Raw genomic sequence first — 461,373 nt, forward strand, 5'->3', positions numbered from 1 at the left:
GTATCTGGCCGAGCGGGAGATCGCGCGCCGGCACGCGCGCGAGGCGTATGACGAGTACGCCGACACCAAGGCCGGCCTGGAGGCGCGCGCGGTCATGCAGCGCAATTGGCTGGAGCACGGTGTGCGCAATGCCCGCCGCAAGGGAAAGGTGGACTCCGACAAGGCCGGTCGCAAAACACGCGCCGAGTCCACCGAAAAGCAGGCGTCGAAGATCAAGCAGACCATCAAGCGGATCGAGCGGCTGGACGCGGTCGAGGAACCGCGCAAGGAGTGGGAACTGCGGATGTCGATCGCCGCCGCACCGCGCAGCGGATCGGTGGTGGCCACGCTGTCCGGGGCGACCGTCTCGCGCGGCGACTTCCAGCTGGGACCCGTTACCGTACAGGTGGATTCGGGCGATCGAATCGTCCTGACCGGAGCCAACGGCGCGGGCAAATCGACTCTGCTGTCACTGCTGCTCGGAAAAACGAAGCCCGACAGTGGATCCGCGGGCCTCGGTTCCGGCGTCGCGGTCGGAGAGGTCGACCAAGCCCGCGGCCTGTTCCGCGGGACCGGCACTCTCGCAGACACTTTCAGCGCCCAGATCCCCGACTGGCCCGAATCCGAAGTCCGTACCCTGCTGGCCAAATTCGGCCTGCGCGGCCCACACGTCATGCGCCCCAACGACACTCTCTCCCCCGGCGAACGCACCCGTGCGGCCCTGGCGCTGCTACAAGCGCGTGGGGTGAACCTCCTGGTTCTCGACGAACCGACCAACCATCTGGACCTGCCCGCCATCGAGCAGCTGGAGGAAGCCGTCGAATCCTTCTCCGGCACAGTGCTTCTGGTCACCCACGACCGTCGCATGCTCGACAACGTCCGAGCCACCCGCCGCTGGCATATCGACGGCGGCAAGCTGACCGAAACGCTTTAGGCCGAGAAGAACGAGAAAGGGAACGAGGCGCACCGCCCCGTTCCCTTCGAAGGTGCGGAAGCCTCAGACCGCGGCGACGAGTTTGGCGAGATCGTCGGCCAGGCGCTGCGCGGCGTGCGGGTCGGTGGCTTCCACCATGACGCGCACGAGCTGTTCGGTTCCACTGGGGCGCAGCAGGACTCGGCCGGTTTCGCCGAGTTCGCGTTCGGCTTCGGCGACGGCGTCGAGCACCGAGGGAGCCTGGGCCACGGCGGACTTGTCCGAGACCGGGACGTTGACCAGTACCTGCGGGACCGTCTGGACCAGGGAGGCGAGATCGGCGAGGGTGCGGCCGGTTTCGGCCATGCGGGCCATGAGTTTGAGGCCGGTGAGGACGCCGTCGCCGGTGGTGCCGAACTTGGGGAAGACGACGTGGCCGGACTGTTCGCCGCCGAGGGTGTAGCCGTTGTTGCGCAGGTCCTCGAGGACGTAGCGGTCGCCGACGGCGGTGGTGCGCACCGTGATTCCGGCGGCGCGCAAGGCGATGTGCAGGCCCAGATTGCTCATGACGGTGGCCACCAGGGTGTCCTGGGCGAGCTCGCCGGCGTCGCGCATGCCGACCGCGAGCACCGCCATGATGGCGTCGCCGTCGACGATCGCGCCGGTGCCGTCCACGGCCAGGCAGCGGTCGGCGTCGCCGTCCACGGCCAGGCCGAGGTCGGCGCCGTGTTCGCGGACGGCGCGTTGGATGGGCTCGAGATGGGTGGAGCCGCAGCCGTCGTTGATGTTCAGGCCGTCGGGGCCGGCATTGATGGCGATGACGGTGGCGCCGGCCTCGCGAAGGGCTGCGGGACCGACCTCGGAAGCCGCGCCGTGCGCGCAGTCGATGACGACGGTGAGACCGCTCAGGTCGCGGGCGGTGGCCTCGACCAGGTGCTCGACGTAGCGCTCGTGGGTGCCTTCCAGGCTGTAGCGGTCGTCGGCGTCGAAGACGTGACCGCCCAGGCCGGGCTTGCCCAGCACGCGTCCGATGCCCGCGCCGGTCGGGCGCGTGAACGCGCCTTCGGCGATCAGGGCCTCGATCTTGTCCTCGATGACGTCGTCCAGCTTGTGGCCGCCCGCCGCGAAGATCTTGATGCCGTTGTCGGGCATGGGATTGTGCGAGGCGGAGATCATCACGCCGAGGCAGGCGTCGTAGACGCCGGTCAGGTAGGCGACGGCGGGGGTCGGCAGCACACCGACCGACAGCACGTTCACGCCGGCGGAGGTCAAGCCCGCGATGACCGCGGCCTCCAGCATCTCGCCGCTCGCGCGCGGATCACGTCCCACGACAGCCAGCGCGCGCTTCTTGCCGCGACTCAGAACCTGTGCCGCCGCAGCCGAAACGCGCAGCGCCAGTTCAGGACTCAACGAGTCGTTGGCGAGCCCGCGGACTCCGTCGGTGCCGAACAAACGTCCCATACCTCACCCCTGGTCTGTGTATACAGCACGAGAGCAGACGCCCGGCCGGTTCGAAAACCGTTGCCGGGTGCCTGCTCTCGTACAGGTCGCCGTGTAGACCGTACCGTGCCCGGTCCGCGAACGGGCCGGGCACGGTAGAGCCGGACGGCGCAATATCAGCGCTTCGAGTACTGAGGCGCCTTACGGGCCTTCTTGAGGCCGTACTTCTTACGCTCGGTGGCACGCGGGTCACGAGTCAGGAAGCCGGCACGCTTAAGGGCGGGACGGTCGTCCGGGGTGACCTCGATGAGGGCACGCGCGATGGCGAGGCGCAGGGCGCCGGCCTGACCCGACGGGCCGCCGCCGACCAGGCGGGCGTAGATGTCGAAGGTCTCGGTGCGCTCGACGGTGACGAGCGGGGACTTGACCAGCTGCTGGTGCACCTTGTTCGGGAAGTAATCCTCGATGGTGCGGCCGTTCAGCACGAAGTTGCCGGAACCCGGCACCAGGCGCACGCGAACGACGGCTTCCTTGCGGCGGCCGACGGTCTGCACCGGGCGGTCGATCAGGACCGGCGCGGCGAAGGACTCGGTGTACTCGGCCTCGGCCTCGTAGCCGTCACCCTCGTCGACGACCTCGACGGCGGTGTCCTCGACGACGTAGTCGTCGTTGAATTCCTCAGGAGCGGTCACTGGGCCACCTGCTTGATCTCGAAGGGGATGGGCTGCTGGGCCGCATGCGGGTGGTTCGGGCCCGCGTAGACCTTCAGCTTGCCGATGATCTGGTTGCCCAGCTTGTTCTTCGGGATCATGCCCTTGACGGCACGCTCGACCAGACGGTCGGGGCGGGTGTCCAGGATCTGGCCCACGGTACGGCCCTTCAGACCACCCGGGTGACCGGAGTGGGTGTAGAGGACCTTGTCCTGCCGCTTGTTGCCGGAGACGGCAACCTTCTCGGCGTTGATGATGATGACGAAATCGCCACCGTCGACGTTCGGAGCGTAGGTCGGCTTGTTCTTGCCGCGCAGCAGGTTGGCAGCCTGCACGGAAAGACGGCCGAGCACTACGTCAGTGGCGTCGATGACGTACCACTTGCGGGTAACGTCACCGCCCTTGGGGCTGTACGTAGGCACAGTGCATCCCTTGTCTGTCGTAGGTTTTGCCAGCCAAGCGTGTGGTCGAGCTGTATCCCTGGCGGCCGGTGGAGACCCAGGGGCTCGTGCGACAACCGGTTGCCCGGCCGTACCGCACGCCAACGAAGCACGATACCAGTGCGGGTGCGCCCGCCGGAAACCGGTGCGGATCAGCCCGCGTTCCGGGACGGAAAAGAAGAGCAGCCCGCGCACCGCGAAGGCAGCGCGCGGGCTGAGCCGATGGATCGTGGGTCGCGGGACCCCGCCGACCGGACCGTGAGTCGCGGGACCCGCCGGTCAGATGGCTAGCGGCGGGCCCGGGTCCACGCCCCGGACCGGGCCCGGGACCGAGTAGCGCAAGGTGCCCGTACCGCGGCCCAGGCAGTCCAGGGCACCCGGGTCGTTGATGCTGGCGATGCCCGGATGGGGAGTGCTGTTGATGGACGGGGTGAACGCGCAGGTGTCGCCGGCTTCGACAGCGCCGCGCTCCAGGGACGGCCAGGCGCCGAAGGCGGCGAACAGCGGACCGGCCTGGTCGATGGCGGACGCCAGGTCGAAGGTCTCGGCCGCGTTCGATGCGGGCTGGAAGGACACGGGCCGGACGCTCGCATCGGCAACCGCGGGCGCGAAGCCCGGTAGGCCGGACGCCTGCGCGCCGATGCCGCGAATGTCCGATCCGGTGAGCGAATCGGCGACGCCGATCTCTCCCGCGGCACTCGCCGACTGCAACGACTGGCCGTCGGCATGCATGCCGAGGCCCGCCAGTGCCGCCGCACCCACCACGATGGGCGCACCGAACAGGTTGTCCTTCATCTTGTTCCAGATCTTGCCCTTGCGGGGCTTGCGCCCACCCTCGGACTCCGACTTCGAATCCGATTGTCCGGCGGCGTCTTCCGGCGAATTCGCGGGAGGCGGCCCAGTGTGAGGCATCGCCCCACCGTACCCCGATCCGCTTTGACCAGCAGCGTTTCCACCAGGTCCAGCAAAACTCCCGCTTCCGGCCCCGGGCGCCCCGTAGCCACCGGCACCCGGACCGTAATTGCCGCCGGCCCCCGGATAGGTCCCGGAACTGCCCTGGCCACCGGCATTTCCATAGCCACCGGCCGAGCCGCCCTGGCCGCCACCGGAGCCGTATTCACTTCCCGGCGCCGCACCGTAGCCGCCTGCTGCGGGGTTGCCGCCCTGCCCGTACCCGGCCGCGGGCCCGCTACCGCCGGAACCGTAACCAGTAGATCCGTAACCGCCCGAACCTGTTCCGGGGCCGTAACCACCCACCACCGGATTCGCGCCGGTGCCGTAGCCGGCTTCGCCTCCAGCGGGACCGTAGCCACCGGCTGCCGCATCCCCAGCGGGACCGTAGCCACCGGCTGCCGCATCACCGGCAGGACCGTAGCCACCTGCTGCGGCATCCCCGGCGGGACCGTAGCCACCCTGAGCCGAACCACCGCCGGATCCATAGGGGGACGTCGAACCCGGAGCCTGGCCGTAGCCGCCCGAACCCGGTTGCGCGGCACCGTACGTGCCGGTGCCCGGACCCTGCGGGGCGCCGTAGCCGCCAGGGGCGGAACCGCCGCCCGGCTGCTGCGGTCCACCGGGAACCGAGCCGGTTCCGGGCTGTTGCTGCTGTTGTTGCTGCGGGCGACCCATCACGGCCGTCATCTGATCGTCCGCGGGCGAACCCGCTTTGGCGGGCGGCCGCGTGAACCGGCTGCCCACATTCGCCAGACCCGGCGGGAGCGACCGCGAACCACTCGGCTGGCCGGGATTCTCAGCGGCTCCGGACTGCCCCGAATCTACGACTCCGGACTGCCCCGAAACACCTTGCTGCGCACCGGCTCCCGCCTGCGCGAGATCCTCCGCGGTAACCCGGCGGGTCACATCCGCGGGCTGCCCGGCCGCCGCGGCCTGCCGCGTCGCCTCGGCGTACTGCGCCGCCGCCTTCGCGAGATCCTCCGGCGTCACCCGCTGGGTCGGATCGGCCGGGGCCGCCGCAGCCGCGTGCTGGGCGAAATCGCCGGGCGAAACACGCTGGGTCGCATCGGCCGGTTGACCGTGCCCCTGTGCGTCGAACGCCTGACCGGGGGCAGGAGCGTGGCCGGCCGGAGCTGCCTGCTGCGCCTGGGACGCCTGACCAGCCGCCTCGGGCTGCTGGCCACTTTCCGCGGCCGCGCGGCGCAGGGCATCGGTGTGATGGGCGACGACGGCTGTCATCTGTGCGATGTCGTCGGGGGTGATACGGCGGGTTTCCGAGTCGTCGTGGGCGGATGCGGGGATGACCGGCTGTGCGCCCGTTGCGGGACGAGCGGAAGTCGTTCGGCCGGGGGCGGATTCGCCGGACGACGGTGAATCCGCTTGAGCCTGAGGCTGTTCCGGCCACTGCCCCTGCGGCTCGGGACGTTGTTGCTGAGCCGGCTGCTGAGCCTGTGCGTCGGGCCGGTGCTGCTGGGCCGGCTGCTGCGCCTGCGGCTGGGCCGGATGCGGCGGCTGGGGGACGTGGCGGGGGCCTTGGTCGACGACGGCAGCCGGGTTCACTCCGCCCTGCGGCGCACCGCTCTGCTGCCCCGGACCGGTGGCGCGCGGATCCTGATGGCGGGCTTGAGGTTCGGGGTGTTCCGCCGCCACGTCGTAGTCCGCCACCAAGAGGTGGGCGGCCCCGAGCACGAGGGCGTGCATGGGGTGATCGGCGACCTGGAAGCGGTGGCCGAGATGGTTCTGGAAGGCCAGCCGGACGGCGTCGTTGAAGCAGACATTGCCGGTCAGCAGGATGGTGGAGGTGTCCGCGTCGATGGCGCGGGCCGCGGCCATGACCTCGATCACCACATTGTCCGCGGAGCGGGCGTCGTGCAGCGCCTCGGCGGTGATGGGCACCGACACCGATTCGGTGGGACGTTCGTCATCGCCGTGGACGGCGACCACCAGGCATTCGCGGCCGTCAGAGTAGACCCCGGTCGCGCCGACGGCGGGCCCACGCCCGGCCGGGCGCACCAGGCCCAGCGCGCGCACGTACCCGGAGAGCGCGACGGATTCCGGCAGCGGTTCGGCGGGGTAGCCGAGCAACTCGACCAGCCGGACGTATTCGTCGACCTTGGGATCGGGCCATTCGTCGGGGAACGGCACGGCGATCACGTCGGGCGCGCCGCCCAGGTGTTTGACGATGGCCTCGACCGGATTGTGCAGCCGGGCGCGGAACACCAGATCCGCCGGCCAGGTCGCGCCCGCCACCACGATCTGCGGATGGCCGAGGATGTCACGCACATCGGAGATGGCGATGCCGACGTCGGGACGCCGATCCACCCCGGCGGTGTGCAGCCGGCCGGAGGAGTCCGCCAGCAGGTATGCGGGCGGGGTATAGGTGCCTTCGACCTGGACCGGCCGGATCGGGGATCCGCCGCCACCGGCGGCTACCGAGACCACGTCCCAGCCGAGATGCACTGCGCCGACTCGAACTGTCACAGCCATCAGTGTGCCTGTTCCGCGCGCGGGGTGCGCGATCGAACCGACACTTCGCGCAGGGCGAACCCCGGCGCGTCGCCCGGCGCCGCTCCCCCGCACCGGTCCGGCAACGCCGTCCGTCCCGCTCCGGCCACTGTCCGCATCGGCGTCACGAAGCCGACTTCTTCAGGCGCAATCGCGACCAGGTGAGCAGCGCCAGCACGATGATCAAGACCCCGAGCACCGCCACGTCCAGCGTCCAGATGCCCGACTCGTGCTTCCACAGATTGTCCGGCTGCGCACTCGGGAACAGCTTGCGGACATCGACCGTGGACGCCCCTGCGGCGTACCCCCAGCGCGCCGGGAACAGCCAGGAAACCTGTTCCAGCACAACGCGGCCCGTGACCGGGATCAAACCGCCCGCCATGACCAGCTGCGCCATGATGGTGACCACCAGCAGCGGCATCACCTGCTCACTGGATTTGGCCAGGGTGGACAGCAGCAACCCGACCACCACGCAGGTGATGGCCGTCAGCGCGATGTCGACGTACAGCTCCAGGCTGCCCGCCGGAATCACCGACCCCGCCGAGGGCCGTTTCTTGCCGACCAGCACGATGCCCACCATGACCGCCGACTGCAGCAGCGCGGCCAGGCTGAACACCATGATCTTGGACATCAGGTACGCCCCGGAGCGCAGGCCGACCGCCCGCTCCCGGAAGTAGATGGCCCGCTCGCCCACCAGATCACGCACGGTCAGCGTCGATCCCATGAAGCACGCGCCCAGGATCAGCACCACCAGCAGCTGCTGGGATTCGCTGCCGCCGACGAGCTGGAACGACCCGTCCGGCATCTGTTTGAGCGCGCCCTTCTGGAAACCGTTGCTGCCCGGCACCACCAGCGACAGCCCGCCCAGCACGAACGGCAGTATCAACAGGAACGCCAGGTACCCGCGGTCCGCGAGCACCAGCCGGATCTGCCGCCGCGACAGCGTCGAGAACTGCTTCAGCGCACTGGATTTCGGCCCCTTCACCTTCTCCCCCGGCGGCGCGGCCGGCGGTGGCGGCGCGAAGGCCTGACGGGAGCGGAAATTGGCGAAGGCGTGATCGGGATCGTCGGCCACCCGGGCGAAGATCTCGGCCCAGTCGCTGGTGCCGAGGAAATCGCGGACCGTGCCCGGATGCCCGCAGAAGGCGGTCTTGCCGCCGGGCGCGAGCAGCAGCACCTGATCGCACATGTCCAGGCAGGCCACCGAGTGGGTGACCACGATGACGGTGCGCCCGGCGTCGGCCAGCTCCCGCAGCATGGTCATGACCTGGCGATCCAGCGCCGGATCCAGGCCCGAGGTGGGCTCGTCCAGGATGAGCAGCGAGGGACCGGTCAGCAATTCCATGGCCACCGAGGCGCGCTTGCGCTGACCGCCGGACAAGCGGTCCACCCGGGTATCCGCGTGCTGGGTGAGCGAAAGCTCGTCCAGCACACCGTCGATCACGCGCTGCCGGTCGGCCTTGCTGGTGTCGGGCGGCAGCCGCAGCTGGGCGGCGAAACCGAGCGCCTGCTTCACGGTGAGCTGGCGGTGCAGCACATCGTCCTGCGGCACCATGCCGATACGCGAACGGAGCGCGTCGTATTCGGCGTGCAGATTGCGGCCCTCGAAGGTGACCACGCCGGTGGACGGCGCGGTGGTGCCGGCGATGAGGCGCGACAGCGTGGACTTGCCCGCACCGGACGGTCCGATGAGCGCGGTCAGCGATCCGCGCCCGGCCTGCATGTTCACATCGACGAGCAGTTGCTTGTTGCCCTCGACGGTGAACCCGATGCCGTGCACGTGCAGACCCTGTTCGGCGATCGGCCGCTGGCGGTGCACCAGCGAGCCTTCCTCGACCGCGAAGTCGACATTGCCGATGGTGACGATGTCGCGCTCGCGCAGCAGGGTGCGCTGTTCGCGGCGGCCGTTGACGAAGGTGCCGTTGGCCGAACCCAGGTCCTCGATGGCGAGGCCCTGCGGGTCGGCGAGCAGGCGGGCGTGCTTGCGCGAGGCCATCGGATCATTGACGACGATCTCGTTGTCGCTGGTGCGGCCGATGCTCAAGCCGCCGGGCGGCAGCCGATCGGCCTTGGCGACAGCCGATTTATTGGAACGCGCGCGCATGGGCGGCAAAGCCGCGGTGCTCGCCCGCGCCGTCATATTGATGTTGTCCGGAACATCCGGATGCAAAGGCATGTCCTGCACCGGGTTCGGCCCCGACTGCTGCGGATTACCGCCCGATTGCACCGGATTCGGCCCGGACCGCTGCGGATTCGCCTGCGCCGCGCCATGGCCGCCGTATTGCAATGGATTCGGCGCGGACTGCAGCGGATTCGTGCCGGACTGCTGGGGCGTCGGCGGCTGCAACGGATTCGGAGCGGACTGCTGCGGACCGTGCCGCCCCTGCACCGGATTCGGCCGCTGCCCGAACTGCTGACCGGGCCCCTGGCCGTGCTGACCGGGCTGTCCACTGTGCTGACCAGGCTGCTGCCCGTGCTGACCGGGCTGCTGCCCGAACTGACCGGGCTGCCCCTGCGGCCCCCGCGGTCCGAACTGACCCGGTTGCCCGTGCTGTCCCGGCTGTTGTCCATGCTGTCCCGGCTGCTGCCCGTGCTGCCCCGGCTGCTGACCGAACTGCCCCGGCTGCTGACCGTGCTGCGGCCCACGCTGCCCGCCCGGCCCCGGTCCCTGCTGACCATGCTGCGGCCCGTACCCCGGCGGCGGACGCTGCCCCTGCGGCGGCACGTTCTGCTGCGGCCCCGAAGCCGGCCGCTGCCCCGGCGGTTGCCGCCGATCCTGTTGCCACGGTTGCCCCTCCGGCCGCTGCCCGCCGTCCGGGCGGAACTGCGGCGCGTCCTGCCGGAACTGCCCGCCGTCGGGCCGCTGCCCGCCGAATCCCCCTGCACCACCCTGGAACTGGGGATTCTCCGGCGCGGAGGTCCCCGCCGGAATCCGCGACCCGGACGGCAGCAGATGCAGCAGCGGCCCGTTGATGGCGTCCCCCAGCCGCACCTGCGTGGCCCGATTGATCACGATCGGCGTGGTGATCCGCCGCGCGTCCACGAAGACCCCGTTGGTGCTGCCGTTGTCGGTCAGCATCCAAGATCCGGCCTCGTAGGTGAGGGTCGCGTGCACCCTGGACACGAGCGGGCTGTCCACGAACAACGCCACTTCCGGGGCCCGCCCCATGGTGATCTGCTGGCTCGCGTCGAAGACCCGATCGGTTCCCTCATGACGCACGGTGATCTGCTGCGCCCCCGGTGAAGACATGGCCGCATAATATGCGAAGGCCCGGGCAATCGGCTTTGCGCTTACTTACCGTTCGCCTGCGACCCGGGCGGATGTCCGTTGGCCTGCGAGGGAGTGGAAGTGGCTAGACGCCCGGGGGTGGCCGTGCCGAGACGCCGGAGCGCGGTGGCGCTGGGCATCCTGATGCTGGTGGCGGCATTACTGACCGGATGTACCCGGATGGTCTCCGGCCACCCGGTTTCCATCTACGACGATCCGTTCAAGGTCGCCGGCCTGCCCACCACGGGCGGCCCGAACGGCCCGCGGGCCAATGTCCCGGACACCACGCTGACGGCGCAGAACACCGACGGCGGCGAGATCGACCGCTTGGTACTCAATGCCCTGGAGGACATCCAGACCTATTGGCAGGGCGAGTACCCCAAGGAGTTCGGCGGCGATTTCAAACCGGTCGACAAGTTCCTGTCCTGGAGCTCGAAGGCCAAACGCGCGCAGGCCGTGGAGTTCTGCGGCGAGAGCACCTACCGCTTGGTCAACGCCGCCTACTGCAAGACCGACGGCTCGATCGGCTGGGACCGCGCGGTGCTGCTGCCCGCCGTGCAGGAGACCTTCGGCAAGATGTCGGTGGTCATGGTGCTGGCCCACGAATACGGCCACGCCATCCAGTTGATGGCCGATATCGTCGGCCGCAAGACCGCCACCATCGTCAAGGAACAGCAGGCGGACTGCTTCGCCGGCGCCTTCATTCGCAATGTGGCCGAAGGCAAGTCGAAGCACTTCACCATCAATACCTCCGACGGCCTGAACCAGGTGCTGGCCGCCACCGTCGCCATTCGCGACGACGATCCGGACGATCCGGAGAGCGTGCACGGTTCGGCGTTCGAGCGGGTGACCGCGGTGCAGGTCGGGTTCACCGACGGCGCCAAGGGCTGCAAGGCCATCGACGCCGCCGAGATCGAGCGCCGCCGCGGCAATCTGCCGCAGACCTTCGGCAATGACGCCTCCAAGGGCGAATCCGAGGTCGATCAGGCGAATCTGGAGGACCTGGCCAAGTCCATGGCCACCATCATGCCGATCGATCCGGAACCGAAGTACGACTACGGCGGCGCGAAACTCGGCTGCCGCAATGCCTCCGACACCATCCCGGTGACGTACTGCCCGGCCACCAACACCATCGGCACCGATATCACCGCGCTGCACGAGCGCGGGGTCTCCAATACCGGGGAGAGCGACGGCCTGCCGGTCAAGGTGACCGGCGATTTCACCGCCTACGTGGTGTTCATCTCCCGCTACGCGCTGGCGGTGCAGCATGCCGCCGGGCAGACGCTGAAGGGCGCCAAGACCGGCCTGCGCGCGGCCTGCCTGGCCGGGGTGGTGACGGCCAAGCTGAACGATCCGTATCGCTCCAAAGCCGAAGGCAGCGTGAGCCTTTCGGCGGGCGATCTGGACGAGGCGGTCTCGGGGCTGCTCACCGACGGGCTGGCGGCCAGCGATACCAACGGCCAGACGGTGCCCAGCGGATTCTCCCGGGTGGATGCCTTCCGGGCCGGGGTGCTGGGCACCCAGGACACCTGTAAAGCCCGCTACTCCTAGCGATTACCGGGGCGATTACCCGAACGGCGGCGGCGCGACCGGCTCCAGCCGCAGCACCCGGTTGCCGAGCATCACCTCGGCGCCGGTGAGCAGCGTCATCGGCTGATTCGGTTGCAGCCGAACCCAATCGCGGTATCCGGGCAGCCGCACCCGGGTGCCGTTGGTGGAGCCGCGATCCACCACGGTGATATCCCAGTTCACCAAACGGATTTCGGCGTGCGCCCGGGACATGCCGCCGGAGGCGTCGTCGATCCGCAAGGGCACCAGCCCGGCTCGCGCGGACTCGGAGTTCTCCGGATCCCGCCCGATGACGGCATCGGTGGACACCACGTACGTCATGCCGTCGTCCAGGATCAGCATGCCCAGCGGCGGCCGGATCACCTCCGCCACCTGCTGCGTCTGATCCACCGGCATCCCGCACACCGTGCAGAACGCCGCCCGCGGATCGCTGGGATGGGCACGCGCGCACTTGAATCCGAGCACCTTGACGGTGAGCGCGGTGGCCTTGGCGGTGGCGTCCAGCCGCCGCTGCAGGTCCGGATCGGGTTTGGGCGCGGGATTGGTCCCGCCCATCTCGGTGGGCGCGCGATGCGGATCGAACAGGTTGAGCGGCAACGCCTCTTCCGCGGTCTCGGCATCGGCGAACTCGTCCACGTCCGGGTCGTAGCCGGCGGTCGCGGACTGCGCGCCGCGCTCGAAATCCAGTTCCGTGGGCAGCCGCGCCGAGGTCCGGGTGGGAATCAGATTGGGATCCAGCGGAATCCGCTCCGGCTCCGGATCGAAGGCGGCGGTCGGCGGCGGCGGTTCCACCAATCGCCGCTCCCCCGTGGACATCCGGGCCGGTCGCCGCGGCAGCACAGGTTCGCCCTCGAACCACACCACCGCACCGGTCGCGGTCAGGGTGCCCTCGATCAATGCCCCGATGCCGCGCTCGGGTAGCTCGGGCGCACGCCCCTTGCCGTCGTCGATGAACAATGCCGCCGCCCGTGCGGGCCGATCGGCCACCCGGTCCACGGTGAAGGCCGCGTCACTGCCCCGGTAGTACTCCGCGACGGGCCCGGCCAGCACCGCCGTCACCGATCCGTGCAGGAAGACCGCGACCCCGCCGGTATCGGACGCGGACAGGATCCCGAATTCGATGGGCACCCCGGGCGAGATCCGCTCGGCCTCCTTCATCAGCCAGCGGGTGGCCTGGCGGGCAACCAGGCGTCCGGGCCCGTCGGGCGCCTGATCGGTGACCTCGGCAACCAGATCGGCGAGCGCCCGCGCGGCCACCGCGGCCTTGGACTCCGCATGCACCCGGCCCGGTTCCCGGTGTGCGACCAGGATCACCGCGCCGGCCGTCCGGATGAGCACATGGGGGCCCGAAACAACCTCGACCTGCCGATCCATCAACGGAACCGGCCCCCGGAAGCTGCGCGGCGCGGGATGTTCAGCACATCGACCAGGTTACGTCGCCCCGCGATGTTGCGTTCGGGGCCTCGTCCCGCGATGTGTTTCCGGGTGCGTGCGACGATCTTCGACCGCGCCCGGCAGCGGCCGCAGTCCGCTACTTTTGATGCATCGCACGGGAGGAACGAGGACCTGCCATGGTTCGCACCGCACGCACTTCGCTGTTCGCCGCCGCCGCGGTCGCGACCGCACTGCTATTGGCCGCGTGCAATGTCTCCGGGACGCCGGTCGCGGGCGAACTGGACGTGCGCAAGCTGGAGGTCGGCAAGTACGCCGTGGACCGTTTCAGCTACGGCCAGTCCGCCAAGGGCAATGGCGCACTGCTGGAAGGCTTCCGGATGGCGGACGCGGTGGTGCCCTCGGTCAAGGTCGATCCCTCGTTGATCTACGGCCGTGGCGGCCGGGCCACCGTCGATGCCAAGGACGCCACCGATATGGGGCTGGCCGGGCCGTCGCAGGCGGTGCTGGAGCGCAACAATCTGATCGCCGGGTACATGCACGCCGGTTCCGATCAGACCAAACCGGGCAAGAAGACCGACGCCGGCACCACCTCGGTGACCAATATGGTGCTGCGGTTCGCCGACGAGAAGACGGCCAAGACGGCCGCGCGCGAACTCGAGGACGCCGACTTCAATGTGGCCGCGGACCTGAATCGCAAACTCTCGCTGAGCCAGTACCCCGACGCGCAGATCCACTGGCGGCCCGGCGTGGCCACCGTCGGCACCTTCCTGGCCTACAAGCAGTTCGTCATCTCGCTGTTCATCGAGCGCCCCAAGGCGGACGAGAAGGATCTGCTGGAGTGGGTGCGCAAGACCCTGGACGCCGAGGTGCCGGTGCTGGACAAGTTCCAGCCCACCCCGGAATCCAAACTGTCCAGCCTCCAGGTGGATCCGGACAATCTGCTGGCCCGGCTGGTCACCGAGGACCGGTCCGAGGGCGGCACCCCGGACGCGCAGCTGTTCGCGGTGTACGGCGGCACCAAACTGGTGCACGGGGCCCTGAATCAGCAGAAGATCCAGCAGGCCGTCACCGACAGCGGCGCGGACGCCCTCGCCACCAATCGAACCTCGGCACTGGTGCGGACCCGCGACGAGGCCGGGGCGCGGATCATGTTCGACGCGCTGATCGCCGACGAGGGCGACCACTATGACGCCATCGAAGCGCCCAAGGATCTGCCCAATGCCAAGTGCGTGCGCTTGAACAGCAAGGGCGATACCGAAACCGAATACAAGAACCGCTGCTACGTCTACTACAAGCGCTACCTCGGCGTGGTGTCCAGCGATAACGAATCCGACGTCCGCCAGCAGGTGGCCGCCGAATACGCCCTGCTGGCGAACAGCTTCTGAACAACGCCTCCAGTAAGCTCCGGGGGCACTGCACGACCGCGAGCGATCCAGGAGTCCTGACATGGTGATGAGTCCCGGCACCATCGTCGGCGGATATCGCATCGAGCGGGTCCTCGGCGCGGGCGGCATGGGCACCGTCTACCTGGCCAAGCATCCGAGCCTGCCGCGCATGGACGCCCTCAAGGTGCTGTCCACGGAGATGTCCCGCAACGACGAGTTCCGGGGCCGGTTCCAGCGCGAGGCCAATCTGGTTGCCGGACTGGATCATCCGAATATCGTCTCGGTGCACAATCGCGGCGAGGAGAACGGGCAGCTCTGGATCGCCATGCAATACGTGGAGGGCACCGACGCCTCCGCCGAGCAGAAGCGCGATCCGGCGGCCATGACTCCGTTGCGCGCGCTGCGCATCATCGCCGAGATCGGGCGCGGGCTGGACTACGCGCATCGCAAGGGCCTGCTGCATCGGGACGTGAAGCCCGCCAACTTCCTGCTCGCCACCGCCGACGCCGAGGACGAGCGCGCGCTGCTGGCCGACTTCGGCGTCGCCAAGTCCACCGAGGACGCCACCGAACTCACCCAGACCGGCAGTTTCGTGGCGACCATCGCCTACGCGCCGCCGGAGCAGTTGTCCGGGCTGCCGCTGGACCATCGCGCCGATATCTACAGCCTGGCGTGCTCGTTCTTCAAACTGCTCACCGGCCAGAACCCTTATCCGGCAACGCAACCCGCGCTGGTCATGATGGGGCACCTGCACGAGCCGCCGCCGCGCCCGACCGCCCTGAACCCGCAGCTGCCGGCGGCGCTGGATCAAGTGATCGCGGTCGCCATGGCAAAGGAGCCGGCGCAGCGCTACAACAGCTGCCGGGAATTCACCGACGCCCTGGCCAATGCGCTGACGCCGGGCTGGAATCCGCAGTCCACCAATACTTCTCCCACCTATCCGATCCACATCGCGCCGCCCGGCTTCTACGGGAATGCCGGCGATCCGACCCAGAACCACACCGCGCCCTCGGGTCCCGGGCAGATCCAGCCGCCGCGCAAGAGCCGCAAGGGGATCTACGCCGGAGTGGCCGCGCTGGCGGTGGTGGCGCTGGCCACCGGGATCGGGGTCGCCGTCTCGACCGGCAACGACAAACCGGGGGTGCAGGCCGACGTCACGGTGACGCGCGGGGAACCGACCACGAGCACGGGCGTGCCGACCTCCTCGCTCGCGCCACTGCCCAAGGCGCGCAGCGAGAATCCGGGGTTCGCGGGCAAGACCATCACGCTGGTCGATGTGGCGCAGTCGACGCTGAACAACAAGTACTCCATCTATCTGGACGGCACCGAACAGGCCAAATTCCTGGAGGACCTCGGCTTCGTCTACAACCTGGAGTACAAGCGCAACGGCGACGAGCCCTCGCCCCGGCCCGTCGAGGGCTACTCCGCGCTGAAGGTCGCCGACGACTCCTACATCGTGGCCGTCCGCAGTGACGAGAAGGCCGGCAACGGCGGGCTGCTCGGCCTGCCCAGCGCCATCACATCCGCGCGCGCCATCGTGATTCCGCTCGACGACGCGGCCGCCGTCGCCGCCATGCGCACCTGGTCGCCGGAATCGGAGCAGGTGCTGATCAGCAAACTGGTTCCAGCGCTGCGCAAGGTGATCAAGTAGGGTTACCCGCGTCTTTGCTTCGGGGAGGGTAAATGCGCAAACTCGGACGTGTCCTATTGTCCGCGGGTCTGGCCGCGGCGGTCGCCTGGACCACCGCCTGCGGGTCCGGATCGTCGGCGGAATCCGCGGAACCAGCGGAACCGGTGATCGATCTGGCCAAGCTCGATGTCGGCAATCTGCCGACCCAGCCCAAGGTCTACGACAAACCCACCGCCATCGAAATGGCGCAGCTGGTGGAAGCCTGGCGGCTGGCCGAATACGTACCGCTGCCTTCGGAAGTGATCCCCGAGGTGAAATATCGCGCGCAGGCGATGAGTACGGTGGTGCGCGCCTTCGAGGACTTCACGTCCGGGGCGGTCAAGAGCCGCACCAAGGCCGATGGCGCCGCCATGAACGCCGCCGCGCCGGGCTTCGTCTCCGGATTCGTCAGTACCGGTAAGTCCAACTCCGAGATCAGCCTGTCCTACGAGCTCGAGAATCTGGTCATGCTGTTCACCGACGAGCAGTCCGCGTCCGCCGCGGCGCAGGCGCTGGGCAAGCTGGATTTCGAGAGCACCACCAATGAGGCGCTGAAGATCGACAAGTATCCGGACGCGGTGGTGCATATCGAGAGCGGCATCAGCGGCGTCGGCGGACCGGTCCGATCCTGGTATGCCACCGGCAAATTCGTGGTCTTCACCTACGTGTACGACTCCGTCATGTCGGCCATCAAGCAGCGCGATCTGCCGAAATTGCTGAGCCGGGTGGAACGCAGCCTGGACGTGATCCCGCCCGCCATCGCCAAATTCCCGGCCACGCCGCAGGACAAACTGATGGAGCTGGCGGTGGATCCGGACAAGATGCTGGGCCGCGCGCTGCCCACCGTCACCGCCGACAGTTCCCAACCCGGTGTTCCCGGGGTGTACGGCCCGCACGCCGCGCTGCACATCAAGCAGGGCGAGGACGAGATCAAGCTGTTCACCGAGACGGGTGTGGATCGGCTCGGCTATCGGGGCGGCACCGTGTACCGCGCCCGTGACGCCGCCGGAGCCGCCCGGATCGTGGCCGAGCACGCCCAGACCAGCCGGCTGTTCAAGGCCGTCGAATCGCCGGCCAATCTCCCGAATGCCAAGTGCCGCCAGTACATCGCGTCGAAGTTGGCCATCAGCTACTACTGCTTCGTTCAGCACGGTCGTTATGCCGCGGAGGTGTCGGCGAACCAGCTGCTCGATGCCCAGCAGCGCATTTCGGCCCAGTACGCCACGCTGGTCAACGCCGGCTGATCGCAGAGTCGAGGAAATCCCATGCTTTCACGACGTTTTCGCGGCGCGGCGCTGATGCTGGCCGCAATCTCCCTGTCCGCCTGCGCTACTCAGGTCGACGGCTCGGCTCGCCCCGGCGAGATCGATGTCCGCACCCTGAATGTCGGCAAGTACGCCACCGGACCGCTGGAGGAGCGCTACACCTACCACTACGATATGACCGGCGGCTTCAATCTGGCGCTGGCCCGGCTGGCGGATCAGGTGGTGACCGGTCCGGAGATCGATCCGAAGTTCAAGTACGGCACCGGATCCATTCCTTTCCTGGATTCCGATAAGGCCACCAAAACGCTGGCCGATGTCGCCGCACCGGTACTGGACCGCAATGGCCTGATGTTCGGCATCGCGGTCGGCCACAGCGAGAAGGAAGCCGACAAGAAGACCGGCAAGTCGCCGGAGGGCAGCGCGTTCACCACGCTGACGGTCATGCAGTTCCCGGACGCGGCAGCCGCCAAGCAGGCGGCCGCGGAGCTGGACGAGGTCGACTTCAATGTCGCCGCTGACCGCAACGAGCGCGTCTCGCTGTCAAAATACCCTGAGGCACATGCGCATTGGCGACCGGGCGTGGCCAGCATCGGCGCTTCGATCGCGCGTGGCAACTATGTCGTGGAGCTTTACGCGGGCGCCGGAGAGGCGGAAATCGGCAAGCTGACCGCGCTGGCCGAGCAGATCTACAGCGCGCAGCTCCCCCTCCTGGACGCGCTCCCGCCGCTCGATCGAGAAGGGGTGCTGCGGCTGCCCGCCGATCCGGACGGCCTGCTGCGCCGCACCCTCAACGCCGACGGCATCGGCACCCCGGACATCACCTCGCAGATGACCGTCGGGGTGCGCGGATATCAGCACCGGATCTCCGATCAGGACTACACGAGCCGAGTGCTGCGTGAGCACGGCGTGGATCGGGTCGCCGTCTCCGGCGCGTCCTACAGCGGCGTCTCGCTGGTGTACCGCACCCGCGATGCCGAGACCGCCGGGAAGCTGCGCAAGCCGCTGCTGGAACGGGCCTTCCCGGGGGCGGCGGAGGCGCCGGCCGGGGTGCCGGGCGCGGAATGCGGGGAGAGTGCCGCGGGCAAGAGCGGGTCGGGCAAGCGGTTCCGGTGCGCGCTGAACTATCAGCGCTTCACCGCGACGGTGGAGGCCGATCAGCTCGCGGATGTTCACCAGAAAGCTGCCGCCCAGTACGCATTGCTGGCGAACAGCACCTGGTAGCCGCCGTCGAAGCGCGGTGTGAGATCGATCTCGCGTGCCTGACCTCACCGTATAGGCGTAAGCACTGGTCACGGACGGCGGTCCTCGGATAGGGTGCTGGCAAATTGCTACACCCGGGGTGGAACCGCAGGGCTATGACCCACGTCCAATCAGTACAGAAGAGGTCGTCCGCCCGCGTATTCGAAAGGAGGCACCGTGGCCGGTGCATTCGAAGCCAGTAATGAGCTCATCCAGGCCAAGGCCCAGGAGTTCAAGAAGACCCACGAGACGCTCATGATCATGATTCGCGACCTGAAGCGCGATGAGGACAATATGACCGTCGGTTCCAAGTGGGAAGGCGAGGCCCGTAAGGCGTTCAACGCCTTCATGGAGCGCTACTACTTCCAGGCCGACAAGCTCAACGACAAGCTCATGCAGACGTCGGAGAACCTGATCAAGGCCGGCTCCAGCTACGAGGATCACGACCGCGACTACAGCGCTCAGGTCAACGCGCAGATGTCCAGCCTCGACCTGCCCGCGGTCTGACGGCTCGTCTCCCTCTCCTCTCGAATACTTTGGCAAAGGAAGTCATCATGGCTGCAGGCGGTCAGATCATCTCGGCCCAGTTCGCCGGCGTCGAGGACGGCGCGAACTCGATCATCAAGCGCGCGGAGCACATTCGCGACCAGCTCGAAGCCTTCCACCGCAGCGTGGAAGAGTTCGTCACCACCAACTGGAAGGGTGACGCCAACGAAGCGTTCGCCGACCTCCAGCGCATGTGGAACGGGCACGTGGGTCAGCTCAACGCCACCCTGGGCGGCGCGGCGACGCTGGTGCGCACCGGCAACGCCGAACTCCAGATGAAGGACACCGCGCTCGCGGGACTCTTCTGAGCAAACAGACATGCGAACGCCCCGGCACCGAAAGCGCCGGGGCGTTCGCGTATCCGACTCCGTTCGCGTGCCGCGACCCTTTTCCGTCATTCCGGCGTGCTCTGGCCGGAATCTCACTTCGAGTAGGTGAGATCCCGGCCAGAGCATGCTGGGATGACGAGGGGGTGTGGCACTTTGCACGCGCCGGTCAGGCGCGGTGGGCGTGCCACTCAGGCCGGGGGCAGCCAGCCGAGTTGCACCAGGTCCTCACCGGCGCGGGTGACATAGGTGCCGCGGCCGGGAGGCATGAGGGAGGGGCGGGTGTTGCCGAAGAGGATGCCTTCATCGCGGCTGCAGCTCATGACGAGCGCGGCCGAGTTGAGTTCCTTGAGCTGGTTGAGGGTGGCCTCGTACATGGCGCGGCCCGCACCGCCGGAGCGGCGGGCGATGATCAGGTGGAAGCCGAGGTCGCGGGCGTGGGCGAGGTGGTCGACCATGGCGTGCAACGGATTTCCGCTCGCGGTCGCCACCAGGTCGTAGTCGTCCACGATCACGTACAGTTCCGGGCCGCTCCACCAGGACCGGTCCTTGAGCTGCTGCGGCGTCACGTCCGGTCCGGGCATGCGCTTGCCGACGTAGGCCGCGAGATCCGCCATGTTCCGGGTGAATTGCGGTGCGGTGGAACCGTATCCGGCCAGATAACCCTGCGGCACGGTGCCGAGCATGGTGCGCCGGTAGTCACCCATGATGATGCGCGCCTGGTCGGGCGTGTTCGCCGCGCAGACGGACTGCACGATGGACCGCAGCAGCGTCGTCTTCCCGCTCTCCGAATCGCCGATGATCACCAGGTGCGGGCTGGCATTGAAGTCCAGGAACACCGGCGCCAGTTCGGATTCGTTGATGCCGAACGGGATTCGCATGGTCTTGACCGCGGCGTCCTCGTGCGCGGGCCAATCCCCCGCCAGCGCGAGCAGATCCGCGCGCGGCAAGCGTTCGGGCAGCATGCGCACCCGGGGCGCAGGACGGCCCGGCGTCGCGGTGGCGATGGCCGAAACCGCCTGCGCCACTCCGGTTCCCAGCGTCTGCGGGTCCGGGTCGGAGTCCACGCGCGGCAGCGCCGTCAGCATGTGCAGCCCGTCGGGCGTCATACCGCGCCCGGGCCGCCCCATCGGCACCAGGGTCGCGAACTTGCGGCCCAGATCCGAATCCATGGGATCGCCGAGGCGAAGTTCGATACGGGTGCCGATCTGATCCTTGAGCGCCGGCCGCGCTTCCGGCCAGCGCGCCAGCGAGATCACCACGTGCACACCGTACGAAAGTCCCTGCACCGCAAGGTTCATGACGGTCTGTTCCAGTGCGTCGAACTCCTGCCGGAACACTCCGTACCCGTCGATCACCAGGAACACGTCGCCGAACGGATCCTCGTGCACGCCCGCCGCGGCCGCGCCGGACGCCGGGCTCATGGCCCGTATGCGCCGGAACTCCGCCATGGATTCGATGCCCAGCTGCCGGAACCGCGCCTCGCGCTGCCGCACCACGGTCACCATCTCGGCGATGGTGCGCCGCACCTTGTCCGCTTCCAGCCGGCCGGCGACCGCACCCACCTGCGGCAGCCCTTCCAGCCCGACCAGGGTGCCGCCGCCGAAGTCCAGCAGATAGAACTGCACCTGTTCGGCGGTGTGCGTCAACGCCATCGACATGACCAGCGACCGCAGCGCCGTGGACTTGCCGGACTGCGGACCGCCGACCACCGCCACATGACCGCGGGACCCGGACAGGTCCACCACCATCGGGTCCCGGCGCTGGTCGAAGGGCCGGTCCACGATGCCGATGGGCGCACGCAGGGTGGCGATCGGGTGCACGTCCCCGGTCAGCACCGAACGCGGCACCAGCTCGTCCAGCGTGGACGGCGCACCCAGCGGCGGCAGCCAGATCTCGTGCGCGGGCCGGCCGTGACCGCGCACCCGCGACACCAGCATCTGCAGATTCGAGACCTGTTCGGCCTCGGGCTGCGGCGCCGCCGCCTCGGGCGCGACCGGCAACGGCAGGTAGTCACCGGCCCGGAAGTCCACGTGGGTGGCGGTGAAAAGCCGCGCCGCCGTATCCATTTCAGCGTCCGGAGCACCTGACCGCGTCACATCGCGCGTGGAAGCCCCACCGAGGTAGGGCCCCGACACATACGCCGATTGGAATCGCACGATTTCACCGGAGTTGGACTTGAGGTAACCGCCACCGGGATTATTGGGCAGATTGTAGGCGTCGGGCACCCCGAGCACCTGCCGGGATTCATTGGCGGAGAATGTCTTCAAGCCGATCCGATACGACAGATGGCTTTCCAGCCCCTTGAGCCGCCCCTCCTCGAGCCGCTGCGAGGCGAGCAGCAGATGCACGTGCAGCGACCGCCCCAGCCGCCCGATCATGGTGAACAGATCCGCGAAATCCGGATGCTGCGCCAGCAGTTCGGAGAACTCGTCGAGCACCACGAACAGCGCCGGCAGCGGATCCAGATCGGCCCCCGCCGCGCGCGCCTTCTCGTACTCGCCCACATTGGCGAAATTGCCCGCCGCGCGCAGCAATTCCTGCCGCCGGTTCATTTCGCCCTCGAGCGCGTCGTGCATGCGCGAGACCAGGTCGGCCTCTTCCTCCAGGTTGGTGATGATGGCCGCGATGTGCTCGACCCCGTCCAGCCCCAGGAAGGTCGCGCCGCCCTTGAAGTCCACCAGCACGAAATTGAGCTGATCGGGCGAGTGCGTGGCGATCAGCGAAAGCACCAGGGTGCGCAGAAATTCCGACTTGCCGGAACCGGTCGCGCCGATGCACAGCCCGTGCGGGCCCATCCCGCCCTCGGCGGCTTCCTTGATATCCAGGTACACCGGCAGCCCGTCGGCTCCGACCCCGAACGGAACCCGCAGCCGATCCTTGCCGTAGCGCGGCTGCCACGCGGTTTCCGGCGTGAAGGAGCCGATATCGCCCAGTCCCAGCAGCTGCGACCAGGTCGAGATCACCTCGCCCTCTTCACCGCTCGCGTCCGGCCCGCGTTTGGCGGGCGCGCGATAGGGCGCGAGCCGCCGCGCCGCCTGCTCGGCCTCGCGCGCGGTGATGCGGTCGATGAGGGCGAACCGTTCCATCCCGCCGCTCGCGCCCTGTCCGGCGCATTCACCGTTCTCCACCATCAGCTGGATGCCCCGCGAGGCCGCCAGCCGCGGCGCGTACCCGCACAGGTCGACAATGGTGACGCCCTCGAACCCGCTCTCCCGCAAGGGATCTTCCTCGGCTTCGAGCAGGCCGCCGTCCACCACGATGATCAGCTGCGACAGGTTCGGGTCGGGCGGCTGATTGCGCGAGTAGCGCACCCGGTTGTGCAGCAGCGGCCGCAGCCCGGCATGCGCCTCGCGAATGGAGCCGTAGACCATGCGCTCACTGCCCACCCCGTCCTCGGAGTCCGGATGCTGGGTGTGCGGCAGCCATTTCGCCCATTCCCATTCGGGCGCGGTATCAGCGCCGCAGACCACCGCGATCAGCACCTGATCCGGTCCCTGGAACATAGCCAGCTGCAATAACATGGCCCGGGTCAACTCCCGGGCCTGCGCCCGGTCGCCGGTCAGCTGAATGCTGGCGAACCCCTTCACGGCAATGGCAGTCGGCAGGTCCGGCACCGTGGAATGGGTGCGCACGAACCGCCTCAGCGACACCGCAGCTATCGGCTCGAGCTCCTCGACCGGACCGGTTTCGGGTGCCACCAGACGAGTAGCCAAACGTTGGCTACCCAGTCCGATCCGCGCGTGACAGAAGTCCTTGTCCCCCGGCCGCCGCTCCCACATCCGGGTGGTGCCGGCCAGCATCCAGATCAGCCCCGGCTCCGGATGACTCCATTCCACCGCCGCCCGCTGTTGCTCGGCGGTATCGCGCACATCGCGGCGCACCTGGTCGAGATAGCGCAGATAGTCCTTGCGATCCTCGTCGGCCTCGGCCGCCTTCTGCCCCTTGCCGCTCTGCCCGGCATACATGCCGACCATGGAGAACACCATCATCATCGGGAACATCAGGCTCATCGGATTGGACGCGATACCACTGCCCGAGGTGAACATGAGCACGACCATGCCGAGCATGCCGACCACCATCACCAACGGCATGAGCTTGCCGAAGAGATTGGCGGGGACCGCGCGCGGAATCTCCGGCGGCGGCTGCAGGGTCACCTCGCCGCCGGGCGAGCGCGGCATCTCCCGGCGCGGGCGTCGTTGAAACCGTACGGTGCTCATTGGTTGCTCACTGCTTCACAGTCCCCCATTGCCGACCGAGTCGGGCCTCAGTGTACGGACCTGCACCGACATGCCGTAAAGTGCGGGCAACATTTCTGCACAGCCCAGCGCCGCGACCGCATTCCCCGCGGGCGCGGGCGCGGAAACGAGTTCACACCCGGAGTTGGGGGCAGCGTGACGGACGCGCGAACAGAGCAGCTCGACGAGACCCGCGGCACCGTCCGGGCGCCGGACCTCGCGCGGGTCACCATTCTGGCCAAGCACACCCAGGTCGATATGGCCATTCCCGGCGACGTCCCGGTGGCCCTGGTCATCCCCAGCGTGGTCGATATGGTCGCCCAGCACAGCCGGGTCAACGACTTCGACCACGACGGCGAGCAGTTCGAACCGCACGAATGGGTGCTGGCCCGCATCGGGCAGCCGCCGCTGACCGGGTCGCTCACCCTCACCGAGCAGGATGTGCGCGACGGCGAGCTGCTCATGCTGGAAAGCGCCGAACACACCGCTCCCACACCATTGTTCGACGACATCATGTACAACGTCGCGGTTGCCGACGCGGAGCATTTCCGCGGCTGGACGCCCCGCACCGCACGCCTCACCGGGTCGGTGCTGGCCGTGCTGACCATGCTGGGGGGGTGTCTCGGGCTGCTGGCCGCGCCGGACGCGCTCCCGGGCTGGGTGACCGGAACGGTCGCGCTGTTCGTCGCGGTGCTGCTGGTCATCGCGTCCATGCTGCTCAGCCGCATGTACGCCGATACCGCCAGCGCGCTGGTGGTCGGCGGCTGCGCGCTGCCCGCCGCCTTCAGCGCGGGCATGCTGTTCGTGCCCGATCACTATGGCTGGGCGAACCTGCTGCTCGGATCGGTGCTGCTGGGCGCGATCGCCGTGCTGACCTGGCGGGTCAGCGGGGTCGGGCTCGGGTTGTTCATCGGCGTGACCACGGTGTGCGTGTACGCCGTGCCCGCCGCCTTGATCGGACTACTGGCCGAGCTGCCGGTCAAGGCCATCGGCGCGGGTGCGGCGGGGCTCGGACTGGCCGGATTGTCGCTCGCCCCACGGATTTCCATGCTGCTGGCCAAACTGCCGTTGCCGCCGGTGCCCGCGCCGGGGACGCCCATCGATCCCACCGAGGACGATCCCGACGATCATCGCGCGCTGCCGAGCCTGGAGGCGCTGCGCGCCAAATCCGAACGGGCGCGCAAGTATCTGGCCGGGTTGGTCGCCGCCACCACCCTGGTCGTGGCGACCGGCGCGGTGGCCGCGGTGGAGCCGATCGCGGATCGCCCGTACTGGCCGGGCCTGGCACTGGCGGTGGTGTGCGCGGCGGTGCTCATGTTCCGCAGCCGCACCTACGCCGGAGCCGAGCAGGCGGTGGTGCTGCTGGCGGGCGGTGCGGCAATCCTGCTGGTGCTCATGGGGTTCGGCGCGTTCACGCTGCGACAGCCCCTGGCCATCTTCGGGATCGCCATCCTGCTGCTGGTGGCGGCGCTGGTGCTCGGCATTCTGGTGCCACGCCAGCAGGCCACCCCGCCCGTGCGCCGGGCTCTGGAATTGCTCGAATACGCCTTCGTGGCCGCCGTCGTGCCGCTGGTGTTCTGGGTGACCGAGCTCTATTCGCTCGTGCGCGGACTGTAGTTCCGATGCCGATCACCTTGGGCGCCAAGGCTTTCCGCACGGTCGCGGCCACCGCTGCACTGGCCGCGGGCGTGTCGCTGGGTGCGCACCCCGGCCTCGCCGCCGCCGATCGCCCGCCCGCCGTCGATCCCGGCCTGCTGCCACCGGGCGGACCCGCGGCACCTCCCGGCAAGACCGAGCATCCGGCCAATTCCCCGTGCATCAGTACGCAATCCGGGGGCGCGGGACCGACCATCCCGATCGCGCAGCGTTCCCTGGACCTGGAACACGCCTGGCAATTCTCCAAGGGCGCGGGCCAATTGGTGGCGGTCATCGATACCGGCGTCGCCCCGCACCCGCGGCTGCCCGGCCTGATCCCCGGCGGCGACTACGTCGCGAATTCCGGTGACGGCACCGAGGATTGCGATGCGCACGGCACCCTGGTGGCCGGCCTCATCGCCGCCACCCAGCAGGAGGGCCAGGGTTTCGCCGGCGTCGCGCCCGAGGCCCGCATCATGACCATTCGCCAGACCAGCGCGCTGTATCAGGCCGAGGGCGCGGGCCGCGACAAAGGCCCCGACGATATGCCCGACGGCTACGGCAAGATCTCCGCGCTGGCCTCCGCCGTTCGCCGGGCCGCCGATGCGGGCGCCCGGGTCATCAATATCTCGCTGGTCGCCTGCCCCACCCGGGAGCCGGACAGCCCGGAAATGGGCATGCTCGGTGCGGCGGTGCGTTACGCGGCGGTGGAGAAGGACGCGGTAATCGTCACCTCGGCCGGTAATACCGACACCTGCAAGGCGAGCAATCCGGGACTGAATCCGGTACGGCCCAATGAGGATCTGTGGAATCACATCACCTCGTATGTGGTGCCGTCCTGGTGGGACGAATACGTGCTCTCGGTCGGCGCCGTCGACGCCCTGGGCCAATCCTCGAAATTCACGGTGCCCGGGCCGTGGATGGGTGTGGCCGCGCCGGGCGAGAACATTGTTTCGCTCGATCCGCGGGGCCCCGGACTGACCACCGCCAAAGTCACCAATCAGGGTCAGATAATGCCGTACAGCGGAACGAGTTTCGCCGCACCGTACGTTTCCGGGGTGGCGGCGTTGATCCGTTCCCGATTCCCGGAAATGAACGCGCACGATGTCATCCAGCGCATCGAGGCCACCGCGCACGCACCGGGCGAAGGCTGGAATCCGTATATCGGTTATGGGGCGGTCGATCCCGTCGCCGCACTGACCGCACAGGTGCCGAAACAATTGCCGCCCAAGCAACCCCACGCGGCCGTCGACGAACAGCTCGCCATTCCCAGCCCGCCTCCGCCGCCGGATCACACCGCGCGCAATGTGGCCCTGATCGGCACCGGCATCGTGGGATTGCTGCTGTTACTGGGCTTTCTGGCCTCGTTCCCGCTGCGCCGCCGTTTCGGCGTGCACGACGATTGATCAGTTCTGGTTCTGGCCCTTGACCGGTTGCGGCGCGGGATTCGGGTCCGGGGCCACGCCGTCGTGGGCCACCATGGCGGCTTCCCGGCTCAAGGTCGGTCCGGGCGCGAGCAGGCCGATGATCGGCCACGGCGCGGGTTCGGGCGTCACCTCGGCCGGATCCATGCCGAGCGCCTTGGCCGCTTCGAGGTCCTTGATGCCGTAGCGCACCCCGAAATCGGAGACGAAGAACAGGCTGTCGCGGCGCTGGCTGTCGGGTTCGATGCCGGTGGCCTGAACGTATTCGCCCGCACCGGGTTTGGTGTAGAAGGCGTCGACGTTCGGGCCGTTGCCGTCGGCCTGGGCCAGGGGCACCAGCCGGGCGCGATCGGGGATCGGGACGGCGTGGCCGGTCAGCACGGTCAGGTCGGCGTGCTTGCTGCCGTCGGTCTGATCGGCCGCGCTCACGGGCTGCCAGGACAGGCAATCCACCGGCTGATCCTTACCGTCCACCAGCTCCGGAATCCGATCCGGATAGTTCGATACGTGCAGGGCATTGGACACCGGCGCGGCGGTCCGATCCGCCTGCGCTATCTGGTCATCGGCGGCCGCGGAGCGGTAGGTGTTGCGGATGATGTCGGCGGTCAGCTGCGAAACCGGTTGCAGCCCATCGGCCAGGACCGCGTAGTAGCGATTGTCGGTCCGCACCCGCACCACGTCCCCGACGCGATGGTCGCCGAGCGAATACCCCGGCGCCGCACCGGCATCCGCGATGGGCGGCGGCACCAGCGGCAGCACCTCGGGGATGGCGTTGAGCAGCCCCTCGCTGATCGGGCGGGGTGTCCGCCCGCGAATATCGAGCGCGTCCACCACGGCGCGATCGTTCATATCGATCCGGGCGCGCTGATTGTCGTAGATCAGATAGGCGGCGTCGCGTCCCTGCACCAGCAGCGCCTTGCCGTCCGCGAGCGGTGTGGCCTTGTCCCCCAGCACCGGCTTACCGACCAGCACCGACGTGGCCAGACTGCGGCTGCCGTCATTGGCCAGCACATCACAGACCGTCCAAGCGCGATCGGAGGTGTCGTAATTGAGCGAAGCCGGTGCACCCGGGATGCCGATGAGCTGTCCGCGCGGCTTCTTCGCCAATTCGGATTCCTTGACGGTGGCCGGTTTGGCCGCCTCCCCCGCCGCCAGCCGGGCCGAGGCCAGGTTCAGCGCCGGATGCACCACATTGTCGATGACCACGTAGACCGCGCCGCTGTCCTTGCCGATGAGGATCTTGCTCGACCCCATCTTGTCCTGCGGACGCAGCAGAGCTAACACACCGCAACCAGCGAGGGCGACCAGTGCCAGGATGAGCCCGACGGTGAAGGCGCGGGTCTGCGAGCGCATGGGGTCGTGCAGCATGCGCACATCCCGGCGGACCAGGGCGTGCTCCATCCGGCGGACCAGGAAGCGATAGCCGCTGACCTGCCAGCGCGTAGTTGGATTTGAAGGCATCGAAATCACCCCCGACCAGTCATGACGTTCGCCGAACACAGTACAGTTCGCTGCGATCGCCATTCACACTCGGCCACCGGAACCGGGCCGATCGAGCCGCGCGGGGAGGACGATGAGCGCATCGGGGAGGCTGCGCAGCCTGCTGGTGGCGCAGCTTGCGGGTGCGGTTTTCCTGCTCGTGGCGCTAGCGTGCGGACTGCCGTTCTGGGGTGCGCTGGCGGTCGGCATAGTGGTCGGTCTGCTTCTTCTCATGCCGTTAGGCAAACGACCAGTTTCCGAATGGATCGGCACCCGGCGGCGCTTCCGCGGCCATCGCGAGCACGCCGCCGCCGACCTGGTGGATTACCGCGCGAGCGACGGGCGCACCCTCGGGCTCTATCGCGATGGCAGCCGGGTGGTGGCGGCGGTCGAGGTGCTGCCGCCCAAGGGCGGGCTGACCCGGCTCGGGCGCTCCACCGTGGCCGCCTCGCATCTGCTGCCGCTCACCGAACTGGCCGCGAGCCTGCGCCAGCACGACATCGCGCTGGCGGGGATCGATATCGTGTCGCACGGGCATCGCAGCCGGTCGGGGACGCCGGCGGGGGCCATCTACGAATCGCTGCTCGGGCCGTTGCCCGCGACCGCGCACCGCACGGTATGGCTGGCGATCGCGTTCGATCCACTGTTGTCGCCCGAGGCGGCGGCACGGCGGGGCGGGGGCACGGACGGGGCCTGCCGGGCGGTCACCATCGCCACCCGGCGCATCGTGCGGATGCTGGAGGATTCCGGTTGTCCGGCACGCATTCTCACCGCGCACGAGATCAAGGCTGCCGCTTTGCAGGTCACGGCGGGTGTGGATCCCGGTCAGTTGCAACAGCATTGGCGCTACGTGGAGCTCGGGAACAGCGTGAACCTCGGGGCCGCACTCGATCCCGCGCGCTTGGACTCCGAAACCCTGGCGGGGCTGTGGGTGCCGCAGTCACGGGGCACCACCGTGGCGGTGCGGTTGCGGCCGGGCCGGGATGCCGGGACCGTGCGGGTGGGTGCGGCCTGGCGGCTCACCGCGCGGGAGCTGCCGGAAGAACCGTTGCAGCAGCACATGATCTCGATGAACGGGCGGCATCGCGAAGGGCTGCTGGCGCATCTGCCGCTGGCCGTGCCCGGGCTCGACGACACCGTGCCGACCGCCGAACGGGAGCTCGCCGATATCGCGGACGTGCAGTTGCCGTCGGCTGGGTGCGGGCAGTTGCTGGGCTCCGACGATCAGGGCAACGGTGTGGCGGTCCGGGTTGTCGGACAGGGTATTTCGAGCGTGTACCTGGCCGGGGAGCTGTATCTGGCGCAGCAGCTGGTGTTCCGGGCGCTGGCGGTCGGCGAACGGGTGCTGATCCGGACCGATCGGCCGCAGGCGTGGAATCAGCTGGTCACCACCATCGGCAATCCGGAGCGGCTGACCCTCGCCACCGAAACCCATCAGCCCGATGCCGAATTCACCGCGGTGGTGGTGGACGGGGTGCTGGCCGCCGCGCCGCACGCCGGGGTCACCACCGTGTATCTCGCGGGCGATCCGCTGGGCTGGCCGGTAGCGCGGCCCGATCTGTCGATTCAGCAGCCGGGGGCCACCGGGAATCGAATCATCCTGCGCACCGGGAAGACCCAGGTGGAATTGACGCTGGTGTCGATTCCCCGCGAGGCCACCTACATCGGGCAGCCGCGCGGGGCGGGGGCACTGGCGCAGTAGGCGGTTCAGCCCGGATACGGGTCGGCGGCGCGGGCGGCGCGCAAAGTGCGCCCCCACCAAGCCAATTGGCGCAGCATCCGGTCGGCGGCATCGATGGCCGCGCCGTCCGCGGTATTGCCGTCGGCGTCGAATTTCCGCTTGGCCTCGTGGAAGCTGACGGTCTCGCGGATCGACACCATGTGGATCTCGGCGACCACCTGCCGCAGCTGCTCCACCGCGCGCAGGCCGCCGGAGAGCCCGCCGTAGCTCACGAAACCGATGGGCTTGGCCCGCCATTCGCGCTTGGCGATATCCAGCGCGGTCTTCAGCGAGGCCGGGTAGCCGTGGTTGTATTCCGAGGTCACCGCCACGAAAGCATCGGCGGCGGCGACCCTTTCGCGATACGCCTCGGCCTCCGCGGTGTCGCCGAGGTCCACCGGCAGCGGGGTATCGAGGAGGTCGATGACGCCCACCTCGAACCGGTCGTCGGCGCGCGCCGTGCGCAGGAACCACTCCGCGACCACCGGCGCGAACCGTCCCGGGCGCGTACTGGCCACCATCACCTCGAGCCGCAGCGGAGAGTCCATGCCGCGAGCCTAGGCTAAGCCGCCAGGGCCTTCTTGATCAGCTCGAACGAGCGTGTGCGCGTGTCGATGTCGTAGACCAGGGTATTGAGCATGAGCTCGTCGGCCTGGGTCTCGGCGAGCAGTTCCTCGACCTGCGCGCGCACCGTGGCGGGCGATCCCAGCAATTGCCCGTACCGCCGCTGCGTGATGAATTGCCGCTGCTGGGGGTCGGGTTCGAAGCGCGCCGCCTCCTCCGGGGACGGCAGCGCCTGCGGCCGCCCGCTCACCAGATACAGGAACGCCAGATCCCGTGGCGTGGCCTGGAAGTCGGCCTCCTCGTCGGTATCCGCACAGATCGCCGATGCCGCCACCATGGCGTACGGCTCGGCCAGCGCCTCCGACGGCCGGAAGTTCTCCCGATACAACCGCAACGCCGCCACCGTATTGCCCGGGCTGATGTGATGCGCGAACGCGAACGGCAGCCCGAGCGCCGCCGCCACCTGCGCGCTGTACCCGCTGGACCCCAGCAGCCAGATATCCGGTTCCTGCCCCCGCCCCGGCGTGGCCTTGATCCCGCCCGGCCCCGCATCCCGGAAGTAGTCGATCAGCGCCCGCAGCTCCCGCGGAAAATGCTCCGCGTTCAACCCCTCGGTGGTCCGACGCAAGGCCGCCGCCGTCGCCTGATCGGTCCCCGGCGCCCGCCCGATCCCCAGATCCACCCGCCCCGGATGCAATGCCTCCAACGTCCCGAACTGCTCCGCCACCACCAGCGGCGCATGATTCGGCAACATCACCCCACCCGACCCCACCTTGATGGTCGAAGTATTCGCAGCCACATGCGCCAGCAAAACCGCCGGCGCCGAACTGGCGATCCCCGGCATATTGTGATGCTCCGCCACCCAGAACCGCCGATATCCCAGCGCCTCCGTCCGCCGCGCCAACTCCGTCGTAGCCCCCAGCGCCTCCCCCGGACTCCGCCCACTCTCCACAGGCGCGAGCTCCAGCACGGACAACGGCACGTCGATCATGAGACTCCTCCGGATTCGGCACAGACCTCCGGTCCAACACCCACCCGACCCGCCCTATTTCACCCTCGCTCCGACCGATCGCCACTGAGCCGAGTCAGCAGCGCCGGTAAACAGCTGCCAAAACGCAAGTGCCATCCCCGGCCGCCCGCACGACACCAGCCAGTCGCTCCCGGCCGGGCGGCAGTCAATGTCTGCCGGACTCCCCGATCAGTGGCGCTCGACGCTGCTCGCGGCGTAGTCGGCGAGGCCACGCGCCGGGGGGATGCGGGCGGTGTAGTCGAGGGCGTGGCGGGCGCGGTCGGGGCTGGCAACCAGGTGGCGGATGTCTGTGAGGCGGTATTGGCCGGAGACGACCGGGCCGGGGGCGTCGAGGGTTTTTGCCATGATCGAAGCCACTTCCCAGAGGGTGAGGGGACGGCCGGAGGCGATATTGAGCGGGACGAAACCGGTCAAAGGGCGGGCCACGGCGGCCACTACGGCAGCGGCGACGTCGCGGACGTGGACGAAATCCCTTACCTGGCCGCCGTCTTCGAATACTCGGGGAACGCGGCCGTCGCGGAGGTCGGAGCGAAAGCGGGCCGCCACACCGGATTCCGCGGAGCGTAGCGGCCGGCCGTCGCGGATCGGGTCGCCGTAGACGTGATGGAAGCGCAAGGCCGTCGCCGCCGATCCGGTGCTCGTGGCCCAGGCCAGGGCGTAGTGCTCCTGCGCGACTTTGCTTGCCGCGTAAGCGCTCCGGGGGCGCAGCGGGGCATCCTCGCCCAGTGGCTCCCAAGTCAGCACTTCTCCGCTGCGCGGCTCGCGGTGATCGAACAGGCCGCGGTCCAGGTCCGCCCGGCGGCGGATGCCGGGGAAGAACGGCCCGCTGCGCACCCCGCGATACCGGCCCTCGCCGTACACCGCCACCGAGGAACTCAGAACCAGCCGCCGCACGCCCGCCCGTTCCATGGCCGCCAGCAGGACCGCCGTCCCGGCGTCATTGTGAGAGGCGTACAGCGCCGCCCGCTGCATACCCGCCTGAACGGGCTTCTCGCCCCCGCCGCTGTCCCGGCTCTCGGCCGCGCCGCCGCGCACACACGGTCCCGTGCCATGACCTAGGTCCTCGCGCCGTCCAGGTCGGCCCCGAGCCGGTCCGGCGGGAGGTTCGGGGAGATCCGGGAGGGGTACGGCTGCCGCCAGGTGGCATACCACGTCGATGCCGCGCAGCAGCGGTTCGAGCGCGTCGGGATCCCGGATATCCAGTGCCAGTACGTCTTCCGGCGGCATCGGATGCGGACCGTGCACCATCGGCAGCATGGCGTCGACGGCGAGTACCTCGTGCCCGGCCGCGATCAGGGCGCGATGCACGTGTCCCCCGATGAAGCCGGCGGCGCCGGTCAGCAGCACCCGTACACCGTCGTGTCCGTCCGTGCTCATCTCTTCAGCGTAGGCGACCCGCGACGGGCGCCCGATTCCCCGGAGGCCGCTGTAATCGCCTGCGGCACAGGAGTACGGGTGGGACCTGGGGACGGCGGATAGCCGCCGAACGGAAACCGCCGCCGGTCGGGTGACCGGCGGCGGTTCGAGGCATCCGTGACCGGGTGAACCCGGCCTGGCCGACTACGGCAGTTCGAAGGGCAGCTGCACGCCGGTGCCGGTCAGCACGCGGCACTTGTCGCAGGTGTCGTCGCCTTCGACGGCGGCGACCGCGCCGCGCACGAGCGCCTTGAACGGCACCAGGTTTCGCTCGAACTCGGCGAAAACATCGGCGGCGGTGACGCCTTCACCGGACTCCAGGCCCGCGTCCAGGTCGGTGACCAGAGCGATTGCGGAGTAGCACATTTCGAGTTCGCGGGCGAGCACGGCCTCGGGATGACCGGTCATATTGATCAGCTCCCAGCCCAGCCCGGCGAACCAGCGGCTCTCGGCACGGGTGGAGAAGCGCGGCCCCTGCACCACGACCATGGTGCCCTGATCCTTCATGGGCAGCTCCGGCACGGCCGCGCCGATGGCGGCGGTGCGCAGCTCGGCGCAGTACGGATCGGCGAAGGAGACGTGCACGCCGCCCGCGTCGTAGAAGGTCTGATCACGCCCGGAAGTGCGATCCACCAGCTGATCGGGAACGGCGACGGTGCCCGGACCCCAGTCGGCGCGCAGCGAGCCCACCGCACACGGCCCGAAGATCCGCCGCACGCCCAGCGAGCGCAGCGCCCACATATTGGCGCGGTACGGCACGGTGTGCGGCGAGTACTCGTGCTTGCGCCCGTGCCGCGGCAGGAACGCCACCGCGCGCCCGTCCACCTGACCGATGGTGATGGGCGCGCTCGGCGCCCCGAACGGGGTCTCGACCTCGACCGTGGTCGCGTCGTCGCCGAAGAAGTCGTAGAACCCGCTACCGCCGATAATGGCCAGCGTGGCCCGAGAATCCGAACTCATGGCTCGATTCTTGCGCACTCGTGCATGGATGCCGGTGCCAGGTCCGCCCACCCGGGCCGACATCACATCCGGCCCCGCGCCGCGCGGCTGGCAGTCCCGGCACCGCGCGTGTACCCTCGGGGGGTATCAATGGCGAGGGCCCGACAAGGCCGGGAGCGAGGACACGGTCGATGACGAACGAGCAGACCACCACCACCACGGACGAGTCCTGCCACGATCACGGCGCGCACGGCTACATCACCGCCAAGGACGACTACCTCAAGCGCCTGCGCCGCATCGAGGGCCAGGCTCGCGGCCTGCAGCGGATGGTCGAGGGGGAGAAGTACTGCATCGACATCCTCACCCAGGTCTCGGCCATGACCAAGGCGCTGCAGGCGGTGGCCATGGGTCTGCTCGAGGATCACATCAGCCACTGCGTGGTCGACGCGGCCGTCGCCGGCGGCCCCGAGGCCGAAGCCAAGATCAAGGAAGCCACCGACGCCATCGCCCGCCTGGTGCGCTCCTGAATCGATCACACAGCGCTGCGGCCCGGCGGGATTCCCGCCGGGCCGCTTAGCTTTCCAGGGCCGTCCCCGGCGAACCTCAGCAGGCCGCCGCGAACAGCGGAGACAAACCCATCACCGCGGGCATGGCACGCGCCTCCTGGCCGGTCCGGGAGCGCGGACCCGCACCCCAGCCCCGCGCCTGCTGCGGCCCGCGCATCGACCCGCGCGGATCCAGCCGCGGCCCGCGATCGGGATCGGCGAGCTCGCCCGCGCCCAGTTCGAGTTCGGCGTACAGGATGCCTTCGGCCCCTTCGGCCAGCGCCGGCACCACCTCACCGCCATCGGCCGCGAAGATGTGCGCCTGCCCGGTCCGTACCCCGGCCGCCCCGCCCCAGCCGGTGTCGCCGACCACCGCGCACGGCGCCAGCACGAACGCGCTGCCCTCCAGCGCGTACATCCGGCTCACCGTCGGGCCGGACTGGGCGGGCGAGGTCTCGACCGCGGGTCCGCCCGGCCAGGCCGCCACATGAATGGATTCCGCGTCCGCGCGCAGCGCCCGGGTGAGCAGGGTGCGCTGGTTCTCCTGCCCGGACAGCGCGCCCAGGCTGCCGAACGGGCTGTGGTGCACGGCCGGCAATTGCGGCGCGCCCGAGGCGAACACCTTGCGTTCGACACTGTTCAACCCGGCCTTGCGGCGCACCGAGAGCACTTTGCCGCGATCGCTGATCACCGCCTGCGCCATGAAGATCCGGCGTTCCTGTCGTTCCCCGAATCCGAGCACCACGTGAATGTCATTGCGACGCGCCGCAATTGCGATCTTCCGCATTTCGGCGCCGTCTCTCGTCATCGAATTCTCGCGGCACCGAGTCGAGTATTCGACATTCCATTGATTGGATTCCACCCACCGCCACCACGGATACCCCGGTAGAAACGTCTCCGGAAACGCGACCAACCGGGCCCCCTCGGCCGCGGCCGCACCGATCAGTTCGACGACTTGCTCGACACCGTCCGACAACCGCAGCCATTTCGGCTCGGCCTGGACGGCGGCGACTCGCACCGTATTCCTCATCGCGCATTCCTCATGAAAGCTGATGCTTGCCAATCATTTACGGAATGTCAGTGCCAGTGTGTGCCGTCTTTCGGACCGATCATGCCAACGATGCTCAGACCAGCGCCCGGAATGCGCCGGGTGTGGTGCCCATTTCGAGCCGGAATGCCCGGTAGAAACTGCGTTCGGTGAGAAAACCCGCCGCTTTCGCGACCGCCGACAGCGGCAACTGTGGCGCATTACGCAGCAATTCGCAAGCACGTTCGATTCGCATCCGCCGCAAAGCGGTTCCCGGACCGCCTTCGAGTTCGTCGAAAACGCGATACAGGGTGCGCCGAGACATTCTGCACCCCTGTGCGATTCGATCGACACCCAGGTCCGGATCGGCGCAATGCGCGCGCATATAAGCCAGTACCCGCTGCCGATTCAGCGCATCGGCGGATTGATCGCGCACCGTCCCGCCGGCGGCCGCGATCACCGCCGCGGCCAGTAGATCCATCCCGGATTCGGCCAGCAGCGCGGCCCCATCCGGATCCTGGTCCTGCAGCCGCGCCAGGCCGCGGAAGAACTGCGCGACCACCCCGGGCGCGGTGGAGCGACCGAAGGCGGTCGCGGTCGGGACCTCCGGACCGGCTACGCCGTAGCGCTCGCGCAGGCGGGTCAGGGAGACCTGCAGCACCACCTGCTCCCATTCCCGTTCCATTTCCCAGTGGTACGGGCGGGTGGTGTCGTAGAAGACCATTTCGCCGGGACGCACCTCGGCGATGCGGCCGTCCTGATGCAGCCGGCCGCTGCCGGCCACCGGGATGCTGGCGATCAGGTACTGGTCGTCGGCGTCGGCGATGAGCCGTTCGGTGCGATGGATCTGCTGTGCGCTGGATCCGACCACGCTGAGGTCGATATCGCCGTATCGGGAGTGCTCGATGAAACCAGAAAACCGACCAGTCTGTACTGGTGATACCGCCAAGGGCACATACGCCGCGCTGACCTGCTCTTCCCAGCGCTGAAATGCCTCACTCGCCGATGTCTCGGGCCCGGATCGCACCTCTATCCGACTGACCGCGTCCGACCGATCCACTCCGCATCCCTCGACAAACCAGCCGACCGGGTACGGCCGAATAGCAGGAATTCTGTCAGATACGAAGCGACACAGCCAATACGGGCGTATGGCTAGGCCGCGGACTCGGCGGACAGTTCGAGCTCGAGGTCGCCGTAGACGATCCCCTCCTCGTGTCCGCCCAGCGGCGCGCCCAGCTCGTCACCACCCGGGGCGAAAATCCGGGCGTGCCCGCCGGGTCCGCGTACCAGCTGTTTGGCCGGGTCGTTCCCGTGCCGGCTCTCGCTACCCGCCACATCCATCACCGCGCAGGCCGCGACCACGTGCAATTGCCCGACCACCGCGTACCAGAGCGTGGCCGCATTGTTCACGCGCACACCCCATTCCACGTCCCGCGCCACGATGAAACCCGGCCACGACACGATGTGCACCTGCGCGCCGGTGCGTTCCAGCTCGTGCCGTGCGGGCAGGTGCAACTGCTCGGAGCCACCCTGCACGCCGATCCGGCCGATACCGGTCCGGAAGACATGGGGTTCGCCGGCCTCGCCGCTCCGGAAGATCCGGTGCTCCAACGGGGTCAGTTCGGGCTTGCGCCGGACTCCGAGCAGTACCCCGCGATCATCGATCAGGCACTGCGACATGTACAGCGAACTCCCGCAGCGTTCACTGAAACCCAGTAATACGTGGATGCGATGGCGGCGCGCCGCGTCGGCGATCCGCCGGAATTCGGTGCGGCCCACGGTCATCGAATTGGTGCGATAGCGCGCGAAGAAACCCTGCCCCCAGCTCACCGAATCCAGCCACAGCCACCACGGGTAACCGGGCAGGAAGGTCTCCGGGAAAGCGATCAGTTGCGCACCGCCCGCGGCGGCCGTCTCGATCAGCTCGATGACCTGCCCGACGCCCGCCCGCAGATCCAGCCAGCGCGGTTCCGCCTGGACAGCCGCCACTCGCACCTTCGTCGACACCTCGGGGCTCCTTCGACGCGAACGGGATTGCTGTGCAATCACCTTTCGCCGAAGCGACGCTCACGGCACCGACGTAGCGTGCCGGGCTACCGACCGCGAGTGCCTGCGTCCAGCCGCACCCGGAATTGTCCGGGCGTCAGGCCGGTTTCCTCGCGAAACGCCCGGTAGAAGTGGCGATCGCTGGCGAATCCGGACGCCGCGGCAACCGCCGCCAGCGGGCGCGCCGGGTCCACCCGCAGCAACCGGCGGGCGTGCTCGACGCGCATCCGGCGCATGAGCGCGCCCGGGCCGCCGAAGCCCTCGCACACCCGGTACAGCGTGCGCCGCGACACCAGGCAGGCGTGCGCCACCTCGTCGATGGTGAGGTCCGGATCGGTGAAGCGGCGGCGCAGGTAGGTCAGGATCTGCTGACGGGTGTAGAGCGAATCCGACGGGGCGGGCGAATCCCTGCCCGAAGCCAGCAGGAGCGCCGACGCCAGCATGCTCGCGCCCTCGGAACTCATTACCGCCGCGGCCTTTTCGGCTTCGCCCGGGGGTAGTTCGGCCAGCCCGCGGAAGAAGCCCGCCACCACGCCGAGCGCGCCGGTAATGGGAATCGCGGTGGCCGTGGGCAATTCCTCGCGGAGCAGGCCGGCGTGTTCCAGGACCAGGTTCATGGGGGCGCGCACGATGGCGGAGGTGGAGTTCTCGGTGGTGCGGCTTTCCAGGGGCCGGGCGCTGTCGAAGAAGGCGATGGAACCGTGCCGCGATTCGGCGGTACTGCGGCCCTGTTCGGTCCAATTCGTCCCGTCCAGCACGATATTCACCAGCAGGAACTCACCCTCGGACTGTTCGACCAGTTTCCGGGAGCGCACCACGCGTTGCGCGCTGGCCCGCATCAGCGAGACGCTGAAACGATCGAATTGGGTGCTGGTGACGCGGCCGCGCCAATGACCGTCGTGCAATGGCTCGATGGCCGAGGGCACGACGGCGTCGGCCACCAGCGCCTCCCAGCGCTCGAAGGCCTGGCGTGGCGAAACAGTCGACGAGGAGCACACCTCGACCGTGCCGACGGCGGCTTGATCCACACCGGTATCTTCCCACCGGGTACCGCCCGGCCAACGCATTTCAACCCGTTCGCGTGCTGCCCGGTCAGCGGCGGCGCGAATTCGGACTATTCACAATGAAACTCGCAATTCAGGCGTGGCGTAGGCGGAATTCGCCCGGCGTCATACCGGTTTCGCGTTTGAATGCCCGATAGAACTGGCGCTCGGAGACGAAGCCCGCGGCCCGCGCGATGGACAGCAGCGGGCGGGCCGGATCGGTCCGGATCAGCGCCACGGCGTGTTCGATGCGCAACCGCCGCAACATGGCGGCAACCCCGTCCTCACCGTCCTCGAACAGCCGGTACAGGGTGCGCCGCGACACCGAGCAGGCGGCGGCCACCTGCTCGACCGTCAAGGCCGGATCGGTGTAGTTGCGCTCCAGGAAGCCCAGCGCCCGCTGTTTGGCCAGCGCCTGCCCGGGCTCCTCGCGCGGCATCTCGCCCGCGGCCAATTGCACCACCGAGGCGAGCAGCCCGGTCCCGTGCCGAGCCAGGATGGCGGCCTCCATCGGATCCGAATGCTGCAGCCGGGCCAGCCCGCAGAAGAACCGCCCCACGATGCCCGCCGCTCCCACCGGGGGTAACCGCACCGCCGTCGGCAGCCGATCCGCCGGAATCCCCGCCGCAACCACCACCTGCGCCAGCGGCACCTGCACCACCGACACCGCCCACGAGTGCTCGAAATGCGCCGTGAACGGCCGGGAACTGACGTACAGCATCAACCCGCCGTCGGCCATCTCCCCGACCCGCCCGTCCTGCTCCAGCCACCCCCGCCCGTGCGTGGTCACGGTGGCGAACAGGTACGGCTCATCGGGCTCGTGAATCAGCCTCGGTATCCGGCTGATCCGCTGCCCGGTGGCCGCGACCGTCGACACCTCGATATCGGCGAAACTCGAATGCACGATCCGCGCCCGGAACTCCCCCGGCGCCACCGGCGTGACGACCAGCGGTACATACGCCTGCGCTACCGCAGCCTCCCACTGCTCGAATGCCTCCCTCTCGGAAACCTCCGGGGTGGACCGGACCTCGACTACTGCGGGCTCAGAGCCGCCGCTCATGCGCCGATTGTCGCACCACTCCTCCCCGCCGAACGCGAAATCCCCTGAGATATTTAAACTTTCGCCCCGGTGAACGATGTTCGCCGCATGCATGATGACGAACCGCAACTTGCGCAATGGATACCCACCACCGCGTCCCCTCCCCGCCACGCCGCACCGCCCGGAATCCGCACGCCACCGCCGGAACCCGCCCCACATCGAGGCATTGCACCCGGCCACCGCAACCACCGGATCGCCGCGACCGACGCTGGGACCCGCCCAGCCACACGAGCAACGGGCAACGGGCAACCGGCAACCGGGCAACGGCCAACGGCCAACGGGCAACAGCCAACGGCCAACGGCCAACGGGCAACGGGCAACGGGCAACGGGCAACAGCCAACGGCCAACAGGCAACGCACAACGGCCAACAGGCAACACACAACGCGCAACGCGCAACGGCCAACAGGCAACGAGCAGCGAGACGAGCACTCGGGACGCCGGACTCGTAGCGGGCATGCGCACGCGGCATACCCGGGCACGCCAGCTCGGTGACAGACGCCTACTCCAGTGCAATGCTGCGCAGGTGAGCGCGGAGCACACGGGCGGAGACACTGAACGGCGGAATGCCGTCGACCGGTTCGTCGAACGGGAGGACGCCGGCGTGGAGGTCGGCGAAGTCCAACTCGGCGCGGACCGCGAGTGCGACTTCGACCTGACGCCGGAATTCGGCTGCGGGCAGGGTCTCGGCGTCGCCGGTGAACCGATCGCGTGCGAGGCTCACGACGGTCTCGAATTCCCTGCCGACGAACGGGACGATCTGTCCGGCCGAGCCGTCGGCGAGAGTATCGACTTCGAGCAGGAATCCGTGCGCGCAGCCTGATCGCTCGAAAGTGCCCACCAGCGCCGCGCCGATGCCGTCCAGCGAGTTCACGCGTGCGAACTCGTCAGGTCGTACCGGCTCGGTGAGCCGAGATGCCCACGGCGGCAAAGCGATTCCGGCCAGCACGAGGCGGTCCACCGCCGCGGCTGCCGCAGCGGCCGGTGCACCGGTGGCGAGACGGGACAAACCGCACAACACCCCTAGCGCGGCCGGGCCGGGGCGGGTCTCCAGTAGCAGCACGCACCAGGCGGTGAAAGCTTGTGCGAAGGCGGGTCCGCCCTGTCCGCCGAACTCGGACACGGCGGCAGCCAGCAGCTCGCCTTCGAACGCGCCCTCATCGGCCGGTAATTCGGCCGCGCCCGCGAGTACGCCTTCCAGTAACTGCCACGGATCGAACTCGCCGCGCCGGCAGCGCGGGCAACCGCACGATCCCGGCCTGCGGAGTCGGGCTCCGCTCGCCTGCCCGCCGCGCTTACGCGCCTTACGCCCCCTGTTTCGGCTCATGCCCCCACGGTCCCCGGCCGCGAGATCCGCCATGCCGAATACCTCGGGGTGCGCGAAGCTTCGCGCGACCCGCGCGGCCGGCGTGTCGCCCTACCGAAAAGTCAGTCCCCGCAACAACCTTCGGCGTTCGCGACGGTCCGCACCTCACGGGTCTGCGCATTCCGGGCCGCAAGATCCGCGTCGGCAGGATAGTCGACGGCGATCAAGCTCAGGCCGTGCGCCGGCGCCACCGTGACCGAACTGGAGCGTTCGCGTTCGTTCAGCAAACCCGCGATCCAGTCGGGGGTGCGGCGGCCTTCGCCCACCGCGAGCACGCCGCCCACCAGGCTGCGCACCATCGACCAGCAGAAGGCGTCGGCGCTCACGTACGCGGTGAGCAGGTCACCATCCTGCTCCCAGTCGAAACGCTGCAATTCGCGAATGGTGGTGGCGCCTTCGCGCCGCTTGCAGAACGCGGCGAAATCGTGCAGCCCCAACAGCTTTCGCGAGGCTTCCCGCATGGCTTCGAGATCCACGCCGGACCGGCAGGGCACCACATGCCGCGCCTGCAAAGGCTCCGCACCATAGGCCGCGGTGGTCAGCCGATAGGCGTAATGCCGGCGAATCGCCGAGAACCGGGCATCGAATTCCGGCGGCACGATGCGAACGTCCTTGACCCGCACATCCTTCGGCAGAAACCGGGCCAGCCGATGCACCAGCTTGGGCCCGTCCACCTCGGCGCGGGTGTCGAAATGCGCGACCTGCCCCTCCCCGTGCACGCCCGCATCGGTCCGCCCCGCCACGGTCAACTGCACGCTCTCGCGCAGCACCTTGCTCAGCGACTCCTCGAGCACGCCCTGCACGGTGCGCAATCCGGGCTGCCGCGCCCACCCCGTGAAATCGGTGCCGTCATAGCTGATATCCAGTCGTACCCGAACCGCAACCGGCCCCGGCGGCAGATCCTCAACCGTCACAGCGATCTCCTGGTTAACATGGAGAAAGCCCGCCGACCCGGAGGGGACGGCGGGCTCACTCATGGGCTTTCCCGCTTGGAGCCGGTCCCACTCGACTGGGGTTTCAGGGTTTACCCCTGAGAACCCCAAGAGTGGGGAAGGAAGAACTAGTCTTCCTTCTTCTCCTCGGCGGCCGGAGCCTCGGCCTCGACCACGGCCTCTTCGGCGGCGGGGGCTTCGGCGGCCTTCTGCGAGGCGGCAACGCGACGGGCGCGATCGGCTTCGTTGGTCACGGTCTTCTCGCGAACCAGCTCGATGATCGCCATCGGCGCGTTGTCACCCTTGCGCGGGATGGTCTTGATGATCCGGGTGTAGCCACCGTCACGACCCTCGAACGAGGGACCGATCTCGGCGAAGAGGCTGTGCACGACATCCTTGCTACGGATCACCTTCATCACCTCGCGACGGTCGGCAAGGGTGCCGCCCTTCGCCTTGGTGACAAGCTTCTCGGCGTAGGGGCGCAGCGCCTTGGCCTTGGCCTCGGTGGTCGTGATGCGACCGTGCTCGAAGAGCGCCGTCGCCAGATTGGCGAAGATCGCCTTCTGGTGCGACGCCGTCCCGCCGAAGCGGGCACCCTTCTTGGGCTTGGGCATTGTTGGAATCTCCTGTGTCTAAGGCCGATTCGGGGCGCTACACCCCGAATTGCCTAAAGCTGTTCGGTCTCGGCGTAGTCCTGCTCGCCGCTGTCGGTGTCGCTGAACGAACCGCTGTCGCTCCAGGTGCCGCTCGCCGCGTCGTAGCCGACGACGGAGGACGGATCGAAGGAAGCCGGGGAGTCCTTGAGGGACAGGCCGAGCGAGTGCAGCTTGACCTTGACCTCGTCGATGGACTTCTGGCCGAAGTTCCGGATATCCAGCAGGTCGGATTCGGTGCGGGCAACCAGCTCGCCGACGGTGTGCACACCCTCGCGCTTGAGGCAGTTGTAGGACCGCACGGTCAGATCCAGATCCTCGATCGGCAGACCGAACGAAGCGATGTGGTCGGCCTCGGCCGGGCTGGGCCCGATCTCGATGCCTTCCGCCTCGACGTTCAGCTCGCGCGCCAGGCCGAACAGCTCGACCAGGGTCTTACCGGCCGACGCCAGCGCATCCCGAGCGGAGATCGAGTTCTTGGTCTCGACATCCAGGATGAGCCGGTCGAAGTCGGTGCGCTGCTCGACACGAGTCGCCTCGACCTTGTAGGTCACCTTCAGGACCGGGGAGTAGATCGAATCCACCGGAATCCGGCCGATTTCCGCACCCGAGGCCTTGTTCTGCACGGCAGGAACGTAGCCGCGACCGCGCTCGACAACGAGCTCGATCTCCAGCTTGCCCTTGTCGTTCAGGGTGGCGATGTGCATGTCCGGGTTGTGGACGGTCACACCGGCCGGCGGGACGATGTCACCGGCGGTGACGGTGCCCGGGCCCTGCTTGCGCACGTACATGGTGACCGGCTCGTCCTCTTCGGACGACACCACGAGGCCCATGAGGTTCAGGATGATGTCGGTGACATCTTCCTTCACGCCCGGAACCGTGGTGAACTCGTGCAGCACGCCGTCGATGCGGATGCTGGTGACCGCGGCACCCGGAATGCTCGAGAGCAGGGTGCGGCGCAGCGAGTTGCCGAGGGTGTAACCGAAGCCCGGCTCCAGCGGTTCGATGGTGAACCGCGACCGGTTCTCGGACACGACCTCTTCGGTCAGCGTCGGTCGCTGTGAAATCAGCATGGAATTTCCTCCTTCGAGCGCCCACTATTTGACGCTCACGATTGGGAACTGTTGCGGCTCTGTGGGTTACAGAGCCGCAACCAGCGGCACGCTTACGCGCACCTATTACTTCGAGTAGAACTCGACGATCAGCTGTTCCTGCAGCGGAACATCGATCTGCGCACGCTCGGGGAGCTGGTGCACCAGAATGCGAAGGCGGCCGGGAACGACCTGGAGCCAACCCGGAACCGGGCGGTCGCCTACGGTCTCACGCGCAACCTGGAAAGGCAGCGTGGGCAGCGACTTCTCCTTGACATCGATGATGTCGTACTGGGAGACCTGGTACGACGGCACATCGACCTTCACGCCGTTGACGATGAAGTGGCCGTGCGAGACGAGCTGACGAGCCTGGCGACGGGTACGAGCCAGACCGGCGCGGTACACGACGTTGTCCAGACGAGCCTCGAGCAGACGCAGCAGGTTGTCGCCGGTCTTGCCCTTCTGGCGGTTCGCCTCTTCGTAGTACTTGCGGAACTGCTTCTCCATGACGCCGTAGGAGAAACGAGCCTTCTGCTTCTCCTGGAGCTGCATCAGGTACTCGGATTCCTTGATCCGCGCGCGGCCGTGCTGGCCGGGCGGGTAAGGACGACGCTCGAACGCCTGGTCGCCTCCGACGAGGTCAACGCGCAGACGACGCGACTTGCGGGTGATGGGGCCTGTATAACGAGCCATTTTTCGTTAAATCCTTTCCCGCTAGACGCGACGGCGCTTGGGCGGACGGCAGCCGTTGTGCGGCTGCGGGGTGACGTCAGAGATCGAACCCACTTCGAGGCCGGCAGCCTGAAGCGAACGGATCGCGGTCTCACGACCGGAGCCCGGGCCCTTGACGAACACGTCGACCTTCTTGACGCCGTTCTCCTGCGCCTTGCGGGCAGCGTTCTCGGCAGCGAGCTGCGCGGCGAACGGGGTCGACTTACGCGAACCCTTGAAGCCGACGTGACCCGAGGACGCCCACGAGATGACGTTGCCTTCCGGGTCGGTGATGGACACGATCGTGTTGTTGAACGTGCTCTTGATGTGCGCGTGGCCGTGCGGGATGTTCTTCTTATCCCGGCGACGCGACTTCTGAGTCTTCTTCGGGCCAGCGGCCCGGCTCTTCGGAGGCATGCGCTATCCCTACTTCTTCTTACCGGCGACGGTCTTCTTCGGACCCTTACGCGTGCGGGCGTTGGTCTTCGTCCGCTGGCCGCGCACGGGGAGACCGCGGCGGTGCCGCAGGCCCTGGTAGCAGCCGATCTCGATCTTGCGACGAATGTCGGCCTGCACCTCGCGACGCAGGTCACCCTCGACCTTGAACTCGCTCGCCTCGATGTAATCGCGGAGCTTGGTCAGGTCGTCATCGCTGAGGTCCTTGGAACGCAGATCGGCGCTGACGCCGGTCTCGGCCAGGATCTCCTTGGCGCGGGTACGGCCGATGCCGTAGATGTAGGTCAGCGCGATCTCCATGCGCTTTTCGCGCGGGAGGTCGACGCCCATCAGACGTGCCATGTTTGGCGATTCCTTACTTTTGCGGAGGTCTGCTCCCAGTCCGTCCCCGCGTGTGGGGCCCCGGCCTCCGTGCCGGGGGAAGGCCGCCATCCGCCCCTGACGGGACTCGGCGACGGCGACTGGTGCTGGGAGTTCTTCTTCTAGCCAATCCGAACCGCGTTCGGTGCTTGGCTGGTGAGCGACCGGGAAAACAACCCCGGTGAGCCCGGCGCTAAGACCGGACTCAGCCCTGACGCTGCTTGTGGCGCAGGTTCTCGCAGATCACCATGACTCGCCCGTGACGGCGAATCACCTTGCACTTCTCGCAGATCGGCTTGACGGACGGCTGAACCTTCACGTCAGATCCAATCTGGGTTGGTGTCCACTGGCCGTGAACACAGTTGTTCCCCGGTCAGTTCGACCGGGGAAAACCGGGACTCGAGGCCCCGGAAACTCACTTGTAGCGGTAGACGATGCGACCGCGGGTCAAGTCGTAGGGCGAAAGCTCCACGACGACGCGGTCCTCGGGCAGGATACGAATGTAGTGCTGCCGCATCTTGCCGCTGATGTGCGCGAGAACCTTGTGACCGTTCTCCAGCTCGATCCGGAACATCGCATTGGGCAACGGCTCGATAACCCGGCCCTCGACCTCGATGGCCCCTTCCTTCTTCGCCATATCCTCCGCGATCCCGGTTAGGCTGAACCTGGTTGGTTCATGCTCTGTACGGCTGGTGGGTCGTCACAGTTCGTCGTGCATTTGCGTCGACCAGCTGCGATACTCAGCGGGCCCGCATGCGGACATGCCACAACCACTCTGAGAACGCACCAGCAGCCAAGCTTACCCGTATCCCCAGATGCGGCCAAATACGGCCGCCCGGACGTGCGCCAGAACACCTTCTCGTCCCGCCTCCCCCGGACAGCCCCGCCGACTCTCGCTAAACTGGCCTCGCAATCGAGCAAGATCGGGACTCAGGGGTACGAGGGGTAGATGTGAGTCGCACCAACGACGGCCTCCCCATGCTGCCGCCGTGGCTGTCCGAGAACGAGGTCACGCCGGCCGGTTACGAAGAGCCCGTACGCAACCTCCCCCAGGAGGACCCGATCCCGGAGGAGAAGTCCTCCCGCGGCTTCTTCGGCCGCCGCAAGTCCCGCAAGGACGCCCCGGCCCCCGAACCCGAGCACACCCCCGAACCGGTCCGCATCCCGCCGACCCCCTCGTGGAACCAGCCCGGCCAGCCCCCGTCCCCCACCGACGGCCGCGCCCCCGAATCTCAGCCCTACCGGCCCCCGGTAGCTCCGGCGCAACCTCCAGCCAGCCCGGCCGCCCCCACCCAGCGCTGGTCCTCCGCCGCCCAGCCACCCGCGCAACCGGCCACCCCGCCCCAACAGCGGACACCCGCCGATCCGCCGACCCCGCCTCAACAGCGCGGTCCGGCCGACCTGCCGACACCGTCCCAGCAGCGTGGTCCGGCTGACCCGCCGACCCCGTCACAGTTGCGCGGTCCCGCGAATCCCCCTGCACCACCGCACATCCCGGCCCCGCCCCCGTTCACGGGACCCGACCCGGTCCCGCCGCGCCCGCCCGTGGCCCCCTCGGACCCGACCGTTCACACCCGCATCCCCCCGATGCCGCCTCTCACCGACCCGGGTCTCCCGCCCGCGCCCGCAGCGAACCGCAATGGCGGCGGCCAGCTTCCGCCGCAGCACGACCGCGGACTCCCGCCGCGCCCCGACCTCGCGAGCGACGAGGGGCTGCCGGCCCACCCCGACTCGGCAGGCGATCGTGGCCTCCCATCGCGCCCCGGGCCCGGGCCCGGCCGGCAACTGCCGCCACAGCCCGACCTCGCCGGTGATCGACGGCTACCGCCGTCGTCGCCCCAGACAAGCAACGACCGGCCCAACCCGGAGCCGCAGGCGGCATCCGGCCCGGCCGCGATGACCACTCGCATGCCGCTGCCCCCGTCGCCTCCGGCTCCCCCGTCGCCGGCGCCACTTGAGCCGAACGCCGAAGCGCAGCAACCACAGTCGTCCACGCCGCACCAGGCCCGGGTTCCGTTGCCTCCGCCGCCGCCGACCGCGGCTGCCTCGACGCCGGGAACCGTCGGCCCGGCCGATCTCACGACACGGGTTCCGGTGACGCCACCCGGCCGCCCCGAGATCCCTGCGCCGCCGAATCCGGCAGGCGATCCCGGCACCGCCGCACCCGGCCCGGCAAACGCCGCGGCCACCACCCGTTTCCCGGACAGTGCTGCACCCGAGACGGTTTCGCCGACCGGCCGCGGTCACACGTCGGCAGACCGCCCCAGCGCGGCCCACCCCGCGACCGATTCCACGCGGGCACCCGGCGGGGCGGCCGACACCCGCTCCACAGCGGGTGCGCCGACCGGACCGAAACCCGAAACGACCACCGCACAAGGGAACTCGAACTCCCCCGATGGAAATGCGGCCTCGGATTCGGCGACCGCCGTGCCGCGTCCCGGGGTCGGTGCGGTCACACCGCCGGTGAACCGCCCGGCCGTCGGCCCCGATACCACGGGAACAACCGCAGATTCCGGCCCTTCCGACCTCGCGGCGCCTGCTGGCAGCCAGGGCTCGAGCGGTATCCCGCAATCGGACTCGGCTGCCTCCGATCCGATCGGTGCCGCACAAACCAGGAACAGCTCCGACCTCGACGCCGCGGCCGGTGATACCGATCCAGCCACTGCCGCAGCACAATCCGGTCCGAGCTCCGCAACGGCCGACTCCCGAACCGTGGGTGCCCCCAATGCCGCGGGGACCCCGTCGCCGATCGGTCTGCACCCGACCGACGCGGCGTGGGCGGCGGCGAGCGGACCCATTCGTGGAACCTCCGACTTCGATCCGGTTGCCGCCGCAGCGCAGGCGGCTGCCGCCTCCGGACTCATCGGCACGCCGTCCGGCGAGAATGCCGACGCAGATGCGCAGGCTCCGGATTCCTCCGACGTTTCGAATGCCGAAGGCGAACCCAGCACCGGACAGTTGCCCGTGACCGGTGGGAGGCATCGCGCGATCGATGCGCCGCTGACTCCGTCGCAGGGTTTCCCGGCAGCCGGTGGGCCGCAGCTGGATTCGTGGGCGAATCAGCAGGGCCCGTCGCCTTACGGTCCGCGTGACGTCGAGCACGGCCAGCCGAGTATGCCCGGCCCGGCCGCTCCGCAGCCTGATCCGAGCAACCAGTGGGCGGCTCCGGCTCCGCATACGCCGGCCGCTGCCAATATGGCCCCACCTGCTCAGCCCCTGGGCCCGGGCAATATGGCACCGCCCGCGCAGCCTCTCGGGCCGGGCGATATGGCGCCCGGCCCAGTCGGTATGGCCCCGCCTGCTTATCCGTCCGGCGCGCCCAGCTCGGTGCCGCCGGGCATGGGTGATCCGAATTCCCCGGTGGGACCGGGGCCGGGGCCCCGGACCGGGCAGAATCCGTTCGCGCCGCCGGTCGGCTCCGAGTCGAATCCGGTGCCGGGCAACGTCGGTGGTGCCCAACCGTACAGGCCTGCTTCGCAGCCGAATCCGTGGCAGACCAACGGTTCGCCGGGCGGTCCGGGAACGAATGGTGGCCGCTTCGCACCGGGGATGAATCCTCCAGGGACCGGCTCCCAGCCGCTTGCGCCGCACTCGAATGCGCCAATGCCGCAGGGATCTTCGACGCAGTCCGGGTCGAATCCGCTGGTGCCGCCGGTTGGATACGGGCCGAATGCGCCTACTGCTCCGGACGGCGTGCCGTCACCCGGTCCCGCATCCCAGCCGAATCCGTGGCAGCAGAACGGCCCGGTCGGTTCGCCTGCGCAGTGGAATGGCGGGGGGATCGCAACCGGTCCGGGGCAGCAGGCCGGTACGGCCGCGCCGGCGAATGCGCCCCAGGGCGGTGGCCCGCACGAGGCGGGGCAATCCGCTGAAGCGCGTCCCGATCACGAGGCGAGCGGACAGCGGCCCAGCAAACTGCCCGGGCAGTCGGGTGGGAACGCGCGTCTCGGGGCCGAGGGACAGCCGGGATCCGATCCCGCGACCGAGGGCCAGCCGGGCGCGACCCCACCTGCCGGCGCGGATGCCATTGGGCAGCAGGCCAACTGGGCGCAGGGCAGCCAACCCGCACAGCAAGGCGCGGACGCCGCTGGCCACCAGGGCAACTGGGCACAGGGCAGCCAACCCGCACAGCAAGGCGCGGACGCCGCTGGCCACCAGGCCAACTGGGCACAGGGCAGCCAACCCGCACAGCAAGGCGCGGACGCCGCTGGCCACCAGGGCAACTGGGCACAGGGCAGCCAACCCGCACAGCAAGGCGCGGACGCCGCTGGCCACCAGGCCAACTGGGCACAGGGCGGCCAGCCGGCACAGCACGGCGCTGTGGACCCGCAGTTGGCCGCGTGGGCCGCGCAGCAGCAGGCCGCCCGGCAAGGGGCGGACGGGCAGCAGTGGGGCCAGCCGCAGGGGCCTGGCGGACAGCAGTGGGGTGGGCAGCCGCAGTGGGGTGGGGGTGCACCGGGGAGTCCGGCGCCTTCGCTCGACGATGTGCCGATGCGGCGGGCCAAGAAGGCGCCCGGGACCGGATGGCGCAAGGCTGTGCATCACATGTCGGGCGGGAACATCAATCCCGGCATGTCGGCCGAGGAGCGGCGGCTGCAGGAATTGGTCGCGCGAATTCGGCAGCCGGTGCGCGGGGATTACCGGATCGCGGTGCTGTCGCTGAAGGGCGGCGTCGGTAAGACCACCACCACCATGGGCCTGGGGTCGACCTTCGCTTCCATTCGCGGGGACCGGGTCATCGCGGTGGACGCGAACCCGGACTTCGGAACCCTGTCGCAGCGCGTACCGCTGCAGACGCGGTCCACCGTACGAGATCTGCTGCTGGACCCGAACATTCAGCGGTACTCGGATGTGCGGCGGCATACCTCCCAGGGCGGCAGCCGGTTGGAAGTGCTTGCCAGCGAACGCGATCCGGCCGCGTCGGAAGCCTTCAGCGATGAGGAATACCGTGCCGTGGCGCGGATTCTGCAGCGCTTCTACAACATCATCCTCACCGATTGCGGTACCGGGCTGATGCATTCGGCCATGGCGGGCGTGCTCGACCTCGCGCATTCGCTGGTGCTGATCTCGTCCTCGGCCATCGACGGTGCGCGCAGTGCGGCGGCCACCCTGGACTGGCTGTCACTGCACGGCCACGACCATCTGGTGCGAAACGCGGTGGTCGTCATCAACCTGCCCCGCCCGGGCGCGCCGAACGTGGGCATCAACCAGCTGCGTGACTACTTCCTGTCCCGCTGCCGCGCGGTCCACATCATCCCCTACGACCCGCATCTGGGCGAGGGCGCGGAGATCGACCTGCATCGCCTGAGCAAGCCGGTGAAGCGCGCGTACGTGGAGCTCGCCGCCACGGTGGCCGACGATTTCGTCGTCGATCACCGCCGTCATCGCGGCTGATCAGCGGCACCGCCCGACCGGCACAAATCGGGTGCCCCGCCACCGGTTTCTCGGCTGGCTGGGCCCGGCGCGCCGGTGATAGGTTGACGCCGACCGAGACCGGACAGTCGCTCGGTTCAGTTGGCAGTCGAAAAGTCCGTGCGCGCTGCCGCCGGACCGAGGGGGGGTTATGCGGTTCCGGTTCCACCGGCTCGCTGCGGTGGCGCTGGCCGCGGTATCCATGAGCGGGTTTACCGCCGCCTGCGGCTCGGATTCCGCTTCGAGCCAGGCGGATTCACGCTACGGCACATACTCGATCCAACGCCCGGGCAGCGAATACGACGACGGGGCGGACCGCGGCCGGGGCCGCCTGGCGGAGAGCCTGCGCCTGGCCGACCGCATCGTGTACGGCAGCGACGTCGCGCCGGAGCTGACGGCGAGCCGCGGCGGCCGGGTGATCTACCAGTCGCACGGCCTTGAGAACGCCACCGCGGTACGCGCGGAAGCGCTGGTGCCGTTCGACCTGCTCGGCGCCTATATCGCGGATGCGGCGGACACCGCGTACCTCGGTGCGCACGAAGATCATTACGAACTGACGGTGGCGCTGCTCTCCTTCCCGGACGAGCAGGCCGCCACCGCGGCCGCCGCGGCCGTGGAAGCCGAGGACTTCCGGCTGAACGCCGAGAACGTCCCGTTCCCGATCCCGGATCAGCCGACGGCACTGAGCCATTGGCGTCCGGGCCGTCCGGACATGGGCACCTGGATGGCATACAAGTCCGTGGTGATCGGCATGTACGTGCAGATCCGCGAACCGAACCTGGACCGCATGGTCGCCATCGCGTCCAAGGCCTACCAGCTGCAGACCGCACTGCTGGCCGACTACACCGTGGCCTCCACCAAAGCCGACGAGCCGAATCTGAAGCTGGACCGCGACAAACTCCTCACCCGGCTGGTGCGGACCGGTAACGGTACCCCGGACCAACGGGATTTCGCCGTCTACGGTCCTCGAGCCTTCGCGGTCAGGAGTACAACCCCGGCAGCCGCTGCCAAGCGATACCGGGACGCCGGGGTGGATGCGATCGCGGTGTCGGACAACAAGTATCTGTATCGCCTCCCCGACGCCACCGCAGCGACCGGGTTCGCCGCTCAGCTGGCCGCCGACCCGGGCGTTTCGAAGTACGCGCCGATCAGCGGCGTCGCCGACGTCCCCGAAATCGGGTGTCTCCAGGCGGCCCAGGCCGATCCGACCGTGGCCACCGCACATCGCTTCCGCTGCCTGATCCCGCACGGGAAGTACGTCGCGGAGGTGTTCAGCAATCAAGAGTCGGATGTGCGCCAACTGGCTGCCGCCGAGTACGCGGTATTGAAGGACGGCGAATGAAGGGCTTGGGTTCCAAGGATCCGGAATGGCTGGGCCGCAATCGCATGGTGGCCGTGATCGGCCAGGGCGGCATGGGCCGGGTACTGCTGGGCCAGGCGCCGTCGGGAAGACTGGTGGCGGTCAAGCGGATTCACCCGCACCTGGCGGGCAATGCCGAATTCCGCGCCCGCTTCCATCGCGAGGTGCAGGCCAGCAGTAAGGTCACCGGCGCGTACACCGCCGGCGTCGTGGACAGCGACACCGAATCGCCGACCCCTTGGCTGGCAACCGAGTACATCCCCGGCCCGTCGCTGAAGACGGTGGTCGAGGAGACCGGACCGCTCTCGCTGGGCGGCTTGCGGCTCCTGGCCGCCGGCCTGGCAGCAGCCATGATGGAGATCCACCGGGCCGGGCTCATTCACCGAGATCTCAAGCCCGCCAACGTCTTGCTCTCCACCGACGGCCCGCGGGTGATCGATTTCGGTATCGCGCGAGCGCTGGAAGGCGATGCCCAGCTCACCGCCACCGGCTCGGTGATCGGCTCCCCCGCCTTCATGTCGCCCGAGCAGGCGCAGGGCCAGCCGCTGTCCCCGGCCGCCGACGTGTTCTCGGTGGGCGCGATCCTGACCATGGCCGCCACGGGGGCGAGCCCGTTCGCGGGTACCGCCACCCCGCAGGTGCTCTACAACGTCATGTACAACCCGCCGGATATCTCCCGGGTGCCGGAACCGTTGCGGGACATCGTCGGTCGCTGCCTGGCGAAGCATCCCGAGCAGCGCCCGACACCCGAGGAGCTGATGGCGGCGGCCGGGCAGGTCGAGGCCGAACCGGTATGGCCGGGTGCGGTGCGCGAGGTGATCGCCACCCATCGCACCGATTCCGAATGGTGGGCCGAGACCACCGCCAAACATGCGAAATATCAAGCGCAGCTGGCGGATCTGCAAGCCCGGCGCAAACGCGCCGTCCTCCGCTCCGCGGCCGCGGCGGGGGCGGTGGCGCTGCTCATCTGTACCGGCATGGGTGCGCGCCAACTGGCCCTGCAATCCGGGCATGCCGCCCCGATGACTAATCCGCCGGTAGCGCTGACCGGGGCGGAATGGCAGCTGCTGGACGCCTGTGCGGTGGTGGAGAAGGCGGGAATCGCCACGATCGGCCAGCGCACCGGCGAACTAAAAACCGACATCTCCGGCGGCTGCACCTCCTCCTTCACCCCCACATCCGGCGAGAAACGCAGCCTGAGCCTCACTTTCACCGGCCCCGCGTCGGACACGTTGGGCAAGTGGACGCCGACCGGCGGTTCCGCCGCGTGGATGCCGATCTACGGGCTTTTCCTGGACACCACCGGCTGCAAGCGCCGAGTGGTCACCCAGAACAGCCCGCGGGTGGTACTGGAGGTGGCGGCAGGCGGGAAGGGCGCCGAATCGTGCAAGGCAGCCGAAGCGGGCATCCTCTCGATCGCCAACCAACTGGCCGTGAACCCGCCCCAGCTGTCCGTGCCCGGCAATTCGATCCGTCGCCTGGAGCCGTGCGCCCTGCTGGATCAGCCAGCGGCCGCGAAGTCGCTCGGCGGCACCGCATCCCGGTATCTGCTCCAACCCGGAACCTGTTATCTGGAGAGCGACAAGTTCTTCATGAGCCTCGAACTCAGTGAGACGAGCCGGCCTGATATGCCCGATTTGTCAGGTAAGGCCCCACCGACCACGCAGGTCGACGGCAAGACCGTCTATCTCGATGACGGCGTGACCAAGTACGGCCAGGGGAACTGCACGCTGAAGTACATGGTTCGCCCCACCGCCGACAAGAAGGCGGACGTCGTGAACATCATGCTGGGCAGCTGGGGCGATGACAACGCGACCTCCTGCGATCGGGCCGAGCAGGCCATGGCCGCGGTACTACCCCAGCTGCCGAAATGACCGTCCAGCGACCGGGTCCGGACGATCCGCACCAGATCGGCCGCTACCGGATCCTCGGCGTGCTGGGCGCGGGCGGTATGGGCCGCGTGCTGCTCGGAGCCGGCGCGGACGGCCGCTTGGTGGCGATAAAACAGGTGCACGGCCATCTGCTCGGGGAAACCGAGTACCGGGCCCGCTTCCGCCGGGAAGTGACCGCGACGACCCGGGTTTCGGGCGCGTTCACCGCGCCGGTCATCGATTTCGACATCGATGCGCCGGACCCGTGGCTGGCGTCGGCCTTCGTGCTGGGCGTGCCCTTGGATCAGGTGATCTCCGAATGGGGTCCGCTGCCGGTGCCCGCGCTGCGCATGCTGGCCGCCGGGCTCGCGGCGGCGCTGGAGGCGGTGCATCGCGCCGGGCTGGTGCATCGAGATCTCAAGCCCGCCAATGTGCTGCTGGCCGCCGACGGTCCCCGGGTCATCGATTTCGGTATCGCGCAGCTGGCGGAGAATCCGGGCGGTCTCACCGAAACCGGTTCCGCACTGGGCTCTCCCGCCTTCATGTCACCGGAACAAGCGCTGTCGGAGCGTGTTTCGTCCGCTTCGGACGTGTTCTCGCTGGGTGTGCTGCTGATGAACGCCGCGACGGGCACGCATCCGTTCGCGGCGCAGACCATGGCCTACACGCTGTTCAATATCGTGCACGTGGACCCGGACCTGTCCCGGGTGCCGCCCGAGTTCCGGGAGCTGCTGACCGCCTGCCTGGACAAGGATCCGGCCGCGCGCCCCACGCCCGCGCAGATCCTGCGGTATCTCGGCCGGCCGGAGTCGTTCGGGCGGCCGTGGCCGGAACCCATTCACCAGGAAATCGACCGGCGGGCAAGCAAACTGACCGTGCTGACCGCCGACCCGGAAGGCACCTCGGTACTGCCGGGCGCGCGCCGGAACCCGGCTACCCGCACCGCCATGGCCGGCGCACCCTCCGCACACCGACGCGGCCGTTCACGGATTCTGGTCACCGCCCTGGTCGCATTACTCGTCGTGGCGATCACGGCGGGCGCGGCCTGGTGGCGCTGGGACGGCGAGAAAGCGACCGACCCGGCCCGGCACACGCTGGCCGAGCTGCGCGCCACCGACGCCTGCGGCTGGCTGCGCGCGGCGCTGGGCTCCACACTGCCGGAGAACCTCGTACCCGCCTGGTCGCCGGACGTCACGACGTGGCAGTTCCAGACCGAACCGGACTGGAGCTGCCGCGCGGTCGGCGGCCGGGATCGAACGCTGTCGTTCCAGCCCGGCGGATACTTCGACGCGCTCACCCGCACCGGAACCACACTGGCCGGTCGCCCGGTGCTCGGATCGAGCTACGAGTCCAGTTGCGAACGCGGTCTGCAAACAGCTGGCGCACAGGAACATTGGGGCCTGCGGGTATCCGTCGGCAAGGGCGATCAGTGCGCGCTGGCGGACTACACGCTCGCCAAGTCGATCGCCATCGGCTCGCCGCCGCGCGCCGCCGACCGCACCGGGTCACTGGCGCTCGTCGACCCGTGCACGCTGGTCGACCGCGAGACCCTCACCGCGATGCTCGGCCCGCAGCCCGACGACAACGCCAAGGGCGCCGCGCACGTCTGCCAGTGGACCGGCACCCAGGATCTGAAGGTGACCGCGAGCCGCGAGCGGACGACCTCGCGGCAGTATCCCGAGGTCGATCTGGGCGACGGCCGGGTGCTGCTGGCTCCGGCGAGCACTGTGGCTTCGATCTGCACCCGCGACTTCCGGTACCGGGAGCTCGGCGAGTTCACCGAGCAGCTGGAGATCCGGATACAGGGCGGATCGGACAATGAAGCCAATTGCCGCACAGCGGAATCCATCGCGCGCGTGGTGGTGGCGAAGCTGCCGAAATGAGTCCGGCGCGCTCCGGGTCACCCTCGGACCCGGAGCACACCGGAGGTCATCACCACGCGGGTAGGCGCCGCCGGCCCGCTAGGACGTCGCGTACGAGATCATCGTAGGCGTCGGACAATTCAGCCAAATGGTGCCAAGCACCGTGTAGCACTTCATCATTCGCGTCAAGGGTCATCAACGCGTGATGAGCGCGAATGGAAGCCTCCGCCAATCGATCGATGACCGATCCGACCGTTTCGGTATGCAAGGTCGCACCCAGGCGATGCTGGGGAACCGAACGCACGATCCAATCGTCTATGGCCATTACCAATTCGATTCGGCGGCGCTTGTTTTCGATGATCGACGTCGGATCGGTGTCGGGGCCGGTGCCGCCGCGGCCGACCAGCCTGCGCTCATGCAGTACGGCCAGGTCATGAGCGAACCACAGCAGAGGTCCGCCGATGACGCGATGACCGCGGCATGCGCGCAGGAGTAGGTCGGAGGTCGGTAATAGACCGGTGACCAATGACGGCGCCTCGATATCCCCATACGAAGGGGACATGTCGGGCAGTGCCACAACAACCGTATTCGATGTCTCCGAACCTGCCACGTTGCCTCGACTTCATCGACGTAAAACAACACCGCATTCAGGACGTTCATTACAATAAACCTCGGAAAGCGCTTGTCAAGCCTTACACGGCAGTAGGGGTCCGGGAGTAGACTTCTGAGCCTTGAAGCAACAACCGAGGAGCGAGATGGCGGACGGTCCGAGATATCAACGGATCGCAGACCTCCTCCGCGAGGAGATCCGCGCCGGCAAATGGAAACCGGGCGATCGACTACCCAGTCACAACGAGCTGGCCGATCAGATGCAGGTCTCGATCACCACGGCTCGCAACGCAATTCAGCTCCTGGTCGCCGAAAACCTGGTCTACACGGCAACTTCCAGAGGCACCATCGTGCGCAGCCGCGAGGTGCTGGAATCCGTTGTCACCAGCCCGATTCGGCCGGACCGGCCCAAGACCGCGCGCGATATCTTCGTCGAGATCGCGCTGGCCGCGGGCCGGGAACCGTCCAAGCAGTTCAGTGCCCGCATGGAACCGGCCAGTCCGGAGGTGGCGCACTGGCTCGGCGTGGAAAAGGACGATTGGGTGGTATCACGCACCATCATGCAGTACCTGGACAACGAGCCCTGGTCCTGGGAGGTCAGCTTCTATCCCAGAGACCTGGCCGAGGCGACCGGCATCGACTGCCCGCACGACATCCCGGAGGGCACCACCCGCCGGCTGGCCGAGCGGGGCTACGCCGAGACCGCCCATCGCGACACCGTGGTCGCCCGCCCCGCCACCGCCGAGGAGGCCGTCATCCTCGGCATCGGCCCGGGCACCGTCCTGCTGGACCACCTGCGCATCGGTGCGAACCACGAGCGGATCACCCGGGTCACCCGGCACCGCTCCACGGCCGCACGCAACCGCCTGGCCTACGAGCTCGGCGACGACCTGGGTACCGAGATCATTCGCAAGACCCTCGGCTCGCCGCCCCCACCGGCCAATGCCCACTCCTTCGAGAGTTCCCTGCTACCTAGTTCGCCATGACTCCGCACGTCCGCCCGGCCCGACTCGCCGACCTGGGAACCATCACCAGGCTCCGCCTCCAACGCACCCACTGGCTGGCAGCCCACGGCAGTGATCAATGGACCCGGGCCGGACGCGGACTCCCCATCGAGCTCTTCGCCCGCGCGGTCACCCGCTCGGTGCGCAATGGGGAGACCTGGATAGCGGAGGTCAACGGCGAACCCGCCGGCACCATCACGGTGAACGACCGCGCGGACCAAGGCCTTTGGTCACCCGGCGAGCTCGCCGACGCGGTCATCGTGCACTTCATGATCGTGGACCTGCGCTTCGCGGGCAATCGCATCGGCCAAGCACTGCTGTCCCACGCCGGTGCCCTCGCCCGCGAAAAGCACCGCGCCTGGGTGCGTTTGGACGCTTGGACCACGAATACCGGCCTGCACGACTACTATCGGCGGGCCGGATTCCGCCTGGCCCGGATCGCCGGACCGGAGGCCACGGGGCCCTCCGCGGCCCTGTTCGAACGCCGCGCCGACAGCTGGCCCGAGGCGGCGACCTGGGAGCCGGGTGAGCTGCAACCGCTCCACGTGCCGGGCACGGCGGCGGGCTACGCCGGAGTAGCGGCGTACGACCTGGGCCGCGCCCGAAACCGAGCGTTTGGTTAGACTCCCGGCAACAAGGATTGACATCCACCCGCGAATCGAGGTGGACCAAGGGGCCGGGGGGCGAAGTCGTTGCGCACATTTTCGCGAGCATGGCCGGCGCTTGCGCTGGCGACAGCGCTGGTCGCGGGCACGGCGGCGTGCGGTGGCGACTCCGGCGCGGGCAGCGATCCGGAGCCCGTGGTCGACCTCGCCGCGCTCGAGGTGGGCAACTATCGCACCCAGCCGAAAGCCTTCGAACCCAAGAATCGCCAATTCGTGGGCAGGTTCTTCGAGGCGGAAGCGCTCGCGTCCGTCATGCCGTTGACGGTGGAGATCGATCAGTCCATGAAGGTCAATCGGCCGGATGTCGTGCACGCCTTCCTCGCGCCCGGCGAGAGCCACGCCGGACCGATGTTCACCTACCTGGACCAGACCGGATTCGATACCGACGCACCCGGATTCGTGGGCGGATTCGCCAGCACCGGGCAGACCGATTCGGACCAGGGCATCGGCAATTCGATGTCGGCGTCGGTGCTGCTGTTCGAGACCGAAGCTCAGGCCACCGCCGCCGCGAGCGCCCTGGCCGCGCGGGGGTTCTACAACACCGGCGGGCAACCCGGGGAGGTCACCGCGGTCAAGTCGGCCAAGTACCCCGATACCGCTTTCAAGTTCCATTCCGAGAAGAAGGCGCTGGCCGGCTGGTACGTGACCGGCAAGTACGTGATCGTGCCGGTGGTCGACAGCGCGGAGGACAAGCAGCTGGGCGTCTCCGAGCCAGACAAGTTGCTGGGCCTGGCGGAGAACGCGATTCGTGTGGTCGCCGATCGTTTGCGGGCATTCCAGCCGACCCCGCCCGATCAGCTCGCGCAGCGGGTCTCCGATCCCGACCAGATGCTGTACCGGACCCTGCCCAAACCGGACGGTGATTCCTACGAACGGCCGCCGGGTGTCTACGGCGCGGCGGCCGACCTGCATTTCGCGGAGTATCCCGAACGCACCCGGGCGCTGTACGAACGCACCGGCGTCGATCTGGTCGGCTACGGTGCGACACAACTGGTGCGGACCCGGGACGCGGCCGCCGCCAAGCAGTATCTGGCCGACGTGACCGCCGACAAGTACATGGTCGATGCCGAGGCCCCGAAGGGGTTGCCCGGCGCACGCTGCCAGAAGTATCGGGGGCCCATCGCCAACGCGGTCCCCTACTACTGCTACGTGAGCTACGACCGCTATGTGGGGTTCGCTTTCGCGTCTCTGCTACCGGAAGCCCAGCAACGCATTTCGGCCCAGTACGCGATCCTCGCGAACAGCAAGTGAGACGGCGCATGGCATTCTTCCGCAACACTCCGGCCCGCCTGCTCTCCGGCGCGCTCGCCCTGGCCACGGTCACGCTGGCGACCGCGTGCGGGCCGACGGTGTCCGGCACTCCCGGCGCCGCCGAACCCGATGCGCGCACCTTCGATGTCGGCCGGTACTCGACCATCCCGCTGGACTACCGGGCGCAGTATTTCCACAAGGTGTACAAGGGGAACGAACTGGCCGCCATGCGGCTGGCCGGCTTCGTCGCCAACGGGACGGAAGTCGATCCCAGCCTGAAATTCGGGCGTGCGGCGGTCGGCATCACCTCCGCCCGGAATGCCGGGAATATCCTGGCCGCCGTCGATACGCCGATCCTCGAGAACAGCAATATGATGTTCGGCTTCAGCATGTCGGCGGCCGACACCGATCCCAGCACCGCGCGGGACCAGACGGTCCAACGTGAGGTGAACCGCTCGGACGGCGGCAATCCGGGGCAGACCACCAGCGTCAATATCGCCGTTATCCAGTTCCCCGACGCCGGATCGGCGGCCAAGACCGCGACCGAGATCGAAGCCGCGGACTTCGCCGTCGCGGCCGAGGCCAACCAGCCGGTCACGCTCGAGAAGTATCCGGAGGCGAAAGGCCATTGGCGGCCGGGCATTCCGACCATGGGCGTGACGCTGTCGCACGGCGACTACCTGATCAACGTGTTCGTGCAGAAGCCGTCGGCGGAAGAGGCGGGGCTGAAAAGCCTCGCACAGCAGGCTCTTTCCGTTCAGCTCCCGATGCTGGACCAGCTGCCGCCGTTGACGCCCCGCGACGTCGTGCGCCTGGACTACGACCCGCAGGGCATGTTCCGGCGCACGCTGCAACTCACCGGCAGCCCCGAACCCTCCGTCAAATCCGAATGGGTGATGAGCGCACGCGGCTTCCTGCACGGCGTGACCTCCCAGGACAAATGGCGGGCGATCATCGAACCCTCCGGGGTGGACCTGGTCTCGGAAACCAAGAACGGCGCGTTGCTGTTGCGCGCCCGAGACGCCGCTGCCGCCGCGACCTTGTCGGGCGCGATAACCGGCGGCTTTAAGAACAAAGCTAGTACACCCCAAGGTGTTCCGGATGTCATCTGCGAGGAGGCGGCCGATTCCCAAGCAGCCGAACGCTTCCGGTGCGTCATTCGCTACAGCCGCTACGTCGCGATGGTCGTCAGTAATCAGCTGACCGACGTGCACCAGCGTGCCGCGGCACAATACGCGCTGCTCGCCAATGCGGAATGGATGTAAGGGAACACATGAGTATCGGACCGGGTGCCGTGATCGGCGGGTACTACATCGAGCGGGTGCTCGGTGCGGGCGGCATGGGGACGGTCTATCTGGCCAAACATCCCGTGCTGCCCCGACGTGACGCCATCAAGGTGCTGAGCACGCAGTTCTCCGCCGACGCCGAGTTCCGCACCCGGTTCCAGCGGGAGGCCAATCTCGCTGCCGCCCTTGATCATCCGAACATCGTCTCGGTCTACAACCGCGGCGAGGAGAACGGGCAGCTGTGGATCGCCATGCAGTACGTGGACGGTGTCGACGCCGACGCCGCCATGAAAGCCGACCCGCAGTCGATGACCCCGCACCGGGCTCTGCGCATCATCGGTGAGGTCGGCCGCGGCCTCGATCACGCCCACCGCCGCGGCCTCCTGCACCGTGACATCAAACCCGCCAATTTCCTGCTCTCCCAAGGCGACGGCGACGAGGAACGCGTCCTGCTCACCGACTTCGGCGTCGCCAAATCCACCGCCGACACCACCGAGCTCACCCAGGCGGGCAGCTTCGTCGCCACCATCGCCTACGCCGCACCCGAACAGCTCACCGGCGGCCAGCTCGACCATCGCTCCGACATCTACGGCTTGGCCTGCTCCTTCTTCAAACTCGCCACCGGCCGCAACCCCTACCCCGGCACCCAACCGGCCATGATCATGATGGCCCACCTCACCGAACCCCCACCCCTCATCTCCGCCGCCCTCCCCGGTCTCCCGCCCGCCCTGGACGAAGTCCTCGCGGTAGCCATGGACAAGGACCCGAACCGCCGCTTCGACACCTGCCACGAATTCACCAAAGCGCTCGAATCCGCAATGCATTTCGGGGTTTCCGACCTCACCATGCACACCCTCCCGAGCCGCTATGCCGCCCCGGCGTCCTACCCTCGCACCCAGACCCACACCCCGCCGGCGCCTTCCGCCGCCCCACCCGCGAGCGACCGGACCGCCCCCGCCCGCAAGCGCCTCTGGTTCGCCGCGGCCGCCGCGGTCACCGTCCTCGCGCTGGCCGCCGGCATAGGCATCTGGTCCACCCGCGACACCTCCGCCCCGGAAGCGGCCGCCACCTCCACCGTGGCCCCCACCCCCACCGGCGCCCCCGCCACCACCGCCGACGCCCGCCGCCAAAACCCCGCCTTCGAAGGCAAAACCATAGCGGCGGTAGATGTCTCAGGCACCTCCGGCTACAACGCCACCGTGGCCCTGCACCTCAAACCCAGCCCCCAAGCCACCTTCTTCCAAAACCTCGGCTTCGTCTACCACGCCGCCTGCACCCGCAAAGACGAGGAAACCACCCCCCGCCCCATAATCCGCTACGAGTCCTCCCCCCTGGACCAAATCGACTCCGGCTACCTACTCGCGGTCCGCAGCGACACCAACGCCGGCGGCGGCGGCCTGGTAAACCTGCCCTCCAGCATCCAAAGCCGCCGAGCCACCGTAATGGTCCTCGACGACCCCGCCGCCGTAGAAGCCCTCCGCAACTGGACCGACCAATCCGAACGCATCCTCCTGGAAAAACTGATCCCAGTCCTCCGCAAGAGCGTCAAGTAGCTCAGGATCGAATATTCGGATAGACGGCATCGGAGATCCTCCCGGCCCGGACACACAGATCATCCAGAGTGACGGTCGGGGCGAAGTGGTTAGTCATCTCGATCTGCACGTGCCCACGCGCGGTCGGCCAAACGACCACGCAGGTCGCATAGTTTCGATTCGTGTCGGACGGAATGCGAATCCGCTGTGCGGTGACGGCATTTGAAACGCGAAGCGATTCCGATTCCGCCGACACCGGCGCGGGGGTCGTCGACAACGTAATGGCACCCGACGCCTTCCCCTGCTGGATATCCCGCCAATCGCAGCGCCGTTGATCCGCGGTGCTGCTCGGCACCTCGACACTCCCGAGCCCGAATTGGTACGGCGCGTCGCTGCCGTTGCCGCCGAGCAGATCGCACGGATCCTGTACCCCTACCGGCGCCGCCGAGGACACCGGACCGCCGGTAGCCGTCGACGTCAGGGTCGCCGGCGACGGACGCCACCCCGAACCGGACTGTGCATCGTCGGATACCGCACCGCTCGTCCAGTACAACGCCCCGAGAGTTACAGCCAGCAGCCCGGCACCGATTCCAATGGCAAGTCTCCGACGAGCGGGGCTCCGTTCCGTCTCATGATCCAAAACCGCCGGATCCCGCACCATTCGGGGGACCTGTTGCGAGTTGAGCAACGGCTTCTCGGCTGGCGGGCGCAACGGCTTCGGGCGCCCCTTGTCCGCGGCAGCCTGACCTGCCTCATCCGCAGCCGCCTTGTCCCCGGCAAGATGAGCGAATTGCGATACTGGCGAACGGTTTACAACAGTGGGCGCACTCCGCGGATAGTTGGTCGCCAACGCCGCCGCAGCTGCCTCGCTGAACTCTTGACAGCTCCGATAACGGTGTGCCGGATCCTTCGCCAAAGCCCGCGACAGCACAGCATCCATCGCCGCCGGCAAGTCAGGCCGGAGCGCAGTCAATCGCGGCGGCGGCTGATTGACGTGCCCCATCATCACTTCGAGCGGCTGCGTTCCCGGAAACGGAGTCTGTCCCGCGACGAGCCGGTAGAACGAGCAAGCCAGGCTGTAGATATCACTGCGGGCATCAAGCTGTCCGCCGGACAGTTGCTCCGGCGACGCATAGGCAATCGTGGCAAGAAAAGTGCCGGTCCGCGTCAGCTCGGTATTACCGTCCGACTGTTTGGCAATGCCGAAGTCGGCCAGCAGAACCCGTTCCTCACCGCCCTCCTGCGGCGCCAGCAGAAAATTGGCAGGCTTGATGTCGCGGTGCAGCAGCCCGCGGTCGTGGGCGTAATCCAGTCCCTTCCCGATCTCGCCGACGATCCTCAGCGCGCGCTGCGGCGTCATGCCGACCGGATCACGTTCGACCGCGCTGGCCGCATCCGTACCCGGCACATACTGCAACGCGATCCACAAGCATCCCTCGTCCTCGCCCTTGTTGTGAACGGTGACGATATTCGGATGATCCAGTGTCGCCGCGAGTTTCGCTTCGCGTTCGAACCGTGCACGAAACTCGGCATCGGTAGCGTGGTGCGGCCACAACACCTTCAGGGCGTCATAGCGCGGTAGAGCGGGATGCTGGGCGAGATACACCGTGCCCATGCCGCCGCTGCCGAGCACCCGCTCGATGCGATAGCCACCTAAGACGGTGCCGGGACCAATGTTCACTCGAGTGCCTCTGTCAGTTCTCTACGTACTTGCCGAGGGCCCGTTGGTATTCGGCGAAGTCGGGTTCGGTGTAGAGGACGGGGTCTTTGCCCTTGGTCATGGTGAAGTGGGGGCAGTTGGGGGTGGTGGCGCCGGTCAGGCGGGTTTCGGCGACTTTTTTGCCGGTGGTGGTTTCGTAGAGGGTGGCGTTGTAGATGCCTTGGTATTGGTCGAGGGTGTCGGTTTTGAATTCGCACTTGGTGACGTGGGCGCCTTTGGAGGCGCTGCCCAGGCAGGCTACGAGTTGGACGTTCTGGGGGTTCTTGTAGTCGCCGCTCCAGTAGGAGGGGGCGGTGGCGGCGCCCATGGAGGCGTGCTGGGTGGTTTCGGATTCGTCGGTGTAGAAGATGGCGATGGGGTGCGGGCCGGCGCCTTGGTGGGCGGCGCCGTCGGGGAAATATTTGCGATCGCTTCCGGTGCAGAGCTTTTCGAGGTCGCGGTATTCGGAGAGCGCGGTGCGGCTGGCCTTCGGCATCCAGAACATCCAGTAGACCGAGTAGCCGGTGAGCGGGACGATCAGGGCCACCGCGATCCAGCCGAGGGTGCGGGAGCGGGACGAGGCGGCGGGGACCACGCCGCCGTTGCGGCGGGTGCGGACCACGGTCGTGATGAACCAGGCCGGCGGACCGACCGCCAGCAGGGCGAAGACGACGCCGGGGAGATAGCCGCCCTGCTGGAAGGCCAGGGCCGAGAAGACCCCGGCCGCCAGGGTAAGGATGATGAACAGTCTTGCCACGTGCGTGAAACCCTATTCCGGTGGGAGATCGGCGATCTGGATCATCTGGTCGCCCGAGCGGGACCAGAGGATGCCGCGCCCGGGCGGCAGCTTCATCGGGCGGAGATCGCCGATGAGCTTGCCTTCGTCGCGGGGGCCGCTCATGAGCAGTGTGGACACCGAGAGGTTCTTCATCGTGCCGAGCACATTGTCGTAGAGGGCACGCGAGACGCCGCCCATCATGCGGGTCACGACCAGGTGCAGGCCGATGTCGCGGGCTTGCGGCAGCAGTTCGACGAGCGGTCCGAACGGATTGCCGCCGGTGGTGACCATGTCGTAGTCGTCCACCACGACGTAGATTTCGGGCCCGGTCCACCAATTGCGTTCGCGCAACTGCTGGGGCGTGATGTCGGCGCCGGGGATCCGGTTCGCGAGGTACCCGGCGACTTCCTTGATCATCGGCCCACAGGTCTGGGACGACGTCGAATAGCCGGCCAACTGTTCACCTTCGAGCGTGCCCAGCAGCGTGCGCCGATAGTCGATGAGGATGACGCGGGCTTCTTGCGAGTTCGAGTTCTCGGCGATGCCCCGGATCAGATTGCGCAGCAGCGTGGTCTTGCCGGATTCGATGTCGGCGAACGCCATGAAGTGCGGTTCCGCCGCGAAATCCAGTACCACCGGCTGCAATTCGGCCTCGCCGATACCGATGACCACCTTGGTCGGCCCCTGCTGGATGCCGTGCTTGGCGGCCAGATTGAGCACCTGCTCGCGCGGCACGCTGAGCGGCAGCATCCGGACCTCCGCGGCCCGCCGGTTGCCGTACATGGCTTCCATCTGGGTGCGCGCATCGGCCACACCGGCCGCCAGCGTATCGGGATCGGTATCGGAGTCCAAGCGCGGCAACGCGATCAGCATGTGCAGCGGATCGGCGGTGATACCGCGCCCGGGCTGGTTCACCGGCACATTGACCGCGACCTTGCGCCCCATCTCGGAGTCCGACGGGTCACCGAGGCGCAACTCGATACGGGTACCGGTCATGTCCTTGACACCCGGCCGGATCTCGGCCCAGCGGTTGGCCGCGATCACCAGGTGGATGCCGTAGGAAAGCCCCTGGGCGGCAAAGGCATTCATCTGCCCTTCGAGGAAATCGAATTCCTCGCGGATCACACCCCAACCGTCGACGACCAGGAACACGTCACCGAACTTGTCCTGCAGCACCGGATCATCGTGAATGCCCTGCGACAGCGCGGCATGCTTACGCCGCCGGAACTCCGCCATGGATTCGATGCCGAGCTCCGCGAACCGCTCCTCACGCTGCCGCAGCAGGGTCGCGATCTCGGCGACGGTGCGCCGAATGCGATCCACGTCGAGCTTGTTCGACACCGAGCCGACGTGCGGCAGCCCGGCCAGGCTGGCCATCGAACCACCACCGAAGTCGAGGCAGTAGAACTGCACCTGTTCGGGGGTGTGCGTGGCCGCCGCCGCCATGATGATGGTGCGCAACGCGGTGGATTTACCGGACAGCTTGCCGCCGACCACCGCCACATTGCCTTGCGCGCCCGCGAGATTGATGGTGAGCACGTCACGCCGCTGCTCGTACGGCTTGTCGATGATGCCGATGGCCATCCACAGCTGACCGTGCCGGTTGACCGGCGACCGCCAGTCCGGATCGGGCAGCAGCATGTCCACCGTCGGCGATTCCTCCAGCGGCGGCAGCCACACCTCGTGCGCCGGACGCCCGTGCCCGGTCAGGCGCTTCACCACGACCTGCAGCAGGCTGTCCGGAATGCCTTCGTCGGCGGTCGGTGGCGGCGGCAGCAGATCGAGCGGATCCACGCGATCGGGTGCGGGCAGCGCCAGCACTTCCACCGGCGCGGCGGTGAATTCCCGCGGCGGCGCTTCGACGAGCGCACTGCCGTCGGCCTGCCGGGTAGCGCGCGGCGCGACATAGGGCCCGGACACGTAGGTCGCGTTGAACCGCAACGGATCCGACGCGTCGCTCTTGAGGTAACCCGACCCCGGCACGCCGGGCAGGTGGTAGGCGTCGGTGATACCGAGCACCGCCCGGGATTCGTTGGCGGAGAAGGTCCGCAAACCGATCCGATACGACAGGTGCGCGTCCAGCCCGCGCAGCTTGTTCTCCTCGAGCCGCTGCGAAGCCAGCAGCAGATGCACGTGCAGCGACCGCCCGAGGCGGCCGATCATGACGAACAGGTCCGCGAAATCCGGCTTCTGCGAGAGCAATTCGGAGAACTCGTCGATGACCACGAACAACGCCGGTAGCGGATCCAGCGGCACGCCGGCCGCCCGCGCCTTCTCGTAATCGTTGACATTGGCGAAATTGCCGGCGGAGCGCAGCAATTCCTGCCGCCGGGTCATCTCACCGGCGAGCGCGTCACGCATACGGTCGACGAGCGCGAGCTCGTCCTCGAGGTTGGTGATGACCGCCGCGACATGCGGCAGCGGATCCAGGCCGAGGAAGGTCGCGCCACCCTTGAAGTCGACCAGCACCAGGTTGAGCTGATCGGGCGAGTGCGTGGCGACCATCGAAAGCACCAGGGTCCGAAGGAATTCCGACTTACCCGAACCGGTGGCGCCGATGCACAGCCCGTGCGGGCCCATACCGTTCTCGGCCGATTCCTTGATGTCGATCTCGACGGGGGTGCCGTCGGGGGTGACACCGATCGGCACCCGCAGCCGCTCACGCCCGGCGCGCGGACGCCACACCTTGGACGGGTCGATCTGCGCGGCGTCCGGAATCTTCAGCAACGCCATCAGACCGGGATCGGTGGTCGTGGTGTTGTCGCCGAGGCTCACGATCTGGGCGGCGGTGGCGATCCGGTAGCGGGCGAGACTGCGCGCGAAGGCTTCCGCCTCGGCGAGCGTCACCCGGTCGGCGGTCGCGAACTTCTCGGTACCCGCGGCGCTCTTGGCGAACACCTCACCCCCGGCGGCGACCAGCTGCAGCCCACGCCGCGCGGCCAGGGAGTTCTCACTGGCGCTCAGGTCGATCACCGTCACGGCGTCCAGACCGGATTCGCTGATCAGCCGCTCGTTACCGCTGACATACCCGTCGTCGATGACCACGACCAGATGCACCCGCCCCTGCGTGGGTTGCGGATTGCGCATGAACCGCCCGCGTTCGAGCAGATCGTCGGCCAGCGCCGTCTCCAGCTCACCGAGCGAGCCGTACATCATGCGCGCCGCGCCCATACCGTCACGCGCCGACGAATGCTGCAGGTGCGGCAGCCATTTCGCCCACGACCAGGCTTCGGCGTCCGGATCGGCGCACACGATGGCCACCGAAACATGGTCGGGCCCATGGAAAGCCGTCAACTCCATGAGCATGCTCTGCACCATCATGCGGGCGTCCTCGGCCGGACCCTCGACATTGATTGCCGGAAATGCCCGCAGCGACACCGCGGTCGGCAGTTCGTGCACCACGGAGTGGGTGCGCACGAACCGCCGCAACGCCACCGTGGATACCGGCTCCAGGTCTTCGAGGGGTCCGGTCTCCGGCCGCGCCAGCTTGGCCGCCAGCCGGTGGGTACCGATCCCGACCCGCACATGCCCGAAGTCGGGATCGTTGGGCCGCCGCTCCCACATCCGCCGCGATCCCACCACCGAGGGCAGGTCGGCGGGTTCGGGATGACTCCACACCAGCGTTTCCAGCTGTTTCTGCGCCGTGCGCCGCACTTCCCGGCGCGTCTGGTCCAGATACCGGAAGTAGTCCTTGCGATCCTCGTTGAGTTCGGCCGCGCTCTTGTTGCCGCTGCGCTGGCCCATGAGCATGCCCGCCATCGACATGATCATCATCATCGGGAACATCATCATCATGGGGTTGGTCAGGATCGACCGGCCCATCATGGCCATCATGGCCACCATGCCGATCATGGCCACCACCATGACCACCGGCATGAGCTTGGTGAGCAGCGAACCCGCCACCGCGCGCGGGATTTCCGGCGGCGGCGTGAGCGCCATCTCTCCGCCCGGCGCGCGCGGCGGGGCGATGCGGGGCCGGCGTACGAAACCTTCGGTAGCCATGAATATTGCTCCGGTTCTTACGAATCGAGGTCGGGCAGCTCGTCGTCGCGGCGGGCGCGGCGGAACGGGATCGACAGCGCGAGACCGATTCCGAGCGCGGACAGACAAACGATGGAGCCGACAATGGCCACCAGTCGCGGCAGGCGCGGCGGGCCAACGGGTTTGGGAGGTTCGGGGAAGGCGCGCGCCTGATCGGAGCCGACGGTCACGGGCTTGTCCGGCAGTTGCGCGGTGAGCGCGGCCAGCGGATCGATCAGGCCGTAGCCGATGCGATCGTCACGACCGGTGCCGGGCGCGTGCGCGGTGCGGGTGATCCGGTCCATGACCTGCTGCGCGGTCATCTCCGGGAAGCGCGCGCGAATCAACGCCGCCAGGCCGGACACATAGGGCGCGGCGAAACTGGTGCCGCCGATGGGCTGCCACCCGTTCGAGGTCAGGGCTCGGTCGACCAATCCGGTCGCACCGCCCTTGCTGTCCAGCCCGATGATATTGGTGCCGACCGCGGCGACCGAGACCCACGGACCGTAGAGGGTGAAGCTGGACGGGCTCCCGTTACGGTCGACCGAGCCGACGGCCAGCACGTACTTGCTGAACCAGGCCGGGCTGGCCACCGTCTTGACCTTCTTCCAGCTGTCCGCGGAGTTCTGCGGGTTCTCGTCGTTCTGCGTGGTGCACCCGCTGGAGGAGTCCACGTTCCCGGCCGCGACGACGACCACGACATTGCGGTCGTAGGCGTAGCGCACCGCGGCCCCGAGCGCGCCGTCGGCGGTTTCGGAACCCGCTGCGGTACAGGCCACTTCGGAGATATTGATGACCGTGGCGCCCATGTCCACCGCCCGCACCACCGAGGCGGCGAGGGTGGTCACATTGCCGTACCCCTGGGTACTCATATTGCCCGGCGCCTTGTCGCCGCCGGAGCCCTTGACCTTGTAATGGTCGCTGACCTGCCGGATGGACAGGATGGTGGCCTCGGGCGCGACGCCGACGAAGGCATCGTCCGGGCTGGGCTGGGCAGCGATGATGCCGGCCACGAAGGTGCCGTGCGCGTCGCAATCCTCGTCGGTGCCGTCACCACCGGAAACGAAATCGCCCCCGGCCTCCAGCCCCGGCAACCGCGGATGCCGGTTCACCCCGGTGTCGATGACCGCGACCTTCTGCCCGGCACCCCGGCTGAATTGCCATGCGGCGGAAAGGTTCAGCACCCCTTGCGAGTACGGCTCGTCCTTCGGCACCGACCCGGCCAGCGAGGGCTCGTTGCACAGCGCGTGCTTCTCGGTGGGCTGCTGCGGCGCGGGCTTGCCACTGAGCGCCTGCGCCTCCCCCAATGCCCCGAGATCGACCGTCGGCGGCGTGACGGCCTTGACCGGCAATGCCGAAGCCGGCACTACCGGTCCCAGCAGCGCCGATCCGAGAATGCTTGCCGCACAGACGATCCGACCCCAGTCGCGATGGATCCGTCTCATATGTTCCGCGCCATCGAGTAGACGTCCATGAGCCACAGCACCAGCGGGACGATCGATACGATCAGGCCGTATTCGAATATCTCGTTGAAGCGCCGGGTCACCGGGGTCACCTCGACGTGCGGACCGATGACACCGAAACCGATCGCGCCCACCGCGAAGGCGAGCAGCAGTCCGGCCGAGAGCAGCGGCATTTCGGGATCGGCGAGCGCCAGCAGCACCAGCAGCGACACGAAAGTGACGCAGCCGCCGGCGATCAGCGTGGTGGCCTGGGTGAGGTCGGCGAAGGAGCGACCGCGCAGGCACAGGATGACGGCGACGACCACCGCGAGCGCGATGCCCTGCCAGCGCGGGGAGCCCAGCGGATCGGCTGCGACGACCGCGCCGAAACTGGCCCCGACCGCACTGCCGATGACCATGCCGGTCTGGAACTGGTTGGCGGTGCGCGCCCGCTGCCCGAGGCCGTGCGCGGATGGCAGCACCGTCGCGCCGATCGCCCCGATGCCCTCGATGGTCGGCCGCGGTTCGTGATCGGCCGGATCGATGGCCGCGCCCGCGGTGGGCACCGGCGGCACGGGCAGCCGGGCCAGCATGGCGGCCAGCCGCGGCACCATGGACAGCAGCAGAATGGAGGTGATCAGCACCCCGGCAGCGATTTTCACGGTGCCCGCGTCCCAGATCACCCGCACCGCCGCCGCGCCACCGGCCAGCACCACCAGCGTGACGGCGGTGGCGACGATGGTCCCGCCCGCCCCGATCACCCGGTAGCCGACCACCGCCACCAGCAGCGTGGCCGTCGCGCCGAGCATCAGATGCGGACTGCCGAGTTCGCCGGGCACGGCCAGCGCCGCCCCGCCGAAGGTGAGCAGCAGCAGGCACAGCGTGAGCACCGAGGCGGTCAGCTCGTCCGCGTACTTGCGCTTGGCGATCATGGCCGCCACCAAGGCCGCGACGGCCCCGCCGAGCAGCATGGCGGGCGCGACGAAATCATCGCCGTTGCCGCGCGATACCGCGCCCAGCACCAGCGCCATCAGCACCGCCACCGCGCCCGCGGCCAGTCCGGTCCAGCGCGCCGAGCTCGGCGACCAGCCCCGGAATTCCTCTGCGGTGAGCCGGGATACGGCATCGATCACATCGTCGAAGAGCGCGGGCGATTCCTTGGCCGCCACCGCGCGCAGGACGAGCAGTTCGCCGTCGTAGATCTCCGCGTCATTGAGCGTCTGGTTGGGCGCGATCATGTCGCGGCCCAGTTTGGCCAGCGTCCAATGCTGCGGCTGAAGTGGCGTTCCCCCCTCTTCGCTGCCCAGTGGCTCCGGGTCGCGAGATTCGATGAGCTTCACGAGATCGTCGATGAATGCGGCGATCGGCGTGTTTGCCGGCAGCCCGACGTCGAGCTGGGTGTTCCCCCCGATGACGGACACTCGGCACAATTCGGGTTCGGTGGCTCCAAGGCCGCCGAGCGACTGTGCGGTCACGTGCTGAACTGCTCCTGACTTCTCCAACAGTTGCCCGCCTAGGGCGGTTAACCATAATGTATCCGACTGACCGCACCTGTGCGATCGCACGGTGCGGGGTGGGATTGTGAACGAAAGCCTAACCAGGTTCTACGAATTCGGGGTTCGCCAAGGATGATCGACACTCGCCAGGCACAACGCGCCTTCGATGCGGGAGTGCTGTCACTGGGGTTGAGCATCGACGGCCAGGAGTCCAACAAGGATCTCGAGTACGCGAAGCTGGCCTTTCAGCGCGCCACCGAGTGGGACGCCACCATGTGCGACGCCTGGTTGGGCCGGGCGGTTGCCGGTGAGGTGACCAAGGATGTTCTGTACAACCTGTACAAGACCAGCACGGTCTCCCTGTATCGGGAACAGCGCCGGTTGGGGCTGCCGCAGCGGGTGCTTGCTGGACGTTTTCTGCCCGGGCTCTACATCGATTACCCGCTGGCCAGTTTCACCGAAATTCACCTCGCGTACGCCGCGCATCTGATTGCCGATAAACAGTACGACGAAGCCGAACTGGTGCTCGACGAACTGGAAAAGCACCGCCGCGAACGGTCTTCGGATCCGGACTTCGAAATCGACGGCCGGATCGCGGCTTACGTGCGCGGCATCCTGCACTACAACACCCAGCGCTGGCCCGATGTGATGACCGTGCTGGCGCGGTCGGATCAGTGGGAGGATCCCTATCTGGCCGCCGGCGCACATGTGATGGTCGGCACAGCCTGCGCGCAGCTCGGTCTGTTCGGCGAGGCGATCCGGCGCATGGAACAGGCCGAGGCGGGCCCGATTCCGGCCGCCCGCACCGCCGCCATGTTCTGCCGCGGCCTGTGCCTGCGCGAGACCGGCAATGCCGAAGAGGCACAGGCGCTGTTCGAGAAGGTCTATTCACAGGCGCCCGATTTCGATGCCAATACCGCCGCCATGCGCGACCGGACGTATCGGATCACCTTGACCAACAAGGAGGTGATCGAGGCCCGCACCGACAAGTGGGATCCGGCTTCGGCGCCTTCGCTGGAGGAGAAGCAGGCCGCCGAGCACGAGGATCGCGCCAAGGAGATCCTGGCCGCCGCGCGCGCCGAGCTGGACAAGCAGATCGGCCTGGCCGCGGTGAAAACCCAGGTGGCCAAGCTGCAGTCGAGCGCGCAGCTGGCGAAGATCCGTGCCGAGAAGGGGCTTTCGAGTTCGGCGCGCGGTCAGCACCTGGCCTTCACCGGTCCGCCCGGAACGGGTAAGACCACCATCGCGCGCGTGGTCGCCAAGATCTACTGTGGCCTGGGCATTCTCAAGACCGACAAGGTCGTGGAGACCAAGCGTTCGGACTTCGTGGGGCAGCATCTGGGCGCGACCGCGATCAAGACCGAGGCGCTCATCGATACCGCCATGGACGGCGTGCTGTTCATCGACGAGGCGTACACGCTGATCCAGACCGGTCTTTCGGGTGGGGACGCGTTCGGCCGCGAGGCGGTGGACACGCTGCTGGCGCGTATGGAGAACGATCGAGACCGACTGGTCGTGATCATCGCCGGGTACGACGGCGAGATCGATCGCTTCCTGGCCGCCAACGACGGTCTGGCCTCCCGTTTCGCCAAGCGCCTGCAGTTCCCGTCCTACAGCGCCGAAGAGCTCGGCCAGATCGGCCAGGTGATCTCGGCCAAGCGGGATTCCTCGCTGTCCGAGGGCGCGCTGGAGCAGCTGGTGCGCACCTGCACCAAGCTGTACGAGATGGAGAGCACCGATCAGAGCGGGCAGCCGCGCCGCGGCGTGGACCTGGCCGGCAACGGCCGTTTCATCCGCAATCTGATCGAGACGGCCGAAGAAGAGCGCGAATTCCGGCTCGCCAACGACGAATCGCTGGACCTGAGCGAAGTCGACGAATCCGTCCTGATGCGCATCGAGGCATCGGATATGAAAGCCGCGCTGACGACGCTGCTCACCTCGCTGGGCTTGGCGTCGGCAGCCGACTGAGGGGGAACCTTTGAACGACTCGCCCGCGCCGAGACCCGCACCGGCGGAACTGCGTTCGGACGAGCTGTGGCTGTTCCGGAATCTGCCGCTGCGGCTGGTGATTCCGGTGGGCCTGCTCGCGGTGGCGGCCTCGCTGGTCGCCGTCGCGTTCCACGCGCCCTGGTGGGCCACGCTGATCGCCGCCGCCGTCCCGGTCCTGATCGGCCTGTTCCCGGTGCGGGGCACGCCGTTCGGGCTGCGCTTCGGCTCCTGGGCGGCGTTCAAATGGCGGCAGGCGCGGCGCAGGGAGATGACCGAGTCGCGGTTGTTCGACGTGCCGCTGCCCGAGGGCGGTAGTTATGGATTGCGTTGGGACGGAACGCTGCTCACCACCATGCTGCGTATCGATCCGCCACCGGACACGCTGACGCTGCTGAAGCGCGGGTCGCTGAGCACCGACCAGGTGTTGCCGCTGACCGAAATCGCTTCCTGCCTCAGGCAATACGACCTGGAGCTGGATTCCGCCGATGTGATCAGCACCGGTACCCGCACCGCCAGCGCCGAGGCCGTGCTGTCGGGCTATGCCGCCAGCATCGCACCGCTGGGCCACCTGTACGACGAAATCCTCGGCCCGCTACCGGCTATCGCGCATCGCACGGTGTGGCTGGTGCTGCGCTTGAACCCGCTGAACAACAGCAAGGCGGTCGACAATCGCGGCGGCGGTCCCGAGGGCGCGCTGCGCTCGGCCATCATCGCCACCCGGCGCGTCGCCAATCGCCTTGCCGCGCGGGGCATCACGGCCTCCGTGCTGACTTCCGCCGAGATGACCAGCGCGGTGCGTGAACTCAGCCGCGGCATCCCCGTCGGCCAGTTCGTGGAGCACCCGAAGTCGCTGGAGCACAACGGCATCCACCTCAACACCTTCCAGATCGACCCGGACGCCTTCACCGCCGACGGCCTGGCCGCCATCTGGACCGTCCGCAGCCTGGCCACCACCGTGACCGTGCGCCTGCGCCCGATCGCCAAGAGCTCCACCCGCGGTGAGCCGTCCGCCGACACCATCGAGGTCGATGCCCGCGTCCGCTACGACGCCACCGAGGAACTCGACACTCCCCCGCTGCCCGGCCTCCGCGAACTCAACGGCCTGCAACTCTGGGCCCTCGCCGATACCCTCTCCTTCGGCGCACAGGAAACCCGCTCCAGCGGCTATCGCGGTCCCCTGGAAGCACTTTCGGATATCGCGGTGCCCACTGCCGGCTGCGGCCAGCTGATCGGCGCCGACGCCACCGGCCGCGGCATCGCCGTCCCCCTGGTCGGCGACGGCTCCCGCCGCATCGACGTCGTCTCCGGACTCCCCCTGGCCCAGCAGGTCATCCTGCGCGCCATCGCCCTCGGCGCGGGCGCGGTAGTCCACACCAACCGCCCCGGCGCCTGGCAATCCATGATCAACAACGTCGGCTCCACCCACGCCCTGTCCCTGGCCTCCTCGGTCACCCAGAGCTCCCGGCAGAACATCATGAACCCCCGCGCACCCCACCCGGCCGCCACCATCATCGTCTTCGACGGCGTCCCCGCCTCCGCTCCCCCGGGCTCTGCCACCGTCCTGTCGGTCTACGACCGCCTCCCCGACGACTACCAGCCCGACGACGCGGACGTGACGATCCTCCAGCACCCCAACGATCCGCACATGGTCACCGTGCACACCCCGGCGGCGAGAACCGTTGCGCAGCTGGTGACCACGCCGACCGAGCAGCGATTCATCGGATTGGCTCCGGCGCGGGCTATTTGACGGTTCGGCTCAGGATCGGGACCAGCTTCTCCAGCAGGATCCGCTCCGACCTGTCGGACCACTCACGGAAGGCGGTGACCGCCGCGGGATCATCGAGCACGATGACCGTCGCGGGGGTCGAGCCGACCGCTACGGGCAGATTGACGAGGCCGCCATTGCCGGCGTCCGTGTCGCTGCGCACCACGAGCACGTAGCCGGACGTAATCGGCGCCATTGCCGTGTATTTGGCCTGACTGTCCGGAGCCACGGGGCGGGGGCTGGGCTCGTTGCCCGTGCGGGTGAAGCGGGGACTGTAGGAGAAGCCGAGATCCTCGAAGAACTTCGACTGGCTACTCGGCTTCAACTGGAAGTCCAGGTCGGCGGACTGTCCACTCTGACCTGAGATATCGATCGCGACAATGTATTTGCCGCCGAAGGCCGGGTTCTCCGCCTTCGCCTCCGCGACCGATTTCGGTGCGGCGAGCGCAGCCGAAGAGGTCGCCCCGGTGCCTGCGGTCGCGGGCGAAGGGGCCTTCGTCAACTGGATGCCAACAGTGACAGCCACGGCCACCACCGTGGCGGCGGCCCCGCCCAGCAGCCACCAACGCACTGCGTGCCCCCGCGACGCATCGGCGGACTCGGCCACGGGCTGCGGCCGCGCCACCGGCGGCGAGATCGTCGGCCGGGGCACCGTACTCATCGAAAGGCCCGAAACACCGTATTCGAGCGCCGATTTCAACGCCGCGGTCAGCTCATGACACGATCCGAAACGCTCATCGGGATCCTTGGCCAGCGCGACCGCCAGCACCTCGTCCACGGCCGCGGGCAGCCCCGGATCGATATCGGTGATACGAGGCGGCGGTTCGCTCAGATGCCCCATCATCACGACGGCCGGCTGCGTGCCCGGATACGGATTCCGTCCCGTTGCCAGCTTGAAGAACGAGCAGGCGAGCCCATAGATATCCGCCCGATGATCCACCGCCCGGCCTGCCAACTGCTCCGGCGACGCATACGCGATCGTGGCGACGAAACTGCCCGCCTGCGTGAGCTCGTTGGTGTCATCGGTGGACTTGGCGACACCGAAATCGGTGAGCAGCACCCTCTCTTCGCCGCCATCGACCGCTGACAGCAGGAAATTCGCCGGCTTGATATCGCGATGCAGCATGCCGCGCCGATGCGCATGATCCAGCCCGCGGCCGATCTCGGAGACAATATGCAACGCCCGCCACACCGTCATGGAACCCGGTTCCCGCTCCATGACCTGCGCTGCGTCTACGCCCTCCACATACTGCATGGCGATCCAGAGTTGCCCGTGCTCTTCACCTCGGTTGTACACCGACACGACATTCGGATGGTCGAGTGTGGCAGCGAGATTCGCCTCACGCTCGAAGCGGCCGCGGAATTCCCTGTCGCTCGAGTACTCCGCGCTGAGCACCTTGATCGCATCCCAGCGGGGTAGTTGCGGGTGGCGTGCGAGATAGACAGAGCCCATACCGCCGGTTCCGAGTAGCCGCTCCACTCGGTAGCCCCCGACGACGGACCCTGGGCCGATTGCCATCGTAAATCCTTACAGGTACTGACTTTTGGCCAGCAGCGTGTACTGAGCCGCGGCACGCTGGTGCAGATCGGGTAGCTGCGAGCTGGCTACACGGGCGACATAGCGGCCGTAGCGAAGGGTGCAGTAGTAGCGGTTCTTGGAGTCCCAGGCCGCCCCGTAATTGTCCTTGCTCGGCGTCGGATTCTCACCGCAGAACACATCGGGCACACCGGGAGCCGCGTCTGCTCTGCCGGGTTGCAGGGGCTTGATCCCGGTCCACAGGGCGGTCGCCGATTGCTCATCACGGGCACGCATGAGCTGCGCGCCGGTAGACGCCGTTGAGATGCGATCGACACCGTGTTCTTCGAACAGCTTTTTCCATGGCGCACGGTCAGCGATGAACTGCAGATAGCCGCGGGCGCCGTGCACTATCTCCTGCTTCGCGCTGAGGCTGAGGTAGTCCTTGGGGTGCAAGGTGCGACGCAGCATTCCGTCGGGGTCGTAGTCCAGGCGAAGCATGTCACGGGCAGACAGCGGAGGAAGTTTGTCCAGCAGTGGAATTTGAGCTGCAAACGCCTTCTCTACCAGGCTCTTCAGCCCATCGATATCGGGGTTCGGAAGTTGTGCGAATACGTTCATCACATACTGGCCGCGAGCAAGGGTCGCAGCCATCGACGGCACTCCCGGCCGCCAGTGCGATTTGGCTTCCGGGTACCCGGTGAGTGACAGATGGGCATTCTGGTCCGGTGCGACATCGAAATCAGCAGCTTCCATCTGCTCGGCCGCAGCTTGTGCGCGCTGTTGATCGGGGAACTGCAGCACAGTGATGTTGAGCGCCGCCGAATCGGGGATCCCGTTCACATCCCCGAACGGCTTGAAGTTGTCCGAAAGGTCGTAGCTATGCGTAGTGGGCAGCGGCTTGCTACTGCTCGCCGTGGTAACTGCCAGCAACATGCCGTTGCGTGCCAGTACCGGCCTTACCACTTTGCTGAGTACTTCCATTCCACTGGCAGGACTGACCACGTCGCCGCCCATATCGCCGTACACCAGGATCGGATCTACATCGGTTCCCAGTGCCATTGCATCGGCCAAACGCGCTATCGCCAACACCGAGCCGGTGTACACGCTGTGGCTCTCGGTGCTCCGGACATCGAAAGGATCGGTGGGGTAGTTACCTACGTCCAAAGTCCGCACATCGATCTCGCCTGCAGCTGGGCTGCCCGGAACGTTGCTCCCACAGGCAGCAAGCGTGGCTACGGTCACGGCCGCGGCGACAGCCGTGGAAAGGCCCTTGCCCCCAGAAGGGCGGCCTCGTCTCTCGAACACGGTTCCCCTACTTGTCGTTCGCGAGTATTGCGTACTGAGCGGAGATCCGTTGATACGCATCCTGCTGCTGTTGAGACCAGATCTCGGCCGCGTACCGTCCATGTGTGACATAACAGTGGTAGGGAAACGCACGGCTCCTCGGGCCACGGTACTTCTCGCACAGGGCTACCGGCAGACCCGGCGGTGGCTCGATGCGGTGGAGAAACCTGCTGGCCGATATCTCCTTCATATAGACGCCAGCCGCTGCGGCATCACGCGTCCTTACCAATTCTCCAGCGCCGTAGCTGATGTAGTCGACACCTGTTCGCTCGTACAGCTCACGGATCCGTGCCAGATCGGTCGATCGTTGAAGGGCGGTCTTGGAGTCCAGTCTGCCTGTCACCGCGTACCCGGTTCGGTCTCCGGTCGGCCGACTCAGCGTGAGGCGGAGCATGCCTTCGGGATCGACCGGCAACTCCGAAAGCTTGTCCATGGGCGTCGGCTGGAAGTTCTTCAGGCGCTCGGCGATAACGCTGGTCGTGTGGTCGGCCAATGCCACGAGGCCGGCCTGATCGCTGACATTCAGTTGTACGTTCTCGCGATTTAGAGCTACCGCGACGATTACGAATCTTCCTGTGGCATACCAGGATGCGAGAGTTTGCATCTTAGGCGTCCAGATGACCGCCGCAGTCGGATACTGCAGCGACTGCGCAGGTTCGGTTCCCTCGCCATATTTGAAGTTACGAGTGAATCCAGTGCGGGCGAGCGCCGGGGCTGCGACGGACGCCGCTTCGTCAGTTTCGAAGAGCATCGCGGCAGCGCTGATGTTGTACGCGATCGACTTGTCATCGCTCGACTGGCCGCGGATGTGGAACCCGGACACGAACCCGGATGTATTCTCCGCGAAACGCTCTCCGTCGAGCAATTCGAGAACTGCACCTCCGTCGAAATCCTCCGCACGTGTGAACGGAGCTACGTCGCCGGCGTAGTAAGTCAGCGCCGGGTCGATCTCCTGGGGAAGTGGCATGACCCGAGCGAGCCGCAATGCCTCCAGGTTGCGCCCCATCGCCGCGCGGTCCTTCGGAACCACGTCCGTCGGCCCCGCTGAATAGGGGCCTACGTCGAGTTTGGAGAGATCGATCGAGTCCGAAGTCGAGTTAACCGCTTCGGATTCGGAACCGCAGCCGACGCTCGTCAGACCCGTGATCACGAGTACGAGAGCCAACGCGGCGCGTTGTCCGAAGCGGGCTGGCCAAAGACGATTCAGCCCGAGCACTAGCCTTCCCCCAACCCACTCCGCCAGGCGGAGAGTCATTTCCGATTCACCGATCGTAACGGAAAGATCGAATAGGGGCCGAGCCGCCGCCGGTTCAGGAGCCGGTGGGAAGGATGTCTCGTTGGGTCAGCGCATCCTGAGCAGACAATGTCGGGCCTGCGACAAGCTGACCGATGATCGACCAGGGTGCCAAGTGCGGCGTGGAGCCCAAGCCGAGAATCTGAGCCGTCTTGGCATCCGGAATACCGTAGCGAATACCGTTGTCGGCCACGTAGAACAAGCTGTCGCGCCGCAGACTGCCGGGCTCTGTGCCCGTGACGATCACATATTCGCCGGTCGAGGGCGGGATGTATACCGCGTCGATGCGATCACCGGTCTTATCGGCTGTCGCCAGCGCCACCGGGGTCGCGGACTCGGGCAGCGGCAGGCGAGTACCGGTCAGCAGAGTCACGATGGAACGATCCGACGGTCCTTCGGTCGCATCCGTTTCCGTGCGTCCGGCACCGCTTTGCTTCGCCCACGAGATACACGCGACCGGGTTGTCTTCAGCCTTGATCACCTTCGGTGCTTCCGCAGGGAAATCGTCCACGGGGAGTGAGTGCACCGTGGGAACGCCATCGAGCAAATCCGGCGGCACCGACTTGATCTCACTCATACCCTGCGAGTCAGCATTGCGAATCACCACCGAGGTGAAGGACGAAATACGCTGCACCCCACCGGATAACACAACGTAGAGTTCAGGGCTGCCCGAGCTGTCCGCGGCACCCACCCGAATCACGCCGCCAATCTTGATGTTGCTCAGCTTCCCGGGACCGGACTCTCCGGCATTCGGAATCGTCGGTGAAACCAGTGGTGGCACCTCCCGCGCCGCACCCAAGAGGTCGGTTGAGATCGGCCGCGGCTGCATTCCAGAGAGGTTCAGGGACCTCGCCATGACAGTGTTCTGAGGATCTACTTCGGCGCGTTTGCCGTCGTAGATCAGGTAGGTCTTGTCGCCCTTACGAACCAGCAGGGCGGCGCCGGATTCCGCCTTGCGCATACGGTCGCTGAGCTCGAGGCCACCGGCGATAGCAGTGGTGGTGGCACCTGCGGACGATGCCGCACCGCCGGTCGCCGAAAGCTGAACGATATCGCAGAGGGTCCACTGCGATCGATCACCCTGCCGTGTCCCCGGCAAGGCAGCCGGGGCACCTGGAATGCCGAGAATGGGCCCCCGAGGAACAGAACTGAGCTTGCTGTCTTTGACCGATGTCGGTGACTCACCGCTTCCAGCGATCAATCGCGCGGACGCGAGATTCAGCGTGGGGTGCAGGGTCATCTTTGTCTTGTCGGTCTTGTCGCGCACCACGACATACAGTGCGCCACTGTCCTTGCCCATCACGATGTTCGCGTTGCCGATCGAACCTTGGGGCTTGATGAACGCCATGATCGCCGCCCCGGCCACCACAAGCAGAGCCAGGATCGCGCCCGAGATCAATGAGCGGAACTGCGCGCGCATGGGGTCGTGCAGCATGCGCACATCACGGCGGATCAGCGCGTGATCGAGTCGGCGCAGCAGGAAGCGATACCCATTGACCTGGGCCTTTGTGGTCAATTGTGCTGGCACGAAACCTCCATCAGGCCAACGGCGTACACGCTAGCGGCCCGCCTGCTCACGCTTGTGCGAGCTGGCGGGCCGCATCACGACTGAGACTAGCTGAACAGGCTCTCGACCGACTTGTCCGCGCCCTGGGCACGGGAGCCGGCATCACGCACGGCCTGCGACATCGCGTCCAGGGTGCCGATGGTGGAACCGGCCTCGCCGGCAGAGGTGCCGAACTCCTGGTCCCACTTCGTCTTCTGAGCCTTGAACGCGTCGTAACCGGAGTTGCCTTCCCACGCGGTCATCAGGTTGTTGGCAGCGGTCTCCAGATTCGAGGCCTCCGTCAGCAGCTTTCCGCGCAGCTCGCTCAGCGTGCTCTCCAGTTCGCTGATGGTGCCGAAGTGGTACTTCAATCCGTCGGACATGACAGATCCTTTCGATTGGTATTCGGGTGATTAAACGAGGTTGGTGTGCTTGCCGGCGGTCGCGTTGTTCCGCAGGTTGTCGAAGTAATCCTTGTTATCGGAGTCCATGGTGGAGTACTTCGTGTTACCTTCGCCGACCATCTGAGTGATGGTGTCGAGGATGCCCTTCAAGCGGTCCGCCTCGTCTTCCCAAGCGATCGCGGCATTGGCGAAGGCGGTGTGCGCCTGACCCTGCCAGCCACCCTTGGCAGCCGCCGCAGCCTCGGTGACCGAGTTGATGGTGGTCTTGATCGCGTTGACCGCGTCGGCCATCGAATCCGCGACGCCCTTGGCGCCGAACGATTCGAAATTAACCTCTGTCGTCATTCTTCTGCCCTCTCCTGGTGATACTTATTTCGGCTCTGTGGCTCTCATACGGTGTGGTCGCTCGCGTGATAATCGGGCATCCACCTCCCTCCCGGCACGATCCCAACCAATGCCGAAATCGCCTGCGCGACCCGGTGATCGGTGCCAGGTGTGAACGTGGACCAGACTTGCTGGTCCGAGGCGACCCCCGGTGCCGCCACGATGCGGCCGCGCGCGGTGTCGTAGATGACGACAGCCGCCGGTGATCGGTCTGTGACGCCGTCGGCGTGGGCATAGGCCACCACTTCGGCGTAGCTGTGGCAGGACGCGAGGGCCAGGCCGTACGCGGTCGCGTCGGTCTCGGGCAGTCCGAGCGCGTAGATCACGTTCGTGTAGTCCGCTGAACTCGTTGCCGCATCCAGTTTTTCGCGGATCTCCTGCGCCGGAGCGCTGAAGTTCGCGACGGCTGCGGGCGGGCAGGGGCCGAGTGCTTCGAGGATCGGTCCGGCGAGCGATTCGCCCGTACCGTCGGCCCAGATCGAACGGATCTCGATGCTGTCCCCGCGCCGGACGGCCACCACGTGCTGGCCGTCGCGCTGGGCGACGCAGATTCGGATCTGACCGTTCGAGGTGTAGACACGCACTGCGAGTTCATGATCCGGCTGAGCGAGCACGAAAAGCTCTGCGGCGGTTTCCGGTTGCGCGTCTCCGTATGCGTCGATCACTCGCCCGCTGCGTAGTTCGGCGCGCGCCTGCTCCTGTGCCCGTGCCAGCTCACGGTACGAATCCTGTTGCGGTCCAATGGCGAGCACCAGGGGCAAGGTCTGCACCCCGAGCCGCGCGGCCAGCGCCATCACTCCGTCATTGCTCAACGTGATCACGAAGCCGCCTCCGCGGTGGCGGCGGGAGCTACGGGCGCGGCCGGTTCCGATCCGGTGCTCGCGGCATTGAACGCGATGTCCGGGATGCGCTGCGCGTTCGGATCGACGCCGCCGAGCACGGCGGGCGCCACCTGCATGCCCGAGGTGAGCCCGAGCGCTTCGTCCGAGCCGGGCACCCCGGCCAGGCCGGGCCGCACCGTGTGCTCTTCCTCGTCCTGTCCGTGACCACCGGCCGCCGCCGGCGCCATCGGCATGGACGACACGCCCTTCTGCACCGTAACCGGCTGCACCGTGGTCTTTTCCGAGGTGACATTGTTGACCGGGGTGACGCCGCGCGCGGATATCCGCGTCAGCACGCGCGGAATATTGATCGGCCCGATCGACATCTGCGGGACACCGCCCGAAACCTGCGGCGCTTCGGCTTCGGCCGGCGCTGCCGTGGGCGCTTCGGTGAGCGCCTCCATGCCCGCCGTCACCGCGGGCGCTGCCTGGTGTTCCCAGGGCGTGGCGAGGGGTTCGGTGGTCGCCTCGTAGGTCCGCATGACCCGCGCCGCAACGGCTTTCGCGGCATCGGCGTCCTCGTCCGCTTTCGCCACCTGAGCCAGCATGGGCGCCCCGATGGCCGCCCCGACCGTCTCCAGCAGCTTCTGCATATCCCGGATCTGCTCGACCTCACCGGCATCCGGCATCGCCAGTCGCGCGATTTCGTATGCGGCGGCGTGGGTTTCGGCTTTGATGGCGTTACCGGCCGCGGCCGCCGCGGACTCGGTGAACCAATCCCGCAGTGCCCGAATGCGTTCGATGAACGCCCGGCTGTTCTGCGATTCCCACGCGGTATCCAGGTTCGCCAGGATCCGCTCGTATTCGATGGCCGCCGCTCCGAACCCGGCGCTCAATCGCGCCCACGCGAGACCCGCTTCGGCAGCGGGCACCGCACCGGCCCCGCTCACCAGGTCACGCGCCAGCTGCTCCGGTTCCCTGGCTTCCCAGACAACGTCGGTGAAGCCGGGTTTCGTCGGTTCGACCATCGAATACGACCTGCTCAGGCGACCGTGAAGCCGAGGGCGTTCTCGTCCTCGGATCGGGTGAACTGGGTGGATTGCGCGCGCAGCACCGCCGCGAGCTTGCGCACCTCGTCCACGCCGGTGCCACCGGACTGCTGGAACGAGGCGGCCACCGCGTTGAGCGACTGCGCGGCCCGCACGGACACCTCGTCGGAGCCGGCCGGGGTGATGGCGAGCTTCGCCTGCTCGATGCTCATCCCCCCGGCGAGCCGGTCGGCGAGCGCGTCGAGCTGCGAGGCGACGGCGAGAGCGCTCGTCGCGTCGAAGCTGATGCCCTCGAATTCGTTGGTGCTCATGCCAATCCTCCTGTTACCCCTGATATGTCAGAGCGTGAGCGCTTTGTCCGGTGGTTCTTCGACGGTCTCGACCGCACCGACGACGGGGATCGAGACGCCTTCGATAACGCCGACCACTTCGTCGCCGTGGGCGCCGGTGACCAGGTTGGCCTTGGTCTCGGCTTCGGACTCGTCGGCGGCGCCGGCCCGTCCGGTGTTGGCCGCGCCGGGCGACATCATGCTGGGACTGCTTGCGGCCCTTGCGGTTTGCGCGCCCGAGGACGCACCACGACTACCCGAACCGCCGGTCGCCTCGCTGGCCGCGATCCGGCCGCTGGTCGCCCCGCTGGCCGGGCTGCCGGAACCGCTGCCCGCACTCGGCAGACCGCCGACGATGCCACTGCCGGAACCGCCGCCGCTCCCACCCGAGCCACCGGATCCGCCGCTGGCCGTCTTCTCTTCCTGCTTGGCGCTGCCGCCATTGCTGCCGGACCCGGATCCCGAACCGGAACCACCGCTGGTCCCGCTGGTGTCCTTGGTCAGCGCGCTCACCAGATCCTTGCCCGCCGAGCCCACGCTGCTGGCGAGCGTGGTACCGGTGGAGGCCACCGAAGCGCCCTTCTCGACCACCTTGGTGGCCGCGGTGCCCGCCGCGCTCAGGTACGGCGTAACCGCCTGCGAGGCAGCGCTGGCCAGCGTGCCGATATCGGCGATGGTGGGTGCGCCGGCGATGGCGATCTTCGTACCGGCCTGCACGGCCGAGACGGTGTGCACGGCCAGGTCGGCGCGGGTCTGCGCGACGATCACGCCGCCTTCGGTCAATGCGTCGGTGACGGTGGCGATCAGCCAGGGCACCCCGGCCGGGGTGGCGAGCAGCGCCATGCCGCCGCTGATCTGTGCGATGGTCCGGGTGATCAGTGCGCTGAGCAGCGCATAACCTTGCGCCACCGCACGTTCCGCGTCGGCCAGGATCACCCGCAGCGCATCACCCTGAGCACCGACGATCGGATTGTAGGCATCGACCTGCTGGCTCTGGATGTTCGCGGCGGTCGCTCCCTGGCCGACGAACCCGGTATCCACCGTCGCGGAGGCCGCCGAACTCGCCCCCGTCGCCGAGGTCAGCGCCGACGACACCGCGGTGAAGATCTTCGACAGATCGAACGCGCTCGCCAAACTGCTTCCCGCGGTGCCGAATGCGGACAGCAGCGAAGTCAACGGCGAGATCAGCGACGACAGGTCGATTGTCGGCAGGGTCGGCAGACTGATCCCGGACAGGTCCGGAAAGCTCACGGTCGGAAGCGAAGGCAGCTGAGGCAGATTCAATCCGCTCAGCACTTCCGACACCGGCTTGTCCAGGTACGGTCCGACCGGCGTGGTCCGGACCACGTCCAGGACGGTCTGATTGGCCGCTTCGGTCACAGCGAAGACAGAACGGATTTCAGGAGGTTGACGCCCGACGTGGTCTCAGCGCCCTCGTACACGCCCACCGCAGAGTAGGCCGCGACGGTCGTCTTGGCGTGCACCGCCGCGATCTCGGCCGCCGAGGACAGGTAATTCGCCTGCGCCAGCCCGAAAGCCACCAGGAAATCCTGCCCGATCAGCCCGAACACCGGCACCGCCTGCGCCATCGCACCCACCGAGTCGGCCGCCGCCGCCCCCGCGATGTTCGCCGCGATAACCCCGTGTTCGGTCCCGTAATTCGCGATTGTCAGGTAATCCGCCTTGAGCACGGTGTCCCCTCCCTCATGCCTCGATCTTGAACAACACTACAATCTTGAAAAAGGTTGTGCCAGACGATAAACCGTAAACGCAGTCTCAACCCTGCGTGAACAAAACGGCCCCTACCCGGCCATCTCCTCGTTGAACCGGTTCACCAGCGCCGCCCGCCGCTCGAACGCCACCCGAGCCGCAGCCGCCGCCGTGGTCACCACGGCCCGCTCGAACTCCTCCGGCGTCATCCGCGAAATCCCCGCGCTGAACTGCAAATCCGTAAGCGCCCCATTGCCATCCACCTCGGCAACAACGGCCCCGTCCTCCGAAGTCTCCCGCCCCCTGACCGCCTTCATCTGATCAGCCAAGTCCTGAAACCGATACAGCTGCCTACGAACCCGCTCCTCGAGCTCATCCATCGACTGAACCACAGAGCCCCTCCTCACACAGTCCGCAACCAGCTCTGTGGCTCGGTATCGTAGTCCTGCTCTTCGACAAGTTCTTGCTGAGCGACATCGGCTTCGGTGGGGAGACCGGTGCGGGCGAGCGCTTCGGGGCTCATGCCGGACTCCTCCAGCTGCTTGCGGAGGGCTAGTCCGGCGCGGGCGGCGGCGCGCTGGCACAACCGCAGCAACTCCCCAGCCAACTCGTCTGGATTTCGATGCAGCTCAGCCGGATCAACCTTCAAGGCCACGGGAATCCCCTGCGGGGTGGTTCGCACGCGAATCGCCCCGGATTGCGACGCCGAATCAACCGTCTGCCAGCCCCCTTCAGCAGGGCCGACCGCCCCGGTCACCTCTTCGGCCATCGACGAACTCCCTCCCAGATCGTTAGGCGTAGGAGTATCACATACTCACGAGTTCGCGCCAATGAGTTAGCTCGCGGAATGCCACCGAGCACTCGAGTGAACGCGCACGCGAGGACTGTTCTCCAGCTTCGTGATACGGTCCGATCATGTCCAGATCGGGGGATCAGCAACAACGTGGCGCGGCGTTCTGGCCGATCGTCGCGGTAGTACTCACCTCAGCCTTATGGGCGGCGATTCTGGTTGCACTCCGTGCCGGAAGCTCCTCGGATGACGCCGGGTATTCGAGCGCAAGCCCCGATCTACGCGGCTATCACATCGTCGACAGCCCCTGCCGGGTAGGGGATTTCACGGTCATGGGCGATCGATTCAGAGTGGCGTCCGGTGGTGTTTCTCGCATGCAGATCACCGTTTCCCGTCATGACGCGCTAGATACCGCCCGGTGTCTTGTGGACCTCGTTTCGGAAAAGACCAAAGGTCTCCTCACGACAGTTGCCGCGGTACACAAGCAATCCAATCCGATTTCGTCTTTCCGAGCCGGATTCGACACCGCAGAGTTGGACGGCTGGGACGGCGCAAGCGCCGAAGGGATCGAGAAAGTCCCCGACTTGGGGGATGAGGCATACATCGTATCTGGCGGTAGCAATGGAAGCAGAGCGACTCTCCGCATCCGAGACGGCTGGTTCACTTACGAGCTCACATGGCAGTCCGTCGGTGGGGATGGATTTTCGAAGGACAACCGGCGGCAATTCCTGACGTCCTACGCCGCCGACACACTCCCGAGGTACCGGCAATGACAGCGACCGAGTCTCGAAAACGACCACTGCTATGGATCTTCGGTGCGATTGTGGTCACCTCGGCGGTGTGGGCGACAGGCATAGTTGCGTTCGGACGACCCGCCCTGTCAGCGACTGCGACGGCGGCCGCGAGTGAATTCCGCACTGTCGATGACCTTTGCGCCGTCGCCGATCTTTCAGCAGTCACCGCAGCCGGCTTCTCCGAACGACCGGGAAAGAGCAGCCTGACGCCCCGATCCGCCACATCGAAACACGCTGCGGTAGCGGAGTTCCGGGCAGCCCATCAGGCCAAAGTCGACGAGAGCCTCGGAACACCTGTAGCGAAGTCGGAAATCACCACGATTCCCGGCCTGGGCGATGACGCCTACCAGATCATCACGCCGGGAGCCGAAGCGTCCCCCTATGCCCAGTTATGGGTTCGAGTCGGTTCGATGGTTTACAGCACGACCTGGTCGCAGTACGTCTCAAAAGACCAGAGCGAAGTGACACTGCTGCCCGGGAGCGAAGTCGTAGAGCTTCTCCGCAAGGTTGCGACGGTGACGCTGCCGGCCCTTCGCGCCCAACAGAATTGATCGACCGGGGAGGACCACAGTGGCCGAATCGATGAGCGACCTCTACACAAACGCAGGCAACGATACGCTGACCTTCGACCCTGCTGCAGCAGTCAAAGCAGTGGCCGCTTGCAATGAGCTGATCGGGAACTTGATCCATATCAGCAATTCCTTAGAGGTACTGCGAACCTACGGTAAGGATTTCGCCGGCCCTTACGAGCCGTTCAAATCGGGCCGGAACTGGGCAGACGGATTTCGCGGACTCGCAAGTGACGCTCAAAATATAATCAAGGCACAGATGAGCACCGCCGAGAACTTCATCAACCTGTTCAAGCAAGCCGCCAAGACTCACGATAATGCCGAGCAGGATTCGGTGACGGCATTGATGAATGTAAAGGTAAATAGAGAGGAAATAAAACTAACGACTCGTTTGAGCAATGCCGCTGTAAACGATCCGATCAAGAAACATGAGCGCCCGGCCGTCGATACCTCCGCATTCTCCAGCGACTACTTCGGGCAAAGAAGCAATTACCAGCCCATCGGCCCCGGCGTCAAGGTTCCGGACAAGGACAGAGCCGTTCACCCCGAGAACTCCACCAGCCTGACTTGGGATAACTTCTGTGCTTTGAAGCCGGAGCTCAACCTGGAACTCAACATGGTGGGCCGCGATTGGCTGGTGTTGCAGGACAAGTTGCATCTCGCTCTCGACAACTTCAATACGGCGACCGCGGTCGATTCCTTCGTCACGAACGGATGGCACGGAAACGGTTCCAGCGCAGCATCGAAGCTGACGGCAAATTTCGTCACAGAAGCCCGGAAAGTCGCCAACAAAATGGGCGATATCGCCGGCCAGGCGTACACCGCTGCCGGCTACCTGTCAGCTACGGAGAAAGAGATGCCTTCCGGAAGCCAGGCGCTGAAGAAGACAGACGGGAATGGCCTCTACTGGATCGAGGATGGAAATAAGGAGGGCCGCGGAACCAACGAAGCGGAGGCGATGGAGGATCTCGTCAAGTATTACAGATTCGCCTTTGACCAGACCTATGTCCGTGGCATCGACGAATACAATACCGGGCTAGTCGAATTCGAGCCGTACTCGGCTCCACAGCTCGTCGTACCGACAACACCGACTCCCACCGGGAACGGGCTCGGCAACGGCCTCGGGAACGGGACCGGCAACGGTGGCGGCACGCCAACCACTCCGACTCCGGCCTCCCCCACCTTGCCGACCTCACCGACATCCCCCACCTCACCCACTTCGCCGACATCACCAACCTCGCCGACGTCTCCCACCTCGCCGACCAGCGATACAACACTGTCGACCCTCGCCTCGTTGGCATCTACCGTTGCCACACAAGGAGCCTCGCTGATTTCCACTTTGGCCACGCAGGGCTCCACGGTGGCCCAGAAGGGGATCGAAGCATTGTCCTCCTCGCTGAAGCAGAACACCGGTGCCGGCGGAACAGGCAGCGGACAGCAAGAGCAGAAGGTCAATCTCGAGGGTGTGGCCGCCGGCGCCGGCATCGTCGGCGGCGGATCCGGCGGCGGCGGCGCGGGTGGCGGATCGGGAGCCGGTGTCACGGCGGCCGCTGCCAAAGAGCTCTCGAGCAAGTTGTTCCCACGCGCCAGTGCGCAAACGAATGCCACCACCGAAACCGAGGTCGCTGCAACCACATCCCGAGCCGGCTTGGCAACCACATCGACCGGTACCACGAGCACGCCCATGTCCGGCATGCCGATGAGTGGAGCAGGCGGTGCCGCAGCGGGTGCGGGCAAAGAAGCCAAACGAGCCGAGTATCTCAAATCGAACGAGAACCTCGAAGAGGTCTTCGAGGCCGCTCCCAATGCCGTCCTCCCCGTGGCGGATCGGCCATGAGCAGACACTGGCGATTCGGCGACCTCGAGTTCACCGTCCTCTGGGAGATGATCACCGGCGATGATCTGCCGGCCCCATTGATCTTCACCAGTCGTACTCCGCTCCGCGACGACTACTTCCGCGAGAAGCGTGAGATGGTCGAGCAGCTGCGTAGCAAATGGGATTACTCAGTGGACGCGCTCGCAGACGTCATCGAGCAGCCCGACCTGCGGGTGATCGTGTCCGGAGTCGACGGGCGCGACGAACGGCGAGCCGACGGACGAATCCGGATGATCGCCCTGCGACGGGGTGACCGTGGGCTATTGATCAAGCAGCTACCTGGTGAAACCTACTCGCACAGTGGTGGATTCACGGTCCGTGAGTGCGATCCGGTCCGCTTGGCGGACGAGGTGGCTGCTGCCTTGCCCGAGACGGATGCCGGTCGGCAAGGCAATACTCCTTTGGCCGACCCCAGCGCAGGTCCAATGGTCGAGCCGCAGTTCGACCGTCTGATCATCGATGACATCTTCGCGGACTCGGCAACCTTGCGTTCGAAGAAGTTCCTCGCCATCACCCCGATGTGCATGGGCACGATCGAGGTCCGGCAAGGACACTCCAAATTCGGCCCGAAGGGGATGGTCTCGCACAGCCTCCAGTGGCGTGATCTCGAGGATGACGGGCGCTACGTAATTCGTCGCGAGCCACCCTACGTCGCGGTTCCAGCCGATTCGAAACAGCTGATCGCCTCGATCAATGTCTGTGTCGCGGCGGTCATCCGGGCGATCAAGGATGAGCGTGGGACCTTACAGCCCTGACACCGGCACCGATTCGCCGGACATCGGATTCACACTCGGCTTCGGCGAGACGATCACGCCGAAGCCCGAGCCCCGTTCGGACAGCGACGCATTGACGGCGATCACCGCAGAGCTGACAGCACTCCTCGGGCCCGGCTGGGAGAGCCTGGACGCAGCGATCGCAATGACGGTGACGGACGAGGCCGCTCAGATCGTGTTGTCGAACGGAGAACAGGCCACGCTGGCTCGCCCATCGGCGGCTCTGCTCACCGCACTGCGGGAGCACCGGCAACTCTCGGCTCGTGCGGGCGGCGGTCCGTGGTGGCGATTCCTGGCCGCGGTGACCAGAAGCGGTGGGGTTCAAGTCGAGTACGACTTCGGGGCCGAGCCGTTCCCGGGCGATCACCTGTTTCCGCCTCCCGCCTATCGAGCCGATCTGGAGACATTTCCACGAGATCGACTGCCGGTCTGGCTGGCGGCGTACATCTTCGACGAACGATCGCAGGTTCGCACGCCGGCTGACGCGTTCGCTCGATCGCAGGTGGAAGCCGAGGCAGGAATCAATGCGGTTCGCGACAACGGTACGTTGCCGCCGCTGTCCGTGCTCTGGGCACGATGGGCGGTCATCTCGGCGGCATTCGTCGCTTTGAAATCGCCTTGGGGACCGCGGGTCACAACGGCCTTGGGCTGGTTCGAAGGGGCCGAGCACAGTGGGTGTTCGTTGCATCGATTGCCGGGCGGTCGCGCCGTGCTGTCAGGCGGGGTGTGGAACGCACCGGAACTGGATGCTCACTACAACGACAAGAAGCCGCTGCCGGAGCTCTATCGCGGCGCCCCGGATTGGGTAGCCGCGCCCGTACTGAATCCTCGTGCCGAAAGCGGTCTGCTCTCGTTCTGCTATTGGTGGGATACAGCGGGTTGGATGCGCGGGGAATCCTCCGCAGCCGAAGGGTTGCGGACGGCATTGCCTGGAATCTGGACCACAGCCGACACCGTCGATGTGATCGCACAGCTGATCGACGATATCGACCGAACAGCGGTCGAGATGCTGGTGCTCGCCGCGGAAAATAGTGACGCCAGCCGGGTGCATCTGTCGAATGCGCTGGGACACACCGCGTCTGATATCGGCGGCGGCTACTACCAGCTGATGCTGGCTGGGGTTGCGAAATGACAGTGCGCTACGACCGCCGCCGCGGTAACACGGTCGCGTCCGAACCGTGTCCTGTATATGATCGGCCGGGAGTTGGGGTTCTTCCGATGATCGTGAGCTTTGGGGGTTGACGTGGCACCAGAGGTAAAAGTCGACATACCTGGGCTGCGGGGCGTCGCAACAAGTCTCGAAGGCATCTCCACCGATGTCGCAAACATCCTCTCGACACTCGAGGCCGCAGTGCAAGCCGGCAACGGCTGCTGGGGAGACGACGAGCACGGGCACAACTTCTCGAAAGGTCAGAACGGCTACGAAACGCGCGAACCCAAGCTTGTGGAATCCTTGCAGTCCAAGGTTTCTCACATCAAGGAGTGCGCCACCACCTTGAGCGGCGCCGCGACTTCCCTCGAAAAGACCGACATCGACAGCGGCACGCAATTCTGACCAGCTAGCGCCATCGATTTCGGGTCGCGCACGGGGAGAGCAGGACACAGTAATGGCGAACGAGCACGCGAAGGCACAGCTGGCCGATCTGATCGAGATGGTCAAAGACGGCATGACCGCTATGGCGCGAGCGCAGGAGGAACGCGCGCGGCTGACGGCCACCGCGCACGCTGCTGGACGGCGTGTCACGATCACCGTCAACGCCGACTGCATCGTGATCAAGACCGAATTCTCCGACGACGTGGACGATCTCACCTACGCGGAGATCGCGAACGCGGTCACCAGCGCCACCCAGGACGCCGCCGCACAGGTACAACAGAAGGCGGCGCAGATCATGACGAACCTGGAGCAGGAGCAAGCTCAGATCCCGACGCTGTCGGAGTTCTTCCCCGAGATGCCCGACGTGAAAGCAATGCTGCCGACGCCACCGAAGGTCTCCACAGCACCACCGGATGCCAGCAAGCGCCGGATGGACTACACCCCCGACGATGGTCCGAGATACACCAATGTCGAGGAGTACGAGCACGATCCGCAAGCTCGGCAGCGTTCGAGTATCTCCGCGCCCGAGTGGTGATCGGCGCGGTTCGGTAGTCGATGTCGGGGTTGACCGCCGCCGGGGACTTTCTCCCGGGCTGGCTCATGCAATGGCTCAACTGGGGTGCGGCCTACCCCAAGGGTGACCAGGATCAGCTTTTCGCGCTGGGTGATGCGTGGAAGCAGGCCGCCTCCGACCTGAAGAACCTCGAACCCGAGCTGCTGGCCGCCAATAACAAACTCTCGCAGTACTACGTCGGCGACGGCGGTGCGGCGGCGGTCAAGGAATTGGCGGCACTGCTCGGTGAGAGCGAGTACTCGATTCCGACGTTGGTCGCGAGCCTGGAATCGCTGGGAGCCGACGCCCGCTCCGCCGCAACCGAAATCGAGTACACGAAGATCCAGGAAGAGATCTTCGCCCTGATGACCCTGTGGGGTGTGCTTTCGCTGATGTACTCGGCCGCGGGGAGCGCCCTGGCTCCGGCCTATCTGGTCGCGGCCCGGCTGGCGTTGGAAAAGTTCGCATCCGCGGCGGCCGAACGCATCGGCTTGATCATGGCGCGCAACGCCGCGAAAAAGATGGCCGCGCCGCTTGTCAGGCGCATCGGGGTACCGCTGGCCAAGGGACTGGGCGCGGTCAACAAAGCACCGGCCATTATCAAATATCCGACGCTGGCAGCCATCGGCGCGGGGGGCGGCGCCACTATCGGCGCGGGTATGGATGCCGCCATTCAGGGCGTCCAAATGCTGGAAGGCAATCGGGACAACGGCTATGACCTGAAGCGGACCTTTCAGACTGCCCTGGAATGGGGTGCCGGCGGCGCGGTCGGCGCACCGGTGCACGGTCTGATGACCACCGGGCTGGGGAAGCTGATCCCGTCCATGCTCGAGCAGGGAATCACCGCCAAAGGCCCCGCAGCAGCCAAGTTGTTCGGTGAGACCCTCGCCGGCGGACTCGGCGGTCTGGCAGGTGGTGGCGGCATGTACGCCGCTGGCCTCGGTAACCAGTACCACGACAAAGGCAACTGGGGCGATGTCGACAAGACGTTCCATTACCAACTCGCACTCGGCGGGCTCGGTATGGGCGGTCTGGGCGGAGCGCGCCACGGCATGACTCCGCACGATGGCACCTCGCACACCGGCGGAACGGAATCCAATGGCGCGCCGAAGAGCAATGCGCTGGGCGAGAATTCGCACGCGGCAGCGGTAGCGCCTGAGATCAACGCCAGTCACGGCGATCAAAGCGGCCAGCACGGATCGCTCATGGAGGCCGCAGCCGGCAAGTCCGAAATCGGGCAGCACGTCGGCGCGGACCAAAACGGCGCACAACACAGCGGCGCAAGCGTTATCGGGGCCGGACAGGAGCCGAAGGTCACGAACGCGGCTCCGGCGCAGGGTGCGGCCGAGAGCGGGCGCGGCGGTGCTGCCGCAACGGCGGAGAACGCACGGGCCGGCGACAACACCGGTCGGTCCGCCGACAATACCGGGCGCGCAGCATCGTCGACCGAGAACGCGCAGAGCAGGGAAGCGGCACAGAATCGACCGCAAGCCGCGGACAGCGGAGCGCGGAATGCCGCGGCCGCAGCCAATTCGGAGCGCTCGCAGGTCGCAGCAGGCGCGAATGAAAAGCCCATCCCGGGCCGCGGGCCGGAGTCGAAGGTCACCGGACGCGAAAGCCTGGTGCAGGAAGTCGCGCCTGAGCGAACTCCCTCCGAAACGGCTCGCCCGGGCGAGGTTACGCAGAATCACGGTGAGCTGGGCAAGACGGAAGGTGCCCGGCACGGGGCGGAGATTCAGAGCAACGCACCGCAGGTCACTCGCACGCCCGTCGAACCGGGACATACCCCTGCGGCTCCAGCCCACGAGCCGGTGACGCCGGTGCGCGATCCCGCGGCACCGGTGCAGCACGCCACAGAGGAACCAGCCGCTCCCCCGGGCCGCCACCAAGCAGAACCCTCGGTACCCAATCGGAGCTCCGCCGATCCTGGCGCTCGAACACCCGCCGAAACGTCCGCCGCGGCCCATCGCCCCTCCGCGGAGGCTCCTGTGCCTCGTCCGGAGCGGATTCCCGAGGCCCAGCCGGCCCGTACCGGCGATGCTCCGCCCGCGCGTCCCGGGCCGAGCACACCTGCGGCGGAACGGAATCCGAACGGCCGCGCGGATCTTCCGGAAAATCGGCGGCAAGCCGAACCCGCAGATCCCACCGGAGGCGTGTTCCCGGTCCCCGAACCGATCGAAGCCGCGCGGCCGAGCGACACCCAGCCCGCTCGCTCGGATTCCAGCCGTGGCGGCAACGCATCGGATCTCGGCAGCTTCCGTGGCGATGCCCGGCCGGCGAACGAACCCAATCTCACGCACCCCGAGCTGGCGCGCGAGATCGAAGAGAATCTCGCCGCGGTCAAGCCCGAGGACGCGGTGTGGGATCCGGAAGGCTCCCGGTTCATCCTCGAGGACGGCACGGAGATCCACGTCCGAGTCGGCGAGTCCGATCCCGGCACGGTAGCGAAGTTCACCCGGCCCGAGGAAACCGAAGCGCGCGGCCCCGACGGCTCGAAACAGCAGCCCACCTACGAAGTAACCGTCTCCGAACGCGCTCGAACCGAAGACGTCGCACGCGCCGTGGCGCACGAGGTCGCCGAGATCCGGTTGGAACAGGATCCCGCGATCCTGCGCGACCCGATCTCCGAAACTCCGGGCGAGATGACCCCGCACCTGGGTGGACGATTCGCTGAATTGAAGGTGCTGGACGCCCAACTCGACAGGGCTCTGAAGGATCCCACCCGGACCGACGAGCACACGCGACTGCGCACCGAAATCGCCGAGGTTCTCGATGAACTCGGGATGCGGGATCCGGCGACGAAAGAGACGCCACAACGGCTGCTGCTCGAGCACGATCCGGAACTCTCAGCGCGTATCGAGGAGAAAACACCAAGTCTCCCGAAGGAAACCACGGAATCCGCGCCGCGCGAACAGCACGAGTCGGCCTCAGCCGACGAGAGTCCCTCGCGTCCAACCGAACACGAAGCGGAACCCGCATGGGTTAGTCCCGAGGATCCGAACCTCACACTCACACCCGAGCAGAACCGCGCCGCGGAAGAGTTCCTCGCGAACTCGAGAGAGAACGAGCCTGCGGTTACCGATGCCATGGAACGGATGGCACGGGAAACAAACGCGGAAATGAAAGGCCTGGAGTACCGCCTCAAGGACGAGGACTCGTTCAAGCGCAAGTTCGCCACCGAACTGAACGAGAACGGCGGTGACATCGCCGCGGCCCTGGCCGATATGAAGGACTCTGTCCGCTACACCGCCACCTGGGAAACCGAGCGCTACACCGAAAACGTCAGAGCGGCCGAACAAAATCTGCGTGACCAGGGTTATGAACCCGTCAAACGCAAGCCCACCTGGACGGGTGAAGGCTACCGGGGCTTCAACTCCTTCTGGAAGGACACCGAGACCGGCCAGGTCTTCGAGGTCCAGTTCCACACCCCCGAGAGCTTCCAGGCCAAGATGGAGACGCACGGTCTCTACGACGAAATACGGCTGCTCCCAGAAGGAAACCCGCGTCGCGCGGAACTCGAGGCCCGGCAAAACGAGATCTTCGATTCCGTACCGCACCCACCCGGCGCCGAAACCCTCGTCAACGACGGACGCCCCGCCAATCATGAAGCGGCTCGAGAGAGTCCGGTCACACGCGACGAAAAGCCGACCGAACAACACCCGGACGACACCCCGCCCCCTGCCGGGCATGACACGGAAGCCGCGTGGGTCAGCCCCGAGGATCCGAGTATCACCCTCACCGCCGAGCAGAACCGCGCGGCAGACGAATTCCTCGCCCGCTCCACCGAAAACGAGCCTGCGGTCACCGACGCCATGGAACGAATGGCGCGGGAAACGAACGCGGAGATGCAGGGCCTCGACTACCGGCTCAAGGAAGAGGACTCGTTCAAACGCAAGTTCTCCGGAGCGCTGGAAGAGAACGGCGGAGACATCGCGGCCGCATTGGCCGACATGAAGGACTCGGTCCGCTACACCGCCACCTGGGAAACCGAGCGCTACACCGAAAACGTCAGAGCGGCCGAACAACACCTCCTCGACGAGGGCTACGAACCGGTCAAGCGCAAACCCACCTGGGGCGACGAAGGCTACCGCGGCTACAACTCCTTCTGGAAGGACCCGAAGACCGGCCAAGTCTTCGAGGTCCAGTTCCATACGCCCGAGAGCTTCGACGCCAAGATGCGCACCCACGATCTCTACGACGAGATCAGGCTGCTGCCCGAGGGTGATCCGCGACGTATTGCACTCGAGGCCGAGCAGAACGCCATCTTCAACTCTGTACCGCACCCCCCGAGAGCCGAAACCCTCAGTACCCCACTGGCGCACATGCTGGAAGAGCCGGGCAAGCCGTCAGGTGTGGAGCCGCCCGCCAAGAGTGAACAGGAACCGGCCAAACCCGTCGACGAGCAGCCTCGCCACAACGAGGAACAGATCCCCCGCCCGGTGTCCTCCGACGAACTGCTCGAGGACTACGGCATGCCAAAGAGCAATCAGGCCAAGTTCCAAGAGGTCGTCAACGAGTACGGGTATGTCATGGACGTCCGTCCGACGAACCCGGCGACACCGGCATGGCTCGAAAACGGCGCGATGCCCAAGGGTTTGGACATCAAAGTCAAGACCATCAACGAGTTGGACCCCTACATCGGTGCGTCGCCCGAGAAAGTCGGTCTCGTCGGCTTCTTCGAACCCACGAGACCCGTCGAAGGGGAAGTTCCCCCACACCTGTGGGATGAGGTGAACAAGCGTTATGACAAGCGATTGGAGGAATGGAACGAATTCCAGGAATCCATGGAGAAGTACAAGGAAAAAGGGAAATACAGCGTCGAGGACGGTGTGGTTCACGGCTTCGACCGGGACGGCACCCAACGGCCACTGACCGGCGATCACGACGTCTTCGACATCCGGCATCCCAATGGCGAGCTACTGTCCGCGGAGGAGTACTGGGCAGTGGTCAACGACATGATCTCCCGCGACATGGGCGTCATGCACGGCGCGCACATGTACTGGAAGACCATGGATCCTCCTGTGCACGAGGGCATTTACCAAACGATCGTCGATTCACACAAGCCAGGCGGGGAGCCGCTCGTCAGATTCAGCCCTGATGCCGAGCCGATTCTGGTCGATTCCTCGACACCCGTTGGTCGCACGGTGGAGCCCGCGCCGGTCCGGGAACCCGCAGGGATCGAACCACCGGAGTCCCAATCGCGCCCCGGACGAGCCGAAGCGCCTCATACACAAGAGGAACTCGGCGGTCGGCCGAAGAGCGAGATCAAGACCGAATCCGAGGAGATCGGCCCACAGCGCACCGCGGAGGACACCGCGCCGACCGGTCGTGGAACCGAAGCCGAACCGCACGGCGCGCGCGAAACCGGGACTCCAGAGGAACAGAAAGCTCCTGCGCCCGAAGAAAACCTCCCCGAGCAATCGCCTCCAGGCGGTGAGCACGGTGTTCCTCCGAGCGAGGTGACGCCGGTGAATCCGGTTCACTCGATCATCGACGAAGCGCTTGCGGAGCATCCGGGAATCGCGAAGGTGATCAAGGATCTGGTCGATGACTCCCAGCATCCGCTCGACCTGACACGTGCGCTCCTGGATCCGACTCGCCGTGAGGCCACGCTGGAGTTCTTGAAGGAGCTGGCGGACGGACGCGAGCTCAACGGGCGCACACTGGCCGAGTACACCGCTGAGCATCCGGGAGAAGGCCCGCTGTTCGACCGGCTGCCGGACGAGGTCAACTTCCATCCGGACGGACAGTCGCGGCTCGACGCACTCGTCGCCGAGGCCAAGGCCATGGACCCGGTCCGACAGGTCGGCCCGCATCCGACAGCGCCCGAACGTGCCGCGGTCGGCGAGTACGCACGCCGGTTGCTGACCGAAGTCCAAGCGGCCGTGAAAGCCGAACTCGCCCGTCTCACCGAGGGCGTCGACGGTGCTCGCACGAGTCTGCGCACCAAATCCGGTGCCGGCATCCTCGACAAGGTCCAACGGATGTTCGAGGGCGGGGAGAACCGGCCGCCACGGCCGAACTATCAGGTCGGCGATGTAATCGATGCCGTCGGCGCCCGCATCACCGTCGAGAACACCCGCGAACTCGCAGTGCTGCTCGAGCGCATCCAGGAACATTTCGGGATCGGTGAGCACAGCCGCATCCTCGAGATCGAGAACATGTACGCCACCCCAAAGGGGCGAAACCCCGAGTACCGGGTTATCCCTTTGGTCGTTCGCATCGATATCGACGGCATTCCGCACACCTACGAACTGCAGTTGACCACCCAGCGGGCGTCGATCGCAGCCGACATCAACCACAACACGATCTACAAGCCGTACGTCGAGACCACGCCGGAACAGCTCGGCAAGATCAACAAGATGTTCGCCGAGGCGGCGGCACTCGATCAGCGTGAGACCCGGGTACCGCCAGAGCAGGCCGGTCGGCACGACGAACAAGCAGTACAGAAACCCAACGAGCAACGAGCGGGGCTGGAGTCTCCCGACAAGCTGTTCAATCTCGGTGAGAAGAACACTGAGCGGCCGGCACCGACACGACCGGACCCGACCGAGCGGGGCGGCACTCCACATACTCCCGACGAGGGGAACTATCCACCCCGTAGCCGACCGGAAAGTGAGCATCCGTCCGAGCGGCATCAGGAACGCCCGGACACGGTCGAACCGGATGCGGCCCCAGCGCACGCGGAGCTTCCCGAACGGCTTCAGCAGATCTACGACCAGGGGGAGGACCTGCCGGGCGGACGCGGGCGCTCCTACTACACTCCCGACGACGACCTACTACAGCATTCGAGAATCGCGAAGCACCACGACAAGGACGGATATTATATCCTCGATATGCATGGCACTAGTAAAGCGGTGATCTTCGATACCACCTCCCTGAGCGCTCGCGATGCTGCGATGCTTATTCGCGCGGACCCGAAATGGAATAATCAACCTGTTTGGCTGATGTCATGCGAAACCGGGCAGGGCAAGAACTCATTTGCGCGGCAACTGGCCGATGAGCTGAACGTGAAGGTCATGGCGCCGACCGAACTCGTCTGGGGCAAGGGCGACGGAACCTCGGTAGTCGCGTCCGCACTGGTACCCAACGATCATTCATTCGGAGAGAAATTCCCGCCAGACGGTAAATGGCAATCCTTCCCGAAACCAAAGAAGAAGAAGGGATGACGTCATGAGGCTAGCCAATTCCTTCGACGGAATGGACTCGCACGGAAAGCCGATTGTCTCTTCAAAGCGCACGGCCGTGTCCGATCCGAACGAGTTCGCCAAGATAGAGCAGTTCCTGAGCGGCGGCGGATTTGCCATGGGGACCGGAAGAAAATCAGTCGATCTGATCGATCCCGAACGAGGAAATGTAGTTCCGTCGACATTTCGAACCGATGGAGAGTGGCTATGGACTGCGGCTATCGGATACTACCTGACGGAATACAGGACTCCGATCGACACCGATTTTTTGACTCATATCAGAAATTCGGGATATGTAGCATCTGTTCCGAGCGAAGCTCAGATGCAGCAAGCGCTCATATTCTTGGACGAACGGTCCAAATGGCTGTCCGCGGCCGAGGTCTGCATTGTCAGCATCACATCCGCAGGCGACTCGGAAGCCGCGTTCGCAATCGACGGACGGAACTATTCCAATGCCGGAGATTTTAATAATACGGTTCGTGAAGCATTCGACGAGCTCAATGCCCGCTCCGTGAACGCAAGTTTCGAAACCAGTCCGATAGGAATCTCCGAACCACCGTTCGCATTGCCTACGTGGGATCGTTTCCGCGAGACACTGGACTAGAGAGGCTGCCATGGAGAACTTGCGATTTTATTTCAAGCTCAGCGACCACCGCCCGGAGCCCGCCGCCGTCATGCGGCGGTTCGACGAGGATGGCATCACTCGATCCGAGTCGTATCGGTTCAACAAAGAGGGGTGGGTCGCGACCGACTTCTTCGACAAGTACCGCCTGGGCGAGAACGAAAGCGATTTCGTCGAAGTATCCGAAGCCGAAGCCGACGCAGCCATCGCCACGATCAAGCGCCGCGCCGCCGAGGGCTGGCGCTGACGTACATGAGGTACGAGACGCCGAGTTCGCGTGCCGAGCTGATACAGCGCGGTGGAGACCTACTCGATGCGGCCCGGCGATTCCAGGCGGCAGGAGACTCCGCGAACGAGAAGCTTGCGCGCGATGAGCGGGCGTTGTTGCTACGCCGGTATGCGGAGATGCTGCCGGATATCGCTGTGGCACGTTGTCCCGATTCCGGTGTGGTGGTTCACCACAAGATAGACACAGGCGATCTCGACGGGTGGTTCTGGGATCACGGCAACCCACTCCGGACGCCCGGTGAGGTGCCCGCCACGTGGTTGACGATGTGCGGAGCGATGCGACTGGGTGAACCCATCGCATTCGCGAAATTCTGGTGCGAACCCGGACCCGGGACTCCCTACGTGATTCCCCGTATCCTCTCGAGCGAGGCGGTGCGGGCGGTGATCAGCCAAGTGCAGGTCGGGCCGCATATCGGCTGGGCCATAAGCTATTTCGGACCACGCCCACGCGGCGTGCAATTGGAAAACAGCTGGGGTGCAAACGTTTACGACGTCTACGACGACGCGGGCGAGTGGCTCGGCTGGGCCGAGCATGAATCCCCGGTCAGCGAATACGATTTCGATCTGGGCCCCTGGCTCGACTCAAGGAAACTCTTGTGGATCGAGCCCGGCGATTCGGAAACCCAGCTCCGCACCGGCACAGCGGATTGTCCTTACCTGAACATGCCGGGAGAACGCACGAAGGCGTTCATCTTCCGCGGCGAGGTCCGACGAGCCTGATGAGCGCGACGAAATTGAAACCCGTTGGCCCCTATCGGGCCATCGAGTTCACTGCGGTCAATGAGGCGATCGCTCGCTACTTCTGATTGGCCGATGCCGAGAACGGAGCCGAGGAGACTCGATGGCTTTGCTGGTGTACTTCAAGCGAATTCGTGAGGACGATGCCGAGGTGGAGTACCTCTACGGTGGCGACAAGGAGGCGCTCGAGGATGTGCTTGTCATCGAGAAGAGCAGCCGAAGGCTACGTTCCGATCAGGTGAGTAACCATCTCATGGTCGCGGCGGCGGCCAAGATCGTGAGCCAGGCCGCCCTGACAGGACGCTGGCCCGGGTTCGGGGTACGCGCTTCCTAGAGCAACCCGCACCGGCACCAGTTACGACTTGGTGAGATCGTCGGGTAGAACCTGGAAGGCGGCGTATCGGCGCAAGGGCCGGAGCACTCGAAAGTCCCTGCGGTCCAAGGTCAGTATCTGGTCGGTGTCGAAGTGGTCGGCCAACACCACGCAGGTGGCATCAACGATGTCGAGGTTGAGGTCGTGATATGCGGCACGGACCTCGAGGGCCGAACGTAGTTGTGCCGCACCGATTTCCCCGACGACGACACGGGTGGCGGCGATTCGGTCGGCCAATTTGCCCAGGATCGCGTCCGCGACCTTGCGGCCGGCACGGACGCTCGCCACATGGTGGACCTCCGTCAGGGCCAATGGGCTGACGACCAGTGCGCTCGCGGCGTCAGCTGCCCTGCGCACTGCGAAGTGCTCCGGTTCGGTTCGGTTGAAGAGCGCGAGCAAACCGGATGTATCCGCGATGACGATCATGCGGGTCGATTCATCGCATCGTGAATGTCTTCTTTGCCGATCGCACCGCCCATATCGAAGGTGTCCTCGTCCTCGACCAGCGGCTCATCCCACTTACGGTGCCGCATGAGGTACTCCCGGACCGCATCGCGAGTGAGTTCATGCTTGGAGCGCCCCTCAGCCTCAGCTTGCGCTTCTAGCGCAGCCTCTTCATCCGCAGGGAATCGCATCGTCCAAGCCACGTAGCGATGATACCACTGGCGATACCATCCTCGCCCGCGCATTCACCACGCAAGTCTCGAGCTCCGAGCAATGGGGGTCTCTGATTCAGAGGAACAGATCCTTCGCCCGCCCACGGCGCGACTCGCCGAGCGCAGCCCACCGGATGCTCACTTACCGCCGGCCTCGGCGATCAGCTTTTGCAACAGGTCGTTTCCGGCACTCAGCGCGGCCGCGTCGTTTGCTACCCAGGGGACGCTGTAGGAGACGGGGGCTTCGGGGCGGAGGCCCTGGAGCTTCGAGCCGCAGGAGGCGAAGCAGGGTTGGCGTTCGCTGTAGAGGCCGGTGATCTGGTCTGGTTTGAGGCCCTTAGCTGTCAGCTGTGCCAGGAGGTCTTCCTCCGAGCGGGCGGTGGGGTTGTCGGATTGGCCGTCGCCGGAACCGATTACGAGGTCGCCGGTTTTGGGGTCGTTCAGGCCGGGGACGATGGCGACCACGAAGTTGCGGGACGGGGAGATGCCGCCCGACTGGCGGGCGCGGTAGGCGGCTTGGCTCGAGCGGTCCTTGTTGTAAGGGGCCTGTTGGTAGGTGCAGTTGGTGCCGCAGGAGGAACGGGTGCGGGCGCCGTCTTGGGCGGTGCGGATGGTGTTTACTACGCGGTCGATTTCGGCTTGGACCATGGCGGTGGCTTGGATGTCTACCGAGCCGGCGTAGTTGATGGTGTATTCGACTGTGACGTCGCGGTTTTGGGCTCGGGCCTTGGCGTCGGCTTCGGCTTGTTTGCGGGAGCGGATGGCGGAGACGAGGGCGGCTACGCCGGTGTCTACGCAGGTCATTACGCCGCTGCCATTGATGGGGAGGGTTTGGGTGGTGGTGCAGCCGGTGCTGGGGGTGCCGTCGACGGTGATGGAGGCTTTCATTACGGCGGAGATGTTGCCGGAGAGGCGGGCGCCGGCGGTGGCGGTGGTTTTGGTGGTGACGGTGGAGGTGACGGTGCAGCTGGAGTTGTCGCATTTGAGGCTGCCCTTCGAGTCGAAGTCGAAGGAGATGCCCAGATTCACCGCGTTGGAGAGGGTTTGGGTTTGGGAGGCGAGGTCGTTGTAGGTCTGTTCGCGTTCAGCGGGGGTCACGATCGGGAACAGGATGGGGCCCAGCGCACCGTCCGAGCCGTAGGTGGCGATGCCGCCCCCGTTACCGCCACCTCCGGCGCTACCGCCGCCGCTGCCCGACTTGGCGCTGGTGGAGATGCGGGAGCCGCCGGCGTCGGGGATCCAGCGGAGCAGGCGATGGGGGGCGGTCGCGGAGACCGCGAGAGTGCCGGTGGGAGTTGTCACTTCGATGGCTTCGTCGGAGCCGACCCGGACCGTGGGCGCGCCGACTCGGGGGAACGCGGTGGCTTGGTCGAGGCCGCGAAGGAGGGTAAGGGCCAGTTCGCGTGGGGACCAGGCGCCGGTGGGAACGACGGCTGCCAGGTCGTCGGAGCCGGTGACCCATTTGCCCTCGAGGGAGGCGCTGGTCATGCCGCGCGGGAGGTTGGAGGCCAGCGCGTTCTTGGGGGGCTTCAGATAGGTTTTGCCGTCCACGGTGAGGACGTCGGTCTTCTGCTGGCCGGCCGCGGTGACCGTGCCGACGGTTTCGCCGCCGGAGGTGGCGCGCAGGTCCCAGGTTCCGCCTTGGGAACTCGAACCGGTGTAATGGGCGACCGGTTGGGTCAGCAGGTCGACAAGGGCGGCGTAGAACGGGGAGGTGTTCGGAGCGGCTACGGGATGGCCGGGAATGGTCGCGCATCCGGTGGCTATCAGAGCCGTGACCAGCGTCGATCCGATCAGCCCAATTCGTCTGCGGTGCACTGTCACCGCACCCCCCAACTCCGACCTGAATGCGTCGAAAAGGACGCTAATGCCAACCGGTCGGGGTAGCAAACGGACCCGCGCGGACTTATCCCCAGGTGGTGAGGGTCACGGCGTAGTGGTCGTGCAGGGCTTGCAGGCGCGCCTGGGTGAAGCGGCCGGGCTCGGATTCGTAGATGCCGCGGCCGCGGTCGGAGGTGAACGCGGAGGCCGGGATTCGGTCGGCGTCGGCGGGGACGAACTTCAGGGTTTCCGCGACGGCGGCGACGGCAGTTGCCAGGGCGTGGCGGCCGGCTCGGCGCGCTCGGTCGTCGAGCGCCGAGGGGTCGGCGGGAACCTGGCGGGCGGCGACATCCGAATACCAGAGCCAGACACCGGGATCCAGGAGTTCTGACGGGTTGTCGAGGCCGAATTGGACGGCGCGAGCGGGAGGCGGGAGTACCTCGTCGGGGAGGCGGAAGGTGTAGTCGCGCGGAGTCCCACAGCGGGCGCATTCGCCCGAATACCGGCTGCACAGCACGCCGTCGACGGTGACCACCGCACTGCGGAAGGCACAGTCCGTCCCACCGCAGGCCGGGCAGGGCTGCAGGCTCACGTACAGGCGAGCTTCCGCGTTGGTGCGGGCGAGCGGGAGGGTGTCGGGCATGTCGCCTACCTTGCCTCAGATCGGGCGCCGGAGCCATCCCGGGGGCGGCCGGAACCCGGCGTTGTTCATATTGAGTTCACCGATGTGCTGTGGCAGAGTCGATTTCGCTGTGCTGAGTGCAGGATCGTGATCGTCGGATTGGGGATCTCCATGTCGGGAACAGTGCGGGCCACCTCGAAACTCGTCGGTGACGCGGCGACCATCGCGGGCGAGATCCGGGCGCGGCTGAACGCCATTGCCGGGGATGGCCGGGCCGCGGTCGCGGCGGGGCAATCGGCCTGGGGTGACGACGAATTCGGAGCCAAGTTCGCCGACGGGGAGAAGGGTTTCGTCACCGGAACCGACAACATCACCACCGGGACGGACAGTCTGGGGACTTCGTTCGAGAACCTGGCCACCGGATTGGGGAAGGCCGCGACCACGCTGCGGAACATGGAGCACAAGAACAAAGAGAACTTCCGGTACCGGTAGTGCGGGAATCAGGAGACGCGGCATCGATTCTGGAGGGCTTCCAGGAGCAGATGCGGGCAATCGCGGAGGCTTCGCGCAAACGGGCGCAGTTGACGGCCAGTGCCAGCGCGGCGAACGGGCGGGTCACGGTGACCGTGAACGCGGACGGGATCGTGATCGCGACGCGGTTGAGCGCCGACGCCGACTCGCTGACGCTGGACGAGATCGCGGCCGCGGTGACTTCCGCGGCGCAGAAAGCCGCCGCCGACGTAGGACAGCAGGCGCAGGAGCTGTTGCGGCCGTTGCGGGACGAGCGGTCGCGCATGCCGAAACTGTCGGAACTCTTCGACGGGATGCCGGATCTGCAGACCCAGGCGCCGGTCATTCCGCCCGCGTCGCTCGCACCGCCCAAGTCGCGGCGGGTGACCGAGTCGGTTGAGCTCGGCCCGGAATTCCGCAATTCGGTGGATTACGACAAGTGGCGGCGGGACAACGAAGGCGGAGCCACCAACCCGGGGTGGTGAATCACTCGCCGGTTTCCGGCAATTCGGGGTAGTAGCCGCGCTGATACGGCGAGAGCTGCGAGATGGCCAGCTGACCCGCGCGCTGGCAGATCGGGCAGCTGCCGGTCGTGTGGCATTCGGGGCAGCGCTTGCGGCCGCCCGCGCCGTCGTCGAGCCAGCCGCGGCCGCCGCAGCTCGGGCACCAGCCCAAACCCTCGCACTCGTAGCAGAGCACATAACCGGGCGTGACGGTCTCCGGGGTGCGCACCGGGTCCGGCCATTCGAACTCGGCCATGCTCGCCTCCTTTCCGGCGGACCCTATCACCGGCGGGCGACATCTCCCGGTCCCGCACCGTTGGTTTTCCGTAAATGTTGAGTTCACCGGCAACGTTGTGGCACAGTCGGACTCGCCGAGATCAGATGCGACGGGCGTGAGGGGCTTTGTGGCGCTGGAGTTTCCGTCGTGGCTGGAATGGCTGGAGTGGCTGGTCGGATCCGACTGGCCGCACGGCAATGAGGACCGCATGTGGCGGATGGCCCAGGATCTCGAAGCCGTTGCGGGACAGGTCGATGATCTCGTCGGCGACCTCGACGCGCTGATCTCCAAGCTCGGCGACGCCTATCCGGAAGGCGATGGCGGGGAACAGATCCTGGCCTGGCTGAAGCCGCTGCGGAACGGGAACGAGCAGGGGCACGGGTCGATCACCGAGCTGGGCGACCACTATCGGGCGCTGGCCAAAGCCGCCGACGATATGGGCGATCAGCTGCAGTCGGCGAAGCTGAACTTCTATATCGCGGGAGCGTGGCTGGTCGCCGAGCTGGCGATCGCCGCGGCGTCGGGGCCGCTTGCGCCGTTCCTGGAAGGGACCGCGTTCGCGGCGGGGCGGACCGCGTTCCGGTTGCTCGGCGAGCAGTTCGCCAGCCGGGTCATGTCGCTGATCGGGCGACGGATCACCAGTCCCCTACTGCAGCGGATACTTCCGAAGCTGATCTACGAGGTCACCCAGGAAGCGCTGGTAGAGACCTTCCAGGGGCTCAGCCAGGAATTCCTGGTGCAGACCATCCAGCAGCAGACCGGTCATACCGATGGGTACGACTGGGGTGCGATGCGGGATAACGCGATCATCTCGGCCATCGCGGGCGCGGGCGGCGGCGCGGTCGGGTACGGCATGAATCACTTCCTGCCGCCGGATGTGGGTGGCTGGAAAGGGGCGCTCAAGGGCGGCATCACCGGGGCTACGGCGGGCGCGGGCGGTGCGGGCGCGGCCTGGCTGGCGGGCGGAATGCTCAACGGGAACTGGGATTTCGATCCGCGGTCGCTGACCGGCGGGGCGTTGTCGGGGGCCGGGCCGAGCGCGCTGCACGGGTTCGCCGGGCAATCCGATCATTCGGGTGCGCCGATCGGCTCGAATCTCGGTCGATCGGATGCCCCGGGCACGCAGAACGGCAGCGGAACGCGGGAAGCACCGGACAGCAGAACGGAAGCCCCGGGCGCGCAGAACGAACCCGGCGCACAGCAGGCACCCGAGTCCAGAACCGAAGCGCCGGCCGCCCAAAACGGCTCCGGCACACAGCAAGCACCCGAAAGCCGGACCGAGGCGCCGGGAGCGCACAACGGATCCGATTCGCACGCACCCGAAAGCCGGAGCGAGGCCCCGAGCGCACAGAACGGAGCCGGCGCGCAGCACGCGCCCGAAGCGGGCACGGATGCGCCGAGCGGGCAGAACGGATCGGGGGCGCAGCAGGAGCCCTCGGGCACCGGCGAATCCGAAGGGACGCGCACGCACGCGGCCAGTTCCAGTGCGGGCGATGCCGATACCAGCACCGGGGCGCGCCAGGAGGCGCCGGCTCAGGAGCACAAACCCGAACACACCGGCGACAACAGCGGGGCGGTGGCGGTGGACGGCCGCCGCGACCGGCCCGAGGCCGACCCGCAGGACAAGGGCGAGGGATCGGAGGTTACGCAGCGGACCTCGGGCGGGGCGCATTCCGGCGGCTACAGCGGCGGCTCGGACACGAACGACGGCTCACACCAAGCGAACAACGGCCAGGCAGGCCAGAACTCGGGTGTGGTCGCTGCCTCCGGGCCCCCGGCATCGACCGCGGTGAATGCGCCGGCGTCGAACGTCTCCGCGAGCGGAACGACACCCACATCAGCACCCTCCTCGACCGTGGGCGGCCCGTCGTCGACTTCCACCCACCCCGCTGCCGCGTCCGGCCCGGTCGACGCCCGAACCAACGCGCAGACAACCCCGGCCGCCAACTCGCCGGGTACAACGAATCCGGCCGGACCCGCACCCGCGTCGGGCCAGCCCGGCGGTCCCGGCCCGCATTACACCGGCGCTGCGCCCGCCAATGCCACGACGGACCGACAGCCGACCGGCGACCCGGCACGCGCGGGCGCGCCCGGCCGGGATGTCCGCGCGTCTGCCGAAATGGACGGCACCGCGGCAAAACCCATGACGACGCCCGTTCAAGCGGCACCCAACGCGACCGGACCGGTATCACCTGACCACGATTCGGGGCCGCCTCGCATGGATCACTCCGGCTCGGTGACGTCCGACCAGCTCACCAGATCCGGCGACGCATCCGATACACCCGGACTCGATCACTCGGCGGCCCCAGATTCCGGGGACGGACCACGGCCTGATTCCACTGTGTCGCGGATAGATTCGACGGGCGAGAGCACGCCCAGCCGCGTCGCGGGGCAATATCGGGACACCGGTTCGCCCCACACTCATGACGCCTCGGACCCGGCTGACGGAGCGCGCCCCGCGCGGGAATCGTCCCGCGACACCGAATCCCCGACCACGCCGGATGCCGACGGTCTCGTACCGGTCCCGGTACCCGTGGATGGCTCTGCGCCGCATCATGCCGGTGACGGGACCCGCTCCCCCACCACGCCGTCCGATTCCCGGGACAGCGGGACGGCCAAGGCTGTCGGGGATTTCCACGGCAATGCGCGGCCCACCGGCACACCGGATCTCTCGCCGGAGTTCGTGGCGGATCAGATCAGCAAGAATCTGGGACTGGTCACGCCCGAGGGCGTTTCGTGGAACCGGGATCAGCAGCACTTCCTGCTCGACAATGGCGATACCGTCACGATTTCCATCGCCGAGTCACCGGCCGGTGCGGCGGACGAGGCGCCGGTGGCGCAATTCCGGGCGCGGCCGGGCGGATACGACGTCGAGTTGTCGCCGCGGGCACGGGACGCGGATGTGGTGCGGGCCATCGCGCACGAGCTGGCGGAGATCCGGCTCTTGCAGGATCAGGATCCGGTGCTCCCGGTCGATTCGCAGGAGGACCGGCCGACCACCTTGACCCCGCACCTGGGCGGGCGGTTCGCCGAGCTGCGGGTGCTGACCGCCCAGATCGATCAGGCGGCGGTGGATCCGGCTCGGGCACAGGAGCTGCCGCGATTGCGGAAGGACTTCGACGATCTGGTGAATCGGCTCGGATTGCGCGATCCGGTGCACGGGCCGATCGTCGAACGACTGCTGGCCGAGCATGACGCGGCGGACCACACCGCACCGGAATCGGCGCTCGCGCAGCGGGTGGCGCTCGAGGAGCGCAACCTGCTCGAGTTCCGTCCCCGGTTCGGTCCGCAGTTGAGCGATGCCGACTACGACCAGGCCGTCGCGGAGCATCTGAATCGGTTGCGGCAGGAGGTTTCCGGCGATTTCGCGGAGGACCTGGTTCGTGCCGAGCAGCGGTCCCTCGACGGGCGGATGCGCGAGGAGCTGGCACGGCGCATTTTCGATCCGTTGTTCGAGCCGAGCACGAAGCCCGCGCGCGGCACCGTCAAGGTCGATTTCCTGCTGGAGTCGCTGGATCCCATCAATGCCGCGCTCAACGATCCGGCCTTGACGCCGCAGGAGCGTGCCGTGGCGCTGCGTGATGCCATCGACCAGTTCCGCAACGCTATGCCGGAGGCGTTCCACGCGGCCATCGATCCCGAGGTGTTCACCCGGATGGGTTCCGCTGCCGACGCTTTCGCCGCGGCGCCGAACCGGATCACCGCGGTGCTGGATCACGAGAGCGGGCGACTACACGTCGCGGGGACCACTTCGCCCGTGTCGCTGAGCGATTTCCTGCGCGAGGTGGATCGCGCCAATCGCGCCGCCACGGCACAGGGCTTGAACATCGAGTACACGGTGGTCGTGCATGACGGCGCGAACGGGAAATCGAGCGTCGAGATACTTCCTCGCCCGCGCCCGCAGCATCGGCTTCCGCTGGCGCAGAACGCATTCGGACCGGACAACACTCGCATACCGCACCAGCCGCGCCCGCCGGTGTCGCGCGTCACGGGCGGCCACACCATCGACGTCGGCGTCGGGCGCAGCGCCTTCGCGGTGGAGATGACCGCGGCCGCGGATCGCGAAGGCGGCGGCCTGGTCATCAAGACCGAACTCGCTTCCGATTTCGCGGTCGCCGGCCAGCGCCGCCGCGATCTCGGCATCCTGGATCCGGGACCGCTGACCCAGGCCGGCACCGTCATGGTGTTCGGCGATCTGCTGACCGGCGGGCACCTGCTCACCGACGCGCCCGCGGGTGAGGTGGCGCGGATCTTCATCAACAATGTCAGCGCCGACCTGCCCGACTTCGTCTACCGCGCCATCGCCGAAAGACTGGCGGAGACGCTCGCGCCCGGCGGCCGGGTCGAAGTGCAGTGGGATATGAAGCCCGAACGGGAGGGCGGCGAACCGGGCGACCGGAACCACATTCTGGGCACCAAGCTGTGGGACGCGATCGAAGCCGTGTACCGGGATCGCAACCAGCCCAACCCGTTCCGGATCGACGAGCACCGCGTCTTCCCGTATCCGGGCAACAGCGACTACGACTACACGATCGACGCGGGCGCGAGCAACAACCTGAACACCGCGCGCATGGCGGCCTTCAATCCGCCGCTGCCCGAGCATCGCATGGTGCTGGTCTACGAGCCGGGACCGGACGCGCAGGAGATCCAGTCCACCTACGGGATTCCCGAGCAGAACCAGGACAAGATCCAGACCTATGCCGACCAGCACGACCTGGTCATCGATGTCCGGCCGACGAATCCCGACGCGGTGGGGCATCTGCAGGACGGCGCCATGCCCAAACCCATGGCGGTCAAGGACAAGACCGTCAACGACGCCGATATCGCGCTGGGCGCACCGGCCGAGGCCAAGGGTCTGGTCGGGCGGTTCGCGCCGGGGCAGCTGCAATTGCCCGACCCCGAAACGCTGACCGCCGAGCAGCTGCAGGCACTGCAGAAGCGGCTCACCGATCGCGAGAACGACTATCGGGCCTACGAGAAGTACATGGCCGACCTGATCGCGCGGGGCGATTTCCGGGTGACCGAGGAGGGCGTGCTCGAAGGCCGGGTTGGCGACGAATACCGGCCCGTGACCGGCGATCACGATCTGTTCGACATGCGTCACGCGGACGGCACCCGGCTCACGCCGGAGGAACTGGCCGAGCACGAGACCAACCTGATGGGCATGAACGCGGGCATCCAGCACGGTCCGCACGTGTACTGGGAGCCCGCCGGCGAGTATCAGCGGGTCCGGAACTTCGAGAAGATCATCAACGAGCATCAGCCGCCCACCGAACCGGATTCGGGCAATGAGCCGCTCATTCGGTTCCGGCCCGGCGGTGATCCGGAGGTGGTGTGGGCCGATCTGGATCTCGAGGCCATCGACCGCGAGATGACGCCGTGGCATCTGGAATCGAATCTGAGCGGGATGACCCCGCGCCGGGAAGCCGACCTGGACGAATTGCGCAGGCGGGCCTACGAACTCGCCAATCACCCGGACTTCGATCATGCGGCGTACCGGGCCTGGTTGAGCAACCCGGAGGTCCCGCCCGCCGACGTCGGCTCACCCGCGCATCAGATCGCGATCATGAAGCTGGCGGCGCTGGCGGGCACGGACCCGTCCGACATCCTGGCCATGCTCGACGCCGATGCCACTGCACCCGAATCCGATTCGGACGCCTGAACTGGCAGCTGCGGTAAGCCGTGGCGGGACCGCCGGCACGGCCCGCTACGGAAACGGCTCAGAGCGAGTGCGAAACGGTTCAGAGCGAGACGAAGTCCACCACGGACGCGTCTTCGACCTGGCCGAAGTTATCGGCCTGGGCGCGAATCGCGGTGGCCAGCTTGCGCAGTTCGTCCACGCCGGGCGCGGACTGCTGCACGAAGGACGCGCCGACCGCGGTCAGCGTGCCGGCCGCGCGCACCGACACCTCGTCGGCGCCGGCCGCGGGAATGGACAGCGCCGCCGAGTCCGCACCCACGGCCGCTTCCAGGCGATCTGCCAGCGCGTCCAGGTCGGCGGCCGCCGCGAGCGCCGCCTTCTTGTCGAAACTTACGTTCCCCGTAGTCATTTCGGACCATCCCTCCCTTGTTCAGCGCATCCTATCGTGTCACGGCGCGACCCGTGGCGTGGTGGTCCCCACCGCGCCCACCACCGGCACCCCGGTATTGCCGAGTTCGCCGACCACCTCGTCGCCGTGCTCGCCCGTGACCAGGTTGGAGTGCACCTCGTCGTCACCGGCGTCGCCGCCGCGCGCGGCCAGACCCGCGCCGTGCGCCGCGGACATCGGCGGCACCATGCCCGGAGCCATGGCGGTATTGCCGCGCACCGGGGCAGCACCGGATTCCGACGCCGGCGCGGCCGGTGCGGCGGTGGCCGCCGAACGCGTGTTGTGCAGCTGGCTGAGCGGGGCGCTGCCGCCCGCACCCGCGAGCGCGCCGATCGCACCCGAAAGCGCTGCGCCACCGGCGGATCCGCCCGTGCCCACCGACGCCGCCTCACTCGCCACCGGTTCGACCGCTTCGGTCTTGGCGATGGACTGCAAACTCTGCTGCGCCGACTGCACCCCGCTGGACACCGTGCTCGCACCCGTCGAGAGCAGGCTCAGCAGCTGCGTCAGCTGCGACATCGAGCCCGCGGAAGACGACGGGGCCTTGGTCACCGCCACCTTCTGCCCCGCGGCCGTCATATTCGCGCTGTGGACACCGAGCTGCGCCTTGGTCGAGGCCACCACCGCCGTTGCCTCCGCGGCGGTTTCGCTCGCCAGCGACAGCACGAACACCTGCCCGGCCGGGGTGACCAGGAACGGGGCCGCGATGGTCAGGCCGGTCACGAACTTGGTGATGATCGCCGCCATGCTGGCATTGCCGACCGCCACCGTGCCCGCCGCGCCGGTGAGCACGGTCTTCTGCTGCACGTTCTGGGTTTCCAGCTCCGCGGTATTGGCGGCGGCCTCGGTGCCCTTCACTGCGGCCGAGGTGGCGCCGTCTCCGGACCAGTCGCTCGAGGCCATCGACGCCAGCGAGCTCACCAGGGACAGGACGGTCTGCAAGGCGCTGGAGACGTTCGACAGCGCCGTGGTGGCATCGGAGGTGTTCAATTGCCCGGTGCCGAAGGACGAGGCCAGATCGGTGAGCGGGCGGGTCAGCACCGACAGGTCCAGCGTCGGCAGCGGCGGCAGCTCCAGTGAGACCGACACGGCTGGGATCTCGGGCAGCGTCGGCAGGCCCATATCGCGCAGGATGCTGTTGACCGGGCGATCCAGCATGGGGCCGAGGGCGGTGCCGCGCAGCACTTCCGACAGTGTCGGATCGGAGGGCGTGGTCATGGTCGCGGCTACAGCGATAGGAAATCGTGGCCGGAGACGGCTTCGGTGGTGTCGTGGATCGCGGCGGCCTCGTGCGCGGCCAGCGCGGTGCCCGCGTAGACGTGCGCCAGCTCCGCGGTCGAGGCGAAGTGATTGGCTTGCGCGCCCGCGAAACTCACCAGGAATTCCTGGCCGATCAGGCCGAACACCGGGATCACGGCGGCGAGGGTGGCGCTTTGGTCCACCGCCGCCGCGGATGCGACCGTGGTCGCCAGCGCGGCATTGGCCTCACCGTAGGCGCGGATCGCGTCCGTCGAAGCGACGAGCTTGTCCATCGGAGCCCCTCCATCAAGAAGATCAACTCGTATCGAACTATACAGAGCGAGGCTTCGCCCGGCATAGCAGTCTTCACATACTTCACACAATGGCGATGAACGCCGGGTGATCCCGAAATGATCAGCTGGTGATGCGGATTATTCTGGCGCACCGGGGGTTTCGGGACAAACCCTCAGATCGGCCGCAACCAGCTGTCGGGTTCGGTGTCGTAGTCCTGCTCCTCGACGATCTCCTGCCGCGAAACCTGTTCCACGGTGGGCAAACCCGTCAGTGCCAGCAGTTCGGGCGCCAGCCCGGCGGCCTGCAACTGGGCGCGGCGCTGCATACCGGCGCGAGTCGCGGCTTGCCGGCACAGCCGCAGGATCTCCGCGGCCAATGGCTCAGGTGCGCCACGCAGCTGATCGGATTCCACCGAAAGACCCACCGGCAGACCTTCTTCCGTCGTGGTCACCACGATCGCGCCGGTGCGCGAGGAGACGGTGAACTCGGTGGGGAATCTGGGTTGTTCGACGGTCATCGACGCCCTTTCATTCGTCCGCCAGTGTCATCAGCACTTCGGTGATATAGCTGTCCAAGGTGGCGATCATGCGCCGGCGATCGGCCGCAGCCGCCACCGGCGGGAAATCGCCGGTCACGATGTAGCGGCCGTCCTCAGCCACATCGCGCCATTCCAGCTTCTGCCGGGTGATGCCGCGCGGGCCGAAACGCGAACGGCCCTGCACCACTTCGATCACGCCCAGCCGCAGCGCTTCCGCGGCCAGGAAGTCCGCGGCCTGGTCGACCACGGTGCCGTCCATGGTCTCGTGCGCCGGGGACAGGCCGTAGCCGTAGTCGAATTCGTCGGTGTGCTCCGGTTCGGCCAGCACGACGTCGCGTCCGCGCCCGGCTTCCGAATCCGGGAGGGCACGAATCAATTCCGTGGCTAGTTCCGGCCCATAGCACTCCGTGACGGTGAAACCCGCGCTGTGCCTGACGGTTTCACCGGGCTGCTGCACGATCAGGTAACCGAGGTCGTCGCGGCGCAGGCCGAGGATGCGGATACTGCCCGCCGGGTCCTCCCGATCGCGGCCGTCCCAGCCGTGCACCTCGACCTTCACATCGGGCGCACCCATCGGCGCGAGCACCTCGACCATGTTCTCCTCGCGCTCGCGCAGCGCGCCGCGGGCGTCCGCCAGCGCCATCAGGTGGTCGTCCCACCACTGCTCCCGGGCAATGAAATCCAATGGCCAGGGCAGGGTTTCGACGCCGAGCTGCTCCCACAGCACCAGTAGCTCCAGGTCGGAGAACGACCAGCTGCGATACACCGGGATCAGCCCTCCACCACCGGCTTGGCCACGACCGGCGGGGCGCCCATGGCCTCCTCCAGGTATTCGGTGGAATCCAGGAAGTCGGGACGCTTGTGCTCCTTGCCCTGCTGACCGCCCTGCGCGCCGTGGCCGCCCATGGGCATGCCGCCCATCGGCATACCGGCGCCCGATGCGGCGATCCCGGCGCGGGAAGCGCTGGCGGACACCGTCATCGCGCCCTCTGCGCTGACCGCGGCGCGCGGGAACAGGCGCTGGCTGAGCGCGGCCGGATTGGTGGCCGCGCCACCGCCGCCCGCGCCGCCACCGCCACCGCCGCCCTTGCCGGCGGCCTGTTTGGCCTGGCCGAGCAGGCTGGACAGGCCGGTGAGATCGGAGCCGTCGGTCGAAGCCTTCTTGGTGGAGGCCGCCGAGGAAGCCTGCTGCGCGGCCGATTGCAGACCGGACAGGGCGCTGGTCAGCCCCGAGCTGTCGCCCGAGTTCGAGGTGCCGCTGTTGCCGCCGTTATTGGTCCCATTGGGATTGGTGCCGTTGGGGTTGGTGCCGTTCGGATCTTTGCCGTTGGGGTCGGTGCCATTCGGTTTCGTCCCATTCGGGTCGGTGCCGTTCGGCTTCGTATTGTTGGGGTCGGTCCCGTTGGGCTTCGTATTGTTCGGGTTCGTGTTGTTCGGATTCGGCAGCGTGCCCAAACCGAACTGGTTCTTGGTGTTCGGGGTGGTGCCACCGCCGCCACGGGTCGTGGACGTGGTGGTCGTCGTTTTCGGCGCGGGCACGGTGGGATCCTGCAGGATCGGGATATTGGCGCTGGCCTTCGCGAGGCCGGGGGTGTACCAGCCGGCGAACCACTTCGCTTGGGTGGCGGCGATCTCCGTCTCGGTCTTGGTGCCGTTCCACTCGTCACGCCAGTCATCGGGCGAGACCCGCTTGATGAACTCCAGCACGCCCGAGAAGTAGTACAGGGTGCCCGCCATGACCCGCAGGTCACCGGTGAAATCGCCGGCCTGGGCCTTGAACTTCTTGGCGGCGGCGATGGCGGCGTCCGCGCCGTCGCCCTGCCACAGGCCCTTCGTCTCCAACTGCTCCAGGCCGTTCACCAGATTGGTGAAACCCTCGTCGACGCGATTGGCCACCCACTTCCAGATCGAACTCTTCTCGGCGACCTTGTCGTGGTGGATGCCCTGGCCGACCTCCCAGAACCATTTGCCGCGCTGGGCATACGGGTTCTCGGCGCCGATCGCGTCGGCGTAATGGTTGCCGCCGACCTTGGGCAGACCGGTCGCACCGGCCTTGGCATCGTGCGCCTCCAGGCTGTCCTCGGTCCACACCGGCGCCGTGCCCGTGCCGAGGCCGTCGGTGGGCATCGAGACATTGTTCGGGCCCATGGTCTTCTTGACCTTGTCGAACTGGGACCGGGAGTCCCCTTCGGCGTCCTGGTACTTGTTGTCGGCGTCGATCAGCGTCTCGCCCATGGCATTCACCAGATCGATGTAGTGATCGATGATGCCGTTCAGCCGCCCGCCCTCGTGATTGCAGCGCTCGGCCATGGTGAGCGCGGACTGCAGGACGCCGTTGTCGCTGAAACCGATATGGCTGGTGAGCGGCCCGGTCAGATCCTTGACGAAGCCGAGCCGGTACGCCACCTCGGCCGCATTGTTGATGGCGTTCTGGGCGGCGCCCGAGGCCACCACCAGACCGCCGTTGCGGGCCTGCTGCCGCAGTTCCAGCCAGGGGTTGTCTACCATTCCGGACTCCCTACCTTGTTCATTCGAGCGAGCGGATTCCTACGAATGTCGCTGCCGGAAGCGCTCTTCGAAGCCGGACGCGTAAATCGAGGGCGGGGTCGTCGAGGTCGCCGACTCCACCACGCCGTCATCCGCGACGTAATACAACGCGCGGGCGATGGCGATCTCTTCCGGGCCGGTCGGCACGAAGACCAGCCAGCCTACCGAAAGACGTTCCGCCACCAGGCGATCGAGCGGATAGGCGGTGGTGTCACTGCCTTCCAGGTGATAGCGCACCGCCGCGATGGCGTCCTCGGCGGACAGCGGTTCCGGTCCGGTGCGCGCTACGCCCGCGAGGGTGAGCTGGTAGTGCGCGGCGTCGAGATCGGCTGCGGGACCGAAGACTTCGGCCAGGGCGGACCGGGTGACATCGCGGCGTTCGGCGGCGGCGACGAAATCGGCCACGGTGGCGCGCAATTCGTCCGAGGGCGCTTCGGAGGCCAGGCCGGCGATCACGTCTGTGACGGTGCCGGTGGTCCAGATGCCGGGGACGGCGGCGGCCAGTTCGGCGGCGTCCGGGGAATCGCCGCGGAACCAGCGGCCGCGCTCCCACCAGTAGCAGAAGCTGAGCAGGCCGCCGGCGGCGCGCGTATTCAGCACCGGGTTGGCGATCCAGTCCGGGGCACCCGCATACAGTTGCGGCAGTTCGGCTTTCCCGTTGTAGGCGGCTTCGAGTTCCGGCGCGTTCCAGACGCCGCCGGAGAGCACGGCACGGCCGCCGGGCAGGACATAGAGCGAGGAGCCGGAGCGGCGGGACCCTTCGAACCAGCCGAAGGAGGGCAGCATGCGCGGGCCCCAATCGGAGCCGATCGCCACGAAAGCGGCGGAGATGGCGGCCCAGCGTGACCACAGCACCGGGAAATCCGGGAAGTCGCCTTCGGAAACCGTTGGCAGATAGCCGGATTCGGCGTCTGCGCGGGCGGCCGCAGCGGCCTGCTGCGGGGTGCGCGACTGGCGATTGCCGTGGTTGGCGTAGGCGGCCAGCCAGGTGGGCACGGTGGAGCGCGGGTAGCGCTCGAGGTCGGCGCGGTAGTCCTCCGGCGTCAGCAGTTGATCGTCGGGGAACGGTTCGTCGCCGTAGTCGTGATCGACGGTGAGTTCACCGATGGCGGTGAGCTCGAGTTCCAGTCGCCACCACGGGCCGTCGCCGAGTTCGGCGGAGAGTTCGCGATGGGCGGTGACCAGGCTCAACGCCTCCACCGGCGGGGTCAGGGCGAGCTGGCGGCCCTCCGCGTTGAAATAGATCAGGCGGGAGCGGTGCGAGGTGGTGGTGAGCGCGAAGGCGGCCGACAGGCGGTGCCAGCCCTCCGGGCCGAAGTCGCTCAGTTCGACGGCGAGCCGGTGGGCGAGTTTGCGCGCCTGGGCGGGTAGGTCCAGGACCGGGGCCGGGTCGATACTGAAACCGACATCGGGGTCGGGAGTTTCGTCGGCGTCCTCGGGACTTTCCGGTGTGCTGCCGGAGGTGGGATCGGCGGAGGTGGGGTCGGCGGATTCCGCCGATCCCCCTTCGGTTTCGGAATCCGCACCGATCACCGGTGCGAGCGCATCGAAGGGGTGTTCCAGCTCCCGATCGGGGGCAGCCTGCGCCGCACCGTCGAGTTTCTGCTCGGATTGCACTGTGGTGGAGCCGCTTTCACTGAATCGGTCGGACACGGTCACTCCAGGCCGGAGAACTTGCGCTCGAATTCCGCGCGGCGCCCGGCGGCATTGCTGCCGTCCAGCTGACCCGCGAACGCGGCCCGGGCGGCATCGGTCAATTCCTGGGGAATCTCCGGGTAGGCGCCGGCGATGGCGAAGAGCGCCTGCTGCGTCGGCCCGTCGAGTCCGGACTCCGAACGCACCCCGCGCCCGGCCAAGGCGGCGGCCAGCGCATTGTCGAAATTGCGGCGCAACTGCTCCTCGCCGGGGCGGCCACCCTGCACGTGCATCCTCCTCGTCTCACCGGAACCAACTGTCAGCATCACATATCCCGCGCGACCGTGCGGTGGCCGAAATCGTAAGAATCGGCGAATTCACATCGGGGCACTCACCCGAAAATGCTGCCCCGACGGACCGGATCGGACAACACATCGCGGATCAGCAGACCGAGATCGGCGTCCGCCGGAAGCGCGCGATAGCGCAGCTCGCACTGCGGAGTGCCGGCCACGCTCACCAGCAATCTGTGCAGGCCCTGACCATTGCGCTCCCAGTACGCGTCGGCGCCCAGCCGATCCACATGCAGGACCATGTCCTCGATCCGCAACACTAGACCCAGCTGACGATCGCGATAGAACAGCACCCGCACACCGTCGATCTGGTCGTAAACGCCGGCCATGCTGCCCATGCCGTGCGGTGCGGAGGACAGGTCGCCGGTGGAAGGGTCCAGCGTCGCGAACTCGCCGTAGCCGGAGTGCGAACGCAGTAGCAGACGGCCGGTGTTCGAGGGTGCGGCGGCGCGCGGGAAGCGGGAACCGCCACGTGCGGCGTTGCCATTGCCGCTGCCGTTGGCTCCGGGGGCGCCGGGTGAACCCATCATCGGGGAACCGCCAGGGTAGCCGTTGTTCGCGCCAGTGCCTGCGGTGCCATTGCCGGAACCGTCGGTTAAGGGAACACCGGTAGGTGATTCGACCGGCGCGGACGGCTGAGTCCCGTTCGGCACGTGACCATTCGGTGCCCCGCCGGGCGGAGTGGCTGCTCCACCCCCGCCACCGGGGCGCTCCCACGGCGTATACGGCGCGGGCGTCTGTTCCCACGGCGTGTACGGCTGCGGCGACGCAGGCTGCCCCGCCCCATTGCCCGCACCTGCCCCGGCGTTTGTACTCGGTGCCGACGAACCACCATGCCCAGCACCGCCATTCGCCGGGTTATGGCCCTGCTGATAGCCGTCGGGCACCGTCGGCAAACTCGGCCAGCCCTGCTCAGACCCACCAGTTTGCGACGACCCGCCCAGCACTCCGGGGATATTCGACCAGTCGGGGAGCTGCGGAATGCTGGGCGGCCAATTCCCCTCGGGCAGAGAAGGAGTAGTCGGCAGCGGCGGGACGGTCGGGACCGAAGGAACAGACGGCACGGAAGGAACTGACGGCACCGACGGAACAGACGGAACCGAGGGCACCGACGGAACAGACGGCATCGAGGGCTGCGGCACGTGCGGCTGCGGCTGCGGCTGCGGCTGCGGCTGCGGCTGCGGCTGCGGCTGCGGCTGCGGCTGCGGCTGCGGCTGCGGCTGCGGAGGATGCTGCTGCTCCGGCGGCAACGTCCACGGCGCAGGCTGTTTCGACGGCTCCGGCACGTAATCCGGGAACTCCGGATCGAATTCGTGCGGCAGATGCGGCACATGCGACCGCCAATTCGGCCGCCACTGCGGCAGCTCGCGGCGCGGCGCGGACTCATCCCTGTCGTCGGGACCATCACCATCCGGCTCACCAGCGTCTGGTCGACCACCGTCGGGCTCACCCGCATCCGGGTCATCACCGTCGGGCTCACCCGCGTCCGGTCGGCCACCAGCGGGCTCACCCGCATCCGGTCGACCACTCTCAGGCTCACCCGCAACCGGTCGGTCGGTCCCAGGCTCACCCGCGCCCGGTCGATCGCTGTCAGGCTCACTTGTGTCCGGTCGATCGCCCTTGGATTCACTCGTACCCGGATCGCCGATACCTAGTTCATCGGGGTCCGAGTGATCGGTGTCGTTATCAACGGTGTTCGGTTCGCTGACATCGGGTTCGGCGACGATCGGCTCTGCGGTATCGGGGGCGGGAGGCAACTTTTCCGAAGCCGGGCCGTCGGTGGCAGGGGCGGCGTGATTCGAGTCGCCGGCGGGTTCGGCCGGGGTCGCCAACTCGGGCGCGGTGACATCGGGGAGATGGCGGACGGCGCGGGCATCGGTGAGGGTGCCCTGGATCAGGACCTGCGAGAACTCGTCGGGCAGGTCGTAGATGGGCTTGAAGCGCCAGGTGGCGTCAGTCGGGGGCCGGCCGGTGCGCCATTCCATGATGAGGCCGTCACCGTGCGCGAAATGTGCCGCGATGGCAGGGTTTCGGGTCCAGGAGGTGGAATCGCTTTCGGCGCCCAGGTGGGAGGTGTGGCCGTCGTAATCGAGGTCCAGATCACCGCGGGCCGCGACGACACCTTGGAGACCGTCGAGGTAGGCGGGGTTGATCGACCCGTCCGGGAGCAGTCGGGGCACTCCTCGGTACAGGGGTTCGTCACTATCGGGCAGGTTGCCCGCGTGCATGACCTGACCGTTGTGATCACCGTTCGGGTCGGCCGGATGACCGGCGGCCGGAGTCGGAGCGGCGGTCGGGCCCGCGTTCGGGCCGGACGGGTCATCCGGTCGAGCCGGTGCGGTGGGGCCGGGTTCCTCGGGGCCTTCCGGGCGTTCGCCGGTGCGTGGGATGTTCTGGTCCACCCAGTCGACGAAATCTTGTGCGTGGTGCAGGTTTTCGGCGGCGGTGCGCAGAATTTCGAAGGCTGCGCCCGGATCGCCCTGGCCCATGCGGATGGTGCGCGACTCCAGGTATTCCATGGTTTCGTCGAGCAGGTCCCGGGTTAGCGAGGATTCGTCGGTGCGCAGGCCGGTGACCTCGCGCAGGGTCCGGATGGCCGCGCGTAATTCCTCGCGGGCGGCGTCGCGGGCGCGTTCGGCATCGGCGTGCGGGTGATCGAATGTCGCCGCGGCGTTTTCGAGACGGGTGACTTCCGCACCCCAGCGTTCGGTGGCGGTCTCGGCGCGGTGCATGCGGTCGAGTGCGTCGGCGAGATCGATCACGCGGCGGGCGACGATCTCGCCCTGTTCCACCGGGCGGGTGCGGGCGGCGTAATCGTCGAGGACGCCGCGATAGTCGTCCCGGGTCAGCTGCGATTTCCGCAGCGGGAGGTCACTCAGTGCCGCGTCCACGGCGGCGTGAGCAGCGGCCAATTCCTCTTGCGCGGAAGCTGATTCGCGCCGGGCACGGTCGAGTGAGGATTCAGTCGCACGGGCAGCATCGGCCTGCGCGGCGTCATAACCGGCGATCGCCTCATCCACCAGATGGGTGCGCACAGCCGCCTCGCGCAGCCGCTCCACACGGTCCTGCCACGCCTGCTGCTGATCCAGCGGCAACGTGCGGGTGGCGAGGTCATCGGTGGTTTCACGGACCCGTTCCACAGTCAGCTCGGAACTATCCACAGGCATCCCAAGCAAGGCGGCATCGAGCTCAGCAGCAGCTTCCACCCGCGCCCGCTCCATAGCGTCCACCGGAGTCTTCCCCGGCCGCGCATCAGCCAGTATCGCCCCTTCGAGCCCCGATTCCGCTGCCCGAGCCCGCAATTCGGCCGCAGTCAAATCTTCCGCAGCCGCGCGCACGGCCTCCACCTGCGCATGCTGCGCGGGCACCAGCCCCTCGCTCATCGGCAGATTGCGCAAATAGTCGAGAGTGGCGGGCAAGCGCCGCGGACCGAGATCCGCAGCAGTGACAGCCCGGCTCGGCTCGGCATACGAGCCCGGCGCGGGCCGTTCCGGCGCGACCGGCAGATTCGACAGCGCGATCTCCACCCGCGTCCGCACCGCCGCGAGATCAGCACGCGCCGAATCGAGTTCACGCGCTGCCACACTCGGCGACACCGGCGTGGCAGCCTCGACCCCGGACCGGCCGCCGTGCTCCGTGCCCGGTGGCAGCGTCGTCGCCTCGCCTTGCCGTCGGTTGTATTCCTCGCCGACGAGGGAGAGCGCCTCGATGTCTGCGGCGCGGTTGAGGACTTCCTCGCGTAGGCGGGCGATTTCGGCGTCTATGAGGGCGGGGGTGAGGCGTTCGTGGGGGTCGAGTTTGCCGTCGCGGTATTTCTCGTAGACCTCGGCGTAGCGGTCGGGGCCGGCGTCGGCGAGGTCGACGCCGAGCAGGCGGGTCCAGACGCCGGCGGAGCGGGAGGGGTCGTCGGAGGTGTGGGGTTCGCCGATCAGCCGGTCGGCTTCGATGAAGCCGCGTAGGAAGGCGGGGGCGGACGGGTCATGGATGCGCAGTTCGCCGGTGAGTACGCGCGGGTCGGCGGCGGGGTTGTGTTGCAGGCCGTTGCTGAACGGGTCGAGATCGCCGAGGGTGGTGAGGTATTCGGTGAGGGCGGCGCGCAGGTGCTCGGCTTCACCGGGGCGGTAGACGATGTCGGCGAGGGCGGATCGCATGGCCAAACCCGAAATGCCCTTGTCCTGCGGTCCGAATTCGAGGTTCTTGTCGTACTGGCGCGGCCACAGGTCTTCGCTGGGCAGGCCCAGGCGTTGCGCCAGCACGTCCCGCGCGGCATCGGTCGCCTGCTCGTCGATTCCGCGGAGCAGCTTGGCGTAGTCGGCCAGCGCTTTCAGCTGATCCAGGCGGCGAACCTCGGCGACCTTCGGGTCGGCCAGCGCCGCGGCGACGTTCTCCGGGGTGAGCGCACCGGGTTCCAGGCCGAGCTGGGTGGCGAGCCGCCCGCGCATGCGGTTGAGGCCGTTGAAGTTGTCGAGGTCGTCGACCGTCTTCACATAGTCGGCCATCGCCTCGATCTGCGCGGCGCGCAAGGCGTTCTCGTGACGCAGCACCTCGATGGTGCCGGCGAACTGGGCGGGATCGAGATCCACCAGGTAGACCGACAACCGGTCGGCCAGCTCCTCGCGATCGGCCCGCAGGTCGTCGGTGCCCCGCTCCGCGAGCTCGGCGGCGAGCTCGTCGAGTGCGGACGGCGGCGGGCTCAGTTCCTGCCGGACCTCCCAGACGCCATCGGTGTGGAAGAGGGTGGCGGTGAGGCGGCGGCCGTCGACCAGCTCGTCGACGTGGCGAACCTGCGGGGTGTCCAGTTCGCGCACCACGGTGCCGCCGTGCTCGTCCATTCCGACCAGGCGGAAGTCCGGTTGCAGCGCACCGGAATTCAGCAGCGCGGCCAGTTCGGGGTGCTCGGCCAGCGCGCGCGTGAGCAGCTGGCGGTGATCGAGCTGACCGTCGATGACGAGCAGGCGCGGTGCGGCCCCGGGCTCGCCCGGCAGGAGCGCGATACCGCGGTCGATCATCGCGCCGCCGTGCTCGTGCACCCAGTCGCGTGCCAGCCCGGCCGCGAAATCGGCTGTCCGCGTGCGGGCTTCGCCGTCCGCGCGCCCGTACTCCTCGACCGCGCGGGTGAATTCGGCCGCGTGGTCGGCCGCATCGCGCATACCCATGCGCAGGTCGCCCAGCGTGTGCTCCAGGCGGTCGGCGCTCAGGTCCGCGAGGTCGATATCGAGGAACTGCGCCCAGCCCGCACGCTCGTCGCGAATCTGCTCGCGGCGCAACGCGCCTTCCAGGTACTCCTTGCGGCCCTGGTCCCGGCCGGGCTCGTCGCTGTCGCTCAGATCGCCGAACGCTCGGCCCGGCTCGCCGCCATTGTTGATGCCCTGCCATTCGAGCATGCGCCGGACATGGGTTGACTCGCCGGAACCGTCCGCCACTTCGCGCGCCAGCCGGCCCAGCGGGTCGTTGTCGAAGAAGCTGACCTCGGGGCTGTAAGGGAAGCGGGCGTCTTCCTCGTTGTAGCGGCGGGCGGCATCCGCCAGGGCTTCGATGACAGCCGCCCGGCGCATGGTCAGGTAGTTGTTCCGGTCGGCCTGCCGGGTCAGGGCGTCCGGGTCGGCGTCGGGAACTCGGATGCCCGCCTGGCGGGCGGCGTCCAGCACGTCGCCAAGCGCCCGGTCGCGATCGGCCAGGGCGGCGGCGACATCCTGCGGCAGATGCTCGTCCGAGCCGCCATCGAACATGGATTCCGGGGTCGGATCGGGCTCCGGTGCGCCGGCGGGCAGGTGCTTGGCCGGATCCGGCTGTCCCGCAGCCGATTCCGCACCTTCGGGCGGCACGCCGTTCATCTCGTCCAGCCCGGCGAACCGCAGCTCGGCATCCCATTGGGCCAGCGTGTGCGGATCGACTTCGGAACGCCACGGCGCGTATTCCTCACCGTCCGGGGTGAGCATGGCGATGTCGTCGCTCATGCCCTCGCGGACGCGGCGCGTGAATCTGTTGAAGCCCGGCAGGCGTTGCCGGTCCTTCCACAGGGTCGCCAGCTCCTTGAGGATGCGCGGCGGATTGAACTTGTCCCCGATGTGGGTCAGGTTGTCGAGGTGGAATACGAATCCGGCCTGCCACACCATCATCGACATGTTCTTGCTGTCGATGGTCGAACCGGACGGATACTTCGGGATGTACCCGGTGAACCCGTCGCGCAATGCCGTCCACAGGCGTTTCAGCAGCGGGCCGCGCGGCTCCTCGGCCTTGGGCGCGGGCGCGGGTTCGGCCGGCTCCGGGCGGCCGGTGAGCTCAGCGCGCCACACCCCGTCGGGGCCCTCGGTCAGGTTCACGTGCAGGCGATCGCCGTCCGCCTCGATGACGGCCCGGTGCGCCGGCAGGTTCGGATCGCGGCGATCCAAGGCCAGCAGATCCGCGACTTCCTCAGCGCCACGCGCGGTTTCGGCACGCAGTTCGGCAAGCGTCGCTTCGCGGTGCTCGGCGGTCAGCGAATCCGGATCCACGCCGAGCAGACGCGCCCATTCGTCGCGCACCGCCGCGTGCTGAGCGGCGAGGTCGGGTTCGGTGGCGGCATCGTGCCGGACGGCCGCCTCGGCCATCGCCTCGATCGCACCGGCGCGCAACAGGTGCTCCAACTGCCGCAGCCCGCCCTCCTCGGCGACGCGCCGCGGTGAGCGGTCCGATTCGGGCAGACCCAGACGGTCGGCGAGAGCCTTGCGCAGGTCATCGAGATTGCGGGCGCGCGGCGGACCGTCGGGCTCGGAGGTCGGCTCGGATTCGCTCCGACTGCGGTGCGCCGGATCCGGTCGGCCGCGCTCGTTGCCGGGGTGCGCGGGTCCGCCCATCTCCTGATGCGTTCGCCCGGAGGAACTTTCCGCCTCTTCGGTCCGAGTACCCGACCCGGTCTGATCCGGGGTCGAGCCGGCTTCGAGCGCGGTGCGAGCCGCTTCCTCGACGGCCGCGGCCTTGAGCCGGTCGGCGATCCCGAGCCGTTCCAGCTCGGCTGCCATGGCGCGAACCTGTTCGGGATCGGCCTCGGTCCGCCAGAATTCCTCGTCGCCATAACATTCCGCGACACTGAGCGGCTCGAAGTCCGCCGGATACCGCATGGGCCGGGCGCGCTCACCACGATCCGCATCCCCGAAATACCCACGAGCACGCGCGATTTCAGCGACCTCACGCAGTACCGAGATCGGATCGGCATGGCGCGCCATGGCATCGGTCAACCCGAGCGCCTCCACCAACCGCCGCGCATACGCCAGCTCCTCGGCACTGCGCGGAACCCCATTCTCCGGCAACAGATTCCGAACGAACTCACGGATCGACCGCAAGTGCTCCGGCAGCGGATCCCCGTCACCGATCGCAGCAGGAGTCTCCGCCACCGGCAACTGAACCGTAACCGTCTCCGCCTCATGCACATTCGCCGCCGAACCGGCGTCCGGCGTCTGCTCGACCAGCGTCGGGGTCTGCTCCACAAGCGTCGGCGTCCGCTCACCACTGGTGGCCAGACCGGATTCGGATCCCGGCTGAACCGGCGGATGCTGGCCGCCTGGCGGAGTGTGCGGGTCCGGATCGCCCGGATCGGACGACGGCGGAGCCTCGGGACCGCGCGGCGGACGACCCGCACCGGAACCACCTGTCGGCTCAGTGCCCGCTGGCGAACCATCCGCACCGCGGTCGGGCCCCTGCGGCGGACCGCTCGCGCCATCGCCAGGACCCTGGGGCGGACGACCTGCGCCATCGCCAGGCCCCTGCGGTGGACGACTTGCGCCATCGCCAGGACCCTGCGGTGGACGACTTGCGCCATCGCCGGGGCTCTGTGGCGGAAGACCCTCGCCGCTGTTGCCGACAGCGGGCTTGTCGCCGTTGTTCTCGGTCGGCGTGTGCCGGGCCGAACCGGAGTCGCCTGAATCTCCGTCCGGTCGGCGTGGCGATCCTGGGCCCGAGTTGGGGTTCTTCGGGTCGTTCGGGTCGTTCGGGGTTGAGCCGTCGGGGTCGGCAGGGCCTGGGTCTTCGGGATCGCGGTGCTGCGAGTCGCGGGGGATGTGGTGGTCGACCCAGTCGGCGAAGGCTTGGGTGCGGTGCAAGTTTTCGGCTGCGGCGCGCAAGGCTTCGAAGGCTGCGCCGGGGTCGCCCTGGCCCATGCGGATGGTGCGTGACTCCAGGTATTCCATGGTGTCGGCGAGCAGGTCCGGGGTGAGGGCCGACTCGTCGGTCAGTAGACCGGTGACCTCGCGCAGGTTCCGGATGGCCTGGTGCAGATCCGCGCCGGCGGCATCGCGTGCGGTTTCGGCTCCGGCGTGCGGGGATTCCGAGACCGCGGCGGCTTCCAGGCGCGCCACTTCGTCGGTCCAGCGTTGTGCGGCGGCTTCCGCCTGATGCACCAGTTCCGCTGCTTCGCCCAGCTCGGTGATCCGCTGAACATGAGCCTCGGCCTCATCGACGCGGATGGTGCGCGCGGCGAGCCGGTCGAGGGTCTCGTTCAACCGACCAGCGGTCAGCTCGGATTCTTCGACCGGCAGGCCGCGCATGGCTTCACGCAGGGTCGATCGTGCTGCGTCCAATTCGGTTTGCGCGGCAGCGGATTCGCGGCGGACGCGATCCAGTGGGGTCTCGGCGGCGCGGGCCGCAGCGGCCTGGTCGGACTCGTGGCGGGCGATGAGTTCATCCGTCAGGTGGACGCGGGTGACGGCTTCGCGCAGGTGCTCGACGCGGTCATGCCATGGCTGCTGCTGATCCAGTGGCAATGCACGCGAGGACAATTCGTCAATCGTCTCGCGCAGTCGCTGCGGAGTTGGATCGGAGTGATCGACCGGCAGGCCGCGCATGGCTTCATCCAGCGCCGCAAGCGCCTCCTCCCGTCCACGCCGCAGGGTGTCGAGTGGAGGTTCGCCCGCACCGGCCCTTGGGGTCTCACCCGACCTGTCGAGTGGCGACTCGCCTGCACCGACCACGGGGGTCTCACCCGACCTGTCGAGTGGGGACTCGCCTATACCGACCACGAGGGTCTCGCCCGCGCTGCCGTGTGGACGTTCGGCGGCACCGGCCGCAGGGGTGTCACCCGTGCTATCGAGTGGGGGTTCGCCGGCAGCGGATGCTGGGGTCTCGTCCGGGCTGCGGTGCGGGGCGGGCGTAGACCCGTCGGCGAGCAAGGCGGCCTCGAAGCCGGATTCGGCGGCCCGGAGGCGGTTCTCGGCCGCGTGCAGCTGTTCGGCGGCGGTGCGTACCGCATCCACCCGGGCCTGTTGTGCAGGCGACAAAGCGTCGGCCATCGGCAGATTCGTCAGGTGGTCGAGGGTGCCCGGCAGGCGGCGCGGGGTCAGATCGCTGTGCGTGATCGGGCGGCCGGGCTCGGCGCCGGCGCCGGGGGCCGGGCGGTCCGGTGCGACCGGCAGGTTGGCCAGGGCGACGTCGGCGCGGGTGCGGGCGGTCGCGAGATCTGTTCGTGCGGCGTCGAGTTCAGCGGCGGCGGTGCGGGGGTCGCCCGGCGGTACGGGCGGGGGCGCGAGTCGCTGGTTGTAGGCCTCGGCGATGCGCGCCAGAGTTTCGATATCGGCGGCTCGGTTCAGCACTTCCTCGCGCATCCGGGTGACCTCGGCGGCGAGTTGCTCGGGGGTGAGCGTTTCGTGCTTCTCGATCTTGCCGTCGCGGTACTTCTCGTAGATGTCGGCCCACTGCTCGGGCGTGGCATCGCTGAGGTCCAGGCCGAGCAGGCGCGACCACACGCTCGCCGAGTGCGCCGGATCGTCGATGCTGTGCGCCGCGCCGATCAGGTCGTCGGCGGCGGCGAAACCGCGCAGGAAGGCCGGACCGGACGGATCGTGCACGGCCAGTTCGCCGTCGGCGGCGCGCGGATCGGTGGCGGGGTCGTAGCGAAGGCCGTCGGTGAAGGGATCGAGGCCGCCGAGGGTGTCCAGGTATTCGGTGAGCGCGGTGCGCAGGTTCGCCGTCTCGCCCGGGCGGTAGACGATATCGGCGAGTGCGGACAGCATCGACGAGCCCGAGATGCCCTTGTCCTGCGGGCCGAAACCGGTGAGCTGTTTGTTGTAGCGGTTCGGCCACAGCTGCTCGGTATCGAGGTCCAGGCGTTGTGCGAGGAGGTCGCGGGCGGCGTCGGTCGCGTTCTTGTCCAGGCCCCCGAGCTGATTCGCGTAGTCGGCCAGGGCTTTCAGCTGATCCAGGCGACGCACCTTCGGCACCGAGGGATCGCTGAGCACCTCGGCCACCCGCTGCGGGGTCAGCTCGTCCGGGCTCAGGCCGAGCTGGTTGGCCAGGCGATTGCGCAGGCGATCCAGGTCGTGGAAATTGTCGATGGCGTCGCTGGTGCGGATGAAATCCGTCATGCCCTCGATCTGGGCGGCCCGCAAAGCGTTCTCGTGCCGCAACTGGGCGACGGTGTCGGTGAGCTGATCCGGGCCGAGATCCATCTGGTAGACGGTGAGGCGGGCGGCCAGCTCGTCGCGGGCGTTCAGCAGTTCGTCCGGGGTGCGATCAGCGAGTTCAGCGGTGAGAGCGTCGATTTCGGAGGGCGGAGGTGCGCCCGGGTCCTGGAGTACGCGCCAGCGTTCACCGTCATCGCTGAGCAGGGTGACGGTGAGGCGGCGGCCGTCCACCACCTCGTCGATCTGGCGGACGCGCGGGATCTCCAGCTCGTGCACCTGTGGGCGGCCGTGCTCGTCCACTTCGACCAGGCGTAGATCCAGTTGCAGGGCAGCGGAGTTCAGCAGTTCGCCCAGCGCCGGATGGGCGGCCAGGGTGCGGGCGAGCGTGGCGTAGTGATCGGGCTGGCCGTCGATGATCACCAGATGTGGTGCGTCGCCGGGATTTTCACCCGGGCGGATGCCGACCCCAGGTTCGATCATGGTGCCGCCGTGCGCCAGCACCCAATCCTTGCCCAGGCCCAGGGTGTAGTCGTGGGCACGGGTGTGCGCTTCGTCGTCGGCGCGCAGATAGTCGTCGACCGCGTTCCGGAATGCGGCCACATCGTCGGCGCCGTCGCGGACGCCCATGCGCAGCTCCGAGAGCGTGTGCGCGAGCCGTTCCGGACTGAGGTCGGCGAGATCGATACCGAGCATCTGCGCCCAGCCGGAGCGTTCGTCACGGATCTGATCGCGTCGTAGTGCGTTCTCCAGGAACGACTTCAGGCCATCGTCGCGGCCGGGCTGGTCGGTGTAGCTGAGATCGCCCCAGTCCCGGCCCGGCTCGCCGCCATTGTTGACGCCCTCCCAATCGAGGAGGGTGGTGTTGTCGCCCTGGGCGCGCGCGACTTCCTTGAGGAAGCGTCCGAGCGGGTCGTTGTCGAAGAAGCTGACTTCGTCGCTGTACGGGATGAGGGCGTGCTCTTCGTTGTAGCGCTGCGCCGCCAATTGCAGTGCTTCGATGACGCCTGCGCGGCGCAGGTTGAGGTAGCTCTGCTCGTCGACCAGGCGGCGCAGAGTCGCAGGATCGGCGTCGGAGATCGAAATGCCCTGGCGGCGTCCGACTTCCAGGAGATCCTGAAGAGCCTGGTCGCGATGGTTCAGCGCGTCCATCACATCCTGCGGCAAGACGGAGTCGGCGGCGTCGCCGTGCACGACCGGTTCCGGCGCGGGCGTGCGGCCCATCGCGTCCGAATCCGGTTGCGCGGGACCGGAGTCGGGATGGGTGGTGGACTCGTCGTGGTGGGCGAGCGGCGCTCCCCCGGCTGCCGGGTCCTGCGCGGCCGGGAGTTCCCGGGTCACCGGGTCCGGATGCGAGGACGGCAGGCCCCTGGCCGGATCCGCTTGCCCGGCAGGAAGTTCGGGGACATCGTTGCTCTCGGCCAGGCCGGCGCGGCGCAGCATCTCATCCATGGCTGCCAGCTGGGCGGGCGGGACCTCGCTGCGCCACGGCTGGTATTCGCCGCCGTCGCGGGTGTGCATCGGCACGGCGGGCGAGGACGAGTCGTCGATGCGGCGAGTGAGGAAGCGGACCAGCGGCAGGCGGTGGCGGGCCTTCCACAGGGTCGCGGTCTCCTTGAGGATGCGCGCCGGATTGATGCTGTCCACACCGGTCAGATCCGGGTCGTGCAGGAGTTCGCCGAGCCCGTGCACGAGTTCGGTCTGGCCCTTGCTGTCATTGCCGGAACCGGACGGATACTTCGGCGTGTGCCCGGTGAAACCGGACTTCAGCGCCTGCCACAGGCGTTTGGCGAGCGAGGCCCGCGGAGCCGCCGATTCGGCGGACGCGGCGGGCGGCGCGGGATCCGGCCGGTTCACCGGTTCGGCGCGCCAGGTGCCGTCCGCGCCTTCGACGAGGCGGACGTGCACGCGTTCGCCATCGGCCTCCAGCGCCATGCGCCGGTCCGGAGCGTTCGGGTCGCGGCGGTCCAGTGCCAGCAGATCCGCGACGTCCTCCGCACTACGGAGATTCTCCCCCCGCAGCTCCGCCAGCGTGGCCTCCCGGTTCGCGGCGGTCAGCCGTTCCGGATCCACACCCAGCAGCCGCGCCCAGTCATCACGCTGCGCCGCATGCTGCGCCCGATACTCGGGATCGGTGGCCGCATCGTGCCGCGCGGCGGCCTCGGCCATGGCTTCGATGGCCCCGGCGCGCAACAGGTTCTCGAAGTTCCGCCGCCCGGCCGCCTCCGCGACCCGCTCCGGCGACCGATCCCCTTCGGGCAGGCCGAGCCGGTCCGCCAGCCGCTCCCGCAACTCCTCGAGCGGAATCGCCCGCGGCTTCCGCTCCGCTGGATCGCTCTCCGGGCGCGGGGTATTCGTCTCGTGCGGCTGGGCTGCACCCTCCGGCCGAGTGGTGGTTCCAGCTTCATGCGGCTGGGGTGCGCCCTCCGGCCGAGTGGTACCAGCCTCGTGCAGCTGAGCCACCTCCGGCCGCGTGATACCGGCTTCGTGTGGCGAGGCCGCGCCCTCGGTCCGGGGCGTTCGCGCCTCATGAGGTTCTGAACCGAGTTCCGGTCGTTGCCGCGCGGCGTCCAGTTCGGCGCGACGCGCGGCCTCCAATTCCGCTGCCCGGTCCAAGCGTTCGGCGATACCGAGCCGCTCGAGCTCGGCCTCCATCGCCCGAACCTGCTCCGGATCGGCCTCGGTCCGCCAGTACTCCTCCTGCCCATAACGTTCCTCCGCGGTGAGCGGAGCGAAGTCCTCCGGCCGCGCCATCGGCCGAACCGGCTCCCCCGCCTCCGAATCTCCGAAATACCCACGCGCCCGCGCCATTTCGGCGATCTCCCGCACCACCGCGATCGGATCCGGATGCCGCGCGAACGCCTCCCCCAACCCCAACGCATCCAGCAACCGCCGCGCCCGAGCCTGCTCCTCCAGACTCCGCACCTCCCCCGCCTGCGGCTCGAGCCCCTGCACGAAATCCCGCACCGGCCGCAACGCCTCCGGCAGCGGATCCCCATCACCCAGATAGGGCGCCCGCTCCCCCGAATTGCTCTCCGCCCCACTGAGCTCCACCGTCTCCGCCTCCGAAGCCACCGGCAACAGCTGCGTGGCAACCTCATCCGGCGATATGGCAACCGGCTGAGTCACCACGTCATCCAGCGACGTCGGCAATGGTTGCGTAGCGACGTCATCCGGCGACACAGTCACCGGCTGCTTAACGACGCCGTCCGGCGATACCGGCACCGGATGCGTAACGACGCCGTCCGGGGATACCGGTACCGGCTGCACAACAACGCCGTCCGACGAAATCGGCTGCTGCGGAGTGGAGTTCGAGTCCAATTCGACGCCGGGTGGAGGCGGCGTTTCGGCACCGGGCGTACCCGAGGGCTGCTCGGGCTCGTTCGGATCGTGCGGCCCGGAGCCGGTCGGATCGTCCGGGTCCGAGGACGGCGGGGCGGGCGGACCGCCATCGCGCGGGGGCTTACCCGCGCCACCGGCCGTCGGCTCGGGAGCCGACTCACCCTCGGCAGGGAGCCGTTTACCGTCGGTTTCGCCGTTGCCGACCGGTTCTGGGCCACGGCGGAGCGCGCCGGGGTCGGGGTCGCCGGCGATCGGGTGGGGGGTGGATGTGCCGCCGGGGGTGTGCGGCGGGGTGGCGGGGGGCGTGGGGGCGCCCGGGTTTGCGGGTGGGAGGAGGGTGTGGACCAGGACGGTGCCGTCGGGGGTTACTTCTACCTGGTGGTAGGCGATCGGGATGCCCTGGGCGGTCAGGTTTGTGTGTTCGGCGGGGGTGAGGACGTTGGAGGGGTCGGCGAGGGGGGTGATGACGTGGACGGCTCGGGGGTCGGTGCTGACGCCGACGCCGGGGCGGATCACCTGGTCGGAGGCGGCGGTGAGGGCCGATTCGGTGGCTAGGCGATGGGCTTGGGACTCGGCGGATTCGGCGGCGTTGCGCTGTTCGTAGTAGCGCTGGTGTTCGGTTCCGGCTTCGATGTTCTGGCGCAGCAGTTCGACATTGCGGGCCTCGGCGGCCTTCTTCTCGTCGAAGTAGCGGACCATTTCCTCCGGGGGGATGTTGGTCCGGTTCACGATCTCGTTCACCCGTTGCAGTTCGGCGGAATACGCCTCGAGGTAGCGGGTGCGGAGGGTGCGGGTGTCGAGGCCGGTCGAGTCGATGCCTACATTGCGGGCGAGGTCGTCCATGCGCGCACGGGCCGCGCGCATCGAATCCCTGGCCTCGTGGCCCTGACGGGCCCGGTCGGTAATGCGCTGCGCGTCGGCTGGATTCGCCGGGACATGCACATCGGGCGGGGCCACCCGGGTCCAACCGCCGTTCGCGGGCGGCTCGTTGGACACATGCTGTTGCTGCGCAGCGGATTCGGTTGGTTCGCCGGTTGCGTTGGACTGCTGAGACTTTCCTGCCTCGTCACCACTCGAACCAGGCTGCTGCTGCGACTTCCCGGTCTCGTCACCACTCGAACCAGGCTCTTGCTGCGACTTCCCGATCTCGTCACTGCTCGAACCCGACTGCTGTTGGGGCTTTCCTCCTTCGTCGCCAGCGACACCGGATGGCTGTTGGTGCGCGCCCGTGTTCGATGTGTCGCCAGGCGGAACTGCAGCGCCGGCGGGTGAGCCGGGGGTTTTGGGTGTGGGTGGGGTGGCGGGGGTTCCTGCGGTGGGGTCGCCGGGGTCGGTGCGGTCGGGGTTCGAGCCCGGTCGGTTCGGGTCGGAGGGCAGGTGTTCGCCGATCCAGTCGGCGAAGTCCTGTGCGCGGTGCAGGTTTTCGGCGGCATCGCGGAGGTTGTGGAGGAGGCGGGCGTTGTCGAGTTCGACGGTCGGCGCTTGCGAGCCTTCGGGGACTCGGAGCGTCGGGGTCGCGATGACGGTGGGTTCGTGCGGGAGGGTCAGGTCCAGCGGGGTGCCGTCGGGGTTCAGGCGGACGGTGGGGGCCTCGGCGGGGTCGAGACGGGCCGTGGGGGCCTCGGCGGGGTCGATGGGGTCAAGGCGGACCGTGGGGGCTTCCGACGGATCGAGGGGCAGGGTCGGAGCTTCGGCCGGGTCGACCGGGTTCATCCGGACCGTCGGAGCTTCCGCAGGGTCCGGGACCAGGCGGTTCGACAGGTCGAGGAGGGTGTCCCCGTAGTTTTCTGGACCGAAATCAGCTGGTGTGAGCTGGATTCCGGTGTGATCCGCCAGGTCGGCGAGCGCCGCGTCGAGCGCGTCGCGGGCCGCGGCGACCACGCGGTCGGCGGCGGCGACCGGGGTGTCGGCGGCGGCTTCGGCGAGATCGGCGAGCTGGCGCTGATCGGCTTCCAGGCGGGCGAGGCGGTCCTGCGCGTCGAGGTGACGTGCGGCGGCGGTGGCCAGGTCGAGGCGGCCGCGGTCGGTGGGCGACAGCAGCGGGCGGTACGGGTCGCCGATCTCCGCGCGGGTGGCGGCGATCCAGTCCCGGGTCAGCTGATCGCGGGAGACCGGCAGGCCCGTTGCGGCGGCGTCCCGGGCGGCTTCGAGTACGGCGAGATCCTCGCGGGTGTAACGGATTTCGCGCTCCAGGCGGACACTCGCCGGTTCCGTGTCCCGGACAGCCGCCAGCTCCTCGCCCTGGAAACGGGCCAGGAATTCCTCGGCGAGATGCAGGCGGGCGACCGCGTCGCGCACCGGGACGAGTTCGGGCGTCCACACCTCCCCCTGATCCAGCGGCATGGCGGCCATCCGGTCCACGGCGGCGATGACCCGGTCCACATCGCTGGGCCAGCGGCCCGGTTCCGCGGCCAGCAGCGCTTCGAGATCGGTTCGCGCGCTGTCGACTTCGCGTCGCATGACATCCACCGGCGTCTCATCGGGCCCGGCCGCCGCGGCGAGGTCGGCGCGCAGCGCGGCATCCAGTTCCGCCACTCGCTCCTGGGCCCGCGTGTATTCGGCCGCCGCGTCCCGCAGGTCCTGAATGCGCTGCTCGTTACCGGGCAGGCTGCCCGCCTCGCGGGCGCTGCGGGTCTCCAGATAGTCGGCGGTGCCGGGCATCCGCTGCGGGGTGAGATCGCCGTCCTGGATGGGCCGGTTGTGCTCCAGATACATTCGCCCGATGGCGTGCTCGCGACCGTCGCGAGCCAGTTCCAGTTCGTGCCGGGCCGCCGCGAGATCGGTGAGCAATTGGTCGCGGGTGCGCGGCGGGATTTCCGGCTCCGCCGGCGCGGTGAGCCGATTGTGTTCGGCCGCCAGCCTTTCCAGCGCATCGATATCGCGCTCACGCTGCGCGATCTCCTCGCGCATGCCGTCGATCGCCGCCGCCAGGTCCTTGGCCTTGAGCCGCTCGTGCTTCTCGACCTTGCCGTCGCGGTAGACCTCGTAGACCTCGGAATACCGCCGCTCGCCCACCCGGTCGACGACCCGGCGCAGCTCGTCGGGGCTCAAGGAGGGCTGATCAGGTTCGCGCGCGGCCCGGTATTCGGCGTAGGCGGTGCTCGGGTCACCGTCCCGCAGTGTGCGCAGGACCTGCTCGAATTGCGCGGGCGTCATCCGGTCGTGCAGATCCTTCGCCTGCTCGCGATAGATCTTGACGTTCCGGTCGATGTCCTCGAGGTCCATGCCCAGCAGCCGGGTCCAGATACTGGAGGACTGCGGCGGAATATCGGAAATCGGTGGCTCACCGATGGATTCGCTCATCAGCGCCCGCAGCACATTCGGGCCGCTGCGATCATGGATGGGCAGTTCGCCGTCGGCGGCCCGCGGATCCCGGTCCATGTCCAGGCGCAGCCCCTCACGGAAGGGGTCGAGACCGGACAGCGCTGCGGCGTATTCAGCCAGTGCCGCAATGAGTTCGGGCCGCTCCATCGCGCGATACAGCAGATTGTTGATCGCATCCAGCACCGCCTTGGGGTCAGTGCTCTCCGAGTCCGGCCGGTAGTCGACGACCTCGGTCTTTTCCTTGTTCTGGACGTGCTTGTCCGCGTACAGGTCCTCCGGCCGCACCCCCAGCCGCTCGGCCAGCTGATCGCGTGCCCGCAGCACCGCCGCGCTGTCGACATTGTCGTTGCCGCGCAGCAACTTCGCGTACGCGAGCAGATCGTCGACGGCCTGCGCGCGACGTGCCAGCCGCACGTCCGGATCGGCCATGGCGGCGGCCAGCTTCTCCGGCGTCAAGCTGTGCGGGTCGAGTTCCAGCCGGTGCGCGAGGTTCTGCAGCACCCGGTCCAGATCGTGGAAATTGTCGATGGCGTCGCTGCTGCGAATGAAATCCGCCATGCCCTCGAGCTGTGCGGCCCGCAGGGCGTTGTCGTGGCGCAGGGCCGCGATGGTGGCGGGCAGCAGATCGGGACCGAGGTCCATCAGGTAGGTGGTGAGCCGGGCCGCGGCCTCGTTCCGCTCGGCGCGCACCACATCGGGATCGCGTGGGGTCGCCGGTTCCGGGCTCGACTCCGGTTCCACGTGCGGGACTTCGGTTTCCGGATGCGCCGCCACCACCCGCCACGGCTCCTCGCCATTGCGTGCCATGAGCAGCGGGGTTTCCCGCCCGTCGATCACCGGGCGCTCCAGGCGCGCGTGCGGGGAATCCACCGCGACCACGGTGACACCGTCGGGCTGCAGCAGCATGACGCGGTGATCGACCCGCAGCGCACCGTTGTTCACCAGTTCGGCGAGATCCGGACGTCGCGCCAAGGTGTCGGCGAGCACCTGATCGTGGTCGGTGTTGCCGCGAATCACCACCAGATGGTTGGGGTCGCCGGGGTTTTCGCCGGGCCGAACGCCGACACCGGGTTCGACCAGGACGCCGCCCTGCTCGGTGAGCCAATTGCGCGCGGCGATCTCGTCGAAGTCGGCGGTGCGGGCCTGCGCTTCGTCCTGGCGGCGCAGGAATTCGTCCACGGCGTCGGAGAACTCGGAGAGCCGGTCGGCGCCGTCGCGCACCTCCATGCGCAGATCGCCGATGGTGTGGCGGAGATCCTCCGGGCTCAGATCGGCGAGGTCCACGCCGAGCAGCTGCGCCCAGTTGGAGCGCTCCTCGAGAATCTGATCGCGGCGCAGGGCATCGTGGAAGAACTGGCCTTCCAGGCGTTCCTCGGCGGACAGGTCCGAATCGTCGAAGTGGCGCGCCGATTCGCCGCCATTGTTGACGCCCTCGAAATCCATGGTGGTGGGCCGGATTTCGCGGGGACGGAACTCCAGACCCGGGTCATCGGGTGCGGCGCCGGCCAATTCGCGGCGACGGTCGGCCTTGAGCTGCTCGATCCGGGCCTGTTCGACCTCGTAAGCCGCGCGGGCGTAGCGGCCCAGCGGGCTCTTGTCGTTGATGGCGACCGGGCGGTAAGGCACCCGGCCGTCTTCCACGTTGTAGCGCTGTGCGACATCGTTGAGCGCCTCGATCGCGCCCGCGCGGCGCATGAGCCGGTAGACGGCTTCGTCCACCGCGCGCCGCAGGGTCGCCGGGCTGTCGTCGCGCAGCTGGATGCCGTCGCGCAACGCCAGCCGGACCAGTTCGTCCATCGCCGCGTCGCGGGCGGTGAGCGCGTCCACCAGGGACTCCGGCACATCCGGGCCGAACCGGTGCGCGGGGGTCTCCGCGGGTGTACTCGGCTCCGGCTCGGGCGGCAGTTCGGCGGCGTAGTCGGCTTCGGTCTTGAAACCGCCGAGCCGCATCGATTCCTCGACCTCGGCGCGCAGGAACGGATCGGCTTCGGTGTACCAGGGCTGGTATTCGCCGCCGTCGCGGGTGCGCATGGGCAGCACGTCGGGCGAGATATCGGCGATGCGGCCGGTCATCCAGCGCAGCACCGGCATTCGTTCGCGGACCTGGAGGATGCCCGCGACTTCCTTGAGGATGCGAACCGGGTTGAAATCGTCGCCGATATTCGCCAGCAGGTCGATGTGGGAGACATCGCCGAACAGGCGAGTGAGCTCGACCTGGCCTTCACGGTCCTTACCCGAACCCGAGGGGTACTTGGGGGTGAACGGGTGGAAGCCGGGCACCGCGTTCAGCATTCGGTTCAAGGCGCGTTTCAGCAGGCCGGGGCGGTTGGTGGATTCGGGGACCGCGGGCAAGGGCAGATCCGGGCGGGTTGCTATCTGCGCGCGCGGGCGGTCCTCGGGATCTGTGGAGACGAGGACGTGCACGCGGCGGCCGTCGCCTTCCAGCACCACTCGGTGCCCCTTGTCCGCAGCCGGATCGTGGAAGGTGGCGGCGACCAGATCCGCGATATCCGATGCGCGGCGGACGGTTTCGGCTCGCAGCTCGCGCAACAGCGATTCATGGTCGGCGCCGGGCCGCACCAGGTCCGGGTCGATGCCGAGCAGGCGGGCCCAGTCGTCGCGATCGCGGGCCGCGCGCTGCTGAGCTTCGGGATCGCGGGCCAGGCGAGCGGGATCACCGGCCTGTTCGTGCCGGGCAAGAGCATCAGCGAGCGCTTCGATCGCACCGGCACGCAACGTATTCCGATACTGCAGGTCACCCGCGATCTCCGGCAGCCGCTCCCGCGTGAGTTCCTCAGGACGCAACCCGAGCCGATCGGCGATCTCCTGCCGCAGCTCGTCCACACCGAGCACGCGCCGCTCCTGCCGCGCCGCCTGCGGATCCGGGTCCGACCAAGGTTCCATGCCGCGCCGGGGCTCGGACGCTCCGGGCTCGCGCCGGGGTTCAGAACCGTCCGACTCGCGCTGGGGTTCAAAACCGTCCGACTCGCGCCGAGTTCCAGAACCATCCAACTCGCGCCGAGTTCCAGAACCATCCAACTCGCGCCGGGGTCCGGAGCCGTCCAGCTCGTGGCGCTGTTCAGTCGGCGCCGAATCGGGTTCGTGCCGTTGGGTTGTGGAGCCGGGTTCTTGCGGCGGGGCGGGCAGCTCCCGGGTGGCTTCCTCGCTCCGTGCGCGCTGTTCCTCCAGCTCCGCCCGTGCCAGCCGCTCGTCGATACCGGAAGCGCGATGCTCGGCGTCGATCGCGCGCAACTGCTCCGGACCGACCTCGGTTCGCCAGAACTCCTCGTTGCCGTAGCGCTCCTCCGCGGTCAACGGGCGCATCTCGTCCGCGCTCATAGCGCGCGGCGGCCGGTTCTGCTCGGGATCACCGAAAGCGCTACGCGCACGCGCGATCTCGGCGACCTCGCGCAACGCGACCAGCGGGTCCTGCTTGCGGCCCAGCACCGGATCGAGTCCGAGCGCGTCCGTCAGCGCCCGCGCGTGAGCGCGCAGTTCGGGCGCCAGCGGAGCCGCACCCGAGAAGTCTTGCACCCGAAGGAAGTTGGCGACCGCGAACAGCGCATCCGACGCCAGTGCGGGCTGCGCCGGACCGGGCTCGGGCGTATCCGCCCCCTCCGCGGGCACAGGCAGCGCATCCCCGTCCCCCTGCACCGGCAACGTGTCCCAGTCCGGCTGCGCGGGCAACGGCTGAGTTTCCGCGTTCGGATCATGCACCGGCCCAGCGCCACCGGCATTCAGGTCAACATTCAGCGGGACCGTCGTCGCGTCCGGATCGTGCACCGGCCCGCTACCGCCGACGCTCGAATCGGTGCTCATCGGAATCGTGGTGGCATTCGGATCATGCACCGGCCCAGCGCCACCGGCATTCGGGTCGACATTCAGCGGGACCGTCGTCGCATTCGGATCGTGCACCGACCCGGCCGATTCCGGTTGCCCATCACGATTCAGCGAGACCGTCGTAGCGTCCGGATCGTGCACCGGTCCGCCACCGCCGGCGCCCGAATCGGTACTCATCGGAATCGTGGCGGAATTCGGATCATGCACCGGCCCAGCGCTACCGGCATTCGGGTCGACGTTCAGCGGGGCCGTCGTCGCATTCGGATCACCGGTTTCGGCGCCGGCGTCGCGGTTCAACGGCACGGTGGTGGCGTTCGGATCGTGCGTGGGACCGCTGCCGCCGGGTTGCGGGTTGTGGTTGACGGGGGGCGTGGTGGCGTTCGGGTCGTGGAGGGGTGTGGGTTCCTCGGGGCGGCCGCCGAGGCCTTCCCAGCGGAAGTCGGCGAGCATCCATTCCATGCGGGCGATGGATTCGGCGGTTTCGGCGTCGAGGTCGGCGAGGCGGCGTTCGAGGCTTCCTTCCGGCAGGCGTTCGGCTATCTCGCGCAGGAATTGGGCGTGGTCGTCGCGCATGCGGGCGTTCCAGTCGGCCTGGATGGCGCGCTGGCGGCGGTACCATTCGCTGCCGCCGTCGGCGGGCTCGGAGTCGCCGGGGGTGCGTGGGGGTTCGTGTGGGGGTTGGCCGTCGCCGCCGGAACCCGGGCGGGGAGTGTGATCGCCGGGTTGCTGGTCGTGCTGCTGGGTTTGGGTTTCCGGGGGCAGTCGGGGGTCGCGGGGGGCGGGGTGATCGGCGGTGGCCGAGGGTTCGGCGGCATTCGTGACCAGGCGCTCGTAGAGCAGTTTGGCGGGGGCGCTGGCATTGTCGCGATTGAGGATGACGTCGGTGAACGCTTCGGCGAGCGCCTCGGGCGGGACCAGGCGGCCGGTGTCCTGGTCGTAGCTGTAACCCGCCAGGTAGTCCATCCAGTCGATGAACTGGTTGACGTCGTGCGTGCCGGTGGTTTCGGTGAAGCGATCGGCGAGGGCATCGAGCAGTCCCTCTCGGGCCTGCAACTGCCCGAAGTTGTCGAGCGCGTGGCCGAGTTCGTGGACGATGATCGAGTACACGGGGCGTTCGTCGGCGCGCGGCACATGGAAACCGCTGGACACGTCGCTGTACATGATCTCGCCGAGGGCCAGGTCATCGATCAGGTGCAGCGAATTCAGCACGATCCGATCGGTTTTCCAGTCCTCGCCGACGTACCTCACGCCCTGGGTCCTGCCCATGGCGGACGCTGGATCGATGATCGGCGCGATCGCCACCGTGTCGATGCTCGCGGCGAGATGCGGGAACCGGGCGAAGACGTCCTGCAAGGCCCGGGCGTATTCGCGCATCACATCCGGATGCACGATGTTGTCGAAGCCCTCGACCTTGATTCCCCAACGCTCCGTGATGGTTTCGGCGATCTGCCGGGCGCCCATCGTCGACCACTCGTCCACCGGCAGGTTGTCACCGTACGGCGACGGCAGCGGCTCGTAGGGTTCGACCGGGTCGGGCGGAGTCAACTGCATCGCACGTTCGTCGGACTGCTCCACGGGACGCTCACGCGGCATCGAGTAGTGCTCGTTCTCGTCCGCGATCGGGCGGCGACCGGGTTCCTCCGCGGGCGGCGGCGGTGCGCCGGTGTCCGTCTCGCGGCCGCCGAAACGATCGAGCAGCCGCCGGAATCGGCCGCGCTGCTCCGGCTCCACGGCGATCGGCCGGGTCAGGTCGGTCAGGTTCTCCGCGATGCGGCGCAGCAGGCGCTGCGGATCGGTGTCGGTGAAACCCCGGTAGCGCGCGGCGATCACATCCGATGGGCCGCCCGCACCGTTCGGCGGCGGTATCCGCCAGCCGCCCTGACCGTCGCGCTCCAGCCAGACGTTCATCCGCATCGGGCCCGCTTCGAGGAGGTGGCGGGCGTAGCGGTCGGGGTTGCCGACGCGGTGGGCGTCCGGGTGTTCGCCCTCCCAGGTGGGCATGGGGATGCGGCGATGCACCAGGTCGTGGGCGACCGCGGCCGGATGCGGAATCGTGTAATCGCCGCGGACCGCCAGGCGATTGCCGGCCTCCATGAAACGGTTGGCCAGCTGGACCGGGACCTGTTCGTGCATACCGTCCCGGCGCAAGGACAGGCGCGGGCGGGTGGCGTTGTTGAACGCGTCGGGGCCGAGCTGGCCCATCCAGTCCGCGAAACCGGTGGTGATCCAGCCGTTTTCGCGGAAGCGGAGGTAGTGGTCGAGCATTTCGCCCAGACCCTCGGCGAAGGACGGGCGGCGCATGCTGCCCTCGGCCTCGTGGGCGTGCAGCGGTGTGACCCGCAGGTCGTCCCCGTCCGGCATGACCATGCGGTACTGCAGCCGGCTCGGGCCCTCCCAGAGGGAAGCGGCCATGCGGGGATGCTCGTTGATCAATTCCTGCAGGGCCGCTGTGTGCTGTCCCTCGGCGGCGAACACCAGCAGATGCGAACTGACGCTGGAAGAATGCGGCACCCGGATCACGTGATCGGTGAGGCGGGTCGCGACGCCCTCGCGGTAGCGGCGCAACTCCGTCTCGGAGGCCCGCCGGGCCAGCTCGCGATTCTCGGCTTCCGAAATACGCGGCGGGGCAGGCGGTTCGACGACGGCAGGCGAGTGATCACCGCTGGTGAGTTCCGGCGACGGCTGACCCAGGCGGGCGTGGTCGGCGTCGCCGAAGCTGCGCACCACATCGAAGGCGATCTCGGCGTCGCGGAGGCCGGTCCGTTTCAGGTAGCGCTCGAGACGTTCGAGACCGGCGCGGTGCGCGGCGGTTTCCGGGTCGCCGTAGCGGTCGGGACGGCGCGTGGCCTTCTCGTGGGCCTCGTTGTACGCCTCGGTGTAGGCACGTTCGGCTGGACCGACCGGGAACGGGTTGCCGACCTCGCGCAGGGTGCGCAGCTGGGCTATCTCCTCCGCGTAGGCGCGGGCTCGGCTCGCTCGGGCCTGGTCGGTGTCCCGCGGTGGCTGGATGCGTTGGGGGGCCTCGGGCTTGCCGCGTTTCGGCTGGGCGGCATCATCGGGGCGGCCACGGTCCGCGGATTCGGGACGAGCGCGACCCGGACCATCGCTGTCCATCGGCCGGATGCCGTGCGCGCGATCCCAATCCACGCCATGCACTCGCGCGAGATCCGCGCCGCTCACCAGCGGGCCGTTGGTGGCGAGATGTGCGGCGACGTCACGCACCGCCGCCCGGTAGGCGGCGGCTTCCAGCATGCGGCGGCTGACCGACCTGTCGCCCTTGTACGCGCGCTCTGCGGTGTTCAGCGCCCGCTCGTGCGCATCGCGATACACGCGCTCCAGTGGATCGGTGAGGGCGCGTGTTTCCACCTCGCCCATGCGGCGGCTCTCGAATCCGATTGCGAGGCTTTGCGCGTCGCGATCGGTCATGGCGTGCACGTACTCGTCGCGGGTCATCGCGAAGCGCTGCAGCGGGCCGTCCGGGAGAGCACGTGCGGCATCGATCATGGATGCGGCGCGGATCAATTCGGGCGTGTGGTCCGTGTTGCCGCTCGAACTCCACGGCAGGGTCAACGAATTCGTGGCCGGGTCGTAGCCGAGAGCGGGGCCGCGGACCACGCGGCCGTCCGGGGCCCGGGTGAGCTCGGCGGCCGGATCGGAGGTGAAGCGGATGTCCACGCCGTGGCGGTCGAGGGTGTTGACGGCCCACTCGCTGATGCTGGTGCGCGTCGGCCATTGCAGGGCGTGGTAGCGGACGAGGTCGCGAGCCCGGTCCTGGTCGTAGCGTACGGGGCCGGGGTCGTCGAAGTCGCCGATGCGTTGCGGGGCGGATGATTCCGTGTCCTCTGCGACCGGGAGCGCGTCGAGATCCTCCCGCAGGGGTGAGTCGTACAGCGGATCAACCGCTTCCTCAGGTGCTTCGGGCCGGGGCAGCTCAGCATGCCGCTCCGCCAACGGATTCGGACGATTGTGCTCAGCGTCTCCCCCGGCGAACCGTGGATCGGCAAGCAGGGCCTCGACACCGGCCCGGTGCGCGAGCGCGCGCAAATCAGGTTCGGACAGTTCGGGCGTGCGCGTGTGCGCCTCGTCGCGAGCCGCTTCAGCCGCACGCAGATAGGTCTCGCGAACCGCATCCTCGAACCTGGATTCCACCGGGTCACGCAGCGCACTACGGGTGTCGTCATACCCGGCGTCACGCAGCTCGCGCGTGAATTCCGCTTCGCGGCCGAAGGATTCGGCCGCACGGCGTAGACGGTCGGCAGACTCGGCCGGTTCGCGTTCCGAACGCGCACCCGATTCCTCGTGCGGACGCGCCCCCTCCTCCTGCGGACCTGGCGGCAGTTCGTCCTGCGGACGTGAGGCGGATTCCGATTCCGGTCGCTGCGTGGGGCTTTCGCCAGCGTGCTGTGTTGGTGCGGATTCCGGCGGAACGTCGATATGCGCGGTTGCGGCGACGATCGCGGCGGCTTGTTCGAGCTGGCCGCGCTCGTACATGTCGATGACCAGCTCGCGGGTGACCGGGTCGTAGGAATCGCGGATGGGGGTTTCGCCGCCGGAATCGACCAGGCGCAGGGCGATCCCCGCGTCACGCAGGGAAGTGAGAACATCGCGTCCGGATTCGGTCTGCGACAACACTTCCAGCACGCGAACGGTGTCCGGATCGGGGACGCGCGGCACCCAACCGTCTGCGGTTTCGGTTGGGCCGTATACGTGTTCGCGAACCGGTCGTTGTTCCGGCGTCAGGCGTTCGTCCGGCGACGACCACGGCCGCTGGTTCGGGTCGTGGCCGGAAGGGCCATCCGGGACCGACGGCGGGACCATCGGCATCGACGGCGATGGGCGGAGTTCAGCATCGGGTTCATGCGGTTGCGGGGTCGGCTCTTCCTTGGGCGCAGCCGGATCCGGTGCCGATTCCTCCTTGGAAGCGGTGGAATCAGCCGGATCATCCACTTCAGGCGTCGACACGTCCGGGGGTACAGAAGGATCGGCGACATCACGCCGTCCTGGCGTCGAATCTTGCGGGTGCGCGTCGGAATCAGCCTGTTCGCGCGACTCGTGAGCCGAATCGTTCGGGGGCGCAGTCGAATCATTTGAATCGTGCGGGGCGACCGGTTCCGCGTCGGCGGTGCGGGCGGCTTGTGCGCGTTCGGTCATCAGGTCGTAGAGGACGCGTGACGGTTCGCTGGCATTGTCGCGGTTCAGCAGGACGTCGGTGAAAGCCTCGGCCAGGGCTTCGATTCGGTTGATGCTGCCGTCGCTGCGGAAGCTGTAGTTCGACATGCCGTCCGACACCCACATGAGGTAGTCGAGCAGGGTCGTGTTCTCGGTTTGGTGGGTGTCCGCGAAGTACCTGCTCAGGGCGGACTCGATATCGCCGTGGGCGTGCAGCTGACCGGCGAAATCCACCGCGTGGCCGAGTTCGTGCACCATGGTCGCGTAGATCGGGCGCAGGCTCGAGTTCGGGACGTGGAAGTGCGCGTGCTGGTCATGCTGGGTGCTGGCGTGGAAGCCCTCGGGATTCGCGGCCCAGTTCGCGCTCAGCACTATCCGGTGCGCGGTCAGGTTGCCGTTCTCGTCCCGCGCCGGCACGGCCTCGGCGTACGCGCCGGGGTTGACGGTCTCGCCGATCTCGAGAATGCCGCGGTCGATGTGACCGCCGTGCTCGGCGAGCACATCCTCCACCGCGCGGGCGAATTCACGCATGACCTCGGGGTCGATACGGGCGGGATCGAAACCGATCACGTCCTGGAAACCGAACTCGGTCTTCAGCCGGTCGACGATGCCGTCCGCGTCCAGCCGCGACCAGGAGTCGTCGGGGCGTGGGGACCAATCTGGTTGCAAGGGCGGAGTTTCCGGCGTCTCGGAATGCCACTCGTCGCCGTCGAAGAACTCGGGGCCGTCGCCGGGCTCGGTTTTCCAGTCGCCGCCGTCGAAGAACTCCGGGCCCTCATCGGGCTCGGGGCGGGTCTCGTCCTCGGGCCGCCTACCCTCACCTTCGGAAAGCTCCGGGCTCTCACCGGGTTCCGGGCGCGTCTCGCCCTCGGGCCGCCTGCCCTCACCATCGGGAAGCTCCTGCCCCTCACCGGGTTCCGGACGGATGACATCGTCGGGCCGCCGGTCCTGACCGTCGAGGGGCTCGGGGCCTTCCGTTTCCGGCTCGGCGGGATCGCGGCGCGCGTGCGGGTCCGGTTCCTGGGCCGTGCGTTCCGGGTGCGGAGCCGGACCCGACGGCGATGGGGGTGGTATCTCGCGGGCGCGCTGTTGCGGTTTGCGGCGGGGGCGCTGCTCTTCCTGCTGGTTCGGTTCGGTGCGGGTCTCGTCGGCGCGGGTGCGCTCCTGCACGGGGATGTCCCGGCGGGTTTCGGCGGCCGGCGGGGTGGCCTCGGCGGCGGCTTCGTCACCACGCGGCTGATCGGGGCGCGGAAGGTCCACGCGGGTGGCGTTCGGGTCGGCGGTGTCGGGCAGCCGGAGGTCCCGGCGCGTCTCGGACAATGGTGGCTGGGCTTCCGCGCCCGACCGGTCGGGGTCGTCGGCATCGCGACGTATGGGCAGGGGATCCTCGCGGGTGACGTTCGGATCCGATTCGGTCAGCGCGTCACGACCAGCCCGGTCACGCGGGCGTTCGGTCGGCGCCTCGCGACCGGCCTGATCACGCGGGCGTTCGGCCGCGGTGCCGCGCTCGGGTGAGCCCGGCGGCGCGTTGCGCGCGGTCGCGTCCTGTGCCCGCTGTTCGCCTGCGAGCCGATTGTGCTGATGGGCAAGTTCCGAGAACGCGTCGGCGCGCAACTGCTGACGAGCCGCCTCGGTCGCGAGCTGCTCCAGCGTGCGCGGCAGATTGGCAGCGTCCAGTTGGTCGAGCGGGATGCCGAGCCGGTCCGCGAGTTCCACCCGCTCGGTGCGGAGTTCACGCCGCCGCTCGCCCTGCTCCTGGATCTCCCGGGGCAGGGGCTCGGCCGGCAACTCCGCGCCGTTGTTGACCGCCGGAAAGTTGTGCAGCGGCAGGTCGCCCGCCCCGAAGATGTCGGTCAGGAACTCGTGACCCGGGTCTTCGGCGAGTTCGCCCTTCAGGTCGAGCGGCAGTTGGTCGCGGAAGGGGACCCGCTGATGCTCCTCGTTGTATGCCTCGGCGACTTCCGCCAGCCGTTCCACCGCCGCCATCCGCTGCGCGGCGCGGTCGTGCAGTTCGGATTCGGCGATGCTTAGCGATAGTGGGCTGTGGTCGGGCAGCGCGACGTCGGCTGCGGCTGCCAGGCGCGACAGTTCCGCGGCGGCGGCCGTGCGATCGGCGTCGGCGTCGTTCGGGGGCACCGCGATATCGGGGCGGGTCGCGGAATCCGCTGCGCGTGTGGCCGGATCCGGTGCCGGGAGCCGCGCATCCAATTGCGCGAAGTGGTCACGCAAGCGCTCCGGAATATCGACTTGCGACAGCAGATCCGGATCGGCTTCGGTATCCCAATACCGGTCTTCCGAACCGTCTGGGTTACGCGGAATCACGAAATCGTCGGCTCGATCGGCGCGGATGCCGAGGAAGAACTCCTTGATCCGCCCGCGCTTGCGATACAGCTCGACGATCTCCTTGATCAGTCGAACCGCATTGGGAGCCTTGTCATGTGCGGCATGACCGGTCGCCAGCTCGATGGCCGCATCCGCCGCCACCGATTGCCCGTGACCATCCAGCCCCGAACCGGACGGATGCTTCGGAATCGGATCATGCCTGCCCAGCAGCTCGCGAACCTCACCGCCCAACTGCCGCAACCGCTCCGCCATCCGACCGGCGCGAGTGTTCTGCTGGACCGGGTTATCGGGGCGTGTGGTCGCAGCTTCGGATGCTTGATGTGGTTGCGCCGCAACGAGGTCGGTACGGGTGTCGTCAGTGCGAGTGCGCTCGGCCGCCGGCAGGTCCGTGCGAGTGTCATCCGCCCGAGTGCGCTCGGCCGCTGGCACGTCCGCGCGAGTGTCGTCGGTACGGGTCCGCTCCGCAGTCGGCAGGTCCGTGCGGGTGTCGTCAGTGCGGGTGCGGTCCGACGTTGACAGGTCGGTTCGGGTATCCTCTGTCCGGGTGCGCTCTGCGGTGGGGAGATCGGTACGGGTTTCGCCGGTACGGGTGCGCTCGGGCGCGGGCGTGTCGGTGCGAGTGCGCTCGGCGGTGGGCAGGTCGGGGCGGGTGTCGTTGTCGGCCCGAGTTCGGTTGGGGTCCAGTGCATTCGGGTCGATGCCGTCGGGGTGTGTTTCGGATCCCGGGCGCTCGGGGGTGCGGCCGGTGGGGTTGTCCGGCTCGTGGGGGGTGTGGGATTCGTCGGGGCGGGGGCCGGGTTCGATGGGGCGGTCCAGGCCGTCCTGGACCATTCGGTCGATCTGTTCCAGGCTTTCGGCAATGCGGCGGTCCAGCTCGCGGAGACGGGTCTGGGACTCCTCGAGCACGTCGTTGGCGCGGGCGACCGCTTCGGGGACAATGGGTTCGGTGCGGTCGGCGGCGCTGTCCAAGCCCTGTTCGACCATGCGGTCGAGGGCGTCGAAACCGGCGTCGATGCGGCGCTGCATCTCGTCCAGACGGGCATTGGATTCGCGCAGGAGATCGTCTGCGCGGGCGAGCATCTCGGTCAGCGAGGGCGGGGACTCCGCACCGGTGACGGGCAGGTGATCTTCCACGGTGGGCGACGGGCGTTCGGCGCCGGGCTCGGACGGTTGCGATGCACGTGGTCGCGCAGATTCCGTATCTGGTTGTGCACCCGTATCTTTCAGAGGCGCATGCGAGTCCGGAGCGGAGTGATCCGGTGTCGCACCCGGACTCTGCTCTTCCAAGGCTGTCGCCGTCAGCAGCTCGTACAGGGCGCGAGCCGGTTCGCTCGCGTTCTCGCCATTGAGAATCACATCGGCGAACGCCTCGGCCAGCGCCTCCGGGGCGTCGACCCACGGGGTGCCTTCTTCGAAGCTGTAGTCCGACATCCGCTGGAGCCAGGCGTCGTACTCCGAAAGCACGGGGTTCTCGCCGTACAGCTCCTTGTAGCGCTTCAGCAGCGCGTCGTCGAGGTCGTCCCGCGCGCGCAACTGCCCCTGGTAGTCCACCGCGTGCCCGAACTCGTGCACGATGATCGAATAGATCGGGCGGGCACCGGAATTCGGGACGTGGAAACCCTCGTCCTCGTCCCGCAGCGTGGACAGGCGGAAGGTTTCGGGATCATTGGCCCAGGCCTCGCTGAGCACGATCCGCTCGGTGAAGCGGCGGCCATTCGCATCGACGCCCGAGACCGCCTCGGCATAGGCGTTGGGATGGACGGTCGGACCGACCTCCAGCCGCCGCACATCGACGAGATCGCCGTGCCGGGTCATCATGTCGTCGATGGCACGCGCGAACTCGCGCAACACCTCTACATCGGCGACCCGGTCGAAACCGATGATCTCCTCGAAGTTCCAGTGCGCCCACAACCGTTCCTCGATGCCCTCGCGGTCCAGCTGCGACCATTCGTCGTCCGGGCGGGGTGAGAAGTCGGTGGAATCCGGTGCGGCGCCGTCCGGGGTGTCGGCGGGGTCCTTGGGCTGCGGGACTTCGTCGCCAGCCGGCTCGGCCGGGCGAGGCACAGCGCCCGACCCCGGTTCGGAAGCGGCGAGCCGCAGTTCGTCCTCCGGCCGCTGCTCCGGCCTGGTCCGGCGGAAGTCTTCATCCGTACGCGGCGGGGCATCATCCACTGCCGGAATACGCGGGGTCTCGCCCTCGTATTCCCGTCGGCCGCCCGGGGGTTCGGGTTCGTCCGGCCGGTGATCACCAGGGACAGGTACAGCGTCTTCGTCGCCGGGTCCGGGCGTGCGGGCATCGTCATCCGGACGCACCGAGATATCGGAGTCGTCCTCGTCGGCGGGCCTACGCCCCTCCTCGTCCTCATCGACGGGCTTGCGCGCCTCCCCGTCATCCCCGGCGATTGGTTTGCGCGTTTCCTGCTCGTCCTCTTCCGCAGGCTTGCGAGTTTCCTCATCGTCCGCGTCCGCAGGTGTACGGATCTCCTCATCGTCCGCGTCGGCAGGCGTGCGAGTCTCCTCGTCATCCGCGTCGGCAGGCGTGCGAGTCTCCTCATCGTCCGCGTCGGCAGGCGTGCGGGCTTCCTCTTCCTCCGAAGCGGAAGGACGGCGGGTCGACTCGTCGGTGCCAGGTGTGCGTTCATCCAACTCGTCGTCGGAATCCGCTCGGCGAGTGGTCGATTCGTCGTCGAGGTCTGGGGTCGGCTCGTTGTCGTCTTCGTCGTCGGTCTGGTTCGGGGTGCGGTCACGGGCGTCCTCGACGCCGGCCATGCGGAGGAGGGTGTGGCGGGTCTCGGCTTTCAGGGGGGTGAGGGGTTGGCCGTCCGGTTTGAAGAGGATGGCGCGGGTGCCCTGGGTTTCGCGGGGGACGACCGGTGGATAGCCGTGGTCGGGGCCCGCCGCCAGGTCTTTGACGACGATGGAGCCGCCCTCGTTGACCATGAGGTAGGCGTGCGCGCCGACTCCGTGCTCGTCGACGGCTCCCGCGTACCGATCCACCACCAGCGCCGCCGAGCCCGGGCCCAGCCGCTCCAGCCGGCGCGCGATGGCGTCATGGTCGGCGAACCGGCTCAACCGGCCGCCGGCACTGCCCACCAGTTCCTCGGCCGACATGCCTTCCGGCCCGACCGGACCTTCGGGGATACGAATCGATTCATTGCCGGTGATGGCGCGCAGCAACCGCAGGGACAGTTCGCCGCAGCGGCCGCGCAACGGATCACCGCCCGAATCCGGCCGACGTGGAGCAGATCCCGGCTCGTCCAGGCTGCCGGGATGGGGTGTCGCGCCATCGCCGGTATCGGCGAGATCTGGTCGCCGAGGGCTATTCGTGTCAGGAGGCGTGTCGTCGCCTGGTGTCGGACGGGTGTCGTCGCCAGGTGCGGAGCGGGTGTCGTCATCCGTTCGCGACTCATCGGACCGGCGTGAACCATCCGCGCGCCGCTCCCCGCCGTCACCATGCGGATGCGGCCCGTCGCCCGTGAGCGGCGGGCCGACGAGCAGGCCGGCATCGGGAGCAGGATCGGACGGATCCTCGCGGCGGCGACCGGCCGAGTCGTCGTCTGCTCGCGGCGGGGTCGAATCGTCGGGGTCACCGGCCGGCCGGGTGCGTGCACCGTCCTCGGAATCTCCTCGTGGCCGCGAATCACCCTCCGGCGCATCATGATCAGGCCGACCCGACACATCGTCGTCCGATTGCCTGCGTCCATCGGAATCAGGCGATTCATCCGGCCGCACCGCGCCATCGGCCCGCGTGTCCTCGTCACCTTCACGCCGCGTCGGCGCATCATCCCGCGATCCGGATTCATCCGGCCGCCGCCCAGCCGAATCGGCCCGATCGGGCTGTGCGTCGTCCCGCAGCCGAGCGCCCTCGTGATCCGCATTCCGGTCCGGTGATTCGCCATCCCGGTCGCGCGCCGGGGAACTCTCCGCGCGATCACCTTCCGGCCGTACACCGGACCCGGCCGTGGGCGATTCGTCCCTGGGCCCCGCACCATCAGGCTCGCGATGCGACATTCCCCCTGTATCCGAGGGGCTTTCGCCGACCCGGCGCGCAGCATCCTCCCGGCGCGAGGAGACATCGTCGTGCGCACGCGAATTGTCGGGGCGCGAATCAGCGCCCTCAGGTGTTTCGCGCTCGGTCCGCCGAGCGCTTTCCGGCTGGTCACCAGAACGATCGTCGGACCTGGAATCGGCATCACGACGTGGTGATTCGTCCGCGCCGGGGCTACCGTCCCTTCCGGTTTCCGAACGATCCCCCACCCCATCCGAGCCGGATTCGTCACCACGCGAGGAGATTTCGTCCGGGTGAGTCGATGCACTGTCCGGCTGCGACGGAGTCTCCCCGTCACGACTGGGCGGTGCATCGGTGCGCTGGGTGTTCCGGTCGCCCGACTCGTCGGGATGCTGGGCGGCTCCGTCGTCGGGACGGTCGGCGGAAGCATCAGCGTCGGGTCGGTTCGCGGGGGCGGCAGCGTCACTGGCGTCGGCGGGGGTGGAATCAGCAGCATTCGAACGGTTTTCGGATGCGTCGCCGCCATCCGGGGAGGCCGGTTCGTGGGGGGTTCCCGAGTCCTGGGTGCGCGGGGTGGACCCAGGAGCCGTTGTGTCCGGGTGGACCTCTTTGCCCGGTTGCGGGCGGGAGCCTTCGGCCGAGTTCGGCTGGGGGCGAGGAGTGTCCGTGCGGGGTGCTGTTCCCTCACCGGCGCGCGGTGCGCCGACCTCACCGGCACGGGGGGCGTTCGCGCGCGGATCGGCGTTGGAAGGTGCTGCCGTGGCGCGTGTTTCGGCGGTGCGGGCGTCGTGAGTGCTTCGGTCGGCTGCGACTGCCGCCGACTGGCCGGGGGCCGGGGCGGAGTTCGGGGCCGCGTTGACGCCGTGTTGGGGGGAACCCGTTGCGGTGGAGCTCATTCCGGCGGGACTCGCGGAGGAGGCGGCCGCACCGCTTGCGGCGGCAGAGCTGGGCGTTCCTGTCGCGGAGGCACCACTCGCCGCAGCGGAGGCGGGCGAGGTGGATGGACCGGACGAACCGGCGGCGGGACCCGCGCCGGTGGTGGGCGCGCTAGGTGATGCCGACGGGCCGGCGGCGGGGGCCGCGCTGGAGCCGGTTGCGGGGGTGGCGCTCGGCCCGCCGCTCGAACCGGCACCGGAGGCAGGCCCGGCACCGCCGCTCGAACCGGCACCGGAGGCAGGCCCGGCACCGCTGCTCGAACCGGCTGCGGAAGCCCCGCTGGAACCGGATGCGGACCCGCCACCGGATGCGGCCGGAGAACCGCTGTTCGATGCGGCCGCCGAACCCGCGCCACTGGAACTTCCGGCAGATCCGCTGCCCGAGCTGCCCGAGGAACCACCGCTCGATGCGGCCGAGGAACCACCGCTCGACGTGGTCGACGGACTGGCACCGGAGGAGCTGGGCGCTCCACTGCCTGTCGAAGCCGGGGACGAACCTCCAGTTGAGGCCGGGGACGAACCACCGGCGGCCAACGGGGAACTACCTGTCGAAGCCGACGAGGAACCACCAGTCGAAGCCGGGGACGAACCACCGCTGGAGGCGGGAACTCCGGTCGAACTCGCCGAGACGCCGCCGCCGGTGGCCGCTGGGCTTATCGACATGGGAGCCGCTGCGCCGGAGGGGCTTCCGTTCGATGTCATCGACGGTCCGGTTGCCGCCGCTGCGCTGCCATCGTGGGTTCCGGAGGAACCGGAGGTCGGTGCGGAGGGCGAGTGGCCGGAGCCGTTCATGCCGCTCGGGTCCTCGCCGCCGCGGGCTCCGGGGCGGTTGTCGCCGCCGGAATACGTTGCCGCACCGTTGGTTTGGCCGTTGGTTTCCGGGCGTGAGGTGCTGCCGTCGCCGATGGGGCGGGCGCCCGTGCCGGATTGATCGCCCGCACTGGTGGATCCCGCCGCGTTGGTGCGCGGGCTTTCGCCGGCGCCGTTGGTTCCGGTGGGGCTGCCTCCGGCGCCGTTGTTGCCGAGGCGGGTTCCGGGGTCGCCGATCATGCCGGGTGGGAGGGATCCGATATTCGGCATGGTCGGGATGCCTGCCCGCATCCGGGTTACGGTGGGTTCCCAGACCCGGTGTGCGGCATGGTGATTCAGTCCGGAACCGAGGCCGTTGAGTGCGCCCGCGGTGAACATGCGGTAGTCGAGGGGCGTGTTCTTCAGGTTCTCCCAGGCTTTGTCGAGCCCGTAGCGGTGGACGTCGAGGGCGAATTGTGCGCCCATGCTGCCGACGAGCCCCGCGCCCGCGCCGACGAGTCCGGCGCCGACGCTGGTGATGGCCGAATTCAGCGCGCCGTCTATGCCGCGATTGGCGAGGCCCTTGCTGATCTTGCCGCCCAGCGGGCCCGCGACCGCGCCGCCGATGGCGGAGCTGACGGCCGTGACCCCGACCTGACCCCAGTCGACAGCCTTACGGTGGCCCTTGTCGACCTGGTATTGCTGAATCCCGTAGTCCTGCAGGGTGCCCAGCGCCGTGTCCATGACGAAGTGCCGCAGTGCGAACTTGACGAACGCGGTCAGACCGGCCTTCGCCGCCGCACGCAGAATCGCCGCCAGCGCGCGCTCGCCGATGATCCGCACCGCGATGCGGGTGACCGCGATCGCCGCCGCCTCCAGCGCCGGACCTGCGGGCGGAAAGATCCACGCCGCAATCATTTCCGCCGCGAACAGCACCAGCGACGAGATGAACATGAGCTTCGAGTACTCGATCTCGGTGCCGGTCGAATACGCCGATTCCCCGAGCTGATCGAAGTATTTGGCCAGATCCAGGATCGAGGTGCTCTTCTGCTCCTTGCCGTCCGGCCCGACCACCGTCCCGCTGCCGCGCCCGGCCAGCGAATCGAAGATCGCCAGCATCGGGTCGCGGCCCTCGCCGTCCACATAGGCGGCGAGGGTCGCGTACTTGGCGTCGTCGATGGCCGAGATCTGCCCCCGCAGTCCTTCGGCAGCGGTCCGCCAGTCCTGGGCGAGATTCCACATCTCGTCCTCGTTGCCGTGGGGCCATTCCATGCCCGCGAGGATGCCCAGCCATTCGAGTTCGGAGGGGAATTCGATCATGCGCGGTTACCCCACCCGGAAGTGGCGTCTCACCATCCGGAATCGGTGGCCGTTCCTCGCGGCTTGGGGGCCTGCTCGTCCGGCTTGGGGTGCGCCGCAGCGCGTTCCAGCGATCCCGGCGGGGCGGTGGAGACCACCGGCAGGTCGGGAACGGCCAGTTCACGGCTCAGATCCGGCATGCCGGGGATCAGGTCCGTCAGCTTCGGCATGCGATTGCGGTTCTGCGAGACCGGGGCCATCAGCTCCTGGCTGCGCCGCGCCACCTCCGCCGACGCCTGCTGCGCGGCCTCGGTGACCGCCCGAGCGATCTCGTGATAGTCGAGATCCTCGATGCCCGAACCGAATCGGGTCTCGATGACGGTGCCGTCGGCGTTCACGGTCACCGTGACCCGTTTGCCGCGCACGGTCGCGGACGCGGTCAGCGCGGCGCGTTCCCGCTGCAATTCGGTAATGGTGGTCATCTGATTCCGGAAGTCGTCCAGAATCGCGGCCAGGTCGGATTTCGCGCGTTCGTTGGTCATAGCAGCCGCATCACTTGAAGCTGTCGCGGTTGCCGTCTTCCATCCGCTGCAGCTTCGCGGCGGAATCGGCCTGGCCCTTGGAGAAATTCCCGAAGGTGCCGGCCATATTGCCGCCGCCTTCGATCATGTTCGTCCGGCTGGCGATATAGCCCTGCGGGCCGTCGGCGAAACCCTTGCCGAGAGTGTCGTTGCCCCACGGCTCACCTCGGCCGCTGGTGCTGGCCTCGAGCGTGTCCATGATCTTCTCGATATTGTCCCGGACCTTCCCGGTCTTATGGGAAGCCGTGGTCAGCAGATCAATATAGGACTCGAGTCGACCGTCACCACCACTCATGTCGATGACCTTGGCAGGCTCCGGCAACCGCTTAGTTGCCGGAACCTTAACGGCTAGTGCCGATTCGCGCGGGCAACCACCCGCGCGACGACTCAGTACTCGTCCTCGCCCCGGGCTTCCATGTGCCTGCGCACCTTCTCGACCCGCGCCTCGATCCGGCGGACGAGCTGGTCGGAACCGATACCGACGGCACGCAACTCCGGCTCGCCCAGTTCGATGAGATAGCGTCCGTCATCGGCGACGTCGCGCCACAGCATGGTCGTTTCCATCACTCCACTGGGGCCGTACTTGGAACGGCTCTGCAGCACCCGGATGGTGCCGGTCCAGTCGGCGCGGCGACTCAGGAAGGCCAGGCCTCGCATCTCCATCGAATCGTCGAAGGAGTCGAAAGCCAAGGAACGCGAACCATATTGGGCTTCCCGCTGCGGTTCGAGCACGATCGGCACCACCGCTTCCCGGCCGGTGCCGGCCTCGGGCAATTGCGCCAGCATCAGACGCGGAAGCTCGGCGGGATCGCATTCGGTGATGGTGAAACCGCCACTGTGATAGATGGTTTCGGCCGGTTTCTGGGTGATCATGCAGGCTCGACGGTCCCGCAGCGCGCCGTGCACGCGAATCCGCTTCTCCGGGTTGGTCATATCGTCGTCGCACCAGGTGTGCGAGACGATGATCACCTCCGGGCGGTGGATGGTGTCGAAGAGCGCGCCGACGCTCGGACCGAGCCGATCCCGCAGCAGCTCATCGGTTTCGAACAGCTGACGGTCGTATTCGTCGCTGTCGTCGGTGCGGCAGGTGTACGTGAGCGGGGTGGGTATCCACCCCTCCAGGTAGCGGTTGGTCAGCGCCCGGAACTCGAGATCGGTGAACTCCCATTTCACGCCTCGATCACCGACTTCGAGTCACCGGTGTCGAATCCCATGCCGCGGAAGAAGTCCACGTCGAGGATGACCGAACCCGGGTCGGTGGCGGGCACGGGCGCGGCCTCCTGGGGAGCGGGCGCCGCCGGAGCGGGCGCTTCGCCACCGCCGGGACCGGCCGCCACGCCGGGGCCTTGGCCTTGCGACGGCTCCTCCGAGACACCCGCGCGCGGAACCAGATTGGTGTGGCCCTCACCGCCGCCGCCTGCTGCACCTGCGGCCGAGGCTCCGGCCGCGGTGCCCGCGCTCTCCACGGGCACGACGGTCGCACCCGTGGTGCCGGTGGTGCCGAGGCCCAGCACCTCGGCCAGGGCCGCGACCTTGTCCGGAGAGGACTGGATGGTCGCGATGGCCTTGGTGACCTGGTCCTCGGAGATACCGAGCAGAGACGCGATGCTGCCGGTGTCGTTGGTCTGGAAGAGCTTCTGGAACTCTTCGAGGATGGTCGGCAGCTGTTGCAGCGCGGTCGTACCGGCGGTGGTCAGGGTGCTCAGCACCGAGGCGAACTGGGATAGGTCGCTCGAACCCGTCGATCCGGTGGACCTGGTGCCGCTCGCGGACGGGGAGGTCGGCGTGGTCGGGGTCGGGGTGGTGGGGGTCGGCGTCGTGGGGGTGGTGGGCTTGGTGGGAGTGGGGGTCGTCGGAGTTGTCGGCGTGGTCGGGGTCGGAGTTGTCGGCGCCGTCGGAGTTGTCGGCGTCGGCGTGGTCGGGGTCGTCGGGGAGGTAGGGGACGTCGGGGACGTGGGCGAAGTCGGTGACGTCGGGGACGTAGGCGAAGTCGGGGACGTCGGTGACGTAGGCGAAGTCGGGGACGTGGGCGAAGTGGGCGACGTAGGTGACGTAGGCGAAGTCGGGGAGGTAGGCGAAGTGGGCGACGTAGGAGACGTAGGCGAAGTCGGAGACGTGGGCGAAGTCGGCGAGGTCGGAGACGTGGGCGAGGTCGGAGACGTAGGCGTCGCGCCCTTGACGGTCGTCGGGCACGGCACGATCGGCATCGCCGCTTCCGTGTCCTTCGCCGGCTTCAGGTACTTGGATTCGTAGAGATCGCGGTAGTGGCCGACTCCGTTTTCCATGCAACCCGGTTCACCCGGACTGTCCGGCATGAAGTCCTTGGTGACCTTCATCCAATGCGCGGTGTAATCGAGTAGTTCGCCCATCTCGTTCATGGTGTCGATCAGCGGCTTCAGATCATTGGCATAGGTGATGACGGCCTGCTGCGCCGCCGACGCTCCCGCGCCCCGCCAGGCATTGCTGAGGCCCTGAATCGTATTGGTGAAGTCGGTGACCTTGCCGTTCACTTTGCCGGACAGATCCGTCCACAGATCCGACGCGGCGACGAACGGGCCGGGATTGAGCGCCTGCCCGAGCTGGTACAGGTCGGGCATGTTCATCTGATCCTTGGGCCGGAAGATGATGCTGGTCGGCTCCTTGGACTTACCCTTGTCGTCCTTCCACTTCTTCAATGTGCCCGGCAAGGACACCCCCACGGCGGCTTTCGCATCTCGATGCTTCGGACCGGCCCCGATATCGGCTGCCCCGTCGGGGATCTTGTAGGTCCCCAGCCCTTCCTTGATCTTGTTCAGCGGCACGAACTCGTCCCGCGACAATTCCTCGCTGTGCTTGTACGCCTGACCCGCCGCCCGGAAGGTTTCGAGCATGTCGGTGACGATGTCGATGTGGGTGTCGAACGCGTTCACCAGTTCGAGCCCACGGCGATTCAGTTTGGCCGCCATCGCTTCGCCATCCGACAAACTGCCGATCTTGGGCAGATTGGTGAGCTCGGGGTCCGCAGCGTTCTTGTACCCGCGCATCAGCCTGATCAGGTCGGCACACGCCGACATCGCCTTCTGCGCCGTACTCGGGTCGAACTCCAGCGTCTGCGCTTCAGCCTGCTGCCTGAGTCCCACCCAAGCCGTTTGGTCTTTGTTCTGAGGTGCCATCGGTAACTACGTCGCTCCGCGTCGGGTTCAGTTGTGCATGCCAGCACAGCGTACTTTCATGAACTCCCGATGGCGCGCAGAGAAATTGGGGGTTGCGCCGACCCCCGGACAGTGCTTCGATCGGCCCGCTGCCAAGATCGATGGGTGCGAGTACTGGTCCAGCGTGTGAGTTCCGCCCAGGTCACCGTCGACGACGAAGTGGTCGGCCGCATCGATCCGGCCGCTCACGACGCGCCCCACGGCCTGGTCGCCCTCGTCGGCGTCACCCACACCGATACCGAGGCGACCGCTAAAGCCCTGGCCGACAAACTCTTCCGGCTGCGCATCCTGGACGGTGAACGCTCCGCCGCCGATCTCGGCGCGCCGATTCTGGTGATCAGTCAGTTCACCCTCTACGCCGATACCGCGAAGGGGCGGCGGCCGTCCTGGAACAATGCCGCACCGGGGGCTGTCGCCGAACCGCTGGTCGATGCGTTCGCCGCCGCGTTGCGCGAGCTGGGCGCGACGGTGGCCATCGGGCGGTTCGGGGCGCATATGCAGGTGGAGTTGATCAATGATGGGCCGGTGACCATCCTGCTGGAGGGCTGAGGATACCAATCGCTTTCAGGGATTCACCGGGGTCAGCGGGCGCAGGACTCGCTCGACCAGGGCCGTGTCGCAGTGCTCGATGACCTCGGTGATGCGGCCGTCGGCGAGGGTGAAGATGAAGCAGTAGGTCTGGTTGTAGGGGTCGCCTTCCACGGTGGTGCCGTTGCCTTGGGCCTGTACGACCACGCGGTCGTCCTCGGCGATGATCAGGTCGGCGTGGATGCGGTAGCCGCCGTCGAATTGGGCCATGAGCGGGCCCAGGAGTTGGTGCAGGACCGTGGGTTTCAGGGACCAGGTGCCCGACCAGGACCAGTTGCCGGCGAAGGTCCAGCGGACATCGTCGGACATGGCTTCGGGGAGGGCGGCGGTGCGGCCCGCGGAGAGGTCGTCGAAGACGGCGCGGATGAGGGCTTTGTTCTGTTGCGCGGTGGTCATGCTTCGAAAGCTACGGGGGTGCGAGGCATGCGACCAGCGAGAGTCTCGCATGGGTGGTATTACGTATTCGCATGGGAGAGTTCACCGTCGCCGGGCTGCGGGTGGTGCGGGAAGCGGCGCGAACCGGGTCGTTCTCGCGGGCGGCGGAGCGGTTGGATTACACGCAGTCGGCGGTGTCGCGGCAGATCACATTGATGGAGCAGGCGGCGGGGCGGGCGCTGTTCGAGCGGTTACCGCGTGGGGTGCGGCCCACCGAGGCCGGGTTGATCGTGCTGCGGCACGCGGATTCGGTACTCGACGCGCTCGACAATGCGCGAGATGAATTGCGGGACCTGAAGCGGGCGCCGGTGCGGTTGCGGGTCGGGGCGTTCTCCACCGCCACCGCCGCGCTGGTTCCGCGCGCCATCGCCACTGCGGCACAACACCATCCGGAGATCAGGGTGCGGCTGCGGGAAGGAACGAGCCAGGTACTGCTGAACGGGCTGGTACGCCGCCGGGTCGATCTCGCCGTGCTGTCACAACCCGAAGCGCTGCCGGAAGGCGTGGAAACCACTCCCCTACTGGATGATTCGCTGTACGTCGCCGTCGCCGCCACCCACCCGCTGGCCGGTCGCGGTAGCGTGCCCGTCGGGCTCCTGCGCAAGGAACGCTGGATCACCGGCAGCGAGGAAGACGGATCGGGCCTGCTCGGCGTATGGAGCGAAGTCGCCTGGCGACCGGCCATCGGTCACGTCGCGCGCGACTGGGTCGCCAAACTGGGTCTGGTCGCGGCCGGACTGGGCATCACGGTGGTGCCGGGACTGGCCGTAACCGCGCTTCCCGCAACGGTTTCCATCCTCAAGGTGCAGGGCTCCACCGCCTTCCGCCCCATCGTCCTCGCCTACCGCGCCGACAGCGATATCGACAGCCATCACCCGTTCGCGATGGCCCTGTGCGACACCGCCGCAGCGCTATCCACCGAAGTGCGGCTCCGCCTGCGGGATTGAGGGAACAGTCCCGCTGTCAGCGGGGGCTGAGTTCTCGCCCCATTGCGGCGAGCGCATCGGATGAGAAGAGTTCGCGCGGCAGGGCGATTCCCTTGAGCGTTCCGTAGCGGACGTACACCACGTCGCCGAGGTCGATCAGTTCGTCGATCTCGGTATAGGACAGGTGGGTGGTGCCGGTGGCGAGGACGAAATCCACCGAATCCTGTTGGTAGCGTGCCGATATGGTGCGCCCGGCTCCGGCGTAGGCGGTGATCTGCTTGGGCGGGCGCACCACGCGCAGCGCGGTGACCAACGCGAACATCACGACCGTCACCAGCAACAGGCCGAAGTAGATGCCGATGATCCCGGCCAGGCCGGAACCGTTCTTGCTGGTATTGCTGAAGACGTCGATGATGTGCTGGAACATCAGGATCAAAGGCACGATCAGTATGAATCCCCAGGTCAGCGGGGAGCGCAGCGTCATGGGTATGGTCGCGCGGGTCAGCCGCCGGCCCAGGTCGGGCGTGGCGACGACAGACTTCTCGATCGGCAAGGACAACAACGGATTCCCCCCCCAGAAGACAACTACCGTTCCGCCGGAACCCTAACCGATGCCGCCCCTCACGGCGACTCGAAAACCAGCCGGCCGTGGGCGATCAGAGCACCCAGCCGGAGGTCATCGACAGCACTGCCGAACCGTTCAGGTCCGTGAGGGACGACGCCACGAAATCTCTTGCGGCGGCGGAGGTTTGCCAGCGGAAGACGGGCGGGTCGGCGGCCAGCGCTTGCAGTATGACGTCGGCGACCTCGTCGGCGCTCTGGCTGCTGGAGTAGGCGCCGAGCGTACGATCGATGTAGTTGCGTAGCGCGGGTGCGTAAGGTCCGGCCGCACCGACCGCCGCACCTGGATCGATGCCCGCGTTCGCTACGAATTCCGTTGCCACCGCGCCGGGTTCGACGACGCTGACTCCCACGCCTACTGTCGCTGCCACCGGCGCCAGGCTCTGCATGAAGCCCTCCACCGCGAACTTCGCCGCGCAATAGGCCTCGTTGAACGGCTGGCCGATCGCACCGCCGACGCTGGTCACCGTCACCACGCGCCCCTGGCTCGCGCGCAGGTGCGGCATCGCGGCCTTGGTCACCTCGACCACGCCGAAGAAGTTCACCTCCAGCGCGCGGCGGAAGTCGTCCATCGACAGGTTCTCGACGGTGCCCAGGACCGACGCGCCCGCGTTGTTGACCACCGCGTCCAGCCGTCCGTAGTCGGCGATCACACCGGCCACGCACTCGCGGATCGACTCCCCGTCGGTGACATCCAGTCGCCGCACGTCCGCACCGGTCTCCCGCACCGGATCGGCGCGATCGAGATTCCGCAGCGTCGCCACCGTCCGGTAGTCGGCTTCCATCGCCGCCCAGGTTGCGGCCAGTCCGATGCCCGTCGACGTCCCGGTGATGAGAACAACCTTGTCGCCCATGCGGTTCATCAAACCAGGCCGGAAACGCCGAACACCGCACCCGCCGAAAAGGCGGGCGCGGCGTCGGAAGGAAAGCGGCTACTCCGGGCGGAGGGTCAGGATGCGGGGGCCGTCCTCGGTGACGGCGACCGTGTGCTCCCAGTGGGCGGCGCGGGAACCGTCGATGGTGACGACGGTCCAATCGTCTTCCAGGGTTTCGGTTTCCGTGGTGCCGAGGGTCAGCATCGGCTCGATGGCCAGCACCGAACCGACCACGAGCTGCGGGCCCTTGCCGGGCTTGCCCTCGTTGGGGAGGAACGGATCCATGTGCATCTCACGGCCGATGGCGTGCCCGCCGTAGCCGTCGACGATGCCGTAGGCGCGGCCGTGCTCGGCCTCGGCGGCGCGGGTGCCCAGCTCGATGGCGTGCGAGACGTCGGTGAGGCGATTGCCGGGGAGCATGGCGGCGATGCCGGCCTCCATCGACAAACGGGTGGCCTCCGACAGCAGGCGATCGGCTTCGATGATGGTGCCGACGCCGAAGGTCCAGGCGGAATCACCGTGCCAGCCTTCGAGAATCGCACCGCAGTCGATCGACACCAGGTCGCCCTCGGCGAGGATGTCGTCCTTGGACGGGATGCCGTGGACGACACGATCGTTCACCGACGAGCAGATGGAGCCGGGGAAACCGTGGTAGCCCAGGAAGGACGGGATGGCCCCGGCCTCGCGGATGACCGATTCGGCGACCTCGTCCAGCTCCAGGGTGGAAACGCCGGGCTTGGCGGCGGCACGAACCGCCACCAGCGCACGCCCGACCACGGCACCGGCCGCCGCCATGGCGTCCAGTTCACCGGAGGTGCGGAAAGGCACCACCTTTTTCTGCTTGCGGCCGAAGACCATTCAGCGACCCAGCGCCTTCAGCGCACGCGCGTTCACGTCGTCGATCTCGCCGACGCCCTCGACCGTGACGACCAGGCCGTCATAGTGCTCGAGCAGCGGTTCGGTCTCCTCGCGGTAGACGCGCATCCGGTTGCGGATGGTCTCCTCGGTGTCGTCGGCGCGACCGCGCGCCAGCATGCGGCCCACCACCACGTCCTCGTCCACCACGAAGCAGAGCACGGCGTCGAGATCGTGACCCGACTCCTTGAGCATCTTCTCCAGAGCCTCGGCCTGGTCGACGGTGCGCGGGTAACCGTCGAGCACGAAGCCGTTGGTGGCGTCGGGCTCGGCGATGCGGGACTCGACCATCCGGTTGGTCACATCGCTGGGGACCAGGTCACCGGCGTCGATGTACTTCTGGGCCTCGCGGCCGAGCGGAGTCTGCTGGCCGATGTTCGCCCGAAACAGGTCACCCGTCGAGATGTGCGGAACACCAAGCTTTTCCGACAGCAGCACGGCCTGCGTGCCCTTGCCGGCACCGGGCGGTCCGAGCAGAACAACTCTCACTTCAGGAACCCTTCGTAGTTTCGGTTCATCAACTGGCTCTCGATCTGCTTCACCGTATCGAGGCCGACGCTCACCATGATCAGCACCGCGGTACCGCCGAACGGCAGGTTCTGCACGCCACCCGCATTGCCCATATTGAGGAACAGGTTCGGGAGCACGGCCACCGCGCCGAGGTAGAGCGAACCCGGCAGGGTGATGCGGCTGAGCACGTAGTTCAGGTAGTCGGCGGTCGGCTTACCGGGGCGATAGCCCGGGATGAAGCCACCGAACTTCTTCATCTCGTCCGCGCGCTCTTCGGGATTGAAGGTGATCGCGACATAGAAGTAGGTGAAGAAGACGATCAAAGCGAAGTAGACCGAGACATAAACCCAGTTGGTCGGATTGACCAGGTACTTCGAGATGAACTCCTGCCACGCGGCGGGATCGCCGGTGCTCTTCTGGGTCAACTGCGCCAGCAGGTTCGGCAGATACAGCAGCGAGGACGCGAAGATCACCGGGATGACGCCGGCCTGGTTCACCTTCAGCGGCAGGTAGGTCGAGGAACCGCCGTACATCTTGCGGCCGACCACGCGCTTGGCGTACTGCACCGGGATCCGGCGCTGGCCCTGCTCGACGAAGATGACCGCCACGATCACCGCGAGCGCCGCGACCAGCACCAGGCTGAAGGTCAGGTGGCTCTTGGTATCCCAGATCATCTTGCCTTCGGACGGGATGCGCGCCGCGATGCCGGCGAAGATCAGCAGCGACATGCCGTTGCCGATGCCGCGCTCGGTGATCTGCTCACCGAACCACATGACCAGGGCCGCACCGGCCGTCATGACCAGCACGATGATGATCATTCCGAAAACCGAATTGTCGGACAGGATGTCCTTCTGGCACCCGCGCAGCAGCTGACCGCGCGCAGCGAGCGCCACCAGGCCCGTCGCCTGCAGGATCGCCAGCGCGACCGACAGATAACGGGTGTACTGGGTCATTTTGGCCTGACCCGCCTGGCCTTCCTTGCGCAGTTCCTCGAACCGCGGAATCACGACGGTCAGCAGCTGGATGATGATGCTCGCGGTGATGTACGGCATGATGCCGATCGCGAACACCGAAAGCTGCAGCAGCGCACCGCCGGAGAAAAGATTGATGAGCTGGTAGATACCGGCGGAATCACCGCCGTTGACCAGCTTGACGCAGTCCTGGACAGCCTTGTAATCCACGCCCGGGGACGGCAGGGAGGCACCGAGCCGGTACAGCGCGATGAGCCCCAGCGTGAAGAGAATCTTCCGCCGTAAGTCCGGGGTCCGGAAAGCCGACACGAAGGCGGAAAGCACAGATCCTCCTGGCGAACGACATGGGTCAGGCCATGGATTAAGCGGGGGAAAGCCCGATAACCATGACGGTGTTGGCAGACAACACTTGAACTTTAACAGCGACACCGGGCGAGCTCTCGACTCGCCCGGTGTCTCCGTGTATTCAGGTTACCGTCAGGCCAGTTCGGTGGCGGTGCCACCGGCCGCGGTGATCTTCTCCTTGGCGGAGCCGGAGAACTTGTCCGCCGAGACCTGAACGGCCACAGCGATTTCGCCCTCCGCGAGCACCTTCACGAGCTCGTTCTTGCGAACGAGACCCTTGGCGACCAGTTCGGCCTTGCCAACGGTGCCGCCCTCGGGGAACACCCGGGCGATATCGCCCACGTTCACGACCTGGTATTCGGTGCGGAACGGGTTGGTGAAGCCCTTGAGCTTGGGCAGACGCATGTGAATCGGCATCTGACCGCCCTCGAAGCGGACCGGGACGTTCTTGCGAGCCTTCGTACCCTTGGTACCGCGGCCCGCGGTCTTGCCCTTGGAGCCTTCACCGCGACCCACACGGGTCTTCTCGGTCTTGGCGCCCGGGGCAGGACGCAGGTGATGCAACTTGATGGTCATGCTTTAGACCTCCTCAACGACTACGAGGTGGCGCACGACGTTGATCAGGCCGCGGTTCTGCGCGTTGTCCGCACGCACCACGGTCTGGCGGATGCCGCGCAGCCCGAGGGTGCGCAGGGATTCCCGCTGGTTCGCCTTGGCGCCGATGCTGGACTTGACCTGGGTAACTTTCAGATCTGCCATGTCAGACTCCCTGTCCCGCGCGTGCACGCAGCATGCCGGCCGGGGCCACGTCCTCGATCGGCAGGCCACGACGGGCCGCGACCTCTTCGGGACGCTGCAGCTGCTTGAGGGCAGCCACGGTGGCGTGCACGACGTTGATGGCGTTGTCGCTACCGAGCGACTTGGCCAGAATGTCGTGGATGCCGGCGCACTCGAGAACGGCACGCGCCGCGCCACCGGCGATCACACCGGTACCGGGCGAAGCCGGACGCAGCATGACGACACCGGCAGCCGCCTCACCCTGAACCGGGTGGGTGATGGTGGAGCCGATCATCGGAACGCGGAAGAAGCCCTTGCGAGCCTCCTCGACACCCTTCTGGATGGCCGCGGGAACTTCCTTGGCCTTGCCGTAGCCGACGCCGACCAGACCGTTGCCGTCACCGACGATCACGAGGGCGGTGAAGCTGAAGCGACGACCACCCTTCACGACCTTGGAGACGCGGTTGATCGCGACTACGCGCTCGAGCTGGTTCTTCTCGGCGGCGTTGTCCCGGCGATTGTCGTCGCGACGGCCACGGCCGCCACCACGCTGATCGCGGTCATTGCCACCATTCTGTCCGGCGGGACCGTTGTTTCCGCCGTCGCGCCGCTGACGTCCCGGCATCAGACGTTCCCTTCGTTCGCAGTGTTGATCATCAGAACTTCAGCCCACCTTCACGGGCGGCATCGGCGAGCGCCGCGATGCGGCCGTGGTAGTCGTGACCACCACGGTCGAACACGACCGCCTCGATACCGGCAGCCTTGGCGCGGGCGGCGAGCAGCTCGCCGACCTTGGCGCCCTTGGCGGACTTGTCACCCTCGAAGGCACGCACATCGGCCTCGATGGACGACGCGGCGGCAATGGTCTTGCCGGCGGAGTCGTCGATCAGCTGAGCGTGCAGGTGACGCGACGAGCGGTTCACGACGAGGCGCGGACGCTCGGTGGTTCCGACGACCTTCTTCCGCAGACGGAAGTGGCGGCGCGTCTTGGACAGACGACGCTTGGTCGAAGCGTCCTTGCCGATCGGCAGGCGCTTGGCCTTCTGGTTTTCAGTCTGTGCCATGGCTTACTTACCCGTCTTTCCGACCTTGCGGCGAACGACCTCGCCGGCGTAGCGGATGCCCTTGCCCTTGTACGGGTCGGGCTTACGCAGGCCGTGGATCACCGCGGCGATCTGGCCGACCTTCTGCTTGTCGATACCCGACACCGAGAACTTGGTCGGGGACTCCACCGCGAAAGTGATGCCCTCGGGGGCGTCGACCGGGACCGGGTGGCTGTAGCCCAGGGCGAACTCGAGGTTCGAGCCCTTGGCCTGCACGCGGTAACCGACGCCGAAGATTTCCATCTTCTTCTCGTAGCCCTTGGTGACGCCCTCGATCATGTTGGCGATCAGAGTGCGGGTCAGGCCGTGCAGAGCGCGGTTCTGGCGCTCGTCGTTCGGACGAACGACCTCGAGCTCACCGGACTCCGCGCGGGCGACGGTGATCGGCTCGGCGACAACGTGGGACAGGGTGCCCTTGGAACCCTTGACCGTCACGTTCTGGCCGTCGATGGTCACCTCGACGCCGGCGGGAACCGGGATCGGCTTCTTACCGATACGCGACATTGTTCCTACCTCCCTTACCAGACGTAGGCGAGGACTTCCCCGCCTACACCCTGCTGCTTGGCCTGACGGTCAGTGAGCAGACCGGAGGACGTGGAGATGATCGCCACGCCGAGGCCGCCAAGCACCTTGGGCAGGTTGGTGGACTTCGCGTAGACCCGCAGGCCCGGCTTGGACACGCGGCGGACACCCTGCAGGGAGCGCTCACGGGACGGGCCGTACTTGAGGTCGACGATCAGGGTCTTGCCGACGGTCGCATCTTCGGTGCGGTAGTCGGAGATGTAGCCCTCACGCTTCAGGATCTCGGCGATGTTCACCTTGATCTTCGAGTGCGGAGCCTTCACCTGATCGTGGTACGCCGAGTTGGCGTTGCGCAGACGGGTCAAGAAGTCTGCGATCGGATCAGTCATGGTCATGTTTGACCGTTACCTTTCTCGCCGCGGTTCCCATACAGCACCGTCAAACATTCGGCGGCAGTGGGCCTACGACAATTCGGGGCGGTCCAGCCGGGGTTGCCCGACCGGATGATTCGCGCGTGCGTGGAGCACGTCACGCGGGCAGACGCCAGCGGACATAGGTGTGCCCAAGCAACCGGTCTAGTGTAGACAAGCCCTCTGAGCTCACCAAATCGGGGTGAGCGACTCCACAGTCCGTCAGCCGCGACTGTCCGTGAACTCGAATCTCGGATCCACCGAACTCGTGATCAGCACCTTCCCCCAGTCCCCCGCCACCGAATACACACCGTCGGAGTTCGTGAGCGAGTCGATATTGCCGAGATCCTCGGTGCCGGTGGCGTCCTTGTATCTCCGAGACGACCGGTGCAACCAATCGACGGCGGTGACCTCGGTGAAGATCAGCGCGCCATCGGCGTAGCAGTGCTGTTCACCGGCGACAGGGCTACGGTACGCGGGGTGCTCCCGCAGAAGCACCGCCTCAAGTACGAACTCGAACTCGCCAGGCTTCTTCTCGACTATGTCCACTACATAGCTGTCCTGGAGGTACAGCCCGGACAGCCCTGGGAAATCTGTGTAATCGCGTGTCACGGCAGACCCCGATTCATGCCGAGGCTGGTCACGATCGATTCATGAGGTGGCGGAGATCCTCCACACCGGTTCGCGCGTCGGGGTTCAACTGCGACTCATCGATCGACGATGCCTTCTCCAGCACCGGGTAAGCACCGAAATCTTCGAGCTCGTTCAGCATATAAGCGGTGTAGTCGATATCAGGGTCACCATGGCGCCGCCCCAGTTCCGTCAGCACCGCGAGCAATCCCTGCTCACCGCCGTACCGCACCAGCTGTTCGGCGGCATCGACTCGAACAGTCACAATCTTGTCCCTGGTCATGAGCTCCTGCAATCGCGCACGCGCCATCGGCTGATCGATGTGGTGGCCGAGCTCGGGCACCGCGGCCACACGAATTCCATCGTCGGCGCTCTCGGAGCGAGCGAGGATCGACGCCAAGGCGGTGCCAGGATCATCGGGATTCGTCACGGGATCTCCTCGGGCAGGGCGGGGCGGACATTGTTTCGATCCGTTCTCGCGAAGATCTCGCCGGTCGTGGGGTTTCGATACTGCTGGATCTCCACTACGTGCGGAGTCGACACAGTTTGGCCCGTCGTCTTGTTGAAGTGCGCGTCACCGGTCAGGTCGACTCGTTTTGTCGCGATGCCGTTCTCGTCATAGTAGGAGTAGTTCGTGATGTTCCCTTGGGGATCACGCTTGACCAGGTAGCCGTTCACCGGGCCACCCTTTGTCGGCAGATTGCCGTTCTTCCAGGCCTGGGCGTTGTCGAGTTCCGTGCGCAGCGAAACCTTGGGAGCGCTACGCATCCCTTCGGGATTCTTTCGAAGGCGCTCAAAAAGGTCTCGAACCTTTTGGCGGACCGCGGACATCGCTGTTTTCGCCTCATCGGCGATCCCCTTCAGCTGGGCGACCTTTCGGGCCTTCCACAGCTTGATGGCGTCCTTGACCTTTCCGGCCCACTTCTTCAGCGTGGCAAGGCTTTTCACGGCGGTGATCGCGCCGGCGCCGAAGCTGACGGCGGTGGCGACGATGGTGATCGCGGCGTCGATGGCGAGCTGTTCGGCCAGGTCGGCCAGGAAGTCCTTGATCTCGGCTCGGAGTTCTTTCAGGGCATCGCGGTAGTCGGTGCAGGACTTGGCTATGTCCTTGCAGGAGTTGAGGAGTTGGGCAATGGAGGATTCGAGGGACTTCAGGTCTTGGCCGGCTTGGATCGCGTCGGGGGCGGTCATGTTGTCGAAAAGGCCGGCGGCGATGGTGATTTTGTCTTTGGCGTTGGTGTTTTGGTAGATGGTGCCGAGGCGGTCCCAGGCGTCGGCGGCTTTCAGCAGTTTGTCGGTGTCGCCGTCGGGGACGGGGACGCCGATTTCGCTCAGCAGGCCGATGCTTTCGTCGATGATGCCCTTGCCGGTACCACCTGCCGAGGCGGGGACGGAGTAGGGGCCGAAGACGGGGGTGCCGCGGTCCGCGGGACGTTGGGGTTGCGGGGTGCCCTGCAAGGCGGAGTCGGCTTGGGCGTGGTTGAAGCCGAGGTCGTTGAGGGCGCTGCCGTAGGCGTTGAGGGTGGAGTGGACTTCGGCGAAGAAGGACACCATTTGGTAGGCGGCGGTGTCGTAGGAGGTGGCCCACGCCTTGCCGTCTTCGTCTACGCCTGCCATGGCTCCGCAACCCGAAAGCTCGCGGAAGATGTAGAGGAAGCTGTCGCGGAGGGCTTCGGCGGCATCGAAGCAGTTGGTGGCGGCTTGGTAGTAGCCCTTGGGGTCGACGTCCAACGCCATTGCTCAGACGCCCAGGATGCGGAGGTTGGCGGCGACGGCGCCGGTGTAGGCCTCGTGGGCCGTTTTCACCGCGGTGCGGACTTCGGCGAGGCCGTCTTGGACATCGGTGGCGCCGGCCAGCCATTTGGTGTGCGCTTCGGCGTAGGCGGCGGCCGCGCCGCCGGTCCAGGTCGCGCCGACCTCGGTGGCTTTTCGGTCGATGGCCGCGAGTTGATCGGAGATGAAGCCGGCGAGGCTGCCGATGCGGGCGGCGAGGTTATCCAGTTTTTCCAGATCGACCGAGAAGGCCGTGGCGTCCGCTGTCATCGGAGATCTCCGGTCGGCAGATCCAGCGAGTTCACGCCGTCGGCGAACGCCTGATCGGTATCGCGGACGGTTTCGGCCGTGACGCCGAGGCTTGCAGCCAGCTCGAACAGGGCGTCCCAGACCTGGACCGCGCCTTCGTGGAACTCACCCCAGCCTGCGGCGAAAACCTTCGCGTTATTGCCCACCCAGCGGCCGAGCATGGCCTGGACGTCGGAGTCGAGCGAGGCATAGCCGTCTCGGCACTGACAGGCGACGTCATAGGCCAACCGTCCCAATGCCCGCACCTCGTCGGGCTGTACGGACAGTGTCGACACATCCCCTGCCACCCCGGCCCCCTTCATCCCAGCGATCTTCGGGCACACCGTACCCGAACTGCGATGATTCGAAAATCCCCAGGGTGGTGAAGGGGGGAACTTCGCGCACGGCAAAGTCTGGGCGTCGCTGCTCGAGGTGCTACTGCTGGTGGCAGCCGGTGCCGATCAGGTCGTGCAGCCGGAAGAGGCGAAGGCCGGTGGCCGATTAGTTCGGGGTGTGGAGGGCGTCCTCATTGGTGCGGGCCGCAGTTGGGTGGCCAGGGACGAGAGGACAGGATGATGAGCATTCCGGAGACCACTTTCACTGCTGAGCCGGGTAGTCACGTGGCCACTACCGTTGCGGTTGTCGATGCGCCGAAGGCTGCTGTGTATCGGGCCTATACGGAAGCGGATTTGCTGGTGCGGTGGTGGGGGCCGCGGGAATTGACCAGCAAGGTGGAGCGGTTCGAGGCGGTTACGGGTGGGTCGTGGCGGGTCGTGCATGTCGATCCGGCGGGTGGGGAATATGGGTTCGGCGGGGTTTATCACGAGGTGAGTGCGGACCGGATCGTGAACACCTTCGAATTCGATGGGGCGCCGGGGCATGTGAGTCTCGAGAGCGTGACGTTCGAGGAGGTGGACGGCAAGACCCGGGTGAGTTCGCTGTCGGTGTTCCAGTCGGTCGAGGATCGGGATGCGATGGCGGCTTCGGGGATGGCGGAATTCGCGCCGATCGGGATGGCGCAATTGCAGGAGGTGGCCGCTAGCCTGGCCTAGCGCGTGAATTCGATTGATCAGCAAGGGAGTTGGGCCGTGCCCTACGTGAACAGTGACGGGACCAAGGTTCATTACCTGGATAGTGGGACCGAGGGGCCGGCTCTGCTGCTGGGGCACGGGTTCTTCATGGATGCCGAGATGTGGGGGCCGCAGTTGGAGGCGCTGGCGGATCGGTATCGGGTGATCGCGGTGGATGCGCGCGGGCACGGGGGGACCGAGGATGCCGGGAAGCCGTTCACCTATTGGGATCTCGCGTGGGATGCGTGGCGGGTGGCCGATGCGCTCGGGCTGGAGCGGGTGGTGCTGGGCGGGCTGTCGCAGGGCGGGTTCACGGCGTTGCGGATGGCGTTGCTGCAACCGGCGCGGACGCGGGGGCTGGTGCTGGTCGGCACTACCGGGGCGGCGTACACCGAGCAGGAGCGGGAGGGGTACGAGCGGGTCATCGTGAAGAGCTGGGTCGGCGGGGCAGTGCCGATCGACGACATCGCTTTGCCGATGGCGGCGGTCATGATCGGCGGGGACCGGGATCGGCATCAGCGGCCGTGGGTGGACAAATGGCGGGCGAGTGATCGCGGGCGGCTGGCGTTGGCGGCGCGGTGTCTCATCGATCGCGAGGATGTCACCGAACTGCTCGGCGAGATCTCGGCGCCCGCATTGCTCTTGCGCGGCATCGGCGATCAGGCGTTCAGTCAAGGGCAGATGCGGGAGCTCGCGGCCGCCTTGGGCGGTCCGGCGCGGTTCGAGACGATTTCGGCCGACACCGCCGCGCACATCTGCAACCTCACCCATCCCGAAGTGGTGACGCCGCTGATTCGCGAATTCCTGGACGGTCTTCCGGACTGATCAGCAGGCGCCGGGGAAGGCGAGGACCAGCCAGCCCGAGGCCGCGGGTATGAGCGATTCGCGCACCACGGTCATGGTTCCGGTGCGCGGTGACCAGATCCGGCGGTCGCCGTCGGGTTTACGAACGAACACGACGCCGGAATCCCAGATCCGGCGGAATTCGCTGGACTGCGCGGCCAATTCGCGCACGATCCCGGCACTGCCCTCGTGCCCGGGCGCGGCCCCGTGGTGATGCCGCAGCAGGCCCACGATGACGGTGGCCTCGAATTGCCAGCCGGGCAGAACCATTTTGGCGCGCGGATCCCCGAACATCCAGTGCGGCTGTGTCTTCGCTTCGGCCAGCCCCGGGAGCATTTCGCGATACCGCTCGTTCGAAGCCGCCACCCGCCAATTCATCAGCCACGCAGCCGGAATCGACGTGAGCCGGTCCAGCAGCGTGGTCATATCCTCCGCGGACGCCGCGTCACCGAGCACATCGGGCCGCCCCGCCAGCGCCCGCAGATGCGCCTGCTCGTGCTCGTCGTCGCACACCGCGTCGGCGAGCCCGGTCAGCGCCCGATCGCCGACATTGACCTTGTCCCCCTGCTCGAGCTTCTGCACCGTCCCGAGCCCCAGATAGGCCCGCTGCGCCAATTCCCGCTGCGTCCACCCCCGCCGCAACCGCAGCCGCTTCACATACGCGGCGAGCGTCGGCATTTCGACGTCGATCTCGGTGCCGACCTGCATCAACGAACCCTTTGCGCCAGTGGGAAATTCGACTACCCCGCGCCGGGGGCAGAGTGCCCGACGCTACCACCAGCTTGGGCCAGCCCGGCCTCTTGCCGCCACCGGCCCGCCATTGACAGGATCGGTGCGCGGCGATGCCCTGGCCGCGCTTTGGAGGGGACGGCCAGGTTTCGCCCGCGCTCGCCGGCAGCTCGGGATTACTTGTTCTGGAACAGGCAGAACAGTTCGGAAGAGGCCGCGGCCGAGCCGGTCCCGCCGGTCTGGCAGGGACGGTTCGCGTCCTTGGATTCGAGGTAGAGCGCGTAGTTGTAGTCGCCCGTGGCCGAATTCGGGGAGGTGGCGCTGCACCGGTAGCCGAGAATGCTGCCGCCCAGCCGGGCCTTCCCGGCGCTTTCACAGGCGGCGCGCGAGGAGTACGAACCGCCGTCCACGGTGGCGGCCATCGCGGTGCCCGCCGCGAAGCCGGAAATGGCGATACCGGCGGCGGCGACGGTGATGAGGCGCTTCAAATCGAATTCCTTTTCATTGCAACCAATTCGGCGGATCCCCGCCGATCCGCCGAACGGTAGCAATTCGAATGGGCGTGCGTATCGGGCAGCGTATCGGCCATCGGCGGCGAATCAGCTACGCAGCGGGCTGATTTCGACCGCGCCGGGCTGAGCGAAGGTGACGGCGCCGAGACGACGCCAATCCCAGACGGCGCGGAGCGAGACGGTGTTGTCCGGCGGGGTGACGATGATTTCGTCGACGATCCAGTCGGTGGCACCGAACATGTAGGTCAATGTCGCGGTGGCCGATTGGTGCGGCGCGAGCTGAATGGGTTTACCGACGGCTCCATTGCGCGGAATGTGCTGGACGCCGCCGGAGGAGGCGGACATGTCGACACCCGGATACCCCTGGGTCGCACACGTTTCCGACGATTCGTTCCGCAGCGTGATCAGCGCCGTGCGCAGGTTCGACGCCAGCTCCTCCCCCGAGGTCACATCGAGCCGCAGTTGCGAGGTACTGCACCAGGGCGTACGCGCCTGCGCCCCGCCCGCCACCGCGATCGTCGATGCCGCCAGCGCCACCGCCGCCATCCCCAGGATTCCCGCGCGATATCGCATTGCTCCGCCTTCCGTTCGAACTCCGAATCGGAATCGAGCATCGCGGGAGCCGCTAATCACGCACCAATGAGATTCCAATGGCGGCAACGACAAGGGCCCTCCCGAGAGACTCGGGAGGGCCCTTGTGGACTCAGTGGTCCGGTATTACCGGGGTGGTATTACCAGGACGACTTGTGGACGCCCGGGAGTTCGCCGCGGTGGGCCATCTCGCGCAGGCAGACGCGGCACAGGCCGAACTTGCGGTAGACGGCGTGCGGGCGACCGCAGCGCTGGCAGCGGGTGTAGGCGCGCACCGCGAACTTCGGCTTGGCGTTGGCCTTGTTGATCAGAGCCTTCTTAGCCATGGATCAGTTCTCCTTGAACGGGAAGCCGAGGTGCTTGAGCAGGGCACGGCCTTCTTCGTTGTTGGTGGCCGTGGTCACCACGGTGATGTCCATACCACGGGGACGGTCGATCTTGTCGACGTCGATCTCGTGGAACATGGACTGCTCGGAGAGACCGAAGGTGTAGTTGCCGTGGCCGTCGAACTGCTTCGGCGAGAGACCGCGGAAGTCGCGGATACGCGGAAGAGCGATGGAGATCAGACGATCCAGGAACTCCCACATGCGATCGCCGCGCAGGGTGACCTTCGCGCCGATCGGCATGCCCTCACGCAGCTTGAACTGCGCGATGGACTTGGTGGCCTTACGGATCTCGGGCTTCTGGCCGGTGATCAGGGTGAGGTCGGCGACCGCACCGTTGATCAGCTTCGCGTCACGGGCGGCGTCGCCGACACCCATGTTCACGACGACCTTCACGACACCGGGGATCTGCATGACGTTGGCGAAGTTGAACTCTTCGTTCAGCGCCGGGCGGATCTCTTCGCGGTAGCGGGTCTTCAGGCGCGGCTGCACCTTGTTCTCGGTCGAAGTCATCTCAGATGTCCTTCCCGTTGCGACGGGAGATGCGAACGCGCTTGCCGTTCTCATCGGTGCGGTAGCCCACGCGGGTCGGCTGGCCATCGGAGTCGACGACCATCACGTTGGAGGCCTGGATCGGCGCTTCCTGGGTGACGATGCCGCCCGAGCTGGCGCCACGCTGGTTCGCGGAATTCGCGACGTGCTTCTTGATGCGGTTCACGCCCTCGACGAGGACCTTGCCGGTCGCGGGGAAAGCCTGAATGACCTTGCCCTTCGCGCCCTTGTCCTTGCCCGAGATGACGATGACCGTGTCGCCCTTGTGCACCTTCATGGTTACAGCACCTCCGGGGCCAGCGAGACGATCTTCATGAAGCGCTTCTCACGCAGCTCACGGCCGACCGGGCCGAAGATGCGGGTGCCGCGCGGATCGTTGTCCGCCTTGATGATGACGGCCGCGTTCTCATCGAACTTGATGTACGAGCCGTCCGGGCGACGACGCTCCTTGACGGTGCGCACGACGACGGCCTTGACGACCTCGCCCTTCTTGACGTTGCCACCGGGGATGGCGTCCTTGACAGTGGCGACGATGATGTCACCGATGCCGGCATAGCGACGCGACGAACCACCGAGAACGCGAATGCAAAGGATTTCCTTGGCACCCGTGTTGTCGGCGACGCGCAGTCGCGACTCCTGCTGAATCACTTCAGCTCCTCCTAGACCTGGACGAAATGCACGCCGGATTGCCGACCCGACGGGCATGGTCAGTTGCCCTTCGCACGCGCGCCTGCCAGCGGTTATCATCGATCTGGAAAGACCGAACCGCTGTGGGTTCGCGGCCGAAGTGCGGGCATAGCTCCCGCAGGCAACCGGACCAGTGTAGCCAAGTCCCTGTTCGGGGAGAAATCGGGGGCAAGCTCCTGAACCCCCCGTAGAAGGAGATCCGGGGGTTTACACCCCCGTGCCCGCGTGGTGGCCGCCCGGCCCGCCGAGGCATTGGAGGGTTCAGGTCTTCCTCAGGGTGAGGGATTAGCGTCGGCCCGAAGCTACGTCCGAGCAATGTTCGATTATCCGGAAGAGGAGATCGCGTTGACGTCCGAGCGTCCGCTGGGTCTGAATCGCCGCAAGTTTCTGGTCGCGTTGGGTGTGGTGCCGGCGGTGGCCGTGTTGCCTGCCTGTTCGAAGAGTTCGGATGCTTCGAAGGGGTTGATCGGACCGGATATGTCGGGGTCGGATCCGAGTGTCCGGCCGCAGGACGATTTGTATCGGTTCGTCAACGGGAAATGGCTGAAGGAGTATCAGCTGCCCGGGGACAAGGTGAGTTTCGGGACGTTCGACGAGGTCAATGATCGGGTCGAGAAGCAGCTGAAGGAGATTGTGGAGGGGATTCACAATCCGAAGCCGGGGACCGACGAGCAGCGGATCCGGGATCTGTACGACGGGCGGATGGACAAGGAGGAGATCGAGAAGCTCGGCATGACGCCGTTGCGGGATCTCTTCGACAAGATCGATCAGGCCGGGAGCAAGGCGGACCTGGCGCATGTGATGGGGGCGCTGCCGGGGGTCGGGCTGATCGGGCTGGGCGTGGGCAGCGATCCCAAGGATTCGAATGCCTATCTGGCAGGGGTCGGGCAGGCCGGGCTGGGACTGGGCGAGCAGTACTACCGCAAGCCGGAGAACGCCGACAAGCTGGCCGCGTACCGGAAATACATGCAGCAGATCGCGGCCGGCGCGGGCTTCCCGGATCCGACGGCGATGGCGGACCGGGTGGTGGATCTGGAGACCCGGATCGCCGGATTCCATTGGGACAATGTGCGGACCCGCGACACCGACGCCACCTACAACCTGCGCACCTGGGCCGAATTGGTCGCGCTGGGACCGCAATTCGACTGGGATCCGTGGCTGAGCGGCAATACCGACCGGCCCAAGGAGCTGTTCGACAAGCTGAATGTCGGTGAGCCGTCGTTCATCACCGGCGCCGCGCAGCTGTGGGGCGAGGTGGATATCAATGCCTGGAAGGAATATCTGAAGCTCGGGCTGGTGCGCGAGTTCGCGAGCTATCTGCCCAAGGCGATCGCCGATCCGAACTTCGATTTCTTCGGCAAGGAGATGCAGGGACTGAAGGAGCGCCCGGAGCTGTGGAAGGCGGCCATCTCCACCGTCAACGGCACGGTCGGCGAGGCGCTCGGAAAACTTTACGTGGACAAGCACTTTCCGCCGTCGGCCAAGCAGCAGGCCCTCGATATGGTCGGCGATCTGCGCGCGGCGTACAAGCAGAACTTCACCGATTCCAGCTGGATGTCCCCGCCCACCCGGGAGGCCGCCATCGTCAAACTGGACAAGATCAATGCCAAGATCGGTTACCCGGACAAGTGGGAGGACTACTCCAAGCTCACCGTGACCCGCGGCAAACTCGTCCAATCCCTGCGCGCCTCCGGCGAATTCGACGCCAAGCGGATGTTCGACCGCCTCGGCACCAAGGTGGACAAGTCGGAATGGGGCATGCCGCCGCAGACCGTGAACGCCTACTACAACCCGGCCGCCAACGAGATCGTCTTCCCGGCCGCCTTCCTGCAGCCGCCGTTCTTCGATCCCGAGGCCGAGGCCGCGGTGAACTACGGCGCGGGCGGCGCGGTCATCGGCCACGAGATCGGGCACGGCTTCGACGATCAGGGCTCCAAGTACGACGGCGACGGCAATCTGAAGGATTGGTGGACCCCGGAGGACAAGGCCGCGTTCGAAGCCAAGACCGAACAGGTCATCGAGCAGTACAACGCGCTGGTGCCGCAGGGCCTACCCGCGGATCAGCACGTGAACGGTGAACTCACCGTGGGCGAGAACCTGGCCGACCTGCGCGGACTGGAGATCTCGCTGGCCGCCTACCGGATCGTGGAGAAGCGCAAGGGCGGCAGCGGCGATCCCGATTTCAAGCCCATGTTCGAATCCTGGGGCCGCACCTGGCGGACCAAGCAGACCGATCAGGCGCTGGAGCAGCAGATCGCCGAGGATCCCCACTCCCCCGCCGAATTCCGTTGCAACCAGGTGGTTCGCAACCTGAAGGAGTTCTACGACACCTACGGGGTCAAGGAGGGCGACAAGGAGTACCTGCCGCCGGATCAGCGGGTCACCCTGTAACGCTCTCCGCCCGGACCCGGCGTCGCACCGGTAGCCTCGCAGCGGAGCACGTCCGCCAACGAGAGGGTTACTGGTGACATCGTCGGGTCCGGTGCGCCTTGGCCGCCGCACGTTTCTGATCGCCCTGGGTGCGGTGCCCGCGGCCGCGGCGCTGGCCGCCTGCACCAAAGACGACACGAAATCGCTTGCCGGGCCGGATCTTTCCGGGTCCGACGAGTCGGTGCGGGTGCAGGACGATCTGTATCGCTACGTCAACGGCAAGTGGCTGAAGGAATATCAGCTGCCGCCGGACAAGGTGTCGGTGGGCGCGATCAGCGAGGCCATCGAGCGCACGCAGAATCAATTGCGCGAGATCATCGACGGTATCAAGGACCCCAAGCCGGGCACCGACGCGCAGAAGATCCGGGATCTCTACGACGCGCGAGTGGATTGGGACACCGTCGAGAAGCTCGGCATGACGCCGCTGCAGGGCCTGTTCGACCAGGTCGACAAGGCCGCGACCAAGGCCGAGCTGGCGAAGGTGATGGGCGCGCTGCCGATCAGCGGGATCCTCGGGATCGGCGTGGGCATCGATCGCAAGAACTCCACCGCCTACATTCCGACGGTCGGGCAGACCGGCATCGGCCTGGACGAGGACTACTACAGCAAGCCGCAGTACGCCGAGAAGCTGGCGGCCTACCGGGTCTTCCTGGAGGCGATCGCCAAGGGCGCGGGCTTCCCCGATCCGGGCGGGATGGCGCAGCGCGTCTTCGATCTGGAGAAGCGGATGGCGGCCGCGTTCTGGGACAAGGTGCGCCAGCGCGATACCGACGCCACCTACAACCGCATGAGCTGGGCCCAATTGACCGAGCTCGGCAAGGGTTTCGATTTCGAGCCGTGGCTGGCGGGCTGCACGGACCGGTCCAAGGACCTGTTCGCGGAGGTGATCGTGCGGCAGCCGTCGTATGTCACCGCGGCCGGGCAGCTGTGGGCCGAGACCGATATGGCGGTGCTGCGGGACTACATGAAACTGCAGCTGGTGGCCGCCTTCGCCCGGTACCTGCCGATCGCCATCAACGACGCCTACTTCGAATTCTGGGGCCGGACCATGCGCGGCCAGCAGGAGCGGGCCGAGCGCTGGAAGTACGGCGTCGACATCGTCAACGGCACCCTGCCCGAGGCGCTCGGAAAGCTGTACGTGGACAAGTACTTCCCGGCCGCGGCGAAGGACGAGGTCAAGCGGATGGTGGACGATCTGATGACCGCCTACCGGGAGAACTTCCGCAATTCGGATTGGATGACCCAGCCCACCCGGGACGCGGCGATCGCCAAACTGGACAAGATCACCGTCAAGATCGGTTACCCGGATAAGTGGGACGACTATTCGAAGCTCACCGTCACCCGCGGCAAGCTGGTCGAATCCCTGCTCGCCGCCAATGCTTTCAGCAACAAGAAGGATTGGGACCGGCTCGGCACCCCGGTCGACAAGACCGAATGGGGCATGAGCCCGCAGACCGTCAATGCCTACTACTCGGCGAGCAATAACGAAATCGTCTTCCCCGCCGCCTATCTGCAGCCGCCGTACTTCGACAAGGACGCGCAGCTGGCGGTGAACTTCGGCGCGGTCGGGGCCACCATCGGGCACGAGATCGGGCACGGCTTCGACGATCAGGGCCGCAAATACGACGGCGAGGGCAATCTGCGCGATTGGTGGACGCCGGAGGACAAGGCGGCGTTCGAGGCCAAGGCGGCCAAGGTGGTAGCGCAGTACGACGGGCTGGTGCCCACCGGGCTCTCGGCCGAGAACAAGGTGAACGGCAAGCTCACCCTCGGCGAGAACCTGGCCGACCTGCGCGGGCTGCAGATCGCGCTGGCCGCCTACCGGACCGCGGAAAAGCGCGCCGGCAACGACAATCCGGACTACAAGAGCATGTTCCTGGGCTATGCCCGCTCCTGGCGCTCCAAGCAGACCCCGGAGCTGACCGCCGACCAGCTCAACGACACCCACTCCCCCGACGAGTTCCGCTGCAACATCACGGTGCGCAATCTGCCCGAGTTCTACAGCGCGTTCGGGGTGAAAGAAGGCGACAAGCTGTTCCTGGCGCAGGACCAGCGCGTCACCTTCTGAGCGTCACTGCTCCTCGAGTAGCTGGCGCGGGGCCGCCTGCCGCCACGAATCGGCGATGATGGCCTCGAGTTCGTCCTGGTCGTCGATGGCGGCCAGGCGAACCCGGATCCAGGCGTTGTAGGCCTCGTGCGGGGCGATCCAGAACTTGTCCGGTTCGGCCTGCACCAGTTCGTCGCGGTCGGCCATGGGGCAGCGCACGGCCATCGAGGTCTCCTGCTCCGGCAGGGTCAGGAACAGCTTCCCGGACACCCGGAAGGTCGGCATCTGCCACTCGAAGAGTTCCTTGGTCTCGGGCAGTGAAAGTGCCGCAGCGCGAACGTCATCGCCGGTTGCCGTCATGTTCCCGATGTTCCCAGGCGGGTACGACAACCGGCGACGCGGCCGGGCTCAGTGCGTGACCAGCCGCCAGTCGTCGGGCAGGTTGGTGGCGGTGACGCGGTCGCCTTCCACGGCCAGGTCGACCACGGTGCCGCCCAGGCGCAGATCGGTGAGTTCCACCCGGCCCCAGCGCGCGGGCAGATGCGGCAGCACCGTGAGGGTGCGGTGCGGGACATCGGGATCCAGGCCGAGGAAGGACCGGACCAGCAGCAGCGGGGCGGCGCTGGCCCAGGCCTGCGGGGAGCAGGAGGTCGGATAGGGCACGGGGGCGGCGAATTTGGCGCGCGGGAAGCCGCAGAACAGCTCCGGGAGCCGCCCGCCGAACGCCCCGGCCGCGTCCAGCAGGCCCTCGGCCAGGCGGGTGGCGAGTTCGACGGCGCCGGGCAGGTGCCGGTAGCGCAGCAGGCCGGCGACGGTGATCGCGGTGTCGTGCGGCCAGACCGAGCCGTTGTGGTAGCTCATCGGGTTGTAGGCGCCCATATTGGAAGCCAGTGTGCGCAAACCGAATCCGGTGTCCATATCGGAACTCGCGAGTTTGCCGATGACCAGCGCGGCGTGCTCGTCGGTGATGATGCCCGACCACAGGCAGTGCCCGATATTGCTGGTCAGCGCGTCGAGCCGGCGTTTGTCCCGATCCAAACCGACCGCGAACCAGCCCTTTTCGGGCAGCCAGAAGGCTTCGGCGAATTTGGTGCGGAGTTCGGCGGCGCGATCGCGCAGGTGCCCGGCGGTGGTGCCATCGCCGAATTCCTCGGCCAGATCGGCGCGGGCGCACAGCGCGGCGTACACGTAGCCCTGCACCTCGCACAGGGCGATCGGCGGTTCCGGCAGATGGCCCGCCGCATCGTTGATGCCGTCGAAACTGTCCTTCCAGCCCTGATTGATCAGGCCGCGATCGGTGGCGCGGCGGTATTCGACGAAACCGTCGCCGTCGCGATCGCCGAAGTCGGCCATCCAGGCCAGCGCGGCATCGGCGGCGGGCAGCAGCGCCCGCACCGCCTCGACATCGGCGCCCCACGCCCGGGCCTGCGCCAGCAGCATGACGAAAAGCGGTGTGGCGTCGACGGTTCCGTAATAGGTCTCACCGCCCAGCACCGCGCCGCTGGCCGGGCCGCGCCGCATCTCGTGCATGATGCGGCCGGGTTCCTCCTCGGTCATGGGATCGACGCGCTGGCCCTGCATCTCGGCCAGCTGCTGCAGCGTGCCCACGGCCAGGCCGACATCCAGGGGCAGCGCCATCCAGGCGGTGAGCAGGGAATCGCGGCCGAACAGGGTCATGAACCAGGGCGCGCCCGCCGCCACGAACGGCCGGCCGCCGCGCGCGTCGTCGTGAATCTGCAAGGCGCCCAAATCACTTTCGGTGCGCCGCAGGATCCAGGCCAGTTGCGGGTCCGCGGCGGTGATGTTGGCGGCAGTATCGCGCCAGGCGGCGATCTTGCGGCTGGGTTCGCTGGTCTCGTAGTGCTCGCCGGGCCGCAGCGGCGAATGAATGGGCTGATTGCCCATGGTCGGCTGGGCCACGATCTCGGTCTGCCAGCGCCCGCCCGCCGGGACCACCGCCCGCCAGGACAGCGAACCCGGCAGCACCACCGGCGTTTCCGAGGACGACACCGCCAGCCCGCGCGAGCGGTCGGAACGGTCGTTGAGCAGTAATTCCACATCCGCGACCAGGACCTCGGCGCGGGCATTGCCGCCGCGGCCCTCCTTGACCGCGAACAGATCCACGAAATCGGCGTCGATGTGCAGGGTCAGGTCCAGGGCGGTGGTCTCGCGGCCCAGGTTCTCCACGGTGATGGTCTCGCGCAGGCCATCGGCCACGAGCCGTTCCCGGACTATCAATACTGTGCTGTCAGCGGCGCCGGCCCGGGGAGGCCGGCGCAATATGAACCGGGCGGTGAACGCCTCCGGACTCAATACCGACAGCGGCTCCGGCCGCTGCCCGTCCAATCGCAGTTCCCACCGGGACAGCACGCGGGCGTCCCGGTAGAACAGACCGTACGGGGTGCCCGGCTCGACATCGCCGAGCCGGTCCGACAGGCAGAACGTGCTGCCCTCCACCAATGTCACCGCACCGCCGGCCCCACCCAGGGTCGAGGGCTCACCGGTGTTCAGCGCGGCCGGAGCCTCTCCGTTCATACGGAACCTTCCTCCAAAGCACCCGGATCCGGCACTGCGCCGGGCTCGGCTCCGGACGCGGAACCTGTTGCATGGCTGATCGTTTCCGGAACCGTTCTACGGCCCGTGACGAAGCCGCCGCCGGTCAAGAGGGGTGGATCGGCGACCAGCTCGGCGACGACCTCGGGCGGGAGCGGCCCGAGGGGCGAATTGCCCGGTGTGGGAATCGGATTCGACGGCCGTGCCCCGAGCTCGCCCGGGACCGGCAGCGCCGAATCTACCGGCAATCCGGCCACCGCCCCCGTAGCCGGGCCCGGCGTGCCCGGTCCGCCCGGTGCGGGTCCCGGACCACGATCGAGCTTCCCGCGCGTGCCGCGACCGGTGAGGCCGGGACGACCCGTCGTGGCGCTTCTGCCGGAACCGGCCGAGCCGGGCGTGCGGCCGGACGGTACGGCGCCGCCGCGGCCCGGGCCGGTGCCGGCGGCCCGCCCGGATTGCGGAATGGATTGGTGCGAGGGCGCGGTCGACCAGGTGTGGATGGTGACGCGGCCGGGGCGGCGGGGTTTGTGGTCGCGGACGACCGCGCGGTAGATGTCCTCGTAGCCGCGGCCGAGGGTGTCGCTGCCGAACTTGGCGGTGACGTGGTCGCGCATGACCTGCGGGTCGTAGCCGGCGACTTCCTTGATGGCGGCGGGGATTTCGGCGGGATCGTCGCAGATGCGGCCGGTGACGCCGTCGACCACGACTTCGGCGACCGCGCCGCCGCGCAGGGCGACGACGGGGGTGCCGCAGACCATCGCCTCGATCATGACCATGCCGAAGGGTTCCTCCCAGCGGATGGGGAAGAGCAGGCAGCGGGCGTGCGCGAGGAGTTCGCGTTTGGCGCGCGCGTCGGCCATGCCGAACATGGTGTCCTGCGGGGTGAGCAGGTGTTCGACCTGGGCGTGGAAGTAGTCGAGTTCCGGTGGCTCGGCGCACTTTCCGGCCAGGATGAGCGGCAGGCCGGCGGCGTGCGCGGCCTCCAGGGCCAGGTGCGGGGCCTTGTCGGCGGTGAAGCGGCCCAGGAACAGCGCGTAGTCCCGCTTCTCGGTGACGAACGGCCAGTCCTGCACCCGGATCGCATTGTGCACGCGCCCGGCCCAATTCAGGTCGGGGGCCAGGGCGCGCTGCCGGTCGCTGATGGCCACCAGGTGCGCTTCCTCGCCGAGTTCGCGGTAGTAGGTGTACGGGTCGCCGTACACCGGGCCGTGCACGGTCACCACGGTGGGCAGCCCCAGATCGCGGTACGTCGGCATATTGAGCGGTCCGGCGAAGGTGTGATCGTGCACCAGGTCCAGGCCGCCGCCGACCGCGAGGCGTTCCAGCGCGCGCCGGACCTTCAAGGCGTGCACCACTTCCGGGAAGGGATCGCCGAGCCGTTCCGATTGCGCGCGATCCCACAGCGACAGGAAGCGGCCCTTGGTTCCGTTCTCGCCGGCGCCCAGCAGGGTGACCTCGTGGCCGCGCTCGACCAGCGCGTCCACCAGATCGGCCACCACCGATTCGACGCCGCCGTATGCCTTGGGCGGGATGTCGAAATACGGTGGCACCACCATCGCGATGCGTAGTTTGCCGCGATCGGCGGATGGGAACTCGTAGGGGGCAGACGCCGGGCCGGGCGCCGGGAATTGCGCGCTCATGGCCTCTCCTTTCCGGAACACGGTGCCGATGCCGGAATGGCATCGACGGGGCGGCCGTGATCGGCGGGAGAGATCGAAAACGAATGTGCCGCAGTGCACTGCCCCGGGTCGGCAGGCCGGGATGAGTACCCGGGCAGGCCGGAATCGCGCGGGGGGTTTCGATGGCGCTGCAGGGGATGAACGCCGGTGATCGTCGCGCCGGTCGGCGCAACGTCGCGCTCTACGGCCATTAGGTGAGTTCCACGATATCGCCGGAGATCTCATCCTCACCACGGATCGGTGGTGTTCGGTGGTTTATCCGTAGAAAGTTCGGCCGTCGCTAGCGCGGCATTCGGGAACCAGACAACAATCCGTTACCCCAGAACGACCGGTTTGTCAGGCGGCGTAATCGATTTCGTCATCGGCGATGACAGCGGGCACGGTATCGAACACCAGCCAGCCGTCCGCGGTCCAACCACCGCGCGCACCGGTACGAACCAACCGGCCGCCCGGCACGAACGGATCATCGAAGAAGCCGGGCACCTCGGCATCGGTCTCCAGCGCCAGCGCCGCACCGCCCAGATACACCTCGCCGCTGCCGCCCGGCGCGACCGGGCGCATCGCCTCGTCCAGCACCAGCAGCCGCGCGCCCGGGATGGGCCGCAGGCGGCCGGAGCCGTCGAGCGGACCGCGCGCCGCCACGCCCGCGTATTCGATCGCGGTGTAGGCGAATCCGGCGCAGGAGCCGGGTGCGATGGCGCGCAGCAGGCCGGACAGCATTGCCGGGCACTCGGTTCCGAGCACATCCCAGCGGCGCACCGTCGGCAGTTCCGGGGCCGGCACGTGCGCGAAACGGGCCAGGGTGGCGGCGTCGGCGACCACGTGGGTGGCGGCGCAGCCCGCGAGCAGGACGGCCAGCGCGGTGGCGTCGGCGCGCTGGGCGGCGGTGGTGAGCACCAGGGTGGCGCCGTCGGCGAGGGCGGCGAGGAGTTCGACGGCCGCGTCGGAGGTGTTCCAGTCGGTGGCCAGCACCCGCACGTCGGCGGAACCGAAGGCGCGGTCCAGGCGGCAGGCGCGCAGATCGGCGGCCACCGCGCGGCGGTCGTCGGCGGCGGCGGAGATGGCGACCGGTTTCAGGCCGGTGCCGTCGGGGCCGAGTTCGGCGAGCATCGCACCGGTGGCGGCGGCCGCGGCGACTTCGCAGAGCAATCGGGCCAGATCGTCGAGGGTGGGTCCGGCGGTGCCGGTGACGCCGCCGTCGAGGCGTTCGTAGAGTTCGGCGTAGGTGAGGATGTGCCCGCCGCAGCGCACCGCGGTCCGCAGCGCGGGGACACGGCGACCGCATTCGATCAGGCTGGAAACCGACGGCACGTCGTACAGTTCGACGCCATTGGCCCATTCGTCCACGAGCCGGTGACGTTCCACCGCGGACAAACTCTCGGGCACCGCACGCTCCATTGCTCTCACCTCGAACTACACAACTTATGCAAGCCTAACTTAAACCACGAAGAACACGATAGGCAGGCCCACCGGGGATCGAACCGGCAACGGCTTCCGGCAACCAGCTCGCATCTTAGGCTAGGCTCACCTACTGCTCGGGTGTTTTCGCCGGGCGACGGCAGAAATAAGGAGAAGTCGACGATGAAATCGGCGCGCCTGAAGTTCCCGAAGGCCCGCGGCGGCGCCGCGACGGCAGGCCGGCGATCGCACGTTCTGCGCGCGGGTGTGGCGGTGCTCGCGAGCGCGCTCGCGCTCGGCCTGACCGCGTGCGGCAGCGGCGGCGACGAGGAACCCGCCGACAACGGCGCACCGGTCACCATCACCCACGCGCAGGGCGAGACCACCGTCACCGGCACCCCGAAACGGATTGTCGCGCTGGGCAACCAGTGGCTCGACACCGTGCAGGCGCTGGGGGTGACCCCGGTCGGCTACGTGGACAATATCGCCGTGCTCAGCAAGGGCGCCCCGCCGTGGGAGCCGAAATCGCTGGAATCGGCGAAGGCGCTGCAGACCACCGGCTCGCTGCCCGAGCAGATCGCGGCGTTGAATCCCGATCTGATCCTGGCGGATTCGTTCATCGCCGACGCCAAGACCTACGGCGATCTGTCCAAGGTGGCGCCGACCGTGCCCGGACTGACCAAAGCGGCGGTGACGCCGTGGCCGGATCAGCTGCGGGCGCTCGGCAAGATCCTGCACAAGGACGCCGACGCCGAGAAGGTGATCAGCGACCTGAACTCGCGCATCGACGGTATCGCGCAACGTAATCCGGGTTTGAAGGGCAAGACGTTCGTCAGCAGCTGGCTGGCCGGGCCGTCACAGCTGATGGTGCTCACCGATCCCAAGGACGGGTCCAGCCAGCTGTTCACCCAGCTGGGCATGGTGATTCCGCCGAAGCTGGTCGAACAGGGCGGCAACGGCGGACGACTGGCGCTGTCGCCGGAGCGGCTGGACGAACTGAACTCGGATCTGCTGCTGGCGGGTTACTCGCCGGGCATGGACGAGAAGTACCGGGGGCTACCCGGTTACAACGATCTGCCCGCGGTGAAGAAGAACGCCATCGTGTTCCTGACCGTCCAGGAGATCAGCGCCATCAATCAGCCGACCCCGCTGGCGCTGCCCTATCTGCTGGACAAGCTGGAACCGGCGCTCGCCAACGCCGCGAAGTAAGCCTGCTCGCCACGTCGTTCGAAGGATCCGCGGTTGCCGACTCTCACCACCCGCTATGCCCTGCGCGCGGGCGTCACCTGCCTCACCGTGCCCGGCGGCGCGATTCTGCTGAATCCGCCGCACAAGCAGAAGCTCACCGGGTTGAGCAAGGCGCAGGGGCAGGCGTTGAAGTCGCTCAACCGCGGGCCCGGGACCGCCGCCGAACTGACCGGTGACGCGGGACCGACCGCCGAAACCGCCGCCCTGCTCGAACAATTGGCCGAGCAGGGGTGGCTGGCCTTGACGGTGCTCGACGGCGAGAACGAGCTGTATACGGTGCAGCCGTTCGCCGCGCCGCCCGCCGGCGCCGTGCGCGAGGCCGACGGCAGGGCGACCCTGTCGAAATTCGCGGTGATCCACCGGGATTCGGACGGAATCGTGCTGGAGCACCCGACTTCCTGGTGTGATATGCGCATCCACGATCCGCGCCTGCTGGCATTGGCCGCGGGCGCGAAGGCCACCGAACTCGGCCTGCCGGAAGCGGTCTCGGCGCGTTTCGCCGGCGATCTGCGCTGGGGCGGATTCACCGCCGATCCGGCCACCGAGGCCCAGACCTTCACCACCCGCAGCTGGAGCGCGCCCGATCTGTGGTTCCATCGGCGCAGCACGCTCGGGTCGCGGGTCGTCACCTGGGATCATTTCGGCCCGACCGCGTGGGCCGAGGCCGCCGCGTTCCCGGCGCTGCCTGCTCGCCGCCCCGAATTCGACGGCGCGCCCATCGCGCTGCCTACCCCCGATCTCGAGCGCCTGCGCATCGCCGATCCGAGTTTCACCACGGTGCTCCATGATCGAAAATCGGTCCGCGCCTTCGACGATGCCGCCCCGATCACCCTGGCCCAGCTGGCGGAACTGCTCTACCGCACCGCCCGCACCCGTTCGGTCGAGACCACCCCGGACGGTCAGGAGCGCCCTTCGCGCCCCTACCCGTCCGGCGGCAGCGTCCACGAACTCGAGCTCTACCCGGTGGTCCGGCATGTGGCCGGCCTGGAACCCGGTATGTACCACTACAACTCGTTCGATCACACCCTGTACCCGGTCGCTCCCGCGGACTCCCCCGCCGTGCAGCGCCTGCTGAAGACGACGTCGGCCACTCTCGCCGAGGCCGCCGAACCCCAACTGGCGCTGCTGGTCTCGGCCCGCGCCGGACGCGTGATGTGGGGCTACGAGCAGGTCGCCTACGCCAATATCCTCAAGCATGTCGGCGTCCTCATGCAGACCGTCTATCTCGCCGCCACCGCCATGGGCCTGGGCGCGGTAGCCCAGGGCTTCAGCGACACCGCTGCCTTCACCGAGGCCACCGGGGTGGACGAACTCGAGGAATGCAATGTGGGCAGCATGATCATCGGAACGCCGGCTCGCCGGTAAACGCCGCGGGGCGGGTGAAACAGATCAGGTCGGCGAGAACGTTCTCGCCGACCTGATCTGTTCGGTGGGGGTCGCTCCCCCGGCCGCTACAGAGCGGCGGCCAGGGTGGCGAGGGCCTGCTGCCAGAGTTCGGTGAGGCGAGTGGCCTCGGACTCGGTGAAAAGGGCGGTGCTCCAACGCCAATTGGTGGTGAGCTGGGGGCCGTCCGGGGTGGTGCCGATGCCCGCGATGACGTCGAGGGCGTAGCGCAGGGGCAGGTCCGGTTCGGGGTCCAGGGGCAGGGCGTCGTTGAGGGGGCCCGTCAGCAGGGACACCGAATCCGGGGTTTGGCCGCTGAGGTCCACTCGGCCCAGGTAGTTGAATTCGATCTGGGGTTCCGGGGCCGCGACCAGTTCGGGGGTGCGGGTGATGTAGCGGAGGAGGCCGTAGTCCAGGCCCTGGTTCGGAATGGTGGACACGTGGGTCGTGACCGATTCCAGCAGGGCGTGGGCGGCGGCGGGGTTCGCCTGCGCGGCTTCGATGTCCACGCACCGGTCGCCCGCGCCCAGTCGGACCGGGAAGACGCTGGTGAACCAGCCGAGGGTATTGGTGGTGTCGGTGTCCAGCAGGTCGTCGGCGCGGCCGTGACCCTCCAGGGCGATGAGCGCGCCGGCGGCCGGATCCTGGTCGCGTTCCTTGCGCAAGGCCGCGATGGTCATGGCGAGGGCGGTGAGCAGGAATTCGCGGACGCCCTCCTCGCGGGTGAGGGCCGCGAGCATACGGGCGGTGACATCGACCGGGGTGACAGCCGAGGCCACGCGAAGGGAGGACCAGGTATCGGTGCGCGGGTCCGGGACACGCTGTCCGACAGCGGGATCCGGGGCGGACAGCTGGGCGGTCCAGTAGTCGCGCTGGGCCAGCACCTCCGGTTCGGCGGCGCGGTCCCAGATACGGCGGGACCACTCGCGGTAGGAGGTCGCCTCGGGGAGAGCGGAAGGCTCCGCGCCGGAAGCGATTCGGGTCCACGCCTCGGTGAAAGCGGCCAGCAGCAGGTGCCAGGAGACGACGTCCACCGCCAAGTGATGGATCGTGAGGAGCAGGACCTCACCCTCGCCGCTGCCTTCGCGAGTACCGGTGCCTTCGCCGACCCCGACGCCAGTGCCAACGTTGGTGCTGGTGCCTTCGCCCACGCCAGTGCCGACGTTGGTGCTGGTGCCTTCGCCCACGCCAGTGCCGACGTTGGTGCTGGTGCCTTCGCCGACACCGGTACCGACGTTGGTGCTGGTGCCGGTGAACCAGATGGCGCGCACCATGTCGCCTGTGCGCGGGTCGATTTCATCGTTCGCGGCGCGGGCGGCTCGGTGCACGATCGTGTCGAGGTCGGTGCCGGAATCCGCGGCGATCGTGGTGATCAGGTCGGCGGCGCGGATCGAGCCTGCGGGCTCGGTTACCAGGCGGGGGCCGTCGGCGGTGTCGATGAGCCGCGAGCGCAGGGTGGCGTAGCCGTCCACGACGGATTGCAGTGCCGATTCCAGTTGCGAGAGTTGGATTCCCGCCGGGAGACGCAGGAGTGCGGTCTGGGTGAAGCGGCGGTAGCTGCCGTATTCGTACATCCACGACACCACCGGGAGCGGGAGGATTTCGCCGTAGGCGGCATCGTCGGACTGGGCGGCGACGGGGGCCGCGTCCAGGGCGGCAGCCAGTTCGCGGATGGTCGGAGCCGACAGCACCATGCGCGGGGTGAGCGCGAGACCGCGGCGGCGGGCCTTGTTGACCAGTGAGATCGCCACGATGCTGTCCACGCCCAGGGCGAAGAAGTCGTCGTCGAGGCCGGGGGTGCGGCCGTCGAAGAGTTCGGCCAGGACCGCGCCCAGCTCCTTCTCCGTCGCGGTGCTCGGGGCGGCGCCGGAACCGCTGCCCGCCAAGGCTTCCTCGGCCTGGCGGAGCAGTTCGTGGCCGTCGAGCTTGCCGTTTGAGTTCACCGGCAGTTGCGGGCGGACCAGCAGGCGGGCGGGAATCATGTAGGAGGGCAGGCGATCCGCGAGCGCGAGCCGCAGGCGAGCCGGGTCCAGGGTGCGACCGGCCTCCCCCACCAGGAAGCCGACCAGGCTCGCGCCGCCCGCGCGGCGCACCACGGTGACGGCGGCGGTGTCCACGCCGGGCAATTGCCTTAGCGCGGTTTCGATTTCGCCGATCTCGATGCGGTAGCCGCGCACCTTGACCTGTGCGTCGGCGCGGCCCAGGTAGCCGATGCCGCGATGCGGCAGGCGGCGCACCAGGTCGCCGGTGCGGTACATGCGGCGGCCGGGACGGAACGGGTCGGCGACGAAACGATCGGAAGTCGTTGCGGGACGGCCGATATAGCCGCGCGCCAGCTGCGGTCCGGACAGGTACAGCTCACCGACCACGCCGTGCGGCACCGGCCGCAGCATGGAATCCAGGATGTAGCCGGACATTCCGGCATTCGGGGTGCCGATGGTCGGGGTGTCGAACGCACCGACCGGCGCGACGACGGCCTCCACGGTGGTCTCGGTAGGGCCGTAGCAGTTGTACACAGCCGTTCCGGTCCCCTTTGTGGACAACGCGCGCAGCCGCGCCCACAGCGCGGCGTCGATGGCCTCGCCACCGAGCGCCAGCACCGGCAGCTCACCGTCCACCAGTCCGGCGGCATTGAGCTGCGCGAACATCGAAGGCGTGGTGTCGATCATGTCGATGCCGTGACCGGTCATCCCCGCCACCAGGCGGTGCGCGTCGCGCATCTCCTCGGCATCGAACAGGTGCAGCGTCTGCCCGGCCAGGAAACCGACCATGGGCTGCCAGGAAGCGTCGAAGCTCAGCGACCAGGCGTGCGCGATGCGCAGCGGACGACCCAGTCGCTCCATGGCGGGGCGGTAGACGCGGTCGCGGTGGTCGGCGAAGTAGGCGAGCACGGCGGCATTGGTGCCCGCGACGCCCTTCGGTTCACCGGTGGAACCGGAGGTGAAGATCAGATAAGCGCACTGGTCCGGATGCCGGACCACCTCGGGCGCGATGGCGGTCCGCCGCGAAATACGTTCCGCGACAGCAGGATCGTCGAGCACCAGGGCGGCAGTCGACTCACCGGCGACGAGCTCGTGGGATTCGGTGACCGTGAGGAGCAGCGCCGGCCGTGCCTGGCGCAGAATCGATTCGATGCGCGCCACCGGCAGGGTGATATCCACCGGGACGTAGGCGGCCCCTGCCGCGAACGCGGCCAGCAGGCCGATGATCGACTGCGTGGAGCGCGGCATCACCAGCGCCACCACGGTTTCCGGTCCGACGCCGTGTGAGGCCAGCTCGCCCGCGAGGCGGGCGGCGGCGTCGCGCAGTTCGGCGTAGGTGTACCGCTCGCCCGCACTGGTCTGGAGCGCCACCGCGTCCGGCGTGGCGGCCGCCTGCCGCTCGAATGACTCCCACACCGAACGTTCGGCCGTCTCGAACCGAGTGCCCGGCTCGACTCCGGTTCTCTCGGCACGGCCCCGAACGGCTGCCCCGGCGACGGGTGCCAGGGGCTCACGCACAGCGCCGGCATCCGCGCCGAATGCGACCAGGGGCGCCACAGTCCCCTCGTCTGTGTCACCGGCAGCTGCGGGACGTGAAAGTTCTTCGGCCACGGTCGTTCCGGCGGCAGACGTACCTGCGACAGCGGTCTCCGGCGTGACCGCCGAGGCGATGTCGAGTGCATCGGCGGCGGGGTGGTCCGCAGACGCATGATCGACGGCGGCGCCCAGCTCCGCCCGCTCCGCCTTGGTGAGCACATCCAACTGGTCCGGGCCGGCACCGCCGGCGTCGGGGAGCCGGCGCAGGACTTCTACCAGGCGTTCGGCCAGTGCGGAGGCCGAGATGTACGGCAGCGCTTCGCGAATCGCCTCGACGAGGACGATCAGGTCGCCGTCGCTGAGGTGGGAGACGACGGTGAGGGGGTAGTGGGCGAGCGATTCCATCTCGATGGGACGGAACCGGGCGCCGTCGGGGGCGGTCACCTCTTGAATCGCGTCGTCGATGGGGGCGTTCTCGAAGACGAAGAGGGTGTCGAAGAGGCTGCCGTGGCCGGTGGCGCGCTGGACTTCGGAGAGGCTGAGGTAGCCGATGTCACGCATGGCGGCGCAGTCGCGTTGCAGGCGAGTGCACTGGTCGACGACGCTCACGCCACGATCGAGGTGGTGGGTGACGGGGACGGTGTTGATGAAGAGGCCGACCATGCCTTCGACGCCCGGAAGTCCTTCGGGGCGGCCGGAGACGGTGGTGCCGTAGACGACGTCGCGGCGGTCGGTGAGGCGGCCGAGGACGACGGTCCAGGCGAATTGGACCGCGGTGTTGAGGGTCAGGCCGTTGGCGCGCGACCACTGCTGGAGGCGTTCGGTTTCGGCGGCGGGGAGGACCAGTTTCGTCTTCTCCGGGACCGCGCCGGGGCGAATGGCCGCGCCGTCGGCGAGCACCATGGGGCCGGTCAGGTCGCCGAGGTAGGCGGCCCACTTGGTCAGGGCCGCAGCGCGATCCTGGCCCGCCAGCCAGGCGATGTACTCGCGGTACTTGCGCACCGGCGGGAGGATCGCGGTGGCGCCGCCGGCCTGGTAGACGGCGAGCAGTTCGGTGAAGAACACCGCGACCGCCCAGCCGTCCATGAGGATGTGATGCGCGGTGAGGATGAGGCGGCGGGTGTCGGAGCCGGGGACGTGCAGGATGAGGATGCGCAGGGCCGGGCCGCGGCCGAGATCGAACGGACGCCGCCGTTCCGATTCGGCGATGGCGTCGAATTCGGCCGGGGTGGCGTCCTTTTCGGTCCACGGCAGTTCGGCCTGCTTGGGCACGATCTGCACGGGACGCGGCACGTCCTTGTCCCAGAACGCGGCCTTCAGGTTCGGGTGCCGGTCCAGCATGGCCTGGGCGCTGCGGCGCAGCAGCTCCAGGTTCACCGGGCCGTCGATGTCCACCACGAATTGCATGGTGTACAGGTCGATGCCGTCGCCGGTGAGCCGCGACAGCGAGAACAGCCCCTCCTGCAGCGGGCTGAGCGCGAGGACGTCCTCGATCTGGGGCGGGGCCGCGGTCACTGGGCTGCCCAGGATGCGGTGAGGGCGGCCAGGGCCGCGTCGTCCAGACCGGATGCGCTCATGGGGGCGGATTCCTCCTGCGGGGTCGAATCCGCCTGGGCGGCCACCGGTCCGGCGGCGTCCGCGGCGGCGGCGAGTTCGGTGATGGTCATGTGCTCGAACACCATCTGCGGGGTGACGTTCAGACCGAGCGCGGTGGCGCGGGCCGACCATTGGATGGAGATGACGCTGTCGCCGCCCAGGGCGAAGAAGTTGTCCTCGGCGTCCACGTCGTCGATTTCGAGGAGTTCCTCGAGGATCGCGATGAGCGTGGCAACCGTCTCCGGGTTCGCTTCGGCCGCACCGGTGTTCGCGGCCGCGTCGGCGACCGGGACGGCGAGCAGCCGTTCGAGTTCGGCGGCGGGCAGCACCGTCAGGTCGGCGACCGTGGTGTCGGGCGCGGTGGCGTAGGCGTCGAGGGTGGCGGCCAGCGCGTCGGCGATGCTGCGGACCGTATTCGCCTCGTACAGATCGGCATTGGCGACCACGCGCACATCCAGGCCGCCGTCGCCGGTGACGTTCAGGCTCAGGTTCAGATCCAGGAACGACACGTCGAATTCGACGGGCAGCACCGTGGCGGTGGCGTCGCCGCCCAGGCTCAGCGCGGCCGGGGCCCAGTCCGCGCCGCGGAAGTGCAGCATGGACTGGAACAGCGGATTGCGCGACCGCGAGCGGGCCGGATTGAGCGCCTCCACCAGGCGTTCGATGGGCAGCTCCTGATGGGCGTGCGCGTCGAGCACGACATCGCGGCCGCGCCGGACGGTTTCGCGCAGGGTCGGATTGCCGGAAAGGTCGTTGCGCAGCACCGCCATATTGGCGAACAGGCCGATGAGCGGGGTCACCGCGGCTTCGGTGCGGGCGGCCACCGGGGTGCCGAGCGCGATGTCGGCACCGCCGCCGAGCTTGTGCAGCAGGGTGGCGACGATGGCCTCGTACAGCATGAATTCCGTTGCGCCGCTTTGCTCGGCGAGCGCGGTCAGCCCGGCGCGGCGGACGGCGGGCAGCGAGAACGAGGCCACCTCACCGCGTTTGCCGAGCACGCCCGGGCGCGGCCGGTCGTGCGCGACATTGATCTCGTCGGGCAGCCCGGCCAGCTTGGCGCGCCAGAAGTCGAGTTCGGCCTGACCGTATTCGCTGGGCTTGCCGTTCGCGCCGGTGTCGAAGGCTTCGTGCTGCCAGAGCACATAGTCGGGGTACTGCACGGTCAGCGGCGTCCACTGCGCGGCCTGTCCGGAGACCCGGGCGCGGTAGGCGGTGACCAGGTCTTCCAGGAGGATGCCCAGCGAGGCGTGGTCGGCCACGATGTGATGCACCAGCAGCGACAGCACCCGTTCGTCGTCGCCGAGCACCAGCAGGCGGGCGCGCAGCAGCGGTTCGGATTCGACGGTGAAGTGGTAGCCGGCGATGTCGGCCAGGGCGGCGTCCAGCCCGTCCGCCGGAATCTCGGCGATCTCGAACGGGATGTCCACGGTGGCCTGAACCACCTGGTACGGCACGCCTTCGCGTTCGACGAAGGTGGTGCGCAGGGCTTCGTGCCGGTCCACCACGTCGCCCAGGGCGGCGGTCAGCGCGTCGGTGTCCACGGCACCGTCCAGGCGCACCGCGAACGGCAGGTTGCCGACGGCGCTCGCGCCTTCCATGCGGTACTGGAACCACATGGCCAGCTGCGAGTAGGACAGCGGAAGGTATTCGCGGCGCGCCTTTTCCGTCAGCTGCGGCCGGCCGGGAGCGGAGCTGGTGACGGAATCGACTGCTACCAGGTCGATTTCGGCGTCGTCGTCGAAATCGTCGTCCATGGCGTCCAGGTCGATCTCGAACTCGGTGCGGAAACGCTCCACCAGGATCTCGGCCAGTCCGGCCGCGGTCGGGGCGTCGAAGATGACGCGGACGTCGAGTTCCAGGCCGAATTCGGCGCGGATCTGCGCGACCAGGCGGGCCGCCAGCAGCGAATGCCCGCCGAGCTCGAAGAAGGAGTCCTCCGCGCCGACCTGCTCGATGCCGAACAGCGCGCCGAAGATGGCGCACAGGCGGCGTTCGGTGGCGGTGGCGGGCGCGCGATGGGTGCGCTCCACGGCCGGGGTGGCGGCGGGCAGAGCCCGCTTGTCCAGCTTGCCGTTGACGGTCAGCGGGATCTCGTCGATGACGGCGAAAGCGCTGGGCACCATGTATTCCGGCAGCGCGCCGCCGGCGTGCGCGCGGACCTGCTCCAGGTCGATCCGCTGACCGGCGGCCGGAACCAGGTAGGCGGCCAGCTGCGGGCCGACGGCCGGATCCTCGACCACCACGACCACGCAGTGCGCGACCGACGGATGCGAGGCCAGCGCGGCTTCGACCTCACCGAGCTCGATGCGGAAACCGCGCACCTTGACCTGCTCGTCGGCGCGGCCCACGAAGTCGAGTTCGCCGAATTCGTTGCGGCGGGCAAGATCTCCGGTGCGGTACAGGCGCGCGCCGGGCGTGAACGGGTCGGCGACGAAACGGCTCGCGGACAGGTCCGCGCGGCCCAGGTAGCCGCGCGCCAATTGCGCACCACCCAAATAGATTTCGCCGACCACACCGGCGGGCACCAGGTTCAGCGCCCGGTCCAGCACGTAGGCGTGCACGTTCTGGTTGGGGATGCCGATCGGCACGATGCCATTGCCCTGCGGGCCTTCCACCGGCATGTGGGTGGCGCAGACGACCGCCTCGGTGGGGCCGTAATGGTTGCGCAGTTCGGCGTCGAAGACCCCGGCGAACTTGTCGGCCACCTCGCCGGGCAGCGCTTCACCGCCGACCGGGACCTGGGTCAGGGCGCGCCATTCGCTCACCTCGGGCAGCAGCAGAAAGGTGCTCAGCATGGACGGCACCATGTGCAGCACCGTCACGCCCCGGCGGGTGATGAGGTCGGCGACGTAGCGTATGTCGCGGAACGCCTCCGGCTTGGGCACGATCAGGCGCGCGCCCAGGGCCAGGGTGACGAAGATGTCGAGCAGGGAGGCGTCGAAGCTCACCGAAGACGACTGCAGCAGGCGGTCTTCCGAGGTCATGCCCCATTCGGCGGTGAAGCTGACCACATGCTCGGCAATGGCGGCGTGCGCGACCGGGACGCCCTTGGGCTTGCCGGTGGAGCCCGAGGTGTAGATGACGTAGGCCAGATTGTCCGGGCGCAGCGGGCGGCGGCGATCGGTGTCGTCGGGCGCGGTGTCCGGCAGGTCGGCGGCGGCGGATTCGGCGGCATCGAATTCGACGCGGCCCAGCACCAGGCGGGGGCGAGCGTCCTCGATCAGGTAGTCGATGCGGTCGTCCGGGTAGGCCGGGTCGATCGGCAGGTAGGCCGCGCCCGCCTTCAGCACCGCATAGACGGCCACCAGGAATTCGATGGAGGTCGTCATGCGCAGGCCGACGATGTCCTCCGCGCCGATGCCCTCGCGAATCAGCCAGTGCGCCAAGCGGTTCACGCGGTCGTCGAACTGGGCGTAGGTGAGTTCCTCGGTGTCGGAGACCAGGGCGAGCGCGTCCGGATTCGCTTCCACCTGGCGTTCGAACAGCTCGACCATGGTGGTGGGGGCGATCTCGGCGTGTGCGCCGCGCGACTGGGCCAGGATCTCCTCGCGGTCGTCCGCGCCGAGCATGTCCAGATCGGCGATGCGGGCGGCCGGTGCGGTCAGGGCGCTGTCCAGCAGCCGGATGTAGTGCGCGAGCAGGCGATCCACCAGCGGGCCGGCCAGGGCGTCGACCTGGTATTCGGCTTCCAGCAGCGCGCCGTGCGCGGACTCGGTGACCACGGCCAGCGCGAGGGGGACCTGGGCGGTGGGCGCGCCGAGTTCGTCCAGCTGGGTGGAGGTGATGCCGTTCAGGGCGAAACCGTCGGCGCTCTTGCGCACGCTGAAGCCCAGGCGGACCAGCTGATCCATGCCGTCGCGGCCCGCCACGCGCTCCGGATTGGCTTCGCGCACCACGCGATCGATGCCGACGGCCTGGTGTGCGAAACCGTCGAGGCAGGTCCGCTTGGTGGATTCGACCAAGCCCGTGAAGGTTTCGCCGTCGCGGAGGGTTTCGCGCAACAGCAGGGTGTTGCCGAAGTAGCCGATGAGCTGTTCGGCGGCGGCCGAGCGGCGGTTGGTCACCGGGATGGAGACGAGGAAATCGCCCGCGGCGGTGTAGCGCTCGATCAGGGCGGCGAATCCGGCCAGCAGCACCATGAACGGGGAGGCGGCGTGCTCGCGAGCGAAGACGTCGACGCGGGCGAGCAGATCGGCCGGGAGGGCGACGGTGCGGCGGTCGGCCTGCTTGGAGGTGACGGTGGCGGCCGCGCCGGGTAGCTCCAGGGGTTCGGGCAGCGGGCGCAGGTTGGCGCGCCAGTAGTCGATGTCCGCCTGATCGTCGTCGGCGGGGGCGTCGAGGACCTCGACATCCACGAACTGCGCGGGCGGCAGCGGCTTCCCGGCGCCGTTGTAGGCGGCGTTGAGTTCGGTGAAGAACACGCCCCAGGCGTCGTCGTCCCAGCAGATGTGATGCACGGCCAGCAGCAGCACGTGCTCATCGGCGGCGGTGCGCGCCAAGGTGATCCGCAGCGGCAGGTCGGCGGCGAGATCGAAGGAGCGCCCGAACTCGCGGCGGGCCAGCACCTCCACACGCACGCCACGGCTCGCCTCGGGCAGGTCGGTCAGATCATGGAACTGCCACGGCACCGTGATGTCATCGGCGAACACCTGGAACGGTTCGCCCTGCTCGTCCACGCCGTAGGTGGTGCGCAGAATGTCGTGCCGGGAGAACACCGAGGCCACCGCATCACGCAGGCGCTGCTCGTCCAGCGCACCCGAAAGCCGGTACGCCACACAGATGTTCAGCGTGGTGTCTTCCGGATCGCGGGTCTGCAGGAACCACATCCGGCGCTGCCCGGCCGAGAGCGGGCGGCGCTCCCCCGCGCCGGTTCGACGCACCTGCGCGGCCGGAGCCGCTGCCTCCAGTCCGCTTTCGGCGAGCCGGCGGCGCAGCAGCTCACGACGCCGGTCGGCGAGGGAACCACCCGCCGCGGCGGCGGACGAAGCGCCCGCCACAGCGGTCGTTGTGCCGGACGTCGGCGCGTGCGCGGCCGAAGCCGTACCTGCGGCGTCCGAGGTCGCCTCGGCAACGGCGGAGGTGGAAGTGGTGTCGAGCACGGTGGCTTCGGTGTCTGACATGGAATCTGGCCCCTAGCCCTAGTTGGTGTTCTCAGCCATGAGCAGCACGACATCGTCGAAGGTCGCGCCGCCCAGAATCGCCGCCACCGGGAGATCCCGGTCCAGCGCGGACCGCACTCGCTTGCGGAAGTCCAGGGCCTGGAGGGAATCCAGGCCGAGGGCGACCAGCGGGGTGGAGCGGTCGAGTGCGTCGGTGCCGTCCACGCCCATGACGCGGCCCAGCTCGATCAGCAATTGATCGGGCAGGGAGACATCGGGAGCGGCCAGCGGTGCCGGGGCGGCGACCGGCTGCGGTGCGACGGCGGCCGGTTCGGGTTCCGGTGCGGGCGTGGGTGTTTCCACGACGGCGACCGGGAGGACCGGTTCCGGGACCTCGCGCAGGACGGCATCCAGGCCGAACGTGCCCAGGATGTCGCGCAGGAAAGGCCAATCGGCGGAGATGATCACCGCGTCGGTCGGCTGGCCGGTGAACCCGGCGGCGATGGCCGCTTCCGGGCGCATCGGGTAGACGCCCGCGCCCTCGACGCGCGCCATACCGGCGTCGTCCAGTGGTCCGGCCACGCTCCACAGCCCCCATTCGAGGGAGGTGCAGTCCAGGCCCTCGGCGCGCAGGCGGCGGGCGACGGTGTCGAGCATGCGGTTGGTGACCGCGTACAGGATCTGGCCGCGGCCGCCGAGCGTCGCCGCCATCGAAGAGCACAGCAGCACACGGGCATTCGCGGTGCGCGGGACCGCGGACAGGATGGTCTCCAAGCCGACCACCTTCGACGCGGCGGCGGTGCGCACCATGTCCTCGGTGATGTCGGCCAGTTCCGCGTCGACGTAATTGACCGCCGCGTGAATGATCATGCTGACCGGCCGTCCGACCTGCGCGGCCGCGAACTGCCCGACCGCTTCGGGATCGGTGGCATCGCAGGCGACGACGGCGATCTCGGTCGCGCCAAGCCCGCGCAGACGCGCCAGTTCCGCTGCCGTGGCTGCGGATTCGCCCGACCGGCTGAGCAGCGTGACCCGCCCCGCACCGGAGCGCGCGAAGTGATCGCAGAACAGCAAGCCCAGCTGCCCGGTCCCGCCGATGATCAGCACATGATCGAGATCGGCCGCCGCGCCCGGCTCCGACTCGTCCGCGTGCAACCGCTTCACGAACACCTTGCCGTCGCGCAACGCGACTTCCGGCTCCCCGGCGGTGTGCAGCGCGCCGATGATCCGCACGGCCTGCTCCGCACCCGCACCCGCGGGCAGATCCAGATGGCGCAGCGCCAGCCCGGGACGCTCGATGCCGATACTCCGGAACCCGGCGGCCACCGCACTGTGGAACAGCTGCGGCACAGCATCACCCGGCACCACGGACTCGCCGCCGACGGTCACCAGCCAGCACTCGCCACCCGGCCGCAGCCCGGTCAGCGCGGGCAGCCACTGCTTGGCCGCGAAGAACTCCACCAGTTCGTCGATGGTGCCCTCACCGTCGGCCTCGGGCAGCGCGGGCCACACGATGACGGCGGTGTCGAAGCCACTCCCCGCGGCGTCCAGGCCAGATGCGGCGGTCAATGCCACAGCACCGAGATCGCCCGGTGCGGAAGCTCCATTCGCTCCGGACACCGGAACTGCGAGAACGCCGCCCTGCACGACAGCGCCACTGTTCGCGACAGCGCCCGGCGCGTTGGCCCCGTGAGCGGAACCACCGGACGCGGAATCGCTCTGCGCGGCAGAAACAGTCGCGGAATCGCCGCCGGCCACCGCGTCGAGCAGCAGTGCGTTCGCGCCGTGGCGGTCGGCGGCCTTGATCAGTGCGGCGACGAGATCGGTGCTGCGGCCCGTGGGGTCGATGAAGGCGAGGGTGCGCGGGGGCGTCATGGCGCGGCGCTCCCAGGGGACCCAGGCTTCGATCAGACGCTGTGGAGCCGGGACCGGCGGTAGCGGGGCGGTGATGGCCGCGGGGGCGTAACCCGCTGGGGCCCAGAGTTTCTTGTTGTTCTGGATGGTGTGCGGGAAATCGCGCAACGGGAGCGAAGGCGCGGATCCGGTGCGCAGGGCCGACCAGTCGTAGCCGAGGTCGTGGACGGCGACCGTGGCCAGGTTGCGGGTGAAATCGCGGAGGGAGTCGGCGGTGCGGAGGGAGGTGCCGAGGACCTTGAAATCGCGATTGCCGCGGGCCGGATCACGCGGGACGAGGGTGAGGTTTTCCTGGATGGCCAGCTGCAGGACGGGGTGTTCGACGACCTCGATGAGGGTGTCGATGCCGTCGGTCGCGGCGGAGACGATGGCGCGGTCGAAGCGGACCCGGTTGCGCAGGTTCCAGTACCAGTACTGTTCCTGGGTCAGGTCGGGGGTGATGGCGGCGCCGAGAGTCGCACCGTAGCTGGGGATTTCGGTGTCGGTGAAGGTCTCGGTGTCCATTTCGCCGCCGAGGAAGCCTTCGAAGTCGGCGCGCACCTCGGCCACGATGGAGGTGTGGGCGGGGTAGGAGACGCCGATCTCGCGGGCGAACCGGCCACGCGCGGTGGCCATCTCGACCATGTCCTTGATGGTCTGGCGGTCACCGGAGATCGCCATGATGTGCGGGGCGTTCACCACCGACAGCTCGGCCCAGCCGGAGTGGCGGGCCAGCAGCATTTCGCAGTCCTCGCGGTTCATGGCCAGCACCGCCATGGAGTAGCCGCGCGGGGAGATGCGCTGCACCAGGTTGGCGCGATGGGTGACCACCAGGACGGCATCGTGAAGGGACATGACGCCCGAGACCGCACCGGCTGCCAATTCGCCCTGGCTGTGGCCGATGGTGGCGGCGGGGCGCACGCCGGCGGCCTGCCACATGGCGGCTAGGCCGGTCATGTGGAACATCAAGGCGGGCTGGACTTCCCAGACCGTGTCCTCGTATTGGTCTTCGTCGCCGCGCAGGTAGTGCAACGGCTGGGTGTGGCCGAACCGTTCGGCGTGAATGGCCGAGCAGGCGTCCACGGTGTCGCGGTAGGCGGTCGACAGTTCGTAGTACAGCTTGCCCATGCCGGGGCGCTGACTGCCCTGACCGGGGAAGACGAAACCGACGCGGCGCGCGGTGGCCGGGCCGTCGCCGACCACGACGGCCGGATGGGAGTCCCCGGCGGCGACGGCGCGCAGACCGCCCACCAGTTCGTCGCGGGTGGTGACGGTGGCCAGCGCGCGATGGCGGCGGGGGGTGCGGGTGCGGAACAGCATGTCCGACACCCGTTCCGGGGTGACCGCCGGATGCGCCTCCAGGTAGCCGAGAACGGCGGCCGCTTCGGCGCGCAGGCCGTCGGCGGTATCGGAGGACAGCGGGACGGGAATGCTGCCGTCGGGCAGGCGGTGGCTAGACATCGCTCTCCTGAAGGACCGGCATGGCGATGAGGGCGTGGGCATTGGTGCCCGCGACCCCGAACGAGGAGACGGCGGCGTAGCGCACCCCGTCGATCGGCTGCCAGGGTTCGAGTTCGGTGGCCAGGCGCATACTGGTTGCGGCCCAGTCGAATTCGGTGGTCGGTTCGCCGGCGTGCAGGCTCGGCGCGATCCGGCCGTGCGCACCGCACAGCAGGGTCTTGATCAGGCCCAGCATGCCGGCGGCGGCCTGGGCGTGCCCGGCATTGGACTTCACCGAGCCCAGGCGCGGGCCGTGCGTGCGGGCGGCGCCGTAAGTGGCTGCCAGCGCGGTCAATTCGAGCGGATCGCCGACGGCGGTGCCGGTGCCGTGACCTTCGATCAGGCCCACCAGTTCGGCGTCCAGATCGGCGGCGGCCAGGGTGGCGCGGATCAGGCGTTCCTGCGCGGCGGCGCTCGGCACGGCCAGCGGCGCGCCCTTGCCGTTGTGGTTCACCCGCGAGCCCAGCAGGCGGCCGTAGACGCGGTGCCCGAGTTCACGGGCGCGCGATTCCCGTTCCAGCACGACGACTCCCGCGCCTTCGCCCCAGAGGGTGCCGGTGGCGTCGGCGGCGTAGGAGCGGCAGTGCCCGTCGGTGGCGAGGGCGTTGTTCTTGGAGAACTCGTAGAACGCGCCGGGCGAACCCATCACGCAGACGCCGCCCGCCAGCGCCCAGTCGCACTCCCCCGCCCGGATGGCGGCGGCGGCCTGGTGCAGGGCGGTCAGCGAGGACGCGCACGCGGTATCGACGCTGACCGACGGGCCGGTGAGGCCGAGCCCGTGCGAGATGCGACCGGCGACCGCGCCCAGCGCGGAACCGGTAGCCCGGTAGCCGTTGAACTCGTTGACCTCGGCGGCGCGCGGACCGTACTCCATCAGCGAGACGCCCATCCACACGCCGGCGGTATCGCCGTCGAGGGCGCCGGGATTCAGGCCCGCGTGCTCGAGCGCCCGCCACGCCACCCGCATGCCCACCCGCTGCTGCGGATCCATGGCCACGGCTTCGCGCGGAGTGATGCCGAAGAACAGCGGATCGAATTCGGTGGCGCCGGAAAGGAATCCGCCGCGGTCGCGCACCGGGGCCCAGCCTTCCCGCTCACCGAGCGAGAACAATTCGGCCAGCGGCCATTCCCGGTCACGCGGGAAAGGCCCGATCAATTCCCGGGATTCGGCCAGTGCGGCCCAGAATTCCGGCAGGGAGTCGATACCGCCGGGGGCTTCGACGCCCATCCCGACGATCACGATGGGGTCGTCGATGCTCACGCTGCCACGCTCTTCTCCGCGACCAGCAGTTCGGCGATTCCGGCGACATGATCGTTGAGGTAGAAATGCCCGCCCGCGAACAAGGTGACGGTGCTGCCGCCGCTCGTGTGCGCGTCCCAGGCGTACAGATCCTTCGGCGCGACGAATTCGTCCTCGTCACCGCCGAGCACCAGAATCGGGGCGGCCACGGCGATTTCGGCGGCGCAGGAATAGGCGTCGAAGGCGCGGTAGTCGGCCTTCATGACCGGTAGCGCCATGCGCAGCACATCACGGCTGGCCAGGACGTCGGCGCCGGTGCCGTTGAGCGCGCTCATGTGATCGAGCAGCTGCTCGTCCTCGGTGGGATGGCCGGGCAGGTCGGCGATGCGGACCGGGGCGGCGGCCGAAGAGGCGGCCAGCAGGCGCACCGTCATCCCCGCGGCTTCGGCCAGGCGGGTGAATTCGAAGGCGACGATCGCGCCCATGCTGTGCCCGAAAATGGTGAGCGGGGCGCCGGTATCGTGCGCGGAGTTCCGGAAGGCTTCGAATGCTCCGGCCGCGATTTCCGGCAGGGTTTCGGCGGCGGGTTCCTTGGCGCGATCCTGACGGCCGGGGTATTGGAACACCACGGCGTCGAATTCAGCGGCGAGGGTTTTGGCGAAGACCCGGTAGGCGGAAGCGCCCGAACCGGCGTGCGGGAAGATCAGCAACGGCGGATTTTCCGCGGAAACCGGAGTTTGAAATTGCCTGATCCATCCGAGTTCCCGTGGCATTTCCCGTATCTCTCCTACACGCTGCCGACGGCACTTGGCGCCGGTTGATTCACCTTGTCCCCCTGAGCAGTCCAGGAGACCGTATTATCCCGAACTTAGTATAGGCTAGCCTTACCAAGCTGGCTGATCAAGCTGACAACCGAACGGAGCCCGCACCGATGAACCGGACGCCCTACGTCCTCGCGCGCGAACTGACCGACCTGCCCGAGGAGGTCCGGACCGCCCCCGGGCCGGTAGTGCCCGAGTTCACCGCGCCGTTCACCTTGCGCCTGGTAGACGCGGAATCCGCGGACCCCGAGACGATTACCGAGTGGATGCACCGGCCGCACCTGGTGGAAACCTGGGAGCAGACCTGGGATGCGGACCGGCGGCGGCTCGATTGCGCCACCCAGCTGGCCGGAACCTTCTCGCGGCCTTGTGTTCTCGGCTACGACTTCGAGGCCGTGGACCGGGCGGACCTGGGCCGGCGTGATGTCGCTTACATCGAGCTGTACCGGCCCGCCAAGGACGAGATCGCGCGGCTCTATCACGCCGATGCGCGGGATATGGGGTTCCATATCGCCACCGCCGAAACCGAATTGCTGGGTAAGGGCATCATCTCGGGCTGGATCCGGGAGCTGGGCGAGCGGGTGTTCGCGACCGAGGCGGAATGCCGCCGGATGATGTGCGAACCCGATCACCGCAACACTCCGATGCGTAAGGCGCTGGAGAAGAACGGCTGGTTCCATCTGGGCGACTTCGACATTCGGCCGGACCGCAGGATCTCGTTGTACACGCTGCCCCGCGATCCGTCCGATATGCCGGTGCTCCGCTAACGGGTCAGCGCGCGGCGGCCACTCGCTCCCGCGCACCTCCCCTCCGCTGCGACAGTTCGGACCGCAGCACGCGGTCCGAGAGTTCGCCCAGGCAGCTGAGATTCGGGAAACCCGGACCCTGCGCCAGGGCGGCCATGTTCGGGAGATACAGCTTGGCGTCCAGGCCCGAGACGGCCAGGTCGTAGCCGATGGCGTTCTCGATGCGGGACTGCGACAGCGGACCGCCGACCGCGAGCTCCAGCAGATCGGTTGCGGCGGAATCGAACAGATCCAGGAACCACAGCGGCTGGCCGCCGGTGGCGTCGACGACCAGGTCGAAGGTGTGGAGCTGATCGGGGCGCAGGTCGTTGCGCAGGGTGAGGGTGACGCGGTCGCCGCCGGTGTCGGCGACGTTCACGACACGGCCCTGCAGATGGTGAACCCGGTTGTCGCCCAGCAGGCTTTCCTGCACGCGGACCGAGAAGACGCCGCGGTCGGTGCGGCGGATGACGTCGCGGCGCTCGTCCATGCCGAGCGTGGACCACTTGGTGGGGTCGCTGTAGAGGGAGTTCTCGAAGAAGCTCTCGCCGCGGGTGTAGAGGGTGGCCTTCGGGGAGATCACCGAGATGGTGAGCATTTCGTGGCGGACCAGCTCGTCCAGGGCGGAACCGGCGGTCTCGCCGCCGCCGATGACCGCGGCGCGGGAGGCGGCCGGGAGTTTGCGGCGGCCCGCGAGATCCCAGAATTCGGCGATGCTGAGGACGGCGGGATGCGCGGTGAGGGCCCGGTCGCTGCGGCCGGGGCCGGTGATCATGACGGCGTCGCAGTCGATTTCGCTGGTCGCGCCGTCGGCGTCGGCCACCGTGACCAGCCAGCCGTCGGCGGCGGCGGAGATGCCGCGCACGGCGCCGGGGACCAGTTCCATATCGGTCTTGCGGGCGACCCACTGCAGGTATTTGGCCCAGACGTGATGCTGCGGGCTGGGGCGGCCGCGGTCGATCCATTCGGCGTAGGTGCCGTGCTCGACCAGGAAGGCGGTCCAGGAGAAGCCGCGCATGGCTTCGTCGATGGCGCGGTTGTGGCCGCGGGCCCAGGTGGAGTGGTACGGGAAGCCGACGTCCTTCTCCGGGCTGGTGCCCAGGCGGTGCTGGCCGTCGGTCCAGCCGCCGCTGGGGAGCCAGTTGCCGCCCACCGCATGGGGTTCCACCACGATCACCCGCGGGGCGGGGAGGCCGAGCTGGCGCAGCACATGCGATTTGGCCGCTACCGCCAGGGCTTTCGGCCCCGCACCGACCACCAGAAGTGTGTCCACCGGTTCTCCTGCTCTGTCGCGGTTGCCCGCAGTTGACTCGATCGCACAACCCACCTCCCCGGTTTAGGTTTGCATAGCCTTACCTTAGCTGGAATTGCCCGCTATGCGAAGTGCGGTGAGACAACTCTCGAAACTCTCAGGGGCTGACGCCCCCGAACCCCCTCGGGCGGAGAGGGTCTCGCGCGGGGCGACCCAGTCGTGGAGCTGGAGCCCGCGCCCCGCGATAGGGCGGCGACTCGGGTCAGGCGGGGGCGGGTTCGAGGCGCCAGCCGGAGGCTCGGGTGCGTTCGAACCAGAAGGCGGCGTAGCGGCCGTCGAGGGTGAGGAGTTGGTCGTGGGTGCCGCGTTCGATGATGCGGCCGTTTTCCATGAAGAGGATCTGGTCGGCGTGGGCGATGGTGGCGAGGCGGTGGGCTACGACGATTACGGTTTTGCCCCTGGTCAATTCGTGGATGCCGCGGACTACCACCGCTTCGTTGTGGGGGTCGAGGGCGCTGGTGGCCTCGTCGAGAAGGACTATCGGGGCGTTCTTGAGGAGGGCGCGGGCGATCGAGACTCGTTGGCGTTCACCGCCGGAGAGGGCGGTGCCGCCTTCACCGACGGGGGTGTCGAAACCTTCGGGGAGGCGGGCGGCGATCTCGTCCACGCGGGCGGCGCGGGCGGCGGCCAGGACTTCCTCGTCGGTGGCGTCGGGGCGGCCGGCTCGAATGTTCTCCAGAATGGACCGATTGAAGAGGTAGACGTTCTGGAAGACCAGGGACATCTGCCCGAGCAGGAGTTCGGTGGGCTGTTTGCGGGCCTCGTGTCCGCTGACCGTCACCTTGCCGGAATCGGCGTCGTGGAAGCGGGCGGCCAGGCGCAGCACCGTGGATTTGCCCGCGCCGCTGGGGCCGACGATCGCGGTGGTGGTGCCGGCGGGGACGGTGAAGGAGACGTCGGAGAGGACCTGGGTGCCGGTGCGGTAACCGAAGGCGACCTGGTCGAAGACGATTTCGGGCGCGCCGGGGACGACCTCCTCGTCCGATTCCCATTGCGGCAGCACGCGTTCGGCGAGCAGCGCGCTCACCCGGTCGGCGGCGGACGCGGCGGCGCGCAGGGCGCCGCCCAGCTGAGCGGCCTGGTTCAGGGGTTCGATGAAGCGGGAGCTGACCGCGATCAAGGCGATGGCGGCGGCCGCCGAGATGGCCCCGCCGGTGACGCGGCCGACCACCAGGTAGACCAGCACCAGGAAGACCGCCTGGACCAGCAGCGAGAAGACGATCAGGCCGGGGACGGCGGCGAACATCATGCCGAAGGCGGCCTTGCGCTGGCGTTCCAGGGCGGTGTCGAGGGCGCGATTGCCCGCGCCCACCGCGCCGAAAGAACGCAGGACCGGTTGCGCCTGAGCGAATTCCAGCACGCGGGCATTGGCTTCGGAGGCAGCCTCGTGCATCTGCTCGTCGGCGGCCACGTAGGAGCGGCCCGCCCAGCGGTTCACCAGGTACAGCACCGGAGCGGCCACCAGCATGGCGAGGGAGATACGCCAATCGATGAAGAGCATGCCGACGGCCACGCCGAGCGGAACCACGATGCCGGTGAGGATCTTGGCCAGCAGATAGGCGATCAAGCCCTGTACTTCGCGGACGTTCTCGACCACGACGCGGGACAGCGCGCCCGCGTTCTGGCCGTCGAACCAGCCCAGCGGCAAGGCATTCAGGTGATCGCCGATGCGGGTCTGCAGGCCGTGCTGCATGCCGACGCCGATGCGCAAGCCGAGCACCGCTTGCAGATAGCTGAAGACGATCACACCCGCGACGGCCAACGCCAGGCCGCCGGTCCAGGCCCAGGCGCTGGCGAGTTCGTCACGGAACAGCGCCTGCAGCACCGGAACCAGCAGCACATAGGCGGCGGCCTGGCTCAGCGCCTGCGCCAGGATCGCGGCGACGAGTTTCGGTGTGAGCGGCGCGAATTCGGCCGGCACCAGCGCGAACAGCTTGCGGATCACCGCGATTCCTCCAGGGTGACGGCGGTCAGCGCCGCTTCGTTGATTTCCCACAGGCGCTGATAGGTCCCGCCCGCCGTGCTCAAGGTGGCGTGATCACCCTGCTCGACCAGGGAACCGTGCTCCAGCACCAGGATTCGATCCACACCGGTGATGGTGTGCAGGCGATGCGCGATCACCAGCACGGTCCGGCCGGCGACCAGCACCGCGAGCGCGTCCTGCACCGCCGCCTCGGATTCCGGATCGGCGAACGCGGTGGCCTCGTCCAGCACCAGGACCGGGGTGTCGGCCAGCAGCGCGCGGGCGATCGAAAGACGTTGCGCCTCACCACCGGAGAGAATGGCGTCCACGCCGATCTCCGAGTCGTAGCCGCGCGGCAGCGCGGTGATGCGGTCGTGGATCTGGGCGGCCCGGGCAGCGCGCTCGAGCGCATCGGCGTCCGCGTCCGGCTTGGCCAGCAGCAGATTGTCACGGACCGTGCCGCGGATCAGGCGCACGTCCTGGAACACGAACCCGACCGTGCGATACAGCTCTTCGGTGCCGAAACCGCGAATATCGCGGCCGCCGATGGTGATCCGGCCGCCAGTCACGTCGTAGAACCGGGGCAGCAGCTTGGCGAGCGTGGATTTGCCGGAGCCACTGGGGCCGACGAGCGCGGTGATGGTGCCGGGCGCGAGCTCCAGATCGACGCCACGCAAGACCTGGTGATCGTCGCGGTAGCCGAAGGTCACGCCCTCGAAGCGCACGCCTGCACCGGTGAGATCCTCCTCAAAAGGACGCGGGGATGACGAGGAGGCCGAGGCACCGGAGAGGGTCTCCGTATCCGAGGAGACCGCATCGTTCGGGGAAGCCGTGGTGTCCGGGGAGCCGATGCCGGGAACGTGGGGCGCGGGAGTCGCAGCGCTCGAAGGCAGTTCGGGGGTTTGCATCAGGTCGTGCAGGCGGAGGGCGGCGTCGCCGGCGGTGCGGAGGGCCTGTGCGCCGTAGCCGAGGCCGAGAAGGGAGCTGCCCAAACCTAACCCGACCAGGAGGAATGGGAGCAGGTCGAGGGGTTCGAGCCAATGCAGGCCAACGCCGGCGAGGCCCGCCACGACCACGAGGAGCATGACGAAGACGGGGGCGACCACGGTGTCGGAGATCGACTGGATGGTCATGACCGGCAGCTTGAGTTTGCGCAGGCGGTCGGTCTGGTTCTCGACGGCGGCCTGGAATTCGCTGTACGCCTTGCCCGCTCGGCCGAAGGCGCGCACCACCTGGATGCCGTCGACGAATTCCACGGTGGCTTCGCGGGTGCGGAGTTCGGATGCGTTGTAGGCGACCAGGCGTTCGCGGCCGGGCTCGTCGAGCATCTGCTTCATGCAGAGGGCGTAGATCACCAAGGGCAGCAGGAGGACCAGGGTTAGCCGCCAGTCGACGGTGGCCAGGTAGACGAGGGTGACCAGGGGGACGGTCACCGAGCCGATGAAATCCAGGCGGGCGTGGGCGACCAGGTAGTGCAGCGCCTCGACGTCGTCCTGGAGGTACTTCTTGACTTCGGAGGAGGTGCGTTCGCCGAACCAGCCGAGCGGGACGCGGGTGAGTTTGTCGGCCAGCAGGCGGCGCAGGGTCAGCTGGTACTTGGCATCGACGGTGTGCGACCAGGTCAGGGCGGCCGCTTGCAGGACGGCGCGGACGATCAGGACGATCACCGCGATCAGCAGCAGACGCCAGACGCGGCCGGTGTCCACGGCATCGGAGAGCAGTTCACGGGCGGCCGAGACGATCAGCAGGAACGGCACCACCGCGCACACCGAGGCGATGGCCACGACCAGGCTCGCGAGCGACAGCGTGCCCGCGACCGGCGCGAGAATCTCCTTGCGCGCCTGGGCTTCCCGCTGTTTGCGCGCCTTGGCGGCGGCCTTCTCGGCGGCCTGGTCCGTGGTCCCGGCGGCCCCCGCCCCGGATTGCGTCGCCTCGGGCGGCGCTACCTCCACCGTCATCTGCCCTGCCTCTCGATCCGATCGGTTCGCCCGATCCTCACACAAGAATCGACAGGAAGATAGGTTAGGCTAACTTTCGAGGCCGTGCGCGCGGGACCCCCGGATGGCGGAAACCCGCCGGACCGGAATCCCGTCCCCGCCCCCGCTGTTGGTCAAGTCCATGACCCTTGTCGACACCGGCACAAAATTCGGCGCCCGCGTCGCCGAACGACTCGACCGCGACACGATCATCTGGCTCACCACCGTCGCCGCCTCCGGCACCCCGTCCCCCAATCCGGTCTGGTTCCTCTGGGACGGCGCCGAATTCCTGGTGTTCAGCGAACCGGGACAGGCCAAGCTCCGCAATATCGCCCGCAACCCCCGGGTCGCCCTGCACTTCAACACCGACGCCACCGGCGGCGACGTGGCCATCCTGACCGGCACCGCCCGCATCGACGAGCAACCGCCCACCGCCGCCGAGATCGCCCGCTACACCGAGAAATACGCCAAGGGCCTGGTCGATATCGAGATGACCGCCGAGAAGTTCTACGCCACCTATTCGACCCCGATCCGCATCGCCCCGGACCGCCTGCGCGGCTTCTGACCACGCTCGCGCCGGGCATACCGTGCCGTTCCGGCAAACCCGGCGCGACTAGGGTCGTGCGGGTGAGACGCAGGCAGCAGCCGCCGCTACCCAAGCGGCACGGATTGGATCCGGCGCGGCTGCGGCTGCCCGAGGACGGCGCATGGGCGACCATTCGCGATCATCTCGTGGAGCGGCTGCCCCGGGTGGATCCGGCCCGCATCGACGAGCTGCTGCACGAGGGCGGGATCGTGGATCTGGACGGTCCGATCGCGCCGGACGCGCCGTACGTGCCGGGCGGGGCGGTGTGGTTCCATCGCGATCTGCCCGAGGAGAAGACGGTGCCGTTCGAGATCGGCATCGTCTACCGCGACGACGACATCCTGATCGCCGACAAACCGCATTTCCTGTCGACCATTCCGCGCGGGCAGCACATTTTGCAGACCGCGCTGGTGCGACTTCGGCAGGAGCTGGAGCTACCGGATCTGATTCCTGCGCATCGGCTGGATCGGGTGACCGCCGGGCTGGTGCTGTTCGTGGTGAATCCGGCGCGGCGCGGGGCGTATCAGACCATGTTCCATAAACGCCTGGTGCACAAGGAGTACGAGGCGATCGCGCGCTTCGATCCGGAGCTGGAACTGCCGCGCACCGTGGTGAGCCGGATCGTGAAGGAACGGCAGGTGCTCAAGGCTTACGAGGAGCCGGGCGAGCCGAATGCCGAGACCTATATCGAACTGGCCGAACACCGCGACGGCCTGGGCCGGTACCGGCTGCGGCCCAGGACCGGGCGCACCCATCAGCTGCGGCTGCACATGAACAGGCTCGGGGTGCCGATCCTGGGCGACGACTTCTATCCCGATCTCACCGACAAACCGGTCGACGACTACACCCGGCCGCTGCAATTGCTGGCCGCGGTGCTGGAATTCACCGATCCGATCACGCGGCAGCCGCGCCGCTTCGAAACCCGCCGCACGCTGCAGGCTTGGGACGATCCGGCGGGCTGGGCGCACGGGGTGTGAACCTGAGAATCCGGGGTATCGACCACAAACGAAGCCCGTTCTAAGGATCCGTCCGTACACTGGCCCCGATGTCTCGAAACGATAACGGTGCGGTCGCCGTGCTCGCCGATCAGCCCGCTCCCCCCGGTCACCGGCTGCACGCCTATATCGATGTGGCGGTCGTTGTCGTCGTCTTGACCTGCACGAATCTCATCGCGCACTTCACCACGCCGTGGGCCAGCATCATCTCGGTGCCGATCGCCGCGGTGGTGCTGGTCGGTATGGTCCGGCGGCGCGGACTGGCCTGGCACGAACTCGGGCTCTCGCCACGGCACTGGCGCAAGGGTTCGCTGTGGGCGCTGGCCGCGGTCGGCGTGGTGCTGACGGCGGTGGCCATCGGGGCACTGCTGCCCATCACCCGGCCGTTCTTCCTGGCCGATCGCTACGCCACCATTTCCGGCGCGCTCATCGCCTCCATGATCGTGATCCCGTTGCAGACCGCCATTCCCGAGGAGCTGGCCTTCCGGGGCGTCCTGCACGGGACCCTGGATCGGGCGGTCGGCGCGCGCGGCGTATTCGCGGCCGGTTCCATGCTTTTCGGGCTCTGGCACATCGCCTCGTCGCTGGGATTGACCAGCGGCAACAAGGGATTGAGCAGTTTCCTCGGCGGCGGGGTGGCCGGGCAGATCGCCGGTATCGCGCTCGCCGTGCTGGCGACGGCGGGGGCGGGCGTGGTGTTCACCTGGTTGCGCCGCCGCAGCGGCAGCCTGCTCGCGCCCATCGCATTGCACTGGTCGGTGAACGGCGCGGGCGCGCTGGCCGCCGCCGTGGTCTGGCATACGACGCTGCGTTAGCGGAGGGGCGAGCCTGGCCGGCCAGGGAACAGAGGATGGTGGGCCGGCCAGGCCCGGGACGATCCGGCGTGATCGGGTCGCGCCGAATCGAATTCGTGGGTTCTCTCGAACCGGGTGCTACGAGCCCAGGAAGCCCAGCGGGCCCGCGCCGCAGGTGGCGCTGCCGGTCAGGGTCGGCTGCGCGACATTGACCCGCAGTTCCCAGGCCGAACCCTGGAGCACGGCCAGGGTGTGGGTGCCGGCGCCCTTGGGGGTCCACTGCACGGTGGCCTTGCCGTTGACCGGATCGACCGAGCCGCCGCCGGAGATGATGACGCCGTTGTCCCAGAACGAGACCGGGAACCAATGGTCGACGGTGGCGGTGATCTGGTAGGTGCAGGCGGCGTAGATATTGCGGGCGTTCACCGACAGTCCGGTGGGCGAGGCCGAGGCGTACGGCGCGCTCAGGGCCGCAGAACAGGCCAGCACGCCCAGGGCGGTGGCCCCGACGCCGATTCGGCGGGCGATGTGGTTGTTCACGGACATGGTCATCGAAGTAACTCCCTTGGTACCGGCCGCTTCGTGTGCGGTCCGGGCGAACTGTATCGGCTGTCCAGTTCAGCGCGGGGCACTTTCGGGAAAAAACTGAAACACGTTTCTGTCAGAAGGTTCGGGAAACGCGAAAACCCGCCTCCCCGAAGGGAAGCGGGCTCGCTGAACTGCGATTACCGGCGGGCCGGATCGTAGTCGTGGACGGTCCAGTCCGAGCCGACCTCCTCGATCGGCTGCCGGGCGTCCCCGCCGTGCCCGGGCCACCAGGCCTTGCGGCCGATCAGCGCGGTCACCGCCGGGGTGAAGAACATCGCCATGACGAAGGCCGCGATGGCGATGCCCACCGAGATGGCGAAGCCCATCTGCTCGAGCATGGAATTGCCCGCCAGCATCATCGAGGCGAAACTGCCCGCCAGGATCAAACCGGCCGCCGCGATGGTCGGACCCGTATGCCGCACGGCCAGCGCCGCCGCGGTGTGCGGATCGTTGCCCTCGCGGGCCTCCTCACGCAGTCGGGCCACCATCAGGATGTTGTAGTCCGTCCCGAGGGCCACCACGAACAGGTACATGATGATCGGCATCGTGAAGATCAGGCCCGAATCGCCCTGCGCGTGCTGGAAGATCAGCACCGCCGCGCCGAGCGTCGCGCCGAAGCCCAGGAACACCGAGGCCATCAGGTACCAGGGGGCCACCACCGAGCGCAGCAGCAGTCCGAGCACCAGCATGATCAGCACCGCCGCCACCGGGAAGACCACCTTGTAGTCCCGGTTCATGGCCGCCTTGAAGTCGACGAAGACCGAGGTCAGACCACCCACCTTGGCTTCGGTGCCGGTCGGCGCGGCACTGTGCGCGGTATCCCGCAGCGGGCCGCCGACGATCTCCAGCGCGGCATCGGACTCCGGCGCGGAATTCAGCGTGACCTGGTATTCGGCAATCGTCTTGTCCTGCGACAACTTCGGCTGCGATACCTGGCCCACGCCTTCGACCCCGGCGAGTGCGGTGCGGTAATCGTTCAGCTGGGCATCGTTCAACTGCCCGGCGCCCGCACTGCTCAGGTACACCTGCGACGGCTGGGTGGTGCCGGCGGGCAGGCCCTTGAGCATTTCCTTCTGATACACCACCGATTCCGCGGCGTTCGAAGTCGAGCCGGAACTCAGATCGAAGGTCGGATTGAAACCGGCCGCGAATACGCCCAGCGCCACCAGCACGCCGCCGGACGCCACCGCGAACACGGCGGGCCGCTTGCCCAGGGCCGAGCCGATCGCGGTGAACCGCGCCCCCTTCGGCTCCACCTGCCACGCCTTGGACGGCCAGAAGACCTTGGTGCCCAGCAGCGAGACGATGGCGGGCACCAGCGTCAGACCCGCGGCCAGGGTCACCGCGACGGCGATGGCCAGGGCGTAACCCATGGAGCGGAACATGCCCATGGAGGACAGGGTCAGCGCGCCGAAGGCGATGATGACCGCGGCCGCGGCGGAGGTGATGGCCTCGCCTACCCGCTCCACCGCATTGACCACGGCGGTCTTGGCATCGTCGCCGGCCCGCAGCCGTTCCCGGAAGCGGAACATCAGGAACAGGATGTAGTCGGTGCCGACGCCGAACATGACGATCGACAGCAGCGCCTGCACCGAATTGTCGATCTTCAGGTCGAAGGCCTCGGCCGCCATGCCGATCAGGCCGGTGGCCATCGGGGACAGCGCCATGATGACCAGGATGGGCAGCAGCGCGATCACCGGGCTGCGGAAGATGACCAGCAGCAGCACCACGATCAACAAGATGGTGGCGACCAGAATGATGGCCAGGCCCTTGTTGCCGGATTCGGTCTGATCCAGATTCGAAGCGGCCGTACCGGTGACGCCGGCCTTCAGGTCGGTTCCCGCGGTCTGCTCCTTCAATGCGTCCCGCAATGCCTTGACCGCGTCCCCCTGCCGGGTATCGGTCTGGCTGTCCATCTTGGTCATGCCGACCGCGACGATATCCACCAGGCGGTTGTCCGACGGCGGCGTCGCCACGATGCCGGTGATGTTCTCGATCTTCTTCTCGGTCAGCCGCGCCGCGGCCGTCTGCACGGCCTGGGCGTCGATCTCGCTCAGCGGCGCGCCGTCGGCACGCTCGAAGACGATGAGCGCGGCCGGCGGTTCACTGTCCGGAAAGGCCTTCTTCTGCACCTCCGCGGCCTGAATGGACTCGTAATGCGAAGGGAGGAAGTCGGATTGATCGGTGGTGGCGGCGAGCTTGGGCGCTACGGCCACCACTCCGACGATGGCGATCAGCCACAGGCCGATCACCAGCCAGGGCTTGTCGACGACGAATCGTCCGAGGCGGGAGAACATGCGGGAGAAGTCCTTTCGGGGTTCGGCCGCTTGTAGGTCAGATGTCGAGGACGGTTTCGGACGGGTTCTCGGTCACATCGGCGACGATGCGGAAGACCTTGGCGGGCACTCGATCCCGCAGCTCGCCGAGGGTCTCGTAGATGTCGAGGGTGAAGTCGCCGTAGCCGTCGTCGCCGAGGCCGAGCAGTTCGCGCCAGTTCTTGAAGCCCTTGACCCAGTCGGTCAGCGCGGAGAAGTCGGACTGATCGGAAACCCGTCGCGCGGTGGCGAATTCGAGCTTCTTCTCCTGGTAGGCGTGCTTGGTGGCGTTCTGCAGGTCCTGCCATTCGATGTAGTGGCGGTGCACGACGAACTTGCCCTTGCGGCTCACGTAGACCCGGACCACCTCGGTGCCGGCCTTGGTGACCTCGTTGGCCTCGGCCAGCAGGCGGCCGGTGAACTTCTGGGTGCGGCCGCCGCCGGGGCCGACGCGCAGTTCGAATTCGCGCAGGCCGGACGGGAGGGCGGGCTGGGTGTCGTCGTCGGTCTTCTGGATGTCGATGGCCATGATCAGGCTCCATTTCATTCATGAATGCGCATATGAGCATTCAGATAGAACAGTGTGTCGCGACTCGGCGAAACACACTGTGTAGCAAGCGTTCTCGGTACAACCCCCGAGCTTCTCAGCTCGTGCAATCACTATAAGTAGACGTATACGTATAGCGCAACCCTGAGATGACCCTGAACTTTGCCCTGAGATGCGAAAAGGCCCGTCTCCCAGCGGAGACGGGCCTTCGACCTGGAGTTATCGGCCGCGACGGGACGACGGTTTGGCGGGTTTGCGAGCGGATCCGGACTTCGGCTTGCCCCCGGCGGGCGGCTTCTTCGCACTCGAGGATGACTTCTTGGCCGGCGGTTTCTTCGGCTGCTCCTGACCCGACGGCGAACGCGAGCTGTTGGCCGACCGGCCGCGCACGATGCCGACGAATTCCTCCACCAGTTCCCCGGTGTGCGCGGTCGGCCAGGCGAGCGCGACCTCGGTGTCGGGGGCGTCGGTGACGGTGCGGTAGACCAGATCCTTGCGATGGTGCAGGCGCGCGATCGAATGCGGGACGATGGCCGCGCCACTCACCGCGGCGACCAATTCCATGGTCATGGCGGCATCGTCGATATCCGACGCGTCCTGCATGCGCTCGTCCGCGAGATCGGCGGTGGTCACCGCGTCGAAGGCGGCGATCGGATGGTCCTTGGGGACGACCACCACGGGCAGTTCGTGATAGAGCGGGATAGCGCTCATGCCGTCACGATCGATGGGCAGCCGGACGAAGCACATGTCCACCGCGCCCTCGCGCAGCGCCGACTCCTGCTCCTTCATCGGCACCGGGAGCAATCGCAACGGAATGTCCGGGAACCGGTCCGCCCACACCCGCTCCCATTTGGTGACCGTGACCCCGGGCACGAAACCGACCCTCAGGTTCGGCACGCCGTCGGGCACCGGTTCGGGCGCGGCGGCCGCCGCCTCGGCGAGTATCCGCCGCGCCGCGTCGAGCAGTTCCTGCCCGTCGTCGCTGAGCGTGGTCGGACTCACCCCGGGCAGGAAAAGCTTGGTGCCGAGCTCCTGCTCCAGCTCGATCACGGTGCCGCTCAAGCGCTGCCGGGCGATGCCCAGCGCCTTGGCCGCACGCGCGAAGTGCAACTCCTCCGCGACCGCGACGAACCACCGCAGTCGTTCCACATCGATGGACTCGAACCGGCTCATTCCACCCAGGCTATTGCACGGCGGCCGCGTCACCGCACCGCGCGCCCGGTTGCCGCGGCCCGCCCGATACCCTTGATCGGTGAGCCCGGACAAGAACCCCCAGACCATGAAGCCGCTGACCGCGGCCAACAAGCTCGGTATCTACCTGCCGGCGACCCCTGAGGAGTTCCGCAACAACCCGGTCACCCGCGCGCAGCTCGAAGAGCTCCGCACCAACCCGCCGCAGTGGCTGACCGATCTGCGACAGACCGGTCCGTTCCCTCGCGATGTGGTGGCCCGCAAACTCGGGGTATCCAATTCCGGCCTGGTGCGCGCCGGTATCGAGGAAGCCCTCGACGCCGAACAGATCGCCGCCCTGCTCGCCGAACCCCCCGCCTGGCTGCTCCGCGAACGCGAGAACCTGGTCGAGGTCCGCAAGGAAGCCGACCGCGTGAAAACCAAGGAAGCCGACCGCCGCGCCGCCTCCAACCGCCCGCCGAAGCGCCTGTTCGGGTAGGCCCGGCTCTCGGGATTCTCAGGGGCTTACGCCCCCGAACCCCCTCGGTGGAAGACGCGAAAGCGAATTCTCAGCGGCCCACCCAGGCCCGAACCGCCTCGGTCCGAGGACGCACACAGTGCCGAACTCACGGCGGCGCCTCACATCCGAACCACTCGGCCGGGCGCCGGTGTGATCGTCGGGAACTGGTCGCGGTGTTCATCGGCGGATGCCGCAACCAGTTCCCGGTGATCGCTCCGCCGGGTTGAGGGTTACCCGGTCAGAGACGGCGGAGGACCCGATCCACGAGGTCGGGGGCGGCGCCGAGATAGTTTTCGGGGCGGAGCAGGTCTGCCAGTTCGGGTTTGGACAGGTGGAAGGCGATATCCGGGGATTCGGCCAGGATGTCGGCCAGGGGGCGGGCGGTGGACTGGGATTCGAAGGACGCCGATTGCAGGGTTTTCTTGGCGACCGGTTTGCCGAGCAGGGGGGCCAGGCGGATCGAGAGGCGCTCGGAGACTATTTGGCCTTCGCTGAGAGCCAGGTTCGCGGTCATGCGGTCGGCGTCGGCGGTCAGGCCGTTGGCGAGTTCGACGGCGGTGTGCGCCGCGCCGCCCACCAGGAGCAGGCAGTCCCGCAGCGGCCGCCATTCGGCGTGCCAGGCGCCGGCCGGGCGTTCGTCCTCGGCCAGCAGCGCGCCGAAGAGAGTGGAGGCCAGTGCGGGGACCTGGAGGGCGGCGGCGCGGATCATGGTGCTGAGCACCGGATTTCGCTTCTGTGGCATGGCCGAGGATTCGCCGCGTCCGGCGGCGGCGGGTTCGACGAGTTCGCCGATCTCGCTGCGGGACTGGGAGATCACGTCGACGGCGAGCTTGCCCAGCACCCCGGAGGTGAGCGCCAGCGCCGACGCCAGGTCGGCGATCGGGGTGCGGGCGGTGTGCCAGGGAATCGGGCTGATGGTGAGGGAGAGTTCGGCGGCGAACGCCTCGGTGAGGCGCTGCGCGATCTCGGCGGCGGGGGCCTGGGCGAGATCGGAATCGGTGCAGCGGGCGCATTCCACATAGGAGGCGAGAGTGCCTGCGGCCCCGCCCAATTGGACCGGCAGCGAGGCGCGGACGCGGGTGAGGCGGTCCCGGGCGTCCAGCAGTCCCTGCATCCAGATCGCCACCTTCGCACCGAAGGTGGTGGGGACCGCGTGCATGGCGAGGGTGCGTCCGGCGATCGGGGTGCTGCGATGGTCCCGCGCCAGATCCGCGAGCGACACCAGGACACAGTCGATATCGGCGATGATGACCGCGAGCACCCGCGATGCGATCAGCATGGTCGCGGTATCGAGAATGTCCTGACTGGTCGAGCCGTAATGCACATAGTTGGCGCTGGCCGGATCCACATCGGCGACCGCGCGGTGCAGCCGCTCCACGAAGCACACCACCGGATTCGCCGCGCCCCGTGCGGCTTCCGCGATCTCGCGCGGATCGAACTCGTGCTCGCGCACCGCGATGGCGAGATGTTCGGTGACGGTCGGCGGCACCATGCCCAGGCGCGCCTGGGCCCGGGCGAGCGCCAGCTCCACCTCCAGCATGGCCTCGATCCAGGCATCGTCGCCCAGCAGGGATTCCACCGGCGTACCCACGCCCACGGGGGCGAGCAGGCCGCACTCGACCGTCATATCGTCATGCCTTTCACAGTGATTCGCTGATTCCTGATATCGATGGGCGGTGAGGATCTCGCGGGCGATGGCATCGCCGTCGGCGAGGGTCACCGAATTCACGCCGGGGCGCGGACCGGCCGCCGTCACCCAGCGCACCGCCTCGGTCGGCACCCCGAAAGCGAAGCGGCGCGGGTGAATTCGCCCGCTCGCCTCCACCACGTGATGCGATCCGGGCGCGACGGCCAGCCCGCCGGTGCGGTAGGCGCTGCCGTCCGGCGAGCCGATCACGTAGTCGCGGGCCTGCTCCCGGTGCACCAGGTTGCGCAGCAGGGGATCGGCGGTGCGCCTCAGGTCCGGGGCGGGCAGCCAGGCGTCGATGAGCGTGCGCCCGGCCGCCACCGAACCCGCGACCTGCGGTGAGCGCGCGACGAATTCGTGCCCGTCGATGCCGACCCGCATACCGGGCCCGACCACCCGCACCACCCCGGCCCGGATGAGCGCCGCCAGTTCGGCGATGCGCGCGGCCGGCGGGCCGATGGACAGGAAGGCGTTCATCGGCGTGTACCAGCGGTCCAGGTCGTCCCGATACGACGACCCCGCGATCCCGCCGTAGTCGACGATCAACCGGACCTCGTTGCGCAGATCCCGCAGCACGTCCAGGGCGGCCTTCACCGGACCGCGCACATTCCCCAGCTTCGCCTGCCGCACATCGGCATCCAGGTACGCCAGCAGCCAGTCCTGGAATTCCCCCGGATCGGCGAAGCGGCGGCCGCCGGTGGGATCGACGAGACTGAACCAGTCCCAGCGCTCCCGGTCCCGGATGTCGAAGCGCGCCAGCAGTTCCGACGCGGCCTCGTCGTTCGCGGCGGCGAGATAGCGGGCGCGGAAGGACTCCAGGCGCGTCGGGCTGAGGCGGTCGGCCAGCAGGCCCGCGTAATAGACCGATTCCACTTCGCGGGCGATCAGCGGCCAGACGTCCCGGCGGAACGACACGTCACCGGATTGCCGGGCGCGCCTGCGCAATTCGGCGATGCGGCCGGAGTCGAGCAGGACGGGCAGGTAGCGCTCGTCCACGCCCTTCTGATTCTCCCCGCGGGCGTGATGCGGCACGCCGCGCCGGCAACCGGCGATGATCTGCGGCTCCCGGCCGGACGGGATGTACTCCAGTCCGGCGTCGGATTCCTTGAACCGGCCGCCGCGCCCGGCGGTGAGCAGCACCAGATAGTCGAAGAAGGTGAGCCCGAGGCCGCGCACCAGCAGCGGTTCGCGTTCCGGGATCCGGTCCAGGTCGATATCGGCGGCATTGGCGGGCGGGATGTGACCGAGGCCGAGGCGGCGGGCCGAATCCGGCAGGGCGCCCGGCTCGTTCGCGCCGAGTTCGGCCAGATGCCCCTGGGCCAGCACCACGGCGTGCAGGCCGCGCAGGCGTTCGCCGGTGCTCAGCTCCACCTCTTGCAAACCACCGGGTCCGTCACGCAGATCGACGGCGGTTGCCGTGATTTCGCGTACGTGCACCCATTCCGCGTAGTGGTCGCGGGTGCGTTCGAAAACCCAGCGCAGGTAATGGCCGTAGAAGTAGCGCGGCGGATAGCTTTCCGGGCGGATGCGCAGCGCTTCCCGATAGGCATCGGCGGGCAATCCCGCGAAATTGCCTATTTTGGCCAGAAAATTGGCCCATTCGTAGAGGCTGGGGCCGCGATCGACCGGGCCGGCCATATCGACGCTGTCGTCGGTGAAGGCCGTAACCTGTTCCGCCACCGTGTTCATCAGCAGGTGAGCGGACTGGGCGGTGCGCCACACGGCGCCGGTGCCGACGCGCGCCGAGTCGATCAAGACCAGTTCCACGCCCGCGGAATTGCCTAGCTGCCGGGCATTAGCACAAATTCGTTCGAAGACATTCAGACCACGCGGTCCCATTCCTACGATCGCTATACGCAATGCGTTGTCGAGCATTCACCCTCACCGATTCACGCTCGAAATCATGCCCGGTAGCGGGCACGTCGCCGAGGCTAGCAGTGCCCGAAATATCCCTCAAGAACGTGTGGTATGGAATGCCGGAATAATCCCGAAAAATGGCAATTCGCATACGCTCTCGGTCGTCGCGCGGCGGCACTACCATTGGTACATGACGGTGACCGGGAAGCTGCTCTGGTGTTTGATCGCGGCGGGCGCGCTCGCCGCGGGATGCTCACCCGACAAGAGCGCCGGGCCGCCCGGTACCACCAACGAGTTCCCCACCCCACCCGTCACCGGCTCGAGCACGCCCGAACCGCCGACCACCCCACCGGCCACCTCGACGACCACCGTTACCACCTCGCCGGTCACCACGTCACCGGTCACCACCACGCCCGGCGGCCTATCCGCCTGCCGGACACAGCAATTGACGGTGACGCTCGGCGGCGCCCAGGGTGCGGCCGGACATCAATACACCCCGATCGTGTTCACCAACACCGGGACCGAACCATGTTCCATCCAGGGCTACCCGGGCGTCTCCTACACCAATGGCGCCGACGGCGCTCCGGTCGGCGACCCGGCCACCCGCGAAGGCGGCGAGACCGCGTCAGTTCGGCTCGATCCGGGCGGCCATGCGACGGCGACCCTGCAGACCGTCACCAGCGTCGATGTGTACCCCGTCGACCAGTGCCTGCCGGTTCAGGTCGCGGGCCTGCGCGTCTACCCGCCGAACAACACCGAATCGGTGTTCATCGCCCAGGCGCGGACCTGGTGCAGCCGAGGCGGCGGCATGAGCGTGAAGCCGGTCGCGGCCGACAAATAGCGCGCGGCAGCGGCGGGGATCGCGCCGGCGGAGGCACCGGCCGGGAGTTCCGGAACTCGACCACGCCCTCGGCGTCGCTGCTGCTGACCATTGCCACCGCCTCCGGGTCCGCAGGCTCGTGTGCACGCGGACGAATATCGTTGCGGCCGTGGGTAACCGCCGTACCCGTCCGGTGAGCCGACCGAGAAGCGGCCCGCCCGCCCACGAAAGGGCGAGCGGGCCTGCACGATTCGCTGCGCGGCGACGGGGGTGTCAGCCGCGCGCGGCGGCGAGGCGCTCCACGGCCGGGGCGGCTCCGGCGAACTCCGGCTCGGCTGCCACGTCCCGGCGTTCGAGGGCGGCGGACAGCACGGCCAGCCCCAGCGCGGCGGCGGCCATGGCGGCGCCCACCCAGTTCGGTGCGGTGTAGGCGAACCCGGCCGAGAGCACCAGGCCGCCCAGCCACGCGGCCAGGGCATTGCCGAGATTGAAGGCGCCGATGTTCATGGCCGAGGCCAGCGTCGGCGCGGCATGCGCGTGGTCGAGGACCCGCTTCTGCAGCGACGGCACGCTCGCGAAACCCAGTGCGCCGACCAGGAACAACGTGAGCGCGGCCAGCACCTTGACGTGCGCGGTGACGGTGAACAGCATCAGCACCAGGCTGAGCGCGCCGAGCGAGGAGTACAGCATGGGCATCAGTGCGCGGTCGGCGAACTTTCCGCCCACCAGGTTTCCGACCACCATGCCCAGGCCCAGCAGCACCAGCAGCCAGCTCACCGAGCTGTCGGCGAAGCCCGCCACGGAGGTCATCATCGGAGTGACGTAGGTGATGGCGGCGAACACCCCGCCGAAGCCGAGCACGGTCATCCCCAGGGCGAGCAGGACCTGCACATTGCGGAAGGCGGCCACTTCCTGGCGCACCCGCACCCCGGCCGGCTTGGGCAGGTCCGGTACCAGCTTGGCGATACCGACCAGGCCGGCCACGCCCAGCAGCGCGACGATCGCGAAGGTGATGCGCCAGCCCGCATGCTGGCCGATCAGGGTGCCCAGCGGCACGCCGACCACGTTCGCGAGGGTCAGGCCGGTGAACATGGTGGCGATGGCGCCCGCCTTCTTGTCCGGCGCGACCAGTTCGGCGGCGACCACGGCCCCGATGCCGAAGAACGCGCCGTGCGTCAGCGAGGCGACGATGCGGCCCAGCAGCATGATGCCGAAGGCGGGCGCGACGGCCGACAGCAGATTGCCAGCGATGAACAAGCCCATGAGCAGCATGAGCATTCGCTTGCGCGGCACCTTGGTGCCCAGCACGGTCATGATCGGCGCGCCGAGCACGACGCCGAGCGCGTAACCGGTCACCAGCCAGCCGGCGGTGGGGATGGTCACCCCGAATTCCCCGGCGACCTCGGGCAGCAATCCCATGACGATGAACTCGGTGGTTCCGATTCCGAAGGCCCCGATGGCCAGGGCGATCAGTGCGAGCGGCATGAGCCGATCCTTCCGCGAACGATTGCAAGAGCGCTTTACGTGCACTCACAATAGTTGCAGGCGCGGGTTAATTGCAAGCGCTGGCTATTGCGAGCGAGTGGTATTCTGGTGTCAGCCGCCCTGACCAGAGGAAACGCCGATGACTGCCACCGATCCCGCCATGACCGCCCTGGCCCAGGGCTGGAGCGCTCTCGCCCTGCTGCACGGGCGGATCGAATCGCATATCGAACGCGCCCTGGAAGCCGGCCACGACCTCAGCGTCCGCGAATACTCCCTGCTCGACGTCTTGTCCCGCCAGCACGACGGCGACGGCGGCATGCTCAACATGAAGCAGGTGGCCGACGCCATCGTCCTCTCCCAGTCCGCCACCACCCGCCTGGTGACCCGCCTCGAAGACCGCGGCCTCTGCGAGCGCTACCTCTGCCCCCACGACCGCCGCGGCATCTACACCAAGGTCACCGACTCCGGCCACGCCCTCCTCGAAGCCGCCCGCCCCACCAACGACACCGCCCTCCGCGAAGCCCTCGACGCCGCCGCCCAAAACCCCGAACTCGCCCCCTTGGTCCGCGTAGTCGAATCCGCCACCGTCCCAGCCTGATTCACCGCCGGCGCTACCGACCGGAGTGCGGCGGGGTAAAACAACAGGCCCGCTTCCGGATGGGAAGCGGGCCTTGGACTTACGAGGGATTGCTGGTCAGCAGTAGTAGCAGACGCCGTTGGCGGGGAGTTCGGTGAAGCATTCGGCGCACATGGCCTTGCGGACCTGTTCCGGCTTGATCTCGGCCGGGGCGGGGGCCGCGGGGGTCGACTGGATGCGGATGTTGCCGCCGGACTTGGGGATGAGCGGGGGGATGCCGGGGGGAACGTCGGTGGCGTAGGCCGAGTAGCAGGCCCAGCGGGCGTAGGCCGCGTGGATCTCCAGGTCCTCGGGGACGGGCAGGACGTTCAATTCCAGGACGTACTTGTAGCTTTCGGTGACCTTGTGGTTCTGCTTGAGGCAGAGCGAGGTCAGCGGGGGTTCGCCGGCATTGTGGGCGCGGCGGGCCACCTTGCGCAGGATGGCGTCCATCCAGGTGCGGGTGGGGGCGTCGGTGCGGATGCCGGACATCTCCTGGATGCGGTCCGCAAGCTCGTTCACGGTGATGAAATGGCCATAGCCGGAAGCGGTTTCGACGAGCACCTCATGGGCGGCCAGAGCCCACGAGATCGATGCGTCGCGGAAAGTGACCGCGGTGTGGTCGTCGTTCCGCCAGGCCCCAGATGTCATTGTCGCAGCATCCCTCATAGCCCATCAAAGATAGCGACTCGAAGCCTAATACCAAAGTCAACGCGGTCTGTTTCGGATGTGATGAATCCTGGTGTGTCGCAGTAAAACTCTGGGATTTCGCGTCCCAGACGCCCAATTGCATGAGCAGGCACACAAAAGCAGAACGGCCCGCTGCCCTAGCGGGCAGCGGGCCGGGTCGCGTCGCAGCGTGCAAGCCACTGACGAAACGGGCCCGCTTCCTGTCAGGAAGCGGGCCCGTCATATCTTCCAAAAACACCGGCCCGCTTCCCGGAAGGGAAGCGGGCCGAACGTTTTACGACGATCAAGTCGTGGAGAGGCTTACTTGGCCTTCTCCAGGACCTCGACCAGACGCCACCGCTTGGTGGCGGACAGCGGACGGGTCTCCATCAGCTGCACGCGGTCGCCGATGCCGGCGATCTCGTTCTCGTCGTGGGCCTTCACCTTCGAGGTGGTGCGGATGATCTTGCCGTAAAGCTTGTGCTTCACGCGATCTTCCAGCTCGACCACGATGGTCTTGGTCATCTTGTCGGAGACGACGTAGCCGATGCGCACCTTGCGCTGGCCCCGCTCCTCCTGCTTGGCCGGCGTCTTGGCCGGGCCCTTGGCGTCACTCATGCCGCGTCTCCCTTGCCTTCAGGACCGGAGGCCAGGCCGAGCTCGCGCTCACGCATGACCGTGTAGATGCGCGCGATCTCGTGACGGACCACGCGGAGGCGCCGGTTGTTCTGCAACTGGCCGGTCGCCATCTGGAAGCGCAGGTTGAACAGCTCTTCCTTGCTTTCGCGCAGTTTGGCCACGAGCGCGTCGTTGTCGAGCTCGCGGAGCTCTGCGGCCGGATTAGCGGTAGCCATCAGAACTGCTCCTCCCTGGTCACGATGCGGCACTTCATCGGGAGCTTGTGCATCGCGCGGCGCAGGGCCTCACGAGCGGTCTCCTCGTTCGGGTAAGACATCTCGAACATGACCCGACCGGGCTTCACGTTCGCGATCCACCACTCCGGCGAACCCTTACCGGAACCCATGCGGGTTTCGGCCGGCTTCTTGGTGAGCGGGCGATCGGGGTAGATGTTGATCCAGATCTTGCCGCCACGCTTGATGTGGCGGGTCATCGCGATACGCGCCGACTCGATCTGACGGTTGGTCACGTAAGCCGGCTCCAGAGCCTGGATGCCGTACTCACCGAACGCCACCGAGGTGCCGCCCTTGGCCATACCGGAACGGCCCGGGTGATGCTGCTTACGGTGCTTGACCTTGCGAGGCATCAACATAGGTCAGCCCTCCTGGGTCGTTTCCGCCGGAGCGTCCGCGACGGCAGTCGCGGCGCGGCCGGCCTCAGTGCTGGTAGCCGTGGTGCCCTGGGCACCGGAACGACGCGGGCGGCTCGGCCGCTCACGACGCTCGCGACGATCGCCCGACGGAGCGGCGGTCGCGGTGACCTCACGCTTGCCACCGACGATGTCACCCTTGTAGATCCAAACCTTCACGCCGATACGGCCGAAGGTGGTCTTGGCCTCGTACAGGCCGTAGTCGATGTCCGCACGCAGGGTGTGCAGCGGCACGCGACCTTCGCGGTAGAACTCCGAGCGCGACATTTCCGCACCGCCGAGACGGCCGGAGCACTGCACCCGGATGCCCTTGACGTTCGGCGAACGCATGGCCGACTGGATGGCCTTGCGCATCGCGCGACGGAACGCCACACGGTTCGACAGCTGCTCGGCCACACCCTGAGCGACGAGCTGCGCATCCGACTCGGGGTTCTTGACCTCGAGGATGTTCAGCTGCACCTGCTTCTTGGTGAGCTTCTCCAGCTCGGCGCGGATGCGGTCGGCCTCGGCGCCACGACGGCCGATCACGATGCCCGGACGCGCGGTGTGGATGTCCACCCGCACGCGGTCACGGGTGCGCTCGATCTCGACCTTCGAGATGCCGGCCCGCTCCATGCCGGTGGCGAGGAGCTTGCGGATCGCGACGTCTTCCTTCACGTAGTCCGCGTACTGCTTGTCCGCGTACCAACGCGACTTCCAGTCGGTGGTGATACCGAGGCGGAAGCCATGGGGATTGATCTTCTGTCCCATTTACTTTGCCCCTCCCTTCCGGCGGCTACGAGTGGCGCCGGCGGTGGGCACGCTCTCGACCTCGATGGTGATGTGGCTGGTGCGCTTGCGGATCCGGAACGCACGGCCCTGGGCACGCGGCTGGAAACGCTTCATGGTGGCGCCCTCGTCGACGAAAGCCGTCGAGATCACCAGGGTGGCCGGGTTGAGGCCGAGGTTGTTCTCGGCGTTGGCGGCCGCCGAGGCGACGACCTTCGCAACCGGCTCGCTCGCGGCCTGCGGCGCGAACTTCAGGATGTTCAACGCGTCCTGGACGGAGCGGCCGCGGACCAGGTCCACGACACGGCGCGCCTTCATCGGCGTCACGCGAACGTGCTTGGCGGTCGCGCGCGCGGTCAGGTTCTGAGTTTCAGTGCTCATCGCCGCTTGCTCTTCCGATCTTCCTTGACGTGGCTCTTGAACGTACGAGTCGGCGCGAACTCACCGAGCTTGTGTCCAACCATGTTCTCGGACACGAACACCGGCACGTGCTTGCGGCCGTCGTGGACCGAGAACGTGTGGCCGATGAAATCCGGGATGATGGTCGAACGACGCGACCAGGTCTTGATGACCTGCTTCGTGTTCTTCTCGTTCTGGACGTCCACCTTCTTGAGGAGGTGTTCGTCGACGAACGGGCCCTTCTTCAGGCTGCGTGGCATGTCTAACCTCCTCCTTAACGCTTCTTGCCGCGGCGGCGGACGATGAGCTTGTCGCTCGGGCGGTTGGGCTTACGGGTGCGGCCTTCCGGCTTGCCCCACGGCGAGACCGGGTGGCGACCACCGGAGGTCTTGCCTTCACCACCACCGTGCGGGTGGTCGACCGGGTTCATGACGACACCACGGACGGTCGGGCGAACGCCCTTCCACCGCATACGGCCGGCCTTGCCCCAGTTGATGTTCGACTGCTCGGCATTGCCGACCTCGCCGATGGTGGCGCGGCAACGCACGTCGACGCGACGGATTTCGCCGGAGGGCATACGCAGGACGGCGTAGGCGCCTTCCTTACCCAGCAGCTGGATGGACATGCCCGCGGCACGAGCCAGCTTGGCGCCGCCACCCGGACGCAGCTCCACGGCGTGCACCGTGGTACCGGTCGGGATCGAGCGCAGCGGCAGGTTGTTGCCGGGCTTGATGTCGGCGCCGGGGCCGGACTCGATCTTCGTGCCCTGGGCGATGCCCTTGGGCGCGATGATGTAGCGCTTCTCGCCGTCCGCGAAGTGCAGCAGCGCGATGTTCGCGGTGCGGTTCGGGTCGTACTCGATGTGCGCGACCTTGGCCGGGATGCCGTCCTTGTCCAAACGACGGAAGTCGATCAGACGGTAGGCACGCTTGTGGCCGCCACCCTTGTGACGAGTGGTGATGCGGCCCTGAGCGTTACGGCCACCGGTCTTGGTGAGCGGACGCAGCAGCGACTTCTCGGGAGTCGAGCGGGTGATCTCGGCGAAGTCCGAGACCGAGGCACCGCGGCGACCCGGGGTAGTCGGCTTGTATTTACGGATTGCCATGAGTTCTTCTCTACTTTCTGAAGTCCCCGCCGCTTACGCGACCGGGCCTCCGAAGATCTCGATGGGCTTGCTGTCGGCCGAGATGGTCACGAGCGCGCGCTTGGTGCTCTTGCGCGTGCCGTAACCGAAGCGGGTCCGCTTGCGCTTGCCCTGACGGTTGGCGGTGTTGACGGAGGTCACCTTGACGCCGAAAACCTTCTCGACGGCAATCTTGATCTGCGTCTTGTTCGAGTCCGGGTGCACGATGAAGGTGTAGGTGCCTTCTTCGATCAGTCCGTAGGACTTCTCGGAGATCACCGGCGCGAGCAGGATGTCGCGGGGGTCGGCGATGGTGGTCACTTGCTCTCCTCCTGTGCAGCTTCGGCAGGGCCGTGCACGAAGGCGTTGAGCGCCTCGACGCTGAAGATGACCTCGTCGGCCTTCAGCACGTCGTAGGTGTTCAGCTGATCGGGAGCGATCGGGTGCACGTTCTGCAGGTTCGCCACGGACTTCCACGTGGTGACGTCCTCGCGGCCCACCACAACCAGGAGCTGCTTGCGGGTCGAAAGCTCAGCCAGGAAGCTCTTGGCGGCCTTGGTCGACGGGGTCTGACCCGAGACCAGTTCGGTGATGACGTGGATGCGCTCGTTGCGGGCGCGATCCGACAGGGCGCCACGCAGCGCGGCGACCTTCATCTTCTTGGGCAGGCGCTGGGTGTAGTCGCGCGGCTGCGGGCCGTGGACGGTGCCACCGCCGGCGAACTGCGGCGCACGGGTCGAACCCTGGCGCGCACGGCCGGTGCCCTTCTGGCGGTACGGCTTCTTGCCACCGCCGCGGACCATGCCGCGGGTCTTGGTGGCGTGCGTGCCCTGGCGAGCCGCGGCCTGCTGGGCCACGACGACCTGGTGCATCAGCGCGATGTTCGCGGTCACGTCGAAGATCTCCGCGGGGAGCTCGACGGTGCCCTCGGTCTTGCCGCCGGCGGCCTTGACCGTGAGGGTCAGGTTGGTCTTGGTCTCGGTGCTCATGCCCGGGCACCACCCTTCACTGCACTCTTGACGATCACGACGCCGCCGGTGCGGCCCGGGATCGCGCCCTTGATCAGCAGCAGGCCGTTCTCGGCATCCACCTTGTGGACCGAGAGGTTCTGCGTGGTGACGCGGTCGTTACCCATCCGGCCGGACATGCGCATGCCCTTGAACACGCGACCCGGGGTGGAGCAACCGCCGATGGAACCCGGACGACGGTGCACGGCCTGCGCACCGTGCGAGGCGCCCTGGCCACGGAAGCCGTGGCGCTTCATGGTGCCCGCGAAGCCCTTGCCCTTGGAGGTGCCGGTCACGTCGACGTAGCTGCCCTCTTCGAAGGCGTCGGCGTTGATTTCCTGGCCGACCTCGAAGGCCGAGGCGTCAGCGACGCGGAGCTCGGCGATGTGGCGGCGAGGAGTGACACCGGCCTTGGAGAACTGGCCGGAGACCGGCTTGTTCACCTTGCGCGGGTCGATGGCGCCGAAGGCGACCTGGACGGCGGAGTAGCCGTCGCGCTCAACGGTGCGGATCTGGGTAACGACGTTCGGGCCCGCCTTGACGACGGTCACGGGAACGACGCGGTTCTTCTCGTCGAAGACCTGGGTCATGCCGAGCTTGGTGCCCAGGATGCCCGCGGCCGGACGGCTCTTGTTGTCAGTCATATTCGAAGTCCCCGTCACTGAATGTTGACGTCGACGCTGGCCGGCAGGTCGATGCGCATGAGAGCGTCAACCGTCTTCGGCGTCGGGTCGAGGATGTCGATAAGCCGCTTGTGCGTGCGCATCTCGAAGTGCTCGCGCGAGTCCTTGTACTTGTGCGGCGAACGGATGACGCAGTAGATGTTCTTCTCGGTGGGCAACGGCACCGGGCCGACCACACGGGCGCCGGTACGGGTCACCGTCTCGACGATCTTGCGCGCAGACGCGTCGATCGCCTCATGGTCGTAGGCCTTGAGCCTGATGCGGATCTTCTGTCCCGCCACGCTGAGTGTCCTTTTCTCCGCTTACGTTGTGATCCAAGAGCTTTCACTCTCGAACCACCCTCATTTGCACAGCCCGAACACACGAAGACGCATCAGCCACAACACACACGACCGGCCCCTGGGGCCCGTCCATCGCCGCTGTTCATCTGTCATGGTTCATCCGGTCCACGCGGTCGGGCGTGTCGCTCCGCCGCACATTCCTCAGCCCTGAGCAAATCTCTTGAGCCTCGGAACAGTGTCCCGGACGCACCCACACCGCTTTCAGGCGGGGTGCAAAATTCGGTCTTGCTTGCCTGTCACCTGCGCTGATCCAACGGAAAAGACGCAACCCGGTGTGGGCAACCCGAATAGTATGCCTCGAGGTCCGGGGCGATCTCAAATCGCCCCCTCCCCCACTTCCATGGGCGATGGCGCTGGTCACACCGTGTCCGAAATGTGAAGGCCGGTGCGGAAAGTTCCGCACCGGCCTTGCCTTCCGAGAGATTCGGACTACACCACTTCGATGACCCGGAAGGGGTAGCCGGCGTTCCACGCGGGATCCACCCAGACGATCGCGAACAGGCCGCCACGCCCGGCGGCGTCGCGAATCACGTCACTGACCGGAAGGTACATCTCGTAGTCGGTGTAAGGCTGATGCGTCTCACTGCTGAACCGGAACAGGGCGCGATCGCCCACGATCCGGTCGAGCACGACCGGGATCGGCGAATTGTTCAACGCGACCGTCTCACTCTCGGTGAGCGAGACCCCGGCGTAGACGCCGTTGCCCGGATTGATGATCGGCTGAATCGCCGAAGCGGAACCGGCTCCGGCCACCGTCGCTCCGAGCGCGATGCCCAGCGCCGCGACCACGGTACGAATGCGCATGATTTCGAGAACTCCCATCCCCAACCGACCGGTGAGCTGGCGCCGGGACCAGCCGCGTCCCGCGACACGGCGGCTCAAGCTAGCAACGGCCCGGCGATTCCGGATCGGTCAGCGAATCGGTCATAGTTCACATTTCACCCGCGATTGGCGCGACCGCGACCTACCCAAGAACTTACTCCCAAGTAAGATACCGGACATGACCAAAGACACCGCCACCTACCGCGGCTGGAAGAAGCTCCCCGACAACCGCATCGGCCACACCCTTTTCTCGCTCGGCATGGTCGCGCGCGTCCCCTACTTCGGCACCGTGCTCCCCAGCGTTGTCCGCCTCGAACCCGGCCTCTGCGAGGTCACCGCCCCCAAATGGTTCGGCATCCACAACCACCTGGGCACCTTCCACGCCATCGCCGCCTGCAACCTGGCCGAGGTCGCCATGGGCATGCTCTCCGAAGCCACCGTCCCCGGCACCCACCGCTGGATCCCCAAGGCCATGAACGTCCAATACCTGGCCAAGGCCAACTCCGGCCTCCGCGCGGTAGCCAAACTCCCCGAACTCCCCGACTTCGACAAGATCACCGAAGGCCAGGACCTCATCGTCCCCGTCTCCATCTACGACAAGTCCGGCCTCGAGGTGGTCCACGCCGACATCACCACCTGGATCACCCCCAAGTAGCGCCCCCGGCAAGTCCGCTGCCGCCCAACGGACTTGCCGCCCTCGACTCCCCCGCACTTGTCGATTGCCCGGAATTCGCAGACATCGACCGGGGAGCGCGCCGCCTCGGATTGGCGGGATGCGGTCTGGTTCGGGGCGGGGTGGGCTGTTTGAATGCGGGTATGAGTGGCCGGGAGGTCGGCGGGGCGGCCGACGTTTGTGTGGTGGGGCTCGGGCCTACGGGGCGGGCGGTGGCGCATCGCGCGATGGTGGCGGGATTACGGGTGGTGGCCGTGGATCCGCGGCCCGAACGGCCGTGGGGGCCTACGTATTCGTGCTGGGTGGATGAACTGCCGGAGTGGTTGCCGGGCAGCGCGATCGGGAGCCGGATCGGCGAGCCCACGGTGTGGACCGACTCGGCGCACCGGATTCCCCGGGCCTATTGCGTGCTGTCCAAGCAGGGGTTGTTCGATGCCTTGCCGTTGGACGATGCGACGGTGATCGCGGGGCGGGCTCGGATCGTGCAACCGCATCGGGTGGAGTTGTCGGACGGCAGCGAGATCAGGGCGGCGACGGTGATCGATACGCGGGGGCAGCACACGCCGGGGAAGCGGCGGCTGGCCAGTGCGCACGGGATCTTCGTGGACGAAGAGGTGGCGGCGCCCATGGTCTCGGAAGGGGAAGGGCTGCTGCTGGATTGGCGGGACGAGAACGGGGCGGGGAAGGATGAGCCGCCGTCGTTCCTGTATTCGGTGCCGCTGGGGGACGGCACGGTGATCTTCGAGGAGACGAGTCTCGGGCTCCGGGGCGGGATGCCGCAGCACGAGTTGCGGCGGCGGACGCTGAATCGGTTGAAGGCGCACGGGATTCGGTTGCGCGGCGACGAGCCGACCGAGGCGGCGCACTATCCGCTGGATTGGGTGCCGCCGAAAGCCGGTCGGGGGCAGGTGATTCCGTTCGGGTCCCGGGGCGGCATGATGCACCCGATCACGGGGTACTGCGTGGCGGATTCGCTGGCGCTGGCCGATGTGGCGGTGGATGCCGTGCTGCGTGGCGAGGATCCGATCCAGGCGCTGTGGCCCTGGCAGGCACGGCTGGTCTATTGGATGCGGATGCGCGGCGTGTACGGGCTGGGACGGCTGACCACCCCGCAGTCCATCGCCATGTTCGACGCCTTCTTCACCCGGCCGCCGCGCCAGCAGCGGGCACTGCTGTCGGCGCACGACGACTACACCGCGCTCGGGGCCGCGCTGTTCATGACCGTGGCCACCACCTGGCCGTTCCGCTGGCGCTACGACCTGGTGGGCTGGACCAACCGGAACCGCTGGGTGGATTGGGATTTCGGCGATCCCCGCGACCTCGCCGAACGCCTGGCCGACGAGCTGCCGGAGCATTCCTAGACCCAGTTCTCGATCCAGTACTTCCAGATGACCGGTGCGTAGCCGGCCAGCGGCGGCACCTTGATATCGGTGCCCGCCAGCGCGGCCTCGGCGTGACCGCAATCGAAGGAACAGCTCAGCTCGCTGTGCTCGATGACCTCCGTCGGCACCCCGACCTGCCGCAGCGCCCAGCCCATGCCGGGCACCCGCAGGGTCATGTCCAGCGCCTGTTTGGGCATGACCTCGACCAGATGCGGGGCCCCGGCCTCGTCGGCGAAGAGGTTGAACACGTCGGCGACGCTCTGCCGGCGCGGATCGACCAGGTGATAGGTGGTGTCCTCGCCGTGCGGCTGATGTGCGATGTGATCCAGCGCCCGGGCCACGAAATCGACCGGCACCATATTGGTCTCACCGAGCCGGGGCGCGACGACGGGCAGGATGCGCGGCAATTGCGCGGCCATGCGCAGCAACCGGAAGAAGTAGTACGGCCCTTCGATCCGATCGATCTCCCCGGTCCGGGAATGCCCGATGACGATGCCCGGCCGGTAGATCCGCCACGGCACCGCCGCCTGCTCCCGCACCGCCTGCTCTGCCTTCAGCATGGCCCGCTGATAGGGCGTGGCCAGCACCTGCCCGACCTCGAACATGTTCTCGGTGAACAGCCCCTCCCACGACCCGGCGACCTGCACCGTCGAAACATGGTGCAATTGCCCGGCTTCCACCGCCGCCGCGAAATCGACCACCCGCCGGGTGCCGCCGCCGGGCGCGACCGAGTCGAATCCCCCGGCCAGATGGAACACGTGGTCGATGGAACCCCGCTGCGCCGCAACCCATCCCGGATCGATGCCGAGCCCCGGCGCGGTCAGATCACCCCGCACCGCTTTGATCCGATCGCGCGCGTCCCAGGCGTGCATGCACCGGTTGAATCGCAGCACCGAATCCTCGCCGGGGCGCACCAGCACATGGATGTCCCCGTCGCGTTTCAGCAGTTCGGGAAGCAGGAACCGACCGATGAACCCGGTTGCCCCGGTAACCAGGTAAGCCATGCCGCCACCATAACGTGATGCGCGCCACATCTTGCTTCAGGATCGGTCAGCGTCGACAAACCGGGCGATCCGTACAGCGTCCGAAGGGCAACCCGATGGCATGCTGTCGCAGTGAATCCTCGACTGCTCGCGACGTCCCTGCCGGTGCTCGCCTGTCTGCTGATCACAGGCTGTGGCGACGGCGCTTCCCCGGCTTCCACCGGCACCCCGGCCACTCCGCGCGAACAGCTACTACTCGCCGCCGGCGAATTCCCGGCGGGCACGAAACATCTGGATATCCCCGCCGACAAACTGCGCGCCGCCGCCTCGGATGTGGCGAGCCTGCAATCGGATGCCGTCATCACCCCGGAGTCCTGCCGCGGCACCCAGATCGACGCGGCCAAGCTGACCGAGCAGGCGCTGCAGGATTCGTCGGTGGCCGCCGCGTCCGCCGACGCGACCGTCTACGTCGAGTTCGTGGCGAGCCGCGTCGCGGATCTGAAGCAGCTCGCCGCGAACAACGACAGGTGCAAGCACCTGACGGGCAGCAATGTCATCGACGGCGACAAGATCGACACCAAGATCGAGCTGGCGGATCTGCCCGCCCCCGGCGACCTGAAGGGCGTCGACACCCTGGTCTACCTGTCGGACAGTTCCTCGACCGCGCCCGGGGTGACCGAGCCCATCACCAGCACCGCGTACATGGGCTGGGCCACCCTGCGCGACACCACGGTCGCGGTGCGGGTGGCGTCGATGTCCGGCCCCCTCGACCGCGAGCGGGCCGAACGGTTCTTCGTCGACGCCGTGCGAAAGATCCAGGACGCCAATTAGACCCACACGGTCGAGCCGGGGCTCAGGCCCCGGTCTCGGCCGCCCGCCGGTACCCGCGCACCGCCGGGTACGCGAACACCACGATGATGCCGAGCGTCCACGCCAGCGTCTTGACCAGCGGCGTCAGAATCGGCCCGTCGTAGGCCAGCCCGCGCATGGCGTCGATGGCCGTACTCATGGGCTGGTTCTCGACGGTCTTCTGCAGCCACGTCGGATACGCGTACACCGGCACGAATCCGGAGTTGAAGAACATCAGCAGGTTGGTGACCAGCCCGACCATCGACACCAGCAGGATGCCCTCGGAGAAGGTGGCCAGCGCCGTGATCATCACCGCGAACGCCATGCCGAACAGCACCGGAATCCCGAACATGGCGATGGAAGCCCAAGGCCCGTACCAGAACCGGAAGCCCAGCACGAGGCCGACGGCCACCACGCACAGCGAGGTGATCAGCACCCGGATGCCCTCGGCCAGCAGCCGCCCGGTGAGCCCGGCGGCACGATGGATCGGCATGGTGTGGAAGCGGCCGAGCAGTCCGGTCGCCTTCTCGGTCTTGAAACCGAGCGCGCTGATCACCGAACCGGACATGGCGGCGACCAGCATGATCATCGGCACGGTGCCGTAGACGCTGGGCACGCCGGTGACCGAAGTAATGGAGTCGCCGAGCACGATCCGGAACATGAGCAGGGTGAGGGCCGGGTAGACCAGCGACTGGATGGTGGTCGCGGGATCGCGGGCCCAGCCGAGCAGCAAACGCTTGCACTGGATTCCGGTCTGCTCGATCCACACCGTGAGCGCGCGTTCGGACCGCTGCTCGACCTCGGGCAGCGGCTCGTGCCCCGCCCACGCGTTCGCGGCCGTCTCCTTCGGCTCCGCGTCGATAACCGTCATGACCGCCTCACACTCGCCCACACGGCCACCGGGGTGAACACGACGACGAAGCCGACGATCCACAACAGCGGCACCCAGAACACCGCCCACGTCACCCCGTCCGCCGCCATATCGCGCATGGCATAGGACAACTGGGAGATGGGCTGATTACGCACGAACGGCCGGATCCACGCGGGGAAACCGGATTCCGGCACGAACCCGCAGGAGAGCATGCCGAAGATGAGCGTCGGCAGGGTGAGCGCCTGGCTCAGCGATTCCGGGCTCTTGGTGATCGACCCCAGAGCATCCGCGCCGATGGACAGCGCGGTACCGACGACCAGCGCGAACCCGCAGAACAGGATGGCCTGTCCCCAGCCGGCGTGGAAGCGGAATCCGATCAGGTGCCCCCAGCCGAGCGCGGCGATGAGCGAGACGACCGACCGCACCAGGCCCGCGCTGAGCCGCGACATGAGCGGCACCAGTTTCCCGATGGGCATGGTCTGCATGCGGGTGTTGAGCCCGGTCATCGCTTCGAATGCCGACAGCTGCGCGTTCGACATCATGGTGAAGGACATGGTCTGCAGCACGATGATGGGCATGACGAACTGCGCGTAGTTCACGCCCTTGAACGCCATGACGTACTTCAGCGGCAGATAGAAGCCGAGCGTGAACACCAGCGGGGTGATGACCGCGACGATGAGCTCGCCCTTGGTCGCCATCACCCAGACGATGCGCCCGGTCAGCGCCCGCCACTGCGCGAAGCTCGAGGGCTTGGCGGCGGGCAGGCCGGCGAAGAGATCGGTGCCGCCGGCGACGGCGGGGGCGCTCACGCTTCGCCTTCCTTGCTGCCGGAATGCCCGGTGAGGGAAAGGAATACGTCGTCGAGCGAGGGCCGCCGCAGCCCGATGTCGGCGAGCTTGACCCCGGCGCTGTCGAGCCGGCGCAGCGCCTCGGACAGGGTGACCGCGCCGTCGGGAGCCGGGATGGAGAGCCGGTCGCCGGTGCCGATCTCGGCGCGCACCGCGTCGGGGACGAGATCGCCGAGCGCGTCGGCGGCGGTGCGCACCTGGCTGGGATCGAGCGGCACCACCTCGCAGTAGCTGCCGCCGGTTTTCTCCTTGAGGGCGTCCGCGGTGCCTTCGGCGATGACGGTGCCCTTGTCGATGACGATGATGTTGTCGCTGAGCACGTCGGCCTCTTCGAGGTACTGCGTGGTCAGCAGGACCGTGATGCCCTGGGTCTTGAGCGCGTTGACCAGGTCCCACACGCCCTGGCGGCTGCGCGGGTCGAGGCCGGTGGTGGGTTCGTCGAGGAACACCACCTCGGGGCGCACCACCAGACCGCAGGCGATGTCGACGCGGCGGCGCATGCCGCCGGAGTAACCGCGCACCGGGCGGCGGCCCGCGCTGGTGAGGTCGAATTCCTCGAGCAGGGTGTCGGCGCGCTGGCGGGCGGCCTTGCGGGGCAGGCCCATCAGGCGGCCGAACAGTTCCAGGTTCTCGCGGCCCGAGAGGTTTTCGTCGAGGGCCGCGTACTGCCCGGTCATCATGATGGAGCGGCGCACGGCGGGGGCATCGGTGCGCACATCGTGCCCGGCGACGCGGGCGATGCCGGAGTCGGGGCGCAGCAGCGTGGAGAGGATCTTGACCGTGGTGGTCTTGCCCGCGCCATTGGGGCCGAGGATGCCGAGCACCTGGCCGCGGGCGGCGGTGAAGCTGACCCCTTGCAGGGCGTGCACGTCTCCGAACGACTTGCGGATGTCTTCGACGTACACCGCCGGATCGCCCTTCGAAGTCAGCGTTTCCGCTGGTTGCGTATCCGGTTGTTCCAAGGTCGGCATCAACTCTCCACTATCGGCTGTGCGGGCGATCTCAACGCCCCGGTCGGTGGATCCCCACATCCCCGCCGGGATGATCCACTCCACCGTCGGTGATGTTACCGGCGTGGCAGTTCCGGGGCGGCCCTTCTCTGAATAGGCTTCGTTTCAGATGTGTGCTTCGTCACAAACCGATAGGTAGGTGAATAGCCGCAGATCCAGGGCCAGACCGGGCGGTATGCCAGATTTTCGCTACCTTGTCGCATCTGTGACCCGGACCCTACTCTGGCGGGACGGGGAGACATTCGGATTGGCCCTGGAGAGGTGACCCATGGCCGAGTCAGCACAGCGACGAACGGCGGCGCACAGCGGCGCGCACCGGCCCAAGGTTTTGACGTCCTACGACCCGCGCACCGGCGAAACCGTCGGCGATTACGCGGTGATGGGAGCGGGCGAACTGACCCGCACCGTGCGCTCCGCGCGCACCGCCCAACAATGGTGGGCCACAATCGGTTTCGATGCCCGCAAACGCTGGCTGCTGGACTGGAAGCGCAGCATCGCGCGCGGCACCCGGGAACTGGTGGAGCTGATCAGCAGCGAGACCGGCAAACCCCGCATGGACGCCGCCATCGAGGTGACTCTGGCTGTGGAACAGCTGGATTGGGCGGCCCGGCGCGCCGAGCGCGTTCTGCAGCGGTCGCCGCGCACGCCGCGGTTCGCCCGGAATCCGCAGGGGGCCATCGGATATCTGCCGCTGGGCGTGGTCGGCGTGCTCGGCCCCTGGCACAATCCCGTTCTCACCCCGATGAATTCGATCGCCGGCGCCATGGCCGCGGGGAACGCGGTGGTGTTCAAACCGAGTGAGCTGACCCCCGGCGTCGGCGTCTGGCTGGCCGACGCCTGGACCCGGTTGTCGCCGAATCAGCCTGTGCTGCAGGTGGTCACCGGCGACAGCTCGACCGCGGCGGCGCTCTGCAAGACCCGGGTGGACCGGATCTCCTACAGCGGATCGGCCGCCGGGGCCCGGGAGGTGACGGCGCTGTGCGCGCAGGCCGGCACCCCGGTGACCCTGGAACAGAGCGTGCGCGGGGCCATGGTGGTGCAGGTGGACGCGCGGCTCGACACCGCCGCCGCGGCCGCCGTCTACGGTGCGATGGCCCATGCCGGGCAGCAGCCGGCCGGGGTGCATCGCGTCTATGTCGCCGATTCGGTCTACGAACCGTTCCTGGCGCTGGTCGCCGAGCAGGCCCGCCGCCTGCGCCCGGGCGCGGACCGGCGCGCCACCTACGGTCCGATGACCCTGGATACCAGCATCGACGTGGTCCGCCGCCAGGTTCGCGATGCGCTGAGCCGGGGCGGGCGGGCCGTGGTCGGCAGCCTGGAATCGATTCGCGAGCCGTATATCGAGCCGATCGTGCTGACCGATGTGCCCGATGTGAGCACCGCCGTGACCGGCGAACCGACCGGCCCGGTGCTGATCGTGAGCCGGGTGGCGGATATGGACGAGGCCGCCGAGCGCGTCAATGCCGTCGAACGAATCGGCGAGAAGCCCGCTCCGGTAGCGGTTTTCACCCGCGATGTGCGCAGCGTGCCCGAGTTCGCCCAGCAGTTGCGCACCGAACTGGTGACCGTCAATGCCACGCCCGTGTACGGCGTGTCCGGACCCGGCCGCATCCGCGATCCGCGCATGCTGCGGGAATTCGCTCGCGCCCAGGCCATTTCGGACGGCCGCTATCGCGATCCGGTGTTCAGCAGTTTCGACAACAACCCCCGCCGGCTCCGGATGGCGCGGGCGCTGTTCCGGATGCGGCACCGGGTCTGGCGGTGAGCTAGTCCCCCGCGCGCTCGGCGTGCGCGCCGAGCAGCACCGCGTTCATCAGCGCCGCCACCCGGGCCAGGTTCTCCCGGCGGCCGTCGAAGCGGATGCGGCGGCCGACATCGATGACCTGCGCGATGGCGGCGTGCACCCGGAACCGTGCCTCCACCTGGTCGCCGTCCAGCAGGTTCGCCCATTCCAGGACGTTCTGCCGCTGGATGGAGCGCAGCCGATGCTGTTCGGAGGCGGGCAGATTCGAGAATTCGGAGAAGTACACCGGCAGGATCTCGGGCATGGCGAAGGTCATGCGCGCGAACCGGGCGGCAATGTGCACGGCCGCGTCGGACCGGCTGGTGGATTCCGCGAGCGCCTCGGCATTGGCGATGGCCACCCGCTCCCCCGTGCGATGGAACGCCGCCGCCAGCAGATCGGCCTTGCTGCTGAAGTACCGGTACACGCTGGAGGCGTTGATGCCCGCCGCCGCGCCGATCTCCTCGATGCTGGCCTCGTGGTAGCCCTGCCGCCCGAAGATCCGGATCGCCTCGGTGAGCAGCTGTTCGCGTTTCGAAATGACCGGCAGCCCACGCAGATCGGGTTCGCCGGTGGCCGGCGGCGGGGCGGGCGGCAGCTCGGTGCGCAGCAGATCCCAGCAGATCTCGTCGATCAGATTCAGCAGCCGGGTGGTGGACAGCGCGGTCCGGTGCGCGGTGATGGAGCCGATGGCGCTGAGCACCGCGGCCGCGCGCAACATGACATCGGCCGGATCGGCGTCCGGGTACAGCGCGGCGATGGCCGCGGCGACGGTCTCGTGCAGTTCGGCGTAGATCACCCGGATGCGGGCCCGGTCCTCGCGTTCCAGGTATCGCCGCTCCCACCGGTACAGCCCGCCCTCGCGGCGCACGTCCACCGTGTACTCGGCAATGCCGCGGATCAGCGTGGTGAGTCGCGGTTCCGGTTCCAGGTTCGGATCGTCGGCGTTCTTGGCGGCGTCCAGCAGCTGCTGCGCGCCCCCTTCGGCGGCGGCCACCAGCAGCGCGTACTTATTGCGGAAGTGCCGGTACAGCGCGGGCCCGGAAATGCCGACCTCGGCGGCGATCTCGTCCACGCCGACCGGGTGATATCCCCGCTCGGCGAAGGCTCGAGCGGCTACCCTGACGATTTGCGCCTTGCGGTTCTTGGGCCGTCGGCGCGGGCCGGGTTCGCTGTCCGATCGCCCCGCCGGGCTGTCGGATCGCACCGAAGCGAGTGCGGCCTCGCTGCGATCGACGACCATGCGGTTTCTCCTTCTCCGAGCGGCACCGGCTGTTGACAGTGCCGGACGAATCCCCCTAAGTTAACCACAATTCGCACAGTTGAACACATTCGTGGCATTGTCGCCGCGCATTCACCGGGAGCAGCCATGAGCAATACCGCGACCACGCCGGGCTACACCGCGATTCAGGACGGCCGGGTGCTCCGGATCACCATCACCAACCCCCGGCGTAAGAATGCCATCGATTACGACACCATGTGGGCGCTCGGCGATACCGTGCTCGCGGCCGCGGCCAACCCGGATGTGCGGGTAATTGTGCTGACCGGCGCGGGCGGGGACTTCTGCACCGGCGCTGACCTGGCGGCGAGTCCGGGTGAGGCCGAGCGCGGCATCACGCCCGAGATGACCATGGCGTGCGCCAATCGCATGATCAAAGCGGTGGTGGAGGCGCCCATTCCGGTGATCGCCCGGGTGCGCGGCGCGGCGGCCGGGGTGGGCGTGGCGTTCGCGCTCGCCGCGGATCTCACCTACGCGTCCGACGAGGCGTATCTGCTGCTGGCCTTCATCAATATCGGCCTGATGCCCGATGGCGGCGCAGCGGCCCTGGTGGCCGCGGCGGCGGGTCGTCCACTGGCCGCCGAAATGGCGTTGCTGGGCGATCGCCTGCCCGTGACCAAGGCGGTCGAGCACGGCCTGATCGCCGGCGTGTACACGCCCGAGGAACTCGACGCGAAAGTCGAAGCGGCCGCGGCCAAGATCGCCGATGGCCCGCGGCGCGCGCTCGAACTCACCAAGCGCGCCCTCAACCTCGCCACCCTCACCGCCCTCGACGGCGTCCTCGCCGCCGAGGCCGACGGCCAGGCGGAACTCCTGCGCCACCCCGATTTCGCCGAGGGCGCCGCGGCCATGCTCCAAAAACGCAAGCCCGTCTTCACCGCATAACCCCCCGTCTTCACCTCGAGGCCCCCGGTCGGAAACGGAACGGGCCCGCCCCCATCGGAGCGGACCCGTTCGTCGTACGCGGAGAGCACCGGCCCCCTGCGCCGGTTCTCTCAGAGTCTGTGCGGCGCAATCACTTCCCGGTCACGGTCAGGTAGATCAGCGCGACATTGAGCACGCTGATGATGGCCGCGACCAGCCACGCCAGCCCGGTGGTGACGCGGTGGTTCACGTCATTGCCCATGAGCGCGCGGTCACTGGTGAAGCGCACCAGCGGAATCAGCGCGAACGGGATGCCGAAGGACAGCACCACCTGCGAAATGATCAGCGCCCGTGTGGGATCGATGCCTGCGGCCAGCACCACCAGCGCCGGGATCAGCGTGATGAGCCGCCGGAACAGCAGCGGAATGTGCCGGTGCAGCAGGCCCTGCATGATCATGGCCCCCGCGTACGCGCCGACCGAGGTGGAGGCCAGGCCGGAGGCGAGCAGGCCGACCGCGAGCAGCAGCCCGGCCGCCGGGCCGAGCACATCGGTCACCGCGGCGTGCGCGGATTCCAGCGAATCCACATCCTCGCGCCCGCGCAGCGTATTCGCCGCCATCAGCAGCATGGCCAGGTTCACCGTGCCGGCCAGCAGCATGGCCAGCCCGACGTCGTAGCGGGTGATCTTCAGCAGCCGGGCGCGCGCCGGTCCCGGTTCCGGGCTGCCGTGCCGGTCGCGAGCCAGCCCGGAGTGCAGGTAGACGGCGTGCGGCATGACGGTCGCGCCGATCATGGCGGCGGCCAGCAGCACGCTCTCGGTGCCGTCGAAGCGCGGCACCAGCCCGCCGATGGTGCCGGACACCGAGGGCGGCGAGATGAACACGGACGCCAGGAATCCGATGGCGATGATGCCGAGCAGTCCGACGATGACCCGTTCGAACGGCTTCTGCCCGCGATGGTTCTGGATCATCAGCAGGAACAGCGACACCACGCCGGTGATCACGCCGCCGAGCAGCAAAGGCAGCCCGAACAGCAGATTCAGCGCGATGGCCCCGCCCACCACTTCGGCGAGATCCGTTGCCATGGCGACGGTTTCGGCCTGCCCCCAGTACGCCAGCCGCATCGGCCGGCTCGCCTTGTCCCGCACCGCCTCGGGTAGCGACATGCCCGTCACCAGCCCCAGCTTGGCCGACAGGAACTGCACGAGCCCCGCCATCACATTGGCCATGACGATGACCCAGACCAGCAGATACCCGAACTGCGCCCCCGCGCTGATATTCGAGGCGACATTGCCCGGATCCACATACGCGATAGCGGCGACGAAGGCCGGCCCGAGCAGAACCGAAGCCGCTCTAGCGCGCTGAAACCTGCCGCGGGGTTCTGCCAAGGTAGTCACAACAATAGTTTAAGGCTAACCGAACTTTTTGTTCAGCCCCTCCCCCCGAAACGAAACCGCCGGACCCACACAACCTTCACAATCCGATCAGTCGGTATGAAGCTCACCGCGAACCGCCGACCCCTGATCCGCCCGCCGCTCCCGCGCACCAACCTGAAACCCCAGCAGCAACAAGCACCCCCGCACACTCGACGCTCCCGGCAACCGCCGCCTCACGCCCCGGGAGCCGCGCACTCTTCCCTCACAACGACCACGCCCCGGGAGCCGCGCACTCTTCCCTCACAACGACCACGCCCCGGGAGCCGCGCACTCTTTCCCACAACGACCACGCCCCGGGACGCCTCGCCTTCTTCCCCATCGACGACCACAACCACGCCCCGAGAATCGCCCCTTTCCTCCACCAACGACCACGCCCCCGACCGCTTTGCGGTCGGGGGCGTGTCTTGCTTCTACAGTGCGGGCGCTACAGCCCGAGCCCGCGGGCCAGCACCGGCCACGAGTTCATGAACTCGTCGTTCCAGTAACCCCACGAGTGGGTGCCGCCGGAGCGGAAGTTGTACGTCGCGGGAATGCCCAGCGAATCCAGCTTCGACTTCAGGTTGGCGGTGCAGTAGTTGGTGCCCGCCTCGATGGCCCCGCCGATGATCAGCTGGTTGGCCAGGCCGTAGGCGCCGGGCAGCGCGTACTGACCGTTGAGGGTGTCGTACTGGCCGGGCAGCCCGTTGCCGGTGGAGATGTAAAGCTCGGTGCCACGCAGCTTTTCGGCGTTCACGACCGGATCGTGCGCGGCCCACTCGGGCGAGTTCTCCTCGCCGTACATGTTCTCCAGCTTGCCGCCGCCCCAGGTCTCGACGGTGAGGCGCATGAACTCACGGCCGACCGGATCGGCGAACTGCGCGCAACCGGAGTAGGCGGCAGCGGCCTTGAACAGGCCCGGCTTGACCTCGGGCAGCTGCAGCACGGTGGTGCCGGAGGTGGAGATGCCGGCCACGGCGTTGACGCCGTTGGTGCCGAGCGCGCCCTCGATCAGCGGCGGCAGTTCCTCGGTGAAGAACGTCGTCCACTTGTTGCGGCCCAGCGTCGGGTCGTCGTTCTGCCAGTCGGTGTAGTAGCTCCACTTACCGCCGATGGGCTGAATGACGTTCACGTCTTTGTCGGCGAGGAAGCCGTTGACGATATTGGTCTTCTTCACCCAGGAGGCGTCGTCCTGACCGCCGCCCGCGCCGTTGAGCAGGTACAGCACCGGGCGCGGCACCGAGGCGTCGGCGGGGCGCTGCACGTCGACCGGGTAGGTGGCGTCCATGGCCGCGGAGTAGACGTAGAGCCGGATGTTCCGGCCGTCCTTCATCTCGGCCTTGGTGATCTTCGACCCGTCCGGGGCAACGGGATCGGCCAGCAGCTTCTTGCTGTCGATGATCGGGTCAGCGGACGCGGAGGTCACGCCGACGCCGGACACCAGACCGGCGAGCACCGCTGTGGCGGCTACGAAGGCCGCGGCGCGCGCACCGCGGCGGCGGTTCGCGACGCCACTCCGGACATGTCGACGAATCAATGTTTCGCACCTTCATCTCGTGTCGATTTACTGGCTGACGAGCACTAACCGGGTTCTCCGGACGGTAGCCGCACCCCGACAGACCATACGGCCTGACTCATCGCCGCGATAGCGCTGAATGTTACGGGTTGGTCGCGCGCCCGTGTTCGGCGAGTCCGCCCAGCGCCTGCACCCAGCCCTCGACGAGCTTCTTGACGTCATCCAGTTCCAGCACCGCGCCCGCGAAGTCGAAGCGGGCGATCAGGCCGTCCTGGCTGGTGTCCACGGTCAGGTCGAGGTAGAGGTCGTCGGCCACCGGCTCCGGGTACACCCGCGCGGGGCGCAGGTCCCGGTACCGGAATCCGATGCGGCCCACCGGGAGTGTCGCGATATCGGCGACGGTGGCCGGGTTCAGGTGCCGCAGCAGCCCGAATCCGACGCCGTGCGCCGGGACCGCACGCACCGCGTCCCGTACCTGCCCGATGGCCTTGCCCGCGTCCGGTCCGCCGCGCCGCACCTCGTCGAGGTCGACGCCGTCGAGCCGCAGCGGGAACGGGTAGGCGGTGCTGAACGCGCCGACCGTGCGCCGGCCCGCGGCATCGCCGGCCAGTCGCCCGTCGGCGATCAACCGCACCACCGAACCCGTTGCCTTGCGGGCGGATTCGCTGTCCCGGTCGAGCAGGGTGACCGCGAGGGCGGTCAGCAGCACATCGTCGATATCGGCGTGCAGGCGGCGCGCCACCGCGTCCACGGCCGCCGCGCCTTCCCCGGTGATGGACACCGACACCCGGCCGCGCCCGGTGGGGCGGCCGCCGGCGGTGATCTCGTCGGGTGAGATGCCGGCGGTGGCGGAGGCCAATGCGGTACGCCACCAACCCAATTCGCCGACGGTGTCGGGCGCGGCGGCCTGTTCGGCCAGTCCGCGCGCGATGCCGAGCGGATGCGCGTCCGCGCTGGGCGGCGTGGCGTGCCCGCCGGACCAGGAGGCGGTGAGGTCCTCGATGATGGTGCGCCACGAGGTGTCGTCCACGACGAGCCCGTTGGCGACCACCACCAGCACCGCGGCGGGCCGCAGTTCCGGTTCCACCGCCGCGTCCTCGGGCAGGTTCTCGAGCAGCACGAACCGGACGTGGTAGCCCTTCTCCGGATCCAGTTCCGCGGCGGCGGCCTGGATCACGGCCTCGATCGGATTGCCGACGGCTTCCACATTGGGATCGATCTGCCACACCGCGGCGGCCGCCGGAGCGGGCTGCCCCGGAATATCCAGCACCACCGCATCACCCGTACGCCGCAACCGCCCCCACAGCGCCGGATGCCGATCCAGCAGCGTGGCGACGGACCGCCGCACCCGCGAACCGGACACATCGGCGGCGATATCCAGGGTGATCGCCCGCACCCACAACCCGGAAGGCTCGATCTCCAGCAGCCCGACCGCCCCCGCCGGCAATGGCGAAACCTGCCCGACAGCGGTCAACCGCGGCCCCATATTCGGCACCGGCGGCGTGACCGGCCGCGCGGCGACCGGCTCGGGTTCCGGTTCGGCTTCCGGTTCCGGCGTCGAATCCGGCTCGTCCACAGCGGATTCCGCCGGTTCGCTAACCTTCAGATCACCCAGCGAGGAATCACCGAGACTGAAGTGATCCGGTGCCGCTTCCGAGGAGTCTTCGGTCGTTGCCGACTCCCCGGATTCGTGCGCATCGGCTTCGAGCTCATCGTCCTCGGTGTCGAGATCGTCGGACTCGTGCGGCTTCAGCCCGGCGGCGAGATCCTCCGGCTTGATGACCGGCAGCACCTGCGTGATCGCCCAGTCCGCGCCCGAATCGGAACCCGGCCCACTCCCGGCGCGCTCGCCTGCGGCGTCGGATTCGGCCGTGTCACGCTCACCGGCACGGGTTTCCGCGGCATCGCTCACCGCGACGGCACCGAAAGCTCCGGAGGTCGTACCCGCTGAGGGCAGCCGGCTCGCGCCCGCATCAGCTGTGGCCGCGTCAATGGTGCCCGCGCCACGACCGTCGAAACCGGAAGCAGCCGTTCCGCGTTCGGCGACGCCGCTCGCTGCCCGGGTCGCGTCGTCACTACCACCGCTCTGGAGCAGCTGCGCCAGGCGCGGCCCGATTTCGGCGAATGCCTCGGCGCTCGTCATCTGCGGATGGCGCAGGGGCAGAACGTAATCGGACACTCCGGTGGCGAACGGTTCCCATTCGGCGGGGGAGCCGACGCGTTCGCCCGGGTTGTGGATGGAGGCGCGGAATAGTTCGAGGCGGCCGTCGAAGCGGTCGGGCTGGTAGGCGGCGGCGAGTTCGACGGTGCGCATGGCGCCGCGGTAGACCCGGCGCACGCGCTCGAAGGTGAGGGAGGCGAGTTCCGGGGGCAGGGCGGCGGTCAGGGCGGCGAGGGCGTCGTCGCCCATCTCGCGCAGGTCCGCCGGGAAGGCGTCGGCGGGGACGCCGAGTTGCATGAATTCGTCGCGGACCGCCTTGCGGAAGTAGTCCACGTCGATTTCGGGGAAGGCGTCGAGGATGCCGAGCAGTTCCACCCGCTCCCCCGCCGCCCGCAGTTCGGTGGCGATGGAGTGGGCGATCATGCCGCCCAGCGAGTAGCCGATGACCCGGTACGGGCCGTGCGGCCGCACCGAGCGGATGGCCTCCAGGTATTGCGCGACCAGATCGCCGAAGGTGGCCGGGTCGTAGTCGTCGTCGGTCAGCGCCCGCGACTGCAAACCGTAGATCGGCTGATCCGCCGGCAGGTGCTCGGCGAGTCCGGCGAACGGCCAGGCCAGGCCGGACAGCGGCGGGGCACAGAACAGCGGCGGCTGCGTGCCGGTCGCCCGGATCGGCAGCACCGGCTGCAGGCTCGCGTCGGCATCGGAGTCGAGGCTGTCCCCGGCTTCGATGCGCGCGCTCAGCCCCGCCACGGTCGGATCGGTGAAGAACCACGCGACAACGACATTCGCTCCGGTCCGGCGGCGCAGCTCGCCGACCACCCGGGTGGCCAGCAGCGAGTTGCCGCCGAGCGCGAAGAAGCTGTCGTGGATGCCGACCTGGTCCAGGCCGAGCACCTCCGCCACGGCATCGGCGACGGTCTGCTCCAGTTCCGTTCGCGGCGCCTGGAATTCGCGCCGGGTGAGCACCGGTTCCGGCAGCGCCCGGCGGTCGAGCTTGCCGACCGGGGTGAGTGGGATGGCGTCGAGGACCGTAATGGCCGTCGGCACCATGTATTCCGGCAGCCGGCCCGCGACATGCGCGGTGAGCGCCGCGGTGTCGATCTCGTGCCCGGCGACCGGCAGCACGTAGGCGGCCAGGATGGTGGCCCCGGCCTCGGTCCGGTGCCCCACGGTGACCGCGAAGTCCACACTCTCGTGCGAGGCCAGGGCGGTGTCGATCTCGCCGAGTTCGATGCGGAAACCGCGCACCTTGACCTGGAAGTCGGAACGCCCGATGTATTCGATGGTCCGCTCCGGCGTCCACCGCACCACGTCACCGGTCCGGTACATGCGTTCCCCGGCGGCGTACGGATGCGCCACGAACCGTTCGGCATTCAGCGCCGGACGCTCGTGGTAGCCGCGCGCCAGCTGGATGCCCGCCAGGTACAGCTCGCCCGCGACGCCGACCGGCACGGGCCGCAAACGGTCGTCGAGCACCAGCGCCTGCACACCGCGAATCGGACCGCCGATGGTGAGCTGATCGCCCGGCGCCAGCGGTTCGCTCATGGTGGTGACGATGGTGGTCTCGGTCGGACCGTACACATTGTGGAAGGCGCGAATCCGGCCGTCCGCCAAGGGCAGCGCCCACTTGTCGATGAGTTCGGCGGGCACCGCTTCACCGCCGGCGGCCAGCATGCGCAGGCTGTCCAGGCCCTCCGGGTCGAGGGTGGACAGCGCGGCCGTGGTGATGAACGCGTGCGTGACCTGTTCGCGCTTGATCACCTCGGCGAGTTCGGCGCCGCCGTAGATCCCCGGCGGCACCACGACCAGGGTGCCGCCCGCGGCGATCGCGAACAGGTGTTCCATCATCGATCCGTCGAACGACGGCGTGGCGAAATGCAGTGCGCGCGTGGACGAGTCGAGGCCATAGCGCGCGATCTGGGCGGCATTGAAGTTGGCCAGGCCGGCGTGCGTGACGATCACGCCCTTGGGCACGCCGGTGGAGCCGGAGGTGTACACCACGTAGGCCCCGTGCTGCGGATGCAGCGGGCGCACCCGCTCGGCGTCGGTGATCGGGGTGTCGGGGTGCCGGTCGACGTCGAGCACGAAGCGCCGCTCGTCCAGCGCGATCCAGTCGGTGCCGCCGGCGGCCGCGCGCAGCGCCGGAATGTCCGGGCTCAGCGAAAGGCCCAGTCCCACACCCGAATCGGTGAGCATGTGGGCGATCCGGTCGGCCGGGTAGTCCGGGTCGATCGGCACGAAGATGGCGCCGGTCTTGATGACCGCCCAGGTGGTGAGCACCGATTCGATGGAGCGCCGGATGGCCACGGCCACCGGCACGTCCGGTCCCGCGCCGGCGGCGATGAGGGCGCGCGCCAGCTTGGAGGAGGCGGCGTCCAGATCCGAGTAGTCGAAGGACCGGCCCCGGTGCACGACCGCGGGCCCGGACGGATTGGCCAGCACCGCTTCGCGCATGAGATCGGGCAGGGTGCGCGGCGGCACGGCCGGTCCGCCGGTGCGATCGACGAGATCGGCGTGTTCGGCGGCCGAGAGCAGGCCCAGATCGCCGACCGGCAGCTCGGGCCGCGCCACGATGTCCTCGAGCAGTCGCACGAAGCGCTGCGCGAACACTTCCACGGTGGCCTCGTCGAACAGGTCACGCGCGTAGGTGAAGATGGCGGTCGCGCCCGCGTCGGCGCTGCTCGCGATGGTCAGCAGCAGATCGAATTTGGCGGTGGCATTGTCGAATTCGACCGCGCCGACCCGCAGCCCGGGCAGTTCGAAGCCCGCGTCGGGCAGGTTCTCGAACGACAGCGCCACCTGGAACAGCGGATTGCGCGAGGTGGAGCGTTCCGGGTTGAGCAGTTCGACGAGCCGCTCGAACGGCACGTCGGCGTGCGCGAAGGCGGCCAGATCGGTGTCCTTGACGGCCGCGAGGAGTTCCTCGAACGTCTGCTGTCCGTGCACCCCGGTGCGCAGCACCAGCGTGTTGACGAACATGCCGATCACATCGTCGAGTTCGGCTTCGCCACGACCCGCGATGGGCGTGCCGATGGCGATGTCCGCGGTGCCGGAGAGCCGGGCCAGGAACACCGCGAGCGCGGTGTGCATGACCATGAACTGGGTGGCGTTGCGTTCCCGGGCGATGCGCCGCAGCGCCTGCTGCAGTTCCGCGCCGATCTCGAAGGTGACGGTGCCGCCGCGCATGGAGGCCACCGGCGGGCGCGGGCGATCCGACGGCAGGTTCAGCTCGTCCGGAATGCCGGCGAGGGTGCTGCGCCAGAACTCGGTCTGCGCGGTGATGAGGCTGTCCGGATCGTCCTCGGAGCCGAGCACTTCGCGCTGCCACAGCGTGTAGTCCGCGTACTGGATCGGCAGCGGCGACCAGGCCGGGGCTTCCCCGTTGGTGCGCGCGGCGTAGGCGAGCATGACGTCGCGGGTGAGCGGGCCCATGGACCAGCCGTCGGCGCTGATGTGATGCGCCACGAACACCAGCACGTGCTCGTGTTCGGCGCCTTCGACCCGGAACAGCTTGGCGCGCAACGGCACTTCGCGGGTGACGTCGAAGCCGGCGGACAGAATCCCGGCGATGCGATGCGGCAGCGTGCCGGCGGTCACCAGCACCGGGGTCAGGTCCGGCACGGCCTGTACGGCGGGCCGCACGACCTGCCGGGCCGCCCCGTCGATCTGCGGGTAGACGGTGCGCAGCGATTCGTGCCGCCCGATGGTGTCGGCGACGGCCTGCTGCAGCGCGTCCACATCCAGATCGCCGGTGAGCCGCACGGCCACCGGAATGTTGTAGGCGGCCGAGTCCACATCGAACTGGTTGAGGAACCACATGCGCTGCTGTGCCAGCGACAGCGGCAGCACCTCGGGACGCGGTCCGGCGACGAGCGCCTTGCGCCCGGTCCCCGCCCGCTGCTCCACCTTGATGGCGAGCGCGGCGACGGTGGACGCCTCGAACAGCAGGCGCACCGGGACGCGGGCATCGAGGGCCGCGCCCAGCCGGGCCGCGACCTGGGTGGCGACCAGGGAGTTGCCGCCGAGGGCGAAGAAGTCGTCGTCCGCGCCGACCCTTTCGGTCCCGAGCACCTCGGCGAACACGTTCGCCACGATCTCTTCGATAGGAGTGGACGGCGCGCGGAACGCGGTGGTCTCGAATTCGGGTTCCGGCAGGGCCTTTCGATCCAGCTTGCCGTTGACGTTCAACGGCAGCGCGTCGAGGACCACGAAGGCCGACGGCACCATGTACGACGGCAGTGCGGCGGCGAGCGCCGATTTCACCTGCGCCACATCGATATCCGCGCCGGCGGGCACCAGGTACGCCACCAGGCGATCCCCGGTGCGCTGATCCGACTTGGCCAGCACCGCGACATTCGCGATCTCCGGCATGGCCAGCAGCGCCGCCTCGATCTCACCGAGTTCGATGCGGAAGCCACGGATCTTCACCTGGAAGTCGGTGCGGCCCCGGTAGTCCAGTTCGCCGTCCGCGTTCCAGGCCACCAGGTCACCGGTGCGGTACATGCGCTCGCCGTGCCCGAACGGGTTGGCCACGAAGCGATCCGCGGTCAGGTCCGGCCGGCCGAAGTATCCGCGCGCCAGCTGATCGCCCGCCAGGTACAGCTCACCGGAGACACCCACCGGCACCGGCCGCAGACGCGAATCCAGCACGTACACCCGGCTGTTCCACTCCGGCGCGCCGATGGACACGCCGATCTGGTCGGCATCGGTCACCGTATGCGTGGTGATGGACACCGCCGCCTCGGTGGGCCCGTACAGGTTGAACAGCGTCGCACCCGGATTCGCACCCCGGAACCGCTGCGCCACCGAAGCGGGCAGCGCCTCGCCGATGGCCAGCACCCGCCGCAGCGAATCCGTCAGCCGCCCACCGGATTCCGTCATCAACGCCGCCAGCATGGACGGCACCGCATGCAGCGTGGTGACGCCTTCGCGCACCATGAGCTCGTTCAGATACACCGGATCCCGATGCCCGTCGGCACCGGCGATCACCAGTCGCCCACCGCACACGGCAGCCGACCAGAACTCCCACACCGAAAGGTCGAAGGTAGCGGCCGTCTTCAACAGCACCGCGTCATCCGCACCCAGCCCGAATTCCGCGGTCTTCCACTGCAACTGGTTGGACACCGCCGCATGCGGCAACGCCACACCCTTCGGCCGCCCGGTCGAACCGGACGTGAAGATCACATACGCCGTGTTCTGCGGCCGCAGCGGCGAGACCCGCTCGGTGTCGGCAACAGCCGTGGCCGACAGGGCCGACAGCTCGACCTCGTCGATCCGGAGCACCGCTGTCCCGGCCGCCCCGTCAGACGCGGGGGCGGGCAGCTCGAAACCATCGCGCGACGTGGTCAGTACGCACACCGGCGCGGCCGTCTCGAGAATGTAGCCGGTGCGCTCGGCCGGCTGGTCCGGATCGACGGGTACGTACGCGCCACCCGCGACGGATACCGCGTACATGGCCACGACCAGATCCACCGAGCGCCGGATCGCCAGCGCCACCCGGGACTCGGGGCCGACGCCCAACGAGATCAGTTGTCGTGCCAGGGGATTCACGCGCTGCGCCAGGTCGGCGTAGGTCAGGATCTCACCGTCGGGGCCGACGAGTGCGACCGCTTCCGGCGATTTCGCCACGGTGGCGTCGAGCAGCGACGCCAGGGTCGCGGCCGAATCCACCTGGTGGGCGGTCGCATTGCGCGCTTCGAGGAGTTCGGCGCGTTCGCCTTCGGCCAGCAGGTCGATGTCGCCGGCGCGCACGGAGCTGTCCGCGACCACGGCGGCGAGCAGGCGCGAGAGGCGTTCCAGCATGCCCGCGACGGTCGAGGCGTCGAACAGGTCGGAGGCGTAGGTGATGAAGCCGCCGATGCCCGCCGGTGCGCCGGTTTCGTCGTAGGTGTCGGAGACGATCAGGTGCAGATCGAACTGCGAGACTTCGACTTCCGCGCTGAGCCCGGCGACGGTCAGGCCCGGCAGTTCCAGGCTCTGCTGCGCCATGTTCTGGAACGACAGGCCGACCTGGAAGAGCGGGTGGTGCGCGGTGGAGCGCGGCGGGCTGAGCACCTCGACGAGGCGCTCGAACGGAATGTCGGCGTGCGAGAACGCCTGCAGGTCGGTTTCGCGCTGGCGGGCGAGCAGTTCGGCGAAGGTGGCATTGCCGTCGACCCGGGTGTGGAAGACGACGGTATTGACGAACATGCCGATGAGGTCGTCGAGTTCGCGTTCACCACGCCCCGCGACCGGCGTGCCGATGGCGATATCGCCGGTCCCGGACAGGCGCGCGAGCAGCAGCGCGTACGCGGTGTGCACCACCATGAACAGGGTCGAGTTGTGTTCGCGCGCCAGCCGCACCAGTCCGGCGTGGGTGTCGGCGTCGATGACCACGTTCATGCGTGCGCCGGCCAGCGACGCCACGGCGGGCCGCGGCCGGTCGGTCGGCAGTTCGAGCAGGTCGGGCAGGCCGTCGAGTTCCTGCCGCCAGTAGCCGATCTGCTGGGCGGCAATGGATTCCGGATCGTTCTCGTCGCCGAGCACGGCCCGCTGCCACAGCGCGTAGTCGGCGTACTGCACGGCCAGCGGCGCCCAGCCGGGTTCGGATCCGGCGGCCCGCGCGGCGTACGCGGTCATGAGGTCGCGGGCCAGCGGGGCCATGGAGGAGCCGTCGGCGGCGATATGGTGCGCGACCACGGCGAGCACGTATTCCGGTGCGGAATCGGCTGCGCGGTCGGTGATTTCGAGCAGCCGCACCCGGATCGGCACCTCGCGGGTGACGTCGAACGGGGTCACCGCGAGCTCGTACACGGTGGCGGCGATCTCGGCCTCGGTGACCCGCAGGGTCTCCAGGCGCGCGGCCGCGGTGTCCGCGCCGGCGGGCAGTACGACCTGCACCGGGCCTTCGGGGGTTTCCGGGTACACGGTGCGCAGCACCTCGTGCCGCGCCACCACATCGTCGAGCGCCGCGGTCAGCGCCGCCACGTCGAGGCTGCCGGTGAGCCGCAGCCCGAACGGCAGGTTGTAGGCGGCCGATCCGGCGCCGATGGTGCCGTCGCCCTGGTCCTCGAACCGGTTGAGGAACCACATGCGCTGCTGTGCCAGCGAGAGCGGCAACCGCTCGGGCCGGGCGATCGAACCCAGCTCGTGCGTCCGTCCCCGCCGCGTCCGCGATTCGATGGCGGTGGCGAGCGCGGTCACGGTCGGCGTCTCGAACAGGGCGCGCACCGGCACCCGGTCCCCGACGGCCGCGCCCAGCCGCGCCACTACCTGCGTCGCGACCAGGGAGTTGCCGCCGAGTTCGAAGAAGTCGTCGTCCGCGCCGACCCGTTCGATGCCGAGCACCTCGGCGAAGACCCCCGCCACGATTTCCTCGACCGGCGTTGCCGGAGCCCGGAATTCGCGGCCGCTGAAGGTGGGCGCGGGCAGCGCCTTGCGATCCAGTTTGCCGCTGGGGTTCAGCGGGAATTCGTCCAGCGCGACGATGGTCGCCGGAATCATGTACGCGGGCAGGTGATCTGCGAGCGCGGCCAGCAGTTCGGCCTGTTCGATGGTCTGCCCCGGCTTCGGCACCGCGTACGCCACCAGCTGATCGCCGAGCTCGGAGCCCATCACCAGCGCGACGGCCGCCGACACGGAAGGCTGTGCCAGCAGCGCGGTCTCGATCTCGCCCAGTTCGATGCGCTGACCACGGAACTTGACCTGGAAGTCGGTGCGCCCGATGTAGTCCAGCCGCTGCGGCCGATCCGCCCCTTCGCTGCGCCAGACCACGAGGTCGCCGGTGCGGTACATGCGCTCGCCGTCCCCGAAGGGGTTGGCCACGAAGCGATCCGCGGTGAGGTCCGGTCGGCGCACGTAGCCGCGCGCCAGCTGATCACCGGCCAGGTACAGCTCACCGGCGACGCCCGGCGGCACCGGCCGCAAGCCCGCGTCCAGCACGTAGACGCGAGTGTTCCACTGCGGCAGGCCGATCGGCACGGTGGGCCGTTCATCGCCGCGCGCCTGCCAGTAGGTCACCGATACCGCGGCCTCGGTGGGCCCGTACAGGTTGTGCACCTTGGCATCCGAGACCGCCGCGAAGGCGGCCACGGTCTCCGGCGGCAGCGCCTCGCCGATCACGAACACGTCGCGCAGGCTGCCGAGCCCGCCCGGCGCGGTGTGCGCGGCGAACACGGTGAGCATGGACGGCACGAAGTCGGTGACGGTGACCCGGTGCCGCGCAATGGCTTCCGCCACGTACTGCGGATCGCGGTGCCCGTCGTGGGTGGCGACCACCAGTGTCGCGCCGGTGCGCAGCGGCATGAAGTAGCCCCACAGCGACACGTCGAAGGTGGTGGCGGTCTTCTGCAGGTAGACGTCGCCCGGTCCCATCGGGTACTCGGCCAGCATCCAGGTGGTCTGGTTGTGGATGGCCCCGTGCGAGACGGCGACGCCCTTGGGGCGGCCGGTGGAGCCGGAGGTGAAGATGACGTAGGCGGGATGGTCCGGCCGCACCTTGCCGAGGAGTTCGGACGGGGCCAGCGGCGCACCGTTGAACACGCTGTTGTCGAGCACGTCGAGGAACACCACGCCGGTGTCGTCGGGCACCGGGACGGCGTCGGCGATGGTGGTGAGTACGCAGACCGGTTGCGCGGTATCGAGAATGTGCGCGATGCGCTCGGCCGGATGGTCCGGGTCCAGCGGCACGTACGCACCGCCCGCGGCGATGACCGCGTACATGCCGATGACCAGTTCCGGCGACCGCCGCAGCGACAGCCCGACCAGCGATTCCGGTCCGACGCCGTAGGCGATGAGCAGCCGGGCCAGCTTGTTCACCCGCTGATCGAATTCGCGGTAGGTGAGTTCGGTGCCCTCGTAGTGCAGGGCGACGGCGTCCGGATGTTCCGCGACCGCCCGGCGATACCCGTCGAGCAGCAGTTCCGGCGCGACGGGATGCCGGGTGTCGTTCCAGCCCAGCAGGATTCGTTCCCGCTCCGCGCCGTCGAGGAGTTCGAAGTCGCCGAGCCGGGTGCCGGGCGCGTCGGCGATGCCGGTGAGCAACCGCACCAGGCGATCGGCGAACCCGGCCACGGTGGCTTCGTCGAAAAGCTCGGTGGCGTAGGTGAACATGGCGGTCATGCCGTCGGCGGCGCCGTCGCGTTCACGCGGCAGCACCGACAGCTGCAGATCGAATTTCGCTACCGCGCCGTCGAATTCGACGGCTTCGGCGGTCAAGCCCGGCAGGTCCATGCGCGGGGTCTCGATATTGTGGAAGAACAGCGCCACCTGGAACAGCGGGTGGTGGGCCTGCGAGCGGACCGGGTCGAGGATCTCCACCAGGCGTTCGAAGGGCAGTTCGGCGTGCGAGAACGCCCCCAGGTCGGTCTCTTTCGCGGTTTCCAGGAGGTTGGCGAAGGTGTCGGCGGGGTCGATGCGGGTGCGCAGCACCAGGGTGTTGACGAACATGCCGATCAGGTCGTCGAGTTCGCGTTCACCGCGGCCGGCGACGGGGGTGCCGATCACGATGTCGTCACCGCCGGACAGCCGCGCCAGCAGGATCGCGAGCGCGCTGTGCATGACCATGAACGGCGAGGCGCCGCTGCGCTGGGCGAGTTCGTCCAGGCGCGCGTGCAGGGCGGCGTCGATCTCGAACTTGTGCACCGCGCCCGCACCGCTGGCCACCGAGGGCCGGGGGCGATCGGCGGGCAGGTCGAGCCGGTCCGGAATGCCCGCCAAAGCGGTACGCCAGTAATCGATCTGGGTGGCCGCGAGCGATCCGGCCTCGTGTTCGTCGCCGAGCAGCGCCCGCTGCCACAGCGTGTAGTCGGCGTACTGCACCGCCAGCGGTTCCCAGCTGACGGGCGCGCCGGCGTGGTGCGCGAAGTAGGCGGTGAGCAGGTCCCGCATGAACGGTCCGACCGACGCGCCGTCGGCCGCGATGTGGTGCACGACCACGGCGATCACGTAGTCGCCCGGTCCGGCCTCGGCCAGCTCGATGCGCAACGGCACCTCGGCGGCGACGTCGAAGCCGCGCACCGCCAGCGCGGTCAGCCAGCCCGGAATCTCCTCGGGCGCGACCGGTTTCGGCGTCAGGTCTGGAATCGCCTGTGCGGCGGGCAGAATCACCTGGTAGCCGGTGCCGTCGACGGCCGGGTACACGGTGCGCAGGGTTTCGTGCCGTTCCACCAGATCGGCGATGGCCGCCCGCAGCGCCGCCACATCCAATGCGTCTGCGCCGGGTTCGGTGGCGCGCAGCCGGATGGCGAACGGGATGTTGTTGGCCGCCGAGGCGGTGTCGAACTGGTTGAGGAACCACATGCGCTGCTGGGCCAGGGACAGCGGAATGCGTTCGGGCCGAGACTGCGGGGTGAGCGCGGGCCGCCCGCCCGCGCCGACCAGGGGCTCCAGCTGTGCGGCCAGCGCGGCCACGGTGGAGGCGGTGAAGATGACGCGGGCGGGGACGCGGGCGGAGATCTCCTGACCCAGCCGGGCCGCGACCCGGGTGGCGATGAGCGAGTTGCCGCCCAGTTCGAAGAAGTCGTCGTCGGCGCCGATCGGGTCGGCCGGATCCAGCAGGTCGGCGAAGACGCCCGCGACCAGCTCTTCCAGTTTGCCCGCCGGGGCGCGGAATTCCTTGGTGCGCAATTGCGGTTCGGGCAGCGCGCGGCGATCCAGCTTGCCGACCGGGGTCAGCGGAATGACGTCCAGGACCATGATGGTGGTGGGCACCATGTGCGCGGGCAAGCTCTGCTCGGCGTAGGCGGTCAGCTCGTCCACGTCGACGGTGAAACCCGGGGCGGCGTGCACGTAGGCGGCCAGAATGGTTGCGCCGGTGTCGAGTTTGTGGCCGACGGTGACGGCGAAGTCGACGCTGTCGTGTGAGCCGAGCACGGCGTCGATCTCGCCGAGTTCGATGCGGAAGCCGCGGATCTTGACCTGGAAGTCGTTGCGGCCCAGATATTCCACATCGCCGGAGGGCGTGCGCCGCACCAGGTCGCCGGTGCGGTAGAGCCGGGCGCCGCTGGGGTCCAGGGGATTCGCCACGAAACGCGCGGCGGTGAGCGCGGCCCGTTCGTGGTAGCCGCGCGCCACTTGCGCACCGCTGATGTACAACTCGCCGACCACGCCGTCCACCACCGGCACCAGGCGCTCGTCGAGCACGTATTCGGTGATGCCGCGCACCGGCCCGCCGATGGTGACCAGTTCGCCCGGCACCAGCGGCGCGCTGATATTGGTCATGATGGTGGTCTCGGTGGGCCCGTACCCGTTGTAGAACTCGCGGGTGCCGCCGTCGGCGATCGGAAGTACCCAGCGCCGCACCAGATCCGGCGGGCAGGCTTCACCGCCGGCGACCACCACGCGCAGTTCGTCCAGCCCGGCCGGATCGACCGAGGCCAGCGCGGCCGGGGTGATGAAGGCGTGGGTGACCCGTTCCCGGCGCAGCAGCGCGGCCAGTTCGTCACCGCCGAGCACGTCCGGCGAGGCGACCACCAGCGCGCCCGCGCCGCCGAGGGCGAGCAGCAGTTCCAGCACCGAGGCGTCGAAGGACGGCGAGGCGAAATGCAGTGCCCGCGATTCGGTTCCGGTGCGGTAGCGCTCGCGCTGTTCGTCGCAGAAGCCGGAAAGCCCGGCCTGGGTGACCACCACGCCCTTGGGCTTGCCGGTGGAACCGGAGGTGTAGATGACATAGGCAGGGTGTTCGGCGCGCAGCGGCCGCACCCGGTCCCCGGAGGTGATGGCCTCGTCCGGGTACTCCCCCACCTCGGCCACGAATTCGGCCGAGTCGATGCTCAGCCATTCGACATCGTCGGCCAGGTCCGCGCGCACCGCGGCCACGGTGAGCCCGAGCACGGCCCGCGAATCGGTGACCATGTGGGTGACGCGGTCGGCCGGATAGTTCGGATCGACCGGCACATAGCCCGCGCCGGTCTTGGCGACGCCCCACACCGCGACCACCGAGTCGAGCGAGCGCGGAATGCCGATGGCGACCAGGTCCTCGGGCCCGATGCCGCGATCGATGAGCAGCCGCGCCAGCCGGGTGGAGCGCTCGTCGAGCTCGGCGTAGGTCAGCGTGCCCAGGGTGGCGGCCGCGTCGGCGTACACGACGGCGAGTCCGCTCGGATTGGCTTCCACGGCCGTGGCCATGAGCTGGGGCAGGGTGGTGACGCGGGGGCGGCGGGTACGGGTGGGCCGCTGGCGAACCGGGCGGGTCATGCCGGTGCTCCCGCGTACATCGTGTTCCACTGTTCCCCGGCCACCCGAACCATGAACCGCTGCCTCATCCCTTGCCGTCGTACCCTGCGCGCATGCTGAAGCACACATCCTGATCCATCGAATCAAGCTGCGCCAACCGTTACCCAACAACAAGGAACGGTCTCGCTGCATACGGTAGCTTCCCCGCGGCGGTCGAGCGTCAGCGCCAGTCGTCACCTCGGTAATCGACCTCGTCGCCCGGGTCGTGCCCGGCGAATCGCAAGCGGACGCGCAGTCCCGGGTGCCGGTGCATCAAATAACGGACCGCGGAATCGATGCGTTCGGCCGGGGTGCCGTCGGCGATATCGAGGCCGATGCTCCGGACGGAGATGCCGGCGAGGTCGAGGGCGTCCGTTGCCCAGGCCGCTTCGGCGCGCGGTGTCAGGACCGGGGTGCGGTCCGGTGTGCCCGCCCGGGCCTGGTCCAGGCGTTCGAGCGCTGCGGTGAGTACCGCGCCGATGCGGTCGAGGGCTTCGGGTTCGGTCATTCCTTCGTGGGTGGACGGGATGAGGTGGTTCACGATCTCGCCGGTGACGAAGGGCGCCCAGTCGGCGGCGCCGCGCCCGGCCTCGGCGTGGTCGGCTGCACCCGCGCCGAAGAACAGCAGTTCGCCGCGATGCAGGGTGGGCCGGAAGTCGCGGTCCAGGGCCACGGTGCGAATGACCGTGTCGGACATCCGGCGCACCAGGTCGTGGGATACGTCACCGAAGTCCCGTTCGAGGAACTCCTGCAGGCTGTCGACGGCCGCCGCGCTCAGTTCGAGCTGATCGTCCAGTTCGGCCATGGCATCGGGGAGTCCGAGACCGGCGAAGGTCTCGCGCAGGGCGTCCCGGAGCGGGGCTTCGGCCCGGACGGGATAGGGGTAGGCGTCGAGCAGGGCCAGCAGTTCGACCGATTCGCCGTGCTCCCGCAGGTTCGCCGCGATGGCGTGGGCCAGCTTGCCGCCGAGCGACCAGCCCAGCAGGCGGTACGGGCCCTCGGGCTGGACCGAGCGCAACTCGATGACATAGCGCGCGGCGATCTCGGCGAGGGACTCCGGCGCGAAACCCGATTCCGTCAGCGCCGGGGATTGCAGACCGTAGATCGGCTGGCCGGGCGGCAGCACCCGGGTCAAACCGGAGTAGCACCAGGACAGCCCGGCCATCGGATGAATACAGAACAGCGGCGTGGCATCGCCCTCGGCCCGGATGGGCAGCACGATGCCGAGCGCGGCCGCCGGATCGGGTGCGGCGGCGGGTTCGAGATCGCCGAGGCGGCGGGCCAGTCCGGTGACGGTGGCATCACCGAAGAAGTCGGCGACGGTCAGGCGTACCCCGGTCTGCTCCCGGAGCCGGCTCACCACCCGGGTCGCCAGCAGCGAGGTGCCGCCGACGGCGAAGAAGTCGTCCTCCGCGCCGACCCGTTCCAGTCCGAGGGCCGCCGCGAAGGCTGCGGCCACCAGCGACTCGGCCCGGGTCGACGGTGCGCGGTAGGCGCGCGGGCGCAGTTCGGGCGCGGGCAGCGCGGCGCGATCCAGCTTCCCGACCGGGGTCAGGGGCAGTTCGTCCAGCCAGACGATGGCCGCCGGGACCATATGGGCGGGCAGGCGGGTGGCGGCGTGCCCGGCCAGGCGCTCGGTGTCGACCGTATGTCCCGGTGCGGCAAGCACATAGGAGACGAGCACCGTTTCCCCGGCGGGGGTGGCCCGGCCGAGGGTGACGGCGTGATCGACGTCCTGGTGCGCGGCCAGCACCGCGTCGATCTCGCCGAGTTCGATGCGGAACCCGCGGATCTTCACCTGGAAGTCGGATCGGCCCACGTACTCGATGCCGCCGTTGCCGGTCCACCGGACGACGTCGCCGGTGCGGTACATGCGCTCGCCGTCGGCGTACGGATTCGCCACGAACCGTTCGGAACTCAGCCCCGGGCGCGCGTGGTAGCCGCGCGCCAGCTGGATACCCGACACGTACAGCTCACCCGCCACGCCGACCGGAACCGGCTGGAGGTGGTCGTCGAGGACGAGCGCCCGTACGCCCCGGATCGGGCCGCCGATGGTGACCGGCGCTCCTGCGGACAGGGCGTCGCTGAGGTTGGTCATGATCGTGGCCTCGGTCGGACCATAGGCATTGTGGAAGGCGCGAATCGTGCCGTCCGCCAACGGAACCGCCCACTTCCCCACCAGATCGGCGGACAGCGCCTCACCACCGGCGATCAGCACCCGCAGACTGTCGAGCCCGGACGGATCCAGCGTGGACAGCACGGCGGGGGTGATCAGCGCATGGGTGACCTGCTCACGATGGATCAGCTCGGCCAGCTCCTCGCCGCCGTAGACGTCCGGCGGGACGACGACCAGGGTGCCGCCTCCGCCGATCGCCAGCAGGAACTCGAGGATCGAGGCGTCGAAGGACGGCGACGCGAAATGCAGTGCGCGCGAACCGGAATCGAGTCGATACCGCTCCGACTGCTCGGCGGTGAAGTTGGCCAGACCGGCGTGGGTGACCACGACGCCCTTGGGCAGCCCGGTGGAGCCGGAGGTGTAGATGACGTACGCGGGATGCTCCGGGCGCAAGGGGCGCACCCGCTCGGCATCGGCGATCACGGTGTCCGCGAACGCGTTCGCGCCGCTCACCGCCTGGTCCAGGTCGTCGAGCACCAGCCAGGTCACCGAGTCCGGCAGGTCCGCCCGCACGGCCGCGACGGTCACGCCGATCAGCGCACCGGAATCGGTGACCATGTGCGCGATGCGGTCGGCCGGGTAGTTCGGGTCGACCGGCACGAACGCGGCGCCGGTCTTGGCTACCGCCCAGGCGGTGCGGTACGAATCGTCCGAGCGCGGGACGGCGACCGCCACCACGTCCTCGGCGCCGATGCCGCGTTCGATGAGCAAGCGCGCCAATCGGTTCGACTGGGCGTCCAGCGCCCGATAGGACGTGCTGCGCCCGCCGAACACCACCGCCGGGCCGGACGGATTCGCCTGGACCGCGGCGCTCAGCAGCTCCGGCAGCGTGCGCGCGGGCTCGGCCGTACCGCCGCGCCGATCGAGGAGATCCGCGCGCTCGGCGGGCGACAGCAGCACCAATTCACCGACCGGATGCGCGGGCCGGGCCACGATATCGGCGAGCAGGCGCAGGAATCGCTGCGCGAACATCTCGACCGTGGCCGCGTCGAACAGGTCCCGGGCGAAGGTGAACATGCCGGTCGCACCGGAATCGGACGCACCGGCGATGGTCAACTGGAGATCGAACTTCGCGACGGCGGCGTCGAAATCGACTGCGCCGAGCCGCAATCCGGGCAGTTCGAAGCCGGCGTCCGAGAGGTTCTCGAACGACAGCGCCACCTGGAAGAGCGGGTTCCGCGCGGTGGAACGCTCCGGGTTCAGCAACTCCACGAGCCGCTCGAACGGGATGTCCGCGTGCGCGAAGGCGGCCAGATCGGTGTCCTTGACCTCGGCCAGCAGGTCCGCGAAGGCCCGCCGGCCCGATACCCGGGTGCGCAGCACGAGCGTATTGACGAACATGCCGATCACGTCATCGAGCTCGGCCGCGCCGCGTCCGGCGACGGGCGTGCCGACGGCGATGTCACCGGTGCCCGACAAGCGGGACAGGAAGACGGCCAGCGCGGTGTGCATGACCATGAACGGGGTCGCATTGTGTTCCTGCGCAAGGGCATTCAGTCCGCCCTGCAATGCGGCGTCGATCTCGAAGGTCACCGTGCCGCCGCGCAGGGACGCCACCGGCGGACGCGGACGGTCCGACGGCAGGTTCAGCTCGTCCGGCAATCCGGCCAACCGGTTCCGCCAGTAATCGGATTGCGCCGCGAGCAGACTCGCCGGGTCGTCCGCAGCGCCGAGCACCTCGCGCTGCCAGAGGCTGAAGTCGGCGTATTGCACGGGCAGCGGCGGCCACGAGGGCGCGTTCCCCGCGACCCGGGCCGCGTAGGCGATCATCACATCGCGGGTGAGCGGGCCCATGGACCAGCCGTCGGCGCTGATGTGATGCGCGACGAACGCCAGGACGTACTCGTCGTCCTCGACGCGGAAGAGCCGGCCGCGCAACGGCAGTTCGGTGGTCACGTCGAAGCCGGCGCCGAGAAACTCGGCGATCCGCTCGTGCACCGACGCGGCGCCGACCGGAACCGGAGTCAGATCCGGAATCGCCTGTGCCGCAGGCAGGATCACCTGCACGGGTTCGCCGTCGAGCTCCGGGTAGATGGTGCGCAGCACCTCGTGGCGTTCGATCAGATCGGCGACGGCCTGTTGCAGCGCGGTCACTTCCAGATCGCCGGACAGCCGGACCGCGACGGGAATGTTGTAGGCGCCCGACGCGGTGTCGAACTGGTTGAGGAACCACATGCGCTGCTGTGCCAGCGACAAGGGGATCCGCTCCGGACGCTGCCGCGCGGTCAGGGCCGGACGGCCACCGGCCCCCGCGAGCGCTGCCACACCGGCCGCGAGCGCGCCGACGGTGGGCGCTTCGAACAGCGTGCGCACGGGCACCCGGGCATCCAGGGCCGCGCCCAGCCGCGCCACCACCTGGGTGGCGAGCAGCGAATTGCCGCCCAGGGCGAAGAAGTCGTCGTGCACGCCGACGCGTTCCTGCCCGAGGACCGCCGCCATCACGTCGGCGACGGTCTGTTCCAAAGCCGTTCTCGGGGCCTGGAATTCCCGCCGGGTCAGCACCGGTTCCGGCAGGGCGCGGCGATCCAGCTTGCCGACCGGGTTCAGCGGAATCGCGTCGAGGACCGTAATGGCCGTCGGCACCATGTCCTCCGGGAGACGGGCCGCGACATGCTCGGTGAGGGCCGCGATGTCGATGGCGTGGCCGGGCGCGGGCACCACATAGGCCGCGAGGATGGTGGAGCCGGCGTCGGTGCGGTGGCCGATGGTGGCCGCGTAGTCCACCGAGTCGTGCGCGGACAGCGCCGCGTCGATCTCGCCGAGTTCGATGCGGAAGCCGCGCACCTTGAGCTGGAAGTCGGAGCGGCCGACGTATTCGATGGTGCCGACGGCGGTCCAGCGCACCACGTCACCGGTGCGGTACATGCGTTCGCCGGGCGCGTACGGGTTGGCGACGAAACGATCGGCGGTCAGGCCCGCGCGCCGGTGGTAGCCGCGCGCCAGTTGAATGCCCGCCAGGTACAGTTCGCCCGGCACGCCGACCGGGGCCGGATGCAGGCGGTTGTCCAGGATCAGCGCCCGCGTGCCCCGGATCGGGCCGCCGATGGTGACCGGATCGCCCGCGCTCAGGGGATCGCTGATGGTGGTGACGATGGTGGTTTCGGTCGGACCGTAGACGTCGTGGAAGGCGCGCACGGTGCCGCTCGCACCGAGGCGAGTCGCCCACTTGGCGATCAGTTCGGCCGGGACGGCCTCGCCGCCGACCACCAGCTCCCGCAGCGTATCCAGGCCCTCCGGCCCGAAGGTGGCGAGCGCGGCGGTGGTGATGAACGCGTGTGTGACACCGCCGCCGCGAATGACCTCGGCCAGTTCCTCGCCGCCGTAGACGCCCGGGGGAACGACCACGAGAGCGCCGCCGCGGCCGAGGGCCATCAGGTATTCCATCATCGATCCGTCGAAGGACGGCGACGCGAATTGCAGTGCGCGCGTGTTGGAATCGAGGTGGTAACGCGCCACCTGCTCGGCGGTGAAGTTGGCCAGGCCGGCGTGGGAGACCACGACGCCCTTGGGTACGCCGGTGGAACCGGAGGTGTAGACGACATAGGCTGGGTGTTCGGGACGCAACGGGCGCACGCGCTCGGTATCGGCTATCGCATTGTCCGCGAAGGTATTCGCCGCTCCGGCGGTGTCCTCCAGGTCCTCCAGTACGAGCCATTCGACCGAGTCGGGCAGGCTCGCGCGCGCCGCCGCCACGGTGAGCCCGATCGGCGAACCGGAGTCGGTGATCATGTGGGCGATACGGTCGGCCGGGTAGTCGGGATCCACCGGCACGAAGGCCGCACCGGCCTTGGACACCGCCCAGGCGGTGCAATAGGCGTCGGCCGAGCGCGGGACGGCGACGGCCACCAGATCCTCGGTGCCGATACCGCGTGCGATCAGCAAGCGCGCCAGGCGATTCGAGCGGGTGTCGAGTTCGCGGTAGGACAGGCTCGTAGCCGGTTGGGTGGTATCGGCGTGCCGGCTGATCACCGCGGGCGCGTCCGGGTCGATCGCGACGGCATCGGCGATCAGGTCGGGCCAGGTGCGGGCCGGTTCGGTCGCGCCGCCCCGGCGATCGGTGAGGTCCTCGAACTCGCTGGGCGACAACAGCTCGAGGTCGCCGACCGGATGCCCGGGGCGCGCGACGATTTCGGCCAGCAGCCGCAGGAACCGCTGTGCGAACGCCGCCACGGTGTTCGCGTCGAACAGGTCCCGGGCGAAGGTGAAGGTGCCGGTCGCACCGGAATCGGCGGTTGCCGCGATGGACAGTTGCAGATCGAATTTCGCGGTGTCGATCGCGAAATCGACCGCGCCGACCCGCAATCCGGGCAGTTCGAATCCGGCTTCGGGGAGGTTCTCGAACGACAGGGCCACCTGGAACAGCGGGTTCCGCGCGGTGGAGCGCTCCGGGTTCAGCAGTTCGACGAGCCGTTCGAACGGGAGATCCGCGTGCGCGAAGGCCGCCAGATCGGTGTCCTTGACCTCGGTGAGCAGGTCTTCGAAGGTCTGCTGCCCGCTGACGCGGGTGCGCAGCACCAGGGTGTTGACGAACATGCCGATCACGTCGTCGAGTTCGGCCTCGCCGCGTCCGGCGATCGGGGTTCCGATGGCCAGGTCGGCACTGCCCGACAGGCGCGACAGGAATACCGCGAGGGCGGCGTGCACGACCATGAACAGCGTCGCATGGTGTTCCCGCGCCAGGCTTCGCAGCCCGTGATGCAGTTCGTCGCCGATCTCGAACGACACGGTGCCGCCGCGCAGGGACGCCACCGGCGGGCGGGGGCGATCCGATGGCAGGTTCAGCTCGTCCGGCAATCCAGCCAGGGCGTCGCGCCAGTAGCCGGCCTGCGCGGAGATCAGGCTGTCCGGATCGTCCTCGGAGCCCAGGACTTCGCGTTGCCACAGCGTGTAATCCGCGTACTGGACCGGCAGCGGGTGCCAGCCCGGAGCCGCACCGTTCGCGCGCGCCGCGTAGGCCAGCATGATGTCGCGGGTGAACGGGCCCATCGACCAGCCGTCGGCGCTGATGTGGTGGGCTACGAAAACCAGCACGTACTCTGCGGTCTCGTTCAGGGATTCCGGGGACGACTCGACACGGAACAGCCGGGCCCGCAGCGGAACCTCCTGTGCGACATCGAATCCCGTCGACAGCACCTCCGCGATACTGTCCCGCAGCGCGTCGGTGGTCACCGGGGCCGGGGTCAGATCGGGCACCGTCTCCTCGGCGGACCGGATCACCTGCCGGGCCGCGCCGTCGATCTGCGGATAGACCGTGCGCAGCGATTCGTGGCGGCCGATGGTGTCGGCTACCGCCTGCTGCAATGCGGCCACATCCAGTTCGCCGGTCAGGCGCACGGCCGCCGGAATGTTGTAGGCCGCCGAGCCGGTGTCGAACTGGTTGAGGAACCACATCCGCTGCTGTGCCAACGACAGGGGCACGAGCTGCGGGCGCGGTCCGGCGATCAGCGCCGTGCGGCCGCGCCCCGCCTGTGGTTCGACCGCGCGGGCGAGCGCCGCGACGCCTGGCGATTCGAACAGGGTGCGCACGGGCACGTGGGTGTCCAGGGCAGCGCCGAGGCGGCCCGCCACCTGGGTGGCGAGCAGCGAATTGCCGCCCAGGGCGAAGAAGTCGTCGTGCACGCCGACCCGCTCCAGGCCGAGCACGGCCGCCAGCACATCGGCGACCGCCTGTTCCGAAGCCGTTCGCGGGGCCAGGAATTCGCGCTGGACGAGCACGGGTTCCGGCAGTGCCCGCCGATCCAGCTTGCCGGCGGGCGTCAAGGGGACGGCATCGAGAATCGTGATGGCGGCCGGCACCATGTATTCCGGCAGCCGGGCGGCGAGGTGCGCGGTGAGCGCCGCGGGATCGATCTCCCGGCCGGCGGCGGGCAGGGCATAGGCGGCCAGCATCGTGGCGCCGGCGGCCGTGCGATGGCCGATCGTCACCGCGAAGCCGACCGCTTCGTGTGCGGCCAGGGCGGCGTCGATCTCGCCGAGTTCGATGCGGAAGCCGCGGATCTTGACCTGGAAGTCGGAGCGGCCGACGTACTCGACCTCGCCGTTCCCGGTCCACCGCACCACATCTCCGGTGCGGTACATGCGTTCGCCCGCGACGTACGGGTTGGCGACGAACCGTTCGGCGCTCAGGCCCGGGCGGGCGTGATAGCCGCGCGCCAGCTGCACGCCCGACAGGTACAGCTCACCCGCGACGCCGACGGGAACCGGCCGGAGCTGGGCGTCGAGGATCAGCGAGTGCACGCCCCGGATCGGGCCGCCGATGGTGACCGGATCGTGCGCCACCAGGGGGTCGCTGAGGTTGGTCATGATGGTGGCTTCGGTGGGGCCGTACGCGTTGTGGAAGGCGCGAATCGTGCCGTCCGCCAATGGAACCGCCCATTTGCCCACCAGATCCGCGGACAGCGCTTCGCCACCGGCGATGAGCACTCGCAGGCTGTCCAGCCCGGACGGGTCCAGGGTGGCGAGGACCGCCGGGGTGATCAGGGCATGGGTGACCTGCTCGTCGCGGATCAGCTCGGCCAGGTCCGCACCGCCGTAGGTTCCCGGCGGGACGACGACCAGGGTGCCGCCGGCTCCGACGGCCAGCAGGAATTCCAGGATCGACGCGTCGAATGAGGGTGACGCGAAATGCAGTGCCCGGGAAGCAGGATCGAGTCCGTAGCGCTCGACCTGCTCCACGGTGAAGTTGACCAGGCCCCGGTGCGTGACGACGACGCCCTTGGGCACGCCGGTGGAACCCGAGGTGTAGATGACATAGGCCGGGTGGTCCGGAAGCAGCGGTCGAACTCGATCAACGGACTCGATCCTGTTGTCCGCGAAGGCGTTCAGTTCGAGCTCGTCGAGTACGAGCCACGCCACCGAGTCCGGCAGATCGGCTCGCACCGATGCCACGGTGAGCCCGACCGGCGCACCGGAATCGGTGATCATGTGGGCGATGCGGTCGGCCGGGTAGTTCGGGTCCACCGGCACGAACGCCGCACCGGTCTTCGATACCGCCCACTCGGCGAGGTAGGAATCGTCGGAGCGCGGCACCGCGACCGCGACCAGGTCCTCCGCTCCGATGCCTCGCTCGATCAGCAAGCGCGCCAACCGATTCGACCGGCCGTCCAATTCGCCGTAGGACAGACTCCGCCCCTGGAACACCACCGCGGTCGCTTCGGGATCGATCGCCACCGCGTCGGCAATGAGGTCCGGCAAGGTGCGCGCCGGCAGGGCGGGCAGCCCGAATCGCGTTTCCAGATCGGCGCGTTCATCGCGGTCGAGGATGTCGATCGCACCGACACCGGTCTCCGGACGCGCCGCGATGGCCGCCAGCAGGCGCAGGAAGCGTTGCGCGAACACCGCCACGGTCGCTTCGTCGAACAGATCCCGGGCGAAGGTGAATACCCCTACCGCCCCGTTCTCGGAGGCGCCGACGACCCGCAGCTCCAGATCGAATTTCGCGGTGTCGATGGCGAAATCCACTGCGCCGACCCGCAATCCGGGCAGCTCGAACCCGGCGTCGGGCAGGTTCTCGAACGACAAGGCCACCTGGAACAGCGGATTCCGCGCCGTGGAACGCTCCGGTTCCAGCAGTTCGACCAGTCGCTCGAACGGCATGTCCGCATGCGCGAACGCCGCCAGGTCCACGTCCTTGACCTGGGCCAGCAGGTCCGCGAAAGACTGCCGGCCCGATACGCGGGTCCGCAGCACCAGCGTATTGACGAACATGCCGATCACATCGTCGAGTTCGGCCTCGCCACGGCCCGCGATCGGCGTGCCGATCGCAATGTCGCCGGTGCCCGACATCCGGGCGAGGAACACCGCCAGCGCGGTGTGCATCACCATGAACGGCGTCGCGTTGTGTTCCCGCGCAATGGCATTCAGCCCGCGCTGCACCTCGGCGCCGATGTCGAAACTCACCGTGCCGCCACGCAGCGAAGCCACCGGCGGGCGCGGCCGATCCACGGGCAGATTCAGTTCGTCCGGCAACCCGGCCAGCGCGGCACGCCAGTAGCCGGCCTGCGCGGAGAGGAGGCTGCCCGGATCATCCTCGGAGCCGAGCACTTCACGCTGCCACAGCGTGTAATCCGCGTACTGCACCGGCAGCGGGCTCCAGGCCGGAGCGGCACCGTTCACCCGCGCGGCATAGGCCAGCATGATGTCACGCGTGAACGGCCCCATCGACCAGCCGTCGGCGCTGATGTGGTGCACCACGAACACCAGCACGTATTCCGCGGCATCACCGATGGCGTCCGCTTCCGCCTCGACCCGGAACAACCCGGCTCGCCACGGAACTTCGCGAGTCACGTCGAACCCCGCCGACACCACTCCGGCAATCCGCTCCCGCACCGAATCCGCGGTCACGACCACCGGATCCAGCTCGTACGTCAGCTCCGCGACCGGCCGAACCACCTGCCGCGCCGCGCCATCCACCTCCGGATAAACCGTCCGCAACGACTCGTGCCGCCCGACGGTATCGCCCACCGCCGCCCGCAACGCCTCCACGTCCAGCTCGCCACTCAACCGCACCGCGACCGGAATGTTGTAAGCCGCCGACCCCGGATCGAACCGATTGAGAAACCACATCCGCTGCTGCGCCAACGACAACGGCACCACATCCGGCCGCGTCCCGGCGGTCAAGGCTCGCCGCCCCCGCCCCGCCTGCCGCTCCACCATGCCGGCAAGTCCCGCCACCGTCGGCGCCGCAAACAACACCCGCACCGGAACCCGAGTATCCAGCGCCGCCCCCAGCCGCGCCGCGACCCGCGTAGCCACCAGCGAGTTCCCACCCAGAGCGAAGAAGTCGTCATCCGCCCCCACCCGCTCGACCCCGAGCAGCTCGGCGAAGACGCCCGCCACGATCTCCTCGGTCGGAGTCGACGGCGCGCGGAAGACCGTGGCTTCAAACTCGGCCTCCGGCAGCGCCTTTCGATTCAATTTGCCGTTCGCATTGAGCGGCATGGCATCCAGCACCACGAGAGCGGCCGGGACCATGTACGACGGCAGGCGCGACGCCAGGTGCGCCCGCAGCGCGTCGATATCCAACGTCGCAGTCGTATCGGTCGATTCGGCTGCGGCTGCCACAGCTGCCGCAGCCGTGGGCACCACATAACCGACGAGGCGGTCACCGGTACGCGGGTCGGAATTCATGACCACGACCGCCTGGCCGACGGAATCGAAAGCCGTCAAGGCGGATTCGATCTCACCGAGTTCGATACGCAGACCGCGTAGCTTCACCTGGAAGTCGGTACGACCCATGTAGACGATGTCGCCAGTGGCGGTGCGGCGCACCAGGTCACCGGTGCGGTACATGCGCTCACCGTTACCCAGCGGGTTGGCAACAAAACGATCCGCAGTCAGATCTGCGCGGCCGACGTAACCCCGCGCGAGCTGATCACCGGCCAGGTACAGCTCACCCGCCACACCCGGAGCGACCGGGTGCAGACGCGAATCCAGCACGTACGCACGCGCATTCCACACCGGACGGCCGATCGGCACCGCGCCCTGCACATCCTCCGCGACAGGCGCGTAGGTGGCATGCACGGTGAACTCGGTCGGACCGTAGAGGTTGTGCAGCAGCGCGTCGCTGACCCGCCGGAACGCTTGCACCACATCGGAAGTGAACGCTTCACCCGCGATCAGCAGGGCGCGCAGCGACGTCAGCTGAGCCGCATCCACACTGCTCGCGAACACGCTGAGCATCGACGGCACGAACGAAGTCAGCGTGACACCCTCGGCAGCGATGACATCCGCCAAGTACTGCGGATCACGATGCCCGTCCGGAGTCGCGATGACCATCCGACCACCGGTCGCAATCGGCGCGAACAACTCCCACACCGACACATCGAACGTCTGCGGAGTCTTGAACAACACCACATCGTCGGTATCCAGACCGTACTCGTTGCTGATCCACGCGATCTGATTCACCGCCGCGCGATGCGAGACCGCCACACCCTTCGGGCGACCGGTCGAACCGGAAGTGAAGATCACGTACGCGGCATTCGACGCCCGCAGCGGCGCAACACGATCGACATCGGTCAGCGGCGCATCGGAGTAGCCGGACAGGTCCAGCTCATCGAGACGAAGCATCGCCGCGTCGGTAGAAATGGATGACGAAGAACCAGCGAAGTCGAAATCATCACGCCCGGTAGTCAGCACCACCACCGGGTTCGCGGTCTCCACCACGTAGGTGATTCGGTCGGCGGGCTGATCCAGGTCCAGCGGCACGTACGCGCCACCGGCGGCCAGGACCGCGTACATCGCGATGACCAGGTCGGTGGAGCGGCGAATGCCCAAGGTCACCAGGGTGTCCGGACCCACGCCCGCTTCGGCCAGCTTGCGGGCCAGGCGGTTGACGCGGGCGGCCAGTTCGGAGTAGGTCAGGGTTTCGCCGTCCGGACCGGTGAGCGCCAGTGCGGCAGGGCGGGTCCCGGCGGTTCGGTCCAGTAGCGATCCCAGGGTCGCCGCCAGGTCGATCGGCTGCGGGGGCGCGGACTCGGCTTCGAGCAGGCCGGTTCTTTCGGCCGGGGTGAGCAGGTCGATGTCACCCACGGGCACCGACGGATTGGCGACGGCGGCGGCGAGCAGGCGGTTCAGCCGGTCTGCGAGGCCGGCTGCTGTTTCGGCGTCGAACAGGTCGGTGACGTAGGTCAGGTAGCCGCCGATGCCCACCGGCGCGCCCGTTTCGTCGTATTCGTCGGAGACGATGAGGTGCAGGTCGAATTGGGATACCGCGAGGTCCGACTCGACGGGGGTGATGGTCAGGCCGGGCAGTTCGAGGGCTGAGCGGGCCATGTTCTGGAAGGACAGGCCGACCTGGAAGAGGGGGTGGTGGGCGGTGGTGCGGGGCGGGTTCAGAACTTCGACCAGCCGCTCGAAGGGGATATCGCCGTGCGAGAACGCCCGCAGGTCGGTTTCGCGTTGGGCGGTGAGCAGTGCGGCGAAGGAGTCGCCGGCGTGCACGCGGGTGCGGAAGACGACGGTGTTGACGAACATGCCGATGAGGTCGTCGAGTTCGCGTTCACCGCGGCCTGCCACCGGGGTGCCGATGGCGATGTCGCCGGAGCCGGAGAGGCGGGCGAGCAGTGCGGCGAAGGCGGCGTGGACGACCATGAAGACGGTCGCGTGGTGTTCGCGGGCGAGGCGCACCACACCGGCGTGGATTTCGGGGTCGATCATCACCGGCACCCGGGCGCCGAGCGCGGACGCCACCGCCGGGCGCGGCCGGTCGGTGGGCAACTCCAGCAGGTCGGGCAGGTCGGCGAGTTCGCGCTTCCAGTACGCGAGTTGCCGAGCCGCAATCGATTCCGGGTCGGATTCGGATCCGAGCAGCTCGCGCTGCCACAGCGCGTAGTCGGCGTACTGCACCCGCAAGGGCGTCCAACCGGGTGCGGTGCTCGCGCTGCGGGCGGTGTAGGCGGTCATGATGTCGCGCACCAGCGGCACCAGCGACGAGGCGTCGGCGGCGATGTGGTGGGCGACCACCGCGAGCACGTACTCCGGCTCGGTCGCGTCGGCGATCTCCAGCAGGCGCACCCGGATGGGCACCTCGCGGGTGACGTCGAAGGCCGTCATGGCGAGTTCGTGGACGGCCGTGGTCATTTCGGCCGCGGGCAGGCGCACGCTCGTCAAGCGCGGCAGCGAGGCGTCGCCGATGAACGACACGACCTGGATCGGCCCCCGGGGCGTCTCCGGGTAGACGGTGCGCAGCACTTCGTGCCGGGTCACGACGTCGTCCAGGGCGGCGCTCAGGACGGCCACGTCGAGGCTGCCGGTCAGCCGCAGCGCGAGCGGCAGGTTGTAGGCGGCCGAACCGGCGGAGACCATCCCGTCGCCGTGATCCTCGAAGCGGTTGAGGAACCACATGCGCTGCTGGGCGGGCGACAGCGGAAGCTGTTCGGGCCGTTCGATACTGCCCAGTTCCAGGACGCGATCCAGGCGGGCTCGTGACTGCACGACCGCGGCCAGTCCGGCGACCGTCGGGGCTTCGAACAGCGCCCGCACCGCCACCCGATCGCCGAGGGCCGCACCGAGCCGTGCCGCCGCGGCGGTCGCGATCAGCGAATTGCCGCCGAGTGCGAAGAAATCGTCTTCGGCGCCGACGCGTTCGACACCGAGCACCTCGCCGAAGACGCCCGCGATGATCTCCTCGAGCGGTGTCGCGGGAGCCCGGAAGTCACGCGCGCCGAAGGTGGGCGCGGGCAGTGCCTTGCGATCGAGCTTGCCGCTGGCGTTCAGCGGGAACTCGTCCATGACCTGGACGGCGGACGGGATCATGTAGCGAGGCAGTGAACCACCCAGTGCGGCAAGCAGTTCCACACTCTCGATGCTCCGGCCCGGTACCGCGACCACGTGCGCGACCAGCTGATCACCGGTCTCGGTGGCCATCACCGATGCCACGGCCGCACTCACCGAATCCTGCGCCAGCAGTACGGTTTCGATCTCCCCCAGCTCGATGCGCTGGCCCCGGAACTTCACCTGGAAATCGGTGCGGCCGAGGTAATCCAGGCGCGCCGGGCGATCATCGCCCGCGGCACGCCAGACGACCAGGTCACCGGTGCGGTACATCCGCTCCCCGGATCCGAACGGATTGGCCACGAAGCGATCCGCGGTCAGATCGGGGCGGCTGACAAAGCCGCGCGCCAGCTGATCACCGGCCAGATACAGCTCACCGGCGACACCCGCCGGCACCGGCCGCAGCCGCGAATCCAGCACGTACACCCGGACATTCCATTGCGGCGAACCGATCGGCACCGAACCCCGCTCATCACCGCGCGCCTGCCATCCGGTCACCGACACCGCGGCTTCGGTGGGCCCGTAGAGGTTGTGCACGCGCGCCGCGGAGATCTCCGCGAGCCCGGCCACCGTCTCCGGCGGCAGCGCCTCGCCGATCACGAAGACCTCGCGCAGCGTCTCCAGCCCGCCCGGCGCGGTGTGCGCGGCGAACACGGTCAGCATGGACGGTACGAAGTCGGTCATGGTGACGCGCTGCCGCGCAATGGTTTCGGCCACGTAGGCCGGATCGCGGTGCCCGTCGTGGGTGGCGACCACCAGCAGCGCCCCCACCCGCAGCGGCATGAAATAGCCCCACAGCGACACGTCGAACGTGGTCGCGGTCTTCTGCAGGTAGACGTCGGTGGGGGTCATGCCGTACTCGGCGACCATCCAGCTGATCTGGTTGTGAATGGCCGCGTGGGAGACCGCGACGCCCTTGGGACGGCCGGTGGATCCGGAGGTGAAGATGACGTAGGCCGGATGGTCCGGGCGGATCGGCCGCGCCAGTTCGGTGTCCAGCAGCGGAGCCGGAGAGTAGGCGTTCAGGTCCACGACGTCCAAGAGCAGGACATCGGTGCCCGCCGGAACCGGGACGCTGTCGGCCGTGGTGGTCAGTACGCAGGCCGGTCGAGCGGTACCGAGAATGTGCGCGATCCGCTCGGCCGGATGGTCCGGATCCAGCGGCACGTACGCACCGCCCGCCGTGACCACGGCGTACATGCCGATCACCAGGTCCAGCGAGCGGCGCACGGCCAGGCCCACCAGCGATTCCGTGCCGACGCCCTGCGCGATCAGCAGCCGGGCGAGCCGGTTGACCCGCCAGTCGAAGTCCCGGTAGGTCAGCTCCGCGCCTTCGTAGTGCACGGCGACCGCGTCGGGGTGGGCGGCCACCGCGCGCCGGTACCCGTCGAGCAATGAACCACCGCGCACTCGATGCCGGGTGTCGTTCCAGTCCAGCAGGATTCGCGTCCGCTCGGCGGTGTCGAGCAGGTCGAGATCGCCGATCGCCACCGAGGTGTCGGCGACCGCCGCGGACAGCAGCCGCACCAGCCGATCCGCGAACCCGGCCACCGTACGTTCGTCGAAAAGGTCGGTGGCGTAGGTGAATACGCCGCCTACGCCGTCGTGTTCCCGGGGCAGCAGGGACAGTTGCAGGTCGAATTTCGCTATCGCACCGTCGGGTTCGACGGCCTCCACCGTCAGCCCGGGCAGCTCGGCGCGCGGGGCGTCCAGGTTCTGGAAGAACAACGCCACCTGGAACAGCGGATGGTGTGCCTGGGTGCGGACCGGGTCCAGCACCTCCACGAGTCGTTCGAAGGGCAGCTCGGCGTGTGAGAACGCCGCCAGGTCCACCTCTTTCGCGGCGGTGAGCAGTTCGGCGAACGAGTCACCGGCAGCCACCCGCAGGCGCAGCGCCAGGGTGTTGACGAACATGCCGATCAGGTCATCCAGTTCGGCTTCGCCGCGCCCCGCCACCGGGGTGCCGATCACGATGTCGCCGGTGCCGGACAGCCGGGCCAGCAGTGCGGCGAAAGCGCTGTGCCACACCATGAACGGCGATGCCCCGGTGGCATGGGCCAGCTCGTCGATGCGTGCGACCAGTTCCGCGCCGATCTCGAACCCGTAGGTCGCGCCCCGTCCGGATGCCACGGTCGGCCGGACACCCACGGTGGGCAGCTCGAGCCGGTCCGGAATCCCCGCCAGCGCCGCACGCCAGTAGGCGATCTGGGTGGCCGCGACCGATCCGGGTTCCCGCTCGTCGCCGAGCAGGGCGCGCTGCCACAGCGTGTAGTCGGCGTATTGGATCGGCAGCGGAGCCCAGCTCGGCGCCGTGCCGTCACGGCGAGCCAGGAAGGCCGACAGCAGATCTCGCGCGAAAGGCCCGGTGGAGAAGCCGTCGGCGGCGATGTGGTGCACGACGATCGCGAGGACGTGATCGTCAGCGCCCAGCCGGGCCAGTTCCACGCGCAATGGCACAGCGGCCGACACGTCGAACCCGGCGAGCGCGTGTCCCGCCAGCCAGCCGGCGAGTTCCCCGGCTCCGATCGACCGCGGAGCGAGCTCCGGAATCACCTGCGCGGCAGGCAGAATCACCTGGTGCCCGGTACCGTCCACGACCGGATACACCGTGCGCAATGCCTCGTGCCGCTCGATCACATCACCGAACGCGGCCCGCAGCGCCGCGATATCGAGGGCACCGGTGAGCCGCAGCGCGAAGGGAATGTTCTCCGCCGCCGATGCCGGATCGAACTGGTTCAGGAACCACATGCGCTGCTGCGCGGGCGACAGCGGAATGCGTTCCGGGCGTGGCCGTGCCACGAGTTCGGCCCGCCCGCCCGCGCCTTCGAGTCCGGCCAGTTCGGCGGCCAGCGCGGCGACGGTCGGCGCGGTGAACAGCAACCGGCCGGGCACTCGCGCGGAGATGAGCGCCCCCAGCCGCGCCGCGACCCGGGCGGCGATCAGCGAGTTACCGCCGAGTTCGAAGAAGTTGTCGTCCGCGCCGATGGGATCCGCCGGCCCCAGCAGCTCGGTCAGCACCTCGGCGACCAGCACTTCCAAACGCCCTGCCGGAGCCCGGAACTCGGCGACCTGCAACTGCGGCACGGGCAGCGCCCGGCGGTCCAGCTTGCCGACCGGGGTGAGCGGGATCCGGTCGAGCACCGTGATCACGGCGGGCACCATATGGGCGGGCAGCCGGTGCGCGGCCAGGTCCGTCAGCTCGTCCACCTCGATCACCGCGCCGCCGGGCGCGTGCACGTACGACGCGAGAATGGTGGCCCCGCCCGCGAGTTCGTGACCGATGGTGACCGCGAAGTCCACGCTCGGATGCGCGGCCAGCACCTCGTCGATCTCGCCGAGCTCGATGCGGAACCCGCGAATCTTGACCTGGAAGTCATTGCGCCCCAGGTACTCCAGCTCCGCCGTCGCCGCCCGCCGCACCAGGTCACCGGTGCGGTAGGCGCGCGAACCGGGCGGCCCGAACGGATTCGCCACGAACCGTTCGGCGGTGAGCCCCGGCCGGTTGTGATACCCGCGAGCCAGTTGATCGCCCGACAGATACAGTTCACCCGCGACACCGGCGAGGGCCGGGACCAAGCGCTCGTCCAGCACGTATTCGGTGACGCTGCGCAGCGGTCCGCCGATGGTCACCGGCCCGTCCGGCGTCAGATCGGCGGTATTGGCCAGGATCGTCGCCTCGGTGGGCCCGTACCCGTTCACGAAGCGGCGCACGCCACCGCCGGCGAGCGGAGTCACCCAGCGCCGCACCAACTCCGGCGGGCAGGCCTCACCGGCGGCCACGATCACCCGCAGGTCGTCGAGCCCGCTCGGATCGACCGAGGTGAGCGCCGACGGCGTGATCATCATGTGGCTGACCCGTTCCCGGCGCAGCAGGGCCGCCAGTTCCGGACCGCCGTACACCTCCGGCGCGGCGATCACCAGGGTCGCGGACGCGCCGATCGCCAGCAGCAGTTCGCCCACCGACACGTCGAAGGACGGCGAGATCACGTGCAGCACCCGCGCGTCCGAGGTGGCGGCCAGGCGCTCGCGCTGCACCGCGCAGTACACCGAGACGGCGGCCTGGGAGATCACCACGCCCTTGGGCAGGCCGGTCGAGCCGGAGGTGTAGATGACGTACGCGGGATGATGGGCCCGCAACGGCCGCACCCGGTCGGCATTGGTGACCAGCTCGGTCGAACCGGATTCCAGCCGCGCCCGCGCCGCCTCGGTATCGATGACCAGCCATTCCACCGACCCGGGCAGTTCCGGTCGCGCGGCTTCGACGGTAAGCCCCAGCACCGCACCGGAATCGGTGACCATGTGCGCGATCCGGTCGGCCGGGTACTTCGGGTCCACCGGCACGAAGCCCGCGCCGGCCTTGGCCACCGCCCACACCGCCAGCAGCGATTCGATGGACCGCGGAATCCCGATGGCCACCAGATCGCCCGGCCCGGCGCCGCGTTCGATCAGCTGCCGCGCCAGGCGGGTGGATCGCTCGTCGAGCTCCGCGTAGGTCAGGGTGGCGAGGGTGGCCGATTCGTCGGCGAGGATCAGGGCCACCGCGTCGGGATCGGTTTCGACGGCCGCCGCCAGCAAACGCGGCAGGGTGGGGATCCGGGGTCCGCGGGTGCGCACCGGACGGGTTCGAACCGAGCGGATCGTTTTCGCTCCCCCGCCGGAAATCGAATCCACTTCACCCACTGGCCGAACCATGAACTCTCCCCAAGTCCCTTGCCGCGCACGGCATACTGCACCGCGCATCATTCTTCGGCAATCTTCCGGTTCACGCCAAACGACGATTCATGTCACGGCAGGGACTTATTGCGCCAAAACCGGCAAATGCGAAAACAATTCCAGCCGGTAACAAAGGCCGACCGCGCACCACCAGCCTCGATGCGATGACTTAACGGCCGATCGATGCGATGCCTATGATCAGGGAAAACTATCGCAGTGACCCACTGCACATCCGGCTCGGGAGAGTACTGAATCGGCCCCGATTCCTATGTAGGGGTAACTATTTCGGTCGTGTTTCAGGCCGGTGTATAGGTCTCTATATCGGTCACCGTATCCGTCACGGTATTGGCCGCCCGAGTAACTTACTCACCGGGATACTCGCCATTACTCGATAGACTGGCCCGAATTATGTTGTCCTAAACAAACTTGGTTCTGTGCGATCACCATCGGCGATCGCACAGAACCAAGTTCGATGGCGGATACCCCGCCGGTCGTTCAGCGCGGCGTCAGAGCGCCACCACGGTCGCCACCCACGGCACCCGGGCGGCGGCGGTCTCCGCCGGTCCCTCGTCCACGATGACGGCCTGCAGATCCTCCAGGGGATCCGCGCCCACCGCGCCGACTCCGGCCGCGTCCGTGAACAGGTGGGTCACCCATTCCTCGGCGAGCACGTCGGTCAGTTCGGTCCCGGGCTCGATCTGGGTGACCACGACCGACGCCCCGCCCGCGCCCGCCGCGAGCACCTCGACCACGGCGGCCAGCGCATCGGGCCGACCGGACCGCAGCGTGCGCGATTCGAAGGTCAGCTCGGTCGCGCCGCCGATCCGGCTCACCGTTTCGGCGAGTTCGTCGTAGCCGAGGGTCCGCGCGCCGTGCACGAACGCGATGTCCGCGCCCTGCAGGGCCCGGGTGCGGTTGGCGTAGGTCACCGGACGCGGTGAGGCGGCGGCGATTTCGGCGACCAGCGCCGGATCCGCCAGCGACAGCCAGTCCACACCGTCGGCCGCGGCGCCGGCCGCGGCGGTCAGCCCGACCTTGATCAACAGCTCGGCCGGCAGTTCGGTCTCCAGGTTCGCGACCGGCACCAGCGCGGCGCCCGACTTCAGCACCGCCCAGGTGGCCACCACCAGATCGATCCCGCGATCCAGCCGCACCGCGACGCCGGTGCCCGGACCGCAGCCGCGGCCGATCAGCACCCGCGCCAAACGCGAAGAGCGCGCGTCGAGTTCGGCGTAGGACAGCGCGTCCTCGCCCCGCACCAGCGCCGGGCCGTCCGGATCGTCCTCGACCGCGGCGGTCAGCAGCTGCGGCAACTGGGTGCCGCGGGTGACGGCGGCGGTCTCGGCGACCGGCGCGGCGGTCTGCGGACGCGCCTGCGTGCCACCGAATTCGATGGCGCCGACGCTCTGGCGCGGATCGGCGGCCACCGCCGCCAGCAGGCGCTGCAACCGCTCCCCGAAGGTGGCGATGGTGGCCTCGTCGAAGATGTCGGACGCGTAGGTGATGGCGCCGGCGATCTCCCCGATCGGCCCGCCCTCCCACTGCCGCGGATCGATGGTCACCTGCAGATCGAACTTGGCCGCCACCGCGCCGGTATCGAGCGCGGTGATGTTCAGCCCCGGCAGTTCCAGGCTGGCCTGCTCGTTGTTCTGGAACGACAGCACCACCTGGAACAGCGAGTCCTGGCCCTGCGCACCGCGATCCGGGGCGACCGCCTCGACCACGCGCTCGAACGGGATATCGGCATTGCCGAAGGCGGCCAGATCGGTCTCGCGCGCCGTGGCCACCAGATCGCCGAAGGCGGCCGCCGAATCGACGGCGGTGCGCAGCGCGAGGGTGTTCACGAACATGCCGACCACATCGTCGAGGACGCGTTCGCCACGGCCCGCGATGGGCGTGCCGATGACCACGTCCCGGCTGCCCGACAACCGCGACAGCAGCGCGGCCAGCGCCGCGTGCACGACCATGAACAGCGAGGCATTGTGCTCGCGAGCGATGCGCTGCAGGCCCTCGTGCACCTCGGCGGGCACCGTGAAGGTGGTCGCGCCGCCCTGCATGGTGCGCACCGCGGGCCGCGGGCGATCCAGCGGCAGGTCGAGCGAGCCACCGGCCCCGGCGAGCCGGTCCCGCCAGAACGCCAGCTGCGCCGCGGCCACCGAGTTCTCGTCGTCGTCGGTGCCGATGACTTCGCGCTGCCACAGCGCGAAGTCCGCGTACTGCACCGCGAGCGGCGACCAGGCGGGCGAATTACCTTGGGTGCGCGCCACATACGCGGTGACCAGGTCGCGGGCCAGCGGCGCCAGCGAGGCGCCGTCGCCGGTGATGTGGTGCACCACCACGACCAGGTAGTGCTCGGTGCCGGCCGCGCCGTCACTGCACAGCAGCGCCCGCACCGGCACCTCGGCGGTGACGTCGAAACCGCCGGAGAGCACCGCGGTCATGCGATGCAGCGCATCGGCGCGCGGGCCGACCGCGAGACCGCCGGGCAGCGCCTGCTCGACCGGCAGGATCTCCTGGTAGGCAATGCCTTCCGCGTCCACCGGGTAGCGGGTGCGCAGTGATTCGTGCCGCTCCAGCACGTCCAGCACGGCCTGGCGCAGCGCCTCGATATCGAGGGTGCCCGAAAGCCGCAGCGCCAGTGGGATGTTGTAGGCGGGCGAATCGGGATCGAGCTGGTTCAGGATCCACATGCGCTGCTGGGCCAGCGACAGCGGCACCCGTTCCGGGCGCTCGCCGCGCACCAGCGCGGGCCGGTGCTCGGCCGCCCCGGCCACCACCTTGGCGGCCAGCCCGGCGACGGTGGACACCTCGAACAGGTCCCGCACCGCGAGATTCGCGTCCAGGGCCTCGTTGATGCGCGCCACCGCGCGGGTGGCGAGCAGCGAATTGCCGCCGAGGCTGAAGAAGTCGTCGTCCACGCCGACCTCGGCCGCGCCGAGCAGCGCGGCGAACTCGGCCGCCACCACCCGTTCGGTCTCGGTGCGCGGGGCGCGGAATTCCGCCGAGCCGCCGAATTCCGGTGCGGGCAGCGCCTTGCGGTCCAGCTTGCCGTTCGGGGTGAGCGGCAGCATCTCCAACGCCACGAGGGCATCGGGAACCATGTAACCGGTGAGGAATTCGCCGAGCGCGGCCTTCAGCGCGGCCTGATCGATGGCGAGTTCGCCCTCCGGCACCACATAGCCGACCAGCTGGTCGACGCCGTTGTCGGTGCGCACCAAGGCGACCGCCTGGCTGATGCCGGGCAGCCGCAGCAGCGCCGACTCGATCTCGCCGAGCTCGATGCGGAAACCGCGCAGCTGTACCTGCTGATCGCTGCGGCCCGCGTATTCGAGGTTGGCCTCGCCGCCGAAACCGCACCAGCGCCCGACGTCACCGGCGCGGTACATGCGCGAACCGGGCGGGCCGTACGGGTTGGCCACGAAACGCGACGCGGTCAGGCTCGGCCGGCCCAGGTAGCCACGGGACAGCTGCTTGCCGTCGACGTAGATCTCACCGGCCACGCCGACCGGGGCCGGGTGCAGGCGCTGATCCAGCACGCGCGCGCTCAGGCCCGGCAGCGCCCGGCCGATGATGCTGCTCGGCTGTTCGGCGAATTCCTCGTCCAGGGCCAGGAACGACACGTGCACCGTGGTCTCGGTGATGCCGTACATGTTCACCAGGCGCGGGGCGTCCGCCGGATGCCGGTCGTACCAGCGGCGCAACTGCCGCAGATCCAGTGCCTCACCACCGAATACGACATAGCGCAGCGCGTAGTCGCGGTCCTCCGCGGCGGCGGCCCGGTCGGCCTCGGCGAGCTGGTAGAAGGCGGACGGGGTCTGGTTGAGCACCGTGACCCGTTCGCGAATCAGCAACTCGCGGAACTGTTCCGGCGACCGCGAGGTGAGATGGTCGACCACCACCACCGCGCCGCCGTTCGCCAGCGCGCACCACAGTTCCCACACCGAGAAGTCGAAGGCGAAGGAGTGGAACAGGGTCCACACGTCGTGCTCGTCGAAATCGAAGTGCGCCTGGGTGTTCGCGAACAGTTCCACCACATTGCGGTGGGTGACGCCGACGCCCTTGGGCACGCCGGTGGAGCCGGAGGTGTAGATGACGTAGGCGAGCTGATCGGAGCGCAGCGGGGCGCGCCGGTCGGCATCGGTGACCGGGGCGTCGGAGAAACCCGCGAGTTCGTCGAGCAGCACCACCGGAATATCACCGGCGGGCACGGCATCCCGTTCGGCGCTGGTGGTCAGGATGCAGGCGGGCTTGGCATCGCCCAGCATGAATTCCAGCCGCTGCGCCGGGTAGGCGGTATCGATGGGCAGGTAGCCCGCGCCCGCGACCAGCACCGACAGCAACGCCACCGGCAGCTGCTCGGTACGCGGAACGGCCACCGCCACCAGCGATTCCGGGCCCGCGCCGTAGGCGATGAGCGCCCGCGCCACTCGATTCGACCGGCGCACCAGATCGTCGAAGCTCAGCGTCTCGTCGCCGAAGCGCACCGCCGGCGCGCCGGGACGCTGCCGGGCCTGCGCGGTGATGAGATCCACCAGGGTCACGTCCGGGACGGGCGCGCCCGGCGTATTCCACTCGTGCAGCACGAGATCGCGCTCGCCCGGCGCGTACAGGTCGATATCGCCGACCACCGCGCGCTCGTTCTCGGCCACCGCGGTGAGCAGCCGGGCCAGGCGATCGGCGAAGTCCTGCACGGTCGCCGGTTCGAACAGGTCGGTGGCGTAGGTGAAGGTCAGCGCCACACCCGTAGCGGCGGCCCGCTCGGTCACGTCCAGTTGCAGGTCGACCTGTGCGATGCCATTGCTGTAGCCCGCTTTTCCGGCGGTGATGAGCACCTGGAACGGCGGCTGACCGGCGGCCCCGCGCACGGAGTCGAGCACATCGGCCAGGCGTTCGGCGGCGCCGCCGGTGCGGCCCAGCGCCGCGGCGTCGGCGCGGCCGACCTCGTCGAGCAGGTCGGCGAACGGGGTGGCCGGGTCGATCTCGGTGCGCAGCACGACCGCGTCGGCGATCGAAACCCCCGGTGCGGCAGCGCTTTCCGAGGTGATCGCGCCCATCGGGATCTCGCGGACGCCGCCCGACAGCCGGGCGAGCAGGACCGCGAAGGCCGCGCGCACGACGGTGAACAGGGTCGAATCATGGCGGCGCGCCAGGCGATCCAGCGCCGAATGCACCTCGGGGTAGAGATCCAGGTGCAGTTCGTTGCCGCGCCGCGACGGCACGGCCGGGCGCAGGCGATCGGCGGGCAGTTCCAGCTGTCCGGCGGGCGCGGTGGCGACCCACCAGTTCGCCGGCGGGGCAATGGCATCCGACTGCAAGCCGACGAACCGGCCGACCAGCGAGCGCAGCAGGTCCGCGAGGGCCCGCGCCGCCGGTTCGGAGACGGTGTCGCGGCGGTGCCAGACCTTGAAGTGCAGGCGCGCACCGGATTCCACCACCACGGTGACCGGGTAATGGGTGAAGGTGACGCCCTTGACCCCGGCCACCTCCAGTCCGTCGATATTGCTGCCGGCCTGCTGCAGGCCCTCGGCGTCGACCGGGTAGGACTCGTAGGCGACCAGCGAATCGAAGGCGCCGCCGGTACCGGCCGCGCTCTGGGTCTCGGCCAGGCCGAGGTAGTGGTGTTCGAGCAGGCCCGCCTGCTCGGACTGCACGCGGTTCAGCAGTTCCCGCACGGTCCATTCGGCGTCGAAGCGCACCCGCACCGGGATGGTGTTGACGAACAGGCCGATCATCTCGTCCACGCCGTCCAGCTGCGGCGGGCGGCCCGAGACGACCGCGCCGAACACGACGTCCTCGCGGTCGGTGAGCGCGGCCAGCAGCAACGCCCATGCCGACTGCACCACCGTGTTCACGGTGACCTCGGCGTTCGCGGCGAAGGCGGTGACGGCCGCGGTCTCGGCCTCGGTGAGCTCGAATTCGATTTCGCCGTAACCGATCTCGGGTTCGGCGGGCCGCTCCAGCACGCTCGCCACCATGGTCGGCTGCGCGCCGGTCAGGGTGGTGCGCCACTTCTCCAGCGTCGCCTCCCGATCCTGGCGCGCGAGCCAGACCAGGTAGTCGCGGTACGGCCGGACCGGCGGCAGCAGCGACGCGTCACCGTGCGTCGCGTAGGAGATGAGCAGGTCCTTCATCAACAGCGGCAGCGACCAGCCGTCGAAGAGCAGGTGGTGCGTGGTGAGCACGAAGTGGATGCGCCCGGTCACGGTGCGGTACACCGTGAATCGCATGAGCGGGGCCACGGCCGGATCGAAACGGGTGCGCTGATCCTGTTCCAGCAGCGCCGGAATATCTTCGTCGGCAACGTTTTCCACGAGCTGCCACGGGGTTTCGATGGCATCGACCACGACCTGCACCGGGGTGCCGTCGGCGGCGGTGACGAAGGCGGCGCGCAGGGCGGCGTGCCGGTCCAGGATGGCGCCCGCCGCGCGGCGCATGCGCTCCAGATCGACGGTGCCCGCGAGCTCCAGCGCGAACTGGGTCACGTAATCGTCGGCGGCGCCGGCGGTCAGCTGGGAGTGGAAGTAGAAACCCTCGGCCAGCGGCGAGAGCGGCAGCACATCCGACAGCCCCGGGTAGGCCTGCCGCCAGGAGTCCAGCTCGAGCTGGGTGGCCCGGACCAGCGGTACGTCGGACGGCGTCAAACCGCCTGCGGCCGGGTCCTGCACGTGCCGGGCGACCGCGGTCAGCGCCGCCACCCAGTCCTGTGCCAGCTCGCGTACGGCGGCCTCGTCGAGGATCTCGGCGGCGTACTGGAACGACACCGACATGCGGGGTCCGGTCTCGCCGTCGGTGACGATGGCATTGATGTCGACCACGGTGCTCGCGGGCATGGCGAGGTCCTGATCGACCTCCAGCTCGCCGAGCGCGTCGGTGGGCAGCCAGGCGGCCCCGCCCGGCGCTTCGGTGATCTCGCTGGTGGAGATGCGGCCCAGGTAGTTGAAGCCGATCTGCGCCACCGGTCCGGCGAGTTCGCCGGCCGCGGCCGGATCGAGGTGCCGCAGCAGGCCGAAGCCGATGCCCTTGTCCGGCAGGGAAAGCAGCTGTTCCTTGATCGCGCGCAGCACGCCCGCGGTGGCCGCGCCGCCCTCCAGGGCGGCGGCGGTGTCCACCCCGGTCAGATCCAGCGCGACCGGATAGACGGTGGTGAACCAGCCGACGGTGCGGGTGATGTCCGCGCCGGGAACGACGCTCTCCTCACGACCGTGGCCCTCCATGCGCACCCGGGTGACGGGCGCGTCCACGCCGCGGCGCTCCCGCCACGAGCGCACCGCCAGCGCCAGCGCGGCCAGCAGGCCGTCGTTCACGCCGCCGCGGTAGAGCGCCGGGACCTCGGTGAGCACGGCTTCGGTGACCTCGGCGGGCACCTGAATGTTGAAGCGGCGCACCGTCGCATAGGTATCGACGGCCGCGTCGAGCGCCCGCGCGCCCAGCAGCGGATCAGGCGCGGTGAGCGCCTGCCGCCAGTAGTCGATTTCGGCGCGGCGCGTGTCGTCGGCCGCCACCTCGGTGAGCGCGTGCGCCCAGCGGCGGAACGAGGTGCCGACGCCCGGCAGCGACGGGCGCTGTCCGGCCGCGCGCTGCATCCAGGCCAGCACCAGATCCGAGATGAGAATGCGCCAGGAGACGCCGTCGATCACGTAGTGGTGGGCGACCAGCAGCAGCAGATCGGCCGCGTCGGGCCGCCGCACCCAGGTGGCGGTGACCATGCGACCGGCCACCGGATCCAGCGCGGCCATGGTGGAATCCATTGCGGCGCTGCCCAATCGGGCCAGCTCCGCGCCTTCCACCCCGGCCGGGAAATCGGTCTCGGCGATCAGCGCGTCGGCGTCGATCTCGGTGGCGGGCGGCACCTGCAGGGTCCAGCCGTCGGCGGTGCGCCGCAAGCGCGCACGCAGCACATCGTGGTGGGTCAGCACGGCGGTCAGCGTGTCCGCGATCCCGGCCCGGTCGATGCCGTCGGGCAGAGTCAGCACCATGCTCTGCGAGAACCGGTCCGACACACCGTCTTTCAGGTATTCGGCCAGCACCGGCGTCAGCGGGATCTCGCCCGTGCCGCCGCCCGGCAGCTCCTCGAGCGCCGCGATCACGTTCTCGTCGCCGACCACGGCCACCTTGGCCAGCCCGGCCACGGTGCGCTGCTCGAACACGTCCTGCGGCGTGAACACGATGCCCAGCGCCCGCGCCCGCGACACCAGCTGGATCGACATGATGGAGTCGCCGCCGATGGCGAAGAACGAGTCGTCCGCGCCGACCTCTTCGGTGCGCAGCAATTGCGCGAACAGTTCCGCCAGCTGGGTTTCCACCGGGCCGGACGGCGCGCGCGAAGTGGTGACCGGGAAGACCGGCTCGGGTAGCGCGGCGCGATCCAGCTTGCCGTTCGGGGTCAGCGGCAGCTCACTCAGCACCATGATCGCCGACGGCACCATGTGCGGCGGCAGGCTCTGCCCGACGAACTCGGCCAGCGCGGCGGTGTCGACGGCCCGGCCCGCGGCCGGCAGCACGTACGCCACCAGCGCGGTCGCGCCCGACGGCAGCGTCTTGCCCATGGTGGCCGCGAAATCGATGTCCGGGTGCGCGGTCAGGGCATTGTCGATCTCGCCCAGCTCGATGCGGAAGCCGCGGATCTTGACCTGGAAGTCCGAACGCCCCAGGTACTCGATGACCCCGTCCTCGCGGTTGTACCGCACCAGGTCACCGGTCCGGTACAGCCGCGCGCCCGGATTCTCCTCGCCGCCGAACGGGCTGGCCACGAAGCGCTCCGCGGTCAGGCCGGGCCGGCCCAGGTAGCCCTGCGCGAGCGCGGGACCGGACAGGTACAGCTCGCCGATCACGCCCGCGGGCACCGGCCGCAGCCGGGTGTCCAGCACGAAGGCCCCGACGCCGGGAATCGCGGACCCGATGGTGATGGGTTCGCCCGGCACCATGGCCGCGCTGCTGGTGGCGAGAATCGTGGCCTCGGTCGGACCGTAGCCGTTGTAGAACGCCCGCCCCGGCGCCGCCCAGCGGGCCACCAGCTCCGGACCGAACTTGTCACCGGCGACCACGACGACCTTCAGGTCGTCGAGATCCGCGGAGTCGACCGACTCCAGCGCGGCCGGGGTGATGAGCATGTGCGAAACACGTTCGCGCCGCAGCAGATCCGACAGGTCCGCGCCGCCGAACACGGTCGGCGGCGACACCACCAGGGTCGAACCGGAGGAGAAGGCGAGCAGCAGTTCCAGCACCGAGACGTCGAAGTTCGGCGAGCACACGTGCAGTACGCGGGAGCCGGGCTCGACCGCGTAGTGCTCGCGCTCGGCCGCGACCAGGCCGCCCAGGCCGGTGTGGGTGACCACGACGCCCTTGGGCTTGCCGGTGGAGCCGGAGGTGTAGATGAGATAGGCCGGATGCTGTTCGGTCAGCGGCCGCACCCGGTCCGCGTAGGAGACGGTGTGCGCGGGCCGCGCCTCGATCCGGGCCGCGGTGGCCGGATCGTCGAGCTGCAGCCATTCGACGCCGTCGCCCAGCACCGCGCGATGCTCGGCCACGGTGACGCCCAGCACCGCGCGCGAGTCCGACAGCAGGTATTCGATGCGATCGGCCGGATACTTCGGATCGACCGGCACATAGGCCGCACCGGCCTTGGCAATGGCCCAGACAGCCAGCACCGATTCGATGGAACGGCTGATCCCGATGCCGACCACGTCCCCGGGTCCGACACCGCGTTCGATGAGCTCGCGCGCCAGCTTCGAGGAGGCTTCGTCGAGTTCACGGTAGGTGAGTTCACGCTGGTCGGCGGGTTCCCCGGTCGGGTTGAACCGGATCGCCACCGAGTCGGCAGCCGACTCGACCGAAGCGGTCAGAAGCTGCCCGAAAAGCTGGCTGCCGGACCGCCGACGACGGTTACCACGAGCGGAACGGCGGGCAGTTTCCATTCGAGTGTATTCACCTCTCGCGTTCATCAGGTCCCGCCCAGCGCCGATGCGAATTCGGCCTCCGCCCAACGGTTCGTGCCATGCCGTCGGCAGTGGGAGCGGTCCGAGCAATCCTATACGGGCTCACCGGAGCGGCATGACCGCCCGAGTTCTACTCACCCATCGGAACGAGAGGGCCGCGATGTTGCAGCTTCACGAACACGAGTGAAATACACCACAGTTCACAGCCAGCCCCGCCGGGTGGCCTGCACCCCCGCCTGGAATCGGGTGCTCGCGCCCAGCCGTTCCAGCAGGCTGGCGGTGCGCCGCACCACGGTGCGCCGGGACAGTCCCAGACGGCGGGCGATGGTGTCGTCGGTGGCGCCCATGCTCATCAGCGTGAGAATTGCGCGGTCGCGTTCGTCCAGCGCCTCGGTGGGGTTCACCGAGATGGGGGTGGCCATGGACCACAGCGCGTCGAAGGTCTTGACCAGCAGATCCAGCGTGGGCGACGGGCCGACGCGGATGCCCATCGGATCGCCGCGGCGTTCGTCGGTGTGCAGCACCAGCACCGCGCGGCGATCGTCGGCGACGATCAGCTTCAGCGGCGGATCGGGCAGGGTGCGGGCCAGCGCGCCCACCGCATTGGTGGCGAGCACGTGCCGCAGCCGTTCCGGATCCTGATAGATGGTCTCCTGGTACAGCGTCTTGTAGTCGATGCCCGCGGTGATGCGCGAGGACTTGAGCTCGAACAGCCGCTCCTCGGTGTCCACATCGGACAGGAACGGGCCGCGCTCCACCACTTTCACGCACTGGTGCGCGGTGTGCTGCAGATCCTCGAAATCGGCGAGCAGCTGGCGGCGTTCGTAGACCGCCACCACCGCGCCGTCGGCATCGGTGGTGCGGCGCACCGAACGGAAGGTCTCACCCAGGCGCGCGGCGGCCGACTGCATGCGCAGCAGATCGTGATTGCGGCGGCGGGATTCGGCCTCCGACAGGGCTTCCGGCGCGTGCGCGTCCCAGCGCACGGTGCCGTTGGCTTCGGTGAGGCGCACGGCGGCCTCGAGATGACAGAGTGCTTCCAGCGCGGCCTCGGCCACGCGGGGAGGGCAGCTCAGGCGCTCGGCTACTTCGATCGCCGTCGACCGCGGATGCTGCACGAGAATCGCGTAGGCGCGCCCGTGCAGGGAACTCGGGTCGAAGAGATCGTCGAGAGTAGTCACCGCACCTACCGGAACTCGACGGTCCGCGGGGAACCGCCCGTTCACCGGTGCCGGTGACCTGTCTACTGGGCCGGGCCCCACTGCTGCTGCATGATGACGCCCTTGCTGGCCAACCATGGCAGCGGATCCATCTTGTTTCCGGCGGCGTCCCAGATCTCGAGGTGCAGGTGAGGTCCGGTGGAATTGCCGCGATTTCCGACAGTGGCGATCACGTCTCCGGTGTTGACCCGCTGTCCGGCCGAGACCAGCATGTCATTGACGTGACCGTAGACAGCGGTGGTGCCGTCGTCCTGTAGGACGCGCACCCAAAGGCCGAAACCGCTGGCGGGACCCGCCTCGACCACCGTGCCGCCCATGGCGGAGTGGATGGGGGCGCCGATGGTGTCGGCGAAGTCGAGTCCGTAGTGCATGGCGCCCCAGCGGGCGCCGTATCCGGAGCTGATCACGCCGGCCACCGGGCGGACCGCGGCCTGCGGAGAGAACTGCTGCTGCAGGCTCTTCAGCGTGGCCTCGGCCTGAGCCAGGGGGTTGGCGATCTCCGGGGGGAGGTTCTGGAGGCCGAAAGGCGCTGCGGCGCCGGCATCGGCGATGGCGGCGGCCTGCGCGACCGGGGCATTGTCCGCGACGGGCGCGGCGGCCTCGACGGTGGCGGAGCGGGCCTGGCGGAGTTCGGTGGCCGAATCCGCCTGTGCCACATCCTCACCGATCGACTTCTCGTCGTGACCGGGGAGCAGCGGGGCGGCGTGCGCGAGGGCGGGAACCAGCTGGGCGCCGGTGCCGATGATGGCGCCCGCGGCGACCGCGACTCCGGCGACGACCTTCACGCGATCGACGGTGGTGGGTTCGGCCCGGTGGCGACGGCGGCCCGCACGGCCGGCACCGGAATCACCAAGCAAGTCCATAACGGATACGGAATTCGCGGTCTCTCGGTGGTGCGGCAAAGCTCGTCCTAGCGTTCGGGGATCCGGTAACGATTCGGCATCGCTGTGACGGAAACTGTACTCGCTCGTGACCATTCCGCAACCTTTTCGGCGAAACGCCCAGGTCGAGCAATCGAACACTTGATCACAGAGGGTAACCCCGAGGGGCAAACTGGGAGCATGCTTCTCACCGAATTGGGTATCCCCGTCGTGCTCGCGCCCATGGCCGGCGGACCGTCCACCCCGGAACTCGCGGCGGCGGTTTCCGAAGCCGGCGGGCTGGGGTTCGTGGCGGCCGGTTATCTGAACTCCGGGGCGCTGGGCGAGCGGATCGCCGCGACCCGGGCCTTGACCGGCAAGGCGTTCGGGGTGAATCTCTTCTATCCATCAGCGCCGACGCCGACCGACCGGTTCGCCTCTTATATAGAGGACATCGCGCGCGAGTTCCCAGTGGGCGAACCGCGGCACGACACCGACGAGTGGGACGAGAAGCTCGCGCTGCTGCTCGCCGACCCGGTGCCGGTGGTGTCGTGCACCTTCGGCTGCCCCTCGGCCGAGGAGATCGCGCGGCTGCACGGGGTCGGTTCCGAGGTGTGGGTGACGGTCACGTCGGTGGCCGAGGCGCAGCTGGCCGTCGAGGCGGGGGCGGACGCGCTCATCGCCCAGGGCGCGGAAGCCGGTGGGCATCGCGGCAATTTCGCGGATCGGGTCGAGGACGATGTCACCGATCCGCTGGGGCTGCTCGCGCTCTTGCAGTTGCTGCGCGCGGCCGTCGACGTCCCGCTGATCGCGGCGGGCGGCATCGCCACCGGGCCCGGACTCGCGGCCGCCCTCGCCGCCGGCGCGGCCGCCGCGCAGATCGGCACCGCGTTCCTGCGCTGCCCCGAGGCCGGCACCGCGCCGCTGGTGCGCACCGCCGTCACCCTCGACACCCCCACTATGCTCACCCGCGCCTTCACCGGCCGCCGCGCTCGCGGGCTGGTGAACAAGTTCATGCTGGACCACCCCGGCGCGCCCGCCGCCTACCCCGAGATCCATTACGCCACCGGACCTTTGCGCGCCGCCGCCCGGGCCGAGGGCAATGCCGACGCGGTGAATCTCTGGGCAGGTCAGGCGCATTCGCTCGCACCCGAGTTACCGGCCGGCGAGCTGGTGCGCCAACTGTCCCAGGATGCGAAATCCGCTCTGAACCGCGCACTTTCATGGTGAATCCAGTGCTATTGACAACCGATTTCGTTTAGGATGGGCTGACATCATTCCGCCATCCCATGAGGAGAGCGATATGTCACTCGACGTCCCCACCGCCTTGCTCGAACGTGCTGAACGCGGTGAAGTCAGCGACGACGAATTCGTCGAATGTGTGAAGAACTCGCTGCCCTACGCCTACGAGGTAGTCAGCCGAGTGGCCGCCGACCTGCGTTCCGGCACAGAGGAATACGCCGACAATCTCGTCGCCCCGCCAGACGAAACGGCCCGCGGCCAGCTGCTGCGCGCCATGGCCTCCGACGCCATCCGCGGCGGCCTGGAACGCCATTTCGGCATCAAGCTCGCCTTCCAGAACTGCCACCGGGTAGCGGCCTTCCCGCTCTCCTCGGTCGGCGGTGACACCTACAGCACCTTCATCTCCACCCGCGCCCAGTTGCTCAACCAGAGCCCCGAGCTCCGCAACTGCTGACGCACGCTGAAACGGCGCGACCGAAACCCGGTCGCGCCGTTCGGTTTGCGGTGTCTAGCCGCGCTGAGCCGCCCTGAACTTCCGCACTTCCCTGATCGCCAGGTAGCCGAAGCCGACGAAGGGCAGGAAGAACAAGACGAACGCGGCGATCATGTCGGCCACCGTGTAGCCACCGCTGACCGCCACCGCCACACCCCCGATGGTCATGGCTCCGAACAAGAGGACCAAGAGCGCCAGCAGGGTCCACCAGATCGGCTGCCACCAGCGCACCTGCGCGGGCTGTGGTCCGATCGGCGCGTACCGCTGCTGCCCGTCCGGCATCGGCGTCGGGTACGCCGCGAACGGCGCGGGTCCGGCCACGACCAGCGGGGGCGGCGTCAAAGGCGAATACGACTGCGGCACGGGCGTATAGACCGCCGGCGTCGACGAGTAGCTCTGCCGCGGGGGATAACTGAGCGGCCCCGGCGCGCCGTGCGTCGGAACGGGCTGCGGATACGGCACGCCCCCATCCCATTTCACGGTCGGGGGCGCGGAGGACCCGACAGCCGATCCACTCTGCCCGTTCAGTGCCGCGCGGGCCGCGGTCGCCAGCTCACCCGCACTGGCGTACCTGTGCGGCGGATGCTTGGCCATGCCCCGCGCGATCACCCCGTCCAGTGCGACCGGCACTTGCGGATGCCCCACGCTCGCGCGCGGCGGCGGCGCGGTCAGGTGCGCGGCCATCTGCTGGGCAGGGCCGGTCTGCCCGAAAGGCAGTTCGCCGGTGAGACATTCGAAAAGCAGGCAGGCCAGTGAGTAGACGTCCGAGCGCAGATCCTCTTCGCCGGAGAACCGTTCCGGAGCCATGTACGCCCAGGTCCCCACCGCCACCCCGGTGGAGGTGATAGCGGCCTGCCCGCCGCCGCGCGCGATCCCGAAATCGATGAGGTACGCGAAACCACTGGGGAGCGTGAGCACATTGGAAGGTTTCACATCGCGATGCACCAGTCCCGCCGCATGCGCCACATCCAGCGCCTCCGCGACCTGGGCCACCAGATCGACGGCGCGCTCCGGGGTGAGCGCACCGTGCCGGTGCAGGATCTTCCCGAGATCCTCGCCGTCCACCCGCTCCATCTCGATATACAGCCGCCCGTCCAGCTCCCCGAAGGAGTGGATCGGCACCACGTGCGGCCCACGCAGTTTGACGGCCAGTCGCGCCTCGCGTTCGAACCGTCGCCGATACTCCTCGTCCACGGCCAGTTCCGGCGGAAGTACCTTCAACGCGACCTCGCGGCCCAGCCGAGTGTCCTCGGCCAGCCACACCTGTCCCATGCCGCCGCGGCCGAGCACGCTCACGAGTCGATAGTGGCCGAGTATGCCGTCGACCGGCACGCGCCCTCCCCAGAATTCACCGCATTTCGCGGTGCTCAGCATACGTCTCACCTCCGACACGGGCGGTGCCGCGCGAGAGTTCACCAAGAATTCGCGGCGACGCCGTGGTGGCGGGTTGATCGCGCCGCCTCGGTGCACCAGCATTCGAACGCATGCCGTCGAACCACCTGAGCAACGCCGGCGATATCCCCGATACCGGGGTCCCGGCCGAAATCGCCGCCCAGACGACCATGGACGAACAGTACGAATGGCATCGCGCGTTGCTGCGCCGTCATCCGGTGTCCAGGCGTAACTTCCTGCGCGGGTCGGCGGTGGCGGCCGCGGTGACGGCGGTCGGGTGTTCGCCCTTCGCCATCGGCGCGTATGCCGAGGAGGGGCAGCTGGCGATCGGCGGACGGCATGTGGGGTTCGGGCCGGACGCGTCCAGCCAGTTGCGTTTCGCGGCGCAGCTGTCGCGAAACCCGCGCGACGGCAAGGTTTTTCTGGACCACGGCCCGACGCCCGCACTGGGCGGGACCGTCGAGGCGGAGGTGCGGAATCTGGTCACGCAGATCCCGTCCAGCGACGGTGGGATCCTGGCGGCGGAGCAGTTCTATGTGCACGCGCCGGTCGACGGGCTGCCCGGCCGCCTGCCGCATTTCTATCGCTGGCGCACCTCCGACGGGTTCATGGGCGATATCCGCTCGGCCGCGCCCGCCATGCCCACCGCGCGAAATGCGGTGCTGCCCTTCCGTTTCACCATGATGGGCGATCAAGGCACCGACGAAACGCCCGCCCAGCCCGCCGGGGTGGTGCGCGGCGACTACGACGACCGCTACTACAAACCGGACAACGACCCGGACGTCCCGCATGCCGCGAACGTGATGCGCCAGATCGTGGCGAGCCGCCCCGACTTCCATATCCTGGCGGGCGATATCGCCTACGCCGATCCGTCCGGCGGCGGCAAGAATCCCCAATTCGTGCCCGCCGGAGGCACTCTCGCGGGAGGCTTCGACAAGTACAACCCGTACGTCTGGGACGTCTACTTCGGCGCGATCGAACCCAGCGCCTCCACCACGCCCTGGATGTTCGCCACCGGCAACCACGATATGGAAGCCGCCTACGACACCCGCGGCTACGGCGGCCACCTCGCCCGCCTGGACTTCCCCGGCAACGGCCCCGCCGCCTGCCCGTCCGCCTACTCCATCACCTACGGCAATCTGGCGGTGCTGTCCCTGGACGCCAACGACGTGTCGTACGAGATCCGCTCCAACTTCGGCTACTCCGGCGGCTCCCAGAACACTTGGGTGGAGCGCACTCTCGCGGCCTACCGCAACGACAAGAACATCGACTTCATCGTCTGCTTCTTCCACCATTGCGCCTACTCCACCACCGACTCGCACGCCAGCGACGGCGGCGTCCGCGAAGCCTGGTGCGACCTGTTCGACCGCTACCAGGTCGATCTCGTCCTACAGGGCCACAATCACGTCTTCGAACGCACCGACCCCATCCGCGCCGGCTCCCCCACCCGCGCCGCCACCGACAACGCCATCGTCTACCCCGAATCCGACGGCACCGTCTACTACACGGTCGGCGGCGGCGGCCGCCCCCGCTACGGCTTCCAGCCCGGCTCCCCGGAAACCTATCGCGGCCAAGAGGTCCCCGACCCCACCGTCCCCAACAGCTACGTCTGGCAATCCGGCGGCAAGAAACAAGACGAACCCGCCCCCTGGTCCCGAGTCCGCTTCCGCAACTACTCCTTCCTCCGCGTAGACGTCCGCCCCGCCTTCTTCTCCTCCGAAATGGACGTCGTCGCCATCGACGAATACGGCCGCGAATTCGACAAGCTCACCTACCGCCGCCAGGTACGCGTGTGACCGCCACCTCTTGACCGCCGAGCCGCCGGTGCTGTCGAATTCCCTGGACAGGTAGGGATTCCCAGCACCCAGGAGCACACCGTGGCGACCGACCACCCCGCCGACACCTTCGCCCTCTGGGACCGCGACGGCGACGGCCAGATCTCCGCCGAGGACATCCTCCTCGGCATCACCGCCCTAGGCCTGGAAATAGACGCCGAAGCGGTGGAACGCCTGGTAGCCGCCGCCGACACCGACGGCGACTTCCTCATCTCCCGCGCCGAATTCGAAGCCGCCCGCCTGGGCCGCGACCCCGAAATCACCGACCCCGACGCCGCCTTCGACACCTTCGACGTAAACCAGAACGAACTGATCGAACTCGAAGAACTCGAATCCCTCCTCCGCACCTGCCCGGACCTGACCGATCGATCCGCCGAAAGCTTGCTCGCGGCAGCCGATTCGGACGGCGACGGATTCCTGTCCCGCGCCGAGTTCGCCGCACTGCTCGCCGGGCTCGCCGGTGCGGACGAATCCGAGCAGTCCTGAGACGCCGCGGAAGCCGGCTAGACCTCCTGGAGTTTGCGCTTGAGGATCTTGCCGGTGGGGTTGCGGGGTAGCTCGTCGAGGAAGACGACTTCGCGGGGGACCTTGTAGCGGGCCAGGTTGGACTTCACGAAGTCCTTGAGTTCTTCGGCGGAGAAGGACTCGCCTTCGTGGACTACGACGAAGGCTTTGAGGCGGGCGCCGAATTGTTCGTCGGCTACGCCGATTACGGCTACCTCGCGGACTGCGGGGTGGGTGTGCAGGAGTTCTTCCACTTCTACGGGGAAGACGTTCTCGCCGCCGGAGACGATCATGTCGTCGTCGCGGCCGTCGATGAAAAGTCTGCCGGCGCGGTCGAAGTGGCCGACGTCGCCGGAGGACATGAGGCCGCGGATTACTTCCTTGTGGCCGCCGCCGGTGTAGCCCTCGAATTGGATCACGTTGCCCACGAAGATGCGGCCGGTGACGCCGGCGGGGACCTTGCGGCCTTCCTCGTCGAGGATTTCGACGCGGGCGCCGAGGACCGGGCGGCCTACGCAGCCTGGCTCTTTCGCCAGGTCTTCGGGGGTGGCGATGGTGGCGTAGGCGACTTCGGTGGAGCCGTAGAGGTTGTAGACGACGGGGCCGAAAGCGGCGGTGACGTCGCGGCAGAGTTGGGCGCCGAGTTGGGAACCCGCGACGAAGATGATGCGGAGGGCGGACAGGTCGCGGCCGGTGAGGGCCTTGCCGCCGAGGTCCATCATGCGGGCCAGCATGACCGGGACGACGATCATGGTGGTGGCTTTGTGCTCGGCCGCGCTGTCGATGGCCACCTGGGGGTCGAAGCGGCGGCGGACGACCAGGGTGGAGCCGAAGCCGAGAGTCAGGATGGCGCAGGCGAATCCGAGGGTGTGGAACATGGGGGCGCAGCATTCGGTCACCTCGTTCACGCGGAACGGGACCTTGGACAGCAGGCCGCCCAGGGCGGCGAGGGACTTCGGTTCGGGGCGGGGCGCGCCCTTGGGGGCGCCGGTGGTGCCGCTGGTCAACAGGATGATCTTGGGTTCGACACCGGGACCGGGCGGGGACTGCGGCGAGCCCGCGGCGATCAGCGCTTCCAGGCTGTCCGGGCGTTCCTCCGACGTCCAGGCGCGGTAGCTGCCGCGTTTGGGCGTGACCTCGTCGAGCATGTGGGCGTACTCGTCGTCGTAGACGAGCAGATCGGTGCCCTCGCGGGTGGCCACGTCACGAATCTGCGGACCGGCGAAATCGGTATTGAGCAGAATGATTCGAGCACCGCACTTGGCGGCCGCGAATACCGCGTCCAGCAGCCCGCGATGGTTGCGCGCCAGAATCGCCACGCCCTCACGCGGTTTCAGGCCGCGCTCGCGCCAGGCATTGGCGAGCCGGTTGGAACGCTCCTCCAGTTCGGCGAAGGTGAGCGACCCGAGTTCGTCGATCAGCGCGGTGCGGTCCGGATACCGTGCGGCCGACAAACCGAGGCCCGCGGCGATCGTCCCGTAGCGCAGCATGGAGGTGGCCGCGGAGAGCAGCGGCAGCGGCGATTCCATGCGCACCAGCCCGGTGTCCATGCACAACCGCGCCGACTCGACTTCGATATAGGCCCGCTCCCCCAGCGTGCGCAGCAGTCCGAGGGTCATGCGCCCACCCCCGACCCGCTCGAATCGGACATCGATTCCCCTTGCGCGCGTGACGATTCCACCCGGACCTCCTTGTCCACCCCTGCTGGGTCTCAGCCCTCAAACTAACGGTAAGACCCAGCCCACGCGAGCGGAAGCATCCGGCCCTCCTCGCGCGCGACACGCGGAGCAGGGCCGGACAAGCCTCCGAATCAGGACAGCATCAGGACAGCGTGGTGACGGTCAGCGCGCCATCCGCGTACTGCGCCCGCAGCCGCTTCTTGTCGAACTTGCCGACGCTGGTCTTGGGCACCTCGTCGATGAACGCCCAGTGCTCGGGCAGCTGCCACTTGGCGAACTTGTCGGCCAGGAAATCGCGCAGCTCTTCCGGCTTGGCCTCCGCGCCCGCCGCGAGCACCACGGCCACCAGCGGCCGCTCGTCCCACTTCTCGTCCGGCACGCCGATGACGGCGGCCTCGGCCACGGCCGGGTGACCCACCACCGCGTTCTCCAGATCCACCGAGGAGATCCACTCACCGCCGGACTTGATGACGTCCTTGGAGCGATCCACCAGGGTGAGGAACCCGTTCGGGCTGATCTTGCCGACATCGCCGGTGCGCAGCCAGCCGTCGTCGAACTTGTCGCCGTCGATGACCCCGCCCTGCGGCGAGTAGTAGGACCCGGTGATCCACGGCCCCTTCACTTCCAGCTCACCCAGCGCCACACCGTCGTTCGGCACCACCGAACCGTCGTCGCCGACCAGGCGCGCCTGCACGCCGGCCGGGAAACGACCCTGCGTGTAGCGGTAGGCCCACTGCTCGTCGCCTTCCGAACCGGCCGGGGCATGCGCCACCGAACCCAGCGGGGAGGTCTCGGTCATGCCCCACGCGTGCAGCAGCTTGACGCCGTGCCGTTCCTCGAAGGCGCGCATCATCGACGGCGGGACGGCCGCGCCGCCCACCACGCAGGTGCGCAGATGCGAGATGTCCTGCGGCGCGGCCTGCAGTCCGGCCAGCACGCCGCCCCAGATGGTCGGCACCGCGGCCGCGAAGGTCGGCTTGATCGCGGCCATCATCTCCAGCAGCGGCGCGGGCTGCAGGAACCGGTCCGGCATCAGCAGATTCGCGCCGGACATGAGCGCCGCGTACGGCAGACCCCAGGCATTGGCGTGGAACAGCGGCACGATGGCCAGCACGTTGTCCGCGCCGGTGAAGCCCATGCCGTTGGGCTGGCACACCTGCATGGCGTGCAGCCAGTTGGAGCGGTGCGAGTAGACGACGCCCTTGGGATCGCCGGTGGTGCCGGAGGTGTAGCACATGCCGGCGGCCGAACGCTCGTCGATGACCGGGTAGTCGTAGCTGTCCGGCTGCGCGGCAAGCAGTTCCGCGTAGGAGTGCACGGTGACGCCCTCCGGAGCCTGGAGCGCGGCCGCGTCGCCATTGGCGACGATCACGTGGCGGACGGTCTTCAGGTTCGGCAGGTACTGGGCGAACATGGGCAGCAGCGTGCCGTCGACGATGACGACCTGGTCCTCGGCGTGGTTGGCCACGTAGACCAGCTGCTCCGGGAACAACCGGATGTTCAGCGCGTGCAGCACGGCGCCCATGGCGGGCACGGCCACGTACGCGACCATGTGCTCGTTGTTGTTCCACATGAAGGTGCCGACCCGATCGCCGACGCCGATGCCCAGGTCACGCAGGGCATTGGCAAGGCGGGCGGCATCCTGGCCGATTTCCCGGAAGGTCTGGGTCCGGACCCCGTCCCCGGTCCAGGTGGAGACAGTGCTGTCGCCCTGGAAGGTGGACGCGTAGCGCAGCAGTGTCGCCAGTGACAGCTGCTCGTCCTGCATGGTGCTCAACATTTCCCAACCGCTCCCTTGCATGTAACTACGAGTAAGTGAACTGAGTCACTTGCGGGCAGAATAGCCGAAACCGGACATCCGCCGAGGAGGGGCGGTAATGCGGACGTAAAGAAAACTGCGGGCGGCGAACCCCACCTTCGCCGCCCGCAGCTTTGCGCCAACCGGCCACCGCCCAACACGATGACCCGCCGGCTTCGAAGTCCTGATCAGCGTCGGCTTGCGACGACACCCCCTGCGGTGCCGCAGAATAGCCAATCACTAACCAGGACAAGCAAATTGGAGCAATATCTTCCGTGAATATATGTAGTGGGACGTGAGGCTGTCCAGTCGAGGACAGCGGCGCAGGTCAGGCAGGGTTCACCGGTCCGGCCATCGGACGGTGAGGCAGATTTCCGGCGGTCGCGGCAAACCTTGCTATACCCGGCTTCGCCAAACTTGGCCGAAAATACCAATTCGGTGACCGGCGTTCTCTGCTTGACCAGCGCGAACGCCTTCTACGGTCGATACATGCAGCGAGAGCCGTCCATCCTGATCATCGGCGCCGGGTTCGCCGGACTCGGCATGGCGCTGGAATTGCGCCGGCACGGACTGACGAACTTCACCATCCTGGAAAAGGCCGCCGATCTGGGCGGCGTCTGGCGCGAGAACACCTACCCGGGCGCGGCCTGCGATGTGCCGTCGCCGCTCTACTCGTGGTCGTTCGAGCCGAAATCGGATTGGCCGCGGCGGTTCTCGCAGCAGCGCGACATCCACGCGTACATGCGGACGGTGGCCGACAAGTACGAGCTGCCCGCCGCCATCGAATTCGGGGTCGAGGTGACCGATGCGGAATTCGATGAACGCGAAGGAGTTTGGCGGGTGCACAGCGCCGACGGGCACGTCCGCACCGCCGATATCCTGATTCCGGCGGTGGGGCAGCTCTCGCGGCCGGCGCTGCCGAATCTGCCCGGGATCGACAGCTTCGAGGGCGCGGCCTTCCACTCCGCCGAATGGGATCACTCGGTGGAGCTGACCGGTAAGCGGGTGGCGTGCATCGGCACGGGAGCCAGTGCCATTCAATACATTCCGGCGATTCAGCCGCAGGTCGAGCAACTGACCCTGTTCCAGCGTTCGGCCGCCTGGGTGCTGCCCAAATTCGATACCGAATACACCGCGCTGCATCACGCGCTGTTCAAGCATGTGCCGGTGACGCGGCTGGCGGAGCGGTTCGCCATCTGGAGCTTCTTCGAGGTGATGGCGCTGGCGCTCACCGATATTCCCGCCATCAAGACGCCGGTGATCGCCATCGCGGACCGGCATCGCGAACAGCAGGTGCCGGATCCGGCGTTGCGCGCCAAGCTGACTCCCGATTACGCGGCGGGATGCAAGCGCGGGCTGTTCTCCAACGAGTACTTCCCGGCATTGGCCCAGCCCAATGTGCATGTGGAGACCACCGCCATCGAAGCGGTGACGCCCAAGGGGATTCGCACCGCCGACGGGGTGGAGCATCCGGTGGACGTCATCGTCTACGGCACCGGGTTCAAGGGCACCGAATTCCTGGCGCCCATGAACATCTACGGATCGAACGGGCGCAAGCTCGCCGACGAATGGTCCGCGGAGGGGGCGCGCGCGTTCCTGGGTATGTCGGTGCCGGGGTTCCCGAATCTGTTCATGATGTACGGCCCGAACACCAATGTGGGTTCGGGTTCCATCATCTACATGCTGGAGGCGCAGGCCCGCTACATCCGCCAGGTGGTCGAGTATCTGGGCGCGCATCCCGGCCGCGTGCTGGCCGCGCGGGCGGATGCCGAACAGTCCTGGGACGACTGGTTGCAGGCCCGCCTGAAGGACACCCCCTGGAACTTCTGTTCCAGCTGGTATCGCAATGCCTCGGGCCGCATCACCAACAACTGGCCCGGCGCGACGGTCCTGTTCCGCTGGAAGACAAGGCGATTCGATCCGGCGCACTACGACACCGGCAAGACCACCTAGACTGTCTCAGACAGGCGCGGTAGCCTCGTGGGAGATCCGAAAACCATCGGAGGGTCCCAATGACGCAGACCACCGCCGCCATCCCCGTCGAAACCCTGCCCGAACGCACCGGCCGCTGGGCGCGAGAATGCCTCGAATGGGCGAAAGTCCCGTTCCTCCCGCCCGGCCGCCGCGTCGGCCGCGTGTACGACATCGTCGGCCCGCAGAACCTCTTCGGCGAGGATTCCCTGTTCATCAACCTCGGCTACTGGCACGATCGCCCCGCCACCCTCGACGAAGCCAGCCGCGACCTGGCCCGCCTGGTGGCCCGCACCGCCGACCTCAACCCCTCCGATATCCAGGTCGACGTCGGATTCGGTTACGGCGACCAGGATTTCCTCTGGGCCCGCGAATTCGCCCCCAAGGAAATCATCGGCCTCAATATCGCCACCGAACAAATAGCGATAGCCACCCGGCGCGCCACCGAACTGGGCCTGTCCGACCGCATCCGCTTCCAATATGGTTCCGCGGTCGCCATCCCCCTGGACGACGCCTCCTGCACCAAAGTCACCGCCCTCGAATCCGCCTTCCACTTCCCCTCCTACCCAAAGTTTTTCGCCGAGGCCCACCGCATCCTCCAACCCGGCGGCAAACTCGTGACCGCCGACATCACCCCCCGCGCCTACCTCCCCTACTACCGAAACCTCTTGCGCAAAGCCGGTTTCCAAGACGTGGACGTCTACTCCATCCGCGACGACGTCTACCCCTCCCTCGCCCGCCACCTGGGCAAACGCCTCCGCGCCCCCGACATGCGCCGCGTCAACCCCCTCCTGCGCGCCACCTTCAGCCGCCCCGGCCTCACCCTCTGGGGCCCCTGGGCCGACTACATCATCGCCACCGCCACCAAACCCTGACCGCGCGGCGCTGCCCCGCCCCGTTCTCCACGGTCCGGGTGCGCCCGCCCCCGGGGTCGTCCGGCGGACCGACCGCTGCCGGACGACCCACCTCCCCGCCACCCTCTACCCCGTGCATGCTGTTCAATCGCCCCCGACCCGGTAGACTCCCCCGCGTCCCGGTTGGCCGCGCCCAGCGCACCACCAGTCCAGCCCTCGTAGCTCAGGGGATAGAGCACCGCTCTCCTAAAGCGGGTGTCGCAGGTTCGAATCCTGCCGAGGGCACTTCCGGGAACGTCATTCACCCAGTTCAGGTTTCCGATGGGTCTTTTCCACCGTGTAGCGCAGCTGCGCGAAGCCGCCACCGACGTCCGCCGCCGAGTCCAGGTGCAGCGAGACATCTTCGGGGAGGTCGCCGAAGAGGCGGAAGCCGGCTCCGATCAGCACCGGAGCGACGCTGATGATGAATTTATCGACGCGGCCGGCCCGCAGGAAGCTTTGGATCAGGCGGCCGCCGTCGGGGTAGACGTGTGCGAGTTCGCGTGCTTCGAGGTCGGCGATCATGCTGTCGAGGTCGCGGTAGACGGTGATGCGTGGATCGGCGTCGTCGGGCAGGGTGGTGCTGAGCACGCCGACGTGGCGGTTGCCGTAGTGCCAGTTCTCCGCACCGAATCCGATGACCTTGTCGTAGGTTTTGCGGCCCATGATCACGGCGTCGACCGAGTCGAGGAACTCGAGAAACCCGAGATCCCCGGCTTTCTCGCCGCGTGAGGTCAGCCATTCGATGTCGTCGTCGACGCGGGCTATATAGCCGTCGAGACTGGTGCCGATGAAAACGGTGGCCGAGAAGGTCATTCGGTTCTCCTATCCTGTTGCCTCGGAAATTCGTTGGGAAACAGTCTTTTCTGGTTCCCGGGACCCACAGGGTTTGGAACGCCAGGTCATTTGTTCACCTCCACAGCCGCGCCTTGGTTGGCCCGGGTCCTAGAATGAGCGGCCGGCAACCGCCGAACAACGACGAAGAAAGCAATGCCGCATTAACCGCGGAGTTAACGAGACAGGGACTTCGTGGAGTTACGCGACATCGAGATCTTCTTGACGCTGGCCGAAGAGCTGCATTTCGGGCGGACCGCCGAGCGGCTCAATGTCACCCCGGCGCGGATCACGCAGGCGATCAAGAAGCAGGAGCGTCAGATCGGAGCGCTGCTGTTCGAACGGACCAATCGGGTGGTGCGGCTGACCGCGGTGGGTGAACAGTTGCGCGCCGACCTGCGACCGCACTACCGAGGTCTGGAGCAGAGTGTACGGCGGGCCAAGCTGGCCGCCCGCGGGCAGACGACGGTGCTGCGGGTCGCCCTGCATCCCTTCAACTTCGAAGGGCTGCACCAGTATTGGGCCGAGTTCCGCCGTCGGCACCCGCAGTGCGAGCTCCGGCTGCACCGTCTCGCGTTCACCGATCCGTTCAATACGCTGCGCAACGGTCAGTACGACGCCCTGGTGACGTGGGGGCCGGTCGACGACGACCTCACCATGGGGCCCGTCCTGTTCCGGGATTCCCGGGTGCTGGCGGTCAGTCATGATCACCCGCTGGCTGACCGGCCCGAGGTATCGGTCGAGGACTTCGCCGACTACCTCCATGCCATGCCGCCGAAGGCACCGTCCGGCTGGGAGGGAACCTACCTCCCGTTCTTCACACCGAGCGGACGCCCGATCACCCGCGGTCGGCAGATCACCAACCCCGACGATCTGATCGACTGGGTCGGCAACGGCGATATCGTCCACGCCTTCCCCGCCCACGTACTGCACCACTGGGCGGTGACGCACGTCCGCTGGATTCCAGTGACCGATATGCCGCCGCTGCCCTACGCGCTGGTGTGGCGGACCGAGAGCGAGCCGATAGGCGCACTGGCGACAGTGATCAGCGATCTGAGCGACGCTCCATAGTCCGCGCCCCGTCATGACCGGGGACCGGCGCCCGGGATCACTCGGCCGTGGACGCGTGCGCGGCAATGATCCGCCAGCCGCGGGAATCGTCGTGTACCCAGGTGCGGGTGTAGCGCATCCGGGCCGCGAACGGTGCGCCGTGCACGGTTCCTTCGACCCGGCCGAGGAACCAGGTGACGCCGGTGGCGCCTTCCACCAGGACGGACAGGTGTTCTTCGGTGAGGCTGGTCATGACCTGGGTTTTGGTGCGATGCAGTTCGAGATCGTCCGTTTTGGTGAACGTGTCGGCGCCGAAGGTGAAGAGCAGGCGATCATCGAGCAGCTCGTCCAGCGCCTCGACGTCACCGGCCAATTGCGCGGCCTGCAAGCGTCGTTCGGCTTCTCGCAGTTCCTTTTCCATGTTCGCCAGTCTGCCGATCACGGCCTGAACATGTGACGATCTGTGGCCGCACCGCGATCGGCCGTCAGCTCGTGGCGCCCTTGATCACTGCGAAGGGAGCGCCGGCCGGGTCCAGGAACATGGCCATGCGGCCGACGCCCGGGAGGTCCATGGGCGGGATGATGGTGGTCGCACCGGCCGCTGCGGCTTTCGCGGTGGTGGCGTCGCAGTCGTTCACCTCGAAGTAGGGGTGCCATTCGGGTGTGGAGCCGGCGTCCAGGTTGTCCTGGAGCAATTGCATCAGGCCGCCGTGCCCGGCGTTCTGGTCCGCGCCGGCGGGGCGAACCACGGTGTACTTCACTGCGCCGAGCGGCATTTCTGTTGTCTCCCAGTCGAATACGGTGCGGTAGAAGTCGCGGGCGGCGGCCACGTCGGTGGTGTAGAGCTCGGTCCAGGACAGGGTGTTCGGGATGGCGACCACATCCATGCCCACGGTGTCCCCGGGCTGCCAGACCGCGAAGTCCGCGCCGGTGGGGTCGGTGAACTGGCCCATGCGGCCGAACGAGAACACATCGTCGGGGGCCACCCGGACGGTGCCGCCTGCCTGTTCGACCGCTTTGGCGGTGGCGTCGGCATCGGGGGTGGAGAAGTAGATGGTCCACGCGGACGCGGCGCCCGCCTCGGTGAGCGGGCCGATACCGGCGACCGTCTTACCGTCCTGCTGGAAGAACCCGTACCCGCCGCCGTCGGGCCCGGCGGATTGGAAGATCCAATCGAAGACTTCACCGTAGAAGGCGGCCGCGGCGTCCACATCGGGCGTGCCCAGATCGATCCAATTCGGGGCACCCGGAAGATAACTGGTGGTCAGCATGAGATTTCCTTCGGCGTCGACGGCTGATGGAGTAACGGGCGCTGCCCACATCGCAAAACCGGGCCGAGCCCATATCGTGCGGTTACCAGTATGCGCGGCGGGGGTGACAGCAATCGGCGCCCGCTCACCACTGGCCGGGCACGTACTCCCCGCCCGCCAGGCCCGCGATCACGTTCAGGCGGTTCCAGGCGTTGATGGTGGCGATCAGGGAGATGAGCGCGCCGATCTGGTCGTCGTCGTAGTTCTTGCGGACCGCGGCCCAGGTGTCCTCGGAGATGCCCCGGCCGTTGTCGGCCAGGCGGGTGCCCTCCTCGGTCAGCGCCAGCGCAGCGCGCTCGGCTTCGGTGAACACGGTGGACTCGCGCCAGGCGGCGACCATGGCCAGGCGCACCGCGGATTCGCCGGCGTGCGCCGCGTCCTTGGTGTGCATGTCCAGGCACATGCCGCAGCCGTTGATCTGCGAGGAGCGGATCTTCACCAGTTCCTGGGTGGCCTTGGGCAGGGTCGACTCGTCGACCACGCGGGCGGCGGTGACCAGGCGCTTGTTGAACTTGCCGGCGACGTCGTTGGCGTAGAGGTTGAAACGCGGTTCCATGGTCTGCTCTTCTCTGTTCGTTGCTGTGCGCTGCCGGTTCATCCGGCTTCGTCAAGGTGACGACGCAGCCCCGCGAGGTGTGACACGCCCTCACCGCTCATCCACGATTTCCCCCGTCATCGCGGTGGCATCGCTGGTCAGCGACATCGTGACCCCCACCAACGGCAGCCCCCGCGCATCCCCGAAAGCCGCCAGCATGTGCTCAGCCGACTCCCACCGCCAGATATCGGTATAGCTGCCGTCCTCCAACCGGATCAGCCGCGTCTCGGTCAACCCCGGGTTCGCACTCCGTATCCGATCGATGAGCGCGATCCGCTGCGTCAGCAACTCCGCCAGCGTGCCGGGCGCGATGCGGTAGTTGGTAATACGCACGACCGGCATGGTGGGTCCTTCGGCGTCGGGAGAAATGACGCCCACCAGCCTCACATCGCGGCGGACCCGGGAGTAGTGCGCACGCCATCGATCTCCCGTGCGAAATCACCGGCCGGCACCGTGCATTCTGCATACCCGTCCACGGGAACCGTTGCGGTGAGCAGGAATTCGGGCGGCCGTGCAGTCGCCTCGAACTGCCCGCCCGCCTCCGCCACCCGGGCGCGCATGTTCGCCAGACCCTGCCCGCCGCCGGATCCGGCAACCGCACCGTCATTGCGAATCGACAGGCGCAAGTCGGTGTCCTGCCGCCGGCAGACGATGGCGACCCGGGTGGCCGCACTGTGCCGCAGGATATTCGTGACGGCCTCGCGCACCACCGGCCCCAGCATGTCGCCGCCCGCGTCCGGCAGCTCGTCGTCGCAGCTCAGCTCCACTCGAATGTGGTTGTCGGCCAGCACCGTCGTGGCGGTCGCCAGTTCCCGGTGCAGCGAGGACCGGGTGGGATCGCCGGTGATGGCCTGTTTCTCGCGGCGCGCCTCGGCGGCGATGCGCAGCGCTTCGTCGATCTCGGCGGCCGCGCGGTCCCGGTCGATGGCGATGATCTCGGCGATCAGATCGCTCTTGATCGCCAGCACCGACAGCGTCAGACCGAGCAGATCGTGGATGTCGCGGGCCATGCGCAGCCGCTCCACCTGCACGGTCAGCCGAATATGCGCCGCGCGAGCCTGATTCAGCTGATTGGTCACCTGCCAGAAGGACGCCAGCCCGAGCACCGCGAACGCCACCTCCACGGCCGGGAGTAGCCAGCCCACCTGCATGCCCGGCGGATGATCCGGTTCCGGGAACAGGCCGTGCAGGGTGAGCAGTCCGGCGGAGAGGACGAGCGCGCGCAGGCCGGGCTGGGTCAGCAGCACCGTCGCCATGAGCAGGGTCAGCCAACCGGTCCAGAACGACCCGAGCCAGGGCAGCGGCATCAGAGTCACAGCGCTCTGGGCCAGCAGCAGCCCGGTGGTGTGCTGCGGCCGGAACAGTTGCGCCAGCAGCAATCCCGAGACGGTGAGGCCGCCGAGTGCGACGAGCACCCGGTACGGACCGCCCTCGATGACGTGGATGGCGGTCCACGCGGTCAGGCCGAAAACCAAGGCCGCCATGGTCAATCGGGGCGCCAGCCTGGCGACCGGTTCGGGATCGCTCGGCGCGCCGTGGTAGTCGCGATTCCCCGCGGCGGTATCCCGCACGGCCGCGATCAACCGCCTGGTCGCCGCGGCCGCCAGCAGAACCGATTCGCGCGCCCGATCGGGCTGCTCCCCCAGCTCCCGGCGGGCGGCCGCGAGCAGCTCCATGACGTCGGAAAGCCGCGCACTCATCGCCAGCCGCAGCGATTCGTCCGCCCGCAGCCGCTCCCGTGCGCGGGTGACGCGAGCCAGTTCGCCCTTGCTCGCGGTGAGCCGTGCGACCAGATCGGGCAGGAGCAGCAGGCTGTAGAGCACGATGCCCAGCGCCCCGGTATAGGCGGCGACCCCGATGATCTCGCCCGGCCCCGCGTGCCCCGTGCCGTGCACGAATCCCGAGCTCCACTGGATCGCAAGGAAAACCGGCCAGCGGGCGCGGCGCGGCAGGCAGCGCAGGGCCGCCGCGGCCAGCAGGCAGTCGGGATTGGTCGCGGTATCCCCGAGGACGAACGGCAGATAGTTCAGTGCCGGCTGCATCGGCAGCACCCAGCGCCGGCTGCCGGGCCGGCGCGTCGCCAGCACCAGCAGTCCGGCCTGAATCAGGCAGCAGGCCATCGCGACCGCACTCGCCCCGCCGACCAGGGTGGCGAGGACGAAGCAGGCCAGGAACCCGTATCCGGCCGATCTCGGTAGCGGTGACACGCCGATGATTGCATCCCGGGGAGGGCATCCGGGGCAAATGTCTAGGCGGGGCAGCTCGTCGTGGCCGGCATGGTCAGGTCGGTCAGATAGCGGTCGGCCGCGCTGGTGGTGCAGGCGTTGCGGTCGTAGATGCCGTGACCCCAGCCGTCGTAGGTGAGGAGGGTGGCGGGGGTTTGGGCGGCTACCTGGATCGCCCATTCGAGCGGAGTGGCCGGATCGTGCCGGGAGTTGAGGATGAGAGTCGGCGGGCTGTTCTGAACGGTGGGCCGGTGCGGTGGGTTGGCGGGAGGGGTGGGCCAGGCGGAGCAGAGGCTGCCCGCGGCCCAGGCGAAGTGGGCGCCGAGGGTGGGGGCGTTGGCGTGCTGGGCGGTCCAGAGAGATTGCCACCGGGCCTGGTCGGGGATATCGAATTGCCAGTCGGAGCAGAAGATGATGGCGGGAAAGGGCGCGGCGGTGCCGGTGGCACGTGGGGTCGTGACCGGTTCGGGGCTGCCCTTCGGTGTGGCCGTGAGGGTTTGGAGATCGCCGGCCAGTTTTGCCCAGTCGGGATGGTAGAGCCGTTGGGTGACTTGCTGGCTCAGGTCGAGGGGGCGCAGGGGGCGGTCGGGCTTGCCGGGGGTGCGGAGTTCGCCGCGGGTGGCCGCGTCCCAGAGGGCGCGGTAGGTGGCGCGGACGTCGGTGCCGTGCAGGACGCAGGTGGTGTCGCGCGCGCACCAGTTCGCGAATTCGTCGAAAGTGTCTTGTCCCGCACGGGCTTCCAAAGCCAGGAACCCGGCGCCGTCGAGACTGTGATCGTCGACGCTGTCGAGCAGGGAGGCGCGCAGGTTTTGCGGGAACAGTTCCGCGTAGGCCTGGGCGGACATGGTGCCGTAGGAGCGGCTGTAGAGACTTACCTTGTTCTCGCCCAAGGCATTACGGAGCGCGTCTACGTCCCGCGCCACGCTCTTCGCGTCGAGGTGATCCATCAGCGGACCGGTGTGCTCACGGCAGCCGGCCGCCAGTTCGGCGGCGTAGGAGCGAACGTCCGGCAGCAGCGCGCCGGCGTCGGGATCCAAGCCGGGGCGATCGGCGGCCAATCCGGCATCGCATCGCACCGGGTGGCTGCGGCCGACGCCGCGGGGGTCGATGCTGACGATGTCGAAGCGGGCGCGGAGTTCATCGGAAAACCCTGCGCCGCCGAGGATTTGATCCACACCCGAACTGCCGGGCCCACCGGGCAGCGAGACCAGGGTGCCGATCCGGCGCGACGGGTCGTCGACACGGTCGATCACCACGGCGATATCGATGCCCGCGCCGCCCGGATCCGCCCAGTCGATCGGCACCGGCAAAGTCGCGCAGTCGAATGCCGAATTCTCTTGGCAAGGCTGCCATTTCAGCGAAGCAGACGGTGCCGCTCCCGCCTGCCCGGCGCACAGCACCCCGGCGCTCACGACCACCGCCAGCAGTGCTCCGAACATCTTGTTGCCCATGTCGACGAGTCTCGATGGCGCGACGCGCGCCGCACATCACGCCACCGGGCGATCCCCGCCCCACCCTGCGGTACGGGTTACGGCGTCAGATCCGGGGTGGCCTTACCGCTCACCACGTCGAACGGCACGGACGCCTGATCGTGGGTGATCAGCCAGTCGCCGTCGATCTTGCGCAAGCAGATGGTGTACCGCACCCACATGCCGTCGGTGCTGACCCCGTTCTCGAAAGTGCCGCGCAGCCGCCCGAACCCGTGCGCGAACGCCACATCCGCACTCGCGGTGACGGCCCGGTCCCGGATCTCGTACTCGACGTCCCGGAAGAAGGTGAACACCTTGGCCCAATTCGCCAGCTTCGCTTCGATTCCCGCGTGCTGCAAGGGCGGCTCCACATCGAACGACACCACATCCGTGGCGTAGAGCCGCCGCAGCGCCTCCAGATCCTTGGCCTCGATCCCCTCGATCAGCCGGTCGATGTGCCGCCCCACGGCGGCTTCGTTCGCACTCATCATGTCCTCCAAGTGATCCGGTGTGTTCAGGCGACGGGGACGGTGGCCCGGAGCGGGGCCAGGGCGGCGCTCCACGCCAGCACCTGGTCCACGGTGGTGTGCAGGGCGGTGACGTGGTGGTCGCCGGGGGTGAACACGGTGTGGTTCTCGAAATCGGTGTGCAGCGAGACGGTGACCTGGCGGCTCACCACCGCCATACCCAGCACGCTGCAGATCGATCGCAACTGCTGCACCGCGCAGACGCCGCCGTGTACGCCGTAGGAGACGAATCCGACCGCTTTGTCGGCCCATTCGGCGAAAGCGTGGTCGAGGGCGTTCTTCAGAACGCCGGGCGCCCCGCTGTTGTATTCGGGGGTGACCACGAGGAATCCGTCACAGGCGGCGAGCTTCTCGGCCCAGGCCCGGGTGTGCGCGTTGACCGACGGCCCGAACATGGGCGGCACCGCTTCGTCCAGGTGCGGGAGCGGGTGTTCGCGCAGGTCGAGCAGTTCGTATTCGGCGTCGCCGCGCCGCGCCGCCGTCTCCAGCACCCAGTGCGCGACCTGCGGGCCGTTGCGATTGGGTCGGGTGCTGCCGAGAATGATGCCGATTCGGGTCATGGCCGTCTCCTGTTCGATCGGGGTACGACCTTCCGACGACGCAGCCGGGCGGAATGTCAGGCCGCCTCACGAATCGGGTCGCTGATTCGTCGTATCAGGTGAGGCGGCATCGAACGAAAGGGCCAACGCGATGACGGATCCGGATCTGGAAGCGGTGATGGGTGAGCGCCGGCAGTTGCTCAATCTCGCGTATCGGCTGCTGGGTTCGCTCGCCGAAGCCGAGGATGTGGTGCAGGAGACCTATACCCGCTGGTACGGCCTGACCGAGCGGCAGCGGCGGGAGGTGACGACGCCCGGCGCGTGGCTGACCACGGTGGCCGGGCGCATCTGCCTGGACCTGCTCGGCTCGGCCCGGGCCCGGCGGGAACGCTATGTGGGCGAATGGATTCCGGAGCCGGTGCCGGATCGCGACGAATGGCTCGGCGGCACCGTGCCCGCCGATCCCGCCGACCGCGTCACCCTGGACGAATCGATCAGCATGGCTTTCCTGGTGGTGCTCGATTCCCTCACGCCCGCCGAACGCGTGGCCTTCGTGCTGCACGACGTCTTCCGCTATTCCTTCGCCGAGATCGCGGATATCGTCGGGCGCTCCCCGGGGGCCTGCCGCCAGCTGGCCTCCTCCGCCCGCCGCCGCATCGGCACCGCCCGGGAACCGTCCGGCGACCGCCGCGCCGAGGTGGTCAAGGATTTCAAAACCGCTTGGGAGACAAGGAATATCGAAGCCTTGATCGGCCTGCTCGATCCGCACGCGACCGCCGTCGCCGACAGCGGCGGCCTGGCCCCGGCCTTCCGCGAACCGATCATCGGCGGCGCGGAGATCGCCCGCGCCTGGATGGAGATCGCCACCCGCGGCCCCGCCGTCACCCTGCTCGAACGCACCGTCAACGGCCAGCCCGGGCTGGTCGCACGGCTCGGCGACGCCATCGTGTCGGTGTACGCCTTCGATATCGCGGACGGGCGCATCACCCGGATCTGGGCCGTGCGCAATCCGGAGAAGCTGCGCCCGTGGACTACGCCGCATTCCGGATGACGATATTGCCGTAGGAGTTGCGGGCGAAGACCTCGACGGTCTCGCCCGCACCGGCCACCGGCGCCAGCTGATTGCTGACCTGGCCCAGCGCCACATTGGATTCCACCCGCACCGCGCTGCCCGGGCGGATGCCGACCTCCAGTTCGCCCATGGAGGTGTCCAGGCGCATGACGCCGCGGGTGGCCTCGCCGATGCGGATATCGCCCTTGGACACCTTGGCGGTGACCGAACCCTGCGGGCGCTCCACGAAGATGTCACCGGCGGCGATCTTCAGATCGCACTGGCCCAGTTCACCGAATCCCGACAGCCGCCCGACGCCCGCCTCGCCCTTGAGCGCCGACCCGCGCGGCACCTCGATGATGACCTCGATGGACGGGTTGCCGCCGAACGGGGTGTGGGTGCGCCAGTCCTTCGGCGTGCGCACGGTCAGCGCGGCGCCGTCGAAATCGACCTTGGTCTGGGCGGCGGCCCGCACATCGCCCTTCTTGGATTCGTCGGCGGGCCGGACGTCGACCACGGTGTCGGTGCGATCCGAGGCGACCACGGTGACGGTCGCGGACAGCACGTCGACGGTGACGGCGATGGATTCGGGGGTGTCGAAGTTGAACATCTCGGGCTCCTTCAGCAGGTGGATCGGTTGCTGAGAACTACTTTGGCGACGGCCGCTGATACGGGGCTGACGCCGGACTGACACGCCCTCTGACACGATTTGCCCCGCCCGGCAGAATGACCGGGTGCGTATCGGGATACTTGGGCCGCTGCAGATCCGGACAGAGGACGGGGGATCGATCGAGGTACCCGGTGCCCGGCTGCGCGGGCTGCTGATCGCGCTGGCGCTGGAACCCGGCCGCGCGGTGCCGAAACACAAACTGGTCGACTGGGTGTGGGGTGAGCAGCCGCCGGCCGACGCCGCCAACGCCCTGCAAGCCCTGGTCTCGCGGTTGCGGAAACTGCTGCCGGACGGCTCGATCGATGTGCAGGCGGGCGGCTACCGGCTGGCCGTCACCCCGGACGCGGTCGATGCGGTGCGCTTCGAACGGCTCGTCGATCAGGCCCGCGGCGGCACCGATATGCAGGCCGCCCCGCTGCTGCGCGAAGCCGTCGAACTGTGGCGCGGGACGCTCATGCAGGACATCGGGCTGCCCGACAGCGCGGACGCCGATGCGGTGACCGCCCGCTTCGAGGGCCTGCACCTGGCCGCGCTGGAGGATCTGTACGAGGCCGAGACCCGGCTCGGGCGGGGTGCGGACCTGGTCGCCGAACTGACCGAACTGGTCAGCCGGTACCCGGTGCGGGAACGCCTGGCCGCCGCGCTCATGCGAGCGCTCGCCGAAGCGGGACGCGGCTCCGAAGCGCTGAGCGTCTACCAGCAGACCCGCGAAGCGCTGGCCGACGAACTCGGCGTGGACCCCTCCCCCGCACTGTCGGCGCTGCACGTCTCGCTGCTGCGCGGCGAGGTGGGCGCGCAGGCCGCCGAGGAGCGCAAGACCAATCTGCGCGCCGAACTCACCAGCTTCGTCGGCAAACAGGGCGAGGTCGCGGCGGTGCGCGAACTCGTTGCGGCACACCGGCTCACCACCCTCACCGGCCCCGGCGGGTCGGGCAAGACCCGGCTGGCGCTGGAGAGCGCGCGCACCCTGCTCGAGGATCTGCCGGACGGCGCCTGGCTGGTGGAACTGGCCGGAGTCGGCGCCGGCGGGGATATCGCGCAGGCGGCGCTGGCCGCGTTCGGGCTCCGCGACGCCCTGCTGGGCACCGGCCCGCAGGCCGAACCGCTGGACCGGTTCATCGCGGCCGTTCGCGAACGCGAAACCCTGCTCATTCTGGACAACTGCGAGCACGTGATCGAGGCGGCGGCGGCCTTCGCGCACCGGGTGCTCGGCGAGTGTCAGCGGCTGCGCATCATCGCGACCAGCCGGGAACCGCTCGGCATCACCGGCGAGGCGCTGTGGCGGGTCGAACCGCTGGCCCTGCCCCTCGACGATTCGAATCCCGCCGAGATCGAATCCTCGCCCGCCGTACAGCTTTTGCGCGATCGGGCGAGCGCGGTGCGCAAGGATCTCGGTTCCGATACCGGATCGCTGACCACCATGGCGCGGGTCTGCCGGGCCCTGGACGGCATCCCGCTGGCCATCGAACTGGCCGCGGCCCGGCTGCGCACCATGTCCCTGGACCAACTGGCCGACCGCCTCGACGATCGCTTCCGCCTGCTCACCGGCGGCAGCCGGACCGCCATCCCGCAGCACCGCACCCTGCGCGCGGTGGTGGACTGGAGCTGGGAGCTGCTCACCGACGCCGAACGCACCGTGCTGCGCCGGCTCGCGGTGTTCTCCGGCGGCGCGAGTCTGGAAGCGGCGGAACGGATCTGCGCCGACGACACCGTCGAGCAGTGGGAGATCCTGGAGCTGCTGACCGCGCTCACCGAGAAATCGCTGCTGCGCGCCACCGCCGACAGCGAACCGCGCTACCGCATGCTCGCCACCATCGAGCAGTACGCCCGGGAACGCCTGGAGGCCGCCGGTGAAGCGGATTCGATTCGGCGCGCGCATCTTTCGTACTTCACCGAACTGGCCGCCACCGCGGAGCCGGAACTGCGCCGCGCCGACCAGTTGAAGTGGCTCGCCACGCTGGCGGCCGAACACGGCAATCTCACGGCGGCCCTGCGCGGCGCGATCGCCGCCGGTGACGCGCCCGGCGCCATGACGCTCGCCGCCGAGGCGGGCTGGTACTGGTGGCTGGGCGGGCACAAGGTGGAGGGCCTGGAGCTGATCACCGCCGCCGCGGCGCTGCCCGGCGAGGTGGAAGACGAGACCCGCGCCCTCGTGTACGGGCTGGTCGTGCATTTCATGTCGTCCGGCCCGAACGACGAGAACCAGCTGCAGGAGTGGATTCACAAGGCGTCCGCACTGCACGAACCGGGCACGTGCCGGCATCCGGCGATGCGGTTCATCAGCGCGCTGGAAAGCCTGCTGGCGGGACCGGACAACTTCCTGACCGCGTTCGAACCGCTGCTGTCCGACGCCGATCCGTGGGTGCGGGCGCTGGCCCGGCTGCAGCAGGGCAAGATGCGGGTCATGCTGGGGCGTCCCGGCCGGGAGGCGGACGAGTACCTGGAGGCAGCGGCCGCCGAATTCCGTGCCATCGGCGAACGCTGGGGGCTGTCGTTCGCGCTCACCGAACTGGCGGACCGGGTGGCCATGCGCGGCGATTTCACCGCCGCCTGCGGACTTCTGGACGAAGCGCTCACCGTGGTCACCGCCGTCGGCACCCTGGAGGACGCGGTCCGAGTAGGCGCGCGGCAGGCCCAATTGTATTGGCTGCTGGGCGATTCCGAGCTGAGCACGGCCGCCATGGCGGGGGCGCAGCGGGCCGCCGACCGCGCGGGATGGCCGAATGCCCTGGCCGACTTGGCTTTACAGCGGGCGGAGCTGGCGCGCTGGAACGGCGATGCCGCGGAGGTGCATCGCCAGATCGAGATCGCCCGGACCATGCTGGGCGCGGACGCCGCGCTGCCCAATATCAGTGCGACCTTCCACAACCTGCTCGGCTACACCGCCACCGATCTCGGCGTCGCCCGCGAACACCATGCGCAGGCGTATCGTTCGGCGCTGGCCGCCGGATACGCGCCGCTGATCGCCCGAATCCTGGTCGGCGCGGCGGATCTGGCGCTGCGCGACGGCCAGGACGCGCAGGCGGTGCGGCTGCTGGCGGCCGGCGACGCGGTGCGCGGCCTGCCGGATCGCTCACTGCCGGACGCCACCCGGATCGAGCGGGAAACGCGAAATCGCCTCGGCGAAGCGGACTTCACCGAGGCGATGGCGGAGGGGGCGGCGGGCGATTGGACCGAGCTGGTCGCGGTCACGCTCGCTTGTTGAAAGTGGAACGCGACCACAGGTATCCGACGATGGCGAACCCGGCGGCCCAGGCCAGCGCGGCGGCGGTGTAACCGGCCGACGGGTTGCCTTCCAGGAACCCGCGCAGCGATTCGATGATCGGCGTGAAGGGCTGGTACTGGGCGAACTGCCGGACGCCCTGGCCCATCTTGTCGGCAGGCACCACCGCGCTGCTCAGGAAGGGCAGCATGATCAGCGGCACCACCGACATGCCCGCGGCCTCAGGGGTTTTCGCGGCCATACCCAAGGCCACCGTGAGCCAGGACGCCGCGAACGCCGTCGCCGCCATGACGCCGATGGCGCCCAGCCAGTCGGCCGCGGAGGCGTCCGGGCGGAAGCCCAGCGCGAAGGCGACCGCCAGCACCGCCACGATGGCGATGGCATTGGTCAGCATGGTGGCGACCACGTGGCCGGTGAGCACCGCGCCGCGCGAGACGTCCATGACCTTGAAGCGATTGATGATGCCCTTGGCCATGTCCGAGCTCACCGAGACCGCGGTCCCGGACAGCCCGTAGCTGATGGCCAGCAGGATCATGCCCGGGGTGGCGTAGTCGATGTAGTGGCCGCCGACGTCGAACGCGCTGCCGAACACGTACACGAAGATGAGCAGCATGACGACCGGCATGAGCGCGGCGTTGAAGATGGTGACGGGGTTGCGCGCGGTGTGTTTGAAGTTGCGGCGCAACATGATCGAGGAATCTGCCAGGGTGGCGGTGATGGTGCTCATTACGCTTCGGCCTCCGTGGTGGCGTGCCCGGTCAGGGCGAGGAAAACATCATCGAGATCAGGGGTGTGGACGGTGACTTCGGCGGCTTCCACCGAGTACTCGGCGAGCCGGTTCAGCAGGCCGCGCAGGAATTTCGAGTCGCCGTCGCCGGGCACGCGCAGGGTCAGCGCCTCGGCGTCGACGGTGGCGTCGGGCAGGATGCGCGCCGCCGCTTCGACTTCGGACGGGTGGGCGAAGCGCAGGCCGATGTAGCTGCCGGGGATGCGGCGCTTGAGTTCCGACGCGGTGCCCTCGGCGACGATCCGGCCCTGGTCCAGCACCGCGATGTGGTCGGCCAGCTGGTCGGCTTCCTCGAGGTACTGGGTGGTGAGGAAGATGGTCGCGCCGTCGCCGACCAGTTCCCGCACGATCTCCCACATGGTGCGCCGGCTGCGCGGATCCAATCCGGTGGTCGGCTCGTCCAGGAAGATGATCTGCGGCTTGCTGACCAGCGTCATGGCCAGATCCAGCTTGCGGCGCATACCGCCGGAGTAGGTCGCGGCGCGCTTGCCGGCCGCCTCGGTGAGCTCGAAGCGTTCGAGCAGTCCGCCGACCACCGCCTTGCGCTCGGCGCCCCGCAGCCGATGGATGTCCGCCATCAGCTCCAGGTTCTCGGTGCCGGTCAGCAGATCGTCCACCGCGGCGAACTGCCCGGTGACCCCGATCGCCTTGCGCACCAGTTCGGGCTGGGTCGAAAGATCATGTCCCGCAACCTGAGCCGTGCCGCCGTCCGCCTGCAACAGGGTGGTGAGCACATTGACCGTGGTGGTCTTGCCCGCCCCGTTCGGGCCGAGCAGCGAGAAGATCGTGCCCGTGCCGATGTTCAGGTCGATGCCGTCCAGGACCGACTTGTCCTTGTAAGCCTTCCGCAACCCGGAGGCCGCGATTGCTGTGCTGTTCATGTGGACTACTTTGGGCAGCCCGCCTGATATCGACCTGACACCGGCCTGACATGCCCCCTGACGCGATATCCGCGCAGGTCAGCGCCTGGATCGGGCGGTCGTTCGGATCTGTTGCGGGGTGGCGCCGTACCAGCGGCGCACCACCCGGGTCAGCGCGGATTGCTCGCGCAGGCCGATCAGGGCGGTGATGCGGCTCATGGGCAGATCGGTTTCGCACAGCAGCCGATAGGTGACGTCGCGACGGGCCTCGTCCAGGACCGCGGTGAAAGTCGTTCCCTCCGTGGCCAATGCGCGCTGCAGGGAACGCTCGTGCATGCTCAGGGTGCGGGCGACGCCGTCCAGATCGGGTTTGGATTCGGCGAACGCGCGGTCGATGGCGAGGCGGACCCGGGCGGTCATGGTGCGGTCGACTTCGGGGAAGTTCCGGTCCAGATAGTCCATGGCGAGCTGGTGCAGGATCGGATTGCGGCCGGCCATGGGCTTGGCGAGTTGCTCGACCGGGAACCGGAACAGCGTGGTCGGCATGTCGAATCGCACATCCGCGCCGAAGAATTCGACGTACCGGTCCACCGGCGCCCGGGGCGGATGGGGCAGATGGACGGTGCGCAATCCGTAATCGCCGCCCGTACTGCGGCTCAGATGCCGGTGCACCGTGCCCGCGCCGTGATCGACGCCCTGGCAGAAACCGGTGGCCTCGGCGATATCCCGGTAGTTCAGCGCGATCACGCCGGCTTGCCCGTCCGGGTCCGGGATCAATCCGAGGGACAGCCCGGTGTGGTGGATGAACAGGAATCGCTGCGCGCACGCGATGGCGTCGCCGACGGTGGCGGCATTGGCCACCGCGATCGACAGCGGTCCGAAGACCGCGGCGGGCTGGCGGGCGGCCAGGCGGAGACCGAAATCGGGACAGGCCAATTCGGCCGCGGCCAGTTCGAGCGCCCATCCCGTGGCGTCCGCCGAGATCAGGGCGTCGTCGCTGTCGATGCTCTCGGTGGCGATATCGAAACGGCGGAGCAGCGCCGCGCCGTCCCCGCCCAGTTCCGCGACCAGTTCGCAGTAGCCCCGAAGGCCTGCGGCGCGCGCCATTATCACCATCCGCGCGCCCCTCCCCGCCAAGTTCGTGTCATTTCCAGCCGAGCTCGGATCGTAGCCAGCCATGATCGTCTGAGACAAGCAATCGACAGTTTCACAAGTTCGACCTGGGAAAAGTCGTGCAACAAGCTCGAATTCCCGCAACCCGGACGCCTTGCTTGTCGCCCAGGGGTAAAACGATGTCGCCCAGGAACGAGTCTTACCTACTCACCGGTAGCAACAATCTGGCGGTACCGATGATGAGAGGTGGGACACAGCGATGACATCGCAGTGGCGGACACGACAGTTCGCCGTGAAGGGTCTGGTGGCGGCGGCGGCCGTACTGGCGTGCGTGCCGTTCCTGACGCCGTCGGCGGCCGGTGAACCGGGCGGGGAGTTCACCGGAATCGACGGCGGCGCACTGGCTTCCGCCTGGACGGCCGCGGTGGACGGTCCGCAGCCCTACCACGGCATCGCCCCCGATCTGGCCGTGCCGATCACCATGAGCGACGGCGCGGTGCTGAAGGCCGACATCATCCATCCGGCGCAGGACGGCCGGATGGCCGATGGCCGGCGACCGGTCATCCTGCAGATGCAGGGTTACGGCAAGGTGGCGATACTGGCGGGGCAGGCGGTGCTCTACGCCGCCGACGACCTGGGAATCAAACAGCCGCTGGAGAATTGGATCGGCTCGCTGAACCTGCCGGGCGTCGGCCTGGACGGCCTGTTCGATCTCACCCGGCAGGCCGACGCCGGGGCCATCGAAGCGGCGGTACAGGATTGGGCGCTCGCCGACGCCGGATACACCCTGGTGCAGGTCGATCTGCGCGGCACCGGCACTTCGGAGGGCGCCTGGCAGGTCTTCGGCGACCGGGAGAAGCAGGACATCGCCGAGGTGATCGACTGGATCACCCGGCAGCCGTGGAGCGACGGCAATGTCGGCACCATGGGCATCTCCTTCACCGCCATCTCCGCGCTGGAGGCCACCGATCGCCGGCCGCCCGGATTGAAGGCGGTGTTCGCCTACGAGGGCAGCGCCGACATCTTCAACGACATCGCGGGCAGCGGCGGCGCGGTGGGCGTCGGCTTCCTGGTGCCGTGGCTGGTCGGCGTCAACGCGCTCAAGATGATTCCCGACATCACCTCGCTGCTGGTCGGAAAGTTCGATCCGGCACAGCAATCGCAGTGGCTGAAGGACCGGATCGCCAACCCGCTGACCCTGGTGGACATGGTGATCAACGGCTACACCGCACTGAGCCCGGACCAGCTGACCGCGAACACCCGCCAGCTGGTCGACCCGAATTCGTATTTCCGGCGCGGCCTGAAGACCGACGTGAGCCGCATCCAGGTGCCGACCTTCATGGTGGGCGCGTGGTTCGACATCTTCGGCAGCACGCCCACCGCCACTTTCGACGGCATCCCGCTGCCGCGCGAACAGAAGAAGCTGATCATGGGCGATGGCTATCACGCCGGTACCGGGGTGGCGGGCTTCGGGCACGCGGGCATGCCGCCGCGCCTGGACGTGCTGCAGCGCGCCTGGTTCGACCATTGGTTGCGCGGTATCGACAACGGCATCGAGAAGTACAGTCCGCTGGTCGTCAAGCAGCAGGGCGGCGGCTGGACCGACGCACCGGAGTTCCCGCGCACCGAGGCGACCTACCGGCGCATGTACCTCGACGACATTCCTTCCGGCACCGCGAATTCCAGGTATGACGGCGGCCTGTCCGCTTCGCCGCGCCAGGCGGCGCTGAACGACCTGACCGTGGCCCCCGGCCTGTTGAGCCTGTGCGGCCGCGACGTCGCGCGGATCTCGGCCGGCATCACCTCGATCATCGAAGCCTGCGGCAATGATTCGCGAGTGTGGGAGAACGACGGCCTGTCCTTCACCAGCAATCCGGTGGCCGCGGCGACCACCCTGACCGGTCCCGTCAACGCGCACCTGAACGTGGTCCACGACGCCGCCGACGGCTACTGGGTGGCCACGCTCAACGATGTTGCGCCGGACGGCAGTTCGCGGGAGATCTCCACCGGTCAGCTGGTGTCCTCGATGCGGCAGATCGACGAGGCGAACAGCAAGACCTCGGCGAACGGCGATTACACCGCACCCGCCTACTACCTCGATCTCGATCGGCGGGAGCGGACCGAGCCGGGCGTGCCGGTGACCCTCGATATCGCGCTGACGCCCATCGAAGCGGTACTGCAACCGGGGCACCGGCTGCGGATCGACGTGTACGCGAGCAACTTCCCGAAGGGGTTGCCGCCCATGCCCTTCCTCTACGACTCCGGTCTGAAGCCCCAGCGGCTGCGGCTCGATCCCGGCGCTCCGAGCTGGGTCAATGTGGCGCTGACCGAAGCGATCCCGGAGTAACGGCGAATGACGAAGGGGGCCGGCCGCTTTCCAGCGACCGGCCCCCTGCTCGGTTGCCGATCAGGGCAGGATCTGCGGAATCACATTCGGGTCCAGCAGGCCGACCAGCGCGCCGATGCCGCCGCCGATGAGAGCGCCCAGCGCCGAACCGCCCAGCATGCCCGGGATCGAGCCGACCACCGAGCCCAGCGCGCCGCCGCCGAAACTGCCGGTGAGCGCGCCCGCGGCCGCGCCGTTCAGGGCCGGATCGGGGAATCGCGCATTGGGATCGGTGGCGACCGGCTCCAGCGGCAGGCCCTCGGCCACCGGTGTGGCCACCGGGCCCGGCTGGGGCGCCTCGGCCGTTGCCACGCCCGAGCAGAAGAGCGCGATCGAGACCGGCAGCGCCGCGGCGGCAACCTTGGCGGTGGTGCGAATGGTGTTGCGCTTCATCATGGTTTTCCAGTCATCCGGGGCACCGATCCCCCGACCGATCAGGTGCCAGCTGTGATCGAATCCAGCGATTCCAGATATAGCTGGACAGTTGCTGGCAATCTGAAATTGGCGCGCATCCAATTTGGATAGGCCACCCGGATGGTTACCGGCTCACCCGCGCAGCGCGGCGGCCGCGATGGCGTACTCGCGCGCCCCGATCTCCGGTCGCCCGGTGGCCAGCAGCCGACGTTCCAGCGCGCGGCCCAGATCGGCGCGGCAGCTGAGGTGATTGCCCCGCGACACCTCGATGGTGCCGCGCTGAATCCGCGCCACCCGGCCGTCCGGCAGGTACACCACCAGCCCGCGATATCCGAGATTGCGCTGCAATCGGCCGTCGACCAGCGGCGGGGCGGCCGCGATGCAGGCCAGTACATCCTGGGCGGCAACGGGATCGAGCCGCCAGGCGGGATTCGGCCGCGCCGAATACAGATCCAGCTCCACCTCGACCATGTCACGACTCCGGGGCGGTAGTTCGGTGGTGACTCCAGAGTACGAGAATGACGCGGCGCGGTGAACGCCCGGCGGACCGTGGCGCCCCCAGGTGAACGGCGGGCAAACACAAGGGAATTCGGACATCTGCGCATCCGAAGTGTTATGGGGTGTTCGTCCGGGACGCGCCCGGCGTTCACTCCCGCACACGATCAGCATTCCTACCGTTGCGTATGGCCTTGTCACGGCGAGAGTTGTTGCGGCGTGGCGTTGCCGGATCGGCGGTGGTGCTCGCGGGCACCGCGGCGGTGGGCAGCGCGAGGTTCCGGGCCCCGCACTGGGTGAGCGGCGATCCGTTCACCCTCGGCGTGGCGTCGGGAGATCCGACCCCGGACGGGGTGGTGTTGTGGACCCGGCTGGCCCCGGATCCGCTCGATCCGGAAGGGCTGGGCGGAATGCCCATGGCCCCGGTGACGGTGGATTACGAGGTGGCGCGGGACGATCGGTTCCGGCAGGTGGTGACCCGCGGCAGCGCGGTGGCCACCCACGCGCTCGGGCACAGTGTGCATCCGGAGGTCGGCGGGCTGGAGCCGGATACCTGGTACTACTACCGTTTCAAGGCCGGTCAGGCCATCTCCCCGGTCGGACGGACACGGACCGCGCCGCGCGCCGGCAGCCCCGCGGCGCGCATGCGTTTCGCCTTCGCCTCCTGCCAGTCCTGGACATACGGGTACTTCACCGCCTACGACCACATGGCCGATGAGGACCTGGATCTGGTGGTGCACCTGGGCGATTACATCTACGAGAGCCCGTGGGTGCGCGGCCGGCAGGGCGAGACCACGCCGGATCTCACCGGCGAGGCGGTGGATCTGCGCGGGTACCGGCTGCGGTACGCGCAGGCCAAACACGAACGGCCGCTGCGGGCCGCGCACGCCGCGTTCCCGTGGCTGGTCACCATGGACGATCACGAGGTGCACGACAATTGGGCCGGTGACTTCAACGGGCCCAGCTTCGATATCAACAATCTGCGCCCGCTGTTCCGCAAGCGCCGGGCCGCCGCGTTCCAGGCCTGGTACGAGCATCAGCCGGTGCGGATCGCGCAGCTGCCGCACGGACCGGACATGCTGCTGCACCGGCGCTACGGCTTCGGGAATCTGGCCGAGATCACCATGCTCGACACCCGTCAGTACCGGACGCCGCAGGCCTGCGGGGACGGTAACCAGGTGTACGGCTGCGACGCTCGGTTCGATGCCGACCGCACCATTCTCGGGGCCGGGCAACGGGATTGGCTGCTGGGCGGGCTGACCACCTCGCCCGCGCGTTGGCAGATCCTGGGCAATCAGGTCGCGATGGCGCGTTCGGACTACGACACCGGCCCCGGCGAACTGCTGGGCACCGATGCCTGGGACGGCTATGTCGCCGACCGCAGCGCGCTGCTCGGCGCGGCCGCCGCGCGCGGGGCCGGGAACCTGGTGGTCATCACCGGCGATCGCCACCAGAATTACGCCGCCGATCTGCGCCGCGATTGCGCCGATCTCGAATCACCGGTGGTGGCGGCCGAATTCACCGGCACCTCGATCAGCAGCGGCGGCGACGGCGCGGACATGTCCGAGACCGGCCGCACCCTGCTGGCCGCCAATCCGGATATGAAGTTCTTCAACGAACAGCGCGGCTACGTGCGGGTGGAACTCGATCACGACCTGTGCCGCAGCGACTTCCGCGTCATGCCGTACGTGCACCGGCCGGGCGCGCCCATTCGCACCCGGGCCAGTTATGTGGTCGAGAACGGCCGTCCCGGCGTGGAAGCCGCGGTCCGTCCCGATGCTCCCGAGATCAGCACCGGTCCGGTGGCCGCCGTGGAACTCGCGTCCGGCCCGCACTGATCAGGTGACCACCCGGGGCCACGGGTAGAAGGCGAGATGGATCAGCAGGATCACCAAGAGGCCCAGCAGGATCGCCGCGATGAAATGCGCGCGGCGTTCCAGGAAGTAGATGGTGCGGAACAGGGTCGGGAACGGTACATCCTTGCCGAAGAACATGGCCAGGATGCTGGGCACCACCACCCACATCAGGGCGATGAGCCCGTACAGCACATACGGGCCGAGGTAGGAGTCCGGATCCAGCCCGCGGTCGGCCGCCGCGAAGCCGATGCCGAAGACGTAGGTGGCCGCCGCGGTCAGCAGATAGCCCGCGCCCAGCAGCGTGATCGGGCTGTCGGAACGGGTGACGCGCCCGCCCGCGGTGACCGGATGCCCCGCCACCACCTGCGGCTCGGGTTCGGGATGGAAGAGCAACTGCGGCACCGCGTAATAGCCGATGACCACGATCACGAACACCACCAGCAGCCGCACCCAGGCGTGCTCGGTCTGCAGATGCCCGATGGTATTGGAAATGGTGGGCCAGCTCGCCAGCCCGAACACCGAGGCCAGTTCCGGTGCGGCGATGGCGATTCCGGCCGCGCCCCACATGAGATATCCCCAGAACTCCACCGACCGCCCGGCCGCGACCGGCATGGTGCCGGGCGTCTCGATCGTCGCGTCGTCTCCCACCTGCGTCATACCGCCGGTATACACCCTGAGCTGGGAAAATGTCCGGTTTATACCAGGCTGGAATTGCGTTGAGACCGGTCGTTATCTCATGCCCGCGGGCTGCTGCCGAGCCAGTTCCGCGAGGGCGTGCGCGGACGCGGAACCGGGCGGCGCGGTGTACACGACCAGCAGTTGATCCGGATCGCCCGGCAGCGCCAGGGTCTCGTAACCGAGCTCCAGCGCCCCCGCGCTCGGATGGTTGATCCGCTTGCTCCCGTAGGTCTTCTCCTTGACCGGGTGCCCCTGCCAGATACGCCGGAAATCCGCGCTCCGCCGGGACAATTCGTCGATCATCGCCGCCAGCTTCGGATCGCCCGGATGCAATCCGGCATCGCGGCGCAGGAACGCGGCGGTCTCCTCGGCCACCGTCTCCCACTCCGGATAGAACTCGCTCGCCCGCGGATTCAAGAACAGATACCGAGCCTGATTGCGCTCCTCGTCGGGCACACTCGAGAACCCGGACACCAAGTCGCCCAGTTCATTCCAGGCCAGCACATCCATCCGCCGCCCGAGCACGAACGCGGGCGCGCTCAGCGCATCCAGCACCAGCCGCGCGCCCGGCCGCAACGCATCGGCGTAAACCCCGGCGGTGCGCGCCGGCGCCACGGCGCCCGGCCGAGCCAGCGCATACAGATGCGCACGCTCCGGATCGGTGAGCCGCAGCGCCCGCGCCACGGCATCCAGCACCGAATCCGACACGTGCGGCCCCCGCCCCTGCTCCAGCCTTATGTAGTAATCCACACTCACCCCGGCCAGCTGCGCCACTTCCTCCCGCCGCAACCCCGGCACCCGCCGCCGCCCGTACTCCCGCAGCCCAGCCTCTCCCGGCTGGATGAGAGCGCGCCGGGACCGCAGAAAATCACCTAGATCGGACTGCATGGTTTCCAGGGTAGAGATCCAGCCCGCCCCTGCCGGACCAGGCTTCAGCGTTAGAACAAAGGGTGCTCGCTGACGGTCTGCTCGGGCATGGCCTGCATGACGTCCCAATGCTCGACGATGCGATCCCCGTCGATGCGGAAGATCTCGGTGACCGCGGTGCCGCGATCCGCCGGGCCGGTCGTCATGCGCCAGTGCACGAAAACGAGATCGCCCTCGGCGGCCGAGCGCTGGAGCTCGTACCGGGTTTGCGGGTTTCGAGCCAGGGCCGAATTCACGAACGCGGCGAGGGCGTCCGGACCGTCGGCGGCGTAAGGGTTGTGCTGAATGTAGTTCGGGCTGAGGTACTTTCCCACGGCTGCCTCCGCTCCGCCGGGCACGAAGAGCGCATCGCAGAAATCGATGACGAGCTGCTTGTTGGCTGTGGGTGTGGACATGGTTGATCTCCTTGTACTGGTTGACGATCGAGGTGCGGCGGCTGAAACCGCCACATCCTTCGAACAACGAGTTCGAGACATCAGAATTCTGCGGGGAGGCCGGCCTGTGCAGCTATGGGCAACCGTTGAAAGATGAGGACCGCGGCATTGTTTGACCACATAAAACAGCAGCTCAGAGCCTGTTGAACGGTGACGGACGCCACAATGTAGATCACCAATACGGCAGTTTGGCAAATCTTCAGCAATAAGCCGGGTTGACGAGTGCGGTGAGTTGGCGCCCGGATCCATCCTGGTACTGCCGGACCCAGGAAACCCGGAACCCTCGCTGCCCGCTTGCCGCCGCCACAGGATGAGTACCGGCACCGAGAGCGCACAGCGAGGAGAATCCGATGAGCTACGAGAACCTGACCGGCCGCACCGCGGTCATCGCGGGAGCCGCGAGCGGGATGGGCGAGGCGACGGCGCGGCTGCTGGCCGCCAATGGGGCGCGGGTGGCGCTGCTGGCCCGACGCGCCGACCGGCTCGGCGCTCTGGCCGACAAGATCGAGGCCGATGGCGGTGTGGCGCTGGCGGTTCCGGTGGACGTCACCGACAGCGCGAGCGTGAGCGCCGCCGCCGAGCGGGTGCATGACGTTTTCGGCGCGGCCGATCTGGTGGTGAACTCGGCCGGTGTCATGCTGCCCAATCCCATTGTGGACGGGCGGGAGGACGAGTGGCTGCGCATGCTGGACACGAATGTCGCGGGCCGGTTGCGGGTGATCCGGGCCTTCGTGCCGGATCTGCTGGCCGCCGCCGATGCGGGCCGGACCGCCGACCTGGTGAACATCTCCTCGATCGGCGCGCACCTGCCGTTCCCGTCCTATTCGGTGTACGGCGCGACCCAGGCCGCCATCACCCAGCTGTCGGCGACGCTGCGCACCGAACTCGGCCCGCGCCGGGTGCGGGTCACCAATCTCGAACCGGGACTGACCGATACCGAACTCGGCTCGCACATCGACAATCCGGAACTCAGCGGGCAACTGGACGGCATGTTCGAGGCCCTGGATGCCTTGAGCGCGAGTGATATTGCCGACTTGATCGCCTACACCACCAGCCGTCCCGTGCACGTCAACCTGCGTCAGGTCATCGTGCTGCCGACCCGGCAGGCCTGAGGCACGCCGGAATCCGGTGCGGCCTGCCTAGTATCGAGGGATGCGGGTGGGTCGCGGGATTTCCGGATTGCTGGCTTTCGCTCTTCTGCTCGTCGTCGCGGTGGCGACGGCCTGGAATATGGAACCGCACGGTTATCGCGATGCCGCGGCGCCCGCCGAGGAGTTCAGCGCGGCACGGGCGCACACGGTGATCGAGGCGATCGCGCGCAAGGCGCATCCGGTCGGCACCGCCGAACACGACCGGGTGCGTGACCATCTCGCGGGCGAACTCCGGAAACTGGGGCTGAGCACCGAGATTCGCTCCGGGGTCGGACTGTGGCCCAGGGCGTTCGGCGAGGGTGTGCACGGCGGCGGCCGGATCGAGAATATCGTCGGCACCGTGCGCGGCACCGCGCCGACCGGCACCGTCTACCTTGTCGCACACTACGATTCGGTGCCGTCCGCGCCGGGCGCCAATGACGACGGCGCCGGAGTGGCCGCCATTCTGGAGGCGGTGCGGGCGCTGCGTTCCGGCGAGACCGCATTGCGCAACGACCTGGTGGTGTTGCTGACCGACGGCGAGGAGCCCGGCCTGTTCGGCGCCGAAGCCTTCGCCGCCGCCGGCGGTTACGACCGCAATGGCGTGATCATCAATCACGAGGCGCGGGGTGCGGGCGGGCCGCCGCTGCTGTGGCGACTCGCGAAACCCGATGGGGCGCTGGTGCGGGCCGTGTCGAACACGACGCCGCATCCGAACACCGATTCGCTGACCACCGCGCTGGCCGGCACCCAGACCTCCAGCAATACCGACTTCGCCGCCTTCGAACCGCACGGATTACGGGTGCTGGACTGGGCTTTCGCCGGTAAGAGCGCCTACTACCACAATCGCCTCGACGATCCCGACCACGTGAATCTGGCGACCTTGCAGCAGCTGGGCGACAACACCCTGGCGCAGGTCAAGGAATTCGGGGAACGCGACCTGGCCGCCGATGCCGCCGACGATTCCGATGCCGCCTATTTCGCACTGCCGTTCGGGCTGCTGGTGGTGGTGCCGCTGTGGGTGATGATCGCCTGCGCGGTACTCGGCGTGCTCGCGGCGGCGTGGGTGGTGTGGCAGGTGAAGCGCTCCGGCGAGACCGGGGTGTGGCGGGTGATCGGCGCGGCCGTGACGGCGGTGCTGGCGGTACCGGTCGCGGTCGGGCTGACCTGGGGCTGGTGGCTGCTGGTGCAGCAGATCCGGCCCGCTTACGCCGCCATGCCGGTGGATCCGTATCGGCCGGGCTGCTTCCAGGCGGCGGTGCTGATCCTGGCCGCCGCCGCCCTGCTCGGCTGGTATGCGCTGGCGCGCAGGATATTCGGAGCCACCGCAGCCGGCGTCGGCATGCTGTGCGCGGCGGTGAGCATCGGCGCGCTGGCGGCGGCGCTCGCCCCGGCGGCCTCCGAAATCGTGGTGGTGCCCGCCGCCGCGGCGGCCGTCGGCGTCGCGGTCACCTTCCTGACCCCGGAGCGCTGGCGGCTGGCCGTGCTCACGGCCTTCCTGCTGCCCGCGGCGGTATTCGTCGGCGGCAATGCGTGGACCACCACCCAGGCCGGGCTGACGGCCGCCCCGTTCCTGGCCGCGCCGCTGATCGTGCTGCTGGGCGGGCTGCTGCTGCTCACCCTCACGCACGCCTGGCCGCAGCGCCGGGGCTGGACGATTCCGGTCACCGCGCTGGTCGTCGTGCTGGCACTCACCGGGGCGGGCCTGGCGGTGGATCACACCGACGACAACCATCCGCGCACTTCGCAATTGGTGTACGTGCTGGACGCGGACCGGAAGGAGGCGCGCTGGCTCTCCACGCTCGCGCCCGACCCGTACACGCGCGAGTTCGTGAGCGACGCCCAGCCCGAGGGACCCTATGCCGAGCTGTGGAAGAAGGCCGTGGCAAGCGGACCCGCACCGGCGCAGGCGCTTTCCGCGCCGGTCGCCGAAATCCTGTCGGACAAAACCGATTCCGGGCTGCGCACGGTGAAACTGCGGCTGCGTTCCACCCGTGGCGCGACCCGCATCGACCTGTTCTGGAGCACGGTTCCGCAGCGCCTGCGGGTAGCCGATCGACGGATCGAAACGCCTCCGGCCCAGGGCTTCCGGTTCTTCGCCCCGGGCAGGGAAGGCGTCGAAATGGAGCTGGTGGTGCCCGCCGGACCGCTGTCGCTGCGGCTCGCCGACTACACCTGGCTGCCCGATTCCAATCTGAACGCGTACCGGAATCCGCCGCAGGACACCTTCTTCCGGCAGGACAGCGCCGCCCAGGTGTTCGTCACCGTGCCGGGACTGTGAGCGGCCGGAGGTAGCGGCCGGTGAGGCTGGCCGGTGCGGCGGCGATGTCGCGGGGCGTGCCGGTCGCCACGACGCGCCCGCCCTCCGGGCCGCCGCCCGGGCCCATATCGATGACATGGTCGGCATTGGCGATCATGTCCAGATCGTGGTCGATGGCGACGATGGTCGCGCCCGAACGCAGCAGCCGGTCGAACACCCCGAGCAGCGTGCGCACATCCTCGGGATGCAGGCCGGTGGTGGGCTCGTCGAAGACGTAGAGCGTGTGCCGCTGGCCGGAACGCAGACCCCCGGCCAACCGCATGCGCTGCGCCTCACCGCCGGACAGCGACGGGGTCGGCTCGCCCAGGCACAGATAGCCGAGCCCGACCTCGCGCAGGGCTTGCAGCGGCGCGCCGATCCGGGGCGTGCCCGCGAAGCGTTCGGCGGCGTCGGCGACCGTCAGGTCCAGCACCTCGGCGATGGTCAGTCCGTCCACCCGGATCTCCAGCGTCTCCGGGTTGTAGCGCTTGCCGTCGCAGGTCGGGCAGGTCAGCACCATATCCGGCAGGAACTGCACGTCCAGGGCGACCTCGCCGAGGCCCGCGCAGGTGGGGCACTGTCCACCCTTGACGTTGTAGGAGAACCGCCCGGCGCTCCAATGCCGTTGCCGCGCTTCGGGAGTGGCGGCGAACAGGGCGCGGATGCCGTCGAACGCGCCCGAATAGGTGGCCGGGGTGGAGCGGCTGTTATTGCCGATCGGGGTGGAATCCACGGTCACCACCCGCTCGATACCGCCGGTGGCCAGCGCGCGGACGTGCCGCGGCAGCCGCTCCCCCGCCAACTCCGCGGTCAGGGCCGGAACCAGGCTGTCCAGCACGAGACTGGTCTTCCCCGAACCCGAGACGCCGGTGATCAAGGTCAGCCGCGCCACCGGGATGCGCGCGGTCACCTCGTGCAGCGTGTACCACTCGCCGACGGTCAGCTCGATCCCCGGATCCGACTCGAGCACCGGCAGCGCGGTGCGGGCGCGCGGGTCGGCGCGGCCCGAAAGATACGGCCCCGTCACCGAATTCGGGTCGTCCTCCAGATCCGCCACATCGCCCTGCGCCACCACGGTGCCGCCGGCCCGGCCCGCGCCCGGACCCATTTCGATGAGCTGGTCGGCCCAGCGCAGCAATTCCACGTCGTGATCCACCATGACCACCGAATTGCCATTGTCGACCAGGGCGCGGATCACCCCGCGCAGCCCTTCCACATTGGCCGGATGCAGGCCGATGGACGGTTCGTCGAGCACGTAGAGCATGCCGGTGGAGCGCGCCTGCAAGGTGGCGGTGAGCTGAATACGCTGCCGCTCACCGGTGGACAGCGACTCGCCCGCCCGGTCCAGGGTGAGATAACCGAGCCCGAGCACCAGCAGCGGTTCCAGCGCCCGCACGAATTCGGCGCTCAAACGCGCGGCGAGATCGTGCAGTTCGGCGGGCAGGCGATCCGGCAGACCCGGTGCCCAGGAACGCAATTCGGTCAGGGTGAGCGCGCTGATGACCGCGATGTCGCGGCCGTCGAGCAGGCTGGTCAGCGCTTCGGGCCGCAGCCGGGTGCCGTGGCATTCCGGGCAGGTGTGCAGGGTGAAGAATTTGCTCAGCCGGTCCCGGGAGGTCTGGCTGGCGCTGTTCTCCAGCGAATGCCGCACGGCCGCACGGGCATTCTCGTAGGTGCCGTTGAGTTCGGCGGCGCGCCCGGATTTGGTGGTGACGACCACGAACCGCTTCTCGGGCGGGCCGTCGAGCACGATCTCGCGTTCCGATGCGGTCAGCTCCCGGTACGGCACATCGATGCGCACCCCGAGCTGGGCGGCGATCTGCGGCTGGAAATCGCGCAGCGGCAGCTTCCAGGACGCCACCGCGCCCTCGGCGATGCTCAGGTCCGGATCCGGGATCAACGCCGCGTCGTCGATCTCCTCCACCGTGCCCAGCCCGCCGCAGCGCGGGCACGCCCCGAAACTGTCGAAGGCGAAGGATTCCGCGCCCGGCAGTTCGAAGCGGCCGCCGCATTCGGGCAGGTCCACATAGCCCTTCATGGCCACGTCCAGCATGGGCGGGAGCCGGAAACCGTTGGGGCACACGTGCGATCCGAGCCGGGAGACCATCAGCCGGAGCACGTTGTAGACCTCGGTCATGGTGCCGACGGTGCTGCGGCGGCCCGGGCTCGGCGGGCGCTGTTTCAAGGCCAGGGTGGCGGGCAGATAGTCGATGCGGTCCACGTCCGGGCGTTCGGTCTGCGCGATCCGGCGGCGGGTATAGGTGGACAGGCCGTCGAGGAAACGCTGATAGCCCTCGGCGTACAGGACGTTCATGGCCAGCGAGGACTTGCCGGAACCCGACAGGCCGGTAATGGCGACCCAGGACCAGAGCGGCACGTCCACATCGATATCGCGCAGATTGTGGACGCGTGCGCCGACGACCCGGATCGCCTTGGGTAGGTGGGCGGTGCTCACCGCTGCCACCGGCTGGTCAGCTCCGCGCCGATCCGGGCGATCGGATCCGGTTGGGCCATCCCGATATGCGTGGCGTCGATCGGGATGTCGATGACCTTGCCGGTGATGTGGCCGGTCCAGCTGTCGGCCGGGCAGCGTTCCGGCGCGGTCTCGCGGATGGCGGTGAAATGCAGCAGATCGCCTTCGAAGACGCCGCCCGGGACGCCGGGCACCGGGCGGGTGAGCGCGGCGGTGGCGCGTTCGACCAGGTCGGGTGGGAAATCGGCGGGGTCGATGAGCGCGCGCAGTTCCTGCCAAGCCGCGGAATCGGTTTCGTCGTCCGGCTCGGCGGCCTCGGTGCCGTCGGCGGCGGCGGAGTCCATGAGGGCGAGCAGGGCGATCTCGTCGCCGGCGGCCTGCAGGCGCAGGGCGATCTCGTGGGCGATGCGGCCGCCGAGCGACCAGCCCAGCAGCCGGTACGGTCCGGCCGGTTGCAGCCGGCGGATCTCCGCCACGTAGCGGGCCGCGTATTCGCCCACGGTGGCGCAGGGCTTTTCGTTGCGGACCACCCACGGATCCTGGATGCCGTACAGCGCGACCTCGGGGGGCAGGTGGGTGAGCAGGCCCGCGTACGGCCAGGCCATCCCGCCGCCGGGGTGGATGCAGAACAGGGTGTCCGCTACGCCGGTGCGCAGCGGCAGGATCACGTCGAAGGATTCGCCGGGCATTGCGGGCGCGGCGTTCTCGATGCGCTCCGCCAGCCCCGCCACCGTCGGCGTCTCGAACAACTCGCGCAGGGCCACGCCGCCGAGCCGCGACATCACGCGGGCCGCGCTCAGGGAATTGCCGCCGAGGGCGAAGAAGTCGTCGTCGCGTCCCACCCGGCCGACCTGGAGGATCTCGGCGAACACCGCCGCGACCCGCTGTTCGGCGGCGGTCACGGGCGGGCGGTAGCGCCGCCGTACCGGTTGCGGGGCGGGCAGCGCGGCGCGATCGACCTTGCCGTTCACCAGCATCGGGAGGCGCTCCAGCACCACGATGGCGGGGATCAGATAGTCCGGAAGTCGTTGCGCCACGGCCGCGGTCACCGCATCGGGATCGATGTCCCGGCCGGGTTCCGGCACCACGTACGCGACCAGCGCGACTCCGCTCGCGGTCGCCGAACGCACGGCGACGGCGTGGGCGACGCCGGGCGCGGCGGCCACGGCGGCCTCGATCTCCCCCAGTTCGACGCGCACGCCGCGCACCTTGACCTGGAAGTCCGCGCGCCCCCGGTAGCTCAGTTCCCCGGTGTGCGTCCACGACACCAGATCGCCTGTGCGGTAGAGCCTTTCACCCGGGTCGCCGAACGGATCCGCGACGAACCGGCCGGCTGTCGTCGCGGGGCGGCCGAGGTAGCCGCGCGCCAAACCCGCACCGCCCAAATACAATTCGCCAACCACGCCGATCGGCACCGGTCGCAAGCACGCGTCCAGCACATATCCGCGCACACCCACCGCCGGTCCGCCGATGGTCACCGGCTGCGTGCCGTCGAGCGGCCCGCTCATATGCGTGATGATGGTCGCCTCGGTCGGCCCGTAGGCGTTCACCAGCTTCCGGTCCCGCCCCCAGCTCGCCGCCACCGCCGCCGGGCAGGACTCGCCGCCGGTGATCACCACCCGCAGCTCCGGCAGTTCCACGGCCTCGGTCCCGGCCAGTACGGCGGGCGTCACGAAGGCGTGCGTAATCCGTTCGCGGCGCAGCAGATCCGTCAAGGCCGGGCCCGCGTACGCCTCGGGCGGTGCGACCACGAGGGCCGCCGCCGAGCTCGCCGCCAGCGCCAGTTCCCACATCGACACGTCGAAAGTCGGCGCGGCCACGCACAATATGCGCGACTCGGACGTCGCGCCGATGTGCCGGGCCTGCGCGGCCACCATATTGGCCAGCCCAGCGTGGGTCACCACGACCGCCTTGGGCGTACCCGTCGAGCCGGACGTATGGATCACATAGGCCGCGTTGCCCGCCCGCGCTCCGCCGGAATGCGCCACCGATGGAAATTCGGGCGCATGCGTATTCACGCCGGGCTGCTCTCCGACCGGCCCCGCGCCCACGGTCGATTCCACCGCGACCGCCGGCAGCGCTCCCACACCCTCCGGTACCGGAGCGGCAACCGGCGGCAAACCCGTGCTCGCCGTGGCCGATACGGCGCCGGAACCCGGCGCGATGCGCGCGCTGGAAGGCTCCGGCGCGCGCCCGCCGCCGTGACCAGCCGGAGTGGACCGCGATGGGGCATCGGCCGCGGGGCGGGTCGGCAGGACGCTGGTACCGTCGTCGCCGAGCACCAGGACCTCGATATCGGACAGCGCGGCGAACGCCGGGTACTCGGCGGCCGTGGTGACCACTACTTGCGCACTGGTGCCCGCGATCAGTTCCGCGATGCGGGCGGGCGGGAATTCGGGGTCCACCGGTAGGCAGGCGGCACCCGAGCGTGCCACCCCCCAGCAGGCCACCACCCAGGGCAGGGAGCGCGACATGCCCAGCGCCACCACGTCTTCCGGTCCGATCCCGGACACGTTGAGCCAGCGGGCGACGCGGGCGGCCTGTTCGTCCAGTTCGGCATAGGTGAAGGCGTAGTCGCCGCAGCGCACGGCTTCGGCGGTGGGCGCGCGGCGGACGGCATCGGCCAGCAGGTCGGGCAGGCGGAGTTCGGTGTCCGCGCCGCCGGTGTCGTTCCAGTCCCGCACCATGCGGGCGGATTCCGCATCCGACAGCATGGACAGGCGGGCGATCGGGGCCTCGGGTGCGGCGGCGAGGCCGTCCAGTACCCGGACGTAGCGATCCAGCAGGCTTGCGATGGTGTCGCGGTCGAACAGTTCGGTGGCGTACTGCACCGTCACGGACAGCCCGGAATCGCCCGGGGTGATGATGAATTCGAGGTCGAAGCGCGAGGTGTCGGAGGGCAGCCGCACCGGTTCCACCCGCAGGCCCGGCAGTTCGACATCGATCGCGTCCAGATTCTGGAAGGCCAGCAGCACCTGGAACAGCGGATGCCGGGCGCGCGAGCGCGGCGGATCGATGGCCTCCACCACCTGCTCGAACGGCACTTCGGCGTGGGTGAAGGCGGCCAGATCGGCATCGCGCACCCGGGTGAGCAGGCCGGAGAAGCGTTCCGCCGCGCGGACTTCCACCCGCAGGGCGAGGGTGTTCACGAACATGCCGACCAGGTCGTCCAGTGCCGCCTCGCCCCGGCCCGCCACCGGGGTGCCCACGGTGACGTCGGTGTTCCCGCTCCAGGCGGCCAGCAGTACCGCCAGTCCCGCGTGCAGGGCCATGAACAGTGAAGCGTCTTCTTCCCGCGCCACCTCGCGCAAACGCCGCACGGTCAGCTCGGAAACCGCCGCCGAAACCGCCGCGCCCCGATGCGAAGCCACCGCCGGGCGCGGGCGATCCAAGGGCAGACCCAGTTCCGCCGGGGAATTGGCGAGCGCTCCGACCCAGTAGGCGACCTGCCGGCTCAACTCGGACGAGGGATCCGACGCCGAACCCAGCACCTCCCGCTGCCAGATCGCATAGTCCGCGTACTGCACCGGCAGCGCGGGCCGCCGCCAGGCTTCGCCGCTCCGTGCCGCGCCGTATGCCTCCGCGAAGTCCCGTGCCAGCGGGGCGAGCGAATACCCGTCCGCATTGGCATGGTGAATCACCAGCGCCAGCAGCCACTCCCGCGATTCATCCACAGTCGTCCCCAGCGCGAACAACCCTGCCCGCACCGGCGCACCCGCGGTCAGATCGAACGGCGCGCCACAGAACTCCGCGAGCCGCGCGGCCGCCCGTTCGGCATCCACCACCCGGACTTCGAGCGATATCGTGCCGGCGGAATCCGGGACCGCGGCGACGGTGACGTCGGGCTCCGCGGCACCCGGTTCCGCAGCGGCCGAATTGGCGGCGGTGCCCGCGTTGTTCGTTCGGGGGCCCGGCACGGCGGGCAGCACCACTTGGCGGCCGATCCCGCCCGACTCCGGGTAATAGGTACGGAGTGCCTCGTGCCTGGCGAGCAGTTGGTGCAGCGCGACGGTCATGGCCGCGATGTCGACCTCGCCGGTGAGGCGCAGGACCAGCGGGATGTTGTAGGCGGATGAATCCGGGTCGAGGCGGTTGAGCAGCCAGAGCCGTTGCTGAGCGAACGACAGCGGAATCTCGGCGGGGCGTGGGCGTGCGGTCAGCCGGGGCCGCGCACCGGCCGAGCGGGTGCCCGCCGCGAGGCGGAAGGCGAGTTCGGAAACCGTTGGGGCGTCGAAGACTTCGCGTACCGGGACCCGGCTGCCCGATGCCGCGCTCAAGCGGGCGGCCACCCGGGTCGCGCTCAGGGAATTGCCGCCGAGCTGGAAGAAGTCGTCGTCCGCGCCGACCCGCTCGACTTCGAGCACCTCGGCGAACACCCCCGCCACCAGGCGTTCCGATTCGGTGCCCGGTGCGCGGAACGGCTGGCCGGTCACCTGCGGTTCAGGGAGTGCGGCGCGGTCGACCTTGCCGTTTCCGGTGAGCGGCAGGCGTTCACAGACCATGAACGCGGCGGGGACCATATAGTCCGGGAGCTTGCGCGCGACCGCGGCCCGGATGCGGGCGATATCCGGTGCGGCGGAACGGGTTCCGGCGGCCGGTACCAGGTAGGCGATGATGCGGGCGTCACCGGCGGCATCCGCCCGCAGCACCGCGACCGCCTGGGCGATGCCGGGCAGCACCGACAGCGCCGCCTCGATCTCGCCGAGTTCGATGCGCAGGCCGCGCATCTTGACCTGGGAGTCGGTGCGGCCCAGGAACTCCAGGGCCCCGCCGGGACGATGCCGGACCAGGTCACCGGTGCGGTACATGCGGGCGGGGGCGGGCGCGTGCGGGTCCGGGAGGAAGCGGGTGGCGGTGAGCGCGGGGCGGCCGTGATAGCCGCGGGCTACGCCGGGGCCCGCGATATAGAGCTCGCCGGGAATGCCGGGCGGAACCGGGGACAGGCGATCGTCGAGGACATAGCAGCGGACGCCGGTCGCGGGAGTGCCGATGGTGAGGGGATGGCCCGGGCGGAACGGGAGGCTCAGATGGGAGATGACCGTGGTCTCGGTGGGGCCGTAGGCGATGAAGAGTTTGCGGTCGGGGGCGGACCAGCGCTCGGCGAGGGCGGGCGGCACCACTTCACCGCCGGTGACCAGGACGCGCAGGTCGGTGCGGTCGGCCGGGTCGAGGCTGGACAGCACGGCGGGGGTCAGGAAAGCGTGCGTAATGCGTTCGCGGCGTAGTAGATCCGATAGCTCGGGGCCGGCGTAGGCGTCCGGGCCCGCGATCACCGCGGTGGCCGAGGCGGCGGCCGCCATCAGCAATTCCCACAGGGAGGCGTCGAAGCTGGGTGAGGCCGAGAGCAGGATGCGTGAATCACGCTGCGGTACACAGTTTTCCAGCTGCGCGGCGACCAGGTTGGCCAGGCCCGCGTGGGTGACCGCGACGGCCTTGGGGGTGCCGGTGGAACCGGAGGTGTAGATGAGATAGGCGGTGCTCGATAGTCGTAGTCGGCCGGTGCGTTCGGCATCGGCGACGGGGGCGCACGGCGCATGCGCCAGCTCGGTGCGCAGGTCCAGCGCGTCAACGACCAGCCAATCCGACTGCGCCAGGCCGGATTCGGTGTTGGTCAGGCCGATGACGGCGTCCGCGTCCGCCCGCATGCCGGCGATGCGTTGCGCCGGCAGGCCCGGGTCGATAGGCAGGTAGGCCGCACCGGTCTTGGCCACCGCCCAGACGGCGACCGCCCAGTCGATGCCCCGGCGCATGGCCACCGCCACCACCTGTTCGGGACCGACGCCGCCGCGGATCAGCCAGTGCGCCAGCCGGTTCGAGCGCTCGTCGAGTTCGCCATAGGTCACCGTGCGGGTGCCGGACACCAGGGCGGGCGCGGCGGGCGCCCGTTCGGCGGCGCGCGCGAAGAGATCCGGCAGGCGCAGCGGCGGGGTGTTTCCGGTGCGATTCCAGGTCTCCAGTACGGTCCGGCGTTCCCCGGGCGCGAGCAGCTCCAGCGCCCCGACCGGGCGCGACGGGTCGGCGGCGACCTGCGTCAGCACGCGCGCCAGGCGTTCCAGCAGCGCCTGCGCGGTGCTCGCGTGGAACAGTTCGACGTCGTAGTGCAGGGCCAGCGCCAGGCCGGAATCGGTGTCGGCGATATCGAATTCGAGGTCGAAGCGCACCGTGGCGGCGGTGCGGCGGACCGGCTCGACGGTGACGCCGGGCAGGTCCAGTGCGGCCGGGCCGAAGTTCCGGTAGCCGAGCACCACCTGGAACACCGGATGCCGATTGGCCGAGCGCGGCGCGCCGAGCGCGTCGACGATCCGCTCGAACGGGACCTGCGCGTGCGCGAACGCTTCCACGTCGATCTCGCGGACCCGCTCCAGTAGTTCGGTGAACGAGCGCTCGGCGGCGACGGGGGTGCGCAGGGCGACCGTGTTCACGAACATACCCACCAGGTCCTCGAGCCCCGGTTCGTCCCGGCCCGCCGTCGGAGTGCCGATGACCACGTCACCGGTGCGCGCCAGGCGGGCCAGCAGGACCGCGAGGGCCGAGTGCAGCACCATGAACAGCGAGGACCGGTGCTGCCCGGCCAGATCGCGCAGCGCGGACGTAATGTCCTGCGGCAGCGCTGTTTCCACCGTCGCGCCGCGATGCCGGGCGACCGCCGGGCGCGGACGGTCGAAGCGGATCGGCAGCTCGGCGGGCAGGTTCGCGAGCACCCGGATCCAGTGCGCCAGTTCCCGATTCTGCGCGGAACCGGGATCTGTCATGGAACCCAGCCGTTCGTGCTGGCGTACAGCGTATTCGGTGTATCGCGTGGTCAGCTCCGGCCAAGCTGGAGCGGTGCCGGTGATCCGCGCGGTGTACGCCGCGGCCAGGTCCCGGGTGAGCACTCCCAGCGAGACCCCGTCCGCGTTCACGTGGTGCACCACCACCGCGAGCACCCACTCCGCCTCGCCGATCTCGCAGAGCCGCAGCCGAACCGGCGGCGCGGCCGACAGATCGAAGGGCGCGCTCTCGAACTCGGTGAGCGATTCCTCCAGCCGGCCCTCCGGCACCAGCCGCACATCCCAGTGCACGCTGTCCGCCGGAGCCACCGCCTGATACGGCACCCCGTCGTGCTCCGGAAAGTACGTGCGCAACGCTTCGTGCCGCTCCAGCACATCGATGACGGCCGCCGACAGCACTTCCGGTTCCAGCGCTCCGGTCAGCCGCACCGCCAGCAGAATGTGATACGCCGCAGCCGTTCCCGACCGATCCAGCACCCAAAGCCCCTGCTGCGCAAAGGACAACGGCGGCCGCTCCACCGTTTCCCCGCTCGCCACCCGCACCGGCCGCCGCCCCACCCGCGACTCCGCCGCGGCCAGATACTCCGCCAGCCCACTCACGGTCGGCTGCTCGAACACATCCCGCAGCCGCACCTCCACGGCGGGCAACCCCGCCCCCTCCGCCAACTCGGCCCGCAGCCGCGCGACCACCCGCGTCGCACTCAGCGAATGCCCGCCCAACGCGAAGAAGTCGTCATCCGCCCCCACCTGCTCGACCCCCAGAACCTGCCCGAACACCCGCGCAACCGCCGCCTCCAGCGCATTCCCCGGCGCCCGGTAACCCACTCGCACGCGTTCGGGCGCGGGCAACGCCCCCCGATCGATCTTGCCGGTCGCAGTGAGCGGAAACCGCTCCAGCACCGTGATCGAATCCGGCAGGTACTGCGCCGGCAGCCGCCGCGCAATAGCGGCCCGCAGGGCCCGCACATCCACCCGCCGCCCCGGCACAGGCACCACGTACGCGGCGAGCCCCGGCTCCACGCCGTCTCCAGCAGCCCGGGCCGCAACGGGTGTCGCCGTCCCGATAGAACTCGATTTCGCCGCCGCAGCAAGCGATTTCGCTGCTCCCTCGCGGGATGCCATAACGATCGCCTGCGACTCCTCGGCGCCTGAGCTCGAGTCTCCCTCACGTGGGAGCGATTCCGGCCCCTCCGCACTCGATTCCTGATCGCGCGCGATTGGTTCCGGTCCACCGGAGCCCGAGTCCGGTTTCTGCGTGCGCGATTTCGATGCGAGGGCGCTCGCGGCAGCGAACGCGTTACGCGCACTCTCCGGCTGCGCGGGGTGGTCGCGGAGGATGACGAGCGCGTCGGCTACCTCGGGGAGGGCCGTCATGGCCGCTTCGATCTCGGCGAGTTCTATGCGTACGCCACGAACCTTCACCTGGAAGTCGGTGCGGCCGTGGTATTCCAGTTCGCCGTCCGCGCGCCAGGTGCCGAGGTCGCCGGTGCGGTACATGCGGCGGCCGGGGGCGTCGAAGGGGTCGGGGAGGAAGCGAGTGCCGGTGAGGCCCGGGCGGCGGTGGTAGCCGCGCGCCAGGCCGGGTCCTGCCACGTAGACCTCGCCGAGGACGCCGGGCGGAACCGGGCGGAGGCGATCGTCGAGGACATAGCAGCGAGTCCCGACCACCGGACCGCCGATCGGGACGATGGCGTGCAAGGTCGCGGGCTGGGCGGGCAGGCTCGTGGTAGCGCAGACGGTGGCTTCGGTGGGGCCGTAGATATTGACGAAGCAGCGGTCAGGCGACCAGATTCCCGCCAGGTCCGGCGGGCAGGATTCACCACCGCTGGCGAGCAGCCGCAGATCCGGGAGCTGGTCCGGATCGGGCAGGGTGGCCAGCACACGCGGGGTGAGCATGGCGTGGGTGACGCGTTCGCGGATCAGCAGATCCTGGAGTTCCGGGCCCGCGTACGCGGTAGGCGGGGCGATGACCAGCGTCGCGCCTCCGCCGAGGGCGAGCAGGAGTTCCCAGATCGAGGCGTCGAACCCCGGGGCGGAGACAGCCAGCACCCGGGAGCCGGGCTCGGCGTCGCACCGCTGAGCCTGGGTAACCAGCAGATTCGCCAGACCGGCGTGAGTGATGGTGACGCCCTTGGGGATACCGGTGGAACCCGAGGTGTAGATGACGTAGGCGGGGTGCGTCAGCCGGAGGGGGCGGGTCCGCTCCGCATCGGCGATCGGCCGGGCGTCGTCAGCGTCGATCGGCCGGGCGTCGTCATCGTCGATCGGCTGGGCGTCGTGGTCGGCCGTCCGCCGGGCATCGCGCTCAGCAGTCCGGCGGGCGTCGCGCTCAGCGGCCCGCCGAGAATCGCGATCGACAGCAGTGCGGGCACTGTGATCGGTCGTGGGGTGGGTGGGGACTTGGAGCCAGCCGCCGGTGACGTCGGGTAGGTGTGACTGCCAGTGGGCGGTGGTGATGCCGAGCGCGGCACCGGAATCGGCGAGCATGTCGGTGATGCGGTCGGCGGGGGTGTTGGGGTCCACGGGGAGGAAGGCGGCGCCGGTGTGGGCTACGGCGCATACGGCGATCACCCATTCGACGGAGCGCGGGAGGCCTACGGCCACTACGTCTTCGGGGCCGATGCCCGCGCGAATCAGGTTGCGGGCCAGCCTGTTCGCTTGTGCGGCGAGGTCGCGGTAGGTCAGGGTGGTGTGCTCGCCGACTACGGCTGCCAGGTCGGGGTCGTAGGCGGCGGCGCGGGTCAGTAACTGCGGGAGGGTGACCGGGACGGCTTGGCTGGTTTCGTTCCACTGACGGAGCAGGCGGTGTTCGTCGAGCGTGAGCACATCGACCTCGCCGACCGGGGTTTCGGGCTGTCGGGCGACTCGGTCCAGGACCAGCAGGATGCGTTCGGTCAGGGCTTCGATCTGGGGTCGGTCGAAGAGGTCGGTGGCGTAGTCGAGGGTCGCTGTCAGGCCGGGTTCGGTTTCGGCGAAGGTGAATTCGAGGTCGAACTTGGCTACCGGGAGGGGTAGTTCCACGGGCTCCACGCGGAGACCGGGTAGTTCGAATTCGGCGCGGGCCAGGTTGCGTAGCGAGAGCATGACCTGGAAGAGCGGGTGGCGGGCGGGTGAGCGGGGCGGGTCCAGGTGTTCGACGACGCGGTCGAAGGGGGCTTCGTCGTGTGCGAACGCGGCCAGGTCGATATCGCGGACGCGGGCCAGGAGTTCGGTGAACGATTCCGCCGCATCGAGTTTCACGCGCAGCACCAGGGTGTTGACGAACATGCCGATCAGGTCGTCCAGCCGGGCGTCGCCGCGCCCGGCCACGGGGGTGCCGAGGGCGATATCGCGGCCCCCGGACAGCCGGGCCAGCACGGTGGCGAGGCCGGCGTGCAGGACCATGAACAGGGTCGCGCCCTGCCGCCGGGCGACTTCGCGCAGACGGCGGGCGGTCTGGTCGGGGACGGTCAGCGTCACCCGTTCGGCCGCACGCGTGCGCGTGGCGGGGCGTGGGCGGTGCGGCGGCAGCCCCGATTCGACCGGCAGCCCGGCCAAGCGCGCGGACCAGTACGAAAGTTCCTGCGACAGCAGTGAATCCGGGTCATCGGCCGCGCCGAGCAGTTCATGCTGCCACAGCGTGTAGTCGGCGTACTGCACCGGCAGCGGCTGCCAATCCGGCACCGCGCTGCGCACCCGCGCGGCGTAGGCGGTCGCCAGGTCCCGCGCGAACGGCGCGAGGGAGAAGCCGTCGGCGATGGCGTGATGCACCAGCACCGCCAGCAGCTGATGCGCCACGGCTCCTTCGGCATCGGTCACTTCGAACAGCCGCACCCGCAAGGGCGGCGCGGCCGCGAGATCGAAGCCGATCGACCCGAATTCCCGCAGCACCCGGTCGATTTCGCCCGCACCCACCGTTTCCGGCGCGAGGCCGGTGATCACCGCATCGGTCGGCGAAACCCGCTGGCACGCCGCACCGTCCACATCCGGGAAGGCCGTGCGCAACGATTCGTGCCGCCCCACCACATCGGTGAGCGCCGCGGTCATGGCGGTCCGGTCGAGCGCGCCGTGCAGCCGCAAGCCGAGCAGCATGTTGTAGGCCGCCGACTCCGGCTCCATCCGATTGAGCATCCAAAGCCGTTGCTGCGCACCGGACAACGGCATCCGCTCGGGCCGCCGGCGCGGTTCCGGCCGCAGCCGTTCCGCCAGCAGCCCGCACGCCCCCACCCGCGCCGCCAGCCCGGCGACCGTGCTGGCCTCGAACAGATCCCGGACTTCGGCGCGCACCTCGAGCTCGGCGGCCACCCGCGCCACCACCAGGGCCGCGCTCAGCGAATCCCCGCCCAGGGCGAAGAAGTCGTCGTCCAGGCCGAGCAGTTCCGGTTCCCGCCCGAGCACCTGCGCGAAGGCCGCGGCCACCGCCCGCTCCGCCGCGGTCTCGGGTGCACGGTGCACCGCGGCCGTCAGCACCGGCGCGGGCAGCGCCGCGCGATCCACCTTGCCGTTGACGGTGACCGGCAGCCGGTCCAGCAGCAGGATCACCGGGCGCATGTACACCGGAAGCCGTTGCGCGGCAGCCTCTTCCAGCTCACGCACCGACAGCAGCGTATTGGGTTCGGGCACGGCGTAGGCGACCAGGCGCTGCCCCGGCCCGTCGTCACGGACGATCACCACCACCTGGGCGATGCCGGGATACTCGGCCAGCACCGCCTCGATCTCACCCAGTTCGATGCGCAGGCCGCGAATCTTGACCTGGGAGTCGGCGCGCCCCCGGAATTCCAGCTCCCCGGCGGCATCGCGGACGGCGAGATCACCGGTGCGGTAGAGCCTTCGTCCCGGCGTCCCGAACGGGTCGGCGACGAAGCGGGCGGCGGTGAGCGCCGGGCGTCCCAGATACCCGCGCGCCAGCGCCGGTCCGCTCAGGTACAGCTCCCCGGTCACGCCGTCGGGCACCGGGCGCAGCCAGGGGTCGAGCAGGTGGCAGCGGACGCCCGGCACCTCGGTACCGAGGGTGACCGGGGTGTCGGCGGCCAGGCGGCCGAGTTCGGCGAAGATGGTGGCTTCGGTGGGTCCGTAGATGTTCACCAGCGTGCGCCCGGGAGCCCAGGATTCGGCGACGGCGGGCGGGCAGGCTTCACCGCCGGTCGAAAGGTATTGCAGGCATTGCAATCCGGTCGGATCGGTGCCCGCCAGCACAGCCGGGGTGAGGAAGGCGTGGGTGACCTGTTCGCGGCGGATCAGATCGGACAGGCGCGGGCCCGCGTAGGCATCGCCGGGCACGATGACCAGGGTCGCGCCGCCGGCGGCGGCGAGCAGCAGTTCCCAGAGCGAGGCGTCGAAGCTGGGCGTGGTCGCGCACAGCACCCGGGCTCCGGGGCGGATCGGGAACCGCTCGGCCTGTGCGGCAAGCAGATTCGCCAGTCCCGTGTGCGTGATCAGCACGCCTTTAGGGGTTCCGGTGGAGCCGGAGGTGTAGATGACGTAGGCCGGATGCGCCAGGCGCAGCGGGCGGGTGCGGTCGGCGTCGGTCAGCGCGGTGCCGGGCTCACCGTCCAGCGCGGCGGCGGGGTCGTCGAGCACCAGCCATTCCCGCCCGGACCGCTCCTGTAGTTCGGAAACCGCTGCGGCGGTGACGATTCCGAACCGCACCCCGGCTTCATCGAGCACGGCAGCCGAGCGCGCCACCGGATATTCCGGGTCGATCGGCAGATACGCCGCCCCGGATTTGGCCACGCCCCACACCGCGATCAGCCATTCCACGCTCCGGCGCGACGCGACGGCCACCACGTCCTCCGGGCCGATACCGCGCCGGGACAGCCGGTGCGCCAGGCGATTCGACAGCGCGTCCAGCTCCCCGTAGGTCAGCCACCGGTCGCCGGAAACCACCGCGACGGCCGACGCGTCCCGGCGCACGGCGGCGGTGAGCAATTCGGGCAGCAGCGCGCCGGGCCGCTCCGCCGCCGCATGCGATCGCGCTCCGGCACCGGCCCGCGTATCCGAGCCGGCCAGCCCGATCCGCCCGACCGCCGTATCCGGTCCCGCCGCAATGAAGTTGCTGAGGAATTGCAGGAATCGTTTCAGCTGCAAATCGACGTCGCCCTGCCCGTACTTCTCCGGGTTCCCGAGCAGATCGACCGACAGTCCTTCCTCGGTGCCCGCGCGATACAGATTGAAATGCACGTCCGCGACCGAACCCGAAGACAGGATGCGATATTCGCCCACCGCCGAGCCGAACCGGCTGGTCCGATCGAAGAACATCAAATTCACGCTGGGCCCGAGCACCCGATCCGCGCCGACCCCCAGATCCCGCCGGATGTCCTCGAACCGGTAGCGCTGATGCCGCAGCCCGCCCGTGGTCTCCCGGGCCGCCGCCCCGATGAGTTCGCGCACCGTCACGCCACCCGCGCAGCGCAAGCGAATGGGCAGCACGTTCGCCAGCATGCCGCCGGACTTCTTCAGCGCCGCGGTGGTGCGCGCCGAAGCCGCCAGCAGCACGGTCGGATCCAGCTCCCCCGCCATGCCTGCCCGAAATGCCCCGATCGCCGCCACCAGCACCTGCGCCGGACTGGCCGCGCACTCGGCGGCCAAGGCCGCCAGCGCGTTCCACTGCCTGGCGGTCAGCGCGCCGGCCGCGCGCAGGGCCATCGGCTCGGACTCGCCTGCGCGCCGGATGCGATGCGCCACCGCGCCCGGCGCGGTCCAGCCCGCGAACCGTTCCCGCCAGTACTCCCGGTCCGCGGTGAAGCGCTCCGACTCCCGGTACTCGGCGTCCGCCGCCTGGATCGCCGCGGGCGACAGGCCCCGGAACGCCGCCGGTTCGGCGCCGCGCAGCAGCGCCTCGTACCACTCGCCGATCCGGACGATCAGGCTCAGCCCGCCGTATCCGTCGATGGCGACGTGATGCATCTGCGCGTACCAGATGTGATGCTCCGCCCCGACCCGCAGCAGCGCCGCCGCCCACAGCGGCGCGTCCACCAGATCGATGGCGACCCGGTGCCGCCGCTCCATCCATTCCAGCGCGGCCGCCCGCGGATCCGGCTCGCCGGTGCAGTCCACCCGCTCCAGACCGCCGCCGATATCGCCCGCCATCCACTGGCAGGGCCGCCCGTCGCGCAGGCCGATCCGCAACCGGCCCACCCCGAACTCCTCGAACGCCCGGTGCGAGGCGGCGTCGAACAGGTCCGCGTCCAGCTCGCCGCGTAACTCCAGATAATGCGCCTGCCCGGGTAGCGCGCGAGCCCGGAAACCATCCGCGAGCCACAATTCCATTTGTGCTCGGGACATTTCGAAGGAAGCGTCTTGCAGAGCGCCCTGGGTTTCGGCGAGCATTGTCACTCCCGGAGTCGAGACCGGCGGATTGCGCAGGGCGCAAACACCTTATCGACACCCCGCGCGTGGACAGTACCTCACCTTTGCCCAAAATTTGCCGCAATTCACGCGCGCCACAACCGCCGGTTCCGGGGGTGCGGGGACGGCCGGATTTTCCCTCCGACCAGGAATGAGACCGGAGGGTTTGGTACCGCTTTCGCGCGTCCGGACGGGCCGTCCTGGCCGCGGGGCCGAACGGTCAGCCGGCGACCACGGCGGCGGCGGTCCGGACCATCACCCGGCCCTGATTGCGGCGGGACCGGACGAGTTCCACGGCCGCGCCGATGTTTTCGAGCGGCAGCACGATGTGGCGGGGGCGAATCCGCCCGGCCGCCAGCAGTTCCCACAGCTCGGCGCGCCAGGCTTGCAGGAGTTCGGGGCGGGTGCGGCTGAGCAGGCCGGCGGAGAAGCCGGTGACGGTCTTCAGCTCACCCAGCAGTGACGAGGCGTCGATCGCGCCGCCGCCCGCGCTGAACGCCACCAGGCGGCCGTGTGGCGCAAGGGCATTCACGCCGCGCCGCACCAGGTCCCCGCCGACGCCGTCCAGCACCACATCGACGGATTCCGGCCACGGCTCGGCATAGGTCAGCACGGCATCGGCTCCGCATTCGCGCAGGAATTCAGCCTTGGCGAGGTCGCTCACGGCGGCGACGACGCGGGCTGCGCCGAGCGTGCGGGCCAGCTGCACCGCGAGGTGCCCGGCTCCACTGGCCGCACCGGTGATCAGCACCGATTCACCGGCGCGGAACCGCGAGGCTTTCAGCACGCCGAGTGCGATCAAACCGCCGCGCACCACCGCCAGCGCGTCGGCGGCATCGGCGGCGCCGGGCACCTCGGTGATCAATTGCGGTACCGCGAGGGCATATTCGGCGTGAATGGCGCCGAATACCAAGCCGCCCACGCGCTTTCCCAGCCACTCGGGCGACACGTCGGTCCCGAGGCCGGTCACGGTGCCGACGATCTCCCCGCCGGGCGCGTCCATCTCACCCGCCGCCAGCTGCCGGACCAGCCCCAGTCCCACCCCGGCCAGCTCGGTGCGCACCAGCAATTGCCCAGGCCCGGGCACCGGCTGCGCGGCGGTGACGACGACCGGTTCGGCACCGGTGGAGAACTGAATCTTGCGCATGAGCAGCCCTTCCTCGCACTAACTTGTAACGGACCTAAAATTAGTTCGAGCACTATTCATATGTCAAGCACAAAAAACGGCACCCGCCGAGGACGGGTGCCGTTGATCGAATCCGAGGCGCTAGTTCGACGCCTTCTCGTACTCCACCACCGCGTGATGCTTGGAACCCCAGCCCACGTGCGCCTCCGCCCGCATGCGATCCACCATGTGCGGGTAGTGCAGCTCGAAAGCCGGTCGCTCCGAACGGATCTGCGGCAGCTCGTAGAAGTTGTGCCGCGGCGGCGGGCAGGTGGTCGCCCACTCCAGGGAGTTGCCGTAGCCCCACGGATCGTCCACCGTCACCACTTCGCCGTAGCGGTAGGACTTGAAGACGTTCCACACGAACGGCAGCACCGACGCGCCCAGGATGAACGAGCCGATGGTGGAAATGGTGTTGAGCGTGGTGAATCCGTCGCCGGGCAGGTAGTCGGCGTAGCGGCGCGGCATGCCTTCCGCGCCCAGCCAGTGCTGCACCAGGAAGGTGGTGTGGAAGCCGACGAAGGTGGTCCAGAAGTGCCATTTGCCGAGGCGCTCGTCGAGCATGCGGCCGGTGATCTTCGGGAACCAGAAGTAGATGCCGGCGTAGGTGGCGAAGGCGATCGTCCCGAAGAGCACGTAGTGGAAGTGCGCGACCACGAAATACGAATCCGAGACCTGGAAGTCGAGCGGCGGGCTGGCCAGCAGCACGCCCGTCAGACCGCCGAAGAGGAAGGTGACGATGAAGCCGCAGGCCCACAGCATCGGCGTCTCGAAGGTCAATTGACCGCGCCACATGGTGCCGATCCAGTTGAAGAACTTCACGCCCGTCGGCACCGCGATCAGGAATGTCATGAACGAGAAGTACGGCAGCAGCACCGCTCCCGTGGCGTACATGTGGTGCGCCCACACCGCGATGGACAGCGCCGCGATGGCGAAGGTCGCGTAAACCAGTGTGGTGTAACCGAAGATCGGCTTCCGGGAGAAGACCGGGAAGATCTCCGACACGATGCCGAAGAACGGCAGCGCGATGATGTACACCTCGGGATGGCCGAAGTACCAGAACAGGTGCTGGTACAGGATTGCCCCGCCATTGGCCGGATCGTAGATGTGCCCGCCCAGATGCCGGTCGTAGGCCAGGCCGAAGAGCGCGGCGGTCAGGATCGGGAAGGCCACCAGGATCAGGAAGCTGGTCACCAGGATGGTCCAGGTGAACACCGGCATGCGGAACAGCGTCATGCCCGGGCAGCGCAGGCAGACCACGGTGGTGGTCATGTTCACCGCGCCCAGGATGGTGCCCAGACCCGAGACCGCCAGGCCCAGGATCCACAGATCCGCGCCGACGCCCGGCGCGTGCACGATGTCCGACAGCGGCGTGTACGCCGTCCAGCCGAAGTCGGCCGCGCCGCCCGGAGTGATGAACCCGGCCGTGGCCATGGTCCCGCCGAACAGGTACAGCCAGTAGCTGAAGGAGTTCAGGCGCGGGAACGCCACGTCGGGCGCGCCGATCTGCAGCGGCAGAATGTAATTCGCGAAACCGAACACGATGGCCGTGGCATAGAACAGCAGCATGATGGTGCCGTGCATGGTGAACAGCTGGTTGAACTGTTCCGGGGACAGGAACTGCATGCCCGGCCGCGCCAGCTCGGCGCGCATCAGCAGCGCCATGATCCCGCCGATCATGAAGAAGGTGATGGCGGTGGTCAGATACATGATGCCGAGCATCTTGGGGTCGGTCGTCGTGATCGCCTTGTAGAGGAATGACCCCTTGAGCCCCGTTCGTGGCGGGTACGGCCGCGTGGCCTCGAGGTTCTCTTGGGGCTTTGGAGCTACGGCAGTCACCACATCCTCCTCGGGAGGGTTCCGGTCCAGCTGTTCCGATAAATGGGGCCACGTAGAACGGCGCACAGCGTACACACAGCAAATCGATCTTCGCCGAAAACACTCCGGTCCGGGGGGATTGCGACCGAAATGAAAGTTGTCAGGTCACCGGTTCGAGCGCGGGCGGACTCCACCGCCCGTCGAGCATCTCCGATCTCGGAGCGTACAGCCGCAGGGTGAGCGAGAAGGGACCGGACACCGGTATCGGCAACCAATTGGCGCGCGGCACTGCCGGACCCGGGTCGGCGGCCTGCACCACTACCTCGGCGCCGCCGTCCGGACCGGGCGTCAGCGGGGTGTCGTGGCCGACCGAATAGATCCGCGCGGCATTGGAGACCAGGAAACTGTCGGCGTCGTAGGCGGTCAGCGACCAGAAGGCGTCGACCGGCGGGAGCTGCCCGGCCGGGAACCGGATGCGGAAACGGCGAGGCGTGCCGTTGTCGTCGGCCTGGGCCTGCGCGGTCGGATAGACCGCGTCCCGAGCCAGATTCGCGCCCAGCGCGTACATGGCGGTGCCGGCGCGGGTCTCGTAGTCTGTGCCGTAGGTGCCGACGTCCAGCGAGAACCGCCAGCCGTTGACGGTCTTGCCCCGGTGATCGACATAGCGGGTGACGGCCTTGCGACCGGCCGCCGCGGCGGCGTCCAGATCCACGCCCGTCAGCTCGCCGGCACTGCCGCCGGGCCGAATTCCGATGGTGGCGAAGCGTTTCAGCGCCGGGGCGTCGGCGGCGGCCGGGGCGTCATGGGCCATCAGCGTGCACAGGCGATCGAAGAAGGTGCGGCCGTCCAGGGCCGCCACCGCCTTGGCCGGGGACGCGCCCAGGCCCGAGAGCGCCAGCGGCTCACCGTGCGCCGGCGCGGCCGGGTCGGCGGTCCAGGCCGCCAGGGTGTCCAGGCGCAGACCGTCCTGGACGGCGTGCACCGCCGCGAGATCCGCCGGGCCGTTGACCTGGATCCGGCCCAGCAGCCACACCGTCGGGGTCGGCATGTCGAGCCGGGTCAGGCCCGCCGGGACCGAACCGGTCCAGCCGGGGCCGGCGATCAGATAGGCGAAGGGCGGGCCGGCGTGCCCGGCGCGCGGATTCACGCTGCTCGGATCGTGCACGGTATTGGTCCAGGCGTCGAGCAGCTGCATGATCCAGTAGCGGCCGGCCTCCACCGCGGGCACGGTGAGCACCAGTGGCTGCTCCGACAGGTCCAGCCAGGCAAGGGAATACAGCGTGTCGGTGTTCATCCGGACCACCAGGCGATCGTCGGCGTCGGGCAGATCGCGGGCGTGCTGCAGGCGGTTCACCGGGCCGAAGGCGTCCTTGGTGGCGTGCATGAGGACCAGCGGGTAGCCGAAGACGTATGCGTCCGCGGCAATCGATACCGGATCGTCTGTTTTCGACTCGGCCGAATCCGAATCATTGGCCCCGCGGGAACAGGCGGTTAGGGTGAGCCCGGCGGCCGCGGCCAGTCCGAGCACGGCACGGCGACTCAGGGCGCTGTCCATGATGTACAGAAGCTATCAAACCGACCGGGTGGAAACAGTTTTGGCGCGTTATTCACCCCCGATTCATCCCCAGACATCATCGAATCCTCATAGAAGCCGCTTCATTATCAGCACCATGAGTCGTTCACTACGCACCCGAATCACCACCGCGGTAGTGGTCGGCACCCTCGGCACCATGCTCGCCGCCGGTGCGGCCGCGGCCAATGGCGAGCCCAAGGCCGTCATTCAGGGCCGCACCGCCGTCACCGCGCACGTCACCGGTGAGAAGCCGGGCTACAAATGCCAGATCGCCGGGAAGGACGTGGCGGGGCCCTGGGGGATCGTCGGCTCCGACGGCACCGTCTCGCTCACCCTCGGCGGCGGGCGGCCCAAGGGCAAGCAGCTGCGGGTCATCTGCGAGGACCCCCGGCGCGGGGACGCCAGCCTGCACACGGTGCGCGCGGACCGCGTGACCTACGACGGGGCGCTCTCGCCGATCCGGCAGATCATCAACAGCAAGCTGTTCGGGGGGTAAGAGGTTTGTGGGGACTTCCCCCACACCCCCGATATTGAATGGGGCCGGGCAGTTTCGGGGGCGCCCCCGGGCGCGAGGACGGGCCGCCGCGGAGGGGGCCACCACCGGGCGTCACCCCGCGCGGGCGGCGGCCACGGCGGCGCGCACGGCGGGGGCGGTTTCGGTGGCGAAACGGGTTGCGGCCCATTCGTCGTCGGGGGCCAGGGGGAGCAGGAATTCGCTGACGCCGGTGGTGAGGGCGAGGTCGGTGAGTTGGGGTGGGGGCATGACGGGGTCGATGACGTAGGCGCGGCGGATCAGGGCGGGGACGCGGCCGGCGTCGCGGGCGCCGGCGTCGACGGCGGCCATCAGTTCCGGGAGTTTGGCGGGCGGGGCGTAGGTGACGCCGCCGAGCCAGCCGTCGGCGAGTTCCCCGGCCAGGCGCAGCGCGCGCGGGCCGTAGACGCCGAACCAGATGGGGATGCGCTGCGGGGGCAGCGGACCGGGTTTGGCGCCGTCGAGCTGATAGACCTCGCCGTAGATATCGGTGCGGTCGGATTCGCCCCAGAGGCCGCGCAGAATGGCCACGGCCTCGCGCAGGCCGGTGAGGGCCTGGCGGGGGTTGCGGCGCGGACCGCCCATGGCCTCGATGGCATCCCAGAACGCACCCGCGCCCAGACCGAGTTCCAAGCGCCCGCCGCTGAGCACCGACAGGGTGGCCGCGCCGCGGGCGAGCACGGCGGGCGGGCGCAGCGGCAGGTTCGCCACCGCGGGCAGCAGGGTGAGATTGCGGGTGCCGGCCGCGAGGTAGGACAGCAGCGTCCAGGTGTCGAAGAAGGCGGGCTGATACGGATGGTCCTGGATCGCGAGCAGATCCAAACCGGACTGGTCGGCCTGTTGCACCAAACGCAGCAGGGCGTGATGACGCGCCGCCTCGGGCGGAACGAAGATCCCGAACTTCAGTTCATGTCCGTAATCACCCATAGCAAACATCAAGTTACGCCTGCTGACCTGGCCTTCCGTCAATACCCCTGTCGCTACGGCGAGTCACCGTGATCCACACCCCGGCACACCCCGGGACACCGGCGTGGATCACGGACCGCCACCCGATCGTGATCAATCGGGAATTCGATTCCAGTGCCGTTGGCGGGCAACGGATTACAATCGAGCAGGTGCAGCTATCGAGCACACTGGAGACCGCCCGCAAACATCTCGACGGGGTCGACCCCGACGCCCTCTCCCATGCGCGAGACCGCTTGGCCGAGACCGGGATCGCCCGCCTGGGCTTCCTGCTCCCCTACCGGGTCAAACGCACCCTGGCCGCCGAGGCGCTCGCCCTGGTCGACCAGCACCGGCAGTGGACCTCGCCGGCGCCCGGAACCGAACCGGCGCACCGGCGCGCAATCGCGGTGGAGCACAACGAGGTCACCGCGCACGGCCACTGCATTCCCGCGCTCTACGACTGTGAACCCTTGCGGCACAAGCTCACCGTCATCGCCACCGAGCCGGTGCTGCCCTGCCCGCCCCCGCGCCGCTTCGCCGTCACCCGCCGCCATCACGACGACGCCCCCGGGCAATGGCATTGGGACGACTACGCTTTCACCCTGGTGCTGGTGGTGGAATGCCCGCCGCTGGAGGAGGGCGGATTCGTGCAGACCGTCCCGCACACCCGGCCGGACCGGCGGCACCGCGAGGTCTACCGCACCCTGACCCGCAATGCCATCCACTCCTGGGAGCTCAACCCCGGCGACCTCTACCTGCTGCGCGCCGACACCACCCTGCACCGGGTGCACCCCTTCGAGCACGGCCGCCGCACCACCGTCCGCATGTCGTTCGCCTCGACCGCCGACCTGGAGCGCGAGCAATCATCGGGCACTCCACCGCCGGGTTTACCGATCCGCGCACGGGTTATGACGAATCATGCATAGTGATAATGTGATTCACCGTTAACGCAGCGGGGGGCAGCGTCGCCGCACCGTTACCTCGCCCGGGCAGCTCTGCCCCACCGGTTAGGCGACCCGATGGACCTTCTCAACCCCCTCGACGCGATCTTCCTCGCGATCGAATCCCGCGAACACCCCATGCACGTCGGCGGCCTGCAGCTGTTCGAGCCGCCCGCCGAGGCGGGTCCGGAGTTCACCCGCGACCTCTACCGCACCATGGCCTCGGCCACCGAGGTGCGCACCCGGTTCCGGCGGCGGCCCAGCCGGCGCCTGGGCGGCTTCTCCACGCTGAGCTGGGACCACGCCGAACACGTCGACCTGCACTACCACCTGCGGCGCAGCGCGCTGCCGTCCCCCGGCGGCCTGCCCGACCTGCTGGATCTGACCGAGCGACTGCACGGCATCCTGCTGGACCGGCACCGGCCGCTGTGGGAGGCCCGGCTCATCGAAGGCCTCGACGACGGGCGCTTCGCGGTTTACATCAAGATGCACCACGCGCTCATCGACGGCGTCTCGGCCATGCGGCTGCTGCAGCGCACCATGACCGCCGATCCGCTCGACACCCGGGTGCGGGTGCCGTGGGGCGCGCCGGTGGTGGAGCGCGACGACAGCGTGCCGCCGGACAGTTCGCTGCAGCAGTTGCGAAAGTCGCTGCCGCGCATGGTCCGCAGCATCGGAGCGGTCGCCGCGCCGTTGCGGGGCGCGCTGGACGGACGGCTCACCATGCCGATGACCGCGCCGCGCACCATGTTCAACGTCTCCATCGGCGGGGCGCGGCGGATCGCGGTGCGGTCCTGGCCGCTGGAGCGGGTCAATGCCGTGCGCCAGGCCACCGGGGCCACCATCAATGACATCGTGCTGGCCATGAGTTCGGCGGCGCTGCGCTCCTACCTGATCGAACACGACGCGCTGCCGGACGAGCCGCTCATCGCCATGGTGCCGGTGAACATTCGCAGCGCCGCGGAATCCGATGTGTCCGAGGGCAATATGGTGGCGGCCTGCCTGGCCGACCTGGCCACCCATCTGGACGATCCGGCGGCGCGGCTGGAGGCCATCAGCACCTCCATGCGCCGGGCCAAGTCGGTGTTCACCCAGCTGCCCAAGACCGAGGCCATGGTGCTGTCGGCGCTGCTCATGACCCCGCTCGGGGTGTCGCTGGTGCCGGGCTTCGAATCGCTGCCGCGCATGCCGTTCAACCTGGTCATCTCGAATGTGCCGGGTCCGCGCAAGCCGGTGTACATGCAGGGCGCGCGGCTGGACGCCAACTATCCGCTGTCGATTCCGTTCGAATCGCAGGCCATGAACATCACCCTCACCACCAACGGCGACAATCTGGACTTCGGCATCGTGGGCTGCCGGCGCACCGTGCCGGACCTGGACCGCTTCCCGGATCATCTGGAGAACGGGCTGGCCGAACTGGAGAAGGCGGTCGCCCACTAGCCTGGCCGGGTGCATACGTCTTGGCCCGAACTGCGGAAACAGTGCCTCGTGCTGGAGGACGAGGCCGTGCTGGCGCTGAACAAGCCGGCCGGGATCTCGGTCACCGGCGAGCGCCACGACACCGACATGGTGGAAATGGCCGCCGCTCTGGGCGAGACGCTCTACCCCGTGCACCGCATCGACAAGGTGACCTCGGGGCTGGTGCTGCTGGCCAAGGAACTGCAGGCGCACGGTGAGCTGACCCGGCAGTTCAACAAGCGCACCGCGGACAAGGCGTACCTGGCCATCGTCGACGGCACGGGGCTGCCGGACCGCGGCGTCATCGACCTGCCCTTGAGCGTGGGCCGCAAGAACCGGGTGCGGATCGCCGCGCCGCGCGAGAGCATCCACCGCGACGGCGACGCCTGGCGGGTGGCCGCCGAGGATGTGCTGGCGGGCAAGAACTATCCCTCGATCACCGAGTTCGCGACCGTGGCGCGCACCGACTCCCACACCGTGCTGGCGCTGCGGCCGATCACCGGGCGGCGGCATCAGATCCGGGTGCACCTGGCCTGGATCGGGCACGCCATCGTCGGCGATCCGCTCTTCGACCGCACCGCCACTCACCCGCGCACCCACTTGCATTCCTGGCGGCTGGGATTGGCCGCCTCGTGGCGCCCGGACGCTCGCCTCGAACTGGAAGCCGAACCCGGCCCGGACTTCTGGCGGCTCGGCGCATCCGAGGTCACGGACGCCCCCGAGCTACTGCTGAGCAAGGCCGCCGAGCTCATGACCCAGGTCACCGGCGGCGGGAAGTGATGTGAAACCGCTATATTCGGTGGCGAGTCTCACCAAGACCGTATCGCGCCTGGTCATCTAGCCTCAGAAGCTGTGGCCGTTGGTGGCGGGTCACGTTCGGGCGCAATGGTGCGGCCCTTGACAGAAAGCGAACGTCGATGGTTCTGCTGGCACAGCTGAGTGACACCCACTTCAACATGAGCGCTCGCAACAATGAACGCGCCGAACGAGTCATGGCCTTCCTGGCCGAGCTGCCCAACCGACCCGACGTCATCATCGTCACCGGCGATATCGCCGACGAAGGCGATGCCGAGGAATACCAGCAGGCGCGCGCCGCCCTGGCCGCCGACATCCCCGTGGTGATCCTGCCCGGCAATCACGACGACCGCGGCAATATGCGCACCGTGCTCTTCGGCGAGGAGTCCTCCTACGCCCCGATCAACCAGTCGCACCGCACCGACGGCGTCACCCTGGCCCTGCTCGACTCCAGCATCCCCGGCAAGCCCGAGGGCCTGCTGGACGACGAGACCTACGCCTTCCTGACCGATCTGCTGGCCGCCACGCCCGCCGACGACGTGGTGCTGATCGCCATGCACCATCCGCCGGTCCCGGTGCAGTCCACCGTGGTCGATCCGATCCGCCTGACCAATCCGGAACGTCTCGCCGAGATCGTGGCCGGCGACGACCGCATCCTGGCCGTCCTCACCGGCCACGTGCACGCCGGCCTGATGACCTCCTTCGCCGGCAAGCCGCTCATCGTCGCCCCGAGCGTCTCCTCCACCATCGGCTGCGAATGGGAAACGGCCGCACCGGGACACGTGCCCATCGACTTCGCCCCCGACCCGTCGTTGATCTTCCACTCCATCACCGACGGCCGGCTGCTGTCCATGTTCCGGCCCATCGCCATGGGCGGCTGGCTCAGCGAACCATTGGAGTGACCGCCTCGCGCCGGAACGCGGACGGTGTGGTGCCGGTCCAGCGTTTGAAGGCGTGGATGAAGGTGGACGCTTCCGCGTAACCCAGCCGGATGGCCACATCGCTGACCGACAGCGGTGTGGCCGTGAGCATTTCCTCCGCCAGCGCCCGCCGCACCTCGTCGAGCAGGGCGCGGTAGCTGGTGCCGGCGGCATCGAGGTGGCGGCGCAGGGTCCGGGTGCTCATGGCGAGATCCCGTGCCACGGCGTCGATTCCGGCCGGGGTGGCGAAACCGTCCGCACCGCCGCGCGGCACCAGGCGTTCCCGCACCTCGGCGGCGATGCCGGTGCGGGCCCGCCGCCGCGACACCAGTTCCCGGCACTGGGTCAGGCACATGGTCCAGGTGTGCTCGTTGGCCTGCGGCAACGGGCTGTCCAGGACGACGGGATCGAAGGTGAACAGGTTCTGCGGCTGTTCGAAACGCGGTGTGAGGCCGTACATCTCGAGGTAGGGCGCGGGTCCGGGGGCGCCGGGAAGTCGAATTCGGCGCGCAGCAACTCCACCCGGTGCCCGAGTAAGTCCGACAGCACGCGATGCATGGCGGTCACATCCCGTTCCACCAGGAAGCGCCGCACATCCGCCGGCACCCGCTCGTCGTGGATGCGCGCCACGAACTCCCCGGGCTGCCAGCGCGCCACCGGGATACAGAAGGTGAAGCTCAGTTCCAGATAGCGCAGCGCGAAGCTGATGGCCTCCCCGAGCGTCGGGCTGCTGACACACGCGAACCCGAAGATCCCGAAGGTGCTGATCCGGTACCGCTCCCCCACCTCCAGCCCCAGATTCGGCCGTTCCCCCAGCTCCCGCACCAGATTCCGGATCACCGCCAGCTCGGTGCGCGCGTCGATCTGCGCGTCCGGATTCGCCAGGGTCTGCTCGCTCAGCCCGCTGCCCTTCAGCAGCGTTGCCGCCGGCACCCCGTGCTCACGGGCGTAACCGGTCATGAGTACGACGCTCGCCACGCCGCGCGGGAAGTCCCAATCCCGGATGCCGGCCTCCTGCACGGTGCTCATACCCAGATTATGGCCGAATTTCTCAATCAGGTCTCCCACGAAATCCGGGACGCGCTCCTACAGTGGAAAGGTCTTCGATGTGAGGAGGGCCACATGCCGTCGATCATCATCATCGGCGCCGGCTTCGGCGGAATCGGCATGGCTATCGAATTGCGGCGCAACGGCTTCCACGAGTTCACCATCCTGGAGCGGGCGGCGGACCTGGGCGGGGTGTGGCGGGAGAACACCTATCCGGGAGCGGCCTGCGATGTGCCGTCGCCGCTGTACTCCTTCGCCAAGGAGCCGAAACCTAAATGGCGGCAGCGATATTCGGAGCGGGAGGACATTCACGCGTACATGCGCGGGGTGGCGCAGCGGCACGGGCTGGGCGAGCGCATCGTGTTCGGGGCCGAGGTCACCGAGGCGGAGTTCGACGAGGGCGGCGGGCAGTGGACGGTGCGGACCGCCGACGGGGTCACCCGGACCGCCGACGTGCTGATTTCGGCGGTCGGGCAGTTGTCGCGGCCCGCCATGCCCGCCATTCCCGGCGTGGAAAGCTTTGCGGGGCAGTCGTTTCACTCGGCGCGGTGGGATCACGAGGTGAAACTGGCCGGTAAGCGGGTGGCGTGCATCGGGACGGGGGCCAGCGCGATTCAGTACGTGCCGGTCATTCAGCCCGAGGTGGAGCGGTTGACGCTGTTCCAGCGGACGGCGGCCTGGGTGCTGCCGAAATTCGACACCGATTACAAGCCGGTGCATCAGCGGGTGTTGATCCAGGTGCCGGGCATGCCTGTCGCGGAACGGTTCTCGTGGTGGGCCATCGGGGAGTTCGTGGCGCTGGGGCTGGTGGAATTCCCGGGGATCGTGCGGGCGGTGGCGCGGATCGCGGAACGGCATCTCGAGGAGCAGGTGCCGGACCCGGTGCTGCGAGCCAAGCTGACGCCGGATTATCCGATCGGGTGTAAACGGGGGTTGTTCTCCAACGACTACTACCCGGCGGTCGCCGAACCGAATGTGACGGTGGAGACCACGCCCATCAGCGAGATCGTGCCGGAGGGGGTGAAGACCGCGGACGGGGTGGTGCACGCGGCCGACGTGATCGTCTACGGGACCGGGTTCAAGGGCACGGAATTCCTGTGGCCCATGAAGATTCGCGGGCGCGGCGGGGTGCATCTGGGGGATGTGTGGGACGGGGGCGCGCACGCCTACCTGGGAATTACGGTGCCGGAGTTCCCGAATCTGTTCCTGGTGTACGGGCCCAACACCAATCTCGGGGTCGGGTCGATCATCTACATGATCGAATCCCAGGCCCGGTACATCCGGCAGGCGGTGCAGCTGCTGGCCGAGCGGCCGGGGCACTGCCTGGAGGTGCGGCCGGAGGTGGAGCGGGAATTCAACGACGCCTTGCAGCAAAGGCTGTCGCGGACGCCGTGGAACTTCTGTACCAGCTGGTATCGGACCGCGTCGGGACGGATCACCAACAACTGGCCCGGCACCACCCGGTCGTATCGGCGCCAGGCGCGCAAAGTGCGGCTGTCCGACTACCGACTCACCCGCGCGAGGTAAAACCGGAGCTCACGGGGTGGGCTGTGGCATATTCGCGGACATGCGCACCCGCCTCCGGCTCGTTGCACCGCTCGTGCTCCTGGCGTCGCTCCCGTTGATCGGCTGCTCGCCCGATCAGCACGCCAGCACCGCGACCAGCTCGACCGTTCTGCCCGCGCCCACCGTGCCGGGAACCGAGCGGTTCGAGATCTATGTCGCCGATCAGGAAGCGCCGTGCACCGGCGTGGGCCAGCAGTTCTGCCTCCAGGTGCGGCGCGATCCGAACGCGTCCTGGGAATTGCACTACGGCGGCATCGAAGGCTTCGAATTCCAGTCCGGCTACAAATACCACCTGCTCATCGAGCAGAAGCCTTGGGACAACCCGCCCGCGGACGCGCCCTCGGTGAAGTGGATTCTGGTGCGCCAGCTCGCCAAGGAACCCGTCGGCACTCCGTAAGCGGTCCGTTCCACCTGGCAATCGCGTGGGTCGACCTGGCAGTCGGCGATACACGGCAGACTGGTGGGCGTGACCGATTCGTCCCGAGCCCGTGGCGGCCTGCCCGACCGACCGCCCGAGCCGGCTCTCCCGCACGGCCCGTTGCGTCCCATCGAGTACGCCACGGGGGCCGTGATGGGCGGGGCCACGGTCGGACTGGTGACGGTGGGATCGCTGGTGCCGTTCGCGGCGGCCCTGCAATTGGTGGCCGCGGTCCCGATGGGACTGCTCGCGCACCGGCACCGGCTGCGCACGCTGATCGCCACCACCATCGCCGCGACCCTGGTGACCTTCGTGGCCGCGGGCATCGTCCCGGCGGTCAACCTGGTGAGCGTGGCGGTGCTGGGCGGGATCATCGGCATCGTCAAACGGCGGCGCGGCGGACTGGTGGGGGTGCTCGGACTCTCGGCGCTGGCCGGGCTCACCGGGGCGCTGTTCTCGGTCGGCATGCTGCTGTTGTTCGCCCGCTCGCGGCAATTGGTGTTCGACAGCATTCGCAATACCGCCAAGGGCGTGGAGAATCTGGCGGCCCGGACCTCCGCGCTGGAACCGCTCGGCAGGGGCGTCGCCGATTTCACCGAGATGGCGCTGCGCTGGTGGTGGCTGTGGATCGGCGGCGGGCTGGTACTCGCCATGATCGTCAGCGGGGTGGTGTCCTGGTACGTGCTGGGCGCGGTGCTGGACCGGCTGGCCTGGCTGCCCGGCCGGGACGATCTGCTCGACGCCCCCGCCGACGACCGGCCGGTGGCACCGCTGCCGATCAGCCTGCGGGACGTGTCCTTCCGCTATCCGGGGGCGCGGGCCGACGCGCTCAGCGGCATCGACCTGACCGTGCGGGCCGGGGAATTCGTGGCCGTGGTCGGGCACAACGGGTCCGGAAAGTCCACGCTCACGCGGATTCTCGCGGGCCGGCCGCCCACCGGTGGCAGCGTCGACCGCCCGGGCTCGGCCGGACTGGGCGTACTCGGCGGCACCGCAATGGTTTTGCAGCGACCCGAAAGCCAGACGCTGGGCGTACTGGTCGCCGACGACGTGGTCTGGGGTCTGCCCGACGGCGCGGCAGCCCAGGTCGATATCGAAGGGCTGCTCACCGAGGTCGGGCTGGGCGGTATGGGCGGGCGCGAGACCGCCACCCTGTCCGGCGGGCAGCAGCAGCGGCTCGCGGTGGCGGCGGCGCTGGCGCGGCGGCCCAGCTTCCTGATCGCCGACGAAGCCACCTCCATGATCGATCCGGAGGGCCGGCGGGAACTGGTGGCGCTCTTGGCCGATCTGCCCCGGCGGCACGGCATGGCGGTGCTGCTGGTGACCCATCACGAGGCCGATGCCGCCGCGGCCGACCGGGTGGTGCACCTGCGGCAGGGGCGGATGGTCGACCAGCTGCCCGCTTGGCCGCGCCCGGCGCACGACCCGCGCCGGCGGCCGATGGGCGCACCCATCCTGGAGTTGCGGAACATTCGCCACACCTACAACAAGGGCACGCCGTGGGAGGCTCCCGCGCTGCACGGCATCGATCTGACCGTTTTGCGCGGCGAAACCCTGTTGATCGTGGGCGGCAACGGATCCGGCAAATCCACGCTGGCCTGGATCATGGCCGGACTGACCGTACCGTCCGGCGGCACTTGCGAATTGGCCGACGATCGCGGCAATCGCGCGGTGCACCGGCATATCGGCGAGGTGCAGCTGGCCTTCCAGCACTCCCGGCTGCAATTGCAGCGGCAGACGGTCGGCGAGGAGATCGAGGACTGGGGCGGCACCGGCACCGCCGCCATCGGCAAGGCCCTGGACGCGGTCGGACTGGACCGGGCACTGGCGGCCCGCTCCATCGAGAATCTCAGTGGCGGACAGGCCAAACGGGTGGTGCTGGCGGCCATGGTCGCCGCCAAACCCCGGGTCGTGGTGCTGGACGAACCGCTCGCCGGACTCGATCCGGAGAGCCGCGCGAGCGTGGTGGAACTGCTTGCCCGGCTGCGGGATTCGGGGCACACGCTGATCGTCATCTCGCACGATGTGGGCGAGGTGGCGGCGGTGTCGGATCGCATCGTGCACCTACAGGGCGGCAGGATTCCCGAAACCGAGACCGCCACAACGGCATTCGCCACGCCGCCGCCGTTCGCCGTCGCCCCGCGCTTCGACCGGAACCCGGCGGCCGGGCCCGATATCACCGGAGGTGCCCGATGAGCGGCGTCGTCTTGCGCGAAGTGCCCGTGGACAGCCCGGTGCATCGGCTCTGGGCCGGTACCAAGATGATCGCGGCCTTCGCCATCAGCCTGGTGCTCATGGTCGCGCCGTCCTGGCCGGTGCTGGGCATCAGCATCGCCTTCCTGATCGCGGTGTGGTTGCTGGCGCGCCTGCCACTGGGTACGCTGCCGCGTTTTCCGTGGTGGCTGTGGGCGGGCATCGCGATCGGCGCGCTGATCAACCTGCCCATCGGCGCGACCGCGCTGCTGCGCTACGCCAATGTGCTGGTGTTCGGATTCATCCTGCTGGGCGCGTCCTTCCTGATCGCCTGGACCACCCCGATGGGGGATATCGCGCCCGCGCTGGCCCGGCTCGGCGCGCCGCTGCGGCGGATCGGCTGGACCCGCAACGGGGTTCGGCACGCGCTACCGATCGACGAATGGGCGGTGGTGGTGGCGCTGACGCTGCGCGGGCTGCCGCTGCTCATGGACGAGATGCGGGTGCTGCGCGCGGCCCGCAAGCTGCGGCCCAAAGGCGCCCTGCTACACCGCACCGCGGATCCGCTGGTGGACATCCTGACCGCGAGCATGGCGGTCTCCAGCCGCCGGGCCGGGGAATTGGGCGAGGCCATCACCACCCGCGGCGGCACCGGCGAACTCACCGCCCGGCCCAGCCGTCCGGGGCGCGCCGACGCGGTGGCGCTGGCCGTGGTGCTGGGCGTATGCGGGCTCGCGATCGGGGTCGACCTGCTGATTTGATCGAGTACCGATCAAATCGGGTCCTGGTTGTCGGTCGAGCAGGCTACGGTGAGCAGTTGTAGAACGCGTTGCGATCCTGGGGTGGCCGGCACGTATCGAAAAGGGGAGGGAATCTTTTCGGGCCGACTCGGTGTTGCCGCGAGAACCTGATGAAGATTGGAAGATCCATGCTGCGCAAGATCACTGCCGTTGCCGCACCCCTGGTCACCGCCGTAGCCCTCGCCGGATCCGGCGTGGCGCAGGCGGATTCGGCCGTTCCGGAGATCGGCTATCAGACCCAGCTGGCCGGGACCACGGTCGTCACCACCCTCACCAACGGTCAGTTCGAACTGGCCGGCGGCAGCGTGAACGTGAAGGACATCGCGGGCAACACCGTGGTGAGCCTGCCGCTCGCGTTCCAGAGCGAGGGCCTGGAGTACGCCATTCCGGCCGCGCTCGCCGATGACGCCCACACCCTGCGGCTTTCGCCGGCCAAGGACGTTGCCGCAGCGCGCCCTGCCCTGCAGCCGGTCGCCTCCAATGCCGAGAACCAGCGCGCGCTGACCAACTTCTCCAGCCAGTTCGGCATCGCCACCGCCATCGGCAGCTTCGTCGGCCTGGCGATCGGTGCGGCCGTCGGCGCGATCGGTTTCGCGGGCGGTGCGTTCGGTCTGGCCACCGTGCCGGTCGCGGCGGGCATCGGCGCGATCATCGGCACCCTGGTGGTCGGCGGCCCGACGCTGCTCATCGCCGGTATCGACCTGATCAACACGCTGAACTCGGCGCCGGGCAGCACCCGCTGGGCGCAGCCGGGCGACAACTGACCGGAATACGCCGGGGCGCATCCCTTCCGGATGCGCCCCGCGTGTTCAGCGGATGGTGCAGCCGGGCGATGAGGGAATCCCGGCGAAGCGATCCGTGAGGAAACCGACCGCTCCGAACGCCTCCACGGCGGCGGCCGGATTGTGGCCGGGTATGCCCGAGTGCACCGCGGTGAGGTTCGCGCCCAGCGCGCAGTAGCGGTTCACCAGCGCCGTGTACCCCGCCACGGGGATGACGTCGTCGTCATTGGAGTGGTACAGGTACAGCGGCACGTCCGGCGCGACGTCGCCGAGTTCCTGGCGCGCGGTGGTGGCCTCGAAAACCGGATGCCACAACAGATTCGACTCCAGGGCGAACTCGTCCACGTGCCGCGAGTAGTAGCGCACCACCAATTCGCTCCCGCAGGAATGCGATTCCTTGCTCAGCAGTTCGCGGCCGCTGTCGTTGAGCAGGTCCGGCAGGCCCGAGCCGGGATCGTTGCGGGCCAGGGCGATCAGCATGAGAATCGATAGGCCGGTGGACCAGCTGCCATCCGACTTGCGGGCGACGGCCGCGATATCGGCGGGGACGCCGCCCGAGACCACCCCGGAGAACAGCAGATCCGGGGCATAGGCGGCGCGCATCTGCATGGCCCACAGGGTCGCGAAGGCGCCGCCCGAATAACCCCACGCGCCCAAGGGCGTGGTGGCGGTGACGCCCAGCGGCGGGAAGTCGCGGGCCGCGCGGATCCCGTCCAGCACGCCGCGCCCGGAGGTCACACCGTCGAAGAAACGCGATTGCGGCCCTTCGTAATCCGGCACCACCACCGACCAGCCGCGCAGCAGGATGGCGGTCAGGAACGGGATGTCCAGCACGGTGTTCACGATCGAGAAGTCGAGGCCGCCGCGCAGCGCGTAGGACGGCGCGCACTGGGTGCCCAGACTGTCCTCGGCCACCTGGTAGGCCAGCAGCGGGCGTTCGCCCGCGCCCAGCCAGGGCGTCATGGGGGTCATGACGGTGGCCATATCGGCGATGGGCTCGCCGGCCGAATCGGTGCTGCGGTACTGGACCTGCCAGCCGAATACCGGTAGCGCCAGGCCGAATACCGAGATGGGGCGGGAGTTCAGGATCGCGCCGTTGGGCCGGTCCGCCAGATCCGCGGGGGCGGCGTAGAACGGATCATCGTCGGGATACGGGATGTCCGCGCGAGTCGGGACCACCACGATGGCGGCCACCGCCACGGCCAGCACGGTGAGGGCCGTACGCCACCACGGCCGAAGTTCCTGCCACCGCATCACGCCTCCAGCGTCGAACCAGCCGACGCTCCAGCAATACGGACTCGCACATCGCGCCGACCACAGCTCCGGCGCATCGGAGCCATCAAGTTACTGCCGGACATACCCGCTGGTCAACGCCTGCCCGCGCGTCGTTGCCACGGCGTTGCGCACGAAAAGCGCTGCGGCTCAGGCAAATCGGACAGACCGGTCGCTAGCCATCGTGACAACAGTCCAGCAAATGCCAACTGGCTCTGTTTTCGAAGTCCAGTCGTGGTCATGCTGGAGCGATGTTGCTGCGCCGCCTGCTCGCCCTCTACGCCGGACTCTGGCTCTACGGCTTCTCCATGGCCGTCATGCTCCGCGCCGCTCTCGGGCTGGATCCGTGGGACGTCTTCCACCAGGGCGTCACCGCACACGTCCCGCTCAGCTTCGGCACCGTGGTGGCGATCACCGGCGCGCTGGTGCTACTGGCCTGGATTCCCTTGCGGCAGTGGCCCGGACTGGGCACCGTCAGCAACGTCATAGTCATCGGAATCTCGGTGGACGTGGGCATCTGGATGCTTCCCGAACTCGAGAACCTGCCGCTCCGGGTGGGCGCCATGCTCGCGGCGGTGCTGCTGAACGCGATTGCCACGGTGCTCTACATCGGCGCCGGCATGGGCCCCGGCCCACGCGATGGCCTGATGACTGGACTGGTCCGCCGGACCGGACGACCGGTCTGGCTGATTCGTACCGGACTTGAAGCTACGGTCCTGGCAATCGGCTTTCTACTCGGCGGCAGCGTCGGAATCGGAACCCTGGTGTACGCCTTCGGCATCGGCCCGCTGATCCAGGTGCTGATCCCGTTCGTCAATCCCTATCTACCGGGTTTCCAGTCCGCGCCCCAACCGGCGCGAGAGCCTGCCCTCACCACCGCGTAATCCGGCACGCGCCCCCCGCGGAGCGGATATCACCGCCGTTCAATGCTTTGCGGAGCGTCCAGGAGTCCGGCGAACATGCGGGTAATGCGTTCGGTCAGCGCTGCGGACGTGGTGCCCATCTGCTCCGCGCGCAAGTCGAACTTGCCGTCCAGGGTGAGCGAAGCCAATCCGTGGGCCATGCTCCACCAGGCCAGCGCGAGGGTTTCGGCACCCTCGGCGGTGAGCGATCCGGCCCGGGTCGCGACGGCAATGGCATCCTCCAATTCCGCGAAGGCCGCGTCGCCGGCCTCCGCGGTGGCCGGATTCTTCTCCGGCTGCACCAGTTCCGGGCGGAACATCAGCCGGAAATGAGCCGGCTGCTCGCGGGCGAAACGCACGTAGGCCTCGGCCATGGCGATCAGGGCTTCGCGCGGGTCGGCGGCGGCCGCGCGGGCCGCGATCATCGCGGCGCGCAGCAGGTCGTAGCCCTGTGCGGCCAGCGCCGCGAACAGGGCGGCCCGGTCCGCGAAGTGGTGGTACGGCGCGCCGGGGCTGACCCCGGCCTCGCGGGCGACCCGGCGCAGGCTCACCGCGGCCAGGCCCTCCGATTCGATCAACTGCAGTGAGGCGCGCAGCAGTTCGGCCCGGAGGTCTCCGTGGTGGTAGCGATCCTTGGTCGGCGGCATGGAATGAGCGTAAGGGGTTGACGGTTCACGCCTCGGGAATCTATACATTGTTTAGATTCTAAACACCGCTCAGATTGGAGTCAGGGCCATGTCCGATCTCGTCCTCGTCACCGGCGCGTCCGGGTACCTCGCCGGTCACGTCATCACCGAACTGCTCGACCACGGCTACCGGGTGCGCGGCACCGTCCGCTCGGTCGCCCGGGCCCAGGCCGTCGCCGAGTCGCTGCCCGGCGTGGAATTGGTCGAAGCCGATCTGGGCTCGGACGCCGGCTGGGACGCGGCCGTCCAGGGCTGCCGCTATGTCCTGCACACCGCCTCGCCGTTCCCGGGCAGCGAGCCCGACCACGAGGACGAACTGATCCGCCCCGCCGTGGACGGCACGCTGCGGGTGCTGCGCGCGGCCGCCGCGCACGGCGTCGAACGCGTGGTGCTCACCTCCTCGATCGCGGCCATCCGGGTCGGGCACGAGGACAAGGTGGCCACCGAAGCCGACTGGACCGAACTGGCCGTCGCCAATGCCTACGAGAAGAGCAAGACCCTGGCCGAGCGCGCCGCCTGGGATTTCGTGGCCGAGCATCCGGAACTCGAACTGGCCGTGATGAATCCGGGCATGATCCTCGGACCGATCCTGCGCCCCGAGATCGGCACCTCGGTGGACGGCATCCGCATCCTGCTCTCCGGCGAGATGCCCGGCGTCCCCCGCCTCAATTTCTCCACCGTCGACGCCCGCGACCTGGCCGTCGCCCACCGCCTCGGCATGCAGCTCCCGCAGGCGGCCGGCAATCGCTATGTCCTGACCGGCGACCAAGTTTCGTTCACCGAGATGGCCAAGACCCTCGCCACCCGCTACCGCGTGCCCACCCGCACCCTCCCCGACTGGCTCATCCGCCTGGTCGCCCGCTTCGACGCCAACGCCCGCACCGCCGCCCAGTACCTCGGCCGCGAGGAGCGCCTGAGCGCCGCCAAGGCCCGCCGCGAACTCGGCTGGAGCCAGCGCCCGCTCGAGACCACCCTCCTCGATACCGCCGCGAGCCTCATCCGCTTCGGCATCGTCAAGGATCCCGGTGCGGCGCGCGGCAAGAGCGCCTCCCGCACCGTCCAGCCGGCCGCGGCCTGATCGGCCGCCGTCCGAAAAGCGCGAGCGCGGAGCGGGCCGCCGCCGGGGTTGCCGCGGGTAGGCTCGTGGATCGAAAAGCGTTGGCGGAGCGGAGGATTACGAATGCGGTACGGGAACGGGCTGGAGATTCCGGAGTCGCTCGAGGATGTGTGCGCGCCGGAGAAGCTGGCGGTTGTCGTGTACGACATGCAGGTGGGGGTGCTGTCGCAGCTGCCGGATGGGGCGGAGATCGTGGAACGGGTCGTCAAGGTGGTGAACGCGGCCCGGCGGGGCGGGTATCCGGTGATCTTCCTGCGGCACATGTTCCTGCCCAAGCGGTTGATGGGGCGGTTCGCGTTGCGGATGGCGATGGCGTGGCAGGGGGTGGAGACCGTCGAGGAGGTGACGCCGATCCTGCAGCGGGATACCGCCGGGTTCCAGCTGGTTCCGGAATTGCGGCCGCAGGAGGGGGAGATCGTGTTCGACAAGACCTCCATGTCGGCGTTCGAAGGGACGCCGCTCGCCTCCACGCTGCGGGACCTGGGGATCAGCACGTACGCCATCTGCGGGGTGGCGCTGGAGATCGGGATCGCGCCCACCGTCACGCATTCCACCGATCTGGGCTTCATTCCGGTGGTGGTGGAGGACGCCGTCGGCGGGCGGGACGAGGCCGGATTGGCGCGGGCCTGGGACGAATTCGAGTTCCAGGGGCATGCGCTGGTCGCCGATGTGGACACGCTGGTGCCGCTGCTGGAGAAGAGCGCCTGAGCGAAAAGCTCAGTCCGAGGCCGGGATCCAGGCCGGATGCCACAGGCGTCCGGCCTCGGTCCAGTTCATGAAACGGACCGTGCCGGTGAGACGGGGCGTCACCCAGACGGCGTCCTTGCGCTCCTCGGCGGTGAGCTCGTTGCCGAAGGGGCTGGTCCTGCGTTCCAGGCGGCGCAGCTGATCGGCCAGCTGGCTCATCTCCTGTTCGGTGAAGCCGGTGCCGACCCGGCCCAGGTAGTACAGCTCGCCCTCGTGCGGGACACCGATCAGCAGGGAGGCGAATTGCCTGACCTCCGAACGGCGATAGCCGCCGATCACCACCGACAGGGTGCGCCAATTGCGGGTTTTGAGCCAGGACTGGCCGCGTTTGCCGGGTAGATAGACCGAATCGCGGCGTTTGGCTACCACACCCTCCATGCCATGTTCCTGGCTGTAGCGCAGCGCCTCCGCGCCCGAACCGTCCAGGCGCGGCGGCACATGCAGCGACGGCGCCTGCGCGGCCAGCGCTTCCAGCACGCGGCGGCGGTCCTCGTAGCGCTTGCGGACCAGCGAGGTGCCGTCGAGGTACAGCACGTCGAATGCCACGAAGACCGCGCGTGCCGAATCCGCGCGCAGCAGGCCGAGATTCGCGCCGCCGTGATCGTCGAACACCACCGCTTCGCCGTCCAGCACCACCCGGTGCCCCGATAGCTCCTCCCCCAGTGCACCGAGACCCGGGTACTTGCCGGTCACCACGTGCCCGGCGCGACTGCGCAGCACCACCGCGTCGTCCTCGATCTCGGCGATCAAACGGAAGCCGTCCCATTTGGTTTCGAAGGCCCAGGTCTCCGGATCGAGGTTCGCCACTTCGCCCGGCGTGGCCAGCATGGGTTTGAGGCCGTGCGGGAACGGGGCATCGGACTTCGGAGCCCGTTGCGCGCCATCGCCTTCCGGCTGGTGGCCGTTCGGCCCGCGCTGGTCCTTCATCAGGTGCATGAGCCACTGGTTGCCATTGGTCTGGATGAGCGCGTACCGGCCGTCCAGGCGTTCGCCGTGGAAGCGCACGATGACCTCGTCGTCGCGCCACTTCTCGGTCTCGTAGGTGCCGGTATCCCAGATGGTCATCTCCCCGCCGCCGTACTCGCCCTTGGGGATGGAGCCGTGGAAGGTCAGGTACTCGAGGGGATGGTCCTCGGTGTGCACGGCGAGGCGGTTCTCGTGCGAGTCGATCGGCGGACCCTTGGGCACCGCCCACGACACCAGCACCCCGTCGCGCTCCAGCCGCACATCCCAATGCAGCCGCCGCGCATGGTGTTCCTGCACCACGAACCGGTCCCCCGGCCCGTCCTGCGGCGGGGCGAGGGGCACCGGTTCGGGCGTGCGCGCGGCATCCCGCATGGACCGGTAGGTGTTCAGCTTGTCCGGAACCGGTTCCGGCAGCGGATCATCCAGGCCGGCGAGCAGGTCACCGTCGGCGTTCCACCGCTTCAGCACCTCGTCGAATCGCAAGTGCCGCAGCTTTTTCCGCTGTTCTATCTCGGCCCAGCTGCGCGGCGCGGCCACCCACGGTTCGGTGCGCCCGCGCAGCGAATACGGCGCGATGGTGGTCTTGGCCGGATTGTTCTGGCTCCAGTCCAGGAAGACCTTGTTCTCCCGCGCCGATTTGGCCATGGTCGCGGTCACCAGGTCCGGGCGCAGCTTCTGCAGATTGGTGGCCACCTGCTTGGCGACGGCCGACGCGCCGTTGGGCCCGAGTTTGCGGTCCAGCGGCACGTAGACGTGAATCCCCTTGGAACCGCTGGTCACCGGGAAGGCGTCCAGCCCCACCTCGCGCACCACATCGCGCAGGATCAGCGCCACCTCCGCGCACTGCGCCAGGCCCGCGCCCGGTCCGGGATCCAGGTCGAACACCAGCCGGGTGATCGGCCCGACCTCCGCGCCGTCGAAACGCCATTGCGGCACATGCAGTTCCAGCGCGGCCTGCTGGCCCAGCCAGGCCATGCCGGCCACCGAATCGATGAGCGGGTACACGACGGTCCGGTCGGAATGCTGAACTTCCCGCCGCTCCAGCCATTTCGGCGCGTGATCGGGCAGATTCTTTTCGAAGAAGGAGGATTCGTCGACCCCGTTGGGCCAGCGTTTGCGGGTCACCGGGCGCTCGGCGATATGCGGCAGCAGGGCCGGTGCGATGGCGGTGAAATAGGCGATGACCTCGCCCTTGGTGGTCCCGGTGGCCGGATACAGCACCTTGTCGAGGTTGGTCAGCCCAACCTCGATACCCCCGAAATCCTTCCGGGAACCCATATCAGCAGTCTAGAGGCGGGCACCGACACTCGCGGGGACCTTGCGACACCCGCGAAAAGGCAACGGGCCGTTCGGCTCACCGATGACGTGACACCGGAAGCGAACGGCCCGTTCGACCGACGTCGCGTTAAGCGGGCGGCTGGTCGCCGGGAGCCGCCTCCGGGGCGGGCGCCGGGGCCGGTTCGGCCGCCGCCTCCGCCGGTGCGGGCGCGGCTTCCGGAGCCGGTTCCGCGGCCGGTGCGGCGGGCGCGGTATCGGCCGGAGCCGCCGCCGTATCCGCCGGAATGGCGTTCTTCACCGCTTCGGTACCCTTGCCGATCTGCGACGAGTACTTGCCACCGGTCTTCTCGTCGATCTTCGCGCCGGCCTTGTCCACGGCTTGTTCGATTTTCTCGGCGTTCTGGGCCGCCACTTCCTTGCCCTTGCCGACCAAGCCCTTGAGCGTGTCCAAAAGACTCACAGCCCCTGCTCCTTCACTCTCGGTCCATCGGTCATTCGCGGACATCTTCCCACCACGTATCCCGTGGTGGGAGGCCAATCGGGTCGATCCGCTGTCCCGGCTTGGGGACCGCCGTGTCGGTGCCCGCGGCCCGCGCCGCCTCGACGAGCCGGCGTACCGGCTCCGACCAGCCGTGGAAGGCCAGATTGAAGGTGGCCCAGTGGATGGGGACCAGGAGCCCGTGGCCGGGATCGCCGACACACAGATCGGCGTGTGCCTGTACCGCCTCCTCGGGATTCATGTGTACGTCGGGCCAATGCCGGTCGTACGCGCCGATCGGCAGCAGTGTCAGGTCGAACGGGCCCAGCCGGGCGCCCGCTTCCGCGAATGCCTTGGTGTACCCGGTATCGCCACCGAAATAAACCCGACGGGTCGGTCCGGCAATCGACCAGGACGCCCACAGCGTGGTGTTGCGCACCAGCCCGCGCCCGGAGAAATGCCGGGCCTCCGAGCAGGTGATGACCAGATCGGTGCCGTCGCCGTGCGCCCGGTCCAGTTCGGACAGCGAAACCGAAGCGCCCCAATCCAATTCGACGATGCGATGCTCCGGCACGTGCCAGTGCCGCAGATGCGCGCCGATCCCGATCGGCACGATGAACACCGCGTCCTGCCCGGCCACCAGGCCGTCCACCGTCTCGCGATCCAGATGGTCGTAATGGTCGTGCGAAATCAGCACCGCGTCCACCGGCGGCAATTGCTCCAGCGGCGACGGCACCGGATGCAGCCGCGCCGGGCCCACCAGCGCCGACGGCGAAACCCGCTCGCTCCAGACCGGATCGGTCAGCACCCGGTACCCGTCCACCTCCACCAGGCAGGTGGCATGCCCGTACCAGGTGACGGCGAGATCGGCGGCCTGCTCCGGCAGTTCCGGGGTGACCAGCGGGATATTCCCCGGCGGCCGCCCGATGTTGCGCTGCGTCACCAGCTGATACAGCAACTCCAGCCCCGACCCGGTGAGCTGACTGCTCGGCTCGGTGTTGTGGAACTGCCCCTTGCGATAGGTGGTCGAACCCTTGGCGCTCGGCGCGATGGCCGATATGGACGCGCCCATGGCGGACGGAATCCCCCACGCCGCTCGTACCACCCAGGAAAGACCGAATGCGCCCGCTGCCATACCCACCAGTTTCCGCGAAGTCGCGGCGACACGCTGCCCGTTCATCGGCCGACGAACTTCGCGGCGCGTTTCTCCTGCCGGGCCTGCCGCGCCTCGGCGGCATCGGCGCTGGTCCAGGCGGCGGCCAGGGCTTCGGCCTGCTCCGGGGTGCCGGCATCGCGAGTGCCGTCCTCGTTGAGCACGAGCTTCATATGCCGCAGCGACAGCGGCGCGAGCTCGGCGATCTGCTTGGCCCAAGCCTGCGCATCTTCCAGGGTCCCGATCTTGTTGGCGAACCCGAAGTTGTAGGCGTCCTGCGCCGACACCCGCTCCACCCCCATCAGGATGGTCCGCGCCGGACTCGACCCGATCATCGTGACCAGCCGCTTGATGGTCCAACGATCAACGGAGATACCGAGTTTCGCCGCCGGAATGGCAATGAACGAATCCGGCTCCATCACCCGCAGATCCGAAGCCATCGCCAACTGCACCCCACCCCCCACCGCCCCGCCATTGATCGCCGCGATCACCGGCACCGGCACCGTCTCGATCACGTGCAGCATGCCGAACAGCGAATCCAGGAACTCCTGCGAATACACCCCGTCCAAATCCGCCCCCGCACTGAACAGCGGCCCCTGTCCCGTCAGAACGATCACCCGGGCCGTCGCGGCCGCCTCCTCGATCGCCGCGCGCAACTGGGCGACCAGCTCACCATTGAGGGCGTTTCGACGCTCCGGGCGTTGTAGTTCGATGGTGACGACCTCACCATCGCGGCTCACTCCGAGCATGTGTCCCTTCCCCGCTGTGCTGCATACCCATGGTCATCGATAACTGTAAGCGGGCGTAACGTCGGGCCGGTGACAGCAACACCCGATGTCGACATCTTGGTCATCGGTGCGGGTCAGGCCGGTCTGTCGGTCGGATATCACCTGCGCCGGCTGGGCTTGCGGCCCGAGCGTGACTTTCTGATCGTGGATCATTCGCCGGCGCCGGGCGGGGCGTGGCAGTTCCGGTGGCCGTCTTTGACTTTGAGCACTGTCAATCGGGTGCACGATCTGCCGGGAATGTCGTTCGAGGAGACGTTGCCGGCGGGGTCGGAGAACGCGCAGGCGGCTACGGCGGTGCCGCATTACTTCGAGTTGTACGAGAAGCAGTTCGATCTGCGGGTGCAGCGGCCGATATCGGTGAGCGTGGTGTGCGATCGGGCCACCGCGGTGACGTGCCCGGATCGGGAGGTGGACGGGCTGTTGCACGCGGAGACGCGGGACGAGCGGACGTTCAAGGTGCGGGGGCTGGTGAACGCGACGGGGACTTGGGACAAGCCGTTCATTCCTTATTACCGGGGGGCCGCGGAGTTCGCGGGGCGGCAGTTGCACGCGCACGACTATCGGACCGCGGACGAGTTCGCGGGGCAGCATGTGATCGTGGTGGGCGGCGGGATCACGGCCGTGCAATTGCTGGACGAGATTTCACGGGTGGCCACCACCACCTGGGTGACGCGGCGCGAACCCGTGTTCCGCAGTGGGGATTTCGCGCCGGAGCAGGGGCGGGCTGCGGTGGCGATGGTGGAGGACCGGGTGCGGCGCGGATTGCCGCCCGGATCGGTGGTGTCGGTGACGGGGCTGGCGGATACGCCGGCGGTGCGGGCGGCCCGGGCGCGCGGGGTGATGGAGCGCAAGCCGATGTTCGATCACCTCGAGGCCGACGGGGTGCGCTGGGCGGACGGGACCTTCCAGCGGGCCGACGCGATTCTGTGGGCGACCGGATTCCGCAGTGCGCTGGACCATCTCGCGCCGCTGCGGCTGCGCGGCCCGGGCGGCGGAATCACCATGACCGGGCAGCTGGCCACCCAGGTCGCGGCCGATCCGCGCATTCATCTGATCGGGTACGGGCCCTCGTCCAGCACCATCGGCGCGAACCGGGCGGGGCGGGCCGCGGCCGTGGAGCTGACGAAGTACCTGGGGATCGCTACTGCGGCGCACCCGCTGTGAAGACGTCCGGATCCGGTCCGATGCGACCGCCGTTGTCCAGGGCAGCGATCCGGGCCATCTGATCGCCGTTCAGCTCGAAGTCGAAGATATTGAAGTTCTCGGCGATCCGGGCCGGGGTGACCGACTTGGGGATCACCACATTGCCGAGCTGGATATGCCAGCGCAGGATGACCTGGGCCGCGGTCCGGCCGGTCTCCTCGGCGATAGCCAGCAGCACCGGATCCTTCAGCGCGGCGCCCTGACCGAGCGGGCTCCACGCCTCGGTGGCGATGCCGTGCGCGGCGTGGAAGGCGCGTAGCCCGGGCTGCGACAGGTGCGGGTGCAGCTCGATCTGATTCACCACCGGGGTCTCACCGGTTTCGGCGATCACCCGCTCCAGATGCTCCTGCGTGAAATTCGAGACGCCGATGGAGACGACCCGGCCCGACGCCTTGATGGCCTGCAGCGCCCGGAAGGTGTCCACGAACAGTCCGGCCGAGGCGATCGGCCAATGGATCAGATACAGGTCCAGGTAGTCCAGGCCGAGCCGCTCCAGGCTGGCGTCGAAGGCGCGCAGGGTGGCGTCGTACCCCTGGTCGGCGTTCCACAGCTTGGTGGTCACATAGACCTCGTCGCGCGGGATCCCGTATTCGCGGATGGCCCGGCCGGTCTCGGCCTCGTTGCCGTAGACGGCGGCGGTGTCGATGCTCCGGTAGCCGACCTCGAGCGCGGTGCTGACCGCGGCGATCGAGTCGTCGGTGCTGACCTGGAAGACTCCGAAGCCGAGGCGCGGCATGACCGTGCCATCGTTGAGGATGGTGGAAGGCACTGGGCTGGTCTCGCTCCTGTAAGTCACGCAATCGACGGTAGGAGCGGTTCACTGGGCCGTCAACCACTCCGACCGGCGTGTTAGCCCTGGTAGAGACACTGTGAAATTGCTAACTTTCAGCAACTCCCAGGCGGCGGTAGCGCAGCCGCCGGGCCGCGCGCAGTTCCTCGACGGGTTTCGCCCGCAGTTCGGCGAGCTCACCGGCAATGGCGGTGATCATGCGCTGCGCGAAGTCGACCGGTTCGTCCGCGGCATCGGGGTACTCCGGCACGATGCGATCGACGATGCCGTTCGCGAGCAGGTCCTTGGCCCGAATGCCCTGCCGAGCCGCCATTTTCGGCGCGTGACGAATATCTCGGTAGACGATGGCGCTGGCCCCCTCCGGCGGCAGCGGCGCGAGCCAGCCATTGGCGGCGGCGAGCACCCGGTCCGACGGCAGCAGCGCCAGCGCGCCCCCGCCGCTCCCCTGCCCGAGCAGCACCGAGACGGTCGGCGTATCGAGCGTCACGAGATCGGCCAGGCAGCGGGCGATCTCGGGTGCGAGACCGCGTTCCTCGGCCTCCCGGGACAGTGACGCCCCCGCCGTATCGATCACCAGCACCAGCGGCACCCGCAGCTCCTGCGCGAGGGACATGCTGCGCCGCGCCTCGCGCAATGCCGCCGGGCCCATGGTCAGATCCGGCGACTGCCCCGCCCGATCGTGTCCGAACACCACGCACGGCTGCCCGCGGAACCGCGCCAGCGCGTGCAGCACGGTACGGTCCAATTCCCCTTGCCCGGTGCCCGACAAGGGAACCCGGTCGGTTACATGCCGCAACAACTCCCGGATACCAGGCCGGTCGGCACGACGCGAAATCAGCACGGACTGCCATGCCGGTGTGTCGTCGGTTTCTCGCAGCGCGGGCCCGTACAACTCGTGCCCGGCTTCGAATATCCCCACGCCACGATCGAAATCGCGTGGATCGCTTTCCTTTTCGGGCGGCGACAGGGGTGCGTCGCACAGAACGGTGAGGGAACGGTGCGCGATACGGCGGAAGATGGTCACCGGCACCACGCCGTCGATTACCCCACTGCGATACAGGTTTTCGGCGGTCTGCACGCCCTCGGGAAAGTCCCTGCCGTACAGGGCTTTGTAGACGCGCGGGCCCAGGAACCCGATCAGGGCCCCGGGCTCGGCGAATGTCATGTGCCCCAACGATCCCCAGGACGCGAAGACGCCGCCCATCGTCGGATTGCGCAGGTACACCAGATACGGATGCCCGGCCGCCTTGTGCACCGCGACCGCGCCCGCGATCTTCACCATCTGCACGAAAGCGACTGTGCCCTCCTGCATCCGGGTCCCGCCGGAGGTCGGCGAGGCGAGCAGAGGCAGGCCCAGTGCGGTGGCGCGCTCCACCGCCGACACGATGCGCTCGGCGGCCGCTACTCCCACACTCCCTGCGAGAAAAGCGAATTCGCACGCGATCACGGCGACTCGCCGTCCGCGCAGCAACCCCTCCCCGGTGAGCACCGACTCGTCGGTACCCGCCGTTGCCGCAGCGGCCAGCAGATCAGCCTCGTACTCGGGCGAACAGGCGACCTCCAACGGAGGACGATCCCAGCTCACGAAGGATCCGGGATCGAGCAATTCGCCGAGCAGCTCCCGCGCCGAGATCTTCACGGCGCGAGCTTAACCGGCCCCGACGTCGCTGCGGCCGACGCCGGTTCCGCGTGTGTCAGTAGCCCTGCACTACCTTGCGGAGGGCGTACTCGGTGACCGCGACCAGCGCCTGCTTGACCGGCTCCCGGCGACGGGCGTCGATCGACATGATCGGGGTATCCGCCGGGACCGCGAGGGCCTGGCGAATATCCTCCACCGGATACCGCGGCGCATCGTCGAACTCGTTGATGGCCACCAGGAAGGGTAGGTTGCGCGCCTCGAAGTAATCGACGGCCGCGAAACTGTCCTCCAACCGGCGGGTGTCGACGAGAACCACCGCGCCGATGGCGCCGCGGATCAGGTCGTCCCACATGAACCAGAAGCGGTACTGGCCCGGCGTGCCGAACAGGTACAGCACCAGGTCGTCGGCCAGGCTGATGCGGCCGAAGTCCATGGCCACCGTGGTGGTGGCCTTCGACGGGACTCCGGTCAAAGAGTCCACGCCGACACTGGCATTGGTCACCAAAGCCTCGGTGCGCAGCGGAACGATCTCCGACACAGCACCGACCAGGGTGGTCTTGCCGACACCGAAACCACCGGCGACCACGATCTTCGCCGACGTGGGCTTGCTGGTGCGCGTGTCGACCTGTGTCGTCGAATCAAATACGCCGGAGTCCACTGAGAACCCTTTCGATCAGCTCGCGACGTTCATCGTCGCTGGAATCGTCTTTCAATGTTGCCGATACCCGCACATGGCCGGCTTCGATGAGGTCGGCGACCAGCACCCTGGCTACCCCGATCGGGATACCCAGGCGTGCGGCTACTTCGGCAACCGACGGCGATTCTCTGCACAACTCCACGATTGACGTCTCGATATTGGTGAGTTCGAACTGCCGCTCTAGGGCGACCGGATGCGATGCGACGAGCGCCTCCAGGGCCAACTCCACCTTCGGCCGGGTGCGACCGGCCGTCAGGGAGTATGGGCGGACGAGGCTGGGCTCGGCGCTACCGACGCGTTCGTTGTCTATGTCCATCCCGCCATCAGGAACCCATCGTGACGCGAGGTGTGGCCTGAACTGTCTGGCCCACTCGCTCGACCAACAACGCCATTTCGTAGCCGACCTGGCCGATGTCGCACGAGGTATTCGTGAGCACCGCCAGGTACGAGCCGTCGCCGACCGCCATGAGCAGTAGGTAACCGTGCTCCATCTCGACCACGGACTGCAGCACGGTGCCGCCTTCGAACAGGTTCGAGACACCCACCGAGAGGCTGGCCAGGCCCGCGGTCACCGCGGACAGCTGTTCGGCACGATCCACAGGCAGCTGGGCGCTGGCGGCCATGAGTAGGCCGTCGGCGGACACGAGGACGGCATGCGCAACGCCGGGAACCTCATTGGCGAAGTTCGAAACCAGCCAATCCAGCTGACGCTTCGTACCACCTAGATCGGGGTTCATCGGTCTCCTTTATCTCCGGTTAGGTTCATAGCTTTCATCGCGCGGCCATCCCGGACGCCCTGCTGGTGACGGCTGAGACTTGACCTGATGGATTCTGGGTCGCGATGGGCGGCTTTGTCAGCGTTTCCGTTGACACCGCCCGGCACGAGCCGGTTGCCCGGATCGCGTTGCGGCAGACCGGCGGCCGTCCGCTTCTCCGCAGAGGATTCAACCGCGCGGCGGGCCGCCTGCCAACCCTCATCGCCCGGTGATTCGAAGGAAGCGGCCACCTGGGACCGGTCCGCGTTCGGATCGGACAGCCAGGCAGACATCATTTCCGCGAAAATCGGTGTGCCGAAGGACACATCGCTGTCACCGGCGGCCGGCTGCAACCGGGTCTGGAAGAACGAGGCCGCCTTCTGCGGATTGGAGCGGAAGGAATGCCGTCCGCGATCCTTGGGATCGCCGGAATCGTTCTGCGGCAGACCGACACCCGGGATCGGGGCCGGGCGCTGCGGCAGACCCGCACCCGGATCGCGCACCGGCAGGCCGTTCGCGCCACGCTGCGGCAGCGCGTCGGGCAGCGGATCGCGCAACGGATCCCGTTGCGCCGCTCCACCTCCCAGCGCTTGACCACCACCGAGCGCATCGCCCCGCTGCGGGAGACCACCGGGGGCATCGCCGCGCTGCGGCAGGCCGTTCGCGTCACCACGCTGCGGCAGACCACCCGGCCCACGCTGCGGCAGACCACCCGCGGCATCCCCACGCAGGGGCAGACCGTTCGCGTCACCGCGCTGCGGCAAGCCGCCCGGTCCACGCTGAGGCAGGCCACCGGAGGCATCCCCACGCTGCGGCAAGCCCGTCACTCCGTCACGTGGCGGAAGACCGGAGGCCCCGTCACGCGAAGCCAGCCCGTGCTTACCCGAATCCCGTTGCGGGAGACCGCCTGTGGCGTCACCGCGCTGCGGCAGACCACCCGGGGCATCCCCACGCTGCGGAAGACCGCTCACCTCGCCACGCTGCGGGCGACCACCCTTGGCATCACCGCGCTGCGGCAAGCCACCGGGGGCGTCCCCGCGCTGGGGCAGACCGCTCGCGTCACCACGCTGCGGCAGACCACCCACGGAATCACCGCGCTGCGGAAGACCATTCGCATCGCCACGCTGGGGCAGACCGCCCGCGGCATCGCCGCGCTGCGGCAGGCCACCGGGGGCGTCGCCACGCTGCGGCAGACCACCTGCGGCGTCCCCACGCTGGGGCAGACCGTTCGCGTCACCACGCTGCGGCAGACCACCCGCGGAATCACCGCGCTGCGGAAGACCATTCCCGTCACCGCGCTGGGGCAGACCGCCCGCGGCATCGCCGCGCTGCGGCAGGCCACCGGGAGTATCCCCACGCTGCGGCAGGCCGGAGCCCTTCGCATCGCGCGGCGGGAGACCACCGTTGAGGCCCGATTCCCGCTGCGGGGCGCCGTTGGTACCCGGCTCGCGCTGCGGCAGCCCGCCCGAGGCGGAACGCTGCGGCTGGCCGAGGCCCGGCTCGCGACCGGGTGCGCCATTGGCGCCGGGCTGACGCTGCGGCAGCCCGCCGGCGGCGTCACCACGCTGCGGGAGACCGGAATCCGCGCCGCCACGCTGCGGCGGCAGGCCGACCGACGGGGTCGCGCGCTTCGGAGCGGCCCCCGATTGACCGGGCTGCGGAACCCCGTTGGGTCCCTCGCCACGCTGCGGGAGACCGCCCGGTCCGCCCGGACCGCGCTGCGGCATTCCCGATTCCCCCGGTGCGCCCGGACGCGGCGGCAATCCGCCCGCGCCGCCCTGGCGCTTGAGCATATTGGCGGCGAGTCCGCCGCGCGGCGCGGCCGGGGCTTCACCCGGCTGCCGCGGCTGCAGGTTCGCACCCGGCTGCGACTGCGGGGCGGCCGGGCCGTGTGCACCCGGATCCCGCTGGGGTAGCCCGGGTCTCGCCCCGCCGGGAGCGGCCGGGGCGGCGACAGTGTGCTTGACGGTCGGGCCGTTCACGCCGGGCTGGCGCTGCGGCAGACCGCCGGGCACCGAGGTGCCGGGGGCCCGCTGCGGGAGACCGGTGGCCGCGGAAGCGGCGGCCGGAGCAGGAGCGGCGGGCGCCGGGGCGCCGGGGGCGGGCGAGACCGCGGGCTTGCCGCCCGCCGGAATCGGCCCGCTCACACCGGGATCCACGGTGACCATCACATTGCCGGTGGCGGTGCGGGTGACCGCCCGCATCTGCATGGAGGACGGCGCACCGGCCTGGTTGCCCGCGCCCTGGGCGGCGGGCGCCGGAGCCGGCTGCGGATTACCCTGCGGCGGCACCGAGATGGGGCCACCGCCGGAGACGATGAGCGGCTTGGGCACGTGCACGGTCACGGTCACGCCGGGATCGCGCGCGGTGTCGAAGGTCGGCCGCAGGCGCACGGTCAGACCGTGCCGTTCCGCGAGCCGGCCGACGACGAACAGACCCATGTGGCGGGCGGTGTCCGGGCCGACCTCGGCCACGGCTTCCAAACGCCGGTTGATCTCGGCCATTTCGGCCGGGGGCATACCGATGCCGCGGTCCGCGACCTCGATGAGCAGACCCTGGTCGTGCGCCTGCGCGAAGGTGAACTTCACGTCGGTCTCCGGCGGAGAGGCGCGCAGCGCGTTGTCCAGGAGCTCGGCGAACAGGTGCGCGAGGTCGGAGGCGGCGGGCTCGACCAGCGAACCACGCGGGGTGGCGCCCAGTTTGACGCGTTCGTAGTCCTCCACCTCGGAGATGGCGGCGCGCAGCACGTCGGCGATCTCGACCGGCGCGGACTTGGTCCGGCGCTGCTTGGTGCCCGCGAGAATCAGCAGGTTGTCACCGTTACGGCGCATACGCGCGGCGAGATGGTCCAGGCGGAAGAGGTTTTCGAGCAGGCGCGGGTCCTTCTCGTCGTACTCCATCGCCTCGATGAGCGAGAGCTGATGGTCGACGAGCGACTTGGAGCGGCGGGCCAGGGTCTCGAACATGTCGTTGACCTGGGTACGCATGGCGGCCTGGTCGGCGGCCAGGCGCAGCGCCTGGCCGTGGATGTCGTCGACGGCGCGGGCCAGCTGGCCGATTTCCTCGTCGGTGTGCACCGGCATCGGTTCCAGCGGCACCTCTTCGGGATCGGCGCCGTCACGGAGCTGGGTGACCTCCTGCGCGAGGTCGTATTCGGCGACGCGCAGCGCGGCGAGGCGCAGGCGGCGCAGCGGCACGATCATGGCGCGCGCGATCAGCACGGCCAGGGCCATGGCGCCGAGGATGGTGGCGACCACGATGATGGTGTAGCGAATCGCGTCGGTACGCGCGGTCGAGGCGATGGTGTCGACTCGGGACACGATGTCCTTGGTCGCATTGGTCGCGATGGTCTGATACCCGTTGATCGAGGCGACCAGCGAGTCCTTCAGTTCGGTGACCGGCAGCTGCCCCGCCATGGCGGTCGGGCTGTTCACCAACTGGACGCGAGTGTCGGCCTGGCGCTGCAGTTCCGCGATGATCGGGTCGCCGTCGGCGAAGCGGTGCGCGAGCACCGCGAGCATCTGCCGCTCGGTATTGACGCCGATCTGGATGTCGCGAACGCCGTCCTTCGGGTTGGTGCTGCGTAGCGCCTCGGCCATGCCGGCGACTTCGTTGAACAGCATCCAGCGGGAGTTCAGCGAGTCGACCAGGCGCAGCTTGGCCTGGTCCACATTCTTGTCGGACACGGTCGACACGATGGATTCCACCGTGCGGACGCTGTTGCCACGGATCCGCTCGACCTGGGCCACGGTGTCCGGGATGGACTTGGACGGCGCCAGGCCATTGGCCTTGACCTGCTTGGCGCCCACGATCATGTCGTCGAGCGCGGAACGCGCGCTCGGGATATCGCTCAATCGGGAGGCGGCCTTCTCGGCGAACTGGATGGCGGTATCCAACTGCACGAGTTCCGGGTCGGAGGTCAGCGACTGGTTCGGGCCCAGCATGACCATCTGACCGGAGGCGACCTGGGCCGCCTGCGCACTCAAACCGGTGATCGCCGGGATCACCCCGACGTGATCGACAGCCGTCGACAGACGGCTCGACTCGGCGAACTCGGCCGAGATCCTCGACGCTCCGAGCACAACCGCGACCAACAAAGGCACGGCGAGCACCGCCGTAACCTTCCATCGCAGGTCCCAGTTGCTCAGCGCCCAGCGCTTATTGCTGCCGGACCTTGCGGCGTCACGCATCTCCCACGCACTTTCCAAACTGGCCCCAGCCACGCGCCATCAGCGAGCCTCCGCGATCGCACGCTTGGCTCGTCAGACGGTGCTGACCGAGAACGGCGGCTGGCCGAGAAATTGCGTCCATGACGGCCGAAATATGTGACATGCGATTCTAACGGATCAATAACTTCTTGTGTGACCTCTTGGCAACCACCGGTCTCTGACCTGCCGTTTGCAGGCAAAATCAAAGGTCGCGGCGTCCGCCCGGACGTCGCGTGAAGTCTGCCACAATCAGGCTGATCTATCGAGGCGGGCATCATCAGCGCTCGTAAGGGACACATGGGCCGCTCGTAAGGGACACCAGGCGGAGCAGGGAGCAACGGGGTTGAACGCGAAGCAGGAGTACCGACCGGCGTATCAGCTGAGCCTGGTCGATCCCTCCGAGTTCTGGCTCGCCGCGGCCGAAACCATCAGCTGGGACGTACCTCCCACCCAGATTGTCGACAATCAGGCCAAGCCGACTGCCCGTTGGTTTCCGGACGCTCGCCTCAACACCTCCTACAACGCGCTGGATCGGCATGTGCGCGAGATCACAGACCCGGACGGTGAGAACAGCGGTCAGGAGGGGGGTCGCGCCAATCAGCCCGCCCTAATATACGACTCGGCTATGACCGGCGCCAGGCGTGTTTACACATATGCCGAGTTACTGGACGAAGTTGCCCGATTTGCCGGATCCATGCTGCGCCTTGGCGTTCGGACCGGTGATCGCGTCGTCATCTATATGCCGATGATTCCCGAAGCGGTCATCGCAATGCTGGCGTGCGCTCGCATCGGGGCTGTGCACTCGGTGGTTTTCGGCGGGTTCGCCGCGCACGAATTGGCCGCTCGCATAGACGATGCCGAGCCTGTGCTGATAATCACAGCCTCCGGCGGACTGGAACCCGGCCGCCGCATCGAATATCCACCGATCGTTTTACAAGCGCTGGATATCGCCGAAACCACCGCTGTCCGTAATGTTTTGGTGAAGCAGCGGGATGGTTTTCCGACCATTCGTTTTGCTGCCGAACAAGCGGCCACCGAATTCTTGCCCGCGTCAACGGAAACCGTGGCGGCGCACTGGCTGGACTGGGACGAGGCGATGGCCGGGGCCGAGCCCGCCGATCCGGTATCCCTCGCCGCGACCGATCCGCTCTACATCCTCTACACCTCCGGCACCACCGGGAAACCCAAGGGCGTGGTGCGCGACAACGGCGGGCACGCGGTCTCGCTGGCCTGGTCCATGCGCAATATCTACGACGTCGGCCCGGGCCAGGTCATGTGCACGACCTCGGATATCGGCTGGGTCGTGGGACATTCGTACATCGTCTACGCGCCGCTGCTGGTGGGCGCGACAACCGTCCTTTACGAAGGCAAGCCGATCGGCACCCCCGACGCGGGCACGTTCTGGCGGCTGGTGGACGAGTACAAGGTGCACGTGATGTTCACCGCACCGACCGCGCTGCGGGCCATCCGCCGCGCCGATCCGAATGCCGAAGCGGCGCACCGGCACGACCTGTCCTCGCTGCGGGCGCTGTTCTGCGCGGGCGAGCGCCTGGATCCGGCCACCTACGAGTGGGCGGTCGGCACCCTGCTCGCCGCGCGGCCCGACTGCCCGGTGGTCGATCACTGGTGGCAGACCGAGACCGGCTGGCCCATCTGCGCGAATCCGCTCGGCCTGCAACAACTGCCGATCAAGGTGGGTTCGGCCTCGGTGCCGGTGCCCGGTTACCGGCTGCGGGTGCTGGACTCCGAGGGCAATGCGGTGCCGCCGCACACCGAGGGCAATATCGTCATCGGGCTGCCGCTGCCGCCCGGGACGCTGACCACGCTGTGGCGGGACGACGCGCGCTTCGATCGCTCCTATCTGTCCGCCTATCCCGGCCACTACCTGACCGGCGACTCCGGATTCTTCGACGAGGACGGCTACCTCTATGTCCTCGGGCGCAGCGACGACGTGATCAATATGGCGGGCCACCGGCTTTCGGCCGGCGGGATCGAGGCCGCCATCGCCGGGCATCCGGCGGTCGCGGAGACCGCGGTGGTGGGCATCCCGGACGAGCTCAAGGGCCAGCGGCCGATCGGATACGTGGTGCTCAAGGCCGGTGTCGATCTCGATGCCGAGCAGCTGCGCCGCGAGGTGATCGACCGCGTGCGCGAGCGGGTGGGGGCCATCGCCACCCTGTACGACGTGGTCGCGGTGAGCGCGCTGCCCAAGACCCGGTCCGGAAAGATCCTGCGCCGCACCATGCGCCAGATCGCCGCCGGGGATCCGTGGGAGGTACCGCCGACCATCGAGGACGCGGCCATGCTGCCCACCCTGGAGAAGCAGATCCGGGACGCGGTGACGCTCATGGAGGACAAGGAACGGATCGCCGCCGCCGAAGCCGCCGCGGCGCTGACCATGCCCATCCGCCGCATCGACCCCAACGCGCCCGGCGGTGCGGAGCCGACGGCTTCGTCCTGACAGACGAAGGGGTGCGGGGGCCAGGCCCCCACACCCCCTTTTCGGGGTTCGGGGCGAAGCCCCGGGCGAGGTTCCCTCACAGGCTTCTCAGAAAGCGCTCATCCCGCTCCCATGCGGGTGAATTAGCGTCGGGCGGGCGCGAATCGAGGGATTCGCGTCCTGATGATGGAAGAGGTCGACGATGAGAATCGTTCGCAATCGCCGGACGGCCGCCGCGCTCGGCGCCGGTGCGCTCGCCACCGTCGCGCTGGCGCTGGCTCCCGCCACCGCCTCCGCGAGCCCCGCGGATATGGTTGCGCCCCTGTTGAATACGACCTGCACCTGGTCGCAGGTGGATGCCGCGCTGCACGCCAAGGCCCCCGCCCTGGCCTCCATCCTCGATCAGAACCCGGACACCAAGGCCGAGCTGAAGGCCAAGTTCGAGCAGTCCCCCGAGGCCCGCCAGGCCGAACTGGACGCCTACCTCGCCGCCAACCCGGACGCCGCCGGCCAGGCCGAGAACAACCCGAACGCGAGCGGAATCACCGCCGCCATCCAGCAGGTGGCCGACTCCTGCCACAACTACTGAGGTAGCGACGGCAGAATGGAGCCCGTGGTCGAACGCGGAGAGCTACCTACCGTCCTGGTCGTGGACGACGACGAGGATGTGCTCGCATCGGTCGAACGCGGGCTCCGGCTCTCCGGTTTCCGGGTGCTGATCGCCCGGGACGGGGGTGCGGCGCTGCGCAGCGTGTCGGAGGAATCGCCGGATGCGGTGGTGCTCGATATGAATATGCCGGTGCTGGACGGCGCGGGCGTGGTGACCGCGCTGCGGGCGATGGGCAACGAGGTCCCGATCTGCGTGCTGTCGGCGCGCAGTTCGGTCGACGATCGCATCGCCGGGCTGGAATCGGGGGCCGACGACTATCTGGTCAAGCCCTTCGTGCTGGCCGAGCTGGTGGCGCGGATCAAAGCGCTGCTGCGCCGCCGCTCCGACGTGCCCGCCTCCACGATTCCGGGCGCGATCACGGTGGGCCCCTTGGAAGTCGATGTCGCGGGCTATCGGGCTTTGCTGCACGGACGCGAAATCGAGCTCACCAAAAGGGAATTCGAGTTGCTGTCCACGCTGGCGCGCAGTGCCGGGGTGGTGCTGAGCCGGGAACGGCTGCTGGAATTGGTGTGGGGCTACGATTTCGCCGCCGACACCAATGTGGTGGACGTGTTCGTCGGATATCTGCGCCGCAAACTCGAGATCGACGACACCCCGCGGCTGTTGCACACCATTCGCGGCGTGGGATTCGTACTGCGCGCGCCGAAATGACCGCCGCACCGGATGTCGCCGCGGAAGTGCCGGTCAAACGCCGGCACTCCTATTCGCTGCGCACCCGCGTCGCGGCGGCGGCGGCGCTGGGCGCGACCATAATCGTGGCCATTCTGAGCTGGGTCACCATCTATGCCATCGAACGCAACAATCTCACCCAGACCGATCAGCAGCTGAGCATGGTCTCGCAGGTGATCCTGGTGCAGCCGGTGTTCGCGGTACAGGTCATCAAATTGCTCGGCGCCAATGCGGAATTCGCGGTGACCGTGCGCAATCAGAACGGCGTGATCGCCAGCACCTCGGTGCAATTGCCCCAGCTCACCCCCGGCAATCGCACCGTGACGGTGGGCAGCGACACGTATCGGGTGCTGACCACCAATACCGCCGATCGCAATTCCGAAATCACTGTGTCCCTGGGCATTCCGACCACCAAGACCGAGCAGGCCACCTCCGATCAGCGGCGCTGGGTGCTGCTGGCCGCGGTGCTGGCGGTGACCGCCTCGGCCGCGCTGGGCTGGCTGTTCGGCGGGCGGGCGGTGCGGCCCATCGCCGATCTCACCCGGGAGGTGGACCGGCGCGGGCTGGACGACGACGCGGAACCCGCACCGGCGGTGGACGGTTCGGGCGTCAAGGAATCGGAGAAGCTGGCCGAGGCGGTCAACACCATGCTGGAACGGGTGGACAGGGCGCAGGCCGAGACCGCCGCCGCGCTCGAGACCGCGCGCGATTTCGCCGCCGTGTCCGCGCACGAATTGCGCACCCCGCTCACCGCCATGCGCACCGATCTGGAAGTGCTGAGCACCCTGGACCTGGACGAGGCGCAGCGCCGGGAGATCCTCGCCGACCTGCAGCGCGGCCAGAACCGGGTGGAGGCCACGCTGGCCGCGCTGGAGCGGCTGGCGCGCGGCGATCTCACCGACGAACGCGATCATGTGATCACCGATGTCAGCGAGCTGTGCGATGCCGCCGCCCATGACGCGATGCGGCACTTCCCGACCCTGAAGGTGCACATGGACACCCCGCCGGAGCTGATCACCCGCGGGCTGCCCACCGGATTGCGCCTGGCCATCGATAACGCGCTCACCAATTCCGCCCGGCACGGCCGCGCCACCGAAGCGCTGATCACCGCCTATCGCGCGGTGAACGGGCATATCGTGATCGTGGTCGACGACAATGGCACCGGCATTCCGGTGGCGGAACGCGAAGCGGTGTTCGAGCGCTTCTTCCGCGGCAGCCGGGCCAGCAAGGGCGGTTCCGGGCTGGGCTTGGCACTGGTCGCGCAGCAGGCCCAATTGCACGGCGGCCGGGCGTATTTCGACGATTCGCCGCTGGGCGGCGCGCGATTGGTGCTGGATCTGCCCGGCTGACGGTCTTTACCGAACTCTCAGACATTCGCCAGAGCCGAACGCAATCAATACCTCTACGGTCTTTATGGTGTCCGGAAAACGCACCCGCCTGGTCCTGTTGGTACTCGTCGCGGCCGTCGCCGTCGCGGCCGGCGCGGTCGGCTATCTGCGCTGGTCCGTCAATGCGCCCACCGCGGTGGCGATCATCGACGCCGATACCGGCAAGACCGGCGCCACCATCGTGAAAGCCTTGCAGGACAGCGGAACCCGGGACTGGACCGAGGTGGAGGAGGCGTCCACCGACGATTACGCGGTGATCGTCACCCTGCCTACCGATCTCTCCGATTCCATCGCCTCGCTGGCCACCGACAAACCGCACAAGGCGCAGGTCACGGTGACCACCAATGACAATGCCGACCCGAACCTGGTGAACGAGGCCGTCAACGAGGTCACCAAGAAGATCGGCGCGAGCAGCTTGGACACGCTGTTCGCGAGCATGAACTCCGCGCGCGGGCAGGTCTCGCAGGTGGCGCTGACCGCGAACATCCTGGGCGCGGGCGTGCAGGCGGCGGCCGACGGGGCGAGCCAGTTCACCGGTAGCGCCGACGATATGCTCTCCTTCCTGGAGCAGGCGAAAACCGGTGCCGCGCAGCTGACTTCGGGCATCGAGTCACTGAACTCCACCTTGAACGCGGCCACCTCGCAGGCCAATCAGCTTGCCGCGACGCTGGATTCGACCGGCGTCACCTTCGGTCAGGTGACCTCGACCGCGAGCCAGCTGAGCAACGGCCTGAATATCGTGCTGCCGGTTCTGCGCGGGCTGCCCTTCGCCGCCGACCCGCAGCTGGCCTCGGTCATCACCCAGCTGGAGGGCCTGCAGAACATCGCGAACCAGGCGAGTGACCAGCTCAGCGGGTTCGCCGCGCTGACCGGAACCACCGTCACCCCGGATACCCAGATCGGGCAGTTGCTCCGCGATGCCGGCTCCCGGCTGGGCGACGCGGGTTCGCAATTGAATCAGGGGGCGGATCTGGCCAAGAGCATTCCGGAGATCGCCGACACCGCCCGCACCCAGGTGACCACCGCCATCCAGACGCTCACGGCCGGCGTCACCCAATTGCAGGCGATCACCAACACCCTGGGCAAGCAGGCCGATCAGGCACTGAACACCTTGCCGCAGCGCAGTGTGGGCCAGCAATCGCAGATCGCGACCATGCTGGCCGATCCGGTGGAAATCGTGCGGAAGTAAGCCAATTAGCAACCAATCAGCAACAATCGGCGGTTCGTCGAGCTAAAATCATGCCCGAATTGCTCTAATCGACCCGTTTGCTCCACTCCACGGCTCCACCCCCGCGCCACCCGGTACCGGAGAGGAAACGATCGTGAGCATGATGCTGGCCGCGCACGACCTGTACGGCTCGGTTCTCGCCCAGATGGGCAACCCCACCGCCGAAACGCCGCCCATGGCGGACAAACTCATGAAACTGTTCCGCTACTTCACCTGGTTCACCCAGATGTCGGGCATCGCCGCCATCACCTACGGCGGCGGACGCTTCGCCTGGGAGAAGTGGGGCGGCGGCGGACTGCAGTCGCCGAAGATGATCGCCAACGCCATGTTGGGCGGTGCGACCGCGACTAGTGCCGGAACCATCATGAACACGGTCGTCGGCTCTTAAATTCGAGCAGCTCGCCGACCAGTTGAGCGGGGTGGACGTGCCCTGCTACCGGACCACCGCCGAGGTGATGGCGGAGGTGGTCGGCTTCCACCTCAATCGCGGGGTGCTGGCGGCGGCCGCCCGTCCGGCCGAACTGAGCGCCGCGGAGGTGCTCGCGACGGCCCGCACGGTCGCGGTGCTGGAGGGCATCAACGATCACGAGAACCTAGGTTCGATCTTCCGCAATGCCGCGGGGCTGGGCGCGGACGCGGTGCTGTTCGGCGACCGCTGCTCCGATCCGCTGTACCGGCGCGCGGTGCGGGTGTCCATGGGCCATGTGCTGCGGGTGCCGTTCGCGCAATTGCCGCCGCTGCCGGGCAGTCTGGAACTGTTGCGCCGCAATGGTTTCCAGATCATCTCGCTCACCCCGAACCCGAAGGCGGAGTTGCTGTCCACGGCCATGACCGGCGCGAAGGTGGCGCTGCTGCTGGGCGCGGAGGGTCCCGGGCTCACCGAGGAGACCATGGCGGCCAGCGATATTCGCGCGCGTATCCCCATGACACCGGGGACCGATTCGCTTAATGTGGCCACCGCCGCCGCCATGGCGTTCTACGAGAGAGTGCGTGCCGAGTGAATCCAGGAGCAGCCCCGTGAGTTATCCGCCGGACGGCCCCTACGGGTACGGGTACTCCGAGCCGACCCCGTGGGCGGCCGGGATCACCGTGGCGATCTTCGTCGGCGTGCTGACCGCGGCCGGGGTGTACGCGTTCGGGGAGGCGCTCGCACAGGTGCATCCGTTGCTGGCGGTGGCGGTGAACCTGATCGCGGTCGGCGGGGCCACCCCGACCGCGTGGCGCTGGCGGTACGCGCCGGTGACCCGGTGGGTGATCGCCGGACTGGCCGGCGGCGTGCTGTTCGGCTGGCTGTCGCTGCTGCTGGCCTGAGCCGTCAGGACACCCGGTCGCGCCCGCGCAGCCAGCGCAACAGGCCGCGCTTGCCGTTCTCGGGTTCCAGACGCACCTCCGGCGGCGCTTCGGGCATCGGCGCCTGCCCCTTGGGGAACAGCGAGAACCCGCACACCTCGATCTGATCCGAGGTCAGCGCCTCCGCCGAAGACTTTCCGCGGTAATGGAATCCGAGCCATTCCTGATTGGCGGCATCGGCGAAATCGGGCGGATCGAAGGGCAGCAGCTGCGGGTCGGGCAGCTGGCCCGGTTCGAGTTCGATGGGATGCTCCCCCGCCCAGTGCTCACGCTCCCACACCAGCGGCAGGCCCTCGTCCTCCAGGATATTGACCCGCGTCGAGCTGAAGGCGCGCCGGAATTCCCCACGCTCCCAATGCGCGAACGCGCCCCAGCCGAGTGCGAGGTCGTAGGCGACCAGGTAGGTGTGCTCGGAGGCGAGCGGGCGCACCAGCAGTTCCGGCAGCAGGGTCGGGCGCGCCAGTGCGGCCTGGGTGGAGCAGACGACGGTGACGCCGGGATAGCAACCGATATAGACGGATTCGGGATCGGGTCCGGCCCAGACCTTCATGGTGCCGGAGGCGGCGGGCACCACATCGCGATCCGGATTGAGCTGCCGGGCCAGCGCCCACGCCGCCTCGGGATCGGGCCCGGGGTGCGCGCGCAGCACGGCCACCGGGTCGGGGGCATCGACGTACCAGAGGGACGAAACGGTGGATGGCACTTTCCGGCACCTCCCGAACTCTTCGCGCACCGGCCCGATACCGCTGGGCTGGCTACTTTTTAGCAACTTCGAGCGATCGGCGTCCGGCCACAGCGTTCGAGCCGGACTCGCAATCACTGCCACTACCAAAAATCTACCCCCGCCACGGCCGAAATGTCGCAGTTGCGCAACCTTGTTCCCGGCGCGCCGGACCGAAACCGGCCCGCTGTGATCACACAGCGGGTTCCGATGGCTGGCAACTAGTCAGCATCCAATGGGGTGGAACCGGGCGAAACGGCCAGTCGAAGGGTCAGTGACCCGAGCTGCGCACGCCTAGGAGGACGTCTTCCCACGACGGCATGGGGGCCTTGCCGCCGCGCTTGGCCCGATTCGGCTTCTGCGCAGCGGGTTTCGGGGCGGGCTGAGCCGGAGCCGCCTCGGCGGCGGGCTCGGCGGTAGTCGCGGCGGCCGGACGCTCCGCGGGAATGGCGGGGGCGGCAGGCGCGGCGGGACGCTCGGGCGCGGGGCGCTCGGCGGGAATCTCCGCCGGACGTTCCACGGCGGCCGGACGCTCGGCCACCGGACGTTCGGCGGCTTGACGCTCGGCGGGCTGACGCTCCACCACCGGACGCTCCACGACGGGACGTTCCACGACGGGACGTTCCAGCTGGCGATCGGCGACCCGGTCCGAACGATCCGGCGCGGAAGGCGGATTCGGCGCGACGGGGGCGGGAGCGGCGGCAGCGGCGGGCACCGGCACGGTGTCCGCGCCGACCGCGGCCCGCTGCTCGAAGTACCCGTCGAGCGTCTGGTGACCGGTGGCCCGGGCGGGCGCGGCCTCGTATTCGGCGGCGCGCTCGGTGCGCGGCGCGGGCGCCGGCGCCGGATCCATGGCGCCCTCGGTCTGATCCGGCAGAATGCTGGCCAGCCCGCGCAGGGCCCGGCCGAAGTCGGGATCGATGAGGTCGGAGGCCGGATCGTCCAGCGGCACCACGGAGCCGCCGTGCGCGTCGGGCTGGTAGCGCCAGTGTGCGGCGATCACGGAACGACCGGCCTGCCACTGCAATTGGGCCACCCAGTAGCCCTTCTCGTCCTTCCAGGCGTCCCATTCGGCGACCTCGATATTGTGCCCGCGCTCCGCGAAAGCGGCAGCCACGATGTCGATCAGGGTCTCCACGGCGGGGCCGTCGTTGCGGACCGGGTGCGCCTTCTGCGCCAGCTCGGCGGCCCGAGCGCGTTCCAGCAGAACGGGATACGCGAAACGCTCGACCCGAGACAGCGGCATACCGGACTCTTCGGTCACCTGCTCCACCGAAGCACCGGCACGAATACGGGCCTGGATATCGCGAGGACGCATCGTGGCTTCCATTTCGATCTCGATCTGGCCGAATCGGGCAAGGTCTCCACGGGCAGCCGCACGCAGCTTGTCATCCGCTGCCAGCCGGTACTTCTGGCCTGTCTCGGTATCGATGCACACGATGTGCGTGGAATCGGGCGTCAACCCGATTACTCGAAGTTCACGCACCGTTACCTCCTTATCGCGTCGGCTCGCGACACCGCCCACGTTCTGGAACAGTAGTGCACTTCTGTGAATCGTGGGGCAAGACACGCGGCGCGGAAATCTGTCGCCAGACTCCCGCGCCGCATACTGTGTCTCATTTGGCCCTGTGTGTCAGGGCATTTTCCGGTGTCAGCCGATCTTTTCGACGACCCAATCGATGCAGCGGGTCAGCTGCGACACGTCCTCGGGATCGATGGCCGGGAACATGCCCACGCGCAGCTGGTTACGACCCAGCTTACGGTAGGGCTCGGTGTCCACGATTCCGTTGGCGCGCAGCACCTTCGCCACCTGCGCCGCATCCACGGTGTCCGCGAAGTCGATGGTGCCGACGACCTGCGAGCGCAGCGCCGGGTTCTGCACGAACGGGGTGGCGAACTCGCTGGTCTCGGCCCACGAGTACAGGCGCGAGGAGGAATCCGCGGTGCGCTTCACGGCCCAATCGAGACCGCCGTTCCCATTGAGCCATTCGATCTGATTCGCGAACAGCAACAGCGTGGCGAGCGCGGGCGTGTTGTAGGTCTGGTCCTTGGTGGAGTTGTCGATGGCGATCGGCAGCGACAGGAATTCCGGCACCCAGCGACCGGAGTTCTTGATTTCCTCCACGCGCTCCAGGGCCTTCGGGCTCATCAGCGCGATCCACAGGCCGCCGTCGGCCGCGAAGCACTTCTGCGGCGCGAAGTAGTACACGTCCGAGTCGGCGACGTTCACCGGCAGACCGCCCGCGCCCGAGGTGGCGTCGATGGCGATCAGCGCGTGCTCCGAACCGGCCGGGCGCGAAACCGGAATGGCCACACCGGTGGAGGTCTCGTTGTGCGCCCAGCCGATGAGGTCGACCGACGGGTCCGAGGTCGGCTCGGGGGCGTCGCCCGGCTCCGACTTGACCACGATCGGGTCACCGATGAACGGGTTGCCCTTGGCCACCGAGGCGAACTTCGAGGAGAACTCGCCATTGCTCAGGTGCAGCGACTTCTCGCGGATCAGGCCGAACGCGGCGGCGTCCCAGAACGCGGTGGTGCCGCCGTTGCCCAGCACGACCTCGTAACCGTCGGGCAGGGAGAACAATTCGCGCAGACCGGAGCGCACCCGGGCCACCACTTCCTTGACCGGCTTCTGCCGGTGGGAGGTGCCGAACACCGAAGCGCCGGTATCCACCAGGGACTGCAGCTGCTCGGGGCGGACCTTGGAGGGGCCGCAGCCGAACCGTCCATCGGCGGGCTTGAGATCGTCGGGGATGGTCGGGAACGCAGAGGTCATGGCGACAAGGGTAGTGCGTGGCGGAGGTCTCAGCTGCGAGTGGGTAGGCCCTGCAACACCATCGGACCTCCGATTCGGCAAACACCGGGTATCGCTGTGGCACCCGACACAGACCCACTACCGTGCAGCAGCATGAACAAGGCCGCGCCCGACCGCTCGGACCCTGACGCCGACCAGCCGCCCGCCCCCGCGAATCCCGGGCGCGCGCAAGGGCTGCCGGCCGCGCCCCGCCCCGGCCTGTTCACCCGGCTGTCCTCGCAATTCGGTTCCCGGGGACTGCATCGGCACGGGCCGGTGCTGGAACCGGCGGCCCGGCGCGAGTTGCTGGTGCACGGCGTCGAGGGCATCGCGACGGTGCTGGATCAGGCCGAGCGGTCCGACGGCGGGCACGAGTTCTGGGTGCGGATCCGGGTGGAGGATCAGCATCCGTACGAGATCCGGGTGCGGCAGCGGGTGAGCAATGCCGATCTGGAATGGATGCAGCCCGGCGACATCATCGCCTGCCGGGTGGATCCGGGCGATCGGGAGCGGGTGGCGCTGTATCTGCCCGCGCCCGAGGAGGCCACCCGGACCAATATCGCCAAGATCCTGGCGCACGGCCGCCGCGCCCAGGCCACCGTGCTGGCAGCCACCCCGGTGGCCGCCGACTACCGCGGGCGTGAGAATCCGGTGCTGCGGCTGGACCTGGAATTGCACGCCTGGGACGAGCCGGCGCCGTGGCGGGTGCGGGTCGTCCAGCCGGTGCCGCTGGCCGCGCTGGAGCTGGTGGATCTGGGCTGCCGTTTGGCAGCCGCCTTCTTCACCGTCGATCGCGGCGAATCGGTGGCGATCGACTGGGCAGCTTCCCGCGAACAGTAGGGCTCGAAAGGTCAGGGCAGCCGGACGAATTGGAAGCCGTTGGCCTTGAGGGCGGGCAGCGCGGCGTACATGCCCGGGCCGGTGCCGGAATTCGGGCGGTGCATATGGGCCAGTGAAATGCCGCCGGGCTTGGCATTGCTCATGTTCGCCTGCACCTGGGCGGCGGTGGCGGTGGCGCCGAAATCGGCATTGACGGTGTAGCCGAGCGGGGTCTCGCCCAGTTCGCCGACGATCGAGACGGCCAGATCGTCGTAATGCGCGGTGCCCGGCCGGAAGAAGCGCGGCCCGTGACCGGTGAGCGCGACCAATCGTTCGTGATTGCCCCACACCTCGTCCACCGCCTCCTGCGCGGAGCCGGTGCCCTTGATCTCGTAGGCGGCCCGGCCGTTCACCGCCAGCGGCCGGTGCGCGGTGCCGTGATTGGCCAGCTCGAACAGCGGGTTGGCGGCCAGCTGGCCGGCGCGGGCCGGATTGGCGTCGATCCAGCGCTTGTTCAGGAACAGGGTGGCCGGAATCTGCTGGGCGATCAGCAGACTCAGCAGATTCTCGTCGATATCGTTGTTGCCGGGACCGCCGCACGCGTCGAAGGTGACGTGGAACTGTTTGCCCGCGGCATTGAAATTGCTGACCACACCGGAGATATCGGTGCCCCAGGATTGCGGCTTCCGGTTCGCGTACTTGGCCGCGATGGCGCTGGGATCGAGGGCCGCGGCCATGGGCGCGCGCACCGGCGTCACATTCAGATCGGTCCGGCTCAAAGGCGGTTCGAGCACCTTCTCGGACGAATTGCCGTTGGCCACACCGCATCCGGCGGTGACGAATCCCGCGGCGAACGCCGCACCCGCGGCCAGCAAGCGGCGGCGGGACAGTCCTGCGTCAAACACCGGAGCAGGTTATTGCAGGACAAACGCCGTGGCCAGAGCCAGATTCAGGATTATTTCAAACGTCGCGGCCTGGCAACCAGCTCGCCACCGCAGTTGGGGCAGACGTCGTTCATTGTTTCCGCGCAGGGCACGCAGAAGGAGCATTCGTAGGAGCAGATGCGGGCCGGGCCGTCGGCTGGGAGTTCGGCAACCTCGCAGCGTTCACAGCGGTTTCTCATCTCCAGCGCCATGTCGGACCTCCCGTGTAATTTTCGCCGCCGCACCGATTGTGCCGGGACCCCGGAAAATTCGGCGCGACCGATCTGCCCGAATACACCAGACTGTAGCCTGGCCCGGCCGCAATGACGGCGGAGCCGCTCACGCGTTCGCTTCGTCGCACGTGGACCCCGCCGGCTCGCCGGCTGCCTCGAATTCGCTCCAAGGAAACAAGAAACATATGACTTACCCGAACAATCCGTACCCGCCCCAGCAGCCCGGCTACGGCGGCCAGCCCGCCTACGGCGCGCCCCAGCCCGGATACGGTGCGCCGCAACCGGGTTACGACGCCCAGCAGCCCGCCTACGGTGCGCCCCAGCCGGGATACGGTGCGCCGCAGCCCGGTTACGGCGCCCCGCAGCCGGCATACGACGCCCAGCAGCCCTACGGTGCGCAGCCGGGTTACGGTGCGCCCCAGCCCGGTTACGACGCTCAGCAGCCCTACGGTGCGCAGCCGGCTTACGGTGCGCCGCAATACGGTTACTCGCCCTACGGCGGGGTGCCGCAGCTCGGCGAGTACGCGCACTGGGGCCTGCGGGTCGGCGCGCGGTTGCTGGACGGCCTGATCTTCATGCTGCCCGGCTATCTGCTGGTCGCCATCGCGGGCGCGGCCTTCACCGAAGAGGTCAGCTGCCCGAAGCCGTCCTCCTACAGCAGCAGCTACGACTACAGCTGCACCGGCGGCGGGCCCTCCGGCGTCGGCATCGCGATCATGCTGATCGGCTACCTGGCCATTCTCGGCGGCACGCTGTTCAACATCTACAAGGAGGGCACCACCGGGCAGACGGTCGGCAAGCGCATCGTCGGCATCCGGACCATCAAGGAGGCCACCGGGCAGCCGCTGGGCTTCGGCATGGCCTTCGTGCGCCAGCTCGCCCACATCCTCGACGGCCTGCCTTGCTACATCGGCTATTTCGCGCCGCTGTGGGATGACAAGAAGCGCACCTTCTCCGACATGGTCATCGGCAGCGTGGTCGTCAAGGCCTGATCCCACTCCCGGGACCCTCAGGGGCTGACGCCCCTGAAACCCCTCGGGTGGGTCGAGCGGCTGACCCCGAGCGGCATCCGCTCCGAAACCCCGGGGGAACAAGAAGATCGGCGGCTCTCCTCGCGGGGAGTGGGCCGCCGGATACTAGGGCGGCTCGCAGCGAAATGCTGCGAGCCGCTCTTCTGTTTCGTGGAATTACTTGCGCACGACCGTTTCCCAGCCGGTGACGGTCTCGGGCGAGCGGGGGGCCGGGCCGGTGTAGATGGCGGCCGGGCGGACCAGCTTGCCGAGCTTCTTCTGCTCGAGGATGTGGGCGCACCAGCCGGCGGTGCGGCCACAGGTGAACATGGCGGGCATCATGTGCGCGGGGACCTCGGCGAAGTCGAGGATGACGGCGGCCCAGAACTCGACGTTCGTCTCGATGGCGCGGTCGGGGCGGCGCTCGCGGAGTTCGGCCAGGGCGGCCTGCTCCAGGGCGGCGGCGACTTCGTAGCGCGGGGCGTCGAGGCGCTTGGCGGTCTCGCGCAGCACCTTGGCGCGCGGGTCCTGGGCGCGGTAGACGCGGTGCCCGAAGCCCATCAGCTTCTCTTTGCGGTCGAGGATGCCCTTGACCAGCGCCCGGGCATCGCCGGTCTTCTCGACGGCCTCGATCATCGGGAGCACGCGGGCGGGCGCGCCGCCGTGCAGCGGCCCCGACATGGCGCCGATCGCGCCGGACAGCGAAGCCGCCACGTCCGCGCCGGTGGAGGCGATCACCCGGGCGGTGAAGGTGGAGGCGTTCATGCCGTGCTCGGCCGCGGACACCCAGTAGGCGTCGATGGCCTCGGTGTGGCGCGGATCCGGGTCGCCCTTCCAGCGGGTCATGAACCGCTCGGTAATGGTGGCCGACTCGTCGATCTTCTGCTGCGGCACGGCGGGCTGGTAGATGCCGCGCGCGGACTGCGCGACATAGGACAGCGCCATCACCGAAGCGCGCGCCAGGTTCTCGCGGGCGGTGTCGTCGTCGATGTCCAGCAGCGGCTGGTAACCCCAGATCGGGGCGAGCATGGCGAGCCCGGCCTGCACGTCGACGCGGACGTCGCCGGTGTGGATGGGCAGCGGGAACGGCTCGGCGGGCGGCAGGCCGCGGCCGAACTCACCATCCACCAGCAGCGCCCACACATCGCCGAAGGTGACGCGGTTGCCGACCAGATCCTCGATGTCGACGCCGCGGTACCGCAGCGCGCCACCGTCCTTGTCCGGTTCGGCGATATCGGTGGTGAAAGCGACGACGCCTTCTAGACCGCTGACGAAGTCGGCTGGGACGACTGAGCTGGGAACCGCAGCGCTGGCAGTCATGTTGTGACTCTCCTTGCAAATCGGGCTGTCCGATCCTTGGGCAGCCACGCCGATCTCCTTGACCTTAACGCGAGCATTACCGCGGAGTAACGTCTGGTCCATGGTTGACCAGGAGAAATTCGCCACTGCGCCGGAGGCGCGCAATGTCACCGGGGACCTCGACATCGCGTCCCTGCGGGTGGAGTACGGGGTGGACCAGGGCGACAACCATCCGGGCCTGGAAACCGACCTTGACGAGAGCTGGCTGACCGACGGCTGGGAACCCTTGCTGCGCAATTGGATCGAACACGCCACCAGCGCCGGGCTCACCGACCCCAATGCCATGGTGCTGGCGACGGTCGAGATCACCGATTCCGGGCCGCGCCCCGCCACCCGCACCGTGCTGTGCAAGGGCCTCTCCCCCGAGGGTGTGACTTTTTACACGAATTACGAATCGTCCAAGGGCCGGGCGCTGACCGAAACCCCCTACGCCTCCGCCACCTTCGTCTGGCCCGCGCTGGGCCGCCAGGTCACCGCGCGCGGTCCGGTGCGCCGGGTCGCGCCCGAGCTCACCGAGGTCTACTGGCGATCCCGGCCGCGCGGTTCGCAATTGGGCGCCTGGGCCTCCCTGCAATCGCGCCCGATCGCCTCGCGCGAGCAGCTGGACAAGCAATTGACCGAGGTGACCGAGCGTTTCGCGGATATGGACTCGATCCCGGTGCCGCCGTTCTGGGGCGGTTTCCTGCTCCAGCCGGAGACGCTGGAGTTCTGGCAGGGCCGCCGCAGCCGCATGCACAATCGCCTCCGGGTCACCTTGGAACCGGGCAACACCGATGTGGCGGCGATGAAAATCGAGCGCCTCCAACCCTGATCCGGACTCCTGCCTGGGGGTTCGGCGGCGCGGGCGCCGAGCGTCCGGGAGTCGCCTTCCCCTTGATCGCAAGGGTTCCAGTCGTGGGATGAATCACCGGAAAAGGACTGCCGCCAGGTAATTCGTGGCGTTAGTCTCACGCCGGTGAAAGTGCTCGCCGACATAACCCCGCTCCGGAATCCCGACTATCGCCGCCTGTGGACCACCGGCGTAGTCACCGTCATCGGAGCGCAGCTGTCGGTCGTAGCGGTTCCCAAGCAGCTGTACGACATCACGCACAGTTCCGGCTATGTCGGCCTGGCCGGACTTTTCGGCCTGATCCCGCTGATCATCTTCGGTCTCTGGGGCGGCGCCCTCGCCGATGTGATGGACCGCCGCAAACTCCTGCTCATCACCAGCGCCGGCACCGGCCTCACCGCCCTGGCCTTCTGGGCGCAGGCCGCGGCCGGGCTGAACAATGTCTGGCTGGTGCTCGGCCTGTTCGCCGTCCAGCAGGCCTGTTTCGCGGTGAACCAGCCCGCCCGCAGCGCCATCTACCCGCGCCTGCTGCCCGAAGACCAACTGCCCGCGGCCAATTCGCTGTCCATGACGGTCATGCAGTTCGGCGCCATCGCCGGTCCGGTGGTGGCGGGCATGCTGATTCCGGTCACCGGCCTGTCCACGCTCTATCTGCTCGACGCCGTCGCCCTGCTCGCGACCCTGTGGGCCACTTGGAAACTCCCGCCCATCCCGCCCACCGGCACCGCCCGCCGCGCCGGGCTGCGCGAGGTCGCCGACGGCTTCGTCTACCTCGCCACCCAGCGAATCCTGCTCGCCTCCTTCGCCGTCGACGTGGTCGCCATGGTCTTCGGCATGCCCCGCGCCCTCTTCCCCGAGATCGCGCACGACACCTTCCCCGGCAGCAACGACGGCGGCACCGCCCTCGGCCTGCTCTTCGCCGCCATGTCGGTGGGCGCGGTACTCGGCGGCGTCTTCTCCGGCTGGCTCTCCCGCATCCGCCGCCAGGGCCTGGCCGTGGTGATCCTGATCGTGCTGTGGGGTCTGGGCATGGTCGGCTTCGGCCTGGCCGTCGGCGCGGCCGGGCACGGGCTCAGCACCACCGTCGCCCTCTGGATCGCCTTCTCCTGCTTGGCCTTCGGCGGCGCGGTCGACATGTTCTCGGCCGCCCTGCGCACCACCATGCTGCAATCGGTGGCCACCGACGAGATGCGCGGCCGCCTGCAGGGCGTCTTCATCGTCGTCGTGGCGGGTGGACCACGCATCGGTGATGTTGCCCACGGTTTCGCCGCGGCCGCGGTGGGTACCGCCGCAGCAGCTGCGGGCGGCGGCGTGCTGGTGGTGCTCGGCATGGTGATCTCGGCCCTCGTTTTCCCAGCGTTCATCCGGTATCGGGTGGCCCGGGCACACGCCGAAGTGCCCGCCTGACCGGTCGCGTGCGGCGCCCGGCGGTGCGGTCCATGCCGATAGCACATGACCGCACCGCACCTCACCTCGTGACGAGGTGACTGTGAGGTAGTTAAGGGTGACCCTCATTAGTCGGGCGTAACGCCCAGCGGCTAGCGTTGTGGCAAGCGCGTTGTGTGCCGACCGCGTGCAATGCCTACGGTTTCAAGCCTGAGAGGGATCCTTCCGTGCCCGCTGAGAACATCATCAACGTCGACGACGACGCCAAGCCGGTACTCACCTACCCCGGCGGCGAGTACCCGATGACCGTCGCCAAGGCTGTCGAGGGCAATGACGGGATCGACCTGGGCAAGCTGCTGGCCAGCACCGGGTACGTGACCTATGACCCCGGCTTCATGAACACCGCGTCGACCAAGTCGGCGATCACCTACATCGACGGTGAAGCGGGCATCCTGCGCTACCGGGGTTACCCGATCGAGCAGCTGGCCGGTAAGTCGACCTTCATCGAGGTCTCCTACCTGCTCATCTACGGCGAGCTGCCGACCCAGGCCCAGCTCGACGACTTCACCAACCGGATCCGCCGGCACACGCTGCTGCACGAGGATCTGAAGCGCTTCTTCGACGGCTTCCCGCGCAACGCGCACCCCATGCCGGTGCTGTCGTCCGCGGTGAACGCGCTGTCGGCGTACTACCAGGACTCGCTGGACCCGCGCGATCCCGAGCAGGTCGAGCTGTCCACCATCCGTCTGCTGGCCAAGCTGCCGACCATCGCGGCCTACGCCTACAAGAAGTCGGTCGGTCAGCCGTTCCTCTACCCGGACAACTCGCTGTCGCTGGTGGAGAACTTCCTGCGGATGACCTTCGGCTTCCCGGCCGAGCCGTACGAGGTCGACCCCGAGGTCGCCGCGGCCCTGGACATGCTGCTCATCCTGCACGCCGATCACGAGCAGAACTGCTCGACTTCGACCGTGCGCCTGGTCGGTTCGTCCGACGCCAACCTGTTCACCTCGGTGTCCGGCGGCATCAACGCGCTCTGGGGCCCGCTGCACGGCGGCGCCAACCAGGCCGTGCTGGAGATGCTGGACGAGATCAAGGCGAACGGCGGCGACGTCAAGGAGTTCGTCCGCAAGGTCAAGAACAAGGAAGACGGCGTGAAGCTCATGGGCTTCGGGCACCGCGTCTACCGCAACTACGACCCGCGCGCGACCCTGGTCAAGAAGGTCGCCGACCAGATCCTGGCCAAGATCGGCGGCGACGACCAGCTGCTCGATATCGCCAAGGCCCTGGAAGAGGCCGCGCTGACCGATGACTACTTCATCGAGCGTCGCCTGTACCCGAACGTGGACTTCTACACCGGCGTCATCTACCGGGCCATGGGCTTCCCGACCCGCATGTTCACCGTGCTGTTCGCCATGGGCCGGCTGCCGGGCTGGATCGCGCACTGGCGTGAGATGCACTCCGAGCCGCTGAAGATCGGCCGTCCGCGCCAGATCTACACCGGCTACGGCGAGCGCGACTACCACGACATCAGCGGCCGCTGATGCGCTGACGCGCAACAAGATTCATTTCGCCCGCACCGGTTTTCCGGTGCGGGCGAAGTCGTTCCGGCAGCCTGCTCCATCCGGGGGAGTTCGGCGGCGGGCAGCCCTCCCCCGCCCCTCGTGCCCCACCCCGCCGCCACATCGTGGCGGCGGGGTTTCGCGTTTACAAGAAACTTTTAAGCATCTTGCTGGGCCGGACCGGCATTGTTCTTCTTGCGGGGCCGGATACCGGTCCCGCAAGGGGGGAAGTTGGGGGGACGACCCCGGGGTCACCTGTCACGGCGGGGAGGACAGGTGGCTCCGGGTGTTCGTTTCGATCGGAAATATTCGGATGCGGACGAATCGCCGACCTGTCATCGTCGGGTCATGGCATCCGCGAATGGCTTCACGATCCGTTCGGCCACCGAGGACGACTGGCCGCAGATCATCGAACTTATCGAAACCTGCTTCGGTTTCCGGAACGTCCCCGAAGAGATCCCCATCAAAAAGGAAATCTTCCCGGTGGACCGTGCCCTGCTCGCCATCGACGACGGCCGCGTGGTCGGTCATACGGTGGACCGGCACATGACCCTCACCGTGCCCGGCGAACGCATCGCACAGGCCTGCGGCGTCTCCGCCGTGGTGGTCGCGCCGACCCATCGCCGGCGCGGCATCCTGCGTTCGCTCTACACCGAACTGCATCAGCGGGTGGAGGACGAGGGGCTGCCGCTGACCATCTTCACCGCCAGCGAGGGCACCATCTACGGCCGCTTCGGCTACGGCCCCAGCATGGTCATCCAGTCCGTCTCCATCGATCGCACCAAGGCCCAATTCCGTGCCACCACACCGGATCCCGGCGGCGTGCGGATGGAGTCCCCGGCCGCGGCCCGGCCGCACATCGAAGCCGTCTACGACCGCTGGCGGCGGCTGCTCCCGAGCGCGCAGCTCCGGCCGGAGGCCGACTGGAATCTGATGTTCGCCGACTCGGAACCGCATCGGGACGGCGCGACAAGCCTTTTCGCGCTCACCCATCCGGACGGTTACGTGCTCTACCGCCGGGACTGGCGCAAGGACGATACGGCGGTCGCGATCGTCACCGAGTTCCGCGCCATCACCCCCGAGGCGCATGCCGCGCTGTGGCGGGTGCTGCTGAGCCTGGACCTGGTCCGCACGGTGGAGGCCGAGATCGCCCCCGACGATCCGCTCCCCTACCTGCTGACCGATCCGCGTCTGGTGAAACCCGGCGGCCGCTGGGACGGCCTGTGGACCCGGCTGATGGACGTGCCCGCCGCGCTCACCGCCCGGACCTACGCGGCGGACCTGGATACGGTTGTGGCCGTGGACGATCCGTTCCGGAACGCGGGCGGCACCTTCGCCCTGCGCATCCGCGACGGCGTGGCGGAATGCGAACCGACCACCAGAACTCCCGATATCGAGATCGGAATCGATGTCCTGGGTAGTCTGTATTTCGGCGCGCACCGAGCGCGAGTCTTCGCTGCCGCCAACCGCATCCAAGCCAAGGAACCGACCGCCCTGCGCGCGTTCGACGCGGCGTTCATCGCCGAACGCGACGCCCAGCTCGGCTGGTTCTTCTAGGTTCCCCTGCAGGGAAACCAGCGCCGGGCGGCACCAGTCATGGTGCCGCCCGGCCTTTTTCGCGGTTCCTACTTGGCGATCTTGGCCCGGAACGGGCCGCCCACGCTGTTGAACAGCAGGTCGCCATTGGGGAACGCCTCGATCAGCGCATACGCGCCGTTACCCAGGTTGGACTGCCCGAAGATGGTGCGGTGCACCGTTTCCCCGGTCTTCCAGTCCAGGCCGGTGACCTCCCAGCCGTCGGCCTTGGAGTAGCCGTTCACGAACACCATGCCCGCACCGGAGGAAACGGCCGGCACCATCGAGGTCGAGACGACGTCGCCGCGCGTCCACGCCGAAGTCCACTTGTCCGCCTGGGGATCCCACTCGAAACGCTGCATACCGTGCGGCGGCTCGTCGACCGGACCGTTGGCCAGCACGTCCACCAGGCGGTCCGGTTCACCGCCCGTGCCGATGTTCTGCACTACGAACGCGCCGTAACCGTTCACCACCACCGACTGCTCGGACTGGATGAACTCGGGTTTCGGGTCGGGCAGCCCCGCCGTCACCTCCATCTGATCGGCGATCCGGTTCGACTTGGCGCCCGGCTTCTGCTGGAAGCCCGCCGGAACCTCGTTGCGCCAGAAGGCGACCAGCTTCATGTGGTCGGCGCCGTCGGTGATGACGACCAGTTCGTCATCGTTCTTGTCGAAGCCCATCAGCGTGGGCGTGGATCCGGTGCCGATGCCGAACTTCACCGCCGGGGGCTGGCGACCGAAGTCGTAGGGCGAGGACCAGGCGCCGTCCGCAGCGTCGGTGGAGAGCTTGCCGTCCTTCCAGACCACCTTGTGCATGATCTTGTCGGAGGCGAAGTAGAGGCCGTTGTTCTCGTCCACCGCCATGGAATTGGAGATGGTCTCGTCATCGCCCACGCGCAGCGTCACCGGATCGCCGGTCAGGTCCCGGTTCAGCACCGACAGCGACCGCGACGCCAGCGCCAGCAGATGACCGTCGTAGGTCATGCTCAGGCCGACTACGTTCTCCGGGATGCCGAGCGTGGTCATGCCGGTGCCCAGCAGCGGTTTCAGATCGCGCTGCGCGACGATCTCCAGGCCGTCGGCCGGCTTGTCCTTGTTGCGCAGGCCGAACACGAACAGCACGGCGTCCTGGTTGATGTAGTAGAGGCGATTGTCCTTGTCGACCAGCCCGTACACGCCGTTCTTCATACGTTGCCAGTCCAGGCCGGGCCATTCCTGAGTGATGGCCGTCTGGATCTGCGCGGCGTCGGTGAACTGCTGGTTCAGCACCGCGTCCAGGTTCTGGGTGGAGACGGGCGGGGTCCCGGGCACATCCATGGCCGCGACTTCCTCGAAGCCGCCGTCGGAGACGTCCACGTAGCGCGGGCCCGAGGTGGAGGAGACCCACCAGTAATTCTGATCCGGCGCGGCCATGGTCATGATGTTGACCGGGCCGCCGGGTACCCGCGGCATCTGCACCGGGTCGATGTGGAAGGTGCCGCGCGGCGGGGCGGCCGGAAAGCTGTCGCTCTGACCGGAGTCGATGTGGGTGATGCCGAATTTCTCGGCGGACAGGTACGGGTTGCGAGCCGGGCCGGATCCGGCCGCGCTCGCACCCGCGGAGCTGGTCGAGGCCGACTTGGCATCGCTGTCGTCACTGCTACAGGCGGCCAGGGTGGTCGCCGCGGCGAGGGCCAGCACGGTCGCTCCCGCCCACCATCGAATCTGTTTGCTCAAAGTGCGCTCCCAGCGTGATCGAAGATCATGAAAACGGATTGCAGCTGTGAATTGTCGCAATTGCCGGAGATTAGCAGAGCCCTGACGAGTACTAACACCGAAGAGTCAGGGTTTTCCCGGTGGTGGGGCGGGCGGTGCCGCTGGCATGCTGGAGGACATGAAGCCGATCCAGCTGATTCTGAACGTCCTGTGGTTCGTCCTGGTCGGGTTCTGGATGGCTTTGGGCTACGTGCTCGCGGGGATCATCTGCTGCATTCTGATCATCACGATCCCGTGGGGCATCGCCTCGTTCCGGATCGCCTCGTTCGTGCTGTGGCCGTTCGGGCGCGAGGCCGTCGAGAAGCCCGGGGCGGGTGTGGGTTCCATGCTCGGCAATATCGTGTGGATCATCGTGGCCGGCTGGTGGCTGGCGATCGGGCACCTGTTCACGAGCATCGCGCTCGCCATCACGATCATCGGAATCCCGTTCGCGTGGGCGAACCTGAAACTGATCCCGATCTCACTGTTCCCCCTGGGCCGCGAAATCGTCCCCAGCGACCGGGCTTTCGGGTCCTGAGCCCGGGTGGTTTTCCGGGGGTGAGGGTTTCAGGGGCTTGCCCCCGAGGCCCCCGGGAGTGGGTTACTCCGACTCGTCGACGATCTGCTTCATGATTCCCACGGCCTCTTCGAGGACCGCGATCTGCTCGGGGCTCAGGCCCGAGAGCTGATCGGTCATCCAGGCCTCGCGCGCCTGGTTCTCGTCGGCGATGAGGGCGCGACCGGCGTCGGACAGGCTCACGATGATCTGCCGTCCGTCGGTCGGGTGCGGATTGCGTTCGACCAAGCTCATTTCGGAGAGCGACGCGATCACCCGCGTCATGGAGGGCGGCTGCACCCGCTCCTTGGCCGCCAGCGCACCCGGCGTCATGGAACCTTCGCGATTGAGCGTCGCGAGCGCCGACAGCTGGGTCAGCGAAATCTGGGCATCGGCGCGCCTACCGCGCAAATGTCGCGTCAAGCGCACCACCGCCAGCGAGAGGTCACCGGCAAGCGCTCGAATATCGGAAGGCGTTGTCACAGAGGCAAACGATACGTGACGCCTCGCGCACGGGTCGGGTGTTCGCGTCGACCGGCCCGCACGGTCTCCACCTGCGACGTCCCAGCCGCCACCGGCGCGCGAACCTACCGGTACGCAAGCCGAACGTTTGCCACGAACCGGACACCGCGCCACGCATCGGGCACGACCCCGGAGCGCGCTCTAGGCTGGATCGCGTGACCCAGCCCGTACCCCAGATCCCGCCGCGCCTCACCGACCCGCGCCCGGTGCTGGCCGTCGGCTCGCTCGCCTGGCTCGTCGCCACCGTCGTCGTCTGGTTCAACGACGCCTGGGCCCCCGCCCGCCCGATCTGCCTGATGGGCCTGGCGGTCGGCCTGCTCGCCTACTCCATCTTCTGGCTCCAGCGCCGCAGCGCCCGACGCGGCGACAAGGGTGCGCAACTGGGCCTGGAGTAGTTCCGGGAGCCGTTCAGAGCACGTCGAACTCGTTGCTGAGGCCACTGAACGGAAGCAGTGCGCCGTCGGCGGTGAGCTGATCGGCGAAGTGCTGGAAGCGGTATCGGCCGGGCGCGGCATCGCCCGGGATGTCCCAGGTGAAGCGCGCCACCGAGACATCGCTCCCCCGTTTGCTCCAGAAGAACTTCACCGCCCACTCGCCCTCGTTGGCGACGCGCTGCCAGCCGGATCCGCTCTGCCGCTGCACTTCCAGGAACGTGCCGTTGCGGCGGGTGTTGTGTTTCGGGTGGGCCGAGACGAATTCGGCCTGCGCCTGCTCGCCGCGCGCATAGGACGCCGCGGGCTGGGTGAGGACGTCGCCGAAAGCGGTGCCGGGCAGGGTGGCGTCCGGGCCGGGCGCGGCGACGAAATTCGGCTGCAGGTTGGACACGTCGCGCGGCGCGGGGCCGCGCGGCACCGTCTGGCGGGCCGCGAAAGCCGTTGCCAGCCGGTGGAATTCCTGTTGATAGGCGGGCAGGGTGTAGCGCCCGTACAGCGTCGAACCACCCTCGTACTGCTGCGCGTCGTACTCCTCCGGCGTCGCCACGTACTCGTGATAGGCATTGGCGTAGCCCTGCATGAGCACCTGCTCCAGTGGCACGCCCAGCGCCGCCGCCACCACCCGGCGGATGCGCAGCCCCGACACGATGGTGAATTCCGCACCGCCACAGGCGAGATACAGCTCGCCGATGCGCACCAGCTGGATCGGCACCACGCTCGGCACCCACGGCACCGGCGGCATGATGCCCAGCGGCGCCACGATCGCCTTGGGCGCCTGCGCGTCGGCCAGCCAGTCCGGCACCGGCGCGTTCGCCCCACCGAGCGCGTCCACGAACGGGTTTCGCACGCCCTCGGGAATCGGCACGCCCGGCAGGCCCGGCCCGTCCTCGACGCTGCCCGCGATGAGTGAGACGCCGGCGCAGGCGGCGGCGGTGTGGCGGTTCTGCCCGCTGCCCGTCCACTTGCCGTCCACCTCGATATCGGCGATGTCGATGTAGCAGAGCAGGCTGTCCACCGGGCCGCTGACGGTGCGCGCCGCGGCCAGTGCGGATTTACCCGCGCGATATTGCCGTTCGCCGATGATGCGGGTGTTCTCGAACTCGTTCCGCGTCGGCCCGTCGGTGGGGTGAAGGTTCAAGTTCGGTGACATATCACCGGAATTCGTCTGCGGGAATGCCGCCACGAAATCCGCGCCGTCGAGGTATCGCACGCCGTGTTCCCCGTGTTCGTAGGCGAACGACGCATAGCCCTTGTTGTCGCCACTGATGAGCCGGTTGCTGTTGCTCATGGAGGTGTTGTGGGTGGCGAACCAGGTGATGGCCCCGACCTGTTTGCCGCCTTTGCGCAGCGACAAGACGGTGACCGCCGGATCGATGCCTTCCGGGAAAACCTGTTTATCCGCTTCGGGATTGCGTTCGAAGGCCACCCGGGAGCGATTCACGCTGGCATCGTGCAATTCCCCGCGCCCGAGTTCCAGGGTGCCGGGCGAGAGATCGGCGTCCGCGGCGGCGATGGCCTCCACGATGCCGTTCACCTCGGCGTCGTAGACCTGTTGCTGGAAGCCGAGAATGGAGAGGTTGTAGGCGTAGTCGTGGCTGGAGCCGCCGCAGGTGGCGTGCGAATGGGTGGAGGTGAGCAGCACGTTCTGCTCGGTGTAGCGGTCGCCGAAGCGCCGGGCCAGCTCCGCCATGACGCCGCGGTGCACGGACTGGAAGATCATGCCGTTGTCGGCGACCAGATAGACGACCCGCCGCTCGCCGCTGTCGATGATGTAGGCGCGGGCGCGCGGGCGCAGATGAATTCCGGCGGTGTCCTGCCCGAATTGCGAATAGCCCATCATGCCGCATTCGGCAGCGGGACCGGTGATGTCGGAAATGCCCACCCCGATCAGGTAGTCGCCGCCGGCCGCGCGCGCCTCACCGTCGGAGATCGCGAGGTGTGCGGAGACGGCGAAGGCGGCCGAGCCCGCCGCCGCCGTGGCCAGCACCGTCCGGCGCGAGACCGGGATTGCCCCGGTGGTTCCCTTGTCCGACATCGCCATTCGAGCCTCTCTTCTGTTGTGGAGCAGCGAACCACAGAACTGGACGTTCGTCCAGACCAGACTTGATGAGCGAACTTTCCGACCGTGCGAATTGACTGCACGCGCAATGGACGCTTAACTCTGCGGAGTGTCCTCCCGATTGAGCGTCGAAGAACGACGGGCCCACCTTATCGAGGCAGCCATCGGCCTTGCCGAAAAAAAGGGCGTGGCAGGAGTTACCACGCGCGATGTCGCGCAAGCTGCCGGTGTTTCCCTGGGTGTGGTTCATTACTGTTTCGAAAACAAGGACCAACTCATGACAGAGCTGGTCAAGGCCCTCTCGATGGAATTGCGAGATTCCGTCGATGCCAACGAAGCGGTATGGCAAGACGTCGGAACCGGAAAAGAAGCGCTTCAGAAATTGGTGCGCGCTGGACTGGAACTCATGTGGCTCAACATCGAAGCCACTCCCGAACGTCAACTACTCACCTATGAAACCACCACCTACGCACTCCGCGAAGGTGAACAAACTCCGGCAAAACTCGCAATCGCGCGTGAGCAGTACACGTTCAACGACTCCACGGTCGCGGACATCATCGAGCACGCACGCGAAGCCACCGGCACCCAGTGGACGGTTTCCGTCGCCACGCTCAGCCGGTTCATGCTGGCGGCCATCGACGGGATCGTGCTGCGGTGGCTGGTCGACAACGACAGCGCCGCGGTGCGCGAACAGCTGGACGTCCTAGCCGGGATGATCGTCTCGCATTCGGCCTGAAATCCCATCCACCCCAACGTGATCCGCGCCCGCCGCACGATTGTGCGGCGGGCGCGGTCAGATCCGGGGCCCGGTGACCGGGAACAGACGCAGCAGGCCGGTTCCCGGGGCGTAACGGCTACGGGCGCGACCCCGCCTGGACGTGCGTGGTCTCGCCGTCCTCCCACCAAGTGACAGCCACGGTTTCTTCGACGGCGCCGGAAAGGCGGACGCGGAGATCGTCGTGGATCACCAGTTCGCCCGCGGGAGCGGGCAAGTCGAACTGCAGGCGCAGCAGCACGCCGAGCGGATCGGCGGCCCAGGTGGTGGGCCGGCCTTCGCTCACCACCTCGGCGGTCACCGCTTCCGAGGCCAGCGGCAGGTTCAGCAGGTCGGAAAGCGCTGCGGCGGAGGCGATATCGCCGACCACCAGGCGATCGGCGGGCAGCGCCGGGCCGAACCAGGGGCGGTCCAGCACCAATGCGTCGGCAGCGTCGATGACCGCGCCGGACAGGGCGCGCACATGCTCGGGGACGGCCAGGTCCTCCAGGTCCAGGCGGTCCGCCTCGAAGGCCTCCGCGAGCAGCCGATAGGTCTGTGAAATCGATTCCGGGACCGGCATTCTCGCCGGATCGGCGAGTGCGTCGAGGAGTTCCTCGGCCAGCACCGGGGTCATCACCTCGGGGGCGGCCAGCACGCCGCGCAGGACGGTCAGGTCCAGTGCGGGAAAGCCCGGCAGTTGCGGCAGCAGGCCCGCGAACTGGGCGTCGTCCGGATGCCGCATGAGGCCCAGCGGAATGCCGTCGATCTGCGCGTGCTGGCGCAGCCACCAGGCGGTGTAGCCGTCGCGGTCGGCCAGCAGCGCGCGGGTGGTCTGGTCGTCGAGCAGCAGTCGCAGGGCTTCCGGCCATTCGGCCTCGTCCACCAGGTCCAGGTCACGTACCGCGACGAGTTCGCGCGGATCCTCGTCCAGGGTGTGCCACCAGGCTTCCTCGTCATCGAGGTGATGGTCCGGGCCGGTCGGGTCCTCCTCGGTGACCAGCGTGAAGCTCCAGCCGACGCCGATGGCGCGCAACGCTTCCGCGCCGTACCGCTCCACCGTCTCCGGGCCGAGCACGCTGAACGGGGAATCGTGCACCAGTACGCGGGCCAGTGGCGCGTCCGGTAGCAGCAGCTCGTCCGCCGGACCGAATTCGCCTGCCGCGTCCGGCAATTCGAGCAGGCCGAGCCAGGTCGGCAGCACACCCGGCACGGTATTGGCGTGCCGCGCCAGGCCGAGCACCGCCTCCACGGTATCCGGGTCGCCCGGATCGTCCTCCAGGATCGCCTGCAGCGCCGGATCGCTCAGCAGATCCTCCGGCGTGGCCGCTTTCGCCCCGAGCCGCCCCAGCAGTTCGTGCGCGGCCTCGGGATGCACCAGGCGCGCCCAATGCACCGGGATCGCCGTCTCCAGCTGATCGTCCAGCACGACGGTGCGCGGGCCGGTCACCATCCGCCCGTCCGTCAGCGGCACCGACAGCGCGCCCAGTTCCTCCACGGACAGCGGATCCCCCGCGAACACGTCCAAGGCGTCGTACAGCGAATAGAACCACTGCGGTTCCCGTTCGACGGCCCCCGACAGCTCCGCGATCCGCGCCAGCCCGATCCGATGCACATCCAGCACGGCCAGCGCATCCGCGTACGCCCGCGTCGACAGCTCCGGAATAACCACCGGCCCAACCATTTCCGCCAGCAACGGGGCCAATTCCACCGTAGCCCCGGTGAACACGCTCGCCCGCCGCGGCGAGGCCACCCCCTCCCGAATCACCACCGGCTCCTCCACCCCCACCGGCACCGCCGCACCCACCGTCACCTCGAACGGCGGCAACTCCACCCGCGCCCCCGCGGCTTCTGCTACCGGCCTGGCCGACGAAACGTCTTCGCGCCCCGCATCATCAGTCACAGAAGCCACCGGCACCGGATCGGCCGCGAAGAGTTCGAACTGATCCCCCGCCAGCGGAAATCCGAGTTGATCGGCGGCCACAGCGCGCGCAGCCCCAGCCCCACCGCCGCTGGCAGCGGCATCGGCCTCACCGCCCACAACGCCACCACCCGCAGCATCGGCCCCGCCGCCTACAACGTCGGCGCCAGCACTCGCAGCACCGGCCCCAGCAGAATCAGCGCCGCCCCCGGCGGGCGCGATATCGAGGTCCGCGGTCCCACCGTCGGCACCGGCAGTCCGCGGCGCGGCCACAGTGCGCTGGGCGCCGAAAGACTCCGGAATCTTTGCCGCAGGCGGTGTTTCGAGGTCAGTGCCGGGTGCGGGCGAGAGGTCGGTGGTGCCGCCGAGGACGGGCAGCCATTCGTGTTCGCGGAGTTCGGTGATGAGGGCTTCGCGGAGCAGGCTGTCGGCCTCGCTGCGGGCGAAGGCGGGTAGTGGGACGAGGACCAGGCGGTCGCGGGGCGGCAGGGCGCGGGCGAAATCGGCGTAGCCGGAGGCGAGTTCGGCCACGTGCGCGCCGGGGAGCAGGCGGCGGCGGTCCGGTTGCATGGCGATATCGGCGATGAGCAGCGCGGGGAGGGAGAGTTCCTCGTCGGAGCGGGTCGGGGCGCGCAGCACGTCCGGGCGGGCCGGTACGGGGCGGCCGTCGCGGATCGGGAGCAGCCAGCGGGCGCGGGGGGTGCGGTACTGCCACCACACCTGTTCGTCGTCGTCCGCGCCGCAGATCCGCACCTGCTGCAGACCGTCCGCGAGATCCTCGACCACACTGGAGATCTCGTCGTCGCCGACCAGGATCTCCTGCAGCGCGGGCAATTCCAGCAGCAGATCCACCGCTTCGGCCCGCATACCCGCGAGCAGCGCGACGGCATCCACGTCGGCGCGCAGTCGCAGCACGATCTCGCTGTCGAACCCGGCCGCCGGTTTCGCCTCGGCCGGCCACACCAGTCGCAGGGCGGGCGCCACGAATTCCTCCGGCCCGTCCGGGATCCCGATCCCCTGCGCGGCCAGCTCGGCAAGAGTATCGGCCCGCGAGAACCGCACCGATCCACCGCTGGAACGGAATTCGGCCTCATCCGCCACGCTCAGCACCGCGGTGAATCCCACACCGAACCGCCCCACCGAGGCGTCCCCGCTGCTCTTCGCCGAGGCCCGCAGCGCGGTCAGCGCATGCACACCCGAGACATCCAGCGGCACACCGGTATTGGCCACATGCAGCAGATCCCCCTCCAGCCATACCGCGACCCGCCCGGCCACGCCGGCTTTGGCAGCGGCATCGGCCGCATTCTGCGCCAGCTCGGTCAGCACCCGATCCCGGTACCCCGCCCGCACCAGATCGGCCTCGGTGGCCGCATCCTCCCGCAGCCGAGTCGGCGAGTCCCGCCAAGCCGCCAGCACTCCGGCCCGCAACCCCGCCGTCCCGAACGGATCCCCGACCTCGACCGTCACCGGCTCTCACACCCTTCCCGCCGCGCGGCGAATTGCCGCGGCTCCGCCAGAAAACACCTGACCGTACCGGGGATTGAGGGACGCGCTGCTACTGCCCCGAAATGCCGGAGTCGTCCGAAGGTTCGGCGCCGGTTTCCGGCTCCACCTTCACCGCGGTGACCGCCCAGGCGTCGTCGTACCTGGCGTCCGGATCGGCGGTATCGAACAAGGTCACCGCGCCGGTGTCGGTGTCGGCGACGACCTCGACGATCTCGGGTTCGGTGTCCGGCGCCGCGTCCGCGGCTTCCACTACGACGGCCGTCACCACCACATTCGTGTCGGCCGCGGCGGTTTCGGCCGCAGCGGTTTCGGTCGCTTCCGTCACCGCACCGGCATCGGCTGCCGTGTCCGCGACAGCGGCCGTCAGGACGGCCGCGTCTGCCGCGGCGATTTCGGCGACGGCGTCGGCGTAGACCGAGGCGGTTTCGGCGGCTGCCGCCGCGGCGGCGAGGGATTCGATGGTGAGGACCGAATCGGCTACCGAGAGAGCGGCATCGGCCGGTTCGGTGGGGAGGGGGTCCGGTTCGGGCTTGCGGAGTTCTTCGGCGGGAACGATTTCCACCGCGGCGTCGTCGTAGGCCTCGTACAGGGGGGAGCCCTGGCCGGAGGGGACCTCGACGTCGGAGTGGGCACCGCAGCCGTAGTTCATGTGCACCACGTGACCGTCGGCGCCCATGGCATTGGCGCAGACGCCGAAGGCGGAGCGGAAGGAACCGGCGAGCGGGACGAAGAAACCGCAGACGCCGCAGGTGCCGGGGGCGGCGCGGGCCATGTCGGTGTCGGGGCCGTATTCGGAGAACCAGCGGTCGGCGGCTTCCTCACGGCCTTCGCGGGAGAGCACGCGCGGACGGCCGAGGCCGAGTTCCAGGGCCACCTCGTCGACGACGGGATCGCCGGAGAGCAGATAACCGGGCAGCAGTCGCGGATCGTCCGCGGGCGTGGCGAGCAGATCGCCGGGCGACAGGTCGCCGGGGCGCACGCGCTGATCCCACGGAATGAAGTCGGGGGCGACGAGCGCGTCGGGGCCGGGCAGCAGCGCCGATTCGCTCACCGTGGCATGGCCCGCTTCCGGCGGGGCCGCCACCACGACCGCCCACTGCCAGCCGCGATAGCCGGGCAGCGTGGCTTCGAAGTGATGGGTGGCCGAGGACTCGTCCTCGGCGGTCACGCCCAGATGGGCGCCGACGCCGACGGGCTCCAACTCCAGGAGCGCACGGCGAGCCAGGTCGACCGCCTCCGCCAGGATCGGCCGTACAACGGACTCCGAAACTCCAACCGCGCTCACGCCCTACATTTTGCCGTATGGAGTGCAAACGGCGTGCACCGGTAGTAAGCGTCATGATCGTGCTGTCCACGGTCGTGGGGCTGGGCGGGGCGAGTTCCGCCTGTGGCCGGGAAACCGACGACACCCCGCGCCTGCGTGTCGAGGTGGTGGCGACACGCCCGCACGACACAGCGGCTTTCACCGAGGGGCTGGAGGTGGACGGGGACGTGCTCTACGAAAGCACCGGTCTGCCAGGGCAATCCTTCGTCCGCGCGACCACGCTGACCGGCGGGAACGAGCTGGCGCGGGCGGATCTGCCGAATCCGCTGTTCGGCGAGGGCATCACCAGGGCCGGAAATGTGCTCTGGCAGCTCACCTATCGCGAGGGGATCGCCATCGCGCGGGACCCCGGGACGCTGGCCGAACTGCGTCGCACCAGCTACGACGGAGAAGGCTGGGGACTGTGCACGCGGGCCGGGCGCGTCGTCATGAGCAATGGCACGAGCACGCTCACCTTTCGGGATCCGGAGACCTTCGCGATCACGGGGGAAGTGACTCTCACCACACGCAAGAACGCGAAGCTCAACGAACTCGATTGCGCCCCGGACGGTTCCGTCTACGCCAATGCCTGGCCGAGCGACACCATCCTGCAGATCGATCCGGACACCGGCGATGTCCGCGCGGCCATCGACACCTCCGGGCTACTCCCCAGCAAGGCCCGCACCCCCGATACCGACGTCCTCAACGGCATCGCCCACCTTCCGGGTACCGACCGGTTTCTCCTAACCGGCAAGAAGTGGCCGACGAGCTACGAAGTCCGCTTCGTAGCGGAGTGAGGAGGAATTTCCGGGGGTTGACACCCCCGGACCCCCACCCCAGTGGCCTGCGGCGGCGAATTGTGGCGGTCATAACCAGCCGTCGTGCAGCCCTCGCTGGGCGACACTGCAAGAATTGGGTACGTGACTGCTCCCCGTGAACCAGGTGCCGATTCCGGTCGGTGGGGTGACGAGGAGACTCCACTCATCGAACGGCATCCGGGTTTCGACCGTTATCCACCTGCGAATACCCCCGCGCAGCGCCCGCCGGCGCGCCGCCCGGGCGAACCCGAGGTGCCCGATTTCCTGGCACACAGGACGCCCGCCCGGCCGTACGGCAAGCAATCGGACCCGCAGCCCCCGCAGCAGCCACCGGCGCCCTCGCCGCAAACGCCGGGCGAACCGCAGCGTCCCGACCCCACCCGGCCGATGGAGCAGGCCCGGGTTCCCGAGGACGAAACGGCGGGCTTGCACAAGCCGCCGCGCAAGCTGACCGTCACGCGGGTCGCGGCGCGCCGCAGCATCGAGCTCACCGAGCGCGGTTTCGCCACCTTCAAACGCGCGGCCAAGGCCGACGGCGCGGAGGAATCCGGCCTCACCGCACTGGTTTACGCCACCATGGCCAACTTCGCGACGGACGCCGCGGTGGCGGTCGCCCTGGCGAACACGCTGTTCTTCGCCAGCGCCACGGCCGAATCCAAGACCAAGGTGGCGCTGTACCTGCTGATCACCATTGCCCCGTTCGCGGTGATCGCCCCGTTCATCGGCCCGATGCTGGATCGACTACAGCGCGGCCGCCGGATCGCGCTGGCCGGTTCCTTCGGCATACGCGTGTTCGTCGCGCTGCTGCTCATCTTCAATATCGACAACTGGGCGCTGTATCCGCTCGCGCTCTGCATGATGATCATGAGCAAGTCGTTCTCGGTGCTCAAGAGCGCGGTCACCCCGAGGGTGCTGCCCCCGGGAATCGATTTGGTGCGCACCAACTCCCGGCTCACCGTGTTCGGACTGGTCGGCGGCACCCTGGGCGCGGGCGGCGTGGCCGGGCTGATCGCCATGGTCATGGGCTCGATGGGCGCGCTGCTGTTCGCCGCCGCACTGGCCGGCGCGGGCGCCTATCTGAGCCTGCAGATCCCGGCCTGGGTGGAGGTCACCGAGGGCGAGGTCCCGGCCACCATCGGCTATCACGGCTCCGACTCCCGCACCGAGGTCCTGGACCCGAACCAGCCCACGCAGGTACTGCCGAACAAACGCCGCCAGCCGCTGGGCCGTTCGGTGGTCACCGGCCTGTGGGGCAATGGCACGGTCCGCATCCTGACCGGTTTCCTCACCTTCTACGTGGCGTTCGTGGCCAAGGCTACCGAGCATCGCCCGGTGCAGCAGGCGGCCATGCTGGGCGTGGTCGGCGCGGCCGCGGCCATCGGCAATTTCACCGGCAATGCCACCGGCGCGCGCATGAAACTGGGCCGCCCGCAATTGATCGTGCTGCTCTGCACCATCGCCTGCGTGGGCATCGCGGTGGTCGCCGCCCTGCTGGACAACCTGATCGGCGCGGCGGTCGCCACCCTGATCGCGGCCGGCGCCAGCGCGCTGGCCAAGGTGTCGCTGGACGCGTCCATCCAGGACGATCTGCCACCGGAGTCCATCGCCTCCGGTTTCGGCCGCTCCGAGACCGTGCTGCAGCTGTCCTGGGTGATCGGCGGCGCGATGGGCGTGCTGCTGCCCACCGAATGGTGGAAGGGCTTCGCCGCCGTGGCCGGAGTGATGGCGCTCGGATTGATCCAGACGGTGGTCAGCTACCGTGGTCATTCGCTGCTGCCCGGTTTGGGCGGTAATCGACCTCAGCACGCGAAGCAGGAAGTCCCCGGCGCACACGGCGCGGGGGAAGCGGCCTAGTCAGGGACAAGGAATCAACGGTGAGCCAAGTCAAAGCCCGCACGCTCGTTGCCGCACTCGTGGCGCTGCTCGTGGTGGCCGTGGCGTACTTCGGCGTGATCGCGATGATCGCCCGCAATGCGGACAAGCCGGAGCCGGAGCTCACCGCGTACTCGCACGGCAAGTCCGTGACGGTGCAGCCGTACCAGTACTGCGATGTGCAGATGCAGAACTGCAAGATCCTGCCCGCCGAGGACATGTCGGGTTTCCCGGTGCCGCTGGAATGCGCGGCGGGGCAGCCGGATTGCCACACCGGTAAGCCGGTGGACCTGCGGGTGCCGGGCGGGGATCCGCTGCAGTTGTCGCTGCCCAAGGACATCGCGGGCAAGCCGTGGCTGATCACCGCGATCTATCGCACGCCCTCCGGCGCAACCGCGCAGAACACGGTCAGCTTCCAGGATTACGACAAAGGCACGGTGGCGGTGACGATTCCGTCGCTGAAGGAATTGAAGCTGGTCGTGGTGGAGGTGCAGTTGCCGATTCTGGTGCGCGACACCACCACCGGCCAGGAGGGCTATCTGCCGCATCAGGCGTGGTCCATCCACACCGAGGTCTAGAAGTTCTCGCAAAAGACGAAAGAGCCCGGAAGCAACCGCTTCCGGGCTTTTCTTTTCCGGCTCTGGGCTCGGCCTAGTGGTCGAGCTCGCGCGCGACGCCGCGCACCACTTCGGCAATGCGCTGGGACGTCTTGCGGTCCGGGTACTTTCCGCGCCGCAGATCCGGCTGCACCTTGGTTTCGAGGATGGTGATCATGTCCTCGATCAGTCCGTGCAGCTCGTCGGTGGACTTGCGCACCAGGGGCGCGTCGGAGCTCTTGCCGCGCCGGTCGCCACCGCGCTCGCGCTCGTTGCGCAGCGACGGCGGGGTCTCCAGCAGCTTCAGCGAAAGCGCCTGCGGCCCACGGCGACCCGCGGCCATCCCGAATTCCACCCGCTGCCCCGGCTTGAGCGCCTCCACACCGTCAGGCAGCGCCGACGATCGAACGTAGACGTCCTCACCCTCATCCTGGGAAAGGAAGCCGAAGCCCTTTTCGACGTCGTACCACTTCACCTTGCCGGTCGGCACTGCGCTCACCCGTTCGTCATTCGATGCCCGGGAAGTTCCGGGCACAGTCGTGGTCGCCGGACGAGTTACGCCCGCAACCTTTCCGTTTGCGAAAAGAAGCGCGCCCCACACAGCTATGCAGGACGCGATTGCCTTCGAGTCTACCCCGGTGTGAATAGCGCGAGCACATGAGTTTTACGGTCTGAATGTGCCAGATTCCTCTTCCGAGCAGACTTCGCGCAGGTCCGCGAACTGGCTGCTCTATCTCGCCCTGACGCTGCTGTCCGTGGGATTGCTGGCGGTGATCGCGGCCTTCGGCATCGGATTGCTGACCGATTACGAGCCGGGCGCGTGGCTGTACCTGGTGGCGATGGCGGGCACCTCGTCCGGGTTCCTGCTGGCCCTGGTGTTCGCCCTGTGGTCGGGCCGCCGCGCGCGCTGACGGCACCTCACCGAGATCATTACGCAGCGGTGAGCGACACGTCCGGTTGCCCGGTTCGTTACCCCGCTACACCTGTGATCTTCATCACATAACAGAACGGTCACAGCGGGGTGACAGCCCCCTATCGGCGCGGACTCGCCGTGACCACCTGCACAGAAGCGAAACGGAACCGCTTGCGCCGGTTAGGGACCCACCCGGACACGACGGTTACCAAATGGTGATTTTTCCCGGGGACCGTCGTAATGTCTCTCACCAGCCGGGTCAGCCCGGCGCCACCGGCCCGCCGCACCGAACCTCACCCGCGGGCACGGACCCCAACTGGAACCAGGGTGAGGGCGAGGAACAGCGCGCACCAGCGCGCCGGAGCGGACGACCTCTCAGTTCGCCCCCGGTAGTCGGTCTCGCAGGAGCGTACGAGAGGAAACGACCAGAACATGAGTGGACGCCATCGCAAGCCGAGTAACACCGGCCGCACCGTCGCCAAGGTTGCCCTGACGGGTATCGCCCTCGGCGGGGCCGGAGTCGCACTGGCCGGAAACGCCAGCGCGGCACCCGACTCCGACTGGGATCGCCTCGCTCAGTGCGAAGCCGGCGGTAACTGGGCCATCAACACCGGCAACGGTTTCCAGGGCGGGTTGCAGTTCTCGCCCAGCACCTGGACCGCCCACGGCGGCGGCGAGTACGCCGCGACCGCCAACCAAGCCACCCGCGAACAGCAGATCGCGGTCGCCGAGAAGGTGCTCGCCTCGCAGGGCTGGGGCGCCTGGCCCTCCTGCTCCTCGAGCCTCGGCCTCTCCAGCGGCGCCACCCAGCGCTCCGTACCCTCCGCCGACACCGCGCCCAAGTGGAATCCGCAGGCCGCGCAGGAGCAGGTGGCGGACAGCAGCCAGCAGGTCTTCCAGGCCGTGGACCGCGCCATCGAGATCGTCCAGCAGCAGGGTGTCAACATCCCGCAGCAGGCGCTCGACTTCCTCAACGCCACCAAGGCCAACAACACCAAGCTGGACCCGGCGGTCGTGAACTTCTTCGAAGCGAACAAGGGTTTCCTGCCCCACTAGGACCCGCGCGTTCGCATTACGCAAATGCCCCGCATCAATGGCGATGCGGGGTATTTGTGTGCTCGGGGCCCGATTCCGGCCCGATCATCGTGCGGCGGGCAAACTTCCGGGTGCCGGACGGTGCCGTCCGCGAGGGCTCATGCCAGAATGAGCGCGTGGTGAACAAGACGAAGAAACCCTATGTGGACAACGGCTGGCCCGAGACGGCCAACGGCGATCACGCGGTCACCGAGCTCTCCTCGACCCGCTCCGGCAGCCTCTCGCCCTACGGCGAGGACACCGAGTTCCCGCTGCCGGCCGATCAGCTGCCCTACGTGCACCCGCACACCGTCATCAATCGCTGACGGCTCTCACCGGCATCTGATGCGGTCAACGGCGAGTTCCGCTTCCCAGCGGCCGCCGCGCACCCGACGTCTGTCGCCCGCGGCGGCCGTTGCACCGCGTCCCCGAACACCCGAGCGCCGTATCCCCGTCGCCTTCGCGACCGGATGCGCGTCGCTCCCAGCTGTCCCGGCGCCGGTCGGCCGCGCCGCGATCCCCGCAGCGTTCGCCGACCGCCCGACGACCCCGGGCACCAGGACTACTTCTACCTCGCAGCGGCCGGGGACCGGCCGCCCGGATCGGACGCAGTGACCGATACCGCAACTCCCACCGCAGGTTCCGGTGATGCCATGACCCAGGCCGTCCCGGACGGTCCGGCGCTGTCCGAGTGGCTGGCCAAGCGCAGTGACGAGGATCTGGTCACGCTGCTGCAATTGCGGCCGGATCTGGCCGTGCCGCTGCCCGCTTCGATGGCGGTGCTGGCCGCCCGCACCGAACAGCGGGCCTCGGTGCTGCGCGCCACCGACGAATTGGACACGCTCGACTTCGCGGTCATCGAAACCTTGGTGGTGGAAGGCGCGGCCGATGGGCGGCGCGCGCAACCGGTCCCGCGCACGCGGTTGAAGAAACTGCTCGGGGATCGGGTCACCGCGGTCGCGCTGGGGGCCGCCATCGAGCGATTGCGCAGCCGTGCGCTGGCCTGGGGGCCGGACAAGGCGCTGCGGCTCACCCCCGCCGCGCAGGAGGCGCTGCCGTGGCCGCTGGGCAGCACCACGGAACTGCCGGACGCGCTCACCGAACCCGAGATCGTCACGGCGCTGGCTGAATTGCCGCCGCCGGAACGCGGGCTGCTGGAGAAGCTGGCCGCCACCGGGCCGCGCGGGCGCACCCGGGACGCCGCGCCCGGCACGCCCGAGGATCGGCCGGTGCAGCGGCTGCTGGCGCGGCGGCTGCTCAATTGGATCGACGAGGAGACGGTGGAACTGCCGATCTCGGTCGGTCAGGTGCTGCGCAACGAACCCGTCACCGATCCGCACGCTTTGACGCCGCCGCAGGCGGAGCAGCAGAAGTACGCGCCCGCCGATGTGAACGCGGCGGCGGCCGGCGAGGTCGGCGAACTGCTGCGGCACGCGGGCGATGTGCTGGAGGTGCTGGGTCGCGGACCCGCGCCGGTGCTGCGCTCCGGCGGGCTCGGGGTGCGCGAATTGCGCCGTATCGCAAAGCAAACCGGTATCGACGAGAACCGCATCGGGCTGATCGCCGAGGTGCTCGCGGCGGCGCGGTTGATCGACAAGGGCAGTCCCGAACCGATGCCCGACGGCGATGGCGCCGACGACTTCTGGGCGCCCACCACCACGTCCGACGCCTGGTCGGCGGTGGTTCCGCCGCGCCGCTGGGTGGTGCTGGCGCAGGCCTGGCTGGACCTGGACCGCTGCCCGTGGATGATCGGCCTGCGGGACGCCAATGACAAGCCGCTGGCGGCGCTTTCGGCGGAGCTGCGCAATGTGCACGCGGTGCGCGATCGGCGCGCCATTCTGGGCCTGCTGGCCGAATATCCCTCCGGCACCGCGATTTCCGCCGCCGATCTGGGGCGGGTGCTGGCGTGGCGGCAGCCGCGCTGGCGGCGGCACTATCGGCTGGAGGCGGTCACCAATACCCTCGCCGAGGCGCAGGCGCTGGGCCTGGTGGCGCGCGGCGCGGTCACCTCGGCGGGGCGGGCGCTGCTGCACGGCAGTCCCGAGGACGCCGAATCGGAGATGGCGGCCGCGCTGCCGGAACCGGTGGATCACGTACTGGTGCAGGCGGATCTGACGGTGATCGCTCCCGGCCCGCTCACCCCCGAACTCCAGGACCGCGTCGCCCTGGTCGCCGATGTCGAATCAGCGGGCGCCGCAACGGTTTACCGCCTCAGCGAAACCTCGGTCCGGCGCGCGCTCGACGCCGGCGCGACGGCCGCCGAGCTACACAACCTCTTCACCACCCACTCCCGCACCCCGGTCCCGCAATCGCTGACCTATCTCATCGATGATGTGGCCCGCCGCCACGGCCGCCTGCGCGCGGGCATGGCGCAGTCCTTCCTCCGCAGCGAGGACCCGACCCTGCTGGCCGAAGTGCTCGCCGCCCCCGTGGCCGGCCAGCTGGCCCTGCGCGCCATCGCCCCCACGGTCGCCATCTCCCAGGCTCCGCTCGGCGAACTCCTCGAACAGCTACGCGCCGCCGGTTTCAGCCCCGCCGGCGAAGACTCCTCCGGCGCGGTGGTCGACCTCCGCCCCCGCGGCGCCCGCCTCCCCGCCCGCAACAACCAGCGCCCCGGCTGGCGCCCCAATCCCCCCAGCACCGAACAACTCCAATCCCTGGTGGCCGAACTCCGCGCCGGCGAACGCGCCGCCAGCGCCCGCCCCGGCCAGACCGTCCGCGCCGACGGCAGCCGCACCAGCACCGCCGCCACCCTCAACCTCCTGCAACTGGCCGTCCGCACCCGCCGCCCCGTCCACATCGGCTACGTGGACGCCTCCGGCGTAGCCACCCAGCGCATAGTCGAACCCCTCAAGGTCGGCGGCGGCCAACTCGACGCCCTCGACCCCGTAACCGGCTCCGTCCGCCACTTCACCCTCCACCGCATAGCTTCGGTCGCCCTCGTCGAATAACCCCGAAACGAAAACAGCCCCCGAACTCTGAACGAGTTCGGGGGCAAAGCTTTCGGAGTAAGAGGCCGAAGCCCAGCCTCCCCGCTGAACGGATTCGGGGCGAAGCCAGACCTCCCACCAACGAGCTCGAGGCGAAGCCCGGCCTCCCCGCCCGAAGCGATTCGGGCGAAGCCCGCCCGTTCCTTCCGAGCGGGTTCGAGACGAAGCCCGTTCGTCCCTCCCAAGGGGGTTCGGGGGCGGAGCCCCTGAGAGTCCCGAGAGTTGGGTTATCCCTTGGGGTTGCCCAGGCAGAAGGTCACCTTCGGGTCCGGGACGACGCGGAAGCCGATGGCGGTGGTGGCGTCGCAGAGGAATTCGTCGGCTTGGCCGTCGATGCGCTTGGTCACCTTGAAGGAGGCTTCCGGGGCGGTGCAGGCTACGTACTTGTACCCGGTGGTGGCGCTCTCGTTGTAGCAGGCGCCTTCCTTGAAGTTCGGGGTCAGGCACAGGAACGCGGTGGTGCCGCCGTTCAGGGTCTCCTCGTAGGAGGTCTGCTCCTCCTTGCAGTCGACCTTCTTGTCATTGACCTGCGCCACCTGGTAGACCGCCTTCTCCGAGGAGCAGGCGATGGGCTCGGTCTTGGAGTCGACGGCCGACCCCTCGATGACATTGATGCAGTCCCCGACCTTCGCCTTGGCGGTGTCGGATTTGCTGGCGTCCTTGATCATCGAACACCCGGTCACGGCCAGCGCGGCGACCGCTATCGCCACCAGGGCGAGCACGAGGCGCACGACGAACCTCGTTCCTGCGAACTTCACTAGCGAAAACCTTTCTCACCGAACGGGTTCACGGCTGCCGTGAACGCGGTGAGCGTACCCGGGCAGGCCCGGCTACCGCATCAGCCTGGCGGGGGTATGTCAGATGCCGGTCATCCGGAGCCCGCCCAGCGCCATGAACGAGAGGTTGAGAATGGTGGGCAGCAGGCGCTGAAGCATCTGCAGGGCAAGGATGTTGTTGTCCACGAGTGTTCCCTCTCGATTCGGTCATGCGTCCAGAAGTGGCGCCGTGCACTGTGTCGTCACGGGCCCGCCGGCCGTTACACGGCGAGCCCGATCGCTCCGCCTCAGCCGGCCGAACCCGAGCCTACCGACCCCGTCGCACCGGAACCGCTTCCCGCCGAACCACTTCCACCAGATCCGCTCGCCGAACCACTGCCGCCCGAGCCGCTCGCCGATCCGGTTCCGATCGGCCCGCTGGGTACCGTCGCCCCGGCCGAACCGGGTCGGTTGATGTACACGGTGACCGGACCCGGGCCGTTCGCCGTCACGGTCACCCAGCGCGCATCGGCCGCCGAGGTCACCGTGCCGCCGTCCACCCGCACCGCATACCCGCCCGGATAGTGCAGATCGGACACGTAGATCTCGGTCTGCCCGGTTCCCGCCCGCGGCGTGTACCGGTAGGCGAAGTCGCCATTGCTCGCATCGAAGATCATCCGCCCGGGCGTCCCGGCCGTGGCCTGCGGATAGGTGCGCACCAGTTGCCGCCCGAGGTCCCCGAGGAACGGATCACCCTTCGGCCCGCCCGCACCGAAGCGCGAGCTGTAGTGCCAGTACTGCCAGCCGATGAATCGCTCGTCGGCCCGGGTCAGCGTATTGCTGACCACGGTCGCGTCGCCGTCGCCGAATTCGGTGACCAGCGTGGGCAGATGGGTGCGCGCGGTGAAGGCGTCGATATTGCCCCAGGTCTTGTCCTGCTGCGGCCCGCACAGCGCGCGCAATGCCTCGGGCAGCCCCAGGTAGATGGCCAGCTGACTCGGAATGCAGTAGTCGTGCGGCGCGAAGGCGATATTCGGCGCGGTGATCGGCGGATTCTTGCCCAGATTGGTGGGCATGGTCTCGTTCCAGGTCACATTGGGTTCCCAGAAGACGTTCACCGCGCCGTCCCCGGCCCGCACCGCATCGGTCAATTTCTGCATGGCCGCTTGATATTTCACGTCGAAGCCCGGGCAGCCGTCGGGGAAGCAGGACAGGAACGCCGTGCCCGGCCACGGCTCGTTCAGCAACTCGATGCCCAGCACGCCGGGATGCCCCTGCACCCGCGCGGCCAAGGCTCCGAGCGCCTGCCCGAGGTAGTCGAGCACGCCATTGCTGTTGTTCCACACCTCGTCCCAGCCACGATTCATGCTGGGCATCAGGTAATAGAGCGGGAATCCGATATTGGGCTCCAGCGCGCCGGGCCGCGCCGTGAGCGACCATTCCGGGAAGCCGTTGCCGTTCCAGATCTTCGACAGCCCGTCCTGGTGATTGTCGAGCAAGGTGTGAATCCCGTACTGCGCCAAGGTATCCACGATCCCCGCGACCCGATCGAGGTAGGCGGTGTCGACCACGCCGCGGGTGGGCATGAGGCCGTCGAAGGAGATCCCGAGCCGCACGGTGTTGAACCCGTGCCCGGCGAGCAGTGCCGCGTCGTCCGCGGTCAGCGTGAGCCCGTCGCCGGCTTCCAGGTAGGGCGCTTCCTTGTCCACATTGTTGACGCCGTGCAGCAGCACCACCCGGCCGTTGGCGTCGACGAAACTCCCGCCCTCGACGTGGACGGCCCGGGCCGCCGCTCCCGCCGGGGCCGCCGTCGCGGCCGGGGTGCCGGTCAGCGCCAGCACGCAACCCAGTGCGGCCGCGGCCGCCATCCAACCTCTGCCGTCGATTCGCACCGGGCACCCCTGTTCAGTTTCTGGTCAATCGTTCATATGGACGCACGTCCAGTAATGCGGGTGATCGTAGCCACCTGAATTGGGGTCTTGATCGTTTTCGGCGAATCCGCTGGGTAATCCACCCGGCGCGGGAATCGATGAGGTGTCATGCGGCGTTGTCGGTAACCGACGCAAAGCACGCGGCCGGGCTGTCGGAGCCATCAGGAAGAATGGACCACGGCCCGTTCGAGGCCGCACTCACCAGGAGGTGCCGTGACCGACGGTCCGCTGATCGTTCAAAGTGACAAGACGCTGCTGCTCGAGGTCGACCACGAGTCGGCCAATGCCGCGCGTCAGGCCATCGCGCCGTTCGCCGAGCTGGAACGCGCGCCGGAGCATGTGCACACCTATCGCATCACCCCGCTGGCGCTGTGGAACGCGCGCGCCGCGGGGCACGACGCCGAGCAGGTCGTCGACGCCCTGGTGAACTTCAGCCGGTACGCGGTGCCGCAGCCGCTGCTGGTCGACATCGTCGACACCATGGCCCGCTACGGGCGGTTGCAGCTGGTCAAGCATCCCGCGCACGGTCTGGTGCTGGCGAGCCTGGACCGCGCGGTGCTGGAGGAGATCCTGCGGCACAAGAAGATTCAGCCCATGCTGGGCGCGCGCATCGACGACGACACGGTCATCGTGCATCCCTCCGAGCGCGGGCGGATCAAGCAGATGCTGCTGAAGGTGGGCTGGCCGGCCGAGGACCTGGCCGGTTACGTCGACGGCGAGGCGCATCAGATCGATCTGGACTACGCCAGCAGCGACTGGCATCTGCGCGACTACCAGGAACTGGCGGCCGACTCGTTCTGGGCCGGCGGGTCCGGCGTGGTGGTGCTGCCGTGTGGCGCGGGCAAGACCATGGTGGGCGCGGCGGCCATGGCCAAGGCCAAGGCAACCACGCTGATCCTGGTCACCAATACCGTGGCGGGGCGGCAGTGGCGGCGCGAACTGCTGGCCCGGACCTCGCTGACCGAGGACGAGATCGGCGAATACTCCGGTGAGCGCAAGGAGATCCGCCCGGTCACCATCGCCACGTATCAGGTGATCACCCGCAAGACCAAGGGCGAGTACCGGCATCTCGAGCTGTTCGACAGCCGGGACTGGGGACTGGTGATCTACGACGAGGTGCATCTGCTGCCCGCGCCGGTCTTCCGGATGACCGCGGATCTGCAATCGCGCCGCCGGCTCGGCCTGACCGCCACGCTGGTGCGCGAGGACGGGCGCGAGGGCGATGTGTTCTCGCTGATCGGGCCCAAGCGCTACGACGCGCCGTGGAAGGACATCGAGGCGCAGGGCTGGATCGCCCCGGCCGACTGCGTGGAGGTGCGGGTGACGCTCACCGACGCCGAGCGCATGGCCTACGCCGTCGCGGAGCCGGAGGAGCGCTACAAACTGTGCTCGACGGCGCGCACGAAACTCCCGGTGGTGGAATCGATTCTGGCCCAGCACAAAGGTTCGCCCGCACTGGTCATCGGCGCGTACCTGGATCAGCTGGACGAGCTGGGCGAACACCTGAACGCGCCGGTCATCCAGGGTTCCACCCGCACCAAGGAGCGCGAGGAACTCTTCGACGCGTTCCGGCGCGGGGAGATCCCGGTGCTGGTGGTGTCGAAGGTGGCGAATTTCTCCATCGATCTACCGGAAGCGTCTGTGGCCGTACAGGTTTCGGGCACCTTCGGGTCCCGTCAGGAGGAGGCGCAGCGGCTGGGCCGCCTGCTGCGGCCCAAACACGATGGCGGCCAAGCTCACTTCTATTCGGTGGTGGCACGTGACACGCTGGATGCCGAATACGCCGCGCACCGGCAGCGTTTCCTTGCGGAGCAGGGGTATGCCTATCGCATCACCGATGCGGACGACCTGCTGGGGCCGGCTATAGGATAACTGGAGGATTAGCCTCCGGAAGGCGAGGGGAACGCACGTGCGACGCTTCGAATTCGCGGTTGACCGTGAGCATGCCAGGGCGGTCAACGAAGTGGTCGCCTACCTGCGGCGGCTGCGGTTGCTCGCGATCGGGGCGGCGGTGGCGCTGGGCGTCGGCACGGCGTTCCTGGTCTGGCTGAACCACCCGTGGTCGTACCTGCTGGCGGTGGCGTTCCTGCTGGGCGCGGGGACGGCGCTGTTCATCGGACTGTGGACGCCGTACCGGGGGCGGGTGGAACGGCTCTACGCGACCGGGGAACTGGTGCCGGCCGTGGTGTCGGAGACCAACGGCAAGGGCGCGACCCTGCTGGCGCTCATCGACGTTTCCAAGCCGAGCACCGACGGCCCGCGCTACGCCCTGGTCACCCGCACCGTGCGCTCCCTGCCCGGCCATCGCGCCCGCGAAGGCGAACGCGTCCCCGCCGTCACCGTCCGCATCGACCGCGCCCCCGGCTCGGTCGGCGACCTGTGGCAGTCGGTGAGCGCCATGCCGATCGCCTGGGGCACCCGCGACCTCAACATCATCGACCGCGCCCGCACCGCCATCCGCGAAGTGGAATGGCAACTGCTGACCGACAATCTGGACCTGGCCGCCAAGGTCCGCCGCGTCGACGCCAAACGCCTCCTGCTCGACCCGCGACAGCTCCCCGAAGAGCTGCGCGGGTAAGCGCGCACCCGGCCGAGGCCGCGCTCCCGCAGTTCATAGAGGCAAGCCCGAAAGTCTCCACGGTTGGGGTTTCAGGGGGAACCCCTGAGAGTCCGAGAGTTGTCATACTCTCGAATTCACTTGCACCACTTCGTAGAATGATTCGATGATCCCAGCTTCGCACCTGCTGGCGTTCGTCGTCGCAGCCACCGTCATCATCGTGATTCCCGGACCCGGCGTGCTCTTCGTCATCGGGCGGGCCCTGACCGACGGGCGCAAGGCCGCCCTGCTCTCGGTGGCCGGGCACGCCATCGGCGTGCTGGTCGTGTTGTGCCTGGTCGCGGCGGGTTTGGGCACCGTCCTGGCCGCCTCGGCCGTCGCGCTCACGGTGGTGAAGCTCGCCGGTGCGCTCTATCTGATTCACCTGGGTATACAAGCCATTCGCGAGCGCCGGTCCCTGCGCGACGCCCTGCTGAGCAAGACCGAACCGGTGCGCGGCAAACGCCTGTTCCGCCAAGCCATCCTGGTCGGGCTCTCGAACCCCAAGGCGATCATCTTCTTCTCGGCGGTGCTGCCGCAGTTCGTGGACCCCGAGTCCGGCCCGCTGCCCTTGCAGCTCCTCATTCTCGGCGTCATCTTCCTGCTGATCGCCATGGTGTCCGACAGCGCCTGGGGCCTCGCCGCCGGCACCGCGCGCGCCTGGTTCGCGCGGTCCCCCAAGCGCCTGGAGGCGGTCGGCGGCGCGGGCGGCGTCATGATCATCGGGCTGGGCGCCAGCGTGGCCGTGTCGGGTACGAGTAACTGACAAAACGGGCGACTAGGCTCGCGGGGGTAGAAAACAGCAGGCGAGAAGGGGTGGCCCAGCACATGGCGCACGGGTGGCGGCGGTACACGGTGCTGGGCGCGGCATTGCTGACGATGGCGAGTGCGGTTCCCGCGCAAGCGGATACGGCCGACCCGTTCACCGGCGCGCCCGGCCTGAACGACCCCTACTATCCGATGGACGGCAATGGCGGCTACGACGCCAAGCACTACGACGTCACCATCGGCTACGCGCCCGACACCCATCGGCTGACCGGATCCACCCGGGTGGACGCGGTGGCCACCCAGGCCCTGCGCACCCTGAACCTGGACTACAGCGGCCCCGCGGTCACCAAGGTGTCGGTGAACAATCTCCCCGCCTGGTTCGACCGTGCCGACGAACACGAACTGGTGGTCACCCCGCTGCTGCCGCTGCTCCCGGGCCTGCCGTTCACCGTGCAGGTGGAGTACGCGGGCGAGGTGACCTCGACCGAGGGCGAGGGCTGGGTGCTCTCCCCCAGCGGCAGCGCTTTCGTTGCGGGCGAACCGCATTCGGCGACCAGCTGGTATCCGCTCAACGACACCCCCATGGACAAGGCCACTTTCAGCCTGCACGCCACGGTGCCGCAGGAGTGGGAGGTGGTGTCGATCGGAGTGCGCACCGATGACGCGGTGCGGGACGGCATGCGCACGGTGGACTGGGAGATGCGTTCGCCCGTCATTGGCTATCTGACCACCATCGCCATCGACCGCTTCGAGTTCCTGGAGCAGCGCGCCGCCGACGGCACCCCGCTGCTGAGCGCGTTCGCCCCCGACGCCACCAAGGCGCGCGAGGTCGAATCGCGGCTGCCCGAGATCCTGGCTTTCGAGACCGAGCTCTACGGCCCGTACCCGTTCGAGGCCGGCGGCGGCATCTACGTCGATTCCGAGCTGCCGTTCTCACTGGAGACCCAGTCCCGACCTATCTACGCGCCGTGGACCGACCTGAACACGGTCGTGCACGAGATCGCGCATCAGTGGTGGGGCGATTCCATGTCGGTCAAGCAGTGGTCCGACATCTGCCTGAACGAATGCTTCGCCAGCTACACCGCCGATTACCTGTGGGCGGAACGCAAAGAGGGCAAGGACGTCGATCAGGAGTACCGCGATACCGTCGCCAAGTACCACGACGACCCCAAGTTCTGGCAGTACGCCCTGGCGAATCCCGGTGTGGGCGACGAGTTCACCTCGGTCTACTACCGCGGCCCGCTGTTCCTGCACGCCTTGCGCCGCACCCTGGGCGACGAGGTGTTCTTCACCGCCGTCCGGGATTTCGTGACCGCGCACAAATACGGCAATGCCTCGATGCCCGAGTTCCGCCAGTTCCTGCAATCGCGGACCCCGCACGACCTGACCGGTTTCCTCGCCGCCTGGCTGGATCGCACCGAACCACCGGCCGCCGAATACCTCTACCCCGGCAGCCTGCACGTCTGACCCGGGCGCGGAACCGCTACGCGGGCAACGGCCGCGCCCGATCGGTGGCCACCAGCGCCGCCATCGCTCCGAGCACCGACCCGGTGACGTACCGCTGCGCCCGCAGCCACAACGGCCTCCCCGCAAGGAAACTCGCGATCCCGCCCGCCCCGACCACGATCAATCCGTTGACGCACAACGCGATAACGATCTGCACCGACCCCAGGCACAGGCTCTGCAACCACACCCGTCCCTGTTCGGGCGCCACGAACTGCGGAATCAACGCCATGTACATGATCGCGATCTTCGGATTCAGCAGGTTCGTCACCAGCCCCATGGTGAACAGCCGCCGCACCGGATCCGCGGGCAGCGCGTCCGGCGTGAACACCGAAACCCCGCCCGGCCGAATCGCTTTCCAGGCCAGCCAAGCCAGATATCCCGCCCCGGCCAGCTTCAACGCCATGTACAACCCGGGCACCACCGAGAACACGGCCGTGATCCCGGCGGTCGCGGCCGCCAGATAGACCCCGAACCCGACCGCGACCCCGCCCAGCGACACCAGTCCCGCCCGCCGCCCCTGGGACACGGTCCGCGACACCAGATACATCATGTTCGGCCCCGGCGTCAGCACCATCCCCAGCGCCGCCGCCGAAACCCCGAGCACCGCCGTCGTCACTGTTCCGCCTCCCCGAGACTCGAGCGGACGGCCGACAGCCGCCGCAAACCTCGCACCCGTGCCTGCGGTGAGACGGATACCCGAATTCTGGACGTACCCGGCGAGTTACCCGCATCGATCGAAATCAGTTGTCGCTGAATGCTACGAAGCGGTACAGGCATCATTCCTCGATCCTGGCTTGCCCTACCTATCCTTGTCGCGGTCCACTAGCAGACCAGTGGACTGCCATTTAACGGCAGTTCACACAGGCCAGTGCGCGCCATCACCATGCACAGCTCAGGCTGGCGCGTGGGCCGCGCGCAAGCGGCGGACGCCCTCGGCGAGGGTTTCCTCCTTCTTGCAGAAGGTGAAGCGGATGAGGTGGTTCCAGGACGCTTTGTCGTCGGCGAAGACGCTGACCGGGACCGCGGCCACGCCGAGGCGGGCGGGGAGTTCGCGGCAGAAGGCGTAGGCGTCGGTGGCGCCGAGCGGAGTGATGTCGGCGCAGACGAAATAGGTGCCGTCGCTGCGTTTTACGCCGAAGCCGGCTTCGCGGAGGGCGGCGGAGAGGCGGAGGCGTTTCTCGGAGATGGTGTCCCGCAGCGCGGCGACCCACTGCTGTTCGTTCTGCAGGGCATGCGCCACGGCGGGCTGGAACGGACCGCCGCCGACGAAGGTGAGGAATTGCTTGGCGGCCAGGACGGCGTCCAGCAGCGGGGCGGGCGCACAGGCCCAGCCGATCTTCCAGCCGGTGACGCTGAAGGTCTTGGCGGCGCTGGAGATGACGACGGTGCGCTCGGCCATACCGGGCAGGGTGGAGACGCTGATGTGCTGGTGGCCGTCGAAGTAGAGATGCTCGTACGCCTCGTCGGACATGACGATGAGGTCGTGTTCGATGGCGAGCTGGGAGATAGCCGTCAGATCGGCGCGGGAGAGCACCGCGCCGGTCGGATTGTGCGGCGAATTCACCATCAGCAGGCGGGTATTCGGGGTGATGGCGGCGCGCAGGCTGTCCAGGTCGAGGGCGAACCCGTCGCCGTCCGGCACCAGGCGGGCGGTGCGGCGCTGCGCTCCGGCCATGGCGATGGCGGCCGCGTAGGAGTCGTAGTACGGCTCGATCAGCACCACTTCCTGCCCCGGTTCGACCAGGCCGAGCACGGTCGCGGCAATGGCCTCGGTGGCGCCCACGGTAACCAGCACTTGGCTGTCCGGGTCGTAATGCGTGCCGTAGCGCCGGGCCCGATCGGCGGCGATGGCCTGGCGCAGCGCCGGCACCCCACGTCCGGGCGGGTACTGGTTGAACCCGTCCGCGATGGCCTGCCGCGCCACCTCGAGCATGCCGGCCGGACCATCGGAATCCGGGAACCCCTGACCGAGATTGACCGCGCCGTGCCGGACGGCGAGCTCGGTCATCTCGGCGAAGATGGTGGACGCGAAGGGGCGCAGGCGGGCGACGGTGGGAATCTGCGGCATGACCGGAGAATAGTCGACGCGGTGCGGTCACCCGGACGGCGCGCGACCCGGAAACCGGTGGCCGGGGCTGGTCCGCCGCCCGATCGGGATTTCGGCTCGGGCTGATCGCAGGGCCGGTGTTCGGGTGCGCACACATTGATGCGGCGCGGTCGCGAAATCGCGGCCGCGCCGTTCAGTCCGGATGCCGCCCCCACGCCAGTGGCCACCCCGCCAAGTCAGTGCGGCACCCGAATACCTGTCAGCTTAGCCGGATTGGCCAGATCGTAAGCGCCCCAAATTTTTCCGTCTTTCACGGTGAAACCGAAAACTCTGGTCGGCGTGCCGTGGTACCCGTCGCCCGATGCGCGCTCGTGTACCAGCAGCCCCAATTGCCCGTTCACCAGCACCAATTCGTTCGCCTTGGCCAGCCGCTCCGGGTCGCCGACGCCGTGCAGGCGCTGGATGCCCAGCCACAGCCGCGCCACCTTCTCCGGCCCGGACACCACATTGATGGTGGTGGAGGTGGTGCCGCCGGCATCGCCGATGGTGTGCACGTCCGGATGCAGCAGCGCCACAACGGCATCCATATCCGCCCGCGCCAGCGCCGCCAGCAATTGCCGCACCAGTGCCTCGTGTTCCGCGTCCGGGGCCGGTTCCGGCGTTCGCGCCGCCGCCTTGCGCGCCCGCGCCGCCAGCTGCCGCGCGGCATCGGCGGTGATCCCGAGGATCTCGCCGATCTCGTCGAACGGCACCGCGAAGCCTTCGTGCAGCACGAAGGCCACCCGCTGCGGCGGCGTGAGCCCGTCCAGCACCACCAGCGCCGCGAATCGATAGTCCTGTTTGCGCACCAGCGCGGCCAGCGGATCGGGTGTGCTGGAGGGTTGCCACGCGGTCACGATGGGTTCCGGGAGCCATTGCCCCACATACTGTTCCCGCCGCGCCGCGGCACTGCGCAGCCGGTCCAGGCAGATGCGGCCGACCACGGTGGTGAGCCAGGCCCGCAGGTCCTCGATCTCGTGCTGCCGGGCCACCGCGAGCCGTAACCAGCTCTCCTGCACCGCGTCCTCGGCATCGGCGACACTGCCGGTCAACCGGTAGGCCACCGAGAGCAGATGCGGCCGATGGGTTTCGAACAGATCGGCGAGAAGAGCGGCTACCACCGGCCAAATGCTACGGACCCGAACCGACACGACCGCCACCGGTCTCGGAAACCTTCCACCTCGCCCCCGCCTTCCGTGCCAGCATGACCCGGTGGACCCGCATGCCCTGACCGACGGTTCGGTATGGCTTTCGCCGCCGGCCGTGCCCGATATCGACGCCATCACCGCCTGCTGTCAGGAGCCGTCCATTCCGGAGTGGACGACCATGCCGTCCCCCTACCATCGCGCCGATGCGGAGAAATTCGTCTACGACTTCGTACTGCCCGGCTGGGCGGGCGGCTCCCCCACCTGGGCGCTGCGCCGCGGCGAAGGTCAGCCGGTGGTGGGCATGATCGGGCTGAGCCATATCGATTCGCGGCGCGAGTCCGGCGCCGCCGAGGTGGGGTTCTGGATGTCGGGGCAGGCGCGCGGGGCGGGCTTGATGACCCGCGCCCTGAACCTGGTCTGCGCGGCCGCGTTCGATCGGTCGTTCCTGGGTCTGGAGCGCATCGAATGGCGGGCCATCGTCGGCAATCACGCCTCGGCCGCGGTGGCCCGCCGGTGCGGTTTCACCTACGAGGGCCTGCTGCGCGGCGGCTGCGTGCAGCGCGGCGTGCGCCGGGACAGCTGGATCGCCGGCCGCCTGCACACCGATCCGCCCGGTCCCGCGCCGGACTGGCCCGCGGGGGTGTGAGCGGTGGCCAGAGAATCCAGATTCGAGTGGATCGCCGACACCATGGATCTGCGCCCCGGCGATCACGTGCTGGAGATCGGCGCGGGCTCCAGCCCCTCGGTCACCTACCTGTCGGCGCGGCTGCCCCGGGGCCGCATCACGGTGGTGGACCGCTCGCCCACCGCCATCGCCAGATCGGCGAAAAAGCATGCCGCGCTGCTGGATTCCGGGATGCTACGGGTGCTGGAAGCCGAATTCGGGCAGCTGCGCCCCGAGACCGTACTCGACCGCCCCGGCGATCGTTTCGACAAGATCCTGGCCGTCAATGTGAACCTCTTCTGGACCGGCCCCGCCACCGCCGAACTGGCCCTGATCCGCGACCTGCTCGCCGCCGACGGCACCCTGTATCTCGTATACGGCTACGGCACACCGGAATCGAGCGATCATCCGTCGCCGCGCCCCACCTCGGCCCGCCTCTCCGATTCGCTCTCGGCCGCGGGTTTCCGGGTGCACGTGATCACCTCCGGCGATCTGCTCTGCGCCATCGCCGCACCCCGCGGCGACTGAGCCCGGATACGCGTTCGGCGCACCCCCGCCGGACTGGGGGTGCGCCGAACGACTTCCGCGCGCCGGACCGCTCAGGGGTGAGCCGGACTCACCGAACAGCGGCGCGCGAGCCTATCTTTCAGGCCGGCAGCCCGCGGCGCGCGGCCACGGCGTCGGCGAGCCGCTCGAGCTGGGCCGCGGTGACGTCCCAGTCGATGCAGGCATCGGTGATGGACTGCCCGTAGGTGAGCTCCTCCGGGTGGCCCAGGGTCAGGTCCTGCCGGCCCGCGACCAGGAAGCTCTCCATCATCAGGCCGACCACGGTGCGCTCGCCGGCGGCGATCCGGTCGGCGATATCGGTGACGACATCGACCTGCCGGTTGTGATCCTTGTTGGAGTTGCCGTGCGAGGCGTCGACCACCAGGCGCTGCGGCAGCGACGACTTCTCCAGGCGCAGCAGGGCTTCCGCGCAGGAGTCGGCGTCGTAGTTGGTGCCGTTGCTGCCGCCGCGCAGGATGACGTGGCAGTCCGGGTTGCCCGCGGTGCGGATGAGCGCCGAACGCCCGTCGAGATCGGTGCCGGGGAACACGTGGCTGGCGGCCGCGGCGCGCACGCCGTCCACCGCGACCTGCACATCGCCGTCGGTGCCGTTCTTGATGCCGACCGGCATGGACAGCGCCGAGGACAGCTGGCGGTGCACCTGGCTGGCGGCGGTGCGGGCGCCGATCGCACCGTAGGACACCATGTCCGCGATGTACTGCGGGGTGATCGGGTCCAGGAACTCGCACGCCACCGGCAGCCCGAGCCCGGTGATGTCGACCAGCAGGCGGCGGCCCAGCACCAGACCGGTGTTGATGTCGAAGGATCCGTCCAGGTGCGGATCGTTGATCAGGCCCTTCCAGCCCAGCGTGGTGCGCGGCTTCTCGAAGTAGACACGCATGACGATGTGCAGCCGGTCGCCGAGTTCGGCGGCCTTCACCGCGAGGCGGCGGGCGTAGTCGATGGCGGCTTCGGGATCGTGCACCGAACACGGGCCGACGACCACCATGAGGCGGTCGTCGTCACCATTGAGCACATCGACGGTGGTCTTGCGACCGGCGCGCACGGTATCGGCGAGCACATCGTCGATGGGGTGGGCGGAGCGCACTTCGCGCGGCGACAGCAGCGGACTGACGCTCAGCGTGCGCTGATCGTCGAGGTCGGCATGTTTGTCGAGATCGGCGAGAGTCATGATCGTGGGTTCCTGTTCTCAGGCCGGCCCACGGAGATTTCGTGGTGAAAACCCTTGCAGCCGGTCTGTGTTCGTCCGGCTCGGGGTGGAAGAGGTCAGCGCGAGGTCACGCCGCTCGGCCCACCCGGGGCCGGCTGGCTAAACCAGAAATACACGCGCTGCATGGCGGCGACTGTACCAGAGATGACACAGCGTGCGTATGACGTGCGACACCCGGGGCAAACGTCGCCGGGAAACCCGTCCCACCTGCTGGGATTCGGGCTCGGGGCCTCAGGAGGCGATGTAGTGCAGGATCACGTCGTGCACATGGCGGGTCTTCTCGTCGCCACGGAACTGCACCTCGTAGGTGTGGTGGCCGGTGCTGATGGCGATCTGCCCGGAGGAGAACCACTGCCCGGCGAACGATTTGTTGGCCACCACGCTGATGCTGCTGATCCGCGAATACGGGATGGAGGTGATGGCGACCTTCTTACCCACGAACGAATTGTCCTGGATGATGACGCGGCGATCGGTCAGCCCGAGGAACCCGGTCCCCACCCCGATCGCGTCGTAGACGGCAATGATCTGTTCCCCCGGCAGCAGCCCGTTCTGGATCTTCTCCAGTTGTTCCCGCCGGTCGTACGGGATGTTCATGTCCCCCAGCGTATTCCGATCTAGCGGCGCGTGAAGGGGAAGCTGACTTTGGTGAGCTGTTCGGACAGTTCCCAGAGCCGGCGCGCGGTCACTTCGTCGCGCGCGGCGGAGGTGGAAGACGACCGGCCAGGATGCCCGCGTAGGCCGCGCAGACCGGTGGGACCGTAGAACTCGCCCGGCTCCACTTCCGATGTGGCGGCGAAAAGCGAAGGCAGCGCACCCATTTCGGCGCTCTGTGCGAAGAGCTTGTTGCCCAGCGACAGGAACCGGTCCTGGATGGACTCGGTGTGCCCCTGCAGATCGGTGGCGGCGTAGCCCGGATGCGCGGCCACCGAGAGCTTCGGCGAACCGGAGGCGGTGAGGCGGCGCTGCAGTTCGAAGGTGAACATGAGATTGGCCAGCTTGGACTGCCCGTAGGCGGCCCAGCGCTGATAGTTGCGCCGCTCCCAGTTCAGATCCTCGATATCGATGCGTCCGATGGCGTGCATGCCGCTCGACACCGTCACCACCCGATCGCGGATCTTGTCCAGCAGCAGCCCGGTCAGCGCGAAATGACCGAGATGGTTTGTGCCGACCTGCATTTCGAAGCCGTCGGCGGTGCGCTTGAGCGGCACCGCCATCACCCCGGCATTGTTGATCAGCACATCGGCCGATTCGATGCCGTCGGCGAATTCGCGAATGGAGGACAGGTCGGCCAGATCCAGGCGGCGCACCTGCACGCCCGCGCCGATCCGGTCCGCGACGCCGCGCGCCTTGATCTCGTTGCGGCAGGCCATGACGACCTGCGCGCCCGCCCCGGCCAGCGCCCGGGCGGTGACCGCGCCCAGACCGCTGTTGGCACCGGTCACGATGAAGGTGCGCCCGGTCTGATCCGGGATGTCGGTGATGTCCCAACCACTCACCCGGTCGAGTCTAGGGGCGGGCGGGCGTCACCGCCGGGTCTCCGTCCGCACGGTTCGGCGCCGATGGTTAGCCGATGCGTTGCGAACGGTCTCGCCGCAACGGCGTGTCCCTCAACGTGTTAACCGTCTCTACCAGCCCAAACAGGTACGGTCCGCGATATGGACACGCTCATAGTCGCGGGTTTGCTAGCCGTGGTCTATCTGATCTGGAAACAGGGATCCCGGCGTTCGTTCCTGACTCTCTGGTGGGTGGTCGCGCTGGTGACCGGCGCGCTGCTGAAGTACCACATCACCAGCAGCCTCGGATTGGGGCTGACCTGGTGACCGAGACCGATATCGAGATCGAGGTGAGCCACTCGCGCGGTGGCGTGCTGGGTCGGCTGCAGTATTGGCTGGCAGTGATTTTCGTGGTCGGCTGGACCGGCGTGGTGTGCGGCGGGCTGGCGGTGCAGTTCTTCAACTGGGAATACCCGTGCCCGCTGTGCATGATCCAGCGGTACTTCATGTTCCTGGCCGCGCTGGGCGGGGCCTACATCGTGCGCAAGGGCATGACCGGGCTGATCGAACCGCGCGATTACGCGGTCGGCTGGGGCCTGGCCATCGTGGCCTGCTTCGGCGGCGGGTTCACCTCGTGGCGGCAGACCATGCTGCACATCCTGCCCGGTGATCCCGGCTACGGCGGGGCGGTGCTGGGGCTGCATCTGTACGTGTGGGCGTGGATCCTTTTCGTCGCGGCCATCACGACCATCGGTGTGGTGCTGTCGTTTTCGTGGTCGACGGCGGCCACCGCCATTCCGGCGGCGCCGCATCGGCTCATCGGGAAGCTGGCTATCGGTTTCTGCGCGCTGATTCTGGTGGTGAATCTGGTGGCGGTGTTCCTCCTGGAGGGCTTCCACTGGGTACTCCCGGACGATCCCGCCTGCTACAAGTTCTTCTACGACCTCCACATCCTGAAAGACGGCTGCGAGCTGCCGGGCTAGGAGAGCGCGAGCACCTCGTCGTCGGACATGGCGGCGACCTCCAGGTAGAGCGCGGCGATCTGCTCCAGGCGGCCCGCGGCACCGGCGCGGCGCTCGCGCTCCAGCAGGCGTTCGGCGAGCCCGGCCACGGTGCGGGCGGCGAAGAAGTCCGAGACCACCGTGTCCGGCGATTCCAGCCAATCGCGCACCCGGGCCACCACGGCGGTGGCGAGCACCGAATCGCCGCCCAGGGCGAAGAAGTCGTCGGTGACGCCGACCCGGTCGCGCTCCAGGACGCCGGCGACGATATCGGCCAGGGCGCGTTCGGGATCGGTTCGGGGAGCGACGAATTCGCGTTCGGACTCGTCCTCCGCGAGCAGGCCTCCGATGGCCTTGCGGTCCGGCTTGCCGTTCGAGGTGAACGGCAGTTCGGGCAGCAGTTCCAGGCGGCCGGGGATCATGTAGGCGGGCAGCAGGTCGGCCAGGGCCTCCGTCAGAGCCGTTGTGTCCAACGTGATTCCGTCGTTGGCGACGACCACCGCGGCGAGCTTCGGCGCGGACTTGCCGACGATCGCGGCGATGGCGTGACGGACGCCGGGCAGGGCGCGCAGGGCGCTCTCCACCTCGCCGAGCTCCACCCGGTAACCGCGGATCTTCACCTGATGGTCGGCGCGGCCCAGGAATTCCAGGGTGCCGTCGGACAGGTAGCGCGCGAGATCGCCGGTGCGGTACCAGTTCACGCCCTCGTGGGTGACGAACCGGTCGGCGGTGCGCTCGGCATCGCCGCGATAGCCCGCGGCCACGCCGTCCCCACCGATCCACAGCTCACCGGTGACCCAGTCCGGGCAGTCGTGCCCCGACGGGCCGACCACCCGGCAGCGCACATTGCGCAGCGGGGTGCCGTAGGGCACGGCCGACCATTCGGCCGGGACCTGGGCGTTCACCACTTCGCAGATGGTCGAGTGGATGGCGGTCTCGGTGGCGCCGCCCAGGCCCGCGAAACGGCAGGCGGGCGCGACGGCGGCGAGCCGCGACGGCAGCGCCACATCCACCCAGTCGCCGCCCAGGATCACCATGCGCAAGCTGTCCAGGGGCTGCCCGGCGGCGGCCTCGAGGGTCATATCGAGCAGGCTCGGCACGCAGTTGAGCACCGAAACCCGGTGCCGCCGCAGGATTTCCACCCAGCGGGCCGGATCCGCGCGCTGGGTGTCGTCCACCGCGACCACCGCGCCGCCGGCGCTGAGCAGCCCGAAGATGTCGTACACCGAGAGGTCGAATTCCAAGGCGGACAGGGCGAGTGCGCGATCCGCAGTGCCGATCCCGAACCGCTCGTTCAGGTCGTCGATGGTATTCATGGCCGCCCGGTGAGGCACCTCCACACCCTTGGGCTTACCGGTGGATCCGGAGGTGAACAGCACGTAGGCGATCTGTTCCGGATCCGGCAGCACCGGTTCGGCCAGCGGTTCGGCGAACACCCGCGCCTCGGCCAGCGGAATCGCCCGAACCTCGGGCACCTCGCCCCCGGCGGTCAGTATCGCGACCGCCTCACCGGTCCGCAGGATCTCGGCGCGCCGGGCGGCGGGCTGGTCGAAACCAACCGGCACGTACACCGCACCGGCGGCCAGCACACCGCAGATAGCCAGGACCTGATCCGCCCCCTTCGGCAACTGCACGGCCACCGAATCGCCCTGCCGCACACCGGCCGCGCGCAGCGCACCGGCCACCGCCAGCGCCTCCGCCGCGAGCCCACCGTAAGTGAGGCTCCGAATCATATTGCCCGGAAGCGGATTCCACTCGCCATCCGCTCGATCCCGGCCGTCGACCGCACCCACCGCGGCTACCGCCGCAGAGTCGCGACCGGCCGGTTCAAAGTTTGCCGACGCGAACGCCTGAACCCCGGTTTCCCAGATCACAGCGGCCGCATCCGGGTGCTGCGCGGCATGCGCGAACAGCCCCGCGTGCAGGACACGCCCACTCACCGGCCCGTCGGTAGCGTTCACCCGTGCCCGAATGACGGCCTGTTCCACCGGAATCCGCACGGCCGCGTCGGCATCCCACCCCGCATCCCCGGCGACGCCCCGCCGCGGCACGGGGGCGGCAGCAGCCTGCTCCTCGCCACCAGCACCACCCGGCACGGCAGTAACTACATTCGCGGCAGTGGCCATACTCGCGGCATCGGTCAAGGTTGCGGCAGGAGCAGGGGCAGCGGTCGCCGATTTCCTTGTTCCGACAGCGTTCTCGGAGGTTGCCGAAGCGTCGAGATCAGCGGCCGGGGCGGCGGGGAACAGCGGACCGGTCTCCTGGGAGCTGGAGCCCGCCAGGCGCAGGACGGCTTCGATGTAGCGGGTGAACATGGTCTCGACCATGTGCGCGGGGAAGGCGTTTTCGCGGACGTCCCAGTTCAGCAGGAGGCCGCCGCGTACCTCGGTGACCTGGGCGTCGAGGAGCACCTGCGGGCCCTGGGAGATGATCCAGACGGGATCGCCGAAGGTTTCGGTGACCTGGTCGCCGAAGAGTTCGCCGAGGTTGATGGCGCTGGTGTAGACGATGGGGGCGAGGACCGGTTCGCCGCGGTGGCGGCCGAGGTCGCGCAGGACCTCGAGTCCCGAGTACGCGGAATGCGCTCCGGCGGTGTGCAATTCGCGTTGCAACGCCTGCGCCCGCTCGGTGACGGTGGCGGGCTCGGTGACGTCGACTTCCAGCAGCACCGAGGAGGTGAAGTCGCCGATCACGCCGTCGACCTGCGGATGCACCGGTTCACGGTGGAAGAGCGGCAGATTCAGCAGGAACCGCCGCTGCGCGGACCAGCCGCCGATGGTTTCGGCGAAGACGGAGGCGAGGGCCATGGCCGGGGTGATGCCGCGCGCGTGCGCATTGGCGAACATGCGCGCCTTCGCCTCGGGCGAGAGCCAGCGATGGAAACGCACGGTGCGCGCCTCGGCGTCCGGGGTCTCGAGCGCACGCGGAAGTTCCGGTGCGCCCGGCATTTCCGGCAGTCGCGCCTGCCACCATTCGCGGTCGGCCGCATGCTCGGGAGCGGGCGCGGAATGCTCGGCCAGGTACTGCCGGAACGTGTACTCCTGCGGCGGCAGCTGCTCACCGTGGTAGAGCCGCGCCAGGTCGGCGATGAGAATCCGGTAGCTCATGGCATCCGCCGCGAGCATGTCCACATCGAGGTGGAACCGCGTACGCCCCTCGGGCAGCAGCGTCAGCGCGATATCGACGACCTGCCCCTCCTCGACCGCCATCAACTGATGAGTCCGCTTGTCCCGCAACTCCCCCAGCACCCGCTCGGCCTCGGCCGCCGTCGCACCGCTCAGATCGGTGACACTCCACACCGGCCGCCCCGGCCGCTCCAGCGTCTGCTGAGTCCCGTCCGGCAGGAACCGCGTGCGCAACATCGGATGCCGCCGCACCAGCGCCTCCACCGCCCGCCCGAGCCGCTCGGCCTCGACCCCCGCACCGTCGAACTCGACATACAGATGCGCCGCGACCGCCCCGAGCTGCTGCCCATCGGAGCGCCCGATCCAATACGCGTGCTGCATGGGCGCCAGCGCGAACGGCGTGCCGTCATCCGGCACCACCGCGGCGTGACCGCGTTCCGCACCCGCCGTGGTCACCGAGTCACCCTGCACCGCGCCGAAAGCCGACACATCGGCGGCACCGACGATCCCGCCGTCGGCCGATCCCGCGAGGTTCGCACCGGATCCCGAACCCGCGACCGTCGCACCAGATCCCGAACCCGCGACCGTCACAGCAGATCCCGAACCCGCGACCGTCACAGCAGATCCCGAACCCGCGACCGTCACAGCAGATCCCGAACCCGCGACCGTCACAGCAGATCCCGAACCCGCGACCGTCACAGCAGATCCCGAACCCGCGGGCGTCGCACCGGATCCCGAACCCGCCGAGGCCGCGCCGGCAGCCGCCTTCGAAGCGTCCGCGCCGGAAACCGCCGCATCGGCGTTCGCAGCGGAGGCGAAACCTGCACCCGCCCTGCCCGAAGCCACGCCCCTGGCGGACGTACCGGATGTGACGGCGGAGGCTGAATCCACCTCCGGCGCAGCGGAGCCGGCGGGGGCGAGGAAGGCTGGGGAGTTCGCGGCCGCCGCACCGGGCGCGGGGGTGGAACCGGCCGCGCCTACGACGGTTCCTTCCCCGGCTTGCGCCGGTGCGGCGGCCGTGCCCGCGTCGCCGCCGTCGATTGCGGCGTCGTCCCCGCCGAGCATTCGATGCCAGGCGGCGACGGTGGGTTCGGCGGCGAGCTGGGCGAAGTTGACGGCCAGGCCGCGCTTGCGCCAGGAGCCCGCGAGTTTCATGGTGCGGATGGAGTCCAGGCCGAGCTGGATCAGGTCGTCGTGGTCGGCGATGCCCGCGGCGTCGAGGTCGAGGTGGCGGGCGATGGCCGCGCGGATCTCGTCCTTGGCGATGCCGCCCCCACTGGTCCGGCCTGCCGGTAGGCCCGGTGCTGACTCCATTTCCGCTGGTGCTCCTTGTCTGAGGCGGCGGCCGGCCCGGGTCGACGCGGCGGGCGGCGCCACTGGCGATCCGGCGCGAAACCGGACTTGTCGAGCAGCAGCGTAACCCATTGAGATAGGGTTGCCTAACCTTTGTAATCGCACCCTTACCCGCTAGAGGCCAGAGCTGTGACATCGATTTCCACCGCCGCCGGGCACCACCGCGACGGCTTCGTGCCCTTTCCGACCGAACTCGCCGAGCGCTACCGGACGGCCGGGTACTGGGCGGGACGCCCGCTCGGCGAGCTGCTGCGCGACGCGGCCCGGCGGTGGCCGGAGCGGCCGGCCCTGCTGTCCGATACCGGCGCGCCCGTCACCTACGCCGCCCTCGACGCGGCGGCCGACCGGATGGCGCACGGCTTCCGGAAACTCGGCCTGGCACAGGGCGATCGGGTGGTCGTGCAGCTGCCCAATGTGCCCGAATTCCTGCCGGTGCTGTTCGGCCTGCTGCGCGCGGGGATCATTCCGGTGCTCACCCTGCCCGCGCATCGCCGGGCCGAGATCGAGCATCTGAGCAGGCTTTCCGAAGCGGCCGCCTATATCGCCGCGGACAGCTTCGGCGATTTCGACTATCGCGTCCTCGCCGCCGAGGTGCAGGCCGCGGTCCCGGCCCTGCGGCACGTGCTGGTGCACGGCGATCCGGGCGCGTTCACCGCCCTGGATTCCATTCCGGCCGACGGTGATTCGCTCCCCGAGGTGGACGCGAGCGATATCGCCCTGATGCTGGTCTCCGGCGGCACCACCGGCCTGCCCAAGCTGATCGCCCGCACCCACGACGACTACACCTACAACGCGCAGGCCAGCGCCGAGGTGTGCGAACTCGGCCCCGAGGACGTCTACCTCGCGACCCTGCCCGTCGCCCACAACTTCCCGCTGGCCTGCCCGGGCGTGCTCGGCACCGTGGCCACCGGCGGCGCCATGGCCTTCGTCACCGATCCCAGCCCGGAGAACGCCTTCGCGGCCATCGAACGGCATCGGGTGACGGTGACCGCGGTGGTCCCGCCGCTGGCCCAATTGTGGTCCGCCGCGGTCGATTGGGAGGACGCGGACCTGTCCTCGCTGCGCCTGCTCCAAGTCGGCGGCGCGAAGCTGGCCGAGGTCAATGCCCGCGAGGTCACCCCGGCGCTGGGCTGCCGCTTGCAGCAGGTCTTCGGCATGGCCGAGGGACTGCTCAACTACACGCGGGTGGAGGATTCCGACGACATCGTCTGCACCACCCAGGGCCGCCCGCTGTCCCCCGGCGACGAGGTGCGGGTGGTGGACGAGGAGGGCAACGACGTCGCCGACGGCGAGGAGGGCGAGCTGCTGACCCGCGGCCCGTACACCCTGCGCGGCTACTACCGTGCGCCCGAACACAATGCGCGCGCCTTCACCCCGGACGGCTTCTACCGCAGCGGCGATCTGGTGCGGCGGCTGCCCAGCGGCCACCTGATCGTGTCGGGCCGGATCAAGGACGTGATCAATCGCGGCGGCGAGAACATCTCCTGCGACGAGCTGGAGGAGCACCTGCTCGCCTATCCGGGCGTCCGGCACGCCGCCGCCGTGGGCCTGCCCGATGCGGCGCTCGGCGAAAAGGCCTGCGCGGTACTGGTGGTGGAGGGCGAGATGCCGACTCTCGCGGCGATCAAATCCTTCCTGACCGAACGCGGCCTGGCCACCTACAAGCTGCCGGATGTGCTGCGGCAGGCGGACACGCTGCCCGTCACCGCGGTCGGCAAGATCGACAAGAAGGCGCTGCGCGGAGCCTAGCCGGGCGTTCCGCGCAACCCGGGCGCCACTGACCGGAGTCGTTGCGGCCGTGTGTATTCGATCACGGTCGTTCGGCACGACAGGCCCGCGCCCGCATCATAGAGTTTGTCTATGGGTGGGTGGACGACAGCTGATATCCAGGATCTGACCGGCAAGACCTACATCGTCACCGGAGCCACCAGCGGCCTCGGCGCGGCGACCGCGCGCGCCCTGGCGGCGGCCGGCGGACAGGTGATCATGGCCTGCCGCAACGAGATCAAGGGCCAGGCGGTCGCGAAGACCATGCACGGGCGCGGTCAGGTGCGGGCGCTCGATCTAGCCGATCTCGCGTCGGTCCGCGCCTTCGCCGAGACCGTCGAACACGCCGATGTGTTGATCAACAACGCGGGCGTGATGGCGGTGCCGTTGAGCCACACCGCCGACGGGTTCGAAATGCAGATCGGGACGAACTTCCTCGGTCATTTCGCGCTGACCGGCCTACTGCTGGACCGGATTTCGGAGCGGGTGGTGTCGCTGTCCAGCCTCACCCATCTGATCGGGCACATCGATCTGGACGACCTGAACTGGGAGCGCCGGCCGTATCAGCGTTTCGGGGCCTACGGGCAGTCCAAACTGGCCATGCTCATGTTCACCTACGAACTGCAGCGCCGGCTCACCGCCGCGGGCAGCGCCAAGCTGGCGGTGGCCGCGCATCCCGGCTACGCCGCCACCGAGATCAATTCCAAGACCCAGAACTTCCTGGAGCGCTTCATCTCCCTCGGCAATCGCCTGATCGCGCAGAGCGCCGAAATGGGCGCGCTGCCAACCCTGTACGGCGCGGTCGCCGACGCCCGCCCGGGCGCCTACTACGGCCCGGAATGGCTGGCCTGGCGCGGCCACCCCGTCCGCAATGCCTCCAGCAACGCCTCGCACGACGAGAAAACCGCCCGGCAGCTGTGGGAGCTGGCCGAGCGGCTGACCGGAGTCGAATTCCCGCTCTGACGGCGGATTTCGGACGAGCGTCAGGGTCAGGCACGCACCACGTACGGCGCGACGCTGCCCAGCTTCTCGCAGGTCTCCTCGAATTCGCGTTCGGGCTTGGACTGCCCGACCACGCCGGCGCCGGCGCGCAGCCACGCCCCCGCACCGGTCTGGTAGACCGCGCGCAGCACCAGCGTCGCCTCCAGCGCACCGTCCGGCGAAACCGTCACCACGGCACCGGAATACAGCCCGCGGTCATCGTGATCGAGGCGGAACACCGCGTCCACGCCGGCCGCCTTGGGGATGCCGGAGGCGGTCACCGACGGGAACAGCATTTCCAGGGCGTCCCACGGGCTGCGATCGGCGGCCAGCACACCCTTGACCGTCGAGGCCAGGTGCTGCACGCTGCCGCGCTCGCGCACCGCCATGAAATCGGACACCGCGGTGGTCTCCGGTTCGGCCACGGCCGCGATCTCGGCGAACGAGAGCTGCACCGACAGCGCGTGTTCCACGATCTCCTTGGGATCGCGGACCAGATCGGCGCGGGCCGCCTCGTCCACGTCCGCGCCGCGCCCGAACGCCCGGGTGCCCGCGAGGGGCTCGGTGGTCACCACGCGGTCGCCGTCCACGGCCGCCACCAGTTCCGGACTGAACCCGGCCGCTTCCAACCCGCCGAGGCGCAGCAGGAAGGAGCGCGCGGGCGTGTTGTTGACCCGGCCCAGGCGGTAGGTCTCCGGAACGTTCACCGCGAACGGCAGTTCCACCTTCCGCGACAGGATGACCTTCTGGTACTTGCCCGAATTGATCTCAGCGACACCGGCCGCCACCCGGTCCCGGTACCCGGTCGGGTCGACGGTCACATCCACCGGATGCGCCACCGGCAGCGCGCTGCCCTGGGCATTCGCGATCAGCTCGTGGATATCGGCGGTCTCGGCGGGCGTCGCCCCCGACACCCGCACCCCGGCGGCGTCGATGCGCACCTCGATGCGCGGAATCATCAAGTGCGCGAGGGTGGCCCGCGGATGCACGTGCGCGGTCGCGCCCAGCGACCAGGCGCAGAACTCGAAGCCGATCCAGCCGTAGGCATTGCGCCGCTGCGGAAGTCCGGCCAGCGCGCGATCCACGGCCTGCGCCGGGCTGCCGTCCCACGGCCCGGCAGCGGTCTCGCCGTCCCAGGTGACCCGCAGTTCACCGGCATCGAGTTCGATGCCGCCGAGCGGATCGGCCGCGAACACCCACGCACCGGGCTGTTCGTAGACCACGTACTCGCCGAAGCGATCCGCTGCCGCCAATGCGGTCACCGCGGCCACCGGATCGGTGACGTGCTCACCCCACCGCTGTTCGCCCCCGGCTCGTACCCGCTCGTCCGCGACCGTCACCAGTCCTCCAAGGTTAGCTTTACCTTACTCAACTCGAGTGAGGTTAGCATTACCTTTCCAATAGGCGCGAGGCCGGCCGAGCGAGCTCGATCACTCCGCTCGACGACACTCCGAATCCCGCGGGCCGCTGGGTGAATTGACCGACCCGACCCGCCGCGACCACCCGATCGGCTTGAATGGGATACGGCGGTCCACCTGCGGAGGGAACGAAGATGCTCGATCACGACAGCCGGCTCCCCCGGGCCGCCAGCACACCGGGTTCCGTGGTCGCCCTGGTGGACGCGGCCGGGCAGGTGGAACGCGAACTCGTCGGCAATTGGCTGGCCGAAGGCGGCATCGCGCAGGAATTCGGCACCAGCGCCCCCGTCACCCAGCTCGACCTCGACCCCGACGCGGTGACCGCGCGCCTGGTCGGGCGCAGCGACGATCCGCTCGTGGTGCCGGTGCGGGTGCTGTGGCTGCCGCCGGAACGAGACGGCGTGCGGCGCACCACCTTCAACGATCTGCTCACCCTGACCAATCCGCGCAAACCCAACCGGTTCGTGCAGCGGCGGCTGCTCGCCAAGGCGCCCGACCGGCACCTGGTGCTCACCGGCGCGCCTGCCCGGCTGAGCGAGCTGCGGGCCAATAATCCGGGATCGGCCGGAGCGCCGGAAGCCTTCGCGCGGGCCATCGTTCGCGCCGGGATCGTCGCCCTGGAACGCGCCGAACGCGCGGTCATCGGCGACCGGTACAAGGTGCCGCGGCTGGTGGCCGAGGAGATCCTGGACTCACCGGAATTCCTGCGGCGGCTCGACGTCATCGCCGAAGCCACCGGCACCCCCGCGCGCGAGGTGTACCGGCGCGCCGAGAAGGCGTTGAAGGAACTGGTGGCCGCGCAGAGCCGACTGGTATCGGACCTGTTCACCCAGGCCATGCGGCCCGTGCACGCCTCCACCTGGAAGGTGGACAGCGACGAGACCGGGCTGGACCGGCTCAAGCACCTGAACCGGCGGTACCCGCTGGTGTTCCTGCCCTCGCACCGGTCGTATGTGGACGCCTTCGTGCTCGGGGACATTCTGGCGCGCAACGACTTTCCGCCCAATCACGTGGTGGGCGGGGCCAATCTCAAGTTCTGGCCGATCGGGCCGATCGCCCGGCGCACCGGCACCGTGTTCATCCGCCGCAGCTTCGGCGACGACGAGGTGTACAAGGCGGTCGTCGAGGAGTACTTCGCCTATCTGCTGGCCAAGCGATTCAATCTGGAGTGGTACTTCGAGGGCGGGCGCACCCGCACCGGCAAGCTGCGGCCACCGCGCTACGGCTTGCTGAATTACCTCGCGGCGGCACTGCGGTACAAACGCATCGACGATGTGATGCTGGTGCCGGTGTCGATCACCTACGAGCGGCTCAACGAGATCGGGGCCATCGCCGACGAGCAGACCGGCGGCAGCAAACAGGCCGAGGGACTGGCCTGGCTGGCGCGCTACGTACGCAATCAACAGCATTCGGCCGGACACGTGTACGTCCGGTTCGGCACCCCGCTGTCGGCGCGGGAAAGGCTGACCGCGCACGGGGATCCGCTCACCGCGCACCCGCCCGTCAATGCCCCCGACGACGTGGTGGAGCTGGAACAGAAAGCGGTGCAACGGCTCGCGTTCGAAGTGGCCGTCGGCATCAACGACGTCACGCCGGTCACCGTGAACGCGCTCACCACGCTGGTGCTGCTGGGCGTGCACGAACGCGCGCTCACCCGAACCGAACTGCGGGCCGCCATCGCACCCGTGCTCGGGTATCTGGAGAGCCGGGACCTGCCGCGCGGCGAACTCGCCACCCTGCGCGACGATCACGGGCTGGCGGTGGTGCTGGAACAGCTGGCCGTGGCCAAGGTGGTGACCGTGTATCGCGGTGGGCTGGAACCGGTCTACTCGATCGGCGCGGGCGCGCACCTGGAGGCCGCGTTCTATCGCAACAGCGCCGTGCACTGGTTCGTCAACCGCGCCATTCTCGAACTGTCGGTGCTCACCGCCGTCGAAGCGCCCGAGGGCGATCAGCTGCGGGTCGGCTGGGAGACCGCCTACCGGCTGCGCGATCTGCTCAAGTTCGAGTTCTTCTTCCCCGAACGCGCCGAATTCACCAGCCAGCTCACCGCCGAGATGCTGCGCGTCGATCCGGAATGGCACCGGCGCACCGCGGCCGGGACCGTCGGCACCGAAATCCTGGCCAAGCTGGCCGAATCCGGGTTCATCATGGCGCACCGGGTGCTGCGCTCGTTCATCGACGCGCAACTGGTGGTGGCCGAACGGCTGGCCGCGAGCGATCCGGCGGCGCCGGTGGACAAGAAGGCGCTCGTCGCCGAAGCGCTCAGCGTGGGCAAACAGATGCTGCTGCAACAGCGTCTGCACAGTCCCGAATCGGTGTCCTCGGAATTGTTCGGCAGCGCACTCAAACTCGCCGACAATCACGGCCTGCTCGAACTCGGCGACGATCCGGCCGAGCTGGCCGAGCGGCGCGCCCGGTTCGCGGCCGAACTGCGGGCCATCGGGGCGCGGATCTCGCGGGCCGCCACCCTGGACCCGTCCAATCGGCTGGACACGCTATGACGCATCGGGCCGGCGATTCGACACTGTCCGGAGGCGATGCGCTGCAACCGACTCCGCTGGAACCGGGGCTCGGCATCACCCAGCAGCCGGTCGGAACGGTCAGCCTGGACGACACCCTGGCCGCGATTCGCTCCGGGCCGCAGGGGCCGCGCATCGCCGCCGTCTTCGATTTCGGCGGCACCGTGGTGGCGGGGTTCAATCCGCCCGCGCTGCCGAGCCGGGTGCTGCGGCGGCGCAGTAGCGAACGCACCCGCACCGCCGAACTGCTGGGCGGCATCCGAGGGGCGCGCAGCGAAGGCGAATACGAGCGGTTCCTGCAGCAGATCATGTACTCCTGGGCGGGCGTGCCGGAGGCCGAACTGGAAAAGCTGGGCGCACAAGTGTTCCAGCGCACCGTGTACGGGCACCTGTATCCGGAGGCGTGGCGGCTGGTGCGCGAGCACGAGGCGGCCGGGCACACCATCGTGCTGGTGAGTTCGCTCACCCGGTATCAGGTGCGGCCGGTGGCCGCGGAGCTCGGCATCCCGCACGTGCTGTGCACCACCATGGCGGTGCAGGACGGTGTGCTGACCGGGCACGTGGAAGGAAAACCGCTGTGGCGCAACGGTAAGGCCGATGCAGTGCGGCGGTTCGCCGGCGCGCACGATATCGACCTGGAACACAGCTGGGTGTACGGCGACAGCGCCGCCGACCTGCCGCTGTTGCAGCTGGGCGGACAGCACGTGGCGGTGAACCCGGATCCCCGGGTGCTGCTGGAGGCCGCCGAGAAGGATTGGCCGGTACTGCATTTCCGGCCGCGGCAGTCCCCGGGCGCGGCCGACTACGCGCGCACCCTGGCCGGATTCACCGGACTGCTCGGCGGGGCGCTGTTCGGGGTCGCGGCCCAGGCGCACACCAAACAGCGCCGCCGGATGGCGGATTCGATGATGACCTACGCGGCGGACTCGACACTGCGCGGTACCGGCGTGCGGGTCCGGGTGAGCGGGGCGGAATACACCCGGTCGCCGCGGCCGGCGGTGTTCATCTTCAATCACCAGAGCCAGTTCGACATCGTGGTGCTGGCCGAGGTGCTCGGGACCGGATTCACCGGCATCGCCAAGAAGGAGATCACCAAGAACCCGGTGTTCGGGCCGCTCATGCGGTTCGTCGAGGTGACGTTCATCGACCGGGCGAATTCGGTGGCGGCCAAGGCGGCGCTGGCGCCGGTGGTCGAAACCCTGCGCGGCGGACTGTCGGTGGTGATCGCGCCGGAGGGCACCCGGTCGCTGACGCCCAGTGTGGGACCGTTCAAGAAGGGCGCGTTCCACATCGCGATCCAGGCCGGGGTGCCGGTGATTCCGGTGGTGATCCGGAACGCCGGGGAAATCGCCTGGCGGAATTCGGCGATCGTGCGCAAAGGGGTGGTGGAGGTGGCGGTACTGCCGCCGATCGACGTCAGCGGCTGGAATCCGGCCGAGATGGACGCCGAGGTGGAGAAGGTGCGTCAGTTGTTCGTCGAGACCCTGCTGCACTGGCCGGATCTCACCCAGCCCGGCGCACCGGACTGAGTTCTGCTGGATCCGGTCCGCGTTCGCGACCCGTCAGGGCCGCGAGCGCGAACTCCCGGAGTAGGTCAAACCTGCTTGCCGAACAGTAGCTTCCACGGCATGAGAGCCGATTCCAGCTGCACCTTCAGGCTCATCTTGGAGGCGCCCAGGGTGCGCTCCTCGAAGCGGATCGGCACCTCGGCGATCTTGATGCCCTTCTTGACGGTGCGGTAGTTCATCTCGACCTGGAACGAGTAGCCGTTCGACTTGATCGAGGCGACGTCGATGGCGCGCAGCGTATCCGCCTTCCACGCCTTGAAACCGGCGGTCGCGTCCTTCACGCCGAGCCGCAGGATCATGTTCACGTAGAAGTTGGCCCAGGCGGACAGCGCCTTCCGGTACCACTTCCACTCCTCGGCGGTGGAACCGCCGGGCACATAACGCGATCCGAGCACCACGCCCGCGTCGGTGGTCTCCAGCTTCTCCAGCATGGCCGGGATGACCTCGGCCGGGTGCGACAGGTCGGCGTCCATCTGGATCACCACGTCCGCGCCCTCGTCCAGTGCCTTCGTGATACCGGCGATGTAGGCCCTCCCCAGGCCGTCCTTCTCCGTGCGGTGCAGCACGCTCACGGCGTTCGGCAGATCCGCGGCCAGCTTGTCGGCGACCTCGCCGGTGCCGTCCGGGGAATTGTCGTCCACAACCAGCACGTGCAGATCGGCCACCGGTAGTGCGGTCAGCCGCTCCACCGCCACCGGCAGGTTCTCGCGCTCGTTGTAGGTCGGCACCACCACGGTCACCTTCAAGGCAAAGCCCTCCCGCTCGTTTCTTGCCCGTTTCAGCTCAAGAAACGGTACTTGATAGGTCTGAGCACCACATGACCGCATCATCAGGGGGGCGCCGCGGCATCACCGCGTCATCAGTCTTCTTCCGCGTCGGCCGCCCTGTTCCGCGCCTTCGCGATCTCCAAAGCCCTTTCCGCCGTTGCCTTGTCAGGATAGGGCCCCATCCGGTCCCCCACCCACCCCTGCTTCCCCTGCACGGCCTGATGAGTGGACAAGTCGTAGTACCAAGCATTATCCGAGTCAGCCATGACTCCAGCATGGCACCAAGATCAGCTCCCCCACACCCGAACACGCAGACAAGCCTTGGGGGTGTGGGGGCTTGCCCCCACATAACAAAAAAGAAGGCCGCCCCCGGAGGGGGCGACCTTCTGAAGGTTGTGGCCAGAGCCGGGATTGAACCGGCGACCTTCCGCTTTTCAGGCGGACGCTCGTACCAACTGAGCTACCTGGCCGGAGGCACCCAACTGAATGCCATCGCTAGTCTTGCGACCCTGACGGGACTCGAACCCGCGACCTCCGCCGTGACAGGGCGGCGCGCTAACCAACTGCGCCACAGGGCCTTGCTTGCTCCGACAACCATGTCTCCATGGTTGTACCCCCTACGGGATTCGAACCCGCGCTACCGCCTTGAAAGGGCGGCGTCCTAGGCCGCTAGACGAAGGGGGCCCGGCCAGATTGCTCTGGACCGTTGCTCAACGGCATCCGTTGGGAGCGGAGATAGCTTATGACAGCATCCGCCGTAATCCCAAATCCACTGGTCAGAGACCCAAATTGAGATCTTCCAACCGAGCGGACACCTTCCAGCCCACGCGCCGGAACTCCTCGATCCACTCCGGCGTCGCGGTGGCGTCGATGACCACCTCGAGCGCTTCGGCGAAACGGGAGCGCAGATCCACCGGACCGCCCAGCACATCGGAGATATAGCGCTGGCCCGCGAGGGCCGCCGCCAGGGTGCGGGTGAACCGGTCCGGATCGGCGTCCGGGCGCAGCTGTTTGTGTTCGGTCGCGCGGACCGCGAGCAGCCGGATGGACCGCCCGAGGATGCGGCCGCCGCCGGCCTGGATGTCGCGATAGAACTCCGGTTCGATGATGAGCCGGAACTCCGCCTGGATGATGATGTCCGTTCTCCAAGCGCAGCGCGATCTCGTCGATCATGCCGTGCAAGGTGTCCAGTGGCCCGAGATCGCCTCGGGCGAGCCATCTTTCAGTCGAGGCGCGGTAGCGGTCCACTGCGGCTTCCAAGACCGCCCGCGCCAGATCCTCCTTCGAGTCGAAGTGGAAGTACATGGCGCCCTTGGTCGCCCGGGAACCTTCCAATATGCGGTTGAGCGAAGCAGCGGCATAGCCGCTCTTCCCGAACTCAACGGCGGCGGACCTGATGATCGCCGCGCGTGTCCGGCGGGCCCGCTCTTGCTGCCGTGCCATGCTCGAAACGCCTCCGAAGCTAGCTACCGCCGCAAACCTTTTCAAAGTTGCGACGCAAAGTTACGTGTCTTTCAAATACTTTTGAACGGGCTTTTGCCCGAATTACCAAACTTTTGGTACGAAAAAGCGCGAAAAACTTGAAACACACCAACTGGTATAGTTTTTCCCGCCCGGGTGCACCGCAGGGGGTGCGCACCCGGGCGTTCACGTCGTGTCGGTAGTCCTCCCGCAGCTTCATCTGTTGTGGAGCCGCGATCGGCACGACCGGTCGCGACACGTTCGGGCACATCAACGATAAGCCGAATCCCGTGCCGCCGGGGCAATCCCGGTTCTTCGGGAATTCACCAGTCGGTCAAGTTACCCGGAAAGCGCACCCTGCGTGAGGTGTACCGGAAAGTCAGTTAGCCAGACCGCCCCCTATCGTGCACCGCAATTTCGCAGCTACCGAATGGGCGATTGGTCCGAATAGCTGAATTCGCCCATATCCCAGTGATGTTCGGCCCCCGGCCCGGCAGACCCGATTCCGGGCGCACCGCACCGGCATCGCGCCCGGACCCGCGCCTTCCCCGCGGCGACGGGCCCGTACGATCCCCTCCCCCGACACCAAAAAGCTTGCCACACATCACCATTGGATGATATTCACACGTGGCCGCCACGAAACAAACTGAGTGGCAACACGATTGCCGAGCGCCGTCCGCCCGCAGGCATGCGCGCGCTCACCTCGGCCCCGCGACACGCCGTCGCGGCGCCCTGCCGGGCCGCGCGGGCGCGTCCCGTCATTGCAATCAGACCCCCCAGCCCGCTTGGCGTGTCCCCCCACCGACCGGTCCGAACCTTCACAACCTCTCATCGTGCCTCCGCCGGTTACCGTCACCGACAGATTCCGACCGGTTCGGCACGTGCCGTCATCGGTTCGGCACACCGTGTCATCGCGCGCTCCGGCGCCCGCCGGTCCGCCCGCACCGCGCACCGCGCCGCCGCGATACCCGGCCGGCCCCCGTGGCGCGCCGCCGCTCCCTCCGCGTCGACCGCCATGACCTGCGCAAACATCAATGGCCCGAGCACAATCGGATACTCGTTTAACACTTGTGCACACGGCGCACTACACTCACATCCCGCGCCCCTATAGCTCAGTTGGTAGAGCTACGGACTTTTAATCCGCAGGTCCCAGGTTCGAGCCCTGGTGGGGGCACTCGGTCGCGCGGGGCCCGGATGCTACATCCGGGCCCCGCGCCACATCCGCGAATCTGTAGCAATCTGTCCGGTTTTCGCCTACCGTGAGCCTGTTAGGGCTTATCCGGGTCCCCATCACCACAGGCGGAGTTCATGACTTCCTTCGATGACCTGCTCTCCCAAGTACCCGTCGCACAGATCGCCGACAAGCTCGGGGTCGATCAGGCGACCGCGAACACCGCGATCAGTGCGGCCATCCCCGTCTTGCTCGGCGGCTTCCAGGCACAGGCCGGCAACCCCGACGCGGCAGCGCATCTGGAAGGCGAAATCGCAAAGCAGCCAGAGGATCTGCTCGAAGGCGGCGTCAATATCGACCAGGTCGACACCACCGCCGGCAACCAGGTGGTGGAGCAGACCTTCGGCGCCGAGAAGAACACCGTGATGAGCGCCCTGGGCAATGTCGGCGGCAGCGCCATCACCCAGGACCTGATGTCCAAGCTGCTCCCCATGCTGGCCCCGATCGTGCTCGCCTACGTGGGCAAGAAGATGCTCGGCGGCGCGGGCGCCGGTGGCGGCGCGGCGACCGGAGCCCAGGCGGGCGGCGGCGGCATCGGCGACATCTTGGGTAGCCTGCTGGGGGGCGCCACCGGCGGCGGCCAGGGCGGCAGCGGCGGTCTGGGCGACATTCTCGGCAAGGCGGTCGGTCAGAACGCGGGCAGTGTGCTCGGGAACGTGCTGGGCGGATTGCTCGGCGGCAAGAAGTGACATTGCACCGAGTCCCGGTGTGCGGCTAACGAACTGCGGCCCATGGCGATAGACGTCGCTGTGGGCCGTTGTCGTATGACAACGGTCACCTCCTGCGCAATGGCAATCGTGTGAGTTTCACATCACCCTACGGTCACGTAAGGTATGGGCCGCGGCACTGCGGCCGGCGAGGGAACCAACTGCAACCACGCACAACATGAAGGGCATGTTTATGGCAAAGGATCTGACTCAACTCGAGCTGCTGACGGAGTTGGAGCCGGTTGCCGCGGAGAACGTCAACCGCCACCTCTCCTTGGCCAAGGAATGGCACCCGCACGACTACGTCCCGTGGGAAGAGGGCCGGAACTTCGCCGCCATGGGCGGCATCGACTGGGATCCGGAACAGTCCAAGCTGAGCGAGCTCGCCAAGGCGGCGATGATCACCAACCTGCTCACCGAGGACAACCTCCCCTCCTACCACCGTGAGATCGCCGAGAACTTCTCCCAGGACGGCGCCTGGGGCACCTGGGTCGGCCGCTGGACCGCCGAGGAGAACCGGCACGGCATCGTCATGCGCGACTACCTGGTGGTCACCCGCGGCGTCGACCCGGTCGCCCTGGAGCAGGCCCGCATGATCCACATGACCAATGGATTCGCCTCGCCCACAGAGGAACTGGAGAAGCTCCCGGGCAGCGCGGGCTTCCTGTTCTCGGTGGCGTACGTGACCTTCCAGGAACTCGCCACCCGCGTCTCGCACCGCAATACCGGCAAGGTCTGCGACGATCCCATCGCCGACCGCATGCTGCAGCGCATCGCCGCGGACGAGAACCTGCACATGATCTTCTACCGGAACATGTGCGGCGCGGCCCTGGACCTGAGCCCCGACCAGACCCTCGAAGCCATCACCCTCATCCTGGAGAACTTCCAGATGCCGGGCGCCGGTATGCCCAACTTCCGCCGCAACGGCGTGCTGATGGCCAAGCACGGCATCTACGACCTGCGCCAGCACCTCGAGGAAGTGGTGAACCCGGTGCTGAAGAAGTGGCGCATCTTCGAGCGCGACGACTTCAGCGCGCGCGGCGAGCAGACCCGCGACCGCCTCGGCAATTTCCTCGAGAAGCTCGGCAAGGACGTCGTGAAGTTCGAGGAGCAGCGCGACCGCATGCTGGCCCGCGAGGCCGCCAAGCGCGAGAAGGAACTCGCGTCCAACGCGAGCTGATCCGCGACCGCCTGCCACGGCCCCGCCCGACCGCCACGGTCGGGCGGGGCCGTCGCTTTCCCGCCCGGCGAATGTGATCGATGCCATCGGGCGGGACATGTGGGACCGGCCACAGGGGCGCGGATGAGACACTGGTCGGCGTGACGACGCTCGAGACCTCGCGAACCGCACTGCGGATCGGCCCCTATCCGGTCGATCCGCCGGTCGTGCTGGCTCCCATGGCGGGCATCACCAATGTCGCCTTCCGGACGCTGTGCCGGGAGTTCGGCAGCGCCACCTCGATCTACGTGTGCGAGATGATCACCGCGCGCGCCATTGTCGAGCGCAACGAGAAGACACTGCACATGATGGCGTTCGGGCCGGACGAGAGCCCGCGCTCCATGCAGCTGTACGGGGTGGATCCCAAGACGCTCGGCGAGGCCGTGCGCATCATCGTCGGCGAGGGCATGGCCGACCACATCGATCTGAATCTCGGCTGCCCGGTACCCAAGGTGACCCGCCTCGGCGGCGGCGCGGCGCTGCCCTACAAGCGCCAGCTGTTCCGGGACATCATGCGCGCCATGGTTTCCGCGGCCGAACCGGCCGGCGTGCCGATCACCGTGAAGTTCCGGATCGGCATCGACGACGAGCACCTGACCTATCTCGACACCGGCCGCATCGCCGAGGCCGAGGGCGCGAAAGCCGTTGCGCTGCACGCTCGCACGGCCGCGCAGCGGTACTCCGGCGAGGCCGACTGGACCGCCATCGCGCGGCTCAAGGAAGCCGTCACCTCGATTCCGGTGCTGGGCAACGGCGATATCTTCAGCGCCGGCGACGCGGTCCGCATGATGGCCGAGACCGGCTGCGACGGCGTCGTGGTCGGGCGCGGATGCCTGGGCCGCCCTTGGCTTTTCGGCGAGCTGGAGGCCGCGCTGCGCGGTGAGCCGATCCCGGCCGGGCCGAATCTGGGCCGGGTCGGCGAGATCCTGTTCCGGCACACCCAGTTGCTCGTCGAGCACGACGGCGAGGACAAGGCCATGCGGGACATCCGCAAGCACATGGCCTGGTATCTGATGGGCTTCCCGGTCGGCTCCGAACTGCGCCGCCGCTTCGCCACCGTCGGCAGCCTCGCCGAACTCGAGGACCTGATCGGGCAGCTCGATCCCACGGCCCCGTTCCCCAAGGACGCCGAGGGCCCGCGCGGCCGGCAGGGCTCGCCCGGCAAGGTCACCCTGCCCGAGGGCTGGCTCGACGACCCGGACGATCCGACCGTCCCCTGCGCTGCCGATGTGATGCACAGCGGAGGCTGAAAAGTCACCATCCGCTCCCGGCCGTATCGCCGTCGCACTGGCAGACTTTCCGCCAGGCGTCGATCCACCGCATCGAAGCGCACGCGGCGGACCAGCGGTGTTCGTGAGTTAGCCGGGACTAAATTCGGTTCAAGTGGTTCACCGTGGCGAAATCGTTATCATGGCGGTCGGCATCGAATAGCAAAGTGAGGTTCGTTGGTGGGTGACGATCGGTACGGGCGCACGCCTCGGCCCGGAGGTCGCGCCCCCTGGGAGCGCTCCGTCGCGGAAGACGCTGCCCAGAATCACACCGGCCGACGCTCCCGGCACAACGACAATGCCGCAGGCGGTTCCGCGCCCATCTCAGTACAGGATCTCGTCGAACGCGTGGACAGCGAACGCAAGACCCGGCGTCGTCGCCGTTCCGAACCCGACGAGAACCCCGGCGCCAACGGGCATTACGAAGAACCCGGCAATTCCGCGGGCTGGCCGGAGGTAGGCAGCGGGCCCACCCGCCGCCCCGCACCGGCGGATCCGGGCAGCACCGGGGCGCGCCGCACGGCCGCGCCGGAACCGGCTGCCCCCAACGGCTCTCGCCGCGGACCCGACGCGAACGGCAGCGGCACGCGCCGCACCGCGCCCGCCGACCCAGGGGCCACCGGGGCCCGGCGCGCGGTACCCGCCGATCCCGGCAGCACCGGCGCACGCCGGGCGGTTCCCGCCGATCCCGGCAGCACCGGCGCACGCCGCGCCGTACCCACCGATCCAGGTAGCACCGGCACACGCCGCGCCGTACCCACCGACCCGGGCAGCACCGGCGCACGCCGGGCCGTACCCGCGGACCCGGGCAGCACGGGCGCGCGCCATCAGGTGGCCGCTCCCGCTGCCGCCCAGCGCGGCGTGGAGGGCGAGATGCGCCGGGCCGCCGTGGCCGATCCGCCCACCGAGGAACTACCCGCGATCACCCCCGCGCCGTCCGCACCGAAGCCGAAGGGCAAGGCGCAGACCGGCATTCAGGTGGAGTCGCCCGCCGACTACCCCACCACCGCGCTCCCGGCCGCCGTCGGCGCGAAACCGCTGTCCCGGCTGTCCGCGAGTCGCAGGCGGCGCAATCGGAAGATCAAACTGGCGGGCCGGATCTCGGGTGCGCTCTTCGCGGTGCTCTGCCTGATCATCACCGGCACCGGATGGAGCTACCAGAAGGCCAAAGACGGCGATCTCAACCACGTGAACGCCATCGACACGAATTCCGAGGACATCGTCGATGTCGGCGCGCAGTACGGCGACGAGAACTACCTGATCATCGGAACCGATACCCGCGCGGGCGTGAACTCGCAGCTGGGCGCGGGCACCCTCGACGACGCCGAAGGCGCCCGCGCCGACACCGTCATGCTGGTCAATATCCCGGCCGACCGCTCCCGCGTGGTCGCCGTCTCGTTCCCGCGCGATCTGGACGTCACCCGCCCGGAATGCGAGGGCTGGGACAACGACAAGGGCCGGTACACCGGCGAGAAGTTCCCGTCGGCCATGGGCGACAAGCTGAACGCGGTCTACGCCCTCGGCGGGCCCAAATGCCTCACCAAGGTCATCCAGAAGATGTCCGGCCTGAAGATCAACCACTTCATCGGCATCGATTTCGCGGGCTTCGAGGCCATGGTCGACACCATCGGCGGCGTGGAGGTCTGCACCAACAAGCCGCTGGTCGACGAGATCCTCGGCACCGTGCTCACCACCCCCGGCAAGCAGAAGGTCGACGGCGCCACCGCCCTCGACTACGTGCGCGCCCGCCACGTGGTCGGCGAGGAACGCTCCGACTACGACCGCATCAACCGGCAGCAGCGCTTCCTGTCCTCACTGCTGCGCAGCGCGACCTCGAGCAAGGTGCTCTTCGACATGGGCAAGCTCAACGGCTTCATCAATGCCTTCGCCGAGCACTCCTTCATGGACAACGTCACCACCAAAGACCTGCTGACCTTGGGGCGTTCGCTCAAGAACATGGAGACGGGCGCGATCACCTTCCTGACCGTGCCGACCGCCGGCACCACCTCCTACGGCAACGAGATCCCGCGTACGTCGGATATCCAGGCCATCTTCCGCGCCATCATCGACGATCAGCCGCTGCCCGGCGAGAAGAAGGTGGAGGCCCCGGCCGGGACCACCAGCGCGGCGCCGACGGCCAAACCCAAACTGACGGCGGTGGATCCGAGCACCGTCTCGCTGCAGATGTCGAACGCCTCCGGGGTCGGCGGCGTGGCCGCCACGGCCGCCACCAAACTGGCCAACCAGGGCTTCAAGATCTACAGCACCGGCAATTACGCCGACGGCGTCTCGGCGAGCACCAAGGTCCGCTATTCCAGCGGGCAGGAGGCCGCCGCCGCGACCGTGGCCAGCGCCATCCCGGGCGCGACCCTGGAATCGACCACCGGTCTGGGCAGCATCGTCGAGGTGGTGCTGGGCACCGATTACGCGGGCACCGTGCGCACCGCGACCCCCTTCGGGCAGACGCTGCCCGACACGCCGACCGAGACCGCGGCTGGGGCGCCGGTCACACTGCCGTCCGATCTGGAGCACGTGAACGCCGCCGACGACACTTGTAAATAGCGGTTCACGAGCACCCGCTCCGAGCTGCGGGGAACCGGACACGACCGACCGGCACCGATGATTAACCCACCGTTGGTGACTTGGTTCCCGGCGACCACTAATGTCTTGAATCATGCGTGTCATCTACAACGAACAAATGGCCGAGCTAGCCGACCTGCTCGGTGGCATGGCCGGGCTCGCCGGATCGGCCATGGAGCGGGCGACCCAGTCGCTGCTCAGCGCCGACCTCGAGCTCGCGGAGCAGGTGATCACCGAATACGACCGCATCGCCGAGATGATCCAGCTGGCCGAGGAGAAGGCCTTCGCGCTGCTGGCGCTGCAGGCGCCCGTCGCCGGTGACCTGCGGCAGGTGGTCAGCGCCATCCAGATCGTCTCCGACGTGAACCGGATGGGCGTGCTCTCGCTGCACGTCGCCAAGATGACCCGGCGCCGCTTCCCGGCGCACGCGGTGCCCGAGGCGGTCAACAGCTACTTCGCCGAGATGGGCCGGATCGCGGTCAAGATGGGCGCGGCGGCCAAGGAGGTGCTCGAGACCCGTGATCCCGAGCGCGCCCTCAAGCTGACCGACGACGACGAGGCGATGGACGATCTGCGCAAGCACCTGTTCACGCTGATCATGGATCGTGACTGGCAGTTCGGCGTGGCTTCGGCCGTGGACGTGGCGCTGCTGGGCCGCTACTACGAGCGCTTCGCCGACCACGCCGTGGAGATCGGCCGGCGGGTGGTGTTCCTGGTGACCGGCGTGCTGCCGCCGGACCCGGATTCGGAGAAAGAGTCCATCTGACTCTCGGAAGTTCTCAGGGGTGAACCCCTGAAACCCCGGAAGACCAAGGGGTTTCAGGGGCAGCCCCCACGACCGGCGCCCGCACAGACACGGTGCGGGCGTCGGTCATATCTTCAGTCCGCCGTGGAATCGGTTGGGGCAGGCTCTTTCTCGCGCCAGCCCATGAGGTACGACTCGCCGCGTTCCGGCTTCCAGGGCAGCGTGAGAGCGACGATCACGGCCGCGACGACCAAGGTGCCCACCGCGACGTAGGAAGCCGCCTGCGCGCCTTCCAGGGCCGCCACCTTCATGGAGTGGATCAGATCCGTTTTCGCCGGGGCCAGAATCGGATTCACCGGGGCCTTCACGATCTCCAGCACGCTGATCGGCGTATTGCTCGCCAGCTCCTTCTGCTGCGGGTTCATGATCTGGTTCGGGATTCCGGCGATCTTGTCGGCCACCCGCGAGGTGTAGATGGAGCCCATGATCGAGCCCAGCAGCGCCACGCCCAGCGCACCGCCGACCTCACGCGTGGTGTCGTTGACGGCCGAACCCGCGCCCGCCTCCTCCAAAGGCACGGAGCCCATGATGGATTCGGTCGCCGGTCCCTGCACCACCGCGAAGCCCAATCCCATCAGGATCATCGACAGCACAACCGGTCCGAGATAAGCGGTTTCGACCTTCGTCTGCCCGGCGATGTACATGGCCACCGCCAGGATGAGCAGGCCGGACACCACCATGGCGGTGGTGCCGACGCGCTGCGCCAGCAGGGTCGCGACGGGCGCGGCGAGACCCACGGCCACCGCGAAAGGCAGTGAGTGGATGCCGAATTGGAGCGGAGACAGTTCCTTCACGCCCTGGAAGTACTGGGTGATCAGGAACAGGAAGCCGAACGCGGAGAAGTACGAGACGGTGATCGCCAGCGACGGCAGCGCGAAACGGCGGTTCTTGAACAGCCGCATGTTCAGCACCGGCGTCGCCACCCGCAGTTCCCACAGCACGAACACCGTCAACGCGATCGCCGAGAAGAGATAGCCCAGCAGGCTCTGGGTGGACAGCCAGCCGTGCTTCGGGGCCTCGATGATGCTCCACACCAGTGCCGTGATGCCGATCAGCGAGAGCACGATGCCGATGCGGTCCAGGCGATCGACGTGATCGGCCTTGGACTCCGGGACGGTCAGATACACGGCCACGATGGCGACCAGTGCGACCGGGACATTGATCCAGAACACCGAATGCCAGGAGAAGTACTCCAGCAGCCAGCCGCCGACGGTCGGGCCGATCGCGATGGCGACGCCGGCCATGGCGGTCCAGAGCGCGATGGCGGCGGCGCGTTCGCGCTTGGCGGTGAAGATGTTCGTGATGAGGGCGAGCGTGGCCGGGAAGACGACCGCGGCGAAGACTCCCATGCCCGCGCGGGCCGCGATGACCTGGCCGAGGCCGGAGGAGAGCGCGCCCGCCGCGGACATGGCGGCGACGCCGACCAGGCCGATGACCATGAACAGCCGGCGGCCGTAGCGGTCACCGAGATGGCCCATGGCGAGCAGCAGGCCCGAGAACGCGAGCGTGAACGCGTCCACGATCCACTGCAGGCCGGCCATATCCGCCTGCAGTTGCACGGCCATCGAGGGCAGAGCCACGTTGACCAGCGTGTTATCCAGCACGACAAGCAGTTCCGCGAGACAGATCGCGATCAGAGCCGCAATCTTCGCCCTCGACGAGAGCCCCGCGGTCCCGGAACCCCGGGTCGCCATTGACACCGTCATCCGACACACCTCCTGACTAAACCGATTGGTTTACTTGCAGGAAGACTAACTGTGACCGACGGTTGCACACAACAGCACGCGCGTCCTATGACGCAGCACACATTCGTGGCTTCGCCTCGAAAAGAAGAGGGGGTATGGGGGCCAGGCCCCCATACCCCCAATACAAAAGGGGCTCCCGAGACGTTCAGGGTCGGAGTCATCGGGTCCCCCATACAAACGGCCCCCATCCGTTCAGGATCGGGGGCCGTCGAGTCCCCCCGATACAAAAACGGCCCCCGATCCGTTCAGGATCGGGGGCCGTCTAGTTCGGGTGCCGTTTAGCCGAAGCGGCCGGAGATGTAGTCCTCAGTGGCCTTCTGCGACGGGTTGGAGAAGATCTTCTCGGTCTCGTCGATCTCGATCAGGCGGCCGGGCTTGCCCTG

General features: G+C 68.4%; 319 protein-coding genes, 5 tRNA genes and 6 pseudogenes (2 of these 330 running past the window's edge). 128 read left to right on the forward strand and 202 right to left on the reverse strand.

Features of this window, described 5'->3' with window-relative positions; genetic code table 11:
* Positions 1 to 913: the 3' portion of an ABC-F family ATP-binding cassette domain-containing protein gene (locus LTV02_RS26550; protein WP_233034569.1), read on the forward strand. It extends 731 nt beyond the left edge of the window; 913 of the gene's 1,644 nt are visible here — the last part of the coding sequence; its start codon lies off the left edge, out of view; it ends in the stop codon at positions 911 to 913.
* 63 nt (positions 914 to 976) lie between these two features.
* Here LTV02_RS26550 and glmM read toward each other — a convergent pair whose 3' ends face one another.
* From glmM to LTV02_RS39520, 5 genes are all read right to left on the reverse strand, one after another.
* On the reverse strand, positions 977 to 2,353 hold the full coding sequence (gene glmM, locus LTV02_RS26555; RefSeq protein WP_233034571.1) for a phosphoglucosamine mutase: 1,377 nt from the start codon (positions 2,351 to 2,353) through the stop codon (positions 977 to 979).
* 155 nt (positions 2,354 to 2,508) lie between these two features.
* A complete protein-coding gene (gene rpsI, locus LTV02_RS26560) occupies positions 2,509 to 3,024 on the reverse strand; it encodes a 30S ribosomal protein S9 (RefSeq protein ID WP_084534919.1) in 516 nt (171 codons plus the stop codon).
* Complete coding sequence (gene rplM / locus LTV02_RS26565) at positions 3,021 to 3,464, reverse strand: 50S ribosomal protein L13 (protein ID WP_067711732.1); 444 nt, start codon at positions 3,462 to 3,464, stop codon at positions 3,021 to 3,023. Before rplM ends, rpsI begins: the two co-directional genes overlap by 4 nt.
* A gap of 297 nt (positions 3,465 to 3,761) precedes the next feature.
* Entirely contained in the window at positions 3,762 to 6,917 is a 3,156-nt protein-coding gene (locus tag LTV02_RS26570) for a hypothetical protein (protein ID WP_233034573.1), read from the reverse strand.
* Between the two features lie 148 nt (positions 6,918 to 7,065).
* Entirely contained in the window at positions 7,066 to 10,191 is a 3,126-nt protein-coding gene (locus tag LTV02_RS39520) for an FHA domain-containing protein (RefSeq protein ID WP_332909535.1), read from the reverse strand.
* Between the two features lie 162 nt (positions 10,192 to 10,353).
* Between LTV02_RS39520 and LTV02_RS26585 the strand changes: the two genes are divergently transcribed.
* Positions 10,354 to 11,760, forward strand: a complete 1,407-nt coding sequence (locus tag LTV02_RS26585; RefSeq protein ID WP_233041716.1) for a neutral zinc metallopeptidase — start codon at positions 10,354 to 10,356, stop codon at positions 11,758 to 11,760.
* A gap of 15 nt (positions 11,761 to 11,775) precedes the next feature.
* On the opposite strand, the gene LTV02_RS26590 is transcribed toward LTV02_RS26585, so the two are convergent.
* On the reverse strand, positions 11,776 to 13,152 hold the full coding sequence (locus tag LTV02_RS26590; RefSeq protein ID WP_233034575.1) for an FHA domain-containing protein: 1,377 nt from the start codon (positions 13,150 to 13,152) through the stop codon (positions 11,776 to 11,778).
* A gap of 197 nt (positions 13,153 to 13,349) precedes the next feature.
* Here LTV02_RS26590 and LTV02_RS26595 point away from each other — a divergent pair, with 197 nt between their 5' ends.
* The 6 genes from LTV02_RS26595 (at position 13,350) to LTV02_RS26620 (ending at position 19,585) form a co-directional block, all read left to right on the forward strand.
* A complete protein-coding gene (locus LTV02_RS26595) occupies positions 13,350 to 14,558 on the forward strand; it encodes a DUF7373 family lipoprotein (RefSeq protein WP_233034577.1) in 1,209 nt (402 codons plus the stop codon).
* 61 nt (positions 14,559 to 14,619) lie between these two features.
* On the forward strand, positions 14,620 to 16,209 hold the full coding sequence (locus LTV02_RS26600) for a serine/threonine-protein kinase (RefSeq protein WP_233034579.1): 1,590 nt from the start codon (positions 14,620 to 14,622) through the stop codon (positions 16,207 to 16,209).
* A 32-nt stretch (positions 16,210 to 16,241) separates the two neighbouring features.
* Positions 16,242 to 17,471, forward strand: coding sequence for a DUF7373 family lipoprotein (locus tag LTV02_RS26605; protein WP_233034581.1), 1,230 nt, complete (start codon positions 16,242 to 16,244; stop codon positions 17,469 to 17,471).
* A gap of 21 nt (positions 17,472 to 17,492) precedes the next feature.
* A complete protein-coding gene (locus LTV02_RS26610) occupies positions 17,493 to 18,713 on the forward strand; it encodes a DUF7373 family lipoprotein (protein ID WP_233034583.1) in 1,221 nt (406 codons plus the stop codon).
* Between the two features lie 195 nt (positions 18,714 to 18,908).
* The gene (locus tag LTV02_RS26615; RefSeq protein ID WP_067711754.1) at positions 18,909 to 19,238 is read left to right on the forward strand and encodes a WXG100 family type VII secretion target; all 330 of its coding nucleotides are present in this window, start codon (positions 18,909 to 18,911) and stop codon (positions 19,236 to 19,238) included.
* A 47-nt stretch (positions 19,239 to 19,285) separates the two neighbouring features.
* Positions 19,286 to 19,585: a WXG100 family type VII secretion target gene (locus tag LTV02_RS26620; protein ID WP_067711757.1), complete on the forward strand. Its 300-nt coding sequence runs from the start codon at positions 19,286 to 19,288 to the stop codon at positions 19,583 to 19,585.
* A 209-nt stretch (positions 19,586 to 19,794) separates the two neighbouring features.
* Here LTV02_RS26620 and eccCa (LTV02_RS26625) read toward each other — a convergent pair whose 3' ends face one another.
* A complete protein-coding gene (gene eccCa, locus LTV02_RS26625; protein WP_233034585.1) occupies positions 19,795 to 23,823 on the reverse strand; it encodes a type VII secretion protein EccCa in 4,029 nt (1,342 codons plus the stop codon).
* A 174-nt stretch (positions 23,824 to 23,997) separates the two neighbouring features.
* Between eccCa (LTV02_RS26625) and eccD (LTV02_RS26630) the strand changes: the two genes are divergently transcribed.
* Together eccD (LTV02_RS26630) and mycP (LTV02_RS26635) are read left to right on the forward strand one after the other, a co-directional pair.
* On the forward strand, positions 23,998 to 25,458 hold the full coding sequence (gene eccD / locus LTV02_RS26630) for a type VII secretion integral membrane protein EccD (RefSeq protein ID WP_233034587.1): 1,461 nt from the start codon (positions 23,998 to 24,000) through the stop codon (positions 25,456 to 25,458).
* Between the two features lie 5 nt (positions 25,459 to 25,463).
* Positions 25,464 to 26,882 (forward strand): type VII secretion-associated serine protease mycosin, encoded by a 1,419-nt coding sequence (mycP, locus tag LTV02_RS26635; RefSeq protein WP_233034589.1) that lies wholly within the window; start codon positions 25,464 to 25,466, stop codon positions 26,880 to 26,882.
* Here mycP (LTV02_RS26635) and eccB (LTV02_RS26640) read toward each other — a convergent pair whose 3' ends face one another.
* Positions 26,883 to 28,361, reverse strand: a complete 1,479-nt coding sequence (gene eccB / locus LTV02_RS26640) for a type VII secretion protein EccB (RefSeq protein ID WP_233034590.1) — start codon at positions 28,359 to 28,361, stop codon at positions 26,883 to 26,885. It lies immediately after the preceding gene.
* Between the two features lie 112 nt (positions 28,362 to 28,473).
* Here eccB (LTV02_RS26640) and eccE (LTV02_RS26645) point away from each other — a divergent pair, with 112 nt between their 5' ends.
* The gene (gene eccE, locus LTV02_RS26645) at positions 28,474 to 30,081 is read left to right on the forward strand and encodes a type VII secretion protein EccE (protein ID WP_233034591.1); all 1,608 of its coding nucleotides are present in this window, start codon (positions 28,474 to 28,476) and stop codon (positions 30,079 to 30,081) included.
* Positions 30,082 to 30,086: 5 nt separating this feature from the next.
* On the opposite strand, the gene LTV02_RS26650 is transcribed toward eccE (LTV02_RS26645), so the two are convergent.
* The 4 genes from LTV02_RS26650 to LTV02_RS26665 form a co-directional block, all read right to left on the reverse strand.
* Positions 30,087 to 30,647 carry an NADPH-dependent FMN reductase gene (locus tag LTV02_RS26650; RefSeq protein WP_233034592.1) on the reverse strand — a complete coding sequence of 187 codons (561 nt, stop codon included), beginning with the start codon at positions 30,645 to 30,647 and terminating at the stop codon, positions 30,087 to 30,089.
* 14 nt (positions 30,648 to 30,661) lie between these two features.
* Entirely contained in the window at positions 30,662 to 31,654 is a 993-nt protein-coding gene (locus tag LTV02_RS26655) for an LLM class flavin-dependent oxidoreductase (protein WP_233034593.1), read from the reverse strand.
* Between the two features lie 207 nt (positions 31,655 to 31,861).
* The gene (locus LTV02_RS26660) at positions 31,862 to 33,070 is read right to left on the reverse strand and encodes an NAD-dependent epimerase/dehydratase family protein (protein WP_233034594.1); all 1,209 of its coding nucleotides are present in this window, start codon (positions 33,068 to 33,070) and stop codon (positions 31,862 to 31,864) included.
* Positions 33,071 to 33,253: 183 nt separating this feature from the next.
* Positions 33,254 to 34,069: an S-methyl-5'-thioadenosine phosphorylase gene (locus LTV02_RS26665; protein WP_233034596.1), complete on the reverse strand. Its 816-nt coding sequence runs from the start codon at positions 34,067 to 34,069 to the stop codon at positions 33,254 to 33,256.
* Between the two features lie 170 nt (positions 34,070 to 34,239).
* Here LTV02_RS26665 and LTV02_RS26670 point away from each other — a divergent pair, with 170 nt between their 5' ends.
* The gene (locus LTV02_RS26670; protein ID WP_233034597.1) at positions 34,240 to 34,575 is read left to right on the forward strand and encodes a metal-sensitive transcriptional regulator; all 336 of its coding nucleotides are present in this window, start codon (positions 34,240 to 34,242) and stop codon (positions 34,573 to 34,575) included.
* A 76-nt stretch (positions 34,576 to 34,651) separates the two neighbouring features.
* Here LTV02_RS26670 and LTV02_RS26675 read toward each other — a convergent pair whose 3' ends face one another.
* The 15 genes from LTV02_RS26675 to LTV02_RS26745 form a co-directional block, all read right to left on the reverse strand.
* Complete coding sequence (locus LTV02_RS26675; protein ID WP_233034599.1) at positions 34,652 to 35,623, reverse strand: nitrilase-related carbon-nitrogen hydrolase; 972 nt, start codon at positions 35,621 to 35,623, stop codon at positions 34,652 to 34,654.
* A gap of 94 nt (positions 35,624 to 35,717) precedes the next feature.
* Positions 35,718 to 36,680, reverse strand: coding sequence for an AraC-like ligand-binding domain-containing protein (locus LTV02_RS26680; RefSeq protein WP_332909536.1), 963 nt, complete (start codon positions 36,678 to 36,680; stop codon positions 35,718 to 35,720).
* A 92-nt stretch (positions 36,681 to 36,772) separates the two neighbouring features.
* On the reverse strand, positions 36,773 to 37,627 hold the full coding sequence (locus tag LTV02_RS26685) for a nitrilase-related carbon-nitrogen hydrolase (RefSeq protein ID WP_233034600.1): 855 nt from the start codon (positions 37,625 to 37,627) through the stop codon (positions 36,773 to 36,775).
* 86 nt (positions 37,628 to 37,713) lie between these two features.
* Positions 37,714 to 38,694 (reverse strand): AraC family transcriptional regulator, encoded by a 981-nt coding sequence (locus tag LTV02_RS26690; RefSeq protein WP_269821562.1) that lies wholly within the window; start codon positions 38,692 to 38,694, stop codon positions 37,714 to 37,716.
* Between the two features lie 109 nt (positions 38,695 to 38,803).
* On the reverse strand, positions 38,804 to 39,769 hold the full coding sequence (locus LTV02_RS26695; RefSeq protein ID WP_067711797.1) for a helix-turn-helix domain-containing protein: 966 nt from the start codon (positions 39,767 to 39,769) through the stop codon (positions 38,804 to 38,806).
* Positions 39,770 to 40,308: 539 nt separating this feature from the next.
* Entirely contained in the window at positions 40,309 to 41,133 is an 825-nt protein-coding gene (locus LTV02_RS26700) for a hypothetical protein (protein ID WP_233034602.1), read from the reverse strand.
* A 101-nt stretch (positions 41,134 to 41,234) separates the two neighbouring features.
* Positions 41,235 to 42,149 (reverse strand): tRNA pseudouridine(38-40) synthase TruA, encoded by a 915-nt coding sequence (gene truA / locus LTV02_RS26705; protein WP_408639262.1) that lies wholly within the window; start codon positions 42,147 to 42,149, stop codon positions 41,235 to 41,237.
* 83 nt (positions 42,150 to 42,232) lie between these two features.
* Complete coding sequence (gene rplQ, locus LTV02_RS26710; protein ID WP_233034604.1) at positions 42,233 to 42,718, reverse strand: 50S ribosomal protein L17; 486 nt, start codon at positions 42,716 to 42,718, stop codon at positions 42,233 to 42,235.
* Positions 42,719 to 42,771: 53 nt separating this feature from the next.
* The gene (locus tag LTV02_RS26715; RefSeq protein WP_233034605.1) at positions 42,772 to 43,830 is read right to left on the reverse strand and encodes a DNA-directed RNA polymerase subunit alpha; all 1,059 of its coding nucleotides are present in this window, start codon (positions 43,828 to 43,830) and stop codon (positions 42,772 to 42,774) included.
* Between the two features lie 105 nt (positions 43,831 to 43,935).
* The gene (gene rpsD / locus LTV02_RS26720) at positions 43,936 to 44,541 is read right to left on the reverse strand and encodes a 30S ribosomal protein S4 (protein WP_067711827.1); all 606 of its coding nucleotides are present in this window, start codon (positions 44,539 to 44,541) and stop codon (positions 43,936 to 43,938) included.
* A 21-nt stretch (positions 44,542 to 44,562) separates the two neighbouring features.
* Entirely contained in the window at positions 44,563 to 44,976 is a 414-nt protein-coding gene (gene rpsK / locus LTV02_RS26725; RefSeq protein WP_019045110.1) for a 30S ribosomal protein S11, read from the reverse strand.
* Positions 44,977 to 44,985: 9 nt separating this feature from the next.
* Positions 44,986 to 45,357, reverse strand: a complete 372-nt coding sequence (gene rpsM, locus LTV02_RS26730; RefSeq protein WP_233034606.1) for a 30S ribosomal protein S13 — start codon at positions 45,355 to 45,357, stop codon at positions 44,986 to 44,988.
* Between the two features lie 223 nt (positions 45,358 to 45,580).
* On the reverse strand, positions 45,581 to 45,694 hold the full coding sequence (gene rpmJ, locus LTV02_RS26735; RefSeq protein WP_033085975.1) for a 50S ribosomal protein L36: 114 nt from the start codon (positions 45,692 to 45,694) through the stop codon (positions 45,581 to 45,583).
* A gap of 96 nt (positions 45,695 to 45,790) precedes the next feature.
* On the reverse strand, positions 45,791 to 46,012 hold the full coding sequence (gene infA / locus LTV02_RS26740) for a translation initiation factor IF-1 (protein ID WP_040804562.1): 222 nt from the start codon (positions 46,010 to 46,012) through the stop codon (positions 45,791 to 45,793).
* Positions 46,013 to 47,618: 1,606 nt separating this feature from the next.
* Entirely contained in the window at positions 47,619 to 47,831 is a 213-nt protein-coding gene (locus LTV02_RS26745) for a hypothetical protein (RefSeq protein WP_233034607.1), read from the reverse strand.
* Between the two features lie 1,147 nt (positions 47,832 to 48,978).
* Here LTV02_RS26745 and LTV02_RS26750 point away from each other — a divergent pair.
* The 4 genes from LTV02_RS26750 (at position 48,979) to LTV02_RS26765 (ending at position 55,901) form a co-directional block, all read left to right on the forward strand.
* Positions 48,979 to 50,769 carry a MinD/ParA family ATP-binding protein gene (locus tag LTV02_RS26750; RefSeq protein WP_233034608.1) on the forward strand — a complete coding sequence of 597 codons (1,791 nt, stop codon included), beginning with the start codon at positions 48,979 to 48,981 and terminating at the stop codon, positions 50,767 to 50,769.
* Positions 50,770 to 50,938: 169 nt separating this feature from the next.
* Positions 50,939 to 52,129 (forward strand): DUF7373 family lipoprotein, encoded by a 1,191-nt coding sequence (locus tag LTV02_RS26755; RefSeq protein WP_233034609.1) that lies wholly within the window; start codon positions 50,939 to 50,941, stop codon positions 52,127 to 52,129.
* The gene (locus LTV02_RS26760; RefSeq protein WP_233034610.1) at positions 52,126 to 54,021 is read left to right on the forward strand and encodes a serine/threonine-protein kinase; all 1,896 of its coding nucleotides are present in this window, start codon (positions 52,126 to 52,128) and stop codon (positions 54,019 to 54,021) included. Before LTV02_RS26755 ends, LTV02_RS26760 begins: the two co-directional genes overlap by 4 nt.
* On the forward strand, positions 54,018 to 55,901 hold the full coding sequence (locus LTV02_RS26765) for a serine/threonine-protein kinase (RefSeq protein ID WP_233034611.1): 1,884 nt from the start codon (positions 54,018 to 54,020) through the stop codon (positions 55,899 to 55,901). Before LTV02_RS26760 ends, LTV02_RS26765 begins: the two co-directional genes overlap by 4 nt.
* Positions 55,902 to 55,950: 49 nt before the next feature.
* On the opposite strand, the gene LTV02_RS26770 is transcribed toward LTV02_RS26765, so the two are convergent.
* Complete coding sequence (locus tag LTV02_RS26770; RefSeq protein ID WP_233034612.1) at positions 55,951 to 56,457, reverse strand: DUF4254 domain-containing protein; 507 nt, start codon at positions 56,455 to 56,457, stop codon at positions 55,951 to 55,953.
* Positions 56,458 to 56,635: 178 nt separating this feature from the next.
* Here LTV02_RS26770 and LTV02_RS26775 point away from each other — a divergent pair, with 178 nt between their 5' ends.
* From LTV02_RS26775 to LTV02_RS26795, 5 genes are all read left to right on the forward strand, one after another.
* Positions 56,636 to 57,475, forward strand: coding sequence for a GntR family transcriptional regulator (locus tag LTV02_RS26775; protein ID WP_067711849.1), 840 nt, complete (start codon positions 56,636 to 56,638; stop codon positions 57,473 to 57,475).
* Positions 57,472 to 58,116, forward strand: coding sequence for a GNAT family N-acetyltransferase (locus tag LTV02_RS26780; RefSeq protein ID WP_233034613.1), 645 nt, complete (start codon positions 57,472 to 57,474; stop codon positions 58,114 to 58,116). The genes LTV02_RS26775 and LTV02_RS26780 overlap by 4 nt, the downstream gene beginning before the upstream one ends.
* A gap of 69 nt (positions 58,117 to 58,185) precedes the next feature.
* Complete coding sequence (locus LTV02_RS26785; protein WP_233034614.1) at positions 58,186 to 59,409, forward strand: DUF7373 family lipoprotein; 1,224 nt, start codon at positions 58,186 to 58,188, stop codon at positions 59,407 to 59,409.
* Positions 59,410 to 59,417: 8 nt separating this feature from the next.
* On the forward strand, positions 59,418 to 60,674 hold the full coding sequence (locus LTV02_RS26790; protein ID WP_233034615.1) for a DUF7373 family lipoprotein: 1,257 nt from the start codon (positions 59,418 to 59,420) through the stop codon (positions 60,672 to 60,674).
* An 8-nt stretch (positions 60,675 to 60,682) separates the two neighbouring features.
* The gene (locus LTV02_RS26795; protein ID WP_233034616.1) at positions 60,683 to 62,248 is read left to right on the forward strand and encodes a serine/threonine-protein kinase; all 1,566 of its coding nucleotides are present in this window, start codon (positions 60,683 to 60,685) and stop codon (positions 62,246 to 62,248) included.
* Position 62,249: 1 nt separating this feature from the next.
* Here the strand turns inward: LTV02_RS26795 and LTV02_RS26800 are convergent, their stop codons facing one another.
* The 5 genes from LTV02_RS26800 to eccD (LTV02_RS26820) are packed head-to-tail and all read right to left on the reverse strand — an operon-like array spanning position 62,250 to position 71,641.
* Positions 62,250 to 63,908 (reverse strand): serine/threonine-protein kinase, encoded by a 1,659-nt coding sequence (locus LTV02_RS26800; RefSeq protein WP_233034617.1) that lies wholly within the window; start codon positions 63,906 to 63,908, stop codon positions 62,250 to 62,252.
* A 13-nt stretch (positions 63,909 to 63,921) separates the two neighbouring features.
* Positions 63,922 to 64,683, reverse strand: a complete 762-nt coding sequence (locus tag LTV02_RS26805) for a hypothetical protein (RefSeq protein ID WP_233034618.1) — start codon at positions 64,681 to 64,683, stop codon at positions 63,922 to 63,924.
* Between the two features lie 12 nt (positions 64,684 to 64,695).
* On the reverse strand, positions 64,696 to 68,706 hold the full coding sequence (gene eccCa, locus LTV02_RS26810; RefSeq protein ID WP_233034619.1) for a type VII secretion protein EccCa: 4,011 nt from the start codon (positions 68,704 to 68,706) through the stop codon (positions 64,696 to 64,698).
* A gap of 17 nt (positions 68,707 to 68,723) precedes the next feature.
* Complete coding sequence (gene mycP / locus LTV02_RS26815) at positions 68,724 to 70,169, reverse strand: type VII secretion-associated serine protease mycosin (protein WP_233034620.1); 1,446 nt, start codon at positions 70,167 to 70,169, stop codon at positions 68,724 to 68,726.
* The gene (gene eccD, locus LTV02_RS26820) at positions 70,166 to 71,641 is read right to left on the reverse strand and encodes a type VII secretion integral membrane protein EccD (protein ID WP_233034621.1); all 1,476 of its coding nucleotides are present in this window, start codon (positions 71,639 to 71,641) and stop codon (positions 70,166 to 70,168) included. Before eccD (LTV02_RS26820) ends, mycP (LTV02_RS26815) begins: the two co-directional genes overlap by 4 nt.
* A gap of 153 nt (positions 71,642 to 71,794) precedes the next feature.
* On the opposite strand from eccD (LTV02_RS26820), the gene eccA reads away from it, so the two are divergent.
* Positions 71,795 to 73,630: a type VII secretion AAA-ATPase EccA gene (gene eccA / locus LTV02_RS26825; RefSeq protein ID WP_067711875.1), complete on the forward strand. Its 1,836-nt coding sequence runs from the start codon at positions 71,795 to 71,797 to the stop codon at positions 73,628 to 73,630.
* Positions 73,631 to 73,640: 10 nt separating this feature from the next.
* Positions 73,641 to 75,398 carry a type VII secretion protein EccE gene (gene eccE / locus LTV02_RS26830; RefSeq protein WP_233034622.1) on the forward strand — a complete coding sequence of 586 codons (1,758 nt, stop codon included), beginning with the start codon at positions 73,641 to 73,643 and terminating at the stop codon, positions 75,396 to 75,398.
* Here eccE (LTV02_RS26830) and LTV02_RS26835 read toward each other — a convergent pair.
* The 13 genes from LTV02_RS26835 to LTV02_RS26895 form a co-directional block, all read right to left on the reverse strand.
* Positions 75,391 to 76,935 carry a serine/threonine-protein kinase gene (locus tag LTV02_RS26835; RefSeq protein ID WP_233034623.1) on the reverse strand — a complete coding sequence of 515 codons (1,545 nt, stop codon included), beginning with the start codon at positions 76,933 to 76,935 and terminating at the stop codon, positions 75,391 to 75,393. The genes eccE (LTV02_RS26830) and LTV02_RS26835 overlap by 8 nt on opposite strands.
* Before the next feature lie 9 nt (positions 76,936 to 76,944).
* Positions 76,945 to 78,240 (reverse strand): DUF7373 family lipoprotein, encoded by a 1,296-nt coding sequence (locus tag LTV02_RS26840; RefSeq protein WP_233034624.1) that lies wholly within the window; start codon positions 78,238 to 78,240, stop codon positions 76,945 to 76,947.
* A gap of 7 nt (positions 78,241 to 78,247) precedes the next feature.
* Positions 78,248 to 79,495 carry a DUF7373 family lipoprotein gene (locus tag LTV02_RS26845; RefSeq protein WP_233034625.1) on the reverse strand — a complete coding sequence of 416 codons (1,248 nt, stop codon included), beginning with the start codon at positions 79,493 to 79,495 and terminating at the stop codon, positions 78,248 to 78,250.
* A 94-nt stretch (positions 79,496 to 79,589) separates the two neighbouring features.
* Positions 79,590 to 81,101 carry a type VII secretion protein EccB gene (eccB, locus tag LTV02_RS26850; RefSeq protein ID WP_233034626.1) on the reverse strand — a complete coding sequence of 504 codons (1,512 nt, stop codon included), beginning with the start codon at positions 81,099 to 81,101 and terminating at the stop codon, positions 79,590 to 79,592.
* Positions 81,102 to 81,187: 86 nt separating this feature from the next.
* Entirely contained in the window at positions 81,188 to 81,502 is a 315-nt protein-coding gene (locus LTV02_RS26855; RefSeq protein ID WP_233034627.1) for a WXG100 family type VII secretion target, read from the reverse strand.
* A gap of 30 nt (positions 81,503 to 81,532) precedes the next feature.
* Positions 81,533 to 81,868, reverse strand: coding sequence for a WXG100 family type VII secretion target (locus tag LTV02_RS26860; RefSeq protein ID WP_233034628.1), 336 nt, complete (start codon positions 81,866 to 81,868; stop codon positions 81,533 to 81,535).
* Positions 81,869 to 81,912: 44 nt separating this feature from the next.
* Complete coding sequence (locus tag LTV02_RS26865) at positions 81,913 to 82,728, reverse strand: ESX secretion-associated protein EspG (protein ID WP_233034629.1); 816 nt, start codon at positions 82,726 to 82,728, stop codon at positions 81,913 to 81,915.
* Positions 82,725 to 83,756 (reverse strand): PPE domain-containing protein, encoded by a 1,032-nt coding sequence (locus LTV02_RS26870; protein WP_233034630.1) that lies wholly within the window; start codon positions 83,754 to 83,756, stop codon positions 82,725 to 82,727. Before LTV02_RS26870 ends, LTV02_RS26865 begins: the two co-directional genes overlap by 4 nt.
* A 14-nt stretch (positions 83,757 to 83,770) precedes the next feature.
* Positions 83,771 to 84,088, reverse strand: coding sequence for a PE family protein (locus tag LTV02_RS26875; protein ID WP_067711907.1), 318 nt, complete (start codon positions 84,086 to 84,088; stop codon positions 83,771 to 83,773).
* Between the two features lie 27 nt (positions 84,089 to 84,115).
* Positions 84,116 to 85,486: a hypothetical protein gene (locus LTV02_RS26880; protein ID WP_233041920.1), complete on the reverse strand. Its 1,371-nt coding sequence runs from the start codon at positions 85,484 to 85,486 to the stop codon at positions 84,116 to 84,118.
* Positions 85,483 to 85,797: a type VII secretion target gene (locus tag LTV02_RS26885; protein ID WP_233034631.1), complete on the reverse strand. Its 315-nt coding sequence runs from the start codon at positions 85,795 to 85,797 to the stop codon at positions 85,483 to 85,485. Before LTV02_RS26885 ends, LTV02_RS26880 begins: the two co-directional genes overlap by 4 nt.
* 111 nt (positions 85,798 to 85,908) lie before the next feature.
* Positions 85,909 to 86,133: a YbaB/EbfC family nucleoid-associated protein gene (locus tag LTV02_RS26890; RefSeq protein WP_233034632.1), complete on the reverse strand. Its 225-nt coding sequence runs from the start codon at positions 86,131 to 86,133 to the stop codon at positions 85,909 to 85,911.
* Between the two features lie 86 nt (positions 86,134 to 86,219).
* Positions 86,220 to 86,585, reverse strand: coding sequence for a hypothetical protein (locus tag LTV02_RS26895; protein WP_233034633.1), 366 nt, complete (start codon positions 86,583 to 86,585; stop codon positions 86,220 to 86,222).
* A gap of 146 nt (positions 86,586 to 86,731) precedes the next feature.
* Here LTV02_RS26895 and LTV02_RS26900 point away from each other — a divergent pair, with 146 nt between their 5' ends.
* The 12 genes from LTV02_RS26900 to LTV02_RS26955 all read left to right on the forward strand — a co-directional run bounded on the left by LTV02_RS26900 (position 86,732) and on the right by LTV02_RS26955 (position 101,934).
* Positions 86,732 to 87,379 (forward strand): hypothetical protein, encoded by a 648-nt coding sequence (locus tag LTV02_RS26900; RefSeq protein WP_233034634.1) that lies wholly within the window; start codon positions 86,732 to 86,734, stop codon positions 87,377 to 87,379.
* Positions 87,376 to 87,951, forward strand: coding sequence for a hypothetical protein (locus LTV02_RS26905; protein ID WP_233034635.1), 576 nt, complete (start codon positions 87,376 to 87,378; stop codon positions 87,949 to 87,951). The genes LTV02_RS26900 and LTV02_RS26905 overlap by 4 nt, the downstream gene beginning before the upstream one ends.
* A gap of 19 nt (positions 87,952 to 87,970) precedes the next feature.
* Positions 87,971 to 89,806 carry a hypothetical protein gene (locus LTV02_RS26910; RefSeq protein ID WP_233034636.1) on the forward strand — a complete coding sequence of 612 codons (1,836 nt, stop codon included), beginning with the start codon at positions 87,971 to 87,973 and terminating at the stop codon, positions 89,804 to 89,806.
* A complete protein-coding gene (locus LTV02_RS26915) occupies positions 89,803 to 90,600 on the forward strand; it encodes an ESX secretion-associated protein EspG (RefSeq protein WP_233034637.1) in 798 nt (265 codons plus the stop codon). The genes LTV02_RS26910 and LTV02_RS26915 overlap by 4 nt, the downstream gene beginning before the upstream one ends.
* A complete protein-coding gene (locus tag LTV02_RS26920) occupies positions 90,581 to 91,750 on the forward strand; it encodes a hypothetical protein (RefSeq protein WP_233034638.1) in 1,170 nt (389 codons plus the stop codon). Before LTV02_RS26915 ends, LTV02_RS26920 begins: the two co-directional genes overlap by 20 nt.
* Before the next feature lie 111 nt (positions 91,751 to 91,861).
* Positions 91,862 to 92,173: a WXG100 family type VII secretion target gene (locus LTV02_RS26925; RefSeq protein ID WP_233034639.1), complete on the forward strand. Its 312-nt coding sequence runs from the start codon at positions 91,862 to 91,864 to the stop codon at positions 92,171 to 92,173.
* 52 nt (positions 92,174 to 92,225) lie between these two features.
* Positions 92,226 to 92,747, forward strand: a complete 522-nt coding sequence (locus tag LTV02_RS26930; protein ID WP_233034640.1) for a YbaB/EbfC family nucleoid-associated protein — start codon at positions 92,226 to 92,228, stop codon at positions 92,745 to 92,747.
* Positions 92,748 to 92,812: 65 nt separating this feature from the next.
* Entirely contained in the window at positions 92,813 to 99,934 is a 7,122-nt protein-coding gene (locus LTV02_RS26935) for a WXG100-like domain-containing protein (protein WP_233034641.1), read from the forward strand.
* A 4-nt stretch (positions 99,935 to 99,938) separates the two neighbouring features.
* Positions 99,939 to 100,556, forward strand: a complete 618-nt coding sequence (locus tag LTV02_RS26940; protein WP_233034642.1) for a hypothetical protein — start codon at positions 99,939 to 99,941, stop codon at positions 100,554 to 100,556.
* A gap of 10 nt (positions 100,557 to 100,566) precedes the next feature.
* On the forward strand, positions 100,567 to 100,821 hold the full coding sequence (locus tag LTV02_RS26945) for a hypothetical protein (RefSeq protein ID WP_233034643.1): 255 nt from the start codon (positions 100,567 to 100,569) through the stop codon (positions 100,819 to 100,821).
* A gap of 5 nt (positions 100,822 to 100,826) precedes the next feature.
* Positions 100,827 to 101,582 carry a hypothetical protein gene (locus tag LTV02_RS26950; protein ID WP_233034644.1) on the forward strand — a complete coding sequence of 252 codons (756 nt, stop codon included), beginning with the start codon at positions 100,827 to 100,829 and terminating at the stop codon, positions 101,580 to 101,582.
* Positions 101,583 to 101,703: 121 nt separating this feature from the next.
* On the forward strand, positions 101,704 to 101,934 hold the full coding sequence (locus LTV02_RS26955) for a hypothetical protein (RefSeq protein WP_233034645.1): 231 nt from the start codon (positions 101,704 to 101,706) through the stop codon (positions 101,932 to 101,934).
* A 21-nt stretch (positions 101,935 to 101,955) separates the two neighbouring features.
* On the opposite strand, the gene LTV02_RS26960 is transcribed toward LTV02_RS26955, so the two are convergent.
* From LTV02_RS26960 to LTV02_RS26975, 4 genes are all read right to left on the reverse strand, one after another.
* Positions 101,956 to 102,399 carry a type II toxin-antitoxin system VapC family toxin gene (locus tag LTV02_RS26960; protein WP_233034646.1) on the reverse strand — a complete coding sequence of 148 codons (444 nt, stop codon included), beginning with the start codon at positions 102,397 to 102,399 and terminating at the stop codon, positions 101,956 to 101,958.
* Positions 102,396 to 102,620, reverse strand: coding sequence for a ribbon-helix-helix protein, CopG family (locus LTV02_RS26965; protein WP_233034647.1), 225 nt, complete (start codon positions 102,618 to 102,620; stop codon positions 102,396 to 102,398). Before LTV02_RS26965 ends, LTV02_RS26960 begins: the two co-directional genes overlap by 4 nt.
* 147 nt (positions 102,621 to 102,767) lie before the next feature.
* On the reverse strand, positions 102,768 to 104,447 hold the full coding sequence (locus tag LTV02_RS26970; RefSeq protein ID WP_233034648.1) for a nucleic acid/nucleotide deaminase domain-containing protein: 1,680 nt from the start codon (positions 104,445 to 104,447) through the stop codon (positions 102,768 to 102,770).
* Positions 104,448 to 104,535: 88 nt separating this feature from the next.
* Positions 104,536 to 105,093 carry a hypothetical protein gene (locus LTV02_RS26975; protein WP_233034649.1) on the reverse strand — a complete coding sequence of 186 codons (558 nt, stop codon included), beginning with the start codon at positions 105,091 to 105,093 and terminating at the stop codon, positions 104,536 to 104,538.
* A gap of 150 nt (positions 105,094 to 105,243) precedes the next feature.
* On the opposite strand from LTV02_RS26975, the gene LTV02_RS26980 reads away from it, so the two are divergent.
* A complete protein-coding gene (locus LTV02_RS26980) occupies positions 105,244 to 105,564 on the forward strand; it encodes a hypothetical protein (RefSeq protein ID WP_233034650.1) in 321 nt (106 codons plus the stop codon).
* Positions 105,564 to 106,067: a YbaB/EbfC family nucleoid-associated protein gene (locus tag LTV02_RS26985; protein ID WP_233034651.1), complete on the forward strand. Its 504-nt coding sequence runs from the start codon at positions 105,564 to 105,566 to the stop codon at positions 106,065 to 106,067. The genes LTV02_RS26980 and LTV02_RS26985 overlap by 1 nt, the downstream gene beginning before the upstream one ends.
* 1 nt (position 106,068) lies before the next feature.
* On the opposite strand, the gene LTV02_RS26990 is transcribed toward LTV02_RS26985, so the two are convergent.
* Positions 106,069 to 106,341 (reverse strand): hypothetical protein, encoded by a 273-nt coding sequence (locus LTV02_RS26990; RefSeq protein WP_067711970.1) that lies wholly within the window; start codon positions 106,339 to 106,341, stop codon positions 106,069 to 106,071.
* 136 nt (positions 106,342 to 106,477) lie between these two features.
* On the opposite strand from LTV02_RS26990, the gene LTV02_RS26995 reads away from it, so the two are divergent.
* Positions 106,478 to 112,024: a WXG100-like domain-containing protein gene (locus LTV02_RS26995; RefSeq protein ID WP_233034652.1), complete on the forward strand. Its 5,547-nt coding sequence runs from the start codon at positions 106,478 to 106,480 to the stop codon at positions 112,022 to 112,024.
* Between the two features lie 79 nt (positions 112,025 to 112,103).
* Here LTV02_RS26995 and LTV02_RS27000 read toward each other — a convergent pair whose 3' ends face one another.
* The 13 genes from LTV02_RS27000 to LTV02_RS27060 all read right to left on the reverse strand — a co-directional run bounded on the left by LTV02_RS27000 (position 112,104) and on the right by LTV02_RS27060 (position 158,174).
* Positions 112,104 to 112,412: a PE family protein gene (locus LTV02_RS27000; protein WP_067711976.1), complete on the reverse strand. Its 309-nt coding sequence runs from the start codon at positions 112,410 to 112,412 to the stop codon at positions 112,104 to 112,106.
* 39 nt (positions 112,413 to 112,451) lie between these two features.
* The gene (locus tag LTV02_RS27005) at positions 112,452 to 113,669 is read right to left on the reverse strand and encodes a hypothetical protein (protein ID WP_233034653.1); all 1,218 of its coding nucleotides are present in this window, start codon (positions 113,667 to 113,669) and stop codon (positions 112,452 to 112,454) included.
* Between the two features lie 8 nt (positions 113,670 to 113,677).
* The gene (locus LTV02_RS27010; RefSeq protein WP_067711982.1) at positions 113,678 to 113,983 is read right to left on the reverse strand and encodes a hypothetical protein; all 306 of its coding nucleotides are present in this window, start codon (positions 113,981 to 113,983) and stop codon (positions 113,678 to 113,680) included.
* A 173-nt stretch (positions 113,984 to 114,156) separates the two neighbouring features.
* Positions 114,157 to 114,501 carry a hypothetical protein gene (locus tag LTV02_RS27015; RefSeq protein ID WP_233034654.1) on the reverse strand — a complete coding sequence of 115 codons (345 nt, stop codon included), beginning with the start codon at positions 114,499 to 114,501 and terminating at the stop codon, positions 114,157 to 114,159.
* A 10-nt stretch (positions 114,502 to 114,511) separates the two neighbouring features.
* Positions 114,512 to 115,288 (reverse strand): ESX secretion-associated protein EspG, encoded by a 777-nt coding sequence (locus tag LTV02_RS27020; RefSeq protein WP_233034655.1) that lies wholly within the window; start codon positions 115,286 to 115,288, stop codon positions 114,512 to 114,514.
* 5 nt (positions 115,289 to 115,293) lie between these two features.
* A complete protein-coding gene (locus tag LTV02_RS27025; RefSeq protein ID WP_233034656.1) occupies positions 115,294 to 117,030 on the reverse strand; it encodes a hypothetical protein in 1,737 nt (578 codons plus the stop codon).
* A 39-nt stretch (positions 117,031 to 117,069) separates the two neighbouring features.
* Positions 117,070 to 118,722, reverse strand: coding sequence for a hypothetical protein (locus LTV02_RS27030; protein WP_233034657.1), 1,653 nt, complete (start codon positions 118,720 to 118,722; stop codon positions 117,070 to 117,072).
* A 2-nt stretch (positions 118,723 to 118,724) separates the two neighbouring features.
* Positions 118,725 to 118,997: a hypothetical protein gene (locus tag LTV02_RS27035; protein ID WP_408639263.1), complete on the reverse strand. Its 273-nt coding sequence runs from the start codon at positions 118,995 to 118,997 to the stop codon at positions 118,725 to 118,727.
* Between the two features lie 98 nt (positions 118,998 to 119,095).
* A complete protein-coding gene (locus LTV02_RS27040) occupies positions 119,096 to 154,495 on the reverse strand; it encodes a WXG100-like domain-containing protein (protein ID WP_233041922.1) in 35,400 nt (11,799 codons plus the stop codon).
* A gap of 29 nt (positions 154,496 to 154,524) precedes the next feature.
* Positions 154,525 to 155,016 carry a YbaB/EbfC family nucleoid-associated protein gene (locus tag LTV02_RS27045; protein ID WP_233034659.1) on the reverse strand — a complete coding sequence of 164 codons (492 nt, stop codon included), beginning with the start codon at positions 155,014 to 155,016 and terminating at the stop codon, positions 154,525 to 154,527.
* A 10-nt stretch (positions 155,017 to 155,026) separates the two neighbouring features.
* On the reverse strand, positions 155,027 to 155,350 hold the full coding sequence (locus tag LTV02_RS27050; RefSeq protein WP_233034660.1) for a hypothetical protein: 324 nt from the start codon (positions 155,348 to 155,350) through the stop codon (positions 155,027 to 155,029).
* Between the two features lie 92 nt (positions 155,351 to 155,442).
* Entirely contained in the window at positions 155,443 to 156,228 is a 786-nt protein-coding gene (locus LTV02_RS27055; RefSeq protein WP_233034661.1) for an ESX secretion-associated protein EspG, read from the reverse strand.
* The gene (locus LTV02_RS27060; RefSeq protein ID WP_233034662.1) at positions 156,225 to 158,174 is read right to left on the reverse strand and encodes a PPE domain-containing protein; all 1,950 of its coding nucleotides are present in this window, start codon (positions 158,172 to 158,174) and stop codon (positions 156,225 to 156,227) included. The genes LTV02_RS27055 and LTV02_RS27060 overlap by 4 nt, the downstream gene beginning before the upstream one ends.
* Before the next feature lie 177 nt (positions 158,175 to 158,351).
* Between LTV02_RS27060 and dtd the strand changes: the two genes are divergently transcribed.
* Complete coding sequence (gene dtd / locus LTV02_RS27065; protein ID WP_233034663.1) at positions 158,352 to 158,795, forward strand: D-aminoacyl-tRNA deacylase; 444 nt, start codon at positions 158,352 to 158,354, stop codon at positions 158,793 to 158,795.
* A gap of 15 nt (positions 158,796 to 158,810) precedes the next feature.
* Here dtd and LTV02_RS27070 read toward each other — a convergent pair whose 3' ends face one another.
* Positions 158,811 to 159,230, reverse strand: a complete 420-nt coding sequence (locus tag LTV02_RS27070) for a nuclear transport factor 2 family protein (protein ID WP_233034664.1) — start codon at positions 159,228 to 159,230, stop codon at positions 158,811 to 158,813.
* 71 nt (positions 159,231 to 159,301) lie between these two features.
* On the opposite strand from LTV02_RS27070, the gene LTV02_RS27075 reads away from it, so the two are divergent.
* Complete coding sequence (locus tag LTV02_RS27075; protein ID WP_233034665.1) at positions 159,302 to 160,216, forward strand: LysR family transcriptional regulator; 915 nt, start codon at positions 159,302 to 159,304, stop codon at positions 160,214 to 160,216.
* Positions 160,217 to 160,232: 16 nt separating this feature from the next.
* Here the strand turns inward: LTV02_RS27075 and LTV02_RS27080 are convergent, their stop codons facing one another.
* The 16 genes from LTV02_RS27080 to LTV02_RS27155 form a co-directional block, all read right to left on the reverse strand.
* Positions 160,233 to 160,754 (reverse strand): hypothetical protein, encoded by a 522-nt coding sequence (locus LTV02_RS27080; protein WP_233034666.1) that lies wholly within the window; start codon positions 160,752 to 160,754, stop codon positions 160,233 to 160,235.
* Positions 160,755 to 160,851: 97 nt separating this feature from the next.
* Complete coding sequence (locus LTV02_RS27085) at positions 160,852 to 161,670, reverse strand: SDR family oxidoreductase (RefSeq protein WP_233034667.1); 819 nt, start codon at positions 161,668 to 161,670, stop codon at positions 160,852 to 160,854.
* Between the two features lie 78 nt (positions 161,671 to 161,748).
* Positions 161,749 to 162,549: a type I methionyl aminopeptidase gene (gene map / locus LTV02_RS27090; protein ID WP_067712025.1), complete on the reverse strand. Its 801-nt coding sequence runs from the start codon at positions 162,547 to 162,549 to the stop codon at positions 161,749 to 161,751.
* Positions 162,550 to 163,095, reverse strand: a complete 546-nt coding sequence (locus LTV02_RS27095) for an adenylate kinase (protein WP_067712028.1) — start codon at positions 163,093 to 163,095, stop codon at positions 162,550 to 162,552.
* Entirely contained in the window at positions 163,092 to 164,411 is a 1,320-nt protein-coding gene (gene secY, locus LTV02_RS27100) for a preprotein translocase subunit SecY (RefSeq protein ID WP_067712030.1), read from the reverse strand. Before secY ends, LTV02_RS27095 begins: the two co-directional genes overlap by 4 nt.
* 153 nt (positions 164,412 to 164,564) lie before the next feature.
* Complete coding sequence (rplO, locus tag LTV02_RS27105; protein WP_067712033.1) at positions 164,565 to 165,008, reverse strand: 50S ribosomal protein L15; 444 nt, start codon at positions 165,006 to 165,008, stop codon at positions 164,565 to 164,567.
* A gap of 3 nt (positions 165,009 to 165,011) precedes the next feature.
* The gene (rpmD, locus tag LTV02_RS27110) at positions 165,012 to 165,191 is read right to left on the reverse strand and encodes a 50S ribosomal protein L30 (protein ID WP_067712035.1); all 180 of its coding nucleotides are present in this window, start codon (positions 165,189 to 165,191) and stop codon (positions 165,012 to 165,014) included.
* A gap of 1 nt (position 165,192) precedes the next feature.
* Entirely contained in the window at positions 165,193 to 165,834 is a 642-nt protein-coding gene (rpsE, locus tag LTV02_RS27115; RefSeq protein WP_233034668.1) for a 30S ribosomal protein S5, read from the reverse strand.
* A 31-nt stretch (positions 165,835 to 165,865) separates the two neighbouring features.
* Positions 165,866 to 166,273, reverse strand: coding sequence for a 50S ribosomal protein L18 (rplR, locus tag LTV02_RS27120; RefSeq protein ID WP_067712040.1), 408 nt, complete (start codon positions 166,271 to 166,273; stop codon positions 165,866 to 165,868).
* A gap of 3 nt (positions 166,274 to 166,276) precedes the next feature.
* Complete coding sequence (rplF, locus tag LTV02_RS27125) at positions 166,277 to 166,816, reverse strand: 50S ribosomal protein L6 (protein WP_067712042.1); 540 nt, start codon at positions 166,814 to 166,816, stop codon at positions 166,277 to 166,279.
* Between the two features lie 14 nt (positions 166,817 to 166,830).
* Positions 166,831 to 167,229: a 30S ribosomal protein S8 gene (gene rpsH / locus LTV02_RS27130; RefSeq protein WP_233034669.1), complete on the reverse strand. Its 399-nt coding sequence runs from the start codon at positions 167,227 to 167,229 to the stop codon at positions 166,831 to 166,833.
* A gap of 237 nt (positions 167,230 to 167,466) precedes the next feature.
* Positions 167,467 to 167,856, reverse strand: a complete 390-nt coding sequence (locus LTV02_RS27135) for a hypothetical protein (RefSeq protein ID WP_233034670.1) — start codon at positions 167,854 to 167,856, stop codon at positions 167,467 to 167,469.
* Between the two features lie 28 nt (positions 167,857 to 167,884).
* Positions 167,885 to 168,304 (reverse strand): hypothetical protein, encoded by a 420-nt coding sequence (locus tag LTV02_RS27140; protein WP_233034671.1) that lies wholly within the window; start codon positions 168,302 to 168,304, stop codon positions 167,885 to 167,887.
* Complete coding sequence (locus tag LTV02_RS27145) at positions 168,301 to 169,605, reverse strand: polymorphic toxin type 24 domain-containing protein (protein WP_233034672.1); 1,305 nt, start codon at positions 169,603 to 169,605, stop codon at positions 168,301 to 168,303. Before LTV02_RS27145 ends, LTV02_RS27140 begins: the two co-directional genes overlap by 4 nt.
* Positions 169,606 to 169,614: 9 nt before the next feature.
* Positions 169,615 to 169,917, reverse strand: a complete 303-nt coding sequence (locus LTV02_RS27150) for a WXG100 family type VII secretion target (protein WP_067712051.1) — start codon at positions 169,915 to 169,917, stop codon at positions 169,615 to 169,617.
* Positions 169,914 to 170,243 (reverse strand): WXG100 family type VII secretion target, encoded by a 330-nt coding sequence (locus LTV02_RS27155; protein WP_233034673.1) that lies wholly within the window; start codon positions 170,241 to 170,243, stop codon positions 169,914 to 169,916. The genes LTV02_RS27150 and LTV02_RS27155 overlap by 4 nt, the downstream gene beginning before the upstream one ends.
* 267 nt (positions 170,244 to 170,510) lie before the next feature.
* Here LTV02_RS27155 and LTV02_RS27160 point away from each other — a divergent pair, with 267 nt between their 5' ends.
* Positions 170,511 to 170,987 (forward strand): SRPBCC family protein, encoded by a 477-nt coding sequence (locus LTV02_RS27160; RefSeq protein WP_233034674.1) that lies wholly within the window; start codon positions 170,511 to 170,513, stop codon positions 170,985 to 170,987.
* A 36-nt stretch (positions 170,988 to 171,023) separates the two neighbouring features.
* Positions 171,024 to 171,830, forward strand: a complete 807-nt coding sequence (locus LTV02_RS27165; protein ID WP_233034675.1) for an alpha/beta fold hydrolase — start codon at positions 171,024 to 171,026, stop codon at positions 171,828 to 171,830.
* Here LTV02_RS27165 and LTV02_RS27170 read toward each other — a convergent pair whose 3' ends face one another.
* The 7 genes from LTV02_RS27170 to rplN all read right to left on the reverse strand — a co-directional run bounded on the left by LTV02_RS27170 (position 171,831) and on the right by rplN (position 175,263).
* The gene (locus LTV02_RS27170; RefSeq protein WP_233034676.1) at positions 171,831 to 172,556 is read right to left on the reverse strand and encodes a helix-turn-helix domain-containing protein; all 726 of its coding nucleotides are present in this window, start codon (positions 172,554 to 172,556) and stop codon (positions 171,831 to 171,833) included.
* A gap of 197 nt (positions 172,557 to 172,753) precedes the next feature.
* Positions 172,754 to 173,065 carry a hypothetical protein gene (locus LTV02_RS27175; RefSeq protein ID WP_157762215.1) on the reverse strand — a complete coding sequence of 104 codons (312 nt, stop codon included), beginning with the start codon at positions 173,063 to 173,065 and terminating at the stop codon, positions 172,754 to 172,756.
* Positions 173,066 to 173,176: 111 nt separating this feature from the next.
* A complete protein-coding gene (locus LTV02_RS27180; RefSeq protein WP_233034677.1) occupies positions 173,177 to 173,662 on the reverse strand; it encodes a DUF4232 domain-containing protein in 486 nt (161 codons plus the stop codon).
* Positions 173,663 to 173,820: 158 nt separating this feature from the next.
* Positions 173,821 to 174,006 (reverse strand): type Z 30S ribosomal protein S14, encoded by a 186-nt coding sequence (locus LTV02_RS27185; protein ID WP_029923637.1) that lies wholly within the window; start codon positions 174,004 to 174,006, stop codon positions 173,821 to 173,823.
* A 3-nt stretch (positions 174,007 to 174,009) separates the two neighbouring features.
* Positions 174,010 to 174,576, reverse strand: coding sequence for a 50S ribosomal protein L5 (rplE, locus tag LTV02_RS27190; protein ID WP_067712077.1), 567 nt, complete (start codon positions 174,574 to 174,576; stop codon positions 174,010 to 174,012).
* A 1-nt stretch (position 174,577) separates the two neighbouring features.
* Positions 174,578 to 174,892 (reverse strand): 50S ribosomal protein L24, encoded by a 315-nt coding sequence (gene rplX, locus LTV02_RS27195; RefSeq protein ID WP_067543788.1) that lies wholly within the window; start codon positions 174,890 to 174,892, stop codon positions 174,578 to 174,580.
* A gap of 2 nt (positions 174,893 to 174,894) precedes the next feature.
* The gene (gene rplN / locus LTV02_RS27200; protein WP_067712078.1) at positions 174,895 to 175,263 is read right to left on the reverse strand and encodes a 50S ribosomal protein L14; all 369 of its coding nucleotides are present in this window, start codon (positions 175,261 to 175,263) and stop codon (positions 174,895 to 174,897) included.
* Positions 175,264 to 175,617: 354 nt separating this feature from the next.
* On the opposite strand from rplN, the gene LTV02_RS27205 reads away from it, so the two are divergent.
* Positions 175,618 to 177,693 carry a M13 family metallopeptidase gene (locus LTV02_RS27205; protein ID WP_233034678.1) on the forward strand — a complete coding sequence of 692 codons (2,076 nt, stop codon included), beginning with the start codon at positions 175,618 to 175,620 and terminating at the stop codon, positions 177,691 to 177,693.
* A gap of 73 nt (positions 177,694 to 177,766) precedes the next feature.
* A complete protein-coding gene (locus LTV02_RS27210; RefSeq protein ID WP_233034679.1) occupies positions 177,767 to 179,800 on the forward strand; it encodes a M13 family metallopeptidase in 2,034 nt (677 codons plus the stop codon).
* Positions 179,801 to 179,803: 3 nt separating this feature from the next.
* Here the strand turns inward: LTV02_RS27210 and LTV02_RS27215 are convergent, their stop codons facing one another.
* From LTV02_RS27215 to LTV02_RS27230, 4 genes and pseudogenes are all read right to left on the reverse strand, one after another.
* Positions 179,804 to 180,139: an MmcQ/YjbR family DNA-binding protein gene (locus LTV02_RS27215; RefSeq protein ID WP_067712081.1), complete on the reverse strand. Its 336-nt coding sequence runs from the start codon at positions 180,137 to 180,139 to the stop codon at positions 179,804 to 179,806.
* A gap of 48 nt (positions 180,140 to 180,187) precedes the next feature.
* Positions 180,188 to 182,314, reverse strand: a complete 2,127-nt coding sequence (locus LTV02_RS27220; protein WP_233034680.1) for an amylo-alpha-1,6-glucosidase — start codon at positions 182,312 to 182,314, stop codon at positions 180,188 to 180,190.
* A 521-nt stretch (positions 182,315 to 182,835) separates the two neighbouring features.
* Positions 182,836 to 183,888 (reverse strand): annotated as a pseudogene (locus tag LTV02_RS27225) (glycosyltransferase family 4 protein); the annotation flags it as partial.
* A gap of 459 nt (positions 183,889 to 184,347) precedes the next feature.
* Positions 184,348 to 185,409 (reverse strand): AMP-binding protein, encoded by a 1,062-nt coding sequence (locus LTV02_RS27230; RefSeq protein ID WP_233034681.1) that lies wholly within the window; start codon positions 185,407 to 185,409, stop codon positions 184,348 to 184,350.
* A 183-nt stretch (positions 185,410 to 185,592) separates the two neighbouring features.
* Between LTV02_RS27230 and LTV02_RS27235 the strand changes: the two genes are divergently transcribed.
* Entirely contained in the window at positions 185,593 to 186,618 is a 1,026-nt protein-coding gene (locus LTV02_RS27235) for an ABC transporter substrate-binding protein (protein ID WP_233034682.1), read from the forward strand.
* Between the two features lie 33 nt (positions 186,619 to 186,651).
* Positions 186,652 to 188,022 carry a SagB family peptide dehydrogenase gene (locus LTV02_RS27240; RefSeq protein ID WP_233034683.1) on the forward strand — a complete coding sequence of 457 codons (1,371 nt, stop codon included), beginning with the start codon at positions 186,652 to 186,654 and terminating at the stop codon, positions 188,020 to 188,022.
* An 86-nt stretch (positions 188,023 to 188,108) separates the two neighbouring features.
* Here the strand turns inward: LTV02_RS27240 and LTV02_RS27245 are convergent, their stop codons facing one another.
* The 5 genes from LTV02_RS27245 to LTV02_RS27265 are packed head-to-tail and all read right to left on the reverse strand — an operon-like array spanning position 188,109 to position 203,659.
* Complete coding sequence (locus tag LTV02_RS27245; RefSeq protein ID WP_233034684.1) at positions 188,109 to 193,073, reverse strand: non-ribosomal peptide synthetase; 4,965 nt, start codon at positions 193,071 to 193,073, stop codon at positions 188,109 to 188,111.
* On the reverse strand, positions 193,070 to 198,274 hold the full coding sequence (locus tag LTV02_RS27250; RefSeq protein WP_233034685.1) for a non-ribosomal peptide synthetase: 5,205 nt from the start codon (positions 198,272 to 198,274) through the stop codon (positions 193,070 to 193,072). The genes LTV02_RS27245 and LTV02_RS27250 overlap by 4 nt, the downstream gene beginning before the upstream one ends.
* 18 nt (positions 198,275 to 198,292) lie before the next feature.
* Positions 198,293 to 201,607, reverse strand: coding sequence for an SDR family NAD(P)-dependent oxidoreductase (locus tag LTV02_RS27255; protein ID WP_233034686.1), 3,315 nt, complete (start codon positions 201,605 to 201,607; stop codon positions 198,293 to 198,295).
* Positions 201,600 to 202,874: a beta-ketoacyl [acyl carrier protein] synthase domain-containing protein gene (locus tag LTV02_RS27260; protein ID WP_269821650.1), complete on the reverse strand. Its 1,275-nt coding sequence runs from the start codon at positions 202,872 to 202,874 to the stop codon at positions 201,600 to 201,602. The genes LTV02_RS27255 and LTV02_RS27260 overlap by 8 nt, the downstream gene beginning before the upstream one ends.
* Positions 202,875 to 202,903: 29 nt before the next feature.
* The gene (locus LTV02_RS27265; RefSeq protein WP_067712098.1) at positions 202,904 to 203,659 is read right to left on the reverse strand and encodes a thioesterase II family protein; all 756 of its coding nucleotides are present in this window, start codon (positions 203,657 to 203,659) and stop codon (positions 202,904 to 202,906) included.
* A gap of 158 nt (positions 203,660 to 203,817) precedes the next feature.
* On the opposite strand from LTV02_RS27265, the gene LTV02_RS27270 reads away from it, so the two are divergent.
* On the forward strand, positions 203,818 to 204,474 hold the full coding sequence (locus LTV02_RS27270; protein WP_233034688.1) for a GNAT family N-acetyltransferase: 657 nt from the start codon (positions 203,818 to 203,820) through the stop codon (positions 204,472 to 204,474).
* A gap of 4 nt (positions 204,475 to 204,478) precedes the next feature.
* Here LTV02_RS27270 and LTV02_RS27275 read toward each other — a convergent pair whose 3' ends face one another.
* The 3 genes from LTV02_RS27275 to LTV02_RS27285 all read right to left on the reverse strand — a co-directional run bounded on the left by LTV02_RS27275 (position 204,479) and on the right by LTV02_RS27285 (position 209,725).
* Positions 204,479 to 205,765: a SidA/IucD/PvdA family monooxygenase gene (locus LTV02_RS27275; RefSeq protein WP_233034689.1), complete on the reverse strand. Its 1,287-nt coding sequence runs from the start codon at positions 205,763 to 205,765 to the stop codon at positions 204,479 to 204,481.
* Between the two features lie 241 nt (positions 205,766 to 206,006).
* Entirely contained in the window at positions 206,007 to 207,749 is a 1,743-nt protein-coding gene (locus LTV02_RS27280; protein ID WP_233034690.1) for an ABC transporter ATP-binding protein, read from the reverse strand.
* A complete protein-coding gene (locus LTV02_RS27285; protein ID WP_233034691.1) occupies positions 207,746 to 209,725 on the reverse strand; it encodes an ABC transporter ATP-binding protein in 1,980 nt (659 codons plus the stop codon). The genes LTV02_RS27280 and LTV02_RS27285 overlap by 4 nt, the downstream gene beginning before the upstream one ends.
* Before the next feature lie 103 nt (positions 209,726 to 209,828).
* Here LTV02_RS27285 and LTV02_RS27290 point away from each other — a divergent pair, with 103 nt between their 5' ends.
* The 3 genes from LTV02_RS27290 to LTV02_RS27300 all read left to right on the forward strand — a co-directional run bounded on the left by LTV02_RS27290 (position 209,829) and on the right by LTV02_RS27300 (position 212,139).
* Positions 209,829 to 210,308 carry a TIGR03667 family PPOX class F420-dependent oxidoreductase gene (locus LTV02_RS27290; protein WP_233034693.1) on the forward strand — a complete coding sequence of 160 codons (480 nt, stop codon included), beginning with the start codon at positions 209,829 to 209,831 and terminating at the stop codon, positions 210,306 to 210,308.
* Positions 210,309 to 210,370: 62 nt separating this feature from the next.
* Positions 210,371 to 211,306 carry an RluA family pseudouridine synthase gene (locus LTV02_RS27295; RefSeq protein WP_233034695.1) on the forward strand — a complete coding sequence of 312 codons (936 nt, stop codon included), beginning with the start codon at positions 210,371 to 210,373 and terminating at the stop codon, positions 211,304 to 211,306.
* 68 nt (positions 211,307 to 211,374) lie between these two features.
* On the forward strand, positions 211,375 to 212,139 hold the full coding sequence (locus LTV02_RS27300) for a CPBP family intramembrane glutamic endopeptidase (RefSeq protein WP_067712110.1): 765 nt from the start codon (positions 211,375 to 211,377) through the stop codon (positions 212,137 to 212,139).
* Between the two features lie 117 nt (positions 212,140 to 212,256).
* On the opposite strand, the gene LTV02_RS27305 is transcribed toward LTV02_RS27300, so the two are convergent.
* The 4 genes from LTV02_RS27305 to LTV02_RS27320 form a co-directional block, all read right to left on the reverse strand.
* Positions 212,257 to 212,670, reverse strand: coding sequence for a hypothetical protein (locus tag LTV02_RS27305; protein ID WP_067712113.1), 414 nt, complete (start codon positions 212,668 to 212,670; stop codon positions 212,257 to 212,259).
* Between the two features lie 173 nt (positions 212,671 to 212,843).
* Entirely contained in the window at positions 212,844 to 215,003 is a 2,160-nt protein-coding gene (locus tag LTV02_RS27310; RefSeq protein ID WP_233034697.1) for an MMPL family transporter, read from the reverse strand.
* Between the two features lie 37 nt (positions 215,004 to 215,040).
* On the reverse strand, positions 215,041 to 215,550 hold the full coding sequence (locus tag LTV02_RS27315; RefSeq protein WP_169815349.1) for an EXLDI protein: 510 nt from the start codon (positions 215,548 to 215,550) through the stop codon (positions 215,041 to 215,043).
* Between the two features lie 237 nt (positions 215,551 to 215,787).
* Positions 215,788 to 216,741 (reverse strand): LysR family transcriptional regulator, encoded by a 954-nt coding sequence (locus LTV02_RS27320; protein WP_233034699.1) that lies wholly within the window; start codon positions 216,739 to 216,741, stop codon positions 215,788 to 215,790.
* A 79-nt stretch (positions 216,742 to 216,820) separates the two neighbouring features.
* Here LTV02_RS27320 and LTV02_RS27325 point away from each other — a divergent pair, with 79 nt between their 5' ends.
* A complete protein-coding gene (locus tag LTV02_RS27325) occupies positions 216,821 to 217,237 on the forward strand; it encodes a DUF5997 family protein (protein WP_233034701.1) in 417 nt (138 codons plus the stop codon).
* Positions 217,238 to 217,496: 259 nt separating this feature from the next.
* Here LTV02_RS27325 and LTV02_RS27330 read toward each other — a convergent pair whose 3' ends face one another.
* Positions 217,497 to 220,820, reverse strand: a complete 3,324-nt coding sequence (locus tag LTV02_RS27330) for a 3-carboxy-cis,cis-muconate cycloisomerase family FAD/NAD(P)-binding protein (protein WP_332909537.1) — start codon at positions 220,818 to 220,820, stop codon at positions 217,497 to 217,499.
* Positions 220,821 to 220,992: 172 nt separating this feature from the next.
* Between LTV02_RS27330 and LTV02_RS27335 the strand changes: the two genes are divergently transcribed.
* Entirely contained in the window at positions 220,993 to 221,643 is a 651-nt protein-coding gene (locus LTV02_RS27335) for a DUF4232 domain-containing protein (RefSeq protein WP_233034705.1), read from the forward strand.
* A 252-nt stretch (positions 221,644 to 221,895) separates the two neighbouring features.
* On the opposite strand, the gene LTV02_RS27340 is transcribed toward LTV02_RS27335, so the two are convergent.
* Entirely contained in the window at positions 221,896 to 223,107 is a 1,212-nt protein-coding gene (locus LTV02_RS27340) for an MFS transporter (protein ID WP_233034707.1), read from the reverse strand.
* A gap of 139 nt (positions 223,108 to 223,246) precedes the next feature.
* On the opposite strand from LTV02_RS27340, the gene LTV02_RS27345 reads away from it, so the two are divergent.
* Complete coding sequence (locus LTV02_RS27345) at positions 223,247 to 223,705, forward strand: MarR family winged helix-turn-helix transcriptional regulator (protein WP_067712140.1); 459 nt, start codon at positions 223,247 to 223,249, stop codon at positions 223,703 to 223,705.
* A 96-nt stretch (positions 223,706 to 223,801) separates the two neighbouring features.
* Here LTV02_RS27345 and LTV02_RS27350 read toward each other — a convergent pair whose 3' ends face one another.
* The 13 genes from LTV02_RS27350 to LTV02_RS27410 form a co-directional block, all read right to left on the reverse strand.
* Positions 223,802 to 224,374 carry a hypothetical protein gene (locus LTV02_RS27350; protein ID WP_233034708.1) on the reverse strand — a complete coding sequence of 191 codons (573 nt, stop codon included), beginning with the start codon at positions 224,372 to 224,374 and terminating at the stop codon, positions 223,802 to 223,804.
* Between the two features lie 339 nt (positions 224,375 to 224,713).
* Positions 224,714 to 225,010 carry a 30S ribosomal protein S17 gene (gene rpsQ / locus LTV02_RS27355; protein ID WP_067712149.1) on the reverse strand — a complete coding sequence of 99 codons (297 nt, stop codon included), beginning with the start codon at positions 225,008 to 225,010 and terminating at the stop codon, positions 224,714 to 224,716.
* Positions 225,007 to 225,246, reverse strand: a complete 240-nt coding sequence (rpmC, locus tag LTV02_RS27360) for a 50S ribosomal protein L29 (RefSeq protein WP_040855205.1) — start codon at positions 225,244 to 225,246, stop codon at positions 225,007 to 225,009. The genes rpsQ and rpmC overlap by 4 nt, the downstream gene beginning before the upstream one ends.
* Complete coding sequence (gene rplP / locus LTV02_RS27365; protein WP_067519522.1) at positions 225,246 to 225,662, reverse strand: 50S ribosomal protein L16; 417 nt, start codon at positions 225,660 to 225,662, stop codon at positions 225,246 to 225,248. The genes rpmC and rplP overlap by 1 nt, the downstream gene beginning before the upstream one ends.
* A 3-nt stretch (positions 225,663 to 225,665) precedes the next feature.
* Positions 225,666 to 226,469 carry a 30S ribosomal protein S3 gene (rpsC, locus tag LTV02_RS27370; RefSeq protein ID WP_067712152.1) on the reverse strand — a complete coding sequence of 268 codons (804 nt, stop codon included), beginning with the start codon at positions 226,467 to 226,469 and terminating at the stop codon, positions 225,666 to 225,668.
* Positions 226,470 to 226,868, reverse strand: a complete 399-nt coding sequence (gene rplV, locus LTV02_RS27375) for a 50S ribosomal protein L22 (protein WP_067712156.1) — start codon at positions 226,866 to 226,868, stop codon at positions 226,470 to 226,472.
* Complete coding sequence (rpsS, locus tag LTV02_RS27380; RefSeq protein ID WP_067712162.1) at positions 226,865 to 227,146, reverse strand: 30S ribosomal protein S19; 282 nt, start codon at positions 227,144 to 227,146, stop codon at positions 226,865 to 226,867. The genes rplV and rpsS overlap by 4 nt, the downstream gene beginning before the upstream one ends.
* A 14-nt stretch (positions 227,147 to 227,160) precedes the next feature.
* On the reverse strand, positions 227,161 to 227,991 hold the full coding sequence (gene rplB / locus LTV02_RS27385; RefSeq protein WP_067712165.1) for a 50S ribosomal protein L2: 831 nt from the start codon (positions 227,989 to 227,991) through the stop codon (positions 227,161 to 227,163).
* Positions 227,992 to 228,024: 33 nt separating this feature from the next.
* Positions 228,025 to 228,330 (reverse strand): 50S ribosomal protein L23, encoded by a 306-nt coding sequence (gene rplW, locus LTV02_RS27390; RefSeq protein ID WP_067712168.1) that lies wholly within the window; start codon positions 228,328 to 228,330, stop codon positions 228,025 to 228,027.
* Entirely contained in the window at positions 228,327 to 228,998 is a 672-nt protein-coding gene (gene rplD, locus LTV02_RS27395; RefSeq protein WP_067712171.1) for a 50S ribosomal protein L4, read from the reverse strand. Before rplD ends, rplW begins: the two co-directional genes overlap by 4 nt.
* Positions 228,995 to 229,660 (reverse strand): 50S ribosomal protein L3, encoded by a 666-nt coding sequence (gene rplC / locus LTV02_RS27400; RefSeq protein ID WP_067712173.1) that lies wholly within the window; start codon positions 229,658 to 229,660, stop codon positions 228,995 to 228,997. Before rplC ends, rplD begins: the two co-directional genes overlap by 4 nt.
* A 14-nt stretch (positions 229,661 to 229,674) precedes the next feature.
* On the reverse strand, positions 229,675 to 229,980 hold the full coding sequence (gene rpsJ / locus LTV02_RS27405; protein WP_040804197.1) for a 30S ribosomal protein S10: 306 nt from the start codon (positions 229,978 to 229,980) through the stop codon (positions 229,675 to 229,677).
* 489 nt (positions 229,981 to 230,469) lie between these two features.
* Positions 230,470 to 230,844, reverse strand: a complete 375-nt coding sequence (locus tag LTV02_RS27410) for a hypothetical protein (RefSeq protein ID WP_233034709.1) — start codon at positions 230,842 to 230,844, stop codon at positions 230,470 to 230,472.
* Positions 230,845 to 231,040: 196 nt separating this feature from the next.
* Between LTV02_RS27410 and LTV02_RS27415 the strand changes: the two genes are divergently transcribed.
* A complete protein-coding gene (locus LTV02_RS27415) occupies positions 231,041 to 231,517 on the forward strand; it encodes a hotdog fold domain-containing protein (protein WP_233034710.1) in 477 nt (158 codons plus the stop codon).
* Between the two features lie 161 nt (positions 231,518 to 231,678).
* The gene (locus LTV02_RS27420) at positions 231,679 to 232,896 is read left to right on the forward strand and encodes a lycopene cyclase family protein (protein ID WP_233034711.1); all 1,218 of its coding nucleotides are present in this window, start codon (positions 231,679 to 231,681) and stop codon (positions 232,894 to 232,896) included.
* On the opposite strand, the gene LTV02_RS27425 is transcribed toward LTV02_RS27420, so the two are convergent.
* Positions 232,893 to 233,921, reverse strand: a complete 1,029-nt coding sequence (locus LTV02_RS27425; protein ID WP_233034712.1) for an SDR family oxidoreductase — start codon at positions 233,919 to 233,921, stop codon at positions 232,893 to 232,895. The two genes, LTV02_RS27420 and LTV02_RS27425, sit on opposite strands and share 4 nt — an antisense overlap.
* 111 nt (positions 233,922 to 234,032) lie before the next feature.
* On the opposite strand from LTV02_RS27425, the gene LTV02_RS27430 reads away from it, so the two are divergent.
* Entirely contained in the window at positions 234,033 to 234,731 is a 699-nt protein-coding gene (locus tag LTV02_RS27430) for a hypothetical protein (RefSeq protein WP_233034713.1), read from the forward strand.
* Between the two features lie 22 nt (positions 234,732 to 234,753).
* Here the strand turns inward: LTV02_RS27430 and LTV02_RS27435 are convergent, their stop codons facing one another.
* Genes LTV02_RS27435 through LTV02_RS27445 form a run of 3 tightly spaced genes read right to left on the reverse strand, consistent with a single transcriptional unit; the run spans position 234,754 to position 237,439 of the window.
* Positions 234,754 to 235,620, reverse strand: a complete 867-nt coding sequence (locus tag LTV02_RS27435) for an ABC transporter permease (protein ID WP_067712198.1) — start codon at positions 235,618 to 235,620, stop codon at positions 234,754 to 234,756.
* The gene (locus LTV02_RS27440) at positions 235,617 to 236,429 is read right to left on the reverse strand and encodes an ABC transporter permease (RefSeq protein WP_233034715.1); all 813 of its coding nucleotides are present in this window, start codon (positions 236,427 to 236,429) and stop codon (positions 235,617 to 235,619) included. Before LTV02_RS27440 ends, LTV02_RS27435 begins: the two co-directional genes overlap by 4 nt.
* The gene (locus LTV02_RS27445) at positions 236,426 to 237,439 is read right to left on the reverse strand and encodes an ATP-binding cassette domain-containing protein (RefSeq protein ID WP_233034717.1); all 1,014 of its coding nucleotides are present in this window, start codon (positions 237,437 to 237,439) and stop codon (positions 236,426 to 236,428) included. The genes LTV02_RS27440 and LTV02_RS27445 overlap by 4 nt, the downstream gene beginning before the upstream one ends.
* A 307-nt stretch (positions 237,440 to 237,746) precedes the next feature.
* Here LTV02_RS27445 and LTV02_RS27450 point away from each other — a divergent pair, with 307 nt between their 5' ends.
* Positions 237,747 to 239,243 (forward strand): aldehyde dehydrogenase family protein, encoded by a 1,497-nt coding sequence (locus tag LTV02_RS27450; protein WP_233034719.1) that lies wholly within the window; start codon positions 237,747 to 237,749, stop codon positions 239,241 to 239,243.
* A gap of 1 nt (position 239,244) precedes the next feature.
* Here LTV02_RS27450 and LTV02_RS27455 read toward each other — a convergent pair whose 3' ends face one another.
* On the reverse strand, positions 239,245 to 240,504 hold the full coding sequence (locus tag LTV02_RS27455) for a TetR/AcrR family transcriptional regulator (RefSeq protein WP_233034721.1): 1,260 nt from the start codon (positions 240,502 to 240,504) through the stop codon (positions 239,245 to 239,247).
* A 126-nt stretch (positions 240,505 to 240,630) separates the two neighbouring features.
* Here LTV02_RS27455 and LTV02_RS27460 point away from each other — a divergent pair, with 126 nt between their 5' ends.
* Entirely contained in the window at positions 240,631 to 241,425 is a 795-nt protein-coding gene (locus LTV02_RS27460; protein WP_233034723.1) for an enoyl-CoA hydratase-related protein, read from the forward strand.
* Positions 241,426 to 241,555: 130 nt separating this feature from the next.
* On the opposite strand, the gene LTV02_RS27465 is transcribed toward LTV02_RS27460, so the two are convergent.
* The 7 genes and pseudogenes from LTV02_RS27465 to LTV02_RS27495 all read right to left on the reverse strand — a co-directional run bounded on the left by LTV02_RS27465 (position 241,556) and on the right by LTV02_RS27495 (position 289,867).
* Entirely contained in the window at positions 241,556 to 242,800 is a 1,245-nt protein-coding gene (locus LTV02_RS27465) for an Nramp family divalent metal transporter (protein WP_233034724.1), read from the reverse strand.
* Positions 242,801 to 243,263: 463 nt separating this feature from the next.
* Entirely contained in the window at positions 243,264 to 244,256 is a 993-nt protein-coding gene (locus LTV02_RS27470; RefSeq protein ID WP_067712490.1) for an alpha/beta hydrolase, read from the reverse strand.
* 217 nt (positions 244,257 to 244,473) lie between these two features.
* Positions 244,474 to 258,621, reverse strand: a pseudogene (locus tag LTV02_RS27475) (amino acid adenylation domain-containing protein); the annotation flags it as partial.
* Between the two features lie 247 nt (positions 258,622 to 258,868).
* Entirely contained in the window at positions 258,869 to 277,828 is an 18,960-nt protein-coding gene (locus tag LTV02_RS27480; protein ID WP_233034726.1) for a non-ribosomal peptide synthetase, read from the reverse strand.
* A 527-nt stretch (positions 277,829 to 278,355) separates the two neighbouring features.
* Entirely contained in the window at positions 278,356 to 287,763 is a 9,408-nt protein-coding gene (locus tag LTV02_RS27485; RefSeq protein ID WP_233034727.1) for a non-ribosomal peptide synthetase, read from the reverse strand.
* 221 nt (positions 287,764 to 287,984) lie between these two features.
* On the reverse strand, positions 287,985 to 288,965 hold the full coding sequence (locus tag LTV02_RS27490; protein WP_067712219.1) for a helix-turn-helix transcriptional regulator: 981 nt from the start codon (positions 288,963 to 288,965) through the stop codon (positions 287,985 to 287,987).
* Positions 288,966 to 289,027: 62 nt separating this feature from the next.
* Complete coding sequence (locus LTV02_RS27495; RefSeq protein ID WP_067712223.1) at positions 289,028 to 289,867, reverse strand: M23 family metallopeptidase; 840 nt, start codon at positions 289,865 to 289,867, stop codon at positions 289,028 to 289,030.
* Between the two features lie 198 nt (positions 289,868 to 290,065).
* On the opposite strand from LTV02_RS27495, the gene LTV02_RS27500 reads away from it, so the two are divergent.
* Together LTV02_RS27500 and LTV02_RS27505 are read left to right on the forward strand one after the other, a co-directional pair.
* A complete protein-coding gene (locus LTV02_RS27500; protein ID WP_233034728.1) occupies positions 290,066 to 291,094 on the forward strand; it encodes an NAD(P)H-dependent flavin oxidoreductase in 1,029 nt (342 codons plus the stop codon).
* A gap of 73 nt (positions 291,095 to 291,167) precedes the next feature.
* The gene (locus LTV02_RS27505; RefSeq protein ID WP_067712229.1) at positions 291,168 to 291,560 is read left to right on the forward strand and encodes an SCO5389 family protein; all 393 of its coding nucleotides are present in this window, start codon (positions 291,168 to 291,170) and stop codon (positions 291,558 to 291,560) included.
* Positions 291,561 to 291,614: 54 nt separating this feature from the next.
* On the opposite strand, the gene LTV02_RS27510 is transcribed toward LTV02_RS27505, so the two are convergent.
* Positions 291,615 to 292,973, reverse strand: a complete 1,359-nt coding sequence (locus tag LTV02_RS27510) for a serine/threonine-protein kinase (RefSeq protein WP_233034729.1) — start codon at positions 292,971 to 292,973, stop codon at positions 291,615 to 291,617.
* A gap of 110 nt (positions 292,974 to 293,083) precedes the next feature.
* Here LTV02_RS27510 and LTV02_RS27515 point away from each other — a divergent pair, with 110 nt between their 5' ends.
* On the forward strand, positions 293,084 to 294,787 hold the full coding sequence (locus LTV02_RS27515; RefSeq protein ID WP_233034730.1) for a metallophosphoesterase: 1,704 nt from the start codon (positions 293,084 to 293,086) through the stop codon (positions 294,785 to 294,787).
* An 81-nt stretch (positions 294,788 to 294,868) separates the two neighbouring features.
* Positions 294,869 to 295,312 (forward strand): EF-hand domain-containing protein, encoded by a 444-nt coding sequence (locus LTV02_RS27520; RefSeq protein WP_233034731.1) that lies wholly within the window; start codon positions 294,869 to 294,871, stop codon positions 295,310 to 295,312.
* A 17-nt stretch (positions 295,313 to 295,329) separates the two neighbouring features.
* On the opposite strand, the gene LTV02_RS27525 is transcribed toward LTV02_RS27520, so the two are convergent.
* Together LTV02_RS27525 and LTV02_RS27530 are read right to left on the reverse strand one after the other, a co-directional pair.
* Positions 295,330 to 296,949, reverse strand: coding sequence for an acyl-CoA synthetase (locus LTV02_RS27525; protein WP_233034732.1), 1,620 nt, complete (start codon positions 296,947 to 296,949; stop codon positions 295,330 to 295,332).
* 202 nt (positions 296,950 to 297,151) lie between these two features.
* Positions 297,152 to 298,789 carry a long-chain fatty acid--CoA ligase gene (locus LTV02_RS27530; RefSeq protein ID WP_233034733.1) on the reverse strand — a complete coding sequence of 546 codons (1,638 nt, stop codon included), beginning with the start codon at positions 298,787 to 298,789 and terminating at the stop codon, positions 297,152 to 297,154.
* 507 nt (positions 298,790 to 299,296) lie between these two features.
* Between LTV02_RS27530 and LTV02_RS27535 the strand changes: the two genes are divergently transcribed.
* The 3 genes from LTV02_RS27535 to LTV02_RS27545 all read left to right on the forward strand — a co-directional run bounded on the left by LTV02_RS27535 (position 299,297) and on the right by LTV02_RS27545 (position 301,917).
* Positions 299,297 to 300,760, forward strand: coding sequence for a flavin-containing monooxygenase (locus LTV02_RS27535; protein ID WP_233034734.1), 1,464 nt, complete (start codon positions 299,297 to 299,299; stop codon positions 300,758 to 300,760).
* Between the two features lie 59 nt (positions 300,761 to 300,819).
* Complete coding sequence (locus LTV02_RS27540) at positions 300,820 to 301,653, forward strand: methyltransferase domain-containing protein (protein WP_233034736.1); 834 nt, start codon at positions 300,820 to 300,822, stop codon at positions 301,651 to 301,653.
* A gap of 191 nt (positions 301,654 to 301,844) precedes the next feature.
* Positions 301,845 to 301,917: transfer RNA gene (locus LTV02_RS27545), tRNA-Arg, on the forward strand.
* Between the two features lie 12 nt (positions 301,918 to 301,929).
* On the opposite strand, the gene LTV02_RS27550 is transcribed toward LTV02_RS27545, so the two are convergent.
* The gene (locus tag LTV02_RS27550) at positions 301,930 to 302,487 is read right to left on the reverse strand and encodes a dihydrofolate reductase family protein (protein ID WP_233034738.1); all 558 of its coding nucleotides are present in this window, start codon (positions 302,485 to 302,487) and stop codon (positions 301,930 to 301,932) included.
* Between the two features lie 213 nt (positions 302,488 to 302,700).
* Between LTV02_RS27550 and LTV02_RS27555 the strand changes: the two genes are divergently transcribed.
* On the forward strand, positions 302,701 to 303,576 hold the full coding sequence (locus tag LTV02_RS27555) for a LysR family transcriptional regulator (RefSeq protein ID WP_233034740.1): 876 nt from the start codon (positions 302,701 to 302,703) through the stop codon (positions 303,574 to 303,576).
* A gap of 37 nt (positions 303,577 to 303,613) precedes the next feature.
* Here the strand turns inward: LTV02_RS27555 and LTV02_RS27560 are convergent, their stop codons facing one another.
* The 8 genes from LTV02_RS27560 to LTV02_RS27595 form a co-directional block, all read right to left on the reverse strand.
* Positions 303,614 to 303,997, reverse strand: coding sequence for a nuclear transport factor 2 family protein (locus LTV02_RS27560; protein ID WP_233034742.1), 384 nt, complete (start codon positions 303,995 to 303,997; stop codon positions 303,614 to 303,616).
* 43 nt (positions 303,998 to 304,040) lie between these two features.
* Positions 304,041 to 304,826 (reverse strand): VOC family protein, encoded by a 786-nt coding sequence (locus LTV02_RS27565; RefSeq protein ID WP_233034744.1) that lies wholly within the window; start codon positions 304,824 to 304,826, stop codon positions 304,041 to 304,043.
* 124 nt (positions 304,827 to 304,950) lie between these two features.
* Positions 304,951 to 305,421: a carboxymuconolactone decarboxylase family protein gene (locus LTV02_RS27570; protein ID WP_233034745.1), complete on the reverse strand. Its 471-nt coding sequence runs from the start codon at positions 305,419 to 305,421 to the stop codon at positions 304,951 to 304,953.
* Positions 305,422 to 305,511: 90 nt separating this feature from the next.
* Positions 305,512 to 305,802, reverse strand: a complete 291-nt coding sequence (locus LTV02_RS27575) for a hypothetical protein (protein WP_067712323.1) — start codon at positions 305,800 to 305,802, stop codon at positions 305,512 to 305,514.
* 41 nt (positions 305,803 to 305,843) lie between these two features.
* On the reverse strand, positions 305,844 to 307,667 hold the full coding sequence (locus tag LTV02_RS27580; RefSeq protein ID WP_233034746.1) for a sensor histidine kinase: 1,824 nt from the start codon (positions 307,665 to 307,667) through the stop codon (positions 305,844 to 305,846).
* A gap of 41 nt (positions 307,668 to 307,708) precedes the next feature.
* Positions 307,709 to 309,136: an alpha/beta hydrolase gene (locus LTV02_RS27585; RefSeq protein WP_233034747.1), complete on the reverse strand. Its 1,428-nt coding sequence runs from the start codon at positions 309,134 to 309,136 to the stop codon at positions 307,709 to 307,711.
* A gap of 77 nt (positions 309,137 to 309,213) precedes the next feature.
* Positions 309,214 to 309,642 (reverse strand): YybH family protein, encoded by a 429-nt coding sequence (locus LTV02_RS27590; protein WP_233034748.1) that lies wholly within the window; start codon positions 309,640 to 309,642, stop codon positions 309,214 to 309,216.
* Positions 309,643 to 309,668: 26 nt separating this feature from the next.
* Complete coding sequence (locus LTV02_RS27595; RefSeq protein WP_233034749.1) at positions 309,669 to 310,241, reverse strand: NADPH-dependent FMN reductase; 573 nt, start codon at positions 310,239 to 310,241, stop codon at positions 309,669 to 309,671.
* Between the two features lie 130 nt (positions 310,242 to 310,371).
* Between LTV02_RS27595 and sigJ (LTV02_RS27600) the strand changes: the two genes are divergently transcribed.
* On the forward strand, positions 310,372 to 311,271 hold the full coding sequence (gene sigJ / locus LTV02_RS27600) for an RNA polymerase sigma factor SigJ (protein WP_233034750.1): 900 nt from the start codon (positions 310,372 to 310,374) through the stop codon (positions 311,269 to 311,271).
* On the opposite strand, the gene LTV02_RS27605 is transcribed toward sigJ (LTV02_RS27600), so the two are convergent.
* Positions 311,252 to 311,881, reverse strand: coding sequence for a DUF4097 domain-containing protein (locus LTV02_RS27605; RefSeq protein WP_233034751.1), 630 nt, complete (start codon positions 311,879 to 311,881; stop codon positions 311,252 to 311,254). The genes sigJ (LTV02_RS27600) and LTV02_RS27605 overlap by 20 nt on opposite strands.
* Before the next feature lie 124 nt (positions 311,882 to 312,005).
* Here LTV02_RS27605 and LTV02_RS27610 point away from each other — a divergent pair, with 124 nt between their 5' ends.
* Positions 312,006 to 315,146 (forward strand): BTAD domain-containing putative transcriptional regulator, encoded by a 3,141-nt coding sequence (locus LTV02_RS27610; protein WP_233034753.1) that lies wholly within the window; start codon positions 312,006 to 312,008, stop codon positions 315,144 to 315,146.
* Here the strand turns inward: LTV02_RS27610 and LTV02_RS27615 are convergent.
* The 3 genes from LTV02_RS27615 to LTV02_RS27625 form a co-directional block, all read right to left on the reverse strand.
* Positions 315,130 to 315,891, reverse strand: coding sequence for an ABC transporter permease (locus LTV02_RS27615; RefSeq protein ID WP_067712336.1), 762 nt, complete (start codon positions 315,889 to 315,891; stop codon positions 315,130 to 315,132). The two genes, LTV02_RS27610 and LTV02_RS27615, sit on opposite strands and share 17 nt — an antisense overlap.
* Complete coding sequence (locus LTV02_RS27620; RefSeq protein WP_233034755.1) at positions 315,891 to 316,832, reverse strand: ATP-binding cassette domain-containing protein; 942 nt, start codon at positions 316,830 to 316,832, stop codon at positions 315,891 to 315,893. The genes LTV02_RS27615 and LTV02_RS27620 overlap by 1 nt, the downstream gene beginning before the upstream one ends.
* Positions 316,833 to 316,910: 78 nt before the next feature.
* Positions 316,911 to 317,918 carry an AraC family transcriptional regulator gene (locus tag LTV02_RS27625; protein ID WP_233034757.1) on the reverse strand — a complete coding sequence of 336 codons (1,008 nt, stop codon included), beginning with the start codon at positions 317,916 to 317,918 and terminating at the stop codon, positions 316,911 to 316,913.
* Positions 317,919 to 318,183: 265 nt separating this feature from the next.
* Between LTV02_RS27625 and LTV02_RS27630 the strand changes: the two genes are divergently transcribed.
* On the forward strand, positions 318,184 to 320,271 hold the full coding sequence (locus LTV02_RS27630) for a CocE/NonD family hydrolase (protein WP_233034758.1): 2,088 nt from the start codon (positions 318,184 to 318,186) through the stop codon (positions 320,269 to 320,271).
* Between the two features lie 60 nt (positions 320,272 to 320,331).
* Here the strand turns inward: LTV02_RS27630 and LTV02_RS27635 are convergent, their stop codons facing one another.
* Entirely contained in the window at positions 320,332 to 320,703 is a 372-nt protein-coding gene (locus LTV02_RS27635; protein ID WP_233034759.1) for a hypothetical protein, read from the reverse strand.
* Positions 320,704 to 320,856: 153 nt separating this feature from the next.
* The gene (locus tag LTV02_RS27640; protein ID WP_067712344.1) at positions 320,857 to 321,195 is read right to left on the reverse strand and encodes a hypothetical protein; all 339 of its coding nucleotides are present in this window, start codon (positions 321,193 to 321,195) and stop codon (positions 320,857 to 320,859) included.
* Positions 321,196 to 321,407: 212 nt separating this feature from the next.
* Here LTV02_RS27640 and LTV02_RS27645 point away from each other — a divergent pair, with 212 nt between their 5' ends.
* Positions 321,408 to 323,057, forward strand: a complete 1,650-nt coding sequence (locus tag LTV02_RS27645) for an alkaline phosphatase D family protein (protein WP_233034760.1) — start codon at positions 321,408 to 321,410, stop codon at positions 323,055 to 323,057.
* Here LTV02_RS27645 and LTV02_RS27650 read toward each other — a convergent pair whose 3' ends face one another.
* The 3 genes from LTV02_RS27650 to LTV02_RS27660 all read right to left on the reverse strand — a co-directional run bounded on the left by LTV02_RS27650 (position 323,058) and on the right by LTV02_RS27660 (position 325,075).
* The gene (locus LTV02_RS27650; RefSeq protein ID WP_233034761.1) at positions 323,058 to 323,732 is read right to left on the reverse strand and encodes a hypothetical protein; all 675 of its coding nucleotides are present in this window, start codon (positions 323,730 to 323,732) and stop codon (positions 323,058 to 323,060) included.
* Positions 323,733 to 323,804: 72 nt separating this feature from the next.
* Positions 323,805 to 324,641 carry a helix-turn-helix transcriptional regulator gene (locus LTV02_RS27655; RefSeq protein ID WP_233034762.1) on the reverse strand — a complete coding sequence of 279 codons (837 nt, stop codon included), beginning with the start codon at positions 324,639 to 324,641 and terminating at the stop codon, positions 323,805 to 323,807.
* 50 nt (positions 324,642 to 324,691) lie between these two features.
* Positions 324,692 to 325,075, reverse strand: coding sequence for a nuclear transport factor 2 family protein (locus LTV02_RS27660; RefSeq protein WP_233034763.1), 384 nt, complete (start codon positions 325,073 to 325,075; stop codon positions 324,692 to 324,694).
* A gap of 389 nt (positions 325,076 to 325,464) precedes the next feature.
* Between LTV02_RS27660 and LTV02_RS27665 the strand changes: the two genes are divergently transcribed.
* Both LTV02_RS27665 and LTV02_RS27670 read left to right on the forward strand, forming a co-directional pair.
* Positions 325,465 to 326,226 (forward strand): SDR family oxidoreductase, encoded by a 762-nt coding sequence (locus tag LTV02_RS27665; protein ID WP_233034764.1) that lies wholly within the window; start codon positions 325,465 to 325,467, stop codon positions 326,224 to 326,226.
* 40 nt (positions 326,227 to 326,266) lie between these two features.
* Complete coding sequence (locus tag LTV02_RS27670; protein WP_233034765.1) at positions 326,267 to 328,525, forward strand: M20/M25/M40 family metallo-hydrolase; 2,259 nt, start codon at positions 326,267 to 326,269, stop codon at positions 328,523 to 328,525.
* Here LTV02_RS27670 and LTV02_RS27675 read toward each other — a convergent pair.
* From LTV02_RS27675 to LTV02_RS27695, 5 genes are all read right to left on the reverse strand, one after another.
* Positions 328,506 to 330,998 carry an excinuclease ABC subunit UvrA gene (locus tag LTV02_RS27675; RefSeq protein ID WP_233034767.1) on the reverse strand — a complete coding sequence of 831 codons (2,493 nt, stop codon included), beginning with the start codon at positions 330,996 to 330,998 and terminating at the stop codon, positions 328,506 to 328,508. The genes LTV02_RS27670 and LTV02_RS27675 overlap by 20 nt on opposite strands.
* On the reverse strand, positions 330,995 to 345,094 hold the full coding sequence (locus tag LTV02_RS27680) for a non-ribosomal peptide synthetase (RefSeq protein ID WP_233041718.1): 14,100 nt from the start codon (positions 345,092 to 345,094) through the stop codon (positions 330,995 to 330,997). The genes LTV02_RS27675 and LTV02_RS27680 overlap by 4 nt, the downstream gene beginning before the upstream one ends.
* Before the next feature lie 238 nt (positions 345,095 to 345,332).
* Positions 345,333 to 346,259 carry a quinone oxidoreductase family protein gene (locus LTV02_RS27685; protein ID WP_233034769.1) on the reverse strand — a complete coding sequence of 309 codons (927 nt, stop codon included), beginning with the start codon at positions 346,257 to 346,259 and terminating at the stop codon, positions 345,333 to 345,335.
* Between the two features lie 120 nt (positions 346,260 to 346,379).
* A complete protein-coding gene (gene ctaD, locus LTV02_RS27690) occupies positions 346,380 to 348,116 on the reverse strand; it encodes an aa3-type cytochrome oxidase subunit I (protein WP_233034770.1) in 1,737 nt (578 codons plus the stop codon).
* 139 nt (positions 348,117 to 348,255) lie between these two features.
* On the reverse strand, positions 348,256 to 349,650 hold the full coding sequence (locus LTV02_RS27695) for a DUF1254 domain-containing protein (RefSeq protein WP_233034771.1): 1,395 nt from the start codon (positions 349,648 to 349,650) through the stop codon (positions 348,256 to 348,258).
* Between the two features lie 115 nt (positions 349,651 to 349,765).
* Between LTV02_RS27695 and LTV02_RS27700 the strand changes: the two genes are divergently transcribed.
* Positions 349,766 to 350,164: a hypothetical protein gene (locus LTV02_RS27700; protein WP_233034772.1), complete on the forward strand. Its 399-nt coding sequence runs from the start codon at positions 349,766 to 349,768 to the stop codon at positions 350,162 to 350,164.
* Between the two features lie 111 nt (positions 350,165 to 350,275).
* On the opposite strand, the gene LTV02_RS27705 is transcribed toward LTV02_RS27700, so the two are convergent.
* Positions 350,276 to 351,127, reverse strand: a complete 852-nt coding sequence (locus LTV02_RS27705; RefSeq protein WP_233034773.1) for an LLM class flavin-dependent oxidoreductase — start codon at positions 351,125 to 351,127, stop codon at positions 350,276 to 350,278.
* Positions 351,128 to 351,315: 188 nt separating this feature from the next.
* Here LTV02_RS27705 and LTV02_RS27710 point away from each other — a divergent pair, with 188 nt between their 5' ends.
* The 4 genes from LTV02_RS27710 to LTV02_RS27725 all read left to right on the forward strand — a co-directional run bounded on the left by LTV02_RS27710 (position 351,316) and on the right by LTV02_RS27725 (position 355,241).
* Positions 351,316 to 352,071: a HalD/BesD family halogenase gene (locus tag LTV02_RS27710; protein WP_233034774.1), complete on the forward strand. Its 756-nt coding sequence runs from the start codon at positions 351,316 to 351,318 to the stop codon at positions 352,069 to 352,071.
* Between the two features lie 93 nt (positions 352,072 to 352,164).
* Positions 352,165 to 353,526 (forward strand): WS/DGAT/MGAT family O-acyltransferase, encoded by a 1,362-nt coding sequence (locus LTV02_RS27715; protein ID WP_233034775.1) that lies wholly within the window; start codon positions 352,165 to 352,167, stop codon positions 353,524 to 353,526.
* Between the two features lie 9 nt (positions 353,527 to 353,535).
* The gene (locus tag LTV02_RS27720) at positions 353,536 to 354,324 is read left to right on the forward strand and encodes an RluA family pseudouridine synthase (RefSeq protein WP_233034776.1); all 789 of its coding nucleotides are present in this window, start codon (positions 353,536 to 353,538) and stop codon (positions 354,322 to 354,324) included.
* 176 nt (positions 354,325 to 354,500) lie between these two features.
* Positions 354,501 to 355,241 carry a metallophosphoesterase gene (locus LTV02_RS27725; RefSeq protein ID WP_233034778.1) on the forward strand — a complete coding sequence of 247 codons (741 nt, stop codon included), beginning with the start codon at positions 354,501 to 354,503 and terminating at the stop codon, positions 355,239 to 355,241.
* Here LTV02_RS27725 and LTV02_RS27730 read toward each other — a convergent pair.
* Positions 355,222 to 355,644 carry a helix-turn-helix transcriptional regulator gene (locus LTV02_RS27730; RefSeq protein WP_233034779.1) on the reverse strand — a complete coding sequence of 141 codons (423 nt, stop codon included), beginning with the start codon at positions 355,642 to 355,644 and terminating at the stop codon, positions 355,222 to 355,224. The two genes, LTV02_RS27725 and LTV02_RS27730, sit on opposite strands and share 20 nt — an antisense overlap.
* Entirely contained in the window at positions 355,605 to 356,288 is a 684-nt protein-coding gene (locus LTV02_RS27735) for an AraC family transcriptional regulator (protein ID WP_233034780.1), read from the reverse strand. The genes LTV02_RS27730 and LTV02_RS27735 overlap by 40 nt, the downstream gene beginning before the upstream one ends.
* 93 nt (positions 356,289 to 356,381) lie before the next feature.
* Here LTV02_RS27735 and LTV02_RS27740 point away from each other — a divergent pair, with 93 nt between their 5' ends.
* The 5 genes from LTV02_RS27740 to LTV02_RS27760 all read left to right on the forward strand — a co-directional run bounded on the left by LTV02_RS27740 (position 356,382) and on the right by LTV02_RS27760 (position 362,047).
* The gene (locus LTV02_RS27740; protein ID WP_233034781.1) at positions 356,382 to 357,833 is read left to right on the forward strand and encodes a flavin-containing monooxygenase; all 1,452 of its coding nucleotides are present in this window, start codon (positions 356,382 to 356,384) and stop codon (positions 357,831 to 357,833) included.
* 40 nt (positions 357,834 to 357,873) lie between these two features.
* Positions 357,874 to 358,269 (forward strand): DUF4377 domain-containing protein, encoded by a 396-nt coding sequence (locus tag LTV02_RS27745; RefSeq protein WP_233034782.1) that lies wholly within the window; start codon positions 357,874 to 357,876, stop codon positions 358,267 to 358,269.
* A gap of 69 nt (positions 358,270 to 358,338) precedes the next feature.
* Positions 358,339 to 360,486: an ABC transporter ATP-binding protein gene (locus LTV02_RS27750; protein ID WP_332909538.1), complete on the forward strand. Its 2,148-nt coding sequence runs from the start codon at positions 358,339 to 358,341 to the stop codon at positions 360,484 to 360,486.
* On the forward strand, positions 360,483 to 361,244 hold the full coding sequence (locus LTV02_RS27755) for an energy-coupling factor transporter transmembrane component T family protein (protein ID WP_067712383.1): 762 nt from the start codon (positions 360,483 to 360,485) through the stop codon (positions 361,242 to 361,244). The genes LTV02_RS27750 and LTV02_RS27755 overlap by 4 nt, the downstream gene beginning before the upstream one ends.
* A 149-nt stretch (positions 361,245 to 361,393) precedes the next feature.
* Positions 361,394 to 362,047, forward strand: coding sequence for an ammonium transporter (locus tag LTV02_RS27760; RefSeq protein WP_233034783.1), 654 nt, complete (start codon positions 361,394 to 361,396; stop codon positions 362,045 to 362,047).
* Between the two features lie 45 nt (positions 362,048 to 362,092).
* Here LTV02_RS27760 and LTV02_RS27765 read toward each other — a convergent pair whose 3' ends face one another.
* Positions 362,093 to 363,319, reverse strand: coding sequence for a lipase family protein (locus LTV02_RS27765; protein ID WP_233041720.1), 1,227 nt, complete (start codon positions 363,317 to 363,319; stop codon positions 362,093 to 362,095).
* A 269-nt stretch (positions 363,320 to 363,588) separates the two neighbouring features.
* On the opposite strand from LTV02_RS27765, the gene yczE reads away from it, so the two are divergent.
* On the forward strand, positions 363,589 to 364,221 hold the full coding sequence (gene yczE / locus LTV02_RS27770) for a membrane protein YczE (RefSeq protein WP_233034784.1): 633 nt from the start codon (positions 363,589 to 363,591) through the stop codon (positions 364,219 to 364,221).
* A gap of 29 nt (positions 364,222 to 364,250) precedes the next feature.
* On the opposite strand, the gene LTV02_RS27775 is transcribed toward yczE, so the two are convergent.
* Positions 364,251 to 364,886 carry a TetR/AcrR family transcriptional regulator gene (locus LTV02_RS27775; RefSeq protein WP_233034785.1) on the reverse strand — a complete coding sequence of 212 codons (636 nt, stop codon included), beginning with the start codon at positions 364,884 to 364,886 and terminating at the stop codon, positions 364,251 to 364,253.
* An 88-nt stretch (positions 364,887 to 364,974) separates the two neighbouring features.
* On the opposite strand from LTV02_RS27775, the gene LTV02_RS27780 reads away from it, so the two are divergent.
* Both LTV02_RS27780 and LTV02_RS27785 read left to right on the forward strand, forming a co-directional pair.
* Positions 364,975 to 366,003, forward strand: coding sequence for an SDR family oxidoreductase (locus LTV02_RS27780; RefSeq protein WP_233034787.1), 1,029 nt, complete (start codon positions 364,975 to 364,977; stop codon positions 366,001 to 366,003).
* A gap of 102 nt (positions 366,004 to 366,105) precedes the next feature.
* Entirely contained in the window at positions 366,106 to 366,750 is a 645-nt protein-coding gene (locus LTV02_RS27785; RefSeq protein ID WP_233034789.1) for a cysteine hydrolase family protein, read from the forward strand.
* A 9-nt stretch (positions 366,751 to 366,759) separates the two neighbouring features.
* Here LTV02_RS27785 and LTV02_RS27790 read toward each other — a convergent pair whose 3' ends face one another.
* The 4 genes from LTV02_RS27790 to LTV02_RS27805 form a co-directional block, all read right to left on the reverse strand.
* Positions 366,760 to 369,033, reverse strand: a complete 2,274-nt coding sequence (locus LTV02_RS27790; protein WP_233034790.1) for an ATP-dependent DNA ligase — start codon at positions 369,031 to 369,033, stop codon at positions 366,760 to 366,762.
* A 127-nt stretch (positions 369,034 to 369,160) separates the two neighbouring features.
* Complete coding sequence (locus LTV02_RS27795; protein WP_233034791.1) at positions 369,161 to 369,493, reverse strand: antitoxin; 333 nt, start codon at positions 369,491 to 369,493, stop codon at positions 369,161 to 369,163.
* Between the two features lie 31 nt (positions 369,494 to 369,524).
* Complete coding sequence (locus LTV02_RS27800; RefSeq protein WP_233034792.1) at positions 369,525 to 370,646, reverse strand: MBL fold metallo-hydrolase; 1,122 nt, start codon at positions 370,644 to 370,646, stop codon at positions 369,525 to 369,527.
* A 41-nt stretch (positions 370,647 to 370,687) separates the two neighbouring features.
* Positions 370,688 to 371,413, reverse strand: a complete 726-nt coding sequence (locus tag LTV02_RS27805) for an enoyl-CoA hydratase (RefSeq protein ID WP_233034793.1) — start codon at positions 371,411 to 371,413, stop codon at positions 370,688 to 370,690.
* A 69-nt stretch (positions 371,414 to 371,482) separates the two neighbouring features.
* On the opposite strand from LTV02_RS27805, the gene LTV02_RS27810 reads away from it, so the two are divergent.
* Positions 371,483 to 372,616, forward strand: coding sequence for an NAD(P)-binding domain-containing protein (locus LTV02_RS27810; RefSeq protein ID WP_233034794.1), 1,134 nt, complete (start codon positions 371,483 to 371,485; stop codon positions 372,614 to 372,616).
* On the opposite strand, the gene LTV02_RS27815 is transcribed toward LTV02_RS27810, so the two are convergent.
* The 6 genes from LTV02_RS27815 to LTV02_RS27840 form a co-directional block, all read right to left on the reverse strand.
* Entirely contained in the window at positions 372,594 to 373,451 is an 858-nt protein-coding gene (locus tag LTV02_RS27815; RefSeq protein ID WP_408639264.1) for an aldo/keto reductase, read from the reverse strand. The two genes, LTV02_RS27810 and LTV02_RS27815, sit on opposite strands and share 23 nt — an antisense overlap.
* Positions 373,452 to 373,533: 82 nt before the next feature.
* The gene (locus LTV02_RS27820) at positions 373,534 to 375,084 is read right to left on the reverse strand and encodes an acetyl-CoA carboxylase carboxyltransferase subunit alpha/beta (RefSeq protein ID WP_233034795.1); all 1,551 of its coding nucleotides are present in this window, start codon (positions 375,082 to 375,084) and stop codon (positions 373,534 to 373,536) included.
* 55 nt (positions 375,085 to 375,139) lie between these two features.
* Complete coding sequence (locus tag LTV02_RS27825; protein WP_174567189.1) at positions 375,140 to 375,742, reverse strand: GTP-binding protein; 603 nt, start codon at positions 375,740 to 375,742, stop codon at positions 375,140 to 375,142.
* Positions 375,723 to 376,097 (reverse strand): DUF742 domain-containing protein, encoded by a 375-nt coding sequence (locus tag LTV02_RS27830; RefSeq protein WP_067531005.1) that lies wholly within the window; start codon positions 376,095 to 376,097, stop codon positions 375,723 to 375,725. The genes LTV02_RS27825 and LTV02_RS27830 overlap by 20 nt, the downstream gene beginning before the upstream one ends.
* A 7-nt stretch (positions 376,098 to 376,104) precedes the next feature.
* Complete coding sequence (locus tag LTV02_RS27835; protein WP_029930951.1) at positions 376,105 to 376,518, reverse strand: roadblock/LC7 domain-containing protein; 414 nt, start codon at positions 376,516 to 376,518, stop codon at positions 376,105 to 376,107.
* A complete protein-coding gene (locus LTV02_RS27840) occupies positions 376,515 to 380,726 on the reverse strand; it encodes an ATP-binding protein (protein ID WP_233034796.1) in 4,212 nt (1,403 codons plus the stop codon). Before LTV02_RS27840 ends, LTV02_RS27835 begins: the two co-directional genes overlap by 4 nt.
* A 361-nt stretch (positions 380,727 to 381,087) precedes the next feature.
* Between LTV02_RS27840 and LTV02_RS27845 the strand changes: the two genes are divergently transcribed.
* The 8 genes and pseudogenes from LTV02_RS27845 to LTV02_RS27880 all read left to right on the forward strand — a co-directional run bounded on the left by LTV02_RS27845 (position 381,088) and on the right by LTV02_RS27880 (position 388,450).
* Positions 381,088 to 383,205, forward strand: coding sequence for an AMP-binding protein (locus LTV02_RS27845; protein WP_233034797.1), 2,118 nt, complete (start codon positions 381,088 to 381,090; stop codon positions 383,203 to 383,205).
* Positions 383,206 to 383,386: 181 nt separating this feature from the next.
* Positions 383,387 to 383,773, forward strand: coding sequence for a hemophore-related protein (locus LTV02_RS27850; RefSeq protein ID WP_233034799.1), 387 nt, complete (start codon positions 383,387 to 383,389; stop codon positions 383,771 to 383,773).
* 15 nt (positions 383,774 to 383,788) lie between these two features.
* Complete coding sequence (locus LTV02_RS27855; protein ID WP_067723121.1) at positions 383,789 to 384,505, forward strand: response regulator transcription factor; 717 nt, start codon at positions 383,789 to 383,791, stop codon at positions 384,503 to 384,505.
* Positions 384,502 to 385,872, forward strand: a complete 1,371-nt coding sequence (locus tag LTV02_RS27860; protein WP_233034803.1) for a sensor histidine kinase — start codon at positions 384,502 to 384,504, stop codon at positions 385,870 to 385,872. Before LTV02_RS27855 ends, LTV02_RS27860 begins: the two co-directional genes overlap by 4 nt.
* 64 nt (positions 385,873 to 385,936) lie before the next feature.
* Positions 385,937 to 387,100: a YhgE/Pip domain-containing protein gene (locus tag LTV02_RS27865; protein ID WP_233034805.1), complete on the forward strand. Its 1,164-nt coding sequence runs from the start codon at positions 385,937 to 385,939 to the stop codon at positions 387,098 to 387,100.
* Positions 387,101 to 387,239: 139 nt separating this feature from the next.
* On the forward strand, positions 387,240 to 387,527 hold the full coding sequence (locus tag LTV02_RS27870) for a hypothetical protein (RefSeq protein ID WP_174564492.1): 288 nt from the start codon (positions 387,240 to 387,242) through the stop codon (positions 387,525 to 387,527).
* A gap of 7 nt (positions 387,528 to 387,534) precedes the next feature.
* A pseudogene (locus LTV02_RS27875) lies at positions 387,535 to 388,140 on the forward strand (TrmH family RNA methyltransferase); the annotation flags it as partial.
* A 16-nt stretch (positions 388,141 to 388,156) separates the two neighbouring features.
* Positions 388,157 to 388,450 carry a DUF2537 domain-containing protein gene (locus LTV02_RS27880; protein ID WP_067723114.1) on the forward strand — a complete coding sequence of 98 codons (294 nt, stop codon included), beginning with the start codon at positions 388,157 to 388,159 and terminating at the stop codon, positions 388,448 to 388,450.
* 4 nt (positions 388,451 to 388,454) lie between these two features.
* On the opposite strand, the gene LTV02_RS27885 is transcribed toward LTV02_RS27880, so the two are convergent.
* From LTV02_RS27885 to serC, 3 genes are all read right to left on the reverse strand, one after another.
* Positions 388,455 to 389,192, reverse strand: coding sequence for a DUF6928 family protein (locus tag LTV02_RS27885; RefSeq protein WP_233034806.1), 738 nt, complete (start codon positions 389,190 to 389,192; stop codon positions 388,455 to 388,457).
* Between the two features lie 289 nt (positions 389,193 to 389,481).
* Positions 389,482 to 390,696, reverse strand: coding sequence for a septation protein SepH (sepH, locus tag LTV02_RS39345; protein WP_269821563.1), 1,215 nt, complete (start codon positions 390,694 to 390,696; stop codon positions 389,482 to 389,484).
* A gap of 165 nt (positions 390,697 to 390,861) precedes the next feature.
* A complete protein-coding gene (gene serC, locus LTV02_RS27895) occupies positions 390,862 to 391,986 on the reverse strand; it encodes a phosphoserine transaminase (protein WP_233034807.1) in 1,125 nt (374 codons plus the stop codon).
* Between the two features lie 132 nt (positions 391,987 to 392,118).
* On the opposite strand from serC, the gene LTV02_RS27900 reads away from it, so the two are divergent.
* Positions 392,119 to 392,844: a hypothetical protein gene (locus tag LTV02_RS27900; RefSeq protein WP_233034808.1), complete on the forward strand. Its 726-nt coding sequence runs from the start codon at positions 392,119 to 392,121 to the stop codon at positions 392,842 to 392,844.
* 11 nt (positions 392,845 to 392,855) lie between these two features.
* On the opposite strand, the gene LTV02_RS27905 is transcribed toward LTV02_RS27900, so the two are convergent.
* Both LTV02_RS27905 and LTV02_RS27910 read right to left on the reverse strand, forming a co-directional pair.
* Complete coding sequence (locus LTV02_RS27905; protein ID WP_233034809.1) at positions 392,856 to 393,728, reverse strand: polysaccharide deacetylase family protein; 873 nt, start codon at positions 393,726 to 393,728, stop codon at positions 392,856 to 392,858.
* A gap of 50 nt (positions 393,729 to 393,778) precedes the next feature.
* Positions 393,779 to 393,958 carry a DUF1272 domain-containing protein gene (locus LTV02_RS27910; RefSeq protein WP_084536291.1) on the reverse strand — a complete coding sequence of 60 codons (180 nt, stop codon included), beginning with the start codon at positions 393,956 to 393,958 and terminating at the stop codon, positions 393,779 to 393,781.
* Positions 393,959 to 394,164: 206 nt separating this feature from the next.
* Here LTV02_RS27910 and LTV02_RS27915 point away from each other — a divergent pair, with 206 nt between their 5' ends.
* Positions 394,165 to 394,971 (forward strand): RDD family protein, encoded by an 807-nt coding sequence (locus tag LTV02_RS27915; protein ID WP_233034810.1) that lies wholly within the window; start codon positions 394,165 to 394,167, stop codon positions 394,969 to 394,971.
* A gap of 195 nt (positions 394,972 to 395,166) precedes the next feature.
* Here the strand turns inward: LTV02_RS27915 and LTV02_RS27920 are convergent, their stop codons facing one another.
* Positions 395,167 to 396,309 carry a citrate synthase 2 gene (locus LTV02_RS27920; RefSeq protein WP_233034811.1) on the reverse strand — a complete coding sequence of 381 codons (1,143 nt, stop codon included), beginning with the start codon at positions 396,307 to 396,309 and terminating at the stop codon, positions 395,167 to 395,169.
* A gap of 100 nt (positions 396,310 to 396,409) precedes the next feature.
* On the opposite strand from LTV02_RS27920, the gene pdxH reads away from it, so the two are divergent.
* From pdxH to LTV02_RS27940, 4 genes are all read left to right on the forward strand, one after another.
* Positions 396,410 to 397,159 (forward strand): pyridoxamine 5'-phosphate oxidase, encoded by a 750-nt coding sequence (gene pdxH / locus LTV02_RS27925; RefSeq protein ID WP_233034812.1) that lies wholly within the window; start codon positions 396,410 to 396,412, stop codon positions 397,157 to 397,159.
* Between the two features lie 144 nt (positions 397,160 to 397,303).
* Positions 397,304 to 398,584, forward strand: coding sequence for an MFS transporter (locus LTV02_RS27930; protein ID WP_233034813.1), 1,281 nt, complete (start codon positions 397,304 to 397,306; stop codon positions 398,582 to 398,584).
* Positions 398,585 to 398,790: 206 nt separating this feature from the next.
* Positions 398,791 to 400,104, forward strand: a complete 1,314-nt coding sequence (locus tag LTV02_RS27935) for a citrate synthase (protein WP_233034814.1) — start codon at positions 398,791 to 398,793, stop codon at positions 400,102 to 400,104.
* A gap of 366 nt (positions 400,105 to 400,470) precedes the next feature.
* Positions 400,471 to 401,679, forward strand: coding sequence for a GNAT family N-acetyltransferase (locus LTV02_RS27940; protein ID WP_067723098.1), 1,209 nt, complete (start codon positions 400,471 to 400,473; stop codon positions 401,677 to 401,679).
* 68 nt (positions 401,680 to 401,747) lie between these two features.
* Here LTV02_RS27940 and LTV02_RS27945 read toward each other — a convergent pair whose 3' ends face one another.
* Positions 401,748 to 403,412 (reverse strand): hypothetical protein, encoded by a 1,665-nt coding sequence (locus LTV02_RS27945; RefSeq protein ID WP_233034816.1) that lies wholly within the window; start codon positions 403,410 to 403,412, stop codon positions 401,748 to 401,750.
* Positions 403,413 to 403,569: 157 nt separating this feature from the next.
* Between LTV02_RS27945 and LTV02_RS27950 the strand changes: the two genes are divergently transcribed.
* Complete coding sequence (locus tag LTV02_RS27950; protein WP_067723127.1) at positions 403,570 to 403,968, forward strand: YccF domain-containing protein; 399 nt, start codon at positions 403,570 to 403,572, stop codon at positions 403,966 to 403,968.
* A 63-nt stretch (positions 403,969 to 404,031) separates the two neighbouring features.
* Here the strand turns inward: LTV02_RS27950 and LTV02_RS27955 are convergent, their stop codons facing one another.
* The gene (locus LTV02_RS27955) at positions 404,032 to 404,469 is read right to left on the reverse strand and encodes an Rv0880 family HTH-type transcriptional regulator (protein WP_067723096.1); all 438 of its coding nucleotides are present in this window, start codon (positions 404,467 to 404,469) and stop codon (positions 404,032 to 404,034) included.
* Positions 404,470 to 404,663: 194 nt separating this feature from the next.
* On the opposite strand from LTV02_RS27955, the gene LTV02_RS27960 reads away from it, so the two are divergent.
* The gene (locus tag LTV02_RS27960) at positions 404,664 to 404,903 is read left to right on the forward strand and encodes a DUF2530 domain-containing protein (RefSeq protein ID WP_233034817.1); all 240 of its coding nucleotides are present in this window, start codon (positions 404,664 to 404,666) and stop codon (positions 404,901 to 404,903) included.
* Between the two features lie 13 nt (positions 404,904 to 404,916).
* Here LTV02_RS27960 and LTV02_RS27965 read toward each other — a convergent pair whose 3' ends face one another.
* Entirely contained in the window at positions 404,917 to 406,983 is a 2,067-nt protein-coding gene (locus tag LTV02_RS27965; RefSeq protein ID WP_233034818.1) for a neutral/alkaline ceramidase, read from the reverse strand.
* Between the two features lie 139 nt (positions 406,984 to 407,122).
* Between LTV02_RS27965 and LTV02_RS27970 the strand changes: the two genes are divergently transcribed.
* Positions 407,123 to 407,737, forward strand: a complete 615-nt coding sequence (locus LTV02_RS27970; RefSeq protein WP_233034819.1) for a TetR/AcrR family transcriptional regulator — start codon at positions 407,123 to 407,125, stop codon at positions 407,735 to 407,737.
* 118 nt (positions 407,738 to 407,855) lie between these two features.
* Here the strand turns inward: LTV02_RS27970 and LTV02_RS27975 are convergent, their stop codons facing one another.
* Positions 407,856 to 411,143, reverse strand: coding sequence for a sacsin N-terminal ATP-binding-like domain-containing protein (locus LTV02_RS27975; RefSeq protein ID WP_408639265.1), 3,288 nt, complete (start codon positions 411,141 to 411,143; stop codon positions 407,856 to 407,858).
* Positions 411,144 to 411,651: 508 nt separating this feature from the next.
* Positions 411,652 to 412,467, reverse strand: a pseudogene (locus LTV02_RS27980) (DUF3027 domain-containing protein); the annotation flags it as partial.
* Positions 412,468 to 412,484: 17 nt separating this feature from the next.
* On the opposite strand from LTV02_RS27980, the gene LTV02_RS27985 reads away from it, so the two are divergent.
* The 3 genes from LTV02_RS27985 (at position 412,485) to LTV02_RS27995 (ending at position 415,753) form a co-directional block, all read left to right on the forward strand.
* A complete protein-coding gene (locus LTV02_RS27985; RefSeq protein ID WP_233034820.1) occupies positions 412,485 to 413,282 on the forward strand; it encodes a glutaminyl-peptide cyclotransferase in 798 nt (265 codons plus the stop codon).
* Between the two features lie 123 nt (positions 413,283 to 413,405).
* A complete protein-coding gene (locus LTV02_RS27990; RefSeq protein ID WP_233034821.1) occupies positions 413,406 to 415,157 on the forward strand; it encodes an MFS transporter in 1,752 nt (583 codons plus the stop codon).
* Between the two features lie 20 nt (positions 415,158 to 415,177).
* The gene (locus LTV02_RS27995) at positions 415,178 to 415,753 is read left to right on the forward strand and encodes a DUF2771 domain-containing protein (protein WP_233034822.1); all 576 of its coding nucleotides are present in this window, start codon (positions 415,178 to 415,180) and stop codon (positions 415,751 to 415,753) included.
* 73 nt (positions 415,754 to 415,826) lie between these two features.
* On the opposite strand, the gene LTV02_RS28000 is transcribed toward LTV02_RS27995, so the two are convergent.
* A complete protein-coding gene (locus tag LTV02_RS28000) occupies positions 415,827 to 416,261 on the reverse strand; it encodes a cold-shock protein (protein ID WP_233034823.1) in 435 nt (144 codons plus the stop codon).
* Positions 416,262 to 416,448: 187 nt separating this feature from the next.
* Between LTV02_RS28000 and LTV02_RS28005 the strand changes: the two genes are divergently transcribed.
* The 4 genes from LTV02_RS28005 (at position 416,449) to LTV02_RS28020 (ending at position 420,709) form a co-directional block, all read left to right on the forward strand.
* Positions 416,449 to 416,682: a hypothetical protein gene (locus LTV02_RS28005; protein WP_067723001.1), complete on the forward strand. Its 234-nt coding sequence runs from the start codon at positions 416,449 to 416,451 to the stop codon at positions 416,680 to 416,682.
* Between the two features lie 434 nt (positions 416,683 to 417,116).
* A complete protein-coding gene (locus LTV02_RS28010; protein WP_233034824.1) occupies positions 417,117 to 417,740 on the forward strand; it encodes a resuscitation-promoting factor Rpf1 domain-containing protein in 624 nt (207 codons plus the stop codon).
* 155 nt (positions 417,741 to 417,895) lie between these two features.
* The gene (locus LTV02_RS28015) at positions 417,896 to 418,084 is read left to right on the forward strand and encodes a hypothetical protein (RefSeq protein ID WP_067722999.1); all 189 of its coding nucleotides are present in this window, start codon (positions 417,896 to 417,898) and stop codon (positions 418,082 to 418,084) included.
* A gap of 285 nt (positions 418,085 to 418,369) precedes the next feature.
* Positions 418,370 to 420,709: a helicase-associated domain-containing protein gene (locus LTV02_RS28020; RefSeq protein ID WP_408639266.1), complete on the forward strand. Its 2,340-nt coding sequence runs from the start codon at positions 418,370 to 418,372 to the stop codon at positions 420,707 to 420,709.
* Positions 420,710 to 420,975: 266 nt separating this feature from the next.
* Here the strand turns inward: LTV02_RS28020 and LTV02_RS28025 are convergent, their stop codons facing one another.
* Both LTV02_RS28025 and LTV02_RS28030 read right to left on the reverse strand, forming a co-directional pair.
* Positions 420,976 to 421,506, reverse strand: a complete 531-nt coding sequence (locus LTV02_RS28025) for an LppU/SCO3897 family protein (protein ID WP_067722998.1) — start codon at positions 421,504 to 421,506, stop codon at positions 420,976 to 420,978.
* Positions 421,507 to 421,811: 305 nt separating this feature from the next.
* Positions 421,812 to 423,371, reverse strand: a complete 1,560-nt coding sequence (locus LTV02_RS28030) for an endoglycoceramidase I (protein ID WP_233034826.1) — start codon at positions 423,369 to 423,371, stop codon at positions 421,812 to 421,814.
* A 276-nt stretch (positions 423,372 to 423,647) separates the two neighbouring features.
* On the opposite strand from LTV02_RS28030, the gene LTV02_RS28035 reads away from it, so the two are divergent.
* From LTV02_RS28035 to LTV02_RS28050, 4 genes are all read left to right on the forward strand, one after another.
* A complete protein-coding gene (locus LTV02_RS28035; protein ID WP_067722995.1) occupies positions 423,648 to 425,306 on the forward strand; it encodes a DNA repair helicase XPB in 1,659 nt (552 codons plus the stop codon).
* Between the two features lie 37 nt (positions 425,307 to 425,343).
* Complete coding sequence (locus LTV02_RS28040; protein ID WP_233034827.1) at positions 425,344 to 426,012, forward strand: DUF3239 domain-containing protein; 669 nt, start codon at positions 425,344 to 425,346, stop codon at positions 426,010 to 426,012.
* Positions 426,013 to 426,157: 145 nt separating this feature from the next.
* Positions 426,158 to 426,796 carry a LysE family translocator gene (locus LTV02_RS28045; RefSeq protein ID WP_233034828.1) on the forward strand — a complete coding sequence of 213 codons (639 nt, stop codon included), beginning with the start codon at positions 426,158 to 426,160 and terminating at the stop codon, positions 426,794 to 426,796.
* 50 nt (positions 426,797 to 426,846) lie between these two features.
* Entirely contained in the window at positions 426,847 to 428,265 is a 1,419-nt protein-coding gene (locus LTV02_RS28050) for a M1 family metallopeptidase (RefSeq protein ID WP_332909539.1), read from the forward strand.
* Between the two features lie 16 nt (positions 428,266 to 428,281).
* Here LTV02_RS28050 and LTV02_RS28055 read toward each other — a convergent pair whose 3' ends face one another.
* The 3 genes from LTV02_RS28055 to sigJ (LTV02_RS28065) form a co-directional block, all read right to left on the reverse strand.
* Positions 428,282 to 428,878 carry a LysE family translocator gene (locus tag LTV02_RS28055; RefSeq protein WP_233041726.1) on the reverse strand — a complete coding sequence of 199 codons (597 nt, stop codon included), beginning with the start codon at positions 428,876 to 428,878 and terminating at the stop codon, positions 428,282 to 428,284.
* A gap of 318 nt (positions 428,879 to 429,196) precedes the next feature.
* Positions 429,197 to 430,372 (reverse strand): pyridoxal phosphate-dependent aminotransferase, encoded by a 1,176-nt coding sequence (locus LTV02_RS28060; protein ID WP_233034829.1) that lies wholly within the window; start codon positions 430,370 to 430,372, stop codon positions 429,197 to 429,199.
* 215 nt (positions 430,373 to 430,587) lie between these two features.
* Positions 430,588 to 431,511, reverse strand: a complete 924-nt coding sequence (sigJ, locus tag LTV02_RS28065) for an RNA polymerase sigma factor SigJ (protein ID WP_233034830.1) — start codon at positions 431,509 to 431,511, stop codon at positions 430,588 to 430,590.
* Between the two features lie 91 nt (positions 431,512 to 431,602).
* Between sigJ (LTV02_RS28065) and LTV02_RS28070 the strand changes: the two genes are divergently transcribed.
* Positions 431,603 to 432,184, forward strand: coding sequence for a GNAT family N-acetyltransferase (locus LTV02_RS28070; protein ID WP_233034831.1), 582 nt, complete (start codon positions 431,603 to 431,605; stop codon positions 432,182 to 432,184).
* 3 nt (positions 432,185 to 432,187) lie between these two features.
* The gene (locus tag LTV02_RS28075; protein ID WP_233034832.1) at positions 432,188 to 432,730 is read left to right on the forward strand and encodes an SAM-dependent methyltransferase; all 543 of its coding nucleotides are present in this window, start codon (positions 432,188 to 432,190) and stop codon (positions 432,728 to 432,730) included.
* Between the two features lie 118 nt (positions 432,731 to 432,848).
* On the opposite strand, the gene LTV02_RS28080 is transcribed toward LTV02_RS28075, so the two are convergent.
* From LTV02_RS28080 to LTV02_RS28090, 3 genes are all read right to left on the reverse strand, one after another.
* Entirely contained in the window at positions 432,849 to 433,940 is a 1,092-nt protein-coding gene (locus tag LTV02_RS28080) for a 3-deoxy-7-phosphoheptulonate synthase (protein ID WP_233034833.1), read from the reverse strand.
* A 270-nt stretch (positions 433,941 to 434,210) separates the two neighbouring features.
* A complete protein-coding gene (locus LTV02_RS28085; RefSeq protein ID WP_067722976.1) occupies positions 434,211 to 434,573 on the reverse strand; it encodes a PH domain-containing protein in 363 nt (120 codons plus the stop codon).
* A 20-nt stretch (positions 434,574 to 434,593) separates the two neighbouring features.
* Positions 434,594 to 435,475 (reverse strand): oxidoreductase, encoded by an 882-nt coding sequence (locus LTV02_RS28090; protein ID WP_233034835.1) that lies wholly within the window; start codon positions 435,473 to 435,475, stop codon positions 434,594 to 434,596.
* Between the two features lie 159 nt (positions 435,476 to 435,634).
* Between LTV02_RS28090 and LTV02_RS28095 the strand changes: the two genes are divergently transcribed.
* Together LTV02_RS28095 and LTV02_RS28100 are read left to right on the forward strand one after the other, a co-directional pair.
* Entirely contained in the window at positions 435,635 to 435,799 is a 165-nt protein-coding gene (locus LTV02_RS28095) for a DUF5993 family protein (RefSeq protein ID WP_233034837.1), read from the forward strand.
* Positions 435,796 to 436,455, forward strand: coding sequence for a disulfide bond formation protein B (locus LTV02_RS28100; protein WP_233034839.1), 660 nt, complete (start codon positions 435,796 to 435,798; stop codon positions 436,453 to 436,455). The genes LTV02_RS28095 and LTV02_RS28100 overlap by 4 nt, the downstream gene beginning before the upstream one ends.
* Here LTV02_RS28100 and LTV02_RS28105 read toward each other — a convergent pair.
* Positions 436,452 to 440,054: a non-ribosomal peptide synthetase gene (locus tag LTV02_RS28105; RefSeq protein ID WP_332909602.1), complete on the reverse strand. Its 3,603-nt coding sequence runs from the start codon at positions 440,052 to 440,054 to the stop codon at positions 436,452 to 436,454. The two genes, LTV02_RS28100 and LTV02_RS28105, sit on opposite strands and share 4 nt — an antisense overlap.
* Positions 440,055 to 440,729: 675 nt before the next feature.
* Positions 440,730 to 441,023, reverse strand: a pseudogene (locus LTV02_RS39525) (phosphopantetheine-binding protein); the annotation flags it as partial.
* 57 nt (positions 441,024 to 441,080) lie between these two features.
* Here LTV02_RS39525 and LTV02_RS28110 point away from each other — a divergent pair.
* Together LTV02_RS28110 and LTV02_RS28115 are read left to right on the forward strand one after the other, a co-directional pair.
* Complete coding sequence (locus LTV02_RS28110) at positions 441,081 to 442,700, forward strand: (2,3-dihydroxybenzoyl)adenylate synthase (RefSeq protein WP_269821564.1); 1,620 nt, start codon at positions 441,081 to 441,083, stop codon at positions 442,698 to 442,700.
* A gap of 111 nt (positions 442,701 to 442,811) precedes the next feature.
* Entirely contained in the window at positions 442,812 to 443,681 is an 870-nt protein-coding gene (locus LTV02_RS28115; RefSeq protein ID WP_233034843.1) for an oxidoreductase, read from the forward strand.
* Positions 443,682 to 443,707: 26 nt separating this feature from the next.
* Here the strand turns inward: LTV02_RS28115 and LTV02_RS28120 are convergent, their stop codons facing one another.
* Positions 443,708 to 445,039: a salicylate synthase gene (locus tag LTV02_RS28120; RefSeq protein WP_233034845.1), complete on the reverse strand. Its 1,332-nt coding sequence runs from the start codon at positions 445,037 to 445,039 to the stop codon at positions 443,708 to 443,710.
* Positions 445,040 to 445,251: 212 nt separating this feature from the next.
* On the opposite strand from LTV02_RS28120, the gene LTV02_RS28125 reads away from it, so the two are divergent.
* Positions 445,252 to 447,621, forward strand: a complete 2,370-nt coding sequence (locus LTV02_RS28125) for a glycerol-3-phosphate 1-O-acyltransferase (RefSeq protein ID WP_233034847.1) — start codon at positions 445,252 to 445,254, stop codon at positions 447,619 to 447,621.
* On the forward strand, positions 447,618 to 449,168 hold the full coding sequence (locus tag LTV02_RS28130) for an HAD-IB family hydrolase (RefSeq protein ID WP_233034848.1): 1,551 nt from the start codon (positions 447,618 to 447,620) through the stop codon (positions 449,166 to 449,168). The genes LTV02_RS28125 and LTV02_RS28130 overlap by 4 nt, the downstream gene beginning before the upstream one ends.
* Positions 449,169 to 449,233: 65 nt before the next feature.
* Here the strand turns inward: LTV02_RS28130 and LTV02_RS28135 are convergent, their stop codons facing one another.
* From LTV02_RS28135 to LTV02_RS28155, 5 genes and pseudogenes are all read right to left on the reverse strand, one after another.
* A complete protein-coding gene (locus LTV02_RS28135; protein WP_067723004.1) occupies positions 449,234 to 449,935 on the reverse strand; it encodes a polyprenol monophosphomannose synthase in 702 nt (233 codons plus the stop codon).
* Between the two features lie 435 nt (positions 449,936 to 450,370).
* A tRNA-Phe gene (locus LTV02_RS28140) sits at positions 450,371 to 450,444 on the reverse strand.
* A gap of 34 nt (positions 450,445 to 450,478) precedes the next feature.
* Positions 450,479 to 450,552, reverse strand: a tRNA-Asp gene (locus LTV02_RS28145).
* Positions 450,553 to 450,585: 33 nt separating this feature from the next.
* Positions 450,586 to 450,658: transfer RNA gene (locus tag LTV02_RS28150), tRNA-Glu, on the reverse strand.
* Between the two features lie 92 nt (positions 450,659 to 450,750).
* Positions 450,751 to 451,417, reverse strand: a pseudogene (locus LTV02_RS28155) (TetR family transcriptional regulator).
* A 1,119-nt stretch (positions 451,418 to 452,536) separates the two neighbouring features.
* Between LTV02_RS28155 and LTV02_RS28160 the strand changes: the two are divergent.
* From LTV02_RS28160 to phoU, 6 genes are all read left to right on the forward strand, one after another.
* Positions 452,537 to 452,609: transfer RNA gene (locus tag LTV02_RS28160), tRNA-Lys, on the forward strand.
* A 134-nt stretch (positions 452,610 to 452,743) separates the two neighbouring features.
* Positions 452,744 to 453,355 carry a DUF937 domain-containing protein gene (locus LTV02_RS28165; RefSeq protein ID WP_233034850.1) on the forward strand — a complete coding sequence of 204 codons (612 nt, stop codon included), beginning with the start codon at positions 452,744 to 452,746 and terminating at the stop codon, positions 453,353 to 453,355.
* 211 nt (positions 453,356 to 453,566) lie between these two features.
* A complete protein-coding gene (locus LTV02_RS28170; RefSeq protein ID WP_067722960.1) occupies positions 453,567 to 454,553 on the forward strand; it encodes an acyl-ACP desaturase in 987 nt (328 codons plus the stop codon).
* A 218-nt stretch (positions 454,554 to 454,771) separates the two neighbouring features.
* The gene (dusB, locus tag LTV02_RS28175) at positions 454,772 to 455,842 is read left to right on the forward strand and encodes a tRNA dihydrouridine synthase DusB (RefSeq protein WP_233041728.1); all 1,071 of its coding nucleotides are present in this window, start codon (positions 454,772 to 454,774) and stop codon (positions 455,840 to 455,842) included.
* 198 nt (positions 455,843 to 456,040) lie between these two features.
* Entirely contained in the window at positions 456,041 to 458,422 is a 2,382-nt protein-coding gene (locus tag LTV02_RS28180) for an LCP family protein (RefSeq protein ID WP_233034852.1), read from the forward strand.
* A 112-nt stretch (positions 458,423 to 458,534) separates the two neighbouring features.
* Positions 458,535 to 459,206: a phosphate signaling complex protein PhoU gene (gene phoU, locus LTV02_RS28185; protein WP_067721009.1), complete on the forward strand. Its 672-nt coding sequence runs from the start codon at positions 458,535 to 458,537 to the stop codon at positions 459,204 to 459,206.
* Between the two features lie 113 nt (positions 459,207 to 459,319).
* Here the strand turns inward: phoU and LTV02_RS28190 are convergent, their stop codons facing one another.
* Together LTV02_RS28190 and pstB are read right to left on the reverse strand one after the other, a co-directional pair.
* Positions 459,320 to 460,939 carry an MFS transporter gene (locus LTV02_RS28190; protein ID WP_408639424.1) on the reverse strand — a complete coding sequence of 540 codons (1,620 nt, stop codon included), beginning with the start codon at positions 460,937 to 460,939 and terminating at the stop codon, positions 459,320 to 459,322.
* A gap of 329 nt (positions 460,940 to 461,268) precedes the next feature.
* Positions 461,269 to 461,373 carry the 3' portion of a phosphate ABC transporter ATP-binding protein PstB gene (gene pstB / locus LTV02_RS28195; protein WP_067721007.1) on the reverse strand. Its footprint extends 672 nt past the window's final position, so only the last 105 of its 777 coding nucleotides appear in the window; its start codon lies beyond the right edge, outside the window; its stop codon occupies positions 461,269 to 461,271.

The sequence above is a fragment of the Nocardia yamanashiensis genome, assembly GCF_021183565.1.
GTDB classification, from domain to species: Bacteria; Actinomycetota; Actinomycetes; order Mycobacteriales; family Mycobacteriaceae; genus Nocardia; species Nocardia yamanashiensis.

Coding starts and splice junctions, on each gene's coding strand:
- LTV02_RS27715 (WP_233034775.1), top strand. CDS start 352,165: ATGGACCTTCTCAACCCCCTCGACGCGATCTTCCTCGCGATCGAATCC.
- LTV02_RS26665 (WP_233034596.1), bottom strand. CDS start 34,069: ATGAGTTCGGATTCTCGGGCCACGCTGGCCATTATCGGCGGTAGCGGG.
- LTV02_RS27525 (WP_233034732.1), bottom strand. CDS start 296,949: ATGACCCTCGGACTGCTGCGCACGCTGGGGGAGCGGGCCTATATCGAA.
- LTV02_RS26700 (WP_233034602.1), bottom strand. CDS start 41,133: ATGAGCCGAAACAGGGGGCGTAAGGCGCGTAAGCGCGGCGGGCAGGCG.
- LTV02_RS27595 (WP_233034749.1), bottom strand. CDS start 310,241: ATGACCCGAATCGGCATCATTCTCGGCAGCACCCGACCCAATCGCAAC.
- LTV02_RS27700 (WP_233034772.1), top strand. CDS start 349,766: ATGAGTCGTTCACTACGCACCCGAATCACCACCGCGGTAGTGGTCGGC.
- LTV02_RS26990 (WP_067711970.1), bottom strand. CDS start 106,341: ATGGCCGAGTTCGAATGGCCGGACCCGGTGCGCACCCCGGAGACCGTC.
- sigJ (WP_233034750.1), top strand. CDS start 310,372: ATGACGGATCCGGATCTGGAAGCGGTGATGGGTGAGCGCCGGCAGTTG.
- LTV02_RS27540 (WP_233034736.1), top strand. CDS start 300,820: ATGACGCAGACCACCGCCGCCATCCCCGTCGAAACCCTGCCCGAACGC.
- LTV02_RS27625 (WP_233034757.1), bottom strand. CDS start 317,918: ATGGCGCGCGCCGCAGGCCTTCGGGGCTACTGCGAACTGGTCGCGGAA.
- rpsE (WP_233034668.1), bottom strand. CDS start 165,834: ATGCCGGGACGTCAGCGGCGCGACGGCGGAAACAACGGTCCCGCCGGA.
- LTV02_RS26795 (WP_233034616.1), top strand. CDS start 60,683: ATGAGTATCGGACCGGGTGCCGTGATCGGCGGGTACTACATCGAGCGG.
- LTV02_RS27950 (WP_067723127.1), top strand. CDS start 403,570: ATGAAGCCGATCCAGCTGATTCTGAACGTCCTGTGGTTCGTCCTGGTC.
- LTV02_RS26595 (WP_233034577.1), top strand. CDS start 13,350: ATGGTTCGCACCGCACGCACTTCGCTGTTCGCCGCCGCCGCGGTCGCG.
- LTV02_RS27285 (WP_233034691.1), bottom strand. CDS start 209,725: ATGACGGTGGAGGTAGCGCCGCCCGAGGCGACGCAATCCGGGGCGGGG.
- LTV02_RS27085 (WP_233034667.1), bottom strand. CDS start 161,670: ATGGGCGACAAGGTTGTTCTCATCACCGGGACGTCGACGGGCATCGGA.
- LTV02_RS27850 (WP_233034799.1), top strand. CDS start 383,387: ATGAGAATCGTTCGCAATCGCCGGACGGCCGCCGCGCTCGGCGCCGGT.
- LTV02_RS28060 (WP_233034829.1), bottom strand. CDS start 430,372: ATGCCGCAGATTCCCACCGTCGCCCGCCTGCGCCCCTTCGCGTCCACC.
- LTV02_RS27855 (WP_067723121.1), top strand. CDS start 383,789: ATGGAGCCCGTGGTCGAACGCGGAGAGCTACCTACCGTCCTGGTCGTG.
- LTV02_RS27640 (WP_067712344.1), bottom strand. CDS start 321,195: ATGGTCGAGGTGGAGCTGGATCTGTATTCGGCGCGGCCGAATCCCGCC.
- pdxH (WP_233034812.1), top strand. CDS start 396,410: ATGGTTGACCAGGAGAAATTCGCCACTGCGCCGGAGGCGCGCAATGTC.
- LTV02_RS26715 (WP_233034605.1), bottom strand. CDS start 43,830: ATGCTGATTTCACAGCGACCGACGCTGACCGAAGAGGTCGTGTCCGAG.
- LTV02_RS27445 (WP_233034717.1), bottom strand. CDS start 237,439: ATGCCGACCTTGGAACAACCGGATACGCAACCAGCGGAAACGCTGACT.
- LTV02_RS27025 (WP_233034656.1), bottom strand. CDS start 117,030: ATGGTAGACAACCCCTGGCTGGAACTGCGGCAGCAGGCCCGCAACGGC.
- LTV02_RS26695 (WP_067711797.1), bottom strand. CDS start 39,769: ATGAGCGGCGGCTCTGAGCCCGCAGTAGTCGAGGTCCGGTCCACCCCG.
- LTV02_RS28130 (WP_233034848.1), top strand. CDS start 447,618: ATGACGCATCGGGCCGGCGATTCGACACTGTCCGGAGGCGATGCGCTG.
- yczE (WP_233034784.1), top strand. CDS start 363,589: ATGTTGCTGCGCCGCCTGCTCGCCCTCTACGCCGGACTCTGGCTCTAC.
- LTV02_RS27075 (WP_233034665.1), top strand. CDS start 159,302: ATGGGAGAGTTCACCGTCGCCGGGCTGCGGGTGGTGCGGGAAGCGGCG.
- LTV02_RS27590 (WP_233034748.1), bottom strand. CDS start 309,642: ATGAGTGCGAACGAAGCCGCCGTGGGGCGGCACATCGACCGGCTGATC.
- eccE (WP_233034591.1), top strand. CDS start 28,474: ATGAGCGCATCGGGGAGGCTGCGCAGCCTGCTGGTGGCGCAGCTTGCG.
- LTV02_RS27170 (WP_233034676.1), bottom strand. CDS start 172,556: ATGCAGGTCGGCACCGAGATCGACGTCGAAATGCCGACGCTCGCCGCG.
- LTV02_RS27900 (WP_233034808.1), top strand. CDS start 392,119: ATGAACAAGGCCGCGCCCGACCGCTCGGACCCTGACGCCGACCAGCCG.
- rplC (WP_067712173.1), bottom strand. CDS start 229,660: ATGACTGACAACAAGAGCCGTCCGGCCGCGGGCATCCTGGGCACCAAG.
- LTV02_RS26960 (WP_233034646.1), bottom strand. CDS start 102,399: ATGATCGTCATCGCGGATACATCCGGTTTGCTCGCGCTCTTCAACCGA.
- rplE (WP_067712077.1), bottom strand. CDS start 174,576: ATGACTTCGACCGAGAACAAGGTGCAGCCGCGCCTGAAGACCCGCTAC.
- LTV02_RS28085 (WP_067722976.1), bottom strand. CDS start 434,573: ATGAACATCCCGTACGACCGGCGGGAACAACTGGAGAAGATCCAGAAC.
- LTV02_RS27500 (WP_233034728.1), top strand. CDS start 290,066: ATGCTTCTCACCGAATTGGGTATCCCCGTCGTGCTCGCGCCCATGGCC.
- LTV02_RS27775 (WP_233034785.1), bottom strand. CDS start 364,886: ATGCCGCCGACCAAGGATCGCTACCACCACGGAGACCTCCGGGCCGAA.
- LTV02_RS28055 (WP_233041726.1), bottom strand. CDS start 428,878: ATGGTGCTGACGCCGGGGCCGAACATGATGTATCTGGTGTCGCGGACC.
- LTV02_RS27335 (WP_233034705.1), top strand. CDS start 220,993: ATGACGGTGACCGGGAAGCTGCTCTGGTGTTTGATCGCGGCGGGCGCG.
- LTV02_RS27965 (WP_233034818.1), bottom strand. CDS start 406,983: ATGGCGATGTCGGACAAGGGAACCACCGGGGCAATCCCGGTCTCGCGC.
- LTV02_RS28115 (WP_233034843.1), top strand. CDS start 442,812: ATGGGTGGGTGGACGACAGCTGATATCCAGGATCTGACCGGCAAGACC.
- LTV02_RS26950 (WP_233034644.1), top strand. CDS start 100,827: ATGAGGTACGAGACGCCGAGTTCGCGTGCCGAGCTGATACAGCGCGGT.
- LTV02_RS27650 (WP_233034761.1), bottom strand. CDS start 323,732: ATGACGCAGGTGGGAGACGACGCGACGATCGAGACGCCCGGCACCATG.
- LTV02_RS27330 (WP_332909537.1), bottom strand. CDS start 220,820: ATGCTCGACAACGCATTGCGTATAGCGATCGTAGGAATGGGACCGCGT.
- LTV02_RS26775 (WP_067711849.1), top strand. CDS start 56,636: ATGGCGGACGGTCCGAGATATCAACGGATCGCAGACCTCCTCCGCGAG.
- LTV02_RS26780 (WP_233034613.1), top strand. CDS start 57,472: ATGACTCCGCACGTCCGCCCGGCCCGACTCGCCGACCTGGGAACCATC.
- LTV02_RS27035 (WP_408639263.1), bottom strand. CDS start 118,997: ATGCACGTGCAGGGTGGCCGCCCCGGCGAGGAGCAGTTGCGCCGCAAT.
- LTV02_RS26590 (WP_233034575.1), bottom strand. CDS start 13,152: ATGGATCGGCAGGTCGAGGTTGTTTCGGGCCCCCATGTGCTCATCCGG.
- LTV02_RS26750 (WP_233034608.1), top strand. CDS start 48,979: ATGCCGCAGGGATCTTCGACGCAGTCCGGGTCGAATCCGCTGGTGCCG.
- LTV02_RS27515 (WP_233034730.1), top strand. CDS start 293,084: ATGCCGTCGAACCACCTGAGCAACGCCGGCGATATCCCCGATACCGGG.
- LTV02_RS27505 (WP_067712229.1), top strand. CDS start 291,168: ATGTCACTCGACGTCCCCACCGCCTTGCTCGAACGTGCTGAACGCGGT.
- eccCa (WP_233034585.1), bottom strand. CDS start 23,823: ATGAGCACCGTACGGTTTCAACGACGCCCGCGCCGGGAGATGCCGCGC.
- LTV02_RS27910 (WP_084536291.1), bottom strand. CDS start 393,958: ATGGCGCTGGAGATGAGAAACCGCTGTGAACGCTGCGAGGTTGCCGAA.
- LTV02_RS27645 (WP_233034760.1), top strand. CDS start 321,408: ATGGCCTTGTCACGGCGAGAGTTGTTGCGGCGTGGCGTTGCCGGATCG.
- LTV02_RS27550 (WP_233034738.1), bottom strand. CDS start 302,487: ATGACCTTCTCGGCCACCGTTTTCATCGGCACCAGTCTCGACGGCTAT.
- rplX (WP_067543788.1), bottom strand. CDS start 174,892: ATGAAGGTGCACAAGGGCGACACGGTCATCGTCATCTCGGGCAAGGAC.
- rpsH (WP_233034669.1), bottom strand. CDS start 167,229: ATGACCATGACTGATCCGATCGCAGACTTCTTGACCCGTCTGCGCAAC.
- LTV02_RS26955 (WP_233034645.1), top strand. CDS start 101,704: ATGGCTTTGCTGGTGTACTTCAAGCGAATTCGTGAGGACGATGCCGAG.
- LTV02_RS27485 (WP_233034727.1), bottom strand. CDS start 287,763: ATGGAAACTGCCCGCCGTTCCGCTCGTGGTAACCGTCGTCGGCGGTCC.
- rplV (WP_067712156.1), bottom strand. CDS start 226,868: ATGAGCACTGAAACTCAGAACCTGACCGCGCGCGCGACCGCCAAGCAC.
- LTV02_RS26605 (WP_233034581.1), top strand. CDS start 16,242: ATGCGCAAACTCGGACGTGTCCTATTGTCCGCGGGTCTGGCCGCGGCG.
- map (WP_067712025.1), bottom strand. CDS start 162,549: ATGGTCTTCGGCCGCAAGCAGAAAAAGGTGGTGCCTTTCCGCACCTCC.
- glmM (WP_233034571.1), bottom strand. CDS start 2,353: ATGGGACGTTTGTTCGGCACCGACGGAGTCCGCGGGCTCGCCAACGAC.
- LTV02_RS27620 (WP_233034755.1), bottom strand. CDS start 316,832: ATGAACAGCACAGCAATCGCGGCCTCCGGGTTGCGGAAGGCTTACAAG.
- LTV02_RS39520 (WP_332909535.1), bottom strand. CDS start 10,191: ATGTCTTCACCGGGGGCGCAGCAGATCACCGTGCGTCATGAGGGAACC.
- LTV02_RS27220 (WP_233034680.1), bottom strand. CDS start 182,314: ATGAACGGAGAGGCTCCGGCCGCGCTGAACACCGGTGAGCCCTCGACC.
- LTV02_RS26890 (WP_233034632.1), bottom strand. CDS start 86,133: ATGAAGGCGGTCAGGGGGCGGGAGACTTCGGAGGACGGGGCCGTTGTT.
- LTV02_RS27205 (WP_233034678.1), top strand. CDS start 175,618: ATGTTCGATTATCCGGAAGAGGAGATCGCGTTGACGTCCGAGCGTCCG.
- LTV02_RS27940 (WP_067723098.1), top strand. CDS start 400,471: ATGGCATCCGCGAATGGCTTCACGATCCGTTCGGCCACCGAGGACGAC.
- rpmC (WP_040855205.1), bottom strand. CDS start 225,246: ATGGCTACCGCTAATCCGGCCGCAGAGCTCCGCGAGCTCGACAACGAC.
- LTV02_RS27755 (WP_067712383.1), top strand. CDS start 360,483: ATGAGCGGCGTCGTCTTGCGCGAAGTGCCCGTGGACAGCCCGGTGCAT.
- LTV02_RS26650 (WP_233034592.1), bottom strand. CDS start 30,647: ATGGACTCTCCGCTGCGGCTCGAGGTGATGGTGGCCAGTACGCGCCCG.
- LTV02_RS27150 (WP_067712051.1), bottom strand. CDS start 169,917: ATGACAGCGGACGCCACGGCCTTCTCGGTCGATCTGGAAAAACTGGAT.
- LTV02_RS27290 (WP_233034693.1), top strand. CDS start 209,829: ATGGCGGAAACCCGCCGGACCGGAATCCCGTCCCCGCCCCCGCTGTTG.
- rpsQ (WP_067712149.1), bottom strand. CDS start 225,010: ATGAGTGACGCCAAGGGCCCGGCCAAGACGCCGGCCAAGCAGGAGGAG.
- LTV02_RS28125 (WP_233034847.1), top strand. CDS start 445,252: ATGCTCGATCACGACAGCCGGCTCCCCCGGGCCGCCAGCACACCGGGT.
- LTV02_RS26655 (WP_233034593.1), bottom strand. CDS start 31,654: ATGATCGACGTGCCGTTGTCCGTGCTGGAGCTCGCGCCTGTGGAGAGT.
- rpmD (WP_067712035.1), bottom strand. CDS start 165,191: ATGGCAGATCTGAAAGTTACCCAGGTCAAGTCCAGCATCGGCGCCAAG.
- LTV02_RS27015 (WP_233034654.1), bottom strand. CDS start 114,501: ATGACCGTCGAACAACCCAGATTCCCCACCGAGTTCACCGTCTCCTCG.
- LTV02_RS27570 (WP_233034745.1), bottom strand. CDS start 305,421: ATGGAACCGCGTTTCAACCTCTACGCCAACGACGTCGCCGGCAAGTTC.
- rpsS (WP_067712162.1), bottom strand. CDS start 227,146: ATGCCACGCAGCCTGAAGAAGGGCCCGTTCGTCGACGAACACCTCCTC.
- LTV02_RS27765 (WP_233041720.1), bottom strand. CDS start 363,319: ATGCGGTGGCAGGAACTTCGGCCGTGGTGGCGTACGGCCCTCACCGTG.
- LTV02_RS27340 (WP_233034707.1), bottom strand. CDS start 223,107: ATGCCGCTCGCACTGATCGCCCTGGCCATCGGGGCCTTCGGAATCGGA.
- LTV02_RS28080 (WP_233034833.1), bottom strand. CDS start 433,940: ATGACTCTCGCCGATCTCGACAAACATGCCGACCTCGACGATCAGCGC.
- LTV02_RS27530 (WP_233034733.1), bottom strand. CDS start 298,789: ATGTTGAGCACCATGCAGGACGAGCAGCTGTCACTGGCGACACTGCTG.
- LTV02_RS28165 (WP_233034850.1), top strand. CDS start 452,744: ATGACTTCCTTCGATGACCTGCTCTCCCAAGTACCCGTCGCACAGATC.
- LTV02_RS27320 (WP_233034699.1), bottom strand. CDS start 216,741: ATGAGCCGGTTCGAGTCCATCGATGTGGAACGACTGCGGTGGTTCGTC.
- LTV02_RS27695 (WP_233034771.1), bottom strand. CDS start 349,650: ATGGACAGCGCCCTGAGTCGCCGTGCCGTGCTCGGACTGGCCGCGGCC.
- LTV02_RS27865 (WP_233034805.1), top strand. CDS start 385,937: ATGGTGTCCGGAAAACGCACCCGCCTGGTCCTGTTGGTACTCGTCGCG.
- LTV02_RS27235 (WP_233034682.1), top strand. CDS start 185,593: ATGAAATCGGCGCGCCTGAAGTTCCCGAAGGCCCGCGGCGGCGCCGCG.
- LTV02_RS27665 (WP_233034764.1), top strand. CDS start 325,465: ATGAGCTACGAGAACCTGACCGGCCGCACCGCGGTCATCGCGGGAGCC.
- LTV02_RS26875 (WP_067711907.1), bottom strand. CDS start 84,088: ATGAGCACCAACGAATTCGAGGGCATCAGCTTCGACGCGACGAGCGCT.
- LTV02_RS26760 (WP_233034610.1), top strand. CDS start 52,126: ATGAAGGGCTTGGGTTCCAAGGATCCGGAATGGCTGGGCCGCAATCGC.
- LTV02_RS27830 (WP_067531005.1), bottom strand. CDS start 376,097: ATGGACATAGACAACGAACGCGTCGGTAGCGCCGAGCCCAGCCTCGTC.
- LTV02_RS27510 (WP_233034729.1), bottom strand. CDS start 292,973: ATGCTGAGCACCGCGAAATGCGGTGAATTCTGGGGAGGGCGCGTGCCG.
- LTV02_RS27740 (WP_233034781.1), top strand. CDS start 356,382: ATGCCGTCGATCATCATCATCGGCGCCGGCTTCGGCGGAATCGGCATG.
- LTV02_RS27670 (WP_233034765.1), top strand. CDS start 326,267: ATGCGGGTGGGTCGCGGGATTTCCGGATTGCTGGCTTTCGCTCTTCTG.
- rpsM (WP_233034606.1), bottom strand. CDS start 45,357: ATGGCACGTCTGATGGGCGTCGACCTCCCGCGCGAAAAGCGCATGGAG.
- LTV02_RS27260 (WP_269821650.1), bottom strand. CDS start 202,874: ATGGGCGTCGAAGCCCCCGGCGGTATCGACTCCCTGCCGGAATTCTGG.
- LTV02_RS27040 (WP_233041922.1), bottom strand. CDS start 154,495: ATGATCGAATTCCCCTCCGAACTCGAATGGCTGGGCATCCTCGCGGGC.
- LTV02_RS26835 (WP_233034623.1), bottom strand. CDS start 76,935: ATGGCAATCGGCCCAGGGTCCGTCGTCGGGGGCTACCGAGTGGAGCGG.
- phoU (WP_067721009.1), top strand. CDS start 458,535: ATGCGTGTCATCTACAACGAACAAATGGCCGAGCTAGCCGACCTGCTC.
- LTV02_RS27300 (WP_067712110.1), top strand. CDS start 211,375: ATGTCTCGAAACGATAACGGTGCGGTCGCCGTGCTCGCCGATCAGCCC.
- LTV02_RS27250 (WP_233034685.1), bottom strand. CDS start 198,274: ATGTCAGACACCGAAGCCACCGTGCTCGACACCACTTCCACCTCCGCC.
- LTV02_RS27800 (WP_233034792.1), bottom strand. CDS start 370,646: ATGGCAGCGGGCGCATTCGGTCTTTCCTGGGTGGTACGAGCGGCGTGG.
- LTV02_RS27735 (WP_233034780.1), bottom strand. CDS start 356,288: ATGAGCACCGTGCAGGAGGCCGGCATCCGGGATTGGGACTTCCCGCGC.
- eccCa (WP_233034619.1), bottom strand. CDS start 68,706: ATGGCTACCGAAGGTTTCGTACGCCGGCCCCGCATCGCCCCGCCGCGC.
- LTV02_RS27630 (WP_233034758.1), top strand. CDS start 318,184: ATGACATCGCAGTGGCGGACACGACAGTTCGCCGTGAAGGGTCTGGTG.
- LTV02_RS26905 (WP_233034635.1), top strand. CDS start 87,376: ATGACAGCGACCGAGTCTCGAAAACGACCACTGCTATGGATCTTCGGT.
- LTV02_RS26675 (WP_233034599.1), bottom strand. CDS start 35,623: ATGAGGAATACGGTGCGAGTCGCCGCCGTCCAGGCCGAGCCGAAATGG.
- LTV02_RS27450 (WP_233034719.1), top strand. CDS start 237,747: ATGGCCGAGTCAGCACAGCGACGAACGGCGGCGCACAGCGGCGCGCAC.
- LTV02_RS27660 (WP_233034763.1), bottom strand. CDS start 325,075: ATGTCCACACCCACAGCCAACAAGCAGCTCGTCATCGATTTCTGCGAT.
- LTV02_RS26670 (WP_233034597.1), top strand. CDS start 34,240: ATGACGAACGAGCAGACCACCACCACCACGGACGAGTCCTGCCACGAT.
- LTV02_RS27265 (WP_067712098.1), bottom strand. CDS start 203,659: ATGCCACGGGAACTCGGATGGATCAGGCAATTTCAAACTCCGGTTTCC.
- LTV02_RS27350 (WP_233034708.1), bottom strand. CDS start 224,374: ATGACATCTGGGGCCTGGCGGAACGACGACCACACCGCGGTCACTTTC.
- LTV02_RS27985 (WP_233034820.1), top strand. CDS start 412,485: ATGGAGTGCAAACGGCGTGCACCGGTAGTAAGCGTCATGATCGTGCTG.
- LTV02_RS27455 (WP_233034721.1), bottom strand. CDS start 240,504: ATGGTCGTCGATCGCAGCGAGGCCGCACTCGCTTCGGTGCGATCCGAC.
- LTV02_RS27010 (WP_067711982.1), bottom strand. CDS start 113,983: ATGGACAAGCTCGTCGCTTCGACGGACGCGATCCGCGCCTACGGTGAG.
- LTV02_RS26870 (WP_233034630.1), bottom strand. CDS start 83,756: ATGGTCGAACCGACGAAACCCGGCTTCACCGACGTTGTCTGGGAAGCC.
- LTV02_RS27565 (WP_233034744.1), bottom strand. CDS start 304,826: ATGCTGACCACCAGTTATCTTCCGGGTGCCCCGAATTGGATCGATCTG.
- LTV02_RS27680 (WP_233041718.1), bottom strand. CDS start 345,094: ATGCTCGCCGAAACCCAGGGCGCTCTGCAAGACGCTTCCTTCGAAATG.
- LTV02_RS27635 (WP_233034759.1), bottom strand. CDS start 320,703: ATGAAGCGCAACACCATTCGCACCACCGCCAAGGTTGCCGCCGCGGCG.
- LTV02_RS27345 (WP_067712140.1), top strand. CDS start 223,247: ATGACTGCCACCGATCCCGCCATGACCGCCCTGGCCCAGGGCTGGAGC.
- LTV02_RS27230 (WP_233034681.1), bottom strand. CDS start 185,409: ATGGAGCGTGCGGTGCCCGAGAGTTTGTCCGCGGTGGAACGTCACCGG.
- truA (WP_408639262.1), bottom strand. CDS start 42,149: ATGAGTGAGCCCGCCGTCCCCTCCGGGTCGGCGGGCTTTCTCCATGTT.
- LTV02_RS26915 (WP_233034637.1), top strand. CDS start 89,803: ATGAGCAGACACTGGCGATTCGGCGACCTCGAGTTCACCGTCCTCTGG.
- LTV02_RS27270 (WP_233034688.1), top strand. CDS start 203,818: ATGAACCGGACGCCCTACGTCCTCGCGCGCGAACTGACCGACCTGCCC.
- LTV02_RS26610 (WP_233034583.1), top strand. CDS start 17,493: ATGCTTTCACGACGTTTTCGCGGCGCGGCGCTGATGCTGGCCGCAATC.
- rplQ (WP_233034604.1), bottom strand. CDS start 42,718: ATGCCCAAGCCCAAGAAGGGTGCCCGCTTCGGCGGGACGGCGTCGCAC.
- LTV02_RS27685 (WP_233034769.1), bottom strand. CDS start 346,259: ATGCGCAAGATTCAGTTCTCCACCGGTGCCGAACCGGTCGTCGTCACC.
- mycP (WP_233034589.1), top strand. CDS start 25,464: ATGCCGATCACCTTGGGCGCCAAGGCTTTCCGCACGGTCGCGGCCACC.
- LTV02_RS27495 (WP_067712223.1), bottom strand. CDS start 289,867: ATGGACTTGCTTGGTGATTCCGGTGCCGGCCGTGCGGGCCGCCGTCGC.
- LTV02_RS26755 (WP_233034609.1), top strand. CDS start 50,939: ATGCGGTTCCGGTTCCACCGGCTCGCTGCGGTGGCGCTGGCCGCGGTA.
- LTV02_RS27000 (WP_067711976.1), bottom strand. CDS start 112,412: ATGACTACGGGGAACGTAAGTTTCGACAAGAAGGCGGCGCTCGCGGCG.
- eccA (WP_067711875.1), top strand. CDS start 71,795: ATGATCGACACTCGCCAGGCACAACGCGCCTTCGATGCGGGAGTGCTG.
- rplD (WP_067712171.1), bottom strand. CDS start 228,998: ATGAGCACCGAGACCAAGACCAACCTGACCCTCACGGTCAAGGCCGCC.
- LTV02_RS27310 (WP_233034697.1), bottom strand. CDS start 215,003: ATGTTCTCCCGCCTCGGACGATTCGTCGTCGACAAGCCCTGGCTGGTG.
- LTV02_RS26765 (WP_233034611.1), top strand. CDS start 54,018: ATGACCGTCCAGCGACCGGGTCCGGACGATCCGCACCAGATCGGCCGC.
- LTV02_RS27870 (WP_174564492.1), top strand. CDS start 387,240: ATGATGCTGGCCGCGCACGACCTGTACGGCTCGGTTCTCGCCCAGATG.
- LTV02_RS27725 (WP_233034778.1), top strand. CDS start 354,501: ATGAGCGCTCGCAACAATGAACGCGCCGAACGAGTCATGGCCTTCCTG.
- LTV02_RS27045 (WP_233034659.1), bottom strand. CDS start 155,016: ATGACCAACGAACGCGCGAAATCCGACCTGGCCGCGATTCTGGACGAC.
- LTV02_RS27745 (WP_233034782.1), top strand. CDS start 357,874: ATGCGCACCCGCCTCCGGCTCGTTGCACCGCTCGTGCTCCTGGCGTCG.
- LTV02_RS28095 (WP_233034837.1), top strand. CDS start 435,635: ATGGACACGCTCATAGTCGCGGGTTTGCTAGCCGTGGTCTATCTGATC.
- LTV02_RS26935 (WP_233034641.1), top strand. CDS start 92,813: ATGCAATGGCTCAACTGGGGTGCGGCCTACCCCAAGGGTGACCAGGAT.
- LTV02_RS27050 (WP_233034660.1), bottom strand. CDS start 155,350: ATGAGTGGTGGTGACGGTCGACTCGAGTCCTATATTGATCTGCTGACC.
- LTV02_RS26975 (WP_233034649.1), bottom strand. CDS start 105,093: ATGCCCGACACCCTCCCGCTCGCCCGCACCAACGCGGAAGCTCGCCTG.
- LTV02_RS27705 (WP_233034773.1), bottom strand. CDS start 351,127: ATGGGTGATTACGGACATGAACTGAAGTTCGGGATCTTCGTTCCGCCC.
- LTV02_RS27655 (WP_233034762.1), bottom strand. CDS start 324,641: ATGCAGTCCGATCTAGGTGATTTTCTGCGGTCCCGGCGCGCTCTCATC.
- rplO (WP_067712033.1), bottom strand. CDS start 165,008: ATGACCATCAAGTTGCATCACCTGCGTCCTGCCCCGGGCGCCAAGACC.
- LTV02_RS27805 (WP_233034793.1), bottom strand. CDS start 371,413: ATGCTCGGAGTGAGCCGCGATGGTGAGGTCGTCACCATCGAACTACAA.
- LTV02_RS28030 (WP_233034826.1), bottom strand. CDS start 423,371: ATGGCGGCCGCGGCCGCACTGGGTTGCGTGCTGGCGCTGACCGGCACC.
- LTV02_RS27585 (WP_233034747.1), bottom strand. CDS start 309,136: ATGGGCAACAAGATGTTCGGAGCACTGCTGGCGGTGGTCGTGAGCGCC.
- LTV02_RS27255 (WP_233034686.1), bottom strand. CDS start 201,607: ATGTCTAGCCACCGCCTGCCCGACGGCAGCATTCCCGTCCCGCTGTCC.
- LTV02_RS28190 (WP_408639424.1), bottom strand. CDS start 460,939: ATGGCGACCCGGGGTTCCGGGACCGCGGGGCTCTCGTCGAGGGCGAAG.
- rplP (WP_067519522.1), bottom strand. CDS start 225,662: ATGTTGATGCCTCGCAAGGTCAAGCACCGTAAGCAGCATCACCCGGGC.
- LTV02_RS27760 (WP_233034783.1), top strand. CDS start 361,394: ATGAAGATTGGAAGATCCATGCTGCGCAAGATCACTGCCGTTGCCGCA.
- LTV02_RS27315 (WP_169815349.1), bottom strand. CDS start 215,550: ATGGCCATCGACATCCAGAAGACCGACGACGACACCCAGCCCGCCCTC.
- LTV02_RS27460 (WP_233034723.1), top strand. CDS start 240,631: ATGAGCAATACCGCGACCACGCCGGGCTACACCGCGATTCAGGACGGC.
- dusB (WP_233041728.1), top strand. CDS start 454,772: ATGGCGGGCATCACCAATGTCGCCTTCCGGACGCTGTGCCGGGAGTTC.
- LTV02_RS27185 (WP_029923637.1), bottom strand. CDS start 174,006: ATGGCTAAGAAGGCTCTGATCAACAAGGCCAACGCCAAGCCGAAGTTC.
- LTV02_RS27605 (WP_233034751.1), bottom strand. CDS start 311,881: ATGTTCAACTTCGACACCCCCGAATCCATCGCCGTCACCGTCGACGTG.
- LTV02_RS26585 (WP_233041716.1), top strand. CDS start 10,354: ATGCTGGTGGCGGCATTACTGACCGGATGTACCCGGATGGTCTCCGGC.
- LTV02_RS28010 (WP_233034824.1), top strand. CDS start 417,117: ATGAGTGGACGCCATCGCAAGCCGAGTAACACCGGCCGCACCGTCGCC.
- LTV02_RS27790 (WP_233034790.1), bottom strand. CDS start 369,033: ATGGGTTCCCGGAAGGATTTCGGGGGTATCGAGGTTGGGCTGACCAAC.
- LTV02_RS27005 (WP_233034653.1), bottom strand. CDS start 113,669: ATGACCACGCCCTCCGATCCGACACTGTCGGAAGTGCTGCGCGGCACC.
- serC (WP_233034807.1), bottom strand. CDS start 391,986: ATGACCTCTGCGTTCCCGACCATCCCCGACGATCTCAAGCCCGCCGAT.
- infA (WP_040804562.1), bottom strand. CDS start 46,012: ATGGCGAAGAAGGAAGGGGCCATCGAGGTCGAGGGCCGGGTTATCGAG.
- LTV02_RS27410 (WP_233034709.1), bottom strand. CDS start 230,844: ATGCGCATTCGTACCGTGGTCGCGGCGCTGGGCATCGCGCTCGGAGCG.
- LTV02_RS26900 (WP_233034634.1), top strand. CDS start 86,732: ATGTCCAGATCGGGGGATCAGCAACAACGTGGCGCGGCGTTCTGGCCG.
- LTV02_RS27420 (WP_233034711.1), top strand. CDS start 231,679: ATGAGTGGCCGGGAGGTCGGCGGGGCGGCCGACGTTTGTGTGGTGGGG.
- LTV02_RS26620 (WP_067711757.1), top strand. CDS start 19,286: ATGGCTGCAGGCGGTCAGATCATCTCGGCCCAGTTCGCCGGCGTCGAG.
- LTV02_RS26855 (WP_233034627.1), bottom strand. CDS start 81,502: ATGTCCGACGGATTGAAGTACCACTTCGGCACCATCAGCGAACTGGAG.
- LTV02_RS26980 (WP_233034650.1), top strand. CDS start 105,244: ATGTCGGGAACAGTGCGGGCCACCTCGAAACTCGTCGGTGACGCGGCG.
- LTV02_RS26930 (WP_233034640.1), top strand. CDS start 92,226: ATGGCGAACGAGCACGCGAAGGCACAGCTGGCCGATCTGATCGAGATG.
- LTV02_RS28170 (WP_067722960.1), top strand. CDS start 453,567: ATGGCAAAGGATCTGACTCAACTCGAGCTGCTGACGGAGTTGGAGCCG.
- LTV02_RS26790 (WP_233034615.1), top strand. CDS start 59,418: ATGGCATTCTTCCGCAACACTCCGGCCCGCCTGCTCTCCGGCGCGCTC.
- LTV02_RS27835 (WP_029930951.1), bottom strand. CDS start 376,518: ATGAACCCCGATCTAGGTGGTACGAAGCGTCAGCTGGATTGGCTGGTT.
- LTV02_RS27920 (WP_233034811.1), bottom strand. CDS start 396,309: ATGACTGCCAGCGCTGCGGTTCCCAGCTCAGTCGTCCCAGCCGACTTC.
- LTV02_RS27160 (WP_233034674.1), top strand. CDS start 170,511: ATGAGCATTCCGGAGACCACTTTCACTGCTGAGCCGGGTAGTCACGTG.
- LTV02_RS27435 (WP_067712198.1), bottom strand. CDS start 235,620: ATGACGGTTATCGACGCGGAGCCGAAGGAGACGGCCGCGAACGCGTGG.
- LTV02_RS27305 (WP_067712113.1), bottom strand. CDS start 212,670: ATGACCATGTCCGTGAACAACCACATCGCCCGCCGAATCGGCGTCGGG.
- mycP (WP_233034620.1), bottom strand. CDS start 70,169: ATGAGACGGATCCATCGCGACTGGGGTCGGATCGTCTGTGCGGCAAGC.
- LTV02_RS27785 (WP_233034789.1), top strand. CDS start 366,106: ATGCGGTACGGGAACGGGCTGGAGATTCCGGAGTCGCTCGAGGATGTG.
- LTV02_RS26940 (WP_233034642.1), top strand. CDS start 99,939: ATGAGGCTAGCCAATTCCTTCGACGGAATGGACTCGCACGGAAAGCCG.
- rpsC (WP_067712152.1), bottom strand. CDS start 226,469: ATGGGACAGAAGATCAATCCCCATGGCTTCCGCCTCGGTATCACCACC.
- LTV02_RS27415 (WP_233034710.1), top strand. CDS start 231,041: ATGACCAAAGACACCGCCACCTACCGCGGCTGGAAGAAGCTCCCCGAC.
- LTV02_RS27480 (WP_233034726.1), bottom strand. CDS start 277,828: ATGGTTCGGCCAGTGGGTGAAGTGGATTCGATTTCCGGCGGGGGAGCG.
- LTV02_RS27860 (WP_233034803.1), top strand. CDS start 384,502: ATGACCGCCGCACCGGATGTCGCCGCGGAAGTGCCGGTCAAACGCCGG.
- LTV02_RS27780 (WP_233034787.1), top strand. CDS start 364,975: ATGTCCGATCTCGTCCTCGTCACCGGCGCGTCCGGGTACCTCGCCGGT.
- rplR (WP_067712040.1), bottom strand. CDS start 166,273: ATGGCACAGACTGAAAACCAGAAGGCCAAGCGCCTGCCGATCGGCAAG.
- rpsD (WP_067711827.1), bottom strand. CDS start 44,541: ATGGCTCGTTATACAGGCCCCATCACCCGCAAGTCGCGTCGTCTGCGC.
- LTV02_RS26945 (WP_233034643.1), top strand. CDS start 100,567: ATGGAGAACTTGCGATTTTATTTCAAGCTCAGCGACCACCGCCCGGAG.
- LTV02_RS26600 (WP_233034579.1), top strand. CDS start 14,620: ATGGTGATGAGTCCCGGCACCATCGTCGGCGGATATCGCATCGAGCGG.
- eccB (WP_233034590.1), bottom strand. CDS start 28,361: ATGCCTTCAAATCCAACTACGCGCTGGCAGGTCAGCGGCTATCGCTTC.
- LTV02_RS26895 (WP_233034633.1), bottom strand. CDS start 86,585: ATGGCCGAAGAGGTGACCGGGGCGGTCGGCCCTGCTGAAGGGGGCTGG.
- LTV02_RS26660 (WP_233034594.1), bottom strand. CDS start 33,070: ATGAGCACGGACGGACACGACGGTGTACGGGTGCTGCTGACCGGCGCC.
- LTV02_RS27425 (WP_233034712.1), bottom strand. CDS start 233,921: ATGGCTTACCTGGTTACCGGGGCAACCGGGTTCATCGGTCGGTTCCTG.
- LTV02_RS27070 (WP_233034664.1), bottom strand. CDS start 159,230: ATGACCACCGCGCAACAGAACAAAGCCCTCATCCGCGCCGTCTTCGAC.
- LTV02_RS27575 (WP_067712323.1), bottom strand. CDS start 305,802: ATGCCGGTCGTGCGTATTACCAACTACCGCATCGCGCCCGGCACGCTG.
- rpsK (WP_019045110.1), bottom strand. CDS start 44,976: ATGCCTCCGAAGAGCCGGGCCGCTGGCCCGAAGAAGACTCAGAAGTCG.
- rplF (WP_067712042.1), bottom strand. CDS start 166,816: ATGTCGCGTATCGGTAAGAAGCCGATCCCGGTTCCCGCCGGCGTCGAG.
- LTV02_RS27915 (WP_233034810.1), top strand. CDS start 394,165: ATGACTTACCCGAACAATCCGTACCCGCCCCAGCAGCCCGGCTACGGC.
- rplB (WP_067712165.1), bottom strand. CDS start 227,991: ATGGCAATCCGTAAATACAAGCCGACTACCCCGGGTCGCCGCGGTGCC.
- LTV02_RS26860 (WP_233034628.1), bottom strand. CDS start 81,868: ATGACGACAGAGGTTAATTTCGAATCGTTCGGCGCCAAGGGCGTCGCG.
- LTV02_RS27535 (WP_233034734.1), top strand. CDS start 299,297: ATGCAGCGAGAGCCGTCCATCCTGATCATCGGCGCCGGGTTCGCCGGA.
- LTV02_RS27615 (WP_067712336.1), bottom strand. CDS start 315,891: ATGAGCACCATCACCGCCACCCTGGCAGATTCCTCGATCATGTTGCGC.
- LTV02_RS28045 (WP_233034828.1), top strand. CDS start 426,158: ATGATCCCAGCTTCGCACCTGCTGGCGTTCGTCGTCGCAGCCACCGTC.
- LTV02_RS27180 (WP_233034677.1), bottom strand. CDS start 173,662: ATGCGATATCGCGCGGGAATCCTGGGGATGGCGGCGGTGGCGCTGGCG.
- LTV02_RS27840 (WP_233034796.1), bottom strand. CDS start 380,726: ATGCGTGACGCCGCAAGGTCCGGCAGCAATAAGCGCTGGGCGCTGAGC.
- LTV02_RS27215 (WP_067712081.1), bottom strand. CDS start 180,139: ATGACGGCAACCGGCGATGACGTTCGCGCTGCGGCACTTTCACTGCCC.